The sequence below is a fragment of the Paracoccus shandongensis genome (assembly GCF_017315735.1).
GTDB classification, from domain to species: Bacteria; Pseudomonadota; Alphaproteobacteria; order Rhodobacterales; family Rhodobacteraceae; genus Paracoccus; species Paracoccus shandongensis.
On sequence record NZ_JAFLRK010000001.1, the window covers coordinates 1 to 452,027 of the forward strand.

The following is a 452,027-nucleotide window of genomic DNA, read 5'->3' on the forward strand; positions in this document are numbered from 1 at the left end:
AGATGACGCCGATGCGCTGCCCGGCAGATGGCTGGATGAGTGGTTGCATGGGGCAGCTCCTGTTGGGCATTGCACGCCGGTCGCGCGTCAGCCTGGCAACGTGACAACATGGCTGCAGCACATGTCCGTCCCCGTGACGCGTCGCGTATGAATAAGGGCCTTTGGTGGGCGCCAGCATCATAATGCGCGCGACCGTGATACACCCCGGCCTCGCCCTGACGCTATTCTGCCGCATCACTGACGCCAAGCAGCAATCGTAAACTCGGCTGATCGCTTTCGTAGAAACATCCTTGCAAATCTTCCACGCCATGGAGTATTTGCAAGGTTATGTACAATCGTCATGCTTTCGCATCTGTCATTTCTGCCCTTGACGAGCAAGCCGCTGTGATCTTGCTGGGGCCCCGGCAGATTGGAAAAACGACCTTGGCATTGGATATTGCCGGACAGCGTCGCTCTGTCTATCTCGATCTGGAGCGGGAGGCAGATCGGCGGATCCTTGTCGAGCCTGACCTTTATCTGGACGAACTGGCTGGAAGTCTGGTGATCCTTGATGAAGTCCAGCAGATGCCGGACCTGTTCAGGAACCTGCGCGGCCAGATCGACATGCGGCGTCGCAAGGGGTATCGCACGGGGCAGTTCCTGTTGCTGGGATCGGCATCCAACGTGCTCTTGAACCAGTCGGCAGAGTCCCTGGCAGGCAGGGTCCGCTATATCGAGATGCCGCCCCTTCTGTTGGACGAGGTGGGCGAAAACCGCCTGAATGACCTTTGGCTGCGGGGGGGATTTCCAGACAGCTTCCAGGCCGCCAATGACCGTGCCAGCCTGGCCTGGCGAGAGGACTTTCTTCGCACCTATCTCGAGCGGGATATTCCCGCCCTGGGACCGCGCATTCCTGCGGCGACGCTGCGACGGTTCTGGACCATGCTTGCGCATAGCCAGGGTGGGCTTCTGAACGCCTCGGCCTTGGCCGAAGGACTGGGCATATCGGGCCAGACGGTCGGGCGCTATCTTGATCTTCTGGTTGATCTGATGCTGGTTCGCCGCCTGACGCCCTGGCACGAGAATGTCGGCAAGCGCCTGGTCAAGTCCCCCAAGATCTATGTCCGGGATAGCGGCCTGGTTCACGCGCTTCTTGGCCTTGGCTCTCTCGAGGCACTCCTGGGCCATCCCGTCGTTGGTGGCAGCTGGGAAGGGTTCTGCATCGAGACGCTGATCGCCGCTGCGCCTTCCGGGACAGAGGCCTTCTTTTATCGGACCTCGGCCGGGGCAGAACTCGACCTGGTCCTTCGGCTGCCGGATGGCAGTACCTGGGCGATCGAGATCAAGCGCACCACGTCACCCAAGGTATCCCGCGGCTTTCATCTTGCGATTGAGGATATCGGCGCTGATCGAAAGCTGTTGGTCTATGCCGGAGACCGTCAGGTGCCGGTCGCAGACGGGCTGCGGGCAATGCCGATTGGTCGCGCCCTTGCGGCCTTGCGGGAGGCCTGACCGCGAGCAGCGCGGAAATTGCCAATTGGCAATTTTCAGTTTCCAGCCCTGCCGGAAAGGTAATCGTCCAGGGCCGAGCGCAGTTCGGCTTCGCCGATGCTGGCCGGAAATTCGAAACGGATCCTGTTTCCGCGCTTCTGGACGGTGATGCCGGATGGCTTGCCAGCTTTGGGGGTCGAACCATAAACGGCGGCTTTCAGGCGCGACAGAACCTTCGGAACGGCAACATAGCCCCCCTGCCCTGCGCGGGCCTTGCCCTGTTCGGCCGCAATCCTTTCGGCTTCGGCCAGAACCTTGTCCTCACCGTCCTGAAGCATCGCGCGTATCTGCCGGGCGTGCAGTTCCCGGATTTCGGTGACGCGGGGCCAGGCGTCGATAATGGCCTTTGGCAGCCGCGCAAGATGCAGATAGCGCGACAACCAAGCCTCGGACACCTCGAGGCGCGCGGCCATGGTCTTCTGCTTTCCCCCATAATAGGCGCCAAGCGCCTGAAGGTAGTCACAGGCCCGCTCATAGTCACTGAGATCGGCGCGATCGCGGTTTTCGATATCGGCAAGGCGAAACGCTTCTTCGTCGGTCAGGTCACGGACTTCGATCAGATAGCGGAACTGGGGATAGTTGTTGGCCCGCAACCAAGTGACGGCGAAATGCCGGCGGGCCCCGCAGATGACCTCGTATTCCGCGCCCTGCCCCGCCGGCAGCTTGCGGACAATGGCCGGAAATTCCTGCTGGCCCTGCGACTTGAGGCTGTCGATCAGGTCGCGGCAGTTTTCCTCGGTCAGCAGGTCATAGGCGCGGTTGTGGCGGGACCACATCACGCAGCTTGCGGGATCGACCCATCTCAGCACCTTCTCCTCGCGCTCGCCGCTTTCTGACAACTCATTGGTCCGTTTCAGGAACCTTGCCCCTCCCCGGTCGGGGGTTGCGGGCGCAGGCAGATCCTTCAGGACATCGTCGAAGATCGCATTGTGCCGCTTGCTCACAACAAGCCCTCCTTGCGCAACTGACGGTGATGGCTTGGCCAGGTCTTTCGGATCAGAAGCTCGACCTCGCGTCCGACCGCGTCAAGATAGGCCCGGCATCGCTTGTGTGTCTCGGTCCGGGTCGCGGGGCCGGTCAGTTCATAGACCGTCATCAGATTGGCCGTCGCATTGTCGATCTCGGCGGAATCCTTCAACGAGACGTTCAGCATGTCCTGCGGAAACACCGCATCCATCATGCGCTTGATGGCCTGGTGCGCCGACTTCTGGTCGTTCATCTTCGAGGTCAGGATCTTCACGAAGCTGTATTCCCGCGCCCCGCCATGCCGCGCCAGCTCTGCCAGGGTCGCTTCCATCATCTTCAGGAAATGCGCGGTCGAGGCAAAGTCGATATTGTTGGGCGGCGCCGGGATCAGCAAGGCATTGGCGGCGCGCAAGACCGACAGCGACAGCATCCCAAGCGCGGGCGGCGGATCCATCAAGATGATGTCGAACTGGTCCGCGATCGAGGCGACACCGTCGCGCAGCCGGTCAAGGATGAAGGCCGGGTCGCGGGCCATCCGGGCGGCAAATTCGTATTCCGCATCATAAAGCCCCAGGTTCGCGGGAATCAGGGCGATGCCGGGCCAATAGGTCGCGCGCAGGGCATAATGCAGCGACTTTGGCCCGCCATGCTGCAGGAAAGGATAAAGGGTGTCTTCTTCCTCATCCACATCGACATCGGGGTTCAGGCCGAAGACGGCAGTGGTCGATGCCTGCGAATCGCAATCCATGACGCAGATACGGTAACCGCGCAGCGCGAAATACTGGGCGAGATGAACCACCAGTGTCGTCTTGCCGACCCCACCCTTGAAATTCTGCACCGCCATGATCAGTCCAGTTGTCCCGCCTCAGAGAGGCGCTCCAGAAGAACGCGATGAAGCCTGGTCCAGACGCTGACTGCCTGCCAATCGCGCAGCCTACGCCAGCAGGTCATGCCTGAGCAGCCAAACTCACGCGGCAGCATCTCCCAGGAATGCCAGACCGCAGAACGAAAATGATGCCGGCCAAGGCTGGCCGGTCATCGCATCGAGGGCAGCCGCCCTTCGGCTTCGGTCGCTCCTCTGGCAGAAGCGGCGTAATGGCCTCTCCCAGATGATCGGATACAAGGGGCTTGCTCATGGCCCCTTAACGCATGAACAGCAGTTTTGTTAGGCGCTCTTAGAGATAGATTGCACTGTCTTGGTGCCCCAAAAGCCAGCACGTGGATTGAGCAGGGGCCTTACCGACCATCCTTCCCTTGTCATTCTCTACAATCAAAGACGCTTCTGCACTTCTATCCGCAAGCATTCATAAAAATGCGGTTTACCAGAAGATCTCTTGAAGCAATGCCTTTGACCGGAAAAGAAGCCACTTCTGCCACAGCAACACGCAAGAGGATCCTCGAACCGAGAGGCCTGAAGCCTGCAGCAGCGCAAGGAAATGCTACACCCTTGCCAACCCTGACGTGGAAAAGGACTGCATTATAAGGTTCGTCAAACGACCGTTTACTCCCATCTCCTGCGTCTGTATAAACCCCCATCCGCCCCCCTCCCGGAGCCCTCCCCATGCCGCTGATCGGCTATGCCCGCGTCTCGACCCTCGAGCAGACCCTCGACCCGCAGCTGGCCGAGCTGCGTCAGGCGGGCTGCGCCCTGATCCACGAGGAGCACGCCTCGGGCGCCGACCGCACCCGCCCGGCGCTCGCGCGGCTTCTGGCCACCATCCGGCCCGGGGACACGCTGGTGGTGGTGCGCCTCGACCGGCTGGCGCGCTCGCTTTCGCATCTCTTGCAGGTGATCGAGACGCTGGAGGCGCGGGGGGCGCATTTCCGGTCCTTGGGCGATCCCATCGACACGGCCACGCCGCAGGGCCGCTTCTCGCTGCAGGTGATGGGGGCCGTGGCGGAGCTGGAACGCGCGCTGATCCGCGAGCGGACCAAGGCAGGCCTGCGCTCGGCGCGTGCCCAGGGGCGGGTGGGCGGCAATCCGGCGCTGCGGGCGGGCGACCGCGAGGCGATCCGCAAGCTGCGCCTGGCGCGCGACGAGGGCTACTTCCGCAAGCTCGAGGCTGGGGCCGAGGGCTGGCTGCCCCTGGTGCGCCGCCACCGCCCGGCGATGGCCTGGGACGACCTGGCGCGCCTTGTCAGCGCCCGGACGGGCCAGCCCTGGTCGGTGGAGCGGCTGAAGCGCGCCGCGCGGCGCTATGTGCGCGACGGGCTGTTGCCCGAGACCGTGCTGGAACGCGCCCCGCGCCGCGAGGCGGGCGAGCGGCTGCTGGCGATCGTGGCGGGGATGCGGCACGCCGATCCCGACCTGACGCTGGCGGGCATCGCGAGCCGGCTGGAGCAGATGCGCGAGCGCACGCCGCGCGGCAACGGCAAGTGGTTTCCGTCCACCGTGCGCCTGCTGCTGCAACGGGCCGAGAAACGGGGCATGATCGGCGGGGCGGGCGGGGCGTAGGGGCAGGCCTGCGGCTGGCTTGCGTCCGGCAAGGCCGCAGAGGAGGGAGGAGACGGGCGCTCCCTGCCCTCGCCCTTACCCCTGGTTTCGCGGCGAAACCCTATCGCTCCAGCAGCGCCTGAATCTCGACCATCAGGCTGTCCATCAGCTCGCTGTCCAGCGCCCGGCCCTCCAGCCGCAGGACATGGGCATTGCCGTCGCGGGCGCGGCGGATGGTGATGCCGCTGGCGGTCCGGATCGTCAGGTCGTCGATCCAGCCCTGCTGCACGGGCTGCTTGCTGCGCGGACGACCGCCGCGGGGCGGGCTGCGGGGGGCGCCTTCCAGCTGTGTCAGGACAGGCTCCAGCAGTTGCCATTCCTCCTCGGCTCCGTCCGGTGCGCCGCCGGACAGGGCCTTGCGCAGCTGCGCCTCGGCCCCGTCCCGCAGGGCGGCCGACAGGCGCAACCCGCGCTTTTCGGTCAGGGCCTCGGGAAAGCGCAGCATGTCGCCCAGTTCCTCGAAGATCAGGGCGAAGGACCGGACCTTGGACCGCTTGGCCTTGGACCCCGTGGCGAACAGGCGGTTCACCGCATCCTCGACATTGGCGAAGGCGCCCTGGTTGGCGGCGATCACGGCAATGCGGCCGCGCTCGAAATGGCTGAGTTCCTCGCGGACCTCGTTCTCCTCGACCATGGCGACAAAGGCGGTATCGGCCTGGGTGCGGGGGCGGACCAGGGCGCGGATGCGGTCGTATTTCGCGTCCCGCGTCAGGTCGCGCAGGGCGCGCACCGCGTGAAGGCGGCGATAGCCGGACAAAAGGCCATAGCGCGGCCCCTGCCCGCTTGCGCCGCCCAGTTCGAAGACCTCGATCGGCAGGCGCAGGCCGTTGGCGGCGATCGACAGGCGCAGTTCCTGCATCTCGTCCTCGCTCATCACCATGCGGTCGCGGATCATCGCGCCTTCGTCGATGCGGTCCACGGGCAGTTCCAGGATCAGAAGCCCCTGCCCTTCCGCCTGGCGCAGCCGTTCGGCATCGGCCTGGTCGCGCAGCCGCGCGGCGCGTGCCTCGGCATCGCCTGCCGTCGCCAGCGACGCGCTCTCGGCGGCGACCTGCGCGATGGGCGCCATCCCTGGACCCAGCGACGGTCGCCCCAGAGTTTCGCGGCGAAACTGTTCCTCGATCCGGGTCAGGTCGTCACTGCTGGGGGTTTCCAGCCGCCTGCGCTTAACCATGGGCCTTCTCCACTCCCGCCTGTTCGGCCTGTTCCATCTGCAGGTCGCGCCACCAGGTGCCCAGGATCAGCTCCTTCACCTCGGCCCAGGTGCGGTCGAAGGTCTCCCGCCCCCGGACATAGGTGTCGCGGTTGAATTCGCGGTAATCGGCCTCGTAGATACCGTTCACCTGTTCCCCGGCCTGGCCTACCATGGCGGTTACCTCTTGCCGGAAGGTGGTCATGAAATCGCCGAAATAGGCCTGGATGACATTGGCAAGATCCGTCTGCTGGGCGGCGTCGAACCGGGTGATGATGGCGCGCACGGCGTCCCATTCGAACTTCATCTCGGGCAGTCCCTCGCGGCGGCGGGCGGCATTCTCGCCTTCCTCGACGCTGGCGAAGGTCGAATAGAGCATGTCGAAGAATCGCCCCGTCGAATCGAATTCCAGGAAGGACGCGCCCAGCGGCACCAGCAGGATGTCGGCCGCCGCCAGGGCGTTGATCGTCAGATAGCCAAGCGCGGGCGGCGTATCCAGGATGATGATGTCGTAATCGTCAACGATGCGGTCATTGGCAAGGGCGTTGCCAAGCGCATCCCACAAGGGCCAGCCACGCAGGCCCATGCGCCAGACAGGCACCTGGAATTCTGCCCAATAGAGGTTCAGCTGCGCGCCCAGCAGGTCGATGTTGGGCCAGTGGGTCGGCTGGATGATGTCGCGGGCGGTGACTGTCAGCGCCTCGGTCAGCGTCTCGTCGAAGGGCAGGGGGGGCTGGCCTGCGGCCTCGCGGACGCGGTTCTCCTCCTGCAGGGCCAGGGCATAGTCCTTGGCGATCAGCGGGAATGCCGTGGACCATTCGTCGGCCACCCGGCCGCCCATGATCGAGGTGAGGCTGCCCTGGCTGTCCAGGTCGATCACCAGCACCTTGTAGCCGTCGAGCGCCGCCGACATCGCCAGATGCGCTGCGGTCGAGGTCTTGCCGACGCCGCCCTTGAAGTTCGCGACCGCGATGGTCTTCGCGGGCAGGCCTTCGGGGCGCCAGGGGCGGTATTCGCGGCCCGCAGCCCCTTCCGCCGCGAAATGGTCGCGCAGGCGCAGCACGTCGTCCAGGCTGAACCATTTGGAATTGCCCTCGCCCGTGCCCTGGGGCAGGTCGGGGAACTTGCGCAGGACGCGGCGGAAATGGGCGGGGGCCACGGGGATCAGGTAGCGGCAGATTTCCCATGTGGAAAAGCGGCGCAGGCGTTTCTGGCCGTCGGGGGCATAGCCGCGTTCGGCCAGGTCCTGGCGGCCCCGGGCGGCGAAGGCGGCGGCCTTGGCGAATCGGGCGGTGTCGATCGGGTCGGACAACCGCTTCGCCGCCTTGGCCGGGTCGATGTTGAAATACGGGGGCAGGGGATCTTTACCTGATGACATGTTACACTCTCGGCGATGTGCTGCTTTGACGCGATGTTTCTGCAATCTCTTGCACATGATCCTGCCCAAGGGAATCGCGCAAGGGAGGTTTCGCGGCGAAATCCCCCTGAATGATCCCGAAAAGACATCATGATTTTAGGGATCTTTGATTCTTTAAGGATCTTTGCGGGTCTGTTTTCTTATACAGGATAAAGGCTTGCGGTCGTTTCGGCACCTGTTTCCGGGATGGATGGCACCCGTTCACGGGACGGGGGGCATCCGATTCCGGGACAGGGGGCGCCGATTCGCGGGAAAGGGGGTTTGGGGGTGCAAATAAAGCTAAATGGGTTCTGAAAGCCTCCCTCCACTACCCTTGCCATCCTGAAAACGGGTTCCTTTGGGCCGCCTGCGCCGCCAAGGGTATCCGTTTCCGGGACGTTGCACGGGCGAAACACGCAACGCCTTGGTGCCCGGGCGGTGGTTGCCCTTGGGTACCTGTTTGGGGCATGATCGCGAAAACGGGGCAGATGCGATGGACGACATTCCAAGGGACCAGCTGACCGGCGCGCTGCGGCGGGGCGCGGTCAAGAAGCACGTGGCGGCGATCCATGTATCGGGCAAGCTGACGCTGCTTCAGCGCAAGCTGTCGAACGTGCTGTTGCTCAATGCCTATGACACGCTGACCAGCAGCGCGCGCCACCAGATCGACGCGCGCACCCTGTGCCTGATGATCGGCTATAACTCCAACGACATGGACACGCTGAAGCAGTCCTTGCGCGGGTTGGCCGAGACGGTGGCCGAATGGGACATGCTGGACGAGAAGGGCCAGCAGGAATGGGGGGTCAGCAGCCTTCTGTCCTATGCCAAGCTGAAGGGGGGCGTCTGCGAATACGCCTATTCCCCGGCCCTGGCGGAAAAGTTGCACGATCCCAAGGTCTTCGCGCTGATCAACCTCAACATCCAGCGCCGCTTCACCAGCGGGCACGCCCTGGCGCTGTATGAAAACTGCTATCGCTTCGTGCGGACGGGCTCGACCGGCTGGTGGCCGCTCGATCTGTTCCGCCGCCTGATGGGGGTCGATGGATCGGCCTATTACGAGACCTTCAAGCACCTCAACGCCAAGATCATCAAGCCCGCCGTGGCCGAGGTGAACCGCACCAGCAACATCATCGTCGCGCCCGAGACGAAGAAGATGGGCCGTGCCGTCACCGATATCCGATTCCGCATCGCTGAGAACCCGCAGCTGGCGATCCTGGACATCGACGACGGGGAAGGGGCGCGGCATGGCCCGGTCTATGCCCGGCTGCGCGCGCTTGGCGTCAGCGACCGGCTGGCGCGCCAATGGCTGACCGCCCATGGCGAGGAGCAGGTTATGGCCAAGCTGGCCTATGTCGAGGCGAAGGAAGGCGTGCGCAGCCGCATCGGCTATCTCAGCGCGGCGCTGGACGGCGACGGCGGGGCAGGGGGCGCGCCCGCACTGCCGGCGCCTGCGCCCTCGCCCCGGGCGGAACGCCTGCGCCGGATCCTCGATGCGGTGAAGGCGCGCACCCCTACGCAGCGCGACGCCGACCGGCGGCTGTTCATGAGCCAGCTTCCCGACGCCCGGCTGCGCGACGATTTCGAGCGGCATGGCTGGATGTCGCCGCTCAACGCCACGCGCATCGCGCAGTTCTGGCGCGACATGGCCCCGGGGCTGTTCGAGGGGATCGACGGCTAGGCGTCGGCCGTAACGAAGGGGGGTGCCGGCCCGGCGGCGTGATGACCGGAGGAGGGAGGGTTTCGCTGCCGAACCGACGGCCGCCAACCCATCCGCCGCCCGGATGTTCCAGGCAAACGGGACCAGACTGTTGCCTCCCTGGAACATTGCGCCCGGCCCGCCGTTCCTGAGGCGGTCACCATCGCGGGGCATCGGCGGATGAACAAGGTTGGAAACGGAATGCGGGGGTCGACGGTGGTCGTCACCGGCGCCTCCAGCGGAATCGGCCAGGCCACGGCCGAGGCTTTCGCCCGGGCGGGCGCGCGGCTGGTCCTGGTGGCGCGCGACCAGGGCGCGCTTGACGCGGTCGCCGACACCTGCCGCGACCTGGGGGCCGGGACGCTGGCGCTGGCCGCCGACGTGACCGACGCCCTCGCCATGGCCGAGGTCGCCCGGCAGGCGACCGATTTCGGCGGCGGCATCGAGGTCTGGGTCAGCAACGTGGGCACCGGCGCGGTGGGCGCCTTTCACGAGGTTCCGATCAAGGCGCATGAGCAGGTGATCAAGGCCAACCTGATCGGCCACATGAACGACGCCCATGCCGTGCTGCCGATCTTCCTGCAGCAGGGGCACGGGGTTTTTGTCAACATGATCTCGCTTGGCGGGTTCGCGGCGGCGCCCTTTGCGGCGGCCTACAGCGCCAGCAAGTTCGGGCTGCGCGGATTTTCCGAGGCGCTGCGGGGCGAGCTGATCCACCACAAGGACATCCATGTCTGCGATGTCTATCCGTCCTTTGTCGATACGCCGGGCATCGCGCATGGGGCGAACTATACCGGCAAGGAACTGTCGGCCCCGCCGCCGGTGCTGGACGCGCGCCGCGTGGCCGATGCCATCCTCCGCCTGGCCCGGCACCCCAAGCCCACCACGATGATCGGCGCGCCCACCGCGCTGATCCGGCTGGGGCACGCCATCTCGCCCGGGCTGACGACGCGGGCAATTGCACTGTTCCTCGAAAGCTATTTCCGGCGCGCCCCCCGCGCGCCCATCGACAGCGGCACCCTGTTCCAGCCTCCGCGCCAGCCGGGCGGCATCGACGGCGGGCTGCGTTCGCCCGCGCAGCGGACAGGGGTGGCGGGCGTGGCGCTTGGCCTGGGGGCGCTGGCGGTCGTGGCGGTGGCGCTGCGGGGACGGCGCTGATGGCCGATGTCACCTATCCCCCGCTGGACGTGCCGAAGCCTGTTGCCGAGGATGTCTGGGTCGTGGACAGCGGTCCGATGAAGGCCATGGGCGTGATCCCGATCCCGGTGCGGTCCACCGTGATCCGCCTGTCCACCGGCGACACCATGGTTCATTCGCCGTCCCGCCTGACGCCCGACCTGTGCCGGCGGATCGAGGAGATCGGCCCGATCCGGCACCTGGTCGCGCCCAATATCGCCCATTGGACCTTTCTGAAGGACTGGCAGCGGGAACTGCCCGAGGCCGTGACCTGGGCCGCGCCCGGCCTGCGCGACCGCGCGCAGGTCAGGAAATCCGGCCTGCGCCTGGACCACGACCTGGGGTCCAACACCGCGCCGGGCTGGCCGCCGGACCTGGACCAGATCGTCGTGCCGGGCGCGGGCGGGTTCTGCGAGGTGGCGCTGCATCACCGGGCCAGCGGGACGCTGATCCTGGTCGATCTGGTCCAGAACTTCGAGGCCCGCAAGCTGCCCTTGCCCCTGCGCCCCCTTGCGGCGGCGGCGGGCGTGCTGGCGCCCGACGGCCGCGCGCCCGCCTATCTGCGCGCGGTCGTCAGGCTGGGCGGCAAGCCCGCGCGAGAGGCGGGGCGGCGGCTGGTCGAGACCCGGCCCGAGCGGGTGATCTTTGCCCATGGCCGCTGGTTCGACCGCGACGGGGCGGCAAGGCTGGAACGGTCCCTGCGCTGGCTGGCGGGCTGAGGGGCGCGGCGACCGCGCCCCTGCTTGCGTCAGCCCTGGCTCGTGCCCTTTTCCAGGTCGTCATACTGGCGCCGGGCCAGTTCGGATTCGATGGTGTCGCGGTCGCCTTCGGGCGGATCCTCTTGCAAGCGGTGGGCCGGGGCAAAGTCGCCGGTGCTGGCGCTGTCCCCCCCGCCCTGGCTGTCCCCGTTTTCCTCGCCGATCTCGGAACTGGCCTGCTGCCAGTGTTCGTCATGCCTGCCCTCGGGGCGGCCCTGTTCTTCCCAAAGCTGGTGGGCGCGCTGCCGGATCCGGTCTTCGCGTTCGGTGGTCATGTCGTCTCCTCCGATGGACATCCGGGCGCGCAACAATCGGCGGGGCGGAATGTTCCAGGCGCGCGCGCTCAGGGATCGGGCGCGGTCTGGCCGGGGGGCGGCGCTTGCAGGATCGCCTTGCGCAACTGCGCCATCAGGGCCTGCAACCGCGCGGGAATGGGGTGGGCGTCGCTGTCCATGCTGTTGTCAAGCTGTGCATCCATGCCGCGTGCGCCCTATTTCATGCCCCCGGATGGGCATGGTCGGCCGCTTCATGACGGCGAAAGGTTACCAATGGGTTAATGGGTCTGAAAAATCCCTAGAATTCGGGGGCCAGCATGTCGCGCAGGATGCGGCGGGCGCGGCTGACGCGGCTTTTGATCGTGCCGATGTCGCAATCCAGGATCCTGGCCGCGTTGACATAGCTTTCCCCCAGGACCGAGATCAGCACCAGCGCCTCGCGGTAATGGGCGGGCAGGCGGTCCAGGGCCTGCAGCATCTCCTTGTGGCGCAGGTGCCATTCCTGGCTGGGCTGGCTTTTGGGCAGGGCCGAAACGCAGTCGATCTGCCCGGTCGTCTCGCGCCCCGCGCGGCGGCAGTTGTTGTAGAAGCGGCTGCGCATGATGGTGAACAGCCAGGCGCGCAGGTTCGTGCCGGGCCGGTAGGTGTCGGCATATTCGATGGCCCGCAGCAGCGTTTCCTGCACCAGGTCGTCGGGATCCTGGGCGCCCCGGCACAGGCCCCGCGCAAAGGCCCGCAGCGCGGGCAGGTAATCCAGGATGTCGTCCGACATGCCCGGGGCGGGCACCGGCGGCGGGACGACCTGTCCCGGGCGGGTTCGCTGCGTCGCAAGGTCCAGGGAACCCAACTGATCGGCCATGCGATATCTCCTGTGCCTTTGCGTCAAGGGTCGGCTGGCGGCGGTCTGAACCCTGGCCCCGGGGCATTGTTCCCGCGGGAACGGAAAAAAACGACAAGTCTCGACAAGGCGTGGTTTTCAGAAGGCGGTTCCTGGCCTAGAAAGGTGGCAGGCACCCAAGGGATCTGTCAACCGCGCCGGTCGTGCCTGGGGCAGCAAAGACCATGACCGCCGACGACGACCCCCTTTCCGAACCCGATCCCGCCATAGCGGAGCTTTTGCGCGATGCCGCCAGCCAGCCGGTCCCGCCCCGGCTGAAGCTGCTGGCCGAGCAGTTGAAAAAGGCCCTGGAGGAGGCCCGCAAGCGCCGCGGCCACTGACGCCGGCCCGGGTTGATAAAGGTTGCCCCGGCCGTGCCGGGGGAACAATCGGGCGCTTGCACGGTTTGCATGTCGGACAGCCGACACCGGGCTTGCGGGCTGAAATCGCCCGCCGCCGCAGGCTGGTCTTTCATCCACAGCCGGAGCTTTCTCGATGTTCTATACCGACAACAAGCTGCAGTATCCCGTCCGGGTCGAGACCCCCGATCCGCTGTTTGCCCGTGCCCTTCAGCAAGCCATCGGCGGCGTCGAGGGAGAGATCCGCGTGGCCATGCAGTATTTCTTCCAGGCCTGCGGCGCGCGCGGCAACCCCAAGTTCCGCGACCTCCTGATGAACACCGCCGCCGAGGAGTTCGGCCATATCGAGATGCTGGCGACCGCCGTGGCCATGAACCTGGAAGGCGCGCCCCTGTCGATGAAAGAGGAAATGGTGGCGGGCGACCGCGCCATCGCCGCCGTGATGGGGGGCATGAACCTCAAGAACCTCCTCTCCTCGGGGCTGTCGGCCATGCCGGTGGACAGCGACGGCGTGCCCTTCGACATGTCCCACATCTATGCCAGCGGCAACATCGCCGCCGACATGACCGCCAATGTCGCCGCCGAGGCGACGGGCCGGACGCTGGCCGTGCGGCTTTACAACATGACGGATGACGCGGGCATGAAGGACATGCTGCAATACCTGATCGCGCGCGACACCATGCACCAGAACCAGTGGCTGGCCGCGCTTGAGGAACTGGGCGGCATGACCGGCGCCTTCCCGATCCCCAACAGCCATCCCCAGGCCGAGGAAAAGACCGAGTTTTCCTATGCCTATCTGGGATTTCAGGCTGACGGCAGCGCGCCGGTCCCGGGCCGCTGGGGCGAGGGGCCGTCCATCGACGGCAAGGGCACCTTCACCACGGGCAAGCTGCATCCGTCCGACCAGAAGCCCGACCTGGGGATGGCCAGGCCGAAAAGCGGCGCCCAGGCCGAACAGATCGCAGGCTGATCCCATGGCCCGCCGGGTTTGTCCGGCGGGCCGTTTCATCGGGGGAGGAGGACAATGGCACGCTTTGCCTGGATGCGCTGGACATTTCTTCTGGGCTTCGCGCTTGGCGGGTTCTTCGACGGCATCCTTTTGCACCAGATCCTGCAATGGCACCACCTGCTGAGCCTGGTGCCCGGCATGGCCGACCTGCGGGTGCAGATCCTGTGGGACGGCTATTTCCACGCGCTGATGTATGGCCTGGCCGCGCTGGCCTTGTGGGGCTTGTGGCGCGCGCGGGGGCAGGCGGTGGCGACGGGCGCGACCTTGGGGATGGTGCTGGCGGGCTTTGGCGCCTGGCATGTCATCGACGGGGTCTTGTCGCATTGGCTGCTGGGCATCCACCGGGTCAAGCTGGACAGCCCCGCGCCGCTGGCCTGGGATCTGGGCTGGATGGCGGCGTTCGGCCTGGTCCCGATCCTGATCGGCTGGCTGCTGCTGCGCCGCCCGGGGCAGGGCGGGCCACGGCCCGCGGCGCTTGTCCTGGTCCTGGGGCTGGTGGCGGCCCTTGGCGGGATCTGGGCCGCGCAGCCGCCCGAGGGCCAGCCCTTCACCACCATCGTCTTCGCCCCGGGCATTGATCCCGAGGATGCGCTGTCCCGCGCCGGTCTGGGGGATGCCCGGGTGGTCTGGATGGATCCCCTGTCGCAGGTGACGGTGGCGCAACTGGAAGGCCGCAGCCCTTGGAGGCTTTACCTGTCCGGCGCCCTGCTGGTCAGCGGCGCGGGCACGCCCCCCGGCTGCTTCAACTGGACACGCGTGTGAAGGAAACACCATGACCGGAGAAACCCCATGATCCCGCCCCGCCTGCACGCGACCCTTGATGCGGCATCGGCGGCGATGCTGGTGCTGCTGCCCCACGCGCTGCGCTGGCCCGCGCGCCTGTCGCGCCCGCTGGCGCTGGCGGGACTTGGCGTCGCCGCCTATTCGCTGGCCACCCGCTATCGCCGGGGGCCGGAGGGTGGCATTGACCTGGACCAGCACCGGATGCTGGACGCGGCCCAGGGGGCCGCCTGCCTGGCGGCGGGACTGCGAGAGGCCCGGCCCGGCCCGCGCGCCTTCCTGACCGGCTATGGCGGCTTTTCCTTGGCCGCCGCCGCCCTGACCAGCCCCGAGGGGCCGCAGGGCATTCCCCTGCCCGACAGCGCGGTGGCCACCGACATCGGCCCCGACCTGATGCGCCTGCGCTGCGGCATCGTGAACGTGGCCTTCATCGGCGCGCCCGGGGCGGGGGACCGCGACTGGTTCCTGGTCGATGCGGGGATCGCGGGATCTGCCCCCTTCATCCGGGCGGCGGCCCGGGCGCGGTATGGTGACGCGCGTCCCGCCGCGATCCTGATGACCCACGGCCATTTCGACCATGTGGGCGCGCTGGAACAGCTGGCCCGCGCATGGGACGCGCCCGTCCTGGCCCATCCCCGGGAACGCCCCTTCCTGGACGGCAGCCGGTCCTATCCCCCGCCCGCGCCCGAGGTCGGCGGCGGGTTGATGGCGGAACTGTCCCCCTTGTTCCCCCGCAGCCCGATCGACATCGCGGACAGGCTGGCGGATCTGCCGCCCGACGGAAGCATCCCGGGGCTGAAGGGCTGGCGCTGGATCCACACGCCGGGCCATGCGCCGGGCCATGTGTCCTTCTGGCACGAGGCGACGGGCCGGCTGATCGCGGGAGACGCGATCAGCGCCACGCAGCAAGAGTCGATCTCCAGCGCCGCCTTGCAGACGCCGAAGCTGCAAGGGCCGCCCGCCTATTTCACGACCGACTGGCTGGCGGCGGGGGAATCCGTGCGCAGGCTGGCCGCGCTGCGCCCGCGCGCGATGATCGCGGGCCACGGGCCTGCGCTGGCGGGGCCGGATTTCCAGGACGCGCTGGACCGGCTGGCGGGCGATTTCGGGGCGCTCGGCCTGCCGCGCGACAGCCGCTATGCCCCCCGCCTGCTGCCCGCATGAGCGCCGCGCCGCCCCGCCTGCCGGGACCCGACCACACGCTGCGCTTCCTGCGCCAGGGCTATCGCTTCATCGGGGATGGCTGCGACAGGCTGGGATCGGACTGGTTCCGCGCCCGGCTGATGCTGCGCCCGGTGATCTGCGGGCGGGGGGCGGATGCCGCGCGGCTGATCTATGACCCCGACCTGTTCACCCGCAGGGGGGCCATGCCGCCCACGGTCCTGCGGCTGTTGCAGGACAAGGGCAGCGTGCAGTTGCTGGACGGTGCCCCGCACCGTCACCGCAAGGCGCTGTTCACCGGGCTGCTGATGACGGACGGGGCCGAGCGGTCCTTCCTGGCGCTGTTCGAGAACGAATGGCGGCTGGCCCTGCGGGACTGGACCGCCCGGGGCCGCGTCACCCTGTTCGACGCGGTGAACCTTGTCCTGACGCTGGCGGTCTTTCGCTGGGCGGGGGTTCCGCTGGACGATCCGGCCCGGATGGCGGGCGACCTGTCCTCGGCGGTCGAGAACAGCGGCCGCATCGGCCCGCGCATGTGGCTGGCGCTCGCGCGCCGCAACCGGGTCGAGCGGCGGATCCGCCGCATCATCGACCGCGCGCGGACGACGGGCGCGGCGGGCGACACGGCCTTGCACCGCATCGCGGGTTTCCGCGACGCGGACGGCGCCCCGCTGTCCCCGAACCAGGCCACGGTCGAACTGATCAACATCCTGCGCCCCACCGTGGCCATCGGGCGTTACCTTGTCTTTGCCGCGCTGGCCCTGCACCGGCATCCCGCCTGGCGGGACGCGCTGCGCGGCGCATCCCCCGACGCCTACGCACGCTTCGCCGAGGAAGTGCGGCGCTTTTATCCCTTCTTCCCGGCCATCGGCGGCATCGCCCGGCGGGATTTCCGCCACGGCGGGCTGGCGGTGTCGAAGGGCGACTGGATGATGGTCGATCTGTTCGGCATCTGCCACGATCCCCGGCTGTTTCCCGCGCCCGGGGATTTCGACGCGGGCCGCGCGCTGTCCTGGCGGGATTTCGGCTTCGATTTCGTGCCGCAGGGCGCGGGTGATCCGCATGGCGGCCACCGCTGCCCGGGCGAGCGCCTGACCGTCGCCGCCATCGCCCGCGCCACCCGGCTGCTGGTCGAGGCGATGGACTATACCGTCCCGCCGCAGGATCTGACGGTCCGGCTGTCGCGCATCCCGGCGCTGCCGGAAAGCGGGATGGTGATCGCGGAGATCCGGGAAAGGGGCTGAGGTCTGGCGATGCGCGAAGGACGGGGCGCGGCGTGGGGCAGGGGTGGACGCCGCCGCGCTAAAGGCTGTCGGCCAGACAGCGGTCCTCTTGCACGCGCATCAGGTTGTGGACGCGGGTTGCCGCGATCTCTCCCTGGGCCATGGCGATGGCGATCTGGTTGAGGCCCGTCACCACGTCCCCCGCCGCGAAGACCCCGGGCACGGATGTTTCCTGATGCGCGTCGGTGGTGATGCGGCCGTCCTCGGCCAGGTTCAGGCCAAGGCTTCGGGCCAGGCTGTTCTGCGGGTCGATGCCCAGGCCGGAATAAACCGCGCGGAAGCGGGCCGGGTTGCCGCCAAGCCTGACCCCCACGCCGCCCTCGCCGAAGTCCCAGTCGGTGGCGTGATCCGTGACGATCCGCACGCCGGCCTTTTCCAGCTTTTCCATGACTGGCGGCGCGACGGCCAGGTCGTCACCCAGCGTCAGCATGGCGATGTCGGGCGTGTAGTGGCGCAGGAACAGCGCCTCGCCCGCCGCGCAGTCGCCCGCGCCGATCACGGCCACGGGCTGGCCGGTCAGCTCATAGGCGTCGCAGATCGGGCATTGGCGCAGCAGGCCCTCGCGGATGTGGTCCAGCGCGTTGTCCAGGGGCGGCAGGCGGTCGCGCGATCCGGTGGACAGGATCACATGCCCTGCGGCAAGGGGCTGGCCCGCCGTGATCCGGAAGCCGCCGCCGGGAAGGGGGGCGATGTCGGTGGCCTTTTCGTGCAGCACGGTCACGCCGAAGCGGTCCATCTGCTGGCGCATCCGGTCCAGCAGGTCGTTGCCGTGGATCCCGTCGGGATAGCCCGGATGGTTGTGCGACCGCGGGATCAGCGAGGCGCGGCTTTTCCCCGCGTCGATCAGCACCACCCGCCGGCGGAAGCGCGCCAGATAGATCGCCGCCGTCATGCCCGCCGGGCCGCCCCCGACGATGGCGCAGTCAAAGGCCCCGGTCGTCATGGACGTCCCCCCGGCGCAGGACCGGGGGCCGGAACAGGGCCTCGTCGGCGCGGTCGATCAGGGCGAAGCGGTCGGCCAGCGGATGGTCGAAGCGGATCGGGTTCACCCGCTTGTGCCAGGTCATCCGCAGCCGCGCCAGCACGGTGCCGAGGATCCGGCGCGCGTGATCGTCCCCGCCCATGTCCAGCGCCTCGGCCAGCCTTTCGGCGGTCAGTTGCGGATCGGCGCGCAGCGCATCGGCGATGGCGAAGACGGTGATGTCCCATTCCAGATAGGTCGCACCGATCTGCGCCTCGTCGCCGCCGCCGATGCCAAGGCCGTCGGTGGGCTTGGCGCGCCAGGTCTTTTCCGGCACGCCGACCTCTCGGGCCAGCCAGGGGATTTCCCAGGACTTGATCAGGCCCTGCACCGGCGCCAGGTCGCCCACGTCGCCATGCAGCGTCCAGAAGCCCGCGCCCAGTTCGGAAAAGTTGTCGGTGCTGGCGACGATGCCGCCAAAGCGGTGCGCCTGGTCGTAAAGCGTGATCATCCGCAGCCGGGCGCGCAGGTTGCCCCGCCGCGTCCGGGCGGGCGTGTCGTCCGACCCGGGCATCGCCTCATCGACGCGGCCCAGGGCGGCCACCATCGCCTCGTATTCGGGGGACAGATCCAGGTGCAGATGTTCCAGCCCCAGGGCCTCGCAGGCCTCGACCCCGCGCTCGGTCTCGACGGGATCCTGGCGGATGGGCAGGGTGAAGCCGATCACGCGCCAGCCCGCCCGCTTGAACAGCGCCGCCGTCAGCGCGGAATCGACGCCCCCCGACATGCCCAGGACGGCGGTGCCGACCCCGGCCTGGGTGCGGTAATCGGCCAACTGCCCGGTGATCCGGTCCCGCACCTGGGCCAACCGGCCTTCGCCAAGGAAAAGGCCCGCGTCGATCTGCGCCTTCAGCCGGGCGTCGAACCAGGGGGACAACTCCCCGGCCGCCGCCTGGCGCGACAAGGCCAGGATCTCGGAATACGGCATCGGATCCCCCCTGGCCTTTGTCAGATGTCGGCGCGTTCGCCGCTGCCCGACAGGGCCACATACTGGCGGACGACATGGGGCAGGCTGGCTTCGATGGCGGCGGCCATGGCCTTTTCCTCATCCAGGTTCTGCTGCAGGACCGGGATGGCCGCTGTCTGTCCCGACAGTTCCGCCGCCGTGATCAGCGACATATAGGCCGCGATCTCGAAATGCTCGAAGGCAAAGTTCGCCATCGAGTTCTTGAGGATCTCGTCGGTGGCCAGCGTATGGGTCATGGCCGCCATCGAGCCGCTGAGCGACAGCATCGTATCCTTCAGCCCCGAGGCGGATTCGCCCATGCCGTCAAGCAACTGGTCGATGCGGGCAAGCTGGCCCTCGGTCTCGCGGATGTGGCGGTCCAGAAGGGCCGACACCTCGGGATAGTGTTCCAGCCGGTTCAGTTGCGGCTGCATGATCGACAGGGCCTGCTTTTCCATGGCGTGCGCGTTGCGCAGCCCGTCCAGGAAAAGGTCATGTGCGGGATTGGTCATGGTGATCATCCTTTGCAAGGGGTCCGCCACGCGTGCGGATTTCGTAACACTGAACCCGCCGGTCCGCGCATCTGTTCCGCGCAGGCGGGCTAAACATAGATCAATCCGCCCTTCCGGGGCGTTCGGACCGGATGCCCGCGACAATGGCGCGGAAGGTGTCGCTTGCCACCACGTCGTCCAGGGCCAGGCCCAGCTTGGGACGCCAGTTGGGGTATTCGTCCTGGGTGCTGGGCAGGTTCACGGGGCGGGTCTCGCCCGCCAGATCCTCCAGCCGCACGGCCATCAGGCGGCAGGGCGTGCGCGCCAGATAGCGGTGCGCGGCCAACACCACCTCCAGCGGGGCGGCGTCCTCGGCCGTGTCCGGGCTTTCCGGCAGCAGGCCCGCGTCGGCCAGGGCGTCCAGCAGGGCCTTGCGTTCGGCGGGGCGGGCCTCGGCCTGTTCGCGGCCGGTGTCCTCGCCTACAAGGTCGAACTCCTGGCGCAGCCGCACGTCGTCGCCGCGCCACCAGCCCTGGAAGGTCGGCAGGTCATGGGTGGACAGGCAGGCCAGCGCATGGGCCGGGTAATCCTGCGGCGGGATGAAATCGGTTTCGTCGCGTTCAAAGAACAGGATGCGATAGGACAGGATCCCGGCATCCTCCATCATCTCGCGGAAGCCGGGGGGGACGTTGCCCAGATCCTCGCCGATGACGGCCGCGCCGTGCCGGTTCGAGGCCTGGGCCAGCGCGCGCAGCATGTCGTCCAGCGGATAGCGGGCATAGGTGCCGGTGCTGGCATCCGCCCCGTCGGGGATCAGGAACAGTTGCCACAACCCCATGGCATGGTCGATCCTGACGGCGCCCGCGCGGCGCATCACGCCGCCGATCAGCGTCCCGAAGGACGCGGCCCGCGTCGCGGTCATCGCGGCGGGGGACAAGGGCGCAAGGCCCCAGTCCTGGCCCTTTTCGTTGAAGTAATCGGGCGGCGCGCCGATGCGGACGCCCGGCAGCACGTCGGGCCGTCCCCAGCTTCCCGACCCGTCCGCCGCCTCGCCCACGGCGATGTCCAGGTAAAGGCCGATCCCCATGCCCGCTTCCCGGCAGGCGTCCTGCGCGCGGGCAAGCTGGCGGTCGGCCTGTTCCTGCAGCCAGCGGTGGAAGGCCAGGTCGGGGGCATGGTCGCGGGCGAAACCCGTGACGTCGGGCCCTTCGGCATCCTGCCAGGCGGGGGGCCAGCTGCGCCAGCCCGCGCCATGGCCCCGGGCCACCATATGGGCCGAGACCGTCTCGAACAGCGCGTGCCGGTCGAGGTCATCCCCGCCTTCCTTGCGAAAGGCGTCGCTGGCATCGGGGGCGCCAGCCGCCTGCCACGCGGCGCGCAGGGCGCGCAGCTTCAGGGCGGCCACGGCGGGATAGTCCACCAGATCCGTGGCCTGCAGCCGGGCGATCTCATCGGGGTCGGCCATGGCGGGGGCAAAGCCCTCCACCCGGTCCACGGCGATATAAAGCGGGTTCAGGAAGCGCCGGTTCGAGGGCGAAAACGGGCTGCACCGCGCCGGATCGGCCAGAAACATCGTGTGCAGCGGGTTGAGGCCGATGAAGCTTGCCCCCTGCGCGCCCAGGATGGCCGCCAGCGTTTCAAGATCGGCAAAGTCGCCGATGCCCCAGTTCCGCGCCGTGCGGATCTGGTAAAGCTGCACCGCCACGCCCCAGGCCGGGGGGCCTTCGGGCAGGTGGCAGCGCACGCCCCTGGGCGCCTCCAGCGCCTGCGGGCGCATCGCGGGGGCGGGCTCGAAGGCCGCGACCAGCTTTTCCAGCGTTTCCTCGGGCACCTCGTGGCGGGTGCCGCCGACGCCTTCGTAATCCAGCTGGATGCCAAGCTCGCGCGCCCGCGCCCCGATGTCGGTCATGGGAAAGCCTCGTTGCCGGGTGGGACGCGTCAGTCGCCGTGGACGATGTAAAGGCCCGTTCCCGCCCCCTGTCCCGGGGACCGCTCGGGCATGTGGTCGGGGAAGGCGTCGCCGTGGCCCGCGTGTTCGTCCTTGGGCCGGGTATAGGGAACGTCGCGGGTGGTGCCGCGGATCCCGTCGGGCAGGGCCGAGTCGTCACTGACCGCGCCGCCGGTGGGGGCGGGGCCGCCTGCCTGCCGGTTCAGAACGGACAGGGCAAGGTCGTGTTCGGCCTGGGACCGGCCCGTCACGACCAGCACGGCGCCGTTTTCCGCGACGGCGGTGGCGACCGCCTGCCGGTCGGCCTCGGGCAGGCGGGCCAGGGCGGGGTGGGTCAGGCTGCCGCTGCCGCTGGCGTCATGGATGATGCCGCCGTCGATGCCGGCGTCTCGCAGCCCCTGGGTCGCGGCGGCGGCCGCGTTCCGGTCGGCAAAGACCGCGACGATCGAAGGGGGCCGTCCGGTTCCTGCGGTTTGCTCCAAAGTATGCGCCACGGGTCTTCTCCCTTGCTGCGACGGCCCGGTCTGGCGGGCCGGGCGTTGGAAAGGAAAACAAGCGCGCGGAGAAATTGTTCCGGCAAGCGGAGGCAAGGGCCACGCGGTGCGTTTCCCCCCCTGAGCCCTGCAAAACAAAAGGCCCGCCAGTGGCGGGCCAGGGTCGGCAGGCTGTCCGCGCGGATCAGGCGCGCGACATGGCGGCCATGGTGGCGCGGGTCGGCTCGATCCCCAGGCGGCGCAGGTCGGCCACCGAGGGCGCGTGGTGCGAGCGCACGGCGGCCGAGGCGGAAATCGCGGCATCCATCACGTCCAGGAGCGCGCGGAGGCGGGTCATGGCGTTGCGGAGGGCGGTCATGTCGGGTCTCTCTTTCTGTCCTTGGTTGACAGGGGGAAGATGGGCCTTTCCCCGCCATGCCGCAACGCAGCATCTGCGCAGATCCGTCATGCGGGCCCTGCATGGGTCGCGGCCAGGGCCAGGTCGTCGCCGGTCCGCACCACCGCCGCAAGGGCCGTGTCGATATCCTCGTCCGTGGTGCGGTGGTTGCAGATCGCCGCCCGCAGCCCGTGCTGGCCATGGACGGTGGTGTCGGAAAAGGCGGCGATGCCGGTTTCCTGAAGTCGCATCATGATCTCGGCGTTCAGCGCCGTCAGGGCTGCGGCGTCCAGCCCGCCGGGGTCATAGCGGAAGCAGACGATGTCCAGCGTGACCGGGGACAGCCGCACCAGCCGGGGATGGGCGTCGATCCCCGCCGCCATGCGCCGGGCCTGGTCGATGTTGCGCCCGATGATCCGGCCAAAGCGGGCGGTGCCGTGTTCGCGCAGCATCATCCAGACCTTCAGCGCCCGGAACCCGCGGGTGGTCTGGATGCCCCAGTCCAGCAGCCATTCCGCCGCCGCGATCCCGCGCAGCGCCGGGTCCAGATAGGGGGAATGCAGCGCGAAGCTGTCCAGATGGGCCTGCGCGTCGCGGACCAGGATGCAGCCTGCCTCGAACGGGACATGCAGGCTTTTGTGCGGATCCAGCGCCAGGCTGTCGGCGCGGTCCATCCCGTCCAGCAGGGGCGCGTGGCGGGGCGACAGCCGGGTCAGCGCGCCGATGCAGCCATCGACATGGAACCACAGCCCCCGGTCGCGGCACAGGTCGGCGATGGCGGGCAAGGGGTCGATGGCCCCGGTGTTGACCGTCCCGGCCGTGGCGATGACGCAGGTGGGCTGCCAGCCCCCGGCGCGGTCCTCGTCGATGGCGCGTGTCAGGGCGGCCATGTCCATGCGGCAATCGGGGCCGGTGGGGATTCGCCGCAGCGCGCGGTTGCCCATGCCCAGCAGCTCCACCGCCTTCTGGTGGCAGCCATGCACCTGGTCCGAGGCGTAGACGCGCAAGGGCCGGGGCAGGGCGGCCAACCCTTCTTCGCGCAAGTCCACCCTCGCCATGCGGTTGCGGGCCACCGTCAGGCCGATCAGGTTCGCGACCGAGCCGCCGCTGGTCAGCGTGCCGCTGGCGCCTTCGGGGAAACCGGCGATCTGGCGCAGCCAGTCGATCACCTGGCCTTCGCATTCCGCCGCCGCGTGGTTGCCCCCGCCCAGGTTCGACCCGTCAACAGCCGCCAGGAAATCGGCCAGCGCCCCCGTCAGGCTGGACGCGCCCATGTACCACATCCAGAACCGCGGATGCGTGTTGCCCATGGGATAGTCCAGCACCCCGCCCCAGGCATCCTCCACCACCCGGTCCAGCGGTGTGGGATCCACCGGCAGCGGCTGGCGCAGCCCGTCGCGCACCGCCTGCGGGATCGGCCGCCAGACCGGGCGGCCGGGCAGGGCGGCGGTCCGTGCGATGGCCCGGTCCACGGCGTCGTGCGCGATGCGCGCGAAGCTGTCCCAGTCCGGCGGGTCCAGCGTTTCCATGGCTATCCCATCCGGTAGCCGGGGGTGGATTCCGACAGGGCGCGTTCCTCGTCGTCCATGTCCTCGGCGATGTCCCCGAACAGCGGGGTGGACAGGTACCGCTCGCCCGTGTCGGGCAGCATGGAAAGGATCACCGTGCCAGGTTCGGACCGTTCCGCGATCTGCATGGCGACGGCAAAGGTGGACCCGCCCGAGACGCCGGTCAGGATCCCTTCCTTCGCGGCCAGCCTTTTCGCCCAGGCGGTGCCGTTCGCGCCCGAGACGGGGATCAACTCGTCATAGCCGCCCTTGTCCAGCGCCTCTTGCAGGACATAGGGGATGAAATCGGGCGTCCAGCCCTGGATCGGGTGCGGCTCGAAGGCGGGGTGGCTGGCGGCGGGGGCGTGGTCGGGGCCGCGTTCCTGGGGCGTGCCGCTGGCCACCAGGGCGGCATTGGCGGGTTCGGTCAGGATGATCTTCACCTCGGGGCGTTCGCGGCGCAGGACGCGGGACAGGCCCGTGACCGTGCCCCCGGTGCCGTATCCGGTGACGACGTAATCCAGCCGCTTGCCCGCGAAATCGCCGATGATTTCCTGCGCGGTGGTGGCTTCGTGGATGTCGGCATTGGCGGCGGTCTCGAACTGGCGGGCCAGGAACCAGCCGTGCTTTTGCGCCAGTTCGGCCGCCTTGTTGTACATGCCGGTGCCCTTTGCGGCGCGCGGCGTCAGCAACACCTTGGCCCCCAGCATCCGCATCAGCCGCCGCCGTTCCACGGAAAAGCTGTCGGCCATGGTCACGACCAGCGGATAGCCCTTCTGCGCGCAGACCATGGCAAGGCCGATGCCGGTATTGCCGCTGGTCGCCTCGACCACGGTCTGTCCCGGTTTCAGCGTCCCGTCCCGCTCGGCCGCCTCGATGATGTTGAGCGCCAGGCGGTCCTTGACGGATGCGGCGGGGTTGAAGAACTCGGCCTTGACATAGATCGTCACGCCCTCGGGGGCGAGGTTGTTCACGCGGACCGTCGGCGTGTCGCCCACGGTGTCCAGGATGCTGTCATACAGGCGGCCGCGCCCGCGAGTGGTTCGGATGGTGTCTGGCATGGAAAATCTTTTCGGGAAACGTGACCGCAAGGGGGGAGTATAGCATGGAAGCGGGGGTGGCGGGCGGGAAAGAAGGGGAAGAAGCCATGAGCCCTTAGCTGCCGGTCATGAGAGCCTCCATCGGCTGCCATTTGTGCTGTGGCCTCCGAACGTGGGAGTCGAACGCGAACCAGCACCCGCCACCTCCCGGACCCTGGTCGAAGCGTTGGTCTATACCGATGCCAGACAATGCGCAGAACAGCAGGGTGCCAACCCCGCCGTGCCCAACGAACAAAATATCTCCGTCTTGCGGAGCTGTCAGGCAGGCCTCGACCTCGGCCACGATGCGGCGCTGCGCGTCCTCTGCCGTCTCCCATCCCCGCACACTAGTAGCAGGTTCAGCAAAGAACTGATCTGCAACGGCCTCAAACTCCTGTGGAGGAAGGAAACCCGTCGCGCTGCGATCATTTTCGTGCATCTTCGGCCGGACCTCTAGCGCCACGCCCAATGCCGAGGCAAGAGGCGTAGCTGTCTCAAGTGCCTTGGTCTCTTCGCTGCTGATCACCCTGCGCGTTCCTGAAAGAGATCCGAGCCGGGCAGCCAATGAAGCGACCCGATTGCTGCCTACTTCGTTCAGTGACCACGCCCGGACGTCTTTCAGAGGCTCGATCAGAACCTGTGGATGGGTCAGGTAGCGGACGATCTGGGGCATGGCAAAGCCTATGATGACGAGCGCTGATAACCGGAACAATCATGTTGCGCCCGCCATTGGTCAATGTCTGAAAAGTCCGCAAAACTGTCATCCACAAGGCCTCACACGGCCCTGCTATCAGAAGCCCTGGTACCGCCGGGGCCTCCCTCACCGTCCCTCAATCCTCGTCCGAGGCCAGCTGGCTCAGCACCTTCCCCTTGCCGCGCGCCCGCAGGATCAGCGGCACGATCAGCGCCAGCGCCGACAGCGCCAGCAGCGTGGCGGATACCGGCGATCCGACCAGCGTGGTCAGATCCCCCTGGCTGATCGACAGGGCCCGGCGCAGCTGCTGTTCGGCCATCGGTCCCAGGATCAGGCCCACCACCACCGGCGCGATGGGATAGCCGTAAAGCCGCATGGCATAGCCCATGACGCCGAAGATCAGCAGCATCGACAGTTCTACCGGCGAGGGGTTGGCGCCGATGGTCCCCAGCGTCGCAAAGACCAGGATGCCTGCGTAAAGCCAGGGGCGCGGGATGGTCAGAAGCTTCACCCATAGCCCGATCAGCGGCAGATTCAGCACCAGCAGCATGAAGTTCGCGATCAGCAGGGACGCGATCAGGCCCCAGACCAGCTGCGGGTTGGTGGCGAACAGCAGCGGCCCCGGCTGCAACCCGAACTGCTGGAAGCCCGCCAGCATGATCGCCGCCGTGGCCGTGGTGGGCAGGCCCAGCGTCAGCAGCGGCACCAGCGTGCCTGCGGCCGAGGCGTTGTTCGCGGCCTCGGGGCCCGCGACGCCCTCGATGGCGCCGTTGCCGAATTCCTCGGGGTGCTTCGACATCTTCTTTTCCGCCGCATAGGACAGGAAGGTGGCGATGTCGGCACCCCCGGCAGGCATGGCGCCGATGGGAAAGCCGATCACCGTGCCGCGCAGCCAGGGCTTCCAGGACCGCGCCCAATCCTTCGCGGTCATCCAGACGGAACCCTTGACGGCGATCACCTCGTCATCGACGGTGCCCCGCTGGCCCGCGACGAACAGCGCCTCGCCCACGGCGAACATGGCGACGGCAAGGGTCGTGACCTCGATCCCGTCCAGAAGCTGCGGCACGCCAAAGGACAGCCGCGCCTGGCCGGTCAGCTGGTCGATGCCCACCAAGGCCAGCGCCAGGCCGATGAACAGCGAGATCAGCCCCTTGCGCGCGCTTTCCCCGAAGGCTGACGATACGGTGACGAATGCCAGCACCATCAGCGCGAAGTAATCGCGCGGGCCGAAGACCAGCGCCAGCTTGACCACCGTCGGCGCGACAAAGGCCAGCAGCACCGTGGCGGCAAGACCCGCGATGAAGCTGCCGATGGCGGCGGTGGCCAGCGCCGGTCCGCCGCGCCCGGCGCGGGCCATCTTGTTGCCCTCCAACGCGGTGACGATGGACGCGCTTTCGCCCGGCGTGTTCAGCAGGATCGAGGTCGTGGATCCTCCATACATCCCGCCGTAATAGATGCCCGCGAACATGATCAGCGATCCGGCGGGGTCCAGCCCATAGGTCACGGGCAGCAGCAGCGCCACGGTCAGCGCGGGGCCGATGCCCGGCAGCACGCCCACGGCGGTGCCCAGCGTCACGCCAATCAGCGCATACAGCAGGATCATCGGGTCCAGCGCGACCGACAGGCCCTGCAACAGGAAATCGAAGGTGGTCATGCGGGCGTCCCCCCGTTATGGCCCCGAAACAGGCCCCAGACCAGGTCTTCAAGCGGACCGGCGGGCAGGCTGAGCTTCAGAAGCCCCGCGAACAGCAGATAGACGACCAGCGCGAAGGCAATGCCCACCGGCACGGTCAGCGCCAGGTTGCGCTTGCCGAAGGCGGCCGCCGTTGCCGCGAACAGCAACCCCGTGGCGATGGAAAATCCCGCCGTGGTCAGCAGCGCCAGTTGCGCGGCCAGCCCGCCCACGATCCACAGGATCGGGCCGACATTCTGCGCCTCGCGGTCGGTCTTGCCGGACCGGAAGGCCTCGATCACCGACCACAGCGACAGGCCGCCAAGGCCCCCGGCGATCCAGCGGGGCACGTCGGCGGGGCCGACGCCCGCATAGCCGCCCGCCTGCGGCAGGCGCGCGGCATCCCGCCAGATCACCACGGCAATGGCGGCCAGGATAAGGGCGACAACCAGCGTCGCCCCGTCGGGGCGACGCGTTCCGGCAGATCCTTGGGGGGTGGTCCCGCTCATTTCACCAGACCGATATCCTTGAGGATCGCGCCGGTCGCCGCGATGTCCTTGTCCAGTTGCGCCTGGAAATCCGCGCCCGCCAGATAGGTGTTGGCCCAACCCTTGGTGGCCAGCGCATCCTGCCAGGTCTTCGACTGGACCATCTTCTCGATATCGGCGCTGATCGCGGCCTTCTGGTCGTCGGTGATGCCGGGTGCCGCGGCGACCATGCGCCAGTTCTGCAAGGCCACGTCAAGGCCCGCTTCCTTCAGCGTCGGCGCGTCCACGCCCTCGATCCGTTCGTCCGAGGACACGGCCAGGATCCGCAGCGTGCCCGCGTCGGCCTGGGCCTTGAACTCGCCCAGCGAGGAGATGCCCGCCGTGACCTGGCTGCCGAGGATCGCGGCCAGCGCCTCGCCGCCGCCGGAATAGGCGATGTAGTTGATCTTCGTGGGATCGACGCCCGCCGCCTTGGCGATCAGGCCCACGGCGATGTGGTCGGCGCCGCCCGCCGATCCGCCCGCCCAGCTGACCGCGCCGGGATCGGCCTTCAGCTTTTCGATCAGCCCGTTGATGTCCTGGATCTCGGACGCTGCGGGAACCACGATCGCCTCATACTCGCCGGTCAGGCGCGCGATGGGGGTCACGTCGGCCAATGACACGGGGGAGGCGTTGGTCAGGATCGCGCCCACCATCACATAGCCGCCGACGATCAGCTGGTCGGGTTTGCCCTGCGCGCTTGACACGAACTGCGCCAGGCCCACGGTGCCGCCCGCGCCGGGGACGTTCTGGACCTGCACGCTGTCGGAAATGCCTTCGCCCTGCAAGGCTTCCTGCATGGTGCGGGCGGTCTGGTCCCAACCGCCGCCGGGGGCCGCAGGGGCGATGATGGTGTAATCGGTGGCGTAAGCCGGAACCGCCAGGGCGGCGGCGATCAGCCCCGCGAAAAGGGTGTGCTTCATTGTGGGTCATCCTCCCAGGATGCGAACATGCGAACCGGACCCTCCAGCCCGGATGGGGCCAGAAAACAGGATGAACCTGTCATGGGGCTGACATGGGCGGCCGGAAAAACGGCGGTGGGCGCCTAATCCCCGCCCGTCGCGCGGCGCCAGCGGTCGATCAGCCGGGCGCGCTTGGCCTGGTCCAGATAGACCAGCAGGCCCGGGGTGACGGGCACCGGGCGCAATTGCGCGCCAAGCGCCGCCTGCATGGCGCGCGCGCTGTTCTCGTCCGAGACCTCCAGGCTGACGGCGGGCAGGCGCAGCTTTTCGGCCAGGATGGTCTGGCCCGCCTGCGACATGAAAAAGCCCAGGAACCGCGCGCCCAGGTCGGGCCGGGCGGCGGCGCGCGGCACCAGTCCCACCCGGGACACCACCACCGTGAAGTCGCGCGGCAGCACCAGCCCCACATCGGGGTGGTCGCGCGCCCAGTCGGCGGCATAGGATCCCAGGATGTTGTAGCCGATCAGCAGCCGCCCGTCGCCAACACGTTCCAGGATCTGCTGGCTGGTCGAAAACTGCTGGACCCCCGCCCGGCCCATCGCGCCGATCACCGACCAGATGTCGGGAAAATGCTCCTGGTCGCGGGCCAGGAACAGGTATCCCACGGCGGACCGCCGGATGTCATAGGTGCCGACGCGGCCCCGCACGCCCGCGCCGCCATGGGCCAGCCAGTCCACCAGCTCGAACCGCGAGGACGGCGGGGGACGGTCGCGGAAGGCGGGGCGGTGATAAACCAGCACCGCGGGCTCGAAGGTCAGGGCATAGGCGGTGTCGCGCCAGTTGGCCCAGCGGGGCCAGCGGGGGCTGTCGGGCGTCACGGCGGGTCGCGCATAGCCGTCATTGGCCAGCTTGACCTGCAAATCCATCGCGGATGAAAAGGCGAAGTCCGCCGTTTCCTGCCCCGCGTCGGTTTCCGCGACGATGCGGTCGTTCAGCGCGCCGGTCAGCAGTTCCTCGTAATGGACGGTCACGTCGGGGTTCCGGGCCTGGAAGCCCGCGATCAGCGGCGCGGCCAGGTGGTTGTCCAGCGAGGAATAGATCGTCAGGATCTGGTCCCCGCCCCCATAGACGAACATCTCGGCCCGCGCGGGCAGGGCAAGCAGGACCAGGGCAAGGATCGCGCGCAGGATCATGGCCCGATCATGGCAGCGCCCGCCCCGGTTCACAACGCCCCCGCGCCCGGCTATCGTGGCCGTCCAGGGGGGAACCGTGATGCGGCTTTTGCTGGTCGAGGACAATGAACAGCTGGCCGAGGCGCTGCAATCCCTGCTGGCGGGCGCGGGCCATGCGGTTGACCGCGTGGCCGACGGCGCATCGGCCGAGGCGCTGGCGGCCGCCGAACGCTTTGACCTGATCATCCTGGATCTGAACCTGCCGCAGATGGACGGGCTGTCGGTGCTGCGCGCGCTGCGGGCGCGGGGCAACCAGGCCGCCGTGCTGATCCTGACCGCGCGCGGCGCGCCCGGGGACCGGGTGCGCGGCCTGGACCTGGGGGCCGACGACTATATGGTCAAGCCCTTTGACATCGGCGAGTTCGAGGCCCGCGTCCGGTCCCTGCTGCGCCGTCAGGCGGGGCTGCGCGCGGCCATCGTCACCGTGGGCGATGTCACGCTGGACCTGGCGGCGCGGCGGTTCACCGCCGGGGGCGCGGCGCTGGACCTGCCCGCGCGAGAACTTGCGCTGCTGGAACTGCTGTTCATGCGCGCGGGCAAGGTCGTGACCAAGGACGCCATCATCCAGTCTCTGACCAGCCTGGACGACAGCCTGTCCGAAAACGCCATCGAGCAATATGCCAGCCGGTTGCGCCGCCGCCTGGCCCCCCATGGCGTGCATCTGCGCACCGCGCGCGGCATCGGCTATTATATCGACAGGTCCGCCTGATGGGATCGCTGCGCCGGCGGCTGCTGGGCTGGCTGCTGGCCGCGACCGCCATCCTGGGCCTGCTGGCCCTGGCCGACACCTGGCGCGAGGCGGTGGCCACCGCGACCCTTGTGTCCGACCGCGTGCTGGCCGGATCGGCCCTGGCGATTGCCGAGCGCGTCACGGTGGACGAGGATACGGGCCTGCAGGTGGACATCCCCTATTCCGCGCTGGAGATGCTGACCTCGACCGCGCAGGACCGGGTGTTCTATCGCGTCGATGGCCCCCTGGGCTTCCTGACGGGCTATGCCGACCTGACGCCTGCGGCCACCGACCGGGACGGGCGCGGCTTTGCCGACGGTGTCCACGCGGCCGAAAGGGTCCGCATCATCACCCTGGCCCGCACCGTGTCCACCGGGGTGGAATCGATCCCCTTCGCCGTGACGGTCGCGGAATCGACCCTGGCGCGGCGGGATCTGGCGCGGTCGATCCTGATCCGGTCGGCGCTGCGGCTGATGGGCATGATCGGGGGCGCCGCGCTGATCGTCTGGATCGCCGTGCCCTTGGCGCTGCGCCCCCTGCACCGGCTGGGCGAGGCCATCGCCGCCCGGTCCCCCGACGACCTGTCCCCGATCCGCGAATCCGTCCCCCTCGAGGTGCAGGGCCTGGTCGAGGCGGTCAATTCCTTCATGGCGCGCCTTGGCACGGCGCTGGACGCGTTGCGCAACTTCACCGGCAATGCCAGCCACCAGTTGCGCACGCCGCTGGCGGTGCTGCGCACGCAGATGGCGCTGGCCGGGCGGGCGGACACGCCGGGGGCGATGCGCCAGGCGGTGGCCAAGGGCGACGCCGCGCTGGCCCATGCCGAACGGGTGCTGGCGCAACTGCTGCTGCTGGCGCGCGTGGATGCCGCGCCGGGGCAGGGGGCCTTGGGGGCCGTCGATCTTGCCGCCCTGGCCCGCGATGTCACCGGCGAGGCGGTGCCCCGCGCGGCCGAGGCGGGCATCGACCTGGGTTTCGAGGGCGAACCCGCGCAGGTCCGGGCCGAACCCATCCTGCTGGCCGAGGCGCTGGCGAACCTGATCGACAATGCGCTGGCCTATGGCGGGCGCCGCGCGGTGGTCACGGTCAGCGTCCAGGCGCGGGACGATCACGCGATCCTTGCGGTGACCGACGACGGCCCCGGCATCCTGCCGGACCTGCGCGCCCGGCTTGGCGCACGCTTCGCCCGGGGCGCGCGCGACGAGGCCGAGGGACTTGGCCTGGGCCTTGCCGTCGTGGCCGAGATCGTCGCCCTGTTCGGCGGCGGCCTGTCCCTGGGGGACGGACCCGGCGGGCGTGGCCTTCGGGCGGAACTGCGGTTGCGGCGGGCGGACGGCCCGCCGTCGTGACGCCCGCTCAGCGCATCAGGCTGTCGGCCTGCGCGGCGGTCAGGTATCCCGTCGCCTGCATCCCGTTCGCCCGCTGCCACGAGGCGATGGCATTGCGGGTGCCCTGTCCGAAGGCGCCGTCGATGCCGCGCGTGTCATAGCCCCGCCGCGTCAGCCCGGCCTGGATCGCCGCCTTCTGCGACCGGCTGAGGCCCAGGTCGGCCTCGCTGTCCGCAGGCCCAAGAGCGGTCGGGCGGGATGAACCGCTGCCGCTGTTGCCTGCGGCCGTGCCGCGCAGGATCTCGTTGGCCTGGGCGGTGGAAAGGCTGCCGGTCTGGCTATAGCCCCGGTCGCGCTGCCACAGGGCGATGGCGCGCCGCGTGCCGGGGCCGAAATTGCCGTCCGCGCCATTGGTGCTGTAGCCAAGCGCGTTCAGCTGGCGCTGCACGCTGACGCGCTGCTGCCGCGTCAGGCCCGATGTGTCGCCCGCCGCCGTGCCCCCGGCCACCGGGTTGTCGCGGTCGGCGGTGGACCCGCCAAGGCGGCGGATCTGGGCGCGGGCCTCGGCGGCGTAAAGCCCCTGGGGGAACTGCTGAAGATAGGATCGATAGGCGCGGACCGTGCCCTGGCCTTGCGCCTGCGAAAAGGCGGCGCGGTCCTGTTCCTGCGACAGGTATTGCCGCGCCACGCCGGTGACGATATCGCCCAGGTCCTGCGCCGGCGCGGGCGCTGTCAAGGATGCGGCGACAAGGGCCGCTGAAAGCATCGTCCTGACCATCGGATGGTCCTCCGCTTGTGGGTCCGTGCCCCGGATGGGGCGCTGGCTATATAGCGCGGACAAGGCGTTTCGGTTCCAGGGCCTTCAATTCCCGGCGTTTTATCCCTGCGGGGTCATGGCCTTGCGCTGGCGGCTGCGTTCCAGGCCCAGCTGGCGTTCGCGCCAGATGATGGCGATGCCCGCCCCGATCACCAGGGCCGCGCCCGCCAGCACCACGCCCGTCGGCGCTTCGGAAAACACATACCAGCCGATGCCGATCGCCAGCAGCATGGACACATATTCAAAGGGCGCCACCAGCGAGGCATCGGCAAAGCGATAGGCCGAGGTCAGCAGGATCTGCGCCACGCCGCCCAGCAAGCCGCTGCCCACCAGCAGCGCGGCGGTGCGCGCGTCGGGCATCACCCAGCCGAAGGGCAGCGTCAGAAGCCCCAGGATCGTCGAGGTGACGGAAAACCAGAACACGATGGCCGAGGTGCGTTCGTCCTGCACCAGGCGGCGCACGAAGATCTGCGCCAGGGCCGCGCCCACCGCGCCGCCGAATGCCACCACCGCGCCCAGGGTGCGCCACGGATCGGCGGGCGCGTCCAGCCGCAGTTGCGGGGACAGCACGATCAGCACCCCGGTCAGCCCGACGCCGACCATGGACAGGCGGAACAGGCGCACCTCCTCGCCCAGAAACATCGCGGCGAAGATTACCACCAGCAGCGGCGCGGCATAGCCGATGGCCGTCACCTCGGGGAAGGACAGCAGCGCCAAGGCCCAGAAGTTCAGCGCCATGGACGTGGTGCCGACGATGCCGCGATAGAAATGCCCCATGGGGCGGACGGTGCGCAGGCCCACCGACAATTCGCCCCGAAAGGCCAGCCAGACCAGGATCACCGGAATGGCGAAGACCGAGCGGAAGAACACCTGCTGGCCAGGCGGCACGCTGCCTTCCGAGGTGGCCTTGACCATCGCGGCCATGACCGTGAACACCGCCACGCTGGCGCATTTCAGCAGGATGCCCTGCATCGGATTGGGGTGGGGCATAGGGGGACCGCTTGTGTCGGATGGCCCATGGTTAGGGCGCGGCGCGGCGGGCTACAAGGGCCGGTTTGCAGGATGTGCAGATCTGCCGTTTCGCGGGTCCGGTCAGCCGCCGGATTCCGCCAGGGACGCCTGCAACCGCAGGAAATGCCGCCGCAGCCGGTCCAGCCCCGCCGCGTCCCAGCCTTGCGGCTGCGTGACCGCCATCCAGGGCGCGATGTGGTCGTTATAGGCGTAAAGATGCCCGTGCCCCATCGGCACATGCAGCGCCAGCGCCATGTCGAAGGCCAGTTGCAGGAAGCTGACGACGGGATACCAGCGCAGGTCCGGCGACACGTCGGGGCCGCGCGGCGGTTCCATCCAGGCGGGGCGGTGCCAGGCGGATCGGGGGTCGAAGAAGACGATCGGGTCGCTGGCATATTGCAGATAGACGATGCGGATCCCGCCCCAGGGATCCCCCGCCGACAGCCCTTGCTGCCCGTTGGTGAAGCGCACGGTCTGGCCGCGCTCCATCCGGGGCAGCCATTCCGGGGACGCGGGGTCGCGTTCCCGCGTCAGCGTTTGCCACAAGGGGCTGACGAAGGGCGGCCCGACCCACAGCGCCCCCGCGAAGGGCTGGTCGATCATCTCGGACAGGCGCAAGGATTGCTGCGAGCTGTAGGCCCCCAGGCTGAGCCCATAGAGATAAAGCTTCGGGCGCCGGTCCGGCGGCAGGGTCAGCCAGTGGCGGCGCACGGCGCTGAACAGGGCGCGGCCCGCCTCGGCCGAATATTCGGGCTCGACCAGCAGGGAAATCCAGCTTTGCAGATAGGAATACTGGATCGCCACGGTGGCCACGTCGCCGCGGTGCAGGTATTCCAGCGTGGTCATCGCCGCCGGATCCAGCCAGCCGGTGCCGGTGGGCATGGCGACAACCAGGATGCTGCGTCCGAAGCCGCCGATGCGGTCCAGTTCCGCCACCGCGAGGGCGGCGCGTTCGTCAGCCGTATCGGCGGCGTTCAGGCCGACATAGGCGCGCAGGGGCTGCATCGCCTCGCCGCCCGTGACGGCGGCGATTTCGTCCGCCGTGGGGGTGGCGGCGACATAGTTGCGCCCCTCGCGGCCCAGATCCTCCCATGCGACCAGCGAGGCGGGGCTGCCGGGCAGCAGGGGATCGGCGGGGGGCAGGATGTCGGGCGGGATCACCGCGTCCAGCGCGCGGGCGGATGTGTCGGCGGTGCGGATGAAGCCGCTGAACAGGACGCCATTGGCCAGCGACCACAGCAGCACGGCCCCGATGATCAGGCCCAGCAGATGCGCGGCGCGGCGCGGCACCACCCGCGCGATCCGCGCGGTCAGGTGGCGGACCAGGGCCGCGGCCAGCTTGCCCAGGGCCAGCAGCACCGCCGCCACCACCAGGGCGATGCCGCCGATCATCAGCGGCAGTTCGGGCGGGGCCAGCGCCATGCCCATGGGCGCGCGGATGGAATTCTGCCAGTCCGTCGCGCGCGCCAGGAACGCACCCACGATCAGCGCCGCCAGCACCGCCAGGGCCAGCAGCACCTGCCGCCCCGTGCGCCCCCGGATCAGCGGCAGTTCCAGCGTGACCCAGATCCAGCGCCCCAGCACCGCAAGCCCGTAGCCTGCGGCAAAGCAGACCCCGGCCAGCACGCCCTGCACCCCTTCGCCGCGCGGGATCAGGCTGGGCGTCAGCGAGGCCGCCATGAACAGCGCCCCCAGCACCAGCCCCACGCCCGAGACATTGTCCGCAAGTCCGCGAAGGATGCGCCCCGGCAGGGTGTGTCGCTGGTTGGTCATGGGCCGTCCTTTGCCGCCTTTTGCGCCGATCAGCACCGAACGGCGCGGGGGCGTCAAGTCCTGCCGGGACGGCCGCCCGCGAAACCCGGCCGGGGGCGCGGGGGTTGTCAGGGCGCCAAGCAAAGGAGCGTTTCATGGCCCCGTCCCTGAACACCGTCGCCCATGTCGATCTGTCCCGCTATGGCGGCACCTGGTTCGAAATCTGCCGCCTGCCGCTGAAATGGGAACCGCGGGGCGCGCGCGACGTGACCGCGACCTATGGCCTGGACGGCGACGGCAGCATCCGCGTGGACAACCGCTGCCTGGACGAGGATGGGAAGCCCACGCAAGCCTTGGGTCAGGCAAGGCCGGTCGATGACAGCAATGCGCGGCTGGAGGTCAGCTTTCTGCCCGAATACCTGCGCTGGATCCCCTTCACCAAGGGCGACTACTGGATCCTCCGCCTGGCCGAGGATTATTCGGTGTCGCTGGTGGGCACGCCCGACCGCAGGCACCTGTGGCTGCTGGCCCGCCGCCACGACCTGCCGCAGGCGGTGCGCGACGACTATCTTGCCACCGCCCGGGCGCAGGGGTTCGACCTGTCCGCGCTGATCACCCCGGCCCAGAGCGGGACTGTCGTGCCGATCTCCGGATGATGCCCTACAGCCCCGCCGCCAGTTCGCCTTGCACCTGCGCCAGCAGCGCGCGGACATGGGGGGCGAAGCTGCGCCAGATGTCCATGCGGAAATCGGCGGGGCCGTCGCGCCACAGGATCACGGTGGCGCTGTCGAAGACCGTGCGCGCAGCCGTTCCCACGGGCATGGCCGCCACGTTGCGCGGACAGCAGGCGGCCAGCAGGTCCAGCACCGCAGGCCCGGACAGGCGCAGCGAGATTTCGCGGTCGCTGATGTCCACCAGGCTGTGCGGCGCATCGGCGTAAACCGCGCGGGCGGGGGTCGCCAGATCCGTGCCCTCGGGCGCGGTCAGCAGCCATTCGTCGGGGCCGAGGCACAGCGCCTCGGTTCCCCCCGCCGCCACGCGGGCGCCCACGCGGGTCGGCAGGTCCAGGCCAAGCGCCTGGCCCAACGTCGCGCTATGCGCGGGCTTCACGCGCAGCGACAGGCGCAGGGCGGGGGCCAGATCCTCGACCACGGCAAGGGCGGCGGCGAAGTGATGCTTTTCATAGGTCATCGCGTGGCTCCTTACGCCTTCAGCCGCGTGTTGTCGGGGTCGTAGAACACGGTCGAGGTAACGCGCGCCTTGCGCACCCCGTCGGGCATGGGGATGAACACCGTCTCGCCCATCCTGTCGAATCCGCCCTCGATCACCGCCATGGCGATGGGATGGCCCAGGGTGGAGTGATAGGAGGAGGTGACGTGCCCCACCATCTTCATGGGCTTGGGCTGGTCCGGATCCAGCACGATCTGCGCGCCTTCCTGCAACAGGCTGCCGTCCTCGGTCAGCAGGCCAACAAGCTGCTTGCGGCCTTTCGCCACGATGTCGGGACGGGACAAGGACCGCTTGCCGACAAAATCCTTCTTGGCCTTGCCGACGGCCCAGTCCAGGCCCGCGTCCGCCGGCGTCACCGTGCCGTCGGTGTCCTGGCCCACGATGATATAGCCCTTCTCGGCCCGCAACACGTGCATGGTTTCCGTGCCATAGGGGGTGATGTCATAGGGCTTGCCCGCCTCCATCAGCGCGGTCCACAGGGTCAGGCCGTGGCGGGCGGGGACGTTCACCTCGAAGCCGACCTCTCCGGTGAAGGACAGGCGGAACAGGCGCGCGGGCAGGCCCGCCACCGTGCATTCGGCGCAGGACATGTGCGGGAAGTCGTCCCAGTTGACGCCCTGGACCAGAGGCTTCAGCATCGCCAGCGCGTTCGGCCCATTCAGCGCCACCGTCGCCCATTGTTCCGTGGTCGAGGTCAGCCACACGTCAAGCTCGGGCCATTCGGTCTGCAGGTAATCCTCCATCATCGTCAGCACGCGCGCCGCGCCGCCGGTGGTGGTGGTGACGTGGAACAGGTCGGGGGACAACCGCCCGATCACGCCGTCGTCGCGGATGAAGCCGTCCTCGCCCAGCAGCAACCCGTAGCGGCAGCGGCCCGGCGCAAGCTTGGTCCAGGGGTTGGTGTACATGCGGTTCATGAATTCGACCGCATCGGGGCCCGCGACTTCGATCTTGCCCAGGGTCGAGGCGTCGAAGATCCCCAGCGACGCCCGCGTGGCCTTGCATTCGCGCAGCACGGCGGCGTGCATGTCCTCGCCGGCGCGCGGGAAATACCAGGCGCGGCGCCATTGCGCGACGGGCTCAAAAACCGCGCCGTTCGCCTCGGCCCACCCGTCGATGGGGGTCTTGCGGGTCAGCTGGAAGGTCTCGCCCCGCAGGTATCCGCAGAAGGCCCCGAAGCTGGTCGGCGTATAGGGCGGGCGGAAGGTCGTCAGGCCCACCTGCGGCGGCTGTTTCCCAAGCGCATCGGCGGCGATCATCAGCCCGTTGATGTTCGACATCTTGCCCTGGTCGGTCGCCATGCCGTTGGTGGTGTAGCGCTTCACATGCTCGATCGACCGCATCCCTTCGCGCACGGCCAGGCGGATATCCTTGGCGGTCACGTCGTTCTGGAAGTCGATGAAGGCGCGGGCCTTGCCGGGGTTCCCATCGGTCGGCAGTTCGGTATGGCTGGCTCCGGTGCCGGGGCGGTCGTTCGCCACGCGGAAGCCCGCGGGATGGCCCGCACGGCCCAAGCCCTCAAGCGCGCGCAGCCCCGCCGCCGCGCCATCGGCCAGCACATCGGCATAGCCCCAGAGGCCCCGGCCCGCGCCCGCGATCTCGCAGGCTTCCGTCTTGCGGTCGGGCAGGAAGGTCTGGCCGTCCCAGGCCAGCGACCCCTTGGTGTGCGAGAACAGATGCAGCGAGGGCGTCCAGCCGCCCGACATCAGCAAACAGTCGCAGGCGATGTCGCGGCCCGTGCCGACATGGGTGCCGCGCATGGGGGCGGCGCGAACGGACTTGACCCGCAGACGGCCCCGGGTGGTGGTGACGGTGTGGCCGCTCAGAACCTCGATCCCGCGCAGGCGGGCGCCGTCCAGCAGGTCGGGGCGCACCGCATCGCGCGTGTCGATAATCGCCGCGACGCGCGCGCCGCTGTCGGCCAGGTCGAAGGCCGCGTAATATGCGCTGTCATGGCTGGTGATGACGGCGGGGGTATCGCCCACCTTGACGCCGTACTTGTGCAGATAGGTCTGCGCCGCACCCGCCAGCATCACGCCGGGACGGTCGTTGCCGTCGAAGACCAGCGGCTTTTCCAGCGCGCCCTGCGCCAGCACCACCTGTCCCGCGCGGACCCGCCACATGCGTTCGCGCGGCGCGCCCTTGGGCGGGGTGTCCAGGTGATCCGTCAGCCGCTGGCAAAGGCCCACCATGTTCTGGTGATAATATCCGATTGCCGTGGTCCGCGTCATCAGCCGCACCCCGGCGGCGCGCAGGCGGCCCAGTTGCGCATCGACCCAATCCCATGCGGGCCTGCCGTCGATCTGCACGGCGGGATCGGACAGCAGCGATCCGCCCATTTCCGGGTTCTCATCGACCAGCGTCACGTCCGCGCCCGACTGCGCCGCAGCCAGCGCCGCAGCGATCCCGGCAGGCCCCGCGCCGATCACCAGCACATCGGTATGCAGGTAGCGGCTGGCATAATGGTCGGGATCAGCCTCGGTGGGCGACTTGCCAAGACCCGCCGCGCCCCGGATCACGGGTTCATAGATCTTGTCCCAGAAGGACTTCGGCCACATGAAGGTCTTGTAGTAGAAGCCTGCCGAGAACAGCATATAGGCCCGATCGTTCACCGCGCCGATGTCGAAGGACAGCGAGGGCCACTTGTTCTGGCTTTCCGTGACTAGGCCCGCGCGCAGTTCCTGGACGGTGGCACGGGTGTTGGGTTCGAACCGTCCCGCACCGCGCGAGGTGCCGATCAGCGCGTTCGGTTCCTCGGATCCGGCGCTGACCGCACCGCGCGGGCGGTGATACTTGAAGGACCGGCCCATCAGGTGGACGCCATTGGCCAGCAGGGCGGATGCGACCGTATCGCCACGCAACCCGCGATAGGTCTTGCCGTCGAAGGTGAAGGACACGGGCGCGGCATGATCGACGCGGCCCTTGCCCGGAATGCGAAAGCGGCTCATTCGGCGGCCTCATTCAGTTGCGGACGGGGCTGCCCCGCCTTGTAGGTCATCAGGAAACGGTCGCTGACCGTGTCGCGCAGGGCGTTGAAGAAGCGCCCGCAACTGATGTGCCGCCAGCGTTCGTAATGCGGCCCGCGCGCGTTGGTGCGGATGAACAGGAAGTCGCGCCATTCCTCATCCGAGAGCGTCGAGGGGTCGGCGGGGCGGGCGATATGCGCCTCGCCCGCGTAAGCAAATTCCAGCTCGGGCAGGCTGTCTTCGCAATAAGGGCAGTGGATCAGCAGCATGGCGGGTTCCTCAATGCGCGACGGCGGCGGCGGCGGCTTCGTCGATCAGCCGCCCGGTGGTGAAGCGTTCCAGCGTGAAGGGCGCGTTCAGCGGGTGCGGTTCGTCCTTGGCGACGGTGTATGCCAGCAGATGCGCCGCCCCCGGCGTGGCCTTGAAGCCGCCGGTGCCCCAGCCGCAGTTGACGTAAAGCCCCTTGACCGGCGTCTTGCCCAGGATGGCCGATCGGTCGGGGGTCACATCGACGATGCCGCCCCATTTGCGCAGCATCCGCATCCGGGTGAAGATCGGGAAGACCTCGCAGATCGCGGCCACGGTATGCTCGATCAGCGGCAGTCCGCCGCGCTGCGAATAGCTGGTGTACTGGTCGGTGCCCGAGCCGATCACCAGCTCGCCCTTGTCGGACTGGCTGATATAGGCGTGGACGGTGTTCGACATGACCACGCAGGGGAAGATCGGCTTCACCGGCTCGCTGACAAGCGCCTGGAGGGGGAAGCTTTCCAGCGGCATCCGCAGCCCGGCGCTGTCCATCACGACGCTGGTGTTGCCCGCCGCCGAGACTGCGACCTTTTTCGCGCGGATGAAGCCCTTGGCGGTATCCACCCCGATCACCGCCCCGTCCGGCCCGCGCCGGATCGCGGTGACCGCGCAGTTCTGGATGATGTCCACGCCACGGGCGGCGGCGGCGCGGGCATAGCCCCAGGCCACCGCGTCATGGCGCGCCGTGCCCGCCCGCATCTGCAAGGCCGCGCCCACCACCGGATAGCGCGCATCGGGCGAGATGTTCAGCGGGGGGCAGAAGGCCTTGGCTTCTTCCCTGGTCAGCCAGCGGTTGTCCACGCCGTTCAGCCGGTTGGAATGGACATGGCGCTGGAAGGACTGCACGTCATGGACGTTATGCGCCAGCATCAAGACGCCGCGCTTGGAATACATGACGTTGTAGTTCAGTTCCTGCGAAAGGTTTTCCCACAGGTCCAGCGCGTGGTCGTAAAGCTTGGCGCTTTCGTCATACAGATAGTTCGACCGGATGATCGTGGTGTTGCGGCCCGTGTTGCCGCCGCCCAGCCAGCCCTTGTCGATCACCGCGACATTGGTGATGCCGTGTTCCTTGGCCAGATAGTATGCCGCGCCCAACCCGTGCCCGCCCGCGCCGACGATGACCACGTCGTATTCGGCCTTGGGCTGGCTGTCGGGCCACTGCTCCCTCCAACCCTTGTGGCCGTTGAGCGCCTGTTTGAGCAGCGAGAAGCCAGAGAAGCGGGTCATGCGGGCAAACCTTGTGGGCGATTCCGGGATGTCCTGGAAACTGCCAGAAACGCGTCGCGGGCGACTGGATCCCTGCGCCAGGGTGGTGTTACATTTGCGTCATGCGCGACGTGACCACCCCCACCGAGTCCCTGCGGCTGCGCGTCGGCTTCCTGCTGGCGCGGCGCTTCACCCTATCGGCCTTCGCCAATTTCGTGGACGTGCTGCGGCTGGCCGCGGACGAGGGCGACCGGTCCCGCCCGATCCGCTGTTCCTGGCGGGTGCTGGCGACATCGGGCCAGCCGGTGCAGTCAAGCTGCGGCATCAGCGTCACCCCGGACGAAAAACTGGGCGATCCGTCGCGCTTCGACTATATCGTCGTGGTAGGCGGCCTGATCGACGAGATCGAGCGGATGGAGCCCGAATACACCGCCTTCCTGCACCGCGCCGCCAAGGCTGGCGTGCCGCTGGTGGGCGTCTGCACCGGCGCCTTCATCCTGCACCGGGCCGGGCTGATGGGGGGATACCGCTGCTGCGTCAGCTGGTTCCATCACGAGGATTTCCTGGAACAGTTCGACGGGCTGCGCCCGGTGTCCGACCGCATCTTCGTGGTGGACCGCGACCGGCTGACCTGTTCCGGCGGGGCCAGTTCCGCGCATCTGGCGGCCTTTCTGATCGACCGCCACATCGGCCGGGCGGCGGCGCAGAAAAGCCTGCACATCATGATCATCGACGAGGCCATGGCCGCCGACGACCCTCAACCCGGCCTTCCCTTGGAACTGAAGACCCAGGACACCCTGGTCCGCCGCGCCCTGCTGATGCTGCAACAGAACATGGACACGCCCCCCGCCGTGGCTGATGTCGCCGCCCAGTTGCAGGTCAGCCGCCGCAAGCTGGAACGCCACTTCGCCGCATCCCTGTCCATGTCGCCTGCCGAGGCCTTCATGCGCGTGCGCCTGTCCCAGGTGCGGATGCTGCTGGCTCGCCCCGACCGCACGGTCAGCCAGATCGCCGCCGAGACGGGCTTTTGCGACGCGTCCCACCTGATCCGGGTATTCCGGGACGTGATGGGGGTCACGCCGGAACAATGGCGGAAAGGGGCAAGGGAAGGGGTCTGAGTGGAACGACCCCGGTCTGTCCTGAAGCCGCTCATCCAACGCTGATCGAACCGTAGGGTGCGTGCTTGCACGCACTTAAGCTGGGGCTGTCAAACCGGTGCGTGCTTGCACGCACCGATGGCGCCGCGTTGCAAATGGTGCGTGCAAGCACGCACCCCACGTCAGCTTGCCAGGGCCAGCATCGCATCAGACCGCGCGGGCATCGCCACCACCGTCGCCGCCTTCTGGACCCCCCGCTCGCGATAGGGTGATGTCCCATACCGTTCCCGATAGCATTTCGAGAAATGCGAGGAACTGGCGAAGCCGCAGGCGATGGCGATCTCGATCAGGGGCAGGTCGGTGTTCAGCAGCAGGTGGCGCGCGCGGGCCAGGCGGGCCTCCAGGTAATACCGCTTGGGGCTGCGGTTCAGGTATCGCATGAACAGACGTTCAAGCTGGCGGGTGGACATGCCCGCGTCGGCAGCCAGTTGCGAGGGGCTGACGGGGTTTTCCAAGTTCGCCTCGATCCGTTCCACCACGGCGGCAAGGCGGGGGTGGCGGATGCCGATGCGGGTTGCGATGGACAGCCGCTGGCGGTCGCCCCCGGTGCGGATCGCCGTGTGCAGCATCTGGTCGGCGATCTGCGCGGCCAGATCCGCCCCATGCACCCGCCCGATCAGGTGCAGCATCATGTCGATGGAGGACGTGCCGCCCCCCGCCGTCAGCCGGCTGCCGTCATCGACGAAGACCTGCCGGTGCAGGTCCACGTCCGGGAAGGTTTCGGCAAAGGAATCGTGGTTTTCCCAGTGGATCGTGGCGCGGCGTCCGTCCAGCAGCCCGGCCCGGGCCAGCACATGGCTGCCGGTGCAGACCGCGCCCAGCACCGCGCCCGCGCGCGCTTGCCTGCGCAGCCATGCCAGCACCGGGCGGCTGGCCTGCGCCGTGATGTCGTCGCCCCCGCAGACGATCACCGCCTCGTCCCGGGCCACGGTCGCGTCGCTGTCAAGCCCCGCGTCCAGCGCCATCCGCGACCCGTTCGAGCAGGTGGCGAAATCCCCGCCCATCCCCACCAGCCGCCAGTCGTAAAGCGGCCGCCCCGACATCTTGTTGGCCAGCCGCAGCGCGTCCAGCGTGGCCGCAAAGGGCAGCATGGTGAAGCGGTCCAGCAGAAGGAACGTGAAACGCCGGGGGGTGGGTGCCATCTGTGTTCTCCGTCGCGAAAGCTGCGGGCCATGCGCGGCCAGCGTGACAGAGGGCCGGGGCGGGACAATGGACCCATGCGGCAGAACGGCAGGAGATTTGCGCCGCGCCCGTCAGGGTTGCAGGCTGTCCTTGACCCGTTCCCAGGCCAGCGTCAGGTGGCGGCCCAGGATCGCGGACAGGCGGCCCTCATCGCGGGCTTCCAGCGCGGCGATCATCTCCTCGTGCTCGGCCACGGCATTGGCCCATTTCTCGGGGCCCTCGTGGCCGATGAAGCGGATGCGCTTCAGCCGGGTCTGCAACATGCCATGCACGTCCGACAGCGCGGCATTGCCCGCCAGCGCCACGATGCCCGAATGGATCGCCTGGTTCAGCTTGTAGTATCGCAGCCGGTCGCCCGAGCGGTAGCAGGCCACCATCTCGTCATGCAGATCGCGGATCGCGCCGATGTCGTTGCTGGTGGCGATCTGGCAGGCGCGGGTGGCGGCGAACTGTTCGAGGGTGCGGATCACCTCGATCATGTCCAGCACCTCCTTGGCGCCGAAGGCCTTGACCACCGCGCCCCGGCTGGGGACCAGCTCGACCAGGCCCTCGCTGGCAAGATACTTGATCGCCTCGCGCAGGGGGGTGCGGGACACGCCAAGCTGCGCGCCAATCTGGCCCTCGTTGATGCGGGTGCCGGGGGGCAGGTGGCCCTCGATGATCATGTCGCGCAGGCGCGTGACGATGGCATCGTGCAGCGAATGCCGCTCGATCCGGGCCGATTCCGGATTGGGTTGGGGATTGACCGCGACCACCTGTGCCCTCCCTGGCTATTTCCCATGGGTATGCGGCGGAATGACGCGAGTCAATCATGCGCGCTAAATGCTGCATACAGTATTCTTGAACCTGCGTTCTTTCCCATGCTAGCGTTCCGGCCGGAGGAGCGATTCGGAAGGCCGCAGCCGCGTGGCCATCCTGCGCAGGAACGATGGAGGCGTTGCGTTGACCCACCCCTGGACCGCCGAGACCTGGCCCATTGCCGCGGCCATGATCCCCTTTCCGGGCCGCCTGCCCGACGGCCGCCTGGTCCAGGACGCGGATCCGCAGGTCTGGGCCGAAAACCTGGCCGAGGTTGCCGATGCGGGCTTTGACTGCGTGGACCCTACGGATTCCTGGCTGCGCGTGGCCGACCTGGATCCCGCGCGGCGGGCCGCGTTCGTGGCGATCTGCCGTGACCTGGGCCTGTCCGTTCCGGCGATTTCCACGTCCCGGCGCAGCGTGATCGACCCCCAGCATGGCGACGAATACCTCGCCTACAGCCACCGCGTGATCGACGCCGCCGCCGAACTGGGCGCGCGTCACGTCAGCTTCGGCTTCTTCGGTCCCTTCACGCCAGCGCAGCAGAAGGCGCTGTGGTTCTGGACCGAACAGGGCGTGAAGAACCCCGACGACCCCGCGACCTGGCAACTGGCCGTGGACCGGATCCGCGACCTTGCCTGCCATGCCGACGACCTGGGCGTCCGGATTTCGCTGGAGATGTACGAGGACACCTATGTCGGCACGGCGCGCGATGCGGTGCGCTTTATCACCGATGTGGACCACCCCTCGGTCAAGCTGAACATCGACATCGGCAACCTGATCCGCCTGCACCGCCCGGTGGAACACTGGTCCGAGATGATCGAGTTGTGCATCCCCTTCGCAGGCTACTGGCACGTCAAGAACTATTACCGGATCGAGGATCCCTCGGGCATCATCATGTCGCATCCCGCGCCGCTGATGGGCGGCACGATCAACTGGCGCGCGGCGATCCGCAAGGCGATCGCGGCGGGCTTTGACAGCCCCTTCCTTGTGGAACACTACGGGGGCGACGGCCTGGGCGTCTGCGCCGGGAACCGCGACTATATCCGACAGATCTTGAGGGGGATCCGCACATGACACAGGTTTTCGACGCGCCCGACCGCTTTGCCGAAACCGCCTTGCAGGGGTTCTGCGCCGCCAATGCCGACCGCGTGCGCGCCGTCCCGCATGGCGCGGTGCGCGCCGCGCCGGGGCCGCGCGGCAAGGTGGCGCTGCTGGTGGGCGGCGGGTCGGGCCATTATCCGGCCTTCCTGGGCTATGTGGGTACCGGGCTGGCGGACGGCGCGGTGGCGGGGGATGTCTTCGCCTCGCCCTCGACCGCGTGGATCCATGGGGTCGCCAGGGCGGCGAACCGGGGCGGCGGGGTGATCCTGGGCTTCGGAAACTATGCGGGCGACGTGCTGAACTTCGGCGCCGCCGCCGAACGCCTGCGGGCCGAGGGGATCGACGCGCGCATCCTGGCCGTGACGGACGACGTGGCCAGCGCCAAGGTTGACGAACGCGCCAAGCGGCGCGGCGTGGCGGGCGACCTGCCGGTCTTCAAGATCGTCGGTGCCGCCGCCGAGTCCGGTCTGGACATGGACGCGGTGATGGCGGTGGCCGACCGCGCGAACAAGGCCACGGTGTCCTTCGGCCTGGCCTTCGACGGCTGCACGCTGCCGGGGCAGGGCGCGCCGCTGTTCACGGTCGATGCGGGCCAGGTCGGCATGGGCCTTGGCATCCATGGCGAGCCGGGCATCAGCACGAAGCCGATGATGCCCGCCAGGGATCTGGCGCGCACGCTGCTGGAGCCGCTTTTGGCCGAACGCCCGGCGGGCCATGACGGGCGGGTGGCGGTGATCCTGAACGGCTTGGGCCGCACGAAATACGAGGAGTTGTTCGTCCTCTGGCACCATCTGACCGGGATGCTGGCGGAGGCGGGCCTGACCGTGGTGGACCCCGAGGTGGGCGAGTTCGTCACCAGCCTGGACATGGCGGGCTGTTCGCTGACCCTCACCTGGCTGGACGACGCGCTTGAGGGTTACTGGCGCGCGCCCGCCGACGCCCCCGCCTTCCGCAAGGGCACCGTGGCGCGCGCCCTGGAAACCGAAGCGGTGGACGCAGGCGCCGAGGCCGTGACCGAGATCGCCCCCGGCAGCCCGGAATCGCAACAGGCCGGGCGCCGCGTGGCCGCCCTGATCGGCCATGTGGCGGCTGCCCTGGCCGATGCCGAGGAGGAACTGGGCCGCATCGACGCGCAGGCGGGCGACGGCGACCACGGGCAGGGCATGGCGCGCGGATCGGCCGCCGCCGCCGTTGCCGCCGAAAAGGCGGTGATCGCAGGCGCAGGGGCGGGGACGGTGCTGTCGCTGGCGGGCGATGCCTGGGCGGACCGCGCGGGCGGAACATCCGGCGCGCTGTGGGGCGTGGCGCTGCGGGCTTGGGGCCAGGCGCTTGGCGACGCGGACAAGCCGTCCCCCCAGGCCGTCGCGCAAGGCGCCCGGGCCGCGCAGGATGCCATCGTCCGGCTGGGCGGCGCGCAGGTGGGCGACAAGACGCTGGTCGATGCGCTGGTGCCTTTTGTGACGGTGCTGGCCGAACGGGTCGCGGCCGGTGAAACCCTGGGCGTGGCCTGGGCCGCCGCCGCCGCCCGCGCGACCGAGGCCGCGGACGCCACGGCACAGCTGGTCCCACGCTTGGGCCGTGCGCGCCCGTTGGCGGAACGCAGCCTGGGCCACCCGGATGCGGGCGCGGTGTCGCTGGCGCTATGCGCGCGGGTCATGGGCGCAAATCTGTAGCGAATTCAGCGGCGGACCGCAGCCTGTGCGCCCGCCGGTTGACCAAAAGGCCAGACGGCATCGCCTGAAAAACAGGTGGATTTGATGCTAAATTCTGCATACAGAATGTTACATAGAGGACGGAGAATCGGGAATGCGCATAGCTTTGGCAATCGGTGACGCCGGGGGCGTCGGGCCGGAACTCGCGGCCAAACTGCTGGCCGATCCGGCGATGGCGGGTCAGGACGTGGTTGTCGTGGGCGATGCCAGCGTCCTGGCCATGGGCGCGCGTCATGCGGGCGTCACGCTCGACCTGCCGGTCATCCGCGCCGACCAGGTGGGCGACCTGCCCTCGGGCCATGTGCTGGTCGATCTGGCCAACATCCCCGCAGGCACCGTGACGCTGGGCCAGTCCAGCCCGGAAACCGGCGCGGCCTCGCTTCAGAACTTCGCCGCCGTGCTGCGGCTGGCCCGCGCAGGCGTTGCCGACGCGGTGATGTTCACGCCCTTCAACAAGCATTCCATGCGCCTCGCCCGCCCGGCCTATGTCGACGAGATCGGCTTCATCGACCGCGTGCTGGACACCGACCGTTCCGGCCGCGAATTCAACGTGCTGGAAGAGGTCTGGAACGCCCGCGTCACGTCCCACATCCCGCTGAGCGAGGTCGCAAACCGGATGAGCGTGGACCGCATCCTGGGCAGCCTGCGCCTGACGCATGAAACCATGACTGGCGCGGGCAAGCCCAACCCCCGCATTGGCGTCGCCGCCCTGAACCCCCATGCGGGCGACGGCCGCAACTTCGGGACCGAGGATGACGACATCATCGCCCCCGCCGTGGCCGCAGGCGTGGCCGAGGGGATCGACGCCAAGGGTCCGATCCCGTCCGACACCGTTTTCGTGCGCGCCATCCGTGGCGAATTCGACGCGGTGCTGACCATGTATCACGACCAGGGCCAGATCGCGATGAAGCTGATGGGCTTCGACCGGGGCGTGACGCTGATCGCGGGCTATGGCTTCCCGATCGTCACCCCGGCCCATGGCACCGCCTTTGACATCGCGGGCCAGGGCCGTGCCGACCTGGGCGCCACGCTGCAAGCCGCCCTGCTGGGCGCGCGCCTGGCCGCGCTGAACCCGCCCCGCGAGTGCCAGCCGCTGCCCGCCGACTGGGCCACGGCCGGGGTCGAGGGCGCGCAGGCCGCCATGGCCGAATAAGAACCAGTTTCCGGCCCTGACCGGGGCCGGTTTTTCCCCGGAGGAGGAACACCATGACCAAGACCAAAGCAGGCCTTCTGGCCGCGACCGCGCTGATGCTGGCCGCGCCCGCATGGGCCGAATGGGCGCCCTCGCGCCCCGTCGAATTCGTCGTCGCGTCCGGCGCGGGCGGCGGCACCGACAACTTCGCCCGCACCATCCAGGCCGTGCTGACCCGCGACGGGATCGTGGAAAGCCCCATCGTCGTCTTGAACAAGGGCGGCGGATCGGGGGCCGAGGCGTTTCTCTATGCCCGCCAGAACGAAGGCGACCCGCACAAGCTGATCTTCGGGACAAACAACGTCTATCTGCTGCCGCATGTCGCCAAGCTGGCCTACACGGTCGAGGATCTGCAGCCCGTCGCGGCCCTCGCGCTTGACGAATTCCTGGTCTGGGTCAAGGCGGACTCGCCTTATCAGACCGTGATGGATCTGGTGAACGCCGCCAAGGACGCGCCGGGCACCATCCCCTTTGGCGGCAGCCAGTCCAAGGACACCGATGAAACCCTGGTCGCGCTGATCGAACAGACGACCGGCGCGGACTTCAAATACGTCCCCTTCAACGGCGGCGGCGAGGTCGGCGTGCAGCTGGCGGGCGGCCATGTCGCGGCCAACGTCAACAACCCCAACGAGAACGCAGGCCAGTGGCAGGCCGGCGCGATCCGCCCGCTGTGTGTCTTTGCCCCGCAGCGCATGGCGGAAAGCGAACCCGTCAGCGGCGACATGGGCTGGCACGACATCCCGACCTGCAAGGAGCAGGGGCTGGAGATCGAAAGCTATCAGATGCCGCGCACCGTCTGGCTGCCCGCGGGCACCGAGCCTGAGGTGCTGGCCTATTATCAGGACGCGCTCAAAAAGGTCGCCGAAAGCCAGGACTGGAAGGACTACCTCGCCAAGACCTCGCAATCGGCATCCTTCCTGACGGGCGAGGAACTGGCCAGGTTCATCGAGACCAGCGAGGCCAATGCCGTCAAGGTCTTCGAGGCCGAAGGCTGGACCGCCCAGTAAGGGCCTGACCCTGCCCGCGCCGGACCCCCGGCGCGGGCGTGCTGCGACCATCCAAGGGGGGACATCATGACCGTCAAGGTCTTTCACGCCGAACTGGGCACCGCCATCGCCACCGGGCTTCTGGGCCTGGCGGGCGTGATCGGCGCGACCGAACTGGGCCATGGCTGGACGGAAAGCGGCCCCGAAGCGGGCTATTTCCCGTTCCATGTCGGGCTGATCCTGATCGGCGCCAGCCTGTGGAACCTGGTCGCGGCCTTCCTCAAGCACCGCGCCGCAGGGTCCGACCCCGAGGAACCCTTCCTGGACCGCGACAAGGCCCGCCGCCTTGGCGTCTTCATCGCCGCCCTGCTGGTCTTCGTGATCGTCACGCTGACCCTGGGCATCTATGTCGGCTCGACCCTGTACATCACCTGGAGCGCGTGGCGGCAGGGCGGATACCGCCTGCCCCTGGCGCTTGGCACCGGGGCGGGCTTCGCGGTCGCGCTTTATCTGATCTTCGAGGCGATCTTCAGGATTCCGCTGCTGAAGGGGCCGATCGAGCCGCTTCTGGGCATCTACTAAGGGCGCGCATATGGAAAACTTCGATCTTCTGATGCACGGCTTCGGCATCGCCATCACGCCGATGCACCTGATGCTGATGGTGGGCGGCGTCCTGATGGGCCTGATCGTGGGCGTCCTGCCCGGCCTTGGCGCGCCGAACGGCGTGTCGCTGCTGATCCCGCTGACCTTCGCGCTGGATCCGACCTCGGCCATCATCCTGCTGTCGTCGATATACTGGGGCGCGCTGTTCGGCGGATCGACCACCTCGATCCTGTTCAACATCCCGGGCGAGCCGTCTTCGGTCGCCACCACTTTCGACGGCTATCCCATGGCGCGGTCCGGGCAATCGACCCGCGCGCTGACGCTCGCGTTCATGTCGGCGGGCTTCGGGGCGCTGCTGGGCGTGATCGTCATCACCCTGCTGGCGGGATGGGCGTCGAACTTTGCGCTGAAATTCGGCGCGCCGGAATATTTCGCGGTCTATTTCCTGGCCTTCGCCGCCTTTATCGGCATGGGCAGCGCCGCCCCCATGAAGACGCTGGTGTCGCTGGCCGCCGGGCTGCTGCTGGCATCCGTCGGCATGGACAGCGTGACCGGATCCATCCGCCTGACCTTCGGGTTCGAGGATCTGCTGGGCGGCATCAGCTTCCTGGTCGTGGTGATCGGTCTGTTCGGCATCGGGGAACTGCTGTCCACCGTGCAGGAGGGCCTGCGTTTCCGGGGCGTGGCGTCGAAAATCGACCTGCGCGACGTGTTCAGGACCATCGCCGAACTGCCGCGTTACTGGGCGACCTATCTCCGGTCCGGGGCCATCGGCATCTGGATGGGCATCACGCCGGGCGGCCCGACCGCCGCATCCTTCATGAGCTATGGCATCGCCCGGTCGTCCAGCCGCAAGGGCGCGCCCTTCGGCACCGGCCGCCCGGAAGGCATCGTCGCGCCGGAAACGGCCGACCACAGCGCGGGATCCTGCGCGATGCTGCCGATGCTGGCGCTTGGCGTGCCGTCATCGGCCACGGCGGCCGTGATGATGGGCGGGCTGATGATCTGGGGCCTGACGCCGGGGCCGATGCTGTTTGCCACGCAGCCCGATTTCGTCTGGGGCCTGATCGCCTCCATGTATGTGTCGAACCTGATTGGCGTGGTGCTGGTGCTGGCCACCGTGCCGATGTTCGCGGCCCTGCTGCGCATCCCCTTCACCATCATCGGCCCGATGATCGTGGCGATCTGCTTCGTGGGCGCCTATACGGTGTCGAACGCCACGTTCGATTTGTGGCTGGTGCTGGTCTTCGGGCTGGTGGGATACCTGTTCAGCCGCCTGGATTATCCGCTGGCGCCGCTGGTCCTGGCGATGGTGCTGGGCCACAAGGCGGAAAACGCCTTTCACCAGTCGATGGTGCTGTCGGACGGGTCGCTGGGGATCTTCTTCTCGAACCCGTTGGTCAGCGGCATCATGGCCGTGGGCATTGCGCTGCTGGTGCTGCCCAAGCTGGTGTCGATGGGATCGCGCCTGCGGCGCCGGGTGCCGGTGGAATAAGGACAGGACCATGAACCATCATCGCTATTTCGCGGGTCTTGGCGCCCGGACGGTCGAATGCGCCATTGTCGGCACCGGCGGCTTCGGGCGCAGCTTCCTGGCCCAGGCACGGCATGTTCGCGGCCTGACCTGCCGCGTGGCGGTTGACCGGGACGCGGCGGTTGCGGCGGGTGTGCTGGCCTCGGTCGGGGTGACGGATGTGGCCGAATGCGCGGACGCTGCGGCGGCGCGGGCGGCCTGGGACGCGGGACGCGCCATTGCCGCCGCCGATCTGGCCGTGGTGGCCGACCTGCCGATTGACGTGGTGCTGGAGGCGACCGGCAACCCTGAGGCAGGCGCCCGCCATGCGCGCCTTGCGATTGAATCGGGCAAGCATGTGGTGATGGTCACAAAGGAAACCGACAGCGTGGCAGGCCCGATCCTGGCGCGCATGGCGGCGGAACGCGGCGTCGTCTGTTCCCCCATCGACGGCGACCAGCCGAGCCTGCTGATCGGGCTTGCCACCTGGGCGCAGGTGATCGGGCTGCGCATCGTGGCGGCGGGCAAGTCCAGCGAATACGACTTCGTCTTCAACCCCGCGACCGATGAGATCACCAGCAACGGCGTGATCGTGGACGCGCCGGGCTTTGGCGACTGGCTGGAGGCGGGCGACCGCCCCTGGGCCGAGGTGATCGCCGCTCGCGCGCGGCTGGTGCCGCTGCCGCAGCGCGCGGTGCCCGACCTTTGCGAGATGGTGGTGGTGGCCAATGCCTTGGGAATGGCCCCCGACCGCCCCGATTACCACGCACCCATCGCCCGCGTTACCGAACTGGCCGACCTGATGGCCCCGGTGGCCGATGGCGGGCTGCTGGAGGGGAACGGCCAGCTTGATGTCTTCAACTGCCTGCGCCTGCCGGGCGAGGCCAGCTTCGCGGGCGGCGTCTTCGTCACCGTCGCCTGTGACGACGATGACACGTGGCAGATGCTGCGGGACAAGGGCCATGTGGTCGCCCGCAACGGCAAGACGGCGATGATCGGCCTGCCGCGCCACCTGCTGGGGATGGAGGCCGCGACCACGGTGTTCGAGGTCGCGCTGCTGGGCGTCTCCTCCGGTGCCGAGAAGCCGCGTCCGGTGATGGACCTGACCGCGCACGCCGACGCCGACCTGCCCGCAGGCTCGCTGCTGGTGGCGGAAGGGCATCACCACACCATCGCCCATGTCTCGGGCCGGATGACGCCCGCGCGGGCGCTGTCCGATGACACGCCGATCCCCTATTACCTGCTGTCGGGGCGTCGTTTGAAACGGGATGTGAAAGCGGGGCAGATGATCCTTTGCGGCGACGTGGATCTGGATACGGGGTCCGAGCTTTACCGCCTGCGCGCGGCGCAGGACGCGATCACGGACTGGTCGTAAGATGCTGCTGGGCTGCATCGGGGACGACTTCACCGGATCGTCCGACCTGGGCAACACGCTCGCCCGCGCGGGGATGCGGGTGGTGCAGTATTCCGGCACGCCCTCTGCCCCCGCCGACCCCTCGGTCGAGGCGGGGATCGTCGCGCTGAAATCGCGCACCCTGCCGGTGGCGGATGCCGTGCGCCTGTCGCTGGAGGCGCTGGACTGGCTGCGCGCCCAGGGCTGCCGACAGTTCCTGTTCAAGTATTGCTCGACCTTCGATTCCACGCCCCAGGGCAATATCGGCCCGGTGGCCGAGGCCCTGGCGGATGCGCTTGGTGCCGACCGGGTGATCTTCTGCCCGGCCTTCCCGGCGACGGGGCGCACGATCTTTCAGGGCCACCTGTTCGTGGGCGACCGCCTGCTGTCGGAAAGCGGAATGCAGGACCATCCCCTGACCCCCATGCGTGATCCCGACCTGCGCCGCTGGCTGGGCCATCAAACGCGCGAGGGCGTGGGCCACATCCCCGCCGCGACGGTCTGGCAGGGGCCAAATGCCGTGCGCGCCGCGCTGGCTGCGCAGGAACACCGCTTCGTGGTGACGGATGCCATCCGGGATGAGGATCTGGTCACGCTGGGCAAGGCCGTGGCCGATCAGGCGCTGCTGACCGGAGGGTCGGGCATCGCGCTTGGCCTGCCGGGCAACTTCCGCGCGCAAGGGCTGCTGTCCGCCGAAGGCCCGCGCTGGCGCGGCCAGCCGGGTCCGGTCGCGGCCCTGTCGGGATCCTGCTCTCGCGCCACGCGTGGTCAGGTGGCGCGCCACATCGCGGACGGCAATCCCGCGATGGAGATCGACCCCGAGGCGGTGATGGCAGGCACCATGACCCCGCGCGATGCCGCCCCCTGGGCGCTGTCGCAAGGGGGCCTGCCGCTGGTCTATTCCTCGGCCGATCCCGATGCCGTGCGCGCGGTGCAGGCTCGCCACGGGACCGAGGCCGTGGCCGCGCGCCTTGACGCCTTCTTCGCCGAAACCGCCTGCCTGCTGGTCGCGGGCGGCGTCACCCGCCTGATCACCGCAGGGGGCGAGACCTCGGGCGCGGTGGTCGAGGGGCTGTCGGTGGCCAGCCTGGAGATCGGCCCCGAGATCGACCCCGGCGTTCCCGCGATCCGGGCGGGCGAAGCCCTTGTCCTGGCGCTGAAATCCGGCAATTTCGGCGCCGAGGACTTCTTCGCCAAGGCCGCCGAAAGGCTTGGCCGATGAGCGACGCCGCCTTGCGCGAACGCATCTGCCTGCTGGCGAAATCGCTGTTCGACCGGGGCCTGACGCATGGATCGACCGGCAACATCAGCGCCCGGACCCCGGATGGCGGGCTGCTGGTATCCCCCACCGGCACCAGCTTCGGGCGGCTGGACCCCGCCCGTTTGTCGCGCTTCGACGCGGCGGGAAACCATGTCGGCGGCGACAGGCCCACCAAGGAAATGCCGCTGCACACGGCCTTTTATGACACTCGCAACCGCACGGCGGCGGTGGTGCATCTGCATTCCTGCCACTCGGTCGCCTGGTCCGTGCTGCCGGACGCCGACCCCGACGATTTCCTGCCGCCGATCACGCCCTATGCCTTCATGCAGCTTGGCCGGGTGAAGCTGCTGCCCTATTTCCGCCCCGGCGATCCGGCCATCGGCGATGCCGTGCGCGGCCTTGCGGGCAAGCGGTCCGCGGTGATGCTGGCCAATCACGGCCCGGTCGTGGCGGGCCTGGACCTGGACGCCGCCTGCAACGCCATCGAGGAGCTGGAGGCCACCGCCCGCCTCGCCATGCTGCTGCGGGGCACCACGCCTGCCATGCTGACGCCGGAACAGGTGGCGGACCTGGTGCGCCTCCATGACGTGGCCTGGGGCGACTGACTTGCATCAGGGCCGATGTTGACCTACATTCTGGTCAACAAAGGGGGTGCGCCATGCAGATCGCCATTGCCGAAGCCAAGGCCCAGTTCGCCGACCTCATCCGCCGCGCCGAGGCGGGCGAGGAGATCGAGCTGACCCGCTATGGCCGCCCCGTGGCGCGGCTGACCGCCTCGCCCCGCCGCGCGAACAGCCTGATCGGCTGCGCCAAGGGGCAGTTGCGCTTGCCCGACGACATCAACGAAGGCGACGACCAGGTCGCCGAGCTGTTCCGCGCCGGTTCCGTCCTGCCCGAATGAGGCTGCTTCTGGACACCCATGTCGTCTTGTGGGCGATGGCGGATGACGCGCGCCTGCCGCGCGCCCTGCGCGACGCCATCGCCGGGGCTGAGGCGCTGTTCATCAGCGCCGTCACCGTCTGGGAGGTGGCGATCAAGGCGTCCCTGGGCAAGCTGGACGTGCCCGCCGACCTGTTCGACCGCGCGCTGGCGGCGGGGGCGCAGCCCTTGCCGATCAGTTGGACCCATGCCCGCGCGGTGGCGGACCTGCCGCCGCATCACGCCGATCCCTTCGACCGGCTGCTGATCGCGCAGGCCCGGGCCGAGGGGCTGGTGCTGGCCTCGGCCGATCGACAGTTCAGGGCCTATGACGTGGCGCAGCTGGGCGGCTGAGGGTTGGTGAACAGCACCTCGCGCATGGCGAAGCGCAGATGGGCGCGCATGATGCTGCCCGCCAGCGGGCCGTCGCGTTCGTAAAGGGCCATCACCAGCGCGCGGTGTTCGCCGACCGACCGCTGCTGCCGGTCGGCGCGGGCCAGCTGCACCCGGCGCAAGGGCGCCAGCCGCTGCCGCAGCCCGTCCGCCACCCGGGCCAGTTCGCCGTTCCGCGCCAGCCGGCAGACCCGGTCGTGGAAGTCGAAGTTCATGGACGGATAGTCGGCGGGGTCCGCTTGGGCCATCCGCTCCACCGCAACCTCGAGCGCCGGAAGATCGGCCCCGCGCGCGCGCTGCGCGGCCAGGGTGGCGCACAGGGCCTCGATCTCTGCCAGGGCCTCGAACAGGTCCAGCAGAAGGGGGGGCTTGGGTGTCATGGGGTTGTCCTGCGAAGCGCCGTCATCCTTTTGCCCTTGGACTGCCTATGTGCGGGCCATATAGGCAGAGGCAGCTTAACAATCAGAGAATCGCCATGTCCTTGCGCAGGGCCGAGGCCGTTCTGGCCCGATTTGGCTTTGACCGCTACATGCTTTTGCTGGTGCTGACCGTGGTTCTGGCCACCGTGCTGCCCGCGCGGGGCGCTGTGTCGGGGGTGCTGTCGCAGCTGACCTATTGGGTCGTGGCGCTGCTGTTCTTTCTTTATGGCGCCAAGCTGACCACGGCGACCATCGTGGCGGGGCTGACGAACTGGCGGCTGCAACTGTCGGTGCTGGCGCTGACCTTCGTGCTGTTCCCGGTGCTGGCCCTGGCGCTGAAGCCCGTCTCGATGCTGTGGCTGCCCGCCGCCGTGGGGGTGGGGTTCCTGTATATCGGCTGCATGCCGTCCACGGTGCAAAGCTCGATCGCGTTCACCGCCGTGTCGGGGGGCAACGTGGCGGGGGCGGTCTGCGCGGCCTCGATGTCCAACCTGATCGGGGTGGTGCTGTCGCCCCTGCTGTTCGCGGTGCTGATCCCGCAGGGATCGGGATACGGCATCGACCCGTCCGCCATCTGGAAGATCGTCCAGCAGATCCTGTTGCCCTTCGCCCTGGGCCAGTTGTGCCGCCCGCTGCTGGCGGGGTTCCTGAACCGCCATCGGATGCCCACGATGATCGTGGATCGCGGGTCCATCCTGCTGATCGTCTATGCGTCCTTTTCGGCCGGCGTGGTCAACGGCATCTGGCAGGTGATCGGGGCCCCGGCGCTGGCGATCCTTGTCGGCCTGTGCCTGGTGCTGCTGGCGGCGGTGATGGGGGCCGCGATGCTGATCGGGCGGGCGGCGGGCCTGGACCGCGCCGACCTGACGGCGGTCCTGTATTGCGGATCGACGAAAAGCCTGGCGACCGGCCTGCCCATGGCGGGGATCCTGTTCGCGGGTCAGGACATATCCCTGATCATCCTGCCCTTGATGCTGTTCCACCTGTTGCAACTGGGCGTCTGCGCGATCATCGCGCAGCGCATGGCCGGGCGGCTGGACCTGCGGCCCGCCTGACGATTGACAGCCCCGCCCCGCGCGCCGATCCTTGCGCGATGAGCGATGTCGATGCCTGGCTGTCCGATCCCACCCCCCTTGGCCGCAAGAGCGCGGCCCAGCAGGTGTTCGAGGATCTGCGCGACCTGATCGGGTCGGGCCGCGTTCCCCCCGGCACCCGCCTGCCGTCCGAATCGCAGATGGCCGCGCGATACGCCGTCAGCCGCCCCGTGATCCGCGAGGCGCTGCGGTCGCTGAACGCCCTGGGCCTGACGCAGACCCGCACCGGCAGCGGCACCTTTGTCGTGGGCGCGGGGGCCGACCTGCGCTTTGGCGGCTATACGGCGGCCGACCTGATGGAGGCGCGGCCCTTTGTCGAAATTCCCGCCGCCGGTTGGGCCGCCCTGCGCCGCAGCGAGGCCGATCTGGCCCGGCTTGCGGCGCTGTGCGACCGCATGGACGCCACCGAAGACCCCGAGGCCTGGGTCCGGCTCGACAGCGATTTCCACGGCTTGATCGCCCGGATCTCGAAAAACGCGATCTTCGCCAAGGTCGTCCATGACGTGCGCGACGCCCTGCGCGGGCAGTCGGGCTGGCTGAACCTGCAGGGGCCGCGGCGCATTGCCTCGAACCGCGAACACCGGGTGATCCTGGAGGCCATTGCGCGCGGCCACGAGGCTGATGCCCGCGCCGCGATGGAAGCGCATCTGCGCCAGGTGGAAACCGCCGTCGCCCGCAGCGCGGCAAAAACCGTCTGACGATTTTTCTTGACCTGTCCGCGGCGCGGCCTTTAAGGCGCGAAAATCTGTAAGACAGCCTTGCAGGCTGGCAGGTGACGCAGCCCCGAGAAACAGGACCATCATGTCGCAGACAGCATCCGATCCCGTGGCCGAGGGCCATGTCTATGCCGAGGAGGAGGCGGGCTTTCACAAGGAACTGAAGCCCCGCCAGATCCAGATGATCGCCATCGGCGGCGCCATCGGCACCGGCCTGTTCCTGGGCGCGGGCGGCCGCCTTGCCACCGCCGGGCCCGCGCTGGTGCTGGTCTATGCGCTCTGCGGCTTTTTCGCCTTTCTGGTGCTGCGCGCCTTGGGCGAGCTGATCATGCACCGCCCGACCTCGGGGTCGTTCGTGTCCTATGCGCGCGAATTCTATGGCGAGAAGATGGCCTTCGCGGCGGGCTGGATGTACTGGCTGAACTGGGCCATGACGGCGGTCGCGGATGTCACGGCGGTCGCGCTGTATATGAACTTCTTCAAGGCCTATGTGCCGATGCTGCAGGGCATCGACCAGTGGGTCTTTGCCCTTGTCGCGCTGGTCGTGGTGCTGGCCATGAACATGCTGTCCGTCAAGGTCTTCGGAGAGCTTGAATTCTGGTTCAGCCTGATCAAGGTGCTGGCGCTGCTGACCTTCCTGGTGGTCGGCATCTGGTTCGTCGTCACCGGCACGCCCATCGAGGGCCACACCCCCGGCCTGGCCACGATCACCGACTTCGGCGGCATGTTCCCCCATGGCATCCTGCCCGCGCTGCTGGTGATGCAGGGGGTGGTCTTCGCCTATGCCTCGGTCGAACTGATCGGCACCACGGCGGGCGAGACCGAGGATCCGCGCACCGTCATGCCCCGCGCGATCCGCACGGTCGTCTTCCGGCTGGTGATCTTCTATGTGGGTTCGGTCCTGCTGCTGTCGCTGCTCTTGCCCTATACGGCCTATCAGGGCGGGGTCAGCCCCTTCGTCACCTTCTTCGGCAAGATCGGGGTCGAGGGCGCGGACATCATCATGAACCTGGTGGTGCTGACCGCCGTGCTGTCCTCGCTGAACGCGGGGCTGTATTCCACGGGCCGGATCCTTCATTCGATGGCCGTGTCGGGCTCGGCCCCGGCGGCGCTGGCCAAGATGAACAGGCAGGGCGTGCCTTATCGCGGCATCGCCGTCACGGCGGCGGTCACGGTGGGGGGCGTCGTGATGAACGCCTATGTCCCGGCCGAGGCCTTCGAGATCGCGCTGAACGTCGCGGCCCTGGGCATCATCACCGCATGGGGGACCATCGTGCTGTGCCAGCTGAAGCTGTGGCACCTGTCGCGCCAGGGCATCCTGCCGCGCCCCGATTTCCGCATGTTCGGCGCGCCCTGGACGGGCGTGCTGACGCTGGCCTTCCTGGCGGGCGTGGTGGTGCTGATGGCCTTCGATTATCCGGTGGGAACTTACACGGTCGCCTCGCTGGTGGTGATCGTCCCGGCGCTGGTCCTGGGCTGGTATCTGGCGCGTGACCGAATCCGCGCGGTGGCGGCCCAGCACGGGCTGGATCGCGGCGGGCTGGATCTGCGCTGATGGACCCGCTGATCGCCGTCATTGCCACGGGCGGCACCATCGCCAGCCAGCAGAACGCGGACGGATCCAGCACGCCCAGCCTGGACGGGGGGGCGCTGCTGGCGCGGCTTGGCGATCTGCCGCGCGTCCGGCTGAAGCCGGTCGATCTGTTCGCGCGCGATTCATCCACCCTGCGGCTCGCCGACATGCAGGCCGTCAGCGATGCGGTGGGCGCGGAACTGGCGGGCGGGGCGGCGGGCGTCGTGGTCCTGCACGGCACCGACGCGATGGAGGAAACGGCGCTGCTGGTCTCGCTCCAGCATCCCGGCGCGCCCGTGGTTTTCACCGGCGCGCAGTTCACCGACGACCACCCGCAGGCGGACGGCCCCGCGAACATGACGGCAGCCATCCGTGCGGTGCTGGAGGGCGGGGCAGGGGTGCGGCTGGCCTTCGGCGGGCGGCTGCTGCCCGCCTGGGGTCTGGTGAAGTTTGCCACCGACAGCGCCGATGCCTTTCGGCTGGCGGCGGATGCGGTGGCGCCCGAGGTGGGGCTGACGGCACCCGTGGACGGCATCCGCGTGGATGTGGTGGCGATCCATCCCGGGGCGGATGCGGTGCATCTGGATGCCAGCCTGGCGGCAGGCGCGCAGGGGATCGTGCTGGCGGCGCTCGGGTCCGGCAATGCCACGCCTGCCGTGGCCAAGGCCGTGGCGCGCGCCCATGCGGCGGGGGTGCCGGTTGTCGTGTCCAGCCGGGTGCCCTTGGGGCGGCTGGCCGCCAGCTATGGCGGCGGGGGCGGCGGGCATGACCTGGTGCGCGCGGGGGCGGTGCTATCCGCCGTGCTGCGCCCCGGCCAGGCGCGCGTTCTGCTGGCCGCGCTGATCGCGGCGGGGCAGGTGGGGCAGGCCGGGGCGCTGTTCGGATAAGGCGCCCCTGGCACGGGCGGAAAAAGGAAACGCATGCGTTTCCCCGCCCGCTTCCGGCATTGCCACCAGAGACGGCGCCATCCCGCGACCACCTAAGGCTAGCGCCCGCCTCGGGGCGGGCGGGCGCTGGCCGGGCCTTTGAGGGCCCGGCGGCACTTGCGGCACCGGCATCGCGTGGCGAAGGCGATGGCCTTCGCCAAACGCAACGGCTGCCAATTTTTTCCGCGCTACCCCCCTGCAACCCACGCCCGCCATTGCGCAGCCTGCCGTGCCCATGCCACCACACGAGCAGCATGTCCAAACGCCTTCTCATCGGTGTCGTCGAACCCGATCCCGACCGCGCGCAGCCCATCGCCGAGGGCCTGCGCGACGCGGGCGACCACCACATCCGCATCATCGCGGAACAGTCCGGCCTGGCCTGCCAGGTCGCGGATCTGCGCCCGACGTGGTGCTGATCGACATCGCCAACCCCTCGCGCGACGTGCTCGAGGAACTGGCCCTGGCCTCGGGCCCCGCCGGACGCCCGGTGGCGATGTTCGTGGACCGATCCGACGAGGGGATGACGCGGGCGGCGATCGAGGCCGGGATCTTGGCCTATGTCGTGGACGGGCTGCGGCCGAAACGCATCAAGCCGATTCTGGACGCGGCCATCGCGCAGTTCCACCTGTTCCAGCAGATGCGCGCCGAACTGGCCGCCACCCGCGCCGCGCTGGAGGAACGCAAGATGGCGGCGGGGCTGCTGGGCCGATGATCAGCTTGCGCCTTGGCTATGTGCCCCTGATCGACGCCGCGCTCCTGATCGTCGCGCAGGAACTGGGCTTTGCCGCCGAGGAAGGGCTGGCCTTGGATCTGGTCCGCCTGGGCGCTTGGGCGCAGGCCTGCGACATGCTGGGCGCGGGGCTGATCGACGCGGCGCATATGCTGGTGCCGATGCCGGTGGGGCAGGCGCTTGGGCTTGGCCCCGAGTTGCCGGCGATGGATCTGGTGATGGTGCTGTCTCAGGGCGGGCAGGCCGTGGCCGTCAATCGCAACCTGGAAACCCGGCTGCGCGGGGCGGTGACGGGGCGGCTGCGCATGGGGGTGCCGTTCGGCCCGGCCTTCCAGGGGGGATGCCGCCCCGGATTGTATAGCGGCCGTTGCAGCCTTGCCGCCTGAGGTGGAAATTTGCGGCTGCAACGGTGTTTCCAAGGGCACCATTCTGGATGCGGTGGCGGGCGGAACCTGCACCGGGCTGGTCCAGCAGGTCATGGCGCTGACGCTTGGGGGTGCGGTTGCGGATGCGCCTGCGGGCATGTGCAAATGCACCGACCACAGCCACGAGGACGTGCGCCGCCTGATCCGGTCGATGGGGCTGAAGTCGGTTCCCGCCGTGATGCAGGAACTGGGCTGGAAGTCCGTCGGCGGCTGCCATTCCTGCCGCCCGGCGCTGAACTATTACCTGCTGACGGAATACCCGCTGGAGTATCAGGACGACCGCCAGTCGCGCTTTGTCAACGAAAGGAACCACACCAATATCCAGAAGAACGGCACTTATTCCGTGGTCGCGCGCATGTGGGGCGGCGTGACCACCCCTGCCGAGTTGCGCGCCATCGCGGATGCGGCCGAGAAATACGACGTGCCCATGGTCAAGGACACGGGCGGCCAGCGCATCGGCCTGCTGGGCGTGCGCAAGGAAGACCTGCCGCATATGTGGGCGGATCTCAACGCTGCCGGGATGGTGTCGGGCGCGGCCTGTTCCAAGGGCCTGCGCACGGTGAAGACCTGCGTGGGCAAGGAATTCTGCCGCGTCGGCATGCAGGACAGCACGAGCCTCGGGATCAGGCTGGAAAAGCGGATGTGGGGATCCTGGACGCCGCACAAGCTGAAGCTGGGCGTGTCCGGCTGTCCCCGCAACTGCGCCGAGGCCACCTGCAAGGACATCGGCGTGGTTTGCGTGGATAGCGGCTACAATATCGTCATCGGCGGCGCTGCGGAGATGGAAGTCCGCGAGACCGAGCATCTGGCCTCCACCCCGTCCGAGGACGAAGCCGTCGCCATCATCCTGGCCGTGACCCAGCTTTACCGGGAAAACGCCCGCTACCTGGACCGGATCTGGAAATGGATGGGCAAGGCGGGGCTCGACTGGATCCGGGCGCAGATCGACGACCCGGCCACCCGCGCCGCTTTGGTCGAACGCTTCGAGATCAGCCAGTCGGTCTATCGCCGCGACGCTTGGGCCGATCTGTCCACCCCATCCGAGACAGCCAGATGAGGGCCCCTTGCCGACATGACGCTGGAGGCCGCGGAATGACCATCTTCGTTGACATCGGATCCCTGGACGACATTCCCCGGCAAGGCGCGCGCCTGTTCAAGACCGCAGGGGGCTGCGTCGCCGTCTTCCGCACCATGGACGACCAGGTCTTCGCGCTGGAGGACCGCTGCCCCCACAAGGGTGGGCCGCTGTCCGAGGGCATCGTTCACGGCACATCCGTCACCTGCCCGCTGCACAACTGGGTCTTCGACATGAACTCGGGCGCGGCCCAGGGCGCGGACAAGGGGCGGGTCCGCACCTATCCCGTCCGCGTCCAGGGTGGCCGCATCCTCCTCGACGCCACCCTGATCCGCACCAGAAGCGCCGCTTGAAAGGCACGCCCATGTCCTATGTCACGCCAACCGATTTCGCCCGGAAGATGATCGACGCCGGAGAGGCGAAGGTCTTCATGTCCACCAAGGACATGCTGATCCGCGCCTCTATGGCGGGCGCGATCCTGGCGCTGGCGGCGGCCTTCGCTGTCACCGTCAACACCGGCCACCCGCTGATCGGCGCGCTCTTGTTCCCGGCGGGCTTCTGCACGCTTTACCTGCTGGGCTTCGACCTGCTGACGGGCGTCTTCACCCTTGTCCCGCTGGCGCTGATCGACAAGCGGCGCGGCGTGACGCTGCGCGGCATGATGCGCAACTGGGGCCTAGTCTTCGCGGCCCACTTCGGCGGCGCCTTCACCGTTGCGATCTTCATGGCGATCATCGTCACCTTCGGCTGGTCCGAGGCCCCGAACGCCGTGGGCGAGAAGATCGGCCATATCGGCGAGGGGCGCACGGTCGTATACGCAGCGCATGGCGCGGCCTCCGCGCCGGTCGCCGTCCGGGCCGAGTGAAAGGCCAGTCACCGCGGGATCCTCGCGGCGGCTTGATGCGCCCTGGACGGAACGCATCGGTTCCTGCGGCGGTTGAGCCCTGCCACGCCAGCAGGAAGCCGCCATGCAGCCAGCCGTCCGCTATTCCCCCGATGTGGAAAGCCCCTCGCCGGACGGGGCGGCCACGATCCGCGATCTGTCCGACGCCCTGCGCGGCATCCTGGAAACCACATCCCGCGACTACGGCCATGCCGTGCGCGCGGTCCATGCCAAAAGCCACGGCATCATCCGGGGCGCCCGCCGCCAGCCTTACCGCATGTCCGCCGCCTTCCGGTCGGATGTCAACGGCTGCCCCATCCACGAACCCGCCGCCATCGAGGGAGATGCGCCATGACCGGGGAACGCGACCAGGATCCGGCGACGCCCTTCTATGACGCCCCGACCGGGGGATGGGGGTCGCTGAAAGGCGTGCTGCGGCAGGCCACCAAAAGCCGGATCCGGCTGGGTGTGCTGGAAACCCTGCGCCGCCAGAACAAGCCCGGCGGGCATATGTGCACGTCCTGCGCATGGGCCAAGCCGCCATCCCCGCACCTGGCCGAGTTCTGCGAGAACGGCGCCAAGGCCACCATCTGGGATCTGACCCGCGACCGCTGCGGCCCGGATTTCTTTGCCCGCCACACCGTGACCGAGCTGCGCAACTGGCCCGACCACGACCTTGAGGCCGCGGGCCGCCTGACCCATCCCCTGCGCTATGACGCGGCAAGCGACCGCTATGTCGAGACGACCTTTCCGGAAGCCTTCGCCGCCATTGGCGCCAGCCTGCGCGGGATGGATCCGAAGGCGACGGTCTTCTATGCCTCGGGCCGGGCGAGCCTTGAGGCATCCTATCTGTATCAACTGTTCGCCCGGCTTTACGGGCACAACAACCTGCCCGACAGTTCCAACATGTGCCACGAAACGACCAGCGTGGCGTTGAAGCGGACCATCGGCGCGCCGGTCGGCACCGTTGTGCTGGAGGATTTCGACCATTGCGACCTGATGCTGTTCTTCGGCCAGAACACCGGGTCGAACAGCCCGCGTTTCCTGCACCCGATCCAGCAGGCGAAAAAGCGCGGCTGCAGGATCGTCACCTTCAACCCGATCCGCGAACGCGGCCTGGTCGAGTTCATGAACCCCCAGAACCCGGCCGAGATGCTGACGGGCCGCGCCACGCCCATTTCCGACATTTATCTGCAACTGCGCCCCGGCGGCGACATCGCGGCCATCGCGGGGATCTGCAAGCACCTGTTCGACCATAGCGACCTGGACCGCGACTTCATCGCGCGGCATTGCCACGGTTTCGACGCCTTCGAGGCCTGGGTGCGCGCGCACCCCTGGGACGACATCGAAGCCGCCTCGGGCCTGAGCCAGGGCGACCTGGCCGAGGTGGCGGGGCTGTTCGCCGCGTCGAAACGCGTGATCGGCGTCTATGGCATGGGCCTCACCCAGCATGTCCATGGCGGCGACAGCGTGGGGATGCTGGTGAACCTTCTGCTGATGGGCGGCCATATCGGACGGCCCGGCACTGGCATCTGCCCGGTGCGCGGCCATTCCAACGTGCAGGGACAGCGCACGGTGGGGATTTCCGAAAAGCCCGAACTGGTGCCGCTGGACACGCTGGCCCGGATGTTCGATTTCGACCCGCCGCGCGACACCGGCATGACCACGGTCGAGGCCGTCCGGGGCGTCATCGACGGCACGGTCCGGGGCTTCATCAGCCTGGGCGGCAACTTCGCCCGCGCCATCCCCGATCTTGCCCGGGCCGAGCCTTTCTGGGCGGCGCTGGACCTGAACGTGCAGATCGCGACCAAGCTCAACCGCTCGCACCTGCTGGTGGGGAAGGGGGCGTGGCTTTTGCCCTGCCTGGTGCGGGCCGAACGGGACATGCAGAAAGGGGGGCCGCAGGCGGTCTCGATGGAGGACAGCCTCAGCCATATCCATGGATCCATGGGCCGCCGCACGCCCGCCTCGCGCCACCTGCTGTCGGAACCGGCCATCGTCGCGGGGATCGCCAAGGCGACGCTGCCGCCCAACCCCCAGGTCCGCTGGGACGACTGGATCGCCGACTATGCCCGCATCCGCGACCTGATCGCCGAAACCTGGCCCGACCAGTTCGACGCCTTCAACGAACGGCTGTTCAAGGCGGGCGGCTTTTATCGCGGCAACTCGGCCCGCAGGCGCGACTGGAAGACCGAAAGCGGCAAGGCGGAATTCACCGTGCCGCCCGGCCTGTCCGCCCTGGGGGTCATGCCGGGCGGGGATGTCTATACGCTGGTCACGCTGCGGTCGAACGACCAGTTCAACACCACGGTCTATGATTATCACGACCGCCTGCGCGGGCTGGAGGGGGACCGGATGATCGTCCTGATCTCGCCCTCCGAGATGGCGCGCGCCGGCCTTTCCGAAGGCCAGCGCGTGGCCCTGGTGTCGGCCATCGCCGATGGCGTCCCGCGCCGGGTCGAGGGCTTCACCGTCACCCCCTACGACCTGCCGCCCGGCTGCGTCGCGGCCTATTACCCCGAGGCCAATCCCCTGGTGCCGCTGGATCATCACGACCTCGCCTCGAAAACCCCGGCCTACAAGGGCGCGCCCGTGCGGATCGAGGTGTGACGGCCCTCAAGCGGACGTGATTCATCAGCGGACGGAATCGCTTGGCGGATTTCGATTCACATTCATCATTGGACGCAGGGCGAACAGGGGGGCAGACTGGACCCATGATCAGCGAACCCGACAGCGTGCTTCTGGACCGCCACGATCCTGACCGGAACATGGCGCGGTATTACCGCCTGGACATCGTGCCCGACCTGTTCGGCGGCGTCGTGCTGGTGCGCAACTGGGGCCGCATCGGCCACCGGGGCCAGGAACGCCAGCACTGGTTCGCCGACCGGGCAACCGCTTTGCAGCAGCAGGCCGCCTGGGCAAGACGCAAGGAACGCCGCGGCTACCATGTTGTCGGAACCGCATAGGTTCCATAATTCGGCTTATTAACGAAACCATGCTCTCTAGGGGACGCGCTATCCTGAAATGCGACTTTCTGTGCTCGACAATGGGTTGAGCCATGAAAGGAGCATAGGAATGAAGGTTCGGTTTTCTCACCTTTCCCTTTCGGAGCGCCGCAAGATCGAGCGCTGGCGGCAGATGAAGCTGAGCCCTGACGAGATGGCGCGCAGGCTTGGCCGGCACCGCTCGACGATCTTCCGCGAGCTGCGCCGCAATCACTTCCACGACAGCGACATCCCAAAGCTCAGCGGCTATTGGTGCGTTGTGGCGCAAAGCTTCTCGGATAGACGCCGGACCCGGCAGCGCAAGCTGGTGCGCGATCCCGGGCTGCGCGACCAGGTCGAGCGTTGTCTCCGCTCTGGCTGGACACCTGAGCAGATCGCCGGCCGCATGCGTTACAAAGGTGCCCCGCGCCGTGTCTGCCAAGAGACGATCTATCAACACATCTATTCAGAGGATGGCCGCCGAAGTGAGTTGTGGCGCCACCTGCCCTCCAGCCGCCGACGCCGCCGGGTGTATCGGTTGCGCAAGCGCCCGCCGCCCAAATTTGCTCCGGAACTCAGCATCTTGTTCCGCCCCGACGTTATCGCGCATCGCAAGCAGTTCGGGCACTGGGGTGAGACAGGACCGTCGCGCCTGATGGCGCGGCGTAAGCCTGTCGAACGACCTGGTGCTGTTCCGGCAGAAGTATGGGCCGGCCAATGTCACCACGATGATCGAACGCACAAGCCGTTTCCTGGTGGCGTTGAAGAACGAGGAGAAACGCACTAAGCCGATCATGGCGCAGATCGCCCAAGTCCTGACGCCCCTGCCCCGGCATGCCTGCCGATCGATCACCTTTGACCGCGGATCCGAATTCGTCGACTGGCCGCATCTGCAGGCCGAGGTGGGCACGCAAACGTGGTTCTGCGAGGCGCAGTCGCCTTGGCAGAAAGGGGCTGTGGAGAACGCCAACAAACGGCTGCGACGCTGGCTTTGTCGCGACACTGATCCGAACTCGCTCTCACAGGAGGAACTTCGTCAACTCTGCGCGGGCCTGAACGCCACGCCGCGCAAGTGCCTCGGCTTCCGAACGCCTGCGGAGGTCTTCAAGGCCAATCTGCTCGGACGCGGCTACAGACGCGAGAAACTTTCTCGGCAACCGAAGTCGCATTTGAGCTAGCGCGTCCACCTTTGTCCCTGATCACTCCCTTCGGGAACTTTTCCGATTGGTGATGCTTTCATCGTCAGAACGCGCATTCGGGCGCGCAGAAAGGATCCTCTGATGCGACTTCTGACTGCAAGTCTTTTCGGCTCCATGATCTTTGCCTTGGCGGCCTGCGGCAATACGGCGACGGAACGGGCGGCGACGGGCGGCTTGGGCGGTGCGGTGATCGCCGGACCGGCGGGTGCCGTAGTCGGCGGGACCGTGGGCGCCGCCACCGCCAACTGACCGAGCCATCTTCAAGGAACGGCCGCGTCCATGACGCGGTCGTTTTTTGTTGGTCTTGCGGCCCTATCCCGCTTCCCCTACATCTGCAGGGCAAAGGCAGAAGGACAGCCACATGCCCATGGAAGCTCACGACATCGAAGCCCTCATCCGCGCGGCCTTTCCCCATGCGCAGATCACCATCACCGACCTTGCCGGTGACGGGAACCATTACGCGGCCGAGGTGATCGACGAAAGCTTCCGCGGCCAGAACCGCGTCCAGCAGCAGCGTGCCGTTTATGCCGCGCTTCAGGACAAGATGGCTGGCAAGTCCGGCGCATTGCACGCCCTTGCCTTGACAACGAAGGCCCCTGACTGAGGCCCCTGCCCCTTGGCCAACCCTTCAGAAACAGGATAATGAAAATGACCGAAGTTGCTGAAAAGATTCAAGGCCTCGTGGATGCGGCCGATGTCGTGCTGTTCATGAAGGGCACGAAGGAAATGCCGCAATGCGGGTTTTCCAGCCGGGTTGCGGGCGTGCTCAACTATATGGGCGTGGATTACCGCGACGTGAATGTGCTGGCCGACGATGCCATCCGTCAGGGCATCAAGGATTTCTCGGACTGGCCGACCATTCCCCAGCTTTACGTCAAGGGCGAATTCGTGGGCGGCTGCGACATCATCACCGAAATGACGCTGTCGGGCGAACTGGACCAGTTGTTCGACCAGAAGGGCGTCGCCTATGACAAGGCGGCGGCGGACAAGATCCGCGAAGCCAACGCCTGATCAAGGGAAACGGGCCGCATCAGCGGCCCGTTTCGTCAGAGGATGTCGTCCTCGTATTCATCCGAGTCGCGGCCCTCGCGCAGTTTCGACGCCAGGGTGATCCCCACGGCGAAGGCACCCACAAGCTTGGCGATGCTGGCGGCGTTGCTGTTGTTGGCCCGCGACAGCGTGTCGGTGGCGGTATCGACCTTGGCGCGCATGGTGCCGATATTGGTCGAGGTCAGGCCAACCGCCTCGGCGGCGTGACGGGCGGCACCAAAGACCCGCCGCTCGGTATCGTCGGCCAGCTTGTTGGCGCGGAAGGTCGCCTCGTCCATCAGGGACACGACCTTGTTTCCGGCGATATCCACCATCCGCTCGGCTTCGGTCCGCGCCTTTTCGACCGCCGCATCCTTTGCCAGGGTGATTCGCGCTTCGACTTCCTTGCGCAGATCGTCGGCCGTCGGCATCTCGTGCTTGGGTTTCTTCGACACCACCAGCAGAATGACCGCGACCAGCACAAAGATGCCGCCGATCACCAGCGAGGCCACGGTCGGTCCCCACCCCAGGGTGTGCGCCAGGAACGACCACAGCGCGGCGAGCAGGAAGCCTGCGGCGACCACCAGGATGACCCCGGCAGCCGCCTTCATCGCCGACCGGCGCGCCGTGTCCTTGAGAGCAAGTTGAAGGCGCTGCGCATAGTCGAACATTGGGAACCTCAGCGGCGGGCCAGGATCAGACCGACAAGGAAGCCGACGCCGGCCGCGATGCCAAGGGCTTGGGCGGGGTTGCGACGAACCATCTCGGACACTTCGTCGTAACGCTCGCCCGCGTAATGGGTCAGCTCGGACGCGCGTTCCTGGCCCTGCTGGTACAGCCGTTCCGCTTCCGAGCGCGCGCGACCCACATATTCGCTGCCCACCTCGCGGGCGCGTTCCACATAGTCCTGGGCCGTGTCGCGCGCGTTCTGCGCCAGGTCCGCGCCACGATCCTTGAGGCTGTCGGAACTGGAACGGTCGGACAGCTTTTCAGCCGTCTCGCGAATGTCCTCGCCAACCTTCTTGGCGCCTTCGCGCAGGTCGGCCTTGGCGGCGTTGGCTTCGTTCTTCAGGTCGTTGGCGGTGGGATTGTTGGGGTTAGCCATCTTTATGTCCTCCGGTGTGATTGTCACCATCAGGACTTAAACCCCGCGAAAACATCAAGGTTCCGCAAACCGGAAGAATAAACGGCAAGCAAAGGCTTAGAGGGGGATGGTACCGCCTCCCCGGCTCGAACGGGGGACCTCTAGATCCACAATCTAGCGCTCTAACCAACTGAGCTAAGGCGGCACGGATGCGTTCTCTAACGCCGGTTGCGGGCCGTTGCAAGCCTGTCTTGCCGGAAATCTTCGCCCGCGATACAGAAAGCGACCACAGGACAAGGACAACGGTCATGAGCATCAACAGCCAGAGCGACATCGCGGCCAACCTGCAGATCGGCCCCACGGACCAGGGCATGGTGCGGATTTACGTCGAGGCCGAGGGGATCGACCTGCCGCTGGACTTCGACCCGGACGAGGCGGCCGAGATCGCCGAGGAACTGCTGGCCGCGGCCGAGGCGGCGCGCCAGATGGGCCAGGGCGGCGGCAAGCCTAAGAAGCGGCGCTGAATCCGTCGGGATCGGTCAGCCCTTGCAGCCGCAGGGCCGAACAGCGGGCGAAATCGCGCATGACCCTGGACCGCCGCGCCCCGGCCAACCGGGTTTCGGGGGCCATGCGCTGGATTTCCGCGCCATAGGCGTCGGCGCAGATCAGGCCGGTATCGGGCGGCAGCAGCTCGGTCGGGAAATCGCAATCGACCGCCCAGAAATAGCGGTCGCACCATTCCAGATAGCCCTGCCATTTCCGGTCGCCCATGAAATCGGCGCGGCAGCTTTTGCACTCGACGATCCAGAATTCGCCCTTCGGCCCCATGCTGATGACATCGACGCGCAAGCCCCGGCTGGGCACGAATTCCGTCAGCACGGCGTGATCCATGCTGCGCAACAGGCGCGACACACCACGCGCCAGGCGGTGGCCGGGCATGGCGGGAAGGGTGGGATCGGGCTGGTCCATCGGCGCACCATAGAACAAAGGGGAAACATCCTCAAGCCGCTTGAAATGCGGAAATCCCGGCCCTATCTGGTTGGTCAGGCGGGTTTCTGCTCTTCTCGCGAGCGGCCATTTTTCCACTGGCCTATAACTTTTCCGAGGGGGCTGGCTCTGGCGTGACCCTGGTCTCGTTACCCGGCGCCCACCTGGTAATCCAGGCTTTCGGGAAATCTCGTGCTGCCGCGGTCGCTGCGGTTCCCGCCGCCCTTGTCCAACCGCCCTGCCCCCGCAGCGGCGGTTTTTCCATGCGAAAAGGGCGGCCTTGCGGGCCGCCCTTTCCCTGTGCTTCTGACCAGAGGGAGGGAAATCAGAAGCCGTAAACGACCGACACGCCCAGGGTGTTGTCCGTGCGGATCGGACGGTTTTCCTGGTATTCGGTGGTATAGCTGACGCGGGTCGCCAGTTGCTCCGACATCTGGAAGTTCACGCCGAACTGGTTGGTGATCACGTCGTCCGAATCTTCCGACGACAGGTAATCGGTGTCGTTGGTGATGAAGACCATGTCGTTGAAGCGGTGATACAGACGCGACGACACGATATAGCCGACGCCGCTGTCCGACGAGTCGTTCACAGCCACACGCTCCAGATCGCCATCATTGTCGGTATCGACAAGATCGAAGCCCGCCTTCTGCGCACCGGTCTGGGTGTAGCGATAGCCGATACCGGCCTGGACGCGCCATGCGGTCGTATCGGTGTTGATCACGCGATAGCCCGGGCCGACGCCGATGAATCCGTCGCGGGCGAAGTCGCCCAGGTCATCCGCAACATCGGCATCGTCGTCAATGCCGTACTGATCGCCATTGGCCAGACCGTCGATGCTGAAGCGGCCCAGAACGAAGGCATAGAAGCGGTCGTTGAAGTAGTATGCGCCATCATAGATGACCGAGACTTCTTCCTTGTCCTTGTCGCCGTCTTCGTCCTCGCCGAACTCGAGCAGCATGCCCACCGACTGCTGCCAGGGTCCGGCGTTGTTCGACACGCGGCCGGCCAGCGAGAAGTCCTGGCTTTCGTCGTTGCCGGTGCTGCCGGCATAGGTCAGCGCCAACGATCCGAACAGCCCTTCGCGGCGGTCCGGGTTGCCAAAGCGCGCGTCGTCGTTGTCACGGTCGAAATCGTCCTGAACGGCATCCTCGACGTCAATAATGCGGTCGTTGATCGACGAAATGCCGGTCGCGTCCGCACCCGCCGCAATCTCGGTCTGGGCGAAAGCCGGGGCGGAAAGGGCAGCCATCAGCGCGGCGGTGCCGGTCAGCAGCGTAACTTTTTTCATCTTTTCCTCACGAGCTGAGTTTTGTTGTCCTGGGGCCTGACGGTCGCCAGAGCATCTCTGCGGAATATGAAGTAGTCCCGCCCTGCCCCGGTTCATAGACCCGTGAAAAACGTCGCGGACTGCCCGAAAGGACGCGCGGACGTCACCGGCGCGAATCACGCGGAATTTTGCTGAAACAAGGGTTTGAACACAAACTGCGGAACCCGTTTGCATGTTGTGGAAGCAACTGATGGTTAACACCAAAGTTGCGTTTTTCGGCGCGTCGCCCACCACCGACATGGGCGTCAGCCTTGCAACAAAGCCGTTACTGCCCAATTTTTGACCAAATCTTGGCAACACGGCGACAGCGAAAGTTGTTGCAAAATCGCCACGCCTTGCAACACTTTCACGCGCAGGCGGTAAATGCGTCTTTTCAGTCGCGGCGGGGTTTTGAGGCGGGCGCCGCCGCAAGGGCAGGTTTCAGCGGGCCGGTGACGCGCTCTTTCCGGCCCCGGGCGGGCGGCGGGGTTTCTGCCTGGCCCATGACGACAATCGCGAACTGGACCCCGGCAAAGACGATGGTGTTGAAGACGATCATCATGATCACCGCCAGCCAGCCCACGCTGCTGTTCAGGATCAGGTGCCGCAAATGCGCCACGTCCAGCGCCAGCAGCGCCGCGACAAAGCAGCAGGACAGCGCAACGCCGATCAGGACGCTGCGGATATAGACGCGGACCATCTTGGGCATGACGCACCTCTGTTTTTCCGGCAGACCCTGAATATAGGGGGTCCGCGCCGGAATTGCAGCGGAAATATGCGCGTCAGAACGCCTCGGGGCGCAGTTCCCGTGCCACATGGTCCAGCACGGCGTTGACGAATTTCGGCTCGCGCCCCTCGGGGAAGAAGGCCTCGGCCAGACGGACATATTCGCTGATCACGACCCGGGGCGGCGTCTGCGGCGTGACAAGCTCTGCCCCCGCCGCGCGGAACAGCGCGCGCAGCACCGGGTCGATGCGGTCGATGGGCCATTTGGCGACCAGCCCGCGGTCGGTGGCCTGGTCGATTTTCGATTGCCAGTTGACCGCCGCATCCACGACGCGGGTGAACAGGTTCTCGTCGGCGGGCAGGGATCGGCCGTCCTCGTCCTCGGCGCCCAGGCGATGGATCTCGAACTCTCGCATGACGCGGTCGGCGGACTGCCCGGCGGCTTCCATCTGATACAGCGCCTGCACGGCATAGAAGCGCGCGCCGCTGCTGAGCGCCCGCCGATCCGCGCGCTTGTCGTTCGCCTTGTCTTCGTTCGGGTTCATGGTTCCGGCCTTGCAAAGAGACCGGCTGAAATGACCCGAAAGAAGCCGCGCGTCAAGCCCCGCCGGCTTCGGCCAACCGCGCGACATAGCGGGCCAGCGTGTCGATTTCCAGGTTGATCTGGTCCCCGACGGCCACATCGCCCCAGGTCGTGACCTGCCGAGTATGGGGGATCAGGTTGATGCCGAAGCGGTTGCCCTCGACCTCGTTCACGGTCAGCGAGGTGCCGTTCAGCGCCACCGAGCCCTTGGGCGCGATGAAGCGCGCCAACGCCGCTGGCGCCTCGAAGGTCAGGCGCAGGCTGTCGCCCTCGTCCTGCATGTCGACGACCTGGGCCACGCCATCGACATGCCCGCTGACGATATGGCCGCCCAGTTCGTCGCCCACGCGCAGGGCGCGTTCCAGGTTCAGGCGCCGCCCGACGGCCCAGCCATCCGCGCCGATATTGGTCTTGGACAGCGTCTCGGCCGAGATGTCGACAGCGAACCAGCCGGGGGCCTTGTCCACCACGGTCAGGCAGACGCCGTCACAGGCGATCGAGGCGCCCATGTCCACAGTGCCCATGTCATAGCCGCAACCGATCCTGGCGCGCATGTCGCCGCGCATTTCGACGGCAAGAACGGTCCCGATGTCGCTAATAATGCCTGTAAACACGCAAAAGCCCTTTCCTTCCTTCGCAACCTAGGCGATAGCGTATGCAGGTGCAAGGTTGCCGGGTCTTTACGTCATATTCATCCTGCCATGCACTTAATATGGCAGCCATTGTCGCGACGCATTTGACAAGGATCGGCAAGTGACCAAGGATCGTCACGACTTTTCGCCGTTGCGGAAACACCAGCCCGATGACCCCGCGCAGCGCGTCTTCCTGTTGCTGCAGGGTCCGCACGGGCCGTTCTTCGACCAGTTGGCCCGGTTGCTGCGCGCCGCGGGTTCGCAGGTCTGGCGCTGCGCCTTCAATGCGGGCGACGAATTCTTCTGGTCCGACAAGGACCGCCTGCTGCGCCATACGGGCAGCAGCGCGGAATGGCCCGCCCATCTTCTGAAGATCATCGCGGAACGCGGCGTCACGGACATCGTGCTTTACGGCGACGTGCGCCCGATCCATGCCGCCGCGCGCTCTGCCGCACAGGCCCTGGGGCTGCGCCTGCACGTCTTCGAGGAAGGCTATCTGCGGCCCTACTGGATCAGCTACGAACGGGGCGGATCGAACGGGCATTCGGCGCTGCTGGACATTTCCCTGGCCGAGATGCGCGCCACCCTCAGCGACACCCTGGCCGAGGTGCGGCGCCCCCCGGCCCGCTGGGGCGACATGCGCCACCACAAGTTCTATGGCGCCTTTTATCACTTCCTGGTCCTGGTCGCGAACCGGCGGTATCGCAAGTTCACCAGCCACCGCGCCCTGCCGATCCGGGACGAGTTCCGGCTGAACCTGCACCGCCTTCTGCTGATGCCGTTCCATTCGCTGACGCGGGCGGTCCAGTGGCACCGCTTCCGGTTGTCGGGCAACCCCTACCTGCTGGTGCCCATGCAACTGGAACATGATTCGAGCATGCAGGGCCATTCGCCCTTCACCGAGAACAGCCAGTTCGTCGAGGAGGTCGTGGCCGAATTCGCCCGATCGGCCCCCCGGCACCACCACCTGCTGTTCAAGGCGCACCCGCTGGAGGATGGCCGGGCCCGCAACCGCCGTTCCATCCGCAAGGCGGCGGCGCAGCATGGCGTGGCCGACCGCGTGCATTATTTCCGCGGCGGCAAGCTGGCCGACATGCTGGCCCATGCCCGCGCGGTGGTCACGGTCAATTCCACCGCCGCCCAGCAGGCCTTGTGGCGCGGGCTGCCGGTCAAGGCCCTGGGCCGCGCGGTTTATTGCAAGCCAGGACTGGTTTCGGGTCAGGCGCTGTCGGATTTCCTGGCCGAACCGTCGGCGCCCGACATGGCGTCCTATCGGGTTTTCCGCAACTATCTGCTGCAAACCAGCCAGGTGCCCGGGGGCTTTTATTCCCGCCGCTCGCGCGCCCATGCCCTGCGGCTGGCCGCCGACCTGATCCTCGCGCCCGAGGATCCCTATCAGGCGCTGGCCGCAGGACGGTGCCAGCGGCGGCAACAGATTGGCGAACTTCTGGACTAGGGTTCATGAAGTGGTGGCATCCGCGGGCGCGCCGGGCTACATTGCCCGCACAACCGGACGGCAAGTCCGGACGAAGATGAACAGGAGTTTTCGAGAGGTGACAGTGAAGCTTTCTCCTGCCCGGTCGGCGGCGGGCCTGGCCATGCGCCTTGTCGTGATCGCGGCGATGACGCTTGTGGCGGCCTGCAGCCTGCCGCGTTCCGGCCCCAGCAAGAACGAGATCTATTCGGGCGCGGTCGAAAAGGGCGGCAACGCGCATGTGATCTATGTGAACGAACATGTCGCGCGCGCCACGAACTATACGCCCGCCTATGGCTTCTCGAACAGCTTCCTGCGCGCTGGACAGGTCGGCGCGGACGAGATCCGGGCAGGCGACGTGCTGGGCCTGGCGATCTGGGAAAACGTCGATGACGGGCTGCTGACTTCGCTGGGGGCCAGTTCGACCGCGCTGCAGGAAATCCAGGTAGATAGCAGCGGCTATATCTTCGTGCCCTATGCGGGCCGGGTGCAGGCGGCGGGCAACACGCCCGACCAGTTGCGCCAGCTGATCACCGAACGGCTGTCCACGCAGACCCCCGACCCGCAGGTCACCGTGGCCCGCGTGGCGGGCGACGGCGCCACCGTGTCGGTCATGGGCAAGGTCACCGCCCAGGGCGTCTATCCGATCGAGCGGCCGACGCGCACCCTGTCGGCCATGCTGGCCCGTTCCGGCGGCGTCTCGATCGAGCCCGAGATCGCCGTGATCACCGTCAAGCGCGGCAACACCACCGGCAAGGTCTGGCTGACCGATCTTTATTCCAACGCCAGCAACGACATCGCCCTGCGTCCCGGCGACGTGATCCTGGTCGAGGAAGACCAGCGCAGCTTCACCGCCCTTGGCGCCCTGGGCGGCCAGACCCGCGTGCCCCTGGGCAACGAGATGATCAACGCGGTCGAGGCCGTGGCGATGGTGGGCGGCCTGAACTCGAACCTCGCCGACCCGACCGGCGTCTTCATCCTGCGCGACGAGCCGGAACAGGTCGCCTCGCGCGTGCTGGGCAAGACGGTCCAGGGCACGCAGCGCATCGCCTATGTGCTGGATCTGACGCGGCCGAACGGGCTGTTCCTGGCCCGCGACTTCCTGGTCCGGGACGAGGATACGGTCTATGTGACCGAGGCCCCCTATGTTCAGTGGCAAAAACGCCTCGCCGCCCTGATCGGGCCGATCAACTCCGCCAACTCCGTCCAGAACCTGACCCAGTGACCGGCGGATGAGCGATGACCAGAAAGCCGCCGGTGGGCAAGACCGGCGGCTTTTCGCATACAATCGCGGCTTCTGGCACGGACCCCGCCTGCGCCGCATCCTGCACCTGTCGGGGTGGGATCTGCGCCTTGGCCTGCCCGGCCCCGGCAATGCCGTCGCCGTCTGGGGCGCCAGCCCGACGGCATGGCGCGGCCGGGGCATCGCCGCGCGGCGCGGGGCAGGTCTGGTCACGGTCGAGGATGCGTTCCTGCGATCGGTCCTGCCCGGCCGCGCCAAGGGGCGCACAGCCCGGCGCGGCCCCCTGGGCCTGCTGATCGACCCTTTCGGCCTGCATTTCGACCCGTCCCGCCCCTCGCTGATCGAACGGCTGGTTACGGACGGCGCGACGGCGGGGCATGAGCAGCGCGCCCGCGACGGCATCGCCCGGCTGCGGGCGCTGGATCTGTCGAAATACAACGCCCACCGTCCCCACCTGCCCGCCCCGGATCCCGGCTATGTCCTGGTGATCGACCAAACGCGGGGCGACGCCTCGCTGATGGGCGCGGGGCGCGACCGCTTCCTGGCGATGCTGGACGCGGCGCGGCGCGAACATCCCGGCCGCCCAATCCTGCTGCGCTGCCACCCCGAGACGGCCCAGGGCCTGCGCCCCGGCCACCTTGGCGCGGGTGACCTGCGGCCCGGCGAGATCCTGTGCGATGCGGACATCTCGCCCTGGCGGCTGCTGGAAAACGCCCATGCGGTCTATGCCGTCAGTTCCCAGCTGGGATACGAGGCGATCCTGGCGGGCCACAAGCCCCGCCTGTTCGGCCAGCCCTTCTATGCCGGCTGGGGCCTGTCCCAGGACGAAGTCCCCCTGCATGGCCGTCGCGGCACCGCCAAGGCCGAGGCGCTGTTTGCCGCCAGCCATCTTTTGGCGCCGGTCTGGTATGACCCCTGCCGTGACCGCCTGACCGATTTCGACGGCGCGGTCGATCAGCTGGAGGCCGAGGTCAAGGCCTTCCGCCAGGACCGCGACGGCCACCTGGCCTATGGGATGCGGCTGTGGAAGCGGCCCTTCATCGCGCGCGCTTTTGGCGATGGCCGGGGGGTGCGGTTCACGGACCGGCCTTCGGCCCATGTCACGCTGGCCTGGGCTGGCAAGGCCGATGCCGTCCCCCAGGCGATCCGGGTCGAGGATGGCTTTTTGCGGTCCCGGGGGCTTGGCGCGGCCCTGACGCCGCCCTTGTCGCTGATCGCGGACGACCGGGGCATCTATTTCGACCCCACCCGCGAAAGCCGGCTGGAACGCCTGATCGAAGCCGGCCCTCCGCCCGGCGGCGCGGCCCGGGCGGCCCGGCTGATCGCGGCGATCCGCGCGGCGGGCCTGTCCAAATACAACCTGTCGGGCCAGGGCCATCGCCCTGCCCAAACGGCCCGCAGGCGCATCCTGGTGCCGGGACAGGTCCAGGACGATGCCTCGATCCGCCTGGGCGCGGGGACGGAACGCACCAACCTGGACCTGTTGCGCCGCGTCCGCCGCGACAATCCCGACGCCCACCTGATCTACAAGCCCCATCCCGATGTCGAGGCGGGGCTGCGCCCCGGCGCCATCGACGCCTCCCCCCTGGCAGACGAGATCGCCACCGCCGCCGATCCCATCGCCCTGCTGTCCCATGTCGATGAGGTCTGGACCATCACCTCGACCCTAGGGTTCGAGGCGCTGCTGCGCGGCGTTCCCGTGACGGTGCTGGGCGCGCCCTTCTATGCAGGCTGGGGCCTGACCCGCGACCTGGGGCCGATCCCGCCCCGCCGCCGCGCCCGCCCGGATCTGGCTGCGCTGGTTCATGCCTGCCTGATCGCCTATCCCCGCTATCGCGATCCGGTCACGGGCCTGCCCTGCCCGGTCGAGGTCGCGGTGGACCGCCTGAAGGACGGCACCGGCCCGCGCGTCCCGGTGCTGCGCCTGATGGCCAAGCTTCAGGGCCGCCTGGCCGGGCATAGCTGGCTGTGGCGGCGCTGAGGCGCGCAAAAGAAACGTTATCGCGTGCCGGGCGCAGAGGCCCGAACAGAGGTTGCCCGGCACGCTGCCTTGCAGTCCGGCATCAAGGAAAATCGCCCCGCCATGGAACAGCGTTCCTGCCGTCCCGCCCCTGCAGACCGGGGGCCTTTCTTGGCAAGCATCCGCCCCGTTGCTAACTGGGACGCGCAACCAGGAAAGCCGCCCATGTCGCTTGTGATCTCGCATCTAGCCCGGCGCTTCGGCGCGACCCCCGTCCTGCGCGGCATCGACCTCGAGGTGCGACAGGGGGAACTGGTGGCGCTTCTGGGCCCCTCGGGGTCGGGCAAGACGACGCTCTTGCGCATCATCGCGGGGCTGGACTGGCCGGATGCGGGCGGGCTGTCCTTTGACGGCGCGGACTGGCTGGCGAAATCGGCCGCCGAACGGCGCATCGGCTTCGTCTTCCAGCATTATGCGCTGTTCCCGCACATGACGGTGCGCGACAACATCGCCTTCGGCCTGACGGTCCTGCCGCGCGCCAGCCGCCCCGGCAAGGCGCAGATCGCGGCCACGGTGGACGGGCTGCTGCGGTTCCTGCAGATCGAGGGGCTGGCCGACCGCTATCCGGCGGAACTGTCGGGCGGGCAGCGCCAGCGGGTTGCTCTGGGCCGCGCCATGGCGATCGAACCGCGCGTGCTGCTGCTGGACGAACCCTTCGGCGCGCTGGACGCCCAGGTCCGGCGCGACCTGCGCCGCTGGCTGCGCGGCGTCCATGACAGCGCGGGCACCACGACGATCTTCGTGACCCACGACCAGGAGGAAGCCTTCGAGCTGGCCGACCGCGTGGTGGTGATGAACGGCGGCTTCATCGAACAGATCGGCCGCCCGGACGAGATTTACGACCACCCCGCCACGCCCTTTGTCGCGCGCTTCCTGGGCCTGACGGTCGAACTGCCCGTGACCATGCGCGCGGGCCGGGCGCAGGCCGCGGGCCTGGACCTGGCCGCCCTGCCCCGCCGCGCGCTGCCCGACGGCCCCGCCACCCTGTTCCTGCGCCCCGCCGACATCGAAGCCCTGCCCGACCCCGCCGCCCCCTTCCGCGTGACCGAGGCCGCATCGACCGGCGCGCTGCTGCGGATCGTGGCGGAAAACGGCACCGGCTGCCGGATCGAGGCCGAGGTGCCGCGCCGCGAGGCCCGCGCCCTGTCAGTCGGCCAGCCCGTCGGGCTGCGCATCGTCGCGGGCCAGATTTTTCCCGGCGGCACGGCATCCGCTGCCGCGCAAGCCGAACCATCCAGACCCCTGAAGGAGGCCCGCTCGTGAAGACCCGCCTGACCACCGCCCTTGTCCTTGTGCTGGGCCTCGCCAGCCCCGTGGCCGCGCAGGACGCGATCCTGAACGTGTCCTATGACGTGGCGCGAGAGTTGTTTGCCCAGCTGAACCCGGTCTTTGCCGAAAAATGGCAGGCGGAAACGGGCCGTAGCGTCACCATCGACCAGTCGCATGGCGGATCGTCCAAGCAGGCCCGCGCCATCCTGGAAGGCCTGCCCGCCGATGTGGTGACCTTCAACCAGGTGACGGATATCGACGTGCTGGCCGAAGGCGGCCTGGTCGATGAGAACTGGCGCGAGGCCTTCCCGAACCAGGCGTCCCCCTATTACTCGCTGCCCGCCTTCCTGGTGCGCGAGGGCAATCCCAAGGGGATCGACGACTGGGACGACCTGGCGCAGGACGGCGTGCAGGTGATCTTCCCCAACCCCAAGACCAGCGGCAACGCGCGCTACACCTATCTGGCGGCCTATGCCTATGCGCTGGACAAGAATGGCGGCGACCAGGCGGCGGCGCAGGAGTTCGTGGGTAAGATCTTCGCCAATGTCCCGGTCTTCGACCAGGGCGGCCGCGCGGCCACCGCGACCTTCGCCGAACGCGGCATCGGCGACGTGCTGATCACCTTCGAGGCCGAGACGGGCGGCATCGCCAAGCAATACGCCGATGCCAAGCTGGAGCGGGTCACGCCCTCTCTGTCGGTCCTGGCCGAGTTCCCGGTCGCCGTCGTGACCGAGAATGCCGAGGACAAGGGCACAGCCGAGGTGTCGAAGGCCTATCTCGACTTCCTTTATTCGCCCGAGGCGCAGCGCATCCTGGCGCAGAACTTCAACCGCGTGCATGACAAGGCGATCACCGCCGAATTCGCCGCCAACTTCCCCGACGTGAAGCTGGTCACGGTGGAAGACGTGTTCGGCGGTTGGGACAAGGTGCAGCAGGAACACTTCGCCGAAGGCGGGATCCTCGATTCCGTGTTCGTGAACCAATGAGCGTGGCGGCGGTCGCGGGCCTTCCCGCCGGGCGGCAGCGGCGGGTGCTTCCGGGCTTTGGCCTGACCATGGGCCTGGTGCTGACCTATGTCGGCATCATCGTCCTGCTGCCCGTGATCGCCCTGTTCCTGAAGGGGGCCGAGATCGGCCCGCTGCGGTTCTGGGAGATCGTGACCGCCCCCCGCACGCTGGCCGCCCTGCGCCTGACCCTGACCGCCGCCGCGCTGGCGACGGTCTTCAATGCGTTCTATGGCCTGCTGATGGCCTGGGTGCTGGTCCGTTACCGCTTTCCGGGACGGCGGCTGCTTGACGCGATGATGGACATTCCCTTCGCGCTGCCCACCGCCGTGGCGGGCCTGGCGCTGACGGCGCTGTTTTCCGAAAACGGCTGGTATGGCGCGATCCTGGCGCCTGCCGGGATCGGGGTCGTCTATACCATCTGGGGGGTAGCGGTCGCGATGTCCTTCACCTCGATCCCCTTCGTGGTGCGCACCGTCCAGCCGATCCTGGAGGATCTGGACCCGGGGCAAGAGGAAGCCGCCCGCACCCTGGGCGCGACCCCGTTTCAGATTTTCACCCGCGTGATCTTCCCGGCGATCCTGCCGTCCTTCCTGGTCGGCACCACCATCGCCTTTGCCCGCTCGCTGGGCGAATTCGGCGCGGTGATCTTCATCGCGGGCAACCTGCCGATGAAGACGGAAATCGCGTCCCTTCTGGCCGTGATCCGGCTTGAGGAATACGATTACAACGGCGCCGCCGCCATCGCCCTGACGCTGGTCGCCATCGCCATGGTGCTGCTGGTCGTGTCGAACTGGCTGCAAGCGCGCCTGACGCGGCGGAGGGTTCCGGCATGACGCCCGCCACCCTGGCTCCGCGCCCCGACCGCCGCGCGCAATGGCTGCTGATCGGGCTGGCCGTGGCGCTGACCCTGTTCATCGTCGTGGTGCCGCTGGTCTACATCTTCTGGCGCGCGCTGTCTGAAGGGTTCGCGGTCTTCGCCCAGAACATCCTGGCCCCCGACACGCTGCACGCGATCTGGCTGACATCGGCCGTGGCGGTGATCACGTTGCCCGTCAACCTTGCCGTCGGCATTGCCGCCGCCTGGCTGATCGCGCGCTTCACCTTTCCCGGCCGCAAGGCGCTGCTGACGATCATCGAGCTGCCGTTTTCCATTTCGCCCATCATCGCGGGCGTCTGCTATCTGCTGCTTTACGGGCGGCAGGGGCTGCTTGGCCCGGCCTTAGCGGCGGGCGACGTGAAGATCCTGTTCGCGCTGCCCGGCATCGTCATGGTGACGCTGTTCGTCACCGGGCCCTTCGTGGCGCGCGAAGTCCTGCCCCTGATGCAGGCGCAGGGGTCGGAACAGGAACAGGCGGCGCTGACGCTGGGGGCCTCGGGCTGGCAGATCTTTTGCCGGGTGACGCTGCCCAATATCCGCTGGGCGCTGCTTTACGGCGCGGTGCTGGCGACGGCGCGGGCGGTGGGGGAATTCGGCGCGGTGTCGGTGGTGTCGGGCGCGATCCGGGGGCAGACCATGACCCTGCCCCTGCAGATCGAGCTTTTGTTCAACGACCTGAACACCGTCGGCGCCTTTGCCGCCGCGTCCACCCTGACGCTGATCGCGCTTGTGGTGCTGGTTCTGAAGACGGTTCTTGAGGGCCGGACCCGCTAGCGCCGGAAATCCGTGGGCTTGATGCCGTGGCGGGCCAGCTTGTCGTAGAAGGTCTTGCGCGGCAGGTGCAGCCGCGCCATCGCCGCAGTGGCATTGCCGCCCGCCAGCCGCAGGGCGTCGCGGATTAGTTCGGCCTCATAGGCCGCCACCAACTCCGACAACCCCGGCGCGGTGCCGCCGTCCTGCGCGTCGAAGGGCGTCACGCCGATGGCCTGGCTTTCGGCGAAGCCGCGCAGTTCGGGCAGGTTGCCCGGCCAGCCATGCCCGGACAGCCGCGCCTTGACCGCGCCGGTCATGGCAGGCGCGGGCCGGTCCAGCCGCGCGCAGGCGGCCAGCAGGAAATGGCGGTAAAGCGCCGGAATGTCCTCGCGCCGTTCGGCCAGGGGCGGAACCTGCAAGACCGTGCCCGACAGGCGATAGAACAGCCGCCCGTCGAACGGACCCCCGGCCAGATGCGCGGGGTCGGCGCTGGTCGAGGCCAGAAGCTGCACATCCATGGGGCGCGGGGCGCTGGCGCCCATGGGCCAGAACTCGCCCGCCTCTAGGATCGCGGCCAGCCGCGCCTGCATGGCGGGGGTCAGCGCATCCACACGGTCCAGGAACAGCACGCCCCGCTGCGCCCGTTCCAGCCGGCCCGCCTTGCGGGTGCCGCGCGGGCCCGCAGGCTCGCTGCCCAGAAGGTCGGCCTCGAACCGCGTCTCGTCCAGGGCGTCGCAGGCCAGATGCACGAAGGCGCGGGCGCGGCGCGGGCCCTGGCGGTGGATCGCGCGGGCGACGGACAGCCTGCCCGACCCGTCCGGGCCGGTCAGCAGGGCGTTCCCCTCGGCTTGGGCCACGCGGTCCAGGGCGGCGCGCAGATGGTCCATGACCTCGCTGCTGCCCGAAAGCTCGGGAAAGGCGTCCGAGGCGTCATGGCTGGCCTGCCGCAGCGCGCGGTTCTCCAGCACCAGGGCGCGGGCGGTGGCGGCGCGGTTCAGCGCGGCCAGCAGCACGTCGCGGCCAACGGGCTTTGTCAGGAAATCATAGGCCCCGGCCTTCAGCGCGGCCACCGCCATCGGCACGTCGCCATGCCCGGTCAGCAGGATCACCGGCAGGTCGGGGTCGATCCCGTGCAGCGCCTGGAACAGTTGCAACCCGTCCATGCCCGGCATCCGCACATCGGACAGCACCACGCCCGGATAGTCGCGCGTCACGCCCGCCAGCGCGTCCGTGGCCAGCCCGAAATCCTCGACCCGGAAGCCCGCCAGTTGCAGGGTCTGGACCTGGGCCGCGCGCAGATCCTCGTCGTCTTCCACCAGCCGGACAAGCCTGGTCATGCGGCCCTCCTCAGGATCAGGCGGAAGGTGGCGCCCTGGCCCGGCACCGGGTCGTCGGCGGTCAGGTCGCCGCCGAAATCGCGGGCGATGTCGCGGGAAATCACCAGCCCCAGGCCAAGCCCCTGCGCCTTGCTGGTGGCGAAGGGCGCGAAAAGCTGGCCGCTGGACTGCGGCGGCAGGCCCGGCCCGTTGTCCGTGACCGTCAGGGTGACATGCTGGCCATCCGCCGCGATCCCGATGCGGATCCAGGGATCGGGACTGGCCTCCTGCGCCTCGAAGGCGTTGGTCAGCAGGTTCACGAGGATCTGTTCCACGCGCACCTGCTCGCCCACGACGGCCAGGTCGCCGGGAATGTCGGGCAGGTGGACGGGCATGTCGCTGGCCTTGCGGCGGCTGGCGGTCAGCATTAGCGATGCCTCGATTACCGGGCGCAGGGGGACGGGGCCGATCTCTCCGGTGGCCTTGCGGGCGAAGCTGCGAAGCTGGTCGGTGATCTGGCCGATCCGGTCCGTCATGCGGGCGATGCGGGCCAGGTTGTCGCCCGCCGGACCATCGGGCGCCATCGCCTGCCCGTTTTCGGCCAGCAGGCGGATGGTGGCCAAGGGCTGGTTGATCTCGTGCGCGACGCCTGCGGTGATCTGGCCCATGGTCGCCAGCTTGTTGGCCTGCACCAGGTCGGATTGCATCTGCGACAGGCGGGCTTGGGCCAACTGACGCTCGCGCATCTCCTCGGACAGGTCGCGGGTGCGCTCGGTGACGGCGCGTTCCAGTTCCGCGCGATAGGCCCGGTCGGCCCGGGCCTTCCGGGCGGCGCGCAGCCGCGCGCGGCGGGCCTGGTTGGCCAGCGCCATCAGCAGCAGCACCGCCAGCCCCGCCGTCCCCGCCGCGTAAAGGGCCGTCTGCCGCGCTTCCCGCGTGGGCACATGCAGCGCCAGGGTCCATCCCGTTCCCCGCACCGGCAGGGCGATCGCCAGGCTGTCGGGCACGACGGGCGGGGCGGTGGTGAAGCGAAGGGCCGGGTCGGTGGTGATGATGACGCGGCCATCCTGTTCGGTCACATGGGTGGCGTTGGGGCTGCGCGCCCAGGCGGCCTCCAGCGCGTCGAATTCCACCTTGACAACCACCACCCCCAGAAGCGCCGCGCCGTCGCGCACGTCGTGGGACAGATACAGCCCCGGCTGGCGGCTGACCATGCCCAAGGCGAATTCCATCGCGGTCGGGCGCGCAAGGCGGAAATAGTCGCGGAAGCTGTAGTCATGGCCCACGAAGCTGTCCGGCCCGTTCCAGTTCGACGCGGCAATGGTCCGCCCCGTGGCGTCCAGCAGATACAGGACCGTGCTTTGCGTTTCGGACCGCAGCCGTTCCAGCTTGGCCGAGACGGCGTCGCGCCGGTCGGGCGCCTCGCCCTGAAGCGTGGCCTTGACCATGGCGTCGTCGGCCAGGATCGCCACGACCGCGCGCTGGCGGTCCAGGATGCTTTCCAGCGTCAGCGCCCGCGATTGCGCGGCGGCCAGTCCCTCGTCGCGCAGGTTCTGCAGGGCCCCGGCCCGCACGCCCCAGAAGGCCGCGGCGGGAACCAGGACCAGCAGCGCCAGGGCCAGCGCGACGGCCAGCCAGCCCGCCGCGCGCGGCAGGACGGGCGAATCGCCGTCCAGGGGCAGGTCGTCCCGAATGTCGCGCACGCGTCCGAATCCCCGGCAAGCTGTTTCCCTTTCCACACTAGCAGCCCGGGGCTGTGCGGAAAACCACACATCAATCAGGCGCTATCAGGTGAAAACAGCCATGTTTTCAGCGCATTGCTGCCATGTGGCAAGAACTTTGGGCAGCCCTGCCGCCCGCGTAGGATGTGCGTCATCGCATAGACATTCACAAGGCTGGAGGAGGCCTTCATGCAGTTGGACATATCCGCGCATCCCGTGGCCCATGAGAAACGGCCATTCTATCGCCACCTGTACTTCCAGGTGGTCATCGCCATCGCGGCGGGCGCCCTGCTGGGCCATTTCTATCCCCAGACGGGCGAGGCGCTGAAGCCCCTTGGCGACGGCTTCATCAAGCTGGTCAAGATGATCATCGCGCCCGTCATCTTCCTGACCATCGTCACGGGTCTGGCGGGCATGGGATCGCTGCGCGGGGTGGGTTCGGTCGTGGGCAAGGCATTCGCCTATTTCCTGACCTTCTCGACGCTGGCGCTGATCGTGGGCCTGATCGTGGCGAACGTGATCCAGCCGGGCAAGGGCATGAACATCGACCCCGCGTCCCTGGATGCAGGCGCCGTAGCGACCTATACCGAAAAGGCGCATGAAACGTCGCTGGTGGGCTTCGTCATGGACATCATCCCGACGACCCTGGTGTCGGCCTTTGTCGAGGGCAACATCCTGCAGGTGCTGTTCGTGGCCATCCTGTTCGGCATCGGCCTGATCCTGGTCGGCGACAAGGGCAAGCCCGTGCTGCACATCCTGGAATCGGCCAGCTTCGCGGTCTTCCGCGTGGTGGACATCCTGATGAAGGCCGCCCCCATCGGCGCCTTCGGGGCCTTCGCCTTCACCATCGGCAAATACGGCATCGCGTCCATCATGAACCTGGCAATGCTGGTGGGGACGTTCTACCTGACCTCGGCGCTGTTCGTGGTCGTGGTGCTGGGCACCGTCTGCATGGTCAATGGCTTTTCGATCTTCCGGCTGATTTCCTATCTGAAGGCGGAAATCCTGCTGGTCCTGGGCACCTCGTCGTCAGAATCCGCCCTGCCCTCGCTGATGGAGAAGATGGAAAAGGCGGGCTGCGCGCGTCCCGTGGTGGGCCTGGTCGTGCCGACCGGCTACAGCTTCAACCTGGACGGCACCAACATCTACATGACGCTGGCCGCGCTGTTCATCGCGCAAGCCACGAACACCGACCTGACGCTGCAACAGCAGGTCTTGCTGCTGCTGGTCGCGATGCTGTCGTCCAAGGGGGCCGCGGGCGTCACCGGCGCGGGCTTCATCACGCTGGCCGCCACCCTGTCGGTGGTGCCCACGGTTCCGGTCGCCGGGATGGCGCTGATCCTGGGCGTGGACCGCTTCATGTCGGAATGCCGCTCGATCACCAACTTCATCGGCAACGCGGTGGCCACGGTCGTCGTCAGCCGCTGGCAGGGCGCACTGGACCGGGAACGCTTCGACGCGGTGATGGGCGGGCGCGAACCCGAGGGCCTTGCCGCCCCCGTCACCGGGCTGGCGATCCACCCCGCCGGGTTGCAGCTGGGCGAAAGCAGCGCGGACTGATCCCGCGCAAGAAAGCCAGGGGCGCCGCAGCGATGCGGCGCCTTTTTCATGCCTTAGACCAGAATGTCCCCGTCGCGTGGCGGCGTGCCGTTCTGCACCGCCAGCAGGTTTTCCATCATCCGCGCGACCGTGGGCGCAAAGCCCTTCGCATCCAGCGCCGCCAGATGCGGGGTCAGCACCACCGCGTCCAGGCCCAGCAGGGGGTTGTCGGGCGTGATCGGCTCGACCGAGAACACGTCGATGCCCGCGCCCCGCAACCGGCCCGCGCGGATGGCATGGGCCAGGTCAGCCTCGACCAGGACACCGCCGCGCGCGGCGTTGACCAGGATGGCATCGGACTTCATCAGCGCCAGTTGATCGCGCCCGATCAGGTTGCGGGTGCTGTCGTTCAACTCGCAGTTCAGCGTCACCACGTCGGATGCCGCCAGCAGTTCCTCCAGCGGCGCGAAGCGGGCGTTCAGGTCCGCTTCCTCGGCCGCAGTCAAGGGACTGCGCTTGGTGTAAAGGATCGGGCAGCCGAAGCCGCGCAGCAGGCGGGCCAGGGCGCGGCCGATATGGCCCATGCCGACGATGCCCACGGTGCGGCCGGTCAGGGTGGCGGCAACCGGCCCGATCTCGGCCTTGGACCAGCGGCCCTTTGCGATCCCCAGATGGCCCCGCACGATGCTGCGGTTGACAGCCAGGATCAGGCCCAGCGTGGTTTCCGCCACCGCCACGGCGTTCGATCCGGTGGTGCGCAGCACCCGCACCCCGTGCCGCTGCGCCGCGTCCAGGTCGATGCCGTCATAGCCCACGCCCCATTTGTGGACCGCACGCAGGCCGGGCACGGCGAACATCGCGTCCGTCACGGGCACGTCGCCGGTGATCGCGAAGCTGGCCCCTTGCAGCGCCGCAAGCTGGTCCTGCGGCGCGCGCGACGCCGCCGTGGTCAGACGCCAGCCCGGGGGCAGGAAAGGCCACAGCCGGTCCAGCCGTTCGGGGGTGGATGGGTCCAGAAGAACAAGCGTGGTCATGTCACCCTCAGATCACGAAGCGGATGCCGGGACGCGCCAAGCCGCCGCCCTGCGCCATCACCGTGCCGTCCGCGCGCCAGCAGGCCGCGCCGGTCATGGTGCCGTCCGGGGCAAAGCCGATGGCGTTCATGCCCCCGCCGATGGTCTTGACCAGCCGCACGTCATGGCCGCGCGCGCGCATGGCACCCGCCTGCGCGGCAAGGCTAGGTTCCAGTTCCAGGTGGGCCCCCTCGGTCCACAGGCGCGGGGCCTCGACCGCCTGTTGCAGGGTCATGCGGTGGTCGATCAGGTTGACGATGGCCTGCATGGCGGACGGAAAGATCCGCACGCCCCCCGGCAGGCCAAGCGCGTAAAGCGGCGCACCGTCCCGCAGCACCATCATCGGCGCCATGGAGGTGGGCACCCGCTTACCCGGCGCGATGGACAGCGCCCGCCCCGGCCGGGGGTCATAGTTCAGCATATAGTTGTTGGGGATGATCCCCGTCCCCGGCACCATGAAGCAGGCGCCCCACAGCCCGTTGATCGTGTGCGTGGCGCTGACGATGATGCCGTCCGCATCGGCCACCGTGACATGCGTCGTGTCGCGGCTTTCATGGGGCATCCGCTGGCGGGCATAGTCCTTGGACGTGAAGCGGTCCACCGGCACATCCACGAAATCCGGATCGCCCGAGGCCGCGCGCCGGTCCTCGAAGGCCAGCGCAATGGCCCGCGCCATCAGATCCATCGTGTCGGGGTTGGCAAAGCCCATGCCGCGCAGGTCATGGGGTTCCAGCATGTTCAGCATCTGCACGACGTGAACGCCGGATGAGGCGGGCGGCGGTGGCCCTACGATGGTGTGGCCGCGATAGGTGCCGGTGATCGCCTGCCGCTCGACGGCCCGGGCCGCCGTCAGGTCGGCCAGCGTCACATGGCCCGCGTCCGCCAGCCGGTCCGCCAGCGCACGCCCCAGATCGCCGCCATGCAGCGCCGAGTCGCCCTGCTGCTGGATCAGGCGCAGGCTGGCCGCGTAATCCCCCATGACCAGCCGCCCGCCCGGGGCCAGCGGCGCGCCGTCCGGCAGGAACAGCCGCGCCATTTCGGGATCCGCGCGCAGGTCGTCCTCGTGTTCCCGGATCGCGCCGTGCAGATAGGGGCTGACCGTAAACCCTCGCGCCGCCGCGCGGATGGCGGGGTCCACCACGTCGGCCCAGGGCAGCCGCCCGTATTGCCGCTGCATCAGGAACCAGCCGCGCAGGTTGCCGGGCACGGCCACGGCGGACGGCCCGATCCTGTTCCGCCGCCCTTCGACCTCCATCCAGGCGTCGGGCTGATCCGACACCGGCGTGAACATGTCCGCCCGCGCGCCCTGCCCCGCCACCGACAGCGCGTCGATCACCACATGCCGTCCGTCCGCCAGCCGCAGATGCGCGATGCCGCCGCCCGCGATGCCGACCATCATCGGCTCTACCACCGTCAGCGTCAGCAGCGCGGCAACGGCGGCGTCCACGGCATTGCCGCCGACGGCCAGCATCTCGGCCCCCGCGGCGGTGCCCAGGGGCGCGTTCGTCACGACGACGCCGCGCGAGCCGGATGCAGGGCGCTTTTCGCAGGTGAAGGGCAGGGTCACGCCCGCGCATCCTCCAGCATCATCCGCGCGGCCTTTTCCGCGATCATCATCACCGGCGCGTTTGTGTTGCCGCTGGTGATCGTGGGCATGACCGAGGCATCCGCGATCCGCAGCCGCCCAAGCGCGCGCATCCGCAGGCGCGGGTCCACCACGGCGCCATCGTCCACGCCCATGCGGCAGGTGCCGACCGGGTGGAAGATCGTCGTGCCCACCGCGCCCGCAGCCTTGACCAGGTCGTCGTCGGTCTGGAAGGCGATGCCCGGCACATGCTCGCTGGGGTCATAGCGGGTAAAGGCGGGCTGCGCGGCGATCTTGCGGGCCAGTCGGATGGCGCGGACGGCCACGTCCCGGTCGCCCGGCGTGGACAGATAGTTCGGGCGGATCGCCGGATGGGCGCGGAAATCCGGGCCGGTGACATGGACCGAGCCCCGGCTTTCGGGGCGCAGGTTGCAGACGCTGGCGGTCATGGCCGGGAAGGGGTGGACCGGGTCGCCGAACTTGTCCAGGCTGACAGGCTGGACGTGGAATTCCAGATCCGCCGTGGCCTTGTCGGGGCCGGACTTGGCGAAGATGCCCAACTGGCTGGGCGCCATCGACATCGGACCCGACCGCTTCAGCAGGTATTCCAGCCCGATGGACGCGCGGCCCAGCAGGCGCGACGCCTTTTCGTTCAGCGTCGGCACGCCGTTGACCTTGTAGACCAGCCGCAGTTGCAGGTGGTCCTGCAGGTTCTCGCCCAGGGACGGCACCTCGACCTGGGGCGCGATGCCCGCCGCTTGCAGCACGTCGCCGCGCCCGATGCCCGACTGTTCCAGGATCTGCACGGACCCGATGGCGCCAGCCGACAGCACGGTTTCGCGGGCCGCGCGGACTTCCCTGCGCTGGCCCCCATGATGGAAGACGACGCCCTTGACCTCGCCCCCCTCGATCACCAGCCGCTCGACCTCGGCCCCGGTCAGGACGCGCAGGTTGGGGCGCGACAGGACTGGGCGCAGAAAGGCCTTGGCCGCGCTCCACCGCCAGCCGCGCCGCTGGGTCACGTCGAAATAGCCGCTGCCCTCGTTGTCGCCCCGGTTGAAATCGGGGGTCGGCGGGATGCCCGCCTGTTCGGCGGCCTGCATGAAGGCGTCCAGCACGGCCCAGCGGACGCGGGCGGTTTCCACGCGCAATTCGCCCCCCGCGCCGTGGGCATCATCGGCGCCGCGATAGAAATCCTCTTGCGCCTTGAACAGCGGCAGCACGTCGTCCCACGCCCAGTCGGTGCAGCCCATCTGCCGCCAGCCGTCGTAATCGGCGGCCTGCCCGCGCATGTAGATCATGCCGTTGATCGACGAACAGCCGCCCAGCACGCGGCCGCGCGGATAAAGCAGCGACCGGCCGCCCAGACCTTCCTCGGCCTGGGTCTTGAAGCCCCAGTCGGTGCGGGGATTGCCGATGCAATACAGATAGCCCACCGGGATGTGGATCCAGTGGTAATTGTCGCGCCCCCCGGCCTCCAGCAGCAGGACGCGGGTGCGGGGATCGGCGGACAGGCGGTTGGCCAGAACGCATCCCGCGCTGCCCGCACCGATGATGATGTAATCGCAGCTTTCCATGCGCGAGAGGATGGCCGCAAAGACCGCCTTGCACAAGCGGCCGATGCGAACGGCCCGGCCAAAGGGCCGGACCGCTTGGAGGCTGCAGCCCCGGGGTCAGAACGACTTGCTCAGGCTGACATAGAAGGCCCGGCCCGGTTCGTTGAAGGTATTGGCGCTGGATCCGGTGCCCGTGCGCACCACCGTCTTGTCCAGAAGGTTGGTGATGCCCGCCGACACCCGCGCCGTGTCGTTGACCTGCCAGTTGCCGCCCAGGTTGACCAGCGTATAGGGATCGCGGCTTTCGGTGTCGGCATAGACCTCGCCGGTGGTCGATGCGGTTCCGGCAGCCTCGATCCTACCATAGCGGGTGGCCGACAGGGTGACGGTCAGCGCCTCGGTCGCCTGCCAGTCCAGCGCGGCGTTGAGGGTATAGTCGGGCACCAGGCTCAGCGGTTCGCCATTGTCCTTTTCCGACTTGATCATCTTGGTGAAGTTCGCGTTGAACGCGAAGCGGTCGCCCAGGTCGGTCGAGACGTTGCCCTCAAGCCCCGAGATCACGGCCTTGCCTTCGTTTTCCCAGCGATACAGCCGGTTCGTCGTCGCGCCGTCGTTATACTGGACGAAGCCCGAGCCGATCCGGTTGTCGTAGTCGTTGTGGAAATAGGTCAGGCTGGCATTGATGCCCTGCGCCCCCGCATAGGCGATGCCGATTTCGCTGTTCAGGCTTTTCTCGGCTTCCAGATCGGGGTTGCCGATCACAAGGCAGGGGCCAGTGACCTGCACCCCGTCGACATAGGGGCAGCCGTTACCCCGGGTGCGATAGACATAGTTCGGGTTCAACTGGAACAGGTTCGGCGTCTTGAAGGCGCGCGCCACGCCCAGCTTCATCGTCCATTCGTCGCTGAATTCATAGGTCGCGTTCAGCCCCGGCGACCAGGCGCTGCCGAAGGTGTCGCTGTAGTCAAAGCGCAGCGCGGGCGTCAGCGTCAGGCGGTCGTTCCATTCGATGTTGCCTTCGGCATAAAGCCCGACCAGGTTCTGCTCGCTTTCCGTTTCCCGGTCGGCGGGATCGACGGGAATGCCCAGCAGTTCCGCAAGGTCTTTCGCATCCTCGGGATCCTCAGCCAGGCTGTTCAGGATGGAATTGGGATCCTCCATGAACTCGCCCCGGTATTCGGCGCCCAGCGTCACGCGGCTGGCCTTGCCGCCCAGATCCATCGGCATGATCCATTCGGTCTTGGCGGTGATGTTGTCGAGGTCAATGGTGTTGTTGCGGAAGGCATCGTTCTCGCCATCGCCGTCGATATCGACGCAAGGGACATAGTTGTCCTCGATACTGCCCGAAAGGCCGGAACACAGGCGGGTGTTGTCCGTCTTCTCCCATTGCAGATAGCTTATCGATTCGCCGAAATCGTATTCGCCGCGATGGGTCGTGGACAGCGTGCGGCGATACATGCGGCTGGTTTCCGCCCCCACCAACGCCGCCGAATCCTCGCTGATCGTCCCGTTCCGTGTGTCGCCCGCGAAGATGTTGCCCTGGCGCGAGAAGTCGAATTGCAGATCCAGCTCGTGGCCCGGCGCCATGTCCCAGGTCAGCAGGGCGCCCGTGTCCTTGTTCACCACGCCTTCGCGCGCGGCAAGCGTCTCAAGTTCTCCTTCTTCGTTCAACTGGGGCGGGTTCAGGTCGGGATCGTCGCCGCCGGTTTCGCTGTAGTTGCCGAAGACGCGGAAGGTCAGCCGTTCGCCCGCCGGGCCCGCCAGCATGAAGTTGGTGCGCTTGGTCACGCCTTCCTTGTCGTTTTCGGGCTGGTTCCAGTGCAGGCCCAACTGGCCGGTGAAGGTCTCGGGGCGCTTGGTGATGATGTTGACCACCCCGCCCGAGGCGCCCGATCCGTATCGCGCCGCCGCCGGGCCGCGAATGACCTCGATCCGTTCGATCAGTTCGGCAGGCACCCAGTTCGAATCGCCGCGGGTGTCGCGTTCGCCGCCCCGGCTCATCTTGACGGAATTGCGCGACAGCACGGGCTTGCCGTCGATCAGGATCAGCGTGTTTTCCGGCCCCATGCCGCGAATGTCGATCTGGCGCTGGTTGCCGCGCTGGCCGGTGGCCGTCGATCCGGTCAGGTTCACGCCCGGCTGCCTGCGCACGACTTCGGAAATGTCGTTGACGACCGGCTGCTTTTCCAGATCCTCGGCCGTTACCTGGGACACGCCGAGCGCCTGCTTGGCCTGTTCCTCGGCGGTCAGGACGATTTCTTCCAGAACGGTGACATCGCCGGTTTCCTGGGCGCGAAGGGGCGCGGCAACCAGGCCGAACGACACCAGAAGCGACAGCGACGTGCCCGAGACAAGCCGCGAACGAAAGGTCGCCATGGCAGGCTCCTTTTTTGTTTCATTGGGGATTTCTGGCTGGCGTTCGCGGGCTTCTCACGCGCGCTTCAAGCATCTGTGAGCCGCGGGCGCAACATTCCCGACAAAAATAGTTTCAGTGCCGTTTTGATGCCACAGTCGCGGCCCGCCTCAGACCTCGCCGTCGATCAGGACGGTGATGCGGCCTTGAGAGCAACGCTCGACCCGGGCGCGGACGCCATAGACGCGGGCCAGCAGGTCGGGCGTCAGCACGGTCGCGGGCTGGCCGCTGGAATGCAGTTCCCCCCGGTGCAGCAGGACGATCCGGTCCGCCCATTGCGCGGCCATCGCCAGATCGTGCAGCACGGCCACGACGATCCGGCCCTCGGCGGCAAGCGCGCGCAACGCGCCCAGCAGGCGGACCTGGCGGGCCAGATCCAGCGCGCTGGTCGGTTCGTCCAGCAGCAGCACGCGCGGGTCGCGGACAATGGCCTGGGCCAGGCTGACCATCTGCCGCTGCCCGCCCGACAACTGGTCCAGCGGCTCCATCGCCAGGTCGGCGATGCCGAGGCGTTCCAGCACCGCCATGGCCTGCGCGTCGGCCCCTGCCGCAAAACCGTCGCCCGCGCGCAGGGCGGCAATGACGCTTTCCAGCACGACCAGCGACGATCCGGCGGGAAGCGCCTGCGGCATCACCCCGATCAGCCGGGCGCGGCGGCGGATCGGCATCCGCGCCAGATCCTCGCCATCCAGCGCGATGCGCCCGCGATAGGGGGCAAGCTGGGCGATGGCGCGCAGCAGCGTCGATTTCCCGGCGGCGTTGGGACCGGCCAGGACCGTAACCTCGCCCGGGCGCAGGTCGGGCAGGGTCAACCCGCGCAGGATCGGGCGCGCGCCGTAACGCAGGCTGACGTTTTCGATGCGAAGCCCGCTCATCGCCGCGCGCGCCCGCGCAGGATCAGCCAGAAGAACACCGGCAGGCCGATCAAGGACGTGACAAGCCCCACCGGAAGAAGCACCCCGGGCACCACCATCTTGGACAGGGTGGAGGCCAGCGACATGACCAGCGCGCCGGTCAGGATGCTGGCGGGCAGGAAGAAGCGGTGATCCTCGCCCACCAGCATCCGGGCGATATGGGGGCCGGCCAGGCCCACAAAGCCGATCACGCCCACCAGCGACACGGCGGTCGCGGCCAACAGGCTGACCCGCAGCAGCGTCCAGCGGCGCAGCGCATCCACATCGACGCCGAAGCTGCGGGCCTGGTCCTCGCCCATGCGCAGGGCGGTCAGTTGCCAGGCCGCGCGCAGGGAAAACGGCATGCAGGCGGCCAGCACCAGGGCCAGCGCCGCCACCCCCTGCCAACTGGCCGCCGAAAGGCTGCCCATGGTCCAGAACACCAGTTGTTGCAGCGCATCGGCCGAGGCCACGAATTGCAGCACCGACAGGAAGGCCGCCGCCGAGAAGTTCAGCGCGATCCCGAACAGGATCAGCACCTCGGGTCCGCCGCCGCGCAGCCGCCCCAGCAGTTGCAGCAGCGCCAGCGCGCCAAGCGCGAACAGGAAGGCATTGGCGGAAATGGACCATTGTGCGGGCAGCATGGGCAGCGTCAGGCCCAGGACGATGGCCGTTGCCGCGCCAAGGGCCGCCGATGCCGACACGCCCAGCGTAAAGGGTTCGGCCAGGGGGTTTTCCAGCACCGTCTGCATCTCGGCCCCGGACAGCGCCAGCGCCGCGCCGACCAGCAGGGCCAGGGCCGCGACGGGCAGGCGGACCTGCCAGACGATGACCTGGGTCGCGCGTTCGACCTCGGCCCCCGTCAGGGCGCGCAGGGTTTCGGACAGCGGCAGCCCGGAAGGCCCGGTCATCAGATCCAGCACGATCCCAAGCACCGCCATCGCCGCCATGACCGCCACCAGAACCGCGCGGCGGCGGTTCTGCTGATGATAACGGTGCAGCAGCACGCCGCCTATTGCCGGTTGTCGATCCACCACGTTCCGTCCACAGCCACCGAGGAAAAGCGGGCCTCGATCTCGGCCAAAGTGGCGGCGGGGTCAAGGTCCGCGAACAGGTCCGGGTGGAAGGTCTTGGCCAGGTATTCGATCAGCGCGATATGGACGGGCGAGTCGTTGAACAGGTGCCACACCCCCGCCGCATGGCCATTTTGCACCGCCGACAGCGCATTGAACCCCGGCGCCCCGGTCAGGGCGTCGAAGCTGTCGCGGGCCTGATCCACGTCCACGCCCGACCCCAGCACCAGCCCGCCCCGCGCCGCCATATGCGTGCCGCCGGTGGCGATATAGAAGTCCGGGTCCGCGCCGATCAGGTATTCCAGGCTGACATTGCCCTGCACGCCCGCTGCCACCTCGGCCGCCAGGTTCCGCCCGCCCGCCGTGGTGATGAAGTCGTGGAACACCCCCTGCCCCACGGTCGAACAGCAATCTCGCGCCGCCGCATGGACATGGAAGAACACGCCCGGCCGGGGCGCGTCGCTGGCGGCCAGACGGTCGCGCACGCGGTCCAGCCGTTCCTGGTAGAATTGCGCGAATTCCTCGGCCCGATCCTCGGCCCCTGTCAGCTTGCCCAGGATCCGCAGGCTGGGGATCGCGTTTTCCTGGGGGTGGGAAAAGAAATCGACATAGGCGACCGGAATGCCCGCCGCCTCGATCTGGTCGCGGGCGCGCTGCATGGCGGGGTCGCTGGCGTCCATCAGCGACATGACCAGCAGGTCGGGCTTCAACGCGATCACGCTTTCGGCGGAAATGCTGCGCGCGCCCCCGCCCACGGTCTGGATGGCGTCGATGGCCGGGAATTTCGCCCGCCAGGCGGCCAGCGTCGGTTCGTCCAAGGCACGCTCCAGCCGCCAGCCCGCCACCAGCGAGACGGGATCGTCATGGATCAGGCCCAGGACGGACAGGTGCCGCCCCTCTCCCAGGACGATGCGGTCGGCGGGTTCGGGGATCGTGACGGGCCTGTCCAGGATGTCGGTCACGGTGATCTCGGCAAATGCCGGAAAGCCCAGGCAGGCGCAGGCCAGGAAGGCAAGGCTTTGAAGACGCATGGGCTTTCCCTTCATCGGATCAGTTGGCGTGGATGCGCCAGACGCGGTCGCCGGCCTCGTCATTCTCGCCGCGCGACTTGTTGACGGCATAGACATTGCCCTTGCCGTCCGCGCGCAATTGGTTGGGAAAGCTGCCCGCGTCCAGGTTCGCGACGATCTGTCCTTCGGTATCGACCACCGTGATCGTGCCGGATCCGCGGTTGGCGACAAAGGCATGGCGGCTGACCGGATCGAAGGTGACGTTCAGCGGGCCTGCGCCGACCTCCACATCATGCAGCACCTCGCCCGTGTCGGCGTTCAGGATCAGCAGGTTGTCGGTCTGCTGCGCGGTCACGAACAGCAGCCCGTCCTGCGCGTCATAGGCCGCGCCTGCGGTGCCCTTGGCGCCCTCGATCTCGAACACCTTGGCTTCGCCGGTGTTCAGGTCGATGACGGCGGCTTCCGGCGTGTTCAGGCTGGCCGTGACCAGCGTGCCCGCCTTGGCGTCCAGGTCCAGCGCCATGGTGCCGAACTCCTCTCCCCGGATATTGGAGGGAACCGTGATCGGGTCCAACTGCTCCAGCGTCCTGGTGTCGAAGACCAGGATCTCGGGGGCCGTGCTGGTGCTGACATAGGCGCGGCCGCGATCCCCGTCGATCACCACGTCGCGCGGATGGGGGGCGGTGTTCGGCGCGAACTGCTTGACCAGCGACAGGTCGTCCTGCTTGTAGACCGCGACGGTGTCCTGGCGCGTGTTCGTCACCCAGACGGTGCCGTTCGCATCGTCCACCGCCACGCCGTAAACCGCAAACACCCCGCCGTCGCCTTCCCCACGGGCAGGCGCGGGTTGGGGCGTGGCCGAGGCGATGGTTTCCAGCGTCTCCGGGTTCACCTTGACCAGCGCCGATTGCCTGACCGGCGGGCGCCCCACGGCCGAGGTCACGAACAGCGCGTCCGATTTGGGGCTGTAGGCCACCTGATACAGCCCGCGCGTCACCGGCTGGCTGAGGATGGTGAACTTGTCCTGCCCCGAAACCGGGATTTCGGGCGAGACCTTCAGGTCCACCACGGTCGCGGCGGCGGGGTTTTCGCCGATCACGACAATGGGGTGCAGGCCGGTCGCGGCCCCGGCATCCACTGTCACGTCCGTGCTGAAGGTGCCGTCTTGCGCGACGGTCAGCGGACTGTCCGCGTTCAGGACGGTGGTGCCACGCATCAGGGTGATCTGCTGGCCTGGGGTCAGATCCTCGCCCGAAATGGTGACGGTGGTTCCGGCATGGATGGGCGCGCGGTTCGGCGCCTCGGCGCTGACCGCGCCGACGAAACCGTCCGAGGTGGGCGTAAAGATGGTTTCGGCCAGCGTGGGGCTTGCCAGCGACAAGGCCAGAATCGAAGCGCCCAGCAAGGCGCGGGCATGGCGACGGATTGGGGTTGCCATCGTGATCTCCTTGAAGAATGGATCGTTTTTCAGGCTTGTCCGACAGGCGGGCTGGCTTCGATCGCGTGCAGCAGTATATTTCTGACCAAGTTTGTCAACCATGGCAGGCAGAGAAAACGGCGAAGGATCGGGAAGGATGCGGAACACGGGACAGGCAGGGCCGGACCATGCGCGCAGGCAGGCAGAGCTGCGGATTTTCGACGGGGCGGTGGCGACGCATCACCTGTCGCAAATGGTTGTGGACACCGGGCCGGGCCACCGGCTGTTCCTGGCCGTGCCGCGCGGCACGCCGCCCCGGACGGGCTGGCCGATCCTGTATCTGCTGGACGGCAACGCGGCCTTCGATTTCCTGACGCCCGATCTGCTGGCCCTTGCGCCGGGTCTGATGCTGGCGGGCGTGGGCTATGACACCGACCGCCAGTTCGCGCGCGAACAGCGCACGCTGGACTTTACCGCGCCGGACGGCCCCGGTGACGGCATCCGCCCCGACCCCGTCCATCCGGGCCGCATGGCGGGGGGCGCGGCGCTGTTCCTGGACCGGCTGACCGGCCCGCTGCGGCAGGCGGCCGAGGCTGCCGCCCCCGTTGATCCCGCGCGGCGGACCCTGTGGGGCCATTCCTTCGGCGGGCTGTTCACGCTTTACGCGCTGCTGACGCGGCCCGGTGCCTTCGCGCGCTACGCCGCGATCAGCCCCTCGATCTGGTGGGACGAGGGCCTGATCCGCCGCGTGGCGGACCGGGCGGGGCGGATGGCCGCGCCCCCGCCCCTGCTGGCCGCCCTGGGCGACCGCGAAAAGCGGTCTGGCAGCGACGGCCCGCCGCCCGATGGCCCGGCGCCCGCGACGATGCAATTCCTGGCCGACCTGCGCGACCGGAACAGGCTGTCACCGCAGATCCATGTCCTGCCCGGGCTGGTTCACATCGAAACCATCGCCGGATCCCTGCCGCTGGCGCTGCCCTTTGCCGCCGCCTGATCCATCCGCGCGGCCAGCATCGGCGCGATCAGGGCCGAGGCTTCGATCGAGGTCATGGCGGGATGCAGGAACGGCACCGACAGTTCCTCGATCCATGCGGCGTGGGGACGCCACATCGCGGCCCGCAGGTCGCGGTCCTGATGGTCCAGGCCCGCGCGGATATGGGTCAGCGTGCCGGTCCAGCGGCGGTGGTGATGGCCGCGCACCAGGCGGTTCGTGTCGGTGACAGCGCGGACCACGCCGTCCAGCACGGGTTCCGGCAGCGCGCCAAGCGCGGTATCGCCCGCGCGCAGGAAGGCCACCACCTTGGGCCGCGTGTCCAGATCCCGATGCGCGTCGGGGTCATGGCCCGCAATCGCCAGCAATGCCCGCAGGGCCGCGACGGGATCGGGTTCCGGCTCGTCGCGCCAGACATCGGCGGGATAGCTGTCCAGCGCCGCGACCAGCCCTGCCCGCCGCCCAAGCGCCGCCAGTTCGATGGCGGTGGCCTGCGCCAGGATGCCGCCGACAGACCAGCCCGCCAGATGCACCGGGCCGTCCGCAACTGCCGCGATGCGTGCCGCATAATCGCGCGCCAGGTCGTCAAGGCTGCCCGGCAAGGGAACGGTCAGGTCCAGGCCCGGATGCTGGATCCCCCAGACCCGCCGCGCGGGCGCGATCAGCCGCGCGAGGTGGCGATAGCCCCATGCAATGCCGCCCGCCGGGTGGATCAGGAACAGCGGCGCGGCCGCCGGATCGCCGTCCGCCAGCAGGATCAGCGGGTTCAGCCCGTCGTCCTGACGCGCCGTCCCAAGCGCCGCCGCCAGATGCCCCAGCACCGGGTGTTCAAAGATCGTGCCCAGGCCGGGATCGCGGCCGGTTTCCTCCTCGATCCGCAGGATCAGGCGGACCGCGGACAGGGAATCGCCGCCGAGGGCGAAGAAATCGGCCTGGGTGCCGGGCACCTGCGGCAGGTGCAGAACCTCGGCATAAAGGCGCGCCAGCAGCCGTTCGGCATCCGTTTCCGCATCCCGCCCGGCGACCGAGACCTTTGGCGCGGGCAGTGCCTTACGGTCCAGCTTGCCGTTCGCAGTGACGGGCAGCGCGTCCAGCAAGACCTCGGCCCCGGGCAGCATATAGGCGGGCAAGGTGGCCGACAGATGCCGGGCCAGCAGGCCCTCGGCCCAGGCGTCGGAGGGCACCAGATAGGCGACCAGGCGGCGGTCGCCCGCGCGGTCCTCTCGCGCCAGGACCACGCATTCGCGGACGAGGCCGGAGGCCATGATGGCGGCCTCGATCTCGCCCAGTTCGATCCGCAGCCCGCGGATCTTCACCTGGTGGTCGGACCGGCCCAGATAGACCACCGCCCCGTCATGCCGCCTGCGTGCCAGATCGCCGGTGGCATAAAGCCGCGCGCCATCGGGTCCGATCACGAACCGCTGCGCCGTCAGGTCGTCGCGGCCCAGATAGCCGCGCGCAAGCTGCACGCCGCCCAGGTACAGGTGCCCCGCCAGCCCCGGCGGGACCGGGCGCATCCGGTCGTCCAGGACGTGCAGCGACGTGTTCCAGACCGGCCAGCCGATCGGCAGCGGGTTCGACGCATCGTCAGGCCCGGCAGGCCAGAAGCTGACATCCACGGCGGCCTCGGTCGGGCCATAAAGGTTGTGCAACTCGGCCCGGATGCGGCGGTGGAACCTGGCGCGCTGGTCGGCGGTCAGTTCCTCGCCCGAACAGAAGACGCGGCGCAGCGCGATTCCGTCGGATGCGGGCGCGGCCAGAAAGGCCGACAGCATCGAAGGCACGAAATGCAGCGTGGTGATGGCGTGGCGGCGGATCAGCGCGGCGATGGCCGACGGGTCGCGATGTGCGCCGGGCGGGGCCATGACCAGTTCAGCCCCGGCGATCATGGGCAGGAAGAACTCCCACACCGAGACATCGAAGGTCGCGGGCGTCTTTTGCAGGATGCGGTCGGATGCGTCGATGCCGTAATGGTCGCGCATCCACAACAGGCGGTTGACGATGGCGCGGTGGTCGATGACCACGCCCTTGGGTTCGCCGGTGGATCCCGAGGTGTAGATGACATAGGCCATGTCCCCCGGCGCCGGTCCGGTGGGCGGGGTGCCTGTGGCAGGCCATTCGGTCAGCAGGGGCGCGTCGGACGGGAACAGGCCCGCCAGATCGGGCTGCGTCACGACCGCCACGGGCTGCGCCATCGCCAGGATCCGCGCGATCCGTTCGGGCGGATGATCGGGATCCAGCGGCAGATAGGCCGCCCCGGCGCGCAGGATCGCCAGCAGGACTACGGGCAGATCCAGAGAGCGGTCCAGGGCCACGGCGACGATGCGGCCCGGTCCTGCGCCAAGCGTTGCCAGATGCGCCGACAAGGCCGCGCTGCGGCGGTTCAGGTCGGCAAAGCTGATCGTTGCATTGCCGAAGGTCACGGCGGGCGCGTCGGGGGTCGCGGCCATCTGCGCCTCGATCAGCGCCACCAGCGTCGTGTCGGGGACCGGGTGGTCGGTCGCGTTGACGGCGGCGGCTGCGGCGATCTCGGCGCGGCTGGCGGTCGGCACCTGCGCCAGGGTCGCGGCGACCAGGGCTGCGGCGATGAAGTCCGGCAGGCGCGCGGCATGGCCGGCCACGTCCTGCGGGGAATAAAGGTTCGGGTTCGCGTCCACCTCGAACAGCAGGCCCGCTTGCGGATCGCCCCGGAAGGTCAGCGTCAGGTCGTCCACCGCCCCTGCGCCCAGGATATGCAGATCCACCTGCAAGCCCGCGAAGCGCGGCGCGCGGTCGAAGGGCTGGACGTTGACCAAGGGGCCATAGAGCCTGCGCGCGCCGCCGACCAGGCCCAGGTCGCGGCGCAACTGTTCGCTGCGGTAAAGGCCATGGCGGCGGGCCTGCGCCATGTCGCGCGCCAAGGCCGCCAGGCAGTCGGACACGGGCGCATCCTCGTCCAAGGCGATGCGCTGCGGCAGGACGTTCATCGCCATGCAGGGCAGCCGCGCGATCCTGCGGCCCATGCGCGCCATGAAGGGCACGCCGATCACGGCGCAGCCCCCGGTCCAGCGGGCCAGATAGGCGCCCGCCAGCCCCGTCAGCACGTCGGGCCAGTTCAGGTCATGGGCGTCGGCAAAAGCGGCAAGCCGGGCCAGCAGGTTGCCATCCAGCCAGCGGCTTTCCCGCAGGAAATGACGCGCGCTGACGGCGGTGCCGATTGCGGGGCCTGTCACCTCGGGCAGATCCCGCAGCCAGTCGCGCCACCAGGCGGCGTCCGCCTCGCGCTTGTCGGAAGCGCGATAGGCCGCGTCCTCCTCATGCGCGCGGTCCAGCGGCGGGAATGGCAGGGGCGCGGGGCCGCCGGTCACGATGGCCGAGTAGTGCTCTCCGATCCGGTTGGTCAGCAGCACCATGCCATAGCCGTCGATGGCGAGGTGGTGGATGCGTTCGTAAACCAGCACCCGGTCGGGAAGGATGAAGATCGTGAAGGCCGCCGCCGGGTCGCGCGCCAGGTCAAGCGCCCGGCCGCTGTCCGCGCGCATCATCGCCAGCGCCTCGGGCCCGGTCGCGTTGACAACGCTGGGCGTGATGGGCGCGGGGTCCAGCCATTGCTCCGGGCCGTGCGGACCCTGGCGGAAGCGCAGGCGCAGCGCCTCGGTTTCCGCCAGCGTCCGGGTCAGGGCCAAGCGCAGCGCGTCAGGATCGACCGGGCCGCGCAAGTCCAGATACTGCCCGGTGTTCAGGATCGGGTTGGCGGGGTCCAGCGCCTGCGCATACCACAGGCCTTCCTGCGCCTCGGTCAGGGGGCGCGTGTCAGGCATCGGCGTCGGGGGCGACGATATGGGTCCACCAGTCGCCCAGCGTTTCATATTCGGCAAACAGGCTGAAATTGGCGGTCAGCCCGGCTTCCTCCCACGCCAGGACCAAGCGCATCAGGCGCAGGGAATCAAGGCCCAGGTCGCCCAGGTGGTCGTCGTCGCGGATGTCCGACGGGTCCATGTGGATCGCGCGGGCAACATCGGCGCGCATCCGGTCCAGCGTCAGGGTCATGCGGTTTCCTTCAGATAGCGGCTGCGCAATTCCGCGCGCAGCACGTTGCGGCTGACCTTGCCCACGGCGGTGGTCTGGAATTCGGGGACGAAGACGATCTGGTCGGGCACCTTGAAATCCGCCACCCCCCGCCCGCGCATGAAGGCCTTGAGATCCGGCGCGCGGGGCTGCGTGCCGGGGGCGGCGATGACGAAGGCGCAACTGCGTTCGCCCAGGAACTCGTCCGGGATCGAGACCACGGCGGCGTCGAAGACCGCCGGATGGGCCATCAGGTGATCCTCGATCTCCTCGGCGGAAATCTTCTCGCCCGCGCGGTTGATGTGGTCGCCCGCCCGGCCCTGCACGACAAGGTATCCGCCGGGCAAACGCTTCACGATGTCGCCGGTGCGATAGAAGCCGTCGGGGGTGAAGCTGCGGGCGTTAGCGCCGGGATCGTTGTGATAGGCGCGGATCGTATAGGGGCCGCGCGTCAGCAGGTGGCCCGGCTCGCCCTCGGGCACCGGGTTGCCGGTATCGTCCAGGATCAGCACCTCGTCGTCGGGGCTGATGGGACGGCCCTGGGTGGTGACGATGATCTCCTCGGGGTCGTCCAGGCGGGTATAGTTCACCAGCCCCTCGGCCATGCCGAAGACCTGTTGCAGGGTGCAGCCCAGGGTCGGGCGGACGCGGGCCGCGGCCTCGGGGATGAACTTGGCGCCGCCGACCTGCAACACTTGCAGGCTGGACAGGTCGTGCGGTGTCCTGGCCGCCGCCTGCATCCACAGCAGCGCCAAGGGCGGCACGACGCCGGTGATGGTCACGCCCTCGCGCGCGATCAGCGAAAAGGCGGTCTCGGCGGCGGGGTTCGGGGCCATGACCACCCGCGCGCCTGCATAAAGCGCGCCGAAGACGCCGGGCGAACTCATTGGGAAGTTGTGGGCCACGGGCAGCGCGGCCAGATAGACGCTGTCGCCGGTCAGCCCGCAGATCCGCGCGCTTTCGCGGAAGCTGTAGATGTAATCGTCATGCGTCCGGGGGATCAGCTTGGACAGGCCCGTGGACCCGCCCGAGATTTGCAGGAAGGCCACCGCCGACGGATCGACCCGGGGCAGCGCGGGACCGGCGCGCAGGTTGTCGAAGGGAATGTGATCGCCCGCATCGCCGATGACGATGACATGGGCGATGGCGGGAACCTCGGCCCGGACCAGATCGGCCAGGGGGCGATAGTCGAAGCCATCGTGCCGGTCGGCGATGACCATGGCCTTCGCGCCCGATCGTTGCGCGAAATGGATCAGTTCGGTCTGGCGATGCGCGGGCAGCGCATAGACCGGGACCAGCCCCGCCAGGAACAGCCCGAACACGGCCGGGAAGAAGGCGGCGATGTTGGGGATCTGCACGATCACCCGGTCGCCCGGTTGCAGCCCAAGTGCCAGGTATCCCCCCGCCGCCGATTCGGCGCGAACCAGCAGGTCGGCATAGGTCCAGCGGTTCCCGGCATCGACCACGGCCAGCCGGTCGGGATGATCGGCCGCGCGGGCGCGCAGGAAATCCCCGAAGGTCTCGTTCCGCCAATAGCCCTTGGCGCGATAGCGCGCGGCAAGATCGGCGGGCCAGATTTGCCGGGGGATCGTGTTCGCTTCGGTCATTGCGTTTGCCTTTCGGATCGGCCTTGGCGGCGGCATAAGCCGGTTGAGAGAAATCGTCAACTTTTCGCAAAGCAGGCTTGGACAGGCGCGGCCAACCGGCTAAAGGGCGGGAAAGGCCCGCGGAAAGCCAACCCTTGCAGCCATCCGCCGGCCCTTCCCGAACAGATGAACAGGTCACGCCATGATCCACGCCGCCCCCCGGGTGCCGCTTCGCGATACGCCACAGGTTTATGGCAAGGTGACGCGCCTTCTGCACTGGACCATGGCGGCCCTGATCCTTTGGCAGTTCGCGGGCATGGGGCTGCGCGCGATCTATGGGCGGCAGGACTGGCTGGCGCCCTTCGTGGGCAGCCATGCCCCGGTCGGCACGGCCTTGTTCGCGCTGGTGATCCTGCGGGCGCTTTGGGCGCTGGCGAACCGCCGCAACCGTCCGGCGCATGACGGCGGGCTTCTGGGAACGGCGGCAATGGCGGGACACGGGCTGCTGTATCTGCTGATGCTGGTCATTCCCGGCCTTGCGCTGCTGCGGGCCTGGGGGTCGGACCGCGCCTTCGCACCCTTCGGGTTCGAGATCTTTCCGGCAAGGACACCCCCTGTCGAATGGACCGGCACCCTGGCGGGCGCGCTGCATGGGGAACTGGGCTGGTTCCTGCTGGCCTTGGTCGCGGGCCATGTGCTGATGGTCGGGCTGCACCAGGCGATGTGGCGGGACGGCACGCTGGCGCGCATGGCCGGGCGGCGGGGCTGACGCCTTGGCCCCGGGCAGCGCCTTGCAGCGGCTGAGCCGCGCCGTCATGCGGGCCGAGGCCGCCCTGGGCGGCATCCTTGTCGGCGCGATCCTGCTGTTGCTGCTGGCGAATGTCGTCTCGCGCAGCGCAGGCCGCCCGCTGATCTGGACGGATGAGCTGGCCGTGCATCTGATGGTGGTGCTGGCCCTTGTCGGCGCCTCGCTGGGGATCGCGATGAAGGGCCACATGGCCATCGGGTTGCTGCCCGACCGGCTTGGGCCGCGCGGCCGGGCCGTGCTGGCGCTGCTGGCCGACCTGTCGGTGCTGGCCTTCCTGCTGGTGATGGCGTGGATCCTGTGGCGCTGGTTCGACCTGCCGGGCCTGCTGCGGGCGGGATCGGGGGCGGCCCTGGCCGAGCAGAGCTTCAACTTCGTTTACACCGACCCGACCAACACCCTAGGCCTGCGCAAGATCTGGTTCTGGCTGGCCCTGCCCCTGACGGGCGTCACGGCGCTGATCCACTGCCTGGCCGCGCTGCACCAGGACATCGGGGCGCTGCGGGCATGACGGCGGGCCTGTCCTTCCTGGCGCTGCTGGGCCTTGGCGCGCCCATCGCCTTTGCCATGATCGCCACGGCGATGATCCTGATCGTGGACGGCGGCAACACCGCCCTGCTGCAAGGCTTCGCGCAGCAACTGTTCGCGGGCATCGAAAGCTACAGCCTGCTGTCGCTGCCGCTGTTCATCCTGCTGGGGGAACTGATGGGCGCGGGCGGCATCGGGCGGCGGCTGCTGGCGCTGGCGCAGGCGCTGGTCTGGCCGGTGCGGGCGGGGCTGGCCCATGTGAACCTGCTGGCGAACCTGATGCTGGCGTCCATCCTGGGATCCACCGTGGCGCAGCTGACGGTGATGGCCCGGCTTGCCGTCCCGGAAATGGAGCGCGCGGGCTATCCCCGCGACGTGGCCGCGACGGTCACGGCGGCGGGGGGGCTGCTGGCGCCGGTGGTGCCGCCGTCGATGAACCTGATCGTCTATGCCACCATCGCGCAGGTGCCGGTGGCGGAGATCTTCGTGGCCTCGGTGATCCCCGGCCTTGCCATGGCCGCGGCCTTTGCCGTGGTGATCGCCTGGCTGGGCTGGCGCCATGCCCTGCCCCGCGTGCCGTCGCAGCCTATGGGGGCGCGGCTGCGGGCCATCGTCGATGCCCTGCCCGCGCTTGTGGTGCCCGCCATCGCCGTGGGGTCGATCCTCGGCGGCATCGCCACCCCGACCGAGGCGGCGGCCGTCGCATCCGTCGCGGCGATCCTGGTGGGGCGGCTGGTTTACCGCGAACTGTCCTTGCGCGACCTGCCGGGGGCGCTGGTGCGCACTGCCGCGACTGCGGGCGCGGTGCTGTATCTGGTCGCGGCGGCGCAGGTGCTGGCCTGGGTGCTGACCTTCGGCAACCTGCCCGCGCAGGCCGCCGCCTGGGTGCAGGACATGGCCGGGACGCCCTTGATGTTCCTGATCCTGCTGAACCTGCTGCTGCTGGCCCTTGGCACCGTGCTGGAGCCGATCCCCGCCATCATCCTGACCGCCCCAGTCCTGCTGCCCATCGCGACCGGCGTTTACGGCATCGACCCGCTGGCCTTCGGCGTGATCCTGTGCGCGAACCTGGCGCTCGGGCTGCTGTCGCCGCCGGTGGGCGCGGGGCTGTTCACCGCATCCTTGCTGACGGGCGTGCGCGCGGAACGGCTGTCCTGGCTGCTGGCCCCCTTCTTCATCGCCATGCTGGCCGTCCTGGCGGGCATGTCCATCACCGCCGCCCTTCACGCCGGAACCTGACCCATGACCATCCTGAAAGCCGCCGCCTGCCTGCTGTTCCTGGCAAGCCCCCTGTCCGCCGAGACGCTGCGCATCGGCATGGTCACGCCGCCGTCCCACCAGTGGACGCAATCGGCGCAGCACCTGGCCGACACGCTGGCCACGGAAACCGACGGGCGGCTGGACCTGGCCGTCTTCCCCTCGGGCCAGTTGGGGAACGAGGCGCAGATGCTGCAGCAGTTGCAGGCAGGCGCGCTGGATTTCGCCTTCCTGACGGTGGGAGAGCTTGCGAACCGCGATCCCGACTTCGGCATCCTGGTCGCGCCCTATCTGGTGCCGGACGCCGAAACCGCCGCCCGGCTGCTGGAGGGCAAGACCGCGGCCGCCTTGCAGGACAAGCTGGGCGCGCTTGGGCTGAAGGGGCTTGGGCTTGGCATGGCCGGGATGCGCATTGTGCTGGTGTCCGACCCCGTGGCCCAAGGGCAGACGCTGGCGGGCCGCAAGATCCGCACCGTGCCTCTGGCGCAGGAACTGGACTTCTGGACCCGCGCCGGAACGGCGCCCACGCCCCTGCCGCTGCCCGACCTGTTCGACGCCTATACCAACGGCCAGATCGACGGGATGCAGATCGACCTGGAGGGCACCTTGAACAACCGCTTCCACGATCATTCCGCCGCGATCCTGGACACGCAGCACATGATCTTTCCCATGTTCGCCGTGGCCTCGGGGCGCAAGTGGCAGACCTATTCCGACGAGGACCGCGCCCTGATCGCCCGCCATATGGCCGAGACCACGGCCGAGATCCGCGCGGCCTATCCGCGCATCGACGCCGATTATCGCGCCAGGCTGGCCAAGGCCGGTGCGCTGCTGCAACAGGTCGGCCCCGAGGTCTTCGGCGATGCCGTGGAAAGCTGGTACCGGGAATGGCGCGCCCGCACACCGCTGCTGGTTGAACTTGAAACCGAGCGGGACAGCCTGTCGGCGAAGCAATAGGTTACGGGCGATCACGGATCCGGGGGCGGGAACTTCCGGGCGGCGTCGCGGCTTGTCTGTCATATCATGAATGGAGACATCCCATGAAGACGATCCTTGGCCTGACCACCGCCGCCGCTCTGGCCACCGGTGCAGCCTTTGCCCAGACGACTGTTGTCACGACCCCCTCGACCACCGTGCAGCAGGTCCAGACCCAAGACCCCGCCACCACCGGCGGCGGCGCGATGGGCGGCGCGGCCTCGGGCGCGATTGCCGGTGCCGTGGTGGGCGGCCCCGTGGGCGCGGCCGTGGGCGGCCTTGCCGGCGCGGTGATGGGCGACGTGTCCGAGGACGCGCTGACCCCCGAAACCCGCACCTATGTGCTGGAGCATCGGACCGAATCCGTGGTGCTGGACGGCGGGCCTGCCGTGGGCACGGTGATCCCGGAAACCGCCCCGGTGCAGACCGTGCCGAACACGCAATACCAGTATGTCTATGTGAACGACCAGCCGGTCCTGGTCGAACCGGGAAGCCGCAAGATCATCCACATCTACGAATAAGACCCGCCACGCGGGACGACCGGCAGGCTGGCCCTTGTGCCAGCCTGTCGCGTTTTGGCGATCCCGGAAGGAATCGAACCCTCAACCTGCCGATTAGAAGTCGGCTGCTCTATCCAGTTGAGCTACGGGACCACGCGCCGTTTCTTGCGGGATTGCGCGACGAAGCGCAAGTCACTCGCGCGCCTGGCAGTCCTGGAAAAGCGTCTGGTCCTGCCCGTCCGCCCCGAACGAGATCATCGCCCCGTTGCCCTTGGACCACAGCTGATAGGCGTCCGCGCCATCCCCGCTGCGATAGCGCGCGCCCGAGGCCGAGACGACCTGGCGCATCCCCAGCAGCTTGCCGTCGATCCGCGCCACCGCATAGGACTCGCCGTCGTCGGGGCTCACGAAGACCACCGGAATTTCCACCCCGCGTTCGCAAAGATAGGTGATGGGGATCAGGTCGTCGCCCTGGGCAAGGGCCATCGTGGCCGCGCAGGCCAAGGCTGGGGTCAGGATGCGGATCATCGGTTCCTCACAAGGCCAGGGTCATGAAGACGCTGTTCGGATCGGGGCAATAGCTGCCGAAGGGCGGACATTCGGCAAAGCCGCCCCGCGCGTAAAGACCCCGGGCGGCGGCAAAGCTGGGCTGCGCGCCGGTTTCCAGCGACAGGCGCGTCAGGCCCACGCCGCGCGCATGACCCACCAGCCGGTCCAGCATCAGCCGCGACAGGCCCGCGCCGCGTGCTTCGGCCAGGACATGCATGGACTTCACCTCGGCATGGGTGCCGTCCAGGCGTTTCAGCGCCGCCATGCCGACAGGTTTGCCCGACCGGCGCAGCACGAAGAAGTCGATGTCCGGGGAAACCAGCGCCTCGCGCGGCAGCATGTGGATCGATTCGGGCGGGGTGTCGGCGTGCATCTCGGCGGCGTGGCGCTGGAACAGCAGGTCCAGGTCGCCCGCCAGCGGGGATTCGGGGGCAAAGGAAAGGGGTTCTGTCACGGCGGCCTCGGCTGTTGCCGCATGGTTAGCAAGGACGGGACGGCCCCGCAACCGGATGCAGAAAGGGCGGCCGCCGGGCCGCCCTTTGAGGGAAAAAGGGATCAGGCCGCGCGCGACAGCAGCACTTCCTCGACGCGCTTCTGGGCCGCGCCCTCGTCCAGGCCGCTGACGGCGGCGACTTCGCGGGTCAGGCGGTCCAGCGCGGCCTCATACAGCTGGCGCTCGGAATAGGACTGCTCGCGCTGGTCGTCGTTGCGGTGCAGGTCGCGCACCACCTCGGCGATCGACATCAGGTCGCCCGAGTTGATCTTCTGGTCGTATTCCTGCGCGCGGCGCGACCACATGGCGCGCTTGACACGCGCCTTGCCCTTCAGCGTTTCCAGCGCGCGGTCGATCAGGTCCGGGCTCGACAGGCTGCGCATGCCGATCTCGGAGGCGCGAGAGGTGGGCACGCGCAGGGTCATCTTGTCCTTCTCGAACGAGATGACGAACATTTCCAGCCGCAGCCCCGCGACTTCCTGCTCTTCGATCGACACGATCCGGCCCACGCCATGGGCCGGATAGACGACGAAGTCGTCGGGGCGGAATTCGTTTTTCTTGGTCTTGGACATCTGGCTTCCTCTAGGTGGTGCCTTCAGGGAAGGACACAAAAGAACCGCAAGCGGCCAAGCCGCCTCCGGTCCATATCTCGGTCATCGTGGTGTTTCCGCCCGGCAGAGGGCAGGAAAACGGCAGTGGGGGCGCACATCCTTTGGGCCTCTGACTCCCATCAGATGCGAATATGAGGGGAAGATAGCACAAAAACGGCTTTAAAAAAAGCAATTCGATGGTCGCAGCCATGCGGCGGACTAAGGGGCTGATATGCAGCCAGATCAAGGAATTGCCTTGCCGCCGTTCAGGCGCGGCCCGTCGGACGTAACGTCACGGGTGGCGGGATCAGTCCCCTTCGCCCGGCGCTTCCGAGAAGTATTTCGCCAGCTTTCCGGGCACGCCGTCCATTTCGGCCGCCGTGGGCAGGGGCTCTTTCTTCTGGGTGATGACCGGCCAGATTTCCGAATACTTGCGGTTGAACTCGACCCATTCCTCCATGGCCGGTTCGGTGTCGGGGCGGATCGCGTCGGCGGGGCATTCGGGCTCGCAGACGCCGCAGTCGATGCATTCGTCGGGATGGATGACCAGCGTGTTCTCGCCCTCGTAGAAGCAGTCCACGGGGCAGACCTCGACGCAGTCGGTATATTTGCACATGATGCAATTATCGGTCACGACATAGGTCATCGCAGGCTCCACTTCCGTCCGAGGGGCTAGTTACGCCCGGCATCCCGATCATTCAAGGCTGCGGTGGTGGAAAAGACCGTCGTTCGGGCAAATCGCGGTGCGGCAAAACAGCCGTTCGGGGCGGTTGCCCGAATGCTGAACGGCAATCCGGCGCGATCAGCCTTCGGATCCAAGCTCGTGATACAGGCCCTGGGCCTCGGCCGCGGGGCCGCGCCGCTGGCCAAGCGCGGTGACCTCCAGCGCACGGACCTGGCCGAAGGCGGAAACGACCACCCGGTCGCCGGGCCGGACCAGCTTGCCGGGCTTGTTGCAGGACTGGCCGTTCACCCGCACGCCCCCGGCCTCGATCCGTTCGCAAGCGATCGCGCGGGACTTGAAGACCCGCGCGAAGAACAGCCACTTGTCCAGACGCAGCCCGCTAGAAAGTTCGGGCGGGCTGTCGGTCACTTCTTGTCCTTCAACGCCGCCAGGATCGCGAAGGGGCTGTCGGGATCGGCCTTCTTTTCCGGGCGGGACGAGAAGGTCGCAGGCTTGTTGTGCTGCGGCTTGCCGCCCTTCTTGAAGTTGTCCTTGCCGCGCGGCTTGCCCCCATCGCCATGGTTGCGGTCCTCGCGGCGCTCGCGGTTGGGACGCCCGCCTTCGGGCCGGTCCTGACGGTCGCCATGGGCCGGGCGTTCGCCCCGGTCCTGCCGGTCGGCGCGGGGTTCGCGCGGGCCGTCCTGCGCCCCGTCGCGGCGCGGCCCGCCACGGCGGCCCTGCCCTTCACCCTGCGGGCGGCGGTTCGGACGGGGCTTCGGCGCCCAGCGGAAGGTATAGAAGACCTCCATCTCGGGCGCGGCTTCCTCGACCGGCTCGCCTGCGGCCTCGGCCTCGGCGCGGCGCTTTTCGGCCTGCTCGGCCTCCCAGCGGGCGCGGGTCTCGGCGGCAAGGACGCTTTCTTCTTCGGTCATCGGGGCGTCGGATGCCTCGCCTTCGGGCGCGGGCACCATGACCGGCGCCTCAACCGCCTTGACCTTGGCCCGCTCGCCCTTCTCGGCGGCATAGCCCAGGCCTTCCATCAGGCGAGAGAACTGTTCCAGCGTCATGCCGGTGATCGACAGCATGTCGGGGTTCGCCTCGAAACCGCCGCGCGTGTCCTGGGTGCGCAGCAGGTCGGCCAGCCGTTCCAGCATGTCGATGCGGATCGCGCGTTCACCCGCCGGGCGGTATCCCGACAGGGTGTAGTGCTGTTCCGGCACGTCGGCGATATGCGGGATCGTGACCAGGCCCGGGGGCGGGCTTTCGGGGAAAGTGTCCAGCCCTTCGGCCAGCGACCACAGGACCAGCCGCAGCCGGGTCGGCGCGGGCTTCAGCAGCGCGGGCATGAAGATGGTGAACTGGCCGAAGCGGACGCCATGCTTGCGCAGCGCGCCGCGCGCGTCCTGGTCCAGTTCCTTGACCTCGTTCGCGATGCCTTCGCGCGGCAGGACGCCAAGCGCCTCGACCAGGCGGAAGGCGAAGCCGCGCGCAAGCCCTGTCAGCGCCTCGTCCTTTTGCAGGGTCAGCAGGGGCTCGAACAGGGCCGCGACCTTGCGGTCGATGAAGTGCTGCAACCGGCGCTTGACCTTTTCGGCGATCTCGGGCCCGGCTTCCTCGTCCACGAAGACCTCGACGCCGGGATGCAGGGCGTCCGATCCGCGCACCAGCTTGCCGATGGCGGCATTGCCCCACATCAGCCCGCCCTGTTCGGTATAGTCCAGTTCCGTGTCGGGGGCGTTGTAAAAGCGGTCGGCGCGCAGGTGGAACTCGGGGCGCAGCGCCTCGTAGCTGGCGCGGTTCAGCATCCGGGCCTCGTCCGCCGATCCGGTCTGGTCGGGGCGGAACCGGAAACCTTCCAGACGGCCGGCGAATTCGCCCTCGACCGTCACTTCGCCCTTGTCGTTCACTTCGGCCACAAGGCTCTCCTTCTGCTTGAGCCGGCGCAGCAGCACCGAGGTGCGCCGGTCCACAAATCGTTGGGTCAGCGCCGCGTGCAACGCGTCTGACAAGCGGTCTTCTACCGCGCGCGTCTCGCCGCGCCAATGGCTTTCGTCCTGAACCCAGCCGGATCTCTGCGCGACATAGGTCCAGGTGCGGATATAGGCCAGCCGTTTCGAGATCGCGTCGATGTCGCCATGCGTCAGGTCGATGCGCTTTATGGCATTGCCCAGCCAGTCCGAGGGGATCGCCCCATCCTGCAGGAACCCGAAGATTCGCGCCAGCAGCGTTGTGTGTTCGGCGGGCGAGATGCCGCGGAAGTCGGGCACGCGGCAGACATCCCACAGCAGCTTGACATCCTGCCCGCTCCGCACCCGGTCGCGGATTTCCGGGATCTCGCGCAGCGTCTTCAACGCCTGAACGTCGTCGGCGTCCCGTCCCCGGCCCAGCAGCGCGTGGCCCGAGGGCGCCTCAAGGCTTTCGACCAGCCGGTCCATGGTGCCGAATTGCAGATCCGAATTGCGCCAGGTCAGCCGCTGGATCGGGGCGAAACGGTGATTCTCGATGGCGTCGATCAGGCCTTCGTCCAGGATCTCGGCCTCGCCCGTCACGCCGAAGGTGCCGGATTCGGTGTGCCGTCCGGCGCGGCCCGCGATCTGGCCCATCTCGTGCGGAAACAGCGGACGGACGCGGCGGCCGTCGAACTTGTGGGTGGCGCTGAACGCGACATGGCGGATGTCGAGGTTCAGGCCCATGCCGATGGCGTCGGTGGCGACCAGGTAATCCACCTCGCCCGCCTGGTACATGGCGACCTGGGCGTTGCGCGTGCGGGGCGACAGCGCGCCCATGACCACCGCGCAGCCGCCCTTCTGGCGCCGGATCAGCTCGGCCATGGCGTAAACGTCATCGACGGAAAAGCCCACGATGGCGGATCGCGCGGGCATCCGCGACAGCTTCTTCGACCCCGACCAGGACAGTTGCGACAGCCGGTCGCGGCGCTGGAACTGCACGCCCGGGATCAGGGACGCGATGGCCGGGCGCATGGTGTCGCTGCCCAGGAACAGCGTTTCGTGCAGGCCCCGCATCTTCAGCAGGCGGTCGGTGAAGACATGGCCGCGTTCCGGATCGGCGCAAAGCTGGATTTCGTCGATGGCCACGAAATCGGCGGCGATGTCGGGCATGGCCTCGGTCGTGGCGACCCAGTATTGCACGCGGTCGGGGACGATCCGTTCCTCTCCGGTGACAAGGGCCACGACGGACGGGCCGCGCGCCTTGACGATGCGGTCATAAACCTCTCGCGCCAGCAGGCGCAGCGGCAGGCCGATCACGCCGGTGCGGTGCGCCAGCATCCGCTCAATGGCGTAATGCGTTTTCCCGGTATTGGTCGGGCCAAGGATGGCCGTCACCCGGCCGCGTTCATGGATTGTCATGGGCTAGATATCGGTGCCGCCTTGCTGCCGTTCCAGACGTGCGACGCCATCAATCGCCTCTTGCTGGTGGGGATGGATCGCCAGGCTTTCGCGATAGGCCTGAAGCGCGCGTTCGGTTTCGCCCGTTTCCTCCAGCATGACGCCCAACTGGGTCAGGGCGGGAAAGAAGCGGGGTTCAAGCTGCAGGGTGCGCGCCAGATCCTGGAAGGCGGGGCCGAACTGCCCGGCGCTGGCATAGGCGGCGGCGCGGGCATGGAAGCCCGCCGGAAAGTCGGGCGCGTGATCGGTCAGCGCAGTCAGGTGGCCGATGGCGGCGGGGATGTCGCCCTTATCCAGGGCGTCCTCGCCCCGTTGCAGCAGCAGGTCCAGCGCGGGCGATCCCGATTTCGACCATTCGCGCAGGATGTCCGATTCGGCGATGCGCCAGGCTTCGCCCTGGGGTTCGGCCAGGCGGCGGAACAGCGCGTCCATGTCGGGGCTGTTTTGCGCACCCGCCACGGTTGCCAGGGCCACAACCGGGAGAATAAGGAAAAACGTAACTATTCGGTGGCGGATTGCCGCAACGACATTATGGATAATGTGGCGGACCAGACGCATATCTTGGATCTTAACCAGCCCGCTGGACGGGCGCCAGTCCCATCGGAAGGGGAAGACCTGAAATGAGCAATGTTGTGAACGCCGCCGTCGAGAAGCTGAACGAGAAGATCGGCAGCTTCGGATCGACCGCGAAGTTCGTGATCGAAAACGAAGGCGCGATCATGATCGACGAGAACGGCGTTCGCGCGGGCGACGAGGAGGCCGAGGTGACGCTGTTCGCCAGCCGCGAGACGTTCGAGGGCATCCTGAACGGCAGCGTCAACCCTGCCACCGCCTTCATGATGGGCAAGCTGAAGATCGACGGGTCGATGGGCGTCGCCATGCAGCTGGGCCAGGCGCTGTCCTGATCCCCATGCAGGCGCAGGCGGCCCCCTTCAGGCAGCTGCCGGGCGATCCCTCCCGCCCGGCGCAGGCGTTCTGGGTGCAGGCCGACGATGGCGTAAGGCTGCGGCTGGCCCATTGGGCTGCCACAGCAGGCAGCCGGGGCAGCATCCTGCTGTTCCCCGGCCGCACCGAATATGTCGAGAAATATGCCGGGGTCGCGCAGTCGCTGACCGCCTCGGGGTATGATGTGCTGGCGATCGACTGGCGCGGCCAGGGGCTGTCGGACCGCCTGCTGCCTGACGCGCGGCTTGGCCATGTCGGGCAGTTTGCCGACTATCAGCGCGACGTGGCCCAGGTCGTCAGGGCGGCAACCGCCATGGACCTGCCACGGCCCTGGCATCTGCTGGCCCATTCGATGGGTGGCTGCATCGGGCTGGCGGCGCTGCATCAGGGATTGCCGGTCGCGTCGGCTGCCTTTTCCGCGCCGATGTGGGGGATCAACCTGCGGCAGATGCCGCATGGGGTGGCGGTGGGCATGGCCTATCTGGCAGGCCGCCTGGGCCGGGGGGCGCGGCCCGCGCCGGGCAGCGGCGGCGCCCTGGGCACCTATGTCCTGGACGAAAGCTTCAGCGCCAACCTGCTGACAACCGACGCCGACGCTTGGTGCCGCATGCTGCGCGAGGCCGCCGCCTGGCCCGACCTGACGCTGGGCGGGGCCAGCTTCGACTGGGTGGGCAAGGCGCTGAACGAATGCCTGCGCCTGTCGCGGCTGGAATCGCCCGACATTCCCGCCTTGGTCAGCCTGGGCGGCCAGGAAAAGGTGGTCTCGGCCACCGCGATCCGCGACCGGGTGGCCCGCTGGCCCCGCGCCACCCTGCTGGAGATCCCCGAGGTCCGGCACGAGATCATGATGTGCGCCCCCGGCCATCGCGCCGCCTTCCTGTCGGCGGCGCTGGCCCTGTTCGGGGGTGCTGCGGGGCGCTAGGCCCTTCCGGTGGGCAGCGCCCGGGGGATGTGCATCGGCTCGATCTTCTCGGCCGCCGCAGCGCCCGCAAGGCGCAGGCGCACGCGCTTGATGCGGCGCGGGTCGGCATCGACTACCTCGAATTCCGCGCCCGAGGCATGGGGGATCACCTCGCCCTGCGCGGGCAGGTGGCCCGCCAGCATGAAGATCAGCCCGCCCAGGGTGTCGATGTCCTCGTCCTGTTCGGGATCGGCCAAGGCCAGCCCCGTCTCGGCCTCGACATCCGTCAGCGGCGCGCGGGCCTGGATCAGCCATTGGCCGGGCTTTTCCAGCACCCACAGGCTGCCCTCGGCCTCGTCGTGCTCGTCCTCGATCTCGCCGATGACCTGCTCGATCAGATCCTCGATGGTGACAAGGCCGTCCACGCCGCCATATTCGTCGATCACCAGCGCCATGTGGATGCGCTTTTGCTGCATCTGCTGCAACAGGACGCCGATGGACATGGACGGGGGCACATACAGCAGCGGCCGCAGCATGGGCCGAAGCTGGAATTCCCCGGTCGCGCCAAAGCCGTGCTTCAACGCCAGATCCTTGAGGTGGATCATGCCCAGCGGGCTGTCCAGCGTTTCCTCGTAAACCGGCAGGCGGGAAAAGCCGTGTTCGCGGAACAGGGCAACCAGGTCGTCAAGGCTGCTGGTGTCCGGCGCGGCGATCATCTCGGCCTTGGGAACGGCCACGTCGTCCACGCGCATCCGCCGCAGGTTGACCATGCCGGGCACGACCTGGGCGGGTCTTTCGTCGGCCTCGTCCGCGTCATCGTCCGCGCCGGTCAGGGCATCGAAGAAGCGCCCCAGGAAACCGCGCGAACTGGGAAGATCCCGCCCTTCCCCTCCGGTGCCGTCCGCTTCCGAGGCGGCGTCGGCACCAAGGGGCTGGCTGGGTAATCGAGACTCGGAGTTCATCAGACCTTCTCTTGATAAGGATCGGGGATATTGAGCCGCGCCAGGATCGAACGCTCGGCGGCTTCCATGGTTTCCGCATCGGCGTCGTTCATGTGGTCATAGCCCAGCAGGTGCAGGGTGGCGTGGACCAGCAGATGCGTGACGTGGTGGGCGACGGGCTTGCCCTGCGCCTCGGCCTCGGCCAGGCAGGTCTCATAGGCGATGGCAATGTCGCCCAGTTCGTCCTCGTCCGGCAGGTCGGGCACGGCGCCGGGTTCGTGCGGCACATGCTCGACCGAGGGCCAGGACAGCACGTTGGTGGCGCGCGGCTTGCCCCGGAAGTCGGCGTTCAGGGCCGCGATGCGGGCATCGTCGCAGCCCATGACCACGACCTCGCCACCGACGCCGTGCCATTGCAGCGCGGCGGACACGGCGCGTTCGGCCAGGGCCTCAAGCCCCAGCGTCTCCCATCGGTCATCCTCGATGACGCAATCGGTGGATATGTCGTCAGGCATCGCCTCGCATCGCCCGGCGGGGGACGTATTGCCCGCGCGGCTCCTCTGATTCGCCGCGCGCCAGGGCCGCGGCATCCTCGGCGTCATACGCCGTGATGATGCGCGCGACAAGCGGGTGGCGCACGACATCCTTGGCGGTGAAATAGCTGAAGCTGATCCCCTTGACCCCGTCCAGGATGCGTTCGGCGTCCACAAGGCCCGACAGCATCCCGCGCGGCAGGTCGATCTGGGTGCGGTCGCCGGTGATGACCATGCGCGAGCCTTCGCCCAGGCGGGTCAGGAACATCTTCATCTGCATCGAGGTGGCGTTCTGCGCCTCGTCCAGCACCACGAAGGCGTTGGAGAGCGTCCGGCCGCGCATGAAGGCCAGGGGCGCGATCTCGATGCGCTTTTCCTCCATCAGCTTCTGCATCTGCTTGGCGGGCAGGAAATCGTTCAGCGCGTCGTAAAGCGGCTGCATGTAGGGATCGACCTTTTCCTTCATGTCGCCGGGAAGAAAGCCCAGCCGTTCCCCGGCCTCGACCGCGGGGCGGGACAGGATGATCTTGTCCACATGCCCGCCGATCAGCATGGTGACGCCGACCGCGACGGCCAGATAGGTCTTGCCGGTGCCCGCAGGCCCGATGCCGAAGGCCAGTTCGTGCTGGAACAGCGAGCGGACATAGGCCTTTTGCGCGTCGGTGCGGGGTTCGACCGACTTCTTGCGGGTCCGCAACTCGTAATCGCCCGCCGCGAACATCTCGATCTGCTCGGCGGGGGTCGTGGGGACGGTGTCGTCCACGCCCATGCGCAACGCGGCCTCGACCTCGGCCAGGGAAACGGGGCGGCCCTGTTCCAGCCGCGCGTAAAGGCCGCGCAGCAGCAGGGCGGCCTCGGCCTGCGCCTCGGGGGTGCCGACCACGGCCAGCTGGTTGCCGCGTCGCAGGATATGGACGCCCAACGCTTCCTCGATCCGCGCAAGGTGCCGGTCATTGGCCCCGCACAGGTCGATCAGCAGCCGGTTGTCGGGAAATTCCAGCAGGGTTTCGGTCGAAGGGGTCGCGACGGGGGGCGTAGGCGTAAGGCCCAAATCTCTCTCCTGCAAAGGGGTCTTGTCCTAATGGTGGCGATCCGGGGGGATTCGCACAAGGTCATAGTGGCAAGGTGTTGCCCAGAAACCCCGCCAGGGGCGCCGCGTGATCCATCCGTGAAACCGGACCGTCCCAGGCGATGCGCCCGTCCTGCAGCAGCGCCACCCGGTCGCCGATGGTGCGGACCGAGGCCATGTCATGCGTGATGGTGATGGCCGTCGCGCCCGTTTCCGTCACGATCCCCCGGATCAGGCCGTTGATGCGCCGCGCCCGGATCGGATCCAGCCCGGTCGTGGGTTCGTCGAAAAAGATCACCGCCGGATCGTCGGCGATGGCGCGCGCAAGGCCGGCGCGCTTGGCCATGCCGCCCGACAGCTCGGCCGGCATCAGGTCGGCCGTTTCCGGTCCAAGACCCACGCGGGCCAGCTTTTCGATGGCGATGGCGCGGGCCTGCCGGTCCGGCATCCGCTGGCGCAGGCGGAAGGCCACGTTCTGCCAGACGGTCAGGCTGTCGAACAGCGCCGCACCCTGGAACAGCATCCCGAAACGGGCCAGGAAGGCCGGGCGGGTGGCCGCGTCCAGCGGCTTGCCCTGCCACAGGATCTGCCCGGCGTCAGGCGCGGTCAGGCCCAGGATGCATTTCAGCAGCACCGACTTGCCGGTCCCCGACTGGCCGATGACGCACAGGCTCTCGCCCTGCCCCACGGCCAGATCGACGCCCGCCAGAACGGGCTTGGCCCCGAAGGATTTGTGCAGCCCCGCGATCTGGATCATTCGAAGAACAGCCCCGTCAGCACGAAATTCGCGGCCAGGATCCCCACGGCGGCGGCGACCACGGCGGATTTCGTGGCCCGGCCCACGCCTGCCGCGCCCCGGTCGGACCGCAACCCGAACCAGCAGCCGCAGACCGCGACGATCAGCCCGAAGACCGCGCCCTTCAGCAGGCCCGACACCACGTCCCAGCGTTCCAGATAGGCGGCCGAGTTCGCCAGGTAGGCCACCGAGTTGAAGCCCAGCGACTGCGTGCCGACCAGCCAGCCGCCCGCGATCCCGATGATGTCGCCCACGCCGACCAGCAGGGGCACGGTCAGCATCGCGGCCCAGAGGCGCGGCGTGACCAGCCAGCGCATCGGATCGGTGGACAGCGTCACAAGCGCGTCGATCTGCTCCGTCACCTTCATGGTGCCGATCTCGGCGGCGATGGAGCTTGCCACGCGCGCGGCCACCATCAGCCCGCCCAGGACGGGGCCAAGTTCGCGCACCATGCCGATGGCGACGATGGCGGGAACCACGTCGCTGGCCTGGAAGCGCGCGCCGCCCGAATGGATCTGCAAGGCCAGCGCCGCGCCGGTGAACAGCGCGGTCAGGCCCACGACCGGCAGGGACAGCCAGCCGATCTGGACCAGTTGCGCCCCGAAGGCGCGGGCATAAAAGGGCCGCAGGCGGAACAGCCCGCGCGCCACGAACAGCGTCACGGCGCCGATGCCGCGCGTCAGAGACAGCGCGGCGCGGCCGGTCAGCCGGACTGGCTTCACCGATACGTCCGGTCGTAGCGATGGCCGAGAGAGGTCAGGATTTCATATCCGATGGTCCCTGCAAACTCCGCCACCCGGTCAACGGGTTGCTCGGGACAGATCAGGTCCAGTTCCGCAGGCACATCGGCAAGCCCCGTCACATCCGCCGTGATCAGGTCCATGGACACGCGGCCCACGACGGGACAGGCCGTTCCCGCCGCATAAAGGCTGATCCCCGAGGAGGAGATCGAGCGCAAAATCCCGTCGGCATAGCCCGCCGCGACCGTGGCGATGCGGCGCGGCGCATCCGCCGTCCAGGTCGCGCTGTAGCCCACGAACTCGCCCGGCTGGACGGTCCGCGTCTGGATCACCGGCAGCGACAGGCGCGCGACCGGCTGCCCATCCGCAAAGGGCAGCGCGCCGTAAAGGCCGATGCCCGGGCGGACCAGGTCGAAGTGATAGTCCGGCCCCAGCAGGATGCCCCCGGTCGCGGACAACGACCGTGGCACGTTGCAATCCTCGGTCATGGCGCGGAAGGCGGACAGTTGCGCGGCATTGGCCGGGTGGTCCGGTTCGTCCGCGCAGGCCAGGTGTGACATGATGAAATCGGGTTTTGCGGCCAGAACCTCGGCGCGGATGGCGGACCATTCGCCGGGTTCGATTCCCAGGCGGTTCATGCCGGTGTCCAGCTGGACCGCAAAGGGCTTGCCGGGGCGCATGGCGCGGTCGCGGAAGAACTGTTCCGGGCTGTTCAGGACGGGGACGAGGCCCGCCAGATCCGCGCCCTCCATATGGCCGGACAGGATGTTGATGCGGGCGTCATCGGGCAGATGCGGGCGCAGCGCGCGACCCTCGCTTGCCAGCGCCACGAAGAAATCCCGCGCCCCGGCCTGATACAGCGCGGGGGCGACCTTCGCGGCGCCCAGGCCATAGGCATCGGCCTTGACCACGGCGGCGGCGCGGGCGCCGGGCGCCCTGGCGGCAAGCGCGGTCCAGTTGGCGACAATGGCTTGCAGGTCGATATGCAGGGTCATGGCGGGCCGTCCTGTGATGGTCGGACTTCTTCAAGCAGAAATCGCGCGGCCCTGCCAGCCCGGATCACACGAACTGTTCGCGCAGCAGCCGTTCCTCCAGCCCGTGGCCGTTGTCGAACAGCAGGCGGTGGCGCACGTCCTGCGCGCTGCGGATCTGGACGCGCACCACATGACGGACCGACCGGGAATCGGCATCGGCCATGACCGGGCGGCGCTCGGGGGTCAGAACCTCGATTTCCACCTGCGCGCCCTTGGGCAGCAGCGCGCCGCGCCAGCGGCGGGGGCGGAAGGGGGCGATGGCTGTCAGGGCCAGAACCTCGGAATTGATGGGCAGGATCGGACCATGCGCGGAATAGTTATAGGCCGTGGATCCAGCGGGCGTGGCGATCAGCGCGCCGTCGCAGACCAGTTCGGCCATGCGCATCCTGCCGTCCACATGAATGCGCAGCTTGGCGGCCTGCGGGCCTTCGCGCAGCAGGCTGACCTCGTTGATGGCCAGCGCCTCGTGGATGGACCCATCGGCACGGATGGCCCGCATCCGCAGGGGGTTGATGACGGTCTCCTCGGCCGCGGCCAGGCGTTCGGGCAACCCGCCCTCGGCATAGCCGTTCATCAGGAAGCCCACCGTGCCCCGGTTCATGCCATAGACCGGCAGGTCGCGCCCCGTCAGCGCGTGCAGCGTTTGCAGCATGAAGCCGTCGCCGCCAAGGGCCACCACCACCTCGCAGCCGTCCAGATCCACCGCGCCATAGCGGTCGGTCAGCACCGCCAGCGCCCGTTGCGCCGCCTCGGATTCGCTGGCGGTGAAGTGGATCCGTGTCGTCATGATGCCCTGCCCCTTGCGGCGGGCAGCATCCGACGGCGCACCGGGCATTGCAAGCCCCGCCGCCCGCCGGCGCCCCTTGGTCGCATTTGTGACTTTCCGCATCGTCACCCCTGGGGTATGAGGACGCCGAACCGCCGCCTTGGCCCATTGATAAGGACGCGAGACCATGAACGCCCCCACCCGCGAAACCGGATTCTTCACCGAAACGCTGCAAAACAGCGATCCCGAGATCGCCAAGGCCATCACCCAGGAACTGGGCCGCCAGCGCGACGAGATCGAGCTGATCGCGTCCGAGAACATCGTGTCCAAGGCGGTGCTGGAAGCCCAGGGTTCGGTTCTGACCAACAAATATGCCGAAGGCTATCCGGGCAAGCGTTACTATGGCGGCTGCCAGTATGTCGATGTCGTGGAAACCCTGGCGATCGAACGCGCGAAGAAGCTGTTCGACTGCGACTTCGCCAACGTCCAGCCGAACAGCGGCAGCCAGATGAACCAGGCGGTGTTCCTGGCGCTGCTGCAACCGGGCGACACCTTCATGGGCCTGGACCTGAACTCGGGCGGGCACCTGACGCACGGCTCGCCGGTGAACATGTCGGGCAAGTGGTTCAACGTCGTCAGCTATGGCGTGCGCCAGCAGGACCAGCTTCTGGACATGGAGGAGATCCGCCAGAAGGCCCTGGAGAACAAGCCCAAGCTGATCGTCGCGGGCGGCACGGCATACAGCCGCGTGTGGGACTGGGCGGCCTTCCGCAAGATCGCGGACGAGGTGGGCGCCTACCTGATGGTGGACATGGCCCATATCGCGGGCTTGGTCGCGGGCGGCGTCCACCCCTCGCCCATTCCGCACGCCCATGTCGTGACCACGACGACGCACAAGTCCCTGCGCGGCCCGCGCGGCGGCATGGTGCTGACCAACGACGCCGACATCGCGAAAAAGATCAACAGCGCCGTCTTCCCCGGCCTTCAGGGGGGCCCGCTGATGCACGTGATCGCCGCCAAGGCCGTGGCCTTCGGCGAGGCGCTGCAACCCTCGTTCAAGGCCTATGCCGCGCAGGTCGTCAAGAACGCGCAGGCCATGGCGGATGAACTGATGAAGGGCGGCATCGACATCGTGTCGGGCGGCACCGACAACCACCTGTGCCTGGCCGACCTGCGCCCGAAGGGCGTGACCGGCAAGGCGACCGAGGCCGCCCTGGGCCGCGCCCACATCACCTGCAACAAGAACGGCGTGCCGTTTGACCCGGAAAAGCCCTTCGTCACCTCGGGCATCCGCCTGGGCGCCCCCGCCGGCACCACGCGCGGTTTCGGCGAGGAGGAATTCCGCCAGATCGCCCGCTGGATCGTCGAGGTCGTGGACGGCCTGGCTGCGAATGGCGAGGACGGCAATGCCGCCGTCGAGGCCAAGGTCAAGGCCGAGGTCGCCCAGATGTGCGCGCGCTTCCCGCTTTATTCCGGGATGTGATCCCCTGACCTGAATGCAGCCCCGCCGCGACCGCTCGCGGCGGGGTTTTCTATTCGGCGGCGGCGGGGGCTGCAACCCGCAGCCGCGCCTCGCGCCAGGTGATATAGGTGATGGCGCCGATCATCATCCCGCCGCCCAGGATCACCCATTCGTCCAGCGGCTCGTGGAAGATGAAGATGCCCAGCAGGCTGGCCCAGATCAGTTGCAGGAAGGTCACGGGCTGCGTGACCGTCAGCGGGGCGGCAGTGAAGGCCCGCGTCATGGTGTAATGACCCGCCGTCGCAAAGACCGCGACCAGCCCCAGCCAGCCGATCTGCGCCCATGTCGGCGGCACCCAGACCGCCCAGGCCAGCGGCGCAAGGCCAATGGACACCGTCAGCGACATCATCGCCACGACGATGGCGGCGGGCACCTGCGCGGTGATGCGCTTGGCGATCAGATAGGATGCGCCAAAGCACAGCGAGGCCGCCACCTGCGACAGATGCCCCGGATCCAGATCGCGCAGACCGGGCCGCAGCACGACCAGCGCGCCCATCAGCGCCACGCCCACCGCCGCGATCCGCCGCAGGGCCAGCCGTTCGCCCATGAACAGCGCCGCGCCCACCGTCACGACGATGGGGTTCAGAAAGCCGATGGCCGTGACCTCGGCCACGGGGATGCGCGACATGGCATAGAACCAGGCGATCACCGCCAGCACATGCAGCGCGCCCCGCAGCGTCAGCAACCGCCAGATGTGCGGCGAAAATCCCCTTTGCAGCGCCGGGACCAGCACCGGCCCCAGAAAGACCAGCCCGAAGACAAAGCGGATGAAGGCCGATTGCGGCGCGGGCAGCGCGCCGCCCAGCCAGCGGACGATGCCGTTCACGGCGACAAAGCACAGGCCCGTCGCCAGCATCCAGCCTATGCCCGCCAGGTCGCGGCGCGTTTGCGTGTCGAATTGCATGGCGTGCAGTTGGACCGCTTTGCGCAGGCTGCGCAAGCCTCATTCCGCGATCAGGGCTGCGGCGATGGTCCACATGACGATGCCGATCAGCACCTCCAGCACCTGCCAGGCGCGCGGGCGGGCAAAGACCGGCGCCAGCAGCCGCGCGCCATAGCCAAGCGCGAAGAAGAACAGGAACGACCCCGTCACGGCCCCAAGCCCGAACACCCCCGGCCGGGGCCACTGGGCCGAGATCGCGCCGACCAGCACCACCGTATCCAGCCACACATGCGGGTTCAGCCAGGTCAGCGCCGCGACCACCGCCAGCGTCCGGGGCAGGCTGGCCGCGCCCCCCTCGGGCCGCAGCGCGCCGCCGCCCTGCCAGGCCGCGCGAAAGGACCGCGCGCCATACCAGACCAGGAAGGCGGCGCCCGCCCATCTTAGCCCCACCAGCAGCCATGGCGCCGCCGATCCGATCCGGGCAATGCCGTTGACGCCCAGCAGGATCAGCAGGGCATCGGACAGCGCGCAGAACAGGCAGACCCAGAAGATGTGATGGCGGATCAGCCCTTGCTTCAGCACAAAGGCATTCTGCGCACCGATGGCGACGATCAGGGACAACCCGGTTCCAAGACCGGCGGCATAGGACATCATTGGCAAGCACCTCTCGGCCCGCGCTTTCGCATGAAGCACGGATAAGGTAAAATGAATGATGCTTACCCGGATGAAGCTGCGCTTATGCTGGACTATCCCGCCATCGCCGCCCTGGCCGAGATCATCCGCCACGGCTCTTTCGAGGCCGCGGCGGCGGCCCTGCATGTCACCCCGTCGGCAGTCTCGCAACGGATCCGTTCGCTTGAGGACCGCATGGGCGCGATCCTGATCGACCGCGGCCCGCCCGTCACCGCAACGGAACAGGGCCTGCGCCTGGCCGCGCATCTGGACCAGGTGCGGCTGCTGGAATCCGGCCTGGCGTTGTCGCGGAACCGTCCGGTGCTGCGCCTGGCCGTCAATGCCGACAGCCTGGCAAGCTGGGCCATGCCTGCGCTGGCCGCCGCGCCGGGGCTTCTGGACCTAACCATCGACGACCAGGACCATGCGCTGGACTGGCTGCGGGGCGGCATGGTGGTGGCCGCGCTGACCAGCGACAGCCGCCCCGTCACCGGCTGCGACAGCCTGCGGCTTGGCACGCTGCGCTATCGGGCGGTGGCAAGCCCCGGTTTCGCGACCCGTTACTTTCCAGCCGGCGTAACCGCCGAAACCCTGTCGCTAGCCCCCTCGCTCTGCTTCAACGCCAAGGACGCGCTGCAATCCCGCTGGGTCCGGGCGCTGATCGGCAGGCGCGTCACCCTGCCGATGCACCGCATCCCCACGGCCCATGGCTTTGCGGCGGCTGCGCGCCTTGGCATCGGCTGGGGCATGAACCCCGAACCGATGATCCGCGACGACCTGGACAGGGGCCGCCTCATCGACCTTGCCCCGGACCTACCGCTGGACGTGCCGCTCTACTGGCAGTTCAGCCGCATCACCGCCCTGGCCCTCGCCCCCCTGACCCAGGCCATCGAAAAGGCCGCCAAGGCAGCCCTCCTGCCCTGACGGCCTTTCACTTTGGTCCAAATATCCCGGGGGGAGTCGCCGGACACGGCGACCGGGGGGCTGGCCCCCCGCCACCGTCCCCGACAGGAACCGGCCAGCCTACAGCTGGGCGGCCACCGCGTCGGAAATGTCGAAATTGCCGGTGACGTTCTGCACGTCGTCGTCGTCCTCCAGGGTGTCGATCAGCTTCATCAGCTTCTGCGCCGTTTCCAGGTCCGAAATCTCGGTCGGGGCCTGCGGCTTCCAGATCAGCTTCGCGGTCTCGGATTCGCCCAGGGTCGCCTCCAGCGCGGTTGACACCTCGTTCAGCGCGGTGTCGGCGCAATAGATCCAGTGGCCTTCCTCGTCGGTCTCGACATCGTCCGCGCCCGCCTCGATGGCGGCCAGCATCACGGTGTCGGCGTCGCCGGCCGACAGCGGATACAGGATCTCGCCCACGCGGTCGAACATGAAGCTGACCGATCCGGTCTGGCCCAGGTCGCCGCCGGACTTGGTGAAATAGCTGCGCACGTTGGATGCGGTGCGGTTGCGGTTGTCGGTCATCGCCTCGACCACCAGGGCGATGCCGTTGGGGCCGTAGCCCTCATACCGGATCTCCTCATAGGCCTCGGCATCGCCGCCGACCGCCTTCTTGATGGCGCGGTCGATCACGTCCTTAGGGCAGGAATTCGACTTGGCTTCCTTGACCGCAAGGCGCAGGCGCGGGTTCTTGTCGGGGTCGGGATCGCCCATCTTGGCGGCGACGGTGATTTCCTTTGCCAGCTTGGAAAACAGCTTCGATCGGGCCGCATCCTGACGGCCCTTGCGATGCTGGATATTGGCCCATTTGGAATGGCCTGCCATGGTCGGTCGTCCTTCGCAATTCGTAAGCGGATGGGGCCGCTTTTAGTCCAGCCCGGCGACCCATCGCAAGCCGGGCCGCGCAGAAGAAAGGCGCCCTGTCCGATGGGACGGGCGCCTTTCGGAAAGACCGGCCGGGCGGCTCAGATCGCGGCGGAAACGCCCAGGATGCGGCGGATCTCGCCGTCGCGGGTCAGCCCACGGCGCGCCAGTTCGGCATCGCTGAGGCGGTTCAGACGCTCGATCTCGCGGACCTTGGGGCTGGCTTCGGCGATCAACACCAGAAGCTTGCCGATGGCGATGAACGGCGCCGCCACCATGCCCAGGACGGACAGGCGGGGTTTGTCGAAAGTGATCGTGCTGGCCATCTGGAAACTCCTTTGCACCACAAGGCTGTTTCCCCCCCTTGCCCGCGATATCGGATGGAAGCCTTATCGGAACAACGGCCAATGCTGCATGGCAGCATTGCAAGGGCGTCACAGGGGCCAGAACAGGGGAATGACCAGGCAGGCGACGATCCCGCACAGAATGTCCAGCGGCACGCCCACGCGCACGAAGTCGCTGAACTTGTAGCCGCCAGGGCCATAGACCATCATGTGCGTCTGGTATCCGATCGGCGTGGCGAATGCCACCGTGGCCGAGAACATGACGGCCACCACATAGGCGCGCGGATCGTGGCCCAGCGATTGCGCCAGGGCGATGGCGATGGGCGTCAGCAGCACGGCGACCGCGTTGTTCGACAGGATCTCGGTCATCACCAGGCCCAGGAAATAGATGGCGATCAGCGTGGCAAAGGGCGGCAGGTCGCGCAGGATCGGGGACACGAAATCCACGATCAACTGGACGGTGCCGGTATGTTCCAGCGCCTCGCCCACGGCCAGCATCGCAAAGATCATCGCCATCAGCCGGCCATCGACAAAGGAAAAGGCCTCCTCGGCGTCGATGCAGCGCGTCAGCAGGATCACGGCGGCGGCCAGGAAGGACAGCACCTGGATCGGCGCGACATCCAGCGCGGCCAGCGTCACCACCGACAGCAGGCAGATGATGGCGATGGGCGCGCGTTCCCGCCGGTAAGCCCGGGCCGAGGGGCGCGAGACATCGACCAGCCCCATGTCGGCGGCAAGGCGCGCGATATCCTCGGGCGCGCCTTCCAGCAGAAGCGTGTCGCCCACGCGGACCACCAGGTCGTCCAGTTGCCGCCCCAGGTTCTGGTCGCGCCGATGCGCCGCCAGCACATAGATGCCGTAACGGCGGCGCAGGCGCATGTCGCCCAGTCGGCGCCCGATCAGTTGCGCACCGGGGGAAATCAGCACCTCGACCGTCTCGGTGGCGACGGAACTCAGCTTGTCCACCACCGACAGGTTCTTGTTGCCCAGGAATTCCAGCAGGTCGGCCATTTCCGACCGCAGCACCACGCGGTCGCCGGGTTCCAGCACCACCTCGGCCAGGTTGCGGCGCAGGGACGCGTCGCCGCGCAGCACGTCGATCAGGCGCACGGCCTCGCGCCGGAACAGGCCCACCTCGACCGCCCTTTGGCCGACAAGGCTCGAATCCTCGGGGACCGCCAGTTCCGTGAAATATTTCATTCCGCGCTTGGATCCCAGGAAGCTTGCCAGCGAGGTCCGGTCGGGCAGCAGGTGCTTTCCGAACAGCGCGAAATAGGCCACGCCCGCCAGGCTGATCGCGATCCCTACGGGCGCGATCTCGAAGATGGTGAAGGGTTCCATGCCCTGTTCGCGGGCCACGCCATCGACCAGCAGGTTGGTCGAGGTGCCGATCAGGGTGATCATGCCGCCCAAGATCGTGAAATAACTTAGCGGGATCAGCAGCTTGGACGGAGACATCTTCATCCGGTTGGCAAGCTGGATGCAGATGGGGATCATCACCGCCACCACCGGCGTGTTGTTCATCACGGCCGAGGCCAGGACGACAAAGGCGAACAGCGCGCAGACGGTGAAGGCGGGGTTGGTGACGGCGCGCGCGGTCACGATGCGGGACATGATTTCCAGCGCGCCGGTGCGCAGCAGCCCGCCCATGATCAGGAACATGAAGGCGATGGTCCAGGGCGCGGCGTTCGACAACACGCCCGCCGCATCCTCGGCCGGAAGCAGGCCCAGGACCAGCATGGCGGCGGCGGACCCGATGGCCACGACCTCGGGCGGCTGCTTTTCCCGGATGAACTGGACAAAGGTGATCGCGACGATGACCAGCATCGCGACCGCCGCGTTCGTTCCGGTCAATTCAAATCCAAGCATGAAGCCCCTGTCGAACGGCGCCGGTCACCGGCAGATCGTGGCGGTCATAGAATTCTTTTCCCCGCAACCGCAAGCGAAAGCAGGATCCGTTTCACACGGGATGCGTTTGCGCCAACCGGCCGCCGTCGCGCAGGGGCTCGATCGCGGTGGCGCGGCCCGTGCGGTCGTCGGTGACGACCAGGACGCCGGACAGCGTGGCCTCGCCTTCCGCCGGGGTGAAGCGGTCGCGGGTCATGCCGGTGATGAAGCGGCGCAGGGGTTCGGTCTTTTCCATGCCGATGACGCTGTCGTAATCGCCGCACATCCCGGCGTCCGACTGGAATGCCGTCCCGCGCGGCAGGATCTGGGCGTCGGCCGTGGGCACGTGGGTATGGGTGCCCACAACGGCGCTGGCGCGGCCGTCGCAGAAATGCCCGGCGGCCATCTTCTCGCTGGTGGCCTCGGCATGGAAATCGACAAGCGCGGCCTGGACCATGCCGCCCGGCGGATGGGCGCGCAGCACGGCATCCAGCGCCGAGAACGGGTCGTCATAGGGCCGCGACATGAAGACCTGCCCAAGCGCCTGCGTCACCAGCAGCTTGCGCCCGCGCGCGTCCGCGATGATGGCGCTGCCCCGGCCCGGAGCCTCTTTCGCGAAGTTCAGGGGGCGGATGATGCGCGGCTCCCGCTCGATAAAGGCCAGCATGTCCTTTTGGTCGAAGGCATGGTCGCCCAGGGTCAGGCAGTCCGCGCCTGATTCCAGCAGCAGTTGCGCGTGGCCCGCCGTGCAGCCGCGCCCGCCGCTGGCGTTTTCGGCGTTCACCACCACCAGGTCGGCCTTCAGCCGCGCGCGCAGGGGCGCCAGCCGCTCGGTTATCGCGCGCCGTCCGGCGCGGCCCATCACATCGCCAAGAAAGAGTATCCGCATGACAGGCTGGTTACGCGTGAAGCCGCCGCGCTTCAAGCGCCGTCTCTGGACAGGGCGTCCGGGCGCGGCCATCTTGCCGCCGCAATGGCGGAGGCGGCGATGGATTGGGCAGCGGCGGAATGGACGGCGGGCGAGGTGCGGCTTTGGCCGATGCACGGCGATGCCGAGGGGGCGGCGATCACGGCGCCCGCCGGGGACGATCCGGTGGCCGCGCTGCGGGCGATGCTGGCGCCGGGGGTTGCCATCGACGTGATCGCGGCGGGCTGGCCGGGGACCGCGCCGGTGCGGGTGCCCTGCCCGCCCCCGCCGCCCCTGCCCGCGCTGGCCCTTGATCCGCAGGTCACGCTGCACCGGCTGCCCGGCCTGGTGCAGGACCGTCCGGCGGATCTGATCGGGGCGCAGGCGACCCGCATCGCCGGGCATCTGGCCCGCCATCCCGATTTCGACGGCGTTTTGTGCCTGCCGGGGCCGCAATCCGTCTGGGCGCAGATCAGCGCGGGCGAGGTCGTCAGCTTCCGCAGCTTCCTGACGGGCGAACTGCTGTCGGCGCTGACCGCTTCGGCCGACGAAAGCACCGGATTTGCCGAGGCCGTGCAGGACGCGCTGTCCCGTCCGGCGGGGCTGGCGGCGGAACTGTCATCGGTCCGCGCCCGCCTTGCCCTGGACCGGATCACCCCGTCCGACGCCCATGCGCAGACCGCTGGCCTGCTGATCGGGGCCGAGCTTGCGGGGGCCCGGCCCTGGTGGCTGGGCCAGCCGGTCACGGTCATCGGCCAGGGCTGGCTGGCCGACCGCTATGCCGAAGCCCTGGTCTTGCAGGGGGTCACGCCGGCCATGGCGGACCCGACGCGGGCGCTTCTGGACGGGTTTCGCGCCGCGCGCCGGACGCTCTGACCGGAACCCGCGCCGCGCCTTGCGGTTGGGTTGCCGACCCACGGCAGGAGACACGCGATGACCGACACCACGCCCGACCTGTCCTGCGACGTGGCGATCATCGGGGCGGGGACGGCGGGGCTTGCGGCGGAACGCGCGGCGCGGGCCGCGGGGGCGCGCACCCTTCTGATCGACGACGGCTTTCGCGGGACGCTCTGCGCCAGCGCCGGCTGCATGCCCTCCAAGCTGCTGATCGCGGCGGCGCACGCCCATGCCGGCCTGGACCGCGCGCGGATGATGGGCATCGACATTCCCAAGGCGCGGGTTGATGGCCGCCGCGTGATGGAACGCCTGCGGACCGAACGCGACCGCTTCGTGCAATCGGTGCAGGACAGCTTTCGCGCATTGCCCCCGGGCACCTGCATCGACGCCCGCGCCCGCTTCGTCGCGCGGGACCGTCTGGAACTGGACGACGGGCGGCAGGTCGCGCCGCGGGCGGTGGTGATCGCCACCGGGTCAATGCCCGTGATCCCCAAGCCCTATCGAAACCTGGGACCGCGCATGCTGACCAACGAATCGATCTTCGAGCTTGAGGATCTGCCTGAAAGCCTGGCCGTGATCGGGGCGGGGCCGCTGGGCGCGGAACTGGCGCAGGCCATGGGCCGCCTGGGCGTTCGGGTGGCGATGTTCGACAAGGGCGGCAGGCTGGCCGGGATCCGCTGCGACAGGCTGCATGACGCCTTCCGCGAGATCTACGCCCGGGACGTGACGCTGCATCTGGGCCGCGCGCCCAAGCCCTCGGCCCAGGGAAACGCGATTCGGCTGGCATGGAATGGCGGGGCCGGGGATTTCAGCCATGTGCTTGTCGCAACCGGCCGTGCCCCGGCGCTGGACGGCCTGAACCTGAAGGCCACGGGCCTGGCGCTGGACGACAAGGGCGTGCCGCGTTTCGACCGCGTCACGATGCAATGCGGCGACGCGGCCATCTTCATGGCGGGCGATGCGGATGCCGACGCGCCGGTGCTGCACGAGGCCCGGCTGGACGGCATCATCGCAGGCACCAACGCCGCCCGCTTTCCCGCTGTCGAGGCCACGGACCGACCGCCGCTGTTCACCATCACCTTCACCGACCCGCCCATTGCGGCCATCGGCGCGCCGCCCGACGAATGCGTCTTGGACGCCCATGCCAGCTATGCCGACCAGGGCCGCGCGCGGGTCGAGGGCAAGGCGGCGGGCCTTTATCGCCTTGGAGCGGACGAGACAGGCCGGTTGATCGGCGCGGACTTGGCGGTGCCGGGGGGCGACCACATGGCGCATCTTCTGGCCTGGGCGATCACCAGCGGGGCGAGTGCCTCGGACGTGCTGGACCTGCCCTTCTATCACCCGACGCTGGAGGAGGGGCTGAAACCCGCCTTGCGTGACCTATGCCGCCGGGCGAACCTGGCGCTGCGCGACGACGGCAATCCACCGGGGGCATGATGGCGGAACGATTGATCGACCTTGGCAACGGCTTCTGGAACATTCGCGGCATCCTGCGGATCGGCGGGCTGGTGAATGTGGGAACGCATTGCTCTCTGGTGCGCCTGTTCTCGGGGCGGTTCGTGTTCCTGGATTCCTATGGCTTCGGCCCGGACATCGCCGGGCAGGTCATGGCGCTTACCGACGGGGGCCGCGCGGTCCAGGCGGTGCTGAACCTGCATCCCTTCCACACGATCCATTGCGAAACCATGCACGCCATGTTCCCGCAGGCGCAACTGTTCGGATCGGACCGCCACCGCCGCAAATGGCCGGATCTGCCCTGGCAGTCTGACGCCGTCGAATCGCCCCGGGTCGCCGCGCGCTTCCCGGACCTGCGCTTTTCCCTGCCGGACGGAATCGACTATATCTGCCAGAACGAACGCGTCCATGCCGGATCGCTGCTGGCCTTTCATCCCGCCAGCGGCAGCCTGCATGTGGACGACACGTTGAACGTGCTGCCCCTGCCCGGCCTGCTGCGGCAGGTGCTGCGCCTGCCCCGCGTCAGCTTCCACCCGACCCTGAAACAGGCCCTTCGGGACCGCCCCGGCGCGGCGCAGGATTTCCGCGATTGGGCCCTGCGGATCGCCGAGGACTGGCGCGACACCCGCACGATCTGCGCGGCCCATTCGGACACCCTGGCGATCCAGCCCGGCAGCTTTCCCGGCCATGTCCGCAAGGCCCTGGCCCGCGCGGAACCCGCCCTGAAACGGGCCGAGGCGAAGGGCCGCTAGCCCAACCGCGCGATCAGGGACGAGGTGTCCCAGCGGCCCCCGCCCATCCGCTGCACATCCTTGTAGAACTGATCGACCAGCGCGGTGACGGGCAAGGATGCCCCGACCTCATCGGCGGCGGCCAGGCAGATCGCCAGATCCTTGCGCATCCAGTCCACGGCGAAACCGTGGTCGAACTGACCCGCATCCATCGTCTTGTGGCGGTTGACCATCTGCCAGCTTCCGGCGGCGCCCTGGCTGATGACCTCGACGACCTTCTCGACCTCCAGCCCGGATTTCTTCGCGAAGGCCAGCGATTCGGACAGCGCCTGCACCAGCCCGGCGATGGCGATCTGGTTGCACATCTTGGTGATCTGGCCCGCGCCCACATCGCCCATGCGGCGGCAGATCCGGGCATAGGCGTCGATCACCGGCGCGGCGCGGTCGAAATCCGCCTGCGCGCCCCCGCACATCACCGACAGCTGCCCGTTCTCGGCCCCGGCCTGCCCGCCCGAGACCGGCGCGTCCACATAGCCAAGCCCCGCCGCCTGCGCCGCCTGCGCCAGTTCCCGCGTCACAGCGGCGGAAACGGTGGTGTGATCCACGAAGACCGCGCCCGGCGTCATGCCCGCGAATGCGCCGTCCGGGCCAAGGCAGACGGACCGCAGGTCGTCGTCATTGCCCACGCAGGCCATCACCAGATCGGCATCGGCTGCGGCCTCGCGCGGGGTGGCGGCCCAGGTGCCGCCGTGCCTGGCCGCCCATGCCTCGGCCTTGGCGCGGGTGCGGTTGAACACCGTCACCTGGTGCCCGGCGGCCTGCAGGTGCCCCGCCATCGGCGCGCCCATCACGCCCATTCCCAGAAATGCCAGCTTTGTCACTTGTTCCCCCGATCCGTCATGCGGCGATCTGCCGTGCGTTGAACTGGCCCTGCGCCTCGATTATGCAGCACCCAAACAGCCCGGCGCGCCATGGTCAAGCGCATCGGTACCACAGGACAGGCGGCGGACCGGCCCATGGATCATCTTCCGACATGTTGACCCTTTTCCGCTGGCTTTTGCGGCTGACCATCGGCCTGATCGTGCTGGGGATCGCGGCCGTGATCCTGGCCTGGTATTTCTCGATCCGGTCGCTGCCCGACTACAACGCCACGCTGCAGGTGCAGGGCATTTCCGCCCCGGTCGAGATCGTCCGATCGACCGAGAACGTGCCCCATATTTTCGGCCAGACGGACGAGGACGTGTTCTTCGCCCTGGGCCTGGCCCATGCCCAGGACCGGCTGTTCCAGATGACGCTGCTGCGCCGCGCCGCCCAGGGCCGCCTGTCCGAGGTCTATGGCGCGGGCGCCTTTCCCGCCGACGACCTCGCCCGGCGGCTGGAGCTTTACCGCAATGCCACAGCCTCGCTGGAATCCCAGGACCAGGCGACGCAGGCGGCGCTTCGGGCCTATGCCGACGGGGTGAACCAGTGGATCGAGCAGGTCAACAAGGGCGCGCTTGGCCGGGGCGCGCCCGAGTTCTTCGTCCTGCCGCAGGACATCGCCTATTGGCAGCCCGCCGATTCACTGGCGATCCTGAAGCTGCTGGCCGCCGTGACCAGCAATTCGGCGGCCGAGGAGATCCTGCGCGCCCGCCTGTCGCTGACCTGGCCGGAACGGGGGACCGACCTGCTGGTGGGCGAAGGCAATGCCCCGGCCATCCTGCCGCGCTATGCCGACCTGTTCCCCGGCGCCCGCCTGGCCCCGCCCGAGGCGCGCGAAGGCCCCGCGCCCGACCGGGACGCCACGGATTTCCTGCGCCCGGGCAGCGGGCTTGGCGCCAACGGCTTTGCCGCCGCGGCGGACCGGACGGCGGCGGGCGGGGCGCTGCTGGCCAATGACCAGCAGGCGCCGCTGCTGGCGCCCTCGCTCTACTACCTGGCGCGGTTGCAGCTGACCTCGGGCGGGGTGATCGGGGCGACGATCCCCGGATTGCCGGTGGTGTTCTCCGGCCGCAATCCGCAACTGGCCTGGGGCATCGCCCCGGCGGCGGTGGACGACGCCGACATCGCCATCGAGGAAATCCAGCCCGGCCGGACCGACCGCTATCGCGGCGCGGACGGCTGGACCGAGTTCACCACCCGGCGCGAGGTGATCCGCGTCCTGGACGAACCCAACCGCGCCATCACCCTACGCAGCAGCCGCAACGGCCCGCTTGTGCCGCTGCTGGATCCGGGGCTGGCGGATGTCACGCCCATGGGCCATGTCGCGGCGCTGCGCTGGACCGGGCTGTCGGGCACCGACACCACCCTGTCGGCGCTGATCGGGATGATGCGGGCGACCGACGCGGACAGCGCCGCCACCGCGCTTGGCCGCGTCGTGGCCCCCGCCATGGCCGTGACCCTGGCCGACGGCGACGGCATCCGCCAGGTGACGGTGGGCGCGGTGCCGCAGCGCGCGGCCAACCACCCGACCGGCGGGGCGATGCCCGTCCCCGGCTGGCTGGCCGAGGGGGAATGGCAAGGCGTCGTCCCCCTGTCGCAGGACAGCCCCACCACCGACGGCCTGGCCTTCGCGACCGAGGAGCGCGGCCCCCTTGCCCTGCGGCGCGCCCGCCTGTCGCACCTGCTCAAGGACCGAGAGGTCCATTCCCGCGACAGCTTCATCGCGGCGCAACTGGATGTCGTCAGCCCGGCGGCGCGCGCCCTGCTGCCCCTGGTTGGCGCGGATCTGTGGTTCACGGGCGAACCCGCCGCCCCCGGCACCCCGGAACGCCAGCGCCAGGACGCGCAGAACCTGCTGGCGGAATGGGACGGCGCGATGAGCGAGCACCTGCCCGAGCCGCTGATCTATGCCGCCTGGATGGGCGCGTTGCAGGACCGCCTGATCCGGGACGAGCTTGGCCCCGTGGCCGACGACATCCGCGTGCTGCATCCGGGCTTTGTCGATTCGGTGTTCCGCAACCGGGGCGGCGCGGGCGCCTGGTGCGACATCGTGCAAAGCGCCCCGGTCGAGGATTGTACCACCATCGCCCGCCAGGCGCTGGACCGCGCGATCCTGGACCTGACGCAGCGATACGGGCCGGACGTGACAAGCTGGCGATGGGGCGACGCGCACCAAGCGCGGCACGTGCATCCGGGACTGGGCCGGATCGGCGGGCTTGGCTGGATCGTGAACCTGCCGCAGGCGATCTCGGGCGGGACATTCACCCTGTCCCATACCGCCATGCTGGGCACCGGCCCGAACCCGTTCGAGGCCGAAACCGGCCCCGGCTATCGCGGCGTCTATGACCTGGCCGATCCGGACAGTTCGGTCTTCATCATCTCGACCGGGCAATCGGGCCACCCGCTGTCGCGGCATTACGACGACCTGGCGGGGCTGTGGCGGCGGGGCGAATATATCGGCATGTCGCTGGACCCGCAGCTGGCCCGCGCCGCAGCGACCGGGATCACGACCTTGCAGCCTGCGCCGTAAGGCTTCAGGCGATCCTGCGCCAGCGATGGAACAGGTCCGGCCCGATCCGGCGCGTCTCGGCCAGGGCAAAGCGGGGCGCGTCAGACAGCCGGTCAAGCCGCATCGGCCCGACCGCAGGCAGCCCGTCGCCGCCCAGGGTGACGCCCGCCGTATAGCCAACGATCTGGTCCACAAGCCCCGCCTGCAGCAGCGACGCGGCCAGCATCCCCCCGCCTTCGCAGAAGACCCGGGTGATGCCGCGTTCCGCAAGCTGCGCCAGCGCCTGTTCGGGCGGCGCGTCGATCCGCCACAAGGGCCCGTGCATCGGCCCCTCGGGCGGCAGGTCGGGCAGCGGGCGCGCGGACAGGACCACCCGCACCGGCTGGCGCGGGGTGGTCAGCCCCCGCACGTTCAGCGACGGGCGGTCCGCATGGGCCGTGTTGCCGCCCACCATCACCGCGTCATGGGCCATGCGCATCGCGTGAACATGCAGCCGCGCGGCAGGCCCCGTGATCCACTGGCTTTCCCCGCAGGCCGTGGCGATGCGCCCGTCAAAGCTGGTCGCCAGCTTCAATGTCACGAAAGGACGCCCCCGCTCGACCCGCGACAGGAAACCCGCCTGCATCTCGCGGGCCTCGGCCTCGCGGATGCTCTGGGTCACGGCAAGGCCCGCCTCGCGCAGGATCCGGTGCCCGCGCCCGGCGACGCGGGGATCGGGATCGGTCATGGCCGACACCACGCGCGCGATGCCAGCCGCCACCAGCCCCTCGGCGCAGGGCGGCGTCCGCCCGTGATGGGCGCAGGGTTCCAGCGTGACATAGGCCGTGGCCCCCCGCGCCAGCGTCCCCGCCTGATCCAGGGCCATCCGCTCGGCATGGGGGCGCCCGCCCGGCTGCGTCCAGCCGCGCCCGACGATGCGGGTGCCTTGCACGATCACGCAGCCCACCGCAGGGTTCGGCCAGACATTGCCCAAACCCCGCCGCGCCAGCCGCAGGGCATGGGCCATGTGGCGCAGGTCGTCCCCGGGCGTCACGGTTCAGTCGCCGACCGCGCCGGGCCGCAGTTCCGAGACGAACTTGTCGAAGTCGTCCGCATCCTGGAAGTTCTTGTAAACGCTGGCAAAGCGGACATAGGCCACGTTGTCGATGCGCGACAGGGACTCCATCACGATCTCGCCGATCATCTTGGACGGGATGTCCGTTTCGCCCGTGCTTTCCAGACGCCGGACAATGCCGCTGATCATCTGCTCGATCCGTTCGGGTTCCACGGGGCGCTTCTGCATGGCGATGCGGATCGAGCGGGCCAGCTTGTCGCGGTCGAAATCCTCGCGCCGTCCGCTGGATTTCACGACCACCAGATCGCGCAGCTGCACCCGTTCATAGGTGGTGAAGCGCCCCCCGCAGGCGGGACAAAAGCGGCGGCGGCGGATGGCGACGTTATCCTCGGCCGGACGCGAATCCTTGACCTGCGTATCGACGTTTCCGCAAAACGGGCAGCGCATCCAGTTGTCCCCTTCGCCCCGGCAATGCCCATCACTATAGGATACCCTCAGGATTTGGGTAGCCTTATCCACGGGGCACAAGATGTTCGCCGCCCCGTCTGTGACCGGAATGCCGCGCCGTCAACCGGCCTGAAAGACCGCCGCCACCTCGCGCCGATGGGGGGCGCGGCGGTGTTCCACCAGATAGATCCCCTGCCAGGTGCCCAGCATCATCCGGCCCCCGGCCACCGGGATTTGCAGGCTGACCGGCAAAACCGCCGCCTTCAGATGCGCGGGCATGTCGTCGGGGCCTTCGTCGCGGTGGCGCAGCCAGGACATCGAGGGGTGATCGGCGGGCGGCGCGATCCGGTCCAGCCAGCCCAGCAGGTCGGCCTGCACATCGGGATCGGCGTTTTCCTGGATCAGCAGCGAACACGAGGTGTGGCGCACCATCAAGGTCAGCAGCCCGTCCCCGGCCTGCATCACGGACAGCCAGGCCGCCACGTCGCGGGTAAAGTCGTGGCAGGCGGGGCCGCGCGTCTGGATGGTGAAGATGCAGTTCATTCGGCGGCCTCGGGCGGGTCCAGCATCAGGGCGTCGCCGCTGTCGTGATCGGTGGCGATGCGCTTCTGCGTCCGCGCGCCCAGTTCGCGCAGCATCTCGACCTGGCGGATCACGTTGCCCGATCCCCGGCACAGCCGGTCCATGGCCTGCGTGTGCGCCCGCCCCGCCTGGTCCAGGGCGCGGCCCACGCTGTCCATGGATTCGACGAAGCCCGCCACCTTGTCGTAAAGCTGGCCCGCGCGCTTGGCGATCTCGGTCGCGTTCGCCTCGCGCCGCTCGACCGCCCAGATATGCTCGATGGTGCGCAGGGTCAGCATCAGGGTCGTGGGCGTGGTCAGGCCCACGCGGCGTTCCATGGCAAAGCTGGCCAGCGTTGGGTCGGCCCGCAGCGCCTCGGAAAAGGCGCCCTCGATGGGGATGAACATCAGGACGTAATCGACCGATCCATCGTCCATCCGGTGATAACCCTTGTCGCCCAGGGTCACGACATGGTTGCGCACGGCGGCGACATGGCGGCGCAGGGCGGCCTGCGCCTCGGCCGGATCCTCGGCGTTGACCGAGGTTTCGTAATCCACCAGCGACACCTTGCTGTCGATCACCATGACCTTGGCGCGCGGCATCCTGACCACCACGTCGGGGCGCCACCGCTTGCCGTCCTCGTCCGTCCAGCTGGACTGGGTGTCGTAATGCGTACCCGCGATCAGGCCCGATTCCTCCAGCAGGCGTTCCAGCACCATCTCGCCCCAGGCACCCTGGCGCTGCTTGTCGCCTTTCAGCGCACGGGTCAGGTTCACCGCCTCGCGCGAGATATCTTCGGACCGCTGGTGCAGAAAGGCGATCTGTTCGCGCAACCTCGCACCTTCCTCGTCCAAGACCTTGTTTCTGGCCTGCAATTCCGTCTGGAAGCGATGCACCTGTTCGCGGAACGGGTTGAGCAGCGCGGACAGTTGTTCCCCCTGCGCCTTTTGCAGATCGCCCTGCTGCACGCGCAGGGTTTCCGCCGCCAGCAGCTTGAATTGTGCGGTCATTTCCGCACGCAGTTCGCGCAGGGTCTGGATTTCGCGGGCGGCGGCTTCGGCGTCCTTTTCGGCGCGCAGCCGCGCTTCGGCCAGTTCTGTGCGGGACCCGGCCAGCAGTTGGCGCGCCTGGTGCAGGGCATCGGCAAGGCCGTCGCGTTCCTCGGTCAGTTCGGACAGGCGGGCGGTCTGGCCGTCCAGCCGCGCCTCGTGCTGGCCCGCGCGCAGGGCCAGGGCGCGGGATTCCTCGCCCAGGGCGGAAAGCTGCGAGGCGAGAGCGGTGGCGCGATCTTCGGCCAGCGCGCGGGCCTTGCGCCAGCCCAGCGACAGCACCGACAGGGTCGCAAGCGCCGCCAGGGCGGCGATCAGCAGGACGCGAAGGGCGGCGGGGTCTTCCAGCAGGCTTGGCATCGGCTCTCCACGAACAACTGGAAATAGTGTTCATGGTTTGTGCCGAACTTGCAAGCGGTTCAGCCCACGGCCCCGCCATAAGGGCGAGGCCGTGGGATATGGGTCACTGGTCCAGGAAGGACCGCAGCTTGCGCGACCGCGAGGGGTGCTTCAGCTTGCGCAGCGCCTTGGCCTCGATCTGGCGGATGCGTTCGCGGGTCACGCTGAACTGCTGGCCCACCTCCTCCAGCGTGTGATCGGTGTTCATGCCGATGCCGAAGCGCATCCGCAGCACCCGTTCCTCGCGCGGCGTCAGGGACGCCAGAACCCGCGTGGTGGTTTCCTTCAGGTTTTCCTGAATGGCGGAATCCAGCGGCAGGACGGCGTTCTTGTCCTCGATGAAATCGCCAAGCTGGCTGTCTTCCTCATCCCCGATGGGGGTTTCAAGGCTGATCGGCTCCTTGGCGATCTTCATCACCTTGCGGACCTTTTCCAGCGGCATCTGCAGCTTTTCGGCCAGTTCCTCGGGCGTCGGTTCCCGGCCGATCTCGTGCAGCATCTGGCGGCCGGTGCGGACCAGCTTGTTGATCGTCTCGATCATGTGGACCGGGATGCGGATGGTCCGCGCCTGATCCGCGATGGAGCGGGTAATCGCCTGCCGGATCCACCAGGTCGCATAGGTGCTGAACTTGTAGCCCCGGCGATACTCGAACTTGTCCACGGCCTTCATCAGGCCAATATTGCCTTCCTGGATCAGGTCCAGGAATTGCAGGCCCCGGTTCGTGTATTTCTTGGCGATGCTGATGACCAGCCGCAGGTTCGCCTCGACCATTTCCTTCTTGGCCTGGCGGGCTTCCTTCTCGCCGCGCTGGACCTGGGACACGATGCGGCGGAATTCCTCGATATCGACGCCGACATACTGGCCGACCTGCGCCATCTCGTTGCGCAGATCCTCGACCTTGTCGCGCGAGCGTTCGAACAGCGCCTGCCAGCCGCGCCCCGCCTGCTGGGACATCCGGTCGATCCAGGCCGGATCCAGTTCGGTGCCGCGATAGGCGTCGATGAATTCGCGCCGGTTGATGCGCGCGGCGTCGGCCAGCTTGACCATGCCGCTGTCAATGGTGACGATCCGGCGGTTGATGCCGTAAAGCTGATCGACCAGCGCCTCGATCCGGCTGCTATTCAGGTGCAGCTCGTTCACCAGCCCGACGATGCGGGACCGCAGAACCTGGTAATCGCTTTCCGCCGTGGCCGAGAAGCTGTTGTCCTCGTTCAGGGTGGCCGACATGCGCTGGTCCTGCATCGCGGCGAGGGCTTCATAGTCGTTGGCGATCAGTTCCAGCGTTTCCAGAACCTTGGGCTTGAGGCTGGCCTCCATCGCGGCCAGCGACAGGTTCGCGCCCTCGTCCTCGTCCTCGTCATCCTCGGAGCGCATGGGGTTGCCGTCGGCATCCAGCTCCTCGCGCTTTTGCGGGGACTCGGCCTGGACGCTGTCCTCGGACAGTTCCTCCTCGTCGGCTTCCTCGTCATCCAGCGACTGGCCGAAGGTGGTTTCCAGGTCGATCACGTCGCGCAGCAGGATTTCTTCGTCCAGAAGCTCCTCGCGCCACATGGTGATGGCCTTGAAGGTCAGCGGGCTTTCGCAAAGGCCCGCGATCATCGTGTTCCGGCCCGCCTCGATCCGCTTGGCGATGGCGATCTCGCCCTCGCGGCTCAGCAACTCGACGCTGCCCATCTCGCGCAGATACATGCGCACGGGGTCGTCGGTGCGGTCCAGCTTTTCCGTTTCCGAGGTGGCAACGGCAACCTCGCGCGAGGTCGATCCGACCACGGCGACCGCGCCGCCTTCGGGTTCCTCGGCCCCCTCCTCGTCCTCGATGACGTTGATGCCCATCTCGGACAGCATCGACATCACGTCCTCGATCTGCTCGGACGAGGCGTGTTCGGGCGGCAGGGCCGCGTTCAACTGGTCATAGGTGATATAGCCGCGTTCGCGCGCATCCGCGATCATCCGCTTGACGGCCGCCTGGCTCATGTCCAGCGAATGGGCGTTGTCGTCCTTGTCGGTCTTGTCGTGATCGTCGTCCTTGGCGGCCATCAAGGGCTCCCTTTATCAGGCAATGATTCGCGCGCAGCCGAATCACCGGAATTCAATTCCACATGTAGCGCGCCGAACCCCCGAATCAAAGGGCAGGCCGCGCAAATTGATTCGCGTGCTGCGAATCGGCTGGGCAGAGCGTCAACGGCGCGGCGGCTTGCGCCAGATCTGGCCATCGACGAACTGGGACAGTTGGGCAGACAGGGCCTCCCGGTCCTCGTTCAGGTCGGCCCCGCCTTCCAGTTCCGGCCGTTCGGCGCGGTGCCGGGCGCGGGCGATCTGCTGCATCCGCCAGGTCAGCCCCTCGTCGGCCTCGCCCTGGATCTCGGCCTCGGCGCGGGCCAGTTCGGCCCCCGCCGCCCGCTGGGCCTCGAGCCGGTCGAGAAGATTGTCCAATGTCGCCAAGGCCGTCTCGTCATCCTGGGATCCGATGACGGCCGGGGTCAGGCCCAGATGGGCGTCGCGCCGAAGCGTTTCAAGCCCGCGCCGCCCCGCCGGGCTTTCGCTGTGCGACAGCAGGTCGAACAGCAGCGCCGCGCGGTCGGGGTCTTGGGGCGCAAGGCGTTCCAGCCGCGTTTCGGCCCGCGCGATCAGTTCGGGACGCAGCGCGCAGATCAGAAGGCTGGCCCCTTCCAGCAGCGCGGCGGTGGCCTGGGGCGGGACAGTCGCCCCCGGAACGGGACGCGGGGCCTGGCCCCTGTCGCGGCGGCTGAACTTGCGATCCGTGGGCCGCCGCTCGATCTGGCGGGACTGGCTGCCGAACAGATCCCAGCGTTTGCGGCGCAGCTCCTCGGTGTAATGGGTGCGGGTCAGTTCGTCGGGGATTTTTGCCACGGCGTCCTGCAGGCGCTTGTCCAGCGCGGCCTTGCGTTCGGGGCTGTCGAAGACCTGGCCCTCGGTTTCCCGCGCCCAGAGCAGATCGACCAGCGGCCGCGCCCCATCCAGCAGCGCGCCCATGGCGCCCGGTCCGGCGGCCTTGATCAGGTCGTCGGGATCCTGCCCCACGGGCAGGATGACAAAGCGCAGCGCCTGCCCCGGCCCCGTCAGCGGCAGGGCCAGGTCGATCAGCCGCTGCGCCGCGCGCTGGCCTGCCGCATCGCCGTCCAGCGCGATCACGGGTTCCGGCGAGACGCGCCACATCAGGCGCAACTGGTCCTCGGTGATGGCGGTGCCCAGGGGGGCCACGGCACCCTCGAACCCCGCGCGGGACAGGGCGATCACGTCCATATAGCCCTCGGCCACGACCAGGCGCTGGCCCTTGGCCACGGCGGCGCGGGCGGGACCGAGGTTGTAAAGGTTGCGGCCCTTGTCGAACAGCGGCGTTTCCGGGCTGTTGAGGTATTTGGCCCGGGCATTCGGATCCATGGCCCGGCCGCCGAAGCCGATGCAGCGGCCCTGCCCGTCGCGGATCGGAAAGATGATGCGGCCCCGGAAGCGGTCGTATGCCGCGCCGCCCCCGTCGGGCTTGGCCGCCATGCCCGATTCGACGATCAGCGATTCGTCAAAGCCCTTGTCGCGCAGGGCTTGGGTCAGCGCGGTGCGGCTGTCGGGGGCAAAGCCTACCTCGAACCGATCCTCGGCGGCGCGGTCCAGCCCCCTTCGCAGCAGGTAGTCGCGCGCCTCGGCGGCGGCCCCGGTCTGCAATTGCAGGCGGAACCAGCGGCAGGCGGCCTCGGTCACGTCCAGAAGGCGGGTGCGGCGGTCGGTTCTTTCGCGGGCGCGGGGGTCGGGTTCGGGCATCTGCAAGCCCGCCTCGGCGGCCAGCAGCTTGACGGCCTCGATGAACTCCATCCCGTCGGCCTCGCGCAGGAACTTGATGGCGTCGCCCTTGGCGTGGCAGCCGAAGCAGTAGTAATAGCCCTTCCCATCATCGCAATGAAAACTCGCGGATTTTTCCTGGTGGAACGGACATGGCGCCCACCAGTCGCCGCGCGCCTGGTTCGACTTGCGCAGATCCCATACCACCTTTTTCCCGATCACGCGGCTGATCGGGACGCGGTTGCGAATCTCGTCAAGGAAGCCGGGGGGAAGACTCATGGGGGGATTATCGCGCCGCAGGTGGCGTCAAGGAAAGGGGTATTTGAACAACGAAGAAGCGGGGGTCAATCCGCGCCGACGGCACCGCGCGCAAGGCCCCAGTAGATGTCGCCGATCCGCTGGCGGTCCAGGCGCCCGCCTTCGCGATACCAGTTCGTGACCCCGGTCAGCATCGCGATCAGCGCCATGGTCGCAAGGCGCGGGTCGTCGATGCGCATGACGCCCGCCGCCATCCCGTCGCGCAGGATGGATTCCAGGGCGGATTCATATTCGCCGCGCAAGGCCGCGATGCGGGCGCGATTCTCGGGCGTGAGGTTGCGCAGTTCCATGTAGGACAGGAATACCGCATCCGCGTGATCCAGGCTGGTGTCGATGTGGAAGCGCACGAAATGCTCTAGCCGCGCCAGGGGATCACCCGGAATGTCGGACCAGGCGGCCAGCAATTCCTGCATGTGGCTTTCCAGCAGGTCCAGCAGCAGCGCCTGCTTGTCGGGCGTATAGGCATAAAGCGCCCCCGCCTGCACCCCCACGGCGGAGGCGATCTGGCGCATCGACACGGCGGCATAGCCCTGCCGCGCGAACAGGCGGCGGGCTTCGTTGCGGATCAGGGGGCCGGTGACATCGGCGCGGGAACCTTGGGTGCGGGCCATGGGGCTTTCTAGCGCGCGGCCCGGCCCCGGGAAAGCCCGTTGCCCCGCCCCGTGGCGCGGCTTAGGCTGCGGGCCATGAAACACGCCCTGACCCTGATCGCCTGCGCCGCCCTGCTGTCGGGCTGCGGGAACGAGGCCGATCCCTATCCGCGCCTGCTGCCGACCGACCAGATCCTGGCGGAACCCACCCTGCCCGACCATGCGCCCGACGCGGCGGCCTCGCCCGCCGCTGTCGATGCCCAGGCCAAGGCCCGGGCCGAGGCGTTGCGCCAGCGGGCCGATGCCCTGCGCGGCCCCGTGATCGAGCCGGAGGCACGGTCGCGGATGCGGCCACGGGACTGATTGCCCTGCGCCCCGCGATTTGGTAAAAACTTTTGACCAAGTTGCGGAGAGTTCCATGCCCGTCATCACCTCGATCGAAGATCTGAAGCGGATGCACCGCGCGCGCACGCCCAAGATGTTCTATGACTATGCAGAATCGGGCAGCTATACCGAACAGACCTTCCGCGAGAACACGACCGACTTCGCGCGCCTGAAGCTGCGGCAGAAGGTGGCCGTGGACATGTCCAACCGCAGCGTGGCCACCGACATCGTGGGCCTGCCCGCCGCCATGCCCGTGGCGCTGGCCCCCGTGGGCCTGACGGGGATGCAGCACGCCGACGGGGAAATCCACGCCGCCCGTGCGGCGGAAAAGTTCGGCGTGCCCTTCTGCCTGTCCACCATGTCGATCTGTTCCATCGAGGATGTGGCGGAACACACGACCAGACCCTTCATGTTCCAGCTTTACACGATGAAGGACCAAGACTTCCTGGCCGCCATCATCGAGCGCGCGAAAAAGGCCAGGTGCAGCGCCCTGGTGCTGACGCTGGACCTGCAGATTCTGGGCCAGCGGCACAAGGATCTGAAGAACGGCCTGTCCGCGCCGCCCAAGCTGACCCTGCCCACGCTGATCGACCTGGCCTTCCGCTGGCGGTGGGGCATGGGGATGCTGCAAACCAAGCGGCGCTTCTTCGGCAATATCGTGGGCCATGCCAAGGGCGTGGCCGATCCCTCCAGCCTGATGAGCTGGACGGCCGAGCAGTTCGACGAAAAGCTCGACTGGGACAAGATCGCCCGGATCCGCGACATGTGGGGCGGCAAGCTGATCCTGAAGGGGATCCTGGATCCCGACGACGCGCGCCTTGCCGCCGATTTCGGGGCGGACGCGATCATCGTCAGCAACCATGGCGGGCGACAACTGGACGGGGCGCTGTCCTCCATCAGGATGCTGCCCCATATCGTCAAGGCGGTGGGCGACCGGGTCGAGGTTCACATGGACAGCGGCATCCGGTCGGGCCAGGACGTGCTGAAGGCCCTTGCGCTTGGCGCGCATTCGACCTGGATCGGTCGGGCCTGGCTGCATGGCCTGGGCGCCATGGGCGAGGCCGGCGTGACCCGCGCGCTGGAAATCATCCGCAAGGAACTGGACATCAGCATGGCGCTGTGCGGCGAACGCCACGTCAAGGACATCGGTCCGCAGAACGTGATGATCCCGCGCGGCTTCCTGGATGAATACGATATCCCGCAGCCGATGGGGGCTTCACAAATCGCGCCCATTGCCGTATAGGCCGCGACCTGTCGCCATGCACCCTTGGAGGATGGCGGCGTCCATCAACTGAGTTAGGAAAACATCATGGCCAAAGAGATCCCTGATCTGGTGGCCGAGCCGCGCGCGGGGTCAGGCAAGGGGGCCGCCCGCCAAGCTCGCCGCGAAGGCAAGGTTCCGGGCGTCGTTTACGGCGACCACAAAGACCCGATCAACGTGCAGTTCGACTTCAACAAGCTGCTGACGCAACTGCGCGCAGGCCGCTTCATGTCCACGCTGTTCAACCTCAAGGTTGAAGGCCAGGAAGACGTGCGGGTCATCTGCCGCGGCGTGCAGAAGGACGTGGTGAAGGATCTGCCGATCCACATCGACTTCATGCGCCTGCGCCGCACGTCCAAGGTGAACCTGTTCATCCACGTGGACTTCATCAACCACGACAAATGCCCCGGCCTGAAGCGCGGCGGCACGCTGGTGACGGTGCGCCCCGAGGTCGAGCTGGTCGTGACCGCGGGTGACATTCCCGATCACATCACCGTCGATCTGGAAGGCCTGAACGTCGGCGACACGATCCACATCAACGACGTGGTTCTGCCCGAAGGCGTGAAGCCCACCATCGACCGCAACTTCGTGATCGCCAACATCGCCGCGCCCTCGGCGCTGCGTTCCAGCGATGATGACGCCGAGGAGGCCCCGGCCGAGGCCTGATCCTCGCTGCCCAGGCAATATCGGGGCGGTGCCGCTGGCGCCGCCCTTTCCATTTTGCTAGTCCCCTTGCAGGAGGTCGCATGGAACCCATCCACATCATCGGCGCGGGCCTTGCCGGATCCGAGGCCGCCTGGCAGGCCGCCCGCCTGGGCGTCCCGGTGATCCTGCACGAGATGCGCCCCGCCAAGGGCACCTTCGCCCACAAGACCGGCGATTGCGCGGAAATGGTCTGCTCCAACAGCTTCCGGTCCGACGACGACGTGATGAATGCCGTGGGGCAGTTGCATTGGGAAATGCGCGCGGCGGGCGGGCTGATCATGGCCATGGCCGACCGCCACAAGCTGCCTGCGGGCGGCGCCCTGGCCGTGGACCGCGAGGCCTTTTCCGCCGCCGTGACTCAGGCGCTGCAGGCCGAGCCGCTGATCCGGATCGTACCGGGAGAGATCACGGACCTGCCCCAGGACGGCAACTGGATCGTCGCGACCGGCCCGCTGACCTCGAACGCGCTGGCGCAGGCGATCCGGTCGGTGACGGGCACCGAGGCCTTGGCCTTCTTCGACGCCATCGCCCCCATCGTTCATGCGGATACCATAGACATGACGGTGGCCTGGGAACAAAGCCGCTATGACAAGGGCGAGACCGAGGCCGAGCGGCGCGCCTATATCAACTGCCCCATGACCCGCGACCAATACGAGGCCTTTATCGATGCCCTTCTGGCCGCCGACAAGACCGAGTTCCACGAAGGCGAAACGGCGGGTTACTTCGACGGCTGCCTGCCCATCGAGGTGATGGCCGAACGCGGGCGCGACACGCTGCGCCACGGACCGATGAAGCCGGTGGGCCTGACCAATGCGCACAAGCCCCATGAAAAAGCTTATGCAGTGGTTCAACTTCGTCGGGATAACGCATTGGGGACGCTGTACAATATCGTCGGCTTCCAGACCAAGATGAAATACGGCGCGCAAACCCAGGTGTTCCGCATGATCCCGGGACTGGAGAACGCCAGCTTCGCGCGGCTTGGCGGCATCCACCGCAATTCCTTCCTGAACTCGCCCACGCTGCTGGACGACCGGATGCGCCTGCGCCAACGCCCGAACCTGCGCTTTGCAGGCCAGGTCACGGGCGTCGAAGGCTATGTCGAAAGCGCCGCGATGGGCCTGCTGGCGGGCCGGATGGCCGCCGCACAGGCACTGGGCCGCGACCTGCCGCCGCCCGCGCCGACCACCGCCATGGGTGCCCTGGTCAACCACATCACCGGCGGGGCCGAGGCCAAGACCTTCCAGCCGATGAACGTGAACTTCGGCCTGTTCCCGCCGCTTGATGAAATGCGCAGCGGCCGGAAGGGCCGCAAGGACCGCTATCCCGCCTATACGCAGCGCGCCAAGGAAGACTTCGCGGCATGGCTGGCGGCGCAGTAAGACGCACGCGCTTCGCGCCCTCGCCCACCGGGCTGCTGCATCTGGGCCATGCCTATGCGGCGCTTGTGGCGGAACGCGAGGCCAGCCCCGGCCAGTTCCTGCTGCGGATCGAGGACATCGACCGCGACCGCTGCCGCGCGGAATACGAGGCTGCGATCCATGAGGATCTGGCATGGCTGGGTCTTCACTGGCAGCGCCCCGTGATGCGGCAGTCGGACCGACTGACGGCCTATCGGGACGCGCTGCGGCGGCTGGCGCCGCTGACCTATCCCTGCCGCTGCCGCCGAGGCGACATCCGCGCCGCGCTGTCTGCCCCGCAGGAAGGCGCGCTGCCCGCCGGTCCCGACGGTCTGGTCTATCCCGGCACCTGCCGCACCCGCAGCCTGGCGGATGCCGGACCGGACGACGTGATCCGCCTGGACGTTGGCCGCGCCTTCGACGCCCTGGGCATCGATCGCATCGCCTTCCGGGACGAGGCGATCATGCCCAGCCATGACCATGTGCTGACCCGCGACCAGTTCCTGGACGGCATCGGCGACGTGATCCTGTCGCGCCGGGGCATGGGCACGTCCTATCACTTGGCCGTGGTCGTGGACGATGCCGCGCAAGGCATCACGGTGGTCACGCGGGGAAAAGACCTTTTCGATTCAACATATATCCACGTTCTTCTTCAGAAACTGCTTCAGCTTCCAACGCCGCTCTACCACCACCACCGCCTGATCCGCGACGCCACAGGCAAGCGCCTGGCCAAGCGCGACGACGCCCGCGCCCTCCGCCATTACGGCGAGGACGGCGCCACCCCGCAGGACGTCTGCCGGATGCTCTCCCTCTGACCTGCTTTGGACCGCAAATATCCCGGGGGAGTCGCCGGAACGGCGACGGGGGCAGCGCCCCCTTTACGCCATCGGCTCCATGATCCCGACCTCGGCCCCGTCGCGAACGGCGGTATAGAAGCATGTGCGCCGGTTGGTGTGGCAGGCAGGCCCGGTCTGCCGCACAAGGACCAGCAGGCAATCGCGGTCGCAATCGACGCGCAGCTCGACCAGTTCCTGCACATGGCCCGAGCTTTCGCCCTTGACCCAGAAGGCCTGCCGCGACCGCGACCAATAGGTGACGCGGCGCGTGTCCAGCGTCCGCGCCACGCTTTCCGCGTTCATCCAGGCCATCATCAGCACCTCGCCGCTGTCCGCGTCCTGCGCGATGGCCGGGATCAGGCCATTCCCGTCGTATTTCAGGCTGGCAGGGTCGAACATCGGGTTTCCTTTCCTCGGTCGCGTTCCTATCTAGGCCCAAGGCAACCCGTGGGAAAGACCGATGGCCGACAGCGACCTGATGCAGCTTTACTCGCGCAGGATCCTTGCGCTGACGACGACCATCCCGCACCTGGGCACGCTGCCGGACCCTGACGGCAAGGCCATGCGCCGGTCGCCGCAATGCGGATCCTCGGTCACGGCCTATGTCGCGATGGACGGCGACCGGATCGCCGATTTCGCGCAAGAGGTGCGGGCCTGCGCGCTTGGCCAGGCCTCGGCCTCGGTCCTGGGCCAGGCGGTCATCGGCCGCAGCCGGGACGAGATCGCAGCCACCCGGGACGCCCTGCGGGCCATGCTGACGACCGCCGGCGACCCGCCTGCCGCCCCCTTTGCGGATCTCGAGGCGCTGTTGCCCGCGCGCGATTACCCGAACCGCCACGCCTCGATCCTGCTGGCGTGGGAGGCGACGCTGGACGCGATCGACCAGGCGGCCGCATAAAAAAACCGGCCCGCAAGGGGGCCGGCAGGTGCGCGTGCAGGGGAATTGACGGACGCACAGGCAAGCGCCGTCATCGCAACGCGGGGCAGAGCTCAGGCCTGCAGGATGGCAGGCAGCCACAGGACGATCACGGTCGTGGTGGCAAGGGCAATGACGCCCAACAGATCAGAAGCGAATTCACGGGACATGGGCAACTCCTGTTTGTTGCCCATTTGTTCTCATATTCGCGCCGTTCTGTAAAGAACATTTTAAGAACTTCTTCACCCGACCGAGATCAGGCGGATCGCTTCGTCCTGGCTCATCAGCCACATCAGGGTGCGGACCGCCTGGCCGCGCGGGCTTTCCAGCCCCGGATCGCGGTCCAGCAGCGCGCGCGCATCCTGCCGCGCCACGGCCATCAGCCCGGCCTGATGTTCCAGATCCGCGATGCGAAAACGCGGCAGCCCGGATTGCGCGGTGCCGATCACGTCGCCCGCCCCGCGCATCTCCAGATCCACCTCGGCGATGCGGAAACCATCCTCGGTATCGCGCAGCGTAGTCAGGCGCCGGGCGCCCGATTCGTTCAGCGGCGGATGATACATCAGCAGGCAGGTCGAAGCACCCGTCCCCCGCCCGACCCGCCCGCGCAGCTGGTGCAGCTGGGCCAGGCCAAAGCTTTCGGCGCGCTCAATCACCATGATCGTCGCCTGGGGCACGTCCACGCCTACCTCGATCACCGTGGTCGCGACCAGCAGTTGTGCGCGGCCTTGGGCGAAATCGGCCATGGCCGCGTCGCGCTGGTCGGGCGGCATCTGGCCGTGGACCAGCCGCACCACCTCGCCGAACTGCGCGCGCAGCGACTGGAACCGCGCCTCGGCGGCGGTCAGGTCGCTGACCTCGCTTTCATCGACCAGCGGGCAGACCCAATAGGCGCGCGCGCCCTGGTCCAGCACTCGGCGCAACCGCGCCGTCACCTCGTCCAGCCGCTGGTCGCTGATCATTACCGTGGTGATCGGCTGCCGTCCCGGAGGCTTTTCGTCCAGGATCGAGATGTCCAGATCGCCATATTGCGTCAGCGCCAGCGACCGCGGGATCGGAGTCGCGGTCATGATCAGCATGTCGGGCGGCACCTGGCCCTTGGCCGACAGCTCCAGCCGCTGCGCCACACCGAAGCGGTGCTGTTCGTCGATGATCGCCAGCCGCAGGTCGTGGAAATGCACGTCCTTCTGGAAGACCGCATGGGTGCCGACCAGGATGTCGATGCGGCCTTGGGCCAGATCCTCAAGGATCTGGGCGCGCAATTCGCCCTTATCGCGCCCCGTCAGCGCGGCCAGCCGGATACCCGCCGCCCGCGCCAGCGGTTCCAGCGCACGGGCGTGCTGGCGGGCCAGGATCTCGGTCGGGGCCATCAGCACCGCCTGCCCCCCTGCCTCGACCGCGACAAGGGCGGCCAGCATCGCCACCAGCGTCTTTCCGGACCCCACGTCGCCCTGCAGCAGCCGGTTCATGCGCCGGTCGCTGGCCAGGTCGGCGGCGATCTCCTCGACCGCGCGGCGTTGCGCGCCGGTCGGCGGCCAGGGCAGGCTGTCCAGGACCGCGCGCCGCAGCCGCCCGTCGCCCCGGCTTGGACGCCCCTTCAGGCGCCGCTTTTCGCGGCGCACCAAGGCGAGCGTCATCTGGTGGGCCAGGAATTCGTCATAGGCCAGCCGCGCCCGCGCAGGCGCATCGGGCGACAGGTCGCGCATCCCCTGCGGGTCATGCGCCTGCCGCAGCGCGGTCGCCAGGTCGGGCCAGCCGCGCTGCGCCATCAACTGCGGGTCGATCCATTCCCCGACCGGCGGCACGCGGGTCAGGGCGGCCTCGACCGCCTTTGTCATAACCTTGCGCGTCAGCCCGGCGGCCAGGGGATAGACCGCCTCGAATTCCGGCAGGGGGGGCTCGTCCTCGCGCAGGATGTGGTCGGGATGGACCATCTGGGCCAGGCCGTCGAACAGCTCGACCTTGCCGCTGACGATGCGGCGGGCGCCGGTGGGAAGCTGGGCTTCGATCCACTCCTTGCGGGGATGGAAGAAGACCAGCGTCAGGTCGCCCACGCCATCGCTGCAATGGACGCGCCAGGGGCGGCCCTTGACCGTGGGCGGGTGGTGGCGGCCGACGGTGACGGCGACCGTCACGACCTCGGGCGGGCGGGCGTCGCTGATACAGGCGATGCGGCGGCGGGTCACGCCGCTGGCGGGCAGGGTCAGGATCAGGTCGCGCGGACGGTCGATCCCCAGTTGTGACAGCGCCGCGCGGCTTTTCGGGCCGATGCCCGGCAGGGTATCGACATCGGAAAACAGCGGAAACAGCGCCGGAGGGCGCCCCTTGGGCTGCGTCATGCGCTGCCCGCGATGCGCAGCCACTCATCCTCGTCGATGACGGTGACGCCCAGGGCGGCGGCCTTCGCGGCCTTCGATCCGGCGCCCGGCCCGGCGATCAGCAGGTCGGTCTTGGCACTGACCGATCCGGCGACCTTGGCGCCCATGGCCTCGGCGCGCGCCTTGGCCTCGGCCCGGGTCATGCGTTCCAGCGTGCCGGTGAAGACCAGGGTCTTGCCGCTGACGGCGGTTTCCTCGGCCTGGCGCGCGGCGGCGGGGATCGCCTCGATCTGCGTGATCAGGCGGTCGATGCTGGCGCGCTCGGCCTCCTGCGTCAGGGTGGTGACAAGGGACTGGACCAGAACGGAACCGATGCCGTTGATGGCGGTCAGTTCGGACCAATGGGGGCTGTCGGCCAGGACCGTGCGGCGGGTCTTGTCGTCCGCCGCATGGGCGGGTTCGCGCGCGGCGGCGTCGATGGCCGCGATCAGCGCGTCCCATGTGCCGAAATGGCGCGCGAGGATCCCCGCCGCGACCTCGCCCACGTGCCGGATGCCAAGCGCGAAGATCAGCCGAGCCAGGGGGATGCGGCGCTTGTCCTCGATGGCGGCGAACAGCTTTTCGGCGGATCTGGCGCCAAAGCCCTCGCGGTTCTTCAGCCTGGCAAGGTTACGCGTGTCCCGCTGGGCCAGGGTGAAGATGTCGGCGGGTTCGCGGATCGGCAGGACGGGGTCGGCGAAGAACATCTCGATCTGCTTGGCGCCAAGGCCCTCGATGTCGAAGGCGGCGCGGCTGACGAAATGCTTCAGCTTCTCAACCGCCTGGGCGGGGCAGGCCATGCCGCCGGTGCAGCGGCGTACCGAATCACCCGGCTCGCGGATGGCGTCGGATCCGCATTGCGGGCAGGTTTCGGGAAAGGCATAGGGCTGGCTGCCCTGCGGCCTGCGCGACAGGTCCACATCGGCGATCTTGGGGATCACGTCGCCCGCGCGATAGACCTTGACCCAATCGCCCTCGCGGATGTCGCGGCCCTCGCGGATGGGCGCGCCGGTGCTGTCGCGCCCGGCGATGTAATCCTCGTTATGCAGGGTTGCGTTCGAAACAACAACCCCGCCCACCGTCACCGGCTCCAGCCGGGCGATGGGGGACAGCGCGCCGGTGCGGCCCACCTGGATGTCGATGCGATCCAGCCGCGTCCAGGCGGTTTCGGCCGGGAACTTGTGCGCCAAGGCCCAGCGGGGCGTGGTCGAACGGTACCCAAGGCGGGTCTGATAGGACAGGTCATTGACCTTGTAGACCACGCCGTCGATGTCATAGCCCAGCGTGGCGCGCTGCTGCTCGATGGCGGCCCAGGTGGCGATCATCCCGTCGGCGTCGTGACACAGCCGCGTCAGGGGATTGGTCTGGAAACCAAGCGCCCCCAGCCGCTGGACGGCGCCGATCTGCGTATCGGCCAAGGGTTCGCTGAGCTGCCCCCAGCCATAGGCGAAGAACCGCAACGGACGCGAGGCGGTGACCGCCGGGTCGATCTGGCGCAGCGATCCGGCAGCGGCGTTGCGGGGATTGGCGAAGACGCGGCCGCCCTCGGCGGCGTTCAGCCGCTGGAAATCGCTGTGGGTCATATAGACCTCGCCCCGGACTTCGAGAAGGGCGGGCACGTCGCCGGTCAGCCGGTGGGGGATGTCGGCAATGGTGCGGGCATTGGCGGTGACATTCTCGCCCACGGCGCCGTCGCCGCGCGTGGCGGCCTGGACCAGCACGCCGTTTTCATAGCGCAGGGACAGCGACAGCCCGTCGATCTTCGGTTCGGCCGTGAAGGCCGGGGTGTCCCGCAGCCCCAGGAAACTGCGGACGCGGGCCACGAAGTCGGTCACGTCCTCGGCGCTGAATCCGTTTTCCAGTGACATCATGCGCTGCGCGTGAACGACCTTGCCGAACCCCTCGGCCGGCGCGGCACCAACCGCCTGTGTGGGGCTGTCGGGCCGGGCAAGCTGCGGAAAGGCGCGTTCAAGGGCCAGCAGCCGCAGCTTCAGCGCGTCGTATTCGGCATCCGACAGGACCGGGGCGTCGAGGGTATGATACTCCTCGTTCGCCTGGGCGATTCGGGCCGAGAGATCGGCGATTTCATCGGCGGCGCGCCCCTCGTCCAGCGTGGCCATGTCCGCGCCGCCATCGTGATTGGTGTCCGTCATCGCTGCCTCCGCCTTCCGTCTATGCGTTCTATACGACGTTCGGCGGGGGATTTTACAGGGGCCACGGCAGGCCGCCGTGGCCCGCCGGGGTCAGGCGCCGATTGCCAGGCGCTCGACGCTGGGCGAGGGTTCGCGCAGGACATAGCCCCTACCCCAGACCGTCTCGATATGGCTGTCGCCGCCGATCGCCTCGGACAGCTTCTTGCGCAGCTTGCAGATGAAGACATCGATGATCTTCAGTTCCGGTTCATCCATGCCGCCGTAAAGATGGTTCAGGAACATTTCCTTCGTCAGCGTGGTGCCCTTGCGCAGGCTAAGAAGTTCCAGGATCTGGTATTCCTTGCCCGTCAGGTTGACGGTCTTGCCCTTCACCTGCACCGAACGGGCGTCGAGGTTCACCACGATCTCGCCCGTCTTGATGATCGCCTGGCTGTGGCCCTTGGACCGGCGAATGATCGCCTGGATGCGGGCCTGCAATTCCTCGCGGTTGAAGGGCTTGGTCATGTAGTCGTCGGCGCCAAAGCCAAAGCCGCGCAGCTTGCTTTCGGTGTCGTCCGATCCCGTCAGGATCAGGATCGGCGTGTCGATGCGCGCCAGGCGCAGGTGACGCAAAACCTCCATCCCGTGCATGTCGGGAAGATCCAGATCCAGAAGGATCAGATCGTAGTCGTATAGCTTGGCGAGGTCGATTCCCTCCTCGCCCATATCCGTCCGAAAGACATTGTAGCTCGCGGCAGTCAGCATCAGCTCGATGGCGCGTGCCGTACTGGGATCGTCTTCAACCAACAGAATACGCATAAAAGTTCACCCCGATTCGTGTCTAACCTGACCCAACCATCGGGCCATAAGGTTAACATGTCGTTACCTTATGACTAATTCGCCGTCATGCAATCTAAGGTTGCCTGAAACGTTGAATTGCCGTCACTTTCAGCGCGGCCCGACCGTGTTTCTGCACCGCCTTCGTCCAGCCATCCAGTTCCTCCTCGGACAGGCCATAGCGGCGCAGCGCCTCCTCCTTCCCGATCAGGCCGTGAAGGACGGCGTTCACGACCGTTTCCTTGCGGCTGGCGACCCATCTGGTGTCGTCCGGCGGCAGGTCGGCCACGGAGAGAACCCTGCCATCGGGCAGGATGACGGTTCGAGGAGCATCTGTTTTCTTCAAGAACATCCCACCTGTCCCATGTCGCTTGAGACGACAGTGACGGAAAGCCATTAATCCCGGATTGAACATGACAGCTTTTTGGCGTCCTGGACGCTTGAGAATATGCAGCATTTGCTTATATTTCGACGCAATCATCACCCGGAACCTGCCATGACGCTTCACCACCGCGCCCCGGCGCGCGCGACCCCCTTGAACAGCCTCGGCTTTGCCAAGCCGCCTGCGCAGACGCGCGTGGTGGTGGCGATGTCGGGTGGCGTGGACAGTTCCGTCGTCGCGGCCAAGCTGAAGGCCGAGGGCTATGACGTGATCGGCGTCACGCTGCAGCTTTACGACCACGGCGCGGCCTTGGCGAAAAAGGGCGCCTGCTGCGCGGGGCAGGACATCCATGACGCGCGCCGCGTGGCCGAACGCATGGGATTTCCCCATTACGTCCTTGATTACGAGAACAAGTTCCGCGAATCGGTCATCGACGAGTTTGCCGATGCCTATCTGGCCGGCGCGACTCCGGTCCCCTGCATCCGCTGCAACGAGCGGGTGAAGTTCCGCGACCTGCTGGAAACCGCGCGCGACCTGGATGCCGATTGCATGGCGACCGGCCATTACATCCAGCGCAAGGACGGCGCCCTGCGGGCCGAGCTTCACATGGCCGCCGATCCGAATCGCGACCAGAGCTATTTCCTGTTCTCAACCACCCAGGAACAGCTTGATTTCCTGCGCTTTCCCTTGGGGCACCTCGCCAGCAAGGCGGAAACGCGCGCCTTGGCCGCCGAATACGGGCTGGCGGTGGCCGACAAGCCCGACAGCCAGGACATCTGCTTCGTGCCCAACGGCAACTATGCCGCGGTGATCGAGAAGCTGCGCCCCAATGCCGCCGAGCCCGGCGAGATCGTGGACATGGACGGCACCGTCCTGGGCCGGCATCGCGGGGTGATCCACTATACCATCGGCCAGCGCCGTGGCCTTGGGATCGGCGGGTTGGGCGATCCGCTCTATGTGGTGCGGCTGGACCCGGATGCCCGCCGCGTGGTGGTCGGGCCGAAATCGGCGCTTGCCACCACCATCGTGCCCATCTCCGAGGTGAACTGGCTGGGCGACCAGCCCTTCGCGGGCGAGATCCCGGTGATGGTCCGCATCCGGTCCACCCGTCCGCCGCGCCCCGCGATCCTGCGCCCCCTTGACGCCACCCGCGCCGAGGTGGAACTGCTGGACCCCGAGGAAGGCGTCAGCCCCGGCCAGGCCTGCGTCTTCTACGACCCCGACAGCACCCGCGTGCTGGGCGGGGGTTGGATCACGCTGCGTCGGCGGAAAGCTGCCTGATCCGCTGGATCATGGCCCGCAGCCCGTTCGACCGCTGCGAGGACAGGTGTTCGTCCAGCCCCAGCCTCGCCAGTTCGGCCTGCGCGTCGATCTGGCCCACCTGCCCCACCGGAACGCCGGAATAAAGCGCATGCAGCACCGCGATCAGCCCGCGCACGATCATGGCGTCGCTGTCGCCCTGGAAATCGAAGCGCCCGTTTTCGATCCGGGGCATGATCCAGACCTGGCTGGCGCAGCCCTCGACCTTGGTGGCGGGGACTTGCAGGGCCGGGTCCATGGGTGGCATGGCGCGGCCCAGTTCGATCACGTGGCGATAGCGGTCTTCCCAGTCGTCCAGGAAGTCGAAGGTCTCGGCGATGTCTTCAAAGGCTTGGGTGGCCATGGCGGGATCCTTTCGGACCCATGGTTAGCGCGCCCCGCCCCCAAGGTCAAAGTGCCTTTATCCCCCTGCGGTTTTCGCCTAACAAATCGAAAACACCCGAAGGATGGTGACATGAGCAAACCGACCGCGACGCTGCTGATCGCCACGATGGCCGTTTCCGCCTGCGGGCGGCTTGGCGACAGCCGCTGGAACCCGCTGTCCTGGGGGTCCGCGCCAGTTCGCACGCTGGAACCCGAGGAGGGCTATGCGCAGGTGTCCGACACCCGCCCCGCCATCCCGCAGATCACCTCGGCCCGGTGGGAGCCGCTGAACGAAGGCCTGCTGCTGGTCGTGAACGGCTTTGCGCCGGTGCGCGGCTATTCCTCGGTCGCGCTGGTCACGGCGCGTCCGATGCCGGGCGACCGGCTTTCGCCCGATGCGGACGGCGTGCTGCGGTTGCGGCTTGTGGGCGTGCCGCCCGCGCCGGGCAGCGCCGCCGCCCTGCCCGCCCGCCCCGGCTTGGACGAGATCACGGCGGCGATGGCGCTTTCCTCGGTGCAGTTGTCGCGGATCGCGGCAGTTGAGATCGCGAGCGCGGGGAATGTGGTGACGCTGCGGCGGTAAGGCGCGGGGTTTCGCGCACCTTCGGCGGTGGTGAAGTGGTGCGTGCAAGCACGCACCCTACGGTTAATGGAACAAGCGGCGTGCTGTACGGTGGACTCTACCCTACCATGTCGATCCGGTCAGAGAAAAACGGTGGGGTGGAAACCCACTCTACGCTGACTACAGCTTTTGTCAGTTTACTTTTGACACCATCTTTCCAATCCCCCCTCCTACATCACCGACGATGGTCTCAACATCATTCATGGATATTCCTGCTGCTGCTATAGAGATTTTCCTTTTAGTAGCTAGGCTTTTCACTAAAAGTGCATCACCAACCTGGAAGTGCTCCAAAAATGAAGCTGGATCGTGAATTGCGGCACTAACGGGAACTAGCAAACATTCTGGCTGGCGATTAAAGACAATCTCAAAACCTGTAGAGGGAGCACCGCCGATGTTTTCAATATCAATTATAATTAGATTATTTTCCTGACTCTGAAGTGATATCTCAGAGCAGTCTCCAAATTTACTAACCTCTTCCATTCTAAAGGATCCTTCGTGAACGGTGGCCACAATTTCAGCAGAAGGTTCTTCTGTTAGTTTATCCTATGCATATTGCCCAACGAACGTAACTCCAGAACCTAGCAGTATCAAAAAAAGATCTTTCTTTATATTCATTTCTCCCAACCTCCTCCTGATCTGCATTAATAATCAATTAATTTACTTACTCAACCCACCCGCCACACTCGGCACATCCCCTGCCGCAAAGCCGTAATGCCGCAGCCAGCGCAAGTCGCTTTCAAAGAACGCCCGCAAGTCTGGGATCCCGTATTTCAGCATGGCAATCCGGTCGATGCCCATGCCGAAGGCGAAGCCCTGCCACTGGGCGGGATCAATCCCCCCTGCCTGCAGCACCTTGGGATGCACCATGCCCGACCCGAGGATCTCCAGCCAGCTATCCCCCTCGCCGATCTTCAACTGGCCGCCTTCCCAGGAACAGCGGATATCCACCTCGGCGGACGGCTCGGTGAAGGGGAAGTGGCTGGCGCGGAAGCGCAGCTCGACCTGGCCCACCTCGAAGAAGGCGCGGCAGAATTCTTCCAGCGTCCATTTCAGTTGTGCCATGCTGATGTCGCGGTCAATGGCCAGCCCCTCGACCTGGTGGAACATCGGCGTGTGGGTCTGGTCCATGTCCATGCGATAGACGCGGCCCGGGCAGATCACGCGGATCGGCGCGCCCTGGTCCTGCATCGCGCGGATCTGGACCGGGCTGGTATGAGTGCGCAGCACATGTGGCGAGCGGGTGTCGCCCGGCGCGCGGTGCATGAAGAAGGTGTCGTGTTCCTGGCGTGCGGGATGTTCGGGCGCGATGTTCAGGGCGTCGAAGTTGTACCAGTCGGATTCGACCTGCGGGCCTTCGGCAACCGAAAACCCCATGTCGGCGAAGATTGCCGTCACTTCCTCGGTCACCTGGCTGATCGGGTGGATGGTCCCCTGCGGACGCGGGCGGCCGGGCAGCGTCACGTCCAGCCATTCGCCCGCCAGACGCGCCTCCAGCGCGGCGTCCTCCAGCGACAGCTTGCGGGCGCGCAGGGCGGCGTCCAGTTCGTCGCGCAACTCGTTCAGCGCGCGGCCGGTGGTCTGGCGTTCCTCGGGGCTCATGCGGCCCAGTTCGCGCATCTTCAGGCTGATCTCGCCCTTCTTGCCCAGGGCGGCAAGGCGCACCTCCTCGATCGCGGCGGGGTCAGAGGCGCCGTTGATGCGGTCAAGCCATTGCTGGCGCAGCGGGGTCAGGTCGTCCATCGTCATGCCTCGTCCTTGTCGGGACCGCGTTAGCATTTGTGACGACGGGGGAAAAGCCTTGGCCGCGCGGCTGGCGGCCAAGGCGGCAGGATCACTTCCAGATTTCGCGGTTCACGCCCTGACCCAGGCCGGGATGGTCGCCGATGTGGAAGGTCGGCTGCCGGCCCGCCCTGCGTTGCGCGACGTAATCGCGCGTCACCCGGATGACCGTGCGCGACAGCAGGACGATCGCGACCAGGTTGATCGTGGCCATCAGGCCCATGCTGGCATCGGCAAAGTTGAAGACCGTCGCCACCGCCTGGACCGACCCCCAGAACACCATCGCCAGCGCGACAAGGCGCAGGATCACGATGCCTGTCCTGCCGCCGCCCAGATAGACGACCGAGTTCTCGGCATAGGCATAGTTGCCGATGATCGAGGTGAAGGCGAAGAAGAAGATCGCCACCGCCACGAAGATGCCCCCGAAGGCGCCGAAATGTTCGGTCAGCGCGCTTTGCGTCAGCGCCGTGCCGGTCAGTTCGGCCGAAGGGATCGCGCCTGACAGCAGGATCATGATCGCGGTGGCCGTGCAGACCAGGATCGTGTCGATGAAGACGCCCAGGGCCTGGACAAAGCCCTGGCTGGACGGGTGGTGCGGATCGGGAATGGCCACCGCCGCGATGTTGGGGGCGGACCCCATGCCCGCCTCGTTCGAAAACAGGCCGCGCTTGATCCCGTTCAGCGCGGCCGCCATGACGCCGCCGGTGACGCCCCAGGCAGCCTCTTGCAGGCCGAAGGCGTTGGCGATGATCGTCCCCAGCACGCCCGGCACCTCGGACAGGTTCAGCGCGATGACGATGATCGCGGCCAGCAGATAGGCCCCGGCCATGAAGGGGACCACGAACTCGGCCACGCGGGCCACCTGCGGGATGCCGCCGAAGATGATGACCGCGGTCAGCGCGGCAGTCGCCAAGCCCACGATCCACTTGTCGATCCCGAAGGCACCCTGGATCGCCTCGGCGATCGAGTTGGCCTGCACGGCGTTGAAGATCATCCCGAAGGCCAGGATCAGCGAAACGGCAAAGACGGCCGCCAGCCAGGGCTGCCGCAATCCGTTCGCGATATAGAAGGCGGGTCCGCCCCGATACAGGCCGTCGGGCCCGTGGACCTTGTAAAGCTGCGCCAGCGTCGATTCCGCATAGGCGGTCGCCATGCCCACGGTTGCCACCACCCACATCCAGAAGATCGCGCCCGGCCCGCCCAGGGTCAGGGCAACGGCCACGCCCGCGATGTTTCCGGTGCCCACGCGGCTGGCCAGCGACACGGTCAGCGCCTGAAACGGAGAGATGCCGTCCCGGTCCACCGCGCGGGATCCGGTCACGCAGCGGAACATTTCCGGAAAGTGGCGGAACTGGATGAAGCCCAGCGAGACGGTGAAGTAAATGCCCACCGCGATCAGCCCGTAGATGAGGACATATCCCCAGAAGATGGTGTTCAAGAAATCGATGATGGCGTTCATGCGCGCGCTCCTGGTTCTTCACGTCCCGCACATGTAACACGCGCGTGAACGCTCTGCCGCAGGCCGGGGCGATTTCCTGAAGGATCTGTTGCAGAACCACAAGACCGGCTAGCGCGGCGCGACATCCAGCCAGACCCCGCCGTGGGGGCGCAGGGTCAGGATCATGCGCGGCTGCGGGACGCGGCCGGGAATGGCGGCGAAGCGGAACCGCGCCAGCAGCGTGGCCAGGATGATGACGGCCTCGTGCAGGGCGAAGCTGGCGCCGATGCAGATGCGCGGGCCCGCGCCGAAGGGCAGGAAGGCATAGCGGTCGGGCGTGGTCAGGAAACGGTCCGGGTCGAAGGCGTCGGGGCGGTCCCACAGCAGATGGTGGCGGTGCAGCGCATAGATCGGCAGCATCACCGTGTCGCCGGGCAGAACTTCCCTTCCGCACAAACGGTCGGCCACCTGCGCGGTGCGCGACAGGAAGGCGGCGGGGGGATAAAGGCGCAGCGTCTCGTTCACGATGCGCTGGACCAAGGGCAGCGCGGGCAGGTCGGCGGCGGTGGCGGCGCGGTCACCCAGGACAGCCTGCGACTCGGACGCGGCGCGGTCCTGGATGGCGGGATCGAAGGCGCAAAGGTAAAGCGCCCAGGCCAGCGTCAGGGCCGTGGTTTCATGCCCTGCGACGATGAAGGTCAGCAGGTTGTCGCGCAATTCGTCCCGCGTCATGGCGCGGCCGGTCTCGGGGTCGGCGGCGTGCAGCAGCAGGTCCAGCAGGTCGGGCGCGCCCTTGGCCCGGGGCGCGGCGGCGCGGGCGTCGATGGCGCGGTCGGCGATCTGCTTCATCCGGCCAAGGCCCGGGCGCGAAAACATCCGCCCCGGGCGCGGGATCCAGCCCGGCAGCCCCAGCACGTCCAGAAGCGAGACCTTGCCCGCCTGGGCGATATAGGCGTCGATGGCGCGATGCACCGCGTCGCGGTCGAAGGCCCGGTCGCCCGACAGGGTCACGTCGGAAATCACCTCGAAGGTCGCGGCCACCGTTTCCTCGAACAGATCGACCAGGCCGCGCGCGGCGGACAGGCGGCGGCTGGAGGCCTCGGCGGCGGCGGTCATCACGGGGCCAAGCGCCTCGACATGGCGCAGGGCGAAGGCAGGGGCCACCGCGCGGCGCTGCCAGCGCCATTCAGCCCCTTCCGCCACGAACAGGCTGTCGCCGATGGCGGGTTCAAGCATCAGCTTGGTGACGATGGATTTGGGATAATCCTCGATCCGGTCCTTGAGAATGTGGCGCAGCGTGGGCAGGTCCATGACCATGTGGAACCGCACCCCGGTCTTACCCGAGATGATCGGCTGGCGCGTGGCGATCTCGGGGATCAGTTCCAGCAGGTTCCGCCGCGCGGTCATGGCAGTGCCCAGGATGCCCAGGGGCTGGCGGGCCAGAGCGACCTTGACGGGGTCGCGGGCTGAAGGGTCGGTCCGAGTGCGAGCGTTCATTCCAGAAGGATAGGAAGCCTGCCCTGCCCAGACAACGGCAGCCATGAAAAAGGCCGGTGCATCACGCACCGGCCCCTGTCGCTGTCGCGTTGCCCTGAAGGATCAGGCGGCGGCTTTCGCCTGCGCCACGATCGCGCCGAAAGCCTCGGGTTCGTTCACGGCCAGGTCGGCCAGAACCTTGCGGTCAACCTCGATCCCGGCTTTCGCCAGCAGGTTGATGAAGCGCGAATAGGTCATTTCCGCGTCCACCAGGCGGACGGCGGCGTTGATCCGCTGGATCCACAACGCGCGGAAGTTGCGCTTGCGGGTCTTGCGGTCGCGGGTGGCGTACTGGTTCGCCTTGTCCACGGCCTGGGTGGCGGTGCGGAAGTTGCGCGAACGGTTGCCGTAATAGCCTTTCGCCGCGTCAAGAACCTTCTTGTGGCGGGCGTGGGTGACCTTGCCGGATTTAACTCGTGCCATTGTTCAGTCCTCGCGATCAGCGGTTGTAGGGCATGTATTTCTTGACGATCTTGGCGTCAGCGTCCGACAGGACGGTGGTGCCGCGCGCATCGCGAATGAACTTCGTGGTGCGCTTGATCATGCCATGGCGCTTGCCGGCCTGGGCGGATTTCACCTTGCCCGAAGCCGTGAACGAGAACCGCTTCTTGGCGGCCGACTTGGTCTTCATCTTCGGCATTTTCATCTCCTTCATCAGAGTGAACGCGCGACTCGGCAATGCCATGGTGGCCGGACGCACGGGTAGGAAGCGCGCCGTATAAGCGCGCCCCATCGGTTTGGCAAGGCCTCAGGGCGTGGTCGCGCCGCCGGTCACGCGTGCCCAGGCCTGCGGAATCTGGTCCAGGCCGACGGGCTGCGGGGCCAGCCAGGCGGCGGCCAGGATCGCCGCGATTCCCAGCACCAGCAGGATCGCCGCCGCGCGCGGGGGCCGGGTCTGCAACAACTGCACGACGGCCACGAGGACCGAGATCAGGCACAGCGCGATGCCGCCAAGCAGCAGAAGATCAGACATGGAAATCCCCGTAATGGTTTGCCTGGTCCGCGCTTATTCTGGATCGGACGCGAAGATCAAGCGTTCGTCGCAAGGCGCGATGCGCACGATGTTGGTGCTGCCCGGCACGTTGAAGGGCACGCCCGCGATCACCACCACCTGCCGGGTCTCGTCGGCAAAGTTGAACTCGCGCGCGGCGCGGGTGGCGTTGACCACCGCCTCCTTGAAGCGGCCCAATTGCGGGGTGATGACGCAATGCGTGCCCCAGGTCAGGCACATGCGGCGCAGGACCGATTCGACATGGGTCAGCGCGATGATCGGCACGCGCGGGCGTTCGCGGGCGACCAGGCTGGCGGTCTTGCCCGACTGGCTGAAGGCGCAGATGGCCGCGATGTCGGTTGTTTCCGCGATCTCGCGCGCCGCCGTCACGATGGCGTCGGCCACGGTGTGCAGCTTGTTCTGGCGCGAGGCCTCGATGATGGCGCGATAGTTGCTGTCCGCCTCGACGGACCGGGCGACGCTGTCCATGGTGCGCACGGCCTCGATCGGATAGGAACCGGCGGCGCTTTCCGCCGACAGCATCACGGCGTCCGCGCCTTCGTAGATGGCGTTCGCCACGTCGCTGACCTCAGCCCGGGTTGGCATCGGGCTTTCGATCATCGATTCCAGCATCTGGGTCGCGACGATCACGGGCTTCGCCGCCGACCGGCACTTGCGCACCAGCCGCTTCTGGATCGGCGGGACGGAATGGATCGGCAGTTCCACCCCCAGGTCGCCGCGCGCGACCATGATGCCGTCGGACACGGCAAGGATATCCTCGAAGGCATCGACGGCCGCCGGTTTCTCGATCTTGGACAGGATCGCGGCGCGGCCCCGGGCCAGGGCGCGGGCTTCCTCGACATCCGCCGCGCGCTGCACGAAGGATAGGGCCAGCCAGTCCACGCCCAACTCGCAGGCGAATTCCAGATCCGCGCGGTCCTTGTCCGACAGCGCCGCCAGCGGCAGCACCACGTCGGGCACGTTCACGCCCTTGCGGTCGCTGATGGTGCCGCCGACCGTCACGGTGCAATCGGCGAAATCGGGGCCGCAGTCATCCACGCGCAGGCGGATCTTGCCGTCGTTCACCAGCAGGTTGCTGCCGGGCACCAGGGCCGCGAAGATCTCGGGGTGGGGCAGTTGCACGCGGTGCGAATCCCCCGGCGCGGCATCCAGGTCGAACCGGAACCGTTCGCCTTCCTCAAGATCGCAGGCGCCCGAGGCGAACTGGCCCACGCGCAGCTTCGGGCCCTGAAGGTCGGCCAGGATGGCGATGGGGCGGCCCGTCTCGGCCTCGACCGCGCGGATGGTGTCGTAACGGGCGCGGTGATCGGCGTGGCTGCCATGGCTCATGTTCAGGCGGAACACGTCGGCGCCGGTCTCGAACAGCGCCCGGATCATGTCCTTGGTGCTGGAGGCGGGCCCCAGCGTTGCCACGATCTTCACGTTGCGATGTCGTCTCATCCTGCCGCCTTTCCGCCGTTTGCGCTAACTATGATCCAGAACGCGGGCGGCCGCAACTGGCGTCCGGCGGCACCATGGCATAGACATTCCCCGACATGAAGGATGACCGACCCATGACAGAGCGTGCCTTCTGGACGGAAGGCGAGGATCGCCCGTCCCGCTGGCTGATCACCTGCGACCATGCCACGAACCGGGTGCCCGGCTGGGTGGGCGGCGGAACCCTGGGGATCGAGGCGGCGGACATGGCCCGCCACATCGCCTATGACCCGGGCGCGGCGGGGCTGGCGTCAAGGCTTGCCGCGCTGATGGAGGCGCCGGCGATCTTTTCGGATTTCTCGCGCCTGGTGATCGACCCCAACCGGGGCGAGGACGACCCGACCCTGCTGATGCGGCTTTACGACGGCACGGTCATCCCCGCGAACAAGCACGCCGATGCGGCGGAACGCGAGCGGCGGCTGGACCGGCTGCACCGCCCCTATCATGCCGCGCTGGCCCGGCTGGCGGACCGCCATCCCGCCCGCTGCATCTGCGCGATCCACAGCTTCACCCCGCAGCTTCGCGGCCGCCCCATGCGGCCCTGGCAGGTCGGGATCCTTTATTCGTGGCGGGACGTGCGGCTTGGCCCGCCGCTGGTGCAGGCCTGCCGGAAAGCAGGCTGGATCACGGGCGAGAACCAGCCCTATGACGGCCATCTGGAGGGCGATTCAATCGACCGCCATGCGTTGAAGCAGGGGCGTCCCAACGTGCTGATCGAGGTCCGCAACGACCTGATCGCGGATGAGGCGGGCCAGGCGGAATGGGCGGCACGGCTGGCGCCGGTGATTGCAGGGACATTGGCGGCAACAGGGCTATAAAACGGTGGGGTGAAACCCCTACCCGCATTTCGAATGTCCGCAATTCGGACAGGTCATGCAGCCCTCGTTCATGCGCATCCCGTATTGGCCGCAGTTCGGGCAGGCCGGGCCCAGCGGGCGTTCACCGACCGCCACCGCCTCGACCTGCGGATCGGATTTCAGGCCCATCCCCTCGCCCGCCAGAAAGCCGATGGCGATCATGTGGCGCTCGATCACGCCGCCGATGGCCGCGAGGATCGAGGGCACATAGCGCCCGTTCATCCAGGCCCCGCCGCGCGGGTCGAAGACGGCCTTCAGTTCCTCGACCACGAAGCTGACATCGCCGCCGCGCCGGAACACCGCCGAAATCATCCGCGTCAAGGCGACGGTCCAGGCGAAATGCTCCATGTTCTTGGAGTTGATGAAGATCTCGAACGGGCGGCGGTGGCCCGACTGGATGATGTCGTTGATGGTGATGTAGATGGCGTGTTCGCTGGCGGGCCATTTCAGCTTGTAGGTCGCGCCTTCCAGGGCGGCAGGGCGGTCCAGGGGTTCCGTCAGATAGACCACGTCGGCGCCCGCATCGGCCTGCGGCACGCCTTCGGCCTTTTCGCTGACCGACAGCACGCTGCCGGTCACGTCGTTCGGGCGATAGGTCGTGCAGCCCTTGCAGCCCAAGTCCCAGGCGGAGAGATACACATCCTTGAAGTCCTCGAAGGAAATGTCGGCGGGGCAGTTGATCGTCTTGGAAATCGAGCTGTCCACCCAGTCCTGCGCCGCCGCCTGCATGGCGACGTGATCCCGGGGCGCAAGCGTCTGCGCATTCACGAAATGATCCGGCAGGGGCGCGTCGCCGTGCAGGTCGCGCCACATCTGGACAGCGTAATCGACGACCTCCTCCTCGGTGCGGCTGCCGTCCTTTTGCAAGACCTTGCGGGTATAGGCATAGGCGAAGACCGGCTCGATCCCCGAACTGACATTGCCGGCATAAAGGCTGATCGTCCCGGTGGGCGCGATGGAGGTCAGCAGGGCGTTGCGTATGCCGTGCCGGGCCACGGCCTCGCGCACATCCGCGTCCATCCGCTGCATGAAGCCCGAGGCGAGGTAAGCGTCCCGGTCGAACAGCGGAAAGGCCCCCTTCTCGCGCGCCAGATCGGCGGATGCAAGATAAGCCGACCGCGCGATCGCCTTCATCCAGGCCCGCGTCTGGTCCACTGCATCCGGCGCGCCATAGCGCAGGCCCAGCATCAGCAGCGCATCGGCCAAGCCCGTCACGCCCAACCCGATGCGGCGCTTGGCCTGCGCCTCGGCCGCCTGCTGCGGCAATGGAAATTTCGACGCATCGACCACGTTGTCCATCATCCGCACCGCCACGCGCACCAGGTCGTCCAGCGCCGCCATGTCCAGCCGGGCCTGCGGGGTGAAGGGCGCGTCCACCAGCCGCGCCAGGTTCACCGACCCCAGCAGGCAGGCGCCATAGGGCGGCAGGGGCTGTTCGCCGCAGGGGTTCGTCGCCGCGATGGTTTCCGCGTAATGCAGGTTGTTCTGCCGGTTGATGCGGTCGATGAAGATCACGCCCGGCTCGGCATAGTCATAGGTCGCCCGCATGATCCGGTTCCACAGGTCGCGCGCGGGGACCGTGCGATAAACCTTGCCGCCGAAGACCAGATCCCACGGGCCGTCGGCCTTCACGGCTTCCATGAAGGCATCCGTCACCAGCACCGACAGGTTGAACATCCGCAGCCGGGCGCTGTCCTGCTTGGCGGCGATGAAGTCCTCGATGTCGGGGTGGTCGCAGCGCATCGTCGCCATCATCGCGCCGCGGCGCGAGCCCGCCGACATGATCGTGCGGCACATCGAATCCCACACATCCATGAAGGACAACGGGCCGGATGCGTCGGCGGCCACGCCCTTCACCTCGGCCCCCTTGGGGCGCAGCGTGGAAAAATCATAGCCGATGCCGCCGCCCTGCTGCATGGTCAGCGCGGCTTCCTTCAGCGCGTCGAAGATGCCCGCCATGCTGTCCTGGATCGTGCCCATGACGAAGCAGTTGAACAGCGTGACCGACCGGCCCGTGCCTGCCCCCGCCAGGATGCGCCCGGCGGGCAGGAAGCGGAAATCCTGAAGCGCGGCAAAGAAGCGGTCTTCCCAGGCGGCGGGGTCCGCCTCGACCCGGGCTAGGTCACGGGCGACACGCCGCCAGCTGTCCTCGACCGTGGTGTCGAGGGGGCGGCCCTCGGCGTCCTTCAGGCGGTATTTCATGTCCCAGATCTGTTCGGCAATGGGCGCGGCGAAACGGGTCATGGCAGATCCCTTGGGGCGGCAGGCGGTTGGATCTACAAGATATGGGCGTTTCACACGTCCGATCAAGCGATCAGATCGCCAGCCCCCGGCGCACCGCATCCTCGGCGGCGGTGGAGAGCGTCTTGCGGGTCTGACCGGCCACGGGGATCGGTTCGTGCAGGACCACCGTCACCCGGCCCTGCCGCCGCGCGGCCAGCACCGCCAGCAGATGCGGGCCCAGGTCCATGTCGCCCCACCAGCCATAGAAGCGCGGGTCGGTCCCGGCAGGCGCCTGATAGACCGCGCTGACAGGCTGGATCGCCAGCCCCTCGGGCAGCGCGGGATCCAGGAAGCCCTGGAACAGCGTCGGCTTGAAGGGCAGCAGGCGCCGCCCGTCGGTCGAGGTGCCCTCGGGGAAGAACAGCAGCCGGTGCCCTGCCCTGACGCGCGCGGCGAATTCGTCGGCCTGGGTGCGGGCCAGCTTGGGGTCGCGGACCACGAAATGCGTGTCGGTCACGCGGGTCAGGATGTTGATGCCGGGCCAGCCCGCAACCTCGGCCTTGCTGACGAAAAAGACCGGCATGGCGGCGTTCAGGACCAGGATGTCCAGCCAGCTTGAATGGTTCGCCACCACCGCCCCGGGGCCGCGCATCGGCCTGCCAATCCTGCGCCAGCGGATGCCCATGCAGGCCAGGGTCAGGCGGCAGACCCATTGCACATGCGGGCCGGTCCAAGGACGGCGCTGGCCGTGAAACAGGCGTTCCACCCCGCGCAGGGGCAGGATCAGCAGCACGCCCGCCAGCAGCACCAGGATCGCGCCCGCACCCCGCCGCAGCACCCGCAGCCAGGCGCGCAGGCCATGGGGGCGGACCACCGGCGGCGGCACCGCATCGCGCCAGGTGGCCTCTCCACGTCCGGGAGTGACGTTCATTGCGGCTGCCAGCGGCTTTCGTAGAACTGCCGGTGCTTGTCGGACATGGCCTTGGTGTCCATCAGCAGGAACACGTCGGTGGTGTTGAAGGCGCGGTCGATGAAGGCCCCCTCGCCCACCATGCCGCCAAGGCGCAGATAGGCCTTGATCAGCGCGGGCATGGCGACCAGCGCCTGCCGCCGGTCCAATTGGTCGGCGGGGATCAGGTCCATGCGGTGATGGCCGGGCGGCAGGGCCTTGGGCCGCAGCTCGGCAGGGGCAAGATGATGGTGATGCAGCCAGCTGAGCGATTGCGCCAGCGCCGCCGTGTCGGTGCCATGGAAGCTGGCCACGCCGAACAGGATCTGGATGCCGTGGTCCAGCACGTAATCGGCCAGGGCGTTCCACATCAGGAACATGCCCGACCCGCCGCGCACGGCCGGATCGACGCAGGATCGGCCCAGTTCCAGCACCGGGCGGCCGCATTGGCGCAAGGGCGTCAGATCGTATTCGGAATCGCAATAGAACCGCCCGAACCGCGCCGCGCGGTCGCCTGGCAGCAGGCGATAGACGCCCACCACATGATCCAGATCCGCGCTCGACCGCCGGTTGTCGATCAGGCAGAGGTGATCGACCACGGGATCGAATTCGTCCCGTTCCAGCCGCCGGTCATGATCGACCAGGGGACCGTCGCCGCCCAGTTCCTCGACAAAGACGCGATAGCGCAGGCGCTGCGCGGCCAGCAGGTCCGCTTCCGACACGGCCAGCCGGATGTCGAAGAAGGACGGGTCGGACTTCATGCGTGCGGCAAGGGCGGTCATGGTCATCGGATCTTCTCTAGGCGGCGGGGGGCGGCATTGCAACAGCGCAGCGGGGAACCCCGCATCACCGCTTGCACTGAACAACCAAAGGTTGCAATTCTGGCGGAAGCCCTAGTTGCCCTGTAACCACACGATATCCAGTGACACCCGTTTTCCGTCGATGACCTGCTTGCCCGCTTCAAGGAAATTGACGGTGATGCGATCGCCGATGCGCGATTGCACCTGCCCCTCGCCCCATTCGGGCGCGCCGGGATGGCGGACGATCATTCCGGGTTCCAGCATCTCGTTCACGGCGTCGTCCCCCCCCTTGTCTGTCAATTGAAAGGTAATGTCCCATGGTTCCGGATACAACGCATGTCGCACCGGGCGAGCTGTCGCAACTGCTGGGATCGCGGCTGTGCCACGACCTCGTCTCGCCCCTGGGGGCCATCGGCAACGGGGTCGAGCTGCTGGAGATGTCGCCCGACTTTCCCGGCATCGCCGCCTGCCCCGAACTGAAGCTGATTGCGGAAAGCGTGGCGGCCGCGCGCGCGCGCATCCAGATCTTCCGCGTGGCCTTCGGGCAGGTGCAGGGGGACCAGCGCATCTCGCGCGCAGGGCTGGCGCAGTTGCTGGACGGGTTTTCCGCGCAGGGCCGGATGCAGATCCGGCTGGAGGCCGAGGGCGATTTCGCCCGGACCGACATCCGGATGGTCACGCTGGCGATGATGTGCCTGGAAAGCGCGATCCCCTGGGGCGGCACGGTCACGGTGCTGCACGGTCCCGCCGGCTGGCGCCTGGTGGCCGAGGCCGAGCGGACCAGGCAGGACGCGGCCCTGTGGGCCTGGCTGGGGGGCGATGCGCCGCGCAACCCCCTGCCCTCCGAGGTCCAGTTTCCCCTGCTGGCCGATGCCCTGGCAAGCGCAGGCCGCCCCGTCCGCTGCGAGGTGGACGACAAGGGGGCCGAGATCGCCTTCTGATCCCGGCCCGGCGTTACGCCCGGATCGCGCCGTCGCCCGTCACCAGATACTTGAAGCTGGTCAGCTGCTCGGCCCCGACCGGGCCACGGGCGTGCAGCTTGCCGGTGGCGATGCCGATTTCCGCGCCCATGCCGAACTCGCCCCCGTCCGCGAACTGGGTCGAGGCGTTGCGCATCAGGATCGCGCTGTCCAATCCATTGAAGAACCGCCGCGCGGTCGCGTCGTTTTCGGTCAGGATCGATTCGGTGTGCTGGCTGCCATGGCGGCGGATATGGGCGATGGCCCCGTCCACGCCATCGACCAGTTTCGCGGCGATGATCATGTCCAGGAACTCCTGCCCGAAATCGTCGGGCTCGGCCAAGACGGTGCCGGGGATCCGGGCCAGGTCGCCATCCGCCCGAACCTCGACGCCTGCGTCCAGCAGCGCCTGGACCAGGGCGGGGCCGCCGCGATAGGCTCGATCGATCAACAGGCATTCCGCAGCCCCGCAGACGCCCGTGCGCCGCGTCTTGGCGTTCAGCACCACGCGCCGCGCCTTGTCGGGATCGGCGTCGCGGTCGATATAAACGTGGCAGATCCCCTCAAGATGCGCAAAGACCGGCACCCGCGCTTCGCGTTGGACCAGCCCCACCAGCCCCTTGCCGCCGCGCGGGATGATCACGTCGATCAGCCCCTGGGCTTGCAGCATCGCCGTCACCGCCGCCCGGTCGCGGGTCGGCACAAGCTGGATCGCGGCCTCGGGCAGGCCCGCCTGGCGCAGGCCCTGGACCATGCAGGCATGGATCGCGCGGGCGGAATGCAGGCTTTCCGACCCGCCGCGCAGGATCACGGCATTGCCGGATTTCAGCGCAAGCGCCCCCGCGTCGGCGGTCACGTTCGGGCGGCTTTCATAGATGACGCCGATCACGCCGATGGGGGTGCGCACGCGCTGGATGTGCAGCCCGTTCGGGCGGTCCCATTCGGCCACGACCTCGCCCACCGGATCGGGCTGTCCGGCCACGGTGCGCAAGCCGTCCTCGATCCCGCGCAGGCGGTCTTCGTCTAGGCGCAGCCGGTCCAGCATCGAATCGGCCAGGCCCTTGTCGCGGCCGAACTGCATGTCCTGTTCATTGGCGGCCAGAATCTCGGCCTGGTTGCGGCGCAGGGCCTCGGCCGCCGCGATCAGGGCGGCGTGCTTGCGTTCCGCCGTGGCCTGCGCCAGGTCCACCGCAGCGGCGCGCGCGGCCTCGCCCATGGTGGCGATCAGCGCCGTTGCATCCTCATGATCCGTCATGGCAATCCCCCGCAATCAGCCGTTCAGATGACCCATCCCGGCGCGCGCTTCAACCCGCCCGTTCACCTTGGCCACAAATATCCCGGGGGAGTCCGCAGGACGGGGGCAGCGCCCCCGACAACGCTTCAATCAGGAAAAAGGGGAAGAAATGGCGCGGTTGACGGGGCTCGAACCCGCGACCCCCGGCGTGACAGGCCGGTACTCTAACCAACTGAGCTACAACCGCGCTATATCTTGGGCGACTGGTGTGTGTGGCGCGGTTGACGGGGCTCGAACCCGCGACCCCCGGCGTGACAGGCCGGTACTCTAACCAACTGAGCTACAACCGCACACTCACCACCCCGATCGCATCGCCCGCCGGGGTGAGGGGCGGTTTACGCAGACACGTCGCCCCCGTCAAGGGCACGTTTGGAAAAATCCTGTCGTTTGCGCGGATGACTGATCCGCCCCCCGCAGCAGGGCGCGGGAACGCCGGTCGTCGTGGGCCCCGAGGTCGGCCACCCCCGCATGACGCGCGCGGCCAGCCAGCCGAAGGCCTGGGCTTCCAGCATGTCGCCGTCCAGGCCCGCGGCCTCGACCGGCTGCACGGCGCAGGGCAGCGCCGCAGCCAGCCGCGCCATGATCGCCGGGTTGCGCCGCCCGCCGCCGCAGACCAGCACGGTGGCAGGAACAGAGGGCAGCCAGCGCAAGCCCGCCGCGACTGCCCCGGCCAAGACGGCGACCAGCGTGGCGGCGGCATCGGCGTCCGCCAGCGGCGCGACGGCGGCGGCCAGGCCCGTGAACTGGTCGCGGTCCAGCGACTTGGGCGGCGGGCGGTCGAACCAGGGATGCGCCAGGAAATCGGCCACAACGGCGCCGTCCGCCCGGCCCGCCGCCGCCAGCGCGCCGTCCGCGTCATGGCTGCGCCGCAGCCTGCGCCGCATCAGGTCGTCTATGGGCGCATTGGCGGGTCCGGTGTCGAAAGCCAGGCAGGCCCCCGGCACCTCGGGCGCAGGGGCCGTGGGATCGACCCAGGTGATGTTGCCGACCCCGCCCAGGTTCAGGAAGGCCACCGGCTGCGCGGACAGCTTGCCCTGCCCCACGGCCCACCCGGCGCAGGCCCAGTGGAAGAAGGGCGCAAGCGGCGCGCCCTCGCCGCCCCGCCGCACATCTTCGCTGCGGAAATCCCAGACCACGGGCCGGTCCGCTTTCCGCGCCAGCAACGCGCCGTCGCCCGCCTGGTGCGTGCCCCTGCCCTGCGGATCATGGGCCAGCGTCTGGCCGTGATAGCCGATCAACTCCGCCTCGGGAAAATCGGCGGCCATGGCGGCATGGCTGGCAACCGAGATCGCGGCGGCGTCCGCCACCCCCGCCTCGCCCGGCCAGCGGCCAAGCGCACCATGCAGCGCGGCGGATTCGTTATCGGAATAGGCGCGAAAGGCGATGCGCCCGAACCCGCCGATCCGCACCCCGTCCGTCTCGATCATTGCCGCGTCCACCCCGTCCATCGAGGTGCCCGACATCATTCCCAGAACCCGGATCATCGTGCTTTTCCTTCCCTGCCGCAGCCGGTATATCCGCGCCGATCAGAAGGAAAAAGCCGATGACCTTTCAGCCCAAGTCCGATTTCCTGCGCGTGATGACCGAACGCGGCTATGTCGCCGACTGCACGGATTACGCGGCCCTGGACCAGGCGCTGCTGGACGGGCCGGTCACGGCCTATATCGGCTATGACGCGACGGCGGCGTCCCTGCATGTGGGGCACCTGCTGAACATCATGATGCTGCGCTGGTTCCAGAAGACCGGCAACCGGCCGATCACGCTGATGGGCGGGGGCACCACCAAGGTGGGCGACCCCAGTTTCCGCAGCGAGGAACGCCCGCTGCTGGACGAGGCCGCGATTCAGTCCAACATCGACGGGATGGCCCAGGTCTTCGCGCGGTATCTGGATTACGGCGAAGGCCGGGCCACCATGCTGAACAACGCCGAATGGCTGGACGGGCTGAACTACCTGGAGTTCCTGCGCGACATCGGGCGGCATTTCAGCGTCAACCGGATGCTGTCCTTCGAAGCGGTGAAGTCCCGGCTGGACCGCGAACAATCGCTGTCCTTCCTGGAATTCAACTACATGATCCTGCAAGCCTATGACTTCCTGGAACTGCACCGCCGCTATGGCTGCCGGTTGCAGATGGGCGGGTCGGACCAGTGGGGCAACATCGTCAACGGCATCGACCTGACCCGGCGCGTGGACGATGCGGTAATCTGGGGCCTGACCTCGCCCCTGCTGACCACCAGCGACGGGCGCAAGATGGGCAAGTCGGCGGGGGGTGCCGTCTGGCTGAACGGGGCGATGCTGTCGCCCTATGACTTCTGGCAGTTCTGGCGCAACACCACCGACGCCGATGTGGGCCGGTTCCTGAAGCTCTATACCGAGCTTCCGGTGGATGAATGCGACCGCCTGGGCGCGCTCCAGGGATCCGAGATCAACGGGGCCAAGATCCGCCTGGCAAACGAGGTCACGACCCTGCTGCACGGCGCCGATGCCGCCGCCAGCGCCGAGGCCACCGCGCGCCAGGTCTTCGAGCAAGGCGGCGCGGGCGGCGATCTGAAGGTCGCGACCGTCAGCGCCGAAGCCCTGTCGGGCGGGCTGACCGTGGCGCAGCTGCTGGTCCAGGCCGGCATCACCGCCTCGGGGAAAGAGGCCAAGCGCCTGATCGCCGAAGGCGGGCTGCGGTTGAACAACGAGGCCGTGTCGGATCCGCAGATGGCCGTCGATGCCGCGCTGATCGGGGACGGGCTGAAGGTGTCGGTCGGCAAGAAAAAGCACCGCATGGTGCAGGTGGGCTGATGCGCCTGCTGCATGGCAGCATTGCAAGGCAAGTTGACGCTGCGTCGCAGCAATGGACTCAGGCACATGCCGCCCCTATCTGTCATTCCGGGAGGACCACTCCGACCCGGAAGACAGGACAATGGCACAGAACACCGCACAACCCCTCAGCCTTTCCGCCCGCAAGTTGCAGGCCCAGGCCGACGCCGTGCTGGATCAGATGTTCGGCTACTTCACCCGTGAAGAAGCCCCGCGCGAAGCCGAAACGCGCCGCGCCGCCTGATCGCGACAGACCAGCACAGGATTTCCGGGGGCGTTCGCGCCCCCTTCGCATGTCCGGACCTCAGCGCGCCACCGCCCGGGGATAGCCGTTCGCCCGCAACCGCGTCAGCGCCGCCACCAGGGCCTGCCGATCCGCGAAGGGCCCGGCCAGGACGGCTTTCACTGCTTTGTCCCCTGAACGCTCGTGCCTCTGGGCGGTTCGGTATCCCATTCCCGACAAGCGCCGCAGGGCCGAAACGGCATTCGCTTCGTCGGCATAGGTGCCGATCTGGACGTAGCGTGCATGGGCCGGGATCATCTCGACCCCTGCCGGGACAGCGGGCCGCACGGGTTCGGGGCGGCGCGCCACCGCCCGGGAGGGTTTGGCAGGCGCGTCCCCTTGCGACTTGGCCGCAGGCGCCGCAACCTTGCGGGACAGCTTGGCGGGGCGTTCGGCGGGCGCCGGGACCGGAGCAACCTTGGGCTGAACGGAAGCCGTCGTGATGGCAGGTTCCAGATCGGGGGCCGTCATTCCGGGGCACAGGCCCTGCGTGACATCCCCGCCGAGGATCGGCGTGGCCCCTTCCGCCGGGCGATAGCCCAAGCGCGCGCAAAGCCCGTCCGGCGCGCGGCCCGTCATGGCGCTGCGAAGCCGGGCGTCCAGGTCGACCTGCTGGGCCAGCGTCGTGTCCAGTTGTGCCTGCCCGGGATCGGGCGCGGCATCCGCCAGCGGCGGCGCGGCCGGATTTGCCAGCAGGTCGCCGGACCGCAAGCCTTCGGCCAGAATCGCCGTCAGAACCTCCTCGGGCGAGGGCGGATCGGCGGGCGCCCCTGCCGTCTCGGCTGGCTGGCTGGGGGGAAAGCCGCAGATCGGCGCGCCCTGCTTATCGAGGCGCGGCTTCCAGTCCGCACCGTCACGGACAAAGACGCAGCCCGTGCGGTCGATATATTGCGCGCCCGGATAGTCCCCGGGCGGGGGCGGCTCGGGCGCGGCCAGAACCCGCCCCGGCAGCCAAAGCACCAGCACCATCCAACCCAAGACCCGCATCAGCCACCCGCGATTCGACTTCATGCCCCAGCAATAGGGGGAAAGCCTGAACCCCGGGTTAACGGGCTATTTCGTCCCGAACATCCGGTCGCCCGCATCGCCCAGGCCGGGCACGATATAGCCGTGGTCGTCCAGCCGTTCGTCCAGTGAGGCCGTGAAGATCGGCACGTCGGGATGGGCCTGCCGCATCCGTTCCACCCCTTCCGGCGCGGCCAGCAGGCACAGGAAGCGCAGGTTCGTGGCCCCGCGCGCCTTCAGCATGTCGATGGCGGCGACCGAGGAGTTGCCGGTCGCTAGCATCGGATCGACGACGATGGTCAGGCGCGCGTCCAGTTCCTTGGGAACCTTGCAGTAATATTCCACCGGCATCAGCGTCTCGGGGTCGCGGTAAAGGCCCACGAAGCCCACGCGGGCGCCGGGGATCATCTCCAGAATGCCGTCCAGCAGCCCGTTCCCCGCCCGCAGGATCGAGATCAGGGCGAGCTTTTTCCCCTCCAGCGTAGGCGCGTCCATCTCGCACAGGGGGGTTTCGATGCGGGTGGTGGTCAGTTCCAGTTCGCGCGTGACCTCATAGGCCAGAAGCAGGCTGATTTCCCGCAACAGGCGGCGGAAGCCTGCGGTGGACACGTCCTTCTGGCGCATGATCGTCAGCTTGTGCTGGACAAGCGGGTGGTCGATGACGGTCAGGTGCTGGCTCACGGGAACTCCTTCAAAAGCCTGTCGCGGGTCGCTTGGTCGCAGAAGGCAGCCTCGGCGGCCCAGCGGTTGATCTGCGCGAGTTCCGTATCGCCCCAACCGAAGGCATCGGCAAGCCGGTCGTATTCGTGACGCATCGTCGTGCGGAAGAAGGGCGGGTCGTCGGTGGACACGGTGACGCGCACCCCGGCATCGGCAAGCCGCGCGACGGGATGGGCGGGCCAGCCGGGATAGACGCCAAGCGCGACGTTCGATCCGGGGCAGACTTCCAGCGTGACGCCCTTGTCGGCCAGGTCGCGGACCAGGGCCGCGTCCTCGATGGCGCGGACGCCGTGGCCGATGCGGGTGCAGCCAAGCGACAAGGCGTCGCGGATGCTGTCCGGGCCGCCCCATTCGCCCGCGTGGCAGGTCAGGCCAAGGCCCGCTTCGTTGGCGCAGTCGAAGGACCAGGCGTAGTCGGTCGCGCGTCCCACGGCCTCGGCCCCGCCCATGCCGAAGCCCGTGACCCAATCCCCCGCCGTTTCCGCCGCGCAGATCGCGGTCTTGCGGGCGCGGTCGGGGCCGAAATGGCGGATGATGGTCAGGATCGCGCGGCTGTCGATGCCCTGGGCGCGGGCCTTGTCGGCGACCTCGATCATGGCGGCCAGATAGTCGCGCCAGGCGGACAGATCCGCGCCGCCGCAGAACTCGGGCGAGACGAACAGTTCCGTGTAGATCACGCCCTGCTCGGCGGATCGTTCCAGCACCTCGGCCAGCAGGCGGGCGTAATCCTGCGGGGTTTGCAACACGCTGGTCGCGGCCTCGTAGCAGCGCAGGAAGCCGTCGAAGCCGTCATAGGCATAGTGGCCGCGTTCGTCGAAGACGCCGGTCAGGTCGGCGTGCTTTTCCTGGGCCAGGCCCCGGATGAAGGCGGGGGGTGCCGCGCCTTCCAGATGCAGGTGCAGTTCGATCTTCTTCACAGGAACGACCTTCCATGATCGGGCGCGGGCAGGCCCAGATGCACCAGGACCGAGGCGCCGATGTCGCTGAAGCCCACCAGACCGATCTCTCGCAGACCGAGGCCATGGCCCAGGACCGCCACCCGTTCGCGGGTGTGGTCGGTGCCGTGCCAGGACGGGTCGTTGCCGTGGTCGGCGGTGAAGATCGCCAGGTCGCCCGGGCGCAGCGTGACGAGGAACCGGCCGGCCACCCCGTCGAACCATTCCAGTTGCGCGGCATAGCCGGGGATGTCGCGGCGGTGGCCGAAATTCGTATCGAATTCGACGAAATTGGCGAAGGTCAGGCTGCCGGGTTCGGCATCCTTGCCAAGGCGGACCAAGTGGTCGGCCAGGTCGGCGTCGGACTTGCCCTTGTGCAGGTGGGTGATGCCGCGATGGCTGAAGATGTCGCCGATCTTGCCGATGGCATGGGTCACGCGGCCCGCGCCTTGCGCGATGTCCAAGATCGTGCGGCCCGGGGGCGCGATGGCGAAATCGCGGCGGTTGCCGGTGCGGCGGAATTCGCCCGGAGCCTCGCCCACGAAGGGGCGCGCGATCACGCGGCCCACGCGCATGGCGTGCAGGGTGGGGGCCAGCGATTCGCACAAGCCGATCAGCCGGTCCAGGCCGAAATGCTCCTCGTGTGCTGCGATCTGCAACACGCTGTCCACCGAGGTATAGCAGATCGGCCAGCCGCTGCGGATATGGTCGGCCCCGAAATCCTCGATCACCTGCGTGCCCGAGGCGTGGCAATTCGCCAGGATCCCCTTGGTCCCCGCCAGGTCGCAGATGCGGGCCGTCACCTCGGGCGGAAAGGCCGGGATGGTGTCAGGGAAATAGTGCCAATCCCAGGGCACCGGCACGCCCGCGATTTCCCAATGGCCCGAAGGCGTGTCCTTGCCTTTCGAGATTTCCGTGGCCGCCCCCCACAGCCCCTGCGGCGGCACCATCAGCCCGGGCGCGTCCTGCCCGGAGGCAAGGCGCACCGCCGCCCCCAGGCCAAGCCCGGCAAGGTTCGGCATGTGCAGCGGTCGGGCCTGCGCGATATGGGCAACGGTATTCGCGCCGGTATCGGGCCGGTCGCCGTTGAAGAACGCATCCGCATCGGGCGCGCCGCCGATGCCCACGCTGTCCATCACGATCAGGAAGGCGCGCCGATCCGTCACGGCGCGATCCTTTCGCGGACCAGGGGGCCGGGCGCGCCACCCTCGCCCAGGCGATAGGCGGCGTGGACTGCGGCAATGGCGACCTCGGCCGCGGTGTCGTCAGCGGCGTGGACCAGGGCCAGGGGGCGGCCGGGGCCGACCTCCTCACCCAGTTTCGCCAGCATGGACAGGCCCACGCGGGGGTCGATGGCCTCGCCCGCGCGGACGCGGCCGCCGCCCAAGGCCACGACGGCATGGCCAAGCGCGGTCACGTCGATCTGCGCCACGCGGCCTTCGGGCGCGGGAATGGGGCGGATGACCGGGGCAGGCGCCAGGTGCGCGTCGGGACGGTCCAGCAGATCGGCGGGGCCGCCCTGGGCCGCGATCATGCGGCCAAAGACCTCAGCCGCCGCGCCCGAATCCAGCAGGTCGGCCAGGTTGTCATCCCCCTGCCCGACAAGCCGCAGCACCTCGGACGCGAGCGCCAGCGTCAGGTCGCGCAGGGCGCCGGGTTCGCCGCGCAGGACACGGATCGACTCGGCCACCTCCAACGCGTTCCCGGCGCTGCGGGCCAAGGGCTGGTCCATGTCGGTGATCAGGGCCGAAGTCCTGCACCCCGCGCCATTCGCCGTTTCCACCAGGGCCTGCGCCAGGCGTTGGGACGATTCCGCCTTGCGCAGGAAGGCCCCCGACCCGGCCTTCACGTCCAGCACCAGCGCCTGCAACCCCGCCGCCAGCTTCTTGGACAGGATGGACGCCGTGATCAGGTCGATGGATTCCACCGTCGCCGATTCGTCGCGGATCGCATACAGCCTGCGGTCGGCGGGCGCGAAATCGCCGCTGGCCGCGACGATGGCGCAGCCCACGGTGCGGGTGATGCGGCGGAAATCATCCTCGGACTGGTCGCAGCGGTATCCGGGGATCGCCTCCAGCTTGTCCAGCGTGCCGCCGGTATGGCCCAGGCCACGGCCCGAGATCATCGGCACGAACATCCCCTTTGCTGCCAGCAGAGGGGCCAGCACCAGGCTGACCGCATCGCCGATGCCACCCGTGGAATGCTTGTCCACCACCGGCCCCGGCAGATCCCAGTGCAGCACATGGCCCGAATCGCGCATGGCCCGCGTCAGCGCCACGCGGCCCGGGGTGCCGATGCCCTTGACCAGCACCGCCATGGCAAAGGCCCCCGCCTGCGCGTCGCTGATCGACCCGTCGGCCAGGCCCTGCGCGATCAGCGCGGCGCCCGGGCCGTCCAGGCCGCGGCCGTCGCGGAGCGCCGCGATGACAGGGCGCGGGTCGGTCATTCCGCCTTGGCCATGTGCCCGGCGTCGAACCGGCCCGGCAGCAACTCGCCCACCGTGGTGGCCAGCGTCGCGCCGTCGATGGTCGCCAGCAGCACGGGGGTATGCCCGTTGCCGAATTCCGCCAGCTTCTGACGGCAGCCGCCGCAGGGGGGCACGGGGGACGGGCTGTCGGCGATCACCGCGACCTCGATCAGTTCCGTCTCGCCCGCCGCGACCATGGCGGCGATGGCCCCGGCCTCGGCGCAGGTCCCTTCGGGATAGGCCACGTTTTCCACGTTGCAGCCGCGATAGACGGCCCCCGAGGCGCCCCGGATGGCCGCGCCCACCTTGAACCGGGAATAGGGCACATAGGCCATTTCGCGCACCTCGCGGGCGGCATCCAGCAGCGACATCCGCTTCTCCTGTAATCGTTGCGACAGTTTCGCGCAGCGGTGCCGCTAACGCAAGCCGAAGGCTTCTGTTCCCCGGCCGGGAAATGGTTTAACGCTCAACCAATTCGCAGACCGAGGGGGCAGACATGGAAGAACGCAGGCAGGACAATGCCCGGCAAGAGGCGCTGGATTATCACGAATTCCCGCGCCCGGGTAAGCTGGAAATCCGGGCGACGAAGCCCCTGGCCAATGGCCGCGACCTGTCCCGCGCCTATTCCCCCGGCGTGGCCGAGGCCTGCCTGGAGATCAAGGCCGATCCCGCCACGGCCAGCCGCTATACCTCTCGGGCGAACCTGGTGGCGGTGGTGTCGAACGGCACGGCGGTCTTGGGCCTTGGCAATATCGGGGCTGCGGCGTCCAAGCCGGTGATGGAGGGCAAGGCCGTCCTGTTCAAGAAATTCGCCAATATCGACTGCTTCGATATCGAGGTGAACGAATCCGATCCCGAAAAGCTGGCCGACATCGTCTGCGCGCTGGAGCCGACCTTCGGCGCGATCAACCTGGAAGACATCAAGGCCCCCGACTGCTTCATCGTCGAAAAGCTGTGCCGGGAACGGATGAACATCCCCGTTTTCCACGACGACCAGCACGGCACCGCCATTGTCGTGGGCGCGGCGGCCACGAACGCGCTGCATGTCGCGGGCAAGCGGTTTTCCGACATCAAGGTGGTGTCCACCGGCGGCGGGGCGGCAGGGATCGCCTGCCTCAACATGCTGCTGAAGCTGGGGGTCAAGCGCGAGAATGTCTGGCTCTGCGACATCCACGGCCTTGTCTACAAGGGCCGGGTCGAGGACATGACCGTCCAGAAGGCCGCCTTCGCGCAGGACACCGACGCCCGCACCCTGGCCGAGGTGATCGCGGGCGCCGACCTGTTCCTGGGCCTGTCCGGTCCCGGCGTGCTGAAGCCTGACATGGTGGCGAAGATGGCCCGCCGCCCGATCATCTTCGCGCTGGCGAACCCCACGCCGGAAATCCTGCCCGACGAGGCCCGCGCGGTCGCCCCCGATGCCATCATCGCCACGGGCCGCAGCGATTTCCCGAACCAGGTGAACAACGTCCTGTGCTTCCCCTTCATCTTCCGGGGCGCGCTGGACGTGGGCGCGACCACCATCAACGCCGAGATGGAGCTGGCCTGCATCGAGGGCATCGCGGCCCTGGCCCGCGCCACCACCGCCGCCGAGGCCGCCGCCGCCTATCGCGGCGAGACGCTGACCTTCGGGCCGGAATACCTGATCCCGAAACCCTTCGACCCGCGCCTTGTCGGCGTGGTCAGCTCCGCCGTGGCCCGCGCCGCGATGGAAACCGGCGTGGCCACCCGCCCGCTGGAGGATCTGGAAACCTACAAGCGCAAGCTGGACAGTTCGGTCTTCCGGTCCGCCCTTATCATGCGCCCCGTGTTTGAAGCCGCCGCCACCGCCACCCGCCGCATCGCATTCGCCGAGGGCGAGGATGAACGCGTCCTGCGCGCCGCCAATGCCATGCTGGAGGAAACGACCGACGTGCCGATCCTGATCGGCCGCCCCGAGGTGATCGCCATGCGCGCCGAACGCGCGGGCCTGCCGATCCGCCCCGAGCGCGATTTCGAGATCGTGAACCCCGAGAACGACCCCCGCTACCGCGATTACTGGGAAACCTATCACCAGCTGATGGCCCGGCGCGGCGTCAGCCCCGACATCGCCCGCGCGATCATGCGCACAAACACCACCGCCATCGCGGGCGTGATGGTCCATCGCGGAGAGGCCGACAGCCTGATCTGCGGCACCTTCGGGCAATATTCCTGGCACCTGCGCTATATCCGCGAGATCCTGGCCCGCGACGGCCTGAACCCCATCGGCGCGCTGTCCATGATCATCCTGGAGGATGGGCCGCTGTTCGTCGCCGACACGCAATGCCACGACGATCCGACGCCGCAGCAGGTGATGGACACGGTGATGGGCGCCGCGCGCCATGTCCGCCGCTTCGGCCTGACGCCCAAGATCGCGCTCTGCTGCCATTCGCAGTTCGGGAACCTGGACACCTATACCGGCCGCAAGATGCGCGAGGCCCTGGCCCTGCTGGACGCCCGCAAGCCCGACTTCATGTATGACGGCGAAATGCACGTCGACTCGGCCCTCAGCCCGGAACTGCGGGAACGGATCTTCCCCGGCTCGCGGCTGGAAGGCGTGGCGAACGTGCTGGTCTTTGCGGGCACCGACGCGGCATCGGGTGTCAGGAACGCGCTGAAGATGCGCGCCAACGGGCTGGAGGTCGGGCCGATCCTGATGGGCATGGGCAACCGCGCCCATATCGTCACCCCATCCATCACCACGCGCGGGCTTCTGAACATGAGCGTTCTCGCCGGAACCCCGGTCGCCCATTACAGTTGATCCTCCACGCCGGGCGATTCGCTTCAAGGACCGCCCGGCACGCTGCACCTGCATTGCCGCATTTGCAAACTACGTGGCCCCGCATGGACTGGTTTGCAGGTTTTTCCGGTTTGCAAACGCTTCCGGCCCATATCTGCTATATTTTGCCACATGCCTCTTACCTGCCCCGCTAACATTGTTGCGCAAAGCCTCGCCGCTTGCGTAACACATGCGGCAGGAGTGAGGAGATACCGCCATGTCGTATCGCGACACCTATGCCGCCTGGCAGTCGGACCCCGAGGGGTTCTGGCTGGACGCCGCCCGCAAGATCGACTGGGACCGCCCCCCAAGCCGGGCCTTCTTCGACGGGGGACCGGCCGGGGAATGGTTCGCGGACGGCACCCTGAACGCCTGCTGGAACTGCGTTGACCGCCATGTCGAGGCCGGACGCGGCGACCAGCTTGCCATCATCCATGACAGCCCGATCACCCGGTCCTATCGCGGCATCACCTATGCCGAATTGCGCGACCGGGTCGCCAGCCTGGCAGGCGCCCTGCGCGCCAAGGGCATCGAAAAGGGCGACCGGGTCATCATCTACATGCCCATGGTCCCCGAGGCGCTGGAGGCGATGCTGGCCTGCGCCCGCCTGGGCGCGATCCATTCCGTCGTCTTCGGCGGCTTCGCGGCGCATGAACTGGCCGTCCGCATCAACGACGCCACGCCCAAGGCGATCATCGCCGCGTCCTGCGGGGTCGAACCGGGCCGGATCGTCCATTACAAGCCGCTGCTGGACCGGGCGATCGACGAAGCGACGCACAAGCCCGACTTCTGCGTGATCCTGCAACGGGAACAAGAGGTGGCCGAACTGACCCCGGGCCGCGACGTGGCCTGGCACAGCTTTCAATACGGCGTCGAACCCGCCGAATGCGTCCCGGTCGAGGGGAACCACCCGGCCTATGTCCTTTACACCTCGGGGACCACGGGCCAGCCCAAGGGCGTGGTGCGCCATACCGGGGGGCACATGGTCGCGCTCGCCTGGTCGATGAAGAACGTCTATGACATCGAGGCGGGCGACGTGTTCTGGGCGGCCTCGGACGTGGGTTGGGTCGTGGGCCACAGCTATATCTGCTATGGCCCGCTGGCCGTCGGCGCCACCACCATCGTGTTCGAGGGCAAGCCGGTGGGCACCCCCGACGCCGCCGCCTATTGGCGGGTGATCCAGAACCACCGCGTCAAAAGCGTCTTCAGCGCCCCCACCGCGATCCGCGCCATCCGCCGCGAAGACCCGGACGGCACGCTGATCGGCGACTACAACCTGCGTCATTTCAAGACGCTGTATCTGGCGGGCGAACGCGCCGATCCCGACACCATCCAGTGGGCCGAGGAAAAGCTGGGCGTGCCGGTCATCGACCACTGGTGGCAGACCGAAACCGGCTGGCCCATCGCCGCGAACCCGGTCGGGATCGAACTGCTGCCGGTCAAGCACGGCAGCCCCTCGGTCGCGCTGCCGGGCTATGACGTGCAGGTTCTGGACGAGGAGGGCCATCCCGTTCCCCCCGGCACCCTGGGCGCGGTTGCGATCAAGCTGCCCCTGCCGCCGGGCACCCTGCCGACCCTGTGGAACGCCGCCGACCGCTTCACCAAGTCCTATCTGTCGCATTTCCCCGGCTATTACGAAACGGGCGACGCGGGCTATATCGACGAGGACGGCTACCTGTATATCATGGCCCGCACCGACGACGTGATCAACGTCGCGGGCCATCGCCTGTCCACCGGCGCGATGGAGGAGGTTCTGTCAGCCCACCCCGCCGTGGCCGAATGCGCGGTGATCGGCGTGGCCGACAGCCTGAAGGGCCAGATGCCGCTGGGCTTCCTGTGCCTGAAGAAGGGCACGAACACCCCCGACACCCAGGTCGTGAAGGAAGTCGTGGGCATGGTCCGCGACCAGATCGGCCCGGTCGCGGCCTTCAGGACCGCCTGCGTGGTGGACCGCCTGCCCAAGACGCGGTCGGGCAAGATCCTGCGCGCCACGATGGTCAAGATCGCGGATGGCCAGCCCTTCAACACCCCCGCCACCATCGACGACCCCGCCATCCTGGACGAGATCGCCACCGCCCTGCGCGCCGTCGGTTATCCGCAGCACGCCTGACAAAGATTTGCCGAACCAAAGCGCTGCCTCCGCGTTCGATTGCCGGAGGCGCGCATGACCGAAAAAATACCACCCGTCATCGACCACATCCACCTGCGGTCGGTCCATCTCGACCAGGCCATGGCCTTCTACCAGGCCGTGTTCGAGGCCCTGGGCCGGGGCGACGACGTCCGCATCGGCCGCGACTGGCTGGAAATCGACGGTTTCTACCTGGACCAGGCCGATGCCCATACCCCGCCCAGCCGGATCCACCTGGCCTTCATTGCCCATTCCCGCGAGGCGGTGCAGACCTTCCACGCCGCCGGCCTGACCGCAGGCGGCACCGACAACGGCGCGCCGGGATTGCGCGATTACCATCCCGGCTATTACGCCGCCTATCTCTGCGACCCCGACGGCAACAATATCGAGGCGAAGTTCGACGAACGCGCCGCCTAGCCCAGATCCGCCCCCAACCCCTGCATCAAGGGCAGGAAGTCGGGGAACGAGGTCGCGATGGGCGCGCCGTCGTCGATGGAGACCGGCGCCTCGGTCGCCAAGCCCAGCACCAGGAAGGACATGGCGATCCGGTGGTCCAGATGCGTGACCGCCATGCCGCCGCCCGGCACGCGGCCCATGCCGTGAACGGTCAGGCTGTCCCGGGTTTCCTCGACCGTCACGCCATTGGCTTCCAGCCCGCGCGCCATGGCGTCGATGCGGTCGCTTTCCTTGACGCGCAGTTCCGCCACGCCGTTCATCACGGTCGCGCCCTCGGCAAAGGCAGCAATCACGGACAGGATCGGGAATTCGTCTATCATGCTGGCCGCGCGTTCCGCCGGAACGGTGACGCCCTTCAGGGGGCCATGGCGGACCAGCAGGTCGGCCACCGGCTCGCCCCCTTCCTCGCGCGGGTTTTCAAAGGCGATGTCCGCGCCCATGTCCAGCAGCGTGACATACAGCCCGTCACGGGTCGGGTTGCGGCTGACGCCGGGCACGCGGATCTCGGATCCTGGCACGATCAGCGCGGCGGCCACCGGAAAGGCCGCGCTGGACGGATCGCGCGGCACGGCCACCGGCTGCGCGCGCAGTTCGGGGCGGCCTTGCAGCGTGATGACATGGCCTTCGTCCGTCGTCTCGGTTCGGATATCCGCGCCAAAGCCCGCCAGCATCCGTTCGGAATGATCGCGGGTGGGTTCGGATTCAATCACCACCGTCTCGCCCGGCACATTCAGGCCCGCCAGCAGGATCGCCGACTTGATCTGCGCGCTGGCGACCGGCGTGCGGTAACACACGGGCAGCGGATCGGCCGCGCCTTCGATGGTGATCGGCAACCGCCCGCCTTCGCGCGCGGTGATCTGCGCGCCGAACAGGGCCAGCGGATCGGTCACGCGGGCCATCGGGCGGCGCGACAGGCTGGCATCGCCGGTGAAGGTCGCGGTGATCGGCGTCGTGGCCATGGCCCCCATGATCAGCCGCACGCCGGTGCCGGAATTGCCGCAGTCGATCACGCCCTCGGGTTCGGAAAACCCGCCGACGCCCACCCCATGCACCGACCATTCGCCCTGCCCCAGCCGTTCGACCTGGGCGCCAAAGGCCGCCATCGCCTTGGCCGTGTCCAGCACGTCCTGGCCTTCCAGCAATCCGGTGATCCGCGTCTCGCCCACCGACAGCGCGCCCAGGATCAGCGCGCGGTGGCTGATCGACTTGTCGCCCGGAACGGTCGCGACCCCGCGCAGGGCGCCGCTGCGGCGGGCGGTCATGGGGCGGGGATCGGACGAATGGGACATGGGCACACCTGTTGATTGCGCGGGTCTTTTACCGCTGGCGCGTGACCTCTGCCACCCCTAGAACAGCGGGACGGAGGCCGTGATGAACGAACTGGATGCGCTGCGGGCGCTGGCGGATGCCGGCAAGGCCGACGAGATGCTGGCCTGGCACAAGGCGGCGCGGACCTATCTGGGCGTCGCGAACCCGCAGATCGACGACCTGGTGGCCGAATGGCGCGCCTCCCGCGACCTGGACGGGCGCATTGCCCTGGCGGCAGCCTTGTGGAACAGCGACATCCACGAGGCGCGCCTTGCCGCGGCCAAGCTGCTGACGCAGGCCCGCATCCGCCCCGACGAGGCCGCGTGGGCGCTGATCGCCTCATGGGTGCCGCAGTTCGACGGCTGGGCCATCGCCGACCACGCGATGATCGCAGGGCAAAAGCGGCTGGTGGCCGATCCCGCCCGGCTGGATCAGGTCGAAGCCTGGCTGGATCACCCGAACCCCTGGACCCGCCGCGCGGCCCTGGTGGGCACCCTGCCCTGGGCCAAGATGAACAACCCCAAGCCCGCCGATCTGGAGGCGCGCGAACGCGTGCTGGACTGGGCCGCACGGCTGGCGGACGACCGGGACACCTTCATCCAGAAGGCCATCGCCTGGTGGCTGCGCGATCTGTCCAAACGCGACGCGCCCCGCGTCCGCGCCTTCCTGGCCGATCACGGGGCGCGGATGAAGCCCTTTGCGCGCAAGGACGTGGCGCGGCTGGTTCAGGACCGATAAACCTCGATCGTCGGCAGGTCGGTCAGCGACACGCCCAGCAATTGCAGGGCGGGCAAGGACACCTGCGATCCGCCGCTGGCCGGGCCGTCCAGCGGGATCAGGTCCACCTTGGCCGACTTGCCGGTCGCCGGATCCACGATCCGGCCCAGTCCGCGTTCCTTGACCAGCGGCGTCTTGATCCAGAACCCGCCCTCGGTCGGATCGCCAAGCGAGGCGATGGTGCTGCCCAGCTTCGTCTCGGCCGCCTGGGCGGGCCTTGCGGCCTCGGCCCGCTGTTCCGGCGTGGTCGTGTCCAGTTGCGCCGCCGTTGCGCGGGCCGCCGGACGCGGCGCGGGTGCGCGGGTGACGGCGGTCGCCGCCGCCACCTGTTCGGTCGTCATCTGCGTCTTCGGGGCCGCCGTGCTGCGGCTGGCGGTCATCGCCCCTTCGGTGCAGCCCGCCAGAAGGCCCGCAGTCAGGATCAGCGCCGGTGCGGCGGTGGTGATACGCATGGATTGTCCCTTCTGTCCCGTTCTCGCGCGCAGCCTAGCCTGCCCGGCGCGACCCCGTCCAGCCGCTCGCCGCTTGTGCGCGGCCTCGCGCGCGCCTAGATTGGGACCATGCAACAGTCGGCCCCCCTTATCGACCCCTTCGCGCGGCCGATCACCTATCTGCGGGTGTCGGTCACGGACCGCTGCGATTTCCGCTGCGTCTATTGCATGGCCGAACACATGCAGTTCCTGCCCAAGGCCGAGCTTCTGACGCTGGAGGAACTGGACCGCCTGTGCAGCGCCTTCGTGGACCTGGGCGTGCGCAAGCTGCGCATCACCGGGGGCGAGCCGCTGGTGCGGCGCAACATCATGTCCTTCTTCCACGCCATGTCGCGCCATCTTGGCACGGGGCTGGACGAACTGACGCTGACCACCAACGGCAGCCAGTTGGGTCGATACGCCAGCGAGCTGGCCGATTGCGGCATCCGACGGGTCAATGTCTCGCTGGACACGCTGGACCCCGACAAGTTCGCGGCGATCACCCGCTGGGGCCGCCTGCCGCAGGTGCTGGACGGCATCCGCGCCGCCACCGCCGCAGGCCTTCGGGTCAAGATCAACGCCGTGGCGCTGAAAGGCGTGAACGACAGCGAGTTGTTCGACCTGGTCCGCTGGTGCGGCGACCAAGGCCACGACCTGACCTTCATCGAGGTCATGCCGATGGGCGATCTGGGGAACGAGGATCGGCTGGACCAGTATTGGCCGCTGTCCGACCTGCGCGCGCGACTGGCCGAACGTTTTACCCTGATCGACCTGGCCGAACGCACCGGCGGCCCGGCCCGCTATGTCCGCCTGCAGGAAACCGGCCAGAAGATCGGCTTCATCACGCCGCTGACCCACAATTTCTGCGAAAGCTGCAACCGCGTGCGCCTGACCTGCACCGGGGAACTTTACATGTGCCTGGGCCAGGAAGATCGCGCCGACCTGCGCGCGCCCTTGCGGGCCTCCGCCGACGATGCGGCGGTGAAAGATGCCATCCGCGCCGCCATCGCGCACAAGCCCAAGGGCCACGATTTCGACTATTCCCGCCAGACCGTCGCCGGCCAGATGTCCCGCCACATGAGCCATACCGGCGGATAGGGTGCGTGCCTGCACGCACCGGAACGTACCCTACTCGGCCGCTTGAACGCCTGCTTCCGCCTCGATCTTCTCGGCCCGTTCCTCGACCAGTTGCACGATATGGTCGATCATCTGCGCGTTCGTCATCTTGTGGCTCTGCCGCCCGGCCATATAGACCATGCCGCTGCCCGCGCCGCCGCCGGTGAAGCCGATATCGGTCATCAGCGCCTCGCCCGGGCCGTTAACCACGCAGCCGATGATCGACAGCGACATGGGCGTCTTGATGTGTTCCAGCCGCTTTTCCAGCGCCTCGACGGTGCGAATCACGTCGAACCCCTGCCGCGCGCAGGACGGGCAGGAGATGATCTGCACCCCCCGCGTCCGCAGGCCCAGCGACTTGAGGATCTCGAACCCGACCTTCACCTCCTCGACCGGATCGGCGGACAGGCTGACGCGGATCGTGTCGCCGATGCCCATCCACAGCAGGTTGCCAAGCCCTATGGCCGACTTCACCGTGCCGCCGACGAATCCGCCCGCCTCGGTGATGCCCAGATGGATCGGCGCGTCCGTCGCATCCGCAAGCTGCTGATAGGCGGCGGCGGACAGGAACACGTCGCTGGCCTTCACGCTGATCTTGAATTCGTGGAAATCGTTGTCCTGAAGGATCTTGATGTGATCCAGACCCGACTCGACCATCGCATCCGGGCAAGGCTCGCCGTATTTCTCCAGCAGGTGTCGTTCCAGCGAACCGGCATTGACACCGATGCGGATCGAACAGCCGTGGTCCTTGGCTGCCTTGATGACCTCGCGCACGCGGGTGGCATCGCCGATATTGCCGGGGTTGATGCGCAGGCAGGCCGCGCCCGCCTCGGCGGCCTCGATGGCGCGCTTGTAGTGGAAATGGATGTCGGCCACGATCGGCACCGGGCTTTCGCGGCAGATCTCGCGCAGCGCCCGCGTGGTTTCCTGGTCGGGCGCGGAAATCCGCACGATGTCGGCCCCCGCGTCGGCGGCGCGGATCACCTGGTCCAGCGTGGCGCGCACGTCATGGCCGTTGGTGTTGGTCATAGTCTGCACGCTGATCGGCGCGTCGCCCCCCACGGGAACGCGGCCCACCATGATCTGGCGCGACTTGCGACGCTCGATGTTGCGCCAGGGACGGATGGGGTTCAGCGACATGCAAGGCCTCCGCGGGTTCGCCCTTTGCAGATAAGCCATCGCGGCCAAACCGGCAACCGCCGCACGGGGCTTTGATCAGGCAGGCAGCCGCAGGGCCGTCATCACCGTGGCCAGCGTGCTGCGCGGCAGCATCAGCAGCATCTTGCCCTCGATCCGCAGGGTGACGACGCCGTTCGCCCTGTTGGACGTGCCCACACGTCCGCCCGGCGCGAACTCGATCCCCTCGATGGGCCATTCCAGGCCCGTGCTGATCCCCCGCGCCGGTCCCATGGGATACAGCGACACGCGCGTCCCCGGCATCAGCGGCAAGGTCAACCGGGACGGTGCCACAAACACCACGTCATCCGAGGCCAGCAGGATCACGAAGGGCCGGGGGGTATAGGCCATGGTGGTCAGCGCCGACAGCGTGTGATCCAGCCGCAGGCCCGCAAATCCCACCGCCATCACGAAGGGCGCGGCGATGCGGGTCAGGCATTTGGTGAAATCGGTGCTGTCCTGCTCGGCCACGTGATGGATGCGCCCCGCCGGGATCAGCTTCCTCGCCCCCGGGGTGATGCTGTCCAGATCGCCGATCACCCAGTCCGGCGTTCGGCCCAGGGCAAGCGCCCGGTCCGCGCCCCCATCCGCCGCCACCAGGGTGGGCGCCACCACAAGCGCCGTCTGCAGGTCATAGGGCGTGGCCGTGCCCCCGCCGATCACCGTCACCCCCCGGTCCGAGATGACCAGCGGCGGAATCATTCCCCGCGCCCGATGCCGGAAAAGACCCGCTTGAAGGGAAGGATCCACAGGATGCCAAGGCCCACATAGATCGCGACCTCGACCAGGATCGGCTGGCGGCCAAAGCGCGCATCCATCCAGTTGACCAGCGTCACCGCCGCCACGACATACAGCGGCATCCCGACTACCAGGATCAGCAGCGACAGCCGTTTGCGCGTCTTCAGGTTCATCACCGCCTCCCCTTTTCACTTTGGTCTAAATATCCCACGGGGGTCCGGGGGTGTGAAACCCCCGGCTTGCGCCCTCAATCGGCAAAAGGATCCGTCACCAGGATCGTATCGTCCCGCTCGGGACTGGTCGAGAGCAGCGCGACCGGGCATTGGATCAGTTCCTCGACCCGGCGCACATACTTGATCGCCGCCGCCGGAAGATCGGCCCAGGACCGCGCCCCCTGGGTCGACTCCTGCCAGCCCTCCATTTCCTCATAGATCGGCGTGACCTTGGCCTGCAAGGCGGCGGCGGTCGGCAGGTAATCGTATTTCACCCCGTCGATCTCGTATCCCACGCAGATCTTCAGAGTCTCGAACCCGTCCAGCACATCCAGCTTGGTCAGGGCGATGCCGTTCACGCCGCTGATGGCGCAGGTCTGGCGCACCAGCACCGCGTCGAACCAGCCGCAGCGCCGCTTGCGGCCCGTGACGGTGCCGAATTCATGCCCCCGCTCGCCCAGACGCTGGCCGTCGCCGTCGTGCAATTCGGTCGGGAACGGCCCCTCGCCCACGCGGGTGGTATAGGCCTTGACGATCCCCAGCACGAAGCCGATGGCCGACGGCCCCATGCCGGTCCCCGAGGCCGCCATCCCCGACATCGTGGTCGAGCTGGTGACATAGGGATAGGTGCCGAAGTCGATGTCCAGAAGCGAGCCCTGCGCGCCCTCGAACAGGATGCGCTTTCCGGCCTTGCGGGCGTCGGCCATGATCTTCCAGACCGGCTGGGCATAGGGCAGCAGCTTCGGCGCGATCTCCAGCAATTTGGACTTCAGATCCGCCCGGTCGATGGGTTCCGCGCCAAGGCCCTGGCGCAGCGCGTCGTGATGGGCCAGCAGACGGTCCAGGCGCGCGTCCAGCGTTTCCTCGTCGCCCAGGTCGGCCACGCGGATCGTGCGGCGGCCCACCTTGTCCTCATAGGCGGGGCCGATGCCGCGCCCGGTGGTGCCGATCTTCGAGGCACCGGCCGCTTCCTCGCGCAGCTTGTCCAGATCCTGGTGCAAGGGCAGGATCAGCGGGGTATTTTCCGCGATCATCAGGTTGTCGGTGCTGATGGCGACGCCCTGCCCCGCCAGCTTGTCGATTTCGGAAAACAGCGACCAGGGGTCCAGCACCACGCCGTTGCCGATCACCGCCAGCTTGCCTTCCCGCACGATGCCCGACGGCAGCAGCGACAGCTTGAAGACCTTGCCGCCGATGACCAGCGTGTGCCCGGCATTGTGGCCGCCCTGGAAGCGGGCGATCACGTCGGCCCGCTCGCTCAGCCAATCGACGATCTTGCCCTTGCCCTCGTCGCCCCATTGCGCGCCGACAACCACCACATTGGCCATGAACGGTCCTTCCATCTGCCCGGAAAATGTCCGGGGCAGGGTCTAGCGCAAGGGCGGGCCGGGGGAAAGCCGGGATTTGCCGCCCTTTTCCTTTCGGTCCGCAGCGATTAGGGTCCGGGCTGGACTTGGAAAGGTGCGGGCATGTCGTTTTTCACCAAATTGCGCGACCGGCTGACGCGGTCTTCGGCGAAGATCGGCGAAGGCCTGGACGACATCGTCGAGGCCGCGCCCGAGGCAGCCCCTGCCCCGGCACCCGCCGCCCCCGCGCCGGGCCTTGTCGGCCGCTTGTTCGGCACCTCGCCCAAGCCCGAGGAACCCCGCCGCGCCCTTGACGACGCCATGCTGGAGGAACTGGAGGACATGCTGGTCCAGGCCGACCTTGGCGTGGACACCGCCCTGCGCGTGACCGCCAACATCGCCGAGGGGCGCATGGGCCGCCGCCTGTCCTCCACCGAACTCAAGGAACTGCTGGCGGGCGAGATCGCGCGGATCATGACCCCCGTCGCGCGCCCCCTGCCCCTTTATCCGAAAAAGCCGCAGGTCGTTCTGGTCGTGGGCGTGAACGGCGCGGGCAAGACCACCACCATCGGCAAGCTGGCCAGCCAGTTCCGCGCGGCGGGCAAGTCGGTGATGATCGCGGCGGGCGATACCTTCCGCGCGGCGGCGGTGGAACAGCTGCAGATCTGGGGCCAGCGGGCGGGCGTGCCGGTGATGGTCGCGGCCCAAGGCAGCGACCCGGCCAGCCTGGCCTATGACGCCATGGCGCGGGCCGAGGCCGAAGGCGCCGACCTGCTGATGATCGACACGGCAGGCCGTCTTCAGAACCGCCAGGATCTGATGGAGGAACTGGCCAAGATCGTCCGCGTGATCCGCAAGAAGGATCCGACCGCCCCGCACAACACCCTGCTGGTGCTGGACGCGACCACCGGGCAGAACGCGCTCAATCAGGTGGAAACCTTCCGCCAACTGGCCGACGTGTCGGGCCTTGTGATGACAAAACTGGACGGCACCGCGCGGGGCGGCGTTCTGGTGGCGCTGGCCGACCGCTTCGGCCTGCCGATCCACGCCATCGGCGTGGGCGAGCAGATCGACGACCTGGACGCCTTCGACGCGAACGATTTTGCCCGCGCCCTGGTCGGGCTTTAGGGCGCGGCCGACGGGATCACCCGCAAAGACAAAGGCCGGATGTCGTTCATCCGGCCTTTCGTCATGTCACATGCCATCCTCGATCGGCGAGCCGTCCTTTTCCTGAAGCAGCTGCCCCGCATTGGCGGCATTGGCCGACAGCCACAGCTTGCCCCCATCGACCGACGCGACATCCGCCAGGGGCAGATAATGGTGGTGGTCCATGGACTGGCCATGCGCCTCGTCCTTGCGGGTCAGCTTGATGCGGTCGCCGTCCAGGTGGTCCACCTTGCCCACATGCACGCCGTCGGCGCCCACGACCTCCATATGCTCCTTGATCTGGCTTGCATCGACCATTGCGAATCCTCCGCTTTCCGCCGCGTCCTTGTGCGGCACCGCGATAACGTCCGGTCCGGCCGATTCGATCCGTGCAGCGCGCAAGGCGCGGCCTTACCTGCCCGTCAAAAGGGACAGGAACGCCTGCGCCTCGGCCGTTTCAGCGGCGGCGCGGTTGGCGAACAACGTCGCCTGGCTGGCAAGGATCAGGGCATCGGGCAGGATTTTCAGGTGATTGGCCCGCAGGGTTTCGCCCGAACTGGTGATGTCCGCGATCGCTTCGGCCGTCTGGTTGGCCACCGTGCCCTCGGTCGCACCCTGCGAATCGACCAGCTGGTAATCGGCGACCTCGTGGCCCGCCAGCCAGGCGCGCACCAGGCGGTGATACTTGGTGGCGATCCGCAGGCGGAACCCGTGGGCCGCGCGGAAATCGCGGGCGATGGCGGCGAAATCGTCCAGGTTCTCGCAATCGCGCCAGCACTCGGGTACCGCCAGGATCAGGTCTGCATGGCCGAAGCCCATCGGCGCGACCTCGGCCACGTCGGACCGCCAGCCCGCCAGCTTTTCGCGCACCAGGTCGGTGCCGGTCACGCCCAGTTCGATCCGGCCCGCCGCCAGGTCGCGCGGGATCTCGCCCGCCGACAGCAGGACCAGCGACACGCCGTCCGCACCCTCGACCCGGCCCGCATATTCGCGGTCCGACCCGCTGCGCGACAAGGCCACCCCGCGCGCGGCGAACCAGTCGAAGGTCTGTTCCATCAGCCGCCCCTTGGACGGCACGCCCAGCCGGATCATGCGGCCTCCAGTTCGGCGACAAGGCCCGGTCGGATGATGCCGCCCACGGCGGGGATCGCCCGCCCGCCGCGACCCAGCACGGCGGTCAGCGCGTCATACCGCCCCCCGGTTGCCACGGGGGGCCAGCCTGCGCGTCCTTCGGCCAGGAAGCTGAAGGTGAGGCCGTCGTAATATTCCATCGTGCGGTGGCCGTGGCTTGCATCGAACAGGACCGTTTCCGGCGCGACACCCCTGTCGGCCAGCATCCCCGCCCGTTCCTCGACACGCCCGATGGCGGGCGTCAGGGCGGGCCAGTCCCGCGCCAGGTCCGACAGTTGCGCCAGGGCGTCCGGCATGGGCGCACTGATGGCGAACAGCCGGTCCAGCCGCGCAATCCAGACCGGATCCAGAGGCGCGGCGTCCCGGTCGGCCATCAGCCGGGCCATGCGCCGCTCCATCTCGTCCTCGGACCGCAGCCCGGCCCAGGGGGCGGCGCTGTCGGCAAAGACGCGCGGCGCGGCGGGCTGCGAGAACCGCTTTAGCAGCCGCCCGAACCGACCGGGCCGCCAGACGTGATGCAGCAGCGCATCCCGCCGGGCATCCGGCAGAGGCAGCGCGCGCACGGCATCCATCACCAAGCCCATGTCGCCCGTCACCGCGCGCAAGCGGTATGGCGCCAGCAGCCGGTGGAACAGCGCGAAGACCTCGGCATCGGCCTGGGGGTCATGGGCGAACAGCTCGAAACCGGCTTGCAGGTATTCGTTGTCGCGCGGGTTGGCGGGGCGTTCCTCACCCGGATCCTGCTTGCGGAAGACCTCGCCCAGATAGCAGTAGCGCGCGGGTTCCGCACCCCCCGCCATGTGCATCTGCACCACCGGCACGGTGAAATCCGGGCGCAGCATCACCTCTCCCCGCAGGGGATCGGTCGAGGTATAGGCGCGGGCGCGGATATCCTCTCCATACAGATCCAGCAGGGTATCGGCGGGCAGCAGGATGTCGGGCGCGACCTCGGCCGCGCCTGCCTCGCGGAAGGCCGCCAGGAAGCGTTGGCCGATGGCCTGCTTGTCGCGCTTGGGGATCATCCGATGATCCGTTTCACTTCCGCGGCCAGATCGGCGCGCGGAACCTCGGTCTGGGCGGGCTGCGCCTTCCATTCGTCATGGCTGGCCTCGGCCGCGATGCGCGCGCCCAGGACCAGATCCTTGACCTGCACCACGCCGCGCGCGGCCTCGTCCCCGCCCTGGATGATCGCGACCGGCGCGCCGCGCTTGTCGGCATATTTCAACTGGTTGCCGAAGTTCTTCGGATTGCCCAGGTAAACCTCGGCCCGGATGCCCGCCGCGCGCAGGTCGGCGGCCATGGCCTGGTAATCCGCCATCCGGTCGCGGTCCATCACCGTGACGACGACCGGCCCCTGCGCCTGCGTTCCAGCCAGCCCCTTGGCGCGCAAGGCGGCCAGCAGACGGTCCACACCGATGGACACGCCCGTCGCGGGCACCTTCTGGCCCGTGAAGCGTTCCACCAGCCCGTCATAGCGCCCGCCGCCCGCGACCGATCCGAACTGCCGCTTGCGGCCCTTCTCGTCCAGGATCTCGAAGGTCAGTTCGGCCTCGAAGACAGGGCCGGTGTAATAGCCAAGGCCGCGCACGACCGAGGGGTCGATGACCGCGCGATCCTCGGCCACGCCCATCGCGGCCAGCATCCCGGCGATCTCGGCCAGTTCGTCCACGCCCTCGGCCCCGATGGCCGACGCGCCGACCGCCGCACGCAGGTTCGCCAGCGTCGCCGCGTTGTCCGCGCCTTTCGAGGTCAGGAAGGCCAGCACCGGGGCGGCCTGCGCCTCGGACAGCCCCACGCCCTCGATCATCGCGCCGCTGTCGTCCTTGCGGCCCGTGGTCAGCAGCGCCAGCACGCCATCGCGGCCAACCTTGTCGAACTTGTCGATCTGGCGCAGCACGTCGTCGGCCTGATCCGGGCGGACTTCGGCCGCCTCCAGCACGCCGTTCAGAACCTTGCGGTTGTTGATCCGCACGATGTAGTCGCCGCGCGCGATCCCCACGGCCTCCAGCGCATCCGCCAGCATCGCGCAGATCTCAGCATCCGCCGCCACGCTGGCCGACCCGACCGTATCCGCATCGCATTGATAGAACTGCCGGAACCGTCCCGGCCCCGGCTTCTCGTTCCGCCAGACCGGCCCCATGGCATAGCGGCGATAGGGCGAGGGCAGGTCATTGCGGAACTGCGCCGCCACGCGGGCCAGCGGCGCCGTCAGGTCGTATCGCAGCGCCAGCCAGTCGCCCGACCCGCCCCCGGGCACCGCTTCCTCTTGCCAGGCAAAGACGCCGGCATTGGGGCGGTCCACGTCGGGCAGGAACTTGCCCAGGGCCTCGACCGTCTCGACGGCGCTGGTTTCCAGGGGATCGAAGCCATGGCGGTGATAGATTTCGGCGATCCGGTCCAGCATCGCCTTGCGTTCGGTCACGTCCGCGCCGAAATAGTCGCGAAAGCCCTTGGGCGTTTCCGCCTTGGGACGGGGCTGTTTTTTCTGATCTTTCGCCATGGTCCTGCCTTTCCGGCCAATCCGTGGCTGCCTTAACCGAAGGGGCCGATATGGACAAGGATACCCACGCGCGATTCCAGCAGCTTGAGGAAACGCTGGCCCACCTGACCCGCGTGACCGACGAGTTGCACGAGGTCATCGCCCGCCAGGATGGCGAGATTGCCTTGCTGACCCGCCGCGTCGAAATGCTGATGCGCTTCGCCGCCGAACAGCAGGCCGATGCCGAAGGCCAGATCCCCTTGGCCGACCAGCGCCCGCCGCATTGGTAGGCGGCAGGACTTCTTCTTCACGGAAATATCCTCGGGGGGAATTCCCGAAGGGAATGGGGGGCAGACAGCCCCCCAGCACTGTGTCCTACCCGCGCATCTGCCGGAACAGGCTTGCCAGATGCTCGGTCGAAGGATCATGCCCCGGCGCGGCCTCGCCCTTCAGCAGCGGCTCGACCTTCAGCGCCAGTTCCTTGCCCAGTTCGACCCCCCACTGATCGAAGCTGTTGATCCCCAGGATCACGCCCTCGACGAACACGCGGTGTTCATACAGCGCGACGATCTGGCCCAGGGTGAAGGGGGTCAGCTTCTCGATCAGCAGCGTGGTCGAGGGGCGGTTGCCCGGGAACACGCGGTGGCGCGCCTGGCGGTCCAGTTCCGCGCCTTCCAGGCCCTTGGCGGCCATCAGGGCGCGCGCCTCCTCCAGCGTGCGGCCGCGCATCAGCGCCTCGGACTGGGCGAGGCAGTTCGCGGCCAGCAGGATGTGGTGGTGGGCCAGGTCATCCTCGTGCCCGCGCGCGGCCAGGATGAATTCGCAGGGAACGGGCGTCGTGCCCTGGTGGATCAGTTGATAGAAGGCGTGCTGGCCGTTGGTGCCGGGCTCGCCCCAGACGACCGGACCGGACGGCAGGGCCAGATCGGACCCGCCCATCGCCACGCGCTTGCCGTTCGATTCCATCTCAAGCTGTTGCAGATAGGCGGGCAGGCGCAGCAGGCGGTTGTCATAGGGCAGCACCGCACGCGTCGGATAGCCGCAGACCTGGTGGTGCCAGATGCCGACCAGGGCCAGCAGCACCGGCAGGTTTTCCGCCAGCGGCGCCGCGCGGAAATGCGCGTCCATTGCCGCGCTGCCCGCCAGGAACTCGTCGAAACGCTGGTCCCCGATGGCCAGCATCAGCGACAGCCCGATCGGCCCCCAGACGGAATAGCGCCCGCCGACCCAATCCTCGAACCCGAAGACGCGCGACGGGTCGATGCCAAACTCGGCCGTCCTGTCCGTGGCCGAGGACAGGGCCACGAACTGCGCCGCCGGATCCGTCACCACGCGCCCCATCCAGTCCCGCGCGGTCTGGGCGTTGGTCATCGTCTCGATGGTGGTAAAGGTCTTGGAGGCGACGATCACCAGCGTCGTCGCCGGGTCCAGCCCCTTCAGCGTGTCGGCAATGTCGGCGCCGTCCACGTTGCTGACGAAATGGCAGCGGGGCCCGTCGTGATAGGGCGCCATCGCCAGCACGGCCATGTAGGGACCAAGGTCGGACCCGCCGATGCCGATATTGACCACGTCGGTGATGGTGCCGCCCTGCCCCGTGAAGGCGCCCGACCGCACGTCGCGGGCGAAATCTGCCATGCGGTCATGGGTTTCCCGCACGGCGGGCATCACGTCCTGGCCGTCCACCATGACGCTGCCGCGCAGGTTGCGCAGGGCGGTGTGCAGGACGGCGCGGCCTTCGGTCTCGTTGATCTTCTGGCCGGTGAACATCGCCTCGCGGCGACCCGCCACGTCCGCGCCCTCGGCCAGTTCGACCAGCAGGTCGCGCGCGCCCGCATCGATGGTCGTCTTGGACCAATCGAAGACCAGGCCGTCGGCTTCGGTGCAGAAGGCGCGGGCGCGGTCAGGGTCGGCATCGAACAGGTCGGTGATGCGTCGGCTGCCCTGCGCCTGGCGGTGGGATTTCAGGCGGGTCCAAAGGTCGGTCATGGGGAAGGCTCCTATTCGGCCCAGTGAACGGTCGCGTTGTCCAGAAAGGCGCGGATCGGCGCCTCCAGCGGGTCCAGCTTTTGCGCGCGCTCCAGCGCCTCGCGCTTTTCCGGGCCCATGATCAGGACATGGACATTCATCGCATCGGCCAGGGCCGGGCGCGTCAGGGTGATGCGCGGTTCCTCCGCCCCTTCGGCGCGGATCGGCAGGACCAGGGGGGCGTCGGCCGCCAGCCCCTCGGCCAGGCGGTCGGCGCCGGGGAACAGGCTGGCGGTGTGCATGTCGTTGCCCATGCCCAGCAGGACCACGGTGATCGGCAGGTGCGGGCGGATCGCCTCGGCCAGTGCCGGGGCAGCCTCGTCCGGGGTCTCCGTGCCGGTGTAGAGGTCGATGTAACGCGCCCTCGCCGCCTTGTCGCGCAGCAGGTGGCGGCGCAGCAGGCGGCCGTTCGACCGCTTGTGGTCGCCGTCCACCCAGCGTTCGTCGCCCAGAAAGACCGTCACGCGGTCCCAGTCCAGATCCGCCCCGCTCAGTGTCTCGAAGACCAGCGTGGGCGAGGTGCCGCCGGGCACGCAAAGGCTGGCGATGTCGCCCGTGCGCAATTGCTGCGCCAGTTGCGAGGCCATCTGGTCGGCCAGCGACAGGGACAGCATCTCGCGGTCGGGGTATTCCTTGAAGGTCATGCTCATCCGCGGATTTCCCTCCATCGGCGATTGTCGCGATGCAGCAGGCGCAACGCTTCCTCGGGGCCGGAAGATCCCGCATCATAGGGTTCGGGCCGGCGCTTGCTGTCTTCCCAGGCGGCGATGATCGGGTCGGTCCAGGCCCAGGCGGCCTCGACCTCGTCGCCGCGCATGAACAGGGTCTGGTTGCCACGGATCACGTCCATGATGAGGCGTTCATAGGCGTCGGGCATGTCGCTGCCGTCGGTCCCCAGGGCCTGCGCGAAGGACATGTCCAGCGGCACCTGCACCAGCCGCATCCCCCCCGGCCCCGGTTCCTTGATCATCACCTTGAGGTTCATCCCCTCGTTCGGTTGCAGGCGGATGACCAGTTCGTTGGCCTTGGGCGCGCCGCTGTCGTCGAAGATGGAATGGGGCGGCTCGCGGAAGACGATGGCGATCTCGCTGGTGCGGGCGCGCAGCTTCTTGCCGGTGCGCAGGTAGAAGGGCGTGCCCTGCCAGCGCCAGTTGGAAATGCAGACCTTCATCGCGACATAGCTTTCGGTCCGCGAATCCGGGTTTTCCGAATCCTCAAGATAGCCGGTGGACTTGCCGTCCGCCTGATACTGGCCGCGCACGATGTCGCCAGGTTCCACGGGTTGCAGCGCGCGGATCACCTTCAGCTTTTCGTCGCGCACGGCGTTGGGGTCGAAGTGATAGGGCGGCTCCATCGCGATCAGGCACAGAAGCTGCATCATGTGGTTCTGGACCATGTCGCGGATCGCGCCCGACTTGTCGTAATAGCTGCCGCGCCCGGCCACGCCCACGGTTTCGGCGACCGTGATCTGGACGTGATCGACGTATTGGGAATTCCACAAGGGCTCGAACAGGATGTTGGCAAAGCGGACGGCCATCAGGTTCTGGACGGTTTCCTTGCCCAGGTAATGGTCGATGCGATAGATCTGTTCTTCCCGGAAATGCTGGGCCAGCATGGCGTTCAGCGCGCGCGCCGTCTTGAGGTCGCGGCCAAAGGGTTTTTCGACCACGATGCGACTGTCCGCATCCGCGATGCCGTTCGCCGCCAGCCGTTCGGCAATGTCCCCGAACAGCGCCGGCGCGACCGAGAAGTAGAAGGCATGGACCGCCCCGTCGCGCATCCGGGCCTTGAGATCCGCCCACCCCCCGTCGCCCTTGGCGTCAATGGGGGTATAGCCCAGCAGTTGCAGGAACTGCGCCAGGCGGGGATCGTCGTCCTGCACGCCCGCGAATTCCACGATGGCCCTGGCCGCATCCTCGCGGAAGGCATCGTCGTCCTGTTCGGTGCGCGCCGCGCCGATGATCCGGGATGTTTCGGGGAACTGCCCTGCCACGAAGCGCCGGAACAGGCCGGGCAGGATCTTGCGGCGCGCCAGATCGCCCGTGGCGCCGAAAATCACCAGATCGAAGTCATCAACGGGAATGACGCGCGAGACCATGCTGTCCTCCTTGCGGTTGGCGGTCGCCATGTCCCTCGTTAGCGTTAACAGCACCTCTGTTCAACCTCTCAGGGCCTTGGCCAGCCGGGGCAGGCGGCAGCGTTTGAGCATTTCGTGGGCGGTCATGTCGCCCCCCATGGCGGCCGCCTTGTCGCGCGCCGCCTGGACGGCCTTGCCGACAGCGGGCGGATCCGCCGCCAGCAGATCCAGCAGGAAGGCATCGGGATGGATCGCCCGCAAACCAAGGCCCGCCATCAGGACTTGGGGAAAATCGCGCAGGTTCGCGGTCACGATCAGGGGGGCGTTCCCTGCCAGCGCGGCTTCGACCACATGGCGGTCGGCGGGGTCAGGGAAAGGCAGGTCGATGGCACGCGTGCCGTCGTCGGGCAGTTCGGCCCCGGGAAAGCGATCGCGCAGCAGCGCGATCTCGGCCCCTGCTACGGCATCCTGATCCGCCCCAAGCCGGGCGGCGGCATGGCGCCATTCGGCCAGGATGCGCGGCGACCACAGCGGCACGAACAGCCCCGCCCCTGCCAGATCGGTCAGGATCTCGCGCAGGATGGTCGGGAACAGGACGTTGGCGTCAAGAACCGCGCGCATCAGTCCAGCCGGAAGAACAGCGCCTTGAGGTATCCGGTTTCCGCCAGTTGCGGCAGCATCGGGTGATCCGGCCCAGCTTGGCCCGTATGGATCAGGACGCTTCGACGCCCGCCCCGCCCGATGCCGCGCGCGCTGACATTGCGAAAGGCCGTCAGGTCGGCGGCGTGGGAACAGCTGCACAGCCCCAGATAGCCGCCGGGCGCGACCAGCGGCGCGGCCAGTTTCGCCACACGCTCATAGGCGCGCAGCCCAGCCTCCAACGCGAGTTTCGAGGGCGCGAAGGCCGGCGGGTCGCAGACCACGACATCGAAGCGGCGGCCTTCGGCGGCCAGTTGTTCCATGGCCTTGAAGGCGTCGGACTGGATGGTGTCCAGCCGGCCTTCGGCACCCATCCGCCCTGCCCCGCCCTTGGCCAGATCCAGCGCCGCCGCGCTGCCGTCGATGCAGGTGGCATGGGTCGCACCTGCCGCCAACGCCGCAAGCCCGAAGCCACCCACATGGCTGAAGATATCCAGCACCGTGGCCCCCTTCGCCAGCCGTTGCGCAAAGGCCTGGTTCGGCCGCTGGTCGAAGAACAGCCCGGTCTTCTGTCCGCCCATCAGGTCGGCCAGATAGATCGCGCCATTCATCGGCACAGCCACGGGTTCGGCGGGCGCATCGCCACGCAGAACCTCCATCCGTTCCTCCAGGCCCTCCAGGCCCCGCGCGCGGCCCTGCCCGTTCAGGATCACGGTCGCCACCCCCGTAACCTGCATCAGCGCATCGGCCAGATCCTGGGCCATGCGGTCGGCCCAGGCGGCGTTGGGCTGGATCACCGCCGCATCGCCGAAGCGGTCGATCACCAGGCCGGGCAGCCCGTCCGCCTCGGCATGGACCAGGCGGTAGAAGGGCGCGTCATACAGCCGTTCCCGCATCTGCAAGGCGCGGGCCAGCTTGGCGCGCAGCCAGTCGCCGTCGATCACAGCTTCGGGATCGGCATCCATCACCCGCCCTACGATCTTGGAAGCGGTGTTCACCGTCACCAGGCCCAGGGGCTTGCGCTCCGCATCCTCCAGCACGGCGAAACCGCCCACAGGAATGTTGCGGCTGCGGCGGTCCAGCACGGCCTCGTCCGCGAAGACCCAGGGAAAGCCGTGGCGGATCGCCTGGGGCTTGGATTTCGGGCGCAGGCGCAGCACGGGCAGATCGGTCATCGGGTTCATCCTTTTCGCAGGCGGGATCTGGCACGCCGCCCCGCCCGGCACAAGACCGCAGCCCGCCACGTCACAAGAGACATTGAACCGTTAACGCTAACACCCTATATTCTTCTTACGCAGAAGGAGCCAGCCATGACCCTGCACGCCACCATCGACCGCGTCACCGACCGGATCCGCGCCCGGTCCCGGCCCACGCGCGATGCCTATCTGGCCAAGATCGCCCGCGCGGCCGCCGAAGGCCCGCGCCGCGCCCACCTGTCCTGCGGCAACCAGGCCCATGCCTATGCCGCGATGCCCGACAAGGACGACTTGGCGCTGACGTGCAAGCCCAACATCGGCATCGTGACCGCCTATAACGACATGCTGTCGGCCCATCAGCCCTATGAACGTTTCCCCGACCTGATCCGGGCGGCGGGCCATGCGGCGGGCGCCACGGTCCAGGTCGCGGGCGGCGTTCCCGCCATGTGCGACGGCGTGACCCAGGGCCGCGCAGGGATGGAGCTGTCGCTGTTTTCCCGCGACGTGATCGCATTGGCGGCGGGCGTGGCGCTGTCGCACGACTGCTTCGACGCGGCGGTCTATCTGGGCGTCTGCGACAAGATCGTGCCGGGCCTAGTCATGGCCGCCGCGACCTTCGGCCATGTCCCGGCGGTGTTCCTGCCTGCCGGTCCCATGCCCTCGGGCCTGCCCAATGACGAGAAATCCCGCATCCGCCAGCAATTCGCGGCAGGCGAGGTCGGACGCGACGCGCTGATGGCGGCCGAGATGGCGTCCTATCATTCCCCCGGCACCTGCACCTTCTACGGCACCGCCAACAGCAACCAGATGCTGATGGAGTTCATGGGCCTGCACCTGCCCGGGTCCAGCTTCGTGAACCCCAACACCCCCCTGCGCGACGCCCTGACCGTGGCCGGCGTCCAGCGCGCCGCCGCGATCACGCGGCTTGGCAACGACTACCTGCCCGCGGGCGAGGTTCTGGACGAAAAGGCCTTCGTGAATGGCATCGTCGGCCTGATGGCGACGGGCGGGTCCACGAACCTGGTGATGCACATCCCGGCCATGGCCAAGGCCGCGGGCATCCTCCTCGACATCCAGGACTTCCACGACATCTCGGAATCGGTGCCGCTGATGGCCCGCGTCTATCCCAACGGCCTGGCCGACGTGAACCATTTCCACGCGGCGGGCGGCATCGGCTACATGATCGGCCAACTGCTGAAGGCCGGACTGCTGCACCCGGACGTGAAGACCATCAATGGCACCGGCCTTGACGGCTATACCGCCGAGCCCAAGCTGGACGGCGAGGCCATCCGGTGGGAGGAAGGATCCCGCGACACCCTGAACGACAAGATCCTGCGCCCCGCGCACACCCCCTTCGCCAGGACCGGCGGGTTGAAGCAGCTTGGCGGCAACCTGGGCCGGGGCGTCATCAAGGTCAGCGCCGTCGCCCCCGAACGCCACGTGATCGAGGCCCCCGCCCGTGTCTTTTCCGACCAGGACCAGGTCAAGGACGCCTTCAAGGCGGGCGAGTTCACGAAAGACACCGTGGTCGTCGTCCGCTTCCAGGGCCCGCGCGCCAACGGGATGCCCGAGCTTCACTCGCTGACCCCGATCCTGGCCGTCCTGCAGGACCGAGGCCTGAAGGTCGCCCTTCTGACCGACGGCCGCATGTCCGGCGCCTCGGGCAAGGTTCCCGCCGCCATCCACATCTCGCCCGAGGCATCCGTCGGCGGCCCCCTCGCCCGCGTCCGCGACGGCGACCTGATCCGCCTGGACGCCTCTTCCGGCACCATCGACTGCCTCGCCCCGGATTTTGATTCCCGCCCTGCTGCGGCGCACGATCCCGCCCCCAGCAGCGAAGGCATGGGCCGCGAGCTGTTCGCCGCCTTCCGCGCGGTCGCCGGCCCTGCGACCGAAGGCGCGGGCGTGGTGGTGTAAGGGATCTTGGCAATCGCCCTGCCAGGGGTTACGCAGCCCCGACGGAGCAGTGGCCGAGCGGTCTAAGGCAGCGGTCTTGAAAACCGCCGGGCCAGCAATGGTCCCGTGGGTTCGAATCCCACCTGCTCCGCCACTTGCCTGCGCGAAAGCGTTCTCCCGATCAGGCTGCGGCCAGATTTTTCCGTTGTTTCGTGGGTTATGCGGGAGGGGCTGTTAACAAGCTCCCGCTTCGGAAGGCGCATACGTGTTCTCTCCGGACTCAAATTCTCCGGACCTGTTAACCAGACCCATTCCAGTTATACGGGTTAAGTGTCTGTCTCGGCTTAATTTATCCCTGGATGGCGCTTCACTTTTGCAATGATAAACGCCTGCCGCTCGTCGCATAGATCGAAAAAGATAATGGCTCAGACCAAGTAGTCCGACGCATGCGCCTCCTTCATACAGCGCCTTGATGGATGTTGCAGCCAAGACTGCTGCACGCGTTGCCGCTTCCTTCAGGTCGAGGATCCGAAATATATCGGCGATCTTCGCGACAGCATATATCCGTAGATACTGGACGCCGAAGCGTTCTACATACTGGGCAAGGCCCTTCAACTTAGGAATGGCGTCACCGAACTGGTTGCCGTAAAATACGAAAAGGTGGGGAGAGGTGTTTCCGCAACCTGCCCGGCGCGACCACCATGACAACACGGCACCGCCGGGCCGTGCTGGCCGAGGTGCGAGAGCGGCTGTCCGCAGGGCAGCCGGTCTGGCTGGTCAGCACCAGCCTGATCGAGGCGGGGGTGGATATCAGCTTTCCGCGGGTGTTCCGCGCGCCTGGATGCTTTACGACATAGCCCAGGCAAGGGGCCACGAGGCTCGGTTCTTTTGCGCTAGGCTGGGGACGGCATCATCGACGTGGCCCGCTCCCGGTCCGAACGGCTGGCGCAATGACGATCCTGTCGGCTTTGAACAGCCTTGACGACCGGATCGCCCAGGCGGGCGAGGCGCCGCGCCGTGGCTATTCCTCGGAACGGATCGGCCCGAAGTGGTGATCGACCGCAACGGCAACCTTGTGGCGATCAATTCCAAGCTGGTCGCGGACGGCAGCAGTCGCGCCCCGGATGGGCGCGTGGATACCGATCACGACCGCGCGCTGACGGTTGCCCGGCTATCCTGCCAGCCACAAGACTCCAGGCCTTTCGCAAACACGCCCTTGTCATGCACAAAAAACCTGCGCCGACCCCGCGCTTGTCCCAACCGCAATGCTGCCATGCAGCATCGGCGGTTGCGGCCGGCAGTCGGAAGGACGACCTTGGGCGACAGGGAGGAAACGGCTTTGTCCTTGGCAAGGAGTTTCCGCAGGGTGATCATCGCTTCCGCTCATCACAGGCTGGCCGGGTTTTCGGCTGCCTTGCCGCTGTCTCGACCTTGCGCAGCAGGCTGCCTTATGACGATGCCGGATGCCTCCCGGGCACGGACCCGGATCCGAAGGCGGACCGCGACCTGCTGTCCAAGCGCCTGCCCCGGCAAGCCCCTTGACCGTCCCGCAGGAACCGTTTGCGCCGCGCGCCACCCTGGACCCTGCCCTAAATCCAGAAAGAACCTGACCATGAAAACCATTCTTTTGACCGCTGCCGCCGCCCTTGCCCTTGCGGCGCCCGCTTCTGCCGAAGTCGTTGCGCTTTCGGCGCCGCTCCAGGCGGGAAGCCTTCATACCGGCGCGCTGGACATGGTGGCCTATCGCACGGATCTGCCCGACGGGGCGCATGAAGTCACCGCCATGTTCCGCGGCCGCGGCAACCAGAAGCCGCAGCGTGTCGTGATGCGCCTGGATGGCGGGGACGAGGTGCGGTTCTCGATGCCGGGCAAGCCGCAGACGCTTTATACCTTCGCGGACAAGGGCGATGTGGTCGAGATTTCGGCCCAGGGCGCAGCGGTGCAACTGGCCACGCGCTAAGGCCCGGGCTTCCTTCCAGGTGCTGACCCCCAGGGGTCGGCGCCAAAGGCGGTTCAACTGCCGGGGGACGCCACCACCACGCGCGTTCCCCCTTCGGCGCAGACCCTGCGCAACCCTTCCGGCACCGGTCGGTCGATGAAGACCGCGTCCAGTTCGGCCAGCGACACCACCCGGATCGGGGCCTTCTGCGCCAGCTTGGCCGAATCCGTCACCAGCCAGCGTTCGCGCGCCTGCCGCAGGATCGCGCGACTGACCCGCACCTCGGCCAGGTCGAAGTCCAGGATGTCGCCGTCCTCGTCCAGGGCGGAACAGCCGATGATGGCATAGTCGGTCTTGAAGTTGGCCATGAACTCGCTGGTCAGATCCCCTACCAGCCCGCCGTCGGATCGGCGCAGCAGGCCGCCCGCCACCAGAACCTCGCAACTGTCGTTGGCGGCCAGGATGTTGGCCACGTTCATGTTGTTCGTCACGACCGTCAGGTTGCGGTGGCGCAGCAGGGCGCGGGCCACGGCCTCGGTCGTGGTGCCAATGTTCAGGATGACCGAGCTGTTGTCGGGGATCTCGGCGGCGCAGGCGCGGCCGATGGCGGCCTTGGCGTCCTCGTTCATGCGCCGGCGTTCCTCATAGGCGATGTTGCTGGCGCCGCTGCGCAGGATCGCGCCGCCATGGACGCGGTCCAGCACGCCCTGGTCGGCCAGCTCCGCCAGGTCGCGTCGGATCGTCTGGGGCGTGACCTCAAGCCGCGCCGACAGTTCCTCGACGCTGGCCCGGCCCGAGGCGCGCACGACTTCCAGGATCTGCATCTGCCTGATGTTCATATGTCCAGAAGACCGCGCAAGGATCATCTGTCAAGCGAAACAAAATGCGCAGGAACGAACATCCATGTTGACAGAATCTGCGCGCGGATGTTCGACTTCCCTGCAAGGGAGTGAGGCTGCCATGTCGCAAGCGACGGATCTGTTCGTCATCGGCGGTGGGATCAACGGCACGGGCATCGCCCGGGACGCCGCCGGGCGGGGCCTTTCCGTGCGGCTGGCGGAACAGGGCGACCTGGCCGGGGCGACCAGCAGCGCATCCACCAAGCTGTTCCACGGCGGGCTGCGATACCTGGAGTTCCTGGAACTGCGCCTGGTGCGGGAATCGCTGCGCGAACGCGAGGTGCTGCTGCGGGCGATGCCGCATATCGCCTGGCCGATGCGCTTTGTCCTGCCGCTGGACCCGCAGATGCGCTTTGCCGGGGGGACGCCGGTGTCGCGGCTGCTGTCGGTCGCGATGCCCTGGGCGCGCGGCCACCGTCCCGATCTGGTGATCCGCGCGGGGCTGTTCCTGTACGACCATCTGGGCGCGCGGGAAATCCTGCCGGGCACCTCCTCGCTGGATTTGCGCCATGCGCCCGAGGGCGTGCCGTTGCAGGACCGGCTGGTGCGGGCCTTTGAATATTCCGATGCCTGGGTGGACGACGCGCGGCTGGTGGTGCTGAACGCGCGGGACGCGGCGGCGCGCGGGGCCGACATCATCGTCGGCGCCCGCGTGACCGAGGCCCGGCGCGAGGGAGAGGGCTGGACGATCCGTCTGGCCGACGGGCGCAGCTTCCGCGCGCGCGTCCTGGTGAATGCGGCGGGGCCGTGGGTGGGACAGGTGATCCGCGACGTGGCGCATCTTCCGTCCACCGAAGGGGTGCGGCTGGTGCGCGGCAGCCATATCGTGACACGCAAGCTGTTCGATCATCCGAAATCCTATTTCCTGCAAGGCCAGGACGGGCGGATCGTCTTTGCCATTCCCTATGAAGGCGACTTCACCCTGATCGGCACGACCGACGTGGACCATGACGGCCCGCCCGGGGCCGCCATCTGCACGCCCGGGGAAGTCGATTACCTGTGCCGCTTCGTATCAGACTATTTCAGGACGCCCGTGACGCCCGCCGACGTGGTCTGGACCTATTCGGGGGTCAGGCCGCTTTACGACGACGGCTCGTCCTCGGCCACGGCGGCGACGCGGGATTACGTGCTGTCGCTGGACGCGGACGGCCCGCCCTGCCTGCACGTCTTCGGCGGCAAGATCACCACCTACCGCCGCCTGGCCGAGGCCGCGCTGGCAAAGCTGGCCCCGCATCTGCCCCATGCGGGCGCGGCCTGGACGGCGGGCGCCCCCCTGCCCGGCGGCGACTTTCCCGTGGACGGGGCGGGGGCGCTGGCGGATGCGCTGATGCGCGACCATCCCTTCCTGACCCCCGGCTGGGCCAACCGGCTGATCCGCGCCTATGGGACCGAGGCCGCGCAGGTGCTGGACGGCGCCCGGACCGCCGCCGACCTGGGCCGCGACTTCGGCGCGACGTTGACCGAAGCCGAAGTCCGCTGGATGATCGGGCGCGAATGGGCGCAGGACGCCGAAAGCGTGCTGTGGCGCCGCTCCAAGCTGGGCCTGCGGCTGACGCCCGAACAGGCCGCGGCGGTCGAGGATTACATCGCAAGCGAAAGGGTCGCCGCATGACGCTGGAGCTTCGGGGCGTTTCCAAGGAGGTCGCCGGCCAGGTCTGGATCCACCCCGCCGACCTGACGCTTGCGCCGGGCAGCATGAACGTCCTGCTGGGGCCGACCCTGTCGGGCAAGACCACGCTGATGCGGCTGATGGCGGGGCTGGACCAGCCCAGCGCCGGGCAGGTCCTGTGGCAGGGCCGGGACGTGACCGGCCAGCGCGTGCAGGACCGGGGGGTGGCGATGGTCTATCAGCAGTTCATCAACTATCCATCCATGACCGTTTACGACAACATCGCCTCGCCCCTGCGGCTGCAACGCGTGGCGCGGGCCGAGATCGACGCCCGCGTGCGCCGGACGGCCGAGATGATGCGCCTGACGCCCATGCTGCACCGCCGCCCGCTGGAACTGTCGGGCGGCCAGCAGCAGCGCACCGCCCTGGCGCGTGCGCTGGTCAAGGGCGCGGGCCTGGTGCTGCTGGACGAGCCGCTGGCGAACCTCGACTACAAGCTGCGCGAGGAGTTGCGCGCCGAAATCCCCCGCATCTTCGAGGCCTCGGGCGCGATCTTCGTTTATGCCACGACCGAACCCGAGGAGGCGCTGCTGCTGGGCGGCAACACCGCGACCCTGTGGGAAGGCCGCGTGACGCAGTTCGGCCCGACGCCGCAGGTTTACCGCGCGCCGCAGGATGCCGTGACCGCGCGCGTCTTCAGCGACCCGCCGATGAATTTCAAGCGCATCGCGGTGGCGGGGGGCGAGGCGGCTTTGGACGATGCCCGCTGGCCGGTGGATGTGGCTGACGGCCCCTACACCGCCGGTTTCCGCGCGCCCCATCTGACGCTGGAGCCCACTCCGCAGGCCATCCCCCTGCCCGCCCGGCTTGACGCGACCGAGATCACCGGGGCCGAGACCTTCCTGCACCTGTCCCATGGCCAGGACCGCTGGGTCGGGCTGGTGCCTGGGGTGCGCCGACTGCCGCAGGGTCCGGTGACGGTGTGGCTGGATCCGGCGCATGTCTATCTGTTCGACCAGGGCGGCAGGCTTGCCCGCGCCGCCCCCTATGCACGGGCGGCGTGAATGGCGCGGATCACCCTGGACAACCTGGCCCACAGTTACAGCCCCGCGCTGAAGGGCGATGCCGACTGGGCGCTGAAGCCGATGTCGCTGACCTGGCGCGACGGGGGCGCCTATGCGCTGCTGGGATCGTCCGGCTGCGGCAAGACCACGCTGCTGAACATCATCTCGGGGCTGCTGCACCCCTCGCGCGGGCGGGTGCTGTTCGGCGACCGCGACGTGACGGACCTGCCCACGGCGGACCGCAACATCGCGCAGGTGTTCCAGTTCCCGGTCGTCTACGACACCATGACCGTCCGCCAGAACCTCGCCTTTCCGCTGAAGAACCGGGGCCTTCCGGCGGCGCAGATCGCCGCGCGTGTGGATGCGGTGGCGCGCATGATCGGCATGACCGACACGCTGGACCGCCGCGCGCGCGGCCTGACGGCGGATGCCAAGCAGAAGATCAGCCTGGGCCGCGGCATGGTCCGCCAGGACGTGAACGCGATCCTCTTCGATGAACCCCTGACCGTGATCGACCCGCAGATGAAATGGGAGCTTCGCACCCAATTGAAGGCCCTGCACCGCGAGTTCGGCCATACGATGATCTATGTCACCCATGACCAGACCGAGGCCCTGACCTTCGCCGACGAGGTCGTCGTCATGTCCGAGGGCCGTGTCGTGCAGGCGGGCACCCCGCAATCGCTGTTCGACAGCCCGGCGCATACCTTCGTGGGCTATTTCATCGGCTCGCCCGGCATGAACCTGCTGGACGCGCGGGTCGAGGGCGCGACCGCCTATGTCGCCGGAACCACGATCCCCCTCGGCGCCCCCTATGCCCCGCCCAAGGGCCGCGTGCAGATCGGCATCCGACCCAACGCCGTGCGCCCCGCACCCGAGGGCCTGCCCTTCCGCCTGATCCGTGCCGAGGACGTGGGCCACCACCGCATCCTGCGCGGCGAGGTCGCGGGCGCGCCCTTCAACCTTGTCGTCCCCGAGGACCAGCCGATCCCCGCCGGTTTCGACCGCGTGGCCCTGGACCCCGCCCGCATCGGCGTCTTCGTGGACGACTGGCGCATCGAGCCGCTGGAAAGGGCCGCGTGATGGACAAGCCCGTCAACAACCGCGCCTGGCTGCTGGTCCTGCCGGTGCTGGTGCTGGTCGCCTTTTCCGCCGTGATCCCGCTGATGACGGTGGTGAACTATTCCGTGCAGGACACTTTCGGGAACAACCAGTTCTTCTGGAACGGCCTTGGCTGGTTCCAGGAGGTGCTGGAGTCGGACCGCATCCATGCCGCCCTGGGTCGGCAACTGCTGTTCTCGGCCATCATCCTGGCCATCGAGATCCCCCTGGGCATCTTCATCGCGCTGAACATGCCCAAGCGCGGCTTCTGGGCGAGCCTCGTGCTGGTGCTGATGGCCCTGCCCCTGCTGATCCCGTGGAACGTGGTCGGCACCATCTGGCAGGTCTTCGGGCGCGTGGACATCGGGTTGCTGGGGCATACGCTGGCGGCGATGGGCATCGACTACAACTATGTCAACGACCCGCTGGACGCCTGGGCCACGATCATCGTCATGGACGTGTGGCACTGGACCAGCCTCGTCGCGCTGCTCTGCTATGCGGGCCTGCAGTCGATCCCCGACGCCTATTACCAGGCCGCCCGCATCGACCAGGCGAGCCGCTGGGGCGTCTTCCGTTATATCGAGCTGCCCAAGATGGCGGGCGTGCTGCTGATCGCGGTCTTGCTGCGCTTCATGGACAGCTTCATGATCTACACCGAGCCTTTCGTCGTCACCGGCGGCGGCCCCGGCAACGCCACCACCTTCCTGTCCATCGACCTGGTGAAGATGGCGATCGGACAGTTCGACCTTGGCCCGGCGGCGGCCTTCAGCCTGATCTACTTCCTGGTGATCCTGCTGATCTCCTGGGTGTTCTACACCGTCATGACCGCGCAAAGGGAAACGCCATGACGCGCGCCTCCCGTGGCTCGGCCATCGTGATGACCCTGTATTTGCTGTTCCTGCTGGTGCCGATCTACTGGCTGGTGAACATGAGCCTGAAGACCAACGCCGAGATCACCGGCACCTTCAGCCTCTGGCCCCGGACGCCCACGCTGGCCAACTATCGCGTGATCCTGACGGATCCCAGCTGGTACATGGGCTATGTCAACAGCCTGATCTATGTGGTGATGAACACGGCCTTGTCGCTGGCCGTGGCGCTGCCCGCGGCCTATGCCTTCAGCCGATACCGCTTCCTGGGCGACAAGCACCTGTTCTTCTGGCTGCTGACGAACCGCATGGCGCCGCCTGCCGTCTTCGCCCTGCCCTTCTTTCAGCTTTATTCCGCCGTGGGCCTCTTCGACACTCATATCGCCGTGGCCTTGGCGCACTGCCTGTTCAACGTGCCCTTGGCGGTCTGGATCCTCGAAGGCTTCATGTCCGGCGTCCCGCGCGAGATCGACGAGACGGCCTATATCGACGGCTATTCCTTCCCCCGCTTCTTCACCCGCATCTTCATGCCCCTGATCGCCAGCGGCATCGGCGTCGCGGCCTTCTTCTGCTTCATGTTCAGTTGGGTCGAACTGCTGCTGAGCCGCACGCTGACATCGGTGAACGCTAAGCCCATCGCGGCGACCATGACCCGCACGGTCAGCGCCTCGGGCCTCGACTGGGGCGTGCTGGCGGCGGCGGGGGTGCTGACGATCCTGCCGGGCGCCTTGGTCATCTGGTTCGTGCGGAACTACATCGCCAAGGGCTTTGCCCTGGGGAGGGTGTGATGCGCCGGTCCGTCAACTCGGGCTTTGCCGCCGCCGCCCTGCTGATGGGGGGCGTCCTGGCCTGGCTGGTCATGCTGGTTCCCGCCAAGGACGGCGTGCGCGAATGGACCGGCAGCCTCAATCCCGGCGGCTGGATGGCCTGGACCTTTCCGACCGCGCTGTTCTTCTGGGTGATCGCGGCGCTGCTGCTGGTCTTTACCTGGGCCGCCATCCGGTCCCCCGAGACACCCCGCAAGGGGCTGTTGCGGATCTGGACCACGCGGGGCGACCGGCTGTTCATCAGCCTGCTCGGCTCGGCCTTTATCAACCTCGCCTGGCTGGGATTCGGAGGAACCCCGGCCTGGGGAGGATTGATCCTGTCACTGATCTACGCCGCGGCGGTGTTCCGCTGGGTGTGAAAACCGGGCCGCAAAAGGCCCATCCTGGGGAGGAGACGACATGAGACTGCACCTGACGACCGCCATGGCGCTTGCGCTGATGGCAACCGGCGCGCAGGCCGGGATCGAGGAGGCGAAGGCCTTCCTCGATGCCGAGATCGGCGACATGTCCAGCCTGGACCGCGCGGGGCAAGAGGCCGAGATGCAATGGTTCATCGACGCCGCCCAACCCTTCGCGGGGATGGAGATCAAGGTGGTGTCGGAAACCATCACCACCCATGAATACGAATCCAAGACCCTCGCCCCCGCCTTCACGGCCATCACCGGGATCAAGGTCACCCATGACCTGATCGGCGAAGGCGACGTGGTGGAAAAGCTGCAGACGCAGATGCAGTCGGGCGAGAATATCTATGACGCCTATGTCAACGACAGCGACCTGATCGGCACCCACTGGCGCTATCAGCAGGCCCGCAACCTGACCGACTGGATGGCGAATGCCGGGAAGGACGTGACCAACCCGAACCTCGACATCGACGACTTCATCGGCAAGTCCTTCACCACCGCGCCGGACGGGAACCTCTATCAACTGCCCGACCAGCAGTTCGCCAACCTCTACTGGTTCCGCAAGGACTGGTTCGACGACCCGAAGAACCAGGAGGAGTTCAAGGCCAAATACGGCTATGACCTGGGCGTGCCCGTCACCTGGTCGGCCTATGAGGACATCGCCGAGTTCTTCACCGGCCGCGAGATCGACGGCAAGAAGGTCTATGGCCACATGGACTATGGCAAGAAGGACCCCTCGCTTGGCTGGCGCTTCACCGACGCCTGGCTGTCCATGGCCGGAAACGGCGACAAGGGCATTCCCAACGGCAAGCCCGTGGACGAATGGGGCATCCGCGTGGATGAGAACAGCCGCCCTGTCGGCAGCTGCGTGGCGCGCGGGGGCGACACCAACGGCCCGGCGGCGGTCTATGCGATCCAGAAATACCTCGACTGGATGGCCAAATACGCCCCCCCGGCCGCGCAGGGCATGACCTTCAGCGAAAGCGGCCCGGTCCCCAGCCAAGGCGAGGTCGCCCAGCAGATGTTCACCTATACCGCCTTCACCGCCGATTTCGTCAAGGAAGGCCTGCCCGTAGTGAACGAGGACGGCACGCCCAAGTGGCGCTTCGCCCCCTCGCCCCACGGCGCCTATTGGCAGGACGGCATGAAGCTGGGCTATCAGGACGCGGGGTCCTGGACGCTGCTGAAATCGACGCCTGACGACCGCGCCAAGGCCGCCTGGCTTTACGCGCAGTTCGTGACCTCGAAGACGGTGGACGTGAAGAAAAGCCATGTCGGCCTGACCTTCATCCGCCAGTCCACGCTGGACCACCAATCCTTCACCGACCGCGCCCCCAAGCTGGGCGGCCTGATCGAGTTCTACCGCAGCCCCGCCCGCCTGCAATGGTCGCCCACGGGCACCAACGTGCCGGATTATCCCAAGCTCGCGCAGCTGTGGTGGCAGGCCATCGGCGACGCGGCATCCGGCGCCAAGACCGCGCAAGAGGCGATGGACAGCCTGTGCGCGGAACAGGAAAAGGTGCTGGAGCGGCTGGAACGCGCGGGCGTCCAAGGCGACATCGGCCCGAAGATGGCCGAGGAGCATGACCTGGAATGGTGGAACACCTACGCCAAGGAACACGGCAGCCTCGCCCCCCAGCTGAAGCTGGAAAACGAGGATCCGCAGCCCGAAACCATCAGCTATGACGAACTGGTGAAAAGCTGGCAGCAATAGCATGATCGCGATCGGGGAACCCGGGCCGCCGGGTTCCCCTGCAAGGCACCGCCCGCTGCCTGCATTCTGCGGGTGCCGTTGCGGCATAACCCTGCGGCACCCTTGCAGCTTCACGTCCCTCACGCGAATATCCCTGCATTCCGGCCCGGGTTAACCCTTTGACCTTGGGGCGATTCCGGCAAGACGCGCGATCAGGACAGACAGATGAACATCGAAAGGCCCGCCTATACCTGGCTGCCTGCCACCAACAGCCAGGTCGCGCGGCAGATCGCCTGCCGCGACTGGCAGGCCTCAGGCCTGGGGCCGCTTGACGGCTGGCCGGTGTCCCTGCGCGCCATCCTGTCGGCCATGCTGACCTGCCCGACGCCGATGTACATGGCCTGGGGGCCGGATCTGGTGTCCTTCTACAACGACGCCTACCGGCCGATCCTGGGTTACAGGGAACCCCATGCGCTTGGCTGCCCGTTCCGCGACCTGTGGGCCAGCATCTGGGACGAGATCGCGCCCCTGGTCGACGGTTGCCTGCGCGGCGAAAGCCAGCGGATGGTGGACATGCGCCTTGACCTCAGCCGCCAAGGCGAGCCCGAGGAAAGCTACTGGACCTTCACCTATTCGCCGGTCTTCGACGACGCCGGGCGCATCTGCGGCCTGCTGTGCGTCACGAACGAAACAACGGCCCGCATCCTGGCCGAACGCGCGCGCGCCGAGGCCGCCGAACGGCTGGACCTGGCCATGTCGGCGGGCAACAGCGTCGGCATCTGGGATTGGGACGTGGCCCGGGACCGCGTCACCTCGGACAAGCGTTTCGCCACGCTCTACGGCGTGGACGAGGCTGTCGCCGAAGCCGGTGCCCCGATCGAGTCGTTCTTCAAGGGCATCCATCCCGACGACCGCGCCCGGGTGCAAGCCGAGGTGGCCCAAACGATCCGCACCGTCGGGGCCTTCAGTTCGGAATACCGCCTGCTGCGCCCGGACGGAACGGTGTCCTGGGTCTCGGCCCAGGGGCGCTGCATTCCCGGCCCCGACGGGCGCTGCATCCGCCTGCCCGGCGTCAGCTATGACATCACCGCCCTGAAGGAAGCCGAGTTGAAGCTGCGCGCCGCCGCAGAGGAACGCGAGTTCGTGCTGGAACAGATCGCCCACCAGCGGATGCTGACCGACCCGCGCGAAATCCTGCACAGTTCCTCCGAGGCCTTGGGCAGGCGGCTTGGGGTGAACCGCGTCGGCTTTTATCGCCTGACGGGACCGGACAGCATCTGCCACGAGGCGTCCTGGACCGACGGCACGCTGAAGCCGCTGATCGGGATGCAGGCCACGAATTACTATGGCGACCATGCCGATACCGAACGCCGCGCGGGCCGCGCGCTGGTCTTCGGCGACAGCCGCAGCGATGCGGAAGGCCAGCTTGCGCCCTATGCCGGCGACGGCGTGCTGGCGGGGATCTGCGTGCCGCTGCTGACCGACGGACGCTGGGCGGCGGGCATCTATCTGCACCAGGCCGCCGTGCGCAACTGGACCGAGCCCGAGATCACCCTGGCCAAGGAAATCGTCCAGCAGACCTGGCTGGCAATGGAACGGGCCGAGGCGCTGCGCAGCCTCAACCGCCGGGTCGAGGAGCAGGAGGCCGCCCTTGCCCAGCGGGAAATCGTCCTGCGCGAGGAGTTCGAGCGCCGCGAGGCCGCCGAACGCCAGCTGCGCCAGTTGCAGAAGATGGAGGCCGTGGGCCAGCTGACCGGCGGCATCGCGCATGACTTCAACAACATGCTGGCCGTGGTCATCAGCGGGCTGAACCTGACGCAGCGCCAGCTTGCACGGGGCAACAGCGATGTCGGCCCTTATATTGAGGGGGCGCTGGAAGGCGCCAACCGCGCCGCGGCCCTGACGCAGCGGCTGTTGTCCTTTTCCCGCCAGCAGCCGCTGGAACCGGCGGTGGTCGATGCCAACGGCTTGCTGACCGGGCTGTCGGACATGCTGTCGCGGTCGCTGGGGGAAACGGTGGTGCTGGATGCGCAGTTGCAGCCGGATCTGTGGGCCATCAAGGTTGACCGGAACCAGCTGGAAAACGCCATCGTCAACCTGGCCGTCAACGCCCGCGACGCGATGCCCGATGGCGGGCGGGTGGTGCTGCAAACGGCCAATGCCCACCTGGACGGCGGCCAGGCCCGCGACCTGGGGATCGAGCCGGGCGATCATGTCCGCATCCGCGTCGCGGACACCGGCGCGGGCATGACGCCCGAGGTTCTGTCCAAGGCCTTCGACCCCTTCTTCACCACCAAGCCGACGGGCCGGGGAACCGGGCTTGGCCTCAGCCAGGTCTACGGCTTCATCCGCCAGTCGGGCGGGCATGTCTCGATCAGGTCGCAGGTCGGACAGGGCACCATCGTCGACCTGTATCTGCCCCGCTGCCTTGAAGGCGCCGCGCCGGTGCCTGGCGATCAGGCGGCAGACGCCCCACCGGGCCGCCCCGAGGACGTGATCCTGGTGGTCGAGGACGAGGACCGCGTGCGCGGCTTCACCGTCTCGGCGCTGCAAGACCTGGGATACACGGTGCTGGAGGCGGGTTCGGGCGCTGCCGCCCTGGCCCTGCTGGAGGCGCGGGGGGACATCCGGCTGCTGTTCACCGACGTGGTCATGCCGCAGATGACCGGCCCGCAACTGGTCGAACAGGCCCGGGCGATGCGCCCCGACCTGACGGTCCTTTACACCAGCGGCTATACCGGCAAGTCGCTGGAAACCGCCGACCGGGTCAGGGCTGGCGGAAACTTCCTGCCCAAGCCCTTCAGCTTCGACCAGCTAGCGCGCAAGATCCACGAAGCCCTGGCCCGGCAGGCGGCGGTCTAGCGCCCCCGCCTGGACCGCTTGTTGCCGCCGCGCTGCCCCGCCCGGCCCGCCGTGGACCGCCCCGAGGCCTTCACGGCTTCCTCGGCCGCTTCCTCGATCACGGACTGGCGCGCCAGGGGATCGTCGGCCACCGCCAGTTCCACGGCCTCCAGGCGCTTCACCTCGTCGCGCAGGCGGGCGGCTTCCTCGAATTCCAGGTTCTCGGCGGCCTTGCGCATCTGCGCACGCAGGGCGTCCAGATGGGCCTGAAGGTTCGACCCGATCATCGGGCGGTCCACCTTGGTGGTGATCCGCGACTGGTCGGTATCGCCCTGCCACAGGCCCGCCAGCACGTCTTCCACGTTCTTGCGGACGGTCTGGGGCGTGATGCCGTGGGCCTCGTTATAGGCCATCTGCTTCTGCCGGCGGCGTTCGGTTTCCGCCATGGCGCGTTCCATGCTGCCGGTGATGTGGTCGGCATACATGATGACGCGGCCCTCGGCGTTGCGCGCCGCGCGTCCGATGGTCTGGATCAGCGAGGTTTCCGACCGCAGGAAGCCTTCCTTGTCCGCATCCAGGATCGCCACAAGCCCGCATTCGGGAATGTCCAGCCCTTCGCGCAGCAAGTTGATGCCCACCAGCACGTCGAAGGCGCCAAGGCGCAGGTCGCGCAGGATCTCGATCCGCTCGATCGTGTCGATGTCGCTGTGCATGTAGCGGATGCGGATGCCCTGTTCGTGGAAATACTCGGTCAGATCCTCGGCCATGCGCTTGGTGAGCGTCGTGACCAGCGTGCGCAGGCCTGCCGCGCTGACCTTGCGGATTTCGTCCAGCAGGTCGTCCACCTGCATCTCGACCGGGCGGATCTCGATCTGCGGATCCAGAAGGCCGGTGGGGCGGATGATCTGTTCGGTGAAGACGCCGCCGGTCTGGTCCAGTTCCCACTGCGCGGGGGTGGCCGAGACGAAGACCGACTGCGGGCGCATGGCGTCCCATTCCTCGAACTTGAGGGGGCGGTTGTCCATGCAGCTTGGCAGGCGGAAGCCGTGTTCGGCCAGGGTGAACTTGCGCCGGAAGTCGCCGCGATACATGCCGCCGATCTGCGGCACGCTGACATGGGATTCGTCGGCAAAGACGATGGCGTTGTCCGGGATGAACTCGAACAGCGTGGGGGGCGGCTCGCCCGGCGCGCGGCCGGTCAGATAGCGGGAATAGTTCTCGATCCCGTTGCAGACGCCGGTGGCCTCCAGCATCTCCAGGTCGAAATTGGTGCGCTGTTCCAGCCGCTGGGCTTCCAGCAGCTTGCCTTCGTCCACAAGCTGCTTCAACCGCCCCTGCAATTCCGCCTTGATGCCCTTGATCGCCTGCTGCAACGTCGGGCGCGGCGTCACATAATGGCTGTTGGCATAGATGCGGATCTGGCGGAAGTTGTCGGTCTTTTGCCCGGTCAGCGGGTCGAATTCGGTGATCGCCTCAAGCTCGTTCCCGAAGAAGTCAAAGCGCCAGGCGCGGTCCTCAAGGTGGGCGGGCCAGACCTCGACCACGTCGCCCTTGACCCGGAACCCGCCCCGCTGGAAGGCCGCGTCCAGGCGGCGGTATTGCTGGGCCACAAGCTGGGCGATGAATTCCCGCTGGTCATAGCTGTCGCCCACCACCATGTCCTGGGTCATGGCCGAATAGGTCTCGACCGAGCCGATGCCGTAGATGCAGCTGACCGAGGCCACGATGATCACGTCGTCGCGTTCCAGCAGCGCGCGGGTGGCCGAATGGCGCATCCGGTCGATGGCCTCGTTGATCTGGGATTCCTTCTCGATATAGGTGTCGCTGCGCGGAACGTAGGCTTCCGGCTGATAGTAGTCATAGTAGCTGACGAAATATTCCACCGCATTGTCGGGGAAGAAGCCCTTGAATTCGCCGTAAAGCTGGGCGGCCAGCGTCTTGTTGGGCGCCAGGATGATGGCGGGGCGCTGCGTCGCCTCGATCACCTTGGCCATGGTGAAGGTCTTGCCCGTGCCGGTCGCGCCCAGCAACACCTGGTCGCGTTCGCCCGCCTGCACGCCCTGGGCCAGTTCGACAATGGCCGTCGGCTGGTCGCCCGCCGGTTCGAAGTCGGTTTTCAGGACGAAACGCCGCCCGCCTTCCAGCTTGGGGCGGGTGACTTCGATCGGACGCGCGACCGGCGCGTTGGTGTTGTTGTGACCCATGGGCGACCCTTGTGCGGCAGAGCCTTAAGGTGTGTCGCCGCGCGCGAAAGTCAACCGGGGCTGCTGACGGAACGCGGCAGCAGAAGGGGGCTGTCTGCCCCCTTCTTGGCCTGCGGCCAATTCATCCCCCGAGGATATTTGGTTGAAGAAGAAGCGCCTACCGCTTGAACCGCGTCGGCTGCAGTTCCGCCCAGCCTTGGCCGCCGTCCATCTCCTCGGCCAGGATTTCCGCCGTGACCGGACCCAGGGTGAAGCCCTGGTGGCCGTGGCCGAAATGCGCCCAAAGGTTCGATTGGTCGGGCACGCGGCCGATCACCGGCAGCATGTCGGGGATGCAGGGGCGGCGGCCGGTCCAGGGTTCGGCCTCGACCGGGGAACCAATGTCGAACAGTTCGCGCGCGGCCTTTTCGCCGTGCTTCAGTTGCGGCGGCGTCAGGCGCGGGTGGCTGGTCAGTTCGGCGGCGGTGGCGATCCGCAGGCCCCGGCGCATCGGTGACAGCACGACCGAATTGCCGAAGTCGGCGATGGGATGGTTCGGCGGCGTTTCCATGCGGTAATGGCGGTGATAGCCGCGCTTGAACACCATCGGCACGGTCAGCCCAAAGCGTTGCAGCAGCATCGGCGACCAGGGGCCAAGCGCCACGACGGCATGTTCGGCGGTCTCATCGCCGACGCGCCAGCCATTGCCCGCGCGGTGCAGGTCGCCCGCATCGGCGTTGACGATCCGCCCGCCACGCTTTTCAAACAAGCCTGCATAGGCGGCGACCAGGCCGCCCGGATCGGAACAGGCCCAGGCATCCGACCAATGGGTCGCGCCCTCGACCTCGATCTTGATGGCCGGTTCCAGCGCGCGCAGCGCGCGGCCGTCCATCAGCTTGGCCTCGACCCCGAATTCGTCCAGGAACCGCTTGGCGGTGATGCGCGCCTTTTCCATGCGGGCGGGGGTGCGATGCACCTCGATATAGCCGTCGCGGCTGATGATGTTGTCGGCGCCCGCCGCCTGAACCAGGGGCGCGTGGCGTTCGGTCGATTGACGGATCAGCTTGCCCCAGGTCAGCGTGGCCCGGCGGTGGCCTGCGGGCAGAGAGTTGATGGCATAGGTCCAGACCGCGTTCAGTTGCGACATCAGGCCCGGCAGGTTCCATTTCACGTCATAGCCGCGCCCCATGGCGATCTGGATCAGCGCGGCGGGGGCCAGCGGCATGGCATAGGGTTCCACCGCCTCGGTCTGGATCAGGCCGGCATTGCCATAGCTGGTTTCCCGCCCCGGCACGCCGCGTTCGATGATCGTGACCTGATGCCCGCGCGCCTGAAGGGCAAGCCCGGTCGAAACCCCGACCATTCCCGCACCCAAGACCAAAATCTCTGCCATGTCCGCACCTTGACCTGTGTTTCGGTCAGGGATGCAGACATTCCGTCATTGGACAAGAGGATCTTCGGCGACCCCTAGAAACTTTGCAAGATTCAGGCGAAAAGCTCGTGGCAGAAGGTCAATCCTTCGACCAATGCGTCCACTTCCTGCCGGGTATTGTACATGGCGAAGGACGCCCGCGCGCTGGCGGTGATTCCGAAGAACTCCATCAGCGGCATGGCACAATGGCTACCCGCGCGCACGGCGATGCCGCGCTTGTCCAGGATGGTGGACAGGTCATGGGCATGGGCGCCCTGCATGGTCATGGAAAAGATCGCGCCCTTGTCCGGCGCGTCGCCCTGGACCTGAAGCCAGTTGAGGCTGCGCAGCCGGTCGCGGGCGTAATCGCGCAAGTCCCGTTCATGGGCGGCGATGTTGTCCATCCCCAGGTCCATCATGTATTCCAACGCCGCGCCAAGGCCGATCTGGTTGACGATGCCGGGGGTGCCCGCCTCGAACCGCAGCGGCGGGTCGGCATAGTCGATGGCCTCGCGCGTGACCGTGCGGATCATGTCGCCGCCGCCCAGGAAGGGCCGCATCTCGGCCTGGCGGTCGCGGCGGATCCACATCGCGCCCGAGCCTGACGGCCCGTAAAGCTTGTGCCCCGTGATGCAGTAGAAATCGACGCCGAGCGCGGCCAGATCGACCGGCATGTGGACCGCCGCCTGCGATCCATCGACCAGAACCGGCACATCCGTGCCGCGCGCAATCGCCCCAACGTCCACGATGGTGCCGGTCACGTTCGACATATGCGTGACGGCGATCAGCTTCGTGCGCGGCCCCACGGCGGCCAGCACCTTTTCGGGCGGCAACGATCCGTCGGGTTCGGGTTCGACCCATTTCAGCACCACCCCCTGCCGTTCGCGCAGGAAATGCCAAGGCACGATATTGGCGTGGTGTTCCAGCACGGACAGCACGATCTCCTCCCCCGCAGCCATGCGCGGCGCGGCCCAGCCATAGCTGACCAGGTTGATGCCCTCGGTCGATCCGCTGGTGAAGATCACCTCATCCTCGTGCGGAGCGTTCAGGAAGCGGGCGACAATCGCGCGGACGCGTTCATAGTTGTCGGTCGCCAGGTTCGACAGGAAATGCAGGCCGCGATGCACGTTGGCATATTCGCCTTCGTAAGCGCGGGTAATCGCCTCGATCACCTGGCGCGGCTTTTGCGCGCTGGCGCCGCTGTCCAGATAGACCAGCGGGCGCTTGTTCACCTGCCGCGACAGGATCGGGAAATCGGCGCGGACGGCATCGACATCAAAGCTCATTGCGGCATCTCCGGCATGATCCCAAGGGCGGCGGCAAGGATGGAAAGAAGGAACCCGGCGGCGATGGCGGTGCCGATCAGGCCCATCGTGACCTTCAACGTGCTGGAAAAGCCGTGCAGCGCCTTGGTGAACTGCACGGTCAGCCACAGGAACAGGGCCATCGCCATGATACCCAGCAACCCCGCGACCGAGGGCAGGACCAGCGACAGCACGATCTGGACGGCCTGAACCAGCAGCAGCAGAACCTCGATCCAGACGGTCAGCAGCAGCGCGTCCTCGAACCGGCCCTGGCCGCCGAACATGCGGCCCACGCCCGACATCAGGCCCGCCGCGATCACGATGGCGCCCATCTGCATGACGGCCAGGACCATGGGCTGCTGGCTCAGCAGGACGACCTGCACGTCCTCATCGGAGGGGGCGGCGAACATCGCGCCCGCCAGCCAGGCCAGCAGGGCCGAGACCGACACCGCCGCCAGCAGCGCCATCCAGCGCGCCTGGACCGGCCAGCCCTGCCCCATCAGCGCCTGCGCCGCCCGTTGCGGATCGCGGAAGGACAGGCCGACCAGGGCCTTGAAGTCGTCGAACGTCATTTTCGCCTCGCCAGCGCCGCGATGCCGGCGCCCCAGATCACCAGAAAACCGATGCCGCAGATTGCCTGGACAACCGCCAGGGCCGGACCCTGCCCGACCATCCCCTCGACCAGCCCGGCCAGCAGCATCGCGGGCGCCACGGCCAGCAGCGCCCAGAACAGGGCCAGCCGCGAATCCTCCTGCCGCAGGTGCCAGGGTGTCAGGCGGGACAGGATCGTCACCAGGGATGCCACCGCATAGGCCAGGATCGGCATCATGAACATCACCGCCAGCAGCGCGCCCCCCATCCGGGCCTGGAAGGGGACCGAGGGGTCAAGCTGCGCCAGCCGCGCATGGGCGGGGGCCTGCGCGATCAGGAAGACCAGCATCGCGGCCATCAGCACCGCCAGCTTGGACCCTTCCGGCATGGCGGAAAGGCCCCGCACCACCCGGCGCGGGGCCCACCAGCTTTGCAGCACCCGAGGGACGATGCCCTCTGGCGCGCGCCTTATTGAACCGCGTTCAGGGTCAGCCACACGTCAAGCCGTTCATAGATGCAGTCGCGGATCGCTTCGTCCTCGACCTCGGCCAGGGCGTCGGCCAGGAAGGACAGGACCAGAAACACGATGGCGCGTTCCCGAGGCACCCCGCGAGAGCGGAGATAGAACAATGCTTCCTCGTCGATCGCGCCGGTGGTCGATCCATGCGAACATTTCACGTCGTCGGCATAGATTTCCAGCTCGGGCTTCGCCAGGAACTGGCTGCGTTCGTCCAGCAGCAGCGCCTGGCTGATCTGGTAGCCGTCGGTCTTCTGCGCGCCGGGCTTGACCAGGATCTTGCCCTGGAACACGCCCTCGGCCCCGTTCTTCAGCACCTTCTTGAAGACCTGGCGGCTTTCGCAACGCTCGGCCCCGTGGGTGATGAAGACGGTGTCGTCCTGATGGAAGGGCGCCTTGCCCCCGTCGCCCAGGACGGCCGCCGCGATATGGGCCACGGCGTCGTCGCCCGCGATGTCGATCACGGCCTCGTTGCGCATGGTCGTGCCGTTCACCGACAGGGTGAATGACTTGAACTGCGCGCGCGCCGCGACGCGGGCGAAGATGTGGCCGATGCCGACCTTGGCATCCACGGCGCGTTTCGACGCGACATGGTGGAAGCGCGCGCCGGGGGCCAGATCGACCTCGATCACGCTGTTGGACCGCGCGCCCGACATGCCGGTTTCCAGCAGGGTCAGTTCGGCGCCTTCCTCGACGCGGATGACATGGTGCCAGACCGCATCCGCGCTGTCCGAGGCGCGGCGATGCACCACATGGATGGGCTTCGACGGCTTTCCGGTGACGCGGATCAGCAGCCCGTCCTGGGCGGCAGCCGTGTTCAGCACCGCGAAGGGCCGCTTGACCGGATTCTGGCCCGCCGCCTCCAGGGTGCCATAGAGATCCGCCGCCCAGCTTCCCGCGCCATCGGCCTGGGCAAGGGTCGCGATCTCGACCCCGTCCAGCGCCAGGTCGTCGGACGCCGCCTCGTCAAAGAGGCCGTCCACGAAGACAAGGGTCAGCTTGTCCAGCCCGTCGAACAGCGGGGTTTCCTGCCCCTCAGGGATCGGCATCGCGGCGGTCACCGGCGCGTTGAACGGGCGCGGATCGGTATAGCGCCAGTATTCGTCGCGCGGACCGGGCAGGCCCATGTCGCGCAACCGCGCCAGCGCATCGCGCCGCGCCGCTGCGGTGAACCCGCCCTGCGGCAGGGCCAGCGCGGCCAGCCGCGCATCCAGCGCGTTGGCGGGCCTGGACGCACCCTCGACCGAGGGGGTCTGGTCCTTTCTTCTGACTGCGGTATCCGCCATCAGCCGACCTCCGCCAGAAGATCGCCGTAACCTTCCTGTTCGACCTGCAGGGCCAGTTCCGGCCCGCCCGATTTCACGATCCGGCCATTCGCCATGATATGCACCACATCCGGCTGGATGTGGTTCAGCAGGCGCTGGTAATGCGTGATGACTAGGAAGCTCCGGTCGGGCGAGCGCAGCGCGTTCACGCCGTCCGACACCAGCCGCATTGCATCCACGTCCAGGCCCGAATCCGTTTCGTCCATGATGCACATGCGCGGTTCCAGCATGGCCATCTGCAGGATCTCGTTGCGCTTCTTCTCGCCGCCCGAGAAGCCGACATTGACCGGACGCTTCAGCATCTCGGGGCTGATCTGCAGCTCAGCCGCCTTGGCGCGCACGACCTTGAGAAAGTCGCCCGAGGACAGTTCGGCCTCGCCCCGCGCCTTGCGCTGCGCGTTCACGGCGGTGCGCAGGAAGGTCATGTTGCCGACGCCGGGGATCTCGACCGGATACTGGAAGGCCAGGAACAGGCCGGCGGCCGCGCGCTCCTCGGGTTCCATGTCCAGCAGGCTTTCGCCGTCCAGCGTGGCGGACCCTTCCGTCACTTCATAGCCGTCGCGGCCCGACAGGACATAGGACAGCGTCGATTTGCCCGACCCGTTCGGACCCATGATCGCATGGACCTGACCGGCCGGAACCTCCAGCGACAGACCCTTCAGGATCTGCTTGTCCTCTTCCTCAAGCTTGACGTGCAAGTTGTCGATTTTCAGCATCTTTTCCTCATCAGATGGTGGCGTCGGTGCCGAAAGCCCGGCACCATCATCAAATCCTTCGCGGCCTCAGCCGACCGAACCTTCCAGCGAAATGGCGACCAGCGCCTGCGCCTCCATGGCGAACTCCATGGGCAGGGCCTGCAACACCTCGCGGCAGAAGCCGTTGACGACCAGGGCCACGGCCTCCTCCTCGTCCATGCCGCGCTGGCGGCAATAGAACAACTGGTCGTCATCGACCTTGCTAGTGGTCGCCTCGTGTTCCACGCGGCTGCTGGTGTTCTTGACCTCGATATAGGGCACAGTATGCGCCCCGCATTGGTCGCCGATCAGCAGACTGTCACATTGCGTATAGTTGCGGCTGTTGGTGGCGCGCGGGTGCATCGTCACCAGGCCGCGATAGGTGTTCTGGGCGCGGCCCGCCGAGATCCCCTTGGACACGATGCGCGACCGGGTGTTGCGGCCCAGATGGATCATCTTGGTGCCGGTATCGGCCTGCTGATGGTTGTTGGCGATGGCGATGGAATAGAACTCGCCCTGGGATTCCTCGCCCCGCAGGATGCAGGACGGGTATTTCCAGGTGATCGCGCTGCCGGTTTCCACCTGCGTCCACATCACCTTGGCGCGGGCCTCGCGGCAGTCGGCGCGCTTGGTGACGAAGTTGTAGATGCCGCCCTTGCCTTCCTCGTCGCCCGGATACCAGTTCTGGACGGTGGAATACTTGACCTCGGCATCCTCCAGCACGACGATTTCCACGACCGCCGCGTGCAATTGGTGGGTGTCGCGCTTGGGCGCGGTGCAGCCTTCCAGATAGCTGACATGGCTGCCCTTGTCGGCGATGATCAGCGTGCGTTCGAACTGGCCGGTGTTTTCCGCGTTGATGCGGAAATAGGTGGACAGTTCCATCGGGCAGCGCACGCCCTTGGGAATGTAAACGAACGATCCGTCGGAAAACACCGCGCTGTTCAGCGTGGCGAAATAGTTGTCCGACTGCGGCACGACGCTGCCCAGATACTTCTTCACCAGCTCGGGATGCTCGCGGATCGCCTCGCTGATGGAACAGAAGATCACCCCGGCCTTGGCCAATTCCTCCTTGAAGGTCGTGCCCACCGACACGGAATCGAACACCGCATCGACGGCCACGCGGCGGCCGTCGGCGCGGCCCTCCTCGGTCGTCTCGACCCCGGCCAGGATCAGTTGTTCATTCAGCGGGATGCCCAGCTTTTCATAGGTCGCCAGCAGCTTGGGATCGACCTCGTCCAGGGACTTGGGCTTCGTTTCCATGCTTTTCGGGCGGGCATAGTAATACTGGTCCTGATAGTCGATCTCAGGATAGTTCAGCATCGCCCATTTCGGTTCCGTCATGGTCAGCCAGCGGCGATAGGCTTCCAGCCGCCATTCCGTCATCCATTCCGGTTCGTTGTTCTTGGCCGAGATCAGGCGGACGATGTCTTCGTTCAGCCCCTTGGGGGCATAGTCCATCTCGATCTCGGTATCCCAGCCGTATTTGTAGCTGCCAATGCTTTGCACGGCCTCGACCGTTTCGCGGTCAACGCCCTCGCGCACGTCAAGATCGGTGGTTGCAGTCATCCTTTGTCCTTCCTCAGGCCGGGTGTGTCGCCTAGCCGTTCCGTTCGCGCCAACGTGAATACGCGCTTTCCCACGCATCCGCAAATCGGTTCACCTGATCGTCGCCCATAGCCGGGCTTATCGAGATCCGAATTGCCGATTGCGCGGCCTTATCGTCGAAACCCATGGCCCCCAGCACGCCGCTGGCCCGGACCTTGCCCGAAGAACAGGCCGAGCCCGCCGAAATGGCAAAGCCCGCCAGATCCATCTGCATGACCTGGGTTTCACCCTTCCATCCCGATGTAAGAAGGCAGGTCGTGTTCGGCAAGCGCCTGGCGCCCTTTCCGGCGACGATTGTGCCGGGCAGCGACAGCATCCGTTCCTCCAGCGCGTCGCGGCGGGCGGCGACCTGGTCCCACAGGCCCGCCTCCAGATCCTTCTGCGCCGCCGTGGCCGCCGCGGCAAAGCCCAGGATGCCGATCAGGTTCTCGGTCCCGCCGCGGCGGCCCTGTTCCTGGCCCCCGCCGCGGATCAGCGCGGGCACGTCGGTGCCGCGTTTCACGATCAGCGCGCCGATGCCCTTGGGCCCGCCCAGCTTGTGCGCGCTGACGAAACCGGCGGTGATGTCCAGCCAGTTAAAGGCGAAGGGGATCTTGCCGAAGGCCTGCGTCAGGTCGCTGGACGCCAGCCCCTGCGGCAGATCCTGGATCACGCCGGTTTCGTTGTTCGCCAGTTGCAGGCTGGCCTGCGCGGGATCGGGCACCGTGACGATGCCGTCGCCGTCCACCGCCAGATCCTGTTCGCACCAGACCTTGACCGCGCTGTGTTCCACCGGCGCGCAATGGATGCCGCCCCCCGCCAGTACCATGGCCGCAGCCTCGGTCGTGCCCGAGGTGAAGATCACGTCCGCCCCCTCCGCGCCCAGGGCGGCGGCCAGTTCCTCGCGCGCGCGTTCCATCGCCATCTTGGCCGCGCGCCCCTCGGTATGGACGGATGAGGGGTTGCCCACGATCTCCATCCCCGCGCGCATCGCGGCCTTGGCCTCGTCGCGCAGGGGCGTGGTGGCGTTCCAGTCCAGATAGGTTCTCATCCGATCACCCCCGCGATCTTCTGCGCCAGGCGGCGGGCCACGGCGTCCTTGGCCATGCGCGGCCATTCCTCGGCGCCCTCGTCGGTGATGACGGTCACGGCGTTTTCCGTCCCGCCCATGATGCCGGTGCCTTCGCTGACATCGTTGGCGACGATCCAGTCGCAGCCCTTGCGCAGGCGCTTGTCGGTGGCGTGCGCCACCACGTCGTTGGTTTCCGCCGCAAAGCCCACCACCAGCGGGGGACGCCGCGCGCCCGGCTGGCTGATCCAGGCCAGGATGTCGGGGTTCTCGGTCATCTCCAGCACCGGCGGCTTGCCGGTCCCGTCCTTCTTCATCTTCTTCGCCGATGAGTTGCGGATCCGCCAATCCGCCACGGCCGCCGCCATCACCGCCGCATCCGCAGGCAGCGCGGCTTCCACCGCGTCGCGCATCTGCCGGGCGGTCTGGACGCGGATCACCTCGACCCCCTCGGGCGGGACCACGTCCGCCGGGCCGGTGACAAAGCTGACCCGCGCGCCCATGTCGCGCAGCGCGGCGGCAATCGCCGTCCCCTGCGCGCCAGAGGATCGGTTGGCGATGTATCGCACCGGGTCGATGGGTTCATGCGTGGGGCCCGAGGTCACGATCACATGCCGCCCCGACAGCGCGCCCGTGCGCACCTGCGCCTCGGGCAGAAGCTTCAGGGGCTGCGGGGCCAGTTCGTCGCGGATCGCCTCGACGATCGCCTCGGGTTCGGACATGCGGCCGGTGCCGTATTCGCCGCAGGCCATGTCGCCGTCCTCGGGACCGACGAACAGGATGCCGTCGTCGCGCAGGGTCCGCAGGTTCCGCTGCGTCGCCGGGTGGTGCCACATCCGCACGTTCATCGCGGGCGCGACCAGCACCCGCTTGTCGGTCGCCAGCAGCAGCGTGGACGCCAGGTCGTCCGCCAGCCCATGCGCCATCTTGGCCAGCAGATCGGCGGTGGCGGGCGCCACCACCACCAGGTCGGCATTGCGCGACAACTGGATATGGCCGATCTCGGCCTCGGCCGCGATGTCCCACAGGCCCTCGTGCGCGGCCTCTCCGGCCAGCACCGATACCGTCATGGCGGTGGTGAACTGCGCCCCCGCCTGCGTCAGAACCGGGGTCACGGCGGCGCCCTCGGCGCGCAGCAGGCGGATCAGCGCCGGCACCTTCATGGCCGCGATGCCGCCGCCCACGATCAGCAGGATACGCTTGCCGTTCATCTTGCCCCCATGACCTTGCGCCCCTGTCACATAGCCCCCCGGCCCCTGCCTCGCAAGCAAGGGCCGCCCGTTAACCTTTCCTTAAACCCGCCCCGTTAACCATCCCCGGAACGCAAAGGGGAAGCCATGGTCGCAATCGCCTATTCCGTCGCCTTCGAGGGGATCGAGGCGCGGCTGGTCGAGGTTCAGTGTTCCGTCGCGGCGGGCCTGCCGGGCTTCGCCATCGTGGGCCTGCCCGACAAGGCCGTCAGCGAGGCGCGCGAGCGGGTGAAGGCCGCCTTCGGCGCACTGTGCATCGCCATGCCGAACCGGCGGCTGACGGTGAACCTGTCGCCCGCAGACCTGCCCAAGGAAGGATCCCATTTCGACCTGCCCATCGCCCTTGCGATCCTGGCCGCGCTTGAGATCATCCCGTCCGAGGAACTGTCGCGCTGCGTGGCCTTGGGGGAACTCGCGCTGGACGGACGGCTGGTCGCGGTGACGGGCGCCCTGCCCGCCGCCATGGCCGCGGCCGAAGATGACCGCGCCCTCATCTGCCCCCGCGCCTGCGGACCCGAGGCCGCTTGGGTCGATGCCGTCCCGGTCCTGGCCCCCGCCACGCTGCGCGAGGTCATCGACCACCTGACCGACCGCGCCCCCATCGCCCGCGCGCAGCCAGGCATGATCGACGGCACGGTCAGCAGGGGCTGCCTGTCCGAGGTCAAGGGCCAGGAACGCGCCAAGCGCGCCCTGGAGATCGCGGCGGCTGGCCGGCATCATCTGCTGATGGTCGGACCGCCGGGCGCGGGCAAGTCGATGCTGGCCGCCCGCCTGCCCGGCCTGATGCCACCCCTGGGCGCGGCCGAGGCGCTGGAAACCTCGATGATCCATTCCCTTGCGGGCACCCTTGACGACGGGGGCATCTCGCGCCGCGCGCCCTTCCGCGAACCGCATCACACCGCGTCCATGGCCGCCATCGTCGGCGGCGGGCGCGGCGCCAAGCCGGGGGAAATCAGCCTTGCCCATAACGGCGTCCTGTTCATGGACGAGTTTCCCGAATTCCCCCGGCAGGTTCTGGAAACCCTGCGCCAGCCGATTGAAACCGGCGAAGTCGTGGTGGCCCGCGCCAATGCCCATATCCGCTATCCCTGCCGCTTCCTGCTGATCGCCGCCGCCAATCCCTGCCGCTGCGGCTATCTGGCCGATGCGGCCCGCGCCTGTTCGCGCGCACCCACCTGCGGGGGCGACTACATGGGCAAGATCTCGGGCCCGCTGATGGACCGCTTCGATTTGCGGCTGGAGGTTCCGGCGGTCAGCTTCCTGGACCTGGAACTGCCCTCGGGCGGGGACACGTCCGCGCAGATCGCCGCGCGGGTGGCGGCGGCGCGGCAGGTACAGGCCGCGCGGTTCCGCGACCATCCGCAGGTCCGCGTGAATGCCGAGGCCTCGGGCAGCCTGCTGGACCAGATCGCCGCGCCGGACGAGGAAGGCCGCGCGCTGATCCTGAAGGCATCCGAACGGCTGGGCCTGACCGCGCGCGGCTATCACCGCATCCTGCGCACCGCGCGCACCATCGCCGACCTGGCCGGGTCCGCCACCGTCCGTTCGCCCCATCTGGCCGAGGCGATCAGCTATCGCCTGCCCTTTGTCGCGGGCGGCTGACGAATTGCGCAGCGTGCAAGGCGGCGCTATGGCGGGATGACCCTGACGGAGCCGGACCATGCCCCCCATCAGCGCCCGGATCGGCGGCATCCTGACCGCCCTCGCGCTTTTGGCGACGATCCCGCACGAATACGGCGCCGGGCAAGGCTTCGCCATCGTTGCCGCCATGCTGCTGGTGGGCGCCCTGGCGCTGTTTTCACTGACCGCGCCCCCGTCGCGGCTGGCCTTCGTGGCGGTCGGGCTGGCGCTGGTCGCCTGGGCCGCTGCTACCCGCCCCGACTGGGTCGACGCCACGCTGACGGCGCTGACGCGCGGCGCCTTCATCATCGCCCTGTTCACCGCGCTGTCGGCCCTGCGCAGCGCCGCCATCGGGTCGCAGGCGATCCTGGATTGCGGCCGCTTCCTGGCCCGCCAGCCGCCCGGCCGCCGCTATCTGGCGCTGACCGTCGGGGGGCACCTGTTCGGGCTGATCCTGCTTTACGGGTCCATCTCGCTGCTGGGATCGCTGGCGGCCGAAAGCACCGCGCAAGAGGCGGACGGCGACCTGCGCCGCCACCGGCTGCGCCGGATGCTGGTGGCGATCCAGCGGGGCTTTGCCTCGACGATCTGCTGGTCGCCGATGGCGCTGTCGATGGCGGTCACGATCCCGGTGGTGCAGGGCGCGTCCTGGCCGCAGGCCGTCGGCTTCTGCCTGGTCAGTTCCGCCCTGATGATCGGCATCGGCTGGCTGCTGGATACGCTGTTCAGGCCGCACCTGTCCGCCCCGCCCCCGCCGCGCGCGGTAGAGACCGACAGTTGGCTGCTGCGCCTGCGCCCCCTGCTGGTGCTGCTGGCCATCGTCGTGGGCAGCACCCTTGCGCTGCACCTGGCGACCGGCGTTGCCGTGACCGGCGCAGTCATGACCGTGGTGCCGCTGATCGCCATGGCCTGGATCCTGATCCTGCCGCCCCTGCCCGGCGGACGCGCGGCCACGCTTGGCGCGCGCATCGGCCAGTTCGCCACGCGGGACATGGCGGGCTATCGCGGAGAGGTCATCCTGCTGTTCATGGCGGGCTTCATCGGCAGCCTGGGGTCAACCCTGCTGGTGCCCGTCATGCAGGCGCATGGGCCGGACCTGTCGGCCATCCCGCCCCTGCTGATCCTGGCGGCGCTGGTCTGGATCATCCCGCTGACCGGCCAGATCGGCATGAACCCGATTCTGGCCGTGTCGCTGCTGGTGCCGCTGCTGCCCGCGCCCGCCGCGCTTGGCATCCATCCCACGGCCATGGTCGTGGCGATCACCGGAGGCTGGGCGATCAGCGGCAACACATCGCCCTTCACCGCATCCGTCCTGCTGGTCGGCAAGCTGGGCGGGGTGGATGCGCGCCAAGCCGGGACGCGCTGGAACGGTCTTTACGCGCTGGCGACGGGCGCGGCGCTGACCCTGTGGGTGCTGACCGCCGCGGCCCTGCTGTAGGCACCTACTCCACTTCCACGAGCAGATCCTTTGCGTCGATCTGTTCTCCGGGTTTGACGTGGATGGCCTTGACGGTGCCGTCGCGGTCGGCGTGGAGGGCGGTTTCCATCTTCATGGCCTCGATGGTCAGCAGGAGGTCGCCCTGGCGGACGCGTGCGCCCGCGCTGGCCGCGACCGAGGCCACCACGCCCGGCATCGGCGCGGCGACATGGCCCGCGTTCGACGGGTCGGCCTTGGGGCGGGCGGCCTTCGTGCCGGTGGCCTTGCGGTTGGGGACGCGGACCTGGCGGGGCTGGCCGTTCAGTTCGAAGAAGACCTTGACCTCGCCCTTCTCGTCGGTCTCGCCCAGGGTTAGCAGGCGCACCTCCAGGGTCTTGCCCGGGTCGATCTCGACGCTGATCTCGTCTCCCGGCTCCATGCCGTAGAAGAAGGTGCGGGTGGGCAGGACGCGCACCGGGCCATAGGTCTCGTGGCGGGCGCGGTAGTCGGTGAAGACCTTGGGATACATCAGCCAGCCGTTCAGGTCCTCGTCGTCGATCTCGGCGCCCAGGTCTTCGGAAAGCTTGGCGCGCGCGGCCTCGATGTCCACGGGGGGCAGATGCGCGCCGGGGCGGTCGGTGATGGGCGCCTCGCCCTTCAGGACCTTCCGCTGCAAGGCCTCGGGCCAGCCGCCGGGGGGCTGGCCCAGGTTGCCCTTCATCATGTCCACCACGCTGTCGGGGAAGCTGACCTCGACGGCCGGGTCCATGACCTGCTGGGGCGTCAGCCCCTGGGCCACCATCATCAGCGCCATGTCGCCCACGACCTTCGAGGACGGCGTGACCTTGACGATGTCGCCGAACATCCGGTTCACGTCGGCGTAAGCCTGCGCCACCTCGTGCCAGCGGTCCTCGAGCCCCATGGATCGCGCCTGCGCCTTGAGGTTGGTGAACTGCCCGCCCGGCATCTCGTGGAGATAGACCTCGGAGGCGGGCGACTGCAGGCCGCTCTCGAAGGCCGCGTATTGCTCGCGCACGCGTTCCCAGTAGTTGCTGATCTGGCGGATCGCCGCGATGTCGAGGCCGGTGTCGCGCTCGGTCCCCTCCAGCGCCGCGACGATCGAGCCGAGGCAGGGCTGCGAGGTGCCGCCCGAGAAGGCGTCCATGGCCGCATCCACCGCGTCCACGCCCGCATCAGTGGCGGCCAGGATGGTCGCCCCGGCCAGGCCCGAGGTGTCGTGGGTGTGGAAGTGGACGGGCAGGCCGACCTCCTCCTTCAGCGCACGGATCAGGATGCGGGCTGCGGCGGGCTTCAGAAGGCCCGCCATGTCCTTCAGGCCCAGCACATGGGCGCCCGCGGCCTTCAGGTCCCGGGCGGTGCGGACGTAGTAGGCCAGGTCGTACTTGGACCGCTCGGGGTCCAGCATGTCGCCGGTATAGCAGACCGTGCCTTCGCAGATCTTGCCGGTCTCGATCACCGCGTCCATGGCCACGCGCATGTTCTCGACCCAGTTGAGGCTGTCGAAGACGCGGAACACGTCGACGCCGCTTGCCGCCGCCTGCCGCACGAAGCTTTGCACCACGTTGTCGGGATAGTTGGTGTAGCCCACGCCGTTCGAGGCCCTGAGCAGCATCTGCGTCATCAGGTTGGGCATCCGCGCGCGGATGTCGCGCAGCCGCTGCCAAGGGCATTCCTGCAGGAAGCGATAGGCCACATCGAAAGTCGCGCCCCCCCAGCATTCGACGCTGAACAGGCCGGGCAGGTTGGCGGCATAGGCGGGCGCCACGCGGATCATGTCGATGGAGCGCATGCGGGTGGCCAGCAGCGACTGGTGGCCGTCGCGCATGGTGGTGTCGGTGACCAGCAGGCGCGTCTGCGCGGCCATCCAGTCGGCCACCGCCTGCGCGCCCTTCTCCTCCAGCATCTGCCGGGTGCCGGGCGCGGGATCGCCCTTCGGCGCGGGGGGCACGGGGGGCCGGGCTTGGGCGGGCGGCCTCGGGCGCCCCGCCGTCTCGGGATGCCCGTTCACGCTGATGTCGGCCAGATAGGTCAGGATCCGCGTGGCGCGGTCCTGGCGCTTGTCGAACTGGAACAGCTCGGGCGTGGTGTCGATGAACTTGGTCGTATAGGTGTCGTCGAGGAAGGTCGGGTGCTTCAAGAGGTTGATCACGAAGTCGATGTTCGTCGAAACCCCCCGCACCCGGAATTCGCGAAGGGCGCGGTCCATGCGCCGGATCGCCCCCTCGGGCGTCTGCGCCCAGGCCGTGACCTTGACCAGCAGCGAGTCGTAGTAGCGCGTGATCACGCCCCCCGAATAGGCCGTGCCGCCGTCCAGCCGGATGCCGTTGCCGGTGGCGCTGCGATAGGCGGTGATGCGGCCGTAATCGGGGATGAAGTTGTTCAGCGGATCCTCGGTCGTGACCCGGCATTGCAGCGCGTGGCCCGAGAGGGTGATCTTGTCCTGGCTGGGGACGCCCGTCGCCTCGGCCAGCGTCGCGCCCTCGGCGATGCGGATCTGGGACTGCACGATGTCGATGCCGGTGACCTCCTCGGTCACGGTATGCTCGACCTGCACGCGCGGGTTCACCTCGATGAAGTAGAACCGCTGGCTGTCCATGTCCATCAGGAACTCGACCGTGCCCGCGTTCTGGTATCCCACCGCGCGGCCGATCCTCAGCGCCAGCTCGCAGACCTCGGCGCGCTGGTCGGGCGTCAGATAGGGCGCGGGCGCGCGTTCCACGACCTTCTGGTTGCGGCGCTGCACGGTGCAGTCGCGTTCATACAGGTGATACAGCCCGCCATGCGTGTCGCCCAGAAGCTGCACCTCGACGTGCCGCGCGCGCAGGATCATCTTCTCCAGATAGCCCTCGCCATTGCCGAAGGCGGCTTCCGCTTCCCTGCGGCCCTCGCGGACCTTGTCCACCAGTTCCTCGGGCCCGTTGATCGGGCGCATGCCCCGCCCGCCGCCGCCCCAGGAGGCCTTGAGCATCAGCGGATAGCCGATCTCTGCCGCCTCGGCCCTGATCGCCTCGAAGTCCTCGCCCAGCACCTCGGTCGCGGGGATCACCGGCACGCCCGCCTGAATGGCGACGCGCCGGGCGCTGGCCTTGTCGCCCAAGGCCCGCATGGTGTCCGCGCGCGGGCCGATGAAGGTGATCCCGGCAGCCACGCAGGCATCCACGAAGTCGGGGTTCTCGGAAAGCAGCCCATAGCCCGGATGGATGGCATCGGCGCCCGACTCCCTGGCCACCCGGATGATCTCGGGGATCGACAGATAGGCCGCCACCGGCCCCAAGCCCGCGCCGATCCGGTACGCCTCGTCCGCCTTGAAGCGGTGCAGGCCCAGCTTGTCCTCCTCGGCGTAAACCGCAACCGTCCGCTTGCCCAGCTCATTGGCCGCCCGCAACACGCGGATCGCAATCTCGCCACGGTTCGCTACAAGGATCTTCTGAAACATCGCGCCGTCCCCATCCGATTTGCGCGGAAGACTAGCGATGCCGCAGCGCGGCGCAAGCGCCACCACACTTGTCCTGCAACAAAAGGTTTACGCAAGGTCGTGTTCGCGGGATGTTCCCATTTTGCGGTTGCTTTTTGGAACCGCGCCCCTATGTGATGCGCTTGGTCGGCCAGGGACATGTCATGGAACAGAAGTTCATCGAGGTTCGCGGCGCGCGCGAGCATAACCTGAAGGGCGTGGACATGGACATCCCGCGCGACAAGCTGGTGGTCATCACCGGGTTGTCGGGTTCGGGCAAGTCCAGCCTTGCGTTCGACACGATCTATGCCGAAGGGCAGCGCCGCTATGTCGAAAGCCTGTCGGCCTATGCCCGGCAGTTCCTGGACATGATGGGCAAGCCCGATGTGGACCACATCACCGGCCTGTCGCCCGCGATCAGCATTGAGCAGAAGACCACCTCGAAGAACCCCCGTTCGACCGTGGGCACGGTCACGGAAATCTACGATTACCTGCGGCTGCTGTTTGCCCGCGCGGGCACGCCCTATTCCCCCGCCACCGGCCTGCCGATCGAGGCGCAGCAGGTCCAGGACATGGTGGACCGGATCATGGAGATGCCCGAGGGCACACGCGCCTATCTGCTGGCGCCCATCGTCCGCGACCGCAAGGGCGAGTACCGCAAGGAATTCCTGGAGCTTCGCAAGCAGGGTTTCCAGCGCGTCAAGGTGAACGGCCAGTTTTACGAACTGGACGAGCCGCCCGTCCTGGACAAGAAGTTCCGCCACGACATCGACGTGGTGGTGGACCGCATCGTCGTGCGCGAGGGGCTGGAGACGCGCCTGGCCGATTCGCTGCGCACCGCGCTGGATCTGGCCGACGGCATCGCCATCGTGGAAACGGCGGGTGATGAGCCCGAACGCACGACCTTCAGCGAAAACTTCGCCTGCCCCGTCAGCGGCTTCACCATCCCGGAAATCGAGCCGCGGCTGTTTTCCTTCAACGCCCCCTATGGCGCCTGCCCGGTTTGCGACGGGTTGGGGGCGGAACTGTTCTTCGACGAACGGCTGATCGTGCCGGATGCCGCGCTGTCCGTCGAAAAGGGCGCCATCGCCCCCTGGGCCAAGTCGAAATCGGCCTATCTGACGCAGACGGTCAACGCGCTGGCCAAGCATTACGGCTTTGACAAGAAGACCAAGTGGAAGGATCTGCCCGAGGATGTGCGGCGCATGTTCCTGCACGGGTCGGGGTCCGAGGAGATCCCCTTCCGTTTTGACGACGCGGGCCGCGTCTATAACGTCACCCGCGTGTTCGAGGGCGTGATCCCCAACATGGAACGCCGGATGCGCGAATCCGACAGCCAGTGGGTGCGCGAGGAGTTCGAGCGTTACCAGAACAACCGCCCCTGCGGCGCCTGCCACGGCTATCGGCTCAAGGACGAGGCGCTGGCGGTCAAGATCGCCGGAAACCACATCGGGCAGGTGGTCGAACTGTCGATCAAGGAGGCCCTGGCCTGGATCCAGGCCGCGCCCCAGCACCTGAGCAAGCAGAAGAACGAGATCGCCCACGCCATCCTCAAGGAAATCCGCGAACGGCTGGGCTTCCTGGTGAACGTGGGTCTGGACTATCTGACGCTGTCGCGCGCGGCGGGGACGCTGTCGGGCGGCGAAAGCCAGCGGATCCGGCTGGCGTCCCAGATCGGCAGCGGGCTGACGGGCGTTCTGTATGTGCTGGACGAACCCTCGATCGGGCTGCACCAGCGCGACAACGACCGGCTGCTGGACACGCTGAAGGGGCTGCGCGACCAGGGCAACTCGGTCATCGTGGTCGAACATGACGAGGACGCGATCCGCCACGCGGATTACGTCTTCGACATGGGGCCGGGCGCGGGCGTCCATGGCGGCACCGTCGTCAGCCAGGGCACGCCCGAGGAAATCGCCGCCGACCCGGCCAGCCTGACCGGGCAATACCTGTCGGGCGCGCGGGAAATCGCGGTCAGCGACGAACGCCGCAAGGGCAACGGCAAGGCGGTCAAGGTCGTCAAGGCGACGGGCAACAACCTCAAGGACGTGACGGCGGAATTCCCGCTGGGCAAGTTCGTCTGCGTGACCGGCGTGTCGGGCGGCGGCAAGTCCACACTGACCATCGAGACGCTGTTCAAGACCGCCAGCCTGCGCCTGAACGGCGCGCGCCAGACCCCCGCCCCCTGCGAGACGATCACGGGGCTGGAACATCTGGACAAGGTGATCGACATCGACCAGCGCCCCATCGGCCGCACGCCCCGGTCGAACCCCGCGACCTATACCGGCGCCTATACGCCCATCCGCGACTGGTATGCGGGCCTGCCCGAATCCAAGGCGCGCGGATATAAACCCGGCCGCTTCAGCTTCAACGTCAAGGGCGGGCGGTGCGAGGCTTGCCAGGGCGACGGCGTCATCAAGATCGAGATGCACTTCCTGCCCGACGTTTACGTCACCTGCGAAACCTGCAAGGGCAAGCGCTATAACCGCGAAACGCTGGAGGTGCAGTTCAAGGGCAAGTCCATCGCCGACGTGCTGGACATGACGGTCGAGGACGCGCAGGGCTTCTTTTCCGCCGTGCCCGCCATCCGCAACAAAATGGACGCGCTGATGGAGGTGGGCCTCGGCTATGTCAAGGTCGGCCAGCAGGCCACCACCTTGTCTGGCGGCGAGGCGCAGCGGGTGAAGCTGGCCAAGGAACTGTCGCGCCAGTCCACCGGCAAGACGCTGTATATCCTGGACGAACCCACCACCGGCCTGCATTTCGAGGATGTGCGCAAGCTTCTGGAGGTGCTGCACCGGCTGGTTGACCAGGGCAACACGGTCGTGGTGATCGAACACAACCTGGATGTCATCAAGACCGCCGACTGGATCATCGACATCGGTCCCGAGGGCGGCGACGGCGGTGGGCGCATCGTGGCGGTCGGCACGCCCGAGGATGTGGCCAAGGTTCCCGAAAGCCATACCGGCCGCTATCTGGCGCCGATGCTGCGGCCCGCGCGGGTCCGGGCGGCGGAATAAGGGTTCAGCCGGGCTGGCCCACCACGATCCGTTGCACGGTGCAGCCCGATTCGTCGCGGCCCTGCCCGGGCATGTCCGGCTGTGTCTCGTATCCGGCGCACAGGCGGATGCTGTCGGGCGGCACCAGTTCGATCCGGTAAGGCGCGCTGGTAAAGGGATCGGCCAGGCGCGGCGTCATCGGGCAGGCCTCGATGGGCGTGGGGTCGGTGCCCACCCGGCCCGCCTGCTGCGCCTTGCAGAACAGCAGCGACTGGATTTCGGACAGGTCGCGGTCGCGCGTCCGGTCGCGCTTTTCCGCCCTGCCCTGCGCGGGTCCGCCGGTCGTGGCGATGCCAGCCGCCAGGACCGCCAGCGACAATGCGGTCAATCCCCATATGGGCCAGCGCCTAGCCATCCAGATCCTCGCGATAGCAGGCGGCCACCAGCAGGCCCATGACGGCCACCAGGGCGCATTTCGCCGCCAGCCGCGGCGTCAGGTCGCCCGACAGGAAGGCATAGATGACCGACACGGCATCGCCCAGCAGCACCAGCGCGGCGGCAAGAACCGTGATCGAGGCAAAGACCCGCCGCGCCTGCGACCGGCGCCGCTGCTCGCCCCCGCCGATCCGCCGCGCCATGCGATGATCCAGAATCACGAAAAGCGGCAGGAAGGCCAGGATGGCCGCGATCGAGAACCGCATCGACCAGGTGTCGGGCGGCCCCGCCTCGGCCAGGTCGGGGATGGCCAAGTCGATGACCCGGAAGCCCAGGCTGATCACATGAAAGCACACCAGCACCAGCGCGATCATCAGCAACGCATAAAGCATCGCCTCGCGCGCCGAGACATAGGGGCGCGGGCGCGGCACCGGCGGCAGCCCGCCCCCATCCTGCCAGGCGGTCATGGCGCCCTCGATCTCGGGCGCGGTCCAGCCGGCCCCCTGCAACGCCGCGCGGATGCGCAAGCCGTCGTGGCCCGCCGCCAGGGCGTCGCGCACGAAATCCGACAACTGCTCGGCTGCGGCCATGGCCCTTCCCCTGTTCCGGCCCGCAGGTTCGCGTGCCTTGCAGGGTTCTGTCAACGCCTGGAAAATTTCGCATCGAAGATGATTTTTCCTCTTGCGCCCCCCGGCGCAGTCCCATAAATCACCGCTCACCGAAGGCGAGACGGCAAGACGAAGCGCCAACGGAACGGATGCGGGTGTAGCTCAGGGGTAGAGCATAACCTTGCCAAGGTTAGGGTCGTGAGTTCGAATCTCATCACCCGCTCCAACATAAAAAGGCCGGACCTTCGGGTTCGGCCTTTTTGTTTTGCGCAAACAAAAACCTTCGACCGGAGGTTGCAGAATCTGCATTGGCGCTTATGATGCCGCAAGAAGGCTCTAGCCTGATCACCGTTGAAACAAAAACACGAACAATATCAGACCAGAGCCTAAGCGGGCATCCCGGAAACCCTTTACCCAGGACACAAGCTGGCACGGCTGTCTCGCTTTCCAGCATGCCGTTAACCAACCGGGACAAGCCACCATCCGCGATTGGCTTTACACTGTCAAGTTGAGTGATGAACAAGATGCCGATGCGCGGAGATCTGCCACAGCTGTTGATCAAGACCGGACTGGATCTTCTGGACGAGGAAGGCACGGAGGGCCTGACCTTGCGCCGGATCGCCGCGCGGGCGGGGGTATCCCATGCCGCGCCCGCCCATCATTTCAACGGACTGCCCGGCTTGCGCACGGCCATCGCCACCCAAGGGTTCCGCAGCTTTCTGCATGAACTGGTCAGCGCCCGCGACGCCCTGCCCCCGGATGCCGATCCGTTCCTGTGCCTGCTGGCGGTGAACCAGGCCTATATCCGCTTTTCCCGGCGCAGGACGGCCTTGTTCCGGCTGATGTTCGACCAGTTGCCGACCGAGGACAACGACCTGCGCCAGGCGGCGCTCGCCGCCTATGCCATCCTCCAGGACCACTGGACGCCCTTCGTAGGGGACCGCCATCCTGCGTCCTTTGAAACGGCGATCTGGGCGCTGACCCATGGCTTCGCCGCGCTCAGCATGGACCGGCCCTATCCCCCAGACACGCCCGTCAACCTGTCCTCCTACGAGGATGCCCTGCGCCTGCTGGTCGGCTGACGCAGGGCGGCTTTTTAGCCGTCCACGCGGATCCGCGCGTTCTGCGGGTCGTAGGGGCTGTCCTCGGTGACTTCGGCGTCCCACAGCTCGCGGAACATGCGGACCTTGACCTTGGTCCCCGGCGCGGCCAGGTCGGGGCGGACATAGCCCATGCCGACCTGCTTGCCAAAGGCCACGGAATAGCCGCCCGAGGTCAGGCGCCCGACCTTTTGCCCATCAAGAAAGATCCCTTCGCGCCCCCATGGATCAGCGTCCTGCGGCCCGTCGATCAGCAGCGTGACGCACATGCTGCGGATGCCCTTGGCCTGCATCGCGGCCTTGCCCCGGAAATCCTTGGACAGATCGACGAAGCGGTCCAGCCCGGCCTCCAGCGGGGTGGCGTCGCGGCCCAGTTCCGTGCCGAAGGCGCGATAGGATTTTTCCTGCCGCAGCCAGTTCTGCGCCCGCGCGCCGACCAGCTTCATGCCCAGCGGCTCGCCCGCCTCGATCAGGCGGTCGAACAGGTGGTTCTGCATCTCGATCGGGTGGTGCAGTTCCCAGCCAAGCTCACCCGTATAGGCGACGCGGATGGCGTTCACGGGCACCATGCCCAGTTCGATCTGTCTGGCCGACAGCCAGGGGAAGCGCTTGTTCGACAGCGCGGTTTCGGGCTGCGCATCGCGGATCAGACCCGCCAGGATGTCGCGGGATGCCGGACCCGCCAGGGCAAAGACGCCCCACTGGGTCGTCACGTCATGGATGCTGACGTAGCCGCCGCCCGCCGCCATGAAATCCTCGGCCGATTTGACCAGGTGATCGCCGTCATAGGCCGCCCAGGCACCGGCGGACACCAGGTAATAGCTGTCCTCGGCCAGCCGGACGATGGTGTATTCGGTCCGCGTGGTGCCCGCGTCGGTCAGCGCATAGGTCAGGTTGATGCGGCCCACCTTGGGCAGCTTGTTGGTGGTCAGCCAGTCCAGGAACGCCGTCGCGCCCGGTCCCTTGACGGTGTGCTTGGCGAATGCCGTGGCGTCGATCAGGCCCGCCGCGTTGCGGACAGCCTCGGCCTCGGCCCTGGCATGTTGCCACCAGCCGCCGCGCCGGAAGCTGCGGGACGCGTGGTCGTCGAAGTCCTGCGGGCCGTAGTAGTTCGGACGTTCCCAGCCGTTCACCTGCCCGAACTGCGCGCCCCGCGCCTTCTGCCGGTCATAGGCGGGCGAGGTGCGCAGCGGGCGACAGGCTTCGCGTTCCTCGTCAGGGTGGTGCAGGATGAAGACGTGCTCATAGGCCTCTTCGTTCTTCCGCGCCGCGTATTCGGTGGTCATCCAGCCGCCGAACCGGCGCGGATCCAGCGAGGCCATGTCGATCTCGGCCTCGCCATTTACCATCATCTGCGTCAGGTAATGGCCGACGCCGCCAGCCGCCGTGATGCCGAAGCTGAACCCCTCGGCCAGCCACATGTTGCGCAGGCCGGGCGCGGGGCCGACCAGCGGGTTGCCGTCGGGGGTATAGCAGATCGGGCCGTTGTAATCGTCCTTCAGCCCCACCGTTTCCGAGGTCGGAATGCGGTGGATCATGGACATGTATTCCTCCTCGATCCGTTCCAGATCCAGCGGGAACAGGTCGGCGCGGAAGGATTCGGGCACGTCATACAGGAAGCGCGCGGGGGCGTTGCGTTCATAGGGGCCAAGGATCCAGCCGCCGCGTTCCTCGCGCACATACCACTTGGCGTCGGCATCGCGCAGGACCGGGTGTTCCGGGTTGCCCTCGGCCCGCCACTTCACCAGCGCCGGGTCGGGTTCGGTGACGATATACTGGTGCTCGACCGGGATCGCGGGGATCTTGATGCCCAGCAGGCGCGCGGTGCGCTGCGCGTGGTTGCCGGTGGCGGTCACGACATGCTCGGCCCGGATCTCGAAAGTCTCGCCCGATCCGACCAGGTTGCCGCCCTTTTCCACCAGCTTTTCGCAGGAAACGATCCATTCGGACCCTGTCCAGCGGTATCCGTTGACCTGGACCTTGCGCTCGATGGTGGCGCCGGCCATGCGCGCGCCCTTGGCCATGGCCTGCGTCACGTCGGCGGGGTTGATATAGCCGTCGGTCGGGTGGAACAGCGCGCCCTTCAGATCCTCGGTGCGGACAAGCGGCCAGCGGTCCTTGATCTGCTGGGGGGTCAGGAACTGGTGCTCGATCCCCACGGTTTCAGCCGTGGCGGAATACAGCATGTATTCGTCCATGCGCGCGTCCGTCTGCGCCATGCGCAGGTTGCCGCAGCGGGTGAAGCCCGCGTTCAGCCCGGTCTGCGATTCCAGTTCCGCATACAGCTTGACCGAATAGTCGTGGATATGGGTCGTCGCATAGTTCATGTTGAACAGCGGCAGCAGGCCCGCCGCGTGCCAGGTGGATCCGGCCGTCAGCTCGTCACGCTCGACCAGCATCGTGTCCCACCCGGCGCGGGCCAGATGGAGCGCGATGCCGCAGCCGACCGCGCCGCCTCCGACGACAAGAACCTTCACATGCGACTTCATCCGCGCGACTCCTTGATGCGTTGTGGGATCGTTACTGCCACGGCCTGCGCCAGCCGGTTCGTTGGGCCCGACCTATAATGGCCAAAAACGACATGCTGCAACGCAGCACTTGTGCGAATCCGTCGTGGTCTATTAGGGTCCGCGCCATCAAGGGGGGACGGGATGCAGATTTGCCGCGACAAGCAGGCGATGCGCGACTGGCGGCGGGGCGCGGGCCGCGTGGCCCTGGTGCCCACCATGGGCGCGCTGCATGACGGGCACCTGTCGCTGGTGGCCCATGCGCGCCGCTGGCTGGATGCGCGGGGCGGCGGGCGGGTGGCCGCGTCGATTTTCGTCAACCCCACGCAGTTCGGCCCGAACGAGGATCTGGCGACCTATCCCCGGGACGAGGAAAACGACATCGCCCTGCTGCGCCACGCGGGTTGCGACGCGGTGTTCCTGCCCACGGTGGCCGACATCTATCGCCCCGGCGCGCAGACGGTGGTCGAGGTCACAGACCTGTCCCGGATGCTGATGGGCCGGCTGCGCCCCGGCCATTTCCGGGGCGTGGCGACGGTGGTGACCAAGCTGTTCAACATCGTCGGGCCGGACGCGGCGGCCTTTGGCGAAAAGGATTATCAGCAGCTTGCGGTGATCCGCCGGATGGTCGCGGACCTGGACGTTCCGGTCGAGATCCTGCCCGTGCCCACCATGCGCGAACCCGACGGCCTTGCCATGTCGTCCCGCAACCGCCGCCTGTCGCCCGCCGAACGCGCCGCCGCCCCGGTGCTGAACCGCGCGCTGGACCAAGCGGCGCGGATGGTGGCCGAGGGCGCGGGCCTGCCCGCCGTCCGGGCCGCGCTGCGCCGCATCATCGGGGCGGAACCGCTGGCCGATATCCGCTCCATCGACATCCGCGATGCCGCCACCCTGTCGCGCATCGCCACCATCCAGGCGCCCGTGGTGATCCTGCTGGCCGTCCGCTTTGGCGACGTGCTGCTGATCGACCAGCGCGTCGCCCATCCGAAAGGCGCCCCCGATGTCCGTTGAAACCCGCATCAAGCGCGTGACCGCCCCGCAGATCGCGGATCGCAAGGGCGGCACGCCCATCGTCGCGCTGACCGCCTATACCGCGCCGCTGGCCGCGATGGTGGACCAGCACGCCGACCTGATCCTGGTGGGCGACAGTCTGGGGATGGTGGTTCACGGCTTGCCCTCGACCATCGGCGTCACGTTGGAGATGATGATCCTGCACGGCCAGGCGGTCGTCCGCGGCAGCCAGCGCGCCATGGTGGTCGTGGACATGCCCTTCGGCAGCTACGAGGAATCCCCCCAGCAGGCCTTCCGCAACGCCGCGCGCATCATGGGCGAAACCGGCTGCGGGGCGGTGAAGCTGGAAGGCGGCAGCCGCATGGCCCCCACCATCCGCTTTCTGACGGAACGCGGCATCCCGGTCATGGGCCATGTCGGCCTGACGCCGCAGACCACGCATACCCTGGGCGGCTTCAAGACCCAGGGCCGCGATGCGGAAAGCTGGCCCCGCCATGTCCAGGATGCCGTGGACGTGGCGGGGGCGGGCGCCTTCGCCATCGTGGTCGAGGGCGTGGTCGAGCCCCTGGCTGACCGCATCACCGAAACCGTGGCGGTGCCCACCATCGGCATCGGCGCATCCGTCCGCTGCGACGGGCAGATCCTGGTGCTGGACGACATGCTGGGCCTGACCGGCCGGGTGCCGCGCTTTGTGCGCCGCTTCGCGGACCTGGGCGCGCAGGCGGACGGGGCCATCGCCGATTACGCCGCCGCCGTGCGCGAACGGCGCTTTCCCGGCGCGGATCACGTTTACCGCTGAGGCTCAGCCGCCCCCCTGAAAGTCCGCCGTCCGCGCCAGGCGCGACAGCAGCAAGGGCACCAGCAGCAGCAGCGACAATCCTGCGTAGATGACGGAAAAGCTGGTCCGTTCGGCCAAAAAGCCGATGGTGCCGGGGGCCAGCAGGATCCCGGAATAGCCCATGGTGGTGACGACCGACAGCCCCACGCCATGCGCCAGTCCCGGCACGTTGCCCGCCGCCGAAAAGGCGATGGGCACCATGTTGGCGATGCCGATGCCCGCCAGGGCAAAGCCCGCGATGGCGGTCAGGGGCGAGGGCGCCAGCGCCGCCAGCGCCAGGCCCAGCATGGCGATCCCGGTGCTGACCTGCAGCGTCCGGACCGCGCCGAACCGGCCCCGGATCCCGTCCCCCAGGAACCGCATGACCGCCATCGTTCCCGCGCAGGCGGCAAAGCCCCATCCCGCCACCGCCAGCGAGGCGCCCATTTCCCGCTGCAGATAGACCGCCGCCCAGTCGAGGATCGCGCCTTCCGGGATCATCGAGGCCAGCGCCATCACCCCGATCAGATAGGGCAGCGGCGTGCGCGGCAGGCGCAGGGGCGCGTGTGCGTGGTCCGCCGAGGGCTTGTCCCGCAGCAACAAGGGAAAGGCCAGCGCCAGGACCGCCGCGACGATCAGCGTCACGATGACGGCATGGGTCAGTTCGCCCAGGGCCTGGATCGCCACGCCCCCTGCCCCCGCGCCCGCCAGGCCCCCCAGGGACCAGAACCCGTGGCAGGACGACATGATCGCCCGCCGCCGGGCGCGTTCCACCGCCACGGCATTGGCGTTCATGGCGACATCCATGGCCCCGATCAGCCCGCCAAAGGCCAGCACGGCGGCGGCGGCCCACCAGGGACCGGGGGCGAGCGAAATCCACATCAGGCTGGGCGTGGCCAGCATCGCCGCCAGCCGGACCGCATGGGCCGAACCCCGCCGCGCGACCAGCGCGCCAAAGACCGGCATCATGCAGATCGAGCCGACCCCAAGCGCCAGCACGATCAGGCCCGCCACCTGCTCGCCGATGCCAAGCCGCGCCATCAGGGCGGGCAGCTTGGGCGCCCAGCTTCCGACCAGAAGCCCGTTGCAGAAGAACAGCGCCGACACCGCCCACCGCGCCTTGATCCCGACAAGGCCCGTCCTGGCCATGGTCCCATCCATCCCCGGGGTTCCTTCCCCTGTCACAACATGCTGGGCACGACCAGATCGGGCGGGCGATGGCCGTCGGCAAAGGTCTTGATGTTGATGATGACCTTCTCGCCCATCTCGGCCCGCCCCTCGACCGTGGCCGATCCCATGTGCGGCAGAAGGACGACATTGGGCAATTCGCGCAGGCGGGGGTTGATCTCGTGCCCATGCTCGAACACGTCAAGGCCCGCGCCCGCGATTTCCCCCGCGCGCAGCATCCGGGTCAGGGCGTTTTCGTCGATGACTTCCCCGCGTGAGGTGTTCACCACCACCGCCGTGGGCTTCAAGAGCCTCAGCCGCCGCGCGTTCAGCAGGTGAAAGGTCGATGGGGTATGCGGCGCGTTCACGCTGATGATGTCCATGCGCGCCAGCATCTGGTCCAGGCTTTCCCAGTACGTCGCCTGCAACTCCGCTTCGATTTCAGGGCGCAGGCGGCGGCGGTTGTGGTAATGGACCTGCATCCCGAAGGCATTGGCCCGCCGCGCCACGGCCTGCCCGATCCGGCCCATGCCCAGGATCCCCAGGCGGCGCCCGCCCACGCGCCCGCCCAGATGCGCGGTCGGCGCCCAACCGGCCCAGCGGCCCGCCTGCATCTCGGCCATGCCCTCGGGGATGCGGCGCACCACGCCCAGGATCAGCGCCATGACCATGTCGGCGGTGTCCTCGGTCACGACGCCGGGGGTGTTCGTCACCAGCACGCCGCGCTGGCGGGCGGAATGAACGTCGATATGGTCCACGCCCGCGCCGTAATTGGCGATCAGCTTCAGCCGCTCGCCCGCCTGGGCCAGCATGGCGGCGTCGATATGGTCCGTCACCGTGGGCACCAGCACATCCGCCCCGCGCATCGCCGCCGCCAGATCGTCGCGCGACATCCTGGCGTCGGTGTCGCGCAGGACCACGTCGAACAGTTCCTTCATGCGCGTCTCGACCGCCTCGGGCAGGCGGCGCGTCACCACGACACGCAGTTTCTGGCGCGAGGGCTGCGGGCTGTGCATGATGGCCTCACTTTCTCGATGTCATGTCGGGGCGGCCTTTCAAAGCGGCGCCGGTTTTGGCAAACTGCCCGCGATATGGGGCGCGCACAAGACCCCATCGGGGCGCCTTGCGTGTTCCGGCAGAGGGCAGACGGGGCCGCCCGAAGGCGGTCGGCAGGAACGGACGGGTTGATGAGAATACGGACGCTTTTGGGTGGCGGGGCGGCGGTTCTGGCCGCATCGGTGGGTTTGGCGCTGGCCCAGGCGGACACCGTGCCGCAATCGGCCGACGCGCAGATCCTCCGCGTCCAGGACGGGGGCGGCGCGGCGCGCGGTCCCGTGACCAACCTGCCGGTGCCCCGCTATGTCAGCCTCAAGGGGTCCGAGGGCAACGCGCGGCGCGGCCCCAGCCTGTCGCACCGCATCGACTGGGTGTTCCGCCATGCCGGGATGCCCCTGCGCGTGGTGGCCGAGTTCGGCCACTGGCGCCGGGTCGAGGACAAGGACGGCGCGGGCGGCTGGATCCACTATGCGCTGCTGTCGGGCGTGCGCACCGCCCTGGTGACGCAGGACATGGTGGAGCTGCGCAGCCGCCCCCACCCCGACGCCGACATCGTGGCCCGGGCCGAGATGGGGGCCATCGTGCGGCTTGGCGAATGCGAGCCGGATTGGTGCCGCATCTCGGGCGGGGGTCAGCGGGGATGGGTTCCGAAGACCGCGATCTGGGGCGTGGACGCGGACGAGGTGCGGGACTAGGCCAACCCCCGCCCCCGCAGCAGCGCATCGACCCCCGGCATCCGCTGCCGGAAAGCCAGCCACAACTGGTCCGCCGGGGCAGATCCGCCCTTGGACAGGATCGTCTCCTCCAGCCGCCGCGCGGTGGCCGGGTCGAAGATGTCGCCGGTCTCCTCGAAGGCGGCGAAGGCGTCGGCGTCCATCACCTCGGACCACATATAGCTGTAATAGCCGTTGGCATAGCTGTCGCCGCTGAAGACATGGGCGAAATGCGGCGTCGCGTGGCGCATCGGGATGGCCGTGGGCGCGTCCAGTCCTGCCAGCACCCGCGCCTGTGCGGCCATGGGATCGGCGGGCGGTTCGCCCTGATGAAAGGCCAGATCGACCAGCGCGCTTTCCAGGTATTCGGTCGTGGAAAAGCCCGCATCCGCCTTGCCCGCCGCCAGCAGCCGGTCGCGCAAGTCGGCGGGCAGCGCCTCGCCCGTCTGGTAATGCCGCGCATGGGCGTCCAGAACGGCGGGCTGTTCCAGCCAGTGTTCGTAAAGTTGGGAGGGCAGTTCCACGAAGTCCTGCGCCACCGCCGTGCCGGAAATCGAGGGCCAGGTCACGTCCGACAGGATGTGATGCGTCGCATGGCCGAATTCGTGGAACAGCGTGCGCGCATCGTCCCAGGACAGTAAGGCGGGGGTGCCGGGCGCATCGGGCGGGGTGAAGTTGCAGACATTCACCACGATGGGCCGCTGGCCCGCGCCGATCTTGTGCTGGACCTGCAGCGACGAACACCAGGCCCCTGACCGTTTCGAGGGCCGCGCGAAGTAATCGCCCACGAAGATCGCCATCAGCCGCCCGTCGCGCGTGATCCGCCAAGCCCGCGCATCGGGCGACCAGAGGGGCGCCTCAAACGGCTGGAACTCCAGCCGGAACAGGCGGCGCGCCACGTCCATCATGGCCGCCAGCATCGCATCCAGCGTCAGGTAGGGCTTGACCTGATCCGCATCAAAATCATGGTCCTGCCGCCGCAGCCGTTCCGCATAGAAGCGCCAGTCCCAGGGTTCCAGCGCGCCGTTCACGCCATCTTCGCGCGCCATGGCGGTCAGCCGGTCCTCGTCGCTGGCAGCGCGGGCGCGGGCGGGTTCCCAGACCTGCCCCAACAGGTCGGCCACGCGGTCGGCGGTCCCGGCCATCTCGGGTTCCAGCTTGTAGGCGGCGAAATCGGCATAGCCCAGCAGGCGTGCGCGTTCATGGCGCAGTGCCAGGATTTCCGAGACCAGGGGCAGGTTGTCCGTCGCCTCGCCCCCCGCGCCCTGCCCCGTCCCCCGCGCGGTCCAGGCGCGGAACGCGACCTCGCGCAGGGCGCGGTCACTCGCATGTTCCAGGAAGGGCACGATCAGCGACCGGGACAGGGTGACGACCTGCTCGTCCATCCCCCGCGCCACTGCTGCCGCGCGCATGGACCTGACCAGCCAGTCGGGCAGTCCCGCCAGCCGGTCGTCGGGGATCGGCAGGACGTAGTCGCGTTCGTCCGCCAGCACGTTCTGCGAAAACTGCGTGGTCAGCACCGCCATGCGGGCGCGGATTTCGGCCATGCGGTCGCGCGCGGCACCTTCCAGCCCCGCGCCCGACCGGGTCAGCCCGCGCAGGGCCAGTTCGGTGATGCGGCGATCCTCGGGCGGCAGGGTATCCGCCGTTGCAGCAACCGCCTTGACGCGCGCATAAAGCCGAGGGTCCATGCCTGTCTTGCTGTTATAGGCCGCAAGGCGCGGAGCGAAGTCGCGTTGCAGCGCCTCTCTCGCCGGGTTCGAATCGGCGCTGGCCAGGGTGTAGAAGATCGACAGCAGGCGGTTCAGCCCGTCCTCGGCCGTTTCCATCGCGGCGACGGTGTTGGCGAAACTCGGCGCGTCGGGGTTGGCGGCGATGGCCTCCATCGCGGCTTCGGCGGCGGCCAGTTCGCGGTCGAAGGCGGGGGCGAAATCGCCGTCCGCGATCAGGTCGAAGCGGGGCAGTCCCTCGGGTCCGGTCCAGCGGGTCAGTTCGGGATTCATGGCGTCTCCTTTGCCATGAACCTAGGCGGGCTGCGTGCCGCCTTCCAGATCCGATCCGCAGACCGGGCAATCCGGCCGCCGCGCCGTGCCGATCATCCGGCTTTCACCATACAGCCCGTCAAAGATCAGCATCCGCCCGCGCAATCCCTGCCCCGCGCCGGCCAGATGCTTGATCGCCTCCATCGCCATCATGCTGCCAATCACGCCGGGCAAGGGGCCGATCACTCCCGCCTCGGCGCAAGGGGGTGCAAGGCCCGGTGCGGGAGCGATCGGGAACAGGCAGGCCAGGCACGGCCCGCCGCGCGCGGGGTCATAGAGCGTGACCTGCCCTTCCCATTGCGCGATGGCCCCGGCGATCAGGGGCACGCGGGCTGCGACGCAAGCGCGGTTGACCGCGTCCCGCGCGGCAAAGCTGTCGGTGCCGTCCAGCACCAGGTCGTGCCGGGCGATCAGGTCGGCGTCGGCGTCAGAGATGCGGCGCGGCAGGGGTGTCACGGAGACATGGGGGTTCAGCGCGCGCATCGCGGCGGCGGCGGCCTGGGCCTTGGGCTCGCCGCGCTGGTCGCTGCGAAAGATCACCTGGCGTTGCAGATTCGACAGGCTGACCGTGTCGTCATCCGCGACCGTGATCCGCCCCACCCCCGCCGCCGCGAGATACAGGCAGACCGGCGCGCCAAGGCCGCCCGCGCCCACCACCAGCACGCGGGCATCGCGCAGGCGCATCTGGCCGGGACCGCCGATTTCGCGCAGGACCAGATGGCGGGCGTATCGGTCCAGTTCGGCGCCCGACATGCCGGGATCGGCCGGGGCAGGCACAGGCGCGGGAACGGCGCGCGCGCGCAGCCGCGACAGCCCCCCGCGATAGGCAAGCACCAGCCCCGCCAGCCCGCCCGCGACCAGCCAGCCGCGCGCGGACCCGCCGAACACCGCGCCCCTGCCCGCCAGATGGGCCAGCTCGATCACCGCCCAGACCAGCACCAGCGCCGCCAGCAGCCACCGGCGCGGCAGGCCGAAGACCCATCCCGCCACAGCGACCCCGACCAGCAGCCAGAACCCCAGCATCGCTCACACTCCGGTCGAGCCGAAGCCGCCCGCCGCCCGCGCGGTTTCCCGGCTGAAGCTGTCAACCACGGTGAAGGCGGGGCGCAGGACGGGGACAAAGATCATCTGCGCGATCCGCTCTCCCGGCTGGACGGTGATCGGCGCCGAGCCTGCGGGGTTGCGGTTCCAGGTGCTGATCAGGATTTCGCCCGTATAATCGGGGTCGATCAGGCCGGTCGAGTTGCCCAGCACCAGCCCGCGCTTGTGCCCCTGCCCGGATCGCGGAAGCACCAGCCCGGCAAACGAAAAATCGCCAAAGGACAGCGCAATCCCGGCGCTGATCAGCACCGCCGGGGCCTGCGGGGCGATGTCCAGGGGCGCGTCGATGCAGGCGAACAGGTCGATCGCCGCCGATCCCGCCGTCTGGTAATCGGGCAGCCCCCATTCACGGATCCGCGGGTCGAGTATCCTGACTTCCATGTCTGCCGCCCTTGCTGTCTTTCGCCAGCCTTAGCGGATGCGGTTCAGACCTGCCAGCGGGGCTTGCGCTTGTCGAAGAAGGCGGCGATGCCTTCGGGGGCTTCGTCCCCTTCCCAGACGGCCACCAGCCGGTCGATGCTGTCCTCGATCACCGATTGGTCGATGCGGGGACCAAGGGCGCGGCATTGCGCCTTGGCGGCGGCGACCGCGCCGGGGGCGGCCAGCAGGAAGGGGGCGACCTCGGCCTCGATGGCCGCATCCAGGGCGTCGGGGGCGACGGCGCGCGCAGCAAGGTTCAGCGTGACCGCCTCGTCCGCGCCGAACAGGCGAGCCGAGAAGAAGACGCGGCGGGCCTTGTCCTCGCCCATGCGGGCCAGGACATAGGGGCCGATGGTGGCGGGGATCAGGCCCAGCTTCACCTCGGTCAGGCCGAAGCGGGCGGTGTCGGCGGCAATGGCGATGTCGGCCACGGCCATCATGCCGACGCCGCCGCCGAAGGCATTGCCGTGGACGCGGGCGATCAGGGGCTTCGGCAGCAGGTTCAGCGCCGACAGCATCCCGGCCAGGATCCGCGCCCCCGCCCGTCGCGTGTCCGCATCGGCATCCATCTGCGCGCGCATCCAGCCCAGGTCGCCGCCCGCGCAGAAGCTGGCGCCCTCGCCCGCCAGCAGCACCACGCGCACCGCCGGGTCCGCGCCTAGGGCCGCGGCGGCTTGGGTCAGTTCCTCCATCATCTGCTGGGATAGCGCGTTGTGCTTGTCGGGACGGGCCAGCCACAGCGTCGCCACGCCGCGCGGGTCGGTGTCGATGCGGATCGTTTCAAACATGGGTCGCTCCCCTCAGGCTGCGCGCGAAAGCGGCGGCCTGCTCGATCACCGCCATGTCCAGGCCATGCGCAAATCCCTGCGCCGCAAGATGCGCCGCGACTTTTTCCGTGGCGACATTGCCCGCCGCACCCGGCGCATAGGGGCAGCCGCCCAAGCCCCCTACGGCGGCGTCAAAGACCCGCAGGCCCCGCGCCAGGCTGGCGTCGATGTTCTGAAGCGCCCGACCCGCCGTGTCGTGGTAATGACCGGCCAGCCGGTCAGGCGGCAGTTCATCCAACACCGCCGCCAGCATGGCGTCGATGGTTTCTGGCCGTCCTTGCCCGATGGTGTCGCCCAGGCTGATCTCATAGCAGCCCAGGTTGCGCAGCGCCGCCGCCACGCGAGCCACGTTGGCGGGCGGGGTCGGGCCATCGAAGGGGCAATCCGTCACCACGCTGACATAGCCGCGCACCGGGATGCCGTCGGCCTTTGCCGCCGCCGCAACCGGCGTCAGCCGTTCCAGGCTTTCGGCGATGGTGGCGTTCAGGTTGGCGCGGCTGAACCCTTCGGAGGCGCTGGCGAAGATCGCGACTTCGCTGGCCTGCGCGGCCCGCGCGCCCTCGTATCCCTTCATGTTCGGCGTCAGCACGGCATAGGAAACCCCTGGCACGCGGCGGATGCCAGCCATGACCTCGGCCGCGTCGCCCATCTGCGGCACCCATTTCGGGCTGACGAAGCTGGTGACTTCGATCCGCCGGAAGCCCGCCTGCGACAGCAGATCGACCAGCGCGATCTTGTCCGCCGCCGGAATCAGGCGCTTTTCGTTCTGCAGGCCGTCGCGCGGCCCCATCTCGAAGATTTCCACCGTTTCAGGCATCGGGAAGCTCATAGAAATCGCGTTCGTAAAGCTGCGGCTCGCCTTCCTGCGGCAGGGCGCGCTGGAAGGCAGGGCGCGCGGTGCAGCGGTCCGCATAGGCCTGCAAGGCAGGGGTCAGGCGGACAAAGCGGCCCGCCGTCCAGACCGACCAGCCGACCGCGCAATCCACGCCCGAAAAGCCGCCAGCCATCAGCCAGTCCTGATCCTTGACCGTCTGTTCCACCATTCGCAAGGCCCGGCCCAGACGCGCCGTTTCCAGCTTCATCACGGTGGGCGACCGCGTGGCGGGATCGCGCAGCATCAGGTGGCTTTGCGTCAGGCTCGCGATGTGCTGGCCGATGGTTTCCGCGAAATGCAGCCAGTCGAGCCAGCCGAGCCGCCCTTCCTCGCCCGGTGCGCGCCCCAGATGGGGCCCGCGCGTTTCGCACAGGTATTCGACCATCGCGCCCGATTCGTGGATCACGTTGCCGTCGATCTGAAGCGCGGGCGCACGGCCGACCGGGTGGATAGCGGCGTATTCGGCGGCGCGCATATCCTTGCTGCGCAGGTCCATGACGCGCAGGCTGAAGGGCAGGTCCAGTTCGTTGAGCAGCCACAGGATGCGCATGGACCGCGACAGGGGGACGTGCCAGAGGATGATCTCCTCGCCGCCGTCCTTGACGGGGCCGCCCTGGGCGGGCGGGGCTGCGTCGGTGGGGACGGGTTCAGGCATCCGCGTCCTCCAACCGGATCAGGGGAGCGCCTGCCTCGACCTGGTCGCCCGCGCTTGCCAGCACCTCGGCCACCACGCCGTCGCGGGCGGCGGTCAGGCTGTGCTCCATCTTCATGGCCTCCAGCACGGCCAACCGGTCGCCTGCCTTGACAGTCTGGCCCGCGCGGACATCGACCGACTTCACCAGCCCCGGCATGGGCGACAGCGTCAGCGCCGCCCCTGCCACGGCATCCGCCTGCCGGTCCAGCGGATCCAGCGGCGCCAGATGCAGGCTGCCCGCGCCGAAGACGCTGACGCCGCTGTCATGGGCGGTGATGCGGTGACGGCAGAGGCTGCCGTCCACCCACCAGCGGTCGCCCTGCCAGCGGACCTCATGCGGCTGGCCGTCCAGCGTCACGCGCGCGGCGCCGGGGCCAAGCACCTCAAGCACGGCCTGCCCGTCCTGCCAATGGATCGTGCGGCGCAAGGGCTGCCACAGGGTCATGCCGCCCTTGACGCTGGGGTCGGCCAGACCCGCCAAGCCGATCACGGCCAGGGCGCGGGCGACAGGTTGAGGTTCGGATGCGGCAACCAGCGCGTCCAGGTCGCGGGCGATCAGGCCGGTATCGACCTGACCCGCGCGGAAGCCGTCATGCCGGGTCAGGGCGATCAGGAAGTCCAGGTTCGTGACCGATCCCGCGACCTCGGTATCCACCAGGGCCGCTTCCAGGGCGCGCAGGGCAATGGCGCGTGTCGGACCCCCCGTCACGACCTTGGCGATCATCGGGTCATACCAGGGGCTGATCGTGTCGCCCGTCCGCACCCCCGTTTCGATCCGCGCGCCGTCGGGGAAATGCAGATGCGCCAGGCGGCCGGTGGCGGGCAGGAAGCCTGCGGGCACGTCCTCGGCGTAAAGCCGCGCCTCGAAGGCGTGGCCGTTGATGGTCAGATCCTCTTGCCGCGCGGGCAAGGGTTCGCCGCTGGCGACGCGCAGCTGCCATTCGACCAGATCGACGCCGGTGATGGCCTCGGTCACGGGATGTTCGACCTGAAGGCGGGTGTTCATCTCCATGAACCAGAAGCCGTTGGGGCGCAGGCCGTCCGAGCCGTCCACGATGAACTCGATGGTGCCCGCGCCCGCATAGCCGATGGCCTCGGCGGCGCGGACAGCCGCATCGCCCATGGCCTGCCGCATTTCGGCGGTCATGCCGGGGGCCGGGGCTTCCTCGATCACCTTTTGGTGGCGGCGTTGCAGGGAACAGTCGCGTTCAAACAGGTGGACTGCGCGGGTGCCGTCGCCGAAGACCTGGACCTCGATATGGCGGGGCTGCTGAATGTATTTCTCGATCAGCACGGCGGGGTTGCCGAAGGCGGTCGCGGCCTCTCCCTGCGCGGATTGCAGGGCGGCGGCGAAGTCCTGGGGGCGTTCGACAAGGCGCATCCCCTTGCCGCCGCCGCCCGCCACGGCCTTGATGAGGACCGGATAGCCGATCTGGCCCGCCTGCGCCTCCAGATGCGCGGGATCCTGGTTTTCGCCGTGATAGCCGGGGACGACCGGCACGCCCGCCCTGGCCATCAGCGCCTTGGCGGCGTCCTTCAGACCCATGGCGCGGATCGCAGCGGCAGACGGCCCGATGAAGACCAGTCCCGCCGCGGTCACTGCGTCCACGAAATCGGGGTTTTCGGACAGGAAGCCATAGCCCGGATGGATCGCCTGCGCCCCCGTGTCCAGCGCCGCCCGGATGATCGCGTCGCCGCGCAGGTAGCTGTCCTTGGGCGCGGGGCCGCCGATGTGGATGGCCTCGTCCGCCATCGCCACATGGCGGGCGGCGCGGTCGGCGTCTGAGAAGACGGCCACGGTGCGCACGCCCAATCTGCGGCAGGTGTCGATGACGCGGCAGGCGATCTCGCCCCGGTTGGCGATCAGGATTTTCTGGAACATGGCGGCACCTGCCTGTGGCGGGCCAAGCCGGGGGCTTCGCGCCCCCGGACCCCCGCGGGATATTTGGACCAAAGTGAAAGAGCCATCCGCATCACATCCTGAAGACGCCGAAGCGGGTTGGCGGAATGGGCGCGTTGAGGCTGGCGCGCAGCGACAGGGCCAGCACGTCGCGGGTCTTGCGCGGGTCGATGATGCCGTCGTCCCAAAGCCGGGCCGAGGCGTAGAGCGGGTGGGACTGGCGGTCGAACATTTCGATGGTGGGGCGCTTGAACTCGGCCTCCTCCTCCGCCGACCAGGTGCCGCCGGTGCGCTCGATGCCCTCGCGGCGGACGGTGGCGAGGACGCCCGCCGCCTGTTCGCCGCCCATGACGCTGATGCGCGAGTTGGGCCAGGTCCAGAGGAAACGCGGGCTGTAGGCGCGGCCCGCCATGCCATAGTTGCCTGCGCCGAAACTGCCGCCGACCAGCATGGTGATCTTGGGCACGTTGGTCGTGGCAACCGCCGTCACCATCTTGGCGCCATGCCGCGCGATGCCTTCGTTTTCGTATTTGCGCCCGACCATGAAGCCGGTGATGTTCTGCAGGAAGACCAGCGGGATGGACCGCTGGCTGCACAGTTCGATGAAATGCGCGCCCTTCTGCGCGGCTTCGGAGAACAGCACGCCGTTGTTGGCGACGATGCCCACCGGGCAGCCCTCGACATGGGCGAAGCCCGTGACCAGCGTCTCGCCGAAGCGGGCCTTGAATTCGTCGAAGTGGCTTGCGTCCACCACGCGGGCGATGACCTCGCGGATGTCATAGGGGGTGCGCAGGTCGGCGGGGACGACGCCCAGGATCTCCTCGGGGTCGTGGGCCGGGGGTTCGGAGGATTGCCAGGCCACCGTGTCGGGCATCCGGCGGTTCAGGTGGGCGATGGCGCGGCGGGCCATGGCCAGGGCATGGGCGTCATCCTCGGCCAGGTAGTCGGCCACGCCGGAAAGGCGCGTGTGGACATCGCCGCCGCCCAGATCCTCGGCCGTCACGACCTCTCCGGTCGCGGCGCGGACCAGCGGCGGACCGGCCAGGAAGATCGTGCCCTGGTTGCGCACGATGATGGTCACGTCGGACATCGCGGGGACATAGGCGCCGCCTGCCGTGCAGGATCCCATCACCACCGCGATCTGCGGGATGCCCTTCGCGCTCATCTGCGCCTGGTTGAAGAAGATGCGCCCGAAATGATCGCGGTCGGGGAAGACCTCGTCCTGGTTGGGCAGGTTCGCGCCGCCCGAGTCCACCAGATAAACGCAGGGCAGATGGCACTGTTCGGCGATTTCCTGAGCGCGCAGGTGCTTCTTGACGGACATCGGGTAATAGGTGCCGCCCTTCACGGTAGCGTCGTTGGCCACGACCATCACGTCCTGGCCATGCACCCGGCCCACGCCCGCGATCACGCCTGCGCCTGGCGCCGCGCCGTCATACATGCCATGCGCCGCCGTGGCGCCGATCTCCAGGAACGGACTGCCGGGATCCAGCAGGTTCGCCACCCGTTCGCGCGGCGGCATCTTGCCCCGGCTGGTGTGACGCTCCATGGCCTTGGGCCCGCCCCCGGCGGCGGCGGCCAGGGCGGCCTCGCGCGCGATATCCAGCAGCGCCAGATGCGCCTCGCGGTTGGCGCGAAAGCTGTCCGATGTGGTCAGGGCGGATGATGTCAGCTTCATGGGCAGGCTTTCCCGAACGGGGCGCGGCGCATTGTCGCAGCCGAGCTTTGGTTCACAGCGGTTTGATCCAGATCATGTTTTCGGCCCGGGCCCCGGTCCATGCCACGCCCTGTAACCTTTGAAGGAGTCTTGTGATGAAAACTCTGTGCCTTGCCGCCGCGGCCGTGCTGGCCGTCGTTTCCCCGGTGGCTGCGCAGCAAGCGGGCGACCTGACCGTCGGCCTGGGCATTGCCAATGTGAACCCCAAGTCGGACAACGGTACGCTGGCTGGCGGCGCCTATCCGATCAGCATCGGCGACAACACCCGCCCGCAGATCACCGTCGAGTATTTCATCCGCGACAACATCGGGATCGAGCTGCTGGGCGCCCTGCCCTTCAAGCACTCGATCAAGTCGAACGGGGCCGAGGTCGGCACCGTCAAGCACCTGCCGCCCGTCGTGTCGCTGCAATACCATTTCGACGCCACGCCACAGCTGAAGCCCTTCGTGGGCGTGGGCGTGAACTTCACCGGCTTCTATGACGCGGAGTCCAAGGGTGATCTGACGGGCAACGAGCTGCGCGTGAAGAACAGCTGGGGCCTGGCCGCCCATGTCGGCACGGACTACTGGATCAACGACCGTTCCGCCGTCCGCGCCGACCTGCGCTGGATCGACATCGACGCCGATGTGACCCTGAACGGCGCCGATATCGGCAAGGTCGAGGTGGACCCGGTCGTCGCGGGCATCAGCTATGTGATGAAGTTCTGATCTGGAGCCCCGGCGCATCCCTGCGGGGATGCGCCGCATCCCCCCTGGCAGGCGCGCCTTATTCATCGCGCGGCTCCCACGCGCGCAGGCGCAGGTATTGCTGGGCGGTCAGGTGCAGGCTGCACTCGACGCCAGCCGGACCCGCGCCGGTGCCGCCGCCCCAGCGGCTGCCTTCATAGGAACAGGCCGAATTGCGAAAGGCGATCCAGTCACGCTGCATCTGCCTCAGCAGCGGTTCCTGTCTTGCGGCGGCCGAACCCAGGCTAGCCATCTCGGTATCGGCGGCCTTTGCGGCGGTCATCACCTTGGCATAGCTGTCGTTCAGCTTTTCGTCCCAGACCGCGAGTTCCTCGCCCAGGCACCAGGACATCGCCGCGGTGCTGTAGCCTTCGGGCGAATCAATGCAGGGACCAGAGGCCGCGCCGACGCAGCCGAGATAATCCGGCGTCCCGTCCGGCTTGGCCTGCCGGCTGGCGTTTTCCAGGCAAGCGTCAATCAGACCACCGTCGAAGGGCGGCCATTCGGGTTCCTGGCCAAAAGCCGGGGTTGCCATCACGGCCAGAACCAGCAGGGCGCGCATCAGGCAAGGCCCAGCAATTCGCGCCCGATCAGCATCCGGCGGATTTCGCTGGTGCCCGCGCCGATCTCCATCAGCTTGGCGTCGCGGAACAGGCGGCTGACCACGCTGTCGTTCAGGAACCCCGCCCCGCCAAGCGCCTGCACGGCCTGATGGGCCTGCACCATGGCCTGTTCGCTGGCATAAAGCACCGCGCCCGCCGCGTCCTGGCGCGTCACCTTGCCCGCGTCGCAGGCCTTGGCCACCTCATAGACATAGGCGCGGGCGGTGTTCAGCGCGACATACATGTCGGCGATCTTGGCCTGCATCAGCTGGAAGGATCCGATGGGTTGGCCGAACTGCTTGCGATCGCGCACGTAAGGCATCACCTCGTCCAGGCAGGCGGCCATGATGCCGGTGCCGATGCCCGACAGGACCAGCCGTTCGTAATCCAGCCCCGACATGAGGACGCGCACGCCCCGGCCTTCCTCGCCCAGGACATTCTCGAACGGGATCTCGCAATTCTCGAAGATCAGCTCGCCGGTGTTGGACCCGCGCATCCCCAGCTTGTCGAAATGCGGGCTGGTGGAAAAGCCCGCCATGCCGCGTTCGACGATAAAGGCGGTGATACCCTTGCTGCCCGCCTCGGGGTCGGTCTTGGCATAGACGACCAGCGTGTGGGCGTCGGGCGCGTTGGTGATCCAGTACTTGTTGCCGTTCAGGACATAGCGGTCGTTCTTCTTTTCCGCCCGCAGCTTCATGCCCACGACATCGCTGCCCGCACCTTCCTCGGACATGGCAAGGGCGCCGACCGCCTTGCCGCTGCACAGGTCGGGCAGATACTTGCGGCGCTGTTCGTCGGTGCCGTTCAGCTTGATCTGGTTCACGCAGAGGTTAGAATGCGCGCCATAGGACAGGCTGACGCTGGCGCTTGCCCGCGCAATCTCCTCGACCGCCACCACATGGGCCAGATAGCCCATGCCCGCGCCGCCGAACTCCTCCGGCACGGTGATGCCCAGCAGGCCCAGGTCGCCCATTTCCGTCCACAGCTCGTTCGGGAAGGCATTGGTGCGGTCCACCTCGGCGGCGATGGGCTTGACGCGGTCCTGCGCCCAGCGATGCACCATGTCGCGCAGGGCGTTCACATCCTCGCCCCCGTCGAATTCCATCCCCCGCGTGAACATCCGCAAACCCCCTCCGGTTTATTGAACGGTCGTTCATTTCTTATAGGCCAGCGCGCCGCCGACGGTCAAGCACCAGCCTGCGCGGGAAGCGGCAGCCGGTCAACAGCGCGATCAACACCCGCTTCGCCTTGTGACGGACCAGCGATGCACCGCAGGGCGAAAACATGAAACCTGGTCTTATTCGTTGTATTTTATTCATAACAAGATTGCAGAATGGCGAAACGCCGATAGCTTCCGAAGACTTTCAAACCACGGATACTCATCATGGCCCGGATCCAGCTTCACCGCTCCTTTGACCTGACTGCCCCTACCCGCTTCGCCAATCCCGAATGGGGCCCGGATGAGGCTTGGCTGGATTTCAAGGGCGGTCTGCGGCTGAGCTTCAGTTCGCCGGGGCGCGGCTCCGATCTGATGGATGGCTTGACCCTGACCCGGAATGGCGCGCCGATCTTCAGCATGTCGCATTTCGTGATCTCCACCCATCCGTTCGAGATCAATGAAAAAGAGTTGTTTGAAAAGGGCAACTGGCTGTCGATCTGGAACACGGTTCTGGCCAAGGACGACGAGATCATCGGCTCGGTCGGCCGCGACGTGGTTGATGGCCGCACCGGCAATGATGTCATCTGGGGCATGGGCGGCGATGACACGGGCTTCGGGGGTGCGGGCAACGACAGCTTGTCCGGCGGCGCAGGTGCTGACCATCTGTTCGGCGACCAAGGCCATGACCGGCTTGACGGCGGGGCCGCCGCTGACCTTCTGGATGGCGGTATAGGCAACGACCTGCTGATGGCTGGCCTGGGCGCCGACACGATCCGCGGCGGACTGGGCACGGACACGTTGCAGATGCAGACCGCAGCAAACCTTTCCATCGATCTGCTGGTTGAAACCGCGCAATCGTTCAAGGGCGGTTCGGTTACCGTCAGCGGGATCGAGATCCTGCGCACGGGATCGGGCCACGACCGGCTGTCGGGCAGCAACCTGGGCGATACGCTGGATGGTGGTGGCGGCAACGACATCTTGGTGGGTCGCGGCGGCACGGACAGGTTGGCGGGAGGCCTGGGCAATGACCGGCTGGAGGGCGGTGCCGGAAACGACATCCTTTCCAGTGGAACCGGCATTGACAGCTTTGTCTTCCGTGCTGGCAGCGGCAGGGACCGGATCACGGATTTCGTTGATGGAACAGACAAGATTGTCTTTGCCGCAGGCCCACACGACATGTCGGATCTGCGAATTCTTGACCAGGGGGCCGATACGGTGATCCGGTTCGGCAGCGACCAGATTACCCTTGTCAATGTCGATCACCGCCTTCTTGGCCAGGATGACTTCACCTTCGCCTGACAAGGATGGAAAAAGACCCAAGGCTTTCTTGCACGACACTTCCTCGGCGCGCCCCGATGGACTAGAGAGGGCGCGAAGAGGATACGGACATGACGCAGATCACCCCACAGCCCGGCATCATGGACATTGCGCTCTACGTCAGCGGCGAAAGCAAGCTGCCGGGGCGCGGCGACGTGCTGAAGCTGTCATCGAACGAAAACCCGCTGGGCTGCAGCGACAAGGCGCGCGCGGCCTATGCCGCAGCCGCAGGGGATCTGCACCGCTATCCCAACACCGATCACGCTCCCCTGCGCCGCGCCATTGGCGAGGTTCACGGCCTCGACCCCGACCGGATCATCTGCGGCGTCGGATCGGACGAGGTTCTGCAATTCGTGGTCCAGGCCTTTGCCGGGGTGGGCGACGAGGTGATCACGACGGAACACGGCTTTTCCATGTATCCGATCCTGGCGCGCATGGTGGGCGCGGTCCCGGTCACGGTTCCCGAAAACGAACGCCGCATCGACGTGGATGCGATCCTGGCGGGCGTGACGGACCGGACGCGGATCGTCTTCATCGCCAACCCGGCCAATCCGACCGGCACCATGCTGACGCCAGAGGAAGTGCAGCGTCTGGTGGATGGGCTGCCCTCATCGGTCCTGCTGGTCCATGACGGGGCTTATACCGAATTCGCGTCCGGGGATGGCGGCGCGGGCTTGGTGGACCGTCACCCGAACGTCATCATGACGCGGACATTCTCCAAGATCCATGGTTTGGGGGGCCTGCGCATCGGCTGGGGCTACGGCTCGCGCGAGATCATCGACGTGCTGAACCGCATCCGCCAGCCCTTCAACCTGTCCAACGCCCAGATGGCCGCCGCCGAGGCCGCGATCCGCGACACCGCCTTCCGCGACCATTGCGCCGACCTGAACGCCCGGATGCGCCAGCGGCTGCGCAATTCGCTGATCCAGATGGGCATCGGCTGCGACGAAAGTTTCGCCAATTTCGTGCTGGCCCGCTTTGCCGACCCGGCCGAGGCCGAGGCTGCGGACGCCGCCCTGCGCGGCGACGGCATCCTGGTCCGCCGCGTGTCCGGTTACGGCCTGCCCGCCGCCCTGCGCATCACCGTGGGGGACGAGGACGGCGTGACCCGCGTCCTCGACCCCTTGGGCCGCTTCATGTCGGAACGGGGCCGCGCATGACCGTGATCTATGACCGCGTGGCGCTGATCGGGCTTGGCCTGATCGCCGGATCCATGTCCCATGCCATCCGCGAAGGCGGGCTGGCGCGCGAGGTCGTGGGCCATGCCCGCAGCGCCGAGACGCGGGAAACCGCGCGCGAGATCGGCTTGTGCGACCGTGTCGCCGACAGCGCGGCCGAGGCGGTGGCAGGCGCCGACCTGGTCGTCCTGGCCGTGCCGGTGGGCGCCATGGGCGCGGTCGCGGCCGAGATCGCGCCGCATCTGAAGCCCGGCGCGACCGTCACCGATGTGGGTTCGGTCAAGCAGTCGGTCGTCGACGCCGTCGCCCCGCATATCCCCCCGGGGGTGCATTTCGTGCCGGGCCATCCGCTGGCGGGCACGGAACATTCCGGCCCCCGCGCGGGCTTTGCCAGCCTGTTCCGCAACCGCTGGTGGCTGCTGACCCCGCTGCCCGACAGCGACCCGCAGGCGGTCGAGCGCCTGTCGGATCTGGTGCGAGCCATGGGGGCCAAGACCGACCGGATGGAGGCCGCGCATCACGACCTGGTGCTGGCCGTCACCAGCCATGCGCCGCACCTGATCGCCTTCACGATGGTCGGGGTCGCCGATCACCTGCGCCGCGTCACGGACGAGGAGATCATCCAGTATTCCGCCGCAGGCTTCCGCGACTTCACCCGCATCGCCGCCAGCGACCCGACCATGTGGCGCGACGTGTTCCTGCACAACAAGGAGGCGACGTTGGACATCCTGGGCCGCTTCACCGAGGAGCTGTTCGTCCTGCAACGCGCCATCCGCATGGGCGACGGCCAGCAGCTGTTCGACTATTTCACCCGCACCCGCGCCATCCGCCGCGGCATCATCGAGGCCGGTCAGGACACCGCCGCCCCCGACTTCGGTCGCGTCGCGACGGGCAGCTAGGGCACGGGCCAGGGCGGGGCCGACCCGATCTCGATCGTGCCAAGGAACATCCGGCCCCCGCGTATCTCCAGCGGGATGCGGACCTGGCCCGTTGGTGCGGGCGGCATGGGCGGCCAGTCCGCCCCGTTGTCCGCGAAATCCATCTGTCCGACCCGGTTCAGCATGGCCCGCGCCAGCAGGCGGACCTTCGGCGGGATTGACCCCGCCTCGATGGCCCGGTCCAGCATGGCGGCGGCATCGCTGCCGTAGAGCGCCACGCGTCCCTGGGCCAGCCCCTCCGCGTCCTTGCTCAACTGCCCGACCAGCCGCACCGTGAAACCGCCCGTGTCGATCTTAAGCCCCTCGGCCATGACGCCCAGCACGGCGGGCGGCGTTTGCGTCGCAAGGCCCGGTGCGCGATCCAGCCACAGGCGCAGCCCGCCGGTTGCCGACCTGGCTTGCGGCAGGCGCAGGTCGGGAAGGTCGATCTGCACCTGAAAGGGATGGCCCCCGATCCGGTCATCCGCCACGGCGCGCGCCGTCACGGTGCCCCGCCCGGACAGCGGCGCGCCGTCCAGCGCCAGGGCGGCAAAGGATGCGCTGGCCCGCCTTGCCGCGCCGAAAGGCGACAGCGTCACGGTTGCATCCGCATCCTCCATCCCTATCTGCCGCCGGCCGGTCGGGGCGTCGAGAACAGCCGTCTCGGGCAGGTCGGCGCGCAGGGTCGTCGGCGTCAGGGGCGTCACCCACAGGTCCAGCCTGGGCAACCCTAGCGGCCCCGCCTGCGTCTGCAGCACCGCGCCCGACAGCGCCAGCCCAAGCCGCCCCCATCCCGGTTGCGAGGCGATGCTGTCGGCCTGCACATGCCGCCGCGCCTGCGCGACCAGCAGGGGTTCGGCCGCGAACCACAGCCCGCCCACGGCCAGCACGATCATCAGAAGCAGCCTTGGAATCATCATCCGCCCACCTGTCCCCTTCCGTCATGGCACGCGCCGTCCTAACTTTCGGTAAATGAACGGGTTCGGGGCGATGCGAAAGATTGAATGGGTCTTCGGCTACGGTTCGCTGATCTGGGATCCGGGCTTTTCCCCGGTCGAGAGCGCGCGAGCCTGGGTGACGGGCTATGCCCGCAGCTTCTGCCTGCGGTCGATCCAGCATCGCGGCACGGCGGCGCGGCCGGGGCTGGTCCTGGGCCTTGACGCGCAGCCGGACGGCGAGTGCAGCGGCCTGGCCCTGCGCATCGCCGATGGCGACCATGACGAGGTGTTGGCATACTTGCGCGCCCGCGAACTGGTGACGGACGCCTATCAGGAGGCGATCCTGCCCCTGCGGCTGGAGGATGGCCGCCGGGTCGAGGCGCTGGCCTATGTCATGCGGCGCGATCACGTCCAGTATGCGGGCGGGCTGGATCTGGCCGAACAGGCGCGGATCATCGCCCGGGCGCAGGGCGGGCGGGGACCGAATGCGGATTATCTGTTCAACACCGCCGCCCATCTGGCGCAGATCGGGCTGGCCGACGCGACCATGGACCACCTGACGGCGGAAGTGCGCAAGTTGCTGGAAAGCGACAGGAACCCGCCCGCCTGACCGTCGGATCGCTTGGCAAGCGGTGGGGTGCGCCCTACACTCTCGGCTTGACAGTGTTTGGCCATGGGAATGCGACCAGTTGACCGACCCGACCAGCAGCCAGCGGCCTGACCAGTCCGCCCTTCCGCGCCAAACCGGCGCGGCCAACCGGCGGATCACCGCGACCCGCGCGCCCGGTCCCGGCCCCGCCCATCCCCGCTTTTCGCAGCCCATCCGCCAGATCGTGCTGATGGTCACGGTGCTGGCGCTGGTGCTGGCGGGGGGCTGGATCGCCTATGGCCGCATCCTGCCGATCTTCCGGGCGAACCTGTGGCTGAACGGCATGATCCTGGCGGTCTTTGCCCTGGGCGTCCTGGCCTGTTTCTGGCAGGTGGGCCAGCTGATCCGGTCCGTCAGCTGGATCGAGCGGTTCGCGGCGCGGCGCAGCAATGCGGTGGAAAAGGGCATCGCCGCGCGGGGCGGTCTGGACACCAGCGACCAGCCCCCGCGCCTTCTGGCGCCGCTGGCCGCGCTGCTGGGCACGCGGGGGGCGGCGGGCGGGGTCATCTCGACAGGCGCGGCGGCCTCGATCCTCGATTCCGTGGCGACCCGCATCGACGAAGGGCGCGACATCACAAGATACCTGTCCAACCTTTTGATTTTCCTTGGCCTTCTTGGCACCTTCTATGGCCTTGCGACGACCATTCCTGCCGTGGTGGAAACGATCCGCAGCCTCGCCCCGCAGCAGGGCGAAAGCGGCATCCAGGTCTTCGACAAGCTGATGAGCGGGCTGGAATCGCAGCTTGGCGGCATGGCCACGGCCTTTTCGTCGTCCTTGCTGGGGCTTGCCGGATCGCTGGTCGTGGGCCTTCTGGAACTGTTCGCAACCCACGGCCAGAACCGCTTTTACCGCGAGCTTGAGGAATGGATGTCGGGCTTTACCCGCGTCAGCCTGGCCGGGTCCGAAGGGGATGCCGTGGATCAGGCCGCGCTGGCGGGGTTCCTGGAACAGATGGCGAGCCAGATGGACCGCCTGCACCAGATGCAGGCCGAACGCGACGATGCCGCCGCCATGGCGGACGAACGCGTGGTGGTCATGGCCCAGGCCATCGAGGCGCTGGTCCACCGCAGCGAGGCCGAGCAGGAGGCATCCCTGTCCCGCATCGCCGGGCTGACCGAGGCGCTGTCGCGGCTGGCCGACGGGCAGGAACGGCTGGTCGGCGGGCAGGACCGGCTGGTCGATCTGGTGCGGGCGGAAACGGAACGCCCCACCGCCCCGCCCCCCGACCTGGGCGGGATCGAGGCCGCGCTGAACCGGCTGACCGGCGACCTGACCGAGGGGCGCGAGGAGATGGTGGCGGAACTGCGCTCCGACCTCCTGGTGCTGACGCGTGCGGTGCGCGCGGCGCGTTTCAACGATCCCTTCCGCGACGATCTGCTGCGCGATCCCTTGATGTCGCGGGACGGGGGCTGACCCATGGCCCTGCGCCGCGCCGCATCCGGGCACCGCTTTTCGGCCAATATCTGGCCGGGCTTCGTGGATGCCTTGGCCACGCTGCTGATGGTGCTGGTCTTCGTGCTGACGATCTTTACCGTGATGCAGTCGGTGCTGCGCGAACAGATCACCGACAAGGACGACACCATCGCGGAACAGGACGAGACGATCGCCGGGCAGACCCGCACGATCTCGGCCCAGGAGCGGCGGCTGGAACAGCTTGGGCAGCAGGTGTCCGCGCTTGGGCAGGCCCTGACCGCGTCCGAGGATCGCGGCGCCGATCTGCAAGGCCAGTTGGCCGATGCCGAGGCCGAGGCGCGCGACCGCGCCGCCCGCATCGCGCGCCTGTCCTCGCAACTGGAAAGCAGCCAGGGGGAACTGGCGCAGGCGCGTTCCCGGCTGACCGACTTCGAGGCCGAGGTCGCGGCGCTGATGGCCGCGCGCGCGGCGGACCAGGAACAGGCGCGGGTGCAGCAGCAACAGGCGCAGGCGCAACTGGCCCAGCAGCAAAGCCGCGCCAGCGCCGCCGAACTGGCCGTGGCCGCCGCCCGCCGGGAAATCGACGCCCAGGCCGAACAGGCCCGCCTTGCCGCCGCCCGCCGCGACGCGCTGGAGGCGCTGGTGGCCGACCTGCGCCAGAAATCCGAGGCGTCTGAGGCCAAGGCAGGCGACATGCAGACCCGGTTGACCGAGGCCGAGGCCGCCCGCCTGACCGATGCCGAGGCCGCGCGCGCCCTGCGCGAACGGCTGGAAAGCGCGGATGCCGAACTGGCCGCCATGACCCTGGCGCTGGAGGAAAGCCGCAAGCGCGCCGAGGAAACCCTGACCCTGCTGGCCGCCGCCGAAGCCGCGCGCGACCAAGCGACCGCCCAGGCCACCCGCAGCCTGACCGAGGCCGAGCGGCAGGCCGCGCTGCTGGCCACGGCGGAAAAGGCGCTGGCCGACCAGACGGCGCTGTCGGACGACGGGCAGCGGCGGGTCGCGTTGCTGAATGAACAGGTGGCCTCGCTGACCGCGCAACTGGGATCGCTTCAGGCGCTTCTGGATGCCGCAGGGGATGAGCAGAAGCAGGCGGAACTGCGCGTCGAGAGCCTGGGGCAACAGTTGAACGCCGCCCTGCTGCGCGCGGCCGAGGAAACCGACCGCCGCCTGACCCTGGAGGAACAGGCCCGCCAGCGCGCCGAGGAGGAGGCCAAGGATCTGGCCCGCTATCGGTCTGAATTCTTCGGCCGCCTGTCCGAGATCCTCTCGGGGCGCGAGGGCGTGCAGGTGGTGGGCGACCGCTTCGTCTTCCAGTCCGAGGTGCTGTTCCCGCCCGGCGCCACGACCCTGTCCCCCGAGGGGCGCGACCAGGTCGCCCGCGTGGCCCGGATGCTGTCGGACATCGCTGACGACATCCCGCCGGAAATCGACTGGATCATCCGCGTGGACGGCCATACCGACAGCACGCAACTGTCCGGCACCGGGCGTTATCGCGACAACTGGGAACTCAGCCAGGCCCGCGCCCTGGCCGTCGTGCGCTACATGACCGACGAGCTGGGCTTTCCGGCCAACCGCCTTGCCGCCACCGGCTTTGCCGACACGCGCCCGGTGATGCAGGGCACCACCCCCGAGGCGCTGGCGGCAAACCGGCGCATCGAGCTGAAGCTGACCGAACGCTGAAGGCTATCTGGCGGGTTTTTCCTGGGCCGGTTTGATCGGGACGCCCGCCATTTGCTTCAGGTGGCGCTCGATCTCGGAATTGACCTCGGCCCCGACCAGGACAACGGTGGATGCGAACCACAGCCACATCATCAGCGCGATCACCGCGCCCAGGGAACCATAGGTCTCGTTGTAGTCGGCGAAGTTCGCGGCATACCAGCTGAACAGGATCGAGGTGATGACCAGCCCCACGGCGGCAAGCACCGCCCCGGGCGAGATCCAGCGCCAGCGCGAATCCGGCGCGTCGGGGCCCCAGCGATAAAGCGCCGCCAAAGCCAGAATCAGCACGCCGAACATGATCGGCCAGCGGATCACCGCGACCCAGGTGCTGGTCGTTTCCGCCAGCGGCAGCATCTGCAACACGATCGGGATGACCGCGATCACGCCCAGCATCAGGACGATCAGCACCAGCCCGCCCAGGGTGAAGGCCATAGACACCAGGTTCAGGCGGATGATGCCGCGTGTCTCGGTCTGGAAGAAGGCGACGTTCAGCGCCGACAGCAGGGCCTTCATCCCGCCATTGGCGGAATAAAAGGCCACCAGCAGCCCCCCGATCCCCGCCAGCGACAGCGCCGCGCCGGGCGAGGACGTGATCGATTCGACCTGGCCGCGGATGATGTCCAGCGCCCCCTGCGGCAAGAAGCTTTGCAGCAGGTCCAGATGGCCCGAAATCGTCGCGGGATCGGCGACCAGGCCATAGATCGACACCAGCGCCGTGATCGCCGGGAAAAGCGACAGCAGGCCGAAGAAGGTGATCCCGCCCGCGACGGCCGTCACGCGGTCGGTGCCGACCTGGGTGAAGGTCGCCTTCGCGATCTCCATCCAGTCGTCCTTGCCCAGGTCGCGCAGCCCGATATCCTTGCCCGCCGGATGGGGCCGCGCCGCTGTCCTGGCCTCCGGCGCCTCGTCGGTCTTCATCCCGAACCGCTGGCGGGTCGGATCGTCCAAGTCGCCGAACAGGGCGTCAAGAACGCCGGGCGTGCTGCTTCTCATGGCGCTGTTCCCGGGTCGATCAAAGCCGGTGCGCGCGATCCGAATCGCCTGCATCCCGATGCGCAGGGCCTGGCCTCTCGCCCCGCAGGGCCGCGCGCAACTGGTCGGCGGTGTCGGCGAATTCGGCCACCACCGCGGTCGCCTGGCGTGCCACGCTGCGGAAGCCGTCCATCGCCGTAGAAACCGACTTGGCCACGCCTTCCAGGCTTTCCGACAGCCGGGTCGAGGTATGGATCAGATCCTCGACGAAGTTGCCCTTGGGTTTGGACGCCTTGGGTTTGGGGGCTGCACGATGCAGGGACGCCTCGGCCCGCAGGCGGCTGAACTCCTGGTGGTCGGCGTGATCCTGGGCGCGCACGCGGCGGCGCATCGCCTCGCGCTCGTCCTCGTCCATCTCGACAAAGCGGGGCGCGTCGAACTTGCGATGGGGATGCTTGGGGCGGGAATCGCCGGAAATGGCGTCGGCGACCTTGCGCACGGCCAGGACGGCCGCCGCCGTGCCGCCCGCCACGCCCACCGCGACGCCGCCCCAGACCGCGATCTTGGCGCCCAGCGAGGGGGTGGGCCAGGACGAACGGCCATCGGGCGACACCTTGCCGGACGCGATCACGCGCCGCGCCTGGAAGGACGGCTTGGGACCATGGTGCCCCGGGGGCACGGGACGGGGGCCGAAACGGGTTTCGCTGGTGCGGTCGGCCTCGGTCAGGGGGTGGTCGTCGTCATGGGTCGGATGCATGGCTTTTCTCCGGTCTTGTCGGATTGGTCGAATCCTCAACAGCTTGCGCCGCCGGAATGTTCCCTTGTCCCGCCGGTCGGAAATCGAAAACTTGCCGCCGGGTCATTGCGCCGCTATGCCCGCCCCAACCGGAAAAAGAGGCCCGCCATGATCCCCCGCTATGCCCGCCCCGCCATGACCGCCATCTGGTCGCCCGAGACCCGCTTCCGCATCTGGTTCGAGATCGAGGCCCATGCCTGCGACGCCCAGGCCGACCTGGGCGTGATCCCGCGCGAGAACGCCGAGGCCGTCTGGCGAGCCAAGGATGTCGAATTCGACGTGGCCCGCATCGACGAGATCGAGGCCGTCACCAAGCATGACGTGATCGCCTTCCTGACCCATCTGGCCGAACATGTCGGCGCGGATCAGGCGCGCTTCGTCCACCAGGGCATGACCAGCAGCGACGTTCTGGACACCACGCTGAACGTCCAGTTGGTGCGCGCCGCCGACATCCTGCTGGCCGACCTGGACCGCGTGCTCGAGGCGCTGAAGCGCCGCGCATACGAACACAAGGACACGGTCCGCATCGGCCGCAGCCACGGCATCCACGCCGAGCCCACGACGATGGGCCTGACCTTCGCCCGCTTCTATGCCGAGATGAATCGCAACCGCGCCCGCCTGGAACAGGCCCGGTGGGAGGTCGCGACCGGCGCGATTTCCGGCGCGGTCGGCACCTTCGCCAATATCGACCCGGCGGTCGAGGAACATGTCTGCGCCAAGCTTGGCCTGCGCCCGGAACCGATCAGCACGCAGGTGATCCCGCGCGACCGCCACGCGATGTTCTTCGCCACGCTGGGCATCATCGCCTCCAGCATCGAGAACATCGCCATCGAGATCCGCCACATGCAGCGGACCGAGGTGCTGGAGGCCGAGGAGTTCTTTTCCCCCGGCCAGAAGGGGTCTTCGGCGATGCCCCACAAGCGCAACCCGGTCCTGACGGAAAACCTGACCGGCCTCGCCCGCCTGGTCCGCATGGCCGTGATCCCGGCGATGGAAAACGTGGCCCTGTGGCATGAACGCGACATTTCGCACAGTTCGGTGGAACGGGGCATCGCGCCGGATGCGACGATCACGCTGGATTTCGCGCTGAACCGGCTGGCGGGCGTGATCGACAAGCTGGTCGTCTATCCCGAAAACATGCTGCTCAACATGAACAAGTTCAAGGGCCTGGTCATGTCGCAGCGGGTGCTGCTGGCGCTGACGCAGGTCGGCGTCTCGCGCGAGGACGCTTACCGCCTGGTGCAGCGAAACGCCATGAAGGTCTGGGAACAAGGCGCTGATTTCAAGGAACAACTGCTGGCCGACCCCGAGGTGACGGCGGCCCTGTCGCCTGCCCAGATCGAGGAGAAATTCGACCTTGGCTATCACACCAAGCATGTGGACACGATCTTCCGCCGGGTATTCGAGGAAGACCGGAAATAGGCGCGCGTAAACCGCATGTTAGGAAAGCTCTGCCAGATTGGCCGCGTTGAACGGTCGATCTGGTGGAACGATGACGATACAAACGGGATTGAACCAACGGCAAAAGGCGGCGGTGATCGTCCGCCTTCTTCTGGATGACGACGAGGCCTCCAGCCTGTCGCGGCTGGACAGCGAAAGCCAGACCCTTCTGGCCGAGGAGATGGCGGGGATGGAGCTGATCGACCGCCAGACCCGCGATGCGATCATCACCGAATTCTGCGACCGGCTGGAATCGGTCGGCGTGACCTTCCCGGGCGACCTGGACGGCACGCTGGCGATGCTGGGCCAGCAATTGTCCGAGGACAGCACCGACCGGCTGCGCCGCCGCGCGGTCAACCAGGGCCGGGGCGATCCCTGGATCCGCATCGCGGCCCTGCCCGCCCCCGCCATCCTGTCGCTTGCCAACACCGAGGCGGTCGAGATGGTGGCGCTGATGCTGTCCAAGCTGCCGGTGGAACGCGCGTCCGAGCTTTTCGTAGGCCTGCCTCGGGAACGCGCGCGCGCCGTGGCGCAGGCCATGTCCATGACGGCGGGCGTGACGCCCGAATCGCTGCAACGCGTCGGCATGATCCTGCTGCAAGCGGCCGAGGCCCTGCCCCGGCCCGCGCTCTCCACCCCCGCGACGGACCGGATGGGCGCGATCCTGAACTTTGCCACCGCCGATCTGCGCGACGACGTTCTGGACAGCCTTGATCGCCATGATGCCGAATTCGCGGGCAGCGTGCGCAAGGCGATCTTCATCTTCGCCCATATCCCCGCCCGCGTCCTGCCGCGCGACATCCCGCGCATTGTCCGCGAGGTGGACCAACCCGTGCTGGTCCGCGCCCTTGCCGCCCCCGGCGAGGCCGAGGCCGCGGCGGCCGAGTTCATCCTGGCAAGCCTGTCGCAGCGCATGGCCGACGGCTTGCGGGAGGAACGCAACGACCTGGGCAAGCTGCGCGCCTCCGACATCGAGGAGGCCATGAACGAGGTCGTCGCCGCCATCCGCCGGCTGGAGGAAGCGGGCGAGATCACGCTGATCCTGCCGCAGGACGATGAGTAAGGGTGCTTGCGCCGCTTGCGCGACGGGCGGATAAGGCAGCCATGACCAACACCATCGCCATCGCGCTTCTGGTCCTGATCCTGGGGCTGTTCGCCGCCGACCAGCTGTGGCTCCAGTGGCAGTTGCCGCTGATGGCGGCGCGGACGGTGGACAGCCTGGTCGAATATCTCATCTTCTGGCGCTAACACGCCGCCGGCGGGCCGCGCGGCATTTGCATCACCCGAAACAGCGCGATACGAGGGGCGCAACGTCACTTGGTCGGGAGAAAGAACCATGGCTGTCAAAGTTGCGATCAACGGTTTCGGGCGGATCGGCCGGAACGTCCTGCGCGCCATCATTGAATCGGGCCGCACCGATATCGAGGTCGTCGCGATCAACGACCTGGGCCCGGTCGAGACCAACGCGCATCTGCTGCGCTATGACAGCGTGCATGGCCGCTTTCCCGCGCAGGTGACCGTCAACGGCGATTCCATCGACGTGGGCCGCGGCCCGATCAAGGTGACCGCGATCCGCAACCCGGCCGACCTGCCCTGGGGCGACGTGGACGTGATCATGGAATGCACCGGCATCTTCACGTCCAAGGACAAGGTCCAGCCGCACCTGTCCACGGGTGCCAAGCGCGTGCTGATCTCGGCCCCGGGCGACAATGCCGACAAGACCATCGTCTTCGGCGTGAACGACGACACGCTGACCGCCGACGACCTGGTGGTGTCGAACGCCAGTTGCACCACGAACTGCCTGTCGCCCGTCGCCAAGGTGCTGAACGACGCCATCGGCATCGACCGCGGCTTCATGACCACGATCCACAGCTATACCGGCGACCAGCCGACGCTGGACACGATGCACAAGGATCTGTACCGCGCCCGCGCCGCCGCCCTGTCGATGATCCCGACCTCGACCGGGGCTGCCAAGGCCGTGGGCCTGGTGCTGCCGGAACTGAAAGGCAAGCTGGACGGCGTGGCGATCCGGGTGCCCACGCCCAACGTCTCGGTCGTGGACTTGGTGTTCGAGGCGAGCCGCGACACCTCGGTCGAGGAAATCAATGCCGCGATCAAGGCTGCGGCCGACGGCCCGCTGAAGGGCGTCCTGGGCTATACCGAGGAGAAGCTGGTGTCCTCGGACTTCAACCACGACCCCCATTCCTCGGTCTTCCACATGGACCAGACCAAGGTGATGGAAGGCCGGCTGTGCCGCATCCTGACCTGGTACGACAACGAATGGGGTTTTTCCAACCGCATGTCCGACACCGCGGTCGCGATGGGCAAGCTGATCTGACCGGAACGGCGGGGGAAACCCCGCCGTTTTCCTTTACCCGGCCCGGCCCAGGCGGCGCGAATTGGCGCGGGTCCGCTTGCCATAGGGGCGCAGGGCGGCGGCCATCATCCGTTCGGCGCTGTGCCCGCGGGCTGCGGATTGCGCGATGGCGAACAGCGATTCCGTCGCGGCGGCCTGCTTTTCGGCAACCATCACGAAGGGCTCGCCCGGGGCCTGTGCCATGATGCCCATCATCCCCGCCGTCCGAAGGCCGATCACCATCTGCGCCTCGATGGCCATGCGGGCGAATTGCGTCCAAAGGCGGACAGGGTTCTTGGGCATCATCGGGTACATCGCGTCATCCTTTGGACCATCACCTCAATCTGGTGTGACGCAAACGTCAGAGCAAGGGCCGCTGTTGCACGGATGCCTGCCATTTTATGCATGACGCGCTTGGCAAGGCCCGTTTGCGTTGTATAGAGGCAGGCCATGACCGACCGCATCACCCTTCGCCGCCCCGACGACTGGCACCTGCACCTGCGCGACGGCGCGATGCTGGCCGCCGTCGCGCCCCATTCCGCCCGCTTCGGCCGCGCGATCATCATGCCGAACCTGGTGCCCCCGGTCGTGACGGGCGCCCAGGCCGCCGCCTATCGCGACCGCATCCTGGCAGCCCTGCCGGACGGTGCCGCGTTGCAGCCGCAGATGACGCTGTATCTGACCGATGCGACCGATCCCGCCGATGTGGTGGGCGCCTTCCGCGCAGGCATCATCCGCGCGGTCAAGCTCTATCCCGCAGGCGCCACGACCAATTCCGCTAGCGGCGTGACCGATTTCGACCGCGTCCAGCCGGTGCTGGAGGCGATGGCCGAGGCGGGCGTGACCCTGTGTGTCCACGGCGAAGTGACGGACCCGGCGGTGGACATCTTCGACCGCGAGGCCGTGTTCATCGACCGCGTGCTGGACCCGCTGCGCCGCCGCACCCCCGGCTTGCGCGTGGTGATGGAACATATCACCACCAGCGACGGCGTGGCCTATGCCCGGTCGGGCGGCGACGATCTGGCCGCGACGATCACCACCCATCACCTGGTCATCAACCGCAATGCGATCCTGGCCGGGGGGATCCGCCCGCATTACTACTGCCTGCCCGTCGCCAAGCGCGAATCGCACCGCCTGGCGCTGCGCGAGGCCGCCACCAGCGGCGAGGCGCGGTTCTTCCTGGGCACCGACAGCGCGCCGCACGCCGACAGCGCGAAACTGCAACCCTGCGGCTGCGCGGGCTGCTTCACCGCGCCCAATACGATGTCGATCCTGGCCCAGGTCTTCGAGGACGAGGGCGCGCTGGACCGCCTGGAAGGTTTCGCCAGCCTGCATGGCGCCGCCTTCTATGGCCTGCCGCCGAATGACGACCGCATCACCCTGGTCAAGCGCGGCACCCCCGCCGCCTATTCCGCGCAGATCGACGCGGGCGGCGAAACTGTCACTGTCTTCGACCCCGGCTTCCCCCTTTACTGGCATCTGGAGGACTGATGAGCCTGACCTTCCCCGCGCGCGAGGAGATCGCCCGCCTGTCCGCCCGGATGCTGCTGGAAATCAAGGCCGTCGATTTCAATGCGGCGACGCCCTTCACCTATGCCTCGGGCCTGAAGGGGCCGACCTATGTGGATTGCCGCCGGATCATCAGCTTTCCGCGCGTGCGCCAGACGCTGATGGATTTCATGGCCGCGACCGTGATGCGCGACGCGGGTTTCGAGGCCTTCAACAACGTGGCAGGCGGTGAAACCGCGGGCATCCCCTTTGCCGCCATGGTCGCCGAACGGCTGGGCCTGCCGATGACCTATGTACGGAAAAAGCCCAAGGGTTACGGCCGCAATGCCCGGATCGAGGGCGTGATGACCGAAGGCCAACGCGTACTGCTGGTCGAGGATCTGACCACCGATGGCGGCAGCAAGCTGTCCTTCGTGGACGCGATTCGCGACACGGGCGCGACCTGCGCGCATACGGCCGTGGTCTTCTATTACGGCATCTTCCCGGAAACGACGCAGCGTCTGGCCGATCATGGGGTTTCCCTGCATCACCTCTGCACCTGGTGGGACGTGCTGGCCGAGGCGCGGGCGCAGGCCGCCTTTGACGCGCAAACGCTGGCCGAGGTCGAGGTCTTCCTAACCGATCCCCGCGCCTGGCAGGCCGCGCACGCCTGACTTATCCACAGGCCATCCACAGAACCGCCCCCTGAAATCGCGCGGCGCGGCGTTCCCCGCGTGGCGCATCGGGTGTAGAACGAGGGGCAAGACCAAAGGGGGCAGCACATGACCAACCTGCGCGCCATCATTCCGGGCCAGCCCGTCAGCGCCGAGGACACGCCCTCGATCCCCTTTTCGCTGGAGGCCGAACAGCAGCTTCTGGGCGCGCTTCTGACCAACAACGACGTGTTCGACCGCGTCAGCCAGATCATCAAGCCGGATCATTTCTATCACCCGGTCCATTCCCGCATCTTCGAGATCTGCGCGGAACGCATCCGCAAGAACGCGCTGGCAAGCCCCGTCACCATCAAGGCCTTCCTGGAACATGACGAGGGGCTGAAGGAACTGGGCGGTCCCGCCTATCTGGCCCGGATCGCGGGGGCCGCGATCAGCGCCTATGCCGCGCGCGACTATGCCCAGATGATCCGCGAATTCGCCCTGCGGCGCGAGTTGATCCAACTGGGCCAGGACATTTCTGCCCGCGCCGCCACGGTCGAGGTGGGCGACGAGGCCGAGGAGCAGATCAAGGCCGCCGAACAGACGCTGTACAAACTGGGCGAGGCGGGCACGGCCGAACGCGGCTTCCAGTCCTTCCTCAAGGCCGTGACGGGCGCGGTCCAGGCGGCCAACGCCGCCTATCAGCGCGACGGCAAGCTGTCGGGCATCTCGACCGGGCTGATCGACCTGGACGCCAAGATGGGCGGGCTGAACAACTCGGACCTCATCATCCTGGCGGGCCGTCCGTCGATGGGGAAAACCTCGCTTGCGACCAACATCGCCTTCAACATCGCCAAGGCCCACAAGACGGGCGAACGCCCGGACGGCACCATCGGCACGGTCGAAGGCGGCGTGGTGGGCTTCTTCAGCCTGGAAATGTCGGCTGAACAGCTTGCCGCCCGGATCCTGTCCGAGGCGGCCGAGGTTCCCTCCGAACGCATCCGCAGCGGCAACATGGACGAGGCCGAGTTCCGCCGCTTTGTCGAGGCCGCGCACGCGCTTCAGAACTGCCCCCTCTATATCGACGACACGCCCGCCCTGCCGATCAACCAGCTTGCCGCCCGCGCCCGCAAGCTGAAGCGGACGCATGGGCTGGACGTGCTGATGGTGGACTATCTGCAACTGCTGAAGGCGGCGTCGGCCAAGGACAGCCGCGTGAACGAGGTCAGCGAGATCACGCAGGGCCTCAAGGCCGTCGCCAAGGAACTGAACATCCCCGTGATCGCCCTGTCGCAGCTGTCGCGCCAGGTCGAAAACCGCGACGACAAGCGCCCGCAACTGTCCGACCTGCGCGAATCCGGGTCCATCGAACAGGACGCCGACATCGTGATGTTCGTGTTCCGCGAGGAATACTACAAGGAACGCGAAAAGCCGTCCGACAGTGACCTGGATGCCATGGCGAAATGGCAGCAGGTGATGGAGCAATGCCACGGCAAGGCCGAGGTGATCCTGGGCAAGCAGCGCCACGGCCCCATCGGCACGGTCGAGCTGTCCTTCGAGGGCCAGTTCACGCGCTTCGGCAATCTGGCCAAGGACCGGCAGTCGCAATGGGACTAGGCCTGCCAGTCCCCGCCGTCACCATCGGGCTGCTGATCGCGTCCAACGTCTTCATGACGGTGGCCTGGTACGGGCACCTGAAGTTCAAGACCGCGCCGCTGGTCACGGTAATCGCGATCAGCTGGTTCATTGCCCTGTTCGAATACATCCTGCAAGTGCCCGCCAACCGCATCGGCCACGGACATTTCAGCGCCGCCCAACTGAAGACCATCCAGGAGGTCATCAGCCTGTCGGTCTTCGCGCTGTTCTCGTGGCTTTACCTGGGCGAGCGCATAGGCTGGCAGCACGGCGTGGGCTTCGGCCTGATCTGCCTGGGCGCCTGGTTCATCTTTCACGATTTCGGCTAGACTGTCGGTTCATCCAGTTGCAACCGGAAGCTTCCGATCATTGCCCTGAAGGCAATGGTCGAGCAATCGTTTGTGGAAAGGATATGGCGGACAGTGAGGGATTCGAACCCTCGAGACGGTTCCCCGCCTACACACTTTCCAGGCGTGCGCCTTCGACCACTCGGCCAACTGTCCGTGGGCGCGGTCTAGCTTGTGTCCGCGGCGGGCGCAAGTCAGAGCTTTGAAATACGCTGCTGAAGTTCGGCCAGTTGGCGCCGGATTTCCGCCATGTCCTCGCCGCCCTCGCCCTCGGGGGCGGAACGGGGGCGGGTCTTGCGGGTGGGCGCGGCGTCGGCCGCCTGCTCGGGGCCCTCCAACTCGGTGGGCTCGGGGCCCGAGGAGCCGGTCCAGCCGCCCATCAGGGCCTTCAGGAAGGCCTGCTGCTGGCGGTGCATGGCGTCGAAGCCCGGGACGCGGGCCATGGGGTTCGGCATGACCGCCATGTTCTCCATCAGCTTCGACTGGCTTTCGCGCAGCATCTCGAAACTGGCGGCCAGGAACTGGGGCACCACGGATTGCGCGCTGGTCGCATAGCTGCGCACCAGGTCGGTCAGAACGCCGATCGGCAGGACGTTTTCGCCGCGGCCCTCGTGTTCGGCGATGATCTGCAACAGGTATTGCCGCGTCAGGTCGTCGCCGGACTTCAGATCGACGATCTTGACCTCTCGCCCCGCGCGGATGAAGGTGGCGATGTCCTCCAAGGTCACGTAGTCGCTGGTTTCGGTGTTGTAGAGCCGCCGACTGGCATAGCGCTTGATCAGCAGCGGCGTGGATGTTGCGGCCATGTCGGACCTCGGGCAAACGGTTTCCGACATGATGGGTGCTGCATCCGCAAAAGGCAAAGAAAATTCTGCGCCTGCCAAGGCCCTGCCTGATGCGCATGAAAAAAGGGGCGGTGACGCCCCTTTCCTCACATCACTGTCCGGTGCGATTACTTCGCGGCGACGGTGGTCGCGGCGCCTGCGGCCTTCTTCACGGCCAGCTGGTTGTCGCGGACCACGGTTTCAGCCACGGTGCGGGCCTCAGCGGCCACGTCCTTGCCGGCGGTCAGCATCAGGTCGACGGTGTCCATCTGGACCTTTTTCGCCACTTCGGCAAAGGCGGCCATGTGTTCGGCCGCGACTTCGGCGGACGCCGAGGCGAAGTCGGTCAGCGACTTGGCGTAGTCGGACGGTTCCTGCTTGACGACGGCCAGCTCGCCCATGCGGGAGATGGTGTCCTTGGCCCAGCGGGCCGAGATGTCGGTCGAACGTTCGGCGGCGGCCAGCGCGACCCGGGCCAGTTTCTCGCCCAGAACGCTCTGCGATTTGAAGGCTTCCTGGAACGACGAGGTATCGATCGGGAAGTTGGCCATCATGTCCTGGAAGGTCTTTGCGAAATCGGGGGTCTTTGCCATGTCAGTCACTCCTATCAGCGCAGCGGAAGGAAGAGATTCGATGAGAGAGGTTTCCGCAGCTAAAGCCATTCTCGTGACGGGAATATGAATGCTGCGGCGCAGCATTGCAAGGTTTTTGCTGCTGCGCCGCAGAAAAAGTTAACCATCCGGAAAGGAGCCGACGGCATTTTCAGGCAAGCCACTGGAATGCCAGAGATTAATTTTCCGTTCATGCCGCCCGTTCGTGGACATAGGTGCCGGGCGCGGGCGCCAGGCCGGGGCCGGGGTCGCGCGCGGGCACCATCGGCCCGGCCCGCTCCGCCAGCCATTCGCCCCATCGCGGCCACCAGCTTCCTTCGGCGAACGAGGATGATTCCCTCCAGGCCTGGTGGTCCTTGCTGAAATCGCGGCTGCCCATGTAGTGGCCGTATTTCTTTTTCGACGGCGGATTGACGATGCCCGCGATATGGCCCGATTCCGACAGGATGAAGGTCTTGTCCGTGGACCCCATCAGCGACACGCCGCGCCAGCTGTCCTTCCAGGGCGCGATGTGGTCCGTTTCGCAGGTGATCGCGCACAAGGGCACCGTCACGTCCGAGATGTGCAGGGTATGGCCCATCATCTCGAACCCGCCCTCGACGAAGGCGTTCTGCTGGCACAGCTTGCGCAGGTATTGCATCACCATCTTGCCGGGCAGGTTCGTGCTGTCGCCGTTCCAGAACAGCAGGTCGAAGGCGGGCGGCGTCTCGCCCATCATGTAGCTGCGGATGGCCGGCCCCCAGACAAGGTCGTTGGGGCGCAGGAAGCTCATGGTGCGCGACATCAGCTTGGCGCGCAGCAACCCGTGGCGGCTGACCTCGTCGGCGATGCCGCTGACGATGTCGTCCTGCAAGAAGCTGACGAATTCGCCCTGGTCGGAAAAGTCCGTCAGCGTCGTGAACAGCGTGGCCGAATTGACGCGGTCGTCGTTGCGCTGCTTCAGCAGGGCCAGCGTCAGCGACAGCACGGTCCCGCCGATGCAATAGCCCACGACGTTCAGCCGGGGCTGCGCGGTCAGGGCGCGCACCTTGTCCATCGCGTCCAGATAGGCCGCGACATAGTCTTCAAGCCCCACATCGGCATAGCCGGCATCGGGGTTCTTCCAGCTGACGACGAACAGCGTGTGGCCCTGTTCGACCAGCCACTTGATCAGGCTGTTCTGGGGCTTCAGGTCCAGGATGTAGAACTTGTTGATCCAGGGCGGGAAGATCAGCAGGGGCATCTGGTGCACCTGGTCGGTCGCGGGCTTGTACTGGATCAGCTCGTAAAGCGGGGTGCGGTGGACGACCGACCCTTCCGAGGTGCCGACGTTCTCGCCCACCGAAAAGGCCTCGCGGTCGGCCAGCGACACCACGATGTCGCCGCCGTTCATCTCCACGTCGCGGACCAGGTTCTCCAGCCCCTTGACCAGGCTTTCGCCCTCGGTCTCGATGGCGCGTTCCAAGGCGTCGGGGTTGGTCGCCAGGAAATTCGTGGGCGCCATCATGTCCACGATCTGGTTGGTCAGCCAGGTGATGCGCCGCCGCGCGGTGTCGTCGGGCACTTGCAGGCCCTGCGCGGCATCCTTCAGCGCCTTGGCATTGGTCAGGTATTGCCGCTTGATGAAGTTGAAATAGGGATGGCTTTGCCACAGCGGATTGGCGAAACGCTTGTCGGCGGGGGCATCGTCCTCGGGGATGCCCGCCTGCCTGCGCGCCAGCATCATCTGCACGTTGGCATAGTTCTTCAGCGTCTCGCCCCAGTAATTCACCTGGTTTTCCAAAACGCGGCCCGGTTGTTCGGACAGCGTCTTCATCCAGGCGGTGGCGGCGGTCATGAACAGTTCCGGTCCCGGCGCCTCGATCCCGTGGTTGGGCAGGGGGCGCGACGCCAGGGCGGCCATCAGGCGCTGGCCCAGGGCCTCGATCCGCTCGATGTTCTCGGCCAGCTTCTTCGCGGTCGAGGGGGACGTGCCCCGCGCCATCGCCTCGGCCATGGCCTCGGGCGCGCGGGTGCTGTCGGCCACGGTCGAGGCCGCCTGGTGCAGGTGGACCTGCGGCGCGGCGACGGCGGGCGCGTCCCCGGCCGCCGGTTCCGGCGCTGCTGATTCCATCGGGGCTGCCTTTGCGGCCGGGGGCTTCGTTCTTTTCCTGGCCGGACGCCGGGCAGAAGCTGTCCCAGGCTTTTCAGAGGCTTGCGCTGTCCCTGGTGCCGCAACGTCCTTGCCGCCGTCCGATTCCGCGCTGCTTGCCATGGTGCCGGTTCCCCCCTTATACCTGAGGGGAATGATATGCGCAGGGCAGGCGTTGCGCAAATGCGGTCGGAACCTATTTGCCCTCCCTTTGCTTTTCGTCATGCCGCAGCCTCGAAAGGATGGCCCAGGTGACGATAAAGGGTATCAAGGGCATCGTGTCCTATGACGCGATGGAAACCATTCGGAACACGAACGAATGGATGGGCGCGTCGGCACGGGCCATCGCGTCCTATCCGATCTTCGCGCTGAACCCCCATCCCATGTTCAAGCTGATGAGCGCATGGGGCCGCGTCACCGAACGCAGCTTCGCGCGCATGGTGATCAAGCCCGACTGGGAAATCCCGCCCATCGCCGGGGAACAGGGCCAGGACCACATCGTCTATGTGGAACCCGTGCTGAAGCGCCCCTTCGGCGACCTGGTCCATTTCCGCGTCGCCCGCCGCGCCGTGCAGCCGCGCAAGGTTCTGCTGGTCGCGCCGATGTCGGGCCATTACGCCACGCTGATGCGGTCCACCGTGACCTCGCTTCTGCCCGATTGCGAGGTTTACGTCACCGACTGGCACAACGCCCGCGACATCCCCGTGAGCGAGGGCAAGTTCGACATCGAGGATTACACCCAGTATCTGGTCGATTTCATCCGCCACCTGGGGCCGGACACCAACGTGATCGCCGTCTGCCAGCCCGCGCCGCTGGCCCTGGCCGCGACCGCCATCCTGGCCGAGGACGATCCCGCCTCGCAGCCGCGCACCCTGACGCTGATCGGCGGCCCGGTCGATCCCGACGCCGCCGCGACCGAGGTGACGGATTTCGGCAACCGCATGACCATGGGCGAGCTGGAGCATCTGGTCATCCAGTCCGTCGGCTTCAAGTATCGCGGCGCGGGGCGGATGGTCTATCCGGGCCTGGCGCAGTTGTCGTCCTTCATCGCGATGAACGCCGAAACCCATGCCCGCGCCTTCATCGACAAGATCTGGGCCGAGGCGCGCGGCACCGGGTCCGAGGGCGACAAGCATTACAAGTTCTATGACGAATACCTGGCGGTCATGGACATGACGGCCGAGTTCTATCTTTCCACGGTCGAGCGGATCTTCAAGAACCTGGAAATCGCGCAGAACCGCTTTGTCGTGAACGGCCGCCATGTCGATATCGGCAAGATCACCGACGTGGCCATCATGACGGTCGAGGGCGCGAACGACGACATTTCCGCCCCCGGGCAATGCGTGGCGGCGCTGGATCTGTGCACGGGCGTCGCCCCTGAACGCAAGCGGCAGCACCTGGAACCCGGCGCGGGCCATTACGGCATCTTCGCGGGCAAGTCCTGGCGGCTGAACATCCGCCCCCTGGTCCTGGACTTCATCGACGAGAACGTCGCGATCCCGGATGCCAGCAAGCCCCGGAAACCCCGCGTGCGCGGCGGCGAGGCCGCGGATTGCGGCGTCACCGACCCCTTCACCGACAGCAGCAAGATCGCGGTCTAGGAACCCGGCCCCAAGGCCCCGATCCAACGGGCGATCGCGGCCGCAAGGTCGCGGGTCAGGCCGGGCGACAGCGCCTCGCCCCCAATCACATGGGCGTCGGGATCGTCGTCCGGCCCCGGCATCACCCTCAGGACCGTCGCGCCGCCGCCCCAGGTGGCGGCAATCCGGGCGCTGGCCCGATGGTCGATGATCCGGTCGGCATCGGACCAGATGAACAGCGCGGGCACCTTGGCTGCACGGTAATCCCCCCGGCGCGCCTGCCGCAGCACCGCCCCGACCGCCAGCACAGCCGAGGCCGGATAGCAGCTTGTCCAGCGCGCCCGGTGCAGGTCGTTGCGGGTCGTGAAGCACCTCTCGGGATCGCCCGTCAGCCGCAGGAGGGTCCGGGCGAAGGGCAAATGCAGCCTCCACGCGCCCCGCCCCCGCAAGGCGAAGTTGGGCGAGATCAGGACCACCCCGTCCATCGCCGCACCCATCTGCGGGTCGCGCGCGGCCAGCGCCGCCAGGGTCGCGCCCGTGGACATGCCCAGCACCACCACGCGCCGCCCGATCCGCTGTGCAGCCGCCAGCCCCTCGGCCAGGTCGCGCCACCAGTCCCCCGCCCGGGCGGCGGCCAGGTCCGCGCCCCCCTGCCCGTGCCCGGTCAACCGGATCGCCAGCAGATTCGCGCCCAGTTGCCGCGCCAGATCCTCGGGCAAGGGGCGCAGTTCGGCGGGGCTGGCGGAAAAGCCATGAACATAAAGGATCGCCAGATCGGTCGCCTGCCCCGGCTGCCCCGCCCATTGCAAATAGGACGCGACCTCGGGGCGGATCCCCGCCTCTCGCGCGGCCAGCCAGGCCTGCGGATCGGCGGGTCCATCGACCGCCACCGGATCAAGCCGCAGCCTGTCGCGCGGGCCGAAGATCCAGGCCAGCGCCAGCCCGGCGGCCAGGGCAAGCGCCAGCCTAAGCCAGAACATCGCCGATGGACTGCGCGATCAGCGCCAGGCATTCCGGCGTCGAGAAGCGGTGGTCCGCCCCCTTGACCAGCGTCAGGCGGATATCGTCCCCCGACGCGTGATCCAGCAGCCGCATCGCCCAGTCCACCGGCACGTCGGCATCCGCCGTGCCTTGCAGGAAGCGCACCGGGAAGGGCAGCGGCAGGGTCTGGTTCATCACCAGATGGTCGCGCCCGTCCTCGATCAGGCGGCGGGTGATGACATAGGGCTGGTCGGCATAGTCGCTGGGCAGCGCGATCCGCCCCGCACGGGCCAGAACCTGCCTTTGCGCATCGCTGAACCCCGCCCAGAACCCCTGTTCCGTGAAATCGGGCGCGGCGGCGATCGTCACCAGCCCCGCCACCCGCTGCGGCAGCGCCCGCGCGACCAGCAGCGCGATCCAGCCGCCCATGGACGATCCGACCAGCACCTGCGGCCCGTCAGTCAATGCCTCGATCACATGGCGGGCGTCCTGGAACCAGTCACCGATGCAGCCTTCCTCGAAACTGCCGCTGCTGTCGCCGTGCCCGGAATAGTCGAAGCGCAGGAAGGCGCGGTTCTGCCCCCGTGCCCAGTCGTGCAGCCAGGCGGCCTTGGTTCCCGTCATGTCGGACTTGAACCCGCCCAGGAAGACCACGCCGGGCCCGCGCCCGGTGCTGCGCTGGAAGGCGATGCGCCGCCCGGCGGGGGTTTCCAGATACTCGCTCATCTCGGGCCTTTCGCTAGGGGTCGGCTTATCTTGACAGTTTTCCCGGCCCGGTCCAAGGAAGGCCGCACATAACCCGCAACCGGGCGTTCCGTGGGCGCCAAACCGACGAGGAGGACGTTATGTCCCAGATTTCCCTCACCTTCCCCGATGGCAATGCGCGCGACTATCCCGCCGGCGTCACCGCCGCCGAGGTCGCGGAAAGCATCGCGCCCAGCCTGGCCAAGCGCGCGATCTCGGCCAGCCTGGACGGGCGGCACATCGACCTGCAATGGCCCATCCAGGCCAGCGGCGCGATCAGCATCAACACGATCAAGGACGACGCCCCCGCGCTGGAACTGATCCGCCACGACTTCGCCCATGTCATGGCCCGCGCCGTGCAGGAGATCTGGCCTGACGTAAAGGTCACCATCGGCCCGGTGCGCGATCATGGCTGGTTCTACGACTTCGACCGCGCGGAACCCTTCACCCCCGAGGATCTGGGCCGGATCGAGGCGAAGATGAAGCAGATCATCGCGCTTCGTGAACCCGTCCGCACCGAGGTCTGGGACCGCGACCGCGCCATCGCCCATTACAAGGCCGCAAACGAGCCGTTCAAAGTCGAACTGATCGACCGCATCCCCGAGGGCGAAGACCTTCGGATGTATTGGCATGGGCCTTGGCAGGATCTATGCCGCGGCCCGCATCTGCAGAACGTGGGCCAGCTGCCCGCCGACGCCTTCAAGCTGACCCATATCGCCGGGGCCTATTGGCTGGGCGACAGCTCGCGCCCCATGCTGCAGCGCATCTATGGCGTGGCCTTCCGCAACCGAGACGAGCTGAAGGCCCATCTGACCATGCTGGAGGAGGCCGCCAAGCGCGACCATCGCAAGCTGGGCCGCGAGATGGACCTGTTCCACATGCAGGAGGAAGCGCCGGGCCAGATCTTCTGGCACCCGAACGGCTGGAACATCTACACGACCTTGCAGGACTACATGCGCCGCAAGCAGCGCGCCGACGGCTATGTCGAGGTGAACACCCCGCAGGTCGTCAGCCGCACCCTGTGGGAGGCGTCGGGACATTGGGAAAACTATCAGGAAAACATGTTCATCGTCGAGGTGGACGAGGAACATGCGCGCCAGAAGACCGTCAACGCGCTGAAGCCGATGAACTGCCCCTGCCATGTGCAGATCTTCAACCACGGCCTGAAATCCTATCGCGACCTGCCGCTGCGCATGGCGGAATTCGGATCCTGCAACCGCTATGAACCCTCGGGCGCGCTGCACGGGATCATGCGGGTGCGCGGCTTCACCCAGGACGACGCGCATATCTTCTGCACCTTCGACCAGATCGAATCGGAATCACGGAAGTTCATCCAGTTCCTGGCGGGGATCTATGCCGACCTGGGCTTCGACAAATGGCGCGTGAAGCTGTCCACGCGCCCCGAAAAGCGTGTCGGGTCAGAGGAAAGCTGGGACCGGATGGAGGCCGCGCTTGGCAATGCCTGCAAGGCGGCGGGCCATGATTTCGAGATTTTCCCCGGTGAAGGCGCCTTCTATGCGCCCAAGCTGGAATTCGTGCTGACCGACGCCATCGGTCGGGACTGGCAATGCGGCACCCTTCAGGTGGACCCGAACCTGCCCGAACGGCTGGATGCGGAATATGTCGGCGCGGACGGCGCGAAACATCGCCCGATCATGCTGCACCGCGCGGTCCTTGGCAGCTTCGAACGCTTCATCGGCATCCTGATCGAGAACAGCGCGGGCAAGCTGCCCTTCTGGCTGGCGCCCCGGCAGGTGGTCGTGGCCTCCATCGTGTCGGACGCCGACGCCTATGTGGCCAAGGTGGTCGATGCCCTGCGCGCGGCAGGCATCCGGGCCGAGGCGGATACCCGCAACGAGAAGATCAACTACAAGGTCCGCGAACATTCCGTGGCGAAGGTGCCCGCGATTCTTGCCATCGGCATGAAAGAGGTAGAAGATGGGACCGTATCGCTTCGGCGCCTGGACCAGCAGGGTTCACGCTTGTTACCGCTAGCCGAGGCTGTTGCCGTTCTGAAAGACGAAGCCACGCCGCCCGACCTGCGCTGAATCGCGTCGCCCTTGCGGGTTCCCGCGTGCGGACGCTTGTCCGCGCGCGTTTCCTGCTTGCCTTTTTTAACGATTCGTCCATCCTCTCACTTGCGTGAGCGAAGTCTTTCTACCGCCTCCCTTTCACGGGCAGCCGGAAGTTCGAAAGCGGGCTGCACGGCCTGGCGCAATCCTGCGTCGGGATGACTTGAAGGAGAGAACGGTTATGGCGACCGGAACGGTTAAATGGTTCAACGCCACCAAAGGCTATGGCTTCATCGCCCCCGATGACGGCGGCAAGGACATCTTCGTCCACATCTCGGCCGTGGAACGCGCCGGGTTGACGGGCCTGAAGGACAACCAGAAGATCGCATACGAGCTGCAGTCGGGCCGCGACGGCCGCGCCTCGGCCAGCGATCTGAAGCTGCTCTGATCCAGCTCTTGAACGGTTGCGGAGCGGCCCGCTTGCGGGCCGTTTTCCATTTGCGGCCCCTGCCTGAAAGAACCCGCCATGATCCCGCTCGACATCTTTGCCGATCCCGTCTGTCCCTGGTGCCTGATCGGCAAGGCCGAACTGGACCGCGCCCTGGAAAGCCGCCCGTCCCATCCGTTCCAGATCGCCTGGCACCCGTTCCGCCTGAACCCGCAGATGCCGCGCGGCGGGATGGACCGGATCGAATACCTTCACGCCAAGCTTGGTCCGCGCGCCGAGGAAGCCTCCCGCGCCGTGGCGCAGCGGGCCGCCGCGCTTGGCCTGGTCCTGAACCCTTCGCCTGTCGAGCCCGACACCACCGACGCCCACCGGCTGATGCACTGGGCGGGGCTGGAAGGCGCGCAGACGCGGGTCATGTCGGGCCTGCTGCGCGCCCATTGGCAGGAAGCCCGCGACATCGGCGACGTCACCGAACTGGCGCGCATCGCGGCGGCTGCCGGAATGGACGCGGATCTGGTGGCCCGCCTGCTGGCCAGCGACGCCGACCGGGCCGAGGTCGCCGCCCGCGAACGGCACGCCCGCGAACGCGGCATCACCTCGGTCCCGACCTTCATCCTGGCCAACCAGCATGTCGTCAGCGGCGCGCAGCCCGCCAGCCTGTGGCAGCAGGTGATCGACGAACTGGCCGGAGCGCCAAACTAACTTGCACAGTGTGCAATATTCGGCTATAGGCCAGGCCTGACCGAAAGGCCTCCTCATGTCCGTGACCGTTCCCGACGCAAGCGCAGCGCCGCGCCGCTTGGCCCTGCCCGAATTCGTGGCGATGCTGGCCTTTCTGTTCGCCACTGTTGCCTTTTCCCTCGACGCGATGCTGCCCGCCCTGCCCGACATCGCGGCCCAGCTGACGCCCGACAACGTGAACCGCGCGCAGTTGATCCTGACCGCCTTTATGGCGGGCATGGGGATCGGAACGCTGTTTGCCGGTCCCATTTCCGACGCCATGGGCCGCAAGCCCGCGATCTTCCTGGGCACGGGCATCTATATCGCCGCGACCATCGCCGCGATCTTTTCCCAATCCATCGAATTCCTGCTGGCCGCCCGCTTCCTCCAGGGCCTTGGCGCCTCTGCCCCGCGCATCGTCGGCATGGCGCTGATCCGCGATCTGTATGCGGGGCGCGAGATGGCGCGGATTTCCAGCTTCGTGATGATGGTCTTCATCATGATCCCGGCGCTGGCCCCGTCCATCGGGGCGGGCATCATCGCCTTTTCGGGCTGGCACGGCGTGTTCGTGGCCTTCATCCTGTTCGCGCTGATCGGGGCAAGCTGGCTGGGCCTTCGCCAACCCGAGACGCTGCCGCCGACCGAACGCCGTCCCCTGCGCCTTGGCCCCCTGACCGCAGCGGCGCGCGAGGTGCTGGCGAACGGTCAGGTCATGCTCTGCACGCTGGTGCTGACGCTGGGCTTCGGGCAGATGTTCGCGCTGCTGTCATCCGCCCAGCAACTGTTCGGCGAAACCTATGGCAAGGGCGACAACTTCCCCGCCTGGTTCGCGCTGATGGCGATCCTGTCGGGGGCGGGCACGCTGCTGAACGCGACCTTCGTGATGCGCTTCGGGATGCGGCGGATCGCGAAATGGGCCTATGTCATGCAGACGGTCGTGTCCGCCGTCATGCTGGCGCTGACCCTGACGGATGCCCTGCCCGCGTCCTTGCGCTTTCCGGCCTTCTTCTTCTGGGCGGTCAGCGTGTTCTTCATGGCGGGCGTGACCTTCGGCAACCTGAACGCGCTGGCACTGCAACGCATGGGCCATATCGCGGGCATGGCGGCGTCGATCATCGCGGCGCTGTCCACCATCGCGGCCACGCTGATCGCGGCGCCGGTCGGGCTGCTTTACAACGGCACGCCCGTTCCGGCGATGACGGCGACGCTGATCTGTTCAGCCCTGGCCTGGGCCCTGATGGGCCGGCTGCGCGACTGACAGGTCCGCCCGGCCAGACCGCCGGACCACAAAGCGCGCATTGGCAAGGTCGTTTTCCAGATGCGCCGCGATCTGCCGGGCATCCTTGCCATAGCCCTGCCAGCGCGCGGTCAGGCGGCGTTCCAGTTCCGCCTCGGGCACGTCCAGCCAGATCCTCAGGTCATAGCGCAGGTGGCTCCAAGGCGCGGCATCCAGCAGCAGATAGTTGCCCTCGATCACCACGATGCGGGTGCCGGGGCTGACGACCCCCGCCCCGGCCACAGCCAGTTCCCGGCTGCGGTCGAAGACGGGAAAGATGACTTCCGTCCTTGGCACCGCCAGCCGTTGGACCAAGGCAGCAAACCCCTCGGCATCGAAGGTTTCCACCGCCCCCTTCCTGGCAAGCAACCCCCGCGCCTCCAGCACGCGGTCGTCCAGGTGAAACCCGTCCATCGGCACCAGCACCGCATCCTCCAGCCGCTGCACCAAGGCCTCGGCTAGTGTGGACTTCCCCGATCCCGGCGCCCCCGCCACCGCAACCAGAACCCGCGCCCCTTCCAGCGCACAGATCCGGGCCAGCACCCCCCGCCCTTCTTCTTCACGAAAATATCCTGGGGGGAGTCCGAAGGACGGGGGGCAAGGCCCCCCAGCCACATCCATCATGCGGCGATCCCCTCGGGCACCCGCGCCCCGGTCATATAGGCCACCGCATCCGACATCGTGTGGTCCTTGGGGTTGATGACGCACAAGCGCCGCCCAAGACGATGGATATGGATCCGGTCCGCCACCTCGAACACATGGGGCATGTTGTGGCTGATCAGCACGATGGGAATGCCGCGCGACCGCACGTCCAGGATCAGATCCAGCACCCGGCGGCTTTCCTTGACCCCAAGGGCCGCCGTCGGTTCGTCCAGGATGATGACCCGGCTGCCGAAGGCCGCCGCGCGCGCCACCGCAACGCCCTGGCGCTGGCCGCCGGACAGGGTTTCCACCGGCTGGTTGATGTTCTGGATCGTCATCAGCCCCAGTTCCGACAGCTTCTGGCGGGCGAATGCGTCCATCGCGGGCTTGTCCAGCATCCCCAGCCACTTGCCCAGGAACCCGGGCCGCTGGATCTCGCGGCCCATGAACATGTTGTCGGAAATCGACAGGGCGGGCGACAGGGCCAGGGTCTGATAGACCGTCTCGATCCCGGCGCGGCGCGCTTCCAGGGGGCTGGCGAAGCTGACGGGCTTGCCGTCCAGCCGGATCTCGCCCTCGTCGGGCTGCACGGCACCGGAAATTGCCTTGATCAGGCTGGACTTCCCCGCGCCGTTGTCGCCGATCACGGCCAGGATCTCGCCCGGGTACAGGTCGAAGTCGGCGTGGTCCATCGCGGTTACGCGGCCATAACGCTTGACCAGGTTGCGGGCGGACAAAAGCGGCTCGGTCATGACGAAATCTTCCTGATCCATTGGTCGATGGCGACGGCGACGATGATCAGCCAGCCGGTCGCGAACAGCTGCCACAGCACGTCCACCCCCGCCAGCCGCAGGCCCGAGTTGAAGACGCCCACGATCAGCGCCCCGATCAGCGGCCCTAGAATCGACCCGCGCCCGCCGAACAGCGAGATGCCCCCGATCACCACGGCGGTGATGGATTCCAGGTTGGCCTCGAAGAAGGATGTCGGGCTGACCGAACCCACCCGCCCGATGGACGACCAGGCCGCCAGCGCGCAGATGATGCCCGAGACAACATAGACCGACATCAGCACGCGCTTGGTCTGGATGCCCGCAAGCGCGGCGGCCTCGGGGTCGTCGCCCACGGCATAGACGCGGCGGCCCCAGGCGGTCTGATACAGCGCATACCACAGCACCGCAAAGACAATGATCATCAGCACCACGCCATAGGTCAGCACCGCGCCGCCCAGGGTGAAGCGTTCGCCAAAGAATTTCAGCAAGGGCGCTTCGGCGTCGAGCGTCTGGCTGCGGATCGTCTCGCGGTTGGACAGGTAATAATTCAACGCAAGGAAGATATTCCACGTCCCCAGCGTCGTGATGAAGGGCGGCAGCTTCAGCCGCGTGACAAGCGCGCCGTTCAGCGCCCCCGTCGCGGCCCCGACGGCCAGACCGATCAGGATCGAGATCGGCACCGGAATGCCCCACTCGACCGACAGCCGGCCCATGATCACCGACACCATCACCATGACGGCGCCCACCGACAGGTCGATGCCCGCCGTCAGCACCACCAGCGATTGCGCGGCGGCCAGGGTGCCGACAACCGCGACCTGCTGCAGGATCAGCGACAGGTTGAAGGCGGAAAAGAAGTTGGGCGCGATCAGCCCGAAGGCTGCCACCGACAGCACCAGCACGATGACCGGAACCATGGTGGGATAGCGGTGCAGGAAATGCTGCACCCGGTCCAGCGCGCCGCGCGAGTGATGGTCAAAGCTCGCCACCGTCTCGGACGGGTTGCGCGCGACCACGGGGTCGGGGGTGTCGGACATCAGGCCCTCCGGCTGTTCGGGAAAGGGCGGCAGCCGCGCCGCCGCCCGGATGGTCAGGTCAGCCCCAGCACTGGGCCAGGCCATCGGCGACGCTGATCGAGGGCACGCCCTCGACCGGCTGGTCCGTGACCAGGTTCACGCCGGTATCGGTGAAATCCAGCCCCTCGGTCGGCTGCGGCTTGGTGCCGTCCTTGGCGAAGGCGGCGATCGCCTCGATCCCCATCGAGGCCATCTTCAGCGGATATTGCTGCGAGGTCGCGCCGATCACGCCCGCCTTGACGTTTTCCACGCCGGGGCAGCCGCCATCGACCGACACGATGGTCACGTTGCCTTCCATGCCGAAGGATTTCAACGCCTCATAGGCCCCGGCGGCGGCGGGTTCGTTGATGGTATAGACCAGGTTGATGCCCGGATCCTTCTGCATCAAGGCCTCCATCGCCTGGCGCCCGCCCTCCTCGTTCCCCGAGGTCACGTCATGGCCCACGATGCGCGCGTCATCCTCATCGCCGATGACGTTGTTGTCCTTCACATCGACGCCGAAGCCCTCCAGGAAGCCCTGGTCGCGCAGCACATCGACCGAGGGCGCGCTGGCCGACAGATCCAGCATGGCGATCTTGGCGTCCTTGGCCCCGTCGCCCATCTTGCCCGCGGCCCATGCCCCGATCAGGCGGCCCGCCTCGCGGTTGTCGGTGGCGAAGGTCGCGTCGGCGGCGTCGATCGGGTCAAGCGGCGTGTCCAGCGCGATGACCAGGATCCCTGCGTCGCGCGCCTGCTTGACCGATTCGGTGATCGCCTTGGTGTCGGACGCGGTGATCAGGATGCCCTTGACCCCCGCCGCGATGCAGCTTTCCATGGCCTGCTGCTGCGTTTCGTGATCGCCGTCGATCTTGCCCGCGAAGCTCATCAACTCGATGCCAAGCTCCTGCGCCTTGGCGGTCGCGCCTTCCTTCATCTTCACGAAGAAGGGGTTGATGTCGGTCTTGGTGATGATGCAGGCCTTGACCGGATCCTGGGCGCTGGCGAATCCCGCCGACAGCGCCAGAACGGATGCCGCCAGCGACAGGCGCATTGATGACTTGATGATCATGTGAAACTCCTCCGAATGGCGGCACCTCCTCCGCCTTGCCTTTTCAGAAAGCATGAAGCGTTTCCCCTTGTCAATAAATCAATCATGTTGACTAATGCAGGCAGGAAGGATGACGCCCATGCTGCATGACGCGAAAGACCGGCTCGATCTCAGCCAGAACGAACGGCAGATCCTGTCGCTGATCCGCAGGCGCGGCCCCCTGCCCCGGGCGGTCCTGGCACAGGCCACGGGCCTGTCCCCGCAGGCCATCACGAACCTGACCAGAAAACTGATCCAGAACAGGTTTCTTGACGCGGGCGCGGTGGTGCGCGGCAAGGTCGGCCAGCCGTCCACCCCCCTGTCGCTGGCCCCTGAAGGTGCGCTGTTCCTGGGGCTGAAGCTGGGCCGCAGGCTGGTCGAACTGGCCCTGGTGGACTTCCTTGGGCACGTAAAAATCCACCGGCAAGAGATATACAGCCATCCCACCCCCGACCGGGTGCTGTCCTTTGCCCGCAACGGAATCGCGACGATCCTGGCCTCGATGCCGCAGCCCGACCGAGTCGCGGGCCTTGGCATCGCCACCCCCTTCCGCCTGTGGGACTGGGGGGCCGAGATGGTGGGCTGGCGCGATTTCGACCTGGCCGACCATCTGGGCAAGGGCCTGCCCTTCCCGGTCTTTCTGGAAAACGACGCCAGCACCGCCTGCGCGGCCGAGCTGATCTTTGGCCGCTCGGTCCTGCCGCGCGACTTCGTGCATCTTTACATCGCGCATTTCGCGGGCGGCGGCGTGGTGCTGGACGGGCGGCTGCGGGTCGGGCCGCGCCGCAATGCGGGGGCGCTTGGCTCGATGCCGATCCCGGGCGGGCGGCAATTGCTGGACGTGGCCTCGGTTTCGACGCTGGAGGAACGCCTGGGCCATCCCCTGCCGCCGGACGATTCCGGCTGGCAGGTGCCTGCGGATATCGAAGCGCCCTGGATCGCCGAATCGGCAGAGGCGCTGGCCTTCGTCGCCTTGTCCGCCACGGCGCTGCTGGACATCCCGACCGTGGTCATCGACGGCGCCGTGCCGCCCGCCACGCGCCGCGCCCTGGCCGATGCGACCCGGACCGCCCTGGCCCGCTTGCCCGCCGCAGGCATCGACCGCCCCGATATCGTCGAGGGCAGCCTGGCCCGCAGCGCCCGCATCCTGGGCGCCGCCGCCCTGCCGCTGGCGCATTTCTTCGAGCCTGGCGGCGCGCTGACTTGACAGCGCCGGGTGCCGCTATATAAGCGCCGCTTCCATTGGTGTTGGTGGACCCCGCAAGGGGAACCCTGTCGGACCTTCGGGTCAAAGGACAACGCCCTTCGACAACGCAAGAAGGAGATCAGCGGTGACGAAACGCACCTCTGCCAAGTACAAGATCGACCGCCGCATGGGCGAAAACATCTGGGGCCGCGCCAAGTCCCCGGTAAACAAGCGTGAATACGGCCCCGGCCAGCACGGCCAGCGCCGCAAGAACAAGCTGTCGGACTTCGGCACCCAGCTGCGCGCCAAGCAGAAGCTGAAAGGCTACTATGGCGACCTGACCGAAAAGCAGTTCCGCCGCATCTATGCCGAGGCCGAGCGCGTCAAGGGCGACACCGGCGAGAACCTGATCGGCCTGCTGGAGCGCCGCCTGGACGCCGTCGTTTACCGCGCCAAGTTCGTGGCGACCATCTGGGCCGCCCGCCAGTTCGTGAACCACGGCCACATCACCGTGAACGGCCAGCGCGTCAACATCGCGTCCTACCGCGTCAAGGAAGGCGACGTGATCGCCATCCGCGAACGGTCGCGCCAGTTGGCCATCGTGCTGGAAGCCGTCGCCCTGACCGAGCGTGACGTGCCGGACTACCTGGAAGTCGACCACAACAAGATGACCGCGACCTTTGTGCGCACCCCGGCCCTGGGCGACGTGCCCTATGCCGTGGTGATGGAACCGAACCTGGTCGTCGAATACTACGCCAAGAACTGATCCTTCGGTTCTGGCGATCTTCGGGCCTGGCCGGGTATTCCCGGCCAGGCCTTTTCCATTTGGATTTCCGTGCCTGAAGTTCCGGTTGACGGAAGGGCGAGGCCCACGGCATCGCCCGTCAAAAGACCGCTACTTCCGCCGCATCGCCTCGGCCAGGGCTGCCCCGAAACCGCCCTGCCCGCCCGTCTGCGGAGCGGCGCTGGCCGACCGGGGCCCCGGCTTGCCCTGCGCCTTCTGCGCGGGCTTTGCGGCCTCGGCATCCGTGCGCATGGTCAGGCCGATGCGCTTGCGGGGCACGTCCACCTCGGTCACGCGGACGCGGACCACGTCGCCGACCTTCACCACCTCGTTCGGATCCTTGACGAAGCGATTGGCAAGCTGGCTGACATGGACCAGCCCGTCCTGGTGGACGCCGATGTCCACGAAGGCCCCGAAGGCCGCGACATTGGTGACGGTGCCTTCCAGCACCATGCCGGGCTTGAGATCAGTGATCTCATTCACCCCATCGGCAAAGCTGGCCGTGACGAAGGAGGGGCGAGGGTCGCGGCCGGGCTTTTCCAGTTCCGACAGGATATCGCGGATGGTGGGCAGGCCGAAATGCTCGTCCACGAACTGTTCGGCCCGGATGGATTTCAGCGCCGCCCCGTCGCCCATGATCGCGCGGATGTCGCGCCCGCAGGCGGCGACGATCTTGCGCGCGACGCCGTAAGCCTCGGGGTGGACGGCGGATGCGTCCAGGGGTTCCTTGCCGCCGGGGATGCGCAGAAAACCCGCGCATTGTTCAAAGGCGCGCGGGCCAAGGCCCGTGACCTTCTTCAGCGCCGCGCGGGACGGGAAGGCGCCGTTCTCGTCCCGCCAGGCCACGATGTTCTGCGCCAAGGACGGACCAAGTCCCGCGACATGCGCCAGCAGCGGCGCGGATGCGGTGTTCAGATCCACGCCGACCGCGTTCACAGCATCCTCGACCACGGCCTCCAGCGTTTTTGCAAGCTGCCGCTGGTCCACGTCGTGCTGGTATTGGCCGACGCCGATGGATTCGGGCGGCACCTTGACCAGTTCCGCCAGCGGATCCTGCAAGCGCCGCGCGATGGAGACCGCGCCGCGCAGCGACACGTCCAGTTGCGGAAACTCCTTCGCGGCCAGTTCCGATGCGGAATAGACGGACGCGCCCGCCTCGGACACGATCACCTTGGTGGGCACCTTCACGCCCTTTGGCAGGCGCTTCAGCGCCTCGGCCACCAGCCGTTCCGTTTCCCGGCTGGCGGTACCGTTGCCGATGGCGATCAGGTCCGCGCCGTGCCTGGCGATCAGCGCCAGCACCGTGGATTCAGCCCCCCGCAGATCGTTCTTGGGCTGGAACGGATAGATCGTCGCGGTATCCAGCAGCTTGCCGGTGGCGTCCACCACCGCGATCTTGCAGCCGGTGCGGATGCCGGGGTCGATGCCCAGCGTCACCCGCGCGCCAGCGGGCGCGGCCAGCAGCAGGTCGCGCAGGTTGCGGCCAAAGACGCGGATCGCCTCGTCATGGGCGCGCTTGCGCAGTTCGGTCAGCAGGTCGATATACATCGTGTTCGACAGGCGCACCCGCCAGGTCCAGCCCGCCACCTGCCGCAGCCACTGGTCGCCCGGACCATGGCCCAGCGGACCCAGGGCCAAGGCCACGATCCCCTCGGCCCGCTGCGCCCCGGTGTCGGGGTCGGGCGAGATGTCGATGGTCACGATCTCCTCCTTGGCGGCGCGCAGGATCGCCAGCGCGCGGTGCGAGGGGATGGCCGACCACTTTTCCCGATGGTCGAAATAGTCGCTGAACTTGGCCCCCGCCTGCTCCTTGCCCGCGATCAGCCGGGCGGCGATGAAGGCCTCGGCCCGCATGAAGTCACGCAGGTTGCCCAGCAATGCGGCGTTTTCCGACAGTTCCTCGACCAGGATGTCGCGCGCGCCGTCCAGCGCGGCCTTCACGTCAGGCACCGCCTCGGTGATGAACCCCGCCGCCAACGCCGCCAGATCCGCCGCACGGTTCCCCTGGATGGCGCGCAGCAGCGGCTCCAGCCCGTTTTCGCGGGCGATCATGGCCTTGGTGCGGCGCTTGGGCTTGAAGGGCAGATAGATGTCCTCCAGCGCGGCCTTGGTTTCCGCCCCGGCAATGGCGCGGGCCAAGTCGTCGGTCAGCTTGCCCTGATCCTTGATCGAGTTCAGGATCGCCGCCCGCCGCGCCTCCATCTCGCGCAGATAGGCCAGCCGGTCGGCCAGCGTGCGCAACTGCGTGTCGTCCAGGCCGCCGGTCGCCTCTTTCCGGTATCGCGCGACAAAGGGGACCGTCGCGCCGCCATCCAGCAGGTCTGCCGCCGCCGTCACCTGGGACGGCGAGGCGCCGATCTCGGCGGCAATGGTACGGGCAATGCGGGCGGTCGTGTCCATGGGATCCTCCGAAGCGGTCGGAAGGCGGTTCTAGCCGGACAGGGCGCGCCCGCCAAGGCCGCTGACGCGGCCGCCGGGCGTTCCCGCAATGACATTCCGCAGAAAGGCATCGGTCAGCGCCGCGGCCGAGGCAAGGCTCAGCCGGTTGCGGAAATCGTCAAAGGCGGCATCCGCCATCGCCTGCCGGGCGGCGGGATCGCGCAAAAGCCTGCCCGCGCCTTCGACCCAGACATCCATGTCGTTGCTGACGATCCCGCTGTCGGGCGTGAAGAACAGCGCATGATCGGCCTCTCGGCTGGTGATGACGGGCACCTTGGCGTCCAGATAGGCCAGGATCTTGCCGAAGGACTTGCCCCGGCTGAAGGGCGACACCGCCATGATCGGCGACAGCCCGACCGAGACTTCGCGCAGCGAGCGCAGGAACTCCTCGTAGGGCAAGGGCGGCATTGTCTGGATGGGTATCCCTGCGGGCAGGCGCCGCCGCAGTTCTGCCGCCTCACCCTCGGACGCCACGCCATAGAAGCGGAGCGTGAAGACGATCCCGCAGTCCTGCAGGCGACCGGCAAGGTCCAGCACGAAGTCCAGTTCCTGCTTGTAGTCCAAAGGTTTCGCCTGCGCCCAGGCCAGGACCGGCGGTTCCCCCCGTTCGCGATGATCGGGACGCGGGCCATCGGACATGGGCGTCCCGGTCCAGATCACCGTTGTCCGGGCACAGCGCGCCGCGTGCCAGTCGCGCAGAAAGCGGCTGCCCGCGATCACGCCCGCCGCCTGGCGGCTGGTGCGCTCGAGCCGGTCCTTCAGGCCGGGGACTTCCAGGTAGAAGTCGGCGTCGTCCGTATCCAGGACATAGGGAATGCCCCGGGCATGTTCGGCCGCATTCAGCGGATGGCGGCATTGCTGGAACACCAGAAGATTCGGCCGGAAGGCCCGGATCAGGCGCATCCGGCCGCCCCGGCGAACCAGCGGCGACACGCAATCGGCCCGCCAGCCCAGATCCGTCAAGGCCGTTGCCATGTTGTAGGCGCGCAGCAGGCTTGCGGCCTCGGGCGGCGAGGACGGGAAGAACAGCACCCTCGGCCGCCTGGACGCGGTGAAGCGGTCCAGCAGGCTTCTGCAATGGATCCGGGTCTCGCTCGTCATGCGGGCAAGCTGATTTTTCGTCTTCTTTCCCAACGACATCCCGTCACCCTTGAAACCCGCCGCGCACCACCCGGAAGGCGGTGGCTGCTGCAATGTGCAGCCCCTTGGGGACATGGCGCAAGCCCAACCTTCGCCCGTTGACAGAAAGAACGTCCATGCACAGGTAGGGCCTGGACAAAGACAAAGGACCATTCATGCCCTCCCTTTTCGATCCCCTCCCCCTTGGCCCCCTGACCCTGAAGAACCGCATCGTCATGGCGCCCCTGACCCGCGCCCGCGCCGGGGCCGACCGCATTCCGAACGCCATGATGGCCGAATATTACGCACAGCGCGCCGGTGCCGGGCTGATCCTGTCGGAAGCCACCAGCGTGACGCCGATGGGCGTGGGCTATGCCGACACGCCGGGCATCTGGAACGACGCGCAGGTGGAAGGCTGGAAGCAGGTCACCAAGGCCGTCCATGACGCGGGCGGGCTGATCTTCCTGCAATTGTGGCATGTGGGCCGCATTTCCGACCCGATGTTCCTGGATGGGCAACTGCCGGTCGCGCCAAGCGCCATCAAGCCCGCGGGCACCGTCAGCCTGGTGCGCCCGAAAAAGGAATACGTCACCCCCCGCGCCCTGGACACCGACGAGATCCCCGGCATCGTCGAGGCTTATCGCAAGGGCGCGGAAAACGCCAAGCGCGCGGGCTTCGACGGGGTCGAGATCCACGGGGCCAACGGCTATCTGATCGACCAGTTCCTCCAGGACCGCAGCAACCATCGCACCGACCAGTATGGCGGGCCGATCGAGAACCGCGTGCGCTTCCTGAATGAAATCACCGATGCCGTCATCGGTGTCTGGGGCGCGGATCGCGTGGGCCTGCACCTGGCGCCGCGCGGCGACAGCCATGACATGGGCGACAGCGATCCCCGCGCGCTGTTCACTTATGTCGCGCGGCAGATGCGCGACCGGGGACTGGCCTTCCTCTGCCTGCGCGAATACCTGGGCCCCGACAGCCTGCTGGACGACATCAAGGCGGCCTTCGGCGGCGTGGTCATCGCCAACGAACAGCTGACCCGCGACAGCGCCGCGGACCTGGTGCGCAGCGGGCGCGCCGATGCGGCGGCCTTCGGCAAGGACTTCATCGCCACGCCCGACCTGCCCCGCCGCTTTGCCGAGGATCTGTCGCTGAACCAGCAGGATCCCGCGACCTTCTACGGCAGCGGGCCAAAGGGGTATGTGGACTATCCGGTCGCGGAAGAAGTCTGATCCGTGTGGCGGGCCACCCGGCCCGCCCGCTCACTTCGCCTTGGCGACGGCGCTTTCCGGCAGTTCCTCGTCGAACAGGCGCTGATAGAACTCGGCCACGGTCTGGCGCTCCAGCTCGTCGCACTTGTTCAGGAAGGTCAGCCTGAAGGCATAGCCGATGTTGTTGCCGAAGATGCGCGCGTTCTGCGCCCAGGCGATCACCGTGCGCGGCGACATGACGGTGGACAGATCCCCCTGCATGAAGGCCGTGCGCGTCAGATCCGCCAGCGTCACCATCTGGCCGATGATCTTGCGGCCCTTTTCGGTGTTGTAGGTCGGGTTCTTGGCCAGAACAATGGCGGCCTCGGCATCATGGGACAGATAGTTCAGCGTGCTGACCAGCGACCAGCGGTCCATCTGGCCCTGGTTGATCTGCTGGGTGCCGTGGTAAAGGCCCGTCGTGTCGCCCAGGCCGACGGTGTTGGCGGTCGCGAACAGCCGGAAATAGGGGTTGGGCGTGATCACCTCGTTCTGGTCCAGCAGCGTCAGCTTGCCGTCGGTTTCCAGCACGCGCTGGATCACGAACATCACGTCGGCGCGCCCCGCGTCGTATTCGTCGAAGACGATGGCCGTGGGGTTGCGCAAGGCCCAGGGCAGGATGCCTTCGTGAAAGACCGTGACCTGCTTGCCGTCCACCAGCTTGATCGCGTCCTTGCCGATCAGGTCGATGCGGCTGACATGGCTGTCCAGGTTCACCCGCACGCAGGGCCAGTTCAGCCGCGCCGCCACCTGCTCGATATGCGTCGATTTCCCGGTGCCGTGATAGCCCTGGATCATCACCCGGCGGTTATAGGCGAACCCCGCCAGAATCGCCATGGTGGTGTCGGGGTCGAACTTGTAGGTGCTGTCGATTTCCGGCACGCGGTCGGACCGTTCGGCAAAGCCCTTGACCTTCATGTCGCTGTCCAGACCGAACGCCTCGCGCAGGTCGATCTCCTCAGTCGGTTTGGCGTTCATGTCCAGCATCGTCGGCACCTTTCCGTTCATCGCCTGTCTTGATCGCGCATAAGTCCGCCGCGTGCAAGCCGGGCTTGCGTTGACGGGGCGCGGCGGGCTGTTAAGTTGGCCGCAACCACAAGAGGATCCCTGCCCCTTGCCCCATGCCCGTCACCCGATGCTGCCGGATCTGATCGCGCGCGTCGCCAAGGCCGACCGCCGCGCCTTTGACGCGCTTTACGAAGCCACCTCGGCCCGGCTGAACGCGCTGTGCCTGTCGATCCTGAAGGACCGCCGCGAGGCCGAGGAAGTGCTGGAACAGGTCTATATCGGCATCTGGAAGGATGCCGCGCGCTTTCCAGACAGCGGGCTGTCGCCGATGGCCTGGATGGTGACGCAGACCCGTGGCCGGGCGATGGACCGATCCCATGCGGCGGCGCCCGTCCCCGTGGATGCCGGGAACCCGCCCGGCGGCGCCTTGGGCCTGGTGCGCATCGCCTATCTGGAGGGACTGGATTATCCCCGCTTGGCGCACCGCTGCGGGCTTTCCGCCGACGAGGCCCGCCACGCCCTGCACGAGGAGTTGGAGCGCCTGGCAGGACATGCGGCCGAGGACGCGGGCAGCCTGGCCGCCGCCGAACAGGTGCTGGGGCTGCGCGGCGGCACGGTCACGGATGCGGGGCTGGCCGCTGAGTGGCAGGAGCGGCTGGCCCGCTTCGCCGACGACCTGACCCCCGTCATGGCCCCCGCCCGCGCCCGTCAGAGGATCCGCGAACATCTGGGCCATGGGCTTGCGCCGCTGTCGGTCGATCCGCTGGAGCGAAGGCCCTGGTGGCGCGGCCCGCTGGGGATCCTGGCGATCCTGCTGGTCGCGGCGGTGGTGTGGTATGTCTGGGGGCGGTAAAGACCGCGGCTGACCCGGCACCCAAGGGGGCAAGCCGGGGGACTGGACGGCGCGACGGCGGGTCTTGCCGTAGGGTGGGGTTTCACCCTGCCTGGTCTGTGACAAGAAACGGTGACGCCACAAACCGGCCGGGCGCGATGTGGCGAAGGCGTGGCCTTCGGCAAATCAGGCGTTGAACAGGAAATGCAGCACGTCGCCGTCCTTGACGGGATAGGTCTTGCCCTCGACGCGGAACTTGCCCGCCTCGCGCGCGCCTGCTTCGCCCTTGAAGGCAACGTAATCGTCATAGGAGATGGTCTCGGCCCGGATGAAGCCGCGCTCGAAATCGCCATGGATCACGCCCGCCGCCTGCGGGGCCAGCGTGCCCTTGTGGATGGTCCAGGCGCGGGCCTCCTTGGGACCGACGGTGAAATAGGTGTCCAGGCCCAGCAGCTTGTAGCCCTCGCGGATCAGCCGATCCAGGCCCGCCTCGTGCAAGCCCATTTCCTCAATGAACATGGCCGCCTGGTCGGCGGGAAGCTGGCTGATCTCCTCCTCGATCCGGGCCGAGATCACCACATGGCCGGCGCCCTGCGCACGCGCCATCTCGGCCACGCGGTCGGACTGGGCGTTGCCGGTGGCGGCCTTATCCTCCTCGACGTTGCAGACGAACAGGACGGGCTTGGCGGTCAGCAGTTGCAGCATGGCCCAGGCCTTCCGGTCCTCCTCGGCCACCTGCACCGTGCGGGCAGGCTTGCCGGATTCCAGCGCGGCCTGCGCGGCTTTCAGCAGCTTTTCCTGGGCCACCGCGTCCTTGTCGCCGCCCTTCAGCTTGCGGGCGATATTGGCAAGGCGGCGTTCGACCGATTCCAGGTCGGCGATCATCAGTTCGGTTTCAATGGTTTCCGCGTCGGCGATGGGATCGACGCGGCCCTCGACATGGGTCACGTCGCCATCCTCGAAGCAGCGCAGGACATGGGCGATGGCGTCCACCTCGCGGATATTGGCAAGGAACTGGTTGCCCAGGCCTTCGCCCTTGCTGGCGCCCTTCACCAGGCCCGCGATGTCCACGAAGGTGATGCGCGTCGGGATGATCTGCTTGCTGCCCGCGATGGCGGCCAGGGTGTCCAGGCGCGGATCGGGGACCGCGACATCGCCCACGTTCGGCTCGATGGTGCAGAAGGGAAAGTTCGCGGCCTGCGCGGCGGCGGTTTTCGTCAGCGCGTTGAACAGCGTCGATTTGCCCACGTTCGGCAAGCCGACAATTCCCATGCGAAAGCCCATGACGCGCCCCTTTCAGCCAAGTCAGGGCGCGTTCTAGGCAAGCGGCGGATGTTTCGCAAGCGTCACCGGAACAGCACCAGCGATCCGGGCGACCAGGCCAGCCTTGTCCTTGTCCCCACCTCCTGCACGTCGCGGCCGAAGACATTGCGCATGGAAATCCGCACCGGCCGCGCCTTGCCGTCCATCGCCGCCGCCCCGTCCAGCCGCAGGTCGTAATAGGTCATGTCGCCGTAATAGACGACCTCGTCGATGGTGGCGTTGGTTTCGCGCGGCTGGCTGTGTGTCTGGGTGGGGCCCACCAGCGTCATGGTTTCGGGGCGAAAGCCGATGGTCGGGCCTTCGTCGTCGGGGTTCGCGCGGCTGATCTGGCGTTCGGGCAGGTCCACCACGCCAAGCCCCGGAACCTCGACCGTGGCGGTTCCCGCCTGCTCCCCCAGGATCCGCGCGGGCAGGAAGTTCATCACCCCGATGAAATCCGCGACGCGCCGGGTGGCGGGGCGGGCATACAGCGCCTCGGGGCCGTCAAGCTGGGCGATCTCGCCCTCGAACATGACGGCGATGCGGTCGGACATGACCAGGGCTTCCTCCTGGTCATGGGTCACAAGGACAAAGGTGATGCCGACCTGGCGTTGCAGCTTGATGAGTTCCACCTGCATCTGCTCGCGCATCTTGCGGTCCAGCGCCGACAGCGGCTCGTCCAGCAGCAGCACCTTGGGTTTCAGGATCAGCGCGCGGGCCAGCGCCACCCGCTGCCGCTGGCCGCCCGACAGGGCGTGCGCCGCGCGGTTGCCGTATCCGCGCAGGCCGACCATCGCCAAGGCCTCCTCGACCAGGGCCGCCTTTTCCGCCTTGCCGCGTGGATCGCGGCGCAGCCCGAAGGCCACGTTCTGCGCGACCGTCAGATGCGGGAAGATCGCGTAGGACTGGAAGACCATGTTGGTGGGGCGCTTGTTCGCCGGCACCTCGTCCATGCGCTTTTCGTCGATCAGGATCGCGCCGTCCGAGATGTCCTCGAACCCGGCAATCGTGCGCAAAAGCGTGGTCTTGCCGCAGCCCGACGGGCCGAGAAGCGAAAAGAACTCGCCCGCGCGGATGGTCAGGTCGATGCCGCGCAAGGCGTGGTAATCGCCGTAATGCTTGTGGACGCCGCGACATTCGATCATCGGCTTGCGGTCGTCGGTCACAGGAATCCTCCGGTCGGATTGCCGCCCATGCGGGCGTTGCCGCGGCGGCGGAAGTATTCGCCAAGCGCCAGCAGCAGGATGGACAGCGCCACCAGCACGGTGCCAAGCGCCATGATCATCGGGATCTGCTTGGGGAAGCGCAGCTGGCTGAAGATATAGGTGGGCAGCGTCGGCTGGTTGCCAGCGAGGAAAAAGGCGATGATGAATTCGTCCAGGCTGATGGTGAAGGAAATCAGCAGCGAACTGACGATGCCCGGCATGACCAGCGGCAGGGTGACCAGGCGGAACGCGCTCCACTTCGTTTCGCCCAGGTCATAGGCCGCTTCCTCCAGCGATTTGTCGAGCGATGAGAACGCCGTGGACAGGATCGCGATGGCATAGGGCATGCAGATCAGGACATGGCCCAGGATCACTGTCAGGATCGACAGTTGCACCCCCGCGCCCAGCAGCACGACCAGCAGCGACATGGCCACGATGATTTCCGGCAGGACCATGGGCAGCAGGATGAAGCCCATCATGCCGCCCTTTCCTGGAAACTCGAACCGGGTGGACGCGCGGGCGGCGAAGACGCCGAGGCAGGTCGCCAGGATCGAGGCCGAGACCGCGATGGTCAGCGAATTTGTCAGCGCCGTACGCAGCGTCGCGTTGGCCCACATCTGCGCGAACCAGTTGGTCGTGAAGCCTTGCAACGGAAAGGCGATGATCGTGCCCGAGTTGAAGGCGAACAACGGCAGCAGGATGATCGGCGCATATAGGAACAGCAGGTACAGCAGCGCATAGGCCTGCAAGCCGCGTCCCTGCCCCTTCACGACCGCACCTTCAGGAAGCGGCGGTTGATCAGCAGGAACACGACGCTGACCAGGGCCACGATGGCCATGGCCGTGACCGCAAGGGCCGATCCCAGGGGCCGGTTGTCCAAGGCCAGCATCTGCACCTGGATCAGGTTGGCGATCATGGGGATCTTGCCGCCGCCGATCAGTTCGGGCGTGACGTAATCGCCGATGGTCGGGATGAAGACGATCAGCACCGCCGCAAGCACCCCCGGCATCGCCAGCGGCAGCGTCACCCGCCAGAAGGTCATCGCCCGGCTTTCGCCCAGGTCGCGGCCTGCTTCCAGCAGCGCGCGGTCGATCTTTTCCAGGGCCACGAAGATCGGCAGGATCGCGAAAGGGGCATAGGCATGAGCCAGCGTGATCACGATGGAATTGACGTTATACAGGATGAAGGTCAGCGGCTCGTCGATGATGCCAAGCCCGGTCAGGCTGGAGTTGATGACGCCGTTATAGCCCAGGATCACCTTCCACAGGAACACGCGGATCAGGTAGCTGGTCCAGAAGGGGATGGTGATCAGGAACAGCCACAGCGATTTCCTTTCGGGCCGCACCAGGAAGCTGACGTAATAGGCCACCGGAAAGGCCAGCAGCACCGTGACCAGCGTCACCAAGGCCGACACCATCAGCGAGCGCAACATCACCGTGCGCACGATGGGATCGGTCCAGACCTGGACATAGTTCGAGACGGTGAAATCCCGCACGACCTCCAGATAGCCGTCGGTCAGGAAGCTGTAGGTCAGGATCGTCAGCAAGGGCGCCGCCAGGATCACCAGCGCATACAGGAACGGCGGCGCGATCAGGGCGTAGCCCTGCTTGGCCTGTGCATCCAATCCCTTGGCCATCCGATCCTTCCTGCCCCGTTCGTTTCAATTCCTTTCATATCAGGGAAAGGGTGAAAAGAGGGTTTATGCGCCTGCCACTCCGCCGGTGCTATCGCCACCACCGCCCGGTCAGCGCCAGACGCGCCAGAGAGGCGCGGCGCTGGAACGGCGTGACTTCAAGGGTTTGTGCAAAACAGTTGATGTCGCCTCTCAGGACTGCGTCCAGGAATGGCGGGACGCGGGGGCCGGGATAGAGAGCCGCGGCTGCCTGCCGGGGCAGCAGGCGGCGCGACCGGGCGGCGCGGCGCAGCGCATCCCGCGCGAGACCGGCCAAGGCAACGGCATCCTCGGGGCGCGCCTGGTCCAGCCCAAGGCGCAGAGGTTGCAGCCGGGGCAGCGCGCGCAGCCAGGCGGCCAGCCCCGCGCCAAGCGCCTGGTCGGCCACCACGGTCCGCGCGGCGGCTGGCGAACCCAGGCGTTCCGCCGCCAGTCCCATCAGCCGACCCGCCGTGTCGTTCACATAGGCCACGACCTCCTCGGGTGCGGTGAAAGGTTCGCGCGCGCAGTCGCGGCGGCGCGCCTCGGCCAGGGGGGCGATACGGCCCGCGCCTTCGCCCCATGCCTCCCACAGGGGGGTCAGCACGTCATGCAGGGGCGGCGGCTTGCCTGTCCCCATCTCGTCCAGGCGATCGATCCACCATTGCAGCCGCATTTCGGCCAGCATCGGTTCCCTGGACTGGAACGGCGCACGCGCGATTTCAAGGTTCAGCGCATAAAGCGTTATCAGCGCAGGACGATCCTGCGGCCGCGCGACCAGGACGGCCCCGAAGCGGTCGGGATCCTGGGTCCGCACCAGGTCGGTGCAGGCGTCCAGCGTCACGCCAGCAGATCCTCGGCAATGCGGGCCACGTCCTTTTGCACGGTGGTCGGGCGCACCAGCAGCTCGATCCCGGCCTTGGACATCCGAACCTCGAGCCCCGCGCCGGTCAGGTCCGCCTTGGCCCGATCAAGGCGCGAGAAATCCTTGGAGGCCATCGCCTGCGCCCGGATCTCGGCCAGGCGGGTTTCCAGGGCGGCGAGGATCTGGTCGAAATCCTGGTGGTCCGCCTGGCTGTCGAGCGCCTGGTAATCGGCCCGCATCCAGTCGTCATCGCCCGCCTGCAACAGCCCGATGAAACGGGCCGAGGCCAGCAGCAGCGCCGGATCGTCCTTCAGCCGGTGCAACACGGCAATCGCGCCCGGCGTGTTCAGGTCGTTGGCGATGGCCTCGACCACCTCGGTATGCGGCGCGGCGGCGGGCTCCACGTCCTTTGTCAGCAGCCGCCACCCCCACAGGATGTCGCGCGCCTCGTCCGCCTTGCCTTGCGTCCAGTCCATCGGCTTGCGGTAATGTGTGGACAAGAGGACATAGCGGATCACCTCTCCGGCAATGCGGCGGTCCAGAAGGTCGCGGACGGTGAAGAAGTTGCCGAGCGACTTGGACATCTTCTTGCCCTCGACCTGCAGCATCTCGTTGTGCAGCCAGACATTGGCGAAGCCTGCGCCGGGATGGGCGCAGCAGCTTTGCGCGACCTCGTTTTCATGGTGGGGAAATTGCAGGTCGATGCCGCCGCCGTGGATGTCGAAGCTGGGCCCCAGCAGCGCCGCCGACATGGCGGAACATTCGATGTGCCAGCCGGGGCGGCCCCGGCCCCAGGGGCTGTCCCAGCCGGGCTGGTCGGCCCCGGACGGTTTCCATAAGACGAAATCCATGGGATCGCGCTTGAAGGGCGCGACCTCGACCCTTGCGCCCGCGATCATGTCATCGACCGACCGGCCCGACAGGCGGCCGTATTCGGGGAAGGAGCGCACGTCGAACAGCACATGGCCCTCGGCCTCGTAGGCGTTGCCGTTGGCGATCAGGGTCTCGATCATCGCGACCATCTGCACGATGTATTCGGTGGCGCGGGGCTCGTGGTCGGGACGGGCGGCGCCCAAGGCGTCCATGTCGTCGTGATACCAGGCGACGGTTTCCTCGGTGATCTCGCGGATGTCGCGGCCGGTGGCGGCGGCGCGGGCGTTGATCTTGTCGTCGACATCCGTGAAGTTCCGCACGTAAGTCACATGATCCGCGCCATAAACGTGGCGCAGCAGTCGCACCAGCACGTCAAAGACCAGCACCGGCCGGGCATTGCCCAGATGCGCCCGGTCATAGACTGTCGGGCCGCAGAGGTAGAGGCGCACGTCAAGGGGATCCAGCGGCTGGAAAACCTCTTTCCTGCGGGTGCGGGTGTTCGTCAGCCGGATCTGGACCATGATGCGCCTTTCCTTGTCATGCGCGGATCTAGCCCATCGGGGCAAAGCTTTCCACCCATGCGATCTGGCGCGGCAGGCTGTGGCGGTGCAGGTCGTATCCGTCCAGGATCGCCTGCCGCGCCGCAGCCCGCAGCCGGTCGGCGTCAGGGTCGCCCGCCAGTCCCCGGATCAGCGCGGCGGACAGCGCGGGCACGTCGAAGAACGGCACCAGCCGCCCGTTCTGCCCGTCGCGGATCAGTTCGCGCACGGGTTCGGTGTCCGAGGCGACGATGTATCCGCCAGCGGCCATCGCCTCGGTCAGGGACCAGGACAGCACGAAGGGATAGGTCAGATAGCAATGCACGCGCGCCAGCCGGATCAGCGACAGATAGTCGGGATAGGCCACGCGCCCCAGGAAATGGACCCGGGACAGGTCCAGCCGGTCGCCCAACTCGGCCAGCATCCGGGCCTTCCATGTGCCGCCGTCCCGGGGCGGGGTGCCGTAGCTGACGCCCTCGGCCCCGACGATCACGACCTGCGCCTGCGGACGTGCCGTCAGCACCTCGGGCAGCGCGCGCATGAAGATGTGAAAGCCGCGATAGGGTTCCAGCGAGCGGCTGACATAGGACAGCACCTCGTCCCCCGCCCGCAGCACTTGGCCGCCCGGCAGGGTCAGGCTGGCGCGGGGGTCGGGGCAGACGCGAACGGTGTCGATGCCGTCGTGGACAACGGTGATCTTGCCGCGCAGGTCCGGCGGAAAGCTGTCGGCCTGATAGCGGGTGGGCGAAATCGCCGCATCGGCCTGCACGATGCCCTGGATCAGGTGGGCTGACCGGGCGACGGCCAGCATCCGCGCCTCATCGCTGTCGGCCTGGAACTCGGGATCGAAGCCGACATCATGGCCTCGGGTGCGATACAGAAGCTCGGCATAGACCAGCAGGCGGGCGTCGGGCCAGATTTCGCGCAAAAACAGCGTCTCGCCCCAGCCGGTATGGCCGATGATCAGGTCGGGGGTGAAGCCATGCCGGTCCCGCATCGCCCGCGCGGCGCGCACCGCCAGATAGCCGCGTTCGGCATGGGTGGCATAGCTGCGGCCAAAGGCGCTGTTCGTCTCGACCGGATCGGGCGTCTTGTAGCGCAGGGTCGGGACAGGGCTTTGCCGCTGGTTCTTCTCATCCGTCAGGGCCAGCACCTGATGGCCGCGCGCGGCCAGCGCCGGGGCCAGATGGGGGAACTGGCCGGGGAAGTTCTGGTGGACGAACAGGATCTTCATCGGTGATGGTCGCGGAAGGCGGCGGCCAGCAGCGCGCGGGTGTAGTCCTGCCGGGGGGCGTCGAAGATCTGGGCGGTCGTCCCCTGCTCGACCACCTCGCCCGCGCGCATGACCATGATCTTGTGCGACATGGCGCGGACCACGCGCAGGTCGTGGCTGATGAACAGGAAGGCGAGGCCATATTTCCGCTGCAAGCCGCGCAGAAGCCCGACGATCTGGACCTGCACGGTCATGTCCAGCGCCGATGTCGGTTCGTCCAGAACCACCACCTTGGGGCGCAGGATCATCGCACGGGCGATGGCGATGCGCTGGCGCTGGCCGCCGGAAAATTCATGCGGGTAACGGTGCATGGTGTCGGGGTTGAGGCCGACCTCGGCCATGATCTCGGCGACCATCTGGCGGCGGTCGCGGCCCTTCTCGACACCGTGGACGGTCAGGCCCTCGGCGATGATCTGTTCCACCGTCATGCGCGGGGACAGGCTGCCGAAAGGATCCTGGAAGACGATCTGCATGTCGCGGCGCAAGCGGCGCAACTGGCGCGACTGCCAGCGGGCGATGTCCTGGCCCAGGAACAGGATCGGCCCGTCGCTGTCGATCAGCCGCATGATGGCCAGCGCCAGCGTGGTCTTGCCCGATCCCGATTCGCCGACGATGCCCAGCGTTTCCCCGGCCCGAACCGTCAGCGTGGCGCCGTTCACGGCCTTCACATGGCCCACCGTCTTGCGCAGCAGCCCCCGCTGGATCGGAAACCAGACCTTGAGGTCGCGGGTTTCCACCATGGTTTGCGCATCATCGGGCACGGGATCGGCGGTGCCGGTCGGTTCCGCCGCCAGCAGCTTGCGGGTGTAGTCGTGCCGGGGGTTGGCGAAGATGTCGGCCACCGGCCCTTGTTCCACGATCTCGCCGTCCTTCATCACGCAGACGCGGTCGGCGATGCGGCGGACGATGCCAAGGTCGTGGCTGATGAACAGCATCGACAGCCCTTCGTCCGCCTTCAGTTCCGCCAGCAGGTCGAGGATCTGCGCCTGGATCGTCACGTCCAGCGCAGTGGTCGGCTCGTCCGCGATCAGCAGTTCGGGACCGTTCGCCAGCGCCATGGCGATCATCACCCGCTGCCGCTGCCCGCCCGACAGTTGGTGCGGATAATCGGCCAGGCGGCTTTCCGGGTCGCGGATGCCCACGCGGGTCAGAAGCTCCACAATCCGCGCCCGCGCCTTGGCCCCTGTCAGCCCCTGGTGCAGCGCCAGGCTTTCGCCCAGCTGCTTTTCCAGCGTGTGCAGCGGGTTCAGCGAGGTCATCGGCTCCTGGAAGATGAAGCTGATGTCGTCGCCCCGGATGTCGCGCAGCACACGCTCGGGGGCATCGACCATCTCGCGCCCGGCGTATGTCACCGATCCCTCGATCACGGCGGAATCGCCCAGCAGGCGCACGGTGGACAGCGCCGTGACCGACTTGCCCGACCCGGATTCGCCCACAAGCGCGACCGTCTCGCCCTTGCCGATCTGGAAGCTGACGCCCTTGACGGCGGGCACGATCCGGCCTTCCTGGCGAAAGCTGATGCGCAGGTTCTGGACCGACAGGACGGCTTCGGTCATTTGAAGGTCTTTCGGGGGTCGAAGGCATCGCGTACGCCTTCAAAGACGAAGACCAGAAGCGACAGCATGATGGCGAAGGTGAAGAAGGCGGTGAAGGCCAGCCAGGGCGCCTGCAGGTTCTGCTTGGCTTGCAAGGCCAGTTCCCCCAGCGACGGCGCGGATGCCGGCAGGCCGTAGCCCAGGTAATCCAGCGCGGCCAGCCCGCTGATCGTGCCGGTCACGACGAAGGGCAGCATGGTCAGCGTGGCGACCATGGCGTTGGGCAGGATGTGGCGGAACATGATGGTGCGGTCGGACACGCCCAAGGCACGCGCCGCGCGCACATATTCGAAGTTGCGCGCCCGCAGGAATTCCGCCCGCACCACGCCCACCAGCGCGGGCCAGCCGAACAGGATGGTGACAAAGACCAGCAGCCAGAAGCTGCGCCCCAGGATCGCGAACAGGATGATGATGACGTAAAGCGAGGGCGTGGAGGCCCAGATCTCCAGCACGCGCTGGAACACCAGGTCGGTGCGCCCGCCGAAGTATCCCTGGATCGCCCCCGCTGCAATGCCCACGACCGAGGCCACCACCGTCACGATCAGCGTGAACAGGATCGAGATGCGGAAGCCATAGATCACCCGCGCCAGCACGTCGCGCGCGGTATCGTCGGTGCCCAGCCAGTGGGTGCCGTCCGGCGCGCTCGGCGCGCTGCCCACGTTGTTGATGGTCGAATAGTGGAAGGGGATCGGCGGCCAGATCATCCAGCCCTGCTTCTCCTTCGGGATGTCGCTGGTGCCCGCGTCCACGGCGGCGATCAGATCCTCGGGCGTGTCCCAGCAGTCCTGTTGCCCGCCGGTGACGATCAGGCATTGCACGGCGGGGTCGGTATAGATCGCCTCGGTCCCGAAATCGCCGCCGAAGGCGGTTTCGGGATAGAAGTTGTAGGCAGGGAAATACAGCTCGCCCCGGTAGCTCGCGACGATGGGCTTGTCGTTGGCGACGATCTCGGCGCAGATCGCCACGATGAACAGCAGCGAGAAGATCACCAGCGACCAGAAGGCCCGGCCGTTGCGGCGGAAGTTGCGCCAGCGGCGGCGGTTGAGTTCCGACAGCGCCATCAACCGGCCCTCGATTCAAAGTCGATGCGCGGATCGACAAAGACATACATCATGTCCGACAGGATCCCCACGACCAGGCTGAGAAGGCCGAAGACATAAAGCGTGCCGAAGATCACCGGATAGTCGCGCTGCACCGCGGCCTCGAACCCCAGGCGGCCCAGGCCGTCCAGCGAGAAGACCGTCTCGATCAGGATGGATGCACCGAAGAACACCCCCAGGAAGACAGCGGGAAAACCCGCGATCACGATCAGCATGGCGTTGCGGAAGACATGGCCGTAAAGCACGCGCCCCTCGGTCAGGCCCTTGGCGCGGGCGGTCATCACGTATTGCTTGTTGATCTCGTCCAGAAAACTGTTCTTTGTCAGCAGGGTCAGGGTGGCAAAGCTGGAAATGGTCGAGGCCACGACCGGCAGCGTCGCGTGCCAGGCATAGTCCTTGATCTTGCCCCAGACCGACAGGTCCGCGAAGTTGTCGCTGGTCAGCCCCCGCAGCGGGAAGATCTGCCAATAGCTGCCGCCCGCGAACAGCACCATCAGCAGCACCGCGAACAGAAAGGCCGGGATGGCATAGGCCATGATGATCACGCCCGAGGTCCAGGTGTCGAACCGCGTCCCGTCCCGCACCGCCTTGCGGATCCCCAAGGGGATCGAGATCAGATAGGCCAGAAGCGTGGACCAAAGCCCCAGCGTGATCGACACCGGCATCTTTTCCACCACCAGGTCGATGACGCTGATCGACCGGAACCACGATGTCCCGAAGTCGAAGGTCAGGTAATTGCCCATCATCGTCAGGAAGCGTTCCAGCGGCGGCTTGTCGAAGCCGAACTCCTTTTCAAGCTGGGTGATGAATTCGGGCGGCAACCCGCGCGCGCCCTCGTATCCCTCGACCACGCCGGTGTCGGCGCCCGCGCCCGCGCCCGAGATGTTGCTGAAGGCGTCGCCCGACCCCTGAACCTGGGCCGCGATCTGTTCGATGGGACCGCCGGGGACGAATTGCGTCAGGGTGAAGTTCACCACCATGATCCCGATCAGCGTCGGGATGATCAGCAGCAACCGCCGCAGGATATAGGCGCCCATCGGATTGCCCTTGCCCCTTGCGGGCCTTCACGGCCCCGTTTTCCTTGTCCGGCCCTTGTCGGGCGGGACCGCCGGGAAATCAACCCTCAGCGGATCGCGCCGCTGGCCTTCAGTTCGGATTCGCGCGCGGTATCCGCCCACCAGAAATCCAGCGTGCCAAGCGCATAGGGCGGCATCTGTTCGGGGTGTCGGTACATGTCGTAATAGGCCAGCGTGTATTCCGCCTTGAACCATTTCGGCACCCAGAAGCGCAGGCTGCGCAGCGCGCGGTCCAGCGCGTTGATGGCGACGATGTTGTCTTCCATGGTTTCCGCCTGCTGTCCGACCTCCAGCAGCTTGTCGATGGCGGGATTGGCAAGGCCCATGGGGTTGAACACGTCGTCCTTGTCTTCGGACCCGAAGACCTGGCCGGCATAGCCGCCGATCGCATAGGCCTGGCCCAGGCTGTCCTCGACCATGTCGAAGTCCTTGGACCGGGTGCGCAACTGCATTTCCGCATTGTCCACACGGCGGTTGACGGCGTCGATGCCGATGGCGCGCAGGTTCTGGATGAAGGGGTTGATGATGCGGTCGTTGCCCACGTCGTCGTTCAGGATCTCGATGCTCAGAACCTCTCCGGCGGCGTTGCGGCGCATCCCGTCGCGGCCCACGGTCCAGCCCGCCTGATCCAGCAGCGCCACGGCACGGCGCATGTTCCCCCGGTCAAGCTGGCGTTCGCCCGACACCGGCTGGACCACGGCGTCGTCGGTCAGGATGCCCGGCGGCAGGTCGCCCGCGACAGGTTCCAGCAGCGCCTTTTCCGCGTCCGAGGGCGGGCCGTCCGCGCGGAACTGGCTGTTGTCCCAGAAGGAATTGACCCGCGTTTCCAGACCATACAGCAGCGTCTGGTTGGTCCATTCGAAGTTGAACATCAGCCCGATCGCCTCGCGCACGCGGATGTCCTGGAACTTGGCGCGGCGCAGGTTGAAGACCCAGCCGTCGGCGCTGGCGATTTCGCCGTTGGGCAGCGTTTCCCGCACCACCGCGCCCGAGGCCAGCGCCGGGAAGTCATAGCGCGTGGACCAGTGCATCGACGATGTCTCATTGCGATAGGTGTATTCGCCCGCCTTGAAGGCTTCGAAGGCGCTGTCGAAATCGCCGAACATCTCGTAGCGGATGCGGTCGAAGTTGTAGCGGCCCTTGTTGATCGGCAGATCCTTGCCCCAGTAATCGGGGTTGCGCTTGACGACCAGGGTGCGCCCCATGTCGGCGCGGTCGAACATGTAGGGGCCGGATCCGACATAGGGGATGGTGCTGCTCTGCTCCAGGTCGCGCTTGTTGTCCTCGAAGTCCTTCTTGGAAAACACGATCTGGTTGCCCATCTGCGAAATCACGTCGCGGCGGGGATAGCCTTCGGCGAAGGTGAACTTGATGCGGTGGTCGTCCAGAACCTCGGCCTTGGCGATCATCTGCTGCATCGCCATGCGGAAGGACGACAGGCCCTTGTCGCGCAAGGTTTCAAAGCTGAACAGCACGTCATGGGCGGTCAGGGGCGTGCCGTCGCTGAAGCGCGCCTCGGGGCGCAGGTTGAAGATCACCCAGTCCTTGCTGGGGGGATATTCCAGCGTCTCGCACAGCAGGCAATAGTCCACGCCCAGTTCGTCCGCCGGGCTGTCCATCAGCCGTTCAAGCTGGATCACCGCCAGCGCGATGGCGCGGCCCCGGTGGGTGAAGGGGTTGAAGCTGTCGAAGCCACCCACCGCGCCGAATGAAATCTCGCCCCCCTTGGGCGCGTCGGGGTTGACGTATCGGTAATGGGGGAAATCGGCGGGCAGCGCGGGTTCGCCGAACAGCGCGATGGCATGGGTCTTGATGACCTGTTCGTCGCCTTGGGCCTCTTGCGACAGGGCGGCGGATGCCGGGGCAAGGGCCAGGGCGGCGATCAGGGCAAGGCGGCGCATCGGCGAACTCCGGGTTTTGGTGTCTGCTGCACGCTAGGCAGCGCCGAAGACACGATCAAGCCGCGATTTCGTGATGGCCGCGCGACAGGTGCGCATGAAAAAAGGCGCATCCGAAGATGCGCCCCGATCTGGTGAAGCAGGCCTTACTGCTGGGATTGCAGATAGGTGATGATGTCGGCGCGGTCCTGCGGATCCTTCAGGCCCGCGAAGGACATCTTGGTGCCCGGCACGACGCCCTTGGGGTTGGTCAGGAATTCCTGCAACGCCTCGGGCGTCCACTGCGGCGCGTCGGCCTTGTGCGCGACCATGGCCTCGGAATAGCTGAAGCCCGCGACGGAAGCGACCTCGCGGCCCACGACGCCGTTCAGGTGGGGGCCCACGCCGTCGGTGCCGTCCAGCTTGTGGCAGGCCTTGCACTTGCCGAAGTCCTTTTCGCCCGCCGCCGCGTCGGCCGAGGCCAGCAGGGCCGCGAAGTCGATGGTTTCCTCGGCCGCTTCCTCGCCGCCGCCCGCCGCTTCCTCGACGGGGATGGTATAGGCTTGCGCGACTTCCTCACCCTCGCCATGGGCGGCGGTGCCGACGTGATACAACGATCCCGCCGCCCAGTTGGCCAGCATCAGAAACAGCAGCGCGCCGATCAGCGCGCCGGCGGCCTTGGTCACGGTCATGGTGTTGAACATCGCGTGCGATCCCCGCATTGGTAAGCTCGTCAATTCGTCGGGTATCTATCCGCTTTCGCTTTGAAGGATCAAGGTATAGTTACCCCGCGACCAGTCAAAATTCGGACAGCGGCCATGACGACCACCACGAACCGCATCGCATTCCAGGGCGAGCCCGGCGCCTACAGCCACGAGGCCTGCCGCAAGGCCCGGCCCGGGATGGAGGCCCTGCCCTGCCGCACCTTCGAGGACGTGATCGAGGCCGTGCGCAGCCACCAGGCGGATCTGGCCATGCTGCCGGTGGAAAATTCGACCTATGGCCGGGTCGCGGACATCCACCACCTGCTGCCCCAATCCGGGTTGCACATCATCGACGAGGCCTTCGTGCGGGTCCGCATCGCACTGATGTCGCTGCCGGGCACCCGGTTGCAGGATGTGCGCCACGTCCGCGCGCATCTGGTGCTGATCCCGCAGGCGCGCGGCTTTTTGACGCGGCACGGGATCACTGCCGCGGCCTCGGCCGACAGCGCGGGCGCCGCCGCCGACCTGGCGCGCGACCGCACGCCGGGGGAAGGCGTCATGGCCAGCGAACTGGCCGCCGAGATTCACGGGCTGGAGGTTCTGGCCAGCGACATCGAGGATCACCACCACAACACCACCCGCTTCCTGATCATGGGGCGGCAGCCCGACTACAGCCGCCGGTCCGACCGGATGCTGACCACCTTCGTCTTCCGCGTCCGCAACATTCCCGCCGCGCTCTACAAGGCCATGGGGGGCTTTGCCACGAACGGCGTCAACATGACCAAGCTGGAAAGCTACATGGTGGACGGCGTCTTCACCGCGACCCAGTTCTATGCGGATGTGGAAGGCCACCCCGAGGATCCGGCCCTGCAACGCGCGCTGGAGGAGCTGCGCTATTTCACCTCGTCGCTGGACCTGCTGGGCGTCTATCCCGCCGATCCGCTTCGCGAGGCGCAGCGCCAGGCGGTCTAGGCCGCCCGCAGGTGGGTCAGGAAATCGGCGATCCGCTGGTCATACTTGCGGTCCAGTTGCGACTTGCCCAGCTTGGCCGTCTGCAGCAGCAGCCGCGCGCGCATGTTGCGGGGGCGGACCTCGGTCTCGAACAGAAGGCGCGACTTGACCCGGCTCAGCGCGACCACGGTCATGTTGATCGACAGGTCGAACTGGTCGGAACGACCCTCCAGCGTGATGTGCGACGGCCGGTCGAAGCGCGTCACCGCCAGCCGCGTCGTCCGGCGCTGCCCGCGCCAGTTGAATTCCAGATCCCAGCCAAGCCCGATCCCCGGTTCCTCGGCCGGGTCGATCCGGCGGACCAGCACGCCCCGGGCCGCCAGGGCCCTTTCGCTGCGGGGAAAATCGCCGGCGATGTCAAACAGGTTGCTTGCGGGAATATTGGTGTCGATGCGGGTCGAGAATTTCATTCAGGCTGACCATCCGAGGCATGTCTGCGGCAAGGGGCCGCGAACAGCGCGTTCATAATCCGATAACGCCAAAAGATACAACCAAGCAGAGAGCCGTGATGCCCCCTGCCCGTGAAACCGGCAACCCTTGCGCCGCTTGTCCCAGGATAATGTGGCGGATTTGCATGTGCAATTGAATTAAGGTTCACGTCCTGCAATCTGTGGTTGAGAGATGGGCCAGGGGCCGATAGCTTGGTCCGGCTGGCGCATGAACGCGCGGCGGCCTTGGATCGGGGGGCTCATGCCAGACGGAACGGGCGGGGTCGAGCTTTCCGTTCGCCCGTCAGCAGATGGGAACGAAACGATCGTGCTGCGTGTCCTGGCCACGACCGACATGCACATGAAGCTGCTGCCCCACGACTACCATGCCGACCGTCCCTGCCAGCAGGGAAGCCTGGCGCAGGTGGCGTCCCTGGTGGAACGGCACCGGCGGATGGCCCGCAACACGCTGCTGGTGGACAATGGCGATTTCCTGCAGGGCACGCCCCTGGGGGACCATGCCGCGCGGTCTGGCGGCAGGAACCATCCCGCCATCGCCGCCATGAACCTGATGGGCTATGACGCCGCAGCGATCGGCAACCACGATTTCGCCTTCGGGCTGGACGTGCTGCAATCGGCGGCGCGCCAGGCGCGCTTTCCCCTGCTGGCCGCCAACCTGCGGGTCAGGGGCCGCGCGGATTTCCCCCGCTATGCGATCCTGCAACGGCCCGTCGTGACCGCCAGCGGCCGCCCGGCCACGCTGCGCATCGGCCTGGTCGGGTTCCTGCCGCCGCAGACCACCGCCTGGGACCGCGACCTGGCCGGGCGCATGGATTGCGACGACATTCTTGCCACCGCGCGGCGCGTCGTGCCGCAGATGCGCGCCGAGGGGGCGGATGTGGTCATCGCCCTGGCCCACAGCGGCATCTCGCCCCATCCCGCCGGTCCGGGGGCCGAGAATGTGGCGGCCGACCTGGGCGCGCTGGATGGCATCGACGCCATCGTCGCGGGCCACACGCACGAGGTCTTTCCACGCAAGACCCCCGTCCCGGCCGAGGGCATCGACACGGCCCGCGGCACGCTGCGCGGCAAGCCCGCCGTGATGCCGGGCTTTGGCGGCTCTCACCTGGGGGTGATCGAGCTGTCGCTGACGCGCAAGGGTGCCTCGGGCTGGCGCCTGGACCGCGCCACCGCGCAATGCGAACCCGTCGGCCCCCACCTGCCCCCCGCCCCCGCCGTGCTGCGGGCCGTGGCGCCCTCGCATCGCCTGACGCTGTCGCATCTGGGCACGCGCATCAGCAGCAGCGAACAGCGCATCAGCAGCTATTTCGCGCTGGTGGGCGTCGATCCGGCCCTGACGCTGGTGAACATGGCGCAACGCTGGTTCGTGCGCAAAAGCCTGCGCGGCACGGCGCTGGAGGGGATGCCGGTGCTGTCGGCGGCCGCGCCCTTCCGCGCGGGCGGGCGCGGCGGGCCGCTGCATTACACCGACGTGGCGCCTGGTCCCCTGCGGCTTGGCAACCTGACCGACATCTATTCCTTTCCGAATCGCATCTGCGCCCTGCCCGTCACCGGGGCCGATCTTCGCGGCTGGCTGGAACGGTCCGCCAGCCTGTTCAACCGCATCCAGCCTGGCCGCCCCGACCAGCCCCTGGCCGATCCCCGCTTTCCCGCCTATCAGTTCGACGTGATCGAGGATCTGCATTGGCGGGTGGACCTTTCGCAGCGCGCCGGTTTTTCGGCGGACGGGACCGCCACCGGCAGCAGCCGCATCCGCGACCTGACCTGGCGCGGGCGCCCGATCCGCGACAGCGACCGCTTCGTGCTGGCCACCAATTCCTATCGCCTGGCGGAATGCGGGTTGTTCGCGCCCCTGACGGCGGGCAAGCCATCCGTGGTGCCGCCCGGCCCGCAGACGCGCGACGTGATCCGCAACTATCTGCGCCAGCGCCGCCGGGTGTCCATCGACGCGGCCCCGTCCTGGCGCTTCGTGTCCCTGCCCGGCACCTCGGTGATCTTCGAGACCGGCCCCGGCGGGTTGCCCCTGCTGCCCCGGGTCGCCGCCCGCACCAACCGGCGGATGGACCATGTGGGCGAAAGCGACAGGGGCTTCGCCCTTGTGCGGCTTCATCTGTGACGGGCTTGCATCGGCCGCGCAACGCGACTATCTAGCACCCCGAGAGGTTGGCGCGGGCAGGCGCCTCGCCAACCCGGTCAGGTCCGGAAGGAAGCAGCCGTAACGAGCCCCGCTTGGGTCGTTGTCCAGCCTCTCACCCTTTCATCCGCTAAGCTGTTGATGTGTAAAAAGGCCCTTGCGCTGCAGGGGCTTTGGTCGTTTCGGTGTTACAAAACATGTTACAAACCGGATCCTGCAGATGGCTGGCCGACCCCGATACTTACTGAACCGCAATGGTAGATTTTTTGCCCGACTAGTAGTGCCGACGGAACTGCGCAAGATCATCGGCAAGACCGAACTGCGTTCTCCTCTAGGACCAGATCTTCGCACAGCCATAAGGCATCTACCCGGTGCTGTCGCTGCCCTGCAGCATGAACTCGCCCTAGCCGAGCGGCAAGCAGCATCGACCGGTGCGACCGAGGTCCAGCAAGGTCGATATCCCCTTGCACCGGATCAGATCGCCGCCAGCCACTATGCCCAGCGCCTGGCCTTTGACGATCGGTTGAGGAACGATTCGCGCTATGTGTCTATTTCGCTTGATGACTCTCGCGTGCAACGCCTGCGCGATGGCATGGCCGGTCGTTTGAGTGACGTAGAACTGGCTCTTCTGATCGGGGCGAGCCTCGAATGGTTTCGGCAGTCTGGAAATCTAACTGCTCCAGCCGGCACGGACGAATGGCGCGAGATCGCCCGCGCCCTGTGTGTGGCCGAGTATGAAGCACTATCCCGCGTCGTGGAACGGGATGAAGGTGATTTCACCGGCGTGCCGCAGCATCCCATGATCCGCAATGCACAGCCACCAGAAGAAATCCCTGCACCGGTCAGTATCAAGCGCCTGTGGGACGACTACGTTAAAAGTCGCCAGCTACTTGGATCCATGAAAGATAATGGACGGAGGCAAGTGCTTGCGGTCAATAGCCTGACCGCCTTCCTACGCCATGACGACGCAGCCAAGGTCACGAAGAAGGACGTGGTCGACTGGCTGGATCACGTCGTGACCGAGCTTGACCCTTCAACTGTCAGCAGGGTCTACCTGCCAACTGTTCGTAGCTTGTTTCGCTGGGCACACGAGAAAGATCGCATCCCAGCTGACCCAACTGTAGGGTTACGCGTTGCAGCACCGAAGAAGATTCATAACCGCGAGAAGGGCTACACGACGCCCGAAGCAGTTAAGGTCCTGAAAGCGTCCTTTGCCTACCAGCCCAAGACAGGCCCCGCTGGCAAAGTCCTGGAGGGCCCCAAGGTAACGGCTGCGAAGCGCTGGGTTCCTGTGCTCTGCGCATTTACAGGCGCCCGAGTGGCTGAGATCACGCAGCTTAGGAAAGCTGATTTCCGCAAGGAAGGTGACGTGCATATCGCGCGAATCACGCCAGAGGCGGGCAGCACGAAGACAGGACAATGGCGCGATGTTCCGCTGCATCGTCAGATCATCAAGTTGGGCTTTCTCGACTATCTGGAGAACGCGCCTGACGGCCCGATCTTCCACAATGCCACCGACCCGACGAAGTTCACCGACCACGCTAAGAAGATGGCGAACCGTATTGGTGACTGGCTACAAGACAGCAAGCTTGTTCCGGATGGTGTTCAACCCTCACACGGCTGGCGACACCGGCTGAAGACAATCGGTCGTGAAGTCGGAATACAAGACCGCGTTCTCGATGCCATCCAAGGCCATGCACCCCGCACAGCTGGCGACAACTATGGCGATATAACGATCAAGACGAAGGCTGACGCAATCGATCGTCTGCCGGAATATGATCTGAAATAAGCATTCTCTACCGTGTCTATGAATACATGGCGCTGGACGTGCTTTCAAAACGCATTACACGCGGGACCCGGCCGCTCGGAAGAAGCTCGGCCCCCTCGTCATCGGTCACGTCAAACTCGGCTTTCAGGCTGGAAACGCAATCGGCCACGTTGCTGGCACCCTCGTCGAACAGGCGCAGGACCGGCAGCATCAACGTCTCGTAATCCGGGATCGGCATGGTGGGACTCAGATCTCCAGCGGCGGCAAAGCACGGACGATCTTCATCGTCTCGATGCTTACGGTGATAATACGGCGCAGCAGGTCATAGGGGTAGCGCGGGTCGCCAATGGTCTCGTTCGCGTAATCGTTGGCGTCGTTTACGATGCCGCTGTCCTTGTCGGTCTTGACAGCCTGACGCTCCATCACCCAGTCGATAGCGGGCTTTCCGTTCACGACATAGTCGTAAGCCTCGAGCGGCACGTCGATCAGGGTGATATTGCTGTTGTAGCTGATGGTCGAGCGGTCCTTGCCCTTCCCGAAGGCCATCTTCTCGACGCGGAAGAACTTTACCGGATCGTCGATGGTGGCGAGCGACAGGTCGCCCTGCTTTAGGGTCACCGGATAGGGCTGGACGCTCTCGTAGTTGACGTGGAGGTCGCCTAGGCGGCGGCCGGCATCTACGAATGTCCAGAAGTCGTCCGCCTTCTTCACGCATGGGATGCGCGGCAGCTCCTTGGTCAGGTTGTCCGCGAAGCGGCGGCGGTAGTCTTCGGAGTGCAACAGGCCATAGGTGTAGTAGAAGATGTCGTCCTTGGTAATCGTCTCGCCGGGATAGGCGGCTTCAAAATGCAGAAGGCCTGCGTCGGTGATACCGTGACGGGCCTGATAGGTCGGCTTGTGATCCTCGACCACCGAGAAGAGATCACCCTCTTCGACGACATCGTCTTGCTCGTAGAGCGTCAACGGAAAGCACTGAACTCCACCATCGGTTTGCAGTTCGAATATGCTTCCAACCATCAGGGCAAACTGACCATCAGCTGGCCGCGTTTTGATCGCAATCGCCCTGTTCGAAAGTTGTTGTTCAGGAAAGAGAAGGCGAGTCTGCCCAATACGATCATTGAGACGACGACTGAAGTAGAGCCACTGGCGGAAAAAGGGACGATAGACTGAGGAAACGAGAGTTCCGTCCTCCATCGCCAGCGACCTTTGGCGCACAAAATCGTTCTGAAGTCCCGTTGACCAGGAAATATCGCGTGGCGACTCAGCAACGAAGGAGTCGGGCTTGGTCGTAGAATCGTGAGCGCACGCAGCTCGGTATTCGGCCAACCGCGCATTGTAATATGTCATCAAGCCCCCGATGTTGCTTTCGAGGGCTTTCCGCGACGAGTTGAAGCACCATACGTCTCGTTGCGTCTTCAACCCGGCCGAGTAGTTCTCGAAAAGCACCGGCGTGCTCCTGTCCTTCTTGTCGCCGATGCTGATGTAACCCGACACGCTGTCATCTCGCTGCTTGAGCCAGTCGCCGTGGTCGTCGGGGATGACCTGCTGCCAGCCCTTCTTGTCGCTGATGCCGCGGATGCTGCGGAAGTCCTTGACGATCTTCAGCTTGTCTTCTCGGGATAGATAGTCGCCGATGTCGTGGAAGAAGATCTGCCCCTGCTTCGCTGCCTGCGGGTTCTTCACGAACAGGGTGATGACAATCGGGGCCCGGCTGCCTGCGCCGAAGATCTTGCCGCCCTCGCGCTTCGACCTCTCACCAGTGGTCCGTTGGTTGCCGCGCAGGTGGAAGATGTAGATGGACGAGAACTCGTCAGCCATCGACTTGCGCATGCCTTCGGCGGCGTTGCCATCGACCCAGCCACCGTTTGTGACATAGGCCAGCACGCCGCTGTCACCCAGCCGGTCGGCGCCCCAACGTATAGCGCGGATGTAGCTATCGTAGAGCGAGTTCTTTAAGGTGGCACTCGACCGGGCGGCATAGGTGTCGGCAATGCGGCCGTCGAGATGCGGGTAGTCGATGTGCTGGGCCACCGCATAGGGTGGGTTGCCCATTATGACGCGGATGTCGAGTTCCTGCTGGCGACGGCGACGCTCGGAGTTGTCGGGCATGACCAGCGCCAACTCGTCTTGGCCCTCGCCCATGGCGAAGGTGTCGGTCAGCAGGATACCGCTGAAGGGTGTGTAGTCGCCGCCGTTCAGGCCGTGATAGACGGACTCGATGTTGATCGCCGCGATGTAATAGGCCAGCAACACGATCTCGTTCGCGTGCAGCTCATAGCGGAACTTGTATTCAAGCTCCTCCGGCTGGATCAGACCGGACTGCAGCAGGCGCGTGATGAAGGTGCCCGTGCCGGTGAAAGGGTCGATGATGTGAACACCCTTTGACCCGAGGGCTTGGCCAAACTCGTCCTGCAGCACGTCGTTAACCGAGCGGATGATGAAGTCGACGATCTCAATCGGGGTGTAGACGATGCCCAGCTTATCACGCGTGCCTTTGAAGGCGACGCCGAAGAAGTTGTCGTAAAGCTGTCGGACCAGTTCCTGCTTGGCGGCGGGGTCGGTGATGCCGTGGGCCTTGTTACGGACGCTCTGGTAGAACTCATCGAGATCCCGACTCTCCTTTTCCAGATGCGCGCTTTCCAGCGTGTTGAGCACGCCTTGGATCGCGCGCGAGACCGGGTTCTCTTCGGTGAAGGCGTGACCCTCGAAGAGGGCATCGAAGACTGGACGCGTGATGATATGTTGCGCCAGCATCTCGATGGCCTCGGCCTCGGTGATGCCGCTGTTCAGGTCGTCGCGGATCTCGGCCAGGAATGCGTCGAAGGCCTGCCTGGCAAGGCTGTCACGAACCGAGAGGATGGCCTCAAGTCGAGTAATGTGAGTCAGGGCGATATCGCGCAGGCTGGCCGCCCAGCGGTCCCAGTATTCGCGATCGCCACACTTCTTGACGATCTTCGCCTTGATGGCTCGACTGAAGTCGTCGAGGACAAGCGATCCCTGCTCGGGTTCACGGTCATCGTCTATGACAAAGTCGTCGTCACGTCTGTCGTAGCTGTTGCCTCCGACATTCGCTTTCTTGGCAGCAGCCTTTGGTGGTAGATTTTCTACTGTTGCAGTAACGGACTGCAGCTCCTTGCTGTCGAGACTGATAATCTCGACCTTGTCTGAAACGTCTTGGCCCAACGACATCTGGTTTATGGTCGCATCTAGCCGCTCGTCATGGGCACGCAGCGCGTTCAAGATTTGCCAGACAACACGGTATTTCTCGTTGTCGTTCAGGGCCTCCTCGGGGGACTTGTTGGCAGGAATGCCGACCGGCAGAATAACATAGCCCATGCGCTTGTTCGGCGCGCGGCGCATGACCCGGCCCACCGACTGCACCACGTCGATCTGCGACTTGCGCGGATGCAGGAACATGATCGCATCCAGCGCCGGGACATCGACGCCCTCAGAGAGGCAGCGAGCATTGGTCAGGATCCGACAAGTCTGGTCATGGGTGTCTGCCTTGAGCCAGTCGAGCAGCTCTCCTCGCGTCTTGGCATTGAAGGTCCCGTCGACATGCCTGATCTCGCAGTCGAGGTGATGCCGGGCGAGATCTGCATCACGCTGCTTCACCTCCGCCGATCTGAGATATTCGTTCACCACCTCCGAGAACTCGTTGCGCACCAGCTTTGAGGACGCGATATCGCGGCAGAAGGCCAGCGCGCGGCGCATGGGCTGGGTATCCGCTCCCAGATCGGCCTGAAGGTCCATCTTGGTCAGCGCCTTATAACAACCTAGGATGCGTGTGGCATCATCGAGCAAGAGACCACTGGCCGGATCCTCGATGCGCTGCTGGACTGAACGGGCCACCAGTCCCTCATCCATCGTCAGCACGACAACCTTGTAGTCGGTCAGCAGCCCCTCCTGCACAGCCCAACCAAAGCCCCGATAGAACAATGTTGGGCCGAAGAGCTCTTCGTTGTCCATCGTAGCAAGGGTGACACCCAAGTCGCTCGCCTTCGATTTCGCTGCGTCCCCGTAGATGCGCGGCGTCGCAGTCATGTAGAGCCGCTTGTTGCCGCCGACGATCGCATCGTTGTGGACCTTGACGAAGTTGCTTTCCTCCTGCCCGTCGATGGTTGCACCGGTGGTGCGATGGGCCTCGTCGCAGATGATCAGGTCGAATCGTCCCATACCGTGCTTGAGCTGGGCGTCAGAAACGGTCTGGATCGACTGGTAGGTTGCAAAGACAACCGTCATCTTGCCAAGCGCAGGATCGGCCACACCGGCCGCCAGCGCCGCAGGATCAGTGGTGCCGGAAAAGCGAGATCCAATGTTGTGATTTCGGCCACGTCATCCTTGGCAACCCGGCGCCGGCCAACCTGGCTGTCCGAGCAGACCGCAAAGGAACGGAGCGGCGTCGCCGTGTCGTTCGTCCATTCCCGCACCGTCTGAGCCATCAGCGCCAGCGACGGGATAAGGAACAGCACCCTACCCTCTTGGCCGACCAGATCCTCGGCGATCTTCAGGGCGGTGAAGGTCTTGCCCGTGCCGCACGCCATGATGATCTTGCCGCGGTCATGCTCAGCCAGACCTTCGCGAACGGCATCGAGCGCGTCGATTTGGTGCGGCCGCAGTTCCTTCTTCGCGGCGAGCACGACTTCCTGCTTGGCGGCGAAGACGGCCCACTCGATTGGCGACGCCCGCATATCGACCAGACCGACGCGAAGGACCGGGATAACCTGGCCGATGAGCATGGCCTCCGCGTTGTCCGACCATTCGCCTTCGGTCGAGTCCATAATGACGCGGCGCGCGAACGGTGCCTTGCCCGAGGCCGAGATGAAGGAATCAATGTCGGCTTTCGCGATCTTGTGCTTGGCGGCATAGAACTTGCACTGGATCGCGGCATAGCCATCATGGCCGCGCAGCTTGGCGACGAGATCGATACCAACATCCTTGCCCACCCAACCATTCGCTGCCGCCCACTCCGCCCAAGTCCAGACTTGCTCATACTGCTCGGCTTGGACGGGATCATGGGTCAAGAATGCGGCGCAGAGGCGTTCGTAATAGGTGCCTTTCTCGCGCTCAGTAGCGGCTGCTGCTCGGTAACTTTCGAGAAGCGCGTCAATAGAAGAGGTCATGAAAATCACCGTCCAAATCTGTCGCGACGACCATAGTTTCGTCCGCAGCGCACGGCAATCTATTCAACCGGAAGTAGCAAAGGTCGTTGCCGCATCGATTCGGCGAAGTAACCCGATTACAAACCCATACTGACAGTATGGTGGACAGCTTCGCCGCCACTACTACGAACTGGAGATCGTGGTGAAATAGGGCCTCCGCGACGAATGCCTGACTGGGCATCATCAAGAGACCGCAATCCTTAAGGATCATGAACGCATTCTGAGGCGAGCCGAAGCGTGCTTCCACCGAAAGGCAGTTAATGGGTGGAAAAACGCTATTCTTCAGAAAATGAGCCCGGCAGGCGGGAACATCAGAAGCTTCTATTCACAGCCTGCGAATCCTTTCGTAATGGTTGAGTATCAGGCATCGGTCCCGTCTGGACTAGCGCGTGCCAACGGAGGATTCGATGGACGATCAGAACAGGGACGGAGCTCAAGATCTTCGCAACCCGGAAATCCTCTCACATGTCACGGACCGGCTGAACCAGCTACGCAAGAGGCTGCTAGACTTCTCCCGCCGCAATCCCCTCGTGCACACCAAGCTGACATCCAAGGCTAGTATCCTGCGGGTGGTCGATGAGCTCCCTGAGGTTATCCTAGGATCTCTTATGGCCGGGCAAGCGATGCGGCTGCTTCCCCTGCCCGCGCTTGAGGAAGAACTGCCCGACGAGCAGACCGATGAGTTTCTCGATGCCCTGCATCTCGCGCGCCAAGAGGATGAGAGCTTCAGGAAGGATCTGGAGGGCCTGGATCCAGCCTCGCCGGACTATGCCGAACTAGAGGTGAAGGCCGAGCGCGCCCTCAAGGACCGGTTGAGGGACAGCCTCGGCCTCCCGCGCCGACAGACGAAGGACGCGCCCTCGCTCACCGAGCATGCCAAGACCCACGACATCTCGCCCAGCTACATCCTGCCATTTGAGCAGCATCGCGACGGGCGCCACACTGATATGAACATCCAGACACTCATGCTGCCCGACAAGCTTGCCCGGGTCGCGAAAGGACTGATCGAAAAGGGCCGCAGCTTCGAGCGGGAGACCGGGGTCGGTGTGCTGCATGCGGCCTTCGGCCTTCTCGAATGGCGCGCGCCAGGCGACCGGGAGAGCCAAGTCAGCCCGCTCCTCCTGATGGAAATTGCCATCACGCGCAGGGAATCGAAGAACGGTCCCGAGTTTCACATTGTCGGTAGTGGGTCCCTGGCTATCAATACTACCCTGAAAGAGAAACTCCTCTCTGAACACCATCTGGATCTCCCCGCATACGAAGTCGAGCAGATCGAAGATTACTTCGAGCAGATCGCCGATGAAGGGCCGCAAGGCTGGGAATGGAAGCTGAGACGGGAGATCGTCTTCGGCATCTTTCCTTCCTCGAAGCTGGCCATGTATCACGATCTCGATCCGAGCAAGCGGGCACTGGCCGAACATCCCGTGATCGCGCGTCTGCTGGCAACTGCCGGCTCCGGCGAAGGCGCCTATGCCGAGGTCTACGGCAGCGACAGCCCCGAGGTGGCGGTCAAGGTCCCCTATCTGGTCATGGACGCCGATGCCTCGCAGTTCTCCGCGCTGGCCGATGTGGCCGACGGCAAGGACCTGAGCATTGAGGGTCCTCCGGGATCAGGGAAGAGCCAGACGATCGTCAACCTCATCGCGGCCGCCTTGGCGGGTGGCAAGAAGGTCCTCTTCGTCGCGGAAAAGCTCACCGCGCTCGAGGTGGTGAAGAACCGGCTGGACTCCATGCGCTTGGGCGAATTCATCCTGCCGCTGCAGCCCGGAACCACCCACGACCACATCTACAAGAGCGTCGCCGAGCGGCTCGAGATCGATACCTACGACCGGGGTTCGCAGCGCGACTTCGCCAGTCAGCAGCAGGCCCTTGAACGGCAGCGAGCCATCCTGCAGGGCTATCTGGACGCCTTGGGATCAGCTTTCGGAAGCAGCGGTTTCACGGTCCATGAAGTCATTGGCCACGCCATTGCGACAGGCGACGTGCGCGACACCGTTCCCAAGGAGGTCAGGCGCATCCGCCTCCCCGGCTCGGACGCGCTGGGCCGCGCGCAGATCGAGCACATTGTAAACGACGCGCAGGCCTTTGCGGAGCGGCTGAACAAGAGCGTGCACATGCCGCGCCTCTGGCTCGATGTCCGGTCGCCGGTGCAGAACCGCGACACTGCCGAGGACATAGGCGAGCAAGCCGGCAATCTTGCGGACCGTCTGGCAGGGTTCGAAGCTGAGGCCCGTAGCGGGGCCTGCGCTCTGCTCCTGGGCGAGGACGTCTTCAGGGCCGATCTCGGCCGCCTCCGCGACATGCTGGCGGTCATGAGCGAGCATGGAGACCGGCTGGATCCTGGGATGGTGCGCGGCCTGCTCTTGCCTCAGGGGCGACGCGAACTGAGGGACTTCTGCGACCTGGTCCTGAAGCACCGCCAGACCGCGCACGAGCTGGCCGAGGCTCTCGCGCGGCCAGAGGACGGGCTCGTGCTGGAACAGCTCGAAGAGGCTCTGGCCTTTGCCCGCGACACCCTTCCGGGGATCGCGCCAGTCCGGCATCGCCAGAAGCTTGATGAACTCGAAAAGGAGATCGCTGCGCTCCAGGCGATCATCGCTGCGGCAAAGGAGATGCCGGAGGACTGGGCAGTCAAGGACACAGGCGGCCTGCACCGGATTCAATGGCGTGCGCGCGATATCGCCAAGGTGCCCGAAACGATCCGGGGGCTTCGGCTTGCAAGCCCGCCAGGACAGTCGCCACGCGACCTCTTCGGCAAGCTTGGCGCCACCCATGCCGAGCTTTCCGGTGGTCTCGAAGAGGTCAGGAAATTCCTGCCTAAAGCAGGATGCCATGATCGCGAGAAGATGCTACAGGCCGGAGAAGCGATCGCCGCCTCGGGCGCATTGCGTTTCCTGTCCTCTGCGTTCAAGGCCGCCCGTCGAACCTATGTCGAGGACCTCGGCGGCAGCGCCTCGGATCCTCGAGAAACCATGACGCGGCGGCTTCAGGACTATGCACGCTGGCTGCGGGCTCGGGAGGAGTTCGAACGCGACACCACCTTCGCGGCCGCCTATGGCCCCCTGTTCCGCGGACTAGAGACCGACCTAGATACGCTCCGGGCAGCTTCGGAATTCCAGATGCTCTGTGCTGGAATCGCGGGTGCCGACGAGCGCCTACGCCTCGCGCTTGAAACTGGTGACCTCACTGCTGTCGAAGCCTTTGCGGAGATGAGCAATGTGCCGGAGGTGACCCTTTCGGAGCTGGTCCGCCGCGTGGCCATCCTGGAGGGCGAGCGCAACCGCGAGGCGCGGCTCCTGGAGACGGCCGAGCGGCACCTGCGCCTCTTCAGGGATCGCCAGACCGTCACCAAGGGCGACGTCGAGGAGATCATCGCCGGAAAGCGCCGCGAACTCGACCTGCTTTCACGCATCGAGACGGCACCCCTGGCTGGAAAGCTCGGCGTGCGCTTTGCAGGCAGCGATACGGATGTCTTGATGCTGCAGGCTGAAGCCGATCTGGCGGAGAGGATGGCCTCATCTCACGCACCCGAGACTATTCTCGCGGTGCTCGAGGAGGGTCGCGCGGCGCAACTCTTGACCGAGATCGACCGGTTGAAAGCCTACCGGGACGCACTCGAGGCTGATGCCAGCGCGTTCTCCGCCAACTGCGATCTGCCGGAAGACATGCGAGGCATGGCCGCCTTGTCACGGAGGATCGAGGACCTGCGGCAGGCTGCAGCCGATCCGACCTCCCTGATGGAACGGGCGCGGCTTGGCAGGAACGAGGATAACCTGCGCAGGCACGGTTTCGGCCTGCTCGTCAATTGGGCTTTCACCGAGGCACAGGACATCGAACCGGCCGAGTTCGGTCGCATCACCAGGGCGATCATCGCGAAGTCCATGGCCGACCGGGCACTCGAGATCCACGAGACGCGGATGGCTGGCTATGACGGGGAGGATTTCGACCGCATCCGTGCGGAGATCGTGGCGAAGGATCGCGAGCTGATCCGGATTTCCCGCGAGGTCGTGCGCAGCCGGTTGGTGGCAGAGGCTGATCCGCCAAGCGGAAACAACATCGGCAGGAAGTCCGACTTCACCGACATGAGCCTCATCCACCACGAGTTGAGCAAGAAGAAGCGGCGGCTTGGCGCGCGTGCGCTTACGGCTCGTGCCGGGAGCGCCCTCCTCGAGCTGAAGCCCTGCTGGATGATGTCGCCCTTGGCGGTTGCCCAGTATCTTCCCCCAAGAAGCCGGTTTGACCTTGTCGTTATCGACGAGGCCTCGCAGATGACGCCGGAAAACGCCATCGGCGCGCTGAGCCGCGGCAAGCAGGTCGTCGTGGTAGGGGACACCAAGCAGCTTCCGCCGACCTCCTTCTTCCAGAAGATGATCGATGACACCGATGTCCCCGAGGATATGCAGGAAGACAGCGAGAGCATCCTGGATCTGGCCAACATGGCCTTCCGTCCAGTGCGACAGCTGCGCTGGCACTATCGCTCGCGCCACTCCGCGTTGATCCGCTTCTCCAACAAGTGGATGTATGACGAGAAGCTGACGATCTTCCCCTCCGCGGACGAGGACGATCCCGAGATGGGTGTCGAGCTCGTCGAGGTCGACGGCGTCTATCGAGGCCGGACCAACACGGTAGAAGCCCACGCGCTTGTGGAGTCGGTCCTGCAGCACATGCGCGACACGCCTGACCTGTCCCTCGGCGTCTGCACCATGAATTCCGACCAACGCGAACTGATCCTGGAGGAGTTCGAGCGGGAGCGCGATCGCAACCCTCATGTGCAGGATTATGTGCGCCGCTGGGAAGAGGAGAAGGGTGGCCTCGAGGAGTTCTTCGTTAAGAACCTGGAAACCATTCAGGGCGATGAGCGGGACGTGATGTTCATTTCGACCCTTTACGGTCCGGAGACGGTCGGCGGCCGCACGCATCAGCGTTTCGGTCCGATCAACTCGGCTCAAGGTCATCGCCGGCTCAACGTGCTCTTCACGCGGGCGAAGCGGAAGATCGTCACCTTCACCTCGCTCAAGCCTAGCGACATCCTTGCGGACGAGAGCAAAAACCTAGGCGTGCGGATGTTCCGGGCCTGGCTGGAATACTGCAAGACCGGAGCTGTGCCGGACCGGCGCCTCCCGGGAGGTTCGACCGAAAGCCCCTTCGAGGATTTCGTGCTCCAGAGCATCGAGCAGATGGGCTACGAGGCGGTGCCTCAGGTTGGCGCCGCCAAATACAGGATCGACATCGGCGTCCGCCATCCCGATTTTCCCTACGGCTATATCCTGGCCGTCGAATGCGATGGCGCGGCCTACCACTCCTCGAAATCCAGCCGCGATCGGGACCGCCTGCGCCAGGATGTCCTCCAGGATTTAGGCTGGCACTTCTATCGGATCTGGTCAACGGACTGGTATCGCGACACGCATGTCCAGAAAGAAAAGCTGCGCCAGGCACTCGAAGCAGCCCTAGCTCGTGCTAAGGCGAAGCCGCCGCGGACCGTGCGCCGCATGACTCCGGCAGCCGTGACAGCGGCACCTTCGCCATCACCGGCAAACGAATCCGTGCGGCCCCGGCAGGACAGGGCGGCGGCACCTGACTTGACCCGACTGACCTCCAAGATAGGAAAGGCCGAAAACCAGGGTGATCTGTTTTCCCGCTCAGGCGTTCCCGAAACGCAACCGGGTGGTCTTGCGCTGGGCTGGGCCGATCCTTCTGGCACCACGGACAAGGCACCAGAGGATATGCCCGGCAATGTTATCCGGATCGGAAGCAGGGTCCGGATCGAGAGCCTCTCGGACGGCAAGAAGAAGGCATTCACCCTGGTCAGGGAGCAAAGCAACCTGTCCGAAGGCGAACTCAGCGTCTTTACCCCTCTCGGCCAGGCCCTGCTCGAGGCACGGGAAGGGGAAGAGGTTGAATACCAGGTTGGCGTCGATATCCGGGAGGTCCGTGTGCTGAGCGTCGCGGCGCCTTGATGCCTGTCCTCGCATGGCGGCGCGATGACCCGATCACGAAGCGCAAGCCCCTGCACTGGTCCGCCTTGGACGAGAGCCGGCCCTTATTCTTCTTCGCGGGCATCTGGACACCCTGGCACGGCACACGCGGGTCGAGAAAGACGCCCCGGACGGGAGAACACCAGCTCTTCGCTTTCCTCACCTGTAAGCCGAATGGAGTGGTCAAGCCGATCCACCCCAAGGCTATGCCGGTGATCCTGACCACCGAGGACGAGATCGAGATGTGGATGTCGGCGGGCTGGCAGCACGCGCAGGCGCTGCAACGGCCTCTGGACGACGATCTGCTGTTCGAGGTCTTAGAAACGGAGGTCGAGGAGCGGCAGGGCCAGCTGCTGTAATCGGTCGCCGCACGCGGGGCTGCAGGCGCTACGCGCCGCCAGCCTCCCCGTGATTTTCTGGATAGCGGCGGGACATCGGGAAGGGCGGAAGCCATGCTTCATGGCGCGTCACCTAGGCCTCATAGCTCGGCATAATTTGATCCGGGGCATCGAGCGTGCCCAGATGCACCTCGATCTCCTTTCCGCCATCCGAATAGACCGACGAGCCACAGGTCACGCAGAAGTGCCTGCCCTTGTAGCTGCTCGTCTCCCCCGTGATCTCGACGGCAGCCTTTGGAAATATGGCGGCCGCGAAAAACAGCGCGCTGTGATGCTTGCGGCAGTCGAGGCAATGGCAGATGCCCACCCGGTTGGGCAGGCCATCAGCCTCGATCCGCACCTTGCCGCAGAGGCATCCGCCGTGGAACTGCACCATCGCCTCTCTCTGCTGGTTCTCCCTCAGGCGATCATCTTACCCGGGAGAACGGCAGGCAAGCATTGGGCCTCGGACCGTATTCCGAAAAGGTTGTCGCGGGCACCAGGCAGCGGTTCTCGACCCCCAGCCAGCGCCGCCAGTGCGGGCTCTGGGTGTTGCGGATATTGGTGACGCCGGTGTCGGGTGCATCCTTGGTTTTCAGGAATTGCAGCAGCGTGGGCATTCCCCAGGTCAGCCGGACCAGTTCGCGTCCCTCTGAAGTGTTGCGCACCACCGGTGTCGGCCGGTCGGGATAGACATCAAGGCTCGGCTCCAGATTGCCCAGGCTGTCCTGCATCACCCGCGCGATGTGGCGGATTGCCTGCTGGTTGGTGGTCAGGTTATACAAGTTGCACATCGCGGACTCCGCCCTTTTCAGCAGCATAACGCAACCAGGTAGACGAGATATCCCCGGATCAATGGCCTGTGCCGGATTGACAGTCTCAGCGATGATGGAACAAAACAGGAACGATTCTGTTTGTTCCCAACTGCCTCGGAGCCATTCCCGTCATGCCCGCCCGGTCCTTCAATCCCGCCATTGCCGCCTTGCGCGAGCAGATCGCGCGGATGGAAGGCGATGGCGGACCGACGCGCGGCGTGCTGCCCTTCGGTGTTCCCGAGCTTGACTGCCGCCTGCCCGGTGGTGGTCTGGCCTTGGGCTGCCTGCACGAGGTCGCGGGTGGCGGCAATGGCGCGGTGGATGGCGCGGCGGCCTCCTGCTTTGCCGCAGGCATTGCCGCGCGTCTGCCCGGTCAGGTGCTCTGGTGCGTGACGCAGGCCGACCTGTTCGCGCCGGGGCTGGAGCAGGCAGGCCTTGGCCCGGATCGGGTGATCTATGTGGAAGCCGGCGATGACGTCTCGGTGTTGGCCTGCATGGAGGAAGGGCTACGCCATGGCGGATTGGGCGCGGTGGTGGCCGAGGTGGCGCGGCTGTCAATGACCGCCTCGCGCCGACTGCATCTTGCCGCCAAAGGATCCGGCACCACCGGAATCGCGCTCCGGCGCTGGCGTCGCCAGCAGCAGGCCCATGATTTCGGTCAGCCCACGGCGGCGATGACCCGATGGCGGATCTCTGCCCTGCCCTCGACCGCCCTGCCCGTTCCGGGCGTCGGCCGCGCCCGCTGGCTCATCGAGCTGATCCGGGCACGGGCAGGCGAGTCCCTCGATCTCGAACTGGAGGCATGCGATGGCACGGGTCATCTCGGTCTACCTGCCGCTTTGGCCGATCAACCGGCTCAGGCGGCAGGCGCCTGAGGCGGCACCCTCGCCGGAGGCGCCGCTGATCCTGGTGGGTCGCGTCGGCAACCGGCGGCTGGTGATGGCGGCCTGTGCGCTGGCCCAAGACCTCGGCCTCTCTGCCGGCATGCCGGTGAGCAAGGCACAGGCGCTGGTGCCCGGGCTGCAGGTGCTGCCCCATGATCCCGCGGCTGATGCCGCCTCGCTGGAGCGGCTGGCCCTCTGGGTGCTGCAGCGGGTGTCGCCCATCGTGGCGGTCGATCCGCCGGATGGCCTGGTGATCGACTCCACGGGGGCTGATCATCTCCATGGTGGCGAGGCAGCCCTGCTGGAGACACTGATCGGTAGGCTGGTGATGTCGGGCGTCACGGCACGCGCCGCCATCGCCGATACCTGGGGCGCCGCCCATGCCCTGGCACGGCATCGGGCCGATCCGATGCACCTGGCAGAGGTGGGCACTGCCGAGGAGTTGCTCTCCCCCCTGCCCCTCTCCGCTCTCCGGCTGCCTCTGGCCACGCTGGCCAGCCTGCGCGCCTTGGGCTTCGCCTGCATCGGCGATCTTCTCCATCAACCCCGCGCGCCGCTGACCCGGCGCTTTGGCCCGGAGCTTTGCCGGCGGCTCGACCAGGCACTTGGCCATGCGTCTGAGCCGATCGTTCCCTTGCGCCCCGACAGCCTTGTCGAGGTGCGGCGCTCTTTTGCCGAGCCGATCGCCGCCGCCGAGACCATCGCCCGGTATATCGGCAAGCTGGTCCGGGCCCTGTGTGTGGCCCTGGAGGAACGCGGCTTGGGCGCCCGGCGGCTGGATCTCCTCTGCTGGCGGGTCGATGCCCATGTGCAGACCGTGCGCGTGGGTCTGGCCAGGCCGCAGCGCGATCCGCAGCGGCTGACCCGGCTCCTCTGCGAGCGAATCGAGACCATCTCGCCCGGCTACGGCATCGAGATCCTGTCGCTCACGGCGGTGATGGTCGAGCGGCTGGAAGCCCGGCAGGTGGCCAGCTCCCTGCTGGAAGCCCCTTCTCCGGACTTGTCCCTCCTCGTGGACGTTCTGGCGAACCGCGTCGGCGCGCGAGGTGTCTACCGCATGGCCCCGGTGCCGAGCGATGTGCCGGAACGCTCGGTCACCCGCATTCCGCCTTTGTCCGAGCCCGTCGGTGCCGGCTGGCCCGATCACTGGCCACGGCCCACGCGCCTGCTGCCCCGGCCCGAGCCGATCGAGACAATGGCGCTGCTGCCCGACCATCCGCCGGTCTGGATCATCTGGCGGGGCATCCGCCGCAAGGTGGCCCGCGCCGATGGCCCCGAACGCGTCTTCGGCGAATGGTGGAAGCGCGATGCCGAGAGGGTCGCTGTGCGCGACTACTTCCGCATTGAGGATGACGCGGGTGAGCGGTTCTGGGTGTTCCGCGCGGGCGACGGCGAGAATTCCGAGACTGGCTCGCACCGCTGGTTCCTGCACGGGGTGTTCGGATGAGCGGGCGTTCGCGTGACCAGGTGCTGTCAGATCAGATCCGTCTTTCCATGAGGGAAGCCCCGCCATGACCGGTCCCCGCTATGCCGAGCTGCAGGTGACCTCGCCCTTCTCCTTCCTGCGCGGCGCCTCCTCGGCCGAGGAACTGTTCGCCACGGCGGCGATGATGGGGATCGAAGCCTTGGCGGTGACCGACCGCAACACGCTGGCGGGCATCGTCCGGGCTTGGGAGGCGGCCAAGACGACAGGCGTGCGGCTGGTGGTCGGCTGCCGGCTCGATCTCGCCTGCGGCATGGCGCTGCTGGTCTATCCCATGGATCGGGCGGGCTATGGCCGGCTCTGCCGCCTGCTCACCCTGGGCAAGTCCCGCGCCGGCAAGGGCAAGTGCCGTCTGGAGTGGTCGGATTTGGTGGAGCATGCCGAGGGCCTGATCGCCGTGCTGGTGCCGGATCTTCCGGACGACACCTGCGCCTTGCGCCTGCGCCGGTTGCGTGATGTCTTTGGCGACCGGGCCTATCTGGCGCTGACCCTGCGCCGCCGCCCGAACGACCAGCTGCGGCTGCATCAGCTCTCGGCCCTGGCGGCGCAACTGCGGGTGCCGACGGTGGTGACCAACGACGTGCTCTATCACGAACCCTCCCGGCGCATCCTGCAGGACGTGGTCACCGCCATCCGTCACAATGTGACTGTCGAAGCCCTGGGCTTTCGCCGCGAGCGCCACGCTGACCGGTATCTCAAGCCGCCTGCCGAGATGCACCGGCTCTTCTCGCGCTACCCGGAGGCCCTGGCGCGGACCGGGGAGATCGTGGGCCGCTGCGGCTTCTCGCTGGACGAGCTGCGCTACCAGTATCCCGAGGAGCGGGACGACCCCACGTTGACCCCGCAGGAGACGCTGGAGCAGCTGACGTGGGAGGGGGCAGCCTCCCGATATCCCGAAGGCGTGCCCGACGAGGTGAAGGCGTCGCTGGCTCACGAACTGCGCCTGATCGCCAAGCTCGCCTATGCGCCCTACTTCCTGACCGTCCATTCAATCGTCCGCTTTGCCCGTTCCCGGGGCATCCTCTGCCAGGGCCGGGGTTCTGCGGCGAACTCCGCTGTCTGCTATGTGCTGGGCATCACCGCCATCGACCCGGGGCGCAACGATCTCCTCTTTGAGCGCTTCATCAGCGAGGAGCGCCATGAGCCACCCGACATCGATGTCGATTTCGAGCACGAGCGCCGCGAGGAGGTGATCCAGTGGGTCTACCAGACCTATGGTCGGGATCGTGCGGCCCTTTGTGCCACGGTGATCCGCTATCGCGCCAAGGGTGCGCTGCGCGATGTCGGCAAGGCCATGGGCCTGCCCGAGGACCTGATCCAGACCCTCTCCGGCCAGATCTGGGCCTGGTCCGAGGAAGGCGTGAGCGAGGCGCAGATCAGAGAGCTGAACCTCGACCCCTCCGACCGGCGCCTGCGGCTGACACTGGATCTCGCCCGCCAGCTCATGGGCGCACCGCGGCACCTGTCGCAGCATCCGGGCGGGTTTGTCCTCACCCAGGACCGGCTGGATGATCTGGTGCCCATCGAGCCTGCCGCCATGGAGGACCGGCAGATCATCGAATGGGACAAGGACGACATCGACGCGCTTCGCTTCATGAAGGTGGACGTCTTGGCCCTCGGCATGCTCACCTGCATGGCCAAGGGGCTGGCGCTGATCGAGGAGCACAAGGGCGTCCGCCATGACCTCGCCACCATCCCGTCCGAGGACCCGCGCACCTATGCGATGATCCGGAAAGCCGACACCCTGGGCACCTTCCAGATCGAGAGCCGCGCGCAGATGGCCATGCTGCCAAGGATGAAGCCCAGGACCTACTACGATCTGGTGGTGCAGGTGGCGATCGTCCGCCCCGGTCCGATCCAGGGCGACATGGTCCATCCCTATCTGCGCAGGCGGGAAGGGCTGGAGCCGGTGGAGTATCCCACACCCGAACTCGAGAAGGTGCTGGGCAAGACCCTGGGCGTGCCGCTCTTCCAGGAGCAGGCCATGCGGGTGGCGATTGAATGCGCGGACTTCACGCCCGGCGAGGCCGACATGCTCAGGAAAAGCATGGCCACCTTCAAGTTCACCGGGGGCGTCTCGGCCTTCAAGGGCAAGCTCGTCAGCGGCATGATCCAACGCGGCTACGATCCCGACTTCGCCGAACGCACCTTCCGCCAGCTCGAAGGATTCGGCTCCTACGGCTTTCCCGAAAGCCACGCCGCCTCCTTTGCGCTTGTGGCCTATGCCTCGGCCTGGCTCAAATGTCATCACCCGGACGCCTTCTGCGCGGCGCTGCTGAACAGCCAGCCGATGGGCTTCTATGCACCTGCGCAGATCGCGCGGGACGCCCAGGAGCACGGCGTCGAGATCCGGCCCGTCTGCGTCAACGCCTCCCGCTGGGACTGCACGCTGGAACCCACCGGCAGGCCCGAGGACGAGGGCAGCCGTTTTGCCGTCCGCCTCGGCCTGAGGATGATCAAGGGATTGGCCAATGCGCATGCGGCCAGCATCGTCACAGCGCGCACGGATCAGCCCTATGTGTCGATCAAGGACCTCTGGCGCCGCGTGCGCGTGCCGATCGCCGCCCTCACCCGCATCGCCGAAGCCGACGGGTTCAGGCCATCTCTGGGGCTGACCCGCCGCGAGGCACTTTGGGCTCTCAAAGGGCTCGGACCGGAGGAACTGCCGCTCTTTGCCGCGGCACGGCAGGCAGCGGAGCAAAGGCAGGATGAGGCCGAAGATTGCCCCAATGTGGAAGAAAAAGCCTCAGGGCGGCTGGAGGCCGGGGGCGAAGCCGAAGAGCCTGCCATAGCCTTGCGCCCGATGACGCCTGGTCGGGAGGTCGTCGAGGACTACGGCCACACCGGCCTCAGCCTGCGCCGGCATCCTGTCTGGTTCTTGCGGGAGACGCTGAAGGAACGGAAGATCATCACCTGCGCCGAGGCCATGGGGAGCCAGGATCGCCGCTGGTGCGCCACCGCGGGCCTGGTGCTGGTCCGCCAGCGACCGGGGTCAGCCAAGGGTGTGATGTTCATCACGTTAGAGGACGAGACGGGAGTCGCCAATCTTGTGGTCTGGGCGAAGGTCTTCGAAGCGCATCGCCGGATTGTCCTCGGCGCCGGTATGATCGCCGTGCAGGGCCGCATCCAGCGGGAAGGCGAGGTTGTGCATTTCGTGGTGCATCGCATCGAGGATTTGTCGCGGGAGCTGGCCAGCGTCGGCGTGCGGGGCGCGTCGTTTCCGCTGACCCAGGGACTTGAGGATGAGGCGCGGCATGGGCAGGCCGCAAGTGTGGAGCGGGAGGCAGTGCCCCAACGGCCAAAGGCGCGGGAGATCTACATTCGAGATCTGTCTCTTGATGCAATAAGGGTGAAAAGGAAGGACTTTCGATAAGAGGCGTGCTTAGTGTCGATTACAAGAACCTAAAAGCAAAACAGGGCGGGAAACAGGTCGCTCTCGATCCTGCCGACTTCCTCTTATAAGCTACTTCTCCCGCAATTGCTGATCCTTTCCAAGGATCAACGTTGACAGACGCTTGGAGCGCAGCCATCTATGGAGAACATAGGAGGAACATCATGGCCCAATCCGTCCGCCTTCCCGACGAGCTGGTTGACCTCGCACGCGAGCAGGCGGAGTTCCATGAGCGCTCCGTGTCAAACCAGACCACTCATTGGCTGAGCATCGGCAAAGCGATCGAGCGCGCTGGCGTCTACGATTACGCCCACATCAGCCATCTGCTGGAACGGCAGGACAGGCTGGATGCCGCGGCGCGCTGAGCAACTGCCGGCTAGAGAGGCCCTTCCCCGGAGAAGCTGGATCGTTTGAAGAACGGCAACATGGTTTTCATATCAGGTTCTTCAGTCCTCAGGAGGTTACCTCGGCCAACATCTTCAGGCTCATGAAGCTCGCGCGCACTGCTTACAAGGCGGCGCCCGTCGTCGTGCCAATCGCGTTGGCCGTGGCGAAATACGCCAAGGAGAGGTTGAACAAGGATGATGCTGGCCAGGCGGGATCACCGCTGGCCAAGCGGGACGTATTGCCAGCCAGCTCCGGCGCCGGACCCAAGACGCCGCCGAAGGCCTGATCTGCGGCGTCGGTCGCCCTATGCTCCTGGACAACTCATTGAACTGGAGAATCGGAGACGCTGTGACCGCGCTGGTGTAGGATCCCGGCACGCGTGAACGGTGAACGGGAGGGGACCATGGAACTGACACCTATGACCGCAGCACTAGCGATCGCCGCACTTGCCGGAAGCGCCGGGATCGTGTCGGCTCAGGATTTCTCGCTGCAAAATTCCTATTTCAAAGGCTTCGGTGGCGCAACCTGGCCCTCTGACCAGGACACGACCCTCATCGAAGAAGGGGAACAGATCGCCCTTCCAAGCTTCGACCATGATACGGGCTACACCTTGGGAATCGCCGTCGGTGCCACCGTCATGCCGAACGTCACAGTAGAGCTCGAATATGCCTATCGCAAATCCGACTTCACTGTCCGAGACCGGGCCGAGGGCGACCAGGCCGACGGCGACACCACATCCAAATCCCTGATGGTCAACGCACTCTATATATTCGACAGCATGGGTCCGACCGGGGCGATCCAACCCTATCTCGGCGCGGGCATTGGCGCGGCCAATGTGGAGAAGAGCGCCGGTGGCCAGGATTTCGATGGCGACAGGCTTCTTGCCTACCAGTTGATAGGCGGCGTCAGCTACAAGGTGAACCCCAAGATAAGCCTCTTCGCCGAAGGGCGCTGGTTCCAGACGGAGTCGGACAGGTTCGAAGGACCCGAGGACGAAAGCTTCGACGGCAAGTTCGAAACCTTCGACCTGCTCGTCGGCGTCACCTTCGCCTTCTGATCCCGGCGCATATCTTTTTTCAGAGTCGACCCCTTGGGGGATCGGCAATTTTCTTCCAACAGGCGCTCCTAATCGGGCCACTCTCGAGGCCATGGGTCTCGACGTTCAAGGGTGAACCAAGAAGAGCGGTGCCCAGCGCACCGCCTTCCTGATCTCCCTTGCAATGTGGTTCAGATGAAAACCGCACGCCTCCACGTGATCCGTGTTGAGCAGGACCCTGCGCGTGCCCGTGATCCAAGGAGCAGGCCATGCGGGCGGCTATCGAATGCGCGGGCTTCATCCCGGGCCAAGCCAACATGCTCCGGAAATCCATGGCGACCGGCGGCATCTTGGCTTTCGAGGACAAGCTCGCCTCGGGCATGGTGTCCCGCGGCCACGATCCCGACTTCGTCGAGCGCAACTTCAGGCAGTTGGAAGGCTTTGGCTCCTACGGCTTTCCCGAAAGCCACACGGCGAGCTTCGCGCTCGTGCCTATGCCTCGGCCCGCCTGACGAGCTGGCGCCCGGACGCCTTCTGCGCCGCCTTCCTGAACAACCAGCCAATGAGCTTCTATGCGTCCCCGCAGATCGTCCGGGACGCGCAGGACCAAGGCGTCGCCATCCGGCCCGTCTGCGTCAACGGCTCCCGCTGGGATTGCATGCTGGAGCCGACGGGAAGGCTGGATGGCTTAGAAGGTCGGCCTCTCCACGACATACCAGTCATCTGCCTGCAGCTGTATGTCGCGGGGCTCTCCCGAGAACGCGAGGTCGGTGTCGCCGTAGTGGCTGTTCACGTCGCCATCCCGGTCTATCTCGATGGAGACTAGCTCGGACAACTCACCTTTCTTCTTTCCGTCGATGCGGCTGATGAAGGAGCGTGAGCCGTCATCATGCTCCTTCATGTAGGTGTATTCTGCGGCCGAGATTATCTGTTCCATTGCTTCGCAGCCGTAATGGGTCAGGTCGCCATGCCGGTCTTGATAGGTCTTAAGCAGCTTCTTCATGTCCGTGCTACCTTCTATGTCGTCCAGTACCTTTATAGGGTCTGCCGATCAAGTCTCCTACTCGCCTGAAACCAGGTCGGAAGTGCCGACTTCACGTCTCTGCTAGATCTTGTTGGGGCAGCCGGACTGACTCAGGACCTTCAGATCATCATTACGACAATCTGATCCGCCTACATCGCACGCCTGAGTGCAGCGAGAAATGAAAAGCGTCGCCGGTGCGCCGCGAGTTCAGTGTAAGCGCGACGGCGTGGCCCTATGCGGCGAGGCTTGACGGCTGCGCGAAGCTCCAGGGCATGAGTTCCTCGATGCGGGCTTTCGGATGGCCCTTGAGGATGGCGCGCAGGGTGGTGGCGAGGTAATCGACGGGGTTCACGCCGGACATCTTGCAGGTGTCGACGAGTGAGGCGAGCATAGCCCAGTTTTCGGCGCCGACCTCGTTGCCTGCGAAGAGGGCGTTCTTCCTTGTCAGCGCGATCGGACGGATCTGGTTCTCGACCGGATTGGTATCGAGTTCAAGGGTGCCGTCCTCGAGGAAACGGATCAGGCCGGGCCAGTGGGCGAGGGTGTAGCGGATGTCCTCAGCGAGTTGGGATTTCTGCGGGATGCGGGAAAGCTGGACTTCCAGCCAGGGCTTGAGCGCGGCGATGATCGGCGTGGCGTGCTCCCGCCGGGCTGCGAGGCGGTCGGCAGGGAGCTTGCCGCGCACAACCTTCTCTATCTGATACAGCAGTGCAATCTGGCGCAGCATCTCCTCGGCAATGGGCGAGCCCTCGTTCTCGAAGCGCTTCACGAAGCGGCGCCGCACATGGGTCCAGCAATAGACCAGTTGCCAGGGGCCGTTGTCGCGCTCCATCCCGGTCATTGCATTGTAGGACTGATAGGCGTCGCATTGCAGAAACCGGCCGCGGTATCCGGCCAGGAACTTCAGCGGATGCTGCTTTCCCCGGCCAGGGGCATAATGGAACAGCACGATGGGTGGGCCTGCCCCGCCATGACCGCGATCATCGGACACGACAGCCCAGAAGAAGCCGCTCTTGGTTGCCTTCCTGCCCGGATCGAGCACCGGCGCCCGGGTCTCGTCAACGAAGATGCGATCGGCGCCGCGCAGATGAGCGCGCATGTGGTCGAAGACCGGCATCAGGTGGAAGCAGGCGCGCCCTGTCCAGTTGCCGAGCGTGCCGCGGTCGAGATGGAGGCCCTGCCGCTCGAAGATCCCGGCTTGGCGGTAAAATGGAAGGTGGTCGCCGAACTTCGACACCATGACCCAGGCGATCAGCCGCTCGGTCGGCAGCCCGCCTGGCACGACATGCTCCGGCGCATGCGCCTGCACCACGGTCTGCGAGCAGCGGCGGCAGGCATATTTGGGACGCCGCGTCACCAGCACCTGGAACTGCGCCGGGATCACATCGAGGCGTTCGGAGATGTCCTCGCCGATCCGGGCCATCTCGCCACAACCGCAAGGGCAAAGGGTGCTGGCAGGCTCGATCACCCGCTCGATCCTTGGCAGGTGCGGCGGCAGATGCCCGCGGTTGCGCGCCGGATTGCGGGGTGTCTCTCCGCGGGCCCGTTGCAGCGCGGCCTCGGCCTTCTCCTGCGCGGCTTCAAGCACGCCTTGGGCCAGTTCGGCATCTTCCAAGGCCAAGTTGAACTGGTCGGGCGACAGCTTCTCGGAGCTTTTGCCAAACTGTGCGCGTTGCGAGGAGCGTGAGGCATATCTTCCAGCCGACGGTTGGCTTCCTGGACCTCGACCAGTGCCGCCTCGACCTCGGCCAGGCGGGCCTTCAGATGGGCGTTCTCGCGGCTGACGGCATCGGCATCCATAACCGGGATTGAATCACGCTGACCCGGTTCTGGCCAGCAAAAACAGGTGCCCAGGGCTCACCCGGCTGCCTGCGAACGCTCCGGTCGCACCAGCCGCCAGTCCAGCCCCTCGAACAGCGCCGACATCTGCGCCGACGACATCCGCATTACCCCGTCCCGCACCTGGGGCCAGACGAACTTGCCGCCCTCGAGCCGCTTGTGAACGAGCACCATCCCGGTCTGGTCCCAGACCAGCAACTTGATGCGGTCTGCCCGCTTCGAGCGGAATACGAACACCGCCCCACAGAACGGGTCGAGGCCGAACATCTCCTGCACCGCCAGCGCGAGTCCGTCGATCCCCTTGCGGAAGTCCACCGGCCGCGTCGCCACGAAGACCTTCACCGGCCCACCTTGGCCGAACATCACAATGCCGCCGCCCGCGCCGCCCGGATCGCCCGCGTCAGCAGGACTTCATCGGCGTCGGCCGAGGCCCGGATCACGACATCGCCGACAACGATCTCCACCTTGGGCGTGGCGTCCATCGCGGGCGGCGCCTGCGCCGAAGCGTCCTCGTCCACCAGTTCCGCGAACATCGGCAACGCCGCCACGCACTCAGGCACCACAAGCTGCCCCGTCCGCAGCCTCCTCCGCCAGTCGTAGACCTGCCAACGCGTCGTTCCGTGCCGCCGCGCGACATCCGACACCGACACCCCAGGCTCTCCGCCGCAATCCGCGCCCGCTCCGCTGTCGTGCGCCGTCGTCGCCCGCTCGGACCCTCGATTACATCCAGCTGCGAAACCCTACCGAACATCGAGCCGTCCAAATGGACGCCCACTTTGCCGTCTCGTTCCAAGCCAACACCCCCACGCTCATGCGCGTGCAGAATGGCCCGGGCAGATCACAAGAGGCAGGAGGGGAACGGCGTCGCGCTTACAGTTCAGTCGCCTTTGCGGCCGGTTTATCGAGCGGCTAGCACCATCTCAACCAAGATGACGGACAGCTCTACGAAGGCTAGGATCCCGTTAGGAGACATCCGTCAGTGGGTGCGGATCAAATAGGCCGCATAGGCAACAACGCCGACAAGAAGCGCGACAGAGGTGCCAAACACCCAAGGGTCGTTATACAACATCGCCTTCCTCCCTCTTTTTCTTCAAGTTCCACAGGATCACCTGCTGAGCCATGATCCACAAGATGCCCACAAGAAGCCAAGCCGCAGTGGCGCCGAGTGATCGCGGCAGTCCGTCCTAGATAGCCGGGCTCAAAACGCTGATACTGATCGTTGCCAACCCGATGACAATGGATAGGGTTCCAAGCGCCTTCATGCGCTCATTATAGGACGCGATGGGGGTCACGTTCCATCTTTGTCATGCGGCGGCCTTTCGTTTCGAGGGCGCTTTCATGCCCCGCACCGAGCCGAGCTGGATGACGACGGTCGAGCAGCAGGTAGCGCTGCAGGGCGCCGCCACGCTTTTAGGTCCAGCGATTAAAGCCGGTGAAGTTCTGAAAAGCAGACAGGACGTCATGGACATTTCTTAAGCTGAAGGAGACGCTAAAATAGACAGTATAGTTTTTAGCTGCTCCAAGCGAACGATCTCAAATCGCACGAGATCAGCATTTGCCAGATCTCGCATTGCTTTGAGGCCTGCGTGCCGTCCGTAGGCCGGCTTTTCACCTTCTTTGGCCGCCTTGTAGAGTTCATTAGCGGGATAACACCGGTGATCAATGTCCCTGCTCACCAAACCATGCGCGAAGCGCCTTTCAATCCATAGATACGCCTTTGTCTTCTCGCTCTTCTCAAACATGAGGCCGATGCGCTCGTTCGAACCGGCTCTCAAGACGTAGCGCGCAGCCATCTTGCCCTGATGTCCGGCTGGGTGCTCGACCGCAGCTCTGTCCAGCAGAGCCAGACAGGCGGCCTTCAACTCTGATCGTGTCATCGAGGGCACCATCATGCAGGAACTGGTCCGAGCAGTTCGAGCAGACGCTTTCGGATAAGCTTTTCACGCTCTCGAACAAACTCCGGCAATCGCAGGACATCGCAGAGGTCCAGCCGATCAGGAATCATGTGCTGCTTATAGAAATCTACCCTTCTGCCGGTGATCCAAGACCGGAACGGCAATGCCCCCTTCTCGATATTCTCGTCACCCCGAAGTAGCTGGAGGTTCCCGAGGCTGTTGACGGCACCGAGGATGTCATGGATCTGATGCTCGGGGATGTTCCGGCCGCGCAGGACATTCTTCTGGGCATCGGCTTGTGGGATGATGTGATCGACATGCCAACTGGACCCGCTCCAGTCAATCCCCGGATACAGAAGTGACAGGGCAACGAACGTTCTCGGCTTACCATACTGCATTTCCAGCAGCTCTTCGATCGTGCGCTCGTCGATCCTCGACAAGCGGCCTCCCTTTGCCATCGCCTCAAAGAGCTTCTGCGACGGGAAATCCCGTGCAACTCGCAGATGATCCCGGATGGTGGTGCGGGCCGTGGCGATGGTCTGGTCGGAATGACCAACGAAGGCGCTGACCAGAAGGCTGTTCAACAGCCAATAGTGCATGGCAGCCGCATTGACTCGCTCGAACTCGCTCGATCCCCGGAAGTCGAAATCAGGCGTATTGTAGATGTAGTAAACCAGTGGCAGCACCGCGTTCAGAGAACCGAGGTTATCGCCGGTCAGGCCATGCCGGTTGAGCAGCCTGAAGGTATTCTCGATGGCCGCCTTGATCGGCTCACAGTTCTGCTCGATCTTGGCGATGGCCTCGCTGGTGAAGTTCCGGACATTATAGACAACGTCGTAGTCGCAAACAACAAGGCAGGCCTTCAGGACTAGGTCACGAGTGATCTTGTTGGGCGCGCTCAGACCCTTGTTGATACGCTCTACGAAGCGACCGATCTCCTCACGCGCCGAGCCGTTCGACCACTTCGAGGTGATCATCGACATCAACAGGTCGGCCTTGGAGAGCTTGGAGCCGCCGTCGTTGGCCCGCACGAAGATGTCGAGCACCCGATCTGCCGACTGGTTACGCTCGGTGAAGAAATTGATGCCCTCATCCTTCCAGAGCACCCGGTGCAAGCGGCGCAAGGTGTCTTCAGCTACGCGCCGCTCCCAATCGGAAACTCCGGGGTGGAACTCGGTTTTCACTTTGCCGATCAAGGCCTCCAGGCGCTCGTCGGTCGAATAATCCAGCATCGAGCCGACCTTGAACCAGTGATGACGGTGATTGTTAGGCGGCCGCCTTTCATAGAAGGCGAGCCCGTAGGTGACACCCAGGTCGTTACTGTCCTCCTCGTCGGCGTTTTGCGGATCGGGATCCTTGAGGAGATCGATGAACAACGTCTTCGCTGCCCAGGCTGCAGCATTGCTGTGGCGGGCGCCCTTAGCCTTTTCCGAGAACGTGCCGCGCAATCCAATCAGCAAGGAGGTCATACGCTGCTGGCCGTCCAGCACGAGCGTGATCTCACGTCCTTCGGCTGCCGTTGGCTCATTCATGATGTCTGGCACGTAGTTCTCGATGAACTTGTAGCAGCGGAGTTCAGCCTTGGTTTCCTCCTCAATGGCCCAGAACATGAAGCTGCTGATGGGATAGCCTTTGAGCAAGGAGTCGAACAGTGCCACCACCTGAGCCGAGGACCAGACATATGGCCGCTGGATTGCGGGCAGAAAATAGTGGCGGTTCACGTCATCGATGAGGGAGCCGATGGTGCGAGAGGCGTAAGGCATGTGTGTCGGACTTCTGAAATGTGCTGATGATTGCGCTGAGGCCGTTGCGCTTCGCGGGTCTGGGGGACCAAGGCACTCACGGCCGCTGCGAGACTGTTCGGCTCAGGCCTGCTGGTATGGGAAGGTAGCTTGATGTCTGGAAATGCTCGGGCTTCTGCTTCTTGTCTGGGAACTAGAACAACTGTTCGTGGTGCGGTGTCAAGGTGTGCGGGATGGGTCCGCGCATGGACCGCAGCAACGATCTCCTTGTCGCCGCCTTTGGGGAAGCACTACGTGATGCACGTGGACAGGCAGGGCTGACCCAGGAGGAACTGGCTCATCGCGCAGACGTGTCGGTTCGGTTCATCTCCTTCCTCGAAACCGGTAAGCGCCAGCCCTCGTTAAGCGCCCTGGCTGCGGTCAGTTTGGGGCTAGGAATGCAGATGTCGAACCTGGTCATGGAGGTGGAGAAGCGCTTGGCAGCGCACGATGTTCACGCCGAGCAGGAACAATAGCGCCCAATGTGCGTAGACAATCTACGCTTCCTGATCCATCCTGATTGACGGCCATGACCAAGAAGCCCCAGAGACGCAGCAACGACTACTTCCTTGACCGACTGCGTGCCGAACATCCCGCCGTCTATGCCGATCTCGAGGCAGGAAAGCTCAAGAACCCGGCTGAGGCGTTCAGGGTGGCTGGGCTGCGCAAACAGACGGCGCCGCTCGACCTGCTGCGGTCAGCCTGGTCCAAAGCGTCAGCTGCCGAACGTGAGGCGTTCACGACCGAGATCGGCTGTATCTCTGCAGTGATCAGGTCGGCCGCGCCAATCTCGACGAGTGCTGTGGTCTCGCCGGCCAAGACGATGAGTTCCTCCACCAAACAGACAGTTCCCCCAATGCTTGAGGCCGAGGTTCGTCGGATCATGACCTTTCGGAATCTGACAACGGGCACCGTCATGCGGGAGATGGGAAGGGGCCCCCATGACGCCTCGCTTGGCATGGCGCTGCATCGGGGAACCCAGATCAAGCATGATCTGATTGTCGCCCTAGAGGAGTGGGTGAAGGAAAACAGGGTTACCTGACGAACCGGACGAATGGCCAGCTACCCATCTGGCGGTCGATCCCACTGTGCAGCCGTTCCCCAGTTCCTAGGCGTGAATACGAATCTGTCGCTCGATTGAAGTTGTCCGATACGTAGATTTCTACGGCAGAGAGGCTTTCGTTAGGGATGCGGTATAATCGTCCCGTATCCCATCCGACATCCGGCGCGCTGAGCAGTAATGGGGAAGAGCATAAGACGAGATCCCCATGAACATACCGACCATCGCCCCTTTGCCATCGTTCCACCACTTGAAGAACGCTTTGAACCTGTCCCACGACTTGGTGGCTATTAACAGCACCCAGCGCCGCCTCATTGACCGGATGACAATGAGGCCTGTGATCGACCTTGACGCCTACCGTTTCCGCGCTGTCATCGATTGGATCGAGTTCAAGGTCCACTTCGGCCGCAGGACGCAGGTCCAGCATGTCCAAGAGGTTCTGCGCAGGCTTCTCAGCCGCGACAGCCATATCAAACCCGTGGATCCAGGGCCCGGCAGCACATTCAACAGCTGCTCCATCCGGGTCCAGGAGCCAGAAAGCATGGCGCTCATCGAGAAGATCCATGTAGAGTTCGCTCGCACTTTCGGCGAGGCCGCAGGATCGCTTGTGACGGGCATCGAGATCAGCGTGGACGCATACCCCAAGAAACCCTCTGACAGGACTCGTGCGACTCTCCTGGGGGCGCTGCAGAGGACCATCTGGACTGACCGGGACCTCTGGTCGAACCCAGACAGTCGGCCGAGGACGGTATTCGATAAGGGATCAGGCGTCACCACCAAGAAGCTCTCGCCAGGTCGTGATAAGGATAGCACCGGTCTGAGCCGCCTGGTGCCAGAGAACCATGATGCGCCCTTCATCGATGGAACGATGTATCTCGGCGCCAGGGACGACGACGTTATGATCCGCATTATGGACAAGGTGAAGGACCGGCAGCGCCCTGACCTCACCTATGACGCACTGTCGGACAACCGGAAGCGGGTGCGGATTGAAGTCACACTGAAAGGGAGCGCGCCATTTCTGCTGGGGATCACCGACGTGCCCTCTCTGCGCCGGATGAAGATCACGTCGATCAAGAAGCGCTTCTTCCAGTTCAAGATACCGACCTTCTCTCGGAGGACACCAATCAGGACGGGGGCTGACCTGATGCACAACGCCAGGGAGGTATGGCGCGCGCAGACATACTTGAGGGCCGGGATCGGAGGACTGATGACGATGGAGAAAGCGGGCGACGCTTATAGGAAGACGCTGCTTCCCGACCTGAGGAAAACGAGGCGGACGCTGAAGCGCCTCGGACCCAGGAAGTGGGGCGGCAAGCGGCTCGCGCCCGCGCTCGTCTCTTGGACAGGGTTGAACCAGAAGGTCGACGCGGCCATCCGTCAGCTGGACAAGAGGGAGAAGACTGCGTGGAAGGAGAGGAGCTGAAGGTAAGGGTATATGCAGGGTAAGGAGACGAAGAGCATAAGCACTTACTTACCAGTTAGAAGGCGCTGGGAGGCACAGCTAGCTGCCACGTCCAAGCTAGCAAGGCCTCCTCTTGGCCGCGAACGTCTGGCGTCACTGACCTGGCTGTCGAAAAATCCTGCACCGATCCGAGTGGGCGATGCCGGCTATGGGGACCTTCCGGCCGTTCACTGCATGTGCATGGTGATGGAGCTTGGAGGGGACGACCTCAACCTGAAGGGCGAAGAGCGGCCGTTCGCTGCGAGAGAGCTAAGGGAAGCTCCATTAGCAGAATGCGGACCTATCGTGGCATCCCCGGAACTGATGGGGCTACATGATTGAGATGCTGCGCCACCTCAGGGGCATCGCGGCATCTCGGGGAAAGATCGTGCTGGTCGTTCCGATTGATAGCGATTGAATCGTCGGTTCGCTGCGGGCATCTTGTAGAAGTGCGCGAACACTACGCGGGATCGCAGTCGGCTTGAGGTCCGGTCGTATGTAGATACGCTGGATGAGTTGGCGCTTCGGCACACGGCAATCCCGGCATCGATCGGTGTGGCGAAAATTTGACTCGTTTAACTCGGCGGCCACATCTATTTCTACCGAGCACCGGTGCCCTATGGGAAGGAGGATGCCAACCTGGTTCGGTTTACAGTCGGCAGTTCTCCCTTCTTCCTGAATATCGACCAGCTACGCAACGGCTCTATCCTGCCGGCCGAATGCTGGAGGTGCAATCTGACGGGAGGAACATTTTTTTTGGCTGCACCCGCCGAAATGTTCGAGAAAGGCCGCATATACTGGTCTCTGGATTCACGTTTGCCCGTGCGAAGGTTCTTCGGCGAGATGCGTTCTCGCAGGAGCGAGAACGCATGAGGGGTGGATGGGTGGATGCGCTCGTCGGGCATCTCGAAGGGCGGCCCATCGCCATCTTGCGACTGGACGCAAGCTATTGGTCGGCGCTCAGTTCGTCGCGACGCGGCATCGGCGAATTCACCATTGCGATCAATCACGACGCCTTCGTTTCTCTGAAGGCGCCGACGCTCTGCTTACTGATCGCAGATGCCGGCTCCGGCCCTAAGCTGATGGCGGGCGTCATAGGAAATCCAGGCGCGGTCACGACAATTCAGTCGCGCGTCAAGCTCAAGCGCGTGTTTCCTATCGAACCATCATCGCCGCAGGGGCTTGTCAAGCTTCTCGAGAACCAGACGCACGTCACAGCGCTCCGGACTCGGCTAGCGAAAAGGGAAGAGTTGATGACGCTCAGCGCTAAGTTGAGCGGTCATATAGTCGAGATGCTGGCGAAGATAGACGACAATCACGTCGCGCTGCGATCCATCTCGTCGTCACTTAGCGTTCCACGACGCGTCCGTGGGAATGCCGCGCTAGAAGAGCAGAGTCTCCGAACGGCGCTTCGAGCCTTCGGGCTGCCGGTGGATGCACCCGCGGACAAAGTAGAACTGCTGAGCGAGGACGAGACCGCGATCGCGCGCATTTCGGTTGATCAGGATGAGGAATTCGGCACGTATGCGGTCTCTGCGTCCCGTTACGTCTCCCGCATACACGCCATCGAAGATGGTTTTGTGGAGCATGAGGCTCGATGGGTGCGCGGCATGGACCTAGTGGGGAGCGACGCGACCGGTCGGGCGATCTACAGTCATCGCGACGAGCGTCTCGAAGTGATCACTGCTAACCGCCGCTCGCTCGAACATGCGCTCGGAGTCGACCTCATCTACATCAACACCATTCGGAGAAACGTGGTGATGGTGCAGCACAAGATGCTCAAACCGTCCGATGGTAGCTGGGTCTACCGACCTGACAATCAGCTTGATGACGAGATCGCGCGGATGGAGACCTTCGCTCGTCCGGGGCACGGTGGCAAGGCCGAGTATCGGCTTCATCCGGGTGTGTTCTACCTAAAATTCGTCAAGCGCGATGCCTCGATCCGCCGAGGCGGAATTCTCATGCCGCTCGACCATTTCCAATCGTTCGTAGCCACGCCGGCGAGCCGCGGGCCTCGAGGTGGGATCCGCGTCGATTACGACGCACTGCAGGGGCGCTACATGCGCGAGCAGCCCTTCGTCGATCTGATTCGCGCAGGCTACATCGGAGCGTATGCGGAAGACACGATGCATTTGTGAACGATCGTCGATGCTATCCTGAAGGACGGCCACGCGGTCGTCACCGCAATCCAGTCCTCGGTATAGCGGCATAAAGATCGGATCGGACCCAACAGTAAGACTGGTGAGATCGTGTCACTGACCTTCATGCTGCGCGCAGCCGTCCTCGACCGCTTTGGGGATGCCGCAGTGCGGCGCTGATGTAATTTGTGATGGTCCGGGTTGGTCTGTTCGATAGCATGAAAACACTTATGCAAATACCCAATGCTATCCCGCACCGGAAATGAGAGTGTGGGCTTGCACAATCACGTGCATCGCCTGCTCCAGTTGGTCTTGATCACGCAAGTTGATCAGGACGCCGCCCTGATAGGAGGCGTTCATCACGAAGGTGTAGTTCGCCGTGTCCTGCACCGTCTCGTCTCGCCCGTCCACCTCGTTGTAGTCGATCCCGATCAGGAGCCCGAGGCCGCGCTTGCGCGGGATCACCTCGAGGAAGAAGTCCGGATCGTGGTAGCTGACCGACTTGGCCTCAGCCATCTCGATCACCTCCGGGAAGTCAGCCTTGATCCTGTCTCTGAGGGCGTCGAACAGCGCCTTGGCCTCGTCGGTCATCACGACCTTCTCGAGGCAGCGGCTCGCGGCGCGCGCCTTAAGCTCCTCACGCTCCATCTCCCGGATCATCTTGGTGTCCGCGTCGAGCCGGGGCCAGACGGTCAGCGCACGGGTGGCCAGGCGCGCGCCGCGGGCGCTCATCTCCGCTTCTGTCCAGACGGGCGCGTCGCGGACGTCCTGGTTGAGCCGGACCGAGCTTTGACGGAACCCGTGCTCGATCGTTTGCTTCTCCGCGAGGGGCTTGTCGCTGTAGGTGCTGTTGTAGCCGGTCAGGGTAAGGTTCCCGAGCCGGTGCAGCCAGGTCAGGCGCACCCCCTTCCAGCCCTCCCCGAGCATGACGCGCCAGGCCTCCGGCATCTTCTCGTTTTGAGGCATGATGTGCTCGATGGAGTAGCCGGCGGTGTCGCTCTGCTCCTTGCTGTCGCGGTTCTCAAGCCCGTCGAGGACGTGCTTGCAGACCCGCTTGTGGTAGAGGTCCCCCTCCAGGAGGGCTCGCTCGAACTCCTTATCCTCCGGGAAGGCGTAGGCGGCCGGCATCCGGGCGAAGGCCGCCTTCAGCGAGGCGAGCGGCTGCGCGTCATCGATCCGGTAGGCGAGCTTGGCGAACTCGAGCCCGTAGCCGCGGCTCTGGGCCCCAATCACGGCGCGGCGCAGCAGGTAGCTCTCGATCAGGCGGACCGCCTCGAGAAGGTCCGGCTCGCTTAGTGTCTGCTGAACCTCGCGGGCCTCGAGAAGCCGCATGATCAGGATCGCAGGCACGTCGGCGAGGTGACGCAGCTGCGCGAAGGCGCGGGCCCGCTCGTCCGTCCCGGACCCCACGGCGAAGGCGGCGTATTGGCGGGCGCGCCGCAACAGGTCCGTGAGTAGCGCCTCGAGCGCCTCCGGATGGTGACCGATCCCGCCAAAGGCGCGGCGGAAGGCGGCGTAGACGAGGTCCGACCGCTCCAGCTTGGCAGGCTGGCTACACAGCGCCAGGTAGTCCCGGATGAAGTTCGAAAAGACCCGGTCACTGCCGCGGAACAAGTCCTCTATCTTGCCCCAGTATTCACGATAGAGCCGGGTCTGCGCCTTCTCCGTCAGGCTCATCAGGATGAAGTTCCGGATCAAGTCCGACGCGCTCAGGCTGACCCCGGTGGAGTTCAAGCTCTCGAAGATCAGCTGTGGGTCGTCCATCCCCCGCTCAAGCGTCACGTCGACCAGCATCAGCCGGTTGATCCCAGCGTAAATCTGTTCTGGGTCCGCTTCCTTCACAAGGTCCCGGAAGAGCTCGTAATTGTCCCGCAGGTTCGCGGAGGGGGCGTCGGGGAGCGGGTTTCCAGCGATGATCGCCTGGAGGGTCTCGTTGTCATGGCGCCGCAGCTGAAGCTTGAACCCTTTCTCCCCTTCCTCCAGGGGATTGCGTAGGAAGTAGGCGTCGATCTTCTTCGCGACCGGGCCGTCCTCGCTCCCCGCCCATTTCGTCTCGGTGATGTGGTCGCGCAGCGCCGCCATCAGGAGCGTGAGCGTGGTCATGCGCTGCTGCCCGTCGATCAGGAGCCAGCGGGAGAAGCCGGCGTTGCTGTCCCCGGATTGGATATAGACCACAGAGCCGATGAAATGCCCCCGCTCCCCGGGCGCCACCGCGATCAGCAGGATGTCCTTCCAGAGCTGGCGGCAGTTCTCCTCCGTCCAGCTGTAGTCGCGCTGGAAGACCGGGATAACGAACTGCGACGCCCCGTTCATGATTTTCGGGAAGAAGACGTGTTGAGCTTTCATCGATGCTCCATTGAAATCACTGTTTGTTGATCAATTAAACATTCAGCGTGAGCATGCAGCGAGAACCGCCGGAGCTGGCCTTGATCAGGGCAATCTGGTCTTTGCATCGGTTTCCTTGGCTTTGGAGCCCATATCTCGGCGAAACATTCAAACTTGTCGAGGATGCAGTCGATTCCGGCGTCCTTGACGTCTTGGCTATGGCTGGTGCGGCCCATCTACTGGAACAAACACGAGGCTGTTCTTGCCGACCGACACTGAAACAAGAGGCGTCAGGGCGCAAGAACTCTCAAGGATATCGGACGGCCGCTTTGACGTAGTGCCTTCGATGTGCTCCGATCGGCGGGAGCAACTGCTAAGGGCTGTTCAGATCCAACTAGCGGGCGACGATCACCGCGGGCATTTGTCGCTATTGCGATGCCCTTCCGGCACGCCCTCGGACAGCTTCACTGACCTTTGCACCTAGTTCTTTCGCTGCCCCAGTCGTGGAGGGCTTCGCGGCAAGGCAGCGGGCAAGCCTATGACGACCGCGCAGAACGTCGGGATCGACCATGTCGGTAGCCGAGGCCTTCACAAGCAGCTCCATCGCCGCCCGCAGAGTCGATGGCGACGGGATCCGGTCACGCGCTTCGACGGCGGCGATCAGATCGTCTGCCATGCGCGCCTTGAGCCAGGTGAACAGCTCATGCGGCAGCGCGCTTCCGGCCGTGAGAAGCCGTTTCAAGCGGAGCGTCAAGGCCGTGATCTGACGCTCCGCAGCCGTCAGTAGGGCTGCGTGCAGTTCGCGCGCAACCTCAAGGACCTTTGCCCGCCATTCACCCCTGATCCCCTGGTCGAGCAGATCATGCGCGCGTCCCGTTCCTAGCAACGCCACAACCCCAGCTACAGGCCCAAGGATCAGCGCGCCCGCAGGGCCCAAGACCACTAGGCCCAGGATCGCCCCCCGGCCTGTCCTGCGCCGGCCAGACCGCCACGGATGGTCAGGTCGATGACTAGCCATGCGGGCAAATCCTCAACCGGGATCTGTCCTGTCCACGCCTTGTGGGCTGCGCGCGCCCCACCGATGATCGTCGCATAGAGCGGCACAGGCACGTCCGCAAATCCGGCGGCTGCCTCAAGCGATCGGTCCACGAGGCTCTGGACATGATCGAGGTCGAAGCCGCTTGCGGTCGTCACCATTGGCGCCCAAGGCTCATCCAACGCTTGGGCCTGTGCGGCCAGATCAGTATCGGCGATGACCGGAACATCAGGGTATTTTTCGAAATGGTCTTGCAGCAACGAGATGCTGGTGCTGCATTTGACTTGGACCGGAACGCCGTCAACGATCAGGTCGTAACCAGGCATTGTGGCACTCTCGGGCAAGACTACGTCGTGACCCTCTTCGATCAGCTGCGCCATGACCAGCTGCTCGGCGCTGTAGCCCCGCAGCGCAACCCGGGCACCCTGAGAGGCGAAGTTCTCGACATGAACCGCAAGATCTAGCGGCATGTCGAACTCGGTCACTCGCGAGAAATCAACGGCAGCCAGCACTGCCGGATCGACCGCGGCCGCGTGATAGAGCATGTCGCCCGCTGTCAGACCTGCAACCAAAGCGGTGTCTTGGCGGTCGGTGCTTTGCTCGACAGCGATGCGCGCACCCCAGAGACCGGGCGCCTCCGCTGACGTGGGAGGAATGCTCGTAGACATAGCAGCGCTGATTGTCTCCGCTAGGCCGCGAACTGCCTTGCGCTGCTTGCCGTTGAGATGACGCAACTCGGTGTCCGGCATTCGGTGAAGCCCTCGAAACGCGTCTAAGAGCACGGCCATCACGTTATCCGCACCCTGACTGCGCACTGCCAAGAGGATCGCGACCCTCGCGGCGGCAACCTCGCGGGCGGCGCTGGCCCGGCCGCTGATTGCCAAATAGCCAAGGGCCGCGCTGCCAGCGATGACTGTCACGGGATTTATCATCACGAACAGTAGCGATGTGAGCGTCGGTCCGGCAACGAAAGGGATCACGGCAGACAGCTTGGCAGCGGCGATATAGGGCGCGAAACCCACCGATCCAATCGCGCTGGCCATTGCAGCCCATCCGCCGCCGGCAAGGACCGCAGCCGAGATTGCTTGCTGCCCTTTGCGAATGGCCGCCCCAACCTCTGGGTCCAACTCACCCCGGACGCTTGCCGCCGCAAGGCCCTCCATCATGACCATCATCTCATGTGCGATGACATCTGGGAAAGTCACAGCCGCCCGCGCGCCTGCAGGCGCCCGTCGCCCGGCGCAGCAACAGCCGTCCCGACCGACCCATAAGCGACAGCTCGGCGCCCGTCCTTGCCTGCTGCGCGTTGGCCACGGCGGGGGCGAGGATTTCGGAGGCGCGGACGGCGATGGCGGTGGTTTCCTCCTTCAAGGCTCGGGATGAAAGAGGATAGAGATCAGGCAGCCTCAGGGCCTGCTTTACGGCGAACCACAGCCCTGCCCGCAGCGCATCCGTCGAAAGCGGCCCGTCCATCAGGTCCTTGGCGAAGGCGGTCACACGATCAGCGCCCTGCTTGTCGTCAGAGACAGGCTTTCGCCGGGCGGCCTCGCCCATGGCGCCTACAATTTTCGAAAGCCGGGCGGCGTTCAGGAGAGCCAAGAGGCCACAGATTTCCTGGCGAGACGCGTCGCCAGACCGGCGGCGATGTGGCCGGGAGAGGGAGCGGCCTGCTGGCAGATCATGTTCGGCATCTTAGAAGCCTATCTACTGGGTCCGACGCAGGGAACCCCTGCTATGTGGAGATGGATCCTGATTTGACGAAGCTTGCTTCGCCCCATCAGCGACATTCCCCTGTCAATTTCGCTACGGTGAGCATGAGCGGCTGGTTTGGGGAAGCCAAGCTGTGGCGCCACCGCTCTCCCGACTGGCCGCTTTGGGCCGAGCCGTCCGCTGCACACGCAATCCGCGCTACCATGCTGCGGCTTGCCTGAATGTCTCTGTTGGGCTCAAAGCCACCGGCCCTAATGTGGAGGACGTCGGGGGCAACCCGACGCACGCAAATGACACCAGGCGCCTTGCTGTCCTCCACGCTTTCGATCCTGAAGGCGAGGACATCAGGCCATTCAGAGTCAGCCATCGTAGTGTAGTCGAACAGATCCGATTAAAGGCTCACTGCCACGACAGCTGAGGTGTATCTGCTGCAGGGTTCGTGGTGTAGCGGCGGTCCGACGCAGGCGCTGTATGGACCGAGCTCCAGGATATACAATAATGGTCATTGCCCCCTATGACTGATCTTATCGAACCAGGTCTTCTGCGGCCAAGGCAGTGCGTCGCTCGATGAGACTGCGGTCGCCATCGCCTAAAGGCCTTGCCATGCATGATGAGCGGCTTGGATCCCATCGTCCGCACCATTCTTTACGACAAGGCTGGATGTGGTTTGGACCTTTCCCTGAAAGCCGACTTCGATCCGCATCTTGTCCGCACCACAGCTCATCACGCGGTTCGGCTCACCGCAAAAACGTGTTTCTGAGGTCCGAAATGTCGCATCTGCGTTAAGTCCGGCCCACAGGTTCAGCAAAACCAAGGGTATTCTGTGCAAGTCGTGTTAACTTTCAGCACCTCGTGACATGCAGATCTTTCCACACGGCAGCTGGACAATTAACAGATGCAGCCAAAATTACGGGAAATCTTACCCTTGTGGAGAGAAATGGCCGTTGGAAGGTAACTTTTTCCGCAGCCATGTTAACTCGCCTACGCAGACAAGCGACGCTGTGTAGCTTGTCTTTCCTGGGCGCGGCGCTGCAGAAGAGTAATGGCAGCGGCCGCCTTGTCCATGGTTTCAAATGCGCCGAGGTTGATCGTGACGCCCTGCACGGCGACCATCGCTTCAAAGGATGTGCCCACCTTCCAGATGCCCGTGCAGGTCGTCGTCTGGCGCCGAGGTGCGCGATATTGCCTCTTCTGGCTACGCTCACCCTCGCGCAGGTTTGCCCAGCGGTTGTCGCCATGATCGCCATTGATGTGCTCGACGTTCCAGCGCGGCATCGTTCCGGTCATCCAGAGGCAGGCCAGCCGGTGCAGCAGATGGTTGCGTCCGTCTATCGACACCTTCAGAAAGCCGCGGGTATCATGGACGGTGCCTGCAGTCCGTCCTTTCCGCCGCCCCTTGACGAACCTGAAGACCCCTGTCTCGGGATCGTAGTTGAGCACCTGGCGCAGGCGGTTTTGGGTCAGCATCGTTCATTCCATAGGTCAATTTTACCTATGCTATATGGGAATCAGCAGCCGCCTCGCCGAGTGGAAAGAACAGGATTTTCATGCTTTATTGGTTATCGGAGGTGATTGGCGCCAAGTCTCTGGTGACGGCAAGGTATGATGTCCTTCTTACACGCAACGACATGAGGGATGGCACAAGGCGGAGGGTTCGTTCGCCCCGAACCGGCTGGAAATGGAGGCACCCCCATCGTCTTCAACGGTTTCTTCTAAGACTTCGATTCCCTCGCAGATGTCGTGCTGCATCGTGCGAGTCCCCACCCGAACGCACCGGTGCTCTCAAGTAGGTAAGTCATATGACCAACCACATGAGACCGACCATGACCAATCCCTACCAGAACACCCAGACGGCCAAGCTGATCGCCGACCGCATTTGTGACCTGTCGCATCGTAAGACACAGGCGGAGATCGCCAGCGAGGCGGGCTTCGCGAATGCAAACATGATGACCTTCCTGAAGAACGGGCGTAACAAGGTGCCCTTGGACCGCGTGCCTTCGCTTGCGAAGGCTCTGGAGGTTGATCCGGCGTTCTTGATGCGCTTGGCTCTCGAGCAGGCGGTAGGCGCAACTTCAGCGAAGGCAATCACGGAAATCTTTGGCACGCCTGCTACCGAGAATGAACGCAGCTGGCTTGCTGAGATCCGGGACGCATCCGACAATACTGATCCTCGGCTGACGGCACGGTCGCGGACGATGCTGCGGGGCATCTTCGGCAAATGAAACAGTTCCTCCTTCACATCTCCCTGCGCTTTGGCTGGAACATGGGAGCAGGCCACCATGAACGAAGTCATATGTTGAATTCACACCGGGTTAGTGATGAGTGGAATCCCAAGTCGCTCGTTCGTATAGGTGTGCTGGATAAGATGCTTGACGCCATAGCAGGCGTCGAGCCATGAACCTTATTGAGAAAATGACGCAACGTCATGAGGTCGTTTCTAGGCCCGTCACAATGTTACAAATACTCTTATAACTCTCTGAAAAGTATAATCGTCGGTCGTTGTCCAGCCTCTCACCCTTTCCTCCCTTTGCATCGACGACGATTCAGGCAGCGTCCTGAACTTGCAAGCACGCTTTGCAGATTTCCAGTTTTCGCCCGTCCGATGCTGCATTGTTTGCAAATTTTCTCGATTTTGCTTCCCCGGCTTTTGCCGTGCGACTAGGCTGCGGCTGCGAAATCGGGGGCGTCGCCATGAAGGACATTCTGCAGGAACTGGAAAACCGCCGCGCACAGGCCCGTCTGGGCGGCGGTCAGCGCCGGATCGACGCGCAGCACGCGCGCGGCAAGCTGACGGCGCGCGAGCGGATCGAGCTGCTTCTGGACGAGGACAGCTTCGAGGAATTCGACATGTTCGTGGCCCACCGATCGACCGATTTCGGGATGGAGGCGGACCGCCCCTATGGCGACGGCGTCGTGACAGGCTGGGGCACGATCAACGGACGGCTGGTCTATGTCTTCAGCCAGGACTTCACCGTCTTTGGCGGCTCGCTGTCGGAAACCCATGCCCAGAAGATCTGCAAGATCATGGACATGGCGATGCAGAACGGCGCCCCCGTGATCGGGCTGAACGATTCGGGCGGCGCGCGCATCCAGGAAGGCGTGGCCTCGCTGGCCGGTTACGCCGACGTGTTCCAGCGCAACATCATGGCGTCCGGCGTGGTGCCGCAGATCAGCGTGATCATGGGGCCTTGCGCGGGCGGCGCAGTCTACAGCCCCGCCATGACCGACTTCATCTTCATGGTGAAGGACACGTCCTACATGTTCGTGACCGGCCCGGATGTCGTGAAGACCGTCACGAACGAGGTGGTGACCGCAGAACAACTTGGCGGGGCATCGACCCATACGAAGAAATCCTCGGTCGCCGACGGCGCGTTTGAAGACGATGTCGAGGCGCTGACCGAGATCCGCCGCCTGTTCGACTTCCTGCCGCTGAACAACCGCGACAAGGCCCCCGTGCGGCCCTTCTTCGACGACCCCGCGCGGATCGAGGAAAGCCTGGACACGCTGATCCCCGACAACCCGAACCAGCCCTATGACATGAAGGAACTGATCGTGAAGGTCGCGGACGAAGGCGACTTCTACGAAATCCAGCGCGACTTCGCGGGCAACATCATCACGGGCTTCATCCGCATCGAGGGCCGCACCGTGGGCGTGGTCGCCAACCAGCCGATGGTGCTGGCAGGGTGCCTCGACATCGACAGTTCCCGCAAGGGCGCGCGCTTCGTCCGCTTCTGCGATGCGTTCGAAATCCCGATCCTGACCTTCGTGGACGTGCCGGGCTTCCTGCCGGGCACGGGGCAGGAATACGGCGGCGTCATCAAGCACGGGGCGAAGCTGCTGTTCGCCTATGGCGAGGCGACGGTGCCCAAGGTCACGGTCATCACCCGCAAGGCCTATGGCGGGGCCTATGACGTGATGGCGTCGAAACACCTGCGGGGCGATTTCAACTATGCCTGGCCCACGGCGGAAATCGCGGTGATGGGCGCCAAGGGCGCGGTCGAGATCCTGTATCGCAGCGAACTGGGCGACGCCGACAAGATCGCCGCCCGGACCAAGGATTACGAGGACCGCTTCGCCAATCCCTTTGTCGCCGCCGAAAAGGGCTTCATCGACGAGGTGATCCGCCCCCATTCGACCCGCAAGCGCGTGGCCCGCGCCTTCGCCAGCCTGCGCACCAAGCAGCTGTCGAATCCGTGGAAGAAGCACGACAACATTCCCTTGTAAGATGTTAACGGTGTTGCACAAACGCGTGAATGATGCAGGCGGGCCACAGGGCGCGGGCCATTTGCCCCCTGCCGCCCTGCCCGCCTGTCTGCGCGCGGGCAGCGCCGCTATCATGCCCGGCGGGGCGGTGCATGAAGACATCCCCCTGAACCCGAGCAGACGGGCGCAGCCGCGCCCGCTTTACAGGAGCAAGACCCTATGGCGAAAAAACTCATCCTCGGCCTCGTGCTGGTGTCGGCCTTCGCTGCGTGCCAGCGCCAGGCAGCCGAACCCGAGGTTTACGTGCCCACCCCGAACCCCGTCACGACCGAGCCGGTCTATCAGGGCAAATACGGCGCCAACTGAGCCGAACCGACTGACACCACGCGGGCGGTCCGGCTGCCCGCGACTTTCCGGCCCGGTCCAGCCCCGCCCCAGCACCAAGGGCGCATCATGCTGAAGCACCGAGGCTTTCCGGGACGCCTTCCCGGCACCGATTTCCAGTTCGTCATCCGCCGCGAGAACCGCAAGAAGGGCGCGACGCCGATCACCCGGCGCGAACGCTTCCGCGACCGCAAGCCCGCCGACCGCCGCGCCGACGCGGGCTTCCTGGCCGCCCTGATCCAGCATTTCGGCGATGAACCCTTTGTCCGCGGCAACCTGGACGCGGGCCGCCTGGGCTGGCTGATCGGGCGCGAGGTCAAGGCGGTCGGCGCCTTCGATCCCGCCGACTATGACCAGCTGCTGCAGGTGGACATGGCCGCCGCCGAGGCGTCCTTCCCCGAGTTGTTCGCCCCCGACAGTCCCCCCGATTTCGGATGGGACGAGGACGACTGGGACGAGGGCGAGGACGACGATCCGACGGACCGGCGATGATGCGCGACTTGCTGCCTAGGGCGTTGTTCTCACACGCATGTCAGTTTGACGATCCCTCGCACCATGCGATAGTCGTTCGTCACCTTTCACCGGCCGTTCATGCGGCCCACCATACAGGCAAGACTTCATGCAGACCTCGACGTTCACCCGCATCGCTGGCGGCGCTTTCCTTCTTCTCGGCCTCGCTGCTTGCCAGCAGGGCTATGGCGCGGGCGGCATCTCGCCCGACGCGCAGCGCGCGGCCGGCGGTGCCGTCGCCGGTGCCGTCATCGCCAAGGCCCTGGATGAGGACATCGCAACCGGCGCGGCCATCGGCGCCGTGGGCGGCGCGCTGTGCGACGACGCCGGCGTCTGCCAGCGCCGTTACTGAACCTGACCGGCTGGACGGGCGTTCCGCTCCAGCCACCTTTCTGACAGGAAAAAAAGAATGTCCAAGTTCCTTGCGCTTGCCGCCCTTGTCGGCGCGACCGCCATTTCCGGCTGCACCCAGGGCATCAACCCGACCGACACGGACCGCGCCCTTATCGGCGCAGGCGTCGGCGCGACCGTGGCCAGCGTCAGCGGCCGCAACGTCATCAAGGGTGCCGCCATCGGTGGCGCCGGTGGCGTTCTGTGCGACGACGTGGGCCTGTGCCAGTAACGACCTGATCCCGGCGCGCCCGTCGCGCCGCATCGTTTCGATCGCCGCCCGGGGCCATGCGCCCCTGGGCGGCTTTTTCATGCCTGGCCGGGGGGGCCCATGTTCAAGAAAATCCTGATCGCCAACCGGGGCGAGATCGCCTGCCGCGTCATCAAGACCGCCCGCAAGATGGGCATCGCCACCGTCGCCGTCTATTCCGACGCCGACCGGGGCGCGCTGCATGTGAAAATGGCGGACGAAGCCGTCCATATCGGCCCGCCCCCGGCGAACCAGTCCTATATCGTGATCGACAAGATCATGGACGCCATCCGCCAGACCGGGGCCGAGGCCGTCCACCCGGGCTATGGCTTCCTGTCCGAGAACATGAAGTTCGCCGAGGCGCTGGAACGCGAGGGCGTGGTCTTCGTAGGCCCCCCGTCCCCTGCCATCGAGGCGATGGGCGACAAGATCACCTCGAAGAAGATCGCGCAGGAAGCGGGCGTCAGCACCGTTCCCGGCTACATGGGCCTGATCGCGGATGCCGAGGAGGCCGTGCGCATCAGCGACCAGATCGGCTATCCGGTGATGATCAAGGCCAGCGCGGGCGGCGGCGGCAAGGGGATGCGCATCGCCTGGACCGCGCAGGAAGCGCGCGAGGGGTTTGAATCTTCCCGCAACGAGGCCGCCAGCAGCTTCGGCGACGACCGCATCTTCATCGAGAAATTCGTCACGCAGCCGCGCCACATCGAAATCCAGGTGCTGGCCGACAAGCACGGCAACGCCGTCTATCTGCACGAACGAGAATGTTCGATCCAGCGCCGCAACCAGAAGGTCATCGAGGAAGCGCCCTCGCCCTTCCTGGACCCTGAAACCCGCCGCGCCATGGGCGAACAGGCCGTCGCGCTGGCCAAGGCCGTGGGCTATACCAGCGCGGGCACGGTTGAATTCATCGTGGACGGGCAGAAGAACTTCTATTTCCTTGAGATGAACACCCGGCTTCAGGTGGAACATCCCGTGACGGAACTGATCACCGGCATCGACCTGGTGGAACAGATGATCCGGGTCGCGGCGGGCGAACCCCTGCCCTTCAAGCAGTCCGACCTGACCATCAACGGCTGGGCCATGGAAAGCCGCCTTTACGCCGAGGATCCGTATCGCAACTTCCTGCCCTCGATCGGGCGGCTGACCCGTTACCGCCCCCCGGCCGAGGTCGCGGATGCGTCCCATGTGGTCCGCAACGACACCGGCGTCTTCGAGGGGGGCGAGATCAGCATGTTCTATGACCCGATGATCGCCAAGCTTTGCACCTGGGCGCCGTCGCGGGATCAGGCCATCGAGGCGATGCGCGTGGCGCTGGACGAATTCGAGGTGGAAGGCATCGGCCACAACCTGCCCTTCCTGTCCGCCGTGATGGACCACCCCAAATTCGTCGCGGGCGACATCACCACGGCCTTCATCGCCGAGGAATATCCCGAAGGCTTCGGGGGCGCGACCCTGCCCGACGACGAACTGGCCCGCGTTGCCGCCGCGGCATCCGCCATGCACCGCGTGGCCGAAATCCGCCGCGCCCGGATCAGCGGGCGGCTGGACAATCACGAACGCCGGGTGGGCGAGAACTGGGTGGTCTTCGTCAACGGTCGTGAGATCCCGGCCCGCATTCGCGCCGACCGCGACGGCGCAACGGTCGCCGTGAACGGCCAGGATCTGCGCGTCGAAAGCGACTGGAAGCCGGGCCAGACGCTGGCGCGGCTGACCGTCGACGGCCGTCCGCTGGTGATGAAGGTGGACAAGATCCCCGCCGGGTTCCGCCTGCGCACGCGCGGCGCCGACCTGAAGGTTCAGGTCCGCCGCCCCCGCACCGCCGAACTCGCGCGCCTGATGCCGGAAAAGCTGCCGCCGGATACGTCGAAATTCCTGCTCTGCCCCATGCCGGGCCTGGTGGTGAAGATCGCGGTGGCCCCCGGCGACGAGGTGCAGGAAGGCCAGGCCCTTGCCACGGTCGAGGCGATGAAGATGGAAAACATCCTGCGCGCCGAACGCCGGTCCGTGGTCAAGGCGGTGAACGCCGAGGCGGGCCAGAGCCTCAAGGTCGATGACGTGATCATGGAGTTTGAATGACCTTCCCCGCCACCCTGTCCGACGCCCGCGTCGTCGCCGCCATGATCGGCGGCGCGGTGGTGGCGGGTGGCTGGGTGGTGACGCATCTTCTCAGCGCGCGGCGGGACCGGGCGGCCCGGGCCGAACGGGTCCGCGACGTGCAGGGCGCGCTTTACGCCGAAATCCGCGTGCATGTCGCCACGCTGAAGGGCCAGAACCTGCCCCGCTATGGCGCCGAGATCGAGGCCCTGATCCTGAAGGGCGGCGGCTATTTCCCGGTGATCCCCACCGAGCACAACGACCGCCTGTTCGCCGCCATTGTCGAGGATATCCACGTCCTGCCCTTCCGCGTGGTCGATCCGGTGGTGCAATATTACAACCAGCTTGCCACCATCGGCGCGATGATCGCGGATCTGCGCGAATTGCGGCTGGACCGCGTGGACGCAACCCGCGCCGCGCGGATGTATCGCCATTACATCGAGATGAAGATCGAGGCGATCGACCTGGGCGAGGAAGCGATGGCCTATCTGCTGGCCCATCTGACCGGCGGCAGCGGGGCCGTGGCGGATCTCAGCGATTCGCGGCAAAAAGCCCGCCTTGCGGAAACCAAAGCGGGCGTCACATCGTGGATCGAGGCTGAAAAGGCGCGGCTCAGCGCCGGGAATAACCCGGCATCGGGCCGGTTCGGCCAGTGATCGGGCGGGGGTTGTAGGATGTCGTGCTCATGTCGAACCTCCTTGTCCTTCGGGCTGAATATAGGCGGGGGCGCGCCGGTTTTCAACGCTCATCGCACCAGCCCCGCGCGGCCGATTTCCTGGCGGCGCAGGGGCAGCTTGTCGATGGCGCGGCTGATTTCCCGCACGTCCCAGGGCAGCGGGCGGCGCTGCTTGACCTGCCCGTCCTTGTCGATGATGACCAGCGAAAAGCCGCGCGGGTGCAACTGCTGCCGCCAGGCGCTGTTGGCTGCCGGGTCGCTGTCGGCGATCACCACCACGTCGCGTTCGATCAGCGCCCCGGCCCCGGCTTCAAGCGCGCGCATCTGTTCGCGGAAGGCCGGGTCGTTGGGCGTGTCGGCAAAGACCGCGACGGGCCGGGCCTGCCACAGGAAATCGGCCGGTTCAGCCTCGGTCGCGGACAGGATGCGCAACTCGGGGGGCGCGGCGGGTTCCGACTGGGGGGGCGCGACCTCCTCGGGTCTGGCGGGCTGCGCCTCCACCACGGGCGGGGGCGCCTCGCGCGCCGGGCCCATCCCCGCGACCAGCATCGCAACCATAAGCAATTTCAACTTCATCGGCACCCCTTCCTGCCCTGAATATAGGGCGGCTCGCGCCGTGCGAAAGGATCAAGCATGACGAAACCCACGCTGGACGATTGGCAAAAGCTGGCGGCCAAGGAACTGGGCGGCAAGGATCCCGCCAGCCTGACCTGGAACACGCTGGAAGGCATCCCGGTCAAGCCGCTTTATACCCAGGCCGACCTGGAGGGCCTGGACCACTTGGAAAGCCTGCCGGGCATCGCGCCCTTCACCCGCGGCCCCCGCGCCACGATGTATGCGGGCCGCCCCTGGACGATCCGCCAATACGCAGGCTTTTCCACGGCCGAGGAATCGAATGCCTTCTATCGCAAGGCGCTTGCCGCCGGGCAGCAGGGCGTGTCGGTGGCCTTCGACCTGGCGACGCACCGGGGCTATGACAGCGACCATCCGCGCGTGGTGGGCGACGTGGGCAAGGCGGGCGTCGCCATCGATTCGGTCGAGGACATGAAGATCCTGTTCGACGGCATCCCGCTGGACCGCGTGTCGGTGTCGATGACCATGAACGGCGCGGTGATCCCGATCCTGGCGAACTTCATCGTGACCGGGGAAGAACAGGGCCATTCCCGCGCGGTGCTGTCGGGCACGATCCAGAACGACATCCTCAAGGAGTTCATGGTCCGCAACACCTATATCTATCCGCCCGAGCCTTCGATGCGGATCATCGCGGACATCATCGAATACACCAGCCACGAGATGCCCAAGTTCAACTCGATCTCGATTTCCGGCTATCACATGCAGGAAGCGGGCGCGAACCTGGTGCAGGAACTGGCCTATACGCTGGCCGACGGCCGCGAATATGTCCGCGCCGCGCTGAGCGCGGGCATGGACGTGGACCAGTTCGCGGGGCGGCTGTCCTTCTTCTTCGCCATCGGCATGAACTTCTTTATGGAGATCGCCAAGCTGCGCGCCGCGCGCCTGCTGTGGCACCGGATCATGACAGAGTTCGCGCCGAAGAAGGCCGGCAGCCTGATGCTGCGGACGCATTGCCAGACCTCGGGCGTGTCCCTGCAGGAACAGGATCCCTACAACAACGTGATCCGCACGGCATACGAGGCGATGTCGGCGGCGCTTGGCGGCACGCAGTCGCTGCATACCAACGCGTTGGACGAGGCCATTGCCCTGCCGACGGAATTTTCGGCGCGGATCGCGCGGAACACCCAGCTGATTCTGCAAGAGGAAACCGGCATCACCCATGTCGTCGATCCGCTGGCGGGGTCATATTACATCGAGAGCCTGACGGCGGAACTGGCCGAAAAGGCCTGGGCGCTGATCGAGGAGGTCGAGGAGCTGGGCGGCATGACCAAGGCGGTCGCCTCGGGGATGCCCAAGCTGCGGATCGAGGAAACCGCCGCCCGCCGCCAGGCCCAGATCGATCGGGGCGAGGAGGTGATCGTCGGCGTCAACAAGTACCGCAAGGACCGCGAAGACCCGATCGACATCCTGGACATCGACAACATGGCCGTGCGCGAGGCGCAGATCGCGCGCCTGAACCGCATCCGTTCCACGCGCGACGAGGCCGCCTGCCAGGTGGCGCTTGACGAGATCAGCCGCCGCGCGCGCGAGGGCGGCAACCTGCTGGAGGCCGCCATCGAGGCCGCCCGCGCCCGTGCAACCGTTGGGGAAATCAGCATGGCGATGGAAAAGGAATGGGGCCGCCACCGGGCCGAGGTGAAGACCCTGGCGGGCGTCTATGGCGCGGCCTATGAGGGCGACGAAGGGTTCGCGCAGATCCAGCGCGACGTGGAAACCTTCGCCGCCGAGGAAGGCCGCCGTCCCCGGATGCTGGTCGTGAAGATGGGCCAGGACGGCCACGACCGGGGCGCCAAGGTGATCGCCACGGCATTCGCCGATATCGGCTTCGACGTGGACGTGGGGCCGCTGTTCCAGACGCCCGAGGAAGCCGCCCAGGACGCCGTGGACAACGACGTGCACGTGGTGGGGATTTCCAGCCAGGCGGCGGGGCACAAGACGCTGGCCCCCAAGCTGATCGAGGCGCTGAAGGCCCAGGGCGCGGGCGACATCCTGGTGATCTGCGGCGGCGTGATCCCGCAGCAGGATTACGATTACCTGAAGAACGCCGGGGTCAAGGCGATCTTCGGGCCGGGCACCAACATCCCCCAGGCCGCCGCCGACATCCTGCGGCTGATCCGGGAAAACCGCGCGGCGTGAGTTTTGCGTCCCGCGATGGCCGGGGGACTTCACGTCCCCCGGGCCCCCTGTGGGATATTTGGGCCAAGGTGAAGAACATTGCCTTGGCCTGGCGGCTGTGAAACCCTGCGCCTCAGCAGGGAGACAGCCGGATGGACGCGCCAGCGATCAAGCAGATCATCTGCATCAAGTGGGGCACGAAGTTCGGGCCGCACTATGTCAACCGCCTGCACGGGATGATCCGCCGCAACATCACGCCGCCCTTCCGGCTGTTCTGCTTCACCGACGACGGGGCGGGCCTGCATCCCGACATCGCGGTCAGGCCGCTGCCGGTCTTCGACTATCAGGCCCCCGTCACGAACCGGGGCCAATGGCCCAAGTCGCGGCTGTGGGGCGATCTGGGCGACGTGACGGGCGTGGTGCTGTTCCTGGATCTGGACGTGATCATCACCGGGAACCTGGATCCCTTCTTCACCTATGGCGATCCCGACGACACCATCCTGGGGCGCAACCCCAACACGCCGTTCGAGAAGCTGGGCCAGACCTCGGTCTATCGGATGCGGGTGGGCAAGCTGGCGCCGTTGCAGGACATCTTTCGCGCCGATCCGCAGGGCATCGCGGAGACCTACAGGTTCGAGCAACGCTTCGTGACCCGCAATGCCCCGGGCGGGGTCAGGTTCTGGCCGCGCGGCTGGCTGGCGCATTTCCGGATGCATTCGGTCCCGCCCTTCCCGCTGAACTATGTCCGCGAACCCAGGGTGCCAAGGGGCAGCCGGATCGTGATCTTCGCAGGCCATCTCAACCCGCCCGAGGCCATTGCTGGCCGCTGGAGGGACGATCAGGAACATCGCCCCCCGCTGGATCACCTGCGCGCCACCTTTACAAGCCGCCGCCGCGAAAGCCTGTCCCGGCACCTGCGCCATTATCTGCTGCCCGCGACATGGGTCAGGGATCTGTGGCGCGAATAGCATGAGCGGCCGCCCCGCCCCCGTCCGCCTGCCCGACGACATGGCCGCGGCCATCGGCCATGCGGTGTCGGGCTTCGGCTTCCTGGAGGAGGCGCTGAAGCGGGCGATCTTCTCGCTGACGCGCAAGGAACTGGGGGAAGATGCAGGCGGCAAGGCCTGGCAAGGCTGGCTGCGGCGGATGGAGGATATCGCCGACGACACCCTGGGCACGCTGATCGACAGTTTTGTGGCGGCCATGAGGGATGCGGGGATCACGGATCACCCGGGGCTTTCCCGGGATCTGGGGGCCATCCGCCTGAACCGGAACCTCTTGTGCCATGCGTCCTGGCGGCCCGGCACCAGGCCCGGCCATTGGCACCCGACCTTCATCAACACCAGGGGCGAACGCTATCCCGACGAGATGGACGCGGCCGCCGTTCTGGCCATCCATGCCGCGACCCTGAAGGCCGCGCGCGAGGTTCTGTCGATCATGCGCACCACCGGCATCGACGGGGAATGGGCGGGCGACGGAGGGCGGGACTGATGCGGCTGACAGCGGATTATCCTCCGATCTGGCTTGCCGGTTTCGTGGTGGCAGGATGGGCCGTGGGGCGCGTGGCGCCGCATGGGCCCGGCCGGCTTGCAGGGGCGGGCCTGCCAGTGGTCCTGGCCGGGGTGGCGCTGATGGCCTGGGCCGGGCTGACGCTGGTTCGGGCGCGGACCACGGTGGACCCGCATGGCCAGCCAAGCCAACTGGTCACGTCCGGGCCGTTCCGGCTGTCGCGCAATCCGATCTATCTGGCCGATGCGCTGGTTCTGGCGGGGGCCTGCCTGGCCTTTCACGCGCCCCTTGCCGCCCCGCCGCTGGTCGCGGGTTTTGTCGCGGTGATCCGGGCCCGCTTCATCGGCCCCGAGGAGCAACGGCTGGCCCGCGCCTTTCCCGGCGCCTTCGCGGCATACCGGCAACGCACGCGCCGCTGGCTTTGACCGCGGCGTTGCATGACGGCGCGGGCCACGCTAACAGCAGGCGACCTTAGGACAAGAGGCTTTCATGTCGTCCCCCCTTCGCCCCGATCCCCTTCGACTTGGCATCGCCGGGCTTGGCACCGTCGGGATCGGTGTCGTCAAGATCGTCCAGAAACACGCCGATCTGCTGGCGCGCCGCACCGGCCGCCCCGTGTCGATCACCGCCATCAGCGCCCGCGACAAGCGCAAGAACCGCGACGCCGACCTGTCGGCCTATCGCTGGGAAGACGACCCCCTGGCCGTGGCGACCGCCGAGGACGTGGATGTCTTCGTGGAACTGGTGGGCGGCGACGCGGGCATCGCCAAGGACAGCATCGAGGCCGCCCTGCGCTCGGGCAAGGATGTGGTGACCGCGAACAAGGCGCTGCTGGCCGTCCACGGGCAGGCGCTGGCCGAACTGGCGGAATCCCTGGGCCGCACCCTGCGGTTCGAGGCTGCGGTGGCGGGCGGCATCCCCGTCATCAAGGCCATGACGGAATCGCTGGCCGGCAACGAGATCCGCCGCGTCATGGGCGTGATGAACGGCACCTGCAACTATATCCTGACGCGGATGGACAGCGCGGGCCTGCCTTATGACGCCGTGTTCGAGGAAGCCCGCCAGCTGGGATACCTGGAAGCCGATCCGACGCTGGACGTGGGCGGCATCGACGCGGGCCACAAGCTGGCGATCCTGTCCTCTATCGCCTTCGGCACGCAGGTCAATTTCGACGCCGTGGAAATCGAGGGGATCGAGCGCGTCAGCATCGACGACATCCGCCGTGCCGCCGACATGGGCTATCGCATCAAGCTGCTGGGCGTGGCGCAGATGACGCCGCGCGGGCTGGAACAGCGCATGTCGCCTTGTCTTGTTCCCGCCGACAGCCCCCTGGGGCAGTTGATGGGCGGCACGAACATGGTTGTCATCGAAGGCGACAGCGTGGGCCAGATCGTGCTGCGCGGCGCGGGCGCGGGCGAAGGCCCGACGGCCAGCGCGGTCCTGTCGGACATCGTGGAAATTGCGCGCGGCGTGCGCCTGCCGGTCTTCGGCCAGCCCGCGACGATGCTGAAGGCGGCGCAGCCCGCGCGGACGGCGGTTCCGGCGGCCTATTACATCCGCCTGGAATTGCAGGACAAGCCGGGCGCGCTGGCCAAGGTGGCGACGGTCCTGGGCGATGCGGGAATTTCCATCGACCGGATGCGCCAATACGGCCAGCACAGCCCCGACAGCGTTCCGGTCCTGGTGGTCACGCACAAGACCACGCCCGAGGCCATCGACTTCGCCATCGAGGCCCTGCCCCGCACCGGCGTGCTGGCGGGCGACCCGGTCGAGCTGCGGATCGAGGAAGTGTGACGAAGAAAGGGGGCGCTCGCGCCCCCTCTTGCGCCCTGGGGGGCGCAATTCACCCCCCGAGGATATTTGCGTGAAGAAGAAGCCCCTTCAGCTGCCCGCGATGATCCGCACATAGTTGCGGGTTTCGCGATAGGGGGGGATGCCCTTGTATTTCTGCACCGCCCCCGGCCCGGCGTTATAGGCCGCAAGCGCCAGGTGCCAGTTGCCGAACTGGTTGTACATCATCCGCAGATAGCGCGCGCCGCCTTGCAGGTTCTGGGCGGGATCGTGGGGGTTCACCCCCAGCTTGGCCGCCGTGCCCGGCATCAGTTGCGCCAGGCCCGTCGCCCCCTTGTGCGACCGCGCGCGCGGGTTCCAGCCCGATTCCTGCTGCACCAGGCGCAGGAACAGATCCTCGGGGATGCCGTGCTGGCGGGCGGCCTGGCGGGCAAGCGGGATGAAGTCGCTGCGCTTGCCGCGATAGGCGGGGATGTTGGCCGACAACTGGATATCGACCGAATTGCCGCTTCTGCTGCGGCCGTTGGGCTGCAGGCGCGCCGATTGCTGGTACTGGGTGGCAAGCCGCGAATCCATCAGCCGGGTCTGGCGGGCGAACTGTTCGGCGCGCGATTTCGACGAACTGCCCGACAGGCGCAACCCCTCGGCCCCGGCAGGCAGCGCAAGGCCTGCGACCAGCATCGCGCACAGACCCGCCTTGATGGTTGGGAAAAGCATCGTCCCGTCCCTCGTTGTTGTGGGTTTTGATAGGACTATACAGAAATACATCCGCATCGCCAGCATGGCTTTTGGGGCAGGCGGATGGCCTTCGGCAATTAAGCGCGCATTTGCATCGGGCATGGCGCTGCGCTAGACCGTCATCAAGAACACATATCCAAGGAGCCCGCTCATGGCAGGCAGCGTCAACAAGGTCATCCTGATCGGCAATCTGGGGGCCGACCCTGAAATCCGCACGTTCCAGAATGGCGGCAAGATCGCGAACCTGCGCATCGCCACGTCCGAGACGTGGAAGGACCGCAACACCGGCGAGCGCAAGGAACGGACCGAATGGCATTCCGTCGTCATTCACTCCGAACCCCTGGTCCGCGTGGCCGAGCAATACCTGAAGAAGGGCGCCAAGATCTATGTCGAAGGCCAGCTGGAAACCCGCAAGTGGCAGGACCAGTCGGGCGCCGACCGCTATTCGACCGAGGTGGCGCTGCGCCCGTTCCGCAGCGAGTTGACGATGCTGGATGGCCGGGGCGGTTCGGGCGGCGGCGGTCGTGACAGCGGCGGCGGCTTTGGCGGCGGCGGGTATGAGAATTACGACCGCGGCGGCTCGTCATCCGGTGGCGGCAGCCAGGGCGGCGGCAGCCGCAGCGACTACGACGACGAAATCCCGTTCTGATTTGCGGGCGGGGCGCGCCTCTAGCGGGCGTCCCGCAGCACCTGTTCCAGCGTGTCGGGCTGCACGTCGTCGCTGACGAAAGCCTCGCCGATGCCGCGCGCCAGGACAAAGCGCAACCGGCCATCGACGACCTTCTTGTCCTGCCCCATCAGCCTGATCAGCGCGGCGTCGTCCGGCATCTCGCCCGGAATGTCGCGGATGGCGGCGGGCATCCCCATCTGCCGCAGATGTTCCAGCACGCGCGAGGGCGCCTCCTGGCTGCACAGCCCCATCCGGGCGGACAGGTCGAAGGCCAGGGCGCAGCCGATCGCCACCCCCTCGCCATGCAGCAACCTGCTGGAATAGCCGGTGGCCGATTCAAGCGCGTGGCCGAAGGTGTGGCCCAGGTTCAGCAGCGCGCGTTCGCCTTGTTCGGTTTCGTCCCGCGTCACGATCCCGGCCTTCATGGCGACCGAATGGGCGACCGCGTGCTGGCGGGCCGCCATGTCGTCGCGCAGGCGGGGGGCGTTCGCCTCCAGCCACTCGAAGAAACCGGCATCCCCCAGCAGGCCGTATTTCGCGACCTCGCCATAGCCGGCCAGGAAGTCGCGCGGGCTCAGCGTGTCCAGGACCGCGATATCGGCCAGCACCAGCGACGGCTGGTGGAACGCGCCGATCAGGTTCTTGCCGTGGGGGCTGTTGATGCCGGTCTTGCCGCCGACGCTGCTGTCCACCTGCGCCAGAAGGGTCGTGGGGATCTGCACGAAGCGCACGCCCCGGCGCAGGATCGCCGCCGCAAAGCCCACCAGATCGCCGATCACCCCGCCGCCGAAGGCCACCACGATGTCGCGCCGCTCGATGCGCTGGTCCAGCAGCCATTCGACGCAGGCGGTCAGATGCGGCCAGCTTTTCGTGCCCTCGCCCGAGGGCAGGCAAAGTGCCTCGGACGCGATGCCTTGCGCCGTCAGTGCGGCCTGCAGGCGGGACAGATGCAGCCCCGCCACGGTGTCATCCGTGACGATGGCCACGCGCGGGCGGCGCAGCAGGGGCGCGATTTCCGCGCCCGCGCGGTCGATCAGGCCGGGCCCGATGCGCACGTCATAGGCGCGATCACCCAAGGGGACATGGACTGTAGCGGGATGGGTCATGGCGTCTCGATCACAAGGTCAGGGTCGGCGGTGCGGATGGCGTCCAGCAGCCGCGTGGTCGCGGCATCGACGCTGTCGCCGGGATGGGCGGGAAAGGTCAGTTCGGCCAGGCCGTAGGTCGGGTTCCGCTCGACCAGCAGGCGGGCCAGCGTGCCCTTGGGGTCGGCGGTCTGCAACAAGGGCCGCGTGCTGCGCTGGCGCACCCGGTGCCACAGGGTGTCCAGGTCGCAGGCCAGCCAGACCGACAGGCCCGCCGCCTTGATCGCCGCGCGGTTGCGGTCCTGCATCCAGGCCCCCCCGCCGGTCGAGATCACGCGCGGCGATTCCCGCAGGATGCGCGCGATCACCTGCGCCTCTCGGTCGCGGAAGAAGGCCTCGCCGTCGCGGGCGAAGATTTCGGAAATCGACATGGCCGCCGCCGTCTCGATCTCGACATCCGAATCGGTGAAGGGCACGTGCAGCCGCCGGGCCAGTTCCGTCCCAAGCGCGGTCTTGCCCGCCCCCATCATCCCGACCAGCACGATATGGCGCCTCAGGCGCTGGCGCATGTGCGTTCCCTACTTTCCGGCCCCGTTTCTTGGGCCGACTGAATGGCGTGATCTTTCGGAAAATGCCATATATATTCCGGCCGAACCGGCGAAAGACCGGATTCCATGCAAAAACAAAGATGAACGAGGCGAAATTCGATGCGGCTGCTCAAGGTTCTGGTGGTGCTGATTCTGGCGGCGGTGATCGGCCTGGCGGGTTACGCCTATTTCGGCGACATGCAGCCGGTCCGGTCCGAGGTGCGCACCCCCATCGGCGGCGCCCCCGCCCCCGCAGCCCAGGTTGAAGCCGAGTGAAAAGCCGCCTGCTGTTCCTGGCCCTTGCGCTTGGCCTGTCGGCCCCCGCCCTGGCAGAACAGCCGCTGTCGGCCAGCGACTGGCTGTCGGGCAGCGTGCGCGGGCCCGACCGCGAAAGCTCGGCCTGGCGGCCCGGCGACACGCCGCCCCCCGGCCTGCCCGGCGCGCCCGGTCCCAAGCCGGTCGCCACCACGGGCGAGGTCGGATCGGTCCAGGTCACGCGGCTTGGCAACGACAATCCCGACGCGGCGGGCCTGGTGACGCCGCGCAAGGCGGGCCTTCCCCCGACCCTGTGGCAGGGCAGCAGTTCCGCCGCGCTGGCCGCTCTGATCCTGCGCACCCCGGCCCGCCTGCCCGCGATGAACGCCCTGCTGGACCGCGTCCTTGTCACGCAGCTGGTCCCCCCGCCTGCCGAACCCGGCGCGTCGCAGGGGACGCTGTTTCTGGCCCGCGCCGACCGCCTGCTGGACGGGGGCGCGGTGGACCGGGCGCAGGCGCTGCTGACCGCCGCCGGTCCCAGCAACCCCGAGATCTTCCGCCGCCTGTTCGACATCGCCCTGCTGAAGGGGGATGAGGCGCGGGCCTGCGAGATCATGAACAACACCCCCGGCATCGCCCCCAGCTTTGCCGCGCGGATCTTCTGCCTGGCGCAGACCGGCGATTGGGCCGCCGCCGCGATCAGCCTGCACGGCGCCGAAATCCTGGGCCTGCTGGACGACCGGCAGGCGGTGCTGCTGACGCATTTCCTGGACGACGCCTATGTGGACGGCGGCCAGATGCTGCCCCCGTCCGACCGCATGACGCCGCTGGATTTCCGCATCCACGAGGCGATCGGCCAGCCGCTGCCCACATCGTCCCTGCCCATCGCCTTCGCCCATTCCGACCTGCGCCCGATGAACGGCTGGAAGGCCCGGCTGGAGGCGGCCGAGCGTCTGGCCCGCGCCGGGGCTATTCCGCCCGCCACCCTGCGCGCGCTTTACAGCGAACAGAAGCCCGCGGCCTCGGGCGGGGTGTGGGAACGCGCCGGTGCCATGCGCACGCTGGAGGCCGCGCTGGCGGGCGGCGATCCCTCGCCCGCCCTGCCCCAGGCCTTTGACGAGTTCCGCAAGGCGGGCATGGCCGACGTGCTGGCCGCCATGATCGCCGCCGACCTGCCCGAGGGGGGCGAGGGTCCGTCGGCCGAGATCGCCACGAGGCTGCGCCAATGGCAGGGCCTGCCGACCCCGGTGCCGCTGGTCCTCGATCCGGCGCTGAAGTCCGAACCCGTCCCCGCCCCCGCCACCCAACAGGGAGAGGCGCTGCTGAACGCCATGGCCGACATCGACGCGGGCCTGGACGGCGACGGGCCCCGCGCGGGCCGGGGCCTTGCCACCCTGCGCGCCCTGGGCCTGACGGCCGAGGCCGATGGGGCCGCCGCGCAACTGTCGCTGCTGCCGGTGATGCGGGCCGACCCATGATCGCCGACCACCGCGCCATATCGGCCTTTCTGGACGCCAAGGCCGCCGAATCCGGGTCCGCCCGCAACACGGTGCTGGCCTATGGGCGCGACCTGCGCGACCTGTCGGACTGGCTTGTCGCGCGCGGGCTGACCCTGGCCGACCTGACGCGTGAACGGGTCGAGGATTACCTGACCCATTGCGACGCCCAGGGCCTGTCGCGGGCGACCCGGGCGCGGCGGTTGTCGTCGATCCGCCAGTTCACCCGCTTCGCGCTGGAGGAAGGCTGGCGCGACGACGACCCCGCCATCCGCATCAGCGGGCCGGGCCGGGCCAAGCGCCTGCCCAAGACGCTGGACCGGGCGGAAATCGACGCGCTGCTGGCCGCCGCCCCGCAGGTCGGCCGCTCTGATGCCGACCGTGCGCGCAACCTGTGCCTGATCGAACTGCTTTACGCGACCGGGATGCGCGTCAGCGAGTTGGTCGCCCTGCCCGTCGCCGCCTGCCGGGGCGATCCCCGCGTCCTGCTGATCCGGGGCAAGGGCGACAAGGAACGCATGGTCCCGCTGACGCCCCCCGCCCGCCGCGCGCTGTCGGCCTGGCTGGCGATCCGCGACGATGCGCCCAAGGACAGCGCGCTTGGCCGACTGGTCGCGGGCAAGGGCGCGCGCTGGCTGTTCCCCGCGCCCGGTGCGGCGGGCCATATGCCGCGCCAGACCTTCGGGCGGCTGCTGAACGACATGGCGGTGGCCGCAGGCGTGTCCCCGTCGCGCGTGACGCCGCATGTCATCCGCCACGCCTTTGCCACGCATCTTCTGGAAGGCGGGGCCGACCTGCGGTCCATCCAGACCCTGCTGGGCCATGCCGACCTGGGCACGACCGAGATCTATACCCATGTCCTGGACAGCCGGATGCGCGACCTGGTCCTGACCCATCATCCCCTGGCAAGGAAAGCCTGAAGGATGGGCAAGGATCTTGCGGGCCTGCGTCCCGCCAGCGCGCAGACGACCGGGATCCTGCTGCTGCTGGCCGCGATCCTGGGTTTCACGATGATGGACGCGACGGCCAAATACCTGACGCAAACCTATCACCCCGCGCAGGTCGTCTGGGCGCGCTTTGTGGGCAACCTGCTGATCTTCGCCGCGATCTTCCGCGCCGCGATGGTCCCGCTGCTGCGCACCCGGCGTCCGGGGCTGCAATTCGCCCGCGCCCTGATGCAGCTTGGATCGGTGGGGCTGTTCTTTTCCTCGCTCCAGGTGATCGGCCTGGCCGAGGCGACGGCGATCATGGACCTGAACCCGGTCCTCATCACCCTGGGCGCGGCCCTGTTCCTGGGCGAGAAGATCGGCCCCCGCCGCTTGGCGGGCATCGCCGCCGCGCTGGTCGGCGCGCTGATCATCATCCGCCCCGGCCTGGGCGTCTTCCAGCCCGCGGCCCTGCTGCCCCTGGCGGGGGCTTTCACCTATGCGGCGGGCGCGCTGCTGACGCGGATGGCGCGGACGGATTCGGTCGCCACATCGGTCATGTGGTCGGCGGTGGTGGGCAGCGCGCTGACATCGCTGGCCGTGCCCTTCGTCTGGCAACCCATCGCCCCCTCGGACCTCTGGGCCTTCGCGCTGCTGGGCGTCTTCGGCACGGCCAGCCAATACCTGCTGGTCCGCGCCTTCGCCACTGCCGAGGCCGGGGTGCTGGCCCCCTTCGGCTATACCGGGCTGGTCTGGGCGGGCCTCTGGGGCTGGCTGCTGTTCGGGCAGCTTCCCGATGGCTGGACCGTGACGGGCGCGACCCTTATCGTGGCGGCGGGCCTTTATGTCTGGTCCCGAGAAGCCCGCGCGGCGCGAAAGACCCCATGAGCCAGCCCGACACCCCGCCCTTGTCCGACCGCATCGCCAACGCCGCCTTCCTGTCGGTGATCGGGCTTGCGCGGCTTCTGCCCTATGACAAGCGCATCCCCGCCGTGGGCTGGCTGTTCGCGCATGTGCTGGCGCCCCTGGCGGGCTGGCGGCGGCGCATCCGCGAAAACCTGGCGCTTGCCCGGCCGGATCTCTCCGCTGACGAGGTCGAGGCGCTGACCCGCGCCGTTCCGAACAACGCGGGCCGCTCCGTGGCCGAGATCTATTCGGGCGAGGAATTCACCGCCCGCATCCACGCCGCCGACCCGCTGGAAGGCCCCGGCCTGCCCGCCCTGGAAGCGGCGTTCGAGGCGCATCGCCCCGTCATCATCGCCTGCGCCCATTTCGGAAACTACGACGCCATGCGCACGGCCCTGGCGGGGCGCGGCTGGCCGGTGGGCGCGCTCTATCGCCCCATGAACAACGAGGCGTTCAACCGCCACTACATCCCCGCCATCCATGCCATCGCGGAACCCCTGTTCCCGCGCGGGCGGTCTGGCCTCACCTCGATGCTGCGCTTCCTCAAGGGCGGCGGCTGGCTGGCGCTCGGCTTTGACCAATACGACCGCCACGCGCCGGAACTGTCCTTCTTCGGCCTGCCAAGCCGGACCGTGCTGACGCCCGCCGAACTGGCGCTGCGATACGACGCGCTGCTGGTCCCCGTTCACGGCATCCGCTGCCCCGACGGGCTGCGCTTCCGCGTGCATGTGGGCGAACCCGTCGAACATGGCGAACCGGCGGCGATGGTGCAGGCGCTGAACGACGATCTTGAGATGCTGGTGCGACAGCACATGGACCAGTGGTTCTGGGTCCATCGCCGCTGGAAATAGGCACGAACGCACAGCCCCTGCGCGCGGGTGAACCTTGCCTGACCGCGCGGCAAGCCCCTATGTCCCCTGCAACGCGTTTGACGCAGCAAAGGGATTAACCATGAAGAAGATCGGCTTCCTGTCCTTCGGCCACTGGTCGCCCGAACCGGGGTCGCAGGTCCGCACGGCGCAGGATGTGCTGCTGCAATCCATCGACCTGGCCATAGCTGCCGAGGAACTGGGCGCGGACGGCGCCTATTTCCGCGTCCACCACTTCGCCCGCCAGCTTGCCTCGCCTTTCCCGCTGCTGGCGGCCGTCGGCGCGCGGACCAGCCGGATCGAGATCGGCACCGGCGTCATCGACATGCGCTATGAAAACCCGCTCTACATGGTCGAGGACGCGGGCGCGGCCGACCTGATATCCGGGGGGCGGTTGCAGCTTGGCATCAGCCGGGGCAGCCCGGAACAGGTGGTCGATGGCTGGCGCTATTTCGGCTATCAACCCGCCGAGGGCGAGAGCGACCAGGACATGGCCCGCCGCCATACCGAGGTCTTCTTGCAACAGCTTGAAGGCCGGGGCTTCGCGCGTCCGAACCCCCGCCCGATGTTCCCGAACCCGCCGGGCCTGCTGCGGCTGGAACCCCATTCCGAAGGCCTGCGCGACCGCATCTGGTGGGGATCGGCCTCCAACGCCACGGCCGAATGGGCGGCGCGGATGGGCATGAACCTGCAAAGCTCGACCCTCAAGGTGGACGAAGGCGGAGAGCCGTTCCACGTCCAGCAGGCCCGCCAGATCCGCACCTATCGCGATGCGTGGAAAGCGGCGGGCCATGCGCACGCCCCGCGCGTGTCCGTCAGCCGCTCGATCTTCGCCCTGGTCAGCGACATGGACCGCCGTTACTTCGGGCGCGGCGGCAAGGACAGCGACCAGATCGGCAATATCGACAACTATCGCGCCGTCTTCGGGCGCAGCTATGCCGACGAACCCGACCGCCTGATCGACCAGCTGCGCGAGGACGAGGCCATCGCCGAGGCCGACACCCTGCTGCTGACCGTGCCGAACATGCTGGGCGTGGACTACAACGTCCATGTGATCGACAGCATCCTGCGCCACGTCGCCCCGGCGCTTGGCTGGCGCTAACCCAGGCCGGTTTCGCGCAGATACAACCTGACCGCATCCGCCACATGGCGGAAGCGGTCGCCGCCCAACGGCTTGCCGCCATACCACCGCGTCACGACCACCACGTGATCCCGCAGCCCCGCGCGTTCCAGCATCTGCAGGATCAGCGCGCCCGCGCCCGCCTCTCCGTCGTCGTCCTTGACCGGCTCGCCCGACAGGATCGCCGCCCAACTGTTATGCGTGGCCTTGGCGAACCGCTTGGCGCGCTTCAACTCGGCCAGCAGCGCCTGCGCATCGGCCCGCGTGGCGGCAGGCCCGCCCGAGACCGCATAGCGCGATCCCCGGTCGGATATGATCTTGTCAAAGACCTGCATCGCCCGGTCAGGCGCCCCGCCGCCGCACATACAGTTCCAGCCGATGATGGACGATCTCGTATCCCATCTCGGCGGCGATCTCGGCCTGCAACCGCTCGATCCGGTCGTCCGTGAACTCGACCACCTCGCCCGTGTCCACGTCGATCATGTGGTCGTGGTGGCGCTGGTCCGCGGCCTCCCACCGGGCGGGCTCTCCCTGGAATTCCAGCTTGTCGATCACGCCCTGGGTCTGCAGCGTGGTCAGCGTGCGGTAAACGGTCGCCAGCGACACCCCCGCCCCCGCCGTCTCGGCCCGGCGGTGCAGTTCGGCGGCGTCGGGGTGATCCTCGCTGCCCGCGATCACCCGCAGCAGGGCGGCGCGCTGCCGCGTCACCCGCACCCCCGCATCGCGCAGCGCCTGTTCCAGCTGATTTGCACGGTTTTCCATGAAACTTTCATGCCGCATCCGGCGTTCAGTTGCAACCAATTCTCATCTATTGACAGATGAGAATCGCTCTCACATAAAACGGATCATGAAGTCATCAATTGCCCTTGCCCTTGCCTTCGCCCTGACCGCCCTGCCCGCCCATGCCGAGCGGCTGAAGGTCGCCACCACCTTCACCATCATCGCCGACATGGCCCGCAACGTCGCGGGCAATGCGGCGGATGTGGAATCCATCACCAAGCCGGGGGCCGAGATCCACAACTACCAGCCCACGGCGGGCGACCTGATCCGCACGGCGGATGCGCGGCTTGTCCTGGCGAACGGGCTGAACCTGGAATCCTGGTTCCAGCAGTTCATCGACCAGCTGGGCGACGTGCCGGTCGCCGTGGTCAGCGACGGGGTCCAGCCCATGCCCATCGCGGGCGGCGATTACGACGGCAAGCCCAACCCTCACGCCTGGATGGCGCTGGACAACGCGCTGATCTATGTGGACAACATCGCCGCCGCGATGGCCGCAGCCGATCCCGAAAACGCCGCGACCTACCGCGCCAATGCTCAAGCCTACAAGGCTGACATCACCTACACCATCGCCCCCCTGCGCGACGCCGCCCGCGCCCTGCCCGCCGACCGCCGCTGGCTGGTCACGTCCGAGGGCGCGTTCTCATACCTCGCCCGCGACTTCGGGTTGCGGGAACTCTATCTCTGGCCCATCAACGCGGATGCCCAAGGCACGCCCCAGCAGGTGCGCCATGTAATCGACGTGATGCGCGACAACGGCATCGACGTGGTCTTTTCGGAATCCACCGTCTCCGACCGCCCGGCCCGCCGGGTGGCTGCGGAAACGGGCGCGAGTTATGGCGGCGTCCTTCATGTGGACAGCCTGTCGGATGCCGAAGGCCCCGTCCCCACCTATCTGGACCTGCTGCGCGTGACGGCGGAAACCATCGTGAACGGCCTGCTGGAATGAGCGACGGGATCCACGTCCAGAACCTGACCGTCGCCTATCGCAACGGCGTCACCGCCCTGCGCGACGCCAGCTTCACCGTCCCGCAAGGGTCGGTCACCGCCCTGGTCGGCATCAACGGCGCGGGCAAATCGACGCTGTTCAAGGCGCTGATGGGCCTTCTGCCGCACACATCGGGCCAGGTCCGCATCCTGGGCGGCACCGTGGAACAGGCGCTGGCAAAGAACCTGGTCGCCTATGTCCCCCAGGCCGAGGAGGTGGACTGGACCTTCCCCGTCCTGGTGGAAGACGTGGTGATGATGGGCCGATACGGCCACATGGGCTTTTTCCGCCGCGCCCGCCCCGCCGACCGGCAGGCGGTGGACGCGGCCCTGGCCCGCGTCGGCATGACCGACTTCCGCCGCCGCCAGATCGGGGAACTGTCGGGCGGCCAGAAGAAACGCGTCTTCCTGGCCCGCGCCATCGCGCAAGAGGCCCGCGTGATTCTGCTGGACGAACCCTTCACCGGCGTGGACGTGCAGACCGAACAGGCGATCATTGCGCTTCTCAGGGACATGCGCGACGAAGGCCGGGTGATGCTGGTCTCCACCCATGACCTGGGTTCCGTGCCGGAATATTGCGACCGCGTGGTGATGGTGAAGGGCACGGTCCTGGCCCATGGCCCCACCGAGACGACCTTCACCCCCGAAAACCTGAAGCGCGCCTTCGGCGGCGTCCTGCGCCATTTCGTGCTGGGCGGCGCGGCGCTGCATGACGACGCCGACCAGCGCAGCCTGGATGTCTTCACCGACGACGAACGCCCGGCAGTCTTTTACGACCAACGCCCCCGCAGGAAGGACGAATGACGGCCCTTTCACCTTGGCACAAATATCCCGGGGGGACCGGGGGGCTGGCCCCCCTGCTGTCGCGGGACGCAAGGGACACCGCCTGATGCTGGACACCCTGCTGATCCCCTTCACCTATGGCTACATGGCGAATGCCATCTGGGTCTCGGCCCTGGTGGGCGGCGTCTGCGCCTTCCTGTCGGCCTACCTGATGCTCAAGGGGTGGAGCCTGATCGGCGACGCCCTGTCCCATTCCATCGTCCCGGGGGTCGCGGGCGCCTACATGCTGGGCCTGCCCTTCGCGCTCGGCGCCTTCCTGTCGGGGGGGCTTGCGGCGCTGACCATGCTGTTCCTGAACAGCCGCACGGGGCTCAAGGAGGACGCGATCATCGGCCTGATCTTCACCGGCTTCTTCGGGATCGGGTTGTTCATGATCTCGCTGAACCCGGTGGCGGTCGATCTGCAGGCGATTACCATGGGCAACATCCTGGCGATCTCGCCCGGCGACACGGCTCAACTGGCGATCATCGGAGGGGTGTCGCTGGTGATCCTGCTGGCGAAATGGCGCGACCTGATGGTGGTCTTCTTCGACGAAAGCCACGCCCGCACCATCGGGTTGCGCCCCGCGCGGCTGCGGGTGCTGTTCTTCACGCTGCTGGCCGCATCCACCGTCGCCGCCATGCAGACCGTGGGTGCCTTCCTGGTGATCGCAATGGTGGTGACGCCCGGCGCCACGGCATACCTGCTGACCGACCGCTTTCCGCGCCTGATCGCGCTGTCGGTCGCCATCGGCACGCTGACCTCGGGCGCGGGCGCCTATGCCAGCTTCTTCCTGGACGGCGCGACGGGCGGCATCATCGTGGTCCTGCAAACGCTGATCTTCCTGGCGGCCTTCACCTTCGCGCCGACCCACGGCATCCTCGCCAGCCGCCGCCGCATCAGAAGGGCCACCGAATGACCTGGCTCACCGCCCCCTTCGCCTATCCCTTCATGGTCGAGGCGATGCTGATCACCGCCATCGTCAGCATCCCCGCCGCGCTGCTGAGCTGTTTCCTCGTGCTGCGGGGATGGGCGCTGATGGGCGACGGCATCAGCCATGCGGTGCTGCCGGGGATCGTCCTGGCTTACCTGGCGGGCATCCCCCTGCTGATCGGGGCCTTTGTTGCGGGCATGATCTGCGCCCTGTCGGCGGGCTGGCTGGACGCCAACAGCCGCGTCAAGCCCGACACCACGCTGGGCGTCGTCATGTCGGGCATGTTCGGCCTGGGGATCGTGATCTATACGCAGTTCCCGACCGACGTGCATCTGGACCATATCCTGTTCGGCAACATCCTGGGCGTCGGACGCGACGACTTCCTGTCAGCCGGGTCGATCTCGGCGGTCGTGGGGCTGGCGCTGGTCCTGAAATGGCGCGACTTCGCGCTGGTGGTCTTTGATCCCGTGCAGGCGCGGGTGGCGGGGCTGCCCGTGGCCTGGCTGAACTATGGGATGCTGGCGATGATTTCCGCCGTGGTGGTCGCCATGCTGTCGGCGGTGGGCATCATCCTGTCGGTCGCGCTGCTGATCGCGCCGGGCGCCATCGCCTTCCTGCTGACCCGGCGGTTGCAGGCGATGCTGGCGCTGTCCGTGGCCGTCGGCATGGGGTCCAGCCTGACGGGCATCTGGGCCAGCTTCTGGCTGGACAGCGCGCCCGCGCCCACTATCGTCGTGGTGATGACGGCGCTGTTCGCGCTGGTCTTCTTCTGGCGGCAGGCGACCGGAGGGCGCACCGCCGCAACCTGACGGAGGACGCGATGCTGCCCGACCGTTCGACCTTTCCGCCGGACTTCACCTTCGGCACCGCCACCTCGGCCTACCAGATCGAGGGATCCCGCCACGGCGGCGCGGGCCCGTCGCATTGGGACACCTTCGCCGCGACGCCAGGCACCATCGCGGACAGCAGCAACGGCAGCCTCGCCTGCGACCATTACCACCGCTGGCAGGGCGATCTGGACCTGATCCGCGACGGGGGGTTCGGGGCCTATCGCTTCTCGGCATCCTGGGCACGGGTGATGCCGAACGGGGTGACGGTGAACCCGCAGGGCCTGGATTTCTATGACCGGCTGGTGGACGGGATGGTCGAACGCGGTCTGGCGCCGCACCTGACCTGCTATCACTGGGAACTGCCCGCCGCGCTGTCGGACATCGGCGGCTGGCGGAACCGCGATATCGCCGGGCGTTTCGCCGATTACTGCACAATCCTGCACGCCCGGCTGGGCGACCGGGTGGCCAGCACCGCCACCCTGAACGAGCCCTGGTGCATCGCCTGGCTGTCGCATTTCCTGGGCCAGCACGCCCCGGGCCTGCGCGACATCCGCGCGGCCGCCCGCGCCATGCACCATGTCCTGCTGGCCCATGGCGCGGCCATGCAGGCGCTGCGGGCCGAAGGGGCGCGAAACCTCGGCATTGTGCTGAACTTCGAGACCGCGCAGCCCGCCGACGACAGCCCCGGCGCGATCCGCGCGGCCCAGGTGCAGGACGCCATCTATAACCAGTGGTTCATCCGCGCCCTCATGGGCCAGGGCTATCCGCAAGCGGCCCTGGACGGGTTGGAACCGCACCTGCCGCAGGACTGGCAGGCCGACATGGCCCTGATCGCGCAGCCGCTCGACTGGCTGGGCGTCAACTACTACACCCGCAGGCTTTACACGGGCGCGCCCGGCCTCTGGCCTCAGGGCGAGGGGGTGGACGGCCCCCTGCCCAAGACGCAGATGGGATGGGAAATCCGGCCCGAGGGCCTGACCGAGTTCCTGACCCGCCTTGCCCGCGATCATGTCGGCGACCTGCCGATCTTCGTCACCGAAAACGGCATGGCCGAGGCCGCGGGCCCCGACATCACCGCCGACCCCCGCCGCATCGCCTTCATCGGCGACCACCTGCGCGCCGCGCGGACAGCCATGGACCAAGGCGTGAACCTGCGCGGCTTCTTTTATTGGTCGCTTTTGGACAATTTCGAATGGGGGTGGGGCTATGGCCCGCGCTTCGGGCTGGTCCATGTCGATTACGCCACCATGGCGCGCACGCCCAAGGCAAGCTGGCATGCCGTCCGCGCGATGCTGCGGGGATAGCGCCTTGGTTGCGTCCACCCCGTCCAGCCGCTATCTGAAAGCCTCGACGCAACGCCAAGGGGCCACCATGATCGTCATCGCCGCCGCCATCATCGGGGCCTTGCTTGGCTGGCGCAGGGCCGGGCAACTGGGCGGCGCGCCGCGCGACCGCGCGCAATACGCGGCGGCCTTCGCCATGGCCTTCGCCGTGCTTGGCCTGTTCGCCACCGTCATCCTGGACCGGATGATCTGATGTTCATCCCCTTCCTCGACAGCCTGCGCCGGCAAGGGGTTCCGGTCTCGCTGCGGGAATGGCTGGACCTGATGGCGGGGATGCAGGCCGGGGTCGCGGGCTGGAGGGTGGACGACTTCTATCACCTGGCGCGCCTGGCGCTGGTCAAGGACGAACGCCACATCGACCGCTTCGACCGCGCCTTTGCCCAGGCGTTCAGCGGCCTGGAAACCATCCCCATCGAGGCGCTTGTGACGGAACAGGCGATCCCCCGCGACTGGCTGGAAAAGCTGGCCGAAAAGCTGCTGACCGACGCGGAAAAGGCGCAGATCCAGGGCAGCGGCAGCTTTGACGAATTGATGCGCAAGCTGCGCGAGCGTCTGGCCGAACAGCAGGGCCGCCACCAGGGCGGCAGCAAATGGATCGGCACGGGCGGCACCTCGCCCTTTGGCGCATACGGATACAACCCCGAAGGGGTGCGGATCGGCCAGGACGAATCCCGCCACCGCCGCGCCGTCAAGGTCTGGGACAAGCGCGAGTTCCGCGACTTCGACGATGGGGTGGACCTGGGCACCCGCAACATCAAGGTCGCGCTGAAGCGCCTGCGGCACTGGGCGCGGCACGGCGCGGCGGACGAACTGGACCTGCCCGCCACGATCCGCGCCACTGCCGACCACGGCTATATCGACGTGCAGACACGCCCCGAACGGCGCAACGCGGTCAAGGTGCTGCTGTTCCTGGACGTGGGCGGGTCGATGGACGACCACATCCGCGTCGTGGACGAACTGTTCTCGGCCGCGCGGGCCGAGTTCAAGCACATGCAGCATTTCTATTTCCACAACTGCCTTTACGAAGGCGTCTGGACCGACAACCGCCGCCGCTGGACGGAACAGACCCCCACCTGGGACGTGCTGCACCGCTTTGGCCGCGATTATAAGTGCATCTTCGTGGGCGACGCCAGCATGTCGCCCTACGAGATCGCGGTCCCCGGCGGGGCCAACGAACACTGGAACCCTGAGGCCGGAGAGGTCTGGCTGCGCCGCGCCGTTGAGACCTGGCCCGACCACGTCTGGCTGAACCCCGTCCCGCAGGCGCATTGGGGTTACACGCAGTCCATCGCCATGGTCGGCCAGATCTTTGAAAACCGCATGATGCCCCTGACGCTGGAGGGGCTGACCCAGGCCATGCGGATCCTCGGCTGACCTCTGGCGACGGGGCCGGGGCGGGACCATATTGGGGCCATGAAATACCTGCCGATCATCCTGCTGGTCCTGTATCTTGCCGCCGTCTGGTTCTTTTCCCTGTGGCGGCTGCGGCAGGATCTCGACCAGCGTTCGACGCCGCTGACCCATCCCCGCCTGGTGCCCATGCTGGACCGGCTGGGCCGCGCCATGGACCTGCCCCCCGTGCGCGCGCATGTCTATGAGGTCGAACCCGTCAACGGCCTTGCCGCCCCCGACGGGCGCATCTTCCTGACACGCGGCTTCATCCGCAAGCTGGACGCGGGCGAGGTCACGCCCGAGGAACTGGCCAGCGTCATCGCGCATGAACTGGGCCATGTCGCCCACGGGCACGCGCGGCGGCGGATGATCGACTTCGCGGGCCAGAACGCCATCCGCATGGCGCTGGCAGGCGTCCTGGGCCGCATCATCCCGGGCCTCGGCGTCTGGATCGCGGGGCTTGTCGCCACGGCGGTCGCCGCCCGCCTGTCGCGCGACGACGAATTCGAGGCCGACCGCTTCGCCAGCGCGCTGCTGATCCGCGCGGGGCTTGGCACCGCCCCGCAGATCTCGTTGTTCCAGAAGCTGGACCGGCTGACCGGCGGGCGTGCGGGCCAGGCCCCCGCCTGGCTGCTGTCCCATCCGCCCGTGGCCCGCCGCATCGCCGCCATCCAGTCGCAGGAAGCCCGCTGGCGCCAGGGCTGAATCGCCTTGCGACACGCGGGGGTTGTCCTATGCTGCGCCCGCACCACGGGACACCACCATGACGCGACCCTTCCGCCGCCGGGTTCTGTACCTTCCCGGCTTCGATCCCATGCCCCCCCGGCGCTATCGCGAGATGTATCGCCGCGAATCGCGGATGCAGGCGCGGATCAGCGGCTATGACCTGGTCATGGAACGGCCCGCCCAAGGCACCGCCTTCGGCTGGCGGACACGCGCGCGCTTTCCCGACGGAGAGGCCGAGGCGAGGACCGAGGTGCTGGTCTGGTCCGACCTGGTGCAGGCCTCGATGCGAACCGGGATCCTGGCGACCTATGGGCAGATGCTGCGGACGGCCTGGATCTATGTGCGCTCCGGCGCGCTGCGGCGGCTGATGCGGCTGCGGCGGGGGCCGGTGCTGGCCGCGCTCTATCCGGTTGCCGTGCTGCTGCTGCAACTGCTGGGCGCGGTGCTGGCCGCAGGGCTTGCGGGATGGGCGGCCCTGGCGCTGACCGGCCTGCCCTGGCTTGCGGCCCCCCTGGCGTTGGCCGCCGCATGGGGCGCGCTGGTGCTGGCGAAATCCCAGGACCACCGGCTGTTCGCGCATTACCTGATGCAGGACTATGCCTTCACCGCCAGCCTGCACGGCGCCTATCCCCCGGTCCTGGAAGACCGGCTGGCCCTGTTCACGCAGCGCCTGTCCGACGCCCTGGCCGAGGATATCGACGAGGTTCTGGTCGTCGGCCATTCCTCGGGCGCCTATCTGGCGGTGTCGCTGGTGGCCGATGCCCTGCGCCGGGGCCGCACCGCGCAAGGCCCCGCGCTGGCGCTTCTGACCCTGGGCCATGTGGTGCCGATGGCGGCCTTCCTGCCGCGCGCCGCCCGCCTGCGCGCCGACCTGGCCTTTCTGTCCGAACGCCCGGATCTGTTCTGGCTGGATGTCACCGCCCCCGGCGACGCGTGCAGCTTTGCGCTGTGTGATCCGGTGGCCGTCACCGGTATGGCGGGGCCGGGCCAACGCTGGCCGCTGGTGATCTCGGCCGCGTTCACGCAAACCCTGTCGCCCCGCCAGCAGCATCAGATGCGCCACCGCTGGATCCGGCGGCACATGCAATACCTTTGCGCCTTCGAGAAACCGGGCGATTACGACTATTTCGCCATCACCGCCGGGCCGCGCCCGCTGGCCAACCGCTTCGCCGGCAGGCAGCACTCGCCCGGCCGGATCGCGGCCCCCGTCGCAGGACGGATGCGATGACCCCACCCCGCCCTGAGACGCGCGAAGGCCGGGGCAGCGTGCTGCGCCTTGCCCGCGCCTTCCGCCGCGACCTGCTGTCGGCCCTGCCCGAACGCCTTTATCGCGCCTGGATGGCCGAATTCCGCAGCCCCCTGATCCACAGCTTCGTCTGCAACGACCCCGCCCTGGTGCGCCTGATCCTGAAGGACCGCCCGGGCGATTTCCCCAAATCCGACCGGCTGCGCGCCGGGCTGGCGCCGCTGCTGGGCGAATCGGTCTTCGTCACCAATGGCGCGCAATGGGCCGCGCAGCGCCGCATCATCGACCCCGCCTTCGAAGGCGGCCGCCTGCACGACAGCCTGCCCGCGATCTTCGCCGCAGCCGACGCCACCGTCGCCCGCCTGCGCCCGGGCGAGCAGGATATCGAGCCCGAATGCAGCCACGCCGCCGCCGACGTGATCTTTCGCGCGCTGTTCTCGATGCCCATCGAACATGACATCGCGGGCCAGGTTTTCCGCGCCTTCCGGGCCCACCAGGACGCGCAGCCGGTGGTAAACCTGGCCGCCCTGCTGCCCTGGCCGCGCTGGCTGCCCCATCCCCATTCCCGCCGCACCCGCCGCACGGCGGCCGAGATCCGGGGCCTGATCACCACGCTTGTCGCCAACCGGATGGCCGCGATCCGCGAGGGCACCGCCCCCGACGACCTCGCCACCCGGATCATGACCACGCCGGATCCGCAGACCGGCCGCTGCTTTTCCGCACCCGAGATGGTGGACCAGGTCGCGATCTTCTTCCTGGCGGGGCACGAGACCAGCGCCTCGGCCCTGGCCTGGGCGCTGTGGCTGCTGGCGGCCCATCCCGAATGGCAGGACGCCGTTGCGTCCGAGGCTGCCGCCCTGACCCCCGACATGGCCGGGATCAACGCCCTGCGCACCACCCGCGCGGTGTTCCGAGAGGCGCTGCGCCTTTATCCCCCTGTCCCGATGATGGTCCGCCAGGCAATGCGGCCGGAAACGATGCGCGGCCGCCCCGTGCCTGCGGGGGCGCAACTGGTCCTGTCGCCCTGGCACCTGCACCGCCACCATCGCCTGTGGGACCGAGCCGACGACTTCGACCCCGGCCGCTGGTCCCGCCCCGAAGGCAAGGCCAGCGCCCGCGATGCCTTCATCCCCTTTTCCGCAGGCCAGCGCGTCTGCCCTGGCGCGGGCTTTGCCATGGTCGAGGGCGTGGTGATGCTGGCCCGCATCACCGCGGCCTTCCGCCTTGAGCCGGGCACGCAGCCCCCGGTCCCCGTCGCCCGCCTGACCGTCCGCGGCCGAGACGGCATCAGCGTCCGCCTGACGCCGCGCGAAAACCTCGCTTCCCCCGCTTGACATTCCCCGCTGCCCAGACAAAAAGGGCGCCAGTGGGGCCGTAGCTCAGTTGGTAGAGCGCATCGTTCGCAATGATGAGGCCAGGGGTTCGATTCCCCTCGGCTCCACCAGTTTCCTCCTACACCGCATCCCCGCGCCGCAGCGCGTAATAGACGCCGCCGCCCACGGCCACGCCGAAGAACCAGCCATAGGTGCCCCACCAGGCGGGCAGCAGCGTGGTGAAGGTCGGCAGGATCGACGAAAAGACGATCCCGATACCAAAGGCGATGAAGGCCTTGGAATGCCAGCCGTTCTGGAACCGGAACTCTCCGTTTTCCTGATACAGCGCCGCGACATCCAGGCGCGACCGGCGGATCAGGTAGTAATCCACCATGATGATCCCGAAGATCGGTCCCATGGTCGAGCCGATGAAGTTGACGAAATGGGCGGCCCCCGTTTCCCACGGCGCCCAGGGAAACAGCGCCAGAGAGATCAGCGCCGCGATATAGCCGCCGCCCTTGAAGGAAATCCGCGACGGGAAGGTGTTCGAGAAATCGAAAGCGGCCGAGACGAAGTTCGCCACCACGTTGATCCCCAGCGTCGCCACGGCGAAGGTCAGGGCCGCCAGGATCGCCAGGAACAGGCTGTCGAACTTGGCCGAGATCTGTTCGGGATGGATCAGCACCTCGCCATAGACGGCATAGGCGGCGGTGGTGGTGACGCCCGCCACCAGGCAGAAGGCCAGCAGGTTGACCGGCAGGCCCCACAAGTTGCCCTTCATCAGCGCCCGTTCATCGGTGGCATAGCGCGAGAAATCGCAGAAGTTCAGGTAAAGCGCGGCGAAATAGGTGATCCAGGTCGCGGCCACGGCGGCCAATGCGGCAACGCTGCCCGGCGCTGCGGTGACGCCCGCGTCGCGCGTGGCCGCGATCAGCACGTCCTGCGGGATCTCGGAGCCAAAGGAGAAGGTGCCGGATTTCGCCACCAGGTAGACGGCCAGCACCAGCATCACGACCCAGACGGCGGGACCGGCCCAGTCCTGGAAGCGGCGCACCGTTTCCATCCCGTTCTGGATGATCAGAAGCTGCGCGCCCCAGACGATCAGGAAACAGATCACCGTCAGGGTGGAATGGCCCAGCAGGAAGCTGGTCTCGTGGAACTGCAACAGCGCCGGGCTGCGGATCAGCAGCGCGACCAGGGCGCCCGCGGCGGCGGCGGTCTGCGCGCCATACCAGAAGCAGGCGACGACCGCGCGGACCAGCGCCGGGACATTCGCCCCGAAGGTGCCGAACGAGGCGCGGGCCAGCACCGGAAAGGGCACGCCCGTGCGCACGCCCGCATTGCCCACCATCGTCATCAGCACGAAGATCACCAGCGATCCGATGCCGATCGCCAGCACGAAATTGACGAAGCTGCCGCACAGCAGGAACAGGCTGGCGGCCAGGTAATAGCCCCAAAGGCTGTGCACGTCCGAGGTCCAGACGTTGAAGATCGAAAACGCCCCCCATTTGCGTTCACGCGCGGGGGCGAGATCCTTGTTGTAAAGGGCGGGGGATGGGTTTTTCAGCTGCATGATACCCTCTTGCCGGGCGCCATGGCGACAGGCTGCGGCCCGATGGGACCACAGGATCACGCATCACGGATTCGTGGGAAGATGGATCGTCGCCCCGCCGCAAAAAAGCCGAAGCGGCGCGGCAAAACGGCATCAAGGGGAACAGCCGCCAGGGGGACCGGCGGCTGTTCGGGTTCCTATCCTGCCAGGGCGCTTGGCTGGGCCTGAACGCCCGCCTCGCGGCGGTTGCGCAGTTCCTCGGCCACCAGGAAGGCCAGTTCCAGCGACTGGCTGGCGTTCAGGCGCGGGTCGCAGGCGGTGTGGTAGCGGTCCGACAGATCCTCGTCGGTGACGGCGCGGACGCCGCCGGTGCATTCGGTCACGTCCTTGCCGGTCATCTCGAAATGCACGCCGCCGGGGATGGTGCCCTCGGCCTTGTGGACGGCGAAGAACTCGCGCACCTCGCGCAGGATCGAATCGAAGGCGCGCGTCTTGTAGCCCGAGGACGATTTGATGACATTGCCGTGCATCGGGTCGCAGGACCAGACGACATTCGCGCCCTCGGCCCGGACTGTCTGGATCAGGCGCGGCAGGTGGTCGCCGACCTTGCCCGCGCCAAAGCGCGCGATCAGCGTCAGCCGGCCCGGTTCGTTGTCGGGGTTCAGCTTCTCCATCAGCGCCTTCAGGTCGTCCGCCGTGGTGGTCGGGCCGCATTTAAGCCCGATGGGGTTCTGCACGCCCCGGCAGAATTCGACATGCGCGCCGTCCACCTGGCGGGTGCGGTCGCCGATCCAGATCATGTGGCCGGATCCCGCGACCGGCAGGCCGGTGGTCGAATCGACGCGGGCCAGGGCTTCTTCGTATTCCAGCAGCAGGGCTTCGTGACTGGTGTAGAAATCGACCTTGGAAAGCTGGTGCGCGGTGTCGGAATTGACCCCCGCCGCCTGCATGAAGGCCATGGCGTCGCTGATCCGGCCCGCGATGTCGCGGTATTTCGCGGCCTCGGGACCGCCCACGAAATCGGCGATCCAGCTTTGCACGCGGTGCATGTCCGCGAAGCCGCCGGTCGAAAACGCCCGCAGCAGGTTCAGGGACGCCGCCGCCTGCGTATAGGCCGCCAGCATCCGCTGCGGATCGGGGATGCGCGATTCGGCCGTGAAATCAAAGCCGTTGATGATGTCGCCGCGATAAGAGGGCAGCTCGACCCCGTTCATCACCTCGGTCGGGGCGCTGCGGGGCTTGGCGAACTGGCCTGCCATGCGGCCGACCTTGATGACCGGCATCTGCGCGCCCCAGGTCAGGACGACCGCCATCTGCAACAGCACCTTGAAGGTGTCACGGATGTTGTCGGCGCTGAATTCGGCGAAACTTTCCGCACAATCGCCGCCCTGCAACAGGAAGGCCCGGCCCTCTGCCGCCTGGGCCAGTTCGGCCTTCAGGCGCCGCGCCTCACCGGCGAAGACCAGCGGCGGATAGCGGCGCAACTGCGCCTCGACCGCCTGGAGGGCGGCAGGGTCGGTATAGTCCGGCATCTGGACGCGGGGATAGGCGCGCCAGCCGGCCTTGTCCCAGCTTTGGGTGGCGGTCTTGCGGTTCTCCTGCGTCATGGCACGGACTCCTTTGGAAATGACCGGAACGGTATAGACGGGAACCGGGCAAAGGAAAAGCGGGACCGCACGGCCCCTGCCCCCTCTTGCGGCAGGTGCAAATCCCTGATGATGTCGTGCGATCACGCGCGCAAAGACTGCCCCCATGCCATCCGACAAGCCCCGCCGCTTCACGTTCCTGCTGCTGGACCGTTTCACCATGCTGCCCTTCACCGCGGCGATCGAGCCGCTGCGCCTGGCCAACCGCGCGGCGGGCCGGACGCTCTACAGCTGGCGGCTTGTCGGGCCGGCGGGGGATCACGCCACCTGCTCGAACGGGGCGCGGGTGGTGCTGGACGCGTCGATCGACGCCGATACCGTGGCGGAACGCGACGACGTGGTGATCGTCTGCGGCGGCACCGAGATCGCGCGCGAGGCGACGAAGCCCGTGCTGAACTGGCTGCGCAGGCAGGCGCGCGGGGGTGCGACGATGGGCGCGGTCTGCACCGGAGCCTGGATCCTGGCCGAGGCGGGCCTGCTGGACGGGCGCAAGGCCACGATCCACTGGGAAAACCACGACGGCTTTGCCGAGGCTTTCCCGCAGGTGGACCTCTATCGGTCGGTCTTCGTGAACGACGGCAACCGGCTGACGGCGGCGGGCGGGACCAGTTCCATCGACCTGATGCTGCACCTGATCGCCGAGGCGCATGGCGATGCCCTGGCGACCGAGGTGGCGGACCAGATGCTGCACACCGCCATCCGCACCGACCAGGACCGCCAGCGGCTGTCGATCCCCACGCGCATCGGTGTGCGCCACCCCCGGCTGGCGGCGGTGATCGCGCGGATGGAGGCGAACCTGGAGGAGCCGATCAGCCCCGCCCAACTGGCCGCCGACGCGGGCATGTCCACGCGGCAGCTGGAACGGCTGTTCCGCCGATACCTGAACCGCAGTCCCAAGCGGTATTACATGGAAACCCGGCTGGCCCGCGCGCGCAACCTGCTGATGCAGACCGAGATGCCCGTCATTGAAATCGCGCTGGCATCCGGCTTTTCCAGCCCCTCGCATTTCTCGAAATGCTACCGCGCCTTCTATGGCAGCACGCCCTACCGCGAGCGCGGGACAGGGGCTGCGGCATCGGCATAGAAAAACCCCGGCGCGGGGGTGCCGCGCCGGGGTTTGTCACCGTCCCCGACGGATCAGTCCGGGAAGTTCGGGTGGTTCGGATCCAGGCCGATATGGGTGCCCAGGGCCTCCATGTCCGCCAGCAGCTTAACGGCTGCGGTGACCACATCCTCGCCCGCGGCGTCGCGCTTGGTTTCAGCGGCGCGGCGGTTGCGATGCGCGTCGGTCATCATCTCGTTGAAGATCTCTTGCGTGATCTCCTCACGGCGGTGGCCGCGTTCGGCCAGAAGGCTGACCGAATCGGCGCTGATCTCGACGAAACCGCCGGTCACGGCGAAATCGCTTGCCGTTCCGTCGGCGCCGATCACCGTGACCAGGCCGGGACGCAGCGTGACGATGGTGGGCGCGTGGCCGGGCATGGCGGTCAGGTCGCCATCCGTGCCCGGCAGGCGCACCTCGCGCACGGGAACAGAGACAAGTCTCCGTTCCGGCGACACGAGGTCGAACTGCATGGTATCGGCCATCCTGCCCCCTTACGCGGCTTCTGCCGCAAGACGCTGGGCTTTCGCCTTCACGTCCTCGATGTCGCCGACCATGTAGAAGGCGGCTTCGGGCAGGTGGTCGTATTCACCGGCAACCACGGCCTTGAAGGACGCGATGGTCTTTTCCAGCGGCACCTGGACGCCGTCGGACCCCGTGAAGACCTTGGCCACGTCGAAGGGCTGCGACAGGAAGCGCTGGATCTTCCGGGCGCGGGCCACGGTCAGCTTGTCCTCCTCGGACAGTTCGTCCATGCCCAGGATGGCGATGATGTCCTGCAGCGACTTGTATTTCTGCAGGATCCCTTGGACGTCACGGGCGACCTGGTAATGCTCCTCGCCGACGACGGCCGGGTCAAGGATCCGGCTGTTCGAGTCGAGCGGGTCCACGGCCGGATAGATGCCCAGTTCCGAAATCGCGCGCGACAGCACGGTCGTGGCGTCCAGGTGGGCGAAGGTCGTGGCGGGCGCCGGGTCGGTCAGGTCGTCGGCCGGAACATAGACGGCCTGGATCGAGGTGATCGAGCCGTTCTTGGTCGAGGTGATGCGTTCCTGCATCGCGCCCATGTCAGTGGCCAGCGTCGGCTGGTAACCCACGGCCGACGGGATGCGGCCCAGCAGAGCCGACACTTCGGAACCGGCCTGCGTGAAGCGGAAGATGTTGTCCACGAAGAACAGAACGTCGGTGCCGGTCGCGTCGCGGAACTGTTCCGCCACGGTCAGGCCGGTCAGGGCCACGCGCATCCGCGCCCCCGGGGGTTCGTTCATCTGGCCGTAAACCAGGGCCACTTGGCTTTCCGCCAGGTTGTCCGGCTTGATGACGCCCGATTCCACCATTTCGTGATACAGGTCGTTGCCTTCACGGGTCCGTTCACCGACGCCCGCGAACACGGAATAGCCCGAATGCACCTTGGCGATGTTGTTGATCAGTTCCATGATCAGAACGGTCTTGCCCACCCCGGCGCCGCCGAACAGGCCGATCTTGCCGCCCTTGGAGTAAGGGGCCAGCAGGTCGATGACCTTGATGCCGGTGACGAGGATTTCCGACGAGGTCGCCTGCTGCGCAAATTCCGGCGCGGGCTGGTGGATCGCGCGGCGTTCGGTCGCGGTGATGGGCGCGCCTTCGTCCACGGGCTCGCCCACGACGTTCAGGATGCGGCCCAGCGTCACGTCGCCCACCGGAACGGTGATCGGGCCGCCGGTGTCGGTCACGCGCTCGCCCCGGACCAGACCTTCGGTCGAATCCATGGCGATGGTGCGGACGGTGTTCTCGCCAAGATGCTGGGCCACTTCCAGGATCAGCTTCTTGCCGTTGTTGGTGGTTTCCAGCGCGTTCAGGATCGCGGGCAGGTGGTTGTCGAACTGCACGTCAACGACGGCGCCGATCACCTGCGTGATTTTACCAGTGGCCTCTGCCATGTGATTACCCCTAGGTGTCAGAGCGCCTCGGCGCCCGAGATGATTTCGATGAGTTCCTTGGTGATCGCGGCCTGACGCGAGCGGTTGTACTCGGTCGTCAGACGGTCGATCATCTCGCCCGCGTTGCGCGTGGCGTTGTCCATGGCCGTCATCCGCGCCCCCTGTTCGGAGGCCGCGTTTTCCAGAAGCGCCGCAAAGACCTGCGTCGCGACCGAACGCGGCAAGAGGTCGGCCAGAATGGCCTCCTCGCCGGGTTCGTAATCGTAAAGCGCCGTGGCCCCGCCAGCCGCCTGGCCTTCCGGCATTTCCGCCGGGATGATCTGGCGGGCGGTCGGAACCTGGCTGATCACCGATTCGAAGCGGTTGTAGAACAGCGTCGCCACGTCGAAATCGCCCGCCTCGAAGCGGTCCAGCACGTCGTCGGCAATGGCGCGGGCGTTGTCATAGCCCACGCGCTTGACCTCGGACATATCGACATGGCTGACGAACAGGCTGCCGTATTCGCGCTTCAGCTGCTCGCGGCCCTTCTTGCCGACGGTCAGGATCGCGACCTCTTTCCCTTCGCCCCGCAGGCGGTCGGCGTGCTGCCGGGCCAGCTTGACGATGGTGCTGTTGAAGCCGCCCGCCAGACCGCGTTCCGAGGTCATCACGACCAGCAGATGCTTGCGGTCCGCACCCGTCCCGGCCAGCAGGCGCGGCGCCGATGCCGAACCGGCCGCATTCGCGGTCAGCCCGGCCATCACCGCCGCCATGCGGTCGGCATAGGGACGCGCGGCTTCCGCCGCGTCCTGCGCCCGGCGCAGCTTCGCGGCGGCGACCATCTGCATCGCCTTCGTGATCTTCCGCGTGTTCTTGACGCTTCCGATCCGGTTCTTGAGATCCTTGAGACTGGGCATCTATTCCCCCTCTCAGGCGCGGGTCTTGTTGTATGCGTCCAGAGCGGCCTTGATCGCGTCTTCCAACTCGCCCGAAACCTTGCGGTCGTTGCGGGTCATGTCGTCCAGCAGGTCGGCCTTCTGGTTGCGCAGGAACTGGATCAGCCCGTCTTCCCAGGCGACGACTTCCTTGACCGGAATGTTGTCGATATAGCCCTTGGTCCCGGCATAGATCACGATCACGATTTCCGCGTTCGTCAGCGGACGATACTGCGGCTGCTTCATCAGCTCGGTCAGGCGCGAGCCGCGGTTCAGCAGGCGCTGCGTCGCGGCGTCAAGGTCGGACCCAAACTGGGCGAAGGCCGCCATCTCGCGATACTGGGCCAGTTCCAGCTTGACCGGACCCGCGACGGATTTCATCGCCTTGGTCTGGGCCGCCGAACCCACGCGGGACACGGACAGGCCGGTGTTCACGGCCGGACGGATGCCCTGGAAGAACAGTTCGGTTTCCAGGAAGATCTGGCCGTCGGTGATCGAGATCACGTTGGTCGGGATATAGGCCGACACGTCGCCCGCCTGGGTTTCGATGATCGGCAGCGCGGTCAGCGAGCCCGCGCCATTGGCCTCGTTCAGCTTGGCCGAACGCTCCAGCAGGCGGGAATGCAGATAGAACACGTCGCCCGGATAGGCTTCGCGCCCGGGCGGACGGCGCAGCAGCAGCGACATCTGGCGGTAAGCCACCGCCTGCTTGGACAGGTCGTCATAGATGATCAGCGCGTCCATGCCGTTGTCGCGGAAGTATTCGCCGATGGCCGTGCCCGAATAGGGCGCCAGGAACTGCATCGGCGCGGGATCCGAGGCGGTCGCGGCGACGATGGTCGTATAGGCCATGGCGCCGGTTTCTTCCAGCTTCTTGACCAGCTGGGCGACGGTCGAACGCTTCTGGCCCACCGCGACATAGATGCAGTGCAGCGTCTTCATGCCCTCGGCCTCGCGGCCGTTGTAGTTTTGCTGGTTAAGGATCGTGTCCAGAACGATGGCGGTCTTGCCGGTCTGGCGGTCGCCGATGATCAGCTCGCGCTGGCCGCGGCCGACGGGGATCATGGCGTCAACCGACTTCAGGCCGGTCGCCATCGGTTCATGCACCGACTTGCGCGGCATGATGCCGGGGGCCTTCACGTCGGCGATCCGGCGCTCGGTGTATTCGATGGGGCCCTTGCCGTCGATCGGGTTGCCAAGCGCGTCCACGACGCGGCCCAGCAGGCCCTTGCCGACCGGCACGTCCACGATGGACCGGGTGCGCTTGACGGTGTCGCCTTCGCGGATCGAGCGGTCGTCCCCGAAGATCACGATGCCGACGTTGTCGGTCTCAAGGTTCAGCACCATGCCCCGGACGCCGCCGGGGAATTCCACCATCTCGCCGGCCTGCACCTTGTCCAGGCCATAGACGCGGGCGATGCCGTCGCCCACGGACAGCACCTGGCCCACCTCGGCCACCTCGGCCTCCTGGCCGAAATTCCTGATCTGATCCTTGAGGATGGCCGAGATTTCGGCAGCCTGGATTCCCATTATCCGACCTCTTTCATAGCATTCTGGAGGGAGGCGAGCTTCGAGCGGATCGAGCTGTCGATCATCTGCGAGCCCAGCTTGACGATCATGCCGCCGATGAGGGTTTCATCGACGCGCGTGTTCAGTTTGACGATCTTGCCCGACTTCTGCGCCAGCGTGTCGCGCAGCCGCGCCTGCTGGTCGTCGGTCAGCGCGACGGCGCTGGTCACGTCGGCGGTCACCTCGCCGCGTTCCTCGGCGATCAGCGCCTGCAGCTGGCGCACCAGTTGCGGCAGCACGAACAGGCGGCGGTTGCGGGCCATCAGTTGCAGCGTGTTGGCCAGCACCGGCGAAAAGCCCATGCGCTGCGCCAGCGCGGCAATGGCGGCGGACTGCTGGTCGCGCGTGTAGATGGGCGAGCTGATCAGGGCGCGCAGATCGGCGCTGTCGTCCAGCGCCGCGCGCAGGTCGGCGGTCTGCTGGGCCAGGGCGTCCAAGCCCCCCTCTTCCCTGACAATATCGAAGACGGCCTGCGCATAGCGCCCGGCGATGCTCTGGGACATGGAAACAGAGTTGGCCACGGTCATCCTTTACGGTTTGCGCAAGCCCCGCTGGCGGGCCGGGCGTTTGTCCGGTCTGTCGCGGGGTGCGGGTCGCATTCGCACGGCCTTCAGGGGACCGTCATGAAATCTGCGGCGTCTCTAGCAGGTGAAATCGGCCCGGGCAACCGGCTAGCGCACGGAAATGAGAAGGATTGCGACCTTCGGATCCCGGCGCCTTCCCGCGCAGGCGGCGGCGCGCCCCCGGACCCGGTGGACAGCGGCGGCAGGGCGGGTTTTTCGCGGTTGCAGCATGAACAACCCGGCGCGACCCGCCAACCTTGCGGTGGACGAGGCACGCCGGGGGCAACTGGCAACGCTGCAAAGACAGGCTCGGCGAAACGAAGACTCGTTACCAGCAGGCTGCCAGCTACCGCTTTCGTATAGGCGGTTTCGCTGCGGTGCGGCAGATCACCTTATGGACAGGTCAGGGGTCGATTCGGGCAGGTTGCGCAGGATTTTCTTGCAGATGCTGCAAGTTCCGGCCCACCGGCGCGCGGGTCGGGCGCGGCTTGACGACGCCGTCCAGGATCTCCAGCGGGTTTGGCACATGGACGCGCAGTTCTGGGCCCAGGGGCGCGCGGACCTGCTTGGTCAACTCGATCAGCACGACGCCCGCGATCAGCACCCGGCTGATGCGCGCCCCAGTGCGTTCCCACATCTGCGCGCTGCCCAGCCAGAAGCGCCGGTCCGAGGGCGGGATATAGACCGCCGAGCCATGCCAGTCGGGCACAAAGCCCGCCCGGCGCGCCTGCGTCTCGATCTGGCCGGTGGTATAGCTGCGCCCCAGGCCAAAGGGCGTGCGGTCGGACGCCGCCCACAGCCCCGCGCGGTTGGGCACCATCACCATGATCCGCCCGCCCGGACCAAGCACGCGCCAGGCCTCGGCCAGCAGGGCGTCGGGATCGTCGCTGGTTTCCAGCCCGTGCAGCATCACCAGCCGGTCCACGCTGCCGGTTTCCAGCGGCCAGGCGGTCTCGTCGCACAGGACGCTGTGGTTGGGCATCCCGGCGGGCCAGGACATCACCCCCTGCGGCCCGGGCATCAGCGCCGTGACGCGCCGGGCGGTCGGCAGATAGGGCCGCAGCATCGGGGCGGCAAAGCCGAAGCCCGCGACGTTCATGCCGGTGCAGCCCCCCGGCGGCCAGCGCGTCACCAGCCGGTCGCGCAGGATGCGCTGCACCACGCGCCCAAGCGCCCGCTGGTAATAGAAGCTGCGGAGATCCGCGATATCGTGGTGCATTGCGCCCCGGCCCGGCTTTTGACAGGCTCGACCACATCACAGGAAAGGGACTTTGCCAATGCCGCTGGAACTGGTCACGCTGCGCTGCCGGACGGACAACTATGCCTATCTGCTGCATGGCGAGGAAGGCACGGTCCTGATCGACGCGCCCGAAGCCGCGCCGATCCTGCGAGAGCTTTCAGCGCGGGACTGGACCCTGTCCGCGATCCTTCTGACCCATCACCACGCCGACCACACCGATGGCGTGGCGGAAATCGTGCGCGAGACCGGCGCCATGGTCATCGGCGCGGCGGCGGACGCCCATCGCCTGCCCCCGCTGGACCTGCGGATCACGCCGGGCGAGCCGCTGGAGGTTCTGGGCGAGCCGATCGAGATCATCGACGTGCCCGGCCACACCATCGGTCACGTCGCCTTCCATTTCCCGCAATCGGGCGTCGTCTTCACCGCCGACAGCCTGATGGCCCTTGGCTGCGGCCGCCTGTTCGAGGGGACGGCCCAGATGATGTGGGACAGCCTGTCCCGCCTGAACGCCCTGCCCGCCGATACGCTGATCTGTTCGGGCCACGACTATTGCGCGGGCAACGGCGCCTTCGCGCTGTCGGTCGATCCCGGCAACCAGGCGCTGCGCGAGCGGCTGGCGGCCGTGCAAGAGGCGCGCCAGCCCTGCGCGCCCGCCACGCTGGCCCTGGAAAGGGCCACCAACCCCTTCCTGCGGGTGGCGGCGCTGCGCGCGTCCCTGGGCATGGAAAACGCCCCGGATGCCGAGGTTTTCGCGCGTCTTCGATCCATGAAGGACGCCTTCTGACGGCAAGGGCAAAGCGCCGCTTGGCAGGCCGTGCTTGAAATTCGCCGGGCCAGGCATCACATCTGCCTCAACCGTGGGAAAATCGTGGCATCCGCGTGAAAAAGCACTTGATGCCGGGCGAATTCCACCAAATCTTAACTGTATCGTGACAGTCTGGGCAGGTGGGTACAAGATATGCCCATACCGCCAGTCGACTGGACAGGAGACGACCGTGCCAAGTTTCTCGACTTCCCTGGAACAGGCCATTCACCAGGCGCTTGCCCTGGCGAACGAACATCGACACGAGCTTGCCACGCTCGAACACCTGCTGCTGGCCCTGACCGAGGAGACGGACGCGGTCAAGGTGATGCGGGCCTGCAATGTCGACCTGGATGAACTGCGCAAGCTGCTGATCGACTTCATCGAAGACGATCTTTCGACCCTCATCACCGATGTCGAGGGGTCCGAGGCCGTGCCCACCGCCGCCTTCCAGCGGGTGATCCAGCGCGCCGCGATCCATGTCCAAAGCTCGGGCCGGCAAGAGGTGACGGGCGCCAACGTGCTGGTCGCGATCTTTGCCGAACGCGAATCCAACGCGGCCTTCTTCCTGCAGGAAATGGACATGACCCGTTACGACGCGGTCAACTTCATCGCGCATGGCGTGGCGAAGAACCCGTCCTTCAACGAAAATCGCAAGGTCGTGGGGTCGGACGAACCCGAACAGAAGCAGGCCGAGGCCGCGCCCGAAGCCAAGGACGAAACCGCGCTTGGCAAATACTGCGTGGACCTGAACGCCAAGTCGAAAAAGGGCGATGTGGATCCCCTGATCGGCCGCGAGGCCGAGGTGGAGCGCGCGATCCAGGTGCTGTGCCGCCGCCGCAAGAACAACCCGCTGCTGGTGGGCGATCCGGGCGTGGGCAAGACCGCCATCGCCGAAGGGCTGGCGCTGAAGATCACGCGCGGGGAAACCCCGGACGTGCTGGCGGGCGCCACGATCTTCTCGCTCGACATGGGCGCGCTGCTGGCGGGCACCCGCTATCGCGGCGATTTCGAGGAACGCCTGAAGGCCGTCGTGAAGGAGTTGGAAAACCACCCCGACGCGATCCTGTTCATCGACGAGATCCATACGGTGATCGGCGCGGGCGCGACCTCGGGCGGGGCGATGGATGCGTCGAACCTGCTCAAGCCCGCCCTGTCGGGCGGCAAGCTGCGCTGCATGGGATCCACCACCTACAAGGAGTTCCGGCAGCACTTCGAAAAGGACCGCGCGCTGAGCCGCCGGTTCCAGAAGATCGACGTGAACGAACCCTCTGTGGCCGACACCATCAAGATCCTGATGGGCCTGAAGCCCAGCTTCGAGAAGCACCACGACCTGCGCTATACCAACGAGGCGATCAAGTCGGCGGTGGAACTGGCCAGCCGCTATATCAACGACCGCAAGCTGCCCGACAGCGCCATCGACGTGATCGACGAGGCGGGCGCGGCGCAGCACCTGGTCAGCGAAAGCAAGCGCCGCAAGACGATCAGCCCCAGGGAGATCGAGGCCGTCGTGGCCAAGATCGCCCGCATCCCGCCCAAGAACGTCAGCAAGGACGATGCCGAGGTTCTGCGCGATCTGGAAGCGACCCTCAAGCGCGTGGTCTTCGGCCAGGACGCGGCGATCACTGCGCTGTCCTCGGCCATCAAGCTGGCGCGGGCGGGCCTGCGCGAACCGGAAAAGCCCATCGGCAACTATCTGTTCGCCGGGCCGACCGGGGTGGGCAAGACCGAGGTCGCCAAGCAACTGGCCAGCACGCTGGGCGTCGAACTGTTGCGCTTCGACATGTCGGAATACATGGAAAAGCACGCGGTGTCCCGCCTGATCGGCGCGCCTCCGGGCTATGTCGGCTTTGACCAGGGCGGGATGCTGACCGACGGGGTGGACCAGCATCCGCATTGCGTGCTGCTGCTGGACGAGATCGAGAAGGCGCACCCGGATGTCTACAACATCCTGCTGCAGGTGATGGACCACGGCAAGCTGACCGACCACAACGGCCGGCAGGTGGATTTCCGCAACGTGATCCTCATCATGACCTCGAACGCGGGCGCGTCCGACATGCAGAAGGCCGCGATCGGCTTCGGCCGCGACAAGCGCGAGGGCGAGGATACCGCCGCCATCGAGCGGACCTTCACGCCCGAGTTCCGCAACCGGCTGGACGCGATCATCAGCTTTGCCGCGCTGTCGCGCGACGTGGTGGTCCATGTGGTCGAGAAGTTCGTGCTGCAGTTGGAAGCGCAACTGATGGACCGCAACGTCCATATCGAACTGACCCCGGAAGCCGCCGATTGGCTGGCCGAAAAGGGCTATGACGACAAGATGGGCGCCCGTCCCCTTGGCCGCGTGATCCAGGAACACATCAAGAAGCCGCTGGCCGAGGAACTGCTGTTCGGCCGGCTGACCAAGGGCGGCGTGGTCCGCGTGAAGATCGAGGACGACAAGCCCGTCTTCGACATCACCGGCCCCGACGCCCCCCGCATCGGCAAGTCCAGGACGCCGCTGCTGACGGCGGATTGATCTCCACAATAGCCTGGAAGCCCCGCCCGACCCTGTCGCGGCGGGGCTTTCCTTTGCCAGAGCATGGGTTCGTCCTTCCAAGGCCACCCGCAGGCGACCGTCGCCGCGGCGCTTTCGTTGCCGGAGGGGGCGTGCCGAAGGCACAGCGTTTCCGGCCCCCTCGATGGGGGCGGGAAACGCTTCCCGCTCAGCCGGGACGAACCAGCCGCGCCGGAATCAGGCCGCGCAAGGCGTTGCCCATGAACAGGTTCCCCGCATCCAGGTCGCCGGGCAGAAGCCGCGCCTCCTGGGCCTTGCCTGCGTCAATCAGCGACTGACGCAGCACCCCTGGCAACAGCCCGCAGTCCAGCGGCGGCGTCAGGAACCGATCCCCCCGCCGCAGGAACAGGCTGGTGATGGTTCCCTCGCAAACCTCGCCGCGCTCGTTCAGCAGGATCGCCTCGTCCACGCCGTCCGACAGCGCGGCGCGGGCGTGGTCATAGACCGGCCGGTGAGAGGTCTTGATGCGCAGCCAGGGATCGGCGCAGTCCAGCCGCAAGGGCGACAGGACTACCCGCCAGAAGGCCGGGTTCGGCGGCAGCGGCTGGTGCGTCACGCCGACCGTCCCCGCGCCATCCACCGTCAGCCGCACCCGCAGAACCTGCCCGCGCGGCAGATCCACCAAGGCGTCCCCGACCGCCGCCCAATCCAGCGGGAATCCCACCGCCGCGCAGTCCCGCCGCAGCCGGTCGCGGTGCAGCGACCACAGTGCGATGCGGCCATCCGCCTCGGCCCGCATGGTTTCAAAGACGGTCAGCCCCTCGGGGACAGGTCCAGGAATGCGGCCTTGCACAGTGCTTCCTCCCATTCCGATCCGGCGCGGCTGTCATGGGTGATGCCGCCGCCGACGTTCAGCCTCAGCCGCCCCGGCGCGACCATGACCGGTGACCGGATGGCGACCGAAAACCGCATCGGCCCCGCCGGATCCGCCCAGCCGATGGCGCCGCAATAAACGCCGCGGGCCGCCCCCTCCAGTTCGGCAATGATCTCCATGGCGCGGATCTTGGGCGCGCCGGTGATCGAGCCGCAGGGAAACAGCGCGCGCAGGATATCGGTCAGGCGCGTGCCGGGGACAAGCCGCCCCTCGACGGTCGAGGTCATCTGGTGAACCGTCGCATAGGCCTCGACCCCGAACAGGCGCGGCACGCGGACAGAGCCCGGCTGGCAGACATGGCTGATATCGTTGCGCAGCAGATCCACGATCATCAGGTTCTCGGCGCGGTCCTTGGGGGATGCGGCCAGCATCGCCGCCGCTGCCGCATCCGCCGCCGGATCCGCCCCGCGCGGGGCGGTGCCCTTCATGGGCCGCGTCTCGATCCGGCCGGTTTCATCGACCGCGAAGAACAGTTCCGGGCTGCGCGACAGCACGACCGGGCCGCCCAGGGCGACAAAGGCCCCCTCGCCCACCGGCTGCCGCGCGGCCAGGGCGGCATAGATCGCCAGCGGATCGCCCGCGACATCGGCCTCCATCGGGAAGGTCAGGTTGATCTGGTAGGTATCGCCCGCCAGGATATAGCGGTGGACCGCCGCGATTGCCCGGTCATAGCGGTCGCGTGTCCACAGCGGACGCGCCGGGCCGATGACGGCACCCGCCGGATCGGGCAAGGGCGGCGCGGGACGGGGCGCGTCGAAGACGCCCATCAGGATCAGAGGCACATCGCGCGCGCCGGGCATCAGCCGCCGCAAGCGCGGCGCCAGCGCATGGCCCAGTTCATAGGACAGAGAACCCGCAAGCCAATGGCCCGCCGCACGGGCGGCCTCGGTCCGCGCCAGGGCCTGCTCGACCTCGTCGGGGCCGTCGGCGCGGATCAGGTCCAGCGGGTCCGCGAACAGGGTGCCGCCGGGCAGCGGCCCCGTGTCGAAGCGGATCACTTCGCGGCCTTGGCCTTGGCCGCAAGGTCGCGGGCGATGGCGAAGGCGCCCTTGATGCGGTCGGCGTCGGATTTCCAGTCGTCTGCCACGAAGATCTTGTTGCCGGTGATCTTGGCCCGCGCGCGGTTGTCGGTCATGAATTCGACCAGACCGGCGGGGTTCGGGAACTTGTCCATGTGGAACTGGACCGTCGCGCCCTTCGGCCCCGCGTCCAGGCGCGAGATGTTGGCCCGCTTGGCCATCGCCTTGATGCGGATCACCAGCAGAAGCGTGTTCACCTCTCGCGGCAGGGGGCCGAAGCGGTCGATCAGTTCGGCGGCGAAACCCTCAAGCTCGACCTTGGTGGTCAGGCCGGAGAGGCGGCGATAAAGGCCAAGGCGCACGTCCAGGTCTGGGATATAGCTTTCCGGGATCGTGACGGGCACGCCCAGGTTCAGTTGCGGCGCCCATTCGTCCTCGGGCGTGCCCTCGATCTCGCCCGATTTCAACTTGGCGATGGTTTCCTCCAGCATCTGCTGGTAAAGCTCGAAGCCGACCTCCTTGATATGGCCCGACTGCTCCTCGCCCAGCAGGTTGCCGGCGCCGCGCAGGTCCAGGTCCTGGCTGGCAAGGTTGAAGCCCGCGCCAAGGCCGTCGATGGACCCCAGGAACTTCAGCCGCCGCATGGCCTGCGGGGTCAGCGGCTGGCGCGGTTTCGTTGTCAGATAGCAATAGGCCCGCGTCTTGGACCGGCCCACCCTGCCCCGGATCTGGTACAGCTGCGCAAGACCGAACATGTCGGCGCGCCAGACGATCATGGTGTTGGCGGTGGGGATGTCGAGGCCGCTTTCCACGATGGTCGTCGCCAGCAGCACGTCGTGGCTGCCGTCGTAGAAGGCGTTCATGCGGCTGTCCAGATCGCCCGCAGCAAGCTGGCCATGGGCGACCAGGTAGTTCAGTTCTGGCATGTTCTCCTTCAGCCAATGCTCGACATCGGGCAGGTCGGACAGGCGCGGGACCACAAAGAAGCTTTGGCCGCCGCGGTATTTCTCGCGCAGCAGGGCTTCGCGGATGGTCACGCTGTCGAACTCGGACACATAGGTGCGGATCGACAGGCGGTCCACCGGCGGCGTGCCGATCACCGACAGGTCGCGCACGCCGGTCAGCGACAGTTGCAGCGTGCGCGGGATCGGCGTCGCGGTCAGCGTCAGGACGTGGATGTCCGACCGCAACTCCTTGAGCCGTTCCTTGTGGGCGACGCCGAAATGCTGTTCCTCGTCGATGATCAGCAGGCCCAGGTTCTTGAAGCGCACGCCCTTGGCCAGCACCGCATGGGTGCCGACCACGATATCGACCGAGCCGTCGGACAGCCCTTCGCGCGTCTTGGCCGCGTCTTTGGCCGACACGAAGCGCGACAAGGGGCGCACGCAGATCGCCGTGCCGCGAAAGCGTTCGGCGAAGGTCTTGAAATGCTGGCGCGCCAGCAGCGTGGTCGGCGCGACCACCGCGACCTGCATCCCCCGGCTGGCGGCGATGAAGGCCGCGCGCATGGCGACCTCGGTCTTGCCAAAGCCCACGTCGCCCACGATCAGCCGGTCCATGGGACGGCCCGCCGCCAGATCCTCGGTCACGTCGTCGATGGCGGAAAGCTGGTCCTCGGTTTCGCTGTAGGGGAAGCGGGCGGCGAAGGCCTGCCAGTCGTGATCCTCGGGTTCCAGCACGGGGGCGGCGCGCAGCAGGCGTTCGGCGGCCACCCGCATCAGCTTGTCCGCGATCAGCTTGATGCGCTCCTTGAGCCGCGCCTTCCGCGCCTGCCAGGCGCCGCCGCCCAGACGGTCCAGCAGCCCTTCCTCGTGCCCATAGCGGGACAGCAGTTCGATATTCTCGACCGGCAGATAGAGCCGGTCGCCGCCCGCATATTCCAGCGCCACGCAGTCGTGCGGGACGCCTGCGGCCTTGATCGTCTCAAGCCCCGTGTAGCGGCCGATGCCGTGTTCGACATGGACGACCAGATCGCCCGGCGTCAGGCTGGTGGTGTCCTTCAGGAAGTTGTCGGCCTTGCGGCGCTTCTTCGCGCCCCGGATCAGCCGGTCGCCCAGCACGTCCTGTTCGGAAATCACCGCCAGCTTGCCCAAGGCCTGCCCGTCGGCCACGAAGCCTTCGTCCAGCGGCCAGACGGCCAGACCCACGCTGCCCGGCGTGTCGGACAGGTTGCGGATGTCGGCGATGGGCTTGGCGCCCGCCAGGCCTTCATCGGCCAGCAGCCCCGACAGGCGTTCCCGCGCCCCGTCCGAGAAGCTGGCGACGATCACCCGGTGATCCCTGGAAAGCGCCTTCACATGATCGGCAAGGGCCTTGAACAGGTTGACGCTTTCGGCCTGTCGTTCGGGCGCGAAGTTGCGGCCTACGCGCCCGCCCGCGTCCAGCACCCCCGGCCCCGGGGGCTGCGGCAGGACCGACAGGCGCAGCACCCGATGCGCGGCCAGCCAGGACGCCCATTCGCCTTCGGTCGGGAACATCGCGTCGGGCGGCACGGGCTTATAAACCGTGTCGCTGCGGCCCTTGGCGGCCATCGCGGCCTTTCGCGCCCCGAACTGTTCGTTGATCATGCCGCGCCGGGCGTCGATCACCTGCCCCACATGGTCGTCCAGAACCACGGACGCGCCGGGCAGATAGTCGAACAGGCTTTCCATCCGGTCGTGGAACCAGGGCAGCCAGTGTTCCATCCCTGCCGTCTTGCGGCCCGCGCTGACGCTTTCATAAAGCGGATCGTTGGTGCCGCCGCCGTATTCCGTGCGGTAGTTCTGCCGGAACCGGGTGATGGCGTCCTCGTCCAGGATCACCTCGGACATCGGCGCAAGCTCGATCCGCGACAGCTTTTCGGTGGTGCGCTGCGTTTCCGCGTCAAACCGGCGCGCGCCGTCCAGCACGTCGCCGAACAGGTCCAGCCGCACCGGGCCGGATTCGCCCGGCGGGAAGATGTCGATGATCCCGCCGCGCACGGCATAGTCGCCGGGTTCGGTCACGGTGGGCGATTGCGCAAACCCCATGCGGACCAGGAAATCGCGCAGCGCGCCTTCGTCGATGCGGTCGCCCACGCGGGCGATGAAGCTGGCGTTTTGGACCACCGCGCGCGCGGGCACCCGTTGCAGCACCGCGTTCAGCGTGGTCAGCAGCACGAAGGGCCCCTTGACCGCCCCCTGCGCCAGTCCGGCCAGCGTCGCCATCCGCGCCGCCTGGATGTCGGGCGAGGGCGAGACGCGGTCATAGGGCGTCGTGTCCCAGGCCGGGAAATCCAGCACCGCAAGGTCGGGCGCGAGGAAGGCCAGCGCCGCGCGCATGGCGGCCATGCGGCGGTCGTCGCGGGCGATGTGGATGACGGGCGCGCCGCGCGCGGCCTCGCGCGCGATCAGGGCGGCGTCATAGCCTTCGGGCGCGCCGGAAAGGATCAGGTGTTCGGCCATGGGGGTGAGGTAAAGCGCGGGGCGGCGGAGTCAAGGTCAGAAGCCATAGGGATGGAACACCGACCACAGCGCCCCCCACAGCGCGGTGACGGCCACCGCCGCCATGGACAGGGCCGTGACCAGCCGCCGGTGGATCACCATGCGCCGCACCGCCTCGGCCGCGGCTTCGGGGATCGGGCGCGCGCCCTGTTCGGCCGCCTCCAGAAGCGGCATCAGGCGGCGCGCCAGGGACACGCGCATCCAGAACAGGATCGCCAGGGGCAGCAGCAGCAGGAAGGACGCCAGCGCCAGTTCCAGGTCATAGCCGATGCCCATGATCGCCAGCGAGGTCAGCGCAAATCCCGTCAGCCCCAGGAAGACCGCCCCCTCGGGCGCGCTGAGCCGCCAGCGGGGCAGCACCAGCGACAGCCAGTCCAGCAGGTGCAGCACGGTCGGGGAATCGCCCTTGTCCGCCTGCACGGCCATGCGGGCACGGCCGACGATTTCCGCCGGGACGCCGATCACGCTGCGCCCGGTCAGGGACCAGGTGCCGATCACCACGAGCCAGTACCAGATCGTGCCAAAAGACCGGCTGTCCAGAAAGCCGATCAGGCTGTCGAATTGAGGCACGCGGGCTTCCTTGTCCTTGGTCGCGGGCGACCTTAGAACGGCTGTTGCCGAAGGAAAAGCCGTTCCGGAAAAGGAAGCCCGCCATGCCCACGCCGATCATCGCCCCCTTCCCCGCATCCCGCCTGCGCCGCTTGCGCCGCACGCCCGCGATCCGCGCCATGGTGTCGGAATGCGACATGACGCCCGCAAACCTGATCTGGCCGATCTTCGTGACCGAGGTTCCGGGGGCCGAGGGCGAGATCGCCTCCATGCCCGGCGTCGAACGGCTGACGCTGGACGGCGCGCGCCGCGCGGCGGAACGGGCGGCGGCGCTGAACATCCCGGCCATCTGCATCTTTCCCCATTCGGACCAGGATCTCAGGACGGAAACCTGCGAGCGTGCCTGGGATCCCGACAATATCGGCAACCAGGCCATCCGCGCCGTCAAGGAAACCGTGCCCGAACTGGCGGTTATGACCGACATCGCGCTCGATCCCTATAACGCCAACGGCCATGACGGCATCGTCGTGAACGGAGAGATCCTGAACGACGAAACGGTCGAGGCGCTGGTGCGCATGGCCCTGGTCCAGGCGGAAAGCGGGGCCGACATCCTGGGGCCCAGCGACATGATGGACGGGCGCATCGGCGCGCTGCGGGGCGCGCTGGAAGCGGCGGGGCACAAGCACACGGCGATCCTGTCCTATGCGGCCAAGTTCGCGTCCAGCTTCTATGGCCCGTTCCGGGACGCGGTGGGCGCATCCGGGCGGCTGGTGGGCGACAAGAAGACCTATCAGGTCAACCCCGCGAACCGGGGCGAGGCGATCCGCTGCGTGGCCCGCGACCTGGCCGAGGGCGCGGACATGGTGATGGTGAAACCCGGCCTGCCCTATCTGGACATCTGCCGCGCCGTGAAGGACCAGTTCGGCGCGCCGACCTTCGCCTATCAGGTCAGCGGCGAATACGCGATGCTGGAGGGCGCGATCCGCAACGGCTGGCTGTCGCGTGATGCGATGTTCGAAAGCCTCCTGTGCTTCCGCCGGGCGGGTTGCGACGGGATCCTCACCTATTTCGCGCCGCAGGTCGCCGAGGCTATTCAAAGACGACATGGATAATCGGCCATATAAACTAAAGGTAGAAAAATATCCCAATCAATCGCCCAAGACTTATCTGCTAATTACTTTTTAGTAAATATAAGTTGATTTTCAAGTTATTATGGTTCTAAATCGGTAGAGACGTTGTTTAAGGGGTAACGGAAATGAAAACCAGTTTTCTTGCAGCCGCCCTTGTGGCGGGCCTACCCTTTGCCGCCAGTGCGGCAATCATCGACAATGGAACGATCCAGATGGGTGTCGACACCCTAGGCCAGTTGAACGTTGGCGGTGGCAAGCCTTCGGCAGGTGGGGTCACCCCGACCGGCCTGCGCTATATACCTACCAACTATGAGGCGACTGCGCCGGGGTGCCTTTGCGAAGGCTGGGGCGTGGGCATCGGCGACCCGGGCGCCACTGCTTTCGGTTATGCCAACAATGCTGCCGGAATCAGCAACCTGACCTCGGTGTCATTCACGAACACTGCATCGACCGCAACTTCGGTCGCGACGGTCGATGGAACCGGTCTGCGTGTCACGCATACCTTCACGCCCGCGGCAGAAACGGCCAACCTTTATCGCGTATCGGTCAAGATCGAAAATACCGGCGCGACGGACATTGCCGATCTGCGCTATACCCGCACCTTCGACTGGGACGTCGAACCCACGTCCTTCAACGAATATGTCACGCATGTTGGAACGGGCACGACATCGACGCTGCTGTATTCGAACAACAATGGTTTCGAAAACTCCAACCCGTTCGCTTTGCGCAGCCCGATCGGAGGTGTCGCGGCGAATACGGACTTCACGGACGCGGGTGCCTTCGACCACGGATCGAACTTCGACTTCGGCTTCGGCGAACTGAAAGCAGGCGAAGCTTACGACTTTGACATCTTCTATGGCGCCGCCGCCAATGAAACCATGGCCATCGCGGCCCTGAGCGCGGTCCAGGTCGAGCTTTACTCGCTGGGCCAGTCCATGTCTTCTGCCGGGGGTCCGGCCAACGACGACGTGACCTTCATGTTCGCCTTCAAGGGCGTGGGCGGTTCGATCGTGGTGCCGCCGGTCGATCCTGCCCCCGTTCCGGTGCCGGCTGCGGGCTTCCTGCTGCTGGGTGGCCTGGGTGCCATGGGCGCGTTGCGCCTGCGCCGCAAAAACGGCTAGGAAAATCGCGCCATTACCGTTCAGATAGCGGCGGCTGAAAGGCTGCCGCTTTTTATTGTCAGTGGAAAAAGATCATGATTCGTTTCGACAGTGCTGCGCTTGGATTGGCAGGTCTCTTGCTGGCCGTGACAGGCGCACAGGCGCAGGAACCAGCCACATGCGATCCAGCGACCGACCGCTGCAGCGGCCTTGTCCGGCTGGTGGCCGAAGGGGACCAGACCTTTGCAACGGTCAGCCTTCAGGTCGGCAAATCGCGGGCGGATGCAGTGCTGTTCGTCATTGCCCCGCTGGGCATCGCGGCCCGGCCAGGGGTTCGGATCGTCGCCAACCCCGGCGCGGTCGAGATCCCGCTGCCGCTGGATGTGTGCTTTCCCGATGGCTGCCGCGCCTCGGCCGACTTGTCAGCCGAGCAACTGGCCCAGGTGACGGGCGCCCAGACCCTGTCGGTGCAATTCATTCCGTTTTCGTCGACCGAGACTGTTTCGGGCGAATTGGCCGTCGCCGATCTGATCGCGCCCTTGCGGCAGGCCGGGGTCAACCTGCCCTGATCCCGCAGGCGCCGGCAGAGAATCGCTGTCAGTGTGGAAACGCGTGACAGCATCCGGCAAAATCTTTAGGCCATTGTGCAAAGGGCCGTCACGTGCCCTGTAAACATTCGGGGACGACAGATGAGCATGTCAAGCAAGATCAACCGGCGCATGGCTCTGGCCGGAGGCGCTGCGGCCCTGGCCTTGGCAGGGTGCAGCAACGCGGTGGGCACCAATGCGGGCGCCGAACTGGATGCGCGCGTGGATGCCACGCACAACTATCTGATCCAGAACTATCCGTCCGCGCAGGCGCTGGTGCAGAACGCCAAGGGCGTCCTCTACATGCCCCTGATGACCGAGGCCGCGTTGGGCTTTGGCGGGGCCTACGGCCAGGGCGCGCTGCGGATCGGCGGAGCGACGGTGGATTACTATTCCGCCACCCGCGCGACCGTGGGCCTGCAGGCGGGCGCGCAGCAATATGCGCATGTGCTGATCTTCCAGACGGATGCGGCGCTTGCATCCTTCCGCGCCTCGCCCGGCTGGCTGGCGGGGGCCAATGCCTTCTACGCGATCCCGCAGGGCGGCATGGCGCTTGGGGCCGATACGATCACGGCGCAGCTGCCGGTCGTGGCGATGATCTTCGGCCAGGCGGGGTTGATGGCGGGCGCGTCGATCGAGGGCACGAAATACACCCGCGTCATCCCGTCCGAGATCCCGACGCTGGGCTTTGGCGGCATGGGTCTGCCGCAGATGGGGCGGGGGTAAGCCGCAACCCGCATTGATCGGCTAGCCGGGCGGGAAAAGGAAATGCGAGGAGCATTTCCCCCGCCCTTCACGCGACGGTGCAACCAGAAACGGTGACGCAAAGACCACGAAAGGCCAGCGCCCGACCCGAGGGGGGGTGCAAGCGCCCGCCTGGGGGCGGGGCGGGCGCTGGCCGGGCCTTTGAGGCCCGGCGGTTCAGGTGGATAGGGCGCGACGTGGCGAAGGCGATGGCCTTCGCCAATCTCAGCCCGAGGTCAAATGCCGCAACCCATGCGTCACATCCGCGCGCACGGCCAGCCGCAGCGCCGGTTCGTCCCCCGCTCGCAGCGCGGCCAGGATCATGCGGTGGTGGCGCGGCGGCTCGTTCCGCTTTACCCGGCCATACAGCGCCCGCATCGTCGGGCCCAGTTGCAGCCAGATCGTTTCCAGCATCGCCAGCATCGCCGGGGCCTGCGCGCGCAAGTAAAGCATCCGGTGGAATTCCAGGTTGCAGCGGATATAGCCGACCGCATCGTGGTTTTCCACGGCATCGGCGATGCGCGCGTTCATCTGCGCCAGCCGGTCGATCAGCGCGAAATGCGCGCGCGGCAAGGCACGGGCGGCCAGTTCCGGCTCGATCAGGGCACGAAGGGCCGCCAGTTCCTCGATCCGGTCGTCCGACAGCGCGGGCGTGGTGACGCGGCCGGATGCCGACAGGGTCAGCGCGCCCTCGGCCACCAGGCGGCGCACGGCCTCGCGCGCGGGGGTCATGGACAGGTTGTATTCGCGGGCGATGCCGCGCAGGGTCAGCGCCTTGCCGGGGGGCAGTTCGCCCAGCATGATCCGGCTGCGCAGGTTGCGATACAGCTTTTCATGGGCCGACGGGTCGGAAGGGCGAGCGGGGGCGTTCATGCTCCGGGTTGTGATCACAAAACCACGGCACGTCAATCCCCCGCCGGGTCGCGGAACTGCCAGGCCATCAGATCCGACCCGTGCCGCCGCAGCCAGTCGCGGTGGCGTGCGTAATCCGGCATCAGCCCCGCCACCGCCGCCCAGAAGCGGGGCGAATGGTCCATGTGGCGCAGGTGCGCGACCTCGTGCGCCGCGACGTAATCCAGCACGGCGGGCGGGGCCATCGCCAGCCGCCAGGAAAACATCAGCCGCCCGTCGGATGTGCAACTGCCCCAGCGGGACCGCGTGTCGCGCAGCACGATGGCCGTGAAGGGTCGGCCAAGCGCCCCCGCATGGCGGTCGCAGGCCGCGCGCAGCTCTGCCATGGCGCGATGCTTGAGAAAGGCCTGCGCCACCGGACCCGCCGGGCGGCTGGCGGGCAGCAGCAGGGCATCGTCCGCAATGGCGGCGGCGCGGACGGCGGCGGGCACCAGCACCAGGGGCTCCCCGGCCACCGGCAGCGCAGCCCCATGCCGCACGATGCTGGGCGCGGGCCGCCGCTGCGCCGCTTGCAGCAGCCAGCCGGACTTGGCTTCCGCAAAGGCCGCCCCGTCGGACAGCGCCACATGGGCGGGCAGCGTCAGCACCACCGGCCCGCCGTCGCGCGGCACCCTCAGGGTCATGCGCCGCGCGCGTGCCGAGCGCCGCCAGGTGATCCGCATCCCGTTGCCGATGATGAACGCGCTGGCCATCCGCCTGCCCTTGCCCTGCCCTGCAATCCCTGTCAGAAAAGCCTTTGACAGCCCCCGGCACCTGTGGCAGGGGGACCACCGATTTCCCTAAACACGGCGGAAGGAAAATGCCATGCCCAAAGAGGAATGGGGCACGAAACGCCTGTGCCCGCACTGCGCGACGCGCTTTTACGACCTGCGCGCCAACCCGATGACCTGCCCCGCCTGCGGGAACACGTTCACGCTGGAAAGCCTGACCGATAGCCGCGGCAAGACGCTGGTCACCGAAAAGACCGCCGTTCGCGACGACGAAGACCTTGTCGATGACGAGGAGGAGTTGGGCGACGATGCCGGCGATCTGGACGATGATCTGCTGGAGGAAGACGATGACGACGGCGACGTGTCGCTGGACGACATCGCGGATGTCGCCGACAACGACGAGGAATAAGGAAAAGGCCGGTCCCGGGACCGGCCTTTTTCATGATGCGCCAGGGCAACCGCGCTGTTGTCCGGCCCCCCTGCCCGGTGGTATCAAAACCCCAGGGTCCGGGATGGGGACAAAGCCGATGGCAACAGCGTTTCACAAGGCGGCAGCCCTGTTCCTGGCCGCCATCCTGGCAGGGGCTCCGGCCACTGAGGCCTGCACGCGCGCCGTCTATCTGGGCCCCGAGGGGCGCGTCCTGACCGGGCGCAGCTTCGACTGGAGCGCGCCGATCACCAGCAACCTTTGGGTCTTTCCGCGCGGCATGGAACGCGACGGCCGGGCCGGGCCGCGCTCGGTCGCCTGGACCTCGCGCTATGGCAGCTTGGTCGTGTCGGGCTATGACATCTCGACCGTGGACGGCCTGAACGAGGCCGGGCTGGCGGCCAACCTGCTGTGGCTGGCGGACGCCGAGTATCCCGGGGACGACGGCACCACCCCGCGCATGTCGCTGTCGATCTGGGCGCAATACTTCCTCGACAACTTCGCCACCGTGGCCGAGGCCGTGGATCACCTGCGCGCCAACCCGTTCGACGCCGTGACGGGCGAGGTTCCGGCCATGCCCGGGCGCATGACCACGGTGCACCTGTCGCTGTCGGACGCCACCGGCGACAGCGCCATCCTGGAATGGATCGACGGCGAGCTGATGATCCACCACGGGCGCGACCATCGGGTGATGACCAACGAGCCGCGCTACGAGGACCAGCTTGCCGTGCGCGCCTATTGGGACCGGGTGAACCCCCGCGAGTTCCTGCCGGGCACCAGCCGGGCCACCGACCGCTTCGTGCGCGCGTCCTTCTATATCGACGCCGTGCAGCAGTCGGCCGACCCGCGCATCGCCGCCGCCGCGACCATGAGCGTGATCCGCAACGCCTCGACCCCCTGGGGCATCAGCGTGCCGGGACAGCCGAACCTTGCCACCACCCGCTGGCGCGTCGTGGCCGACCAGACCGACCGGCTGTTCTATGCCGAATCCGCGTTGTCGCCGAACGTGTTCTGGGTGGACCTGAAGCGGCTCGACTTTTCGGAAGGCGCCCCGCCGATGAAGCTCGACCTTGGCGTGGACATGAGTCGCATCCTGTCGGGCGAGGTGTCGGGGCAGTTCGTGGCGGCCGATCCCTTCGGCTTTGAACCCGCCGAGTAGGGCGGAGAGGATCGGCGTGCAATCGCTGCCGCAGATCCTTGTCCGTCGGCCCTGCCAGCCCCGCCGGATCGGTCTGGAGCCATCCCGGCTGCGGCGCGCCGCCGGGATGCGTGGGGGGACAGGATCGGTTCACGCAGGCTGGTGAACGTCCGAAAGGTCGAAGGCCAGGATGCGGGATGCGGCGTCGCCCAGGCGGTCCTCGATGATCCCTTGTGCCGTGGAAAAGAAGAAATCCTCGTTCAGGACCAGTCTTTCGGCCGCCAGCCAAAGCTGCTGCGCCGATCCGCCCCATTTGGCGAACAGCACCTGCTTGCGGTCGTCCGAGGCGGAAAACTGGACCGCGCCGGTGGTGACGGCAAGGCTGCCCCGGTCAAGTTCCGCTTCGCCGATCTGGATGGCCCCGTCGCCCTTGCGGGACGTTTCGGCGTCCAGCAGGACCAGCCGGTTGTCGCCGCCGGCCAGGCCGCGCAGCCCGTCCAGAACCGCGCGGATCGCCCGCAGCTTGTTCACGCCCGCCACGCCGGCCATGATGTCCATGGCCATGGCATCCAGCGTGGCCTTCAGATCCCTGGCCGTCGCCTGGCGCGTGATGGATCCGGTGATGGTCCATCCCGCGGCGGCAAGTGCTGCGTTGTAGGTCGTCCACCATGCCGTGCGGTCGGCCAGCCGGTCGGCTGCGGCATCGGCGGCGCGCTGCGCGAATTGGGTCGAATAAAGCACCGCCCGGCGCTGATCGGCCGTCAGGGCGTCGCCCAGGGCCATCACCTCGGCGCCATTCATGGCTGCGGTCGCCTGTTCCAGGTCACTGTCAAGCCTTTCGGTCCCGCCGTCGCCGCGCGGGCGGGGGCTTTCGGGCATCGTGTCCGCGATCCGGCGCAACCGGGCAACCGCGCGGTCGCCCGGCTGCGTTCCCGACGGGGCCGGACGGCGCTTCGGCCAGTCCTGATTGGCGCCGCGCGTATCGACATGCGTGAAGCCGGCATATCGTCCGATGCCGCCCCGGAAATCGCCTTCGTCGCGCATCCGGGCCAGGGCGTCGGCGACCCGAGACGGCGCGATCCCGTCGGCGGTGATGTCGCAGGCGCGGAACTGCAGGTGCCAGGATTGCTCTGCCCCATTGATCGCCTTGTTGTATTCGCGGGTGCGATAGGCGCTGGTGATGCGGATCGGCGCGTCAAGCCGCGCCCGGAGCTTGTCCAGCACCTGCGCGGTGGGGATGATGTTGGCCCACAGGGTTTCCGGCGGGGCCGCGTTCAGGCCGCGCCCCTTGCCGTTTCCAAAATGGGCCGATCCCAGAAACAGGAACTCCCCGGGGTCGAAATGGACGATGCCAAAGGGCTTCATGAAGTCGCGGAACCTGCGGACCACCGCGTCGGGCACGGCCAAGGCGCTGCCCTGGCCTCGGGCGGGGTGCAGCGCGGTTTCCGCAACATCCTCGCCCTCGTCGGCCAGGGTCAGCGGATCGGCGCCGTCATCGCGTCCAGGCGCCGCGTCCTGGCCCGGTTCAGGATCTTTTCCGGGAACGTCCGCCGCAGCATGGTCACGGTCCTGGTCCGGGCCGTCCTCGGCCCCGGAGCGGGGCACCGTGAAGGGCCGCTGCCTTGCGAAGGCCGGATCCTGGGGTTGGGGCGTGAACAGGCCCGGCGTCTGCGTGGTGCCCGCCAGTTCCTCGGCCAGCTTGCGCTTCAGGGCGGTGTGGCTGCCGGTGAACGCGCCGCTGTCCCAGATGCGCAGCAGGGCGGTGGTGAAGGCGCCGTTCTGGTCGCCGTCGGCGGCCTCCTGGTCGTCTTCGCAGGCGCTGAACTGGATCACCGTCGCGTCAAGGGGCGTGACGGCCGAGGCGAGGATCGCCCGGTCCACATGCGGCAGATCGCGCGCGATGCGTTCGTAGAAGTCCCGGTTCTGATCCTCGACCGCGGCGGCCACCGCGCGGGGCAGGTTGCGCGGGCGGATCGGCGCGGCGGCCTCCATCGCCAGGGGCATGACCCCCTTGCGGGCCATCGTGCCGGAATGGCAGCAGTCCGCCACAACCGTGACGCGCACCCCCTTCCGGAAGCCGGAACACAGGTGCCAGAATTCGTCGTCGATCATCTGGCTGTCGAACAGGCACAGCGTGCTGTCCATCAGGCCCTTGGGATTGGTCCTCTCGTCGCCGTTCATGTCGGTGATGCGTGATCCGTGGCCCGCGAAGGTGAACAGGAACTGGTCGCCCCCCTGCAGGTCGCGCGCGGCGCGGCGCATTCCTTCGATCACCGCCTCGCGGGTCGCGTCGGCCGTCAGCAGGATGTCGGCCTTGAAGCCTTCGGCACGGGCCAGGCCGCGCATGGCGAGGGCGTCGTTCTCGCAGCCATACAGCCTGCCGTCGTTGCCGGCGTAATGGCGCGGATCGAGGGCGTTCAGGCCGACATGCAGGGAATAGGCGCGGTTTTGATGCCCCGCCCGCATGTGGGCGGTCTGCTGCAGGCTTTTCCAGGACGCGGACCGGGCGGGCTGCGGGCGGCGGGCGGTGATTTCCTTCACCTTCGTCAGGATCACGGACGCCACCTTGGCGAAGGTCAATGAACCGCTCCGGGTTTGCCGGAGGCTCCAACTCCTGAGTAGGATGGAGCATCATGAGCAAGACCACGCACAAGTTTTCACTGAAGTGCGCGAACGCGCCGTGCGGCGGTCGTCCGGAAGATCGGGCGCCATCCGCTGCGCCCGGCCGCGGCCACCCCAATCGTGGCGGCAGCCCCCAAGGAAGCCAAGGACCGGAACGAGGCCCGAAAGGCAGAAGCAGCTCGGGCAAAGCGAGACCGGGATATTCAGCGGCTGAATGAGTTGAAGGCGAAATATGAAGCCGAAGCCAGCACGGCGCCGGTGAAAGCGTCGAAAGCCGAGGCCGACTAACCGAGACACTTGAGGCGTTGATCTGAACAAGCGTCTTGGCAACCTACGCCCTTGTCTGGCCCAGCCTTGATTTTCAGGTGGCATTTTGCTACCTATAGATCAATACAGGAGGCAAACATGGCTCAGTCCGTAAAACTTGCCGATGATGTCATGGCCCTGGTCCGCCGCGAGGCGGAGCTGCACAGCCGATCCGTTGCCGGTCAGATCACGCATTGGCTCAAGATCGGCCGGGCGATCGAGCACTCCGGCAGGTTCGATCATGCCCGCCTTACCGCCGTGCTCGAAGGCAAGCTCGACACCACCCAGTTGAGCGAGGATGAAGAAGCCGCGTGGCTCGATGCTTTCACGGACAAGATGGGACAGCCTTCAGACGCCGAGAAGGCCTTCTTTGCCCGGTGCCAGGCGCTTGGTCAGGGCGTCGGCTTGGATGCCGGTGGCAACCTCATCTACGCCCCCGATAATACCGCCGCATGAGACCAAGCCTTGTCCTGCTTGCCGGAGCCAATGGCGCCGGGAAATCGACCCTGTATCAGACCCGCGTGGCACCCAGCTTCGCGGGTCCGTTCATCAATGCGGACATCATCCAGCGCGACGAACTTCGGGATCCCTCGATGGAGGCGTCATACAAGGCCGCTAGGATCGCCGAGGCCCGCCGGATCGAGATGCTGGACGCTCGCCAGAGCTTCGCGACCGAGACCGTCTTCTCGCACCCCTCCAAGCTTGAACTCATCGAAGCGGCCCGCGCGCGGGATTACCTTGTGATCGTCATGCATGTGGGCGTGGATAGTCCCGATCTGTCCGTTAGCCGGGTCAGGGCCCGCACCCAGGAGGGCGGGCATGATGTCCCCGAAGACAAGATCCGCGCCCGCTACGAACGCAGCCAGCCCCTTGTCCGGGAAGCGGTGCTGCGGGCGGATCGCGGCATGGTGTTCGACAACTCGCGGCTGAACACACCGCCGCAGCAGATGCTGGTCTTTGCCAATGGCCGCCTGATCAAGGCCGACCCGATCCTGCCTCGATGGATCCTGACGGCCTATGCCGCCGATCTTGTGATCTGACCCCAGGGCGATCACACGTGGTGCCGCCAAGGCTGCATCAGTAAATCGGCAACCCTATCGTTTCAGCATCAGTTTGCATCAGTAAATCTCGCTGATGTCGGCGTAAGTCCTTGATTTCCGGTGCCCGAACCATCAGCCGGGCACCAGCCGGAAAATCATCTAACCCGTTGATTATCCAAGCCGATAGTTCGGGCTTTCCCGCGTGATCTGCACGTCGTGGACATGGCTTTCCTTCAGCCCCGCGCCGGTGATGCGCACGAACTGGCAGTTCCGGCGCATCTCCTCGACCGTGGCGCAGCCGGTATAGCCCATGGCGGCGCGCAGGCCCCCCACCAGCTGATGGATCACCGCGCTGGCGGAACCCTTGTAGGGCACCTGGCCCTCGATGCCTTCAGGCACCAGCTTGTCGGTCGCGGCGTCCTTCTGGAAATAGCGGTCCGCCGAACCGCGCGCCATGGCGCCCAGGCTGCCCATCCCGCGATAGGACTTGAAGCTGCGGCCCTGATACAGGATCACCTCGCCCGGGGATTCGTCCGTGCCGGCGATAGCGCTGCCCACCATGGCGCAGCTTGCGCCCGCGGCGATGGCCTTGGCGAAATCGCCCGAGAACTTGATGCCCCCGTCCGCGATGATCGGCACGTCGCCCGCAGCGGATGCCGCGTCCATGATCGCCGTCAGCTGCGGCACGCCCACGCCCGCGACGATCCGCGTGGTGCAGATCGAGCCCGGCCCGATGCCCACCTTGACCGCATCCGCGCCCGCGTCGATCAGGGCCCGCGTGGCCTCGGCGGTGGCCACGTTGCCCGCCACCACCTGCACCTGGTTCGAGAACATCTTGACCCGTTCCACCGCACGCGCCACGCCCGCCGAATGGCCGTGGGCGGTGTCGATCACCACCATGTCCACGCCCGCCTCGATCAGGGCCTGGCTGCGCTCGAACCCCTCGTCGCCCACGGTGGATGCGGCGGCCACCCGCAGGCGGCCCAGGTCGTCCTTGCAGGCCAGCGGGTTCAGGACCGACTGCTCGGTATCCTTCAGCGTCAGAAGCCCGGTCAGCTTGCCCTGCCCGTCCGTGACCAGCAGCTTTTCGATCCGGCGGGCCTTCATCAGGCTGATCGCCTCGGCCCGGTCGGCGGGCTCGCGCAGGATGGCCAGGTTTTCCGACGACATCACCGCGCGCACCGGGGTCCGGTTGTCGCTGGCAAAGCGCATGTCCCGGTTGGTGACGATGCCGACCACGCGCCCCTCGTCGTCCACGACCGGAAAGCCCGTGACGTTGTAGCGTTCCTGGAAGGCCCGCGCATCGCCCACCGTCTGGTCGGCGCGCAGCGTGATCGGGTCATAGACGATCCCGGATTCGAACCGCTTGACGCGGCGGACCTCGTCGGCCTGCTGTTCGGCCGTCAGGTTGCGGTGGATCACGCCCATGCCGCCGGCCTGGGCCATGGCGATGGCCATGCGGCTTTCCGTCACCGTGTCCATCGCGGACGACAGCAGCGGGATGTTCATGGCGATGGCGCGCGTCACGCGCGTGGTCACATCGGCGGTCGAGGGCATGACCGTGGATGCGGCGGGGACCAGAAGAACATCGTCAAAGGTCAGGGCCTCACGAATCTGCATGGCGGGTGTCCTTGCGGCAATTTCGTTTGGCAGTTTCCCCTTTCACGGGCAGCGGGGTTTGTCCAGTGCGCAGCGGCGATTTTGTTGTGCCGGAATCGCATGGCGGAACAACCGAAAGTTGCTGCAAAGCCACGGGCGGGGGGCGCGTTCCGGGCGAACGCCGCGTCATGTTGCGCAGTTAATTGATTCGTAGAACATCGGCGATAAGTTGCGAATCCAGCGGTCCCATGACTGCCAAGGGAGGAACCTATGAAAAAAATTATGACGGGCAGCGCGGTTCTGCTGATCTCCGCGTCACCGCTGGTCGCGGGGGGGATCGAACGCGCGCCGCAGTCACTGTCGGTGCTGTTCGAGGAAGGGAACTACGCCGAGTTGAGCTTTGGCGGCGTCGATCCGACGGTCGAGGGAAAGGACATCGCGGGCTTCGACACGGGCGACGTGGCGCAGGGCTATGGCTTCGTGGGCCTGGCCTACAAGCACCAGTTCAACGACAACCTGTCGGCGGCCATCATCATGGAACAGCCCTTTGGGGCGGATATCCTGTATCCGACGCAACCCAACCCGCTTGCCCCCAATCCCGCCGTCGAAGGATCGCCCGTCCTGGGCGGAACGCGGGTCGAGGTGAATTCGACCACCTTCACGGCCTTGGCGCGATACAGGTTCGAGAACAACTTCTCGATCCATGGCGGGATCCGCGCCTCGAAAGCCGATGGCCGCGTGACCCTGGACGGGGCGGGATACAGCAGGATCGCACCGCCCTACAACCTGCAGATCGACGACGAATGGGGCGTGGGCTATGTCATCGGCGCGGCCTACGAGATACCCGAGATCGCCGGCCGCGTGTCGCTGACCTACAACTCGGCGATCGAGCATGACTTCGACATGACCGAAACCGGCGACATCATCGCGGGAGCGACCGGCGGCCTGACCGACACCATCTCGGGGCAATACACGGTCAAGACACCGCGCAGCTGGACCCTGGAAGGACAGACCGGGGTGGCCGAGGACACGCTGGTCTTCGGGTCGATCCGCTGGGTGAAATGGTCGGAATTCATCGTCGATAACGGCGTCTTCCCGATCACGACGCCCACCGGGGGCACGGTTCCGCTGGTCGAGGTCGAGGATACGACGACCTATACGCTGGGCATCGGCCGCAAGTTCACCGAAAACTGGTCCGGCTCCTTGTCGTTCACCTATGAAGCCAGCGAGGGCGACACGGTTTCGCCGCTTGCCCCCACCAACGGGCGCAAGGGCGTGACGCTGGCGGCCATCTATTCGATGGACAACATCAAGGTCACGACGGGCATCAACTATACCCGTCTGGGCGGCTCCGACCTGGGCATCGGGGAAACCGGCAACAAGACGACCGTCGCCACGATGGACGACGGCCATGCCTGGGGCGTGGGCGTCCGCATCGGCTACAGCTTCTGACGCCGCATCCACCGCGACAGGCAAGGCCCCGCCCCGGCGGGGCCTTTGCTTTCGGCAAGGGCCGCATTACCTATGCGCGCGAAACCGAAGGAACACCCGATGATCTATGGCAGCGGCGGCGAATGGTTAGGAACGGGCGCGAAACGCGTCGTGCTGTTCGGCATGTCGGGACTTGGCAAGACCTATCTGGCCAACATGCTGCGCGACGCAGGCGACTGGTTCCATTATTCCGTCGATTACCGCATCGGCACCCGCTACATGGGCGAATTCATCGCCGACAACTTCAAGCGCGAGGCGATGAAGGTGCCCTTCCTGCGCGATCTGCTGTTGTCGGACAGCGTGTACATCGCCAGCAACATCACCTTCGACAATCTGGCGCCCCTCTCCACCTATCTGGGCAAGCCCGGCAGCCCCTCGCGCGGGGGGCTGCCCTTCGACGAATACTGCCTGCGCCAGAACCAGCACCGGCGCGCGGAAATCGCGGCGCTGCTGGACACGCGGCACTTCATGGACCGCGCCCGCGACATCTATGCCATCCCGCATTTCGTCTGCGATTCAGGCGGGTCCATCTGCGAGGTCGTGGATCCCGACGACCCCGCCGATCCGGTGCTGTCCGCGCTGGAACGCGACCTGCTGATGGTCTGGATCAAGGGGTCGGACGCCCATACCGCCGAACTGGTGCGCCGCTTCGACCGCGCGCCCAAGCCCATGTATTACCAGCCGGAATTCCTGGAAAAGGCCTGGATCGCCTATCGTGTGGAAAAGGGGCTGGAAGGGGACGAGGTCAATCCCGACGACTTCATCCGCTGGACCTATGCCCGCGCGCTGGCGCACCGCCAGCCGCGTTATCAGGCGATGGCGCGGCGCGGCGTCACCGTCCTGGCCGAGGAGGTGGCCGAGGTGCGGACCCCTGCCGACTTCGACCGCCTGATCGCCCGCGCCATCGACCGCAAGGAATAAGCCATGCCCATCACCCTGAACGAGAACCTGCCCGCCTATCGCATCCTGTCGGATGAAGGGGTGATGGTCATGTCTCCGGGCCGGGCGGCGACGCAGGACATCCGGCCCCTGCGCATCGGGCTTCTGAACCTGATGCCCAAGAAGATCCAGACGGAAAACCAGTTTGCCCGGCTGATCGGGGCCACGCCGCTGCAGATCGACTTCCAGTTGATCCGCATGTCCGACCACGAAAGCCGCAACACGGCGGCCGACCACATGGAAAGCTTCTATCGCCCCTTCCGCGAGGTCGAGGCGACCGGGGAAAAGTTCGACGGGCTGATCATCACCGGCGCCCCGGTGGAACAGCTTCCCTTCGAGGACGTGACCTATTGGGACGAACTGACCCGCGTCTTCGACTGGACGCAGCGCCATGTCCATTCGACCTTCGGCGTCTGCTGGGGCGGCATGGCGATGGCCTGGCATTTCCACCGGCTGGAAAAGCACCCCCTGGACCACAAGGCCTTCGGCTGCTTCCGCCATCACAACATGGCCCCCGCATCCCCCTATCTGCGCGGCTTTTCCGACGACGTGCTGGTCCCGGTCAGCCGCTGGACCGAGGTGCGCCAGACCGATGTGGACGCCCGCCCTGCCCTGCGCACACTGCTGGCCAGCGACCAGTGCGGCCCCTGCCTGCTGGAGGATCCGGGGCACCGCGCGCTCTATATCTTCAACCACCTGGAATACGACAGCACGACCCTGAAAGAGGAATACGACCGCGACGTGGCGGCGGGCAAGGCGATCACCGTGCCGTTGAACTATTATCCCGACGACGATCCGACGCGCGCGCCGTCGAACCGCTGGCGCAGCCATGCGCATCTGCTCTACGGTAACTGGATCAACGAGATCTACCAGACGACCGAATACGACCTGTCCCGCATCGGCGAAGGATGAACGATGGTCAAGACACCGGACCTGCCGCTGGTCGGCCAGATCACGGCGGCGCTGAAGGCCGCGCCCAAGGACATCCGCAAGCTGCTGGACGGCGCGGGCAAGGACGACATCCTGGACCCGACCTATCCCTATCGCGCCGAGATGGACAAGAAGGCCTATGAGGCGCAGATGGACGGGTTGCAGTTGCAACTGGTCCGCATGATGCACGACATCGTCGCCACCAGAAAGCGGCTGGTCGTCCTGTTCGAGGGGCGCGACGCCGCCGGCAAGGGCGGCACCATCGAACGCACGCGCCAGAACCTCAACCCGCGTTCCGCCACTATCGTGGCCCTGCCCACCCCCACCGAACGCGAGGCGGGCCAGTGGTATTTCCAGCGCTACGTGGACTGGCTGCCCGCCGCGGGGGAAATCGCGCTGTTCGACCGCAGCTGGTACAACCGCGGCATCGTGGAACGCGTCTTCGGCTTTTCGACCGAGCAGCAGAGGAACGCCTTCTTCCGCCAGCTTCCGGGGTTCGAGCAGACCCTGGTCGATGACGGCATCATCCTGGTCAAGCTGTGGCTGAACGTGGGCCGCGCCGAACAGATGCGCCGCTTCCTGGACCGCGAGGCCGATCCGCTGAAGCAATGGAAGCTGTCGCGCATCGACGTGGAGGGGCTGGCGAAATGGGACGATTATACGGTGGCGATCCGCGACACGCTGAACCTGTCGCATTCGCCCATCGCGCCCTGGACCGTGATCCGGTCCGACGACAAGCGCCGCGCGCGGCTGGCCGCGATCCAGACGGTGCTGAACGCCGTCGATTACGCAGGCAAGGACGGGGAGGCCATCGGCACGCCCGATCCGGCGATCACCGGCGGGCCGGACCTGCTGGACGTATAGGAGAAAGCCATGGACCTGAAAGACAGCCGCGCCATCGTGACCGGGGGCGCCTCGGGCCTCGGGGCGGCGACAGTGGCCTGGTTCCGCCAGCAGGGTGCGCAGGTGGTCGTTCTGGACCGCGCGGCGGGCGACGGTCCGCAGCATGTGCAGGCGGACGTGACCTCGGCCGACAGCGCGGCGGCGGCCATCGCGCAGGCCGTGGACCGGATGGGCGGCATCGACATCTGCGTGAACTGCGCAGGGATCGTGATCGGCGAAAAGACCCTGGGCCGCAACGGGCCGCATGACCTGGACAGCTTCCGCCGCGTGGTCGAGGTGAACCTGATCGGCAGCTTCAACATCCTGCGGCTGGCCGCAGCCGAGATGGCGAAGAACGGGCGCACGGAAAACGGCGTGATCGTCAACACGGCGTCCATCGCGGCCTTCGACGGGCAGAAGGGACAGGCCGCCTATGCCGCCTCCAAGGCGGGGATCGCGGGCATGACCCTGCCGCTTGCGCGCGACCTGGCGGCATTGGGCATCCGCGTCTGCGCCATCGCGCCGGGCATCTTTGCCACGCCCATGCTGCGCGGGCTGCCGCAGGAGGTGCAGGACGGGTTGGCGGCGGAAGTGACCTGTCCGCCGCGCCTTGGCGACTCGGCGGAGTTCGCGCGCCTTGCCGCGCATATCGTCGAAAACGCCTATCTGAACGGCGAGGTGATCCGCCTGGACGGCGCGCTGCGGATGCGGTGATCAACGGTCCTTGACCGGCGCGCGATGCCCTTGCGCGGCGGTTTTCCCGCCGCTAGCGTTTGCATCAAACCCGCCCAACAGGAAGGCCCGATTTCATGCGCTTGCTGACCACCACCGCCCTCGCCTCTGCCATCGCCCTGCCTGCGCTTGCGGCGGACCCGGACCTGACCGTCTTCGACTGGGCCGGGTTCGAGGAACCCTCGATCTTCCAGGCCTATATCGACAAGCACGGCGACAGCCCGACCTATGCCTTCTACGGCGACGACGACGAGGCGTTCCAGAAGATCGCCTCGGGCTTCAAGGCCGACGTGGCGCATCCCTGCAGCCAGATGGTCAGCAAATACCGCGACGCGGGCCTGATCGAGCCCTGGGATACCACGAAGATCCCGAACTTCGACAAGATCGACCCGCAATTCCTGGCCTCGGACGTCTTCAAGGACGACGAAGGCGTCTGGTACATTCCGACCGACTGGGGCGCGACCGCCATCGCCTATAACCCCGAAACGGTGCCTGCCGAGGACGTATCGACCCTGCAGGTCTTCACCGACCCCAAATACCAGGGCCGCGTCTCGCTGCCGGATTCGTCGGACGATGTCTGGGCGCTGGCCTATCTGGCGACGGGCACGACCGACTGGACCGACGTGAGCGACGTACAGTTCCAGGCCGCCGCCGACTGGCTGCGCAAGGCGCACGGGAACGTCGCGGCCTATTGGGCGGACCCGTCGGAACAGGCGCAACTGATGGCCTCGGGCGCGGTGGACATCGCCTGGTCCTGGAACGACGGCGTGACCTATCTGCGGGCCGACAATTTTCCCGTGGCCTTCCAGCGCGCGCCCAGGGAAGGGTCGTCCACCTTCTTCTGCGGCTATGTCAACCTGAAGGACGGGCCGGGCAACGAGGACAAGGCCTATGACTTCATCAACGCCTGGCTGGAACCCTCGGCGGCCAAGGCGCTGCTGGACACGATCGGCTATGGCCACACCTCGACCGAGGCGATGGCCACCATCGCCGATGAGCCTGCGGTGAAGGAAGGCCTGGCCGAGGTCGATGCCCCGATCCTGGCGCAGACCCCGAACGACCCGGCGCAGCGCGAAAAGCAACTGGCCGAGTTCGAGAAGATCAAGGCGGGGTTCTGAGTCGGGAGCGGGGGGGGGGGGGGGGGGGGGGGGGGGGGGGGGGGGGGGGGGGGGGGGGGGGGGGGGGGGGGGGGGGGGGGGGGGGGGGGGGGGGGACTGGCGCAGACCCCGAACGACCCGGCGCAGCGCGAAAAGCAACTGGCCGAGTTCGAGAAGATCAAGGCGGGGTTCTGAGTCGGGAGCGCCGGGGGACTTCACGTCCCCCGGACCCCCTGTGGGATATTTAAGCCAAAGTGAAAGGGCGAGGCTTACGCAGCCTCGTCCTTTTTGCGTGGGGTATAGTTCAGGATCGGGGCCAGCCAGCGTTCGACCTCGGACAAGGCCATGCCCTTGCGTTGGGCATAGTCGCGGGCCTGGTCCTCCTCGATCTTCGCCACGCCGAAGTAATAGCTGTCCGGGTGGCCGATATAGAGGCCCGAAACCGAGGATCCCGGCCACATCGCCATGCTTTCGGTCAGCCGCACGCCCGTGGCGGCTTCCGCGTCCAGCAGGCGGAACAGGGTCAGCTTTTCCGTATGGTCCGGCTGTGCAGGATAGCCGGGCGCGGGGCGGATGCCTTTGTAGGGTTCGGCCACAAGTTCCTGCGGGGTGAAGGTTTCGTCGGCGGCATAGCCCCAGAACTCCTTGCGGACGCGTTCGTGCAGCATCTCGGCCATGGCCTCGGCGATGCGGTCGGCCAGCGCCTTGACCATGATCGCGGCGTAATCGTCATTCGCGCGTTCATAGCGGGCGGCGATTTCGCTTTCCTCGGGGCCAGCCGTCACCACGAAGCCGCCGACGTAATCGGGACGGCCTTCGGGCGCCACGAAATCGGACAGCGCGACATTCGGGCGGTCGCCGCGCTTGGTCACCTGCTGGCGCAGGGTGTGCAGGGTCGCCAGCGTTTCGCGCCGGTCTTCGCCGGTGAACAGGCGGATGTCGTCGCCCACCGCGTTGGCGGGCCAGAAGCCCACCACGGCGCGGGGGTTGAACCAGCGGCCGTCGATGATGCGGGCCAGCATCTCCTGCGCTTCGTGGAAAAGGGCGCGGGCGGCTTCGCCCTGCTTCTCATCCTCCAGGATGCGGGGATAGACGCCCTTCAACTCCCAGGTCTGGAAGAACGGTGTCCAGTCGATATAGCGCGCGATTTCCGCCAGATCCCAGTCGTCGATCACGCGGGTGCCGGTGAACTGCGGGATGGTGGCGCGCCAGTCCGACCAGTCCACCTTCAGCGCATTGGCCCGGGCGGCGGCCAGCGGCAGGCGCTGTTTCGCGGCCTCGGCCCGTTCGTGGCGTTCGGCCACGTCCAGGTATTCCGCCCGGATCGCCTGCACGTAATCCGCCTGCTGCGTGGGCGACAGCAGGGACGACACCACGCCCACCGCTCGGCTGGCGTCGGTAACATAGATCGCCGCGCCCTTGTGGTAACGCGGCGCGATCTTGACCGCCGTGTGGATCTTGGACGTGGTCGCCCCGCCAATCAGCAGCGGCACCTGGAAGCCCTCGCGCTCCATCTCGGACGCGACATGCACCATCTCGTCCAGCGACGGGGTGATCAGGCCGGACAGGCCGATCACATCGACGTTCTGTTCCCGCGCGACCTCCAGGATCTTCTGGGCGGGCACCATCACGCCCAGGTCGATGACCTCGTAATTGTTGCAGGCCAGCACGACGCCCACGATGTTCTTGCCGATGTCGTGAACGTCGCCCTTGACCGTTGCCATCAGGATCTTGCCCGCTGCCTGCCGGGTGTCGCCGCCATTGGCGGCCTTCTCGGCCTCCATGTAAGGCAGCAGCACGGCCACGGCCTGCTTCATCACGCGGGCCGATTTCACCACCTGCGGCAGGAACATCTTGCCCGCGCCGAAGAGATCCCCCACCACGTTCATCCCAGCCATCAGCGGGCCTTCGATGACGTGCAGCGGGCGTTCGGCGGCAAGGCGCGCTTCCTCGGTATCGGCCTCGATGAATTCGGTGATGCCATTGACCAGCGCGTGTTCCAGACGCTTCTCAACGGACCATTCGCGCCAGGACAGATCCTTTTCCCGCGCCTTGGCCCCGCCCTCGCCCTTGAAGCGTTCGGCGATCTCCAGCAGGCGTTCGGTCGCGTCCGGGCGGCGGTTCAGGACCACGTCCTCGCAGGCCTCTCGCAGGTCCGCGTCGATCTGGTCATAGACGGCCAACTGGCCTGCATTGACGATGCCCATGTCCATGCCCGCCTGGATGGCGTGATACAGGAACACGGCGTGCATCGCCTCTCGCACCGGCTCGTTGCCGCGGAAGCTGAAGGACAGGTTCGACACCCCGCCCGAGACATGGGCGTGCGGCAGGTTCCGGCGGATCCAGCGCGTGGCCTCGATGAAGTCCACGCCATAGTTGTTATGCTCCTCGATCCCGGTCGCCACGGCGAAGATGTTGGGGTCGAAGATGATGTCCTCGGGCGGGAAGCCCACTTCCTCGGTCAGGATGCGATAGGCGCGGGCGCAGATCTCGATCTTGCGGGCGCAGGTGTCTGCCTGGCCCTGTTCGTCGAAGGCCATGACCACGACCGCCGCGCCGTAAGCCAGGCACAGCGATGCCTGCTGGCGGAACTGCTCCTCTCCCTCCTTCATGCTGATCGAGTTCACGACCGGCTTGCCCTGCACGCATTGCAGGCCCGCCTCGATCACCTCCCATTTGGAACTGTCGATCATCACCGGGACGCGCGCGATGTCGGGTTCGGCGGCCAGCAGGTTCAGGAACTCGACCATGGCGGCCTTTGAATCGATCAGGCCCTCGTCCATGTTGATGTCGATGATCTGTGCCCCGTTTTCCACCTGGTCGCGCGCGACCTCCAGCGCCGCCGCATAGTCGCGGTTGGTGATCAGCTTGCGGAAACGGGCGGACCCGGTGACGTTGGTGCGTTCGCCCACGTTCACGAAGGGAATGTCGGGCGTCAGGGTAAAGGGTTCCAGCCCCGACAGGCGCAGGTGACGGTCAAGCATATTCGGGCACCTTTCTGGGGGCAAAGCCCGCCACGGCCTCGGCAATGGCACGGATGTGGTCGGGGGTGGTGCCGCAGCAGCCGCCGACGACGTTCACCAGCCCCTCGCGCGCGAATTCGGCGACCTGCACGGCGGTGTCGTTCGGGCCTTCGTCATACTGGCCGAAGGCATTGGGCAGCCCGGCATTGGGATAGGCGCAGATGTTGGTTTCCGCAACGCCCGCCAGTTCCGCCAGATGCGGCCGCATGGCGGATGCGCCAAGCGCGCAGTTCAGCCCCACCGACCAGGGCCGGGCGTGGCGCACCGAATACCAGAAGGCCGTCGGCGTCTGGCCCGACAGCGTGCGCCCCGAGGCATCCGTGATCGTGCCGGAAATCATCAGCGGCAGCGCCCGCCCATGTCCCTGCATCGCCTGGATGCAGGCAAAGATCGCGGCCTTGGCGTTCAGCGTGTCGAAAATCGTCTCGATCAGCAGGATGTCGGCGCCGCCCTCGATCAGGCCCTGCGCCTGTTGCAGATAGGCGACCCGCAGGTCGTCAAAGGTGACGGCGCGATAGCCGGGGTTGTTCACGTCCGGGCTGATGGATGCCGTGCGGTTCGTCGGCCCGATGGCGCCCGCGACGAAACGGGGCCGCCCGTCCTGCGCAGTGGCGCGGTCCAGCGCGCGGCGGACGATGCGCGCGCCTTCCACGTTCAGGTCATGGACCGCCCCCTGCATCCCGTAATCGGCCTGCGCGATGGTGGTGGCGGAAAAGGTGTTCGTCTCGACAATATCCGCGCCCGCCATGGCATAGCGGTAATGGATTTCCTCGACAGCCTCGGGCTGCGTCAGGATCAGCAGGTCGTTGTTGCCCTGCTGCGGATGGTCGGAATGATGGCGGCAGGCATGGCCCGACCCATGTCCGGTATAGTCGTCCTCGCCCAGGCCAAGCTGCTGGATCTGCGTGCCCATGGCCCCGTCGAGGATCAGGATCCGTTCGGCCGCAGCAGCGTCAAGCGCCGCGAATGCGGGGGATCGGGAAAGTCTGCCGGTCATTGTCTCACCTTCGCCAGGAAGGCGCAGATATAGCGGCTGGCCCCCGCAACGGCAAATTCATAATCCTACAGAAGATTATGAGGCCCTGCGATAAAGCCTGCTTTGGACCGCAAATATCCTCTGGGGGTCCGGGGGGCGAAGCGCCCCCGGCTTCGCCTTACTCCGCGCTGCTCCGCGCATAGACATCCTCATACCGGATGATGTCGTCCTCGCCCAGATAACTGCCGGTCTGCACCTCGATCAGCACCATCGGCACCTTGCCGGGGTTTTCCATCCGGTGAACCGCGCCCAGCGGCACATAGATCGACTGGTTTTCCGTCACCAGCGTCACGGTGTCGTCCACCGTGACCTTGGCCGTGCCGCTGACGACGATCCAGTGTTCCGACCGATGCACATGGCTTTGCAGCGAGAGCGACGCGCCGGGCTTGACCACGATCCGCTTGACCTGGAAGCGGTCGGCCAGGGCCAGCGTCTCGAACCAGCCCCAGGGGCGGTGGTCGCGCGGGAATGCGGTCGCCTGCTTGCAGCCCTTGGCCTTCAGCGCGGCGACGGCATGGCGCACGTCCTGCGCGCGGCTCTTGTCCGCCACCAGCACCGCGTCCGCCGTCGCCACCACCATCACGTCGGTCAGGCCGATGCCCACGACCTGCAAATCCTCGCTGTCGGACCGCAGCAGCACGTCATGGCAGTCGATGGCCGTCGAGTTGCCGTCCGTGACGACCCCATCATCCGTGGGCGATTCCAGCAGCGCCTCGCGCCAGACGGCGTCCCAACCGCCCAGGTCGGACCAGCGTTCGGAAAAGCGCACCACGGTCAGGTTGCCGGCCTTTTCCATCACGGCATAGTCGATGGACTGGTCGGGCAGGCTGTCCCAAGGCGTCTTGGCCAGCCGCAGAAAGCCGATGTCGTCCTTGGCATCATCCAGGGCCGTCAGCACGGGCGACAGGTATTCGGGCGCATGGGCGCGAAACGCGTCGATCATCACACGCGCCTTGAACAGGAAGATCCCGGCGTTCCACAGGAAATTGCCCCCTGCCAGCATCTGCGCCGCCGTGGCCGCGTCGGGCTTTTCGACAAAGCGCGCCAAGGGCTGCGGGCCATCGCCCTGTCCGGCCAGTTCCAGATAGCCATAGCCGGTCTCGGGACGGTCGGGGGTGATGCCGAACGTGACGATCTGGCCTTCTGTCGCCGGTTCCATGCCCTGCCGCACGGCGCGCGCGAAGGCGGCGCTGTCCGGGATCACGTGGTCCGAAGGGGCAACCAGCAGCAGCCCTTCGGGATCCTTGGCCGCGACCATCAGGGCCGCGACCAGGATCGCGGGGGCGGTGTTGCGGCCCGAGGGCTCGATCACGATGGCGCCGGGGCGGATGCCCACTTGGTCCAACTGTTCCGCCACGATGAAGCGGAAATCGGCGTTGGTCATCACCACCGGGTCTGCGAAGTCCGGGCCCGCCAGCCTGCGGGCCGATGCCTGGAACAGCGTCTCCTCGCCCACCAAGGGCGCGAACTGCTTGGGAAAGCTTTTCCGGGATACGGGCCACAGCCGGGTTCCCGATCCGCCAGCCATCAGAACGGGGGTGATCTTGGTCATGGTGCTGTCCCTTGCGACCTGGTTATGCGCCAAGGGATAGCCTGCCGCCGGGCGGCGGGGAAGCCCGCCGTCGCTCAAGCTGCGGTTTTCAACGGCTTGCCCGCCACATAAGTCTGCGCGATGCTGCGGTCGTCGCCCATGACCTGCAGGATGAACAGCTCCTGTTCCAGCGTCTCGGCCCGATCCATGCGCAGGGCCATGGCGGGGGTGGCGCGGGCGTCCAGCACCACCAGATCCGCCATGCTGCCCGGGTCCAGCGTGCCGATCTGGTCGGCCATCCCCAGGGCGAGTGCATTGCCCCGCGTGATCCAGTGGAAGGCCGACAAGGGCGTCAGCTTCTGGCCGCGCAGTTGCAGGATCTTGTAGCCCTCGTTCAGCGTCTGCAGCATGGAATAGCTGGTGCCGCCGCCCACGTCGGTCGCAATCCCGCTGGTCACGCCCGCCGCCCGCAGCCCCGCTTCGTCGAACAGCCCCGACCCCAGAAACAGGTTCGAGGTCGGGCAGAACACCGCACGACTGCCGGTTTCGGCCATGCGTTCGATTTCACGCGGGCGCAGGTGGATCGAATGGCCCAGCAGCAGCTTGTCCGACAGCAGGCCATGGGTTTCGTAGATGTCGAGGTAGTCGCGCGCCTGCGGATAAAGGCTCAGCGTGAAGTCGATCTCGTCCCTGTTCTCGGACAGGTGGGTCTGGACGTGGCAGTCGGGATGCTCGCGCACCAGTTGCCCCGCCATGTCCATCTGTTCCGGGGTCGAGGTGATCGCGAAGCGCGGGGTGATCGCGTAACGCTGGCGGCCCGTCCCGTGCCAGCGGGCGATCAGGGCCTTGCTGTCGTCGTATCCTTGCGGTGGCGTGTCCAGAACCTCGGGCGGGGCGTTGCGGTCCATCATCACCTTGCCCGCGACCATGGCCATGTTGCGGGCATGGGCGGCGCTGAACAGCGCCTCGGCGCTTTCGGGATGGACGGAACAGAAGGCGACGGCGGTGGTCGTGCCGTGGTCGGTCAGCAGGGTCAGGAAGGCGTCGGCCATGGCGGGGGCGTGGCCCTGCTGGGCGAAACGCGCTTCCTCGGGGAAGGTATAGGTGTTCAGCCAGTCAAGAAGCTGCGCGCCCCAGCTGGCGATCACCTGGACCTGCGGGAAATGGATATGCGTGTCGATGAAGCCTGGCATGATCAGGTGCGGGCGGTGGTCGATTTCCGGCAGGCCCGGGCGGGCCAGGGTGGCATAATCATCGACGGCGAGGATGCGGCCGTTCTCGATCAGGATCGCGCCGTCTTCGAGGTAGCGGTGGTTGTCGGCGGTGTCGTGGGGGTCGGCGTGGAAGCCAAGGACGCGGCCACGGATCAGCTTTTGCATGGGTATTTTTTCAACGAAGAAGGGACAGACAGCCGCGCGACCAGTTCGGCGGCGGTGAAGGCGGCGATGACGGCGGGGCGCTTGTCAGGGGAAAAGCCCGCGCCGATGGGGCAGACCAGCGGCGCGGGGTTGATGCCCCGTTCGCGGGCAAAGCGGCTGAACTGCGCGCGCTTGGTGGCGCTGCCGATCATGCCGACATAGGACAGGTCGTTGCGGTTCAGGGCTTCTGCCGCCAGCAGGAAATCCAGCGCGTGATCATGGGTCAGGATCACCACGGCGCTGCCGGGCCGGGCGGCGCGGATCTCGGCTTCTGGCAGCGGGGTCAAAGTCGTGGCGATGCCGGGGGCGGCCCGGGCCAGTTCCTCGGGGCGGCTGTCGATCAGTGTCGTGTTCACCGGCAGCGGTTGCAGCGCCAGGGCAAGCGCGCGCCCGACATGGCCCGCGCCGAAGACCAGCACGTCGGGGTGATCCTGAGGCGTGGGGCCTTCGCGGTCCAGTTGCAGCACCACCCTGCCCCCGCAGCATTGGCCGATCTCCGGTCCCAGGGGGATGTCCATGCGCGCCTCGGCCTCGCCCAACGCCAGCATCAGCCGCGCCCGGTCAATAGCCATGTATTCCAACTGGCCGCCGCCGATGGTGCCCTCTACGCGGTCAGGACCGACAAACATCTCGGCCCCGGCGTCGCGGGGGGTGGACCCCAAGGCCTGCATGACCCGGACGCGGATCATCCCCGCAGCTTCTCGATCGCCATCAGCACGCGCTCGGGCGTGGCGGGGGCGTCCAGCCGGGGGTGTTCGCGGTAGTTGCTGAACGAGGCCACCGCCATGTTTATCGCCTCGAAGACGCTGATGCCCAGCATGAAGGGCGGCTCGCCCACGGCCTTGGACCGCTTGATGCTGCGTTCGCTGTTTTCCGACCAATCGGCCAGACGCACGTTGAAGACGCGCGGCCGGTCCGAGGCCAGCGGCACCTTGTAGGTGGACGGCGCATGGGTACGCAGACGCCCCTTGTCGTCCCACCACAACTCCTCGGTGGTCAGCCAGCCGGCACCCTGCACAAAGGCGCCCTCGACCTGGCCCTTGTCCAGCGCCGGGTTCAGGGACCGGCCGACATCGTGGATCATGTCCGCGCGGTCGATCACGTATTCGCCGGTCAGCGTGTCCACCGACACCTCGGACACCGCCGCGCCATAGGCGTAGTAGTAGAACGGCCGCCCCCGTCCGGTCGCGCGGTCCCAATGGATCTTCGGCGTTTTATAAAAACCCGCCGCCGACAGGTGGATCCGCGCCATGTAGGCCGCCGCGATCACCTCGTTCCAGGGGATCAGGTGGTCGCCCGCGCGAATATGGCCGGGGACGAACTGCACGTCCTCGCGCGGCTGCTGCCAGCGTTCGGCCACGAATTCGACCAGCCGCGCCTTGATCTGTTCCGCCGCGTCCAGCGCCGCCATGCCGTTGAGGTCCGTCCCCGAGGACGCCGCCGTGGCCGAGGTGTTCGGCACCTTCTCGGTCGTGGTGCGGGTGATCTTGATGTTGGAAATGTCGCACTGGAACGCCTCGGCCACCACCTGGGCGACCTTGGTGTTCAGGCCCTGCCCCATCTCGCAGCCGCCATGGTTCAGCGCGATGGACCCGTCATTATAGACATGGATCAGCGCGCCCGCCTGGTTGAACCAGGTCGCGGTGAAGCTGATGCCGAACTTCACCGGAGTCAGCGCGATGCCCTTGCGGATCACGCCGCCCTTGGCGTTCCAGTCCAGCACCGCCTGGCGGCGGGCGTGATAATCGCTCGATGCCTCCAGTTCGGCGAAGATGCGCGGCAGGATCTGGTCGGTGACCTCCTGGTGATAGGGGGTCAGCTGGCCGTTTTCGTAAAGGTTGCGCTTGCGCACCTCCAGCGGATCAAGGCCCAGGGCATAGGCGATCTCCTCGACCATGCGTTCGGCCACGATCACCCCCTGCGGGCCGCCAAAGCCCCGGAAGGCGGTGTTGCTGACGGTGTTCGTCTTCATCGGATGGCTGCTGACGCGCACATCCGGGTAGTAATAGGCGTTGTCGCAGTGAAACAGCGCGCGGTCCGTCACCGGGCCGGAGAGGTCCGCCGAAAAGCCGCAGCGGGCATACCAGTCGCCCCGAACAGCACGGATCTTGCCGGTGTTGTCGAAACCCACCTCGTAATCCACCACGAAATCGTGGCGCTTGCCCGTGGCGGTCATGTCATCGTCGCGGTCGGGGCGGATCTTCACCGCGCGGTTCCAGCGTTTCGCGGCAATCGCGGCAACGCAGGCGAACAGGTTCATCTGCGTTTCCTTGCCGCCGAAGCCGCCGCCCATCCGGCGCACGTTCACCACCACCGCGTTGTTCCGGCAGCCCAGGACATGGGCCACCATGTGCTGCACCTCGGACGGGTGCTGGGTCGAGACGTTGACCGTCACGTCCTCGTCCTCGCCCGGGATGGCCATGGCGATCTGGCCTTCCAGATAGAAGTGGTCCTGCCCGCCGATATGGAAGCGGCCCTTGATGCGGTGGGGCGCGGCGGCCATGCCCGCGTCGGCATCGCCCCGGCGCAGGGTCAGGGGATCGGTGACATAGCCCATCCCGGCGTCCTTCGCCGCCATCGGGTCCAGCGCATGGGGCAGCACGTCATAGGTGATGCGCGCCTTGTGCGCCGCGCGCCGCGCCTGGTCACGGGTTTCCGCGATCACGGCAAAGACCGGCTGGCCCCAGAACTGGGCCTCGCCGTCCGCAAAGATCGGGTCGTCGTTCTTGCCGTTGGGCGAGACATCGTTGACGCCGGGAATGTCCCTGGCGGTCAGCACGCCGACCACGCCGGGATGGGCCAGCGTTTCGGTGAAATCCATGCCGGTGATGCGGCCATGGGCGCATTGCGACAGGCCCAGATAGGCGTGCAGCAGGCCATGCGGCTCGGCCAGGTCGTCGGTGTAATCGGCGCGGCCGGTGACATGCTTGATGGCGCTGTCGTGGATGGTGTCCTGATGCGCCTGGCCGCGGAGGGTGGTTTCGTCTTTCATGTCATGCTCCCACGGCTTCGTGCAGGCGGACGGGCAGGCCGGGTTCGGACTGTTCCAGCCAGAAGCGGCGGAACAGGTTGGCGGCGACCGTGCGGCGGTAATCGGCGCTGGCGCGCCAGTCGGACAGGGGCGTGAAGTCATCCGCCACGGCGCGGGCGGCGGCCTCGAAGGCCTCGCGGGCGAAGGGCTGGCCCTTCAGCGCGGCCTCGGCGCCAGTGGCGCGCTTCGGCGTGCCTGCCATGCCGCCGAAGCAGATGCGCGCGTCGGTGATGGTGGCGTTTTCGACGGTCAGGCAGAACCCGGCGGCGACGGCGGTGATGTCGCTGTCGCGGCGCTTGCTGATCTTGTAGGCGGCAACCAGGGCGTCCGGGCGGGTCGGGATGATGATCTCCTCGACAAATTCGCCCGGTGCTCGGTCCTGACGCCCGTATTCGATGAAGAACGCCTCCAGCGGCACTTCCCGGCGCGCGCCCCCCTTGCGCAGCACGATCCGCGCGCCAAGGGCGATCAGCAGCGGCGGCGTGTCGCCGATGGGGGATCCGTTGGCGATGTTCGCGCCGATAGTGCCCATGTTGCGCACCTGCCAGCCGCCGATGCGCAGCCAGTAGTCATAGGCGGCAGGGATGTGCTGGCGGATCAGTGCTGCTGCCTCGCTGTAGGTCACGCCCGCGCCCAGGCGGATCTCGCCGCCCTCGACGCGCTTGCCCTTCATCAGGTGGCCGATGAACACCGCCGGGGAAATGTCGCGCATGAACTTCGTGACCCACAACCCCACATCGGTCGCGCCCGCGATGATCGTGGCCTTGGGTTCCGCCTCCAGCACGGCCGCCAGATCGTCCACATCGACGGGGATGATCGCGCGTTCGTTGCCCCTGGACAACTCGACCCGCTCACCCCGCATGTCGCGCAGCTTTGCGGCCACCAACTCACGTTCCACCGCCAGGGCATCGGCGGCCTGCCCGCCCGCGCGGCCTGCGGCTAACGCGGCCTTGATGATCGGCTCATAGCCCGTGCAGCGGCAGATGTTGCCTTGCAACGCGGTCTCGATCTCGGTCACGCCCGCATCGGGATTGCTCATCCACAGACCATAAAGCGCCATCACGATCCCCGGGGTGCAGAAGCCGCACTGGCTGCCATGATACTCCACCATCGCCGCCTGGATCGGGTGCAGCCCGCCATCGGGACCGCGCAAATGTTCCACCGTCACCACATGGCAGCCGTGGCAGCTTGCGATGAAGCGGATGCAGGCGTTCACGGGTTCATAGATCAGTCCGTCATTCGTCAGGCGGCCCACCAGCACCGTGCAGGCGCCGCAATCGCCCTCGGCGCAGCCTTCCTTGGTGCCGGTCAGGCGGCGATTGATGCGCAGGAAATCCAGCAGCGTGTCGGATGCCCCGACCTCGGTCAGGTCAACCGCTTGACCGTTCAGTAAAAAGCGCAGCGCGGGTGTCATGGCGTTCCTTCGTGGCTGTGGACCCGTGGGAAGGTATGGCGAAAATAAATGTTGCGAAATCGGTGCCGACCCGGAAGACTTTACACGATTCCTTGAAAACGGCCTATCACCCATGTCCTATCTTGAAAGCCTGCGCGTCTTCGTCCGGGTGGTCGAACTGGGCTCGATCACCGCCGGAGGCAGGGATCTGCGGCTTTCCCCGGCAGTTGCCTCGAATCGCATCAAGGATCTGGAGAACCGCTTCGGCGTGCGCCTGCTGAACCGCACCACCCGCAAGCTGACCCCAACCGAGATCGGCCGCGCCTTCTATGACAACGCCCGCCGCGTGATCGACACCCTGGACGAGGCCGAGGCGCTTGTGTCCAGCTTCTCGGGCCGCCCTCAGGGGGTGATCCGCCTGACCGCGCCGCTTGGCCTGGGGCGGCGGCTGATCGCGCCGCTGATCCCGCCCTTCTGCGCCGAAAACCCTGGCGTCGATTTCCGCCTGCGCCTGTCCGACCGCAACGTGAACATCGTGGAAGACGCCATCGACCTGGCCTTCTTCCTGGGCGAGCCTGCCGATTCCGCACTGAAATGGCGCAAGATCGCGGATTGCCCGCGCGTCCTGGTCGCCTCGCTCGACTATCTGTCGCGTCAGGGCACGCCGCAGACGCCCGAGGATCTGGTAGATCACAACTGCCTGCTGCTGCGCTATCCGCGCAGCCTGGAATATTACTGGGTGCTGCAAGGGGACGACGGCCCGCAGAAGATGATGGTCGGCGGGCGGTTCGACACCGACGACGGCGACGTGCTGACCGCCTGGGCCCTTAGCGGCGAAGGGATCGCGAACCGCCCCCTTTACGAGGTCGCGGCCGACATCAAGGCCGGCCGCCTGGTCGAGGTTCTGCCCCAGAACCGCCCGCAGCCCGCTCAATTCGGCTGCCTGACGCCGCACCGGCGCCTGCAGGATCCAAAGGTGCGGATGTTCGCGGATTTCGCGGTGCGGGAATTGAAAAAGGTCTTCGACCGCTAAACCGGGCGCGCCTTGGTCAGGCGAATATTGCCGCCGCCAAGATCGGTCTCATCGCCCCAGCCAAGATGACGATAGACGCTGGCCGCCCGGCTGTCGCGGCTGGTTTCCAGCCAGATCGTTGGGTGACGCTTGAACAGCGCGTCTTCTGCCTGGGCGATCAGCGCGCCGCCGATCCCCTGCCCTTCGCATTCAGGCCGCACGAAGGCCGCGAACAGCGTGGCCCGGTTGTCGTCGATCATGGTGAAGCCCACGACCCGGCCCTCCGTGACCGCGACCCAGGCACAAGGCGCAGCCGCGATCATGGCCGAGATGCTGGCTGGGGTAATTCCAAGCTGCGCCAGTTCCTCCACCCCCTGATGGTTCTCGCGGACCGAGGTGCGCACCGCGAACAGCGCCGCCGTATCCTCGGGACGCGCGGGCCGGATGCGGAACGTCATCACATCCCGGCCAGGCTCGCGCCCCCGGCGGCGCGGAACCAGCGGATGATCTGCTCGCGCTCCTGCGGCTCCATGTAGGTCACGTTGGCAGGGGGCATGGCGTCAGTGAGGCCCGCCTGGACATAAATCTCGCGCGCATGTTTCGCGATGTCGCCGGGTGTTTCCAGGAAGACCCCCTTCGGCGCGTGATGGATGCCTTCATACCCCGGCTCTCGGGCATGGCACATGGAACAGCGGCCCAGGACGGCATCGCTGACCTGCCCGAACCCCTCGGCTTGGGCAAAGCGGGTTTCCACAGGGGTCAGCGGACGCGACTCGGCCTGTTCCAGGCTGTCCTGGTTCAAACCGGCCGAGGACAGCCACATCACCATGATGAACAGCACGACAGTCACGGCCCAGGTCCACCACTGGTATCCCTTGCGGGCGTGCATGGTGTTGAAGAAGTGCCGGATGGTCACGCCCATCAGGAAGATCAGCGCCGCGATCAGCCAATTGTACTGGCTGGCGAAGGCCAGCGGATAATGGTTCGACAGCATCAGGAAGATGACCGGCAGCGTCAGATAGTTGTTGTGGGTGGACCGCAGCTTGGCGATCTTGCCGTATTTCGGATCGGGCGCCCTGCCCGCCTTCAGATCCGCTACCACGATCCGCTGGTTCGGCATGATGATGAAGAACACGTTAGCCGTCATGATCGTCGCGGTGAACGCCCCCAGGTGCAGCAGCGCCGCGCGGCCGGTGAAGACCTGCGTATAGCCCCACCCCATCACCACAAGCGCCACGAACAGCAGCAGCATCAGCACCGTCGGCGTCTCGCCCAGGCGGGACTTGCACAGCGTGTCATAGATCAGCCAGCCAAGCGCCAGCGACCCGGCCGAGATCAGGACCGCCTGCCAGACGGCCAGGTCCGCCTTGGCGGTGTCGATCAGATACAGGTTCGCGCCCGCCCAGTATGTGACCATCAGCAGCGCCGCGCCCGACAGCCAGGTGGAATAGCTTTCCCATTTGAACCAGGTCAGGTGTTCCGGCATCTGCTCGGGCGCGACCAGGTATTTGTTGATGTGATAGAAGCCGCCGCCATGGACCTGCCATTCCTCGCCATGCGCACCCTTGGGCAGGTGCGGGGCCTTTTGCAGGCCCAGGTCCAGGGCGATGAAATAAAAGGACGATCCGATCCAGGCGATGGCCGTGATGACATGGGTCCAGCGGATCGCGAAGGCCAGCCATTCCCAGATGACGATATGGTCGGGGATCAGGTGCAGCATGGATCAGCTTCCCCGATAGGTGGAATAGCCGAAGGGCGAGACCAGCAACGGCACATGGTAATGGTCGTCCTGCGACATGCCGAAGCGGATCGGGATCACGTCCAGGAAACGCGGGCTTTCGGGGGCAACCCCCGTGGCGTCCATCCAGGCGCCCGCGTGAAATTCCAGCTCATAACTGCCGATCGCGAACTCCGACGCAGGCAGGATCTGGCTGTCGGTGCGGCCGTCGTGGTTGGTGCGCAGCCGCGCAAGCTCGGTCCGCCCGCCGTTGTGCAGACGGAACAGCACCACCTCCATCCCCTCGGCCGGGCGGCCGCGCGCGGTGTCCAGCACATGGGTGGTCAGGTATCCTGGCATCATCGCCCTCCCCTTCATTATCGCTGTTTTCTTGATAACCGATCCCCCTGCATCCGCACGAGAGGCACCATAAGCAAGGTAGTCTTAAGATTTCGTAGAAAATCGCCATTCACTTTGGCTTAAATATCCTCGGGGGGTCCGGGGGGCGAAGCGCCCCCGGTGCTTACCCCGCCAGACGCGCAACGGCCTTTTCGGCACGCCCCCGCAGATCGCGCGGATCGGCGGTCAGCAGCCGGTGATCGCCGACAACCGCCCTGCCCGCGACATAGACCACACGCGGCCGGACCGGCGCACAGAAGACCAGCGCCGCGACCGGATCCCATTGCCCCGCCAGCGGCAATTCGGACACGTCCCACAGGACCAAGTCAGCCTGCATCCCGGGCTTCAAGGCCCCGATGTCGGACCGCCCCAGCACCCGCGCCCCGCCAAGCGTCGCGATCTCCAGCGCCTCGCGCGCGCCCATGGCGGCGGGGCCGTCCCGCAGCCGCGCGACCAGCATCGCCTGCCGCGCTTCAAGCCCCAGATGACTGCAATCGTTGCTGGCCGATCCATCGACGCCCAGGCCAACCGGCACCCCCGCGTCGCGCATCGCCCGGACCGGGGCGATGCCGCTGGCAAGCCGCGCGTTGGAACAAGGGCAATGCGCCACCCCCGTGCCGGTGCGGGCGAACAGGTCGATTTCCGGCACCGACAGCTTCACGCAATGGGCGTGCCACACGTCGTCGCCGGTCCAGCCCAGGCTTTCCGCGTAATCGCCCGGCAGCATCCCGAAATTGTCCAGAGAGTATCGGACATCCTCGTCATTCTCGGCCAGATGGGTGTGCAGGCGCACGCCTTTTTTCCGCGCCAGGATCGCCGCGTCGCGCATCAGTTCCCGGCTGACCGAGAAGGGCGAACAGGGCGCAAGCGCCACCTGCACCATCGCGCCTTCACCTGCGTCATGGAAGGCGTCCACCACGCGCTCGCTATCCTTCAGGATTGCGGCCTCGCCCTCGACCAGGGCATCGGGCGGCAACCCGCCCTTCGATTCACCGATGGACATGGCGCCGCGGGTGGCGGTGAAGCGGATGCCGATGCGCTGCGCAGCCTCGATGCTGTCGTCCAGGCGCGATCCGTTCGGGAACAGATACAGGTGGTCGGACGAACAGGTGCAGCCCGACAGGGCCAGTTCCGCCAGCCCCACCTCCGCCGACAGGCGGATGTCGTCGGGCGTCATGCGCGACCAGATGGGATAGAGCGTGCGCAGCCAGCCGAACAGCGCCGCGTCCTGGGCTGCGGGCACCGCGCGGGTCAGCGTCTGGAACAGGTGGTGATGGGTGTTGACCAGACCGGGCGTCACGACGCAGCCGCGCGCATCGACCACCGTTGCATCCTCGCGCGGCAGGTTTTCACCCACCGCGACGATCTTCCCGTTCTCGACCAGCACATCGCCACCGGCGATTTCGCGGCGGGTGTCGTCCATGGTGACGACGACCTCCGCCCCCCGGATCAGCGTCCTAGTGGTCCGCGACATGGCCTGCTTCGCGGATCTCTGCCTCGTCGATATGCGGCGCGCCGTTGTAGAACCAGTTGAGGATCACCGCGCTGATCGCCGCCAACAGGATGCCGGAATGGATCAGCGGATGGATCGCGTGGGGCATCCACTGGTTGAAGTCTGGCGCCACCATCGGGATCATCCCCATGCCCACGGAAATCGCCACGATGAACAGGTTGTGCCGGTTGGACGCGAAATCGACGCGCGCCAGGATCCGCACCCCCGTCGCCGCGACCATGCCGAACATCACCAGACCCGCGCCGCCCAGGACGGTGGTGGGCAGGCTTTCGACCAGCGCGCCCATCTTCGGGATCAGCCCCAGCACGATCATGATCGCGCCGCCCGCCACGCAGACAAAGCGCGACCGGATGCCGGTGACGCCCACAAGGCCCACGTTCTGGCTGAAGGACGTATAGGGAAAGGTGTTGAAGATCCCGCCGATCACCGTGCCCAGGCCGTCGGCACGCAGGCCCGCGGCCAGCGATTTCTGCTCCATCGGCTTCTTGCAGATGTCGGACAGCGCCAGGAACATGCCCGTCGATTCGATCAGCGTGACCAGCATGACCAGCACCATGGTGGCGATCATGATCGGGTCGAAGGTCGGCATCCCGAAATGGAACGGCTTGATGACCGCGAACCATTCCGCGGCACCCACCTTGTCAAAGCTCATCATGCCCAGCATGGCCGCGACGATGCCGCCGACGACGATGCCCACCAGAACGGCAATGTTGGACAAAAAGCCGCGCGCGAATTTCGACACCAGCAGGATCGTGCCCAGCACCAGAACCGCGATCAGGATGTTCCGGCCCGCCGCATAAAGCGGGTTCTGCACCGTCGGCGCCAGCGTCACGCTGGCGGGCACGTTGCCCGCGGCGCGCGCGGCCTCCAGCCAGGCGGCGGCCTCGGGGTCCACGATCTTGGGGGCGGTCGGGCCGACCTGCAACCCGAAGATCCAGTTGATGCCGATGGGCATTAGGCTGATGCCGATGGTCAGGATCAGCGTGCCCGTGACGACCGGGGGAAAGAACCGCAGCATCCTGGAAACAAAGGGCGCGATGACGATGCCGATGATCCCCGCCGCGATGATCGCCCCGAACAGCGCTCGTGCGCCGTCATGGCCGGGCATGGATGTCGCGACCGCCACCATCGGCCCGACGGATGCAAAGGTCACCCCCATCATCACCGGCAGCTTGATGCCGAAATACTGGGTCGCGCCCAGGCTCTGGATGATCGACACGATGCCGCAGACGAACAGGTCGGCGGAAATCAGGAACGCCACCTCCTCGGGCGGCAGCTTCAGCGCGCGGCCCACGATCAGCGGGACGGCGATGGCGCCCGCATACATGACCAGGACGTGCTGGAACCCAAGCGTCAGCAGCTTGGGGGCGGGCAGGATCTCATCGACCGGATGGATCCCCCCCTGATAGGTTGCGTCAGACATAGCGGACCTCCCTTTCCACGGCTGTCTTGTTTCGTTCAGATCGCGACTTCGACGGCTTTCCCCTGTTCTTTGGCCAGCCGAACCACGGCCGCCGCGACGGCCAGATCCTGCAGGCCCACGCCTGTTCCGTCGAAGATCGTGACTTCCGCATCGCCGCGTCCCGGATGATTGCCGATGATGACCTGGCCTATCGCGGTGATGTCGCTTGCGGATATGGTTTTCTGCGCATTTGCGTGCTGGAACTCGCCGATGCTGACGGATTGGGCAACCTCGTCCGTGAACAGGCGCGCGCGGGCCACAAGCGCGGGGTCAAGCTCTTGCTTGCCCTTGGTATCGGTGCCCATGGCCGCGATATGGGTCGGCCCCTGGACATGCGCGTCCATCAACAGGGGCTCAAAAGCCGACGTGATCGAGATGATTACATCCGCCTCCGCGCCCAGGCGTGGCAGGTCCACCGCCTCGAAGGGCAGGCCCAGTTCGGTGGCGGTGTCGGCCAGGCGGGTCAGCATGTCGGGATGGGGGTTCCAGCCGATGACCTTCTCGAAGGCTCCAAAGCGCACGGCGGCGCGCATCTGGAAGGCGGACTGGTGGCCCGCCCCGATCATGCCCAGCACCTTCGCGCCCTTCGGCGCCAGGTATTTGCTGGAAACCGCGCTCGCGGCCGCCGTGCGCAAGGCGGTCAGCAGGTTGCCCCCGACCGCCGCCGACACGCGCCCGGTATCGGGATCGAACAGGAACACGGTGGACTGGTGGTTGATCAGCCCGTGACCCGCGTTGTTGGGCCAGTATCCCCCGGCTTTCAGCCCCAGCGTCAGGCCGCTGGCGTCGAAGCCGCCCTTGAAGCCGTAAAGCGCATCCTCGTGGCCCAGGGCCTCGCGCACCACGGGGAAGTTCCGGGCCTCGCCGCGCGCCATGGCGGCGAAGACCGCCTCGACCGCGTCGAACGCGGCCTCGGGGGTCATCAGGCCTGCGATCTCTCCTTCGGGAACGACCCACATCAATAGGCCTTCCCGCGCGCCGAGACCGGCCACAGGGTTTCCACCTTGCCGTTCCTGACGCCCACATACCAGTCGTGGACGTTGCAGGTCGGGTCGCAATGGCCCGGCACCAGCCGCAGCTTGTCGTTGACCTTGAGGACGCCCTGCGGATCCTCGACCACGCCATGCTCATCGCTGCACTTGATGTATTTCACATCCGTGCGGCCATGGATGAAAGGCAGCCCGCTATCGACCGACTGCGCCTTGAGGCCCGCGTCCACCACCGCCAGATGCGGCTTGGCGTGGGACATGACGCTGGTCAGGATGAACAGCGCGTTTTCCCATTCGCCCTGGTCGATGCGCTTGCCTTCGGCGTCGTGGATGCGGCCGTAATCCGCATCCATGAAGGCATAGCTGCCGCACTGCAGTTCGTTGTAAACGCCCGAGTTGCTTTCAAAGTAATAGCTGCCGGTCCCGCCGCCGGACACCAGTTCCGGCTCCAGCCCCTCGGCCTTCAGCGCCTCGACGGCGTCGGTCACCTGCGCGATGGCCGCGTCCAGCTTGGCCTTGCGGTCGGCATAGCTGTCCATGTGCTGCATCGCGCCCTGATAGGCTTGCAGGCCGGTGAAGCGCAGCCCCGGCGCCGCGTCGATGGCCTTGGCGATGGCGACCACCTCGGGCGTGGTCTTCACGCCGCAGCGGCCCGCGCCGCAGTCGATCTCGACGAAGCACTCGATGGTGGTGCCATGCTTCTGCGCGGCAGACGACAGGTCGGGGACGTTCGCCACGTCATCGACGCAGACGATGATCCGGCCACCCGAGATCTTCGGCAGGCGGGCCAGCCGGTCGATCTTGGCCGGGTCGCGCACCTGGTTGGAAACCAGGATGTCCTTGATCCCGGCGCGGGCAAAGACCTCGGCCTCGGACACCTTCTGGCAGCAGACACCGATGGCGCCGCCCAGGTCCATCTGCAGCTTCAGCACGTCCACGGACTTGTGCATCTTGCCATGCGCCCGGTGGCGCATCCCGTGCGCCTTGGCGTAATCGCCCATCTTCCTGATATTGCGTTCCAGCGCGTCCAGGTCGAGGATCAGGCAGGGCGTCTGGATGTCCGCCTCGTCCATGCCGGGCAGCGCGGGCACGTCGAAGCCGACTTCCAGGCTGTCGAAATTCACGGGTGCGTTCATGATTGCGATCCTTGGATCCAGGGCAGCCTGTCCAGATCGACATTGCCGCCGGTGATGATGATGCCGACGCGCTTGCCGGCGAATGCGTCGCGGTTCTTCAGGATGACGGCCAGCGGCACGGCGCTGGAGGGTTCCATCACCACGCGCAAGTGCTTCCAGATCAGCTTCATCGCCTCGATGATCTCGGCGTCCGAGGCGGTGTAGATTTCCGACACGTGGTTGCTGACGAAATGCCAGGTCAGATCCTTCAGCGGCACCAGCAGCCCGTCCGCGATGGTCCTGGGCGCGTCGTCGGCGATGATGTGGCCCGCCTTGAAGCTGCGATAGGCGTCGTCGGCCTGTTCAGGTTCCGCCGCGATCACCTGCGTTTCCGGGGCAAGTGTCGCCAGCGTCAGGCAGGTGCCCGAGATCATGCCGCCCCCGCCGATGGGCGCGACCACCATGTCCAGCCCGTCGGTCTGCTCCATGAACTCGCGCGCGCAGGTGCCCTGCCCCGCGATCACGCGCGGGTCGTTGTAGGGGTGGACGAAATCGCCCCCGGTCCGGGCCTGAACCTCGGCGAATGTCGCCTCGCGCGAGGAGGTCGAGGGCTCGCATTCCGTGATGACGCCGCCGTAACGGCGCACGGTGTCCTTCTTGGCCTGCGGCGCGGTGCGGGGCATCACCACGTTGCAGGGGATCCCCCGGCGCATCGCCGCATAGGACAGGCAGGAGGCGTGGTTGCCCGAGGAATGGGTGGCGACGCCCTTTGCAGCCTGTGCATCGTCCAGGCCGAAGACGGCGTTGGCGGCGCCGCGGACCTTGAAGGCCCCCGGTTCCTGGAAGTTCTCGCACTTGAAGAACAGTTGCGCGCCGGTCAGGTCGTTCAGATAGTCCGAGGTGCGGACCGGCGTGCGGCGGATATGCGGCATGATGCGGTCATGGGCGGCCAGCATGTCGTCATAGGTGGGGATATACATGAATGCGTCCCTCATCACGCGGCAGCCTTCATCGCGGGGACGCTGTGCCGGTAATGGTCCTGCGCGGCGGCGACGCCCGAACCCAGCCTCACTGGCAGGCCCAGGTCGGCCATGACCATTTCCGCCGTGGCGATGCCCGACAGCGCCATCACGTCGGTCAGGCTGCCCAGGTGGCCGATGCGGAACACCTTGCCCGCGACATCGCCAAGCCCGGTCCCGAAGGCCACGCCATAGGCGTTCAGCGCGTGGCTGACGATCTTGTTGGCGTCAAAGCCTTCCGGCGTGCGGATGGCACTGACGCTGTCGGAATAAAGCTCGGGGCGCTTGGCGCAAAGCTGCATCCCCCAGGCGGCAACCGCGCGGCGAACCCCTTCGGCGATGCGGTGGTGGCGGGCAAAGACGTTCTCCAGCCCCTCGTCCAGCAGCATCTGGCAGGAAACGTTCAGCCCGTTCAGCAGCCCGACCGGCGGGGTGTAGGGATAGCCGTTGGCACCGTAGCCGCGCGCCTGGTCGCGGATGTCGAAGAAGGTGCGCGGCAGTTTAGCCGTTTCGACCGCCGCCATGGCCTTGGGCGAGAAGCCGGTGATGGCCAGGCCCGGGGGCAGCATGAAGCCCTTCTGGCTGCCGGTCACGGCCACATCGACGCCCCATTCGTCCATGCGGAAATCATAGCACGCAATCGACGAAACACCGTCCACGAACAGCAGCGCCGGGTGGCCCGCGTTATCCAGCGCGCGGCGGACGGCGGCAATGTCGCTGCGCACGCCGGTGGCGGTTTCGTTATGCGTGGCCAGGACGACCTTGATCCGGTGCGCCTTGTCGGCGGTCAGGATCTCCTCGAACCGATCCGCCGGGACACCCTCGCCCCATTCCTGGGTGACGACCTGCACGTCCAGCCCGTGGCGCTGGCACATGTCGATCCAGCGGTGGCTGA

The 452,027-nt window shown here is 67.1% G+C and carries 413 protein-coding genes, 8 tRNA genes, 2 other RNA genes and 8 pseudogenes (1 of these 431 running past the window's edge); 195 read left to right on the forward strand and 236 right to left on the reverse strand.

The features are described 5' to 3' along the window. The first annotated feature begins 327 nt into the window (after positions 1-327). On the forward strand, positions 328-1,491 hold the full coding sequence (locus JX613_RS00005; protein ID WP_207099410.1) for an ATP-binding protein: 1,164 nt from the start codon (positions 328-330) through the stop codon (positions 1,489-1,491). 35 nt (positions 1,492-1,526) lie between these two features. On the opposite strand, the gene JX613_RS00010 is transcribed toward JX613_RS00005, so the two are convergent. The 3 genes and pseudogenes from JX613_RS00010 to JX613_RS19700 form a co-directional block, all read right to left on the reverse strand. Then, complete coding sequence (locus JX613_RS00010; RefSeq protein WP_207099411.1) at positions 1,527-2,474, reverse strand: ParB/RepB/Spo0J family partition protein; 948 nt, start codon at positions 2,472-2,474, stop codon at positions 1,527-1,529. Continuing rightward, positions 2,471-3,340 carry an AAA family ATPase gene (locus JX613_RS00015; protein ID WP_237168256.1) on the reverse strand — a complete coding sequence of 290 codons (870 nt, stop codon included), beginning with the start codon at positions 3,338-3,340 and terminating at the stop codon, positions 2,471-2,473. The genes JX613_RS00010 and JX613_RS00015 overlap by 4 nt, the downstream gene beginning before the upstream one ends. A 5-nt stretch (positions 3,341-3,345) precedes the next feature. Then, positions 3,346-3,632 (reverse strand): annotated as a pseudogene (locus tag JX613_RS19700) (transposase); the annotation flags it as partial. 425 nt (positions 3,633-4,057) lie between these two features. Between JX613_RS19700 and JX613_RS00020 the strand changes: the two are divergent. Then, complete coding sequence (locus JX613_RS00020; RefSeq protein WP_207099412.1) at positions 4,058-4,951, forward strand: recombinase family protein; 894 nt, start codon at positions 4,058-4,060, stop codon at positions 4,949-4,951. 100 nt (positions 4,952-5,051) lie between these two features. Here JX613_RS00020 and JX613_RS00025 read toward each other — a convergent pair whose 3' ends face one another. Together JX613_RS00025 and JX613_RS00030 are read right to left on the reverse strand one after the other, a co-directional pair. Beyond that, positions 5,052-6,164: a ParB/RepB/Spo0J family partition protein gene (locus JX613_RS00025; protein ID WP_207099413.1), complete on the reverse strand. Its 1,113-nt coding sequence runs from the start codon at positions 6,162-6,164 to the stop codon at positions 5,052-5,054. After that, on the reverse strand, positions 6,157-7,560 hold the full coding sequence (locus tag JX613_RS00030) for an AAA family ATPase (protein ID WP_207099414.1): 1,404 nt from the start codon (positions 7,558-7,560) through the stop codon (positions 6,157-6,159). Before JX613_RS00030 ends, JX613_RS00025 begins: the two co-directional genes overlap by 8 nt. Before the next feature lie 511 nt (positions 7,561-8,071). Between JX613_RS00030 and JX613_RS00035 the strand changes: the two genes are divergently transcribed. From JX613_RS00035 to JX613_RS00045, 3 genes are all read left to right on the forward strand, one after another. Continuing rightward, complete coding sequence (locus JX613_RS00035; RefSeq protein WP_207099415.1) at positions 8,072-9,256, forward strand: replication initiation protein; 1,185 nt, start codon at positions 8,072-8,074, stop codon at positions 9,254-9,256. 219 nt (positions 9,257-9,475) lie between these two features. Then, entirely contained in the window at positions 9,476-10,432 is a 957-nt protein-coding gene (locus tag JX613_RS00040; RefSeq protein ID WP_207099416.1) for an SDR family oxidoreductase, read from the forward strand. Beyond that, positions 10,432-11,169, forward strand: coding sequence for a DUF4336 domain-containing protein (locus JX613_RS00045; RefSeq protein ID WP_207099417.1), 738 nt, complete (start codon positions 10,432-10,434; stop codon positions 11,167-11,169). The genes JX613_RS00040 and JX613_RS00045 overlap by 1 nt, the downstream gene beginning before the upstream one ends. 29 nt (positions 11,170-11,198) lie before the next feature. Here JX613_RS00045 and JX613_RS00050 read toward each other — a convergent pair whose 3' ends face one another. The 3 genes from JX613_RS00050 to JX613_RS00055 form a co-directional block, all read right to left on the reverse strand. After that, entirely contained in the window at positions 11,199-11,483 is a 285-nt protein-coding gene (locus tag JX613_RS00050) for a DUF2934 domain-containing protein (protein WP_207099418.1), read from the reverse strand. A 68-nt stretch (positions 11,484-11,551) separates the two neighbouring features. Beyond that, the gene (locus tag JX613_RS20110) at positions 11,552-11,686 is read right to left on the reverse strand and encodes a hypothetical protein (protein WP_272874492.1); all 135 of its coding nucleotides are present in this window, start codon (positions 11,684-11,686) and stop codon (positions 11,552-11,554) included. A 95-nt stretch (positions 11,687-11,781) separates the two neighbouring features. Continuing rightward, positions 11,782-12,255 carry a sigma-70 family RNA polymerase sigma factor gene (locus JX613_RS00055; protein WP_207099833.1) on the reverse strand — a complete coding sequence of 158 codons (474 nt, stop codon included), beginning with the start codon at positions 12,253-12,255 and terminating at the stop codon, positions 11,782-11,784. 290 nt (positions 12,256-12,545) lie between these two features. Here JX613_RS00055 and JX613_RS00060 point away from each other — a divergent pair, with 290 nt between their 5' ends. The 5 genes from JX613_RS00060 to JX613_RS00080 all read left to right on the forward strand — a co-directional run bounded on the left by JX613_RS00060 (position 12,546) and on the right by JX613_RS00080 (position 16,913). Then, entirely contained in the window at positions 12,546-12,701 is a 156-nt protein-coding gene (locus JX613_RS00060; protein WP_207099419.1) for a hypothetical protein, read from the forward strand. 154 nt (positions 12,702-12,855) lie between these two features. Further along, positions 12,856-13,689 carry a manganese catalase family protein gene (locus JX613_RS00065; RefSeq protein ID WP_207099420.1) on the forward strand — a complete coding sequence of 278 codons (834 nt, stop codon included), beginning with the start codon at positions 12,856-12,858 and terminating at the stop codon, positions 13,687-13,689. Between the two features lie 54 nt (positions 13,690-13,743). After that, a complete protein-coding gene (locus JX613_RS20115) occupies positions 13,744-14,490 on the forward strand; it encodes a DUF2243 domain-containing protein (protein ID WP_207099421.1) in 747 nt (248 codons plus the stop codon). Between the two features lie 27 nt (positions 14,491-14,517). Next, positions 14,518-15,672, forward strand: coding sequence for an MBL fold metallo-hydrolase (locus JX613_RS00075; RefSeq protein WP_207099422.1), 1,155 nt, complete (start codon positions 14,518-14,520; stop codon positions 15,670-15,672). Continuing rightward, positions 15,669-16,913, forward strand: a complete 1,245-nt coding sequence (locus JX613_RS00080) for a cytochrome P450 (RefSeq protein WP_207099423.1) — start codon at positions 15,669-15,671, stop codon at positions 16,911-16,913. The genes JX613_RS00075 and JX613_RS00080 overlap by 4 nt, the downstream gene beginning before the upstream one ends. A gap of 58 nt (positions 16,914-16,971) precedes the next feature. Here JX613_RS00080 and JX613_RS00085 read toward each other — a convergent pair whose 3' ends face one another. The 13 genes from JX613_RS00085 to JX613_RS00145 form a co-directional block, all read right to left on the reverse strand. Beyond that, the gene (locus tag JX613_RS00085; protein ID WP_207099424.1) at positions 16,972-17,895 is read right to left on the reverse strand and encodes an NAD(P)/FAD-dependent oxidoreductase; all 924 of its coding nucleotides are present in this window, start codon (positions 17,893-17,895) and stop codon (positions 16,972-16,974) included. Then, entirely contained in the window at positions 17,876-18,901 is a 1,026-nt protein-coding gene (gene nadE, locus JX613_RS00090; protein WP_207099425.1) for an NAD(+) synthase, read from the reverse strand. Before nadE ends, JX613_RS00085 begins: the two co-directional genes overlap by 20 nt. A gap of 20 nt (positions 18,902-18,921) precedes the next feature. Next, a complete protein-coding gene (locus JX613_RS00095; RefSeq protein WP_207099426.1) occupies positions 18,922-19,431 on the reverse strand; it encodes a ferritin-like domain-containing protein in 510 nt (169 codons plus the stop codon). Between the two features lie 100 nt (positions 19,432-19,531). Further along, positions 19,532-21,319, reverse strand: coding sequence for a 4-alpha-glucanotransferase (gene malQ, locus JX613_RS00100; protein ID WP_207099427.1), 1,788 nt, complete (start codon positions 21,317-21,319; stop codon positions 19,532-19,534). A 29-nt stretch (positions 21,320-21,348) separates the two neighbouring features. After that, on the reverse strand, positions 21,349-21,852 hold the full coding sequence (locus JX613_RS00105; protein ID WP_207099428.1) for a hypothetical protein: 504 nt from the start codon (positions 21,850-21,852) through the stop codon (positions 21,349-21,351). Between the two features lie 184 nt (positions 21,853-22,036). Further along, positions 22,037-22,210 (reverse strand): hypothetical protein, encoded by a 174-nt coding sequence (locus JX613_RS00110; RefSeq protein ID WP_207099429.1) that lies wholly within the window; start codon positions 22,208-22,210, stop codon positions 22,037-22,039. Between the two features lie 86 nt (positions 22,211-22,296). Next, complete coding sequence (locus tag JX613_RS00115) at positions 22,297-23,757, reverse strand: pyridoxal phosphate-dependent decarboxylase family protein (protein WP_207099430.1); 1,461 nt, start codon at positions 23,755-23,757, stop codon at positions 22,297-22,299. A 2-nt stretch (positions 23,758-23,759) separates the two neighbouring features. After that, on the reverse strand, positions 23,760-24,836 hold the full coding sequence (locus tag JX613_RS00120) for a PLP-dependent cysteine synthase family protein (protein ID WP_207099431.1): 1,077 nt from the start codon (positions 24,834-24,836) through the stop codon (positions 23,760-23,762). Positions 24,837-24,930: 94 nt separating this feature from the next. After that, positions 24,931-25,527, reverse strand: a complete 597-nt coding sequence (locus tag JX613_RS00125) for a histidine phosphatase family protein (RefSeq protein WP_207099432.1) — start codon at positions 25,525-25,527, stop codon at positions 24,931-24,933. Positions 25,528-25,684: 157 nt separating this feature from the next. Then, positions 25,685-27,202 (reverse strand): tripartite tricarboxylate transporter permease, encoded by a 1,518-nt coding sequence (locus JX613_RS00130; RefSeq protein ID WP_207099433.1) that lies wholly within the window; start codon positions 27,200-27,202, stop codon positions 25,685-25,687. Continuing rightward, the gene (locus JX613_RS00135) at positions 27,199-27,729 is read right to left on the reverse strand and encodes a tripartite tricarboxylate transporter TctB family protein (protein WP_207099434.1); all 531 of its coding nucleotides are present in this window, start codon (positions 27,727-27,729) and stop codon (positions 27,199-27,201) included. The genes JX613_RS00130 and JX613_RS00135 overlap by 4 nt, the downstream gene beginning before the upstream one ends. Further along, a complete protein-coding gene (locus JX613_RS00140; RefSeq protein ID WP_207099435.1) occupies positions 27,726-28,670 on the reverse strand; it encodes a tripartite tricarboxylate transporter substrate binding protein in 945 nt (314 codons plus the stop codon). The genes JX613_RS00135 and JX613_RS00140 overlap by 4 nt, the downstream gene beginning before the upstream one ends. Positions 28,671-28,792: 122 nt before the next feature. Further along, complete coding sequence (locus JX613_RS00145) at positions 28,793-29,842, reverse strand: ABC transporter substrate-binding protein (RefSeq protein ID WP_207099436.1); 1,050 nt, start codon at positions 29,840-29,842, stop codon at positions 28,793-28,795. A gap of 79 nt (positions 29,843-29,921) precedes the next feature. On the opposite strand from JX613_RS00145, the gene JX613_RS00150 reads away from it, so the two are divergent. Continuing rightward, complete coding sequence (locus JX613_RS00150; RefSeq protein WP_207099834.1) at positions 29,922-30,590, forward strand: response regulator transcription factor; 669 nt, start codon at positions 29,922-29,924, stop codon at positions 30,588-30,590. Then, on the forward strand, positions 30,590-31,960 hold the full coding sequence (locus JX613_RS00155; protein ID WP_207099437.1) for a sensor histidine kinase: 1,371 nt from the start codon (positions 30,590-30,592) through the stop codon (positions 31,958-31,960). The genes JX613_RS00150 and JX613_RS00155 overlap by 1 nt, the downstream gene beginning before the upstream one ends. A 7-nt stretch (positions 31,961-31,967) precedes the next feature. Here JX613_RS00155 and JX613_RS00160 read toward each other — a convergent pair whose 3' ends face one another. The 3 genes from JX613_RS00160 to JX613_RS00170 all read right to left on the reverse strand — a co-directional run bounded on the left by JX613_RS00160 (position 31,968) and on the right by JX613_RS00170 (position 35,540). Further along, the gene (locus JX613_RS00160) at positions 31,968-32,675 is read right to left on the reverse strand and encodes a peptidoglycan-binding domain-containing protein (protein ID WP_237168257.1); all 708 of its coding nucleotides are present in this window, start codon (positions 32,673-32,675) and stop codon (positions 31,968-31,970) included. A gap of 141 nt (positions 32,676-32,816) precedes the next feature. Then, on the reverse strand, positions 32,817-33,746 hold the full coding sequence (locus JX613_RS00165) for a DMT family transporter (RefSeq protein ID WP_207099439.1): 930 nt from the start codon (positions 33,744-33,746) through the stop codon (positions 32,817-32,819). Positions 33,747-33,848: 102 nt separating this feature from the next. Next, entirely contained in the window at positions 33,849-35,540 is a 1,692-nt protein-coding gene (locus JX613_RS00170) for an alpha/beta hydrolase (protein WP_207099440.1), read from the reverse strand. A 134-nt stretch (positions 35,541-35,674) separates the two neighbouring features. Here JX613_RS00170 and JX613_RS00175 point away from each other — a divergent pair, with 134 nt between their 5' ends. After that, on the forward strand, positions 35,675-36,175 hold the full coding sequence (locus JX613_RS00175) for a lipocalin family protein (protein WP_207099441.1): 501 nt from the start codon (positions 35,675-35,677) through the stop codon (positions 36,173-36,175). Between the two features lie 4 nt (positions 36,176-36,179). Here the strand turns inward: JX613_RS00175 and JX613_RS00180 are convergent, their stop codons facing one another. From JX613_RS00180 to JX613_RS00195, 4 genes are read right to left on the reverse strand one after another with little or no spacing between them, the layout of a single operon-like run. Next, positions 36,180-36,710: a sarcosine oxidase subunit gamma gene (locus tag JX613_RS00180; RefSeq protein ID WP_207099442.1), complete on the reverse strand. Its 531-nt coding sequence runs from the start codon at positions 36,708-36,710 to the stop codon at positions 36,180-36,182. A gap of 11 nt (positions 36,711-36,721) precedes the next feature. Further along, a complete protein-coding gene (locus JX613_RS00185; RefSeq protein WP_207099443.1) occupies positions 36,722-39,697 on the reverse strand; it encodes a sarcosine oxidase subunit alpha in 2,976 nt (991 codons plus the stop codon). Further along, positions 39,694-39,984 (reverse strand): sarcosine oxidase subunit delta, encoded by a 291-nt coding sequence (locus JX613_RS00190; protein WP_207099444.1) that lies wholly within the window; start codon positions 39,982-39,984, stop codon positions 39,694-39,696. Before JX613_RS00190 ends, JX613_RS00185 begins: the two co-directional genes overlap by 4 nt. A 10-nt stretch (positions 39,985-39,994) precedes the next feature. Beyond that, a complete protein-coding gene (locus JX613_RS00195) occupies positions 39,995-41,248 on the reverse strand; it encodes a sarcosine oxidase subunit beta family protein (RefSeq protein ID WP_207099445.1) in 1,254 nt (417 codons plus the stop codon). Positions 41,249-41,349: 101 nt separating this feature from the next. On the opposite strand from JX613_RS00195, the gene JX613_RS00200 reads away from it, so the two are divergent. Further along, positions 41,350-42,345: a GlxA family transcriptional regulator gene (locus tag JX613_RS00200; protein WP_207099446.1), complete on the forward strand. Its 996-nt coding sequence runs from the start codon at positions 41,350-41,352 to the stop codon at positions 42,343-42,345. A 161-nt stretch (positions 42,346-42,506) separates the two neighbouring features. Here the strand turns inward: JX613_RS00200 and JX613_RS00205 are convergent, their stop codons facing one another. Together JX613_RS00205 and JX613_RS00210 are read right to left on the reverse strand one after the other, a co-directional pair. Continuing rightward, positions 42,507-43,526, reverse strand: coding sequence for a GlxA family transcriptional regulator (locus JX613_RS00205; RefSeq protein WP_207099447.1), 1,020 nt, complete (start codon positions 43,524-43,526; stop codon positions 42,507-42,509). Positions 43,527-43,637: 111 nt separating this feature from the next. Continuing rightward, positions 43,638-44,321, reverse strand: coding sequence for a GntR family transcriptional regulator (locus tag JX613_RS00210; RefSeq protein WP_336512244.1), 684 nt, complete (start codon positions 44,319-44,321; stop codon positions 43,638-43,640). A 187-nt stretch (positions 44,322-44,508) separates the two neighbouring features. Between JX613_RS00210 and JX613_RS00215 the strand changes: the two genes are divergently transcribed. The 11 genes from JX613_RS00215 to JX613_RS00265 all read left to right on the forward strand — a co-directional run bounded on the left by JX613_RS00215 (position 44,509) and on the right by JX613_RS00265 (position 55,400). Beyond that, a complete protein-coding gene (locus tag JX613_RS00215) occupies positions 44,509-45,441 on the forward strand; it encodes a sugar phosphate isomerase/epimerase family protein (RefSeq protein WP_237168258.1) in 933 nt (310 codons plus the stop codon). Next, positions 45,438-47,141, forward strand: coding sequence for a dihydroxyacetone kinase family protein (locus JX613_RS00220; protein ID WP_207099448.1), 1,704 nt, complete (start codon positions 45,438-45,440; stop codon positions 47,139-47,141). The genes JX613_RS00215 and JX613_RS00220 overlap by 4 nt, the downstream gene beginning before the upstream one ends. Positions 47,142-47,274: 133 nt before the next feature. Next, positions 47,275-48,333 (forward strand): 4-hydroxythreonine-4-phosphate dehydrogenase PdxA, encoded by a 1,059-nt coding sequence (locus JX613_RS00225; RefSeq protein WP_207099449.1) that lies wholly within the window; start codon positions 47,275-47,277, stop codon positions 48,331-48,333. Positions 48,334-48,386: 53 nt separating this feature from the next. Continuing rightward, on the forward strand, positions 48,387-49,379 hold the full coding sequence (locus tag JX613_RS00230) for a tripartite tricarboxylate transporter substrate binding protein (protein ID WP_207099450.1): 993 nt from the start codon (positions 48,387-48,389) through the stop codon (positions 49,377-49,379). A gap of 66 nt (positions 49,380-49,445) precedes the next feature. Next, positions 49,446-49,940 (forward strand): tripartite tricarboxylate transporter TctB family protein, encoded by a 495-nt coding sequence (locus tag JX613_RS00235; RefSeq protein WP_207099451.1) that lies wholly within the window; start codon positions 49,446-49,448, stop codon positions 49,938-49,940. Between the two features lie 10 nt (positions 49,941-49,950). Next, a complete protein-coding gene (locus JX613_RS00240; protein ID WP_207099452.1) occupies positions 49,951-51,456 on the forward strand; it encodes a tripartite tricarboxylate transporter permease in 1,506 nt (501 codons plus the stop codon). A 10-nt stretch (positions 51,457-51,466) separates the two neighbouring features. Continuing rightward, a complete protein-coding gene (locus JX613_RS00245; RefSeq protein ID WP_207099453.1) occupies positions 51,467-52,849 on the forward strand; it encodes an SAF domain-containing protein in 1,383 nt (460 codons plus the stop codon). A gap of 1 nt (position 52,850) precedes the next feature. Then, the gene (gene otnK, locus JX613_RS00250) at positions 52,851-54,089 is read left to right on the forward strand and encodes a 3-oxo-tetronate kinase (RefSeq protein WP_207099454.1); all 1,239 of its coding nucleotides are present in this window, start codon (positions 52,851-52,853) and stop codon (positions 54,087-54,089) included. Then, positions 54,086-54,733 (forward strand): 3-oxo-tetronate 4-phosphate decarboxylase, encoded by a 648-nt coding sequence (gene otnC / locus JX613_RS00255; protein ID WP_207099455.1) that lies wholly within the window; start codon positions 54,086-54,088, stop codon positions 54,731-54,733. The genes otnK and otnC overlap by 4 nt, the downstream gene beginning before the upstream one ends. Before the next feature lie 53 nt (positions 54,734-54,786). Continuing rightward, complete coding sequence (locus tag JX613_RS00260; RefSeq protein WP_207099456.1) at positions 54,787-55,029, forward strand: type II toxin-antitoxin system Phd/YefM family antitoxin; 243 nt, start codon at positions 54,787-54,789, stop codon at positions 55,027-55,029. Further along, positions 55,026-55,400 (forward strand): type II toxin-antitoxin system VapC family toxin, encoded by a 375-nt coding sequence (locus JX613_RS00265; RefSeq protein ID WP_207099457.1) that lies wholly within the window; start codon positions 55,026-55,028, stop codon positions 55,398-55,400. Before JX613_RS00260 ends, JX613_RS00265 begins: the two co-directional genes overlap by 4 nt. Here the strand turns inward: JX613_RS00265 and JX613_RS00270 are convergent. Beyond that, complete coding sequence (locus tag JX613_RS00270) at positions 55,373-55,819, reverse strand: GntR family transcriptional regulator (RefSeq protein ID WP_207099458.1); 447 nt, start codon at positions 55,817-55,819, stop codon at positions 55,373-55,375. The genes JX613_RS00265 and JX613_RS00270 overlap by 28 nt on opposite strands. 95 nt (positions 55,820-55,914) lie before the next feature. On the opposite strand from JX613_RS00270, the gene JX613_RS00275 reads away from it, so the two are divergent. The 16 genes and pseudogenes from JX613_RS00275 (at position 55,915) to grxD (ending at position 68,474) form a co-directional block, all read left to right on the forward strand. Next, positions 55,915-56,913, forward strand: coding sequence for a bile acid:sodium symporter family protein (locus JX613_RS00275; RefSeq protein WP_207099459.1), 999 nt, complete (start codon positions 55,915-55,917; stop codon positions 56,911-56,913). Between the two features lie 38 nt (positions 56,914-56,951). After that, positions 56,952-57,650 carry a FadR/GntR family transcriptional regulator gene (locus JX613_RS00280; RefSeq protein WP_207099460.1) on the forward strand — a complete coding sequence of 233 codons (699 nt, stop codon included), beginning with the start codon at positions 56,952-56,954 and terminating at the stop codon, positions 57,648-57,650. 103 nt (positions 57,651-57,753) lie between these two features. Then, positions 57,754-59,223, forward strand: coding sequence for an amino acid permease (locus JX613_RS00285; protein ID WP_207099461.1), 1,470 nt, complete (start codon positions 57,754-57,756; stop codon positions 59,221-59,223). Continuing rightward, positions 59,223-60,128 carry an asparaginase domain-containing protein gene (locus JX613_RS00290; protein WP_207099462.1) on the forward strand — a complete coding sequence of 302 codons (906 nt, stop codon included), beginning with the start codon at positions 59,223-59,225 and terminating at the stop codon, positions 60,126-60,128. Before JX613_RS00285 ends, JX613_RS00290 begins: the two co-directional genes overlap by 1 nt. A 293-nt stretch (positions 60,129-60,421) precedes the next feature. Further along, positions 60,422-60,855, forward strand: a pseudogene (locus JX613_RS00295) (ANTAR domain-containing response regulator); the annotation flags it as partial. Between the two features lie 20 nt (positions 60,856-60,875). Continuing rightward, positions 60,876-61,109 (forward strand): annotated as a pseudogene (locus JX613_RS00300) (ABC transporter substrate-binding protein); the annotation flags it as partial. 99 nt (positions 61,110-61,208) lie between these two features. Next, positions 61,209-62,379 (forward strand): annotated as a pseudogene (locus JX613_RS00305) ((2Fe-2S)-binding protein); the annotation flags it as partial. A gap of 35 nt (positions 62,380-62,414) precedes the next feature. Further along, positions 62,415-62,750, forward strand: coding sequence for a nitrite reductase small subunit NirD (nirD, locus tag JX613_RS00310; protein ID WP_207099463.1), 336 nt, complete (start codon positions 62,415-62,417; stop codon positions 62,748-62,750). Positions 62,751-62,761: 11 nt separating this feature from the next. Continuing rightward, a complete protein-coding gene (locus tag JX613_RS00315; protein WP_237168259.1) occupies positions 62,762-63,262 on the forward strand; it encodes a formate/nitrite transporter family protein in 501 nt (166 codons plus the stop codon). A 103-nt stretch (positions 63,263-63,365) separates the two neighbouring features. Further along, entirely contained in the window at positions 63,366-63,635 is a 270-nt protein-coding gene (locus JX613_RS00320; protein ID WP_207099464.1) for a hypothetical protein, read from the forward strand. Then, positions 63,632-65,890: an FdhF/YdeP family oxidoreductase gene (locus tag JX613_RS00325; protein ID WP_207099465.1), complete on the forward strand. Its 2,259-nt coding sequence runs from the start codon at positions 63,632-63,634 to the stop codon at positions 65,888-65,890. Before JX613_RS00320 ends, JX613_RS00325 begins: the two co-directional genes overlap by 4 nt. Before the next feature lie 104 nt (positions 65,891-65,994). After that, positions 65,995-66,246 (forward strand): WGR domain-containing protein, encoded by a 252-nt coding sequence (locus tag JX613_RS00330; RefSeq protein ID WP_207099466.1) that lies wholly within the window; start codon positions 65,995-65,997, stop codon positions 66,244-66,246. Positions 66,247-66,355: 109 nt separating this feature from the next. After that, positions 66,356-67,442 (forward strand): annotated as a pseudogene (locus JX613_RS20345) (IS30 family transposase). A gap of 102 nt (positions 67,443-67,544) precedes the next feature. Then, entirely contained in the window at positions 67,545-67,712 is a 168-nt protein-coding gene (locus JX613_RS00340) for a hypothetical protein (RefSeq protein WP_207099467.1), read from the forward strand. A gap of 112 nt (positions 67,713-67,824) precedes the next feature. Further along, entirely contained in the window at positions 67,825-68,067 is a 243-nt protein-coding gene (locus JX613_RS00345; RefSeq protein WP_207099468.1) for a BolA/IbaG family iron-sulfur metabolism protein, read from the forward strand. 44 nt (positions 68,068-68,111) lie between these two features. After that, positions 68,112-68,474: a Grx4 family monothiol glutaredoxin gene (gene grxD, locus JX613_RS00350; RefSeq protein ID WP_207099469.1), complete on the forward strand. Its 363-nt coding sequence runs from the start codon at positions 68,112-68,114 to the stop codon at positions 68,472-68,474. 35 nt (positions 68,475-68,509) lie between these two features. Here grxD and JX613_RS00355 read toward each other — a convergent pair whose 3' ends face one another. From JX613_RS00355 to JX613_RS00365, 3 genes are all read right to left on the reverse strand, one after another. Then, a complete protein-coding gene (locus tag JX613_RS00355) occupies positions 68,510-69,163 on the reverse strand; it encodes a phage holin family protein (protein ID WP_207099470.1) in 654 nt (217 codons plus the stop codon). A gap of 8 nt (positions 69,164-69,171) precedes the next feature. Next, a complete protein-coding gene (locus tag JX613_RS00360) occupies positions 69,172-69,597 on the reverse strand; it encodes an ElaB/YgaM/YqjD family protein (protein WP_207099471.1) in 426 nt (141 codons plus the stop codon). 107 nt (positions 69,598-69,704) lie between these two features. Then, positions 69,705-69,781: transfer RNA gene (locus JX613_RS00365), tRNA-His, on the reverse strand. Between the two features lie 103 nt (positions 69,782-69,884). On the opposite strand from JX613_RS00365, the gene JX613_RS00370 reads away from it, so the two are divergent. Continuing rightward, the gene (locus tag JX613_RS00370) at positions 69,885-70,100 is read left to right on the forward strand and encodes a DUF6324 family protein (protein WP_207099472.1); all 216 of its coding nucleotides are present in this window, start codon (positions 69,885-69,887) and stop codon (positions 70,098-70,100) included. Here JX613_RS00370 and JX613_RS00375 read toward each other — a convergent pair. Beyond that, positions 70,084-70,545, reverse strand: coding sequence for an MmcB family DNA repair protein (locus JX613_RS00375; protein ID WP_207099473.1), 462 nt, complete (start codon positions 70,543-70,545; stop codon positions 70,084-70,086). The two genes, JX613_RS00370 and JX613_RS00375, sit on opposite strands and share 17 nt — an antisense overlap. 80 nt (positions 70,546-70,625) lie before the next feature. Between JX613_RS00375 and ssrS the strand changes: the two genes are divergently transcribed. Then, positions 70,626-70,783: non-coding RNA, 6S RNA (ssrS, locus tag JX613_RS20470), on the forward strand. A gap of 105 nt (positions 70,784-70,888) precedes the next feature. On the opposite strand, the gene JX613_RS00380 is transcribed toward ssrS, so the two are convergent. The 4 genes from JX613_RS00380 to JX613_RS00395 form a co-directional block, all read right to left on the reverse strand. Beyond that, positions 70,889-71,851: a DUF481 domain-containing protein gene (locus JX613_RS00380; protein WP_207099474.1), complete on the reverse strand. Its 963-nt coding sequence runs from the start codon at positions 71,849-71,851 to the stop codon at positions 70,889-70,891. A 412-nt stretch (positions 71,852-72,263) separates the two neighbouring features. Continuing rightward, the gene (locus JX613_RS00385; protein ID WP_207099475.1) at positions 72,264-72,578 is read right to left on the reverse strand and encodes a hypothetical protein; all 315 of its coding nucleotides are present in this window, start codon (positions 72,576-72,578) and stop codon (positions 72,264-72,266) included. Between the two features lie 73 nt (positions 72,579-72,651). Continuing rightward, the gene (gene nusB, locus JX613_RS00390) at positions 72,652-73,140 is read right to left on the reverse strand and encodes a transcription antitermination factor NusB (protein WP_207099476.1); all 489 of its coding nucleotides are present in this window, start codon (positions 73,138-73,140) and stop codon (positions 72,652-72,654) included. A gap of 52 nt (positions 73,141-73,192) precedes the next feature. Then, entirely contained in the window at positions 73,193-73,792 is a 600-nt protein-coding gene (locus JX613_RS00395; RefSeq protein WP_207099477.1) for a riboflavin synthase, read from the reverse strand. Positions 73,793-73,931: 139 nt separating this feature from the next. On the opposite strand from JX613_RS00395, the gene JX613_RS00400 reads away from it, so the two are divergent. From JX613_RS00400 to cysW, 7 genes are all read left to right on the forward strand, one after another. Further along, positions 73,932-75,266 carry a capsule biosynthesis protein gene (locus tag JX613_RS00400; protein WP_336512246.1) on the forward strand — a complete coding sequence of 445 codons (1,335 nt, stop codon included), beginning with the start codon at positions 73,932-73,934 and terminating at the stop codon, positions 75,264-75,266. A gap of 76 nt (positions 75,267-75,342) precedes the next feature. Continuing rightward, entirely contained in the window at positions 75,343-76,509 is a 1,167-nt protein-coding gene (locus JX613_RS00405) for a polysaccharide biosynthesis/export family protein (RefSeq protein ID WP_419538796.1), read from the forward strand. A 7-nt stretch (positions 76,510-76,516) separates the two neighbouring features. Then, positions 76,517-78,508 (forward strand): capsular polysaccharide biosynthesis protein, encoded by a 1,992-nt coding sequence (locus JX613_RS00410; protein WP_207099478.1) that lies wholly within the window; start codon positions 76,517-76,519, stop codon positions 78,506-78,508. A gap of 204 nt (positions 78,509-78,712) precedes the next feature. Continuing rightward, entirely contained in the window at positions 78,713-79,810 is a 1,098-nt protein-coding gene (locus JX613_RS00415) for a sulfate/molybdate ABC transporter ATP-binding protein (protein WP_207099479.1), read from the forward strand. After that, the gene (locus JX613_RS00420) at positions 79,807-80,802 is read left to right on the forward strand and encodes a sulfate ABC transporter substrate-binding protein (protein ID WP_207099480.1); all 996 of its coding nucleotides are present in this window, start codon (positions 79,807-79,809) and stop codon (positions 80,800-80,802) included. Before JX613_RS00415 ends, JX613_RS00420 begins: the two co-directional genes overlap by 4 nt. After that, positions 80,799-81,656 (forward strand): sulfate ABC transporter permease subunit CysT, encoded by an 858-nt coding sequence (cysT, locus tag JX613_RS00425; RefSeq protein ID WP_207099481.1) that lies wholly within the window; start codon positions 80,799-80,801, stop codon positions 81,654-81,656. Before JX613_RS00420 ends, cysT begins: the two co-directional genes overlap by 4 nt. Then, on the forward strand, positions 81,653-82,474 hold the full coding sequence (cysW, locus tag JX613_RS00430; RefSeq protein ID WP_207099482.1) for a sulfate ABC transporter permease subunit CysW: 822 nt from the start codon (positions 81,653-81,655) through the stop codon (positions 82,472-82,474). The genes cysT and cysW overlap by 4 nt, the downstream gene beginning before the upstream one ends. Here the strand turns inward: cysW and JX613_RS00435 are convergent. Together JX613_RS00435 and JX613_RS00440 are read right to left on the reverse strand one after the other, a co-directional pair. Beyond that, entirely contained in the window at positions 82,471-83,790 is a 1,320-nt protein-coding gene (locus tag JX613_RS00435) for a sigma-54-dependent transcriptional regulator (RefSeq protein ID WP_207099483.1), read from the reverse strand. The two genes, cysW and JX613_RS00435, sit on opposite strands and share 4 nt — an antisense overlap. Then, entirely contained in the window at positions 83,787-85,472 is a 1,686-nt protein-coding gene (locus JX613_RS00440; RefSeq protein WP_336512247.1) for a sensor histidine kinase, read from the reverse strand. Before JX613_RS00440 ends, JX613_RS00435 begins: the two co-directional genes overlap by 4 nt. Positions 85,473-85,679: 207 nt before the next feature. Between JX613_RS00440 and JX613_RS00445 the strand changes: the two genes are divergently transcribed. Continuing rightward, positions 85,680-87,050: a dicarboxylate/amino acid:cation symporter gene (locus tag JX613_RS00445; protein ID WP_207099484.1), complete on the forward strand. Its 1,371-nt coding sequence runs from the start codon at positions 85,680-85,682 to the stop codon at positions 87,048-87,050. 53 nt (positions 87,051-87,103) lie between these two features. Here JX613_RS00445 and JX613_RS00450 read toward each other — a convergent pair whose 3' ends face one another. The 8 genes from JX613_RS00450 to JX613_RS00485 form a co-directional block, all read right to left on the reverse strand. Then, a complete protein-coding gene (locus tag JX613_RS00450; protein ID WP_207099485.1) occupies positions 87,104-88,063 on the reverse strand; it encodes a 2-hydroxyacid dehydrogenase in 960 nt (319 codons plus the stop codon). Between the two features lie 7 nt (positions 88,064-88,070). After that, positions 88,071-89,669 carry a gamma-glutamyltransferase gene (ggt, locus tag JX613_RS00455; protein WP_207099486.1) on the reverse strand — a complete coding sequence of 533 codons (1,599 nt, stop codon included), beginning with the start codon at positions 89,667-89,669 and terminating at the stop codon, positions 88,071-88,073. Beyond that, complete coding sequence (locus JX613_RS00460; protein WP_207099487.1) at positions 89,666-91,264, reverse strand: GMC family oxidoreductase; 1,599 nt, start codon at positions 91,262-91,264, stop codon at positions 89,666-89,668. Before JX613_RS00460 ends, ggt begins: the two co-directional genes overlap by 4 nt. 96 nt (positions 91,265-91,360) lie before the next feature. Further along, positions 91,361-93,619, reverse strand: coding sequence for a FepA family TonB-dependent siderophore receptor (locus JX613_RS00465; protein ID WP_207099488.1), 2,259 nt, complete (start codon positions 93,617-93,619; stop codon positions 91,361-91,363). Positions 93,620-93,766: 147 nt separating this feature from the next. Next, on the reverse strand, positions 93,767-94,531 hold the full coding sequence (locus JX613_RS00470) for an ABC transporter ATP-binding protein (RefSeq protein WP_207099489.1): 765 nt from the start codon (positions 94,529-94,531) through the stop codon (positions 93,767-93,769). Next, positions 94,528-95,556 carry a FecCD family ABC transporter permease gene (locus JX613_RS00475; protein ID WP_336512249.1) on the reverse strand — a complete coding sequence of 343 codons (1,029 nt, stop codon included), beginning with the start codon at positions 95,554-95,556 and terminating at the stop codon, positions 94,528-94,530. Before JX613_RS00475 ends, JX613_RS00470 begins: the two co-directional genes overlap by 4 nt. Before the next feature lie 5 nt (positions 95,557-95,561). Continuing rightward, positions 95,562-96,653, reverse strand: coding sequence for an ABC transporter substrate-binding protein (locus tag JX613_RS00480; protein WP_207099490.1), 1,092 nt, complete (start codon positions 96,651-96,653; stop codon positions 95,562-95,564). A gap of 19 nt (positions 96,654-96,672) precedes the next feature. Further along, the gene (locus tag JX613_RS00485) at positions 96,673-98,070 is read right to left on the reverse strand and encodes a YncE family protein (RefSeq protein ID WP_207099491.1); all 1,398 of its coding nucleotides are present in this window, start codon (positions 98,068-98,070) and stop codon (positions 96,673-96,675) included. Between the two features lie 136 nt (positions 98,071-98,206). Here JX613_RS00485 and JX613_RS00490 point away from each other — a divergent pair, with 136 nt between their 5' ends. Next, positions 98,207-99,043 (forward strand): alpha/beta hydrolase, encoded by an 837-nt coding sequence (locus JX613_RS00490; protein WP_207099492.1) that lies wholly within the window; start codon positions 98,207-98,209, stop codon positions 99,041-99,043. Here the strand turns inward: JX613_RS00490 and JX613_RS00495 are convergent. From JX613_RS00495 to JX613_RS00505, 3 genes are read right to left on the reverse strand one after another with little or no spacing between them, the layout of a single operon-like run. Beyond that, positions 98,986-102,840 carry a non-ribosomal peptide synthetase gene (locus JX613_RS00495; RefSeq protein WP_207099493.1) on the reverse strand — a complete coding sequence of 1,285 codons (3,855 nt, stop codon included), beginning with the start codon at positions 102,838-102,840 and terminating at the stop codon, positions 98,986-98,988. The genes JX613_RS00490 and JX613_RS00495 overlap by 58 nt on opposite strands. Further along, positions 102,833-103,069 carry a phosphopantetheine-binding protein gene (locus JX613_RS00500; RefSeq protein ID WP_207099494.1) on the reverse strand — a complete coding sequence of 79 codons (237 nt, stop codon included), beginning with the start codon at positions 103,067-103,069 and terminating at the stop codon, positions 102,833-102,835. The genes JX613_RS00495 and JX613_RS00500 overlap by 8 nt, the downstream gene beginning before the upstream one ends. Beyond that, a complete protein-coding gene (locus JX613_RS00505) occupies positions 103,066-104,694 on the reverse strand; it encodes a (2,3-dihydroxybenzoyl)adenylate synthase (protein WP_207099495.1) in 1,629 nt (542 codons plus the stop codon). Before JX613_RS00505 ends, JX613_RS00500 begins: the two co-directional genes overlap by 4 nt. A gap of 181 nt (positions 104,695-104,875) precedes the next feature. Between JX613_RS00505 and JX613_RS00510 the strand changes: the two genes are divergently transcribed. The 5 genes from JX613_RS00510 (at position 104,876) to JX613_RS00530 (ending at position 108,756) form a co-directional block, all read left to right on the forward strand. Continuing rightward, positions 104,876-105,442 (forward strand): cytochrome b, encoded by a 567-nt coding sequence (locus JX613_RS00510; RefSeq protein WP_207099496.1) that lies wholly within the window; start codon positions 104,876-104,878, stop codon positions 105,440-105,442. A 4-nt stretch (positions 105,443-105,446) separates the two neighbouring features. Further along, positions 105,447-105,989 (forward strand): TRAP transporter small permease, encoded by a 543-nt coding sequence (locus JX613_RS00515; RefSeq protein ID WP_207099497.1) that lies wholly within the window; start codon positions 105,447-105,449, stop codon positions 105,987-105,989. Beyond that, positions 105,986-107,245, forward strand: coding sequence for a TRAP transporter large permease (locus JX613_RS00520; RefSeq protein WP_207099498.1), 1,260 nt, complete (start codon positions 105,986-105,988; stop codon positions 107,243-107,245). Before JX613_RS00515 ends, JX613_RS00520 begins: the two co-directional genes overlap by 4 nt. Positions 107,246-107,248: 3 nt before the next feature. Beyond that, positions 107,249-108,217: a TRAP transporter substrate-binding protein gene (locus tag JX613_RS00525; RefSeq protein WP_207099499.1), complete on the forward strand. Its 969-nt coding sequence runs from the start codon at positions 107,249-107,251 to the stop codon at positions 108,215-108,217. Positions 108,218-108,300: 83 nt separating this feature from the next. Then, positions 108,301-108,756 carry a DUF1236 domain-containing protein gene (locus JX613_RS00530; RefSeq protein ID WP_207099500.1) on the forward strand — a complete coding sequence of 152 codons (456 nt, stop codon included), beginning with the start codon at positions 108,301-108,303 and terminating at the stop codon, positions 108,754-108,756. 55 nt (positions 108,757-108,811) lie between these two features. On the opposite strand, the gene JX613_RS00535 is transcribed toward JX613_RS00530, so the two are convergent. The 8 genes from JX613_RS00535 to JX613_RS00570 form a co-directional block, all read right to left on the reverse strand. Next, positions 108,812-108,888 (reverse strand) — tRNA-Arg (locus JX613_RS00535). A 39-nt stretch (positions 108,889-108,927) separates the two neighbouring features. After that, the gene (locus JX613_RS00540) at positions 108,928-109,263 is read right to left on the reverse strand and encodes an MliC family protein (RefSeq protein ID WP_207099501.1); all 336 of its coding nucleotides are present in this window, start codon (positions 109,261-109,263) and stop codon (positions 108,928-108,930) included. Between the two features lie 7 nt (positions 109,264-109,270). Next, entirely contained in the window at positions 109,271-109,657 is a 387-nt protein-coding gene (locus JX613_RS00545) for a GNAT family N-acetyltransferase (RefSeq protein ID WP_207099841.1), read from the reverse strand. Positions 109,658-109,839: 182 nt separating this feature from the next. Then, positions 109,840-110,349: a CarD family transcriptional regulator gene (locus JX613_RS00550; RefSeq protein WP_207099502.1), complete on the reverse strand. Its 510-nt coding sequence runs from the start codon at positions 110,347-110,349 to the stop codon at positions 109,840-109,842. A gap of 325 nt (positions 110,350-110,674) precedes the next feature. Further along, positions 110,675-111,013 (reverse strand): ferredoxin FdxA, encoded by a 339-nt coding sequence (fdxA, locus tag JX613_RS00555; protein ID WP_207099503.1) that lies wholly within the window; start codon positions 111,011-111,013, stop codon positions 110,675-110,677. A 156-nt stretch (positions 111,014-111,169) separates the two neighbouring features. After that, the gene (locus JX613_RS00560) at positions 111,170-111,460 is read right to left on the reverse strand and encodes a S4 domain-containing protein (protein WP_207099504.1); all 291 of its coding nucleotides are present in this window, start codon (positions 111,458-111,460) and stop codon (positions 111,170-111,172) included. After that, positions 111,457-114,393, reverse strand: a complete 2,937-nt coding sequence (locus tag JX613_RS00565; protein ID WP_419538801.1) for a helicase-related protein — start codon at positions 114,391-114,393, stop codon at positions 111,457-111,459. Before JX613_RS00565 ends, JX613_RS00560 begins: the two co-directional genes overlap by 4 nt. Before the next feature lie 9 nt (positions 114,394-114,402). Then, positions 114,403-114,870 (reverse strand): tetratricopeptide repeat protein, encoded by a 468-nt coding sequence (locus JX613_RS00570; protein ID WP_237168261.1) that lies wholly within the window; start codon positions 114,868-114,870, stop codon positions 114,403-114,405. Between the two features lie 188 nt (positions 114,871-115,058). Between JX613_RS00570 and JX613_RS00575 the strand changes: the two genes are divergently transcribed. Continuing rightward, positions 115,059-115,343, forward strand: a complete 285-nt coding sequence (locus tag JX613_RS00575) for an SCP2 sterol-binding domain-containing protein (RefSeq protein ID WP_207099505.1) — start codon at positions 115,059-115,061, stop codon at positions 115,341-115,343. A 5-nt stretch (positions 115,344-115,348) separates the two neighbouring features. Further along, on the forward strand, positions 115,349-116,305 hold the full coding sequence (locus tag JX613_RS00580) for an alpha/beta fold hydrolase (protein WP_207099506.1): 957 nt from the start codon (positions 115,349-115,351) through the stop codon (positions 116,303-116,305). Here the strand turns inward: JX613_RS00580 and JX613_RS00585 are convergent. The 7 genes from JX613_RS00585 to JX613_RS00615 all read right to left on the reverse strand — a co-directional run bounded on the left by JX613_RS00585 (position 116,302) and on the right by JX613_RS00615 (position 122,184). After that, positions 116,302-117,246 carry a hemolysin family protein gene (locus JX613_RS00585; protein ID WP_207099507.1) on the reverse strand — a complete coding sequence of 315 codons (945 nt, stop codon included), beginning with the start codon at positions 117,244-117,246 and terminating at the stop codon, positions 116,302-116,304. The genes JX613_RS00580 and JX613_RS00585 overlap by 4 nt on opposite strands. Then, positions 117,246-117,740 (reverse strand): rRNA maturation RNase YbeY, encoded by a 495-nt coding sequence (ybeY, locus tag JX613_RS00590; RefSeq protein WP_207099508.1) that lies wholly within the window; start codon positions 117,738-117,740, stop codon positions 117,246-117,248. The genes JX613_RS00585 and ybeY overlap by 1 nt, the downstream gene beginning before the upstream one ends. Further along, the gene (locus JX613_RS00595; protein ID WP_207099509.1) at positions 117,733-118,809 is read right to left on the reverse strand and encodes a PhoH family protein; all 1,077 of its coding nucleotides are present in this window, start codon (positions 118,807-118,809) and stop codon (positions 117,733-117,735) included. The genes ybeY and JX613_RS00595 overlap by 8 nt, the downstream gene beginning before the upstream one ends. Positions 118,810-118,870: 61 nt before the next feature. Further along, positions 118,871-119,584, reverse strand: coding sequence for an ABC transporter ATP-binding protein (locus JX613_RS00600; protein WP_207099510.1), 714 nt, complete (start codon positions 119,582-119,584; stop codon positions 118,871-118,873). Further along, positions 119,581-120,345 (reverse strand): MlaE family lipid ABC transporter permease subunit, encoded by a 765-nt coding sequence (locus tag JX613_RS00605; protein WP_207099511.1) that lies wholly within the window; start codon positions 120,343-120,345, stop codon positions 119,581-119,583. The genes JX613_RS00600 and JX613_RS00605 overlap by 4 nt, the downstream gene beginning before the upstream one ends. After that, complete coding sequence (alr, locus tag JX613_RS00610) at positions 120,342-121,358, reverse strand: alanine racemase (protein WP_207099512.1); 1,017 nt, start codon at positions 121,356-121,358, stop codon at positions 120,342-120,344. The genes JX613_RS00605 and alr overlap by 4 nt, the downstream gene beginning before the upstream one ends. 64 nt (positions 121,359-121,422) lie before the next feature. After that, positions 121,423-122,184 carry an NAD kinase gene (locus JX613_RS00615; RefSeq protein ID WP_207099513.1) on the reverse strand — a complete coding sequence of 254 codons (762 nt, stop codon included), beginning with the start codon at positions 122,182-122,184 and terminating at the stop codon, positions 121,423-121,425. Positions 122,185-122,350: 166 nt separating this feature from the next. Here JX613_RS00615 and glyA point away from each other — a divergent pair, with 166 nt between their 5' ends. Continuing rightward, on the forward strand, positions 122,351-123,646 hold the full coding sequence (glyA, locus tag JX613_RS00620; protein WP_207099514.1) for a serine hydroxymethyltransferase: 1,296 nt from the start codon (positions 122,351-122,353) through the stop codon (positions 123,644-123,646). 49 nt (positions 123,647-123,695) lie between these two features. On the opposite strand, the gene JX613_RS00625 is transcribed toward glyA, so the two are convergent. Both JX613_RS00625 and JX613_RS00630 read right to left on the reverse strand, forming a co-directional pair. Next, entirely contained in the window at positions 123,696-124,589 is an 894-nt protein-coding gene (locus tag JX613_RS00625) for a DMT family transporter (protein WP_237168262.1), read from the reverse strand. 39 nt (positions 124,590-124,628) lie between these two features. Continuing rightward, positions 124,629-125,222, reverse strand: coding sequence for a LysE/ArgO family amino acid transporter (locus tag JX613_RS00630; protein WP_207099515.1), 594 nt, complete (start codon positions 125,220-125,222; stop codon positions 124,629-124,631). Between the two features lie 84 nt (positions 125,223-125,306). Here JX613_RS00630 and JX613_RS00635 point away from each other — a divergent pair, with 84 nt between their 5' ends. Further along, complete coding sequence (locus JX613_RS00635) at positions 125,307-126,164, forward strand: LysR family transcriptional regulator ArgP (RefSeq protein ID WP_207099516.1); 858 nt, start codon at positions 125,307-125,309, stop codon at positions 126,162-126,164. A 99-nt stretch (positions 126,165-126,263) separates the two neighbouring features. Here JX613_RS00635 and JX613_RS00640 read toward each other — a convergent pair whose 3' ends face one another. The 4 genes from JX613_RS00640 to JX613_RS00655 all read right to left on the reverse strand — a co-directional run bounded on the left by JX613_RS00640 (position 126,264) and on the right by JX613_RS00655 (position 130,166). Next, positions 126,264-127,007 carry a YebC/PmpR family DNA-binding transcriptional regulator gene (locus JX613_RS00640; RefSeq protein WP_207099517.1) on the reverse strand — a complete coding sequence of 248 codons (744 nt, stop codon included), beginning with the start codon at positions 127,005-127,007 and terminating at the stop codon, positions 126,264-126,266. A 140-nt stretch (positions 127,008-127,147) separates the two neighbouring features. Next, complete coding sequence (locus JX613_RS00645) at positions 127,148-127,372, reverse strand: hypothetical protein (protein ID WP_207099518.1); 225 nt, start codon at positions 127,370-127,372, stop codon at positions 127,148-127,150. Between the two features lie 108 nt (positions 127,373-127,480). Further along, positions 127,481-129,259, reverse strand: a complete 1,779-nt coding sequence (locus tag JX613_RS00650; RefSeq protein ID WP_207099519.1) for an SLC13 family permease — start codon at positions 129,257-129,259, stop codon at positions 127,481-127,483. Between the two features lie 91 nt (positions 129,260-129,350). Continuing rightward, positions 129,351-130,166, reverse strand: coding sequence for a TIGR00282 family metallophosphoesterase (locus JX613_RS00655; protein ID WP_207099520.1), 816 nt, complete (start codon positions 130,164-130,166; stop codon positions 129,351-129,353). Between the two features lie 99 nt (positions 130,167-130,265). Here JX613_RS00655 and JX613_RS00660 point away from each other — a divergent pair, with 99 nt between their 5' ends. From JX613_RS00660 to JX613_RS00670, 3 genes are read left to right on the forward strand one after another with little or no spacing between them, the layout of a single operon-like run. After that, positions 130,266-131,060, forward strand: coding sequence for a 2-dehydro-3-deoxygalactonokinase (locus JX613_RS00660; protein WP_207099521.1), 795 nt, complete (start codon positions 130,266-130,268; stop codon positions 131,058-131,060). A 57-nt stretch (positions 131,061-131,117) separates the two neighbouring features. Next, positions 131,118-132,518, forward strand: coding sequence for a dihydrolipoyl dehydrogenase (locus JX613_RS00665; protein ID WP_207099522.1), 1,401 nt, complete (start codon positions 131,118-131,120; stop codon positions 132,516-132,518). Then, entirely contained in the window at positions 132,518-133,288 is a 771-nt protein-coding gene (locus JX613_RS00670; protein WP_207099523.1) for a hypothetical protein, read from the forward strand. Before JX613_RS00665 ends, JX613_RS00670 begins: the two co-directional genes overlap by 1 nt. On the opposite strand, the gene JX613_RS00675 is transcribed toward JX613_RS00670, so the two are convergent. After that, entirely contained in the window at positions 133,285-134,148 is an 864-nt protein-coding gene (locus JX613_RS00675; protein WP_207099524.1) for an NAD(P)-binding domain-containing protein, read from the reverse strand. The two genes, JX613_RS00670 and JX613_RS00675, sit on opposite strands and share 4 nt — an antisense overlap. Before the next feature lie 152 nt (positions 134,149-134,300). On the opposite strand from JX613_RS00675, the gene JX613_RS00680 reads away from it, so the two are divergent. Further along, a complete protein-coding gene (locus JX613_RS00680; RefSeq protein WP_207099525.1) occupies positions 134,301-136,718 on the forward strand; it encodes a penicillin acylase family protein in 2,418 nt (805 codons plus the stop codon). 4 nt (positions 136,719-136,722) lie between these two features. Here JX613_RS00680 and ribD read toward each other — a convergent pair whose 3' ends face one another. The 7 genes from ribD to JX613_RS00715 form a co-directional block, all read right to left on the reverse strand. Then, a complete protein-coding gene (ribD, locus tag JX613_RS00685; protein ID WP_207099845.1) occupies positions 136,723-137,703 on the reverse strand; it encodes a bifunctional diaminohydroxyphosphoribosylaminopyrimidine deaminase/5-amino-6-(5-phosphoribosylamino)uracil reductase RibD in 981 nt (326 codons plus the stop codon). Positions 137,704-137,733: 30 nt separating this feature from the next. Then, the gene (nrdR, locus tag JX613_RS00690) at positions 137,734-138,198 is read right to left on the reverse strand and encodes a transcriptional regulator NrdR (protein WP_207099526.1); all 465 of its coding nucleotides are present in this window, start codon (positions 138,196-138,198) and stop codon (positions 137,734-137,736) included. Positions 138,199-138,318: 120 nt separating this feature from the next. Next, the gene (locus JX613_RS00695) at positions 138,319-138,741 is read right to left on the reverse strand and encodes a secondary thiamine-phosphate synthase enzyme YjbQ (RefSeq protein WP_207099527.1); all 423 of its coding nucleotides are present in this window, start codon (positions 138,739-138,741) and stop codon (positions 138,319-138,321) included. Further along, positions 138,738-140,168 (reverse strand): DNA recombination protein RmuC, encoded by a 1,431-nt coding sequence (locus JX613_RS00700; RefSeq protein WP_207099528.1) that lies wholly within the window; start codon positions 140,166-140,168, stop codon positions 138,738-138,740. Before JX613_RS00700 ends, JX613_RS00695 begins: the two co-directional genes overlap by 4 nt. Before the next feature lie 103 nt (positions 140,169-140,271). After that, positions 140,272-142,245, reverse strand: a complete 1,974-nt coding sequence (gene rpoD / locus JX613_RS00705; protein WP_207099529.1) for an RNA polymerase sigma factor RpoD — start codon at positions 142,243-142,245, stop codon at positions 140,272-140,274. A gap of 141 nt (positions 142,246-142,386) precedes the next feature. Continuing rightward, positions 142,387-144,282 (reverse strand): DNA primase, encoded by a 1,896-nt coding sequence (gene dnaG, locus JX613_RS00710; RefSeq protein WP_207099530.1) that lies wholly within the window; start codon positions 144,280-144,282, stop codon positions 142,387-142,389. A gap of 65 nt (positions 144,283-144,347) precedes the next feature. Next, entirely contained in the window at positions 144,348-144,932 is a 585-nt protein-coding gene (locus JX613_RS00715; RefSeq protein ID WP_207099531.1) for a TetR/AcrR family transcriptional regulator, read from the reverse strand. Between the two features lie 75 nt (positions 144,933-145,007). Here JX613_RS00715 and JX613_RS00720 point away from each other — a divergent pair, with 75 nt between their 5' ends. The 5 genes from JX613_RS00720 (at position 145,008) to gluQRS (ending at position 149,473) form a co-directional block, all read left to right on the forward strand. Continuing rightward, complete coding sequence (locus tag JX613_RS00720; protein ID WP_207099532.1) at positions 145,008-145,274, forward strand: hypothetical protein; 267 nt, start codon at positions 145,008-145,010, stop codon at positions 145,272-145,274. A 55-nt stretch (positions 145,275-145,329) separates the two neighbouring features. Beyond that, positions 145,330-146,538 (forward strand): alpha-hydroxy acid oxidase, encoded by a 1,209-nt coding sequence (locus JX613_RS00725; RefSeq protein ID WP_207099533.1) that lies wholly within the window; start codon positions 145,330-145,332, stop codon positions 146,536-146,538. 66 nt (positions 146,539-146,604) lie between these two features. Beyond that, positions 146,605-147,222, forward strand: coding sequence for a 50S ribosomal protein L25/general stress protein Ctc (locus JX613_RS00730; protein ID WP_207099534.1), 618 nt, complete (start codon positions 146,605-146,607; stop codon positions 147,220-147,222). A gap of 80 nt (positions 147,223-147,302) precedes the next feature. Continuing rightward, positions 147,303-148,640 (forward strand): methylenetetrahydrofolate--tRNA-(uracil(54)-C(5))-methyltransferase (FADH(2)-oxidizing) TrmFO, encoded by a 1,338-nt coding sequence (gene trmFO, locus JX613_RS00735; protein WP_207099535.1) that lies wholly within the window; start codon positions 147,303-147,305, stop codon positions 148,638-148,640. Beyond that, entirely contained in the window at positions 148,622-149,473 is an 852-nt protein-coding gene (gene gluQRS, locus JX613_RS00740; RefSeq protein WP_207099536.1) for a tRNA glutamyl-Q(34) synthetase GluQRS, read from the forward strand. The genes trmFO and gluQRS overlap by 19 nt, the downstream gene beginning before the upstream one ends. A gap of 63 nt (positions 149,474-149,536) precedes the next feature. On the opposite strand, the gene hisI is transcribed toward gluQRS, so the two are convergent. Then, positions 149,537-149,893, reverse strand: a complete 357-nt coding sequence (gene hisI, locus JX613_RS00745; RefSeq protein WP_207099537.1) for a phosphoribosyl-AMP cyclohydrolase — start codon at positions 149,891-149,893, stop codon at positions 149,537-149,539. Between the two features lie 61 nt (positions 149,894-149,954). Between hisI and JX613_RS00750 the strand changes: the two genes are divergently transcribed. Further along, entirely contained in the window at positions 149,955-150,392 is a 438-nt protein-coding gene (locus tag JX613_RS00750; RefSeq protein ID WP_207099538.1) for an iron-sulfur cluster assembly scaffold protein, read from the forward strand. Positions 150,393-150,652: 260 nt separating this feature from the next. Here JX613_RS00750 and recG read toward each other — a convergent pair whose 3' ends face one another. The 4 genes from recG to sciP all read right to left on the reverse strand — a co-directional run bounded on the left by recG (position 150,653) and on the right by sciP (position 156,088). Continuing rightward, positions 150,653-152,749 carry an ATP-dependent DNA helicase RecG gene (gene recG, locus JX613_RS00755; RefSeq protein WP_207099539.1) on the reverse strand — a complete coding sequence of 699 codons (2,097 nt, stop codon included), beginning with the start codon at positions 152,747-152,749 and terminating at the stop codon, positions 150,653-150,655. Continuing rightward, positions 152,746-154,920 (reverse strand): NAD-dependent DNA ligase LigA, encoded by a 2,175-nt coding sequence (gene ligA, locus JX613_RS00760; RefSeq protein WP_207099540.1) that lies wholly within the window; start codon positions 154,918-154,920, stop codon positions 152,746-152,748. The genes recG and ligA overlap by 4 nt, the downstream gene beginning before the upstream one ends. A 90-nt stretch (positions 154,921-155,010) precedes the next feature. Beyond that, positions 155,011-155,718 carry a response regulator transcription factor CtrA gene (ctrA, locus tag JX613_RS00765; protein WP_207099541.1) on the reverse strand — a complete coding sequence of 236 codons (708 nt, stop codon included), beginning with the start codon at positions 155,716-155,718 and terminating at the stop codon, positions 155,011-155,013. A 94-nt stretch (positions 155,719-155,812) separates the two neighbouring features. Then, the gene (gene sciP, locus JX613_RS00770) at positions 155,813-156,088 is read right to left on the reverse strand and encodes a CtrA inhibitor SciP (protein WP_207099846.1); all 276 of its coding nucleotides are present in this window, start codon (positions 156,086-156,088) and stop codon (positions 155,813-155,815) included. Positions 156,089-156,232: 144 nt separating this feature from the next. On the opposite strand from sciP, the gene mnmA reads away from it, so the two are divergent. Next, entirely contained in the window at positions 156,233-157,399 is a 1,167-nt protein-coding gene (gene mnmA / locus JX613_RS00775; protein WP_207099542.1) for a tRNA 2-thiouridine(34) synthase MnmA, read from the forward strand. Here the strand turns inward: mnmA and JX613_RS00780 are convergent. Next, positions 157,371-157,781 (reverse strand): SufE family protein, encoded by a 411-nt coding sequence (locus JX613_RS00780; protein WP_207099543.1) that lies wholly within the window; start codon positions 157,779-157,781, stop codon positions 157,371-157,373. The two genes, mnmA and JX613_RS00780, sit on opposite strands and share 29 nt — an antisense overlap. 111 nt (positions 157,782-157,892) lie before the next feature. Here JX613_RS00780 and JX613_RS00785 point away from each other — a divergent pair, with 111 nt between their 5' ends. Beyond that, positions 157,893-158,384 carry a hypothetical protein gene (locus tag JX613_RS00785; protein ID WP_207099544.1) on the forward strand — a complete coding sequence of 164 codons (492 nt, stop codon included), beginning with the start codon at positions 157,893-157,895 and terminating at the stop codon, positions 158,382-158,384. A 171-nt stretch (positions 158,385-158,555) separates the two neighbouring features. Here the strand turns inward: JX613_RS00785 and JX613_RS00790 are convergent, their stop codons facing one another. From JX613_RS00790 to pyk, 8 genes are all read right to left on the reverse strand, one after another. After that, on the reverse strand, positions 158,556-158,903 hold the full coding sequence (locus JX613_RS00790; protein ID WP_207099545.1) for a hypothetical protein: 348 nt from the start codon (positions 158,901-158,903) through the stop codon (positions 158,556-158,558). A gap of 177 nt (positions 158,904-159,080) precedes the next feature. Continuing rightward, positions 159,081-160,163, reverse strand: coding sequence for a phenylalanine--tRNA ligase subunit alpha (gene pheS / locus JX613_RS00795; protein ID WP_207099847.1), 1,083 nt, complete (start codon positions 160,161-160,163; stop codon positions 159,081-159,083). Positions 160,164-160,254: 91 nt separating this feature from the next. Then, positions 160,255-161,661, reverse strand: a complete 1,407-nt coding sequence (locus JX613_RS00800; protein WP_207099546.1) for an alanine/glycine:cation symporter family protein — start codon at positions 161,659-161,661, stop codon at positions 160,255-160,257. A 108-nt stretch (positions 161,662-161,769) separates the two neighbouring features. Further along, complete coding sequence (locus JX613_RS00805; RefSeq protein WP_207099547.1) at positions 161,770-163,137, reverse strand: cytochrome P450; 1,368 nt, start codon at positions 163,135-163,137, stop codon at positions 161,770-161,772. A gap of 102 nt (positions 163,138-163,239) precedes the next feature. Further along, a complete protein-coding gene (gene rplT / locus JX613_RS00810) occupies positions 163,240-163,599 on the reverse strand; it encodes a 50S ribosomal protein L20 (protein ID WP_103171045.1) in 360 nt (119 codons plus the stop codon). A gap of 16 nt (positions 163,600-163,615) precedes the next feature. Continuing rightward, complete coding sequence (rpmI, locus tag JX613_RS00815) at positions 163,616-163,816, reverse strand: 50S ribosomal protein L35 (protein ID WP_187793478.1); 201 nt, start codon at positions 163,814-163,816, stop codon at positions 163,616-163,618. Between the two features lie 108 nt (positions 163,817-163,924). After that, complete coding sequence (locus JX613_RS00820) at positions 163,925-164,149, reverse strand: hypothetical protein (RefSeq protein WP_207099548.1); 225 nt, start codon at positions 164,147-164,149, stop codon at positions 163,925-163,927. A gap of 33 nt (positions 164,150-164,182) precedes the next feature. Then, complete coding sequence (gene pyk / locus JX613_RS00825) at positions 164,183-165,628, reverse strand: pyruvate kinase (RefSeq protein WP_207099549.1); 1,446 nt, start codon at positions 165,626-165,628, stop codon at positions 164,183-164,185. 113 nt (positions 165,629-165,741) lie between these two features. Between pyk and JX613_RS00830 the strand changes: the two genes are divergently transcribed. Then, entirely contained in the window at positions 165,742-166,482 is a 741-nt protein-coding gene (locus JX613_RS00830) for an N-formylglutamate amidohydrolase (RefSeq protein WP_207099550.1), read from the forward strand. Between the two features lie 18 nt (positions 166,483-166,500). Here the strand turns inward: JX613_RS00830 and JX613_RS00835 are convergent, their stop codons facing one another. From JX613_RS00835 to JX613_RS00850, 4 genes are all read right to left on the reverse strand, one after another. Then, a complete protein-coding gene (locus JX613_RS00835; RefSeq protein ID WP_207099551.1) occupies positions 166,501-168,765 on the reverse strand; it encodes an adenosylcobalamin-dependent ribonucleoside-diphosphate reductase in 2,265 nt (754 codons plus the stop codon). Between the two features lie 70 nt (positions 168,766-168,835). Next, positions 168,836-169,675 carry a lyso-ornithine lipid O-acyltransferase gene (olsA, locus tag JX613_RS00840; protein ID WP_207099552.1) on the reverse strand — a complete coding sequence of 280 codons (840 nt, stop codon included), beginning with the start codon at positions 169,673-169,675 and terminating at the stop codon, positions 168,836-168,838. Then, positions 169,672-170,454 (reverse strand): L-ornithine N(alpha)-acyltransferase, encoded by a 783-nt coding sequence (olsB, locus tag JX613_RS00845; protein ID WP_207099848.1) that lies wholly within the window; start codon positions 170,452-170,454, stop codon positions 169,672-169,674. Before olsB ends, olsA begins: the two co-directional genes overlap by 4 nt. Positions 170,455-170,586: 132 nt before the next feature. After that, the gene (locus JX613_RS00850; protein ID WP_207099553.1) at positions 170,587-170,766 is read right to left on the reverse strand and encodes a DUF3553 domain-containing protein; all 180 of its coding nucleotides are present in this window, start codon (positions 170,764-170,766) and stop codon (positions 170,587-170,589) included. A gap of 44 nt (positions 170,767-170,810) precedes the next feature. On the opposite strand from JX613_RS00850, the gene JX613_RS00855 reads away from it, so the two are divergent. Then, on the forward strand, positions 170,811-171,434 hold the full coding sequence (locus JX613_RS00855; protein ID WP_207099554.1) for a histidine phosphotransferase family protein: 624 nt from the start codon (positions 170,811-170,813) through the stop codon (positions 171,432-171,434). 13 nt (positions 171,435-171,447) lie between these two features. Here the strand turns inward: JX613_RS00855 and JX613_RS00860 are convergent, their stop codons facing one another. From JX613_RS00860 to JX613_RS00875, 4 genes are all read right to left on the reverse strand, one after another. Continuing rightward, the gene (locus JX613_RS00860) at positions 171,448-172,707 is read right to left on the reverse strand and encodes a glutamate-5-semialdehyde dehydrogenase (RefSeq protein ID WP_207099555.1); all 1,260 of its coding nucleotides are present in this window, start codon (positions 172,705-172,707) and stop codon (positions 171,448-171,450) included. Positions 172,708-172,856: 149 nt separating this feature from the next. After that, positions 172,857-172,933, reverse strand: a tRNA-Asp gene (locus tag JX613_RS00865). A gap of 26 nt (positions 172,934-172,959) precedes the next feature. Continuing rightward, positions 172,960-173,036, reverse strand: a tRNA-Asp gene (locus JX613_RS00870). A gap of 45 nt (positions 173,037-173,081) precedes the next feature. Further along, positions 173,082-174,230 (reverse strand): anhydro-N-acetylmuramic acid kinase, encoded by a 1,149-nt coding sequence (locus JX613_RS00875; RefSeq protein ID WP_207099556.1) that lies wholly within the window; start codon positions 174,228-174,230, stop codon positions 173,082-173,084. A 59-nt stretch (positions 174,231-174,289) separates the two neighbouring features. Between JX613_RS00875 and tyrS the strand changes: the two genes are divergently transcribed. Together tyrS and JX613_RS00885 are read left to right on the forward strand one after the other, a co-directional pair. Next, the gene (gene tyrS / locus JX613_RS00880) at positions 174,290-175,534 is read left to right on the forward strand and encodes a tyrosine--tRNA ligase (RefSeq protein WP_207099557.1); all 1,245 of its coding nucleotides are present in this window, start codon (positions 174,290-174,292) and stop codon (positions 175,532-175,534) included. Between the two features lie 121 nt (positions 175,535-175,655). Further along, entirely contained in the window at positions 175,656-175,796 is a 141-nt protein-coding gene (locus JX613_RS00885; RefSeq protein WP_154765456.1) for a hypothetical protein, read from the forward strand. 60 nt (positions 175,797-175,856) lie between these two features. Here JX613_RS00885 and JX613_RS00890 read toward each other — a convergent pair whose 3' ends face one another. From JX613_RS00890 to JX613_RS00915, 6 genes are read right to left on the reverse strand one after another with little or no spacing between them, the layout of a single operon-like run. After that, a complete protein-coding gene (locus JX613_RS00890; protein WP_207099558.1) occupies positions 175,857-176,846 on the reverse strand; it encodes an SPOR domain-containing protein in 990 nt (329 codons plus the stop codon). 42 nt (positions 176,847-176,888) lie between these two features. After that, the gene (gene upp, locus JX613_RS00895; RefSeq protein WP_207099559.1) at positions 176,889-177,521 is read right to left on the reverse strand and encodes a uracil phosphoribosyltransferase; all 633 of its coding nucleotides are present in this window, start codon (positions 177,519-177,521) and stop codon (positions 176,889-176,891) included. Continuing rightward, positions 177,518-178,477 (reverse strand): adenosine deaminase, encoded by a 960-nt coding sequence (locus JX613_RS00900; protein WP_207099560.1) that lies wholly within the window; start codon positions 178,475-178,477, stop codon positions 177,518-177,520. The genes upp and JX613_RS00900 overlap by 4 nt, the downstream gene beginning before the upstream one ends. Next, positions 178,474-179,661, reverse strand: a complete 1,188-nt coding sequence (locus tag JX613_RS00905) for a phosphopentomutase (protein WP_207099561.1) — start codon at positions 179,659-179,661, stop codon at positions 178,474-178,476. Before JX613_RS00905 ends, JX613_RS00900 begins: the two co-directional genes overlap by 4 nt. Continuing rightward, complete coding sequence (locus tag JX613_RS00910; RefSeq protein ID WP_207099562.1) at positions 179,658-180,941, reverse strand: thymidine phosphorylase; 1,284 nt, start codon at positions 180,939-180,941, stop codon at positions 179,658-179,660. The genes JX613_RS00905 and JX613_RS00910 overlap by 4 nt, the downstream gene beginning before the upstream one ends. Then, positions 180,938-181,360, reverse strand: coding sequence for a cytidine deaminase (locus tag JX613_RS00915; protein WP_336512256.1), 423 nt, complete (start codon positions 181,358-181,360; stop codon positions 180,938-180,940). The genes JX613_RS00910 and JX613_RS00915 overlap by 4 nt, the downstream gene beginning before the upstream one ends. Before the next feature lie 98 nt (positions 181,361-181,458). Here JX613_RS00915 and JX613_RS00920 point away from each other — a divergent pair, with 98 nt between their 5' ends. From JX613_RS00920 to JX613_RS00930, 3 genes are all read left to right on the forward strand, one after another. After that, the gene (locus JX613_RS00920) at positions 181,459-183,738 is read left to right on the forward strand and encodes an NADP-dependent malic enzyme (protein ID WP_207099564.1); all 2,280 of its coding nucleotides are present in this window, start codon (positions 181,459-181,461) and stop codon (positions 183,736-183,738) included. 235 nt (positions 183,739-183,973) lie between these two features. Then, positions 183,974-185,866, forward strand: coding sequence for a propionyl-CoA synthetase (locus tag JX613_RS00925; protein ID WP_207099565.1), 1,893 nt, complete (start codon positions 183,974-183,976; stop codon positions 185,864-185,866). Between the two features lie 54 nt (positions 185,867-185,920). Beyond that, entirely contained in the window at positions 185,921-186,301 is a 381-nt protein-coding gene (locus JX613_RS00930) for a VOC family protein (RefSeq protein WP_207099566.1), read from the forward strand. On the opposite strand, the gene aroA is transcribed toward JX613_RS00930, so the two are convergent. After that, positions 186,298-187,629: a 3-phosphoshikimate 1-carboxyvinyltransferase gene (gene aroA, locus JX613_RS00935; RefSeq protein WP_207099567.1), complete on the reverse strand. Its 1,332-nt coding sequence runs from the start codon at positions 187,627-187,629 to the stop codon at positions 186,298-186,300. The genes JX613_RS00930 and aroA overlap by 4 nt on opposite strands. 82 nt (positions 187,630-187,711) lie before the next feature. Here aroA and JX613_RS00940 point away from each other — a divergent pair, with 82 nt between their 5' ends. Next, positions 187,712-188,386, forward strand: coding sequence for a DNA alkylation repair protein (locus tag JX613_RS00940; protein ID WP_207099568.1), 675 nt, complete (start codon positions 187,712-187,714; stop codon positions 188,384-188,386). Here the strand turns inward: JX613_RS00940 and JX613_RS00945 are convergent. Continuing rightward, positions 188,374-188,877 (reverse strand): hypothetical protein, encoded by a 504-nt coding sequence (locus JX613_RS00945; protein ID WP_207099569.1) that lies wholly within the window; start codon positions 188,875-188,877, stop codon positions 188,374-188,376. The two genes, JX613_RS00940 and JX613_RS00945, sit on opposite strands and share 13 nt — an antisense overlap. Positions 188,878-188,985: 108 nt before the next feature. On the opposite strand from JX613_RS00945, the gene moaA reads away from it, so the two are divergent. Then, positions 188,986-189,993: a GTP 3',8-cyclase MoaA gene (gene moaA / locus JX613_RS00950; protein ID WP_207099570.1), complete on the forward strand. Its 1,008-nt coding sequence runs from the start codon at positions 188,986-188,988 to the stop codon at positions 189,991-189,993. A gap of 30 nt (positions 189,994-190,023) precedes the next feature. Here moaA and ispG read toward each other — a convergent pair whose 3' ends face one another. The 4 genes from ispG to JX613_RS00970 all read right to left on the reverse strand — a co-directional run bounded on the left by ispG (position 190,024) and on the right by JX613_RS00970 (position 193,465). Continuing rightward, the gene (gene ispG / locus JX613_RS00955; RefSeq protein ID WP_207099571.1) at positions 190,024-191,151 is read right to left on the reverse strand and encodes a flavodoxin-dependent (E)-4-hydroxy-3-methylbut-2-enyl-diphosphate synthase; all 1,128 of its coding nucleotides are present in this window, start codon (positions 191,149-191,151) and stop codon (positions 190,024-190,026) included. Between the two features lie 75 nt (positions 191,152-191,226). Continuing rightward, positions 191,227-191,889, reverse strand: coding sequence for a thiamine diphosphokinase (locus JX613_RS00960; protein ID WP_207099572.1), 663 nt, complete (start codon positions 191,887-191,889; stop codon positions 191,227-191,229). Beyond that, entirely contained in the window at positions 191,886-192,098 is a 213-nt protein-coding gene (locus tag JX613_RS00965; RefSeq protein ID WP_207099573.1) for a DUF2842 domain-containing protein, read from the reverse strand. Before JX613_RS00965 ends, JX613_RS00960 begins: the two co-directional genes overlap by 4 nt. Positions 192,099-192,172: 74 nt before the next feature. Further along, on the reverse strand, positions 192,173-193,465 hold the full coding sequence (locus JX613_RS00970) for an adenylosuccinate synthase (RefSeq protein WP_207099849.1): 1,293 nt from the start codon (positions 193,463-193,465) through the stop codon (positions 192,173-192,175). A 141-nt stretch (positions 193,466-193,606) separates the two neighbouring features. Between JX613_RS00970 and ftsY the strand changes: the two genes are divergently transcribed. After that, entirely contained in the window at positions 193,607-194,611 is a 1,005-nt protein-coding gene (gene ftsY / locus JX613_RS00975; RefSeq protein ID WP_207099574.1) for a signal recognition particle-docking protein FtsY, read from the forward strand. Positions 194,612-194,677: 66 nt separating this feature from the next. On the opposite strand, the gene JX613_RS00980 is transcribed toward ftsY, so the two are convergent. The 4 genes from JX613_RS00980 to hisS form a co-directional block, all read right to left on the reverse strand. Beyond that, positions 194,678-194,947: a DUF2171 domain-containing protein gene (locus JX613_RS00980; RefSeq protein WP_207099575.1), complete on the reverse strand. Its 270-nt coding sequence runs from the start codon at positions 194,945-194,947 to the stop codon at positions 194,678-194,680. A 93-nt stretch (positions 194,948-195,040) separates the two neighbouring features. Then, a complete protein-coding gene (gene hisG, locus JX613_RS00985; RefSeq protein WP_207099576.1) occupies positions 195,041-195,721 on the reverse strand; it encodes an ATP phosphoribosyltransferase in 681 nt (226 codons plus the stop codon). Then, positions 195,718-196,779 (reverse strand): ATP phosphoribosyltransferase regulatory subunit, encoded by a 1,062-nt coding sequence (locus JX613_RS00990; RefSeq protein ID WP_419538802.1) that lies wholly within the window; start codon positions 196,777-196,779, stop codon positions 195,718-195,720. The genes hisG and JX613_RS00990 overlap by 4 nt, the downstream gene beginning before the upstream one ends. Further along, positions 196,779-198,260, reverse strand: a complete 1,482-nt coding sequence (hisS, locus tag JX613_RS00995) for a histidine--tRNA ligase (RefSeq protein WP_207099578.1) — start codon at positions 198,258-198,260, stop codon at positions 196,779-196,781. Before hisS ends, JX613_RS00990 begins: the two co-directional genes overlap by 1 nt. A gap of 50 nt (positions 198,261-198,310) precedes the next feature. On the opposite strand from hisS, the gene JX613_RS01000 reads away from it, so the two are divergent. After that, on the forward strand, positions 198,311-198,529 hold the full coding sequence (locus tag JX613_RS01000) for a SlyX family protein (RefSeq protein WP_207099579.1): 219 nt from the start codon (positions 198,311-198,313) through the stop codon (positions 198,527-198,529). Between the two features lie 85 nt (positions 198,530-198,614). Here JX613_RS01000 and pgi read toward each other — a convergent pair whose 3' ends face one another. Genes pgi through JX613_RS01025 form a run of 5 tightly spaced genes read right to left on the reverse strand, consistent with a single transcriptional unit; the run spans position 198,615 to position 204,155 of the window. Further along, positions 198,615-200,225 (reverse strand): glucose-6-phosphate isomerase, encoded by a 1,611-nt coding sequence (pgi, locus tag JX613_RS01005; RefSeq protein WP_207099580.1) that lies wholly within the window; start codon positions 200,223-200,225, stop codon positions 198,615-198,617. A gap of 11 nt (positions 200,226-200,236) precedes the next feature. Then, on the reverse strand, positions 200,237-200,908 hold the full coding sequence (gene pgl, locus JX613_RS01010) for a 6-phosphogluconolactonase (RefSeq protein WP_207099850.1): 672 nt from the start codon (positions 200,906-200,908) through the stop codon (positions 200,237-200,239). A 2-nt stretch (positions 200,909-200,910) separates the two neighbouring features. Beyond that, positions 200,911-202,362, reverse strand: a complete 1,452-nt coding sequence (gene zwf / locus JX613_RS01015) for a glucose-6-phosphate dehydrogenase (protein ID WP_207099851.1) — start codon at positions 202,360-202,362, stop codon at positions 200,911-200,913. Positions 202,363-202,422: 60 nt separating this feature from the next. After that, the gene (locus JX613_RS01020; RefSeq protein WP_207099581.1) at positions 202,423-202,962 is read right to left on the reverse strand and encodes an RSP_2648 family PIN domain-containing protein; all 540 of its coding nucleotides are present in this window, start codon (positions 202,960-202,962) and stop codon (positions 202,423-202,425) included. Continuing rightward, a complete protein-coding gene (locus tag JX613_RS01025) occupies positions 202,962-204,155 on the reverse strand; it encodes an RSP_2647 family RNA methyltransferase (RefSeq protein ID WP_207099582.1) in 1,194 nt (397 codons plus the stop codon). The genes JX613_RS01020 and JX613_RS01025 overlap by 1 nt, the downstream gene beginning before the upstream one ends. Before the next feature lie 135 nt (positions 204,156-204,290). Here JX613_RS01025 and edd point away from each other — a divergent pair, with 135 nt between their 5' ends. From edd to JX613_RS01045, 4 genes are all read left to right on the forward strand, one after another. Beyond that, positions 204,291-206,093 (forward strand): phosphogluconate dehydratase, encoded by a 1,803-nt coding sequence (gene edd / locus JX613_RS01030; protein ID WP_207099583.1) that lies wholly within the window; start codon positions 204,291-204,293, stop codon positions 206,091-206,093. Positions 206,094-206,136: 43 nt separating this feature from the next. Beyond that, positions 206,137-206,226: transfer RNA gene (locus JX613_RS01035), tRNA-Ser, on the forward strand. A 547-nt stretch (positions 206,227-206,773) separates the two neighbouring features. Next, positions 206,774-206,929 (forward strand): hypothetical protein, encoded by a 156-nt coding sequence (locus JX613_RS01040; RefSeq protein WP_207099584.1) that lies wholly within the window; start codon positions 206,774-206,776, stop codon positions 206,927-206,929. A 755-nt stretch (positions 206,930-207,684) separates the two neighbouring features. Beyond that, positions 207,685-208,032: a hypothetical protein gene (locus tag JX613_RS01045; RefSeq protein ID WP_207099585.1), complete on the forward strand. Its 348-nt coding sequence runs from the start codon at positions 207,685-207,687 to the stop codon at positions 208,030-208,032. 53 nt (positions 208,033-208,085) lie between these two features. Here JX613_RS01045 and JX613_RS01050 read toward each other — a convergent pair whose 3' ends face one another. Next, positions 208,086-208,850, reverse strand: coding sequence for a DeoR/GlpR family DNA-binding transcription regulator (locus JX613_RS01050; protein WP_207099586.1), 765 nt, complete (start codon positions 208,848-208,850; stop codon positions 208,086-208,088). Positions 208,851-208,971: 121 nt separating this feature from the next. Here JX613_RS01050 and glpD point away from each other — a divergent pair, with 121 nt between their 5' ends. From glpD to JX613_RS01090, 8 genes are all read left to right on the forward strand, one after another. Continuing rightward, positions 208,972-210,522 carry a glycerol-3-phosphate dehydrogenase gene (glpD, locus tag JX613_RS01055; RefSeq protein WP_207099587.1) on the forward strand — a complete coding sequence of 517 codons (1,551 nt, stop codon included), beginning with the start codon at positions 208,972-208,974 and terminating at the stop codon, positions 210,520-210,522. After that, complete coding sequence (locus tag JX613_RS01060) at positions 210,519-211,583, forward strand: ABC transporter ATP-binding protein (RefSeq protein WP_207099588.1); 1,065 nt, start codon at positions 210,519-210,521, stop codon at positions 211,581-211,583. The genes glpD and JX613_RS01060 overlap by 4 nt, the downstream gene beginning before the upstream one ends. Next, entirely contained in the window at positions 211,584-212,663 is a 1,080-nt protein-coding gene (locus JX613_RS01065) for an ABC transporter ATP-binding protein (protein ID WP_207099589.1), read from the forward strand. Next, a complete protein-coding gene (locus JX613_RS01070; protein WP_207099590.1) occupies positions 212,663-213,529 on the forward strand; it encodes a carbohydrate ABC transporter permease in 867 nt (288 codons plus the stop codon). Before JX613_RS01065 ends, JX613_RS01070 begins: the two co-directional genes overlap by 1 nt. Further along, a complete protein-coding gene (locus tag JX613_RS01075; RefSeq protein WP_207099591.1) occupies positions 213,526-214,335 on the forward strand; it encodes a carbohydrate ABC transporter permease in 810 nt (269 codons plus the stop codon). The genes JX613_RS01070 and JX613_RS01075 overlap by 4 nt, the downstream gene beginning before the upstream one ends. Next, positions 214,335-214,733, forward strand: a complete 399-nt coding sequence (locus tag JX613_RS01080; protein WP_207099592.1) for a DUF2160 domain-containing protein — start codon at positions 214,335-214,337, stop codon at positions 214,731-214,733. The genes JX613_RS01075 and JX613_RS01080 overlap by 1 nt, the downstream gene beginning before the upstream one ends. A gap of 40 nt (positions 214,734-214,773) precedes the next feature. Continuing rightward, positions 214,774-216,489, forward strand: coding sequence for an ABC transporter substrate-binding protein (locus JX613_RS01085; protein WP_207099593.1), 1,716 nt, complete (start codon positions 214,774-214,776; stop codon positions 216,487-216,489). Positions 216,490-216,693: 204 nt separating this feature from the next. After that, positions 216,694-219,330, forward strand: a complete 2,637-nt coding sequence (locus JX613_RS01090; protein ID WP_207099594.1) for an ATP-binding protein — start codon at positions 216,694-216,696, stop codon at positions 219,328-219,330. Here the strand turns inward: JX613_RS01090 and uvrB are convergent. The 10 genes from uvrB to coaBC all read right to left on the reverse strand — a co-directional run bounded on the left by uvrB (position 219,327) and on the right by coaBC (position 231,241). Continuing rightward, positions 219,327-221,513, reverse strand: coding sequence for an excinuclease ABC subunit UvrB (gene uvrB, locus JX613_RS01095; protein ID WP_207099595.1), 2,187 nt, complete (start codon positions 221,511-221,513; stop codon positions 219,327-219,329). The genes JX613_RS01090 and uvrB overlap by 4 nt on opposite strands. A gap of 157 nt (positions 221,514-221,670) precedes the next feature. Beyond that, entirely contained in the window at positions 221,671-222,885 is a 1,215-nt protein-coding gene (locus tag JX613_RS01100; protein ID WP_207099596.1) for an NAD(P)/FAD-dependent oxidoreductase, read from the reverse strand. A gap of 92 nt (positions 222,886-222,977) precedes the next feature. Beyond that, positions 222,978-224,189, reverse strand: a complete 1,212-nt coding sequence (locus JX613_RS01105; RefSeq protein ID WP_207099597.1) for a cysteine desulfurase — start codon at positions 224,187-224,189, stop codon at positions 222,978-222,980. After that, the gene (locus JX613_RS01110) at positions 224,186-224,779 is read right to left on the reverse strand and encodes a Yip1 family protein (RefSeq protein WP_207099598.1); all 594 of its coding nucleotides are present in this window, start codon (positions 224,777-224,779) and stop codon (positions 224,186-224,188) included. Before JX613_RS01110 ends, JX613_RS01105 begins: the two co-directional genes overlap by 4 nt. After that, positions 224,776-225,294, reverse strand: a complete 519-nt coding sequence (locus JX613_RS01115) for a hypothetical protein (protein WP_336512252.1) — start codon at positions 225,292-225,294, stop codon at positions 224,776-224,778. The genes JX613_RS01110 and JX613_RS01115 overlap by 4 nt, the downstream gene beginning before the upstream one ends. Further along, a complete protein-coding gene (locus JX613_RS01120) occupies positions 225,267-226,601 on the reverse strand; it encodes a SufB/SufD family protein (protein ID WP_207099599.1) in 1,335 nt (444 codons plus the stop codon). The genes JX613_RS01115 and JX613_RS01120 overlap by 28 nt, the downstream gene beginning before the upstream one ends. Further along, a complete protein-coding gene (sufC, locus tag JX613_RS01125; protein ID WP_207099600.1) occupies positions 226,601-227,356 on the reverse strand; it encodes a Fe-S cluster assembly ATPase SufC in 756 nt (251 codons plus the stop codon). The genes JX613_RS01120 and sufC overlap by 1 nt, the downstream gene beginning before the upstream one ends. 66 nt (positions 227,357-227,422) lie before the next feature. Next, positions 227,423-228,943, reverse strand: coding sequence for a Fe-S cluster assembly protein SufB (gene sufB / locus JX613_RS01130; protein ID WP_207099601.1), 1,521 nt, complete (start codon positions 228,941-228,943; stop codon positions 227,423-227,425). 31 nt (positions 228,944-228,974) lie between these two features. Beyond that, the gene (locus tag JX613_RS01135) at positions 228,975-230,012 is read right to left on the reverse strand and encodes a cysteine desulfurase family protein (protein ID WP_207099602.1); all 1,038 of its coding nucleotides are present in this window, start codon (positions 230,010-230,012) and stop codon (positions 228,975-228,977) included. Beyond that, positions 230,009-231,241 (reverse strand): bifunctional phosphopantothenoylcysteine decarboxylase/phosphopantothenate--cysteine ligase CoaBC, encoded by a 1,233-nt coding sequence (coaBC, locus tag JX613_RS01140; RefSeq protein ID WP_207099603.1) that lies wholly within the window; start codon positions 231,239-231,241, stop codon positions 230,009-230,011. Before coaBC ends, JX613_RS01135 begins: the two co-directional genes overlap by 4 nt. Before the next feature lie 126 nt (positions 231,242-231,367). On the opposite strand from coaBC, the gene JX613_RS01145 reads away from it, so the two are divergent. Both JX613_RS01145 and JX613_RS01150 read left to right on the forward strand, forming a co-directional pair. Then, a complete protein-coding gene (locus JX613_RS01145; RefSeq protein WP_207099604.1) occupies positions 231,368-232,882 on the forward strand; it encodes a YifB family Mg chelatase-like AAA ATPase in 1,515 nt (504 codons plus the stop codon). A 58-nt stretch (positions 232,883-232,940) separates the two neighbouring features. Next, the gene (locus JX613_RS01150; RefSeq protein ID WP_207099605.1) at positions 232,941-234,338 is read left to right on the forward strand and encodes a hypothetical protein; all 1,398 of its coding nucleotides are present in this window, start codon (positions 232,941-232,943) and stop codon (positions 234,336-234,338) included. A gap of 4 nt (positions 234,339-234,342) precedes the next feature. Here the strand turns inward: JX613_RS01150 and pyc are convergent, their stop codons facing one another. Further along, positions 234,343-237,774 carry a pyruvate carboxylase gene (gene pyc, locus JX613_RS01155; protein ID WP_207099606.1) on the reverse strand — a complete coding sequence of 1,144 codons (3,432 nt, stop codon included), beginning with the start codon at positions 237,772-237,774 and terminating at the stop codon, positions 234,343-234,345. 182 nt (positions 237,775-237,956) lie between these two features. On the opposite strand from pyc, the gene uvrA reads away from it, so the two are divergent. After that, positions 237,957-240,809, forward strand: coding sequence for an excinuclease ABC subunit UvrA (gene uvrA, locus JX613_RS01160; RefSeq protein ID WP_207099607.1), 2,853 nt, complete (start codon positions 237,957-237,959; stop codon positions 240,807-240,809). Positions 240,810-240,813: 4 nt separating this feature from the next. On the opposite strand, the gene JX613_RS01165 is transcribed toward uvrA, so the two are convergent. Next, positions 240,814-241,176, reverse strand: a complete 363-nt coding sequence (locus tag JX613_RS01165; RefSeq protein ID WP_207099608.1) for a hypothetical protein — start codon at positions 241,174-241,176, stop codon at positions 240,814-240,816. A gap of 19 nt (positions 241,177-241,195) precedes the next feature. Beyond that, complete coding sequence (locus JX613_RS01170) at positions 241,196-241,813, reverse strand: DUF5671 domain-containing protein (protein WP_207099609.1); 618 nt, start codon at positions 241,811-241,813, stop codon at positions 241,196-241,198. Between the two features lie 169 nt (positions 241,814-241,982). Here JX613_RS01170 and JX613_RS01175 point away from each other — a divergent pair. Both JX613_RS01175 and JX613_RS01180 read left to right on the forward strand, forming a co-directional pair. Continuing rightward, positions 241,983-242,057 (forward strand) — tRNA-Gly (locus JX613_RS01175). A gap of 304 nt (positions 242,058-242,361) precedes the next feature. After that, entirely contained in the window at positions 242,362-242,913 is a 552-nt protein-coding gene (locus JX613_RS01180) for a TetR/AcrR family transcriptional regulator (RefSeq protein WP_207099610.1), read from the forward strand. A 14-nt stretch (positions 242,914-242,927) separates the two neighbouring features. On the opposite strand, the gene JX613_RS01185 is transcribed toward JX613_RS01180, so the two are convergent. After that, positions 242,928-245,420 (reverse strand): GcvT family protein, encoded by a 2,493-nt coding sequence (locus JX613_RS01185; protein WP_207099611.1) that lies wholly within the window; start codon positions 245,418-245,420, stop codon positions 242,928-242,930. 162 nt (positions 245,421-245,582) lie between these two features. Between JX613_RS01185 and panC the strand changes: the two genes are divergently transcribed. Both panC and panB read left to right on the forward strand, forming a co-directional pair. Continuing rightward, positions 245,583-246,449 carry a pantoate--beta-alanine ligase gene (gene panC / locus JX613_RS01190; protein WP_207099612.1) on the forward strand — a complete coding sequence of 289 codons (867 nt, stop codon included), beginning with the start codon at positions 245,583-245,585 and terminating at the stop codon, positions 246,447-246,449. Beyond that, on the forward strand, positions 246,439-247,248 hold the full coding sequence (gene panB / locus JX613_RS01195; protein ID WP_207099613.1) for a 3-methyl-2-oxobutanoate hydroxymethyltransferase: 810 nt from the start codon (positions 246,439-246,441) through the stop codon (positions 247,246-247,248). Before panC ends, panB begins: the two co-directional genes overlap by 11 nt. A gap of 3 nt (positions 247,249-247,251) precedes the next feature. Here panB and JX613_RS01200 read toward each other — a convergent pair whose 3' ends face one another. Then, positions 247,252-248,427 carry an MFS transporter gene (locus JX613_RS01200; protein WP_237168263.1) on the reverse strand — a complete coding sequence of 392 codons (1,176 nt, stop codon included), beginning with the start codon at positions 248,425-248,427 and terminating at the stop codon, positions 247,252-247,254. A 20-nt stretch (positions 248,428-248,447) separates the two neighbouring features. Next, positions 248,448-249,449, reverse strand: a complete 1,002-nt coding sequence (locus tag JX613_RS01205) for a 2-hydroxyacid dehydrogenase (protein WP_207099614.1) — start codon at positions 249,447-249,449, stop codon at positions 248,448-248,450. Between the two features lie 171 nt (positions 249,450-249,620). Between JX613_RS01205 and JX613_RS01210 the strand changes: the two genes are divergently transcribed. After that, on the forward strand, positions 249,621-250,184 hold the full coding sequence (locus tag JX613_RS01210; RefSeq protein ID WP_207099615.1) for an SH3 domain-containing protein: 564 nt from the start codon (positions 249,621-249,623) through the stop codon (positions 250,182-250,184). On the opposite strand, the gene JX613_RS01215 is transcribed toward JX613_RS01210, so the two are convergent. The 8 genes from JX613_RS01215 to JX613_RS01250 form a co-directional block, all read right to left on the reverse strand. Then, the gene (locus JX613_RS01215; protein ID WP_207099616.1) at positions 250,181-252,205 is read right to left on the reverse strand and encodes a M3 family metallopeptidase; all 2,025 of its coding nucleotides are present in this window, start codon (positions 252,203-252,205) and stop codon (positions 250,181-250,183) included. The genes JX613_RS01210 and JX613_RS01215 overlap by 4 nt on opposite strands. A 21-nt stretch (positions 252,206-252,226) precedes the next feature. Further along, on the reverse strand, positions 252,227-253,267 hold the full coding sequence (locus JX613_RS01220) for a HesA/MoeB/ThiF family protein (protein ID WP_207099617.1): 1,041 nt from the start codon (positions 253,265-253,267) through the stop codon (positions 252,227-252,229). A 3-nt stretch (positions 253,268-253,270) separates the two neighbouring features. Continuing rightward, entirely contained in the window at positions 253,271-253,726 is a 456-nt protein-coding gene (gene dut, locus JX613_RS01225) for a dUTP diphosphatase (RefSeq protein ID WP_207099618.1), read from the reverse strand. A 44-nt stretch (positions 253,727-253,770) separates the two neighbouring features. After that, positions 253,771-254,553, reverse strand: a complete 783-nt coding sequence (locus JX613_RS01230; protein WP_207099619.1) for a crotonase/enoyl-CoA hydratase family protein — start codon at positions 254,551-254,553, stop codon at positions 253,771-253,773. Further along, a complete protein-coding gene (locus JX613_RS01235; RefSeq protein ID WP_207099854.1) occupies positions 254,546-255,409 on the reverse strand; it encodes a hydroxymethylglutaryl-CoA lyase in 864 nt (287 codons plus the stop codon). Before JX613_RS01235 ends, JX613_RS01230 begins: the two co-directional genes overlap by 8 nt. Further along, positions 255,402-256,121 carry a glutathione S-transferase family protein gene (locus JX613_RS01240; RefSeq protein WP_207099620.1) on the reverse strand — a complete coding sequence of 240 codons (720 nt, stop codon included), beginning with the start codon at positions 256,119-256,121 and terminating at the stop codon, positions 255,402-255,404. The genes JX613_RS01235 and JX613_RS01240 overlap by 8 nt, the downstream gene beginning before the upstream one ends. Further along, the gene (locus JX613_RS01245) at positions 256,114-258,042 is read right to left on the reverse strand and encodes an ATP-binding protein (RefSeq protein ID WP_207099621.1); all 1,929 of its coding nucleotides are present in this window, start codon (positions 258,040-258,042) and stop codon (positions 256,114-256,116) included. The genes JX613_RS01240 and JX613_RS01245 overlap by 8 nt, the downstream gene beginning before the upstream one ends. Before the next feature lie 91 nt (positions 258,043-258,133). Next, positions 258,134-259,738, reverse strand: coding sequence for a carboxyl transferase domain-containing protein (locus JX613_RS01250; RefSeq protein WP_207099622.1), 1,605 nt, complete (start codon positions 259,736-259,738; stop codon positions 258,134-258,136). Positions 259,739-259,872: 134 nt separating this feature from the next. Here JX613_RS01250 and JX613_RS01255 point away from each other — a divergent pair, with 134 nt between their 5' ends. Continuing rightward, complete coding sequence (locus JX613_RS01255; RefSeq protein ID WP_207099623.1) at positions 259,873-260,484, forward strand: OmpW/AlkL family protein; 612 nt, start codon at positions 259,873-259,875, stop codon at positions 260,482-260,484. A 58-nt stretch (positions 260,485-260,542) separates the two neighbouring features. Here the strand turns inward: JX613_RS01255 and JX613_RS01260 are convergent, their stop codons facing one another. Both JX613_RS01260 and JX613_RS01265 read right to left on the reverse strand, forming a co-directional pair. Continuing rightward, positions 260,543-261,064, reverse strand: coding sequence for a lysozyme inhibitor LprI family protein (locus tag JX613_RS01260; RefSeq protein ID WP_207099624.1), 522 nt, complete (start codon positions 261,062-261,064; stop codon positions 260,543-260,545). Beyond that, entirely contained in the window at positions 261,064-262,224 is a 1,161-nt protein-coding gene (locus tag JX613_RS01265) for an isovaleryl-CoA dehydrogenase (RefSeq protein WP_207099625.1), read from the reverse strand. The genes JX613_RS01260 and JX613_RS01265 overlap by 1 nt, the downstream gene beginning before the upstream one ends. A 264-nt stretch (positions 262,225-262,488) precedes the next feature. Between JX613_RS01265 and JX613_RS01270 the strand changes: the two genes are divergently transcribed. The 3 genes from JX613_RS01270 to JX613_RS01280 all read left to right on the forward strand — a co-directional run bounded on the left by JX613_RS01270 (position 262,489) and on the right by JX613_RS01280 (position 265,657). Beyond that, the gene (locus JX613_RS01270; protein ID WP_207099626.1) at positions 262,489-263,562 is read left to right on the forward strand and encodes a calcium-binding protein; all 1,074 of its coding nucleotides are present in this window, start codon (positions 262,489-262,491) and stop codon (positions 263,560-263,562) included. Between the two features lie 89 nt (positions 263,563-263,651). Next, entirely contained in the window at positions 263,652-264,740 is a 1,089-nt protein-coding gene (hisC, locus tag JX613_RS01275) for a histidinol-phosphate transaminase (RefSeq protein ID WP_207099627.1), read from the forward strand. Further along, positions 264,737-265,657 (forward strand): prephenate/arogenate dehydrogenase family protein, encoded by a 921-nt coding sequence (locus JX613_RS01280; RefSeq protein ID WP_207099628.1) that lies wholly within the window; start codon positions 264,737-264,739, stop codon positions 265,655-265,657. The genes hisC and JX613_RS01280 overlap by 4 nt, the downstream gene beginning before the upstream one ends. Here the strand turns inward: JX613_RS01280 and JX613_RS01285 are convergent. Beyond that, complete coding sequence (locus JX613_RS01285; protein ID WP_207099629.1) at positions 265,654-266,595, reverse strand: DUF2125 domain-containing protein; 942 nt, start codon at positions 266,593-266,595, stop codon at positions 265,654-265,656. The two genes, JX613_RS01280 and JX613_RS01285, sit on opposite strands and share 4 nt — an antisense overlap. A 70-nt stretch (positions 266,596-266,665) precedes the next feature. On the opposite strand from JX613_RS01285, the gene JX613_RS01290 reads away from it, so the two are divergent. The 3 genes from JX613_RS01290 (at position 266,666) to JX613_RS01300 (ending at position 270,359) form a co-directional block, all read left to right on the forward strand. Beyond that, positions 266,666-267,223: a gamma-glutamylcyclotransferase gene (locus tag JX613_RS01290; RefSeq protein ID WP_207099630.1), complete on the forward strand. Its 558-nt coding sequence runs from the start codon at positions 266,666-266,668 to the stop codon at positions 267,221-267,223. Between the two features lie 154 nt (positions 267,224-267,377). Next, positions 267,378-268,676 carry a biopolymer transporter ExbB gene (locus JX613_RS01295; protein WP_419538803.1) on the forward strand — a complete coding sequence of 433 codons (1,299 nt, stop codon included), beginning with the start codon at positions 267,378-267,380 and terminating at the stop codon, positions 268,674-268,676. A gap of 3 nt (positions 268,677-268,679) precedes the next feature. Further along, on the forward strand, positions 268,680-270,359 hold the full coding sequence (locus JX613_RS01300; protein ID WP_207099631.1) for a peptidoglycan -binding protein: 1,680 nt from the start codon (positions 268,680-268,682) through the stop codon (positions 270,357-270,359). A 3-nt stretch (positions 270,360-270,362) separates the two neighbouring features. Here JX613_RS01300 and JX613_RS01305 read toward each other — a convergent pair whose 3' ends face one another. Both JX613_RS01305 and JX613_RS01310 read right to left on the reverse strand, forming a co-directional pair. Continuing rightward, positions 270,363-271,391, reverse strand: a complete 1,029-nt coding sequence (locus tag JX613_RS01305; protein WP_207099632.1) for a YihY/virulence factor BrkB family protein — start codon at positions 271,389-271,391, stop codon at positions 270,363-270,365. Between the two features lie 19 nt (positions 271,392-271,410). Continuing rightward, complete coding sequence (locus JX613_RS01310) at positions 271,411-272,127, reverse strand: hypothetical protein (protein WP_207099633.1); 717 nt, start codon at positions 272,125-272,127, stop codon at positions 271,411-271,413. 147 nt (positions 272,128-272,274) lie between these two features. On the opposite strand from JX613_RS01310, the gene purB reads away from it, so the two are divergent. The 4 genes from purB to gap all read left to right on the forward strand — a co-directional run bounded on the left by purB (position 272,275) and on the right by gap (position 275,944). After that, positions 272,275-273,588, forward strand: a complete 1,314-nt coding sequence (gene purB, locus JX613_RS01315; protein ID WP_207099634.1) for an adenylosuccinate lyase — start codon at positions 272,275-272,277, stop codon at positions 273,586-273,588. A gap of 70 nt (positions 273,589-273,658) precedes the next feature. Continuing rightward, the gene (locus tag JX613_RS01320) at positions 273,659-274,669 is read left to right on the forward strand and encodes a FliG C-terminal domain-containing protein (RefSeq protein WP_207099635.1); all 1,011 of its coding nucleotides are present in this window, start codon (positions 273,659-273,661) and stop codon (positions 274,667-274,669) included. Between the two features lie 41 nt (positions 274,670-274,710). Next, positions 274,711-274,854 (forward strand): hypothetical protein, encoded by a 144-nt coding sequence (locus tag JX613_RS01325; protein WP_207099636.1) that lies wholly within the window; start codon positions 274,711-274,713, stop codon positions 274,852-274,854. A gap of 88 nt (positions 274,855-274,942) precedes the next feature. After that, positions 274,943-275,944: a type I glyceraldehyde-3-phosphate dehydrogenase gene (gene gap / locus JX613_RS01330; protein ID WP_207099637.1), complete on the forward strand. Its 1,002-nt coding sequence runs from the start codon at positions 274,943-274,945 to the stop codon at positions 275,942-275,944. A 33-nt stretch (positions 275,945-275,977) separates the two neighbouring features. On the opposite strand, the gene JX613_RS01335 is transcribed toward gap, so the two are convergent. Next, the gene (locus JX613_RS01335) at positions 275,978-276,277 is read right to left on the reverse strand and encodes an antibiotic ABC transporter (RefSeq protein WP_207099638.1); all 300 of its coding nucleotides are present in this window, start codon (positions 276,275-276,277) and stop codon (positions 275,978-275,980) included. 135 nt (positions 276,278-276,412) lie between these two features. On the opposite strand from JX613_RS01335, the gene pyrC reads away from it, so the two are divergent. From pyrC to JX613_RS01355, 4 genes are all read left to right on the forward strand, one after another. After that, positions 276,413-277,453 carry a dihydroorotase gene (pyrC, locus tag JX613_RS01340; protein ID WP_207099639.1) on the forward strand — a complete coding sequence of 347 codons (1,041 nt, stop codon included), beginning with the start codon at positions 276,413-276,415 and terminating at the stop codon, positions 277,451-277,453. Continuing rightward, positions 277,453-278,124, forward strand: coding sequence for an orotate phosphoribosyltransferase (locus JX613_RS01345; protein ID WP_419538797.1), 672 nt, complete (start codon positions 277,453-277,455; stop codon positions 278,122-278,124). The genes pyrC and JX613_RS01345 overlap by 1 nt, the downstream gene beginning before the upstream one ends. Before the next feature lie 108 nt (positions 278,125-278,232). After that, positions 278,233-279,720 (forward strand): replicative DNA helicase, encoded by a 1,488-nt coding sequence (locus JX613_RS01350; protein ID WP_207099640.1) that lies wholly within the window; start codon positions 278,233-278,235, stop codon positions 279,718-279,720. Further along, the gene (locus tag JX613_RS01355) at positions 279,711-280,067 is read left to right on the forward strand and encodes a DMT family protein (RefSeq protein WP_207099641.1); all 357 of its coding nucleotides are present in this window, start codon (positions 279,711-279,713) and stop codon (positions 280,065-280,067) included. The genes JX613_RS01350 and JX613_RS01355 overlap by 10 nt, the downstream gene beginning before the upstream one ends. An 84-nt stretch (positions 280,068-280,151) precedes the next feature. Here JX613_RS01355 and JX613_RS01360 read toward each other — a convergent pair. The 4 genes from JX613_RS01360 to phaC form a co-directional block, all read right to left on the reverse strand. Then, positions 280,152-280,241, reverse strand: a tRNA-Ser gene (locus JX613_RS01360). Between the two features lie 38 nt (positions 280,242-280,279). After that, a complete protein-coding gene (gene phaR / locus JX613_RS01365) occupies positions 280,280-280,891 on the reverse strand; it encodes a polyhydroxyalkanoate synthesis repressor PhaR (protein ID WP_207099856.1) in 612 nt (203 codons plus the stop codon). Positions 280,892-281,037: 146 nt separating this feature from the next. Then, positions 281,038-281,502: a Phasin gene (locus JX613_RS01370; RefSeq protein WP_207099857.1), complete on the reverse strand. Its 465-nt coding sequence runs from the start codon at positions 281,500-281,502 to the stop codon at positions 281,038-281,040. A 208-nt stretch (positions 281,503-281,710) separates the two neighbouring features. Further along, positions 281,711-283,495: a class I poly(R)-hydroxyalkanoic acid synthase gene (gene phaC / locus JX613_RS01375; RefSeq protein WP_207099858.1), complete on the reverse strand. Its 1,785-nt coding sequence runs from the start codon at positions 283,493-283,495 to the stop codon at positions 281,711-281,713. A 401-nt stretch (positions 283,496-283,896) separates the two neighbouring features. Here phaC and phaZ point away from each other — a divergent pair, with 401 nt between their 5' ends. After that, positions 283,897-285,231: a polyhydroxyalkanoate depolymerase gene (gene phaZ / locus JX613_RS01380; RefSeq protein WP_207099859.1), complete on the forward strand. Its 1,335-nt coding sequence runs from the start codon at positions 283,897-283,899 to the stop codon at positions 285,229-285,231. Here phaZ and JX613_RS01385 read toward each other — a convergent pair. Both JX613_RS01385 and JX613_RS01390 read right to left on the reverse strand, forming a co-directional pair. After that, complete coding sequence (locus JX613_RS01385) at positions 285,228-286,190, reverse strand: alpha/beta hydrolase (RefSeq protein ID WP_207099642.1); 963 nt, start codon at positions 286,188-286,190, stop codon at positions 285,228-285,230. The two genes, phaZ and JX613_RS01385, sit on opposite strands and share 4 nt — an antisense overlap. Then, a complete protein-coding gene (locus JX613_RS01390; RefSeq protein ID WP_207099643.1) occupies positions 286,177-286,917 on the reverse strand; it encodes an alpha/beta hydrolase in 741 nt (246 codons plus the stop codon). Before JX613_RS01390 ends, JX613_RS01385 begins: the two co-directional genes overlap by 14 nt. Before the next feature lie 119 nt (positions 286,918-287,036). On the opposite strand from JX613_RS01390, the gene thrS reads away from it, so the two are divergent. The 4 genes from thrS to JX613_RS01410 all read left to right on the forward strand — a co-directional run bounded on the left by thrS (position 287,037) and on the right by JX613_RS01410 (position 291,373). Beyond that, positions 287,037-288,983, forward strand: a complete 1,947-nt coding sequence (gene thrS / locus JX613_RS01395; protein WP_207099644.1) for a threonine--tRNA ligase — start codon at positions 287,037-287,039, stop codon at positions 288,981-288,983. Positions 288,984-289,188: 205 nt separating this feature from the next. Continuing rightward, positions 289,189-289,395 carry a cold-shock protein gene (locus tag JX613_RS01400; protein ID WP_089388183.1) on the forward strand — a complete coding sequence of 69 codons (207 nt, stop codon included), beginning with the start codon at positions 289,189-289,191 and terminating at the stop codon, positions 289,393-289,395. A 78-nt stretch (positions 289,396-289,473) separates the two neighbouring features. Then, complete coding sequence (locus JX613_RS01405) at positions 289,474-290,097, forward strand: DsbA family oxidoreductase (RefSeq protein ID WP_207099645.1); 624 nt, start codon at positions 289,474-289,476, stop codon at positions 290,095-290,097. A gap of 55 nt (positions 290,098-290,152) precedes the next feature. Beyond that, positions 290,153-291,373, forward strand: a complete 1,221-nt coding sequence (locus JX613_RS01410) for a multidrug effflux MFS transporter (protein WP_237168265.1) — start codon at positions 290,153-290,155, stop codon at positions 291,371-291,373. Here JX613_RS01410 and JX613_RS01415 read toward each other — a convergent pair. The 4 genes from JX613_RS01415 to JX613_RS01430 all read right to left on the reverse strand — a co-directional run bounded on the left by JX613_RS01415 (position 291,332) and on the right by JX613_RS01430 (position 294,924). Beyond that, complete coding sequence (locus JX613_RS01415) at positions 291,332-291,934, reverse strand: AAA family ATPase (protein ID WP_336512253.1); 603 nt, start codon at positions 291,932-291,934, stop codon at positions 291,332-291,334. The genes JX613_RS01410 and JX613_RS01415 overlap by 42 nt on opposite strands. Before the next feature lie 77 nt (positions 291,935-292,011). Further along, positions 292,012-292,785: an ATP-binding cassette domain-containing protein gene (locus JX613_RS01420; RefSeq protein ID WP_237168266.1), complete on the reverse strand. Its 774-nt coding sequence runs from the start codon at positions 292,783-292,785 to the stop codon at positions 292,012-292,014. Beyond that, the gene (locus JX613_RS01425; RefSeq protein WP_207099647.1) at positions 292,782-293,837 is read right to left on the reverse strand and encodes an ABC transporter permease; all 1,056 of its coding nucleotides are present in this window, start codon (positions 293,835-293,837) and stop codon (positions 292,782-292,784) included. Before JX613_RS01425 ends, JX613_RS01420 begins: the two co-directional genes overlap by 4 nt. A gap of 58 nt (positions 293,838-293,895) precedes the next feature. Next, entirely contained in the window at positions 293,896-294,924 is a 1,029-nt protein-coding gene (locus tag JX613_RS01430; protein ID WP_419538798.1) for a sugar ABC transporter substrate-binding protein, read from the reverse strand. Positions 294,925-295,033: 109 nt separating this feature from the next. Here JX613_RS01430 and JX613_RS01435 point away from each other — a divergent pair, with 109 nt between their 5' ends. Both JX613_RS01435 and rpsD read left to right on the forward strand, forming a co-directional pair. Continuing rightward, entirely contained in the window at positions 295,034-296,149 is a 1,116-nt protein-coding gene (locus JX613_RS01435) for an ROK family transcriptional regulator (protein ID WP_207099648.1), read from the forward strand. Between the two features lie 124 nt (positions 296,150-296,273). Beyond that, positions 296,274-296,894, forward strand: a complete 621-nt coding sequence (gene rpsD / locus JX613_RS01440; protein ID WP_207099649.1) for a 30S ribosomal protein S4 — start codon at positions 296,274-296,276, stop codon at positions 296,892-296,894. A 129-nt stretch (positions 296,895-297,023) separates the two neighbouring features. Here rpsD and JX613_RS01445 read toward each other — a convergent pair whose 3' ends face one another. Both JX613_RS01445 and JX613_RS01450 read right to left on the reverse strand, forming a co-directional pair. Continuing rightward, a complete protein-coding gene (locus JX613_RS01445) occupies positions 297,024-299,312 on the reverse strand; it encodes a Tex family protein (RefSeq protein WP_207099650.1) in 2,289 nt (762 codons plus the stop codon). A gap of 30 nt (positions 299,313-299,342) precedes the next feature. Then, complete coding sequence (locus JX613_RS01450; protein ID WP_207099651.1) at positions 299,343-300,452, reverse strand: glycosyltransferase family protein; 1,110 nt, start codon at positions 300,450-300,452, stop codon at positions 299,343-299,345. Between the two features lie 194 nt (positions 300,453-300,646). Between JX613_RS01450 and JX613_RS01455 the strand changes: the two genes are divergently transcribed. Continuing rightward, positions 300,647-301,705 (forward strand): alkene reductase, encoded by a 1,059-nt coding sequence (locus JX613_RS01455; RefSeq protein ID WP_207099652.1) that lies wholly within the window; start codon positions 300,647-300,649, stop codon positions 301,703-301,705. Positions 301,706-301,735: 30 nt separating this feature from the next. Here the strand turns inward: JX613_RS01455 and cobS are convergent, their stop codons facing one another. After that, on the reverse strand, positions 301,736-302,710 hold the full coding sequence (cobS, locus tag JX613_RS01460) for a cobaltochelatase subunit CobS (protein ID WP_207099653.1): 975 nt from the start codon (positions 302,708-302,710) through the stop codon (positions 301,736-301,738). A gap of 148 nt (positions 302,711-302,858) precedes the next feature. Here cobS and JX613_RS01465 point away from each other — a divergent pair, with 148 nt between their 5' ends. Further along, positions 302,859-303,584 (forward strand): sigma factor, encoded by a 726-nt coding sequence (locus JX613_RS01465; RefSeq protein ID WP_207099654.1) that lies wholly within the window; start codon positions 302,859-302,861, stop codon positions 303,582-303,584. Positions 303,585-303,749: 165 nt separating this feature from the next. On the opposite strand, the gene ychF is transcribed toward JX613_RS01465, so the two are convergent. The 12 genes from ychF to JX613_RS01525 form a co-directional block, all read right to left on the reverse strand. After that, the gene (gene ychF / locus JX613_RS01470; RefSeq protein ID WP_207099655.1) at positions 303,750-304,847 is read right to left on the reverse strand and encodes a redox-regulated ATPase YchF; all 1,098 of its coding nucleotides are present in this window, start codon (positions 304,845-304,847) and stop codon (positions 303,750-303,752) included. 62 nt (positions 304,848-304,909) lie between these two features. Further along, complete coding sequence (locus tag JX613_RS01475; protein WP_207099656.1) at positions 304,910-306,031, reverse strand: ATP-binding cassette domain-containing protein; 1,122 nt, start codon at positions 306,029-306,031, stop codon at positions 304,910-304,912. Continuing rightward, on the reverse strand, positions 306,028-306,840 hold the full coding sequence (locus tag JX613_RS01480) for an ABC transporter permease subunit (protein WP_207099657.1): 813 nt from the start codon (positions 306,838-306,840) through the stop codon (positions 306,028-306,030). Before JX613_RS01480 ends, JX613_RS01475 begins: the two co-directional genes overlap by 4 nt. Beyond that, positions 306,837-307,706: an ABC transporter permease gene (locus JX613_RS01485; RefSeq protein WP_207099658.1), complete on the reverse strand. Its 870-nt coding sequence runs from the start codon at positions 307,704-307,706 to the stop codon at positions 306,837-306,839. The genes JX613_RS01480 and JX613_RS01485 overlap by 4 nt, the downstream gene beginning before the upstream one ends. An 88-nt stretch (positions 307,707-307,794) precedes the next feature. Next, complete coding sequence (locus JX613_RS01490) at positions 307,795-308,565, reverse strand: squalene/phytoene synthase family protein (RefSeq protein WP_207099659.1); 771 nt, start codon at positions 308,563-308,565, stop codon at positions 307,795-307,797. Then, positions 308,562-309,980, reverse strand: coding sequence for a cysteine--tRNA ligase (cysS, locus tag JX613_RS01495; protein WP_207099660.1), 1,419 nt, complete (start codon positions 309,978-309,980; stop codon positions 308,562-308,564). Before cysS ends, JX613_RS01490 begins: the two co-directional genes overlap by 4 nt. Before the next feature lie 28 nt (positions 309,981-310,008). Next, on the reverse strand, positions 310,009-311,232 hold the full coding sequence (locus JX613_RS01500; RefSeq protein ID WP_207099661.1) for a glycosyltransferase: 1,224 nt from the start codon (positions 311,230-311,232) through the stop codon (positions 310,009-310,011). Next, positions 311,229-312,827 (reverse strand): ABC transporter ATP-binding protein, encoded by a 1,599-nt coding sequence (locus JX613_RS01505; protein ID WP_207099662.1) that lies wholly within the window; start codon positions 312,825-312,827, stop codon positions 311,229-311,231. Before JX613_RS01505 ends, JX613_RS01500 begins: the two co-directional genes overlap by 4 nt. After that, entirely contained in the window at positions 312,824-313,927 is a 1,104-nt protein-coding gene (locus JX613_RS01510) for an ABC transporter permease (RefSeq protein ID WP_207099663.1), read from the reverse strand. The genes JX613_RS01505 and JX613_RS01510 overlap by 4 nt, the downstream gene beginning before the upstream one ends. Beyond that, positions 313,927-315,003, reverse strand: a complete 1,077-nt coding sequence (locus JX613_RS01515; protein ID WP_207099664.1) for a microcin C ABC transporter permease YejB — start codon at positions 315,001-315,003, stop codon at positions 313,927-313,929. The genes JX613_RS01510 and JX613_RS01515 overlap by 1 nt, the downstream gene beginning before the upstream one ends. An 86-nt stretch (positions 315,004-315,089) precedes the next feature. Then, positions 315,090-316,943, reverse strand: coding sequence for an extracellular solute-binding protein (locus tag JX613_RS01520; RefSeq protein ID WP_207099665.1), 1,854 nt, complete (start codon positions 316,941-316,943; stop codon positions 315,090-315,092). Between the two features lie 143 nt (positions 316,944-317,086). Continuing rightward, the gene (locus JX613_RS01525) at positions 317,087-317,623 is read right to left on the reverse strand and encodes a c-type cytochrome (protein WP_207099666.1); all 537 of its coding nucleotides are present in this window, start codon (positions 317,621-317,623) and stop codon (positions 317,087-317,089) included. A gap of 114 nt (positions 317,624-317,737) precedes the next feature. On the opposite strand from JX613_RS01525, the gene JX613_RS01530 reads away from it, so the two are divergent. Continuing rightward, the gene (locus JX613_RS01530) at positions 317,738-318,595 is read left to right on the forward strand and encodes a prephenate dehydratase (RefSeq protein WP_207099667.1); all 858 of its coding nucleotides are present in this window, start codon (positions 317,738-317,740) and stop codon (positions 318,593-318,595) included. Here the strand turns inward: JX613_RS01530 and JX613_RS01535 are convergent. Then, positions 318,592-319,044 carry a hypothetical protein gene (locus JX613_RS01535; protein ID WP_207099668.1) on the reverse strand — a complete coding sequence of 151 codons (453 nt, stop codon included), beginning with the start codon at positions 319,042-319,044 and terminating at the stop codon, positions 318,592-318,594. The two genes, JX613_RS01530 and JX613_RS01535, sit on opposite strands and share 4 nt — an antisense overlap. A 280-nt stretch (positions 319,045-319,324) precedes the next feature. On the opposite strand from JX613_RS01535, the gene JX613_RS01540 reads away from it, so the two are divergent. The 3 genes from JX613_RS01540 (at position 319,325) to JX613_RS01550 (ending at position 323,006) form a co-directional block, all read left to right on the forward strand. Beyond that, positions 319,325-321,199, forward strand: a complete 1,875-nt coding sequence (locus JX613_RS01540) for a bifunctional 2',3'-cyclic-nucleotide 2'-phosphodiesterase/3'-nucleotidase (protein WP_207099669.1) — start codon at positions 319,325-319,327, stop codon at positions 321,197-321,199. A gap of 41 nt (positions 321,200-321,240) precedes the next feature. Continuing rightward, an RNA gene (gene ffs / locus JX613_RS01545) (signal recognition particle sRNA small type) lies at positions 321,241-321,337 on the forward strand. A gap of 160 nt (positions 321,338-321,497) precedes the next feature. Next, complete coding sequence (locus tag JX613_RS01550; RefSeq protein ID WP_336512254.1) at positions 321,498-323,006, forward strand: site-specific integrase; 1,509 nt, start codon at positions 321,498-321,500, stop codon at positions 323,004-323,006. A 16-nt stretch (positions 323,007-323,022) separates the two neighbouring features. Here the strand turns inward: JX613_RS01550 and JX613_RS01555 are convergent, their stop codons facing one another. Genes JX613_RS01555 through JX613_RS01565 form a run of 3 tightly spaced genes read right to left on the reverse strand, consistent with a single transcriptional unit; the run spans position 323,023 to position 328,108 of the window. Continuing rightward, positions 323,023-323,223 carry a winged helix-turn-helix domain-containing protein gene (locus JX613_RS01555; protein WP_207099671.1) on the reverse strand — a complete coding sequence of 67 codons (201 nt, stop codon included), beginning with the start codon at positions 323,221-323,223 and terminating at the stop codon, positions 323,023-323,025. Between the two features lie 8 nt (positions 323,224-323,231). Continuing rightward, positions 323,232-327,251, reverse strand: a complete 4,020-nt coding sequence (locus tag JX613_RS01560) for a type ISP restriction/modification enzyme (RefSeq protein WP_207099672.1) — start codon at positions 327,249-327,251, stop codon at positions 323,232-323,234. Beyond that, positions 327,224-328,108, reverse strand: a complete 885-nt coding sequence (locus JX613_RS01565; RefSeq protein ID WP_207099673.1) for a restriction endonuclease — start codon at positions 328,106-328,108, stop codon at positions 327,224-327,226. The genes JX613_RS01560 and JX613_RS01565 overlap by 28 nt, the downstream gene beginning before the upstream one ends. Positions 328,109-328,554: 446 nt before the next feature. Between JX613_RS01565 and JX613_RS01570 the strand changes: the two genes are divergently transcribed. Further along, entirely contained in the window at positions 328,555-334,104 is a 5,550-nt protein-coding gene (locus tag JX613_RS01570) for a DUF4011 domain-containing protein (protein WP_207099674.1), read from the forward strand. Continuing rightward, complete coding sequence (locus JX613_RS01575) at positions 334,104-334,481, forward strand: SOS response-associated peptidase family protein (protein WP_207099675.1); 378 nt, start codon at positions 334,104-334,106, stop codon at positions 334,479-334,481. Before JX613_RS01570 ends, JX613_RS01575 begins: the two co-directional genes overlap by 1 nt. Positions 334,482-334,596: 115 nt before the next feature. Here JX613_RS01575 and JX613_RS01580 read toward each other — a convergent pair. Beyond that, a pseudogene (locus JX613_RS01580) lies at positions 334,597-334,896 on the reverse strand (GFA family protein); the annotation flags it as partial. A 31-nt stretch (positions 334,897-334,927) separates the two neighbouring features. Further along, positions 334,928-335,320, reverse strand: coding sequence for an SOS response-associated peptidase family protein (locus JX613_RS01585; protein ID WP_207099677.1), 393 nt, complete (start codon positions 335,318-335,320; stop codon positions 334,928-334,930). 125 nt (positions 335,321-335,445) lie between these two features. Between JX613_RS01585 and JX613_RS01590 the strand changes: the two genes are divergently transcribed. The 7 genes from JX613_RS01590 to JX613_RS01620 all read left to right on the forward strand — a co-directional run bounded on the left by JX613_RS01590 (position 335,446) and on the right by JX613_RS01620 (position 343,007). Continuing rightward, positions 335,446-336,189 (forward strand): ImuA family protein, encoded by a 744-nt coding sequence (locus JX613_RS01590; RefSeq protein ID WP_207099678.1) that lies wholly within the window; start codon positions 335,446-335,448, stop codon positions 336,187-336,189. Next, positions 336,122-337,645 (forward strand): Y-family DNA polymerase, encoded by a 1,524-nt coding sequence (locus tag JX613_RS01595; protein WP_207099679.1) that lies wholly within the window; start codon positions 336,122-336,124, stop codon positions 337,643-337,645. The genes JX613_RS01590 and JX613_RS01595 overlap by 68 nt, the downstream gene beginning before the upstream one ends. A gap of 64 nt (positions 337,646-337,709) precedes the next feature. Beyond that, positions 337,710-341,054 (forward strand): error-prone DNA polymerase, encoded by a 3,345-nt coding sequence (locus JX613_RS01600; RefSeq protein WP_207099680.1) that lies wholly within the window; start codon positions 337,710-337,712, stop codon positions 341,052-341,054. Between the two features lie 182 nt (positions 341,055-341,236). Next, on the forward strand, positions 341,237-341,437 hold the full coding sequence (locus JX613_RS01605) for a TA system antitoxin ParD family protein (protein ID WP_207099681.1): 201 nt from the start codon (positions 341,237-341,239) through the stop codon (positions 341,435-341,437). A 122-nt stretch (positions 341,438-341,559) separates the two neighbouring features. Next, entirely contained in the window at positions 341,560-341,745 is a 186-nt protein-coding gene (locus tag JX613_RS01610; RefSeq protein WP_207099682.1) for a hypothetical protein, read from the forward strand. 117 nt (positions 341,746-341,862) lie between these two features. After that, positions 341,863-342,516 carry an outer membrane protein gene (locus JX613_RS01615; protein WP_207099683.1) on the forward strand — a complete coding sequence of 218 codons (654 nt, stop codon included), beginning with the start codon at positions 341,863-341,865 and terminating at the stop codon, positions 342,514-342,516. A gap of 248 nt (positions 342,517-342,764) precedes the next feature. Continuing rightward, positions 342,765-343,007: a hypothetical protein gene (locus JX613_RS01620; protein ID WP_207099684.1), complete on the forward strand. Its 243-nt coding sequence runs from the start codon at positions 342,765-342,767 to the stop codon at positions 343,005-343,007. A gap of 176 nt (positions 343,008-343,183) precedes the next feature. Here the strand turns inward: JX613_RS01620 and JX613_RS01625 are convergent, their stop codons facing one another. From JX613_RS01625 to JX613_RS20475, 5 genes and pseudogenes are all read right to left on the reverse strand, one after another. Further along, on the reverse strand, positions 343,184-343,498 hold the full coding sequence (locus tag JX613_RS01625) for a hypothetical protein (protein ID WP_207099685.1): 315 nt from the start codon (positions 343,496-343,498) through the stop codon (positions 343,184-343,186). A 253-nt stretch (positions 343,499-343,751) separates the two neighbouring features. Next, a pseudogene (gene tnpC, locus JX613_RS01630) lies at positions 343,752-345,319 on the reverse strand (IS66 family transposase). A 57-nt stretch (positions 345,320-345,376) separates the two neighbouring features. Continuing rightward, positions 345,377-345,700, reverse strand: a complete 324-nt coding sequence (gene tnpB / locus JX613_RS01635; protein ID WP_207099686.1) for an IS66 family insertion sequence element accessory protein TnpB — start codon at positions 345,698-345,700, stop codon at positions 345,377-345,379. A gap of 20 nt (positions 345,701-345,720) precedes the next feature. Next, a complete protein-coding gene (locus JX613_RS01640; RefSeq protein ID WP_473754206.1) occupies positions 345,721-345,918 on the reverse strand; it encodes a hypothetical protein in 198 nt (65 codons plus the stop codon). Next, positions 345,919-346,008: pseudogene (locus tag JX613_RS20475) on the reverse strand (transposase); the annotation flags it as partial. It abuts the gene before it with no gap. A gap of 688 nt (positions 346,009-346,696) precedes the next feature. Here JX613_RS20475 and JX613_RS01645 point away from each other — a divergent pair. Beyond that, positions 346,697-346,834 (forward strand): hypothetical protein, encoded by a 138-nt coding sequence (locus tag JX613_RS01645; RefSeq protein ID WP_207099688.1) that lies wholly within the window; start codon positions 346,697-346,699, stop codon positions 346,832-346,834. Here JX613_RS01645 and JX613_RS01650 read toward each other — a convergent pair. Together JX613_RS01650 and JX613_RS01655 are read right to left on the reverse strand one after the other, a co-directional pair. Beyond that, a complete protein-coding gene (locus JX613_RS01650) occupies positions 346,831-347,250 on the reverse strand; it encodes a hypothetical protein (RefSeq protein ID WP_237168268.1) in 420 nt (139 codons plus the stop codon). The genes JX613_RS01645 and JX613_RS01650 overlap by 4 nt on opposite strands. Further along, entirely contained in the window at positions 347,247-349,016 is a 1,770-nt protein-coding gene (locus JX613_RS01655) for a GmrSD restriction endonuclease domain-containing protein (protein ID WP_207099689.1), read from the reverse strand. The genes JX613_RS01650 and JX613_RS01655 overlap by 4 nt, the downstream gene beginning before the upstream one ends. Positions 349,017-349,240: 224 nt before the next feature. Between JX613_RS01655 and JX613_RS01660 the strand changes: the two genes are divergently transcribed. The 4 genes from JX613_RS01660 (at position 349,241) to JX613_RS01675 (ending at position 353,673) form a co-directional block, all read left to right on the forward strand. Continuing rightward, positions 349,241-349,510: a helix-turn-helix domain-containing protein gene (locus JX613_RS01660; RefSeq protein WP_237168269.1), complete on the forward strand. Its 270-nt coding sequence runs from the start codon at positions 349,241-349,243 to the stop codon at positions 349,508-349,510. A 53-nt stretch (positions 349,511-349,563) separates the two neighbouring features. After that, the gene (locus JX613_RS01665; RefSeq protein ID WP_207099691.1) at positions 349,564-350,076 is read left to right on the forward strand and encodes a hypothetical protein; all 513 of its coding nucleotides are present in this window, start codon (positions 349,564-349,566) and stop codon (positions 350,074-350,076) included. A 226-nt stretch (positions 350,077-350,302) separates the two neighbouring features. Continuing rightward, positions 350,303-351,517 (forward strand): hypothetical protein, encoded by a 1,215-nt coding sequence (locus JX613_RS01670; protein WP_207099692.1) that lies wholly within the window; start codon positions 350,303-350,305, stop codon positions 351,515-351,517. 902 nt (positions 351,518-352,419) lie between these two features. Next, a complete protein-coding gene (locus JX613_RS01675) occupies positions 352,420-353,673 on the forward strand; it encodes a hypothetical protein (RefSeq protein WP_207099693.1) in 1,254 nt (417 codons plus the stop codon). 246 nt (positions 353,674-353,919) lie between these two features. On the opposite strand, the gene JX613_RS01680 is transcribed toward JX613_RS01675, so the two are convergent. From JX613_RS01680 to JX613_RS01700, 5 genes are all read right to left on the reverse strand, one after another. Next, positions 353,920-356,019, reverse strand: coding sequence for a DUF262 domain-containing protein (locus JX613_RS01680; protein WP_207099694.1), 2,100 nt, complete (start codon positions 356,017-356,019; stop codon positions 353,920-353,922). A 406-nt stretch (positions 356,020-356,425) separates the two neighbouring features. Continuing rightward, positions 356,426-356,740, reverse strand: coding sequence for a hypothetical protein (locus JX613_RS01685; protein WP_207099695.1), 315 nt, complete (start codon positions 356,738-356,740; stop codon positions 356,426-356,428). Positions 356,741-356,940: 200 nt separating this feature from the next. Beyond that, positions 356,941-358,209 (reverse strand): hypothetical protein, encoded by a 1,269-nt coding sequence (locus JX613_RS01690; protein ID WP_207099696.1) that lies wholly within the window; start codon positions 358,207-358,209, stop codon positions 356,941-356,943. Position 358,210: 1 nt separating this feature from the next. Continuing rightward, positions 358,211-358,588 (reverse strand): hypothetical protein, encoded by a 378-nt coding sequence (locus JX613_RS01695; protein ID WP_207099697.1) that lies wholly within the window; start codon positions 358,586-358,588, stop codon positions 358,211-358,213. A 1,137-nt stretch (positions 358,589-359,725) separates the two neighbouring features. Beyond that, the gene (locus JX613_RS01700; RefSeq protein ID WP_207099698.1) at positions 359,726-360,211 is read right to left on the reverse strand and encodes an HNH endonuclease; all 486 of its coding nucleotides are present in this window, start codon (positions 360,209-360,211) and stop codon (positions 359,726-359,728) included. A gap of 356 nt (positions 360,212-360,567) precedes the next feature. Between JX613_RS01700 and JX613_RS01705 the strand changes: the two genes are divergently transcribed. The 8 genes from JX613_RS01705 to JX613_RS01740 all read left to right on the forward strand — a co-directional run bounded on the left by JX613_RS01705 (position 360,568) and on the right by JX613_RS01740 (position 367,234). Beyond that, on the forward strand, positions 360,568-360,966 hold the full coding sequence (locus JX613_RS01705; RefSeq protein ID WP_207099699.1) for an XRE family transcriptional regulator: 399 nt from the start codon (positions 360,568-360,570) through the stop codon (positions 360,964-360,966). Between the two features lie 469 nt (positions 360,967-361,435). Then, entirely contained in the window at positions 361,436-362,968 is a 1,533-nt protein-coding gene (locus JX613_RS01710) for an acyl-CoA carboxylase subunit beta (protein ID WP_207099700.1), read from the forward strand. Between the two features lie 198 nt (positions 362,969-363,166). Continuing rightward, a complete protein-coding gene (locus JX613_RS01715) occupies positions 363,167-363,313 on the forward strand; it encodes a hypothetical protein (protein ID WP_207099701.1) in 147 nt (48 codons plus the stop codon). A gap of 87 nt (positions 363,314-363,400) precedes the next feature. Then, the gene (locus JX613_RS01720) at positions 363,401-363,823 is read left to right on the forward strand and encodes a hypothetical protein (protein WP_207099702.1); all 423 of its coding nucleotides are present in this window, start codon (positions 363,401-363,403) and stop codon (positions 363,821-363,823) included. Between the two features lie 127 nt (positions 363,824-363,950). After that, the gene (locus tag JX613_RS01725) at positions 363,951-364,193 is read left to right on the forward strand and encodes a hypothetical protein (protein WP_207099703.1); all 243 of its coding nucleotides are present in this window, start codon (positions 363,951-363,953) and stop codon (positions 364,191-364,193) included. A gap of 57 nt (positions 364,194-364,250) precedes the next feature. Continuing rightward, the gene (locus JX613_RS01730) at positions 364,251-364,463 is read left to right on the forward strand and encodes a hypothetical protein (RefSeq protein ID WP_207099704.1); all 213 of its coding nucleotides are present in this window, start codon (positions 364,251-364,253) and stop codon (positions 364,461-364,463) included. Positions 364,464-364,562: 99 nt separating this feature from the next. Next, on the forward strand, positions 364,563-366,560 hold the full coding sequence (locus tag JX613_RS01735) for an acetyl-CoA carboxylase biotin carboxylase subunit (RefSeq protein WP_207099705.1): 1,998 nt from the start codon (positions 364,563-364,565) through the stop codon (positions 366,558-366,560). Further along, positions 366,557-367,234, forward strand: a complete 678-nt coding sequence (locus tag JX613_RS01740) for a hypothetical protein (RefSeq protein ID WP_207099706.1) — start codon at positions 366,557-366,559, stop codon at positions 367,232-367,234. The genes JX613_RS01735 and JX613_RS01740 overlap by 4 nt, the downstream gene beginning before the upstream one ends. 89 nt (positions 367,235-367,323) lie before the next feature. On the opposite strand, the gene JX613_RS01745 is transcribed toward JX613_RS01740, so the two are convergent. Next, on the reverse strand, positions 367,324-367,830 hold the full coding sequence (locus JX613_RS01745) for a DUF4174 domain-containing protein (RefSeq protein ID WP_207099707.1): 507 nt from the start codon (positions 367,828-367,830) through the stop codon (positions 367,324-367,326). Positions 367,831-367,887: 57 nt separating this feature from the next. Here JX613_RS01745 and scpA point away from each other — a divergent pair, with 57 nt between their 5' ends. The 5 genes from scpA to JX613_RS01770 all read left to right on the forward strand — a co-directional run bounded on the left by scpA (position 367,888) and on the right by JX613_RS01770 (position 373,305). Next, positions 367,888-370,023, forward strand: a complete 2,136-nt coding sequence (gene scpA / locus JX613_RS01750) for a methylmalonyl-CoA mutase (protein WP_207099708.1) — start codon at positions 367,888-367,890, stop codon at positions 370,021-370,023. 131 nt (positions 370,024-370,154) lie between these two features. Continuing rightward, the gene (locus JX613_RS01755; protein WP_207099709.1) at positions 370,155-370,970 is read left to right on the forward strand and encodes a glycosyl transferase; all 816 of its coding nucleotides are present in this window, start codon (positions 370,155-370,157) and stop codon (positions 370,968-370,970) included. 1 nt (position 370,971) lies between these two features. Then, entirely contained in the window at positions 370,972-371,493 is a 522-nt protein-coding gene (locus JX613_RS01760) for a hypothetical protein (RefSeq protein ID WP_207099710.1), read from the forward strand. After that, complete coding sequence (locus tag JX613_RS01765) at positions 371,493-371,936, forward strand: methyltransferase family protein (protein WP_207099711.1); 444 nt, start codon at positions 371,493-371,495, stop codon at positions 371,934-371,936. The genes JX613_RS01760 and JX613_RS01765 overlap by 1 nt, the downstream gene beginning before the upstream one ends. A gap of 64 nt (positions 371,937-372,000) precedes the next feature. Beyond that, positions 372,001-373,305: a homoserine dehydrogenase gene (locus JX613_RS01770; protein ID WP_207099712.1), complete on the forward strand. Its 1,305-nt coding sequence runs from the start codon at positions 372,001-372,003 to the stop codon at positions 373,303-373,305. A gap of 87 nt (positions 373,306-373,392) precedes the next feature. Here the strand turns inward: JX613_RS01770 and JX613_RS01775 are convergent, their stop codons facing one another. Next, complete coding sequence (locus tag JX613_RS01775) at positions 373,393-374,019, reverse strand: lytic transglycosylase domain-containing protein (protein WP_419538799.1); 627 nt, start codon at positions 374,017-374,019, stop codon at positions 373,393-373,395. 172 nt (positions 374,020-374,191) lie between these two features. On the opposite strand from JX613_RS01775, the gene ssb reads away from it, so the two are divergent. Beyond that, on the forward strand, positions 374,192-374,689 hold the full coding sequence (gene ssb, locus JX613_RS01780) for a single-stranded DNA-binding protein (protein WP_207099714.1): 498 nt from the start codon (positions 374,192-374,194) through the stop codon (positions 374,687-374,689). Positions 374,690-374,709: 20 nt separating this feature from the next. Here ssb and aroB read toward each other — a convergent pair whose 3' ends face one another. Both aroB and JX613_RS01790 read right to left on the reverse strand, forming a co-directional pair. Further along, a complete protein-coding gene (gene aroB, locus JX613_RS01785) occupies positions 374,710-375,816 on the reverse strand; it encodes a 3-dehydroquinate synthase (protein WP_207099715.1) in 1,107 nt (368 codons plus the stop codon). Then, complete coding sequence (locus JX613_RS01790) at positions 375,813-376,364, reverse strand: shikimate kinase (RefSeq protein WP_207099716.1); 552 nt, start codon at positions 376,362-376,364, stop codon at positions 375,813-375,815. Before JX613_RS01790 ends, aroB begins: the two co-directional genes overlap by 4 nt. Before the next feature lie 138 nt (positions 376,365-376,502). Here JX613_RS01790 and JX613_RS01795 point away from each other — a divergent pair, with 138 nt between their 5' ends. The 6 genes from JX613_RS01795 to JX613_RS01820 all read left to right on the forward strand — a co-directional run bounded on the left by JX613_RS01795 (position 376,503) and on the right by JX613_RS01820 (position 381,936). Then, positions 376,503-376,658, forward strand: a complete 156-nt coding sequence (locus JX613_RS01795; protein WP_207099717.1) for a hypothetical protein — start codon at positions 376,503-376,505, stop codon at positions 376,656-376,658. Further along, complete coding sequence (locus JX613_RS01800; RefSeq protein WP_207099718.1) at positions 376,655-378,115, forward strand: hypothetical protein; 1,461 nt, start codon at positions 376,655-376,657, stop codon at positions 378,113-378,115. Before JX613_RS01795 ends, JX613_RS01800 begins: the two co-directional genes overlap by 4 nt. Further along, positions 378,112-379,053, forward strand: a complete 942-nt coding sequence (locus JX613_RS01805) for a site-specific tyrosine recombinase XerD (protein WP_207099719.1) — start codon at positions 378,112-378,114, stop codon at positions 379,051-379,053. Before JX613_RS01800 ends, JX613_RS01805 begins: the two co-directional genes overlap by 4 nt. 3 nt (positions 379,054-379,056) lie before the next feature. Next, positions 379,057-379,947, forward strand: coding sequence for a DMT family transporter (locus JX613_RS01810; protein WP_207099720.1), 891 nt, complete (start codon positions 379,057-379,059; stop codon positions 379,945-379,947). Continuing rightward, positions 379,944-380,816, forward strand: coding sequence for a lysophospholipid acyltransferase family protein (locus tag JX613_RS01815; protein ID WP_207099721.1), 873 nt, complete (start codon positions 379,944-379,946; stop codon positions 380,814-380,816). Before JX613_RS01810 ends, JX613_RS01815 begins: the two co-directional genes overlap by 4 nt. A 100-nt stretch (positions 380,817-380,916) precedes the next feature. Further along, positions 380,917-381,936, forward strand: coding sequence for an LLM class flavin-dependent oxidoreductase (locus JX613_RS01820; RefSeq protein ID WP_207099722.1), 1,020 nt, complete (start codon positions 380,917-380,919; stop codon positions 381,934-381,936). Here JX613_RS01820 and JX613_RS01825 read toward each other — a convergent pair. Then, complete coding sequence (locus JX613_RS01825; protein WP_207099723.1) at positions 381,933-382,289, reverse strand: YigZ family protein; 357 nt, start codon at positions 382,287-382,289, stop codon at positions 381,933-381,935. The genes JX613_RS01820 and JX613_RS01825 overlap by 4 nt on opposite strands. Positions 382,290-382,296: 7 nt before the next feature. After that, positions 382,297-382,716: a Fur family transcriptional regulator gene (locus JX613_RS01830; protein WP_207099724.1), complete on the reverse strand. Its 420-nt coding sequence runs from the start codon at positions 382,714-382,716 to the stop codon at positions 382,297-382,299. Between the two features lie 85 nt (positions 382,717-382,801). Between JX613_RS01830 and JX613_RS01835 the strand changes: the two genes are divergently transcribed. From JX613_RS01835 to JX613_RS01885, 11 genes are all read left to right on the forward strand, one after another. Further along, entirely contained in the window at positions 382,802-383,680 is an 879-nt protein-coding gene (locus JX613_RS01835) for a metal ABC transporter substrate-binding protein (RefSeq protein WP_207099725.1), read from the forward strand. Continuing rightward, positions 383,677-384,522 (forward strand): manganese/iron ABC transporter ATP-binding protein, encoded by an 846-nt coding sequence (locus tag JX613_RS01840; RefSeq protein WP_207099726.1) that lies wholly within the window; start codon positions 383,677-383,679, stop codon positions 384,520-384,522. The genes JX613_RS01835 and JX613_RS01840 overlap by 4 nt, the downstream gene beginning before the upstream one ends. Before the next feature lie 85 nt (positions 384,523-384,607). After that, entirely contained in the window at positions 384,608-385,459 is an 852-nt protein-coding gene (locus tag JX613_RS01845) for a metal ABC transporter permease (protein WP_207099727.1), read from the forward strand. Next, entirely contained in the window at positions 385,456-386,283 is an 828-nt protein-coding gene (locus JX613_RS01850) for a metal ABC transporter permease (protein ID WP_207099728.1), read from the forward strand. Before JX613_RS01845 ends, JX613_RS01850 begins: the two co-directional genes overlap by 4 nt. Before the next feature lie 11 nt (positions 386,284-386,294). Further along, positions 386,295-387,608 carry a GH1 family beta-glucosidase gene (locus tag JX613_RS01855; protein WP_207099729.1) on the forward strand — a complete coding sequence of 438 codons (1,314 nt, stop codon included), beginning with the start codon at positions 386,295-386,297 and terminating at the stop codon, positions 387,606-387,608. Between the two features lie 67 nt (positions 387,609-387,675). Next, positions 387,676-387,840 carry a hypothetical protein gene (locus JX613_RS01860; protein WP_207099730.1) on the forward strand — a complete coding sequence of 55 codons (165 nt, stop codon included), beginning with the start codon at positions 387,676-387,678 and terminating at the stop codon, positions 387,838-387,840. Beyond that, positions 387,840-389,021: a vWA domain-containing protein gene (locus JX613_RS01865; RefSeq protein WP_207099731.1), complete on the forward strand. Its 1,182-nt coding sequence runs from the start codon at positions 387,840-387,842 to the stop codon at positions 389,019-389,021. Before JX613_RS01860 ends, JX613_RS01865 begins: the two co-directional genes overlap by 1 nt. Positions 389,022-389,060: 39 nt before the next feature. After that, positions 389,061-389,744, forward strand: a complete 684-nt coding sequence (locus JX613_RS01870; RefSeq protein WP_207099732.1) for a M48 family metallopeptidase — start codon at positions 389,061-389,063, stop codon at positions 389,742-389,744. A gap of 58 nt (positions 389,745-389,802) precedes the next feature. Then, the gene (locus tag JX613_RS01875; RefSeq protein WP_207099733.1) at positions 389,803-390,993 is read left to right on the forward strand and encodes a hypothetical protein; all 1,191 of its coding nucleotides are present in this window, start codon (positions 389,803-389,805) and stop codon (positions 390,991-390,993) included. Then, positions 390,990-392,345, forward strand: coding sequence for a cytochrome P450 (locus JX613_RS01880; RefSeq protein WP_207099734.1), 1,356 nt, complete (start codon positions 390,990-390,992; stop codon positions 392,343-392,345). Before JX613_RS01875 ends, JX613_RS01880 begins: the two co-directional genes overlap by 4 nt. Before the next feature lie 34 nt (positions 392,346-392,379). Beyond that, positions 392,380-392,455: transfer RNA gene (locus tag JX613_RS01885), tRNA-Ala, on the forward strand. An 8-nt stretch (positions 392,456-392,463) separates the two neighbouring features. On the opposite strand, the gene JX613_RS01890 is transcribed toward JX613_RS01885, so the two are convergent. Together JX613_RS01890 and JX613_RS01895 are read right to left on the reverse strand one after the other, a co-directional pair. Further along, the gene (locus tag JX613_RS01890; RefSeq protein WP_207099735.1) at positions 392,464-393,897 is read right to left on the reverse strand and encodes an NCS1 family nucleobase:cation symporter-1; all 1,434 of its coding nucleotides are present in this window, start codon (positions 393,895-393,897) and stop codon (positions 392,464-392,466) included. A gap of 176 nt (positions 393,898-394,073) precedes the next feature. Next, positions 394,074-395,483, reverse strand: coding sequence for a class II 3-deoxy-7-phosphoheptulonate synthase (locus tag JX613_RS01895; RefSeq protein WP_207099736.1), 1,410 nt, complete (start codon positions 395,481-395,483; stop codon positions 394,074-394,076). Positions 395,484-395,628: 145 nt separating this feature from the next. Between JX613_RS01895 and JX613_RS01900 the strand changes: the two genes are divergently transcribed. Beyond that, positions 395,629-396,606, forward strand: coding sequence for a GlxA family transcriptional regulator (locus tag JX613_RS01900; RefSeq protein WP_207099737.1), 978 nt, complete (start codon positions 395,629-395,631; stop codon positions 396,604-396,606). Between the two features lie 53 nt (positions 396,607-396,659). On the opposite strand, the gene JX613_RS01905 is transcribed toward JX613_RS01900, so the two are convergent. The 6 genes from JX613_RS01905 to JX613_RS01930 all read right to left on the reverse strand — a co-directional run bounded on the left by JX613_RS01905 (position 396,660) and on the right by JX613_RS01930 (position 402,808). Further along, positions 396,660-397,109 carry a F0F1 ATP synthase subunit epsilon gene (locus JX613_RS01905; RefSeq protein WP_207099738.1) on the reverse strand — a complete coding sequence of 150 codons (450 nt, stop codon included), beginning with the start codon at positions 397,107-397,109 and terminating at the stop codon, positions 396,660-396,662. 9 nt (positions 397,110-397,118) lie between these two features. Further along, positions 397,119-398,543 carry a F0F1 ATP synthase subunit beta gene (gene atpD / locus JX613_RS01910; RefSeq protein ID WP_207099739.1) on the reverse strand — a complete coding sequence of 475 codons (1,425 nt, stop codon included), beginning with the start codon at positions 398,541-398,543 and terminating at the stop codon, positions 397,119-397,121. Between the two features lie 17 nt (positions 398,544-398,560). Next, complete coding sequence (locus JX613_RS01915; RefSeq protein WP_207099740.1) at positions 398,561-399,439, reverse strand: F0F1 ATP synthase subunit gamma; 879 nt, start codon at positions 399,437-399,439, stop codon at positions 398,561-398,563. 12 nt (positions 399,440-399,451) lie between these two features. Continuing rightward, positions 399,452-400,987, reverse strand: a complete 1,536-nt coding sequence (atpA, locus tag JX613_RS01920) for a F0F1 ATP synthase subunit alpha (protein ID WP_207099741.1) — start codon at positions 400,985-400,987, stop codon at positions 399,452-399,454. After that, the gene (locus tag JX613_RS01925; protein ID WP_207099742.1) at positions 400,987-401,553 is read right to left on the reverse strand and encodes a F0F1 ATP synthase subunit delta; all 567 of its coding nucleotides are present in this window, start codon (positions 401,551-401,553) and stop codon (positions 400,987-400,989) included. Before JX613_RS01925 ends, atpA begins: the two co-directional genes overlap by 1 nt. A 439-nt stretch (positions 401,554-401,992) precedes the next feature. Further along, complete coding sequence (locus JX613_RS01930) at positions 401,993-402,808, reverse strand: methyltransferase domain-containing protein (protein WP_207099743.1); 816 nt, start codon at positions 402,806-402,808, stop codon at positions 401,993-401,995. Positions 402,809-402,866: 58 nt separating this feature from the next. Between JX613_RS01930 and gloB the strand changes: the two genes are divergently transcribed. Both gloB and clpA read left to right on the forward strand, forming a co-directional pair. Further along, the gene (gene gloB, locus JX613_RS01935) at positions 402,867-403,613 is read left to right on the forward strand and encodes a hydroxyacylglutathione hydrolase (RefSeq protein WP_207099744.1); all 747 of its coding nucleotides are present in this window, start codon (positions 402,867-402,869) and stop codon (positions 403,611-403,613) included. A 211-nt stretch (positions 403,614-403,824) separates the two neighbouring features. Next, positions 403,825-406,146, forward strand: coding sequence for an ATP-dependent Clp protease ATP-binding subunit ClpA (gene clpA, locus JX613_RS01940; protein WP_207099745.1), 2,322 nt, complete (start codon positions 403,825-403,827; stop codon positions 406,144-406,146). 187 nt (positions 406,147-406,333) lie between these two features. Here clpA and JX613_RS01945 read toward each other — a convergent pair whose 3' ends face one another. The 4 genes from JX613_RS01945 to JX613_RS01960 are packed head-to-tail and all read right to left on the reverse strand — an operon-like array spanning position 406,334 to position 412,109. Continuing rightward, positions 406,334-406,978, reverse strand: a complete 645-nt coding sequence (locus JX613_RS01945) for an aminotransferase class IV (RefSeq protein WP_207099746.1) — start codon at positions 406,976-406,978, stop codon at positions 406,334-406,336. Next, on the reverse strand, positions 406,939-408,057 hold the full coding sequence (locus JX613_RS01950) for an aminodeoxychorismate synthase component I (protein ID WP_419538800.1): 1,119 nt from the start codon (positions 408,055-408,057) through the stop codon (positions 406,939-406,941). Before JX613_RS01950 ends, JX613_RS01945 begins: the two co-directional genes overlap by 40 nt. Continuing rightward, complete coding sequence (gene mfd, locus JX613_RS01955) at positions 408,054-411,500, reverse strand: transcription-repair coupling factor (RefSeq protein ID WP_207099747.1); 3,447 nt, start codon at positions 411,498-411,500, stop codon at positions 408,054-408,056. Before mfd ends, JX613_RS01950 begins: the two co-directional genes overlap by 4 nt. Before the next feature lie 36 nt (positions 411,501-411,536). Further along, positions 411,537-412,109: a hypothetical protein gene (locus tag JX613_RS01960; RefSeq protein ID WP_207099748.1), complete on the reverse strand. Its 573-nt coding sequence runs from the start codon at positions 412,107-412,109 to the stop codon at positions 411,537-411,539. Positions 412,110-412,192: 83 nt separating this feature from the next. On the opposite strand from JX613_RS01960, the gene hemB reads away from it, so the two are divergent. The 4 genes from hemB to JX613_RS01980 all read left to right on the forward strand — a co-directional run bounded on the left by hemB (position 412,193) and on the right by JX613_RS01980 (position 415,631). Further along, complete coding sequence (hemB, locus tag JX613_RS01965; RefSeq protein ID WP_207099749.1) at positions 412,193-413,200, forward strand: porphobilinogen synthase; 1,008 nt, start codon at positions 412,193-412,195, stop codon at positions 413,198-413,200. Positions 413,201-413,343: 143 nt separating this feature from the next. Continuing rightward, positions 413,344-414,339: a VPLPA-CTERM sorting domain-containing protein gene (locus tag JX613_RS01970; RefSeq protein WP_207099750.1), complete on the forward strand. Its 996-nt coding sequence runs from the start codon at positions 413,344-413,346 to the stop codon at positions 414,337-414,339. Between the two features lie 74 nt (positions 414,340-414,413). Continuing rightward, positions 414,414-414,887 (forward strand): invasion associated locus B family protein, encoded by a 474-nt coding sequence (locus JX613_RS01975; protein ID WP_207099751.1) that lies wholly within the window; start codon positions 414,414-414,416, stop codon positions 414,885-414,887. A 126-nt stretch (positions 414,888-415,013) separates the two neighbouring features. Then, positions 415,014-415,631, forward strand: a complete 618-nt coding sequence (locus JX613_RS01980) for a lipid-binding SYLF domain-containing protein (RefSeq protein WP_237168304.1) — start codon at positions 415,014-415,016, stop codon at positions 415,629-415,631. A gap of 243 nt (positions 415,632-415,874) precedes the next feature. Here the strand turns inward: JX613_RS01980 and JX613_RS01985 are convergent, their stop codons facing one another. Both JX613_RS01985 and JX613_RS01990 read right to left on the reverse strand, forming a co-directional pair. After that, the gene (locus tag JX613_RS01985; RefSeq protein ID WP_207099753.1) at positions 415,875-416,522 is read right to left on the reverse strand and encodes a GntR family transcriptional regulator; all 648 of its coding nucleotides are present in this window, start codon (positions 416,520-416,522) and stop codon (positions 415,875-415,877) included. A gap of 32 nt (positions 416,523-416,554) precedes the next feature. Beyond that, positions 416,555-417,253, reverse strand: a complete 699-nt coding sequence (locus tag JX613_RS01990; RefSeq protein WP_207099754.1) for a M48 family metallopeptidase — start codon at positions 417,251-417,253, stop codon at positions 416,555-416,557. A gap of 112 nt (positions 417,254-417,365) precedes the next feature. On the opposite strand from JX613_RS01990, the gene JX613_RS01995 reads away from it, so the two are divergent. Together JX613_RS01995 and JX613_RS02000 are read left to right on the forward strand one after the other, a co-directional pair. After that, the gene (locus JX613_RS01995; protein ID WP_207099755.1) at positions 417,366-417,680 is read left to right on the forward strand and encodes an FYDLN acid domain-containing protein; all 315 of its coding nucleotides are present in this window, start codon (positions 417,366-417,368) and stop codon (positions 417,678-417,680) included. 118 nt (positions 417,681-417,798) lie between these two features. Then, a complete protein-coding gene (locus JX613_RS02000; RefSeq protein ID WP_207099756.1) occupies positions 417,799-418,857 on the forward strand; it encodes a linear amide C-N hydrolase in 1,059 nt (352 codons plus the stop codon). Positions 418,858-418,986: 129 nt separating this feature from the next. Here the strand turns inward: JX613_RS02000 and JX613_RS02005 are convergent, their stop codons facing one another. After that, positions 418,987-421,392: a caspase family protein gene (locus JX613_RS02005; protein ID WP_207099757.1), complete on the reverse strand. Its 2,406-nt coding sequence runs from the start codon at positions 421,390-421,392 to the stop codon at positions 418,987-418,989. Between the two features lie 471 nt (positions 421,393-421,863). Between JX613_RS02005 and JX613_RS02010 the strand changes: the two genes are divergently transcribed. Both JX613_RS02010 and JX613_RS02015 read left to right on the forward strand, forming a co-directional pair. Further along, positions 421,864-422,220 carry a TA system antitoxin ParD family protein gene (locus JX613_RS02010; RefSeq protein WP_207099758.1) on the forward strand — a complete coding sequence of 119 codons (357 nt, stop codon included), beginning with the start codon at positions 421,864-421,866 and terminating at the stop codon, positions 422,218-422,220. Continuing rightward, the gene (locus JX613_RS02015) at positions 422,217-422,804 is read left to right on the forward strand and encodes an ATPase (RefSeq protein WP_207099759.1); all 588 of its coding nucleotides are present in this window, start codon (positions 422,217-422,219) and stop codon (positions 422,802-422,804) included. The genes JX613_RS02010 and JX613_RS02015 overlap by 4 nt, the downstream gene beginning before the upstream one ends. A 171-nt stretch (positions 422,805-422,975) precedes the next feature. On the opposite strand, the gene guaB is transcribed toward JX613_RS02015, so the two are convergent. Continuing rightward, on the reverse strand, positions 422,976-424,424 hold the full coding sequence (guaB, locus tag JX613_RS02020) for an IMP dehydrogenase (RefSeq protein WP_207099760.1): 1,449 nt from the start codon (positions 424,422-424,424) through the stop codon (positions 422,976-422,978). 249 nt (positions 424,425-424,673) lie between these two features. On the opposite strand from guaB, the gene JX613_RS02025 reads away from it, so the two are divergent. From JX613_RS02025 to JX613_RS02050, 6 genes are all read left to right on the forward strand, one after another. Next, positions 424,674-425,855, forward strand: a complete 1,182-nt coding sequence (locus JX613_RS02025) for an OmpP1/FadL family transporter (RefSeq protein ID WP_207099761.1) — start codon at positions 424,674-424,676, stop codon at positions 425,853-425,855. 99 nt (positions 425,856-425,954) lie between these two features. Next, the gene (locus JX613_RS02030; protein ID WP_207099762.1) at positions 425,955-426,815 is read left to right on the forward strand and encodes an ATPase; all 861 of its coding nucleotides are present in this window, start codon (positions 425,955-425,957) and stop codon (positions 426,813-426,815) included. Positions 426,816-426,818: 3 nt separating this feature from the next. Continuing rightward, positions 426,819-427,745, forward strand: coding sequence for a homoserine O-acetyltransferase/O-succinyltransferase family protein (locus tag JX613_RS02035; RefSeq protein WP_207099763.1), 927 nt, complete (start codon positions 426,819-426,821; stop codon positions 427,743-427,745). 3 nt (positions 427,746-427,748) lie between these two features. Next, positions 427,749-428,627, forward strand: coding sequence for a polyphosphate kinase 2 (gene ppk2, locus JX613_RS02040; protein ID WP_207099764.1), 879 nt, complete (start codon positions 427,749-427,751; stop codon positions 428,625-428,627). 9 nt (positions 428,628-428,636) lie between these two features. After that, entirely contained in the window at positions 428,637-429,359 is a 723-nt protein-coding gene (locus JX613_RS02045; RefSeq protein WP_207099765.1) for an SDR family NAD(P)-dependent oxidoreductase, read from the forward strand. Between the two features lie 95 nt (positions 429,360-429,454). Then, entirely contained in the window at positions 429,455-430,495 is a 1,041-nt protein-coding gene (locus JX613_RS02050; protein ID WP_207099766.1) for an ABC transporter substrate-binding protein, read from the forward strand. A 248-nt stretch (positions 430,496-430,743) separates the two neighbouring features. Here JX613_RS02050 and metH read toward each other — a convergent pair whose 3' ends face one another. From metH to xdhA, 7 genes are all read right to left on the reverse strand, one after another. Then, entirely contained in the window at positions 430,744-433,458 is a 2,715-nt protein-coding gene (metH, locus tag JX613_RS02055; protein ID WP_207099767.1) for a methionine synthase, read from the reverse strand. Then, positions 433,451-434,494 (reverse strand): homocysteine S-methyltransferase family protein, encoded by a 1,044-nt coding sequence (locus tag JX613_RS02060; RefSeq protein ID WP_207099768.1) that lies wholly within the window; start codon positions 434,492-434,494, stop codon positions 433,451-433,453. The genes metH and JX613_RS02060 overlap by 8 nt, the downstream gene beginning before the upstream one ends. A 157-nt stretch (positions 434,495-434,651) precedes the next feature. Then, a complete protein-coding gene (locus tag JX613_RS02065; protein WP_207099769.1) occupies positions 434,652-436,085 on the reverse strand; it encodes a mannose-1-phosphate guanylyltransferase/mannose-6-phosphate isomerase in 1,434 nt (477 codons plus the stop codon). Between the two features lie 74 nt (positions 436,086-436,159). Next, entirely contained in the window at positions 436,160-437,443 is a 1,284-nt protein-coding gene (gene guaD / locus JX613_RS02070; RefSeq protein ID WP_207099770.1) for a guanine deaminase, read from the reverse strand. After that, entirely contained in the window at positions 437,431-438,171 is a 741-nt protein-coding gene (gene xdhC, locus JX613_RS02075; RefSeq protein WP_207099771.1) for a xanthine dehydrogenase accessory protein XdhC, read from the reverse strand. The genes guaD and xdhC overlap by 13 nt, the downstream gene beginning before the upstream one ends. Beyond that, positions 438,168-440,474 (reverse strand): xanthine dehydrogenase molybdopterin binding subunit, encoded by a 2,307-nt coding sequence (gene xdhB, locus JX613_RS02080; protein WP_207099772.1) that lies wholly within the window; start codon positions 440,472-440,474, stop codon positions 438,168-438,170. Before xdhB ends, xdhC begins: the two co-directional genes overlap by 4 nt. 1 nt (position 440,475) lies before the next feature. Next, complete coding sequence (xdhA, locus tag JX613_RS02085) at positions 440,476-441,927, reverse strand: xanthine dehydrogenase small subunit (RefSeq protein WP_207099773.1); 1,452 nt, start codon at positions 441,925-441,927, stop codon at positions 440,476-440,478. A gap of 112 nt (positions 441,928-442,039) precedes the next feature. Between xdhA and JX613_RS02090 the strand changes: the two genes are divergently transcribed. Next, entirely contained in the window at positions 442,040-442,939 is a 900-nt protein-coding gene (locus JX613_RS02090) for a LysR family transcriptional regulator (protein WP_207099774.1), read from the forward strand. Here the strand turns inward: JX613_RS02090 and JX613_RS02095 are convergent. From JX613_RS02095 to bhcA, 9 genes are all read right to left on the reverse strand, one after another. Then, on the reverse strand, positions 442,936-443,376 hold the full coding sequence (locus JX613_RS02095) for a GNAT family N-acetyltransferase (RefSeq protein ID WP_207099775.1): 441 nt from the start codon (positions 443,374-443,376) through the stop codon (positions 442,936-442,938). The genes JX613_RS02090 and JX613_RS02095 overlap by 4 nt on opposite strands. Then, positions 443,376-444,638: a urate hydroxylase PuuD gene (locus tag JX613_RS02100; protein ID WP_237168270.1), complete on the reverse strand. Its 1,263-nt coding sequence runs from the start codon at positions 444,636-444,638 to the stop codon at positions 443,376-443,378. The genes JX613_RS02095 and JX613_RS02100 overlap by 1 nt, the downstream gene beginning before the upstream one ends. A gap of 3 nt (positions 444,639-444,641) precedes the next feature. After that, positions 444,642-444,995, reverse strand: a complete 354-nt coding sequence (gene uraH, locus JX613_RS02105) for a hydroxyisourate hydrolase (protein ID WP_207099866.1) — start codon at positions 444,993-444,995, stop codon at positions 444,642-444,644. Positions 444,996-445,158: 163 nt separating this feature from the next. Beyond that, positions 445,159-446,508 (reverse strand): 8-oxoguanine deaminase, encoded by a 1,350-nt coding sequence (locus tag JX613_RS02110; protein ID WP_207099776.1) that lies wholly within the window; start codon positions 446,506-446,508, stop codon positions 445,159-445,161. Next, a complete protein-coding gene (locus tag JX613_RS02115) occupies positions 446,492-447,970 on the reverse strand; it encodes a nucleobase:cation symporter-2 family protein (protein ID WP_207099777.1) in 1,479 nt (492 codons plus the stop codon). The genes JX613_RS02110 and JX613_RS02115 overlap by 17 nt, the downstream gene beginning before the upstream one ends. 35 nt (positions 447,971-448,005) lie before the next feature. After that, positions 448,006-448,968 carry an iminosuccinate reductase BhcD gene (bhcD, locus tag JX613_RS02120; protein ID WP_207099778.1) on the reverse strand — a complete coding sequence of 321 codons (963 nt, stop codon included), beginning with the start codon at positions 448,966-448,968 and terminating at the stop codon, positions 448,006-448,008. After that, positions 448,968-450,134 (reverse strand): 3-hydroxy-D-aspartate aldolase BhcC, encoded by a 1,167-nt coding sequence (bhcC, locus tag JX613_RS02125; protein ID WP_207099779.1) that lies wholly within the window; start codon positions 450,132-450,134, stop codon positions 448,968-448,970. Before bhcC ends, bhcD begins: the two co-directional genes overlap by 1 nt. After that, on the reverse strand, positions 450,131-451,108 hold the full coding sequence (gene bhcB / locus JX613_RS02130) for a beta-hydroxyaspartate dehydratase BhcB (RefSeq protein ID WP_207099780.1): 978 nt from the start codon (positions 451,106-451,108) through the stop codon (positions 450,131-450,133). Before bhcB ends, bhcC begins: the two co-directional genes overlap by 4 nt. Next, positions 451,108-452,027, reverse strand: the 3' portion of a protein-coding gene (gene bhcA, locus JX613_RS02135) for an L-aspartate--glyoxylate aminotransferase BhcA (protein WP_207099781.1). Its footprint extends 268 nt past the window's final position; only the last 920 of its 1,188 coding nucleotides appear in the window; the start codon falls outside the window, past its right edge; it ends in the stop codon at positions 451,108-451,110. Before bhcA ends, bhcB begins: the two co-directional genes overlap by 1 nt.

What these genes read in the sequence shown, in the direction of transcription:
- JX613_RS01840 (WP_207099726.1), top strand. Translation starts at nt 383,677, where the DNA reads ATGAGCGACGGGATCCACGTCCAGAACCTGACCGTCGCCTATCGCAAC.
- bhcC (WP_207099779.1), bottom strand. Translation starts at nt 450,134, where the DNA reads ATGAACGCACCCGTGAATTTCGACAGCCTGGAAGTCGGCTTCGACGTG.
- JX613_RS00325 (WP_207099465.1), top strand. Translation starts at nt 63,632, where the DNA reads ATGACCGGGGAACGCGACCAGGATCCGGCGACGCCCTTCTATGACGCC.
- JX613_RS01870 (WP_207099732.1), top strand. Translation starts at nt 389,061, where the DNA reads ATGAAATACCTGCCGATCATCCTGCTGGTCCTGTATCTTGCCGCCGTC.
- JX613_RS01110 (WP_207099598.1), bottom strand. Translation starts at nt 224,779, where the DNA reads ATGACGTTCGACGACTTCAAGGCCCTGGTCGGCCTGTCCTTCCGCGAT.
- panB (WP_207099613.1), top strand. Translation starts at nt 246,439, where the DNA reads ATGTCCGTTGAAACCCGCATCAAGCGCGTGACCGCCCCGCAGATCGCG.
- mfd (WP_207099747.1), bottom strand. Translation starts at nt 411,500, where the DNA reads ATGGCCGAACACCTGATCCTTTCCGGCGCGCCCGAAGGCTATGACGCC.
- pgi (WP_207099580.1), bottom strand. Translation starts at nt 200,225, where the DNA reads ATGACCGACCTTTGGACCCGCCTGAAATCCCACCGCCAGGCGCAGGGC.
- JX613_RS00465 (WP_207099488.1), bottom strand. Translation starts at nt 93,619, where the DNA reads ATGGCGACCTTTCGTTCGCGGCTTGTCTCGGGCACGTCGCTGTCGCTT.
- JX613_RS01720 (WP_207099702.1), top strand. Translation starts at nt 363,401, where the DNA reads ATGCTGAAGCACCGAGGCTTTCCGGGACGCCTTCCCGGCACCGATTTC.
- JX613_RS01400 (WP_089388183.1), top strand. Translation starts at nt 289,189, where the DNA reads ATGGCGACCGGAACGGTTAAATGGTTCAACGCCACCAAAGGCTATGGC.
- JX613_RS01485 (WP_207099658.1), bottom strand. Translation starts at nt 307,706, where the DNA reads ATGGCCAAGGGATTGGATGCACAGGCCAAGCAGGGCTACGCCCTGATC.
- JX613_RS01645 (WP_207099688.1), top strand. Translation starts at nt 346,697, where the DNA reads ATGCCCCGCACCGAGCCGAGCTGGATGACGACGGTCGAGCAGCAGGTA.
- JX613_RS00445 (WP_207099484.1), top strand. Translation starts at nt 85,680, where the DNA reads ATGCAGTTGGACATATCCGCGCATCCCGTGGCCCATGAGAAACGGCCA.
- thrS (WP_207099644.1), top strand. Translation starts at nt 287,037, where the DNA reads ATGTCCCAGATTTCCCTCACCTTCCCCGATGGCAATGCGCGCGACTAT.
- JX613_RS01405 (WP_207099645.1), top strand. Translation starts at nt 289,474, where the DNA reads ATGATCCCGCTCGACATCTTTGCCGATCCCGTCTGTCCCTGGTGCCTG.
- JX613_RS01610 (WP_207099682.1), top strand. Translation starts at nt 341,560, where the DNA reads ATGAAGCTCGCGCGCACTGCTTACAAGGCGGCGCCCGTCGTCGTGCCA.
- JX613_RS00015 (WP_237168256.1), bottom strand. Translation starts at nt 3,340, where the DNA reads ATGGCGGTGCAGAATTTCAAGGGTGGGGTCGGCAAGACGACACTGGTG.
- JX613_RS01985 (WP_207099753.1), bottom strand. Translation starts at nt 416,522, where the DNA reads ATGAACGCCCCCGCTCGCCCTTCCGACCCGTCGGCCCATGAAAAGCTG.
- JX613_RS20115 (WP_207099421.1), top strand. Translation starts at nt 13,744, where the DNA reads ATGGCACGCTTTGCCTGGATGCGCTGGACATTTCTTCTGGGCTTCGCG.
- JX613_RS00180 (WP_207099442.1), bottom strand. Translation starts at nt 36,710, where the DNA reads ATGACCTATGAAAAGCATCACTTCGCCGCCGCCCTTGCCGTGGTCGAG.
- ctrA (WP_207099541.1), bottom strand. Translation starts at nt 155,718, where the DNA reads ATGCGTATTCTGTTGGTTGAAGACGATCCCAGTACGGCACGCGCCATC.
- rpmI (WP_187793478.1), bottom strand. Translation starts at nt 163,816, where the DNA reads ATGCCGAAGATGAAGACCAAGTCGGCCGCCAAGAAGCGGTTCTCGTTC.
- JX613_RS00925 (WP_207099565.1), top strand. Translation starts at nt 183,974, where the DNA reads ATGTCGTATCGCGACACCTATGCCGCCTGGCAGTCGGACCCCGAGGGG.
- JX613_RS01590 (WP_207099678.1), top strand. Translation starts at nt 335,446, where the DNA reads ATGCCCGCCCGGTCCTTCAATCCCGCCATTGCCGCCTTGCGCGAGCAG.
- JX613_RS00345 (WP_207099468.1), top strand. Translation starts at nt 67,825, where the DNA reads ATGCCCATGGAAGCTCACGACATCGAAGCCCTCATCCGCGCGGCCTTT.
- JX613_RS01595 (WP_207099679.1), top strand. Translation starts at nt 336,122, where the DNA reads ATGGCACGGGTCATCTCGGTCTACCTGCCGCTTTGGCCGATCAACCGG.
- JX613_RS00095 (WP_207099426.1), bottom strand. Translation starts at nt 19,431, where the DNA reads ATGACCAATCCCGCACATGACCTTTTCCTGGACGGGCTGCGCAACGCG.
- JX613_RS01670 (WP_207099692.1), top strand. Translation starts at nt 350,303, where the DNA reads ATGAACATACCGACCATCGCCCCTTTGCCATCGTTCCACCACTTGAAG.
- olsB (WP_207099848.1), bottom strand. Translation starts at nt 170,454, where the DNA reads ATGAAGTCCGACCCGTCCTTCTTCGACATCCGGCTGGCCGTGTCGGAA.
- JX613_RS01765 (WP_207099711.1), top strand. Translation starts at nt 371,493, where the DNA reads ATGCGGCTGACAGCGGATTATCCTCCGATCTGGCTTGCCGGTTTCGTG.
- JX613_RS00340 (WP_207099467.1), top strand. Translation starts at nt 67,545, where the DNA reads ATGCGACTTCTGACTGCAAGTCTTTTCGGCTCCATGATCTTTGCCTTG.
- JX613_RS01145 (WP_207099604.1), top strand. Translation starts at nt 231,368, where the DNA reads ATGGTCGCAATCGCCTATTCCGTCGCCTTCGAGGGGATCGAGGCGCGG.
- JX613_RS00235 (WP_207099451.1), top strand. Translation starts at nt 49,446, where the DNA reads ATGACCGTCAAGGTCTTTCACGCCGAACTGGGCACCGCCATCGCCACC.
- sciP (WP_207099846.1), bottom strand. Translation starts at nt 156,088, where the DNA reads ATGTTCTTGAAGAAAACAGATGCTCCTCGAACCGTCATCCTGCCCGAT.
- JX613_RS01300 (WP_207099631.1), top strand. Translation starts at nt 268,680, where the DNA reads ATGGCCCTGCGCCGCGCCGCATCCGGGCACCGCTTTTCGGCCAATATC.
- JX613_RS00165 (WP_207099439.1), bottom strand. Translation starts at nt 33,746, where the DNA reads ATGCCCCACCCCAATCCGATGCAGGGCATCCTGCTGAAATGCGCCAGC.
- phaC (WP_207099858.1), bottom strand. Translation starts at nt 283,495, where the DNA reads ATGGCCGAGGCGATGGCGCGGGGCACGTCCCCCTCGACCGCGAAGAAG.
- JX613_RS00320 (WP_207099464.1), top strand. Translation starts at nt 63,366, where the DNA reads ATGCAGCCAGCCGTCCGCTATTCCCCCGATGTGGAAAGCCCCTCGCCG.
- JX613_RS00060 (WP_207099419.1), top strand. Translation starts at nt 12,546, where the DNA reads ATGACCGCCGACGACGACCCCCTTTCCGAACCCGATCCCGCCATAGCG.
- JX613_RS01000 (WP_207099579.1), top strand. Translation starts at nt 198,311, where the DNA reads ATGGACAAGGATACCCACGCGCGATTCCAGCAGCTTGAGGAAACGCTG.
- JX613_RS01650 (WP_237168268.1), bottom strand. Translation starts at nt 347,250, where the DNA reads ATGATGGTGCCCTCGATGACACGATCAGAGTTGAAGGCCGCCTGTCTG.
- JX613_RS00485 (WP_207099491.1), bottom strand. Translation starts at nt 98,070, where the DNA reads ATGGCAACCCCAATCCGTCGCCATGCCCGCGCCTTGCTGGGCGCTTCG.
- JX613_RS01240 (WP_207099620.1), bottom strand. Translation starts at nt 256,121, where the DNA reads ATGCCTGAACCCGTCCCCACCGACGCAGCCCCGCCCGCCCAGGGCGGC.
- JX613_RS00715 (WP_207099531.1), bottom strand. Translation starts at nt 144,932, where the DNA reads ATGGCCCGCACCCAAGGTTCCCGCGCCGATGTCACCGGCCCCCTGATC.
- JX613_RS01915 (WP_207099740.1), bottom strand. Translation starts at nt 399,439, where the DNA reads ATGCCCAGTCTCAAGGATCTCAAGAACCGGATCGGAAGCGTCAAGAAC.
- JX613_RS01320 (WP_207099635.1), top strand. Translation starts at nt 273,659, where the DNA reads ATGACGATACAAACGGGATTGAACCAACGGCAAAAGGCGGCGGTGATC.
- JX613_RS00575 (WP_207099505.1), top strand. Translation starts at nt 115,059, where the DNA reads ATGAGCAATGTTGTGAACGCCGCCGTCGAGAAGCTGAACGAGAAGATC.
- JX613_RS00520 (WP_207099498.1), top strand. Translation starts at nt 105,986, where the DNA reads ATGACGGCGGGCCTGTCCTTCCTGGCGCTGCTGGGCCTTGGCGCGCCC.
- JX613_RS00570 (WP_237168261.1), bottom strand. Translation starts at nt 114,870, where the DNA reads ATGGACGCGCTGTTCCGCCGCCTGGCCGAACCCCAGGGCGAAGCCTGG.
- JX613_RS01660 (WP_237168269.1), top strand. Translation starts at nt 349,241, where the DNA reads ATGGACCGCAGCAACGATCTCCTTGTCGCCGCCTTTGGGGAAGCACTA.
- JX613_RS01890 (WP_207099735.1), bottom strand. Translation starts at nt 393,897, where the DNA reads ATGCAGCTGAAAAACCCATCCCCCGCCCTTTACAACAAGGATCTCGCC.
- scpA (WP_207099708.1), top strand. Translation starts at nt 367,888, where the DNA reads ATGACGAAACCCACGCTGGACGATTGGCAAAAGCTGGCGGCCAAGGAA.
- JX613_RS00630 (WP_207099515.1), bottom strand. Translation starts at nt 125,222, where the DNA reads ATGATGTCCTATGCCGCCGGTCTTGGAACCGGGTTGTCCCTGATCGTC.
- JX613_RS00385 (WP_207099475.1), bottom strand. Translation starts at nt 72,578, where the DNA reads ATGCCCAAGATGGTCCGCGTCTATATCCGCAGCGTCCTGATCGGCGTT.
- JX613_RS01540 (WP_207099669.1), top strand. Translation starts at nt 319,325, where the DNA reads ATGCCAGACGGAACGGGCGGGGTCGAGCTTTCCGTTCGCCCGTCAGCA.
- JX613_RS01790 (WP_207099716.1), bottom strand. Translation starts at nt 376,364, where the DNA reads ATGCGCCAGCGCCTGAGGCGCCATATCGTGCTGGTCGGGATGATGGGG.
- JX613_RS00960 (WP_207099572.1), bottom strand. Translation starts at nt 191,889, where the DNA reads ATGATTCCGCCGCTGGTCATCTCGGACCGGGGGGTGACGGTGATCGGC.
- JX613_RS00830 (WP_207099550.1), top strand. Translation starts at nt 165,742, where the DNA reads ATGACAGAGCGTGCCTTCTGGACGGAAGGCGAGGATCGCCCGTCCCGC.
- JX613_RS00945 (WP_207099569.1), bottom strand. Translation starts at nt 188,877, where the DNA reads ATGCGTATCACCACCGCCGCACCGGCGCTGATCCTGACTGCGGGCCTT.
- JX613_RS02025 (WP_207099761.1), top strand. Translation starts at nt 424,674, where the DNA reads ATGAAAAAAATTATGACGGGCAGCGCGGTTCTGCTGATCTCCGCGTCA.
- JX613_RS01285 (WP_207099629.1), bottom strand. Translation starts at nt 266,595, where the DNA reads ATGATGATTCCAAGGCTGCTTCTGATGATCGTGCTGGCCGTGGGCGGG.
- JX613_RS00405 (WP_419538796.1), top strand. Translation starts at nt 75,343, where the DNA reads ATGAACAGGAGTTTTCGAGAGGTGACAGTGAAGCTTTCTCCTGCCCGG.
- JX613_RS01755 (WP_207099709.1), top strand. Translation starts at nt 370,155, where the DNA reads ATGGACGCGCCAGCGATCAAGCAGATCATCTGCATCAAGTGGGGCACG.
- JX613_RS00205 (WP_207099447.1), bottom strand. Translation starts at nt 43,526, where the DNA reads ATGGCACCCACCCCCCGGCGTTTCACGTTCCTTCTGCTGGACCGCTTC.
- JX613_RS00135 (WP_207099434.1), bottom strand. Translation starts at nt 27,729, where the DNA reads ATGAGCGGGACCACCCCCCAAGGATCTGCCGGAACGCGTCGCCCCGAC.
- JX613_RS01120 (WP_207099599.1), bottom strand. Translation starts at nt 226,601, where the DNA reads ATGGCGGATACCGCAGTCAGAAGAAAGGACCAGACCCCCTCGGTCGAG.
- JX613_RS02065 (WP_207099769.1), bottom strand. Translation starts at nt 436,085, where the DNA reads ATGACCAAGATCACCCCCGTTCTGATGGCTGGCGGATCGGGAACCCGG.
- JX613_RS00195 (WP_207099445.1), bottom strand. Translation starts at nt 41,248, where the DNA reads ATGACCCGCTTCTCTGGCTTCTCGCTGCTCAAACAGGCGCTCAACGGC.
- JX613_RS01500 (WP_207099661.1), bottom strand. Translation starts at nt 311,232, where the DNA reads ATGAAGATCCTGTTCGTCCACCAGAACTTCCCCGGCCAGTTCCCCCAT.
- JX613_RS01355 (WP_207099641.1), top strand. Translation starts at nt 279,711, where the DNA reads ATGGGACTAGGCCTGCCAGTCCCCGCCGTCACCATCGGGCTGCTGATC.
- JX613_RS01200 (WP_237168263.1), bottom strand. Translation starts at nt 248,427, where the DNA reads ATGGATGGGACCATGGCCAGGACGGGCCTTGTCGGGATCAAGGCGCGG.
- JX613_RS01585 (WP_207099677.1), bottom strand. Translation starts at nt 335,320, where the DNA reads ATGCTGCTGAAAAGGGCGGAGTCCGCGATGTGCAACTTGTATAACCTG.
- JX613_RS01305 (WP_207099632.1), bottom strand. Translation starts at nt 271,391, where the DNA reads ATGAGAAGCAGCACGCCCGGCGTTCTTGACGCCCTGTTCGGCGACTTG.
- JX613_RS01150 (WP_207099605.1), top strand. Translation starts at nt 232,941, where the DNA reads ATGCCCCCCATCAGCGCCCGGATCGGCGGCATCCTGACCGCCCTCGCG.
- JX613_RS01345 (WP_419538797.1), top strand. Translation starts at nt 277,453, where the DNA reads ATGAGCCTGACCTTCCCCGCGCGCGAGGAGATCGCCCGCCTGTCCGCC.
- JX613_RS00600 (WP_207099510.1), bottom strand. Translation starts at nt 119,584, where the DNA reads ATGATCCAGATCGCGGGGCTGCACAAATCCTTCGGGGCCAAGCCCGTT.
- JX613_RS00725 (WP_207099533.1), top strand. Translation starts at nt 145,330, where the DNA reads ATGCCCGTCATCACCTCGATCGAAGATCTGAAGCGGATGCACCGCGCG.
- JX613_RS01665 (WP_207099691.1), top strand. Translation starts at nt 349,564, where the DNA reads ATGACCAAGAAGCCCCAGAGACGCAGCAACGACTACTTCCTTGACCGA.
- gluQRS (WP_207099536.1), top strand. Translation starts at nt 148,622, where the DNA reads ATGGCTGGCGGCGCAGTAAGACGCACGCGCTTCGCGCCCTCGCCCACC.
- hemB (WP_207099749.1), top strand. Translation starts at nt 412,193, where the DNA reads ATGCCCACGCCGATCATCGCCCCCTTCCCCGCATCCCGCCTGCGCCGC.
- JX613_RS01520 (WP_207099665.1), bottom strand. Translation starts at nt 316,943, where the DNA reads ATGCGCCGCCTTGCCCTGATCGCCGCCCTGGCCCTTGCCCCGGCATCC.
- JX613_RS00035 (WP_207099415.1), top strand. Translation starts at nt 8,072, where the DNA reads ATGGACGACATTCCAAGGGACCAGCTGACCGGCGCGCTGCGGCGGGGC.
- JX613_RS01430 (WP_419538798.1), bottom strand. Translation starts at nt 294,924, where the DNA reads ATGATCATCAAGTCATCAATGCGCCTGTCGCTGGCGGCATCCGTTCTG.
- JX613_RS00540 (WP_207099501.1), bottom strand. Translation starts at nt 109,263, where the DNA reads ATGATCCGCATCCTGACCCCAGCCTTGGCCTGCGCGGCCACGATGGCC.
- JX613_RS00585 (WP_207099507.1), bottom strand. Translation starts at nt 117,246, where the DNA reads ATGAACTCCGAGTCTCGATTACCCAGCCAGCCCCTTGGTGCCGACGCC.
- JX613_RS00655 (WP_207099520.1), bottom strand. Translation starts at nt 130,166, where the DNA reads ATGCGGATACTCTTTCTTGGCGATGTGATGGGCCGCGCCGGACGGCGC.
- JX613_RS01745 (WP_207099707.1), bottom strand. Translation starts at nt 367,830, where the DNA reads ATGAAGTTGAAATTGCTTATGGTTGCGATGCTGGTCGCGGGGATGGGC.
- JX613_RS00290 (WP_207099462.1), top strand. Translation starts at nt 59,223, where the DNA reads ATGGACCCGCTGATCGCCGTCATTGCCACGGGCGGCACCATCGCCAGC.
- JX613_RS01325 (WP_207099636.1), top strand. Translation starts at nt 274,711, where the DNA reads ATGACCAACACCATCGCCATCGCGCTTCTGGTCCTGATCCTGGGGCTG.
- JX613_RS01455 (WP_207099652.1), top strand. Translation starts at nt 300,647, where the DNA reads ATGCCCTCCCTTTTCGATCCCCTCCCCCTTGGCCCCCTGACCCTGAAG.
- JX613_RS00115 (WP_207099430.1), bottom strand. Translation starts at nt 23,757, where the DNA reads ATGGAAACGCTGGACCCGCCGGACTGGGACAGCTTCGCGCGCATCGCG.
- JX613_RS01515 (WP_207099664.1), bottom strand. Translation starts at nt 315,003, where the DNA reads ATGGGCGCCTATATCCTGCGGCGGTTGCTGCTGATCATCCCGACGCTG.
- JX613_RS01715 (WP_207099701.1), top strand. Translation starts at nt 363,167, where the DNA reads ATGGCGAAAAAACTCATCCTCGGCCTCGTGCTGGTGTCGGCCTTCGCT.
- uvrB (WP_207099595.1), bottom strand. Translation starts at nt 221,513, where the DNA reads ATGGGTCACAACAACACCAACGCGCCGGTCGCGCGTCCGATCGAAGTC.
- pheS (WP_207099847.1), bottom strand. Translation starts at nt 160,163, where the DNA reads ATGGACGACCTGACCCCGCTGCGCCAGCAATGGCTTGACCGCATCAAC.
- JX613_RS01410 (WP_237168265.1), top strand. Translation starts at nt 290,153, where the DNA reads ATGTCCGTGACCGTTCCCGACGCAAGCGCAGCGCCGCGCCGCTTGGCC.
- JX613_RS00435 (WP_207099483.1), bottom strand. Translation starts at nt 83,790, where the DNA reads ATGACCAGGCTTGTCCGGCTGGTGGAAGACGACGAGGATCTGCGCGCG.
- fdxA (WP_207099503.1), bottom strand. Translation starts at nt 111,013, where the DNA reads ATGACCTATGTCGTGACCGATAATTGCATCATGTGCAAATATACCGAC.
- JX613_RS00155 (WP_207099437.1), top strand. Translation starts at nt 30,590, where the DNA reads ATGGGATCGCTGCGCCGGCGGCTGCTGGGCTGGCTGCTGGCCGCGACC.
- JX613_RS01245 (WP_207099621.1), bottom strand. Translation starts at nt 258,042, where the DNA reads ATGTTCCAGAAAATCCTGATCGCCAACCGGGGCGAGATCGCCTGCCGC.
- JX613_RS00860 (WP_207099555.1), bottom strand. Translation starts at nt 172,707, where the DNA reads ATGACGGATCATGAGGATGCAACGGCGCTGATCGCCACCATGGGCGAG.
- JX613_RS01215 (WP_207099616.1), bottom strand. Translation starts at nt 252,205, where the DNA reads ATGAATCCCGAACTGACCCGCTGGACCGGACCCGAGGGACTGCCCCGC.
- JX613_RS01555 (WP_207099671.1), bottom strand. Translation starts at nt 323,223, where the DNA reads ATGCCGATCCCGGATTACGAGACGTTGATGCTGCCGGTCCTGCGCCTG.
- cysW (WP_207099482.1), top strand. Translation starts at nt 81,653, where the DNA reads ATGACGCCCGCCACCCTGGCTCCGCGCCCCGACCGCCGCGCGCAATGG.
- panC (WP_207099612.1), top strand. Translation starts at nt 245,583, where the DNA reads ATGCAGATTTGCCGCGACAAGCAGGCGATGCGCGACTGGCGGCGGGGC.
- JX613_RS00130 (WP_207099433.1), bottom strand. Translation starts at nt 27,202, where the DNA reads ATGACCACCTTCGATTTCCTGTTGCAGGGCCTGTCGGTCGCGCTGGAC.
- otnC (WP_207099455.1), top strand. Translation starts at nt 54,086, where the DNA reads ATGAGCGACGCCGCCTTGCGCGAACGCATCTGCCTGCTGGCGAAATCG.
- pyrC (WP_207099639.1), top strand. Translation starts at nt 276,413, where the DNA reads ATGACCGACCGCATCACCCTTCGCCGCCCCGACGACTGGCACCTGCAC.
- JX613_RS00920 (WP_207099564.1), top strand. Translation starts at nt 181,459, where the DNA reads ATGGAAGAACGCAGGCAGGACAATGCCCGGCAAGAGGCGCTGGATTAT.
- JX613_RS01735 (WP_207099705.1), top strand. Translation starts at nt 364,563, where the DNA reads ATGTTCAAGAAAATCCTGATCGCCAACCGGGGCGAGATCGCCTGCCGC.
- JX613_RS01085 (WP_207099593.1), top strand. Translation starts at nt 214,774, where the DNA reads ATGAGACTGCACCTGACGACCGCCATGGCGCTTGCGCTGATGGCAACC.
- atpD (WP_207099739.1), bottom strand. Translation starts at nt 398,543, where the DNA reads ATGGCAGAGGCCACTGGTAAAATCACGCAGGTGATCGGCGCCGTCGTT.
- JX613_RS01435 (WP_207099648.1), top strand. Translation starts at nt 295,034, where the DNA reads ATGACGCCCATGCTGCATGACGCGAAAGACCGGCTCGATCTCAGCCAG.
- JX613_RS01995 (WP_207099755.1), top strand. Translation starts at nt 417,366, where the DNA reads ATGCCCAAAGAGGAATGGGGCACGAAACGCCTGTGCCCGCACTGCGCG.
- JX613_RS00380 (WP_207099474.1), bottom strand. Translation starts at nt 71,851, where the DNA reads ATGAAAAAAGTTACGCTGCTGACCGGCACCGCCGCGCTGATGGCTGCC.
- JX613_RS00120 (WP_207099431.1), bottom strand. Translation starts at nt 24,836, where the DNA reads ATGCCAGACACCATCCGAACCACTCGCGGGCGCGGCCGCCTGTATGAC.
- pyc (WP_207099606.1), bottom strand. Translation starts at nt 237,774, where the DNA reads ATGTTTCAGAAGATCCTTGTAGCGAACCGTGGCGAGATTGCGATCCGC.
- JX613_RS00050 (WP_207099418.1), bottom strand. Translation starts at nt 11,483, where the DNA reads ATGACCACCGAACGCGAAGACCGGATCCGGCAGCGCGCCCACCAGCTT.
- JX613_RS00480 (WP_207099490.1), bottom strand. Translation starts at nt 96,653, where the DNA reads ATGCGTCTTCAAAGCCTTGCCTTCCTGGCCTGCGCCTGCCTGGGCTTT.
- tyrS (WP_207099557.1), top strand. Translation starts at nt 174,290, where the DNA reads ATGACCTTTCAGCCCAAGTCCGATTTCCTGCGCGTGATGACCGAACGC.
- JX613_RS00110 (WP_207099429.1), bottom strand. Translation starts at nt 22,210, where the DNA reads ATGACCGCCCTCCGCAACGCCATGACCCGCCTCCGCGCGCTCCTGGAC.
- JX613_RS01710 (WP_207099700.1), top strand. Translation starts at nt 361,436, where the DNA reads ATGAAGGACATTCTGCAGGAACTGGAAAACCGCCGCGCACAGGCCCGT.
- JX613_RS01080 (WP_207099592.1), top strand. Translation starts at nt 214,335, where the DNA reads ATGCGCCGGTCCGTCAACTCGGGCTTTGCCGCCGCCGCCCTGCTGATG.
- JX613_RS01465 (WP_207099654.1), top strand. Translation starts at nt 302,859, where the DNA reads ATGCTGCCGGATCTGATCGCGCGCGTCGCCAAGGCCGACCGCCGCGCC.
- JX613_RS00680 (WP_207099525.1), top strand. Translation starts at nt 134,301, where the DNA reads ATGTTGACCCTTTTCCGCTGGCTTTTGCGGCTGACCATCGGCCTGATC.
- JX613_RS01815 (WP_207099721.1), top strand. Translation starts at nt 379,944, where the DNA reads ATGAGCCAGCCCGACACCCCGCCCTTGTCCGACCGCATCGCCAACGCC.
- JX613_RS00525 (WP_207099499.1), top strand. Translation starts at nt 107,249, where the DNA reads ATGACCATCCTGAAAGCCGCCGCCTGCCTGCTGTTCCTGGCAAGCCCC.
- JX613_RS00505 (WP_207099495.1), bottom strand. Translation starts at nt 104,694, where the DNA reads ATGACCGAAGCGAACACGATCCCCCGGCAAATCTGGCCCGCCGATCTT.
- JX613_RS01830 (WP_207099724.1), bottom strand. Translation starts at nt 382,716, where the DNA reads ATGGAAAACCGTGCAAATCAGCTGGAACAGGCGCTGCGCGATGCGGGG.
- JX613_RS01775 (WP_419538799.1), bottom strand. Translation starts at nt 374,019, where the DNA reads ATGCTTTTCCCAACCATCAAGGCGGGTCTGTGCGCGATGCTGGTCGCA.
- purB (WP_207099634.1), top strand. Translation starts at nt 272,275, where the DNA reads ATGATCCCCCGCTATGCCCGCCCCGCCATGACCGCCATCTGGTCGCCC.
- JX613_RS01210 (WP_207099615.1), top strand. Translation starts at nt 249,621, where the DNA reads ATGAGAATACGGACGCTTTTGGGTGGCGGGGCGGCGGTTCTGGCCGCA.
- hisS (WP_207099578.1), bottom strand. Translation starts at nt 198,260, where the DNA reads ATGGCGAAAGATCAGAAAAAACAGCCCCGTCCCAAGGCGGAAACGCCC.
- alr (WP_207099512.1), bottom strand. Translation starts at nt 121,358, where the DNA reads ATGACCCTGCATATCGACCTGCAAGCCATTGTCGCCAACTGGACCGCG.
- JX613_RS01900 (WP_207099737.1), top strand. Translation starts at nt 395,629, where the DNA reads ATGCCATCCGACAAGCCCCGCCGCTTCACGTTCCTGCTGCTGGACCGT.
- aroA (WP_207099567.1), bottom strand. Translation starts at nt 187,629, where the DNA reads ATGTCCCATTCGTCCGATCCCCGCCCCATGACCGCCCGCCGCAGCGGC.
- JX613_RS01170 (WP_207099609.1), bottom strand. Translation starts at nt 241,813, where the DNA reads ATGGCCGCAGCCGAGCAGTTGTCGGATTTCGTGCGCGACGCCCTGGCG.
- JX613_RS00750 (WP_207099538.1), top strand. Translation starts at nt 149,955, where the DNA reads ATGGCCGACAGCGACCTGATGCAGCTTTACTCGCGCAGGATCCTTGCG.
- JX613_RS01065 (WP_207099589.1), top strand. Translation starts at nt 211,584, where the DNA reads ATGGCGCGGATCACCCTGGACAACCTGGCCCACAGTTACAGCCCCGCG.
- moaA (WP_207099570.1), top strand. Translation starts at nt 188,986, where the DNA reads ATGCAACAGTCGGCCCCCCTTATCGACCCCTTCGCGCGGCCGATCACC.
- zwf (WP_207099851.1), bottom strand. Translation starts at nt 202,362, where the DNA reads ATGGTCTCGCGCGTCATTCCCGTTGATGACTTCGATCTGGTGATTTTC.
- JX613_RS00530 (WP_207099500.1), top strand. Translation starts at nt 108,301, where the DNA reads ATGAAGACGATCCTTGGCCTGACCACCGCCGCCGCTCTGGCCACCGGT.
- edd (WP_207099583.1), top strand. Translation starts at nt 204,291, where the DNA reads ATGACCCTGCACGCCACCATCGACCGCGTCACCGACCGGATCCGCGCC.
- nrdR (WP_207099526.1), bottom strand. Translation starts at nt 138,198, where the DNA reads ATGCGCTGCCCGTTTTGCGGAAACGTCGATACGCAGGTCAAGGATTCG.
- aroB (WP_207099715.1), bottom strand. Translation starts at nt 375,816, where the DNA reads ATGACCCATCCCGCTACAGTCCATGTCCCCTTGGGTGATCGCGCCTAT.
- ribD (WP_207099845.1), bottom strand. Translation starts at nt 137,703, where the DNA reads ATGGCCCATGCCCTGCGGCTGGCGCGGCGGGGTTTGGGCAATGTCTGG.
- JX613_RS00780 (WP_207099543.1), bottom strand. Translation starts at nt 157,781, where the DNA reads ATGGCCACCCAAGCCTTTGAAGACATCGCCGAGACCTTCGACTTCCTG.
- JX613_RS01390 (WP_207099643.1), bottom strand. Translation starts at nt 286,917, where the DNA reads ATGAGCGAGTATCTGGAAACCCCCGCCGGGCGGCGCATCGCCTTCCAG.
- JX613_RS00665 (WP_207099522.1), top strand. Translation starts at nt 131,118, where the DNA reads ATGACCGACACCACGCCCGACCTGTCCTGCGACGTGGCGATCATCGGG.
- coaBC (WP_207099603.1), bottom strand. Translation starts at nt 231,241, where the DNA reads ATGAACGGCAAGCGTATCCTGCTGATCGTGGGCGGCGGCATCGCGGCC.
- JX613_RS01865 (WP_207099731.1), top strand. Translation starts at nt 387,840, where the DNA reads ATGTTCATCCCCTTCCTCGACAGCCTGCGCCGGCAAGGGGTTCCGGTC.
- JX613_RS00260 (WP_207099456.1), top strand. Translation starts at nt 54,787, where the DNA reads ATGCAGATCGCCATTGCCGAAGCCAAGGCCCAGTTCGCCGACCTCATC.
- JX613_RS02100 (WP_237168270.1), bottom strand. Translation starts at nt 444,638, where the DNA reads ATGCTGCACCTGATCCCCGACCATATCGTCATCTGGGAATGGCTGGCC.
- JX613_RS01280 (WP_207099628.1), top strand. Translation starts at nt 264,737, where the DNA reads ATGACCGTGATCTATGACCGCGTGGCGCTGATCGGGCTTGGCCTGATC.
- JX613_RS01235 (WP_207099854.1), bottom strand. Translation starts at nt 255,409, where the DNA reads ATGCCTGAAACGGTGGAAATCTTCGAGATGGGGCCGCGCGACGGCCTG.
- JX613_RS00615 (WP_207099513.1), bottom strand. Translation starts at nt 122,184, where the DNA reads ATGACGACACGGATCCACTTCACCGCCAGCGAATCCGAGGCGGCGCAA.
- JX613_RS01770 (WP_207099712.1), top strand. Translation starts at nt 372,001, where the DNA reads ATGTCGTCCCCCCTTCGCCCCGATCCCCTTCGACTTGGCATCGCCGGG.
- JX613_RS00820 (WP_207099548.1), bottom strand. Translation starts at nt 164,149, where the DNA reads ATGTCTGATCTTCTGCTGCTTGGCGGCATCGCGCTGTGCCTGATCTCG.
- JX613_RS00055 (WP_207099833.1), bottom strand. Translation starts at nt 12,255, where the DNA reads ATGTCGGACGACATCCTGGATTACCTGCCCGCGCTGCGGGCCTTTGCG.
- JX613_RS00550 (WP_207099502.1), bottom strand. Translation starts at nt 110,349, where the DNA reads ATGTCCAAGACCAAGAAAAACGAATTCCGCCCCGACGACTTCGTCGTC.
- dnaG (WP_207099530.1), bottom strand. Translation starts at nt 144,282, where the DNA reads ATGAGTCTTCCCCCCGGCTTCCTTGACGAGATTCGCAACCGCGTCCCG.
- JX613_RS01025 (WP_207099582.1), bottom strand. Translation starts at nt 204,155, where the DNA reads ATGACCGATCTGCCCGTGCTGCGCCTGCGCCCGAAATCCAAGCCCCAG.
- JX613_RS00285 (WP_207099461.1), top strand. Translation starts at nt 57,754, where the DNA reads ATGTCGCAGACAGCATCCGATCCCGTGGCCGAGGGCCATGTCTATGCC.
- JX613_RS01100 (WP_207099596.1), bottom strand. Translation starts at nt 222,885, where the DNA reads ATGGCAGAGATTTTGGTCTTGGGTGCGGGAATGGTCGGGGTTTCGACC.
- xdhC (WP_207099771.1), bottom strand. Translation starts at nt 438,171, where the DNA reads ATGATCCGCGTCCGGGTCATGCAGGCCTTGGGGTCCACCCCCCGCGAC.
- JX613_RS00720 (WP_207099532.1), top strand. Translation starts at nt 145,008, where the DNA reads ATGAAACACGCCCTGACCCTGATCGCCTGCGCCGCCCTGCTGTCGGGC.
- JX613_RS01135 (WP_207099602.1), bottom strand. Translation starts at nt 230,012, where the DNA reads ATGAGAACCTATCTGGACTGGAACGCCACCACGCCCCTGCGCGACGAG.
- JX613_RS01370 (WP_207099857.1), bottom strand. Translation starts at nt 281,502, where the DNA reads ATGGCAAAGACCCCCGATTTCGCAAAGACCTTCCAGGACATGATGGCC.
- JX613_RS02035 (WP_207099763.1), top strand. Translation starts at nt 426,819, where the DNA reads ATGCCCATCACCCTGAACGAGAACCTGCCCGCCTATCGCATCCTGTCG.
- JX613_RS00245 (WP_207099453.1), top strand. Translation starts at nt 51,467, where the DNA reads ATGAACCATCATCGCTATTTCGCGGGTCTTGGCGCCCGGACGGTCGAA.
- JX613_RS01525 (WP_207099666.1), bottom strand. Translation starts at nt 317,623, where the DNA reads ATGTTCAACACCATGACCGTGACCAAGGCCGCCGGCGCGCTGATCGGC.
- JX613_RS00470 (WP_207099489.1), bottom strand. Translation starts at nt 94,531, where the DNA reads ATGAGCGGGCTTCGCATCGAAAACGTCAGCCTGCGTTACGGCGCGCGC.
- JX613_RS01730 (WP_207099704.1), top strand. Translation starts at nt 364,251, where the DNA reads ATGTCCAAGTTCCTTGCGCTTGCCGCCCTTGTCGGCGCGACCGCCATT.
- nadE (WP_207099425.1), bottom strand. Translation starts at nt 18,901, where the DNA reads ATGCCGTATTCCGAGATCCTGGCCTTGTCGCGCCAGGCGGCGGCCGGG.
- JX613_RS01680 (WP_207099694.1), bottom strand. Translation starts at nt 356,019, where the DNA reads ATGAAAGCTCAACACGTCTTCTTCCCGAAAATCATGAACGGGGCGTCG.
- recG (WP_207099539.1), bottom strand. Translation starts at nt 152,749, where the DNA reads ATGACGCAGCCCAAGGGGCGCCCTCCGGCGCTGTTTCCGCTGTTTTCC.
- JX613_RS00045 (WP_207099417.1), top strand. Translation starts at nt 10,432, where the DNA reads ATGGCCGATGTCACCTATCCCCCGCTGGACGTGCCGAAGCCTGTTGCC.
- JX613_RS01425 (WP_207099647.1), bottom strand. Translation starts at nt 293,837, where the DNA reads ATGTCCGACACCCCCGACCCCGTGGTCGCGCGCAACCCGTCCGAGACG.
- JX613_RS01820 (WP_207099722.1), top strand. Translation starts at nt 380,917, where the DNA reads ATGAAGAAGATCGGCTTCCTGTCCTTCGGCCACTGGTCGCCCGAACCG.
- JX613_RS01530 (WP_207099667.1), top strand. Translation starts at nt 317,738, where the DNA reads ATGACGACCACCACGAACCGCATCGCATTCCAGGGCGAGCCCGGCGCC.
- nirD (WP_207099463.1), top strand. Translation starts at nt 62,415, where the DNA reads ATGACCATCTTCGTTGACATCGGATCCCTGGACGACATTCCCCGGCAA.
- JX613_RS00080 (WP_207099423.1), top strand. Translation starts at nt 15,669, where the DNA reads ATGAGCGCCGCGCCGCCCCGCCTGCCGGGACCCGACCACACGCTGCGC.
- JX613_RS02000 (WP_207099756.1), top strand. Translation starts at nt 417,799, where the DNA reads ATGGCAACAGCGTTTCACAAGGCGGCAGCCCTGTTCCTGGCCGCCATC.
- JX613_RS00150 (WP_207099834.1), top strand. Translation starts at nt 29,922, where the DNA reads ATGCGGCTTTTGCTGGTCGAGGACAATGAACAGCTGGCCGAGGCGCTG.
- JX613_RS00510 (WP_207099496.1), top strand. Translation starts at nt 104,876, where the DNA reads ATGATCCACGCCGCCCCCCGGGTGCCGCTTCGCGATACGCCACAGGTT.
- JX613_RS01930 (WP_207099743.1), bottom strand. Translation starts at nt 402,808, where the DNA reads ATGCACCACGATATCGCGGATCTCCGCAGCTTCTATTACCAGCGGGCG.
- JX613_RS01705 (WP_207099699.1), top strand. Translation starts at nt 360,568, where the DNA reads ATGACCAATCCCTACCAGAACACCCAGACGGCCAAGCTGATCGCCGAC.
- JX613_RS01825 (WP_207099723.1), bottom strand. Translation starts at nt 382,289, where the DNA reads ATGCAGGTCTTTGACAAGATCATATCCGACCGGGGATCGCGCTATGCG.
- mnmA (WP_207099542.1), top strand. Translation starts at nt 156,233, where the DNA reads ATGACGCTTCACCACCGCGCCCCGGCGCGCGCGACCCCCTTGAACAGC.
- JX613_RS02015 (WP_207099759.1), top strand. Translation starts at nt 422,217, where the DNA reads ATGAGACCAAGCCTTGTCCTGCTTGCCGGAGCCAATGGCGCCGGGAAA.
- JX613_RS02090 (WP_207099774.1), top strand. Translation starts at nt 442,040, where the DNA reads ATGTCCTATCTTGAAAGCCTGCGCGTCTTCGTCCGGGTGGTCGAACTG.
- JX613_RS01250 (WP_207099622.1), bottom strand. Translation starts at nt 259,738, where the DNA reads ATGAAGCTGACATCATCCGCCCTGACCACATCGGACAGCTTTCGCGCC.
- ispG (WP_207099571.1), bottom strand. Translation starts at nt 191,151, where the DNA reads ATGTCGCTGAACCCCATCCGTCCCTGGCGCAACATCGAGCGTCGCAAG.
- JX613_RS00580 (WP_207099506.1), top strand. Translation starts at nt 115,349, where the DNA reads ATGCAGGCGCAGGCGGCCCCCTTCAGGCAGCTGCCGGGCGATCCCTCC.
- hisG (WP_207099576.1), bottom strand. Translation starts at nt 195,721, where the DNA reads ATGATCCGGCTGGGCGTGCCGTCCAAGGGGCGGCTGATGGAACAGACC.
- JX613_RS00700 (WP_207099528.1), bottom strand. Translation starts at nt 140,168, where the DNA reads ATGCCAAGCCTGCTGGAAGACCCCGCCGCCCTTCGCGTCCTGCTGATC.
- JX613_RS02050 (WP_207099766.1), top strand. Translation starts at nt 429,455, where the DNA reads ATGCGCTTGCTGACCACCACCGCCCTCGCCTCTGCCATCGCCCTGCCT.
- grxD (WP_207099469.1), top strand. Translation starts at nt 68,112, where the DNA reads ATGACCGAAGTTGCTGAAAAGATTCAAGGCCTCGTGGATGCGGCCGAT.
- hisI (WP_207099537.1), bottom strand. Translation starts at nt 149,893, where the DNA reads ATGTTCGACCCTGCCAGCCTGAAATACGACGGGAATGGCCTGATCCCG.
- JX613_RS00415 (WP_207099479.1), top strand. Translation starts at nt 78,713, where the DNA reads ATGTCGCTTGTGATCTCGCATCTAGCCCGGCGCTTCGGCGCGACCCCC.
- JX613_RS01090 (WP_207099594.1), top strand. Translation starts at nt 216,694, where the DNA reads ATGAACATCGAAAGGCCCGCCTATACCTGGCTGCCTGCCACCAACAGC.
- JX613_RS00670 (WP_207099523.1), top strand. Translation starts at nt 132,518, where the DNA reads ATGGCGGAACGATTGATCGACCTTGGCAACGGCTTCTGGAACATTCGC.
- JX613_RS00640 (WP_207099517.1), bottom strand. Translation starts at nt 127,007, where the DNA reads ATGGCAGGCCATTCCAAATGGGCCAATATCCAGCATCGCAAGGGCCGT.
- JX613_RS00490 (WP_207099492.1), top strand. Translation starts at nt 98,207, where the DNA reads ATGCGGAACACGGGACAGGCAGGGCCGGACCATGCGCGCAGGCAGGCA.
- JX613_RS01290 (WP_207099630.1), top strand. Translation starts at nt 266,666, where the DNA reads ATGCGAAAGATTGAATGGGTCTTCGGCTACGGTTCGCTGATCTGGGAT.
- JX613_RS01105 (WP_207099597.1), bottom strand. Translation starts at nt 224,189, where the DNA reads ATGAGCTTTGATGTCGATGCCGTCCGCGCCGATTTCCCGATCCTGTCG.
- JX613_RS00145 (WP_207099436.1), bottom strand. Translation starts at nt 29,842, where the DNA reads ATGATCCTGCGCGCGATCCTTGCCCTGGTCCTGCTTGCCCTGCCCGCG.
- JX613_RS02115 (WP_207099777.1), bottom strand. Translation starts at nt 447,970, where the DNA reads ATGTCTGACGCAACCTATCAGGGGGGGATCCATCCGGTCGATGAGATC.
- JX613_RS01570 (WP_207099674.1), top strand. Translation starts at nt 328,555, where the DNA reads ATGGACGATCAGAACAGGGACGGAGCTCAAGATCTTCGCAACCCGGAA.
- JX613_RS01620 (WP_207099684.1), top strand. Translation starts at nt 342,765, where the DNA reads ATGCGGGCGGCTATCGAATGCGCGGGCTTCATCCCGGGCCAAGCCAAC.
- gap (WP_207099637.1), top strand. Translation starts at nt 274,943, where the DNA reads ATGGCTGTCAAAGTTGCGATCAACGGTTTCGGGCGGATCGGCCGGAAC.
- JX613_RS01230 (WP_207099619.1), bottom strand. Translation starts at nt 254,553, where the DNA reads ATGTTTGAAACGATCCGCATCGACACCGACCCGCGCGGCGTGGCGACG.
- JX613_RS00315 (WP_237168259.1), top strand. Translation starts at nt 62,762, where the DNA reads ATGTCCTATGTCACGCCAACCGATTTCGCCCGGAAGATGATCGACGCC.
- uvrA (WP_207099607.1), top strand. Translation starts at nt 237,957, where the DNA reads ATGGAACAGAAGTTCATCGAGGTTCGCGGCGCGCGCGAGCATAACCTG.
- JX613_RS01180 (WP_207099610.1), top strand. Translation starts at nt 242,362, where the DNA reads ATGCGCGGAGATCTGCCACAGCTGTTGATCAAGACCGGACTGGATCTT.
- xdhB (WP_207099772.1), bottom strand. Translation starts at nt 440,474, where the DNA reads ATGAAAGACGAAACCACCCTCCGCGGCCAGGCGCATCAGGACACCATC.
- JX613_RS01575 (WP_207099675.1), top strand. Translation starts at nt 334,104, where the DNA reads ATGCCTGTCCTCGCATGGCGGCGCGATGACCCGATCACGAAGCGCAAG.
- JX613_RS01880 (WP_207099734.1), top strand. Translation starts at nt 390,990, where the DNA reads ATGACCCCACCCCGCCCTGAGACGCGCGAAGGCCGGGGCAGCGTGCTG.
- JX613_RS01265 (WP_207099625.1), bottom strand. Translation starts at nt 262,224, where the DNA reads ATGTTCACGCGGGGGATGGAATTCGACGGGGGCGAGGATGTGAACGCC.
- JX613_RS00240 (WP_207099452.1), top strand. Translation starts at nt 49,951, where the DNA reads ATGGAAAACTTCGATCTTCTGATGCACGGCTTCGGCATCGCCATCACG.
- JX613_RS00965 (WP_207099573.1), bottom strand. Translation starts at nt 192,098, where the DNA reads ATGAACCTGAAGACGCGCAAACGGCTGTCGCTGCTGATCCTGGTAGTC.
- JX613_RS01020 (WP_207099581.1), bottom strand. Translation starts at nt 202,962, where the DNA reads ATGCGCGCGGTTCTTGACGCCAACGTCCTGTTCCCGACCATCCTGCGC.
- JX613_RS01835 (WP_207099725.1), top strand. Translation starts at nt 382,802, where the DNA reads ATGAAGTCATCAATTGCCCTTGCCCTTGCCTTCGCCCTGACCGCCCTG.
- JX613_RS00410 (WP_207099478.1), top strand. Translation starts at nt 76,517, where the DNA reads ATGAGCGATGACCAGAAAGCCGCCGGTGGGCAAGACCGGCGGCTTTTC.
- JX613_RS00730 (WP_207099534.1), top strand. Translation starts at nt 146,605, where the DNA reads ATGGCCAAAGAGATCCCTGATCTGGTGGCCGAGCCGCGCGCGGGGTCA.
- JX613_RS00835 (WP_207099551.1), bottom strand. Translation starts at nt 168,765, where the DNA reads ATGACCCGTTTCGCCGCGCCCATTGCCGAACAGATCTGGGACATGAAA.
- JX613_RS00075 (WP_207099422.1), top strand. Translation starts at nt 14,518, where the DNA reads ATGATCCCGCCCCGCCTGCACGCGACCCTTGATGCGGCATCGGCGGCG.
- JX613_RS01795 (WP_207099717.1), top strand. Translation starts at nt 376,503, where the DNA reads ATGCGGCTGCTCAAGGTTCTGGTGGTGCTGATTCTGGCGGCGGTGATC.
- JX613_RS00265 (WP_207099457.1), top strand. Translation starts at nt 55,026, where the DNA reads ATGAGGCTGCTTCTGGACACCCATGTCGTCTTGTGGGCGATGGCGGAT.
- JX613_RS01760 (WP_207099710.1), top strand. Translation starts at nt 370,972, where the DNA reads ATGAGCGGCCGCCCCGCCCCCGTCCGCCTGCCCGACGACATGGCCGCG.
- JX613_RS00970 (WP_207099849.1), bottom strand. Translation starts at nt 193,465, where the DNA reads ATGGCCAATGTGGTGGTTGTCGGCGCGCAATGGGGCGACGAGGGCAAG.
- JX613_RS00875 (WP_207099556.1), bottom strand. Translation starts at nt 174,230, where the DNA reads ATGATCCGGGTTCTGGGAATGATGTCGGGCACCTCGATGGACGGGGTG.
- JX613_RS00370 (WP_207099472.1), top strand. Translation starts at nt 69,885, where the DNA reads ATGAGCATCAACAGCCAGAGCGACATCGCGGCCAACCTGCAGATCGGC.
- JX613_RS00005 (WP_207099410.1), top strand. Translation starts at nt 328, where the DNA reads ATGTACAATCGTCATGCTTTCGCATCTGTCATTTCTGCCCTTGACGAG.
- JX613_RS01975 (WP_207099751.1), top strand. Translation starts at nt 414,414, where the DNA reads ATGATTCGTTTCGACAGTGCTGCGCTTGGATTGGCAGGTCTCTTGCTG.
- JX613_RS01600 (WP_207099680.1), top strand. Translation starts at nt 337,710, where the DNA reads ATGACCGGTCCCCGCTATGCCGAGCTGCAGGTGACCTCGCCCTTCTCC.
- JX613_RS00695 (WP_207099527.1), bottom strand. Translation starts at nt 138,741, where the DNA reads ATGAACTGCATCTTCACCATCCAGACGCGCGGCCCCGCCTGCCACGAC.
- JX613_RS01740 (WP_207099706.1), top strand. Translation starts at nt 366,557, where the DNA reads ATGACCTTCCCCGCCACCCTGTCCGACGCCCGCGTCGTCGCCGCCATG.
- JX613_RS00140 (WP_207099435.1), bottom strand. Translation starts at nt 28,670, where the DNA reads ATGAAGCACACCCTTTTCGCGGGGCTGATCGCCGCCGCCCTGGCGGTT.
- JX613_RS00805 (WP_207099547.1), bottom strand. Translation starts at nt 163,137, where the DNA reads ATGAACGCTCGCACTCGGACCGACCCTTCAGCCCGCGACCCCGTCAAG.
- JX613_RS02110 (WP_207099776.1), bottom strand. Translation starts at nt 446,508, where the DNA reads ATGTCGCGGACCACTAGGACGCTGATCCGGGGGGCGGAGGTCGTCGTC.
- JX613_RS00040 (WP_207099416.1), top strand. Translation starts at nt 9,476, where the DNA reads ATGCGGGGGTCGACGGTGGTCGTCACCGGCGCCTCCAGCGGAATCGGC.
- JX613_RS00450 (WP_207099485.1), bottom strand. Translation starts at nt 88,063, where the DNA reads ATGACCACGCTTGTTCTTCTGGACCCATCCACCCCCGAACGGCTGGAC.
- ligA (WP_207099540.1), bottom strand. Translation starts at nt 154,920, where the DNA reads ATGACGGACACCAATCACGATGGCGGCGCGGACATGGCCACGCTGGAC.
- JX613_RS01845 (WP_207099727.1), top strand. Translation starts at nt 384,608, where the DNA reads ATGCTGGACACCCTGCTGATCCCCTTCACCTATGGCTACATGGCGAAT.
- JX613_RS00360 (WP_207099471.1), bottom strand. Translation starts at nt 69,597, where the DNA reads ATGGCTAACCCCAACAATCCCACCGCCAACGACCTGAAGAACGAAGCC.
- cysS (WP_207099660.1), bottom strand. Translation starts at nt 309,980, where the DNA reads ATGGTCCAGATCCGGCTGACGAACACCCGCACCCGCAGGAAAGAGGTT.
- ssb (WP_207099714.1), top strand. Translation starts at nt 374,192, where the DNA reads ATGGCAGGCAGCGTCAACAAGGTCATCCTGATCGGCAATCTGGGGGCC.
- JX613_RS01850 (WP_207099728.1), top strand. Translation starts at nt 385,456, where the DNA reads ATGACCTGGCTCACCGCCCCCTTCGCCTATCCCTTCATGGTCGAGGCG.
- JX613_RS00330 (WP_207099466.1), top strand. Translation starts at nt 65,995, where the DNA reads ATGATCAGCGAACCCGACAGCGTGCTTCTGGACCGCCACGATCCTGAC.
- JX613_RS00065 (WP_207099420.1), top strand. Translation starts at nt 12,856, where the DNA reads ATGTTCTATACCGACAACAAGCTGCAGTATCCCGTCCGGGTCGAGACC.
- JX613_RS00495 (WP_207099493.1), bottom strand. Translation starts at nt 102,840, where the DNA reads ATGCCTGACACGCGCCCCCTGACCGAGGCGCAGGAAGGCCTGTGGTAT.
- JX613_RS02045 (WP_207099765.1), top strand. Translation starts at nt 428,637, where the DNA reads ATGGACCTGAAAGACAGCCGCGCCATCGTGACCGGGGGCGCCTCGGGC.
- cobS (WP_207099653.1), bottom strand. Translation starts at nt 302,710, where the DNA reads ATGCTGGACATGAACGCCAAACCGACTGAGGAGATCGACCTGCGCGAG.
- JX613_RS01220 (WP_207099617.1), bottom strand. Translation starts at nt 253,267, where the DNA reads ATGCTGGGGTTCTGGCTGCTGGTCGGGGTCGCTGTGGCGGGATGGGTC.
- JX613_RS01060 (WP_207099588.1), top strand. Translation starts at nt 210,519, where the DNA reads ATGACGCTGGAGCTTCGGGGCGTTTCCAAGGAGGTCGCCGGCCAGGTC.
- sufB (WP_207099601.1), bottom strand. Translation starts at nt 228,943, where the DNA reads ATGACTGCAACCACCGATCTTGACGTGCGCGAGGGCGTTGACCGCGAA.
- guaD (WP_207099770.1), bottom strand. Translation starts at nt 437,443, where the DNA reads ATGCAAAAGCTGATCCGTGGCCGCGTCCTTGGCTTCCACGCCGACCCC.
- JX613_RS00885 (WP_154765456.1), top strand. Translation starts at nt 175,656, where the DNA reads ATGGCACAGAACACCGCACAACCCCTCAGCCTTTCCGCCCGCAAGTTG.
- JX613_RS00890 (WP_207099558.1), bottom strand. Translation starts at nt 176,846, where the DNA reads ATGAAGTCGAATCGCGGGTGGCTGATGCGGGTCTTGGGTTGGATGGTG.
- JX613_RS02095 (WP_207099775.1), bottom strand. Translation starts at nt 443,376, where the DNA reads ATGACGTTCCGCATCCGGCCCGCGCGTCCCGAGGATACGGCGGCGCTG.
- JX613_RS01185 (WP_207099611.1), bottom strand. Translation starts at nt 245,420, where the DNA reads ATGAAGTCGCATGTGAAGGTTCTTGTCGTCGGAGGCGGCGCGGTCGGC.
- bhcD (WP_207099778.1), bottom strand. Translation starts at nt 448,968, where the DNA reads ATGTGGGTCGTTCCCGAAGGAGAGATCGCAGGCCTGATGACCCCCGAG.
- JX613_RS00030 (WP_207099414.1), bottom strand. Translation starts at nt 7,560, where the DNA reads ATGTCATCAGGTAAAGATCCCCTGCCCCCGTATTTCAACATCGACCCG.
- JX613_RS01335 (WP_207099638.1), bottom strand. Translation starts at nt 276,277, where the DNA reads ATGTACCCGATGATGCCCAAGAACCCTGTCCGCCTTTGGACGCAATTC.
- JX613_RS01535 (WP_207099668.1), bottom strand. Translation starts at nt 319,044, where the DNA reads ATGAAATTCTCGACCCGCATCGACACCAATATTCCCGCAAGCAACCTG.
- JX613_RS00230 (WP_207099450.1), top strand. Translation starts at nt 48,387, where the DNA reads ATGACCAAGACCAAAGCAGGCCTTCTGGCCGCGACCGCGCTGATGCTG.
- malQ (WP_207099427.1), bottom strand. Translation starts at nt 21,319, where the DNA reads ATGACCGACATCGGGGCGCGGGCGCGCGAGCTTGGCATCCAGCTGGAT.
- guaB (WP_207099760.1), bottom strand. Translation starts at nt 424,424, where the DNA reads ATGCAGATTCGTGAGGCCCTGACCTTTGACGATGTTCTTCTGGTCCCC.
- JX613_RS00930 (WP_207099566.1), top strand. Translation starts at nt 185,921, where the DNA reads ATGACCGAAAAAATACCACCCGTCATCGACCACATCCACCTGCGGTCG.
- JX613_RS00460 (WP_207099487.1), bottom strand. Translation starts at nt 91,264, where the DNA reads ATGGAAAGCTGCGATTACATCATCATCGGTGCGGGCAGCGCGGGATGC.
- JX613_RS00785 (WP_207099544.1), top strand. Translation starts at nt 157,893, where the DNA reads ATGAGCAAACCGACCGCGACGCTGCTGATCGCCACGATGGCCGTTTCC.
- dut (WP_207099618.1), bottom strand. Translation starts at nt 253,726, where the DNA reads ATGGAAGTCAGGATACTCGACCCGCGGATCCGTGAATGGGGGCTGCCC.
- JX613_RS01655 (WP_207099689.1), bottom strand. Translation starts at nt 349,016, where the DNA reads ATGCCTTACGCCTCTCGCACCATCGGCTCCCTCATCGATGACGTGAAC.
- JX613_RS00125 (WP_207099432.1), bottom strand. Translation starts at nt 25,527, where the DNA reads ATGCCCCAGATCGTCCGCTACCTGACCCATCCACAGGTTCTGATCGAG.
- bhcB (WP_207099780.1), bottom strand. Translation starts at nt 451,108, where the DNA reads ATGAGGGACGCATTCATGTATATCCCCACCTATGACGACATGCTGGCC.
- glpD (WP_207099587.1), top strand. Translation starts at nt 208,972, where the DNA reads ATGTCGCAAGCGACGGATCTGTTCGTCATCGGCGGTGGGATCAACGGC.
- JX613_RS00545 (WP_207099841.1), bottom strand. Translation starts at nt 109,657, where the DNA reads ATGCACGCCGACACCCCGCCCGAATCGATCCACATGCTGCCGCGCGAG.
- phaR (WP_207099856.1), bottom strand. Translation starts at nt 280,891, where the DNA reads ATGGCCGCAACATCCACGCCGCTGCTGATCAAGCGCTATGCCAGTCGG.
- JX613_RS01045 (WP_207099585.1), top strand. Translation starts at nt 207,685, where the DNA reads ATGAAAACCATTCTTTTGACCGCTGCCGCCGCCCTTGCCCTTGCGGCG.
- rpoD (WP_207099529.1), bottom strand. Translation starts at nt 142,245, where the DNA reads ATGGCCGCCAAGGACGACGATCACGACAAGACCGACAAGGACGACAAC.
- ychF (WP_207099655.1), bottom strand. Translation starts at nt 304,847, where the DNA reads ATGGGCTTTCGCATGGGAATTGTCGGCTTGCCGAACGTGGGCAAATCG.
- JX613_RS00225 (WP_207099449.1), top strand. Translation starts at nt 47,275, where the DNA reads ATGCGCATAGCTTTGGCAATCGGTGACGCCGGGGGCGTCGGGCCGGAA.
- JX613_RS00625 (WP_237168262.1), bottom strand. Translation starts at nt 124,589, where the DNA reads ATGCAATTCGACACGCAAACGCGCCGCGACCTGGCGGGCATAGGCTGG.
- JX613_RS00645 (WP_207099518.1), bottom strand. Translation starts at nt 127,372, where the DNA reads ATGGCCAGCACGATCACTTTCGACAAACCCCGCCTGTCCGTCCTGGGC.
- hisC (WP_207099627.1), top strand. Translation starts at nt 263,652, where the DNA reads ATGACGCAGATCACCCCACAGCCCGGCATCATGGACATTGCGCTCTAC.
- atpA (WP_207099741.1), bottom strand. Translation starts at nt 400,987, where the DNA reads ATGGGAATCCAGGCTGCCGAAATCTCGGCCATCCTCAAGGATCAGATC.
- JX613_RS01925 (WP_207099742.1), bottom strand. Translation starts at nt 401,553, where the DNA reads ATGACCGTGGCCAACTCTGTTTCCATGTCCCAGAGCATCGCCGGGCGC.
- JX613_RS01980 (WP_237168304.1), top strand. Translation starts at nt 415,014, where the DNA reads ATGTCAAGCAAGATCAACCGGCGCATGGCTCTGGCCGGAGGCGCTGCG.
- JX613_RS01260 (WP_207099624.1), bottom strand. Translation starts at nt 261,064, where the DNA reads ATGCGCGCCCTGCTGGTTCTGGCCGTGATGGCAACCCCGGCTTTTGGC.
- JX613_RS01605 (WP_207099681.1), top strand. Translation starts at nt 341,237, where the DNA reads ATGGCCCAATCCGTCCGCCTTCCCGACGAGCTGGTTGACCTCGCACGC.
- JX613_RS01075 (WP_207099591.1), top strand. Translation starts at nt 213,526, where the DNA reads ATGACGCGCGCCTCCCGTGGCTCGGCCATCGTGATGACCCTGTATTTG.
- pyk (WP_207099549.1), bottom strand. Translation starts at nt 165,628, where the DNA reads ATGAGACGACATCGCAACGTGAAGATCGTGGCAACGCTGGGGCCCGCC.
- JX613_RS00635 (WP_207099516.1), top strand. Translation starts at nt 125,307, where the DNA reads ATGCTGGACTATCCCGCCATCGCCGCCCTGGCCGAGATCATCCGCCAC.
- JX613_RS01270 (WP_207099626.1), top strand. Translation starts at nt 262,489, where the DNA reads ATGGCCCGGATCCAGCTTCACCGCTCCTTTGACCTGACTGCCCCTACC.
- JX613_RS00190 (WP_207099444.1), bottom strand. Translation starts at nt 39,984, where the DNA reads ATGCTGCTGATCCACTGCCCTTATTGCGAAGACAGCCTGCCCGAGCTG.
- JX613_RS01810 (WP_207099720.1), top strand. Translation starts at nt 379,057, where the DNA reads ATGGGCAAGGATCTTGCGGGCCTGCGTCCCGCCAGCGCGCAGACGACC.
- gloB (WP_207099744.1), top strand. Translation starts at nt 402,867, where the DNA reads ATGCCGCTGGAACTGGTCACGCTGCGCTGCCGGACGGACAACTATGCC.
- rplT (WP_103171045.1), bottom strand. Translation starts at nt 163,599, where the DNA reads ATGGCACGAGTTAAATCCGGCAAGGTCACCCACGCCCGCCACAAGAAG.
- JX613_RS00910 (WP_207099562.1), bottom strand. Translation starts at nt 180,941, where the DNA reads ATGACCGACCCGCGCCCTGTCATCGCGGCGCTCCGCGACGGCCGCGGC.
- otnK (WP_207099454.1), top strand. Translation starts at nt 52,851, where the DNA reads ATGCTGCTGGGCTGCATCGGGGACGACTTCACCGGATCGTCCGACCTG.
- glyA (WP_207099514.1), top strand. Translation starts at nt 122,351, where the DNA reads ATGAACGCCCCCACCCGCGAAACCGGATTCTTCACCGAAACGCTGCAA.
- JX613_RS01565 (WP_207099673.1), bottom strand. Translation starts at nt 328,108, where the DNA reads ATGACCTCTTCTATTGACGCGCTTCTCGAAAGTTACCGAGCAGCAGCC.
- JX613_RS00980 (WP_207099575.1), bottom strand. Translation starts at nt 194,947, where the DNA reads ATGGTCGATGCAAGCCAGATCAAGGAGCATATGGAGGTCGTGGGCGCC.
- pgl (WP_207099850.1), bottom strand. Translation starts at nt 200,908, where the DNA reads ATGACCTTCAAGGAATACCCCGACCGCGAGATGCTGTCCCTGTCGCTG.
- xdhA (WP_207099773.1), bottom strand. Translation starts at nt 441,927, where the DNA reads ATGACACCCGCGCTGCGCTTTTTACTGAACGGTCAAGCGGTTGACCTG.
- olsA (WP_207099552.1), bottom strand. Translation starts at nt 169,675, where the DNA reads ATGAACGTCACTCCCGGACGTGGAGAGGCCACCTGGCGCGATGCGGTG.
- JX613_RS01895 (WP_207099736.1), bottom strand. Translation starts at nt 395,483, where the DNA reads ATGACGCAGGAGAACCGCAAGACCGCCACCCAAAGCTGGGACAAGGCC.
- JX613_RS01695 (WP_207099697.1), bottom strand. Translation starts at nt 358,588, where the DNA reads ATGGGCGAGGCCGCCCGGCGAAAGCCTGTCTCTGACGACAAGCAGGGC.
- JX613_RS00375 (WP_207099473.1), bottom strand. Translation starts at nt 70,545, where the DNA reads ATGGACCAGCCCGATCCCACCCTTCCCGCCATGCCCGGCCACCGCCTG.
- JX613_RS01385 (WP_207099642.1), bottom strand. Translation starts at nt 286,190, where the DNA reads ATGTTCTGGCTTAGGCTGGCGCTTGCCCTGGCCGCCGGGCTGGCGCTG.
- JX613_RS01070 (WP_207099590.1), top strand. Translation starts at nt 212,663, where the DNA reads ATGGACAAGCCCGTCAACAACCGCGCCTGGCTGCTGGTCCTGCCGGTG.
- ftsY (WP_207099574.1), top strand. Translation starts at nt 193,607, where the DNA reads ATGTCGTTTTTCACCAAATTGCGCGACCGGCTGACGCGGTCTTCGGCG.
- JX613_RS01970 (WP_207099750.1), top strand. Translation starts at nt 413,344, where the DNA reads ATGAAAACCAGTTTTCTTGCAGCCGCCCTTGTGGCGGGCCTACCCTTT.
- JX613_RS01350 (WP_207099640.1), top strand. Translation starts at nt 278,233, where the DNA reads ATGACCAACCTGCGCGCCATCATTCCGGGCCAGCCCGTCAGCGCCGAG.
- JX613_RS00275 (WP_207099459.1), top strand. Translation starts at nt 55,915, where the DNA reads ATGTCCTTGCGCAGGGCCGAGGCCGTTCTGGCCCGATTTGGCTTTGAC.
- JX613_RS00800 (WP_207099546.1), bottom strand. Translation starts at nt 161,661, where the DNA reads ATGAACGCCATCATCGATTTCTTGAACACCATCTTCTGGGGATATGTC.
- JX613_RS01725 (WP_207099703.1), top strand. Translation starts at nt 363,951, where the DNA reads ATGCAGACCTCGACGTTCACCCGCATCGCTGGCGGCGCTTTCCTTCTT.
- cysT (WP_207099481.1), top strand. Translation starts at nt 80,799, where the DNA reads ATGAGCGTGGCGGCGGTCGCGGGCCTTCCCGCCGGGCGGCAGCGGCGG.
- JX613_RS00500 (WP_207099494.1), bottom strand. Translation starts at nt 103,069, where the DNA reads ATGACCCTGACGCTGGACCGGATGCGCGCCGATGTTGCCCGCGCGATC.
- JX613_RS00025 (WP_207099413.1), bottom strand. Translation starts at nt 6,164, where the DNA reads ATGGTTAAGCGCAGGCGGCTGGAAACCCCCAGCAGTGACGACCTGACC.
- JX613_RS20110 (WP_272874492.1), bottom strand. Translation starts at nt 11,686, where the DNA reads ATGGATGCACAGCTTGACAACAGCATGGACAGCGACGCCCACCCCATT.
- JX613_RS00355 (WP_207099470.1), bottom strand. Translation starts at nt 69,163, where the DNA reads ATGTTCGACTATGCGCAGCGCCTTCAACTTGCTCTCAAGGACACGGCG.
- JX613_RS00790 (WP_207099545.1), bottom strand. Translation starts at nt 158,903, where the DNA reads ATGGAAGAGGTTAGTAAATTTGGAGACTGCTCTGAGATATCACTTCAG.
- JX613_RS01855 (WP_207099729.1), top strand. Translation starts at nt 386,295, where the DNA reads ATGCTGCCCGACCGTTCGACCTTTCCGCCGGACTTCACCTTCGGCACC.
- JX613_RS01625 (WP_207099685.1), bottom strand. Translation starts at nt 343,498, where the DNA reads ATGAAGAAGCTGCTTAAGACCTATCAAGACCGGCATGGCGACCTGACC.
- JX613_RS00200 (WP_207099446.1), top strand. Translation starts at nt 41,350, where the DNA reads ATGCGCGACGTGACCACCCCCACCGAGTCCCTGCGGCTGCGCGTCGGC.
- JX613_RS01700 (WP_207099698.1), bottom strand. Translation starts at nt 360,211, where the DNA reads ATGCTGACCCAAAACCGCCTGCGCCAGGTGCTCAACTACGATCCCGAG.
- JX613_RS01510 (WP_207099663.1), bottom strand. Translation starts at nt 313,927, where the DNA reads ATGGCGCTGTCGGAACTCAACCGCCGCCGCTGGCGCAACTTCCGCCGC.
- JX613_RS01905 (WP_207099738.1), bottom strand. Translation starts at nt 397,109, where the DNA reads ATGGCCGATACCATGCAGTTCGACCTCGTGTCGCCGGAACGGAGACTT.
- JX613_RS02030 (WP_207099762.1), top strand. Translation starts at nt 425,955, where the DNA reads ATGATCTATGGCAGCGGCGGCGAATGGTTAGGAACGGGCGCGAAACGC.
- ybeY (WP_207099508.1), bottom strand. Translation starts at nt 117,740, where the DNA reads ATGCCTGACGACATATCCACCGATTGCGTCATCGAGGATGACCGATGG.
- JX613_RS00220 (WP_207099448.1), top strand. Translation starts at nt 45,438, where the DNA reads ATGACACAGGTTTTCGACGCGCCCGACCGCTTTGCCGAAACCGCCTTG.
- JX613_RS01805 (WP_207099719.1), top strand. Translation starts at nt 378,112, where the DNA reads ATGATCGCCGACCACCGCGCCATATCGGCCTTTCTGGACGCCAAGGCC.
- trmFO (WP_207099535.1), top strand. Translation starts at nt 147,303, where the DNA reads ATGGAACCCATCCACATCATCGGCGCGGGCCTTGCCGGATCCGAGGCC.
- JX613_RS01505 (WP_207099662.1), bottom strand. Translation starts at nt 312,827, where the DNA reads ATGACCGAAGCCGTCCTGTCGGTCCAGAACCTGCGCATCAGCTTTCGC.
- JX613_RS01450 (WP_207099651.1), bottom strand. Translation starts at nt 300,452, where the DNA reads ATGACGAGCGAGACCCGGATCCATTGCAGAAGCCTGCTGGACCGCTTC.
- JX613_RS00660 (WP_207099521.1), top strand. Translation starts at nt 130,266, where the DNA reads ATGGATTGGGCAGCGGCGGAATGGACGGCGGGCGAGGTGCGGCTTTGG.
- JX613_RS00270 (WP_207099458.1), bottom strand. Translation starts at nt 55,819, where the DNA reads ATGACACCCAAGCCCCCCCTTCTGCTGGACCTGTTCGAGGCCCTGGCA.
- JX613_RS00650 (WP_207099519.1), bottom strand. Translation starts at nt 129,259, where the DNA reads ATGCTTGGATTTGAATTGACCGGAACGAACGCGGCGGTCGCGATGCTG.
- metH (WP_207099767.1), bottom strand. Translation starts at nt 433,458, where the DNA reads ATGCTTGACCGTCACCTGCGCCTGTCGGGGCTGGAACCCTTTACCCTG.
- JX613_RS01860 (WP_207099730.1), top strand. Translation starts at nt 387,676, where the DNA reads ATGATCGTCATCGCCGCCGCCATCATCGGGGCCTTGCTTGGCTGGCGC.
- JX613_RS01255 (WP_207099623.1), top strand. Translation starts at nt 259,873, where the DNA reads ATGAAAACTCTGTGCCTTGCCGCCGCGGCCGTGCTGGCCGTCGTTTCC.
- JX613_RS01690 (WP_207099696.1), bottom strand. Translation starts at nt 358,209, where the DNA reads ATGATGGTCATGATGGAGGGCCTTGCGGCGGCAAGCGTCCGGGGTGAG.
- JX613_RS00020 (WP_207099412.1), top strand. Translation starts at nt 4,058, where the DNA reads ATGCCGCTGATCGGCTATGCCCGCGTCTCGACCCTCGAGCAGACCCTC.
- JX613_RS01205 (WP_207099614.1), bottom strand. Translation starts at nt 249,449, where the DNA reads ATGCACAGCCCGCAGCCCTCGCGCCAGAAACTGCGTGTCGTGGTGACG.
- JX613_RS01310 (WP_207099633.1), bottom strand. Translation starts at nt 272,127, where the DNA reads ATGCATCCGACCCATGACGACGACCACCCCCTGACCGAGGCCGACCGC.
- JX613_RS01050 (WP_207099586.1), bottom strand. Translation starts at nt 208,850, where the DNA reads ATGAACATCAGGCAGATGCAGATCCTGGAAGTCGTGCGCGCCTCGGGC.
- JX613_RS01420 (WP_237168266.1), bottom strand. Translation starts at nt 292,785, where the DNA reads ATGACCGAGCCGCTTTTGTCCGCCCGCAACCTGGTCAAGCGTTATGGC.
- JX613_RS00175 (WP_207099441.1), top strand. Translation starts at nt 35,675, where the DNA reads ATGGCCCCGTCCCTGAACACCGTCGCCCATGTCGATCTGTCCCGCTAT.
- JX613_RS01445 (WP_207099650.1), bottom strand. Translation starts at nt 299,312, where the DNA reads ATGGACACGACCGCCCGCATTGCCCGTACCATTGCCGCCGAGATCGGC.
- JX613_RS00940 (WP_207099568.1), top strand. Translation starts at nt 187,712, where the DNA reads ATGAACGAACTGGATGCGCTGCGGGCGCTGGCGGATGCCGGCAAGGCC.
- JX613_RS01875 (WP_207099733.1), top strand. Translation starts at nt 389,803, where the DNA reads ATGACGCGACCCTTCCGCCGCCGGGTTCTGTACCTTCCCGGCTTCGAT.
- sufC (WP_207099600.1), bottom strand. Translation starts at nt 227,356, where the DNA reads ATGCTGAAAATCGACAACTTGCACGTCAAGCTTGAGGAAGAGGACAAG.
- JX613_RS01040 (WP_207099584.1), top strand. Translation starts at nt 206,774, where the DNA reads ATGACAACACGGCACCGCCGGGCCGTGCTGGCCGAGGTGCGAGAGCGG.
- ppk2 (WP_207099764.1), top strand. Translation starts at nt 427,749, where the DNA reads ATGGTCAAGACACCGGACCTGCCGCTGGTCGGCCAGATCACGGCGGCG.
- JX613_RS00855 (WP_207099554.1), top strand. Translation starts at nt 170,811, where the DNA reads ATGGTTCCGGATACAACGCATGTCGCACCGGGCGAGCTGTCGCAACTG.
- JX613_RS00170 (WP_207099440.1), bottom strand. Translation starts at nt 35,540, where the DNA reads ATGACCAACCAGCGACACACCCTGCCGGGGCGCATCCTTCGCGGACTT.
- JX613_RS00085 (WP_207099424.1), bottom strand. Translation starts at nt 17,895, where the DNA reads ATGACGACCGGGGCCTTTGACTGCGCCATCGTCGGGGGCGGCCCGGCG.
- nusB (WP_207099476.1), bottom strand. Translation starts at nt 73,140, where the DNA reads ATGAACCCGAACGAAGACAAGGCGAACGACAAGCGCGCGGATCGGCGG.
- JX613_RS01990 (WP_207099754.1), bottom strand. Translation starts at nt 417,253, where the DNA reads ATGGCCAGCGCGTTCATCATCGGCAACGGGATGCGGATCACCTGGCGG.
- JX613_RS02060 (WP_207099768.1), bottom strand. Translation starts at nt 434,494, where the DNA reads ATGACCGGCAGACTTTCCCGATCCCCCGCATTCGCGGCGCTTGACGCT.
- uraH (WP_207099866.1), bottom strand. Translation starts at nt 444,995, where the DNA reads ATGCCAGGATACCTGACCACCCATGTGCTGGACACCGCGCGCGGCCGC.
- JX613_RS00280 (WP_207099460.1), top strand. Translation starts at nt 56,952, where the DNA reads ATGAGCGATGTCGATGCCTGGCTGTCCGATCCCACCCCCCTTGGCCGC.
- JX613_RS00185 (WP_207099443.1), bottom strand. Translation starts at nt 39,697, where the DNA reads ATGAGCCGCTTTCGCATTCCGGGCAAGGGCCGCGTCGATCATGCCGCG.
- JX613_RS01615 (WP_207099683.1), top strand. Translation starts at nt 341,863, where the DNA reads ATGGAACTGACACCTATGACCGCAGCACTAGCGATCGCCGCACTTGCC.
- JX613_RS02010 (WP_207099758.1), top strand. Translation starts at nt 421,864, where the DNA reads ATGGCTCAGTCCGTAAAACTTGCCGATGATGTCATGGCCCTGGTCCGC.